Below are 456,256 nucleotides of genomic sequence, written 5' to 3'. Positions count from 1 at the left end.
CTGGCCGGTGAGCTCCTCCGCGTCGAAGCCGCTCACCGCGTTGAACGCGGCGTTGGCGTAGGTAATGCGGCCCTTGGGGTCGGTGGTAGACAGTAGCGTGGTGCGCCCGTCGAAGGCGTACTCACGTTGGGTCACGGGCAAATTGCGGCGCATGCGTGGCGTCCCTCACGACCACTGCCGTCGATCTGTGTCAGCACTGTGGTGATAGAGCCTCACCAGATTGCCACAACACCCGCGCCTTGACCCCGATCGTCCCTCAACTTTCGAGCTTGGAAATGATTTTTGTCACGTGTGCGGCGCACTTCCGAATCCTGCTGGGACGTCATGCCCCAAAGGGAATCGGTGAGGATACGCTTCCTCGCGCGCGCCGGGAGCGCACTACGCCAAAACATAAACAACGCCACGCCGTTCGCCCCGCCGAATGCGACCCCGGCGCACCAAGGTCGCCAAGGCGCGAGAGACGGTTTCTGGCACGCACGCGCTCAGCTGCCCCAGCACCTCTCGCGGCGGCAACACCACGCGCGCTGCGCCCTGAAGGTGGGCGATACGGCGCAGCGTCTCCTCCACGCGCTGCGTGGCCGTGCGCAACCGCCCGATCGTGGCCCAGTCGGCCAACGCCTCCAGTAAACGGGCACTATCGGCCACCGCAACCCCGGGAATTTGGTGCTGAACCCGAACAGCGCGCGCACACAGCCGACACGCCGTAAGCGCCACCGCGTCCACCTCGGCCGCGCTCGACAGCAGCGCACACACCCCCAACGTCAGACCAGGACCGACCAGGGCCACCGCACAGACCTCGCCCGAAGCCAGCCGCCGGCGCAACAACACCAGCCCGATTTTGATCGCCACCAATTCGTGCACCGGTTCACCCTGGTGAATGATCCGCGTGCCGGCGCTGACCACCCGCTCAACCGTAGGGGCGACGTGACCCCTGAGCTCGGCGCGCGCGAGCAAACAATCTCGGGCGCGTACGCACGCCGCACAATCGGCCTGAGACGGTGCAGGCGAACCTAAGGCGACCCGGCTGGCGCGTCGATTTATCTGGCGCACGCGGCGATCCATGGCACGCATTGTCCGGACGGGCAGAACCCGCGTCAGCGCGCGCGCGTCACATCCTTGACTTGGGTCAATAGGCCGGCGGTTGCCCCGGGGGGCGGGTTTTGAAGCGCCGGTGCAGCCAGTGGTACTGCCCCGGCGCCTCGGCGATCCACGCCTCCAGCTCGGCGTTCATGCGCCGCGCGTCCGCCTCATCGTCGCCGCTGGGGTATTGCGCCCACGGTGGCCCCACCCACACACGGTAACCGCGCCGATCCAGCCGCGCCACCACCGCAACGACCGGCGCACCCGCCAGCGCCGCCAGCCGCGGCAGCGACGTCACCGTCGCTGCCGCGACACCAAAAAACGGCACGAACACCGACTGCGCCGCGCCAAAGTCCATATCGGGCAGCAGATAGATTGCGGCACCCGCGCGCAATGCCCGCGCCAGCCCACGCAACCCCTCTCGGCGCGACATGATTTTCGGCTGCCCGAACCGATGCCTCCCCTGCCACACCCAACGATCAAGGCGCTCGTTGACCTGTGGCGCATAGACACCGGCCCACTCGCGCGCGATTGCCTGCGTCAGCCGCGTCCACGCCGCGTCCAGCCCCACGAAATGCGGCGCAAAAACCACCACCGGCCCTGGCGCGGCAAGCACCTGCCAAGCCCCCTCCAGCCGCACGCGTCGCGCCACCACCTCGGGCGGTGCATGCCACAGCCAGACGCGGTCGACGAATGCCTGGCCGAAATGCCGAAACGTCTGCCACAGCCAAGCGCGCCGCTGCGCCGCGCTGGCATGCGGAAAACACAGCGCGAGGTTGCGCACCGCCACCGCCCGGCGCTTCGGTGCCAACCCATACAGCGCCGCCCCCAGCAGCCAGCCAGCAGCGCGCAAGACGGGCAGCGGCAAGCGCGCCAGTCCACGCAACCACAACGGGCCGGGACTTCCGGTCGGCGGCAAAACGGAAAACGTCTTCGGCGCGGCACTCATGGGCCTGTGGATGATACTGAGCCCAGCGCCGTGGCGCGTGCGTGACAACGCCAGCGTGCAAGCGCTTTTGATGCGACGCACAATTTTGCCCATGAGTTCTAAGCATCCCTCTCTGTTCGAACCTGTCACGGTCGGCGCCTGGGCGCTGCCCCACCGGGTCGTGATGGCCCCGCTGACACGCAACCGCGCGCCCGGCCAAGTGCCCACGCCGCTGATGGCCACCTACTACGCGCAGCGCGCCCACCCGCGCGACGGCGCCAGCCTCATCATCGCCGAAGCCACGCCGGTGTGCCCTGAAGGCCACGGCTACGCCGACACGCCCGGCATCCACACGCCCGAACAGGTCCAGGCGTGGCGTGCGGTCACCGACGCGGTGCACGCCGCCGGCGGCCACATCGTGCTGCAGCTGTGGCACGTGGGGCGCATCTCGCACGTATCCCTGCAGCCGGGTGGACAACCGCCGGTGGCACCGTCGGCCATCCGCGCGCAGGCCAAAACCTACGTCATCGAAACCACCGCCGACGGACGGCGTGTCGGGCGCTTCGTCGACGTGTCGGAGCCGCGCGCGCTGCGGCTGGACGAGTTGCCGGGCATCGTCGAGGCGTACCGCCAGGCCGCCCTCAATGCGCGGACAGCGGGTTTCGACGGCGTCGAGGTGCACGCGGCCAACGGCTACCTGCTCGACCAGTTCCTGCGCCGCGGCAGCAACCAGCGCACCGACGCCTACGGTGGCTCCATCGAAAACCGCGCCCGCCTGCTGCGGGAGGTGATGCAGGCCGTCACCGGCGCGATCGGCGGCGAGCGCGTCGGCATCCGCCTCTCGCCGGTCACGCCGGTCAACGACGCGCACGATGACGAGCCGCAGCCCCTGTTCGAATATGTGGTGCGAATGCTGGCACCGCTGGGGTTGGCCTACGTCCACCTCATCGAGGGGCAGACCGGCGGCCCGCGCGACTACCAGCAGGGGGCACAGCCGTTCGACTACGCCGCGCTGCGCCGCGCCTATCGGGACGCGGGCGGCACAGGCGCGTGGATGGTCAACAACGGCTACGACCGCGCGCTGGCCGAGCAGGCCCTGGCCAACGGCGCCGATCTGGTGGCATTTGGCCGCCCCTTCATCAGCAACCCGGACCTGACGCGCCGGCTGCGCGAGGGGCTGCCGCTCAACCCGTTGCAGCGCGAGACGCTCTACGGTGGCGGGGCCGAGGGGTACACGGACTACCCGTTCGCCGCCCCGTGAGGGGGCCTGACGATCGGATGGGGCACGAGGCCCCATCGTATTCCCCCGGGGCGAACCGCCGGCACACCGCGCTCGCCGGGGGGCTCGAGACGACTTCGGACCGCCGCCATCACGGCACGGCCTGGCAACGGGGCGGGCGGCGACGCGACCGCGCCCACCGCTGATGCCCCAAGGTGATGCCCCAAGGCAACGATGCCCCGAGTACGGTTTATAACGGGCTGTCGATCCGGATCCAGGTGGTTTTCAGCTCGGTGTACTTGTCCAGTGCGTGCAGCGACTTGTCGCGCCCGATGCCGCTTTGCTTGTAGCCCCCGAACGGCACGGTGATGTCGTCCTCGTCATACTGGTTGACGTGCACCGTGCCGGCACGCAGCGCGCGCGCCACCGCGTGCGCCTTGTTGAGGTCGCGCGTCCACACCGCCGCCTGCAGGCCGTAGATGCTGTCGTTGGCCTGCCGTACCGCGTCTGCCGCGTCGGTGAACGTGATCACCGACAGCACCGGGCCGAAGATCTCCTCGCGCGCGATCGTCATCCCGTTGTGCACGCCGTCGAAGATGGTCGGTTGCACGTAGCAGCCGCCCGGCACCGGCTCCACCGCCTGCCCGCCGGCGAGCAGCCGCGCGCCCTCGGCCTGCCCCTGCTCGATGTAGCGCATCACGGTGCCGAGCTGGATGCGGTCCACGATCGCGCCCATCACCGTGTCTTTTTCCAGCGGATTGGCAGGCTGGTATTTGGGCACCAGCGCCAGCGCCTTTTCGACGAAGGCGTCGTGGATCGACGCCTCGACGAACAGGCGCGACGGGGCGTTGCAGCTCTCGCCCTGGTTGAAAAAGACGCTGCCCACCGCCGCCTGCACCGCGCGGTCCAGGTCCGGGCAGTCGGCAAAGACGATATTGGGCGACTTGCCGCCCAGCTCGGTCCACGCGCGCTTGAGGTTGCTCTGCCCCGCCATCACGTGAATCTGCTTGCCCACGCGCGTGCTGCCGGTGAACGCGATGCAGTCCACGTCCATGTGCAGCGCCAGCGCGCTGCCCGCCTCGGGCCCGTAGCCCGGCACCACGTTGAACACCCCGGGCGGAATGCCCGCCTCCAGCGCCAGCTCGGCGAGCCGCAGCGCCGACAGCGGCGACTTCTCGCTGGGCTTGAGGACCACCGAATTGCCCACCGCCAGCGCCGGCGCGATCTTCCATGCCGCCATCAGCAGCGGGTAGTTCCACGGCACGATGACGCCGACCACCCCCACCGGCTCGCGCGTCACCAGCGCCAGCGCCGTCGCGGGCGTCGGTGCGATCTCGTCGTACACCTTGTCGATCGCCTCGCCGTACCAGCGGATGCAGTTGGCCGCGCTGTGCACGTCCACGCCCTTCGCGTAGCGGATGGGCTTGCCCATGTCCAGCGTTTCGGTCAGCGCCAGCTCGTCCGCATGCGCCAGCAGCAGCTCCGCCAGCCGGATGAGCACGCGCTTGCGCGCCGCCGGGGCCAACCCCGCCCAGCGCCGGTCCTCGAACGCACGTCGCGCCGCCGCCACCGCGGCATCGATATCGGCCGCGCCGCCGCGCGCGACGGTCGCCAGCACCCGCCCATCCACGGGCGAAACACAGTCGAAGGTCTGGCCATCGGCCGCGTCCACGCGGCGGCCGTCGATCAACGCGCGGCCGTCGAAGCGCGGCACAACGGTCGTCTCAGCGGTCATGGGTTACCTCCTGCATTTGCAGCGTCAGATCGCGTGCATCGTAACGCCCCAGCGCACCATCATCGACAGCCACTTGGTATCCTCCGAAAGGAACCGATCGGGCATCCCTCGCACCCCGCCAACACCATCTGGTTCGGTTCCTGCACTCACGCACCATGAAGACCTTCAACACCGCCGGCCCCTCGATTCCGGGCGACCACTACATGCTCGATCCGCTGGCGCGCATCGATCTGGCCGAGATCGAAGCGCTGATCGACGCCAAGCGCTACTTCGTGCTGCACGCCCCGCGCCAGACCGGCAAGACCACGGCGCTGCTGGCGCTGATGCACCACCTCAACGCCCAGGGGCGCTACCGCTGCGCCTACGCCAATATCGAAGGCGCGCAGGCCGCCCGCGGCGACGAGACGCAGGGCATCCCCGCTGCCTGTGAGGCCATCGTCGGCAGCCTCGAAACCTACCTGAGCGATACACGGATCGCCGCGTGGTACTGGGACAACAAACCACGCATGGCCCCGCAGAACCTGCTCACCGCCCTGCTGCGCCACTGGTCGCAGCTGGACGCCAAACCCGCCGTGCTCTTCCTCGACGAAGTCGACGCGCTGGTGGGCGATACGCTCATCTCCCTCTTGCGCCAGATCCGCGCCGGCTACGCCCAGCGGCCTGAGGCTTTTCCGCAAACCGTCGTGCTGTGCGGCGTGCGCGATGTGCGCGACTACCGCATCCACTCCGGAGGCGAGATCATCACCGGAGGGTCGGCCTTCAACATCAAGGCCGTGTCGCTGCGCTTGAGCAACTTCTCGCGCGCCGAGTGCGAGCAGCTTTGGCAGCAGCACGAGGCCGAGACGGGTCAGCGCTTCGACCCAGCGATCTACCCGGAGCTGTGGGCCGACACCGAGGGGCAGCCGTGGCTGGTCAATGCGCTGGGGCATGAGCTAACCTGGAATATGCGGGAACTCAGGGACCGCAGCCAGCCCATCACGTTGACGCACTACTGGCAGGCACGCGAGAACCTCATCCAGTCGCGCGCCACGCACCTGGATCAGCTCACCGACAAGTTGCGCGAGGCGCGGGTGGCGCGCATCGTCTACGCGCTTCTTCAGGGTGAGCCGGTCCAGGAGCGCTTTCCCACCGATGACGTGCAGTACGTCGAAGACCTGGGGCTGATCGCCTCTCGCCCGCAGATCCGCATTGCCAACCGCATCTACCGCGAGGTGATTCCGCGCGAGCTGACGTGGACCATCCAGACCGTGTTGCCGTATGAGCAGCCGTGGTATGTGCGCCCCGACCGGCGGCTGGACATGCCGAAGCTGCTCGCCGGGTTTCAGCAGTTTTTTCGTGAGCACTCGGAGGCGTGGATCGAGGGATTCGACTACAAGGAAGCCGGCCCGCAGTTGCTGATGCAAGCCTTTCTGCAAAGAATCGTCAACGGCGGCGGGCGCATCCAGCGCGAGTACGGCCTGGGCCGGCGCCGCACGGACCTGCTGATCGAGTGGCCGCTGGATGAGCAGCAGGGCTTTTTCGGCCCGGTGCAGCGGGTGGTGATCGAACTGAAGCTCTACCGCAAGGGCAGCCTGGACGCCCTCATCGCCGAGGGGCTCACCCAGACCGCCGACTACGCCGACAAAGCCGGTGCGGACGAGGCGCACTTGGTCATCTTCGACCGTCGCCCGGGCATCGCGTGGGAAGACAAAATCTGGCAGCGCAGCGAAACAGTGGCCCGCGCCGTCGATGGTGGCAGCGGTGACGGCGCGCGCACGATCCGTAGCAACGCGGGGCCGCGTACGATCGGGGTGTGGGGGTGTTGAGGCGCGTATCGCGTTACCGCGGCCGCAGCACCTCCCCTCACCCCTGCCGCAGCGCAGCGGCGATTTCGCGCTCGCGCCGCCGGGTGCTACGCGCCACCCACACGGCGTAGCTGACGATGACCGTGGTCACGACGACGATCAGGATCGTGGCCGCGGCGTAGATCGTCGGGTTGATCCCGCGGCGCGCGTAACCGAAAATCACCTGCGGCAGGGTGTTGACGCCGGGACCGGAGAGGAATTCCGAGATCACGACGTCGTCGAACGACAGCGTGAACGACAGTAGAAACGCGGCCAGCACCGCCTGCGCAATGTTGGGCAGCGTCACGAGGAAGAACACCTGGTGCGGGCGCGCGCCGAGGTCCATCGCCGCCTCCTCGATGCGGCGGTCCATCTCCAACAGGCGCGACTGCACGACGACCATCGCGTAGGCCATGCCCATCAGCGTGTGGCCGAGGATGATGGTGAGCATGCCGCGCTCGGGCCAGCCAAAGACGTTTTGCGCCCCCACCATCAGCAGCAGCAGCGACAGGCCGATGATGACCTCGGGCATCACGAGCGGCGCGTTGACCATGCCGGAAAAGACCGTGCGCCCCCAGAAGCGCCGGTAGCGCACCAGCACGAAGGCGGCAAAGGTGCCGAGCACGGCCGACAGCAGGCCGGTGGTCAGCGCCACTTTCAGCGAGACGAAAAAGCCGTTGACGATCTTGGTGTCGGCCAGCAGCGCCTCGTACCAGCGCAGCGAAAAGCCGGTGAACACCGCGTCCTGGCGCGTGCTGTTGAACGAAAAGACGATCATGAACAGCAGCGGCGCGTACAAGAACGCGTACACGAGCAGCATCCAGGCCTTGCCGAGGTGACGGGCCAGCAGTGACTTCATCGGTGTGCCCTCCCGGTCAGCGCGCCGCGCGCTCGCCGCTGTAGCGGTAGTAGATCGCCAGCGGCACGACGATCAGGCCGATCATGACGACCGCCAGCGCCGCCGCGCGCGGCCAGTTGTTGGCGGTGAACATCTCGTCCCAGACGACGCGGCCGATCATGAGGTTCTCCGGGCCGCCCAACAGCGACGGGATGACGAACTCGCCCACCGACGGGATGAAGACGAGCATGAAGCCGGCGATGATGCCCGCCTTGGACAGCGGCACCGTCACCAGCCAGAACGCGCGCCACGGCGTGGCGCCGAGGTCGTACGCGGCCTCCAGCAGCCGCCAGTCGAGCTTGACCAGGTTGGCGTACAGCGGCAGCACCATGAACGGCAGGTACACGTAGGTCATGCCCACCAACATCGAGACGTTGGTGTAGAGCAGGTGCAGCGGCTCGTCGATCACCCCGACCGCCATCAACAGGCGGTTCAGTATCCCCGCATCGGCGAGAATCCCCTTCCACGCGTACACGCGCAGCAGGAAGGACGTCCAGAACGGCAGCATCACCAGCAGCAGCAACGCGGGGCGCACGGCCGGGGCGCTGCGCGCGATGAAGTACGCAAACGGATACCCGATCAGCAGGCACAGCGTCGCCGTGATCGCCGCGTACAGCAGCGAGCGCACGTAGGCCTCGACGTACAGCGTCTGGAACAGCGGCCCGTCCCACTCGGCCTTGAAGATGGTCCAGTAGTTTTCGTACTTGAGCCGCAGCACACCCGAGGCCGCATCCCACAGCGGCTGGAACGGGTCGATGCCGTCGCCCATGTCGACGAAGCTGATGTAGAGCAGGATCAGGAACGGCAGGAAGAAAAACACCGTCAGCCACGCAAACGGCACGGCGATGACGAAGCGCCGGCCGGGCATGGTCAGCAGCGACGGGGCGGACGAGCGGGACATGGCGGGTCTCCCGGGGTGGCGGCGTCAGTCGCGCAGCACGACACCGGCGGTGTCGCTCCACCAGAACCAGACCTCGTCGTCCCACGTGATGTCCGACAGGTCGTGGCGCGAGGTGTTGGCCTCGGTGATCTTGACCTTGTGGCCCTGGGGCGTGACGACGATGTAGCTGTTGTACGAGCCGAAGTAGGCGATCTCCTTGACCCGCCCCTGGAACAGGTTGCACGGCACGCCCTCGGGGCGCGTCTTGGCGATGTCGATCTTCTCCGGCCGCACCGCGACGCTGATGGGCATGCCCACGGCACCGGTGGTGCCGTAGCCGACGTGGATGCGGCCGATCGGCGCGTCGATCGCGCAGTGGTCCGGCTCGTCGATCGCCAGCGTGCCGTCGAAGAGGTTGACGCTGCCGATGAAGTCGGCGACGAAGCGGTTGGCCGGGTATTCGTACATCTCCTGCGGGGTACCGACCTGCAGCACGCGGCCCTTGCTCATGACCGCGATACGGCTGGCCATCGTCATCGCCTCTTCCTGGTCGTGCGTCACCATCACGCAGGTCACGCCCACTTTTTCGATGATGTTGACGAGTTCGAACTGCGTCTGCTCGCGCAGCTTCTTGTCCAGCGCGCCCAGCGGCTCGTCGAGCAGCAGGAGCTTGGGCCGCTTGGCCAGGCTGCGCGCCAGCGCCACGCGCTGCTGCTGGCCGCCCGAGAGCTGATGCGGCTTGCGCTTCGCGTACGGGGTGAGCTGCACCAGCGCCAGCATCTCATCCACCCGTTTGGCGATTTCCGCTTTGGGCAGCCCCTCGCGCTTGAGGCCGAACGCGACGTTTTCCCACACGTCCAGGTGCGGGAAGAGCGCGTAGCTCTGGAACATCATGTTGACCGGCCGCTCGTACGGCGGCAGACCGGCGACGTCCTGCCCACCGAGCAGGATGCGCCCGGAGGTCGGCGTCTCGAAGCCGGCCAGCATGCGCAGCAGGGTGGACTTGCCGCAGCCCGAGCTGCCCAGCAGCGCAAAGATTTCGCCTTTGCGCACCGACAGCGACACCTCGTCCACCGCCAGCGCCTCGTCGAAGCGCTTGACGAGCTTTTCGGTCACCAAATAGTGCTCCGCATCGACGGGCACACGGGGAGCTTCAGCCATGACGGTTCACACTCCAGCGGGTCGGACAGCGGCCGACGGTTGGAAAAAAGTCAAACAAAACGGGCTGTTCATACGGGGGGTACGAACAGCCCGGGTTCACGCGCGGTGTGACGGGACACCGCCCGGCGTCACTTGCCGCGCTTGAACGCGTTGTAGGCCGATGCCATCGCCTCGCGCGCCTCGTTGGTGTAGCTGCTGGGCTGGATCAGCTTGGGCATGTAGTCGGCCGGCGGGAAGATCGAGGGATTGTTGACCACTTCCGGCTTCATCTGGTCGCGTCCCTGGGTATTGCCGGTGTTGTACCCCATCTCGTTGGCCATCGCGGCGGCGTTCTCGGCCTTCAGGTAGAAGTTGATGAACGCGTGCGCGTTGTTCGGATGCTTGGCGTCCTTCAGGATCGCCATCGTGTCGAAGAACGCCAGCGCCCCGGTGGAGGGCAACAGCGCGACGATCTCGTCCTTGGAGCCGGTCTCGGCGGCGCGCGCGGCGGCGATGTTGATGTCACCGGCCCAGCCGATCACGGCGCAGGCCTTGCCGCTGGCGACGTCGTCGATCATCGTCGAGCTGAAGATGCGGATGTCCTTGCGCACCTTCATCAGCATGTCGACCGCCGCCTTGTAGTCGGCCGGGTCGTTGGAGTACGCGTCCTTGCCGATGTAGTGCAGCGCCACCGGGATGATTTCGGAGGGCGAGTCGAGGTAGGCGATGCCGCAGGACTTGAGCTTTGCGGTGTATTTGGGGTCGAACACCAAGTCCCAGGCGTTTTCGGGCATCGGCATGCCGCCCAGCGCCTTTTCGACCTTGGTCTTGTTGATGCCGACGGTGGTGAAGCTCCACGCCCACGGCACCAGGTACTGGTTGCCCGGGTCGACGCGCTCGAGCACCTTCATGACGCCAGCGTCGAGGTTACCGTAGTTGGGGATCTTGGACTTGTCGAGCGGCTGGAAGAGCCCGGCCTCGATCTGCGGCTTGGCGAACACGCTGCCCGGCACGACGATGTCGTAGCCGGTGTTGCCGGCAACCAGCTTGGCGTGCAGCGCTTCGTTGGTCTCGAAGGTGTCGTAATTGACCTTGATGCCGGTTTCCTTCTCGAAGGCCTCCAGCATGCCCTCGGGGATGTAGTCGGGCCAGTTGTAGATGTTGAGGACCTTCTCGTCATCCAGCACCGGGCCGGCCGGCTGGGCCGGGGCCTGGGCGACGGCGGGGGCGGGTGCCGGGGCCGGCTGGGCGACGGGTTCTTCCTTCTTGCCGCAGGCGGCAACGAACGCCGCGCTGAGCGCCAGGGCCAACAGACGCATCTTCATGTCCACACTCCTAACGGAAAGTTGATGCCACACAAACCATTGCCAAGCAATGATCAGGCCGGTGCGGACGAGGCCCACCACGACGCCCCCACATGCTCTAGCGCCGGATTCTAGGACACGGCCGGCGCCCATCGGCCTTGGCGTTGCAAATCCGCCAACGTCGCGTCCAGCGCGCGCCAGATCAGGTCGATCATCGTGTCGATGTCGGCGCGCGTCATGATCAGCGGCGGCGCGATGATCATGCGGTCCCCGACCGCGCGCATCACGACGCCGGTGTCGAAACAGTGCGCGCGACAGGTCATGCCCACCGCCCATTCTTCGGGGAAGCGCCCCAAAGTGGCCTTGTCGCGCACCAAAATGAGGCCCGCGACCATGCCGCAGGTCTCGGCCACGCCCACCAGCGGGTGGTCGGCCAGCGCGGCAAAGCGCTGCGCCAGATAGGGGGCGGTGTCCTCGCGCACGCGCTGCGGCAGCGCTTCGCGCTCCATCAGTTCGAGATTCGCCAGCGCCACCGCGCACGCCACCGGGTGGCCGCTGTAGGTGTAACCGTGCGTGAACTCGCCCCCGGCGCACAGCACCTGCGCGACGCGCTCATTGACCAGCACCCCGCCGAGCGGCACATAGCCGCTGGTCACCGCCTTCGCAAACGTCACCAGGTCCGGCTTGATGCCGAACTTTTCGTAGGCGAACCAGTGCCCCAGCCGGCCGAAGGCGCAGATGACCTCGTCCGAGATCAGCAGAATGCCGTAGCGGTCCACGATGCGCTGGATTTCGGGCCAGTAGGTAGCGGGTGGGATGATGACCCCGCCAGCACCCTGCACCGGCTCGGCGATGAAGGCGGCCACCTTCTCCGGGCCGATTTCCAGGATCTTTTCCTCCAGCCAGCGCGCGGCGCGGACCCCGAACGCCTCGGGCGTCTCGCCGGACTCGCGCAGGTCCCAGTAGTACGGCTGCTGGATGTGCTCGATGCCCGGGATCGGCAGGTCGCCCTGCTCGTGCATCGCGCGCATGCCGCCGAGCGACGCGGCGGCGACCGTCGAGCCGTGGTAGGCGTTCCAGCGGCTGATGATGACCTTGCGCTGCGGCTGCCCCATCAGGTCCCAGTAGCGGCGCACCAGGCGCACGTTGGTGTCGTTGGCCTCCGAACCGCTGCTGGTGAAGAACACGTGCGTGAAGCGCCGCCCGTCCACCGGCGGGGCGAGCTCGCTCAGGCGCGCGGCCAGCCGCACCGGCGGCTCGGTCGTGGTCTGGAAGAACGTGTTGTAAAACGGCAGCGTCAGCATCTGCCGGTGTGCGGCGTCGGCGAGTTCGCGCCGGCCATAGCCGGCGTTGACGCACCACAGCCCGCTCATGCCGTCCAGGATGCGGTGGCCGTCGGCGTCCCAGATCCAGATGCCCTCCGCGTGCGTGATGACGCGCGCCCCCTTGGCCGCGAGCGCCTGGTGGTCGGTGAAGGGGTGCAGGAAGTGCGCGCTGTCCAGCGCCTGCAGCGCGCGGGCGGAAGACGGCGGCGCCAGGCGGTCGGTGGGAGCGTTCATCGGCGGGTCTCCAGGTCGGTGGGAAGCGGCAAAAGGGCGCAAGCGCGTCAGACGTGCAGCAGCAGGTGCTCGCGCTCCCAAGGCGAGATCACTTTCATGAACTCCTCGAACTCGAGTTCCTTGATCTCGGTGTAGATCGTGATGAACTCCTCGCCCAGCACGTGGTGCAGGTCGGGCTCGCGGCGCAGCCAGTCCAGCGCCTCACCGAGGCTGCGCGGCAGCGCATAGGGCGACAGGTACGCGTCGCCGCGCATCTCGGGCTTGGGCTTGATCTTGTTGACGATGCCGAGGTACCCACAGGCCAGCGTCATCGCCATCGCGATATAGGGGTTCGCGTCCGCGCCGATGACGCGGTTTTCCAGCCGGCGCGCCTGCGGCGGCGCGATCGGCGAGCGGATGCCCACGGTGCGGTTGTCGTGCCCCCACTCGATGTTGATCGGCGCGGCGGTGTGGCGCGCCAGGCGCCGGTAGCTGTTGACGTACGGGGCCACCAGCGCCATCGCGGCCGGGATGTAGCGCTGCAGCCCGCCGATGTAGTGGTAGAACATGTCGGAGGGGCTGCCATCCTCGTTACTGAAGACGTTGCGGCCGGTGGCCTTGTCGACGAGGCTTTGGTGGATGTGCATCGCGCTGCCCGGCTCACCGGCGATGGGCTTGGCCATGAAGGTGGCGTACATGTCGTGGCGCAGCGCCACTTCGCGCACGGTGCGCTTGAACAGAAACACCTCGTCGGCCAGCTCCAGCGGGTGCGCATGGAAAAAGTTGATCTCCATCTGCCCCGCGCCCACCTCGTGGATCAGCGTGTCCACGTTGAGCTCCATCTTGTCGCAGCAGTCGTAGATCTCCTCGAACAGCGGGTCGAACTCGTTGACGGCGTCGATCGAGTACGCCTGGCGCGAAGTCTCGGCGCGGCCGCTGCGCCCGATCGGCGGGTGCAGCAGCGTGTTGGGGTCGGTGTTGCGCGCGGTGAGGTAGAACTCCAGCTCCGGCGCCACCACCGGCTGCAGCCCGAGGCCGTCGTAAAGCTCGCAAACGTGGCGCAGTACGCTGCGCGGCGCGTACGGGATGAGCTTGCCGCTGTGGTCGAAGCAGTCGTGGATCACCTGCGCCGTGGGGTCACTGACCCAGGGCACGATGCGTGCCGTGGCCGGGTCGGGACGCAGTTGCATGTCCCGCTCCGTGGGGTCGATGACGTCGTAGTATGGGCCGCTGCTGGGTTGCTCCCCTGTCACGCTCATCGCCACCACCGAGGCGGGCAATCGCATGCCGCGGTCTTCGGTGAACTTTTCGCGCGGCAGGATCTTGCCGCGTGCCACGCCGGTCAGGTCGGGCACCAGGCACTCGACCTCGGTGACGCGGCGCTCGTTGAGCCATTGTTCGAGATCGTTGAACGATTTGAGGTGTTTGGAACTGCTCATCGGGTGTCTCCTTGTCCCTGTCGGGGAACCACCGCCGGGCGGTGGCCCGACCACGGTGGCGCGCGTCCGGTCATTGTGGCCGCGAACGGGCTCGCCGGCCCCGCCGGACAGGGCCGTGCCCACTCAGGGACATTCTGGCGCCGCGGCGAAGGCACGGGCGTCGGCCGCGCGCCGCGCGCGGCGCTGACGGATCGCTTCGCCAAAGGCACGGAAAATCGCCGTCGAGAGGGGGTCATCCCAGCAGCGCCACTCTGGGTGCCACTGCACCGCGAGCGCGAACGCGCGCGCGTCCTCGAACTCCACCGCCTCGATGAGGCCGTCCGGGGCGTGCGCGACCGGGCGCAACCCCTGCCCCAGCCGCTTGATGCCCTGGCCGTGCAGCGAGTTCACGCGCACGACCGGCGCACCCTCAGCGAGCCGGTGCAGCAGGCTGCCCGGCTGCAGCGTGACCGCGTGGCGCGGGGCGTACTGTTCGTCGATCGGGGCGTCCTTCGGCTCGCGGTGGTCCAGGTGCCCCGGCAGGGCGTGCACCGCCTGGTGCAGACTGCCGCCCAGCGCGACGTTGATCTCCTGAAACCCGCGGCAGATGCCCAGCAGCGGCACGCCGCTGTCCAGCGCCGCGCGCACCACGGCGAGCGTTACTTCGTCGCGCGCTTCGTCCAGCGGCAGCGTCGGATCGGCGACCGCCTCGCCAAAATGGCGCGGGTGCACGTTGGAGGGCGACCCGGTCAGCACCACGCCGTCGACCATCGCCAGCAGGGCCGGCACATCCTCGGCGGCGGCGAGCGGAAACATCACCGGCTGCGCCTGCGCGCCGACCTTCACCGCGCGGGCGTACTTGTCGCCGAGCAGCAGAAACGGCATCGCGCGGCCGTGATCGCCGAGCAGCCGGTGGTCCGCCGGCATCCAGACGAGCGGGGTCGAAAGAAGCGCTGCCATGGTCCAGACCATTCTGGCCGCAGTGGCCCCGCGCCACGGTGCCACTTGCGCCACGGCTCGGGATCCACCGCGAACGCCACGACTCGCCATCCGATGCGCCGCGAGTAGCACCCTCGATGCGCAAGATGGCACCGCCGACGCCGCAAAGCAAGCCCGATCAAGCCCGCCCCGGCGTGCACAATGCAGGGCAGGACCACCGCGCGCGATGACCGCCTCGACCTGACCGATGACCCAAGCCGCCGCCCTGCTGGCCGAGTATGTGCTCACCGAACTGTCCCGCCCGGACGGGCCGGCCGGGCCGGGCAGTGGGCTGCCGCTGAACCGCCGCCTGTACGAGGCGCTGCGCCGCGCGCTGCTGGACGGGCGGCTCGGGCCCGGCGACCGGCTGCCCTCCAGCCGCGAGCTGGCGCAGGACCTGCGGCTGTCGCGCAACACGGTGGTGGCGGCGCTGGAGCAGCTCGGCGCCGAGGGCTACCTCGTCAGCCGCGTGGGCAGCGGCACCTACGTGCACGATCAGCTGCCCCGCGTGCGCGCGGGCACGCGACCGCCGCCGCGCGCGGACGCCGCGCACCTGCCTGGCCTGTCGGCGCGCGGGCAGGGGCTCGTGCAGCACCACAGCGCGCGTGACCTCGAGATCCAGCCCTTCACCCCCGGTGCGGCGGATTTCAGCGCGTTTCCGGTGGCGCTGTGGCAGCGGCTGCAGAACCGCCACTGGCGCGCCGCGCGGCCGGAGATGCTGGACTACACGACCTCCGGCGGCTACGGGCCGCTGCGCCGCGCGGTGGCCGACCACCTGCGCGTGTCGCGCCACGTGCGGCTGGAGCCGGAGCAAGTGCTCATCACCACCGGCACGCAGCAGTCACTCGAGTTGTGCGCGCGGCTGCTGGCCGACGTCGGCGACACGGTCTGGATGGAAGACCCGGGCTACTGGGGGGCGATCAAGGCCTTCACCGCGTGCGGGTTGCGGCTGCACCCGGTGCCAGTGGACGACGAGGGGTGGGCCCCGCCGCCCGCGTCGGCGCCGGCGCCGCGGCTGATCTACGTCACCCCGTCCCACCAGTACCCCACGGGCGCGGTGATGTCGCTGGCGCGGCGCCACGCGCTGCTGGCCCGCGCCGCCGAGGCCAACGCCTGGGTGCTGGAGGACGACTACGACAGCGAATTCCGCTTCGACAGCGCGCCGATCGCGTCGCTGGCCGGCCTGGACGACGACGGGCGCGTGTGCTACCTGGGGACGTTTTCCAAGGTGCTCTACCCGGGCGTCAAACTCGGCTACCTGGTCGTGCCGCGCGCGTGGATCGAAGCCTTCCGGCAGGCGCACTATGACCTGCACCGCCCCGGTCAGCTGCCGCTGCAGGCGGCGCTGGCGGAATTCATCGAGATGGGGCATTTCGCGACCGCGCTGCGCCGCACGCGCCAGACCTATGCCGAGCGGCGCGCACGGCTGCTGCAGGCGCTGGCCCCCGTGCTGTCGTTGCCCGGCGTGCAGATCACCGGTGCCGCACAGGGCCTGCACCTGTGCCTGCGGCTGCCGCCGGCGCTCGACGACCGCGCGATCGCCGCGACGCTGGCGGCCGAGGGCATCTCGGTGCGCCCGCTGTCGGCCTATGCACTGGCGCGCCAGGACCTGCGCGGCCTGCTGATCGGCTACGGCTACGCGCAGCCCGCGCTGATCGCACCGTGCGCACAGCGCATCGTCGCCGTCGTGCAGCAGGCGCTGGGTTGACCGGATCAAACGGGACGGTGGGCGTCAGAAGCCCAGCGCGTCGCGCCAGCGGTACCACGCCATCCCGAGCGCCAGCAGCGGCGTGCGCAGCCACGGCCCGCCCGGGAACGCCCGGTGCCGCAGCCGCGCCAACAAGTCGAAGCGCTCGGACTGCGCCGTGATCGCCTCCGCGACGAGCCGGCCCGCGAGCCCGGTCAGCGCCACCCCGTGCCCGCTGAAGCCCTGCAGGTAGTACACGCGCTCGCCCACGCGCCCGAAGTCCGGCGCGCGGTTCATCGTGATGTCGACGAAGCCGCCCCACAAGTGCGTGCTGCGCACCCCCGCCAGTTGCGGAAACACGCGCACGAGGCGCCGCTGCATCGTCTCGCGCAGCCGCGGCGGGGTCATCGTCGTGTAGCTGACGCGCCCGCCGAACAACAGCCGGTCGTCGGCGCTGAGCCGGAAATAGTCCAGCACCACGTTGTTGTCGCACACCGCCGCGTTGTCGCGGATCAGCGACGCCGCCAGCGCGCGCGGCAGCGGCTCGGTGGCGAGGATGTACGTGCCCACGGGCATGATGCGCGGGTGAATCGCGCGCAGCACGCCCGGGCCGTGTTCGGCGAGCGTGCAGTTGCCGGCGACGACGGCGAAGTCGGCCTCGACCGCGCCCGCGTCCGTTTCGGCGCGCACGCCCGCCCCGTGCGGGCGCAGCCGGCGCACCGGGCTGTGCTCATGCAGCGTCACACCCGCCGCCTGCGCGGCGCGCGCCAGCCCCAGCGCGTATTTGAGCGGGTGCAGGTGGCCGGACACCGCCTCGTAGGCCGCCGTGACGTAGCGCGGGCTGTCGATGCGCTCGCGCACCGCTGGCCCTTCCGTCCATTCGACCGCGAACCCATAGTCGCGCTGCAGCGCGTCGAGCTCGGCGTGCAGCGCGCGGGCCTTGCGCGGGCTGTCGGCCACGTACAGGTAGCCGTGCACGCGGTCGCAGTCGATGCCGTGGCGCGCGATGCGCTCGTCGAGCAGCCGCACGGCCTCGAGCGACATCGCCCACGCCTGGCGCGCCCCTTCGGCGCCGAGCTGCGCCTCGAGCGGGCCCATGCCGCACGCATAACCGACGATCGCCTGGCCGCCGTTGCGCCCACTGGCCCCCGCACCGACGCGTTCGGCCTCCAGCAGCACGACACGCCGACCCCGTTCGGCCAGCTCCAGCGCGGCGCTCAGCCCCGCGTACCCGCCGCCGATGACGACCACGTCCGCCCGCACGGTGCCCTGCAGCAGCGGCTGCGCCGGTGGGCGCGTGACGCTGGCCTCGTAGTAGCTGTCGGTGTTGAGCTGGGTGTCGGAGCGCAGCAAGGAGGGGCGCAGCATGCGGTGGTGGCGGTATCGGGATATGGCGGTCGGTGAACCCTACGATAACCGCTGGCCGGGCCTCGCGACAGAACCAATCGCGCGGGAGCGCCGCGGACCAGGCACCAACCGAGCGCGCCGGACCAACAGCGTGGCGGAGAGCGACCAGCGGTCGGTGACCCCACCATCGAGGACGCGCACCAGCTCGCCGCAGGCCCGGCGCTGGGCCACCAGGTCCGGCGACGCGGACGGGATCCCGCCGCCGGACATCTGAACCCGCTGGCAATGCGCCGCGCGATTAATACTGCATCCACCGCCCCATCAACGGCGAACCGCGCAACGTCGAGGTAAAAAACAACCTCGGCGTCAAAACCAAGGACGAACGCCTGTACGCGGTGGGCGTGCGCCACGACTTCTGACCGCCGGTCCCCCGGTTCTCCAAGCGGTTGTCCGGGGTTGCCCGTGGATGACCTTTTGCGCGCCGGCCCTTACGGATCGGCGTTTTTTCATCGGGCTGTCAAAACACCGCGCCACACTCCGGTCATCCTACCCCAACCGTCTGCGGAGTCCCCCGATGCGATCCCCTTCCCGCTGGCTTGTCACGCTGACCGCCGCGCTGCTGCTGGGCTGGTGCGGTGTCGCCGCCGCCCAGGCGCTGCGTTTCGTTGCGCTGGGCGACATGCCCTACGGCCCGCCCGACAAGAGCTATCCCCCATACCGCGCGCTGATCGAGCGCGTCAACGCCCTGCAGCCTGCCTTCACCGTCCACGTAGGCGACATCAAAGCCGGCTCCACCCTGTGCAGCGATGAGGAGTTCGCCGCACAGCTCGAACACTTCGGCCGATACGCGGGCGCGGTGATTTATACGCCGGGCGATAACGAATGGACCGATTGCCACCGCGCCAACAACGGCGCGTACGACCCCCTGGAGCGCCTGGCCGCCCTGCGGCAGCGGTTCTACACACCCGGCCGTTCGCTGGGTAGCAAGCCGCTGCCGGTGGAGAATCAGTCCGCGCTGATGCCGGCGTTCGCGACCTACGTGGAAAACCAGCGCTGGTGGGCCGGCGACGTGCTGTTCGTAACCGTGCACGTCGTCGGCAGCAACAACAACTTCGAGACGCGCGACCCGCGTGCGGTGGCGGAATATTTCGAGCGCGACCGCGCCAACGCGGCCTGGCTGCGCGCCGCGTTCGAGCTCGCGCAGGCCCGCAACGCCGCCGCGATGGTGATCGCGATGCAGGCCGATCCCTTCGACAACCAGACGCCACCTGAAACCTTTGGCACCGCGTCCGGGTTTCGCACCGTCATCGGCGAAACCCTCGTGCCGCTGGCGGCCCGCTGGGGCAAACCGGTCTTGCTGATCCACGGTGACAGCCACCGGCTCGTCCTGGACCAGCCATTCGTGCTGCAGAAAAAGCCGGTGCTCAACCTGACGCGCCTGCAGGTGCCGGGCGCGGCGGACGTGCGCGCAGTCGAAGTCGGTGTGGACCCGGCCTCAAGCGAGCCGTGGACCATCCGCGTCGTTGGCCTGCGCCCTTGAGGTGCGCTCAACGGAGCGCGCGCTGCCGCCACGCCACCAGCGCGCCCAGCCACAGCGCCAGCGCCGAGAACAGCAGCCCCCGCTCCAGGCCACCGGGGCCGTCGCCGATCCAGCCCACCACCGTCGGCCCGACGATCTGGCCAACGGCAAACACGATGGTGAACGCGCTGATGCCCGCTGCCCAGCGCGACGCGGGGAGGTTGTGGCGCACCAGCGCCGTGGTGGACGCGACGACCGACAGAAACACCGCACCGAACAGCACGCCCGACGCCAGCACCAGCGGCCACGCGGGCGTCAAGGCGGGCAGCACCGTCGCCAGCCCGAGCAGCGCGTTGAGCCGCGCCAGCGGTCGGCCGTCGCGGTAGCGGTCCAGCCACCCCGCCCACAGGCGCGACGACGCCATCACCGCCACCCCCAGCAGCGCGTAGAACGCCGTGATGTCCGCCGCCGCCGTGCCGCGGTCGCGCAACAGCGCGATGACGAAGGTCATGTAGCCGATGTAGCCAACCCCGAACAGCGCGTACCCGAGCAGCGCCGGCGCAAAGGCCCGCAGCAGGTCGGCCGTGCCCGGCGCGGACGATTCCATTGCCGGGGCGCTACTGGGCGCTACCGACGGCGCACGCCCCGTGACAGTCCCACCGAGGCCCTGCGCCGCCAGCGCGCGCCACGTCGACACCAGCCCCGCCGCCGCCAGCAGGCACACCAGCGCCAAGCCCCACCACGCCCATGCCCACCCGTGGGGCCGGGCGGCTGCCCAATCCAGCAGGGCCGGCACGGCCAGCGCCGACACGACGATGCCGCTGCCCACGCCGCCGTAGTACAGCCCCAGCAGCCACCCCGTGTGGCGTGGCCAGCCGTTGCTCAGCCGCGCCGCGAGCAGGCCGCCCGCGACGAACATCCACGCGCTGACGATGCCCGCGAGCCAGCGCTGCACCAGCAGCGGTGCGTCGGCCGTGAAACAGCCGCTGCCCGCCATGAACAGTGCGGCCAGCAGCGCACCGCCAATCAGCACCGCCACCGGCCCGAAGCGCCGCATCAGCCCCGGCACGGTCAGCGCCCCGACCAGGTAGCCGACCGCGTTGGCGGTGTTCATCGCCCCGGCGAGCAGGTAGCTCCAGCCGAGGTCGGCGCGCATCGGGGGCAGCAGCAGCCCGTAGGCAAAGCGGGTGATGCCCAGCGACACCGCCGCCCCCAGCGACAGCCCGAGCGCGAGCCAAACCCCCCGGTGCAGCGGCGGCGCGGCGGAAGCGGACCCCGAATCGTCGTGCGACATGGCCCCGCATTGTGACGCCAGGCTTTTTATGCTGTCCGATCATGCGTGACATCCCACCCTCCCCCTGGCCCGACCCGACCGCACTCGCTGCCCTGCAGGCGCGCGAACGCGAACGGTTTCTCGCCGCCCACCCGACCTCGCGCGCACTGGCCGAGCGCTGTGCGGCGCACTACCTGTACGGCGTCCCGTTGCACTGGATGCGCGACTGGCCCAACCCGGTCACGCTGTTCGTGCGCGCCGCCCACGGGGCGGCGCTGACCTGCGTCGACGGCCACGCCTACGTCGATTTCTGCCTGGGTGACACGGGCGCGATGTTCGGTCATTCGCCCGCCCCGGTGGCGCAGGCGGTGGCGGCGCAGGCCGCGCAGGGATTGACCTGCATGCTGCCGGCCGAGGCGGCCGCCCGCGTCGGCGAGCGGCTGGCGCAGCGCTTCGGTCTGCCGTACTGGCAGCTCGCGATGACCGCCAGCGACGCCAACCGCTTCGTGCTGCGCTGGGCGCGCGCCATCACCGACCGGCCGCAGGTGCTGGTGTTCGACGGCTGCTACCACGGGGCCGTCGACGACACCCTCGTCGACCGCGACCCCGCCACCGGTGCCACCGTGCGCCGGCGCTCGGTGCTCGGCGGGGTGCACGACCATCACGCATTCACGCGCGTCATCCCGTTCAATGACCTCGACGCGCTGGACGCCGCATTGGCCGACGGACAGGTGGCAGCGCTGCTGGCGGAGCCGGCGCTGACCAATTTCGGGCTGGTACCGCCGGCACCGGGCTTTTGGGAAGCCGCGCAGGCGCTGTGCCGCCGCCACGGTACGCTGCTCGTGCTGGACGAGACGCACACGCTCTCCAGCGGCGTCGGCGGTTACGCGCGGACGCACGCGTTGTCACCCGATATGTGGATCGCGGGCAAGGCCGTCGCCGGCGGTGTGCCCTGCGCGGTGTACGGCTTCACCGCCGAGGTGGCCGCGCGCATGCGCAACGCCAAGGACGCTGCGCCGGAGGGGCACAGCGGCATCGGCACGACGCTGACCGCCAACGCGCTGGCGCTGGCCGCGCTGGAGGCGGCACTCGAACACCTGCACACCCCGGCGAGTTATGCCGCGATGGCCCGCGCCGCCGACGCGCTGGAGGCGGGTCTGAACGCGCGGCTGCACCACCGCCAGCTGCCGTGGACCGTCACGCGCCTGGGCGCGCGCATGGAACTGCAGTTCATGCCCCGCACCCCACGCAACGCCGACGACGTGCGCCAGCACGCCCAGGCCGCGCTCGAAGCCAGCCTGCACCTGTTCCTGCTCAACCGCGGCGTGCTGCTGACGCCCTTCCACGGCATGATGCTGTGCTCACCCGCGACGGGCGACGACCACGTGGCCCGGCTGCTGGCTGCGTTCGACGAATGGCTCGACGCGCTCGGTCGTTGACCCGCTCAGCGTGGGGCGTTTGACGGCGGATGGACGCGCGCTTGGCACCTGTAGCCCTGCCAAGCGCGATAGGACCGATGGCCTCTCGCTGCGGCACGGTTTTGTGTTGCGTCCCCATCCTTTGTCAACTTTACAGGCCGCTGTGGGGGACACAAATCCCCCTCGCGCCCGAACGACACGATAAGGTCACTGGAAAATCAAAGGCCAAAGGCCGACCAGACCGGCCACCCGCGGCCCCGCCCGGGTCAGCCCTCACGCACCGAGGCCGATCGGCGCCGGCGCCACTTCGAGGATGCGCTGGAACAAGCGCTCGTAAGCCGGGTCCGGCGGGTAGCGGCCGGTGAGCGGATCGCGGTTGGCTTCGAACGCCGCGTCGAGCGCGCGCCAGTCGTCGGCGTCCAGCACCCGCTGCGCGGCAGGCAGGATCTCCTGTTCCTCCAGCCGCATGTGCTCCAGATAGAACCCCACATAGCGCTCGCATGCCTCGACGAATGCGTCGCGGCGCTCGTCGCCCAGCCACTCCCACGCGAGCAGCAGGTGCTGCAACTCGCGCACCTGCGACTCGCCCTTCATGTGATCCTGCTCCAGCCGGGTGATGACGGGCAGCAGCGCCGGCTCGCGCTTGGCCACGCGCGGAAACAGCAGATCGGACTCCTTCGGGTGGTGCAGCCGCTCCGGAAACTCGTCGATGTAGAACAGCATCGCACGCAGCGTGTCGAAGAAGCGCGCGCGCTCGTCGCCCGGGCCGCGGCGGATCAGCCACAGCAGCGACTGCAGCATCGCGGCCAGGGCCGCATGTTCTTCGCGGATGGTGCGCAGGGCGCTCGACGGGTGCATGCGATGCCTCCTCCGGGGAAAGCGCGAACCGTTCCCCCCGATAACGGAATCCGCACCCAGCATGCCGTGGATCGCGCCCGACGGTCTTGACGTGCGTCAAGAAGTACTCGCCGCGGCGGCGAGCGCCGGCGGCCGCCAACGGCTCAGCCACAGCGCGTTGGTGACCACGCTGACGGAACTGGCCGCCATCGCGGCGCCGGCAAACACCGGGTCGAGCACGCCGAGCGCCGCCAGCGGAATGCCAGCGACGTTGTAGACGAAGGCCCAAAAGAGGTTTTGCCTGATCTTGCGGACCGTGCGCGCCGAGATGTCGAGCGCCGCCGGCACCAGCGCCGGATCGCCGCGCAGCAGCGTGATGCCCGCGGCGTGCATCGCCACGTCGGTGCCGCTGCCCATCGCGATACCGACGTCCGCGGCGGCCAGTGCGGGCGCGTCGTTGATGCCATCGCCCACCATCGCCACCAGCCCCCCGCGCTCGCGCAGGGCGCGCACCGCCGCCGCCTTGTCGCCCGGTAGCACCTCGGCCTGCACCTCGCCCGCTTCGGGCCGCAGGCCCAGGCGCCGCGCCATCGCCTCCGCCGCGGCGCGCTGGTCGCCGGAAATCATCACCACCGCCAACCCGCGCGCGCGCAGGGCGTCGATCGCCGCCGCCGCCCCCGGCTTCGGCTCATCGGCAAAGGCCAGCAACGCCAACGGCCGCCACGCCTCGCCGAGCGCCGCCGCCAGCACCGCGAGCGTCGCCCCCGCCGCCTGCTGCGCTGCGATCGCCGCGTCCCACCCGTCGGGCGACGCCGGGCCCTGCCACACGCAGCCCAGCTCGGCCATCCACGCCGGACTGCCCAACGCGATCGGCACCCCCTCCACCACGCCGCGCATGCCGCGCCCCGGTACCGCCTGCACGTCGGTGGCCGTGGGCAACGCCGCCGATCCCGCGGCCGCGAGCACGGCTTTCGCGAGCGGGTGGCTGCTGCCCGCCTGCAACGCCGCCGCGGTGCGCAGCGCCGCCGCCTCGTCCACCCCTGGTGCCGGCACCAGCGCGACCAGTCGCGGTTGCCCCACCGTGAGCGTGCCCGTCTTGTCGAACGCCACCGTGCGCACGCGCTGCGCGAGCTCCAGCGCCTCGGCGTCCTTGACCAGGATGCCGTGGCGCGCCGCCGCGCCGGTTCCCGCCATGATCGCCGCCGGCGTCGCCAGCCCCAACGCACACGGACACGCGATCACGAGCACCGCCACCGCGTGCAGCACGGCAGTCTCGAACGTCGCGCCACCCACCCCCCACCACAGCACGGCGGTCACCAGCGCGATGACCACCACCACCGGCACGAACACCGCCGCGACGCGGTCCACCAGCCGCTGCACCGGTGCCTTGGCCGCCTGCGCGTCCTGCACCAGTGAAATGATGCGCTGCAGGACCGACTGCGCCGCCGCGGCCGTGACGCGCACCTCGATCGCGCCGTCACCGTTGAGGCTGCCGCCGGTGACGGTGTCGCCCTCACCCTTGGCCACTGGCAGCGGCTCGCCGGTGAGCATCGACTCGTCCACCTGCGTGCGGCCGCGCTCGATGACGCCATCGGCCGGGATGCGCTCGCCCGCTCGCACGAGCACCCGGTCCCCCGGCAGCAGCTCCGCCACCGGCACGTCCACCATCGTCTCGCGCCGCACGCCGTCGGGCAGCAGATGCGCCTCGTCCGGCCGCAGCGACTGCAGCGCGCGGATCGCCGCCGTCGTGCGGCGCTTGGCCCGCGCCTCCAGCCACTTGCCCAGCCGCACCAGTGTGATCACGACCGCCGAAGCCTCGAAATAGAGGTGCGGCATCTCGCCCGGCGCCGCGCGCCACCACAGCCACACGCTCATGCCCCACGCCGCCGTCGTCCCCAGCGCGACCAGCAGCTCCATGTTGCCGCTGCCGCTGCGCAACGCGTGCCAGCCGGCACGGTAAAAGCGCGCCCCCAGCACGAACTGCACCGGTGTGGCGAGCAGAAACTGCCACAGCGGCGGCAGCATCCAATGCTCGCCCACGGCCAGGCCCAGCATCGGCCACACCAGTGGCAGCGACAGCACCACACCCGCGATCACCCACCCGCGCTCGCGCGCCAGCGCCCGTTCGGCCGCGTCGTCCTCGTTGCGGCCGTCGTCGATCGGCCGCGGCTCGTAGCCGGCGTCGCGCACCGCGCGCTGCAGCCGCGCCGGCAGCTCCGCCGCCACCGTGGGGTCCGCCTGCCAGCGCACGCGCGCCGACTCGGTGGCCAGGTTGACACTGGCCTCCACCACGCCGGGCACGCGCCGCAGCGCCCGTTCCACCCGCGCCACACACGAGGCACAGGTCATGCCCCCGATCCCCAGATCACAGCTGCCGCCGGACACGTCGGCGTCCGCGGCCATCGGTTCGTTACTCGCCATGTCCGCAGTATGCCGCTTCGTTCGCCTTCACGCCGCCCCGTGCGCCTGCACGGCCGCGGTCGTATCATGGGTGCCTGCCCTTTGTTCCACCCTCATCGAATCGGGAGCGACCATGCAACACGTCTTCACCGTCGACGGCATGTCCTGCGGCCATTGCGTCAAGGCCATCACGCAAGCGATTCGCGCGCTCGACCCGCAGGCGCAGGTCCGCGTGGACCTGGACGAGCGCCGCGTCGAAGTCGAGTCCGACCGGTCGCGCGTCGCCCTCGCCGATGCGATCCGCGACGAAGGCTACACCGTGCGGGACTGATCCCCGGCCGCCGGACCGCGTCCGCCCGCGCGATCGCCCGCCTTTACCCACCTTTACCCGTCTTTTCCCGCCTCCAACCGCCGCCCGTCACCCGGGCGGCTTTTCTTTTTTGGGACAACCCTGTGGACAAATCCCGAACAACCCCCCACTTGTCCACACGCGTGGGGCAACCACACGCTTTTGTTCACGCTCGCGCCGCGCCTCGCCGCCTCCTCCCCCACAGGGTTGTGCGTCGGCCAAGTCGATGGTTTTTCCGATGAAAACCGGGCTTTCCACGCGTCGGCGCGGTCTTCTAGCTACGACGACTACCGAAGAAACTGTTTTTTGGAAAAGAACAACCCAAAGCACGCGTGAACAACCATCGCAAGCAGGGTGCGCCCCCACAAAACCTCCGACGATCCGCTGCTAAGATGCGCACCCGTACCGATCCATGTCCAAAACCGCCACGACACCCGCCGCCCTCGACATCCGCCACGGCCACATGCCGGTGGCGGTCGTTCGGCTGCGCGGACCGAACGTGGCGGGCGTGCTACAGGAGATCGAGCAACGCTACGGTGACACACCCGGGTTTTTCGAGAACGAGCCGGCGTTGCTGGACTTGAGTGACTGGCTGGGCGGCGATGCCACGGCGCTGGAGCGGCAGGCGGTGCTGCAGCGGTTGCGCCAGATCGGCCTGGCGCCGCTTGCCTTTCAGGGCGGCAGCCCCGCGTGGCAGCACGACCTGCGTCAGCAAGGCTGCGTGGTGGCGGAAGCGCTGACGCCCACCCAGACCCGCGTTGCGCGCGAAACCCCTGCACCATCCTCCTCGACCACCCCCAGCGCAGAACCGCCCGTGTTATCGTCGGCCTTGGTTGTCGACCGGCCACTGCGTTCGGGTCAGCAGGTGTACGCGCGCGGCCGCGATCTGGTCGTGCTGGCGATGGTCAACCCGGGCGCTGAGGTGATCGCGGACGGCCACGTCCACGTGTACGCCCCGCTGCGTGGCAAGGCGATCGCTGGCGCGCGCGGCCTGACGGATGCGCGCGTGTTCGCGCTGTCGCTGGAGGCGGAGCTGATCTCGATCGCCGGCGTCTACCGTACCGCCGAGCACCCCTGGCCGAACAACGTGCGTGGCCGGCCGACGCAGGTGCGCCTCGCCAGCGGTCCGGACGGTGACAAGCTGCTGTTCGAACCCCTCGTCTGACCCTTCGATCCCCATTTCTCGACCGAAAGCGACCCATGGCCAAAATCGTCGTCGTCACCTCAGGCAAAGGCGGCGTGGGCAAAACCACGACCAGCGCCTCGTTCGCCACCGGGTTGGCCCTCAAGGGGCACAAGACGGTGGTGATCGATTTCGATGTGGGCCTGCGCAACCTCGACCTCATCATGGGCTGCGAGCGCCGCGTCGTGTACGACTTCGTCAACGTCATCCACGGCGAGGCCAACCTGAATCAGGCGCTGATTCGGGACAAACAGGTCGACCAGCTCTACGTGCTCGCGGCCAGCCAGACGCGCGACAAGGAAGCGCTCAAGCAGGAGGGCGTCGAGCGCGTGCTCAACGACCTGCTGGGCATGGGGTTCGAGTACATCGTCTGCGATTCGCCGGCCGGCATCGAAACCGGTGCGCTGATGGCGATGCACTACGCCGACGAGGCGCTGGTCGTGACCAACCCGGAAGTGTCGTCGGTGCGCGATTCGGACCGCATCCTGGGCATGCTCAGCTCCAAGACCCGGCGCGCAATCGAGGGCCGCGAGCCCGTCAAGGAACACCTGCTGATCACGCGCTACAACCCCAACCGCGTGCAGGACGGCCAGATGCTTTCGCTGCAGGACATCCAGGATATCCTGCGCATCCCGCTGATCGGTGTGATTCCGGAGAGCGAAGCGGTGCTGCAGGCGTCCAACCAGGGCGTGCCGGCCATTCACCTGCAGGGGACCGACGTCGCCGAGGCGTACAAGGACGTCATCGAACGCTTCCTCGGGCGCGACGTGCCGCTGCGCTTCACCGAGGCGGAAAAGCCCAGCTTCTTCAAGCGCCTGTTCGGGAGGTGAGCGCCGTGTCCCTGCTGTCTTTCCTGCTCGGGGAAAAGAAAAAATCCGCGGCCGTCGCAAAGGAGCGGTTGCAGATCATCCTGGCCCACGAGCGTGCGGGGCGCAACGCCTCCGAGCCCGACTACCTGCCGGCGCTGCAGCGCGACCTGGTTGCGGTGATCAGCAAGTACATCGCCATCAACCCGGACGACATCAAGGTCCACCTGGAGCGGCAGGACAACCTCGAAGTGCTCGAAGTCAAGATCGAGCTGCCCGAGACGCGCTGACGCGGCGATGGGCACGGTGTGGACCGAATGGGTGGGGGCGGTCGCCGCGATCCTGACCACCGCGAGCTTCGTTCCCCAGGCCTGGTTGACGTGGCGTACGCGCGACGTCAGCGGCATTTCGCTGGGGATGTACAGCGTCTTCACCACTGGCGTGGCGCTGTGGCTGGCCTATGGCGTGCTGCTCGGGTCGTGGCCGATCATCGTCGCCAACGCGATCACGCTGGCGTTGGCGCTGTCGATACTGGTGATGCGCATCCGCTACGGCCGATGAGAGGGGGCACCTCTCAAGCCGCCGCGCGCTGCAGCCGGTCGCGCACGCCGTCCCACGCGGGGTCGGTCGGGGGGCGTTCGACCCAGATATGCTGCGTTGCGCCGTCGTCGAGGGCGCGCAGCACCGCGAACAGTTCGTGCGCGCATACGGCGGCATCGTCGGGCATGCGCCGCGCGCGCACGTGCGGGCTGACGACGCGCAGCGGGCTGCGGTGGTACACGGCGATATGGCGCGCCTGGGGGCCGGCGAGATCCAGCGCGGTCTGCAGCTCGGTGGCGTCCATCAACCGCACCCGGGCCCGCGGGGCGTAGTGCGACGCGAGCGTGCCGGACGCACGGGGCGCGGCGGCATCCCGGTCGGCCACCGGCACGCCCAGTACCCGCTCCAATTCGGCCCGGCCGATCATGCCCGGGCGCAGCAGCACCGGCCGCGCGCGCGAGGCGTCGATGATCGTGGACTCGATCCCGACCGGGCAAGCACCGCCGTCCAGGATCAGCAGCGCGTCGTCGGCCAGATGCCCCAGTTCGGCGAGCACGTGCGCGGCCGCGGTGGGGCTGACGCGGCCGAAGCGGTTGGCGCTGGGCGCGGCCAGTCCCCGGATACCGGCGGCGCGGGCGGCGTGCAGCAGCGCCTGCGCCACCGGGTGCGCCGGGCAGCGCAGCCCGATCGTCGGCTGGCCCCCGGCGGCGGCTTCGGCCACGCCGGCGCGGCGCGGCAGGATCAGCGTCAGCGGACCGGGCCAGAAGGCGTCCATCAGCCGCTGTGCGAAAGGCGGGATCGACGCGGCATAGTGCGCGATGGGGTCGGCGCGCTCCGCCGCCGTTGCACCGGCCACGTGGACGATCAGCGGGTGGTCGGCGGGCCGTCCCTTGGCCGCGTAGATGCGCTCCACCGCCGCGGGCTGGTCGGCATCCGCCGCCAGGCCGTACACGGTTTCGGTCGGCATCACCACGAGCGTGCCGGCGCGCAGCCGCGCGACCGCGTCGGCGATGGCGTCCGCGGCCCCGTTGCCCTGCGCGTCGCGGATCAGCGCCATGGCGCGATGCCCAGCCGTTGTGCGGCCACCCTCGCGGTAGCGATGGCCGCCTGCGCATCCGCGGCCGTGACCGTCAGGTGTCCCATCTTGCGCCCGGGCCGCGCCGTGTGCTTGCCGTACAGGTGCAGGCGCACGCCCGGCAGCGCGAGCACGCCGGCCCAGTCGGGCGTCACCGGCTGGCCGTCGCGCCACCACAGGTCGCCCAGCAGGTTGAGCATCACCGCCGCGCTGTGCTGGCGCGGCGCGGCCAAGGGCAGTCCCGCGAGCGCGCGCACCTGCAGTTCGAACTGCGACACGTCGCAGGCGTCGATCGTGTAGTGGCCGCTGTTGTGTGGGCGCGGCGCCATCTCGTTGACCACCAGGGCCCCGTCTGCGCTGCCGTCGTCGACGATGAAGAACTCCACGCACAACACGCCGACATAGTGCAGTTGCGCGGCGATCGCGCGCGTGGCGGCGACGGCCCGCTGCGCCAGGGTATCGGGGACGTTGCCCGACCAGACCTCGGTGACCGCGAGGATGCCGTCGCGGTGCAGGTTGCGCTGTACCGGAAAATGCACGACGGCCCCGTCGGCGCCGCGCGCGACGATGACCGAGAGCTCGTCGCGCAGCGCCAGCCGCTGCTCCAGCACGCACGGCACCCGCCCCAGCCGCTCCCACGCGGCGGCCAGCGCGGCGCGATCGTCGACGCGCACCTGACCCTTGCCGTCGTAGCCCAGCCGGGCGGTTTTCAGGATGCCCGGCAGCAGTCTGTCCGGCACACGCGCGAGGTCCGCCTCCGCCTCGATGACGGCATACGGCGCCGGCCCCACGCCCGTGTCGCGCGCACAGGCGGCGAAGTGTGCTTTTTCCGCGATGCGGTCCTGCGCGATGGCCACGGCGGTGGGCGCGGGCGCGACCGGGCGCTGCGCCGCCAGCGTCGCCAGCGCCCCGGCGGGGACGTTTTCGAATTCGGTCGTGATGGCTTCGCAGCGCTGCATCAGCTGCGCCAGGCCCTGCTCGTCGTCGTACGCGGTGGCGATGTGGACGTCGCTCGCGCGCCCCGCCGGGCTGGTCGGGTCCGGGTCGAGCACCGCGGTCTGAAAGCCCAGCGCCTGCGCCGCGTGGACGAACATGCGGCCCAGCTGCCCGCCGCCCATCACGCCCAGCGTCGCCAGCCGCCGCCCTTCGACCGGGCCCGGCAGGATCGGCGCGGCGCTCATGCGCCGGTCTCCAGCGGCAGCGTCATCGCGCGCGCCATCGCCGTCTGCTCGGCGCGGAAGGCGTGCAGCCGGGCGCGCAGCGCCGCGTCTTCGTGCGCGAGCATCGCCACCGCGAACAGCGCCGCGTTGGCCGCTCCCGCCGCGCCGATCGCAAACGTCGCCACCGGCACGCCTTTGGGCATCTGCACGATCGAGTGCAGCGAATCGACGCCCTGCAGGTGGCGGCTCGGCACCGGCACGCCCAGCACCGGCACGATGGTCTTGGCCGCGAGCATCCCCGGCAGATGGGCCGCCCCGCCGGCCCCGGCGATGATGGCTTTCAGCCCCCGCCCCTCGGCCGCTTCGGCGTACGCGAACATGTCATCCGGCATGCGATGGGCCGAGACGACGCGCGCCTCGAACGCGACGCCGAACTGTTGGAAAATGGCAGCCGCATGCTGCATGGTGTCCCAGTCGCTGCTGGACCCCATGACGACACCGACCTGGACGTTGCTGCTGGACATGGCGACCCCGGGAAAATCCGCCACATTGTAGAGAAACGGACGCTGCCGACATGATCGACGTCACGCTTGCCAATTTCCAGGCCGAGGTGCTCGAGGCCTCGCTGACCACCCCGGTGCTGGTGGACTTCTGGGCGCCTTGGTGCGGGCCGTGCAAGGTGCTGGGCCCCCTGCTCGAAAAGGTCGAGCAGGCCTACGGCGGCCGCTTCATCCTCGCCAAGGTCAACACCGAGGAGGAGCAGCAGCTCGCGGGCTATTTCCAGATCCGCAGCATCCCGACCTGCATCCTGTTCGTCGGCGGCCAGCCGGTGGACGGCTTCATGGGCGCGCTGCCGGAGGGCCAGATTCGCGCGTTCCTGGACCGCCACCTGCCGTCGGAGGCGGACCTGCTGGCCGCCGCGGAGCGGGCCGAGGCCGAAGCGGCCGCCGCGCACGGTGACGCCGACGCGGCGCTGCAGCGCCTGCGCGACGCGCTGGCCAAGGCACCGGACAACGACGACGTGCGTTTTGATCTCGTGCGGCTGCTGATCGAATCGGGGCAGCTGGCCGAGGCCGCCGCGGCGCTGGCGCCGGCGCTGGGCAAAATCCCGGTGCCGCTGCGCTTCGAGGCGCTGGCGCAGTGGCTCAACGCGCTGGAGTTCGTCGCCAACGACCCGCGCGGACAGTGGCCGCTGGAAAAATTCGACGAGCTGATCGCCGCCAACCGGCGCGATTTCGAGGCGCGCCTTGCGAAGGCGCGCGTGCTGATCGCGCGCGGCGAGTGGACCGCGGCGATGGACGAGCTGCTGGAAATCATCATGCGCGACAAGAAGTGGGGCGACGAGGTGCCGCGCAAGACGGTGGTGGCGCTGCTGGAGCTGATGACGCCGCCCAAGCGCGACGCGGCGGCGGCACCGAAGTCCGCCGCGGGGCTGGAAATCGCCGGGCACAGCGCCACCGCCGAAGACCCACAGGCCGAGCTCGTCTCGCGCTACCGCCGCAAGCTCAGTATGGCGCTGAACTGAGGACCGCCCGTGGGAACGCCGACGATCACCGTGCGCTTCGTCACCCCCGGCCCGAACGGGCCGGTGCAGGACCGCGAAGTCGAGGTGCCTGCCGACGGCCGCAGCCTGATGAAGGCCGCGGTCGATGCGGGCATCGACGGCATCGCCGCCGACTGCGGGGGTACGTTGACCTGCGCCACCTGCCACGTGTTCGTGACCGATCCGTGGGTGGACCGACTCGACCCGCCCAGCGGCGACGAGGACACGATGCTCGACTACACGGCGGTGGAACGGCGCCCGTGCAGCCGGCTCAGCTGCCAGATCCGGCTCACGCCCGCGCTCGACGGCCTGACGGTGGAGCTGCCCGAGCGGCAGTATTGACGCCATCGACGGTGCCGGGCATCGCCGCAGCGGCGGTCGGCGGCGGACGTGAGTCGAAAGCGGCTTTACACCGCTTTACACGACCGCCACATGACCCTGACGCGCCGTGCGCACCATGTCAGCGTGGGATGGCCGTGGGGGCCGTCCCGTGGATCCGCATGAGGAGTCGACACATGGGTACGATGGCAACGATGGCGCGCTGGAGCACCGCGGCGGCACTGGTGGCGGCGTTGGCCGCGCCCGCGGCCTGGGCCTACGGCGGCAAGGGCATGCACGGCCCGATGGGCATGGACGGCGGCCCGATGATGGGCGCGCCGATGATGGAGGACGGCGCGCGGCGCGAACGCATGCTCGAGCGCATGGCCGAGCGCTTGCAGCTCAAGCCCGAGCAACGCGAGCAGGTGCGCGCGCTGGCCGAGCGTTCCGCGCAGGCGATGCGGCCGCTGCACGAGGAAATGCGCCAGCTGCGCGAGGAGCAGCGCAAGCTGTGGCAGGCACCGCAGCTCGACGAGGCGGCGATCGCCGCGCTGCGTGAGCGAACGCTGCGCCTGCACGAGCGCATCGTGACGCAGCGCGAGCAGGCGATGCTGGAGATGGCGCGCATCCTCACCCCCGAGCAGCGCCAGCGCATGGCGCAGGGTTTCGGTGAGCACCGCCGTCACGGGCACCATGGCCCCGCGCGTTGACCCCCGCACCCGATGTCCGCCGCCCCGCCGAGCGTCCCGGTGCTGATCGTCGATGACGATCTGCGCCTGGGCGCGATGCTGACGGAGTATCTGCAGCAGCACGAGCCGCAGTGGCGGGTGCAGACGGTGGCGTCGCTGGCCGCCGCGCGCCAGCGCCTGGGGCCCGGTGCGCCACTGCCCGAGCTGCTGGTGCTGGACCTGATGCTGCCGGACGGGGACGGGCTGGACCTGTGCCGCGAGTTGCGCGCCCGCGCCGAGACGCGGGCGTTGCCGATCCTGATGCTGACCGCGCGCGGTGAGCCGACCGACCGCATCATCGGGCTGGAACTGGGCGCGGACGACTACCTGGCCAAGCCGTTCGAGGCGCGCGAGCTGCTCGCGCGCCTGCGCGCGCTGTTGCGCCGCAGCGCGATGGCGGCTGCCCCGGGCGAGGTGCTGCGCTTCGGGCGGCTCGCCATCGACCTCGGTGCCCACGAGGCGCGGCTCGACGGCCGCCCGTGCGACCTCACGCCGTACCAGTTCCAGCTGCTCGTGCTGCTCGCGCGTCATGCCGGGCGCGTGCTGACGCGCGACCAGATCATGGACGCGCTCAAGGGCCATGCGCTGGAGGCGTTCGACCGCTCGATCGACGTGCACGTCTCGCGCATCCGTGCAGCGATCGAGGACGACCCCAAGCAGCCGCGCCGCATCCTGACCGTGCGCGGCGTGGGGTACCTGATGGCACGCCGGCCCGATGACGAGGCCGCCCAATGAAGGCGCTGTACTGGCGCATCTACCTGACGGTGCTGGCGGCGCTGCTGGCCTTTGCGTTGGGGGCGGGGTGGCTGGCCGAGCAGCAGCGCGAGGCGGAGCGCGACGCCCCGCCCGAGCCCCCCCCTTGGGCGGTGTGCGAGGCGGACGACGCCTACGGCGCCGGCTGGGACGACTGGGGCCGCGTGATCTTCCCCCCACCGGCTGCGCCGCTGCCGTGGTGGGTGGGCACCGGGGGACTGATCGCGCTGCTGGCGGTGCTGTACATCGGTATCGCCGCGGGCGCCTATCCGGTGGTGCGGCGGCTGACGCGGCGGCTGGAGGCGCTGCGTGCCGGCGTCGAGGCGTTTGGCGACGGACGGCTCGCGCAGCGCGTGCCGGTGGAGGGGCGCGACGAGGTCGCGGCGCTGGCGGCGAGCTTCAACCAGGCGGCCGAGCGTATCGAAACCCTGGTGCGCGCCCACCGCACGCTGCTGGCCAATGCGTCGCACGAGTTGCGCTCGCCGCTGGCGCGGCTGCGGCTGGCGCTGTCGCTGCTGGCCACCGACGCCACGCCCGACGCGCGCGCCGCGCGCCAGCACGAAATCGAGCGCAACCTGTGCGAACTCGACGCGCTGATCGACGAGGTGCTGCTCGCCAGCCGCCTGGACGCTGCCCCGGCACTGGCGCGCGAGCCGGTCGATCTGCTCGGGCTGGCGGCCGAGGAGGCCGTGGCCGTCGGTGCCGACGTGAGCGGTGAGGCGGTCACGCTGCCGGGCGACGAGCGGCTGCTGCGCCGTGCCATCCGCAACCTGCTGGAAAACGCCCGGCGCTACGCCCCGGGTGAACCGCCGACCGTCGTCGTGCAACGCGTCGGCGCGGCGGCGGTGCTGCGCGTGTGCGATCGCGGACCGGGCATTCCCGCGCCGGAGCGCGAGCGCGTCTTCGAGCCGTTTTACCGCCTGAGCGGTCACGCCGAGCACGCGGGCGGCGTCGGGCTGGGGCTGAGCCTCGTGCGGCAGATCGCGCGCGCGCACGGCGGCGACGCCCATTGCGAGCCGCGCGACGGCGGCGGCAGTTGCTTCGTGCTGCGGTTGCCGCTGGTCTAAGCGGTGGGTGGCGCACGCCTCAGGCCCGTTGTCGCGCCGGCATGATGTCGTCTTGGGTTCCCTCTCCACTCAAACGGAAAGGGCGCGGAGCGACAGCACCAAGTTTTTGCGTACCGGATCAATCGGTGTTGTCGCCCAGCAGGCGCGTCAAGGCCTCGCGGTATTTGGCGGCGGTGCGCTCGATCACCTCGGGCGGCAGCGGCGGCGCGGGTGGCGTCTTGTTCCACGGCCGCCCGTCGATGCGCACCGACTCCAGCCAGTCGCGCAGGTACTGTTTGTCGAAGCTCGGCGGGTTGGCCCCTTCCGCGTACGACTCCGCCGGCCAGTAGCGCGACGAATCGGGCGTCAGCACCTCGTCCATCAGCGTCAGCGTCCCGTCCGCGTCCAGCCCGAACTCGAACTTGGTGTCGGCGATGATGATGCCGCGTGTGGCCGCGTAGGCGCTGGCCGCCTCGTACAAACGGATGGAGATGTCGCGGATGCGCTCGGCGAGTTCCCGCCCGATGCGCGCGGCCATCTCGTCGAAGGTGATGTTTTCGTCGTGCTCGCCGACGGCGGCCTTGGCCGCCGGGGTGAAGATCGGCGCGGGCAGCTTCGACGCGTTGCGCAGGCCCGGCGGCAGCGGCACGCCGCACACGGATTGCGACTGCTGGTACTCCTTCCAGCCGCTGCCGGCCAGGTAGCCGCGCACCACCGCCTCCACCGGGATCGGACGCAGGCGCTTGACCAGCATCGAGCGGCCGCGCACCTGTTCGCGCTCGTGCGGTGCGACGACGCTCTCCGGGTCTTCGCCGGTCAGGTGGATCGGGCAGATATTGGCACCATGGGGACCGAGCCGGTCGAACCAGAAGAGGCTCAGCCGCGTCAGCAGCTCCCCCTTGCCCGGGATCGGCTCGCCCATGATGACGTCGAACGCGCTGATGCGGTCCGTCGCGACCATCAGGATGCGGTCGTCGCCGACCGCGTAGTTGTCGCGCACCTTGCCGCGCGCCAGCAGCGGCAGCGAGGTCAGGTGGGAGGTGTGCAGCGCCGCGGCCATCTCAGTGCACCACCTGCGCCAGCTCGCCGCGGGCGTAGCGCTCGGCCATCACCGACAGCGGCAGGCCCTTGATCTTCGCGCCCATGCCCTCGCAGCCGAACTGCAGGTAGCGCTCTTTGCAGATCTGCTTGGCCGCTTCGCGCGCGGGCTTGAGCCACTCGCGCGCGTCGAACTTGTCCGGGTTTTCGTGCAGGAACTGGCGCACCGCCGCCGTCATCGCGAGCCGGATGTCGGTGTCGATGTTGATCTTGCGCACGCCGTGCTTGATCGCCTCCTGGATTTCTTCCACCGGCACGCCGTAGGTTTCCTTCATGCGGCCGCCGTACTGGTTGATGCGCGCGAGCAGCTCCTGCGGCACGCTGGAGGAGCCGTGCATCACCAGGTGCGTGTTGGGGATGCGGGCGTGGATTTCCTTGACGCGGCCGATCGCGAGGATGTCGCCCGTGGGCTTGCGGCTGAACTTGTACGCACCGTGGCTGGTGCCGATGGCGATCGCCAGCGCGTCGAGCTGCGTGGCCTTGACGAAGTCCGCCGCCTGCTCGGGGTCGGTCAGCAGGGCCGAGTGGTCGAGCTTGCCCTCGGCGCCGATGCCGTCCTCTTCGCCGGCCATGCCGGTCTCCAGCGAGCCCAGGCATCCGAGTTCGCCCTCGACCGTAACGCCCAGCCGATGCGCCATCTCCACCACACGGCGCGTGACGTCCACGTTGTACTCGTAGGTGGAGGGGGTCTTGCCGTCCTCGCGCAGCGAGCCATCCATCATCACCGAGGTAAAGCCCAGGCGAATCGCGCTTTCACACACCGCGGGGGTCTGGCCGTGGTCCTGGTGCATCGCCACCGGGATGTGCGGGTAGGCCTCGACCGCGGCCTGGATCAGGTACTTGATGAAGCTCTCACCGGCGTACTTGCGCGCCCCGGCCGACGCCTGCAGGATGACCGGCGCGCCGACTTCGTCGGCGGCTGCCATGACGGCTTGCACCTGCTCCAGGTTGTTGACGTTGAACGCCGGAATGCCGTAGCCGTGCTCGGCCGCGTGGTCGAGCAGCTCGCGCATCGAAACGAGTGCCATCGTGATCTCCCGTGGGTGGTTCGAACCGCCGGCGATTGTAGCGAGGGGGTGTCACGCGGGGCATCACCCCGTGTTGCGCAGGCCGGCAGCGATGCCGTTGATCGACAGGTGGATGCCGCGCTTGACCTTTTCCTCCTGGTTGCCCGCGCGGAAGCGCCGGATCAGCTCGACCTGCAGGTGGTGCAGCGGGTCGATGTAGGGGAAGCGGTGCGCGATCGAGCGTGCCAGTGCCGCGTTGTTGGCCAGCCGCTGCGCGTGGCCGGTGATCGTCTCCAGCGCCGCGTGCGTGCGGTGCCACTCCGCCTCGATGGCGCCGAAGACGCGCCGGCGCAGCTTGGCGTCGGGCACCAGCTCGGCGTAGAGCGCGCCCAGCGCCAGGTCGCTCTTGGCCAGCACCATGTCGATATTGCTCAGCAGCGTCGCAAAGAACGGCCAGCGCGCGTGCATCTCGCGCAGCAGCGCGTGCGCCGCGTCGCGCCCCATCTGTTCCTCCAGCGCCGCCACGCCGCTGCCAAAGCCGTACCAGCCGGGCAGCGTCAGGCGGCACTGGCCCCAGCTGAAGCTCCACGGGATCGCACGCAGGTCCTCGATGCGCTGCGTGGCCTTGCGCGACGCGGGGCGCGAGCCGATGTTGAGCTCCGCGATCTCGCGAATCGGCGTGGCGTGGAAAAAATAGTCGGCAAAGCCCGGCGTTTCGTACACCAGCGCGCGGTAGGCAGCAAAGCTCGCGCGCGACAGCGCTTCGGCCGCCTGCAGGTAGCGCCGCGGCACCGCGCGGCGCGGCGGCAACAGCGTCGCCTCCAGCGTCGCGGCCACCAGCGTCTCCAGGTTGCGGCGGCCGATCTCGGGATTCGCATATTTGGAGCCGATGACCTCGCCCTGTTCGGTCAGGCGGATCTGCCCGCGCACCGTGCCCGGCGGCTGCGCGAGGATCGCCTCGTAGCTCGGGCCGCCGCCGCGCCCCACCGTGCCGCCGCGCCCGTGAAAGAGGCGCCAGCGCAGCGGCCGCCCATGCTGCGCCGCCAGCCGGTCGAACAGCGCCGCCAACGCCACCTCCGCCTGGTACAGCGACCAGTTGCTGGTGAAGATACCGCCGTCCTTGTTGCTGTCCGAGTAGCCGAGCATGATGTCCTGCTCGCCATACTCGAGCGGGCCGCCGGCGTGCACCAGCGCCGTCACGCCGGGCAGCGCATAGTATTCGGCCAGGATGCCCGCGGCGCGGTGCAGGTCGTCGATGGTCTCGAACAGCGGCACGACGATCAGTTCGGCGCGCGCGTCCTCGCCCCAGTGGCCGTGCAGCAGGCCGGCCTCCTTCTGCAGCACCAGCACCTCCAGCAGGTCACTGACCGACTCGGTGTGGCTGATGATCGCGTGGCGGATCGCCGCCGCGCCGTAGCGCTGCCGCGCCTCCCGCGCTGCGCGAAACACTGCCAGCTCGCGCAGCGTTACCGTGTCGTACGGGGCTTCCGGCACCTGCAGCGGCCGCGGGTCGGCCAGCACCTGCAGCAGCACGCGCTGGCGCGCGCCCTCGTCCAGCGCCGCGTAGTCGGGCGCGATGCGCGCGTGGCGCAGCAAATCCGCCACCGCCAATTCGTGCTGGTCGGAGCTTTGTCGCAGGTCCAGCGTCGCGAGGTGAAAGCCAAACACCTCCACCGCGCGCATCAGCGGCTTGAGTCGCGGTTCGGTCAACGCCGCACATCCCTGCTCCACGAGCGCGTCGTGCAGCACGCGCAAATCGGCCAAGAACGCCTCCGCGCCGGGGTAAGGGTTTTGCGGCGCGACGGCGTGGCGCGCGGCCTCACCGCCGGTGAGTTCGCGCAGCGTCGCCGCCAGTCGCGCGTACATGCCGATGAGCGCGCGCCGGTACGGCTCGTCACGCCGGTGCGCGTTGGTGTCGGGCGACGCGTCCGAGAGTGCCTGCAGCGCCGGGGGCGCCGGCAGCAGCATCGCCGATAGCGACAGCTCCGCCCCAAGCGCGTGCACCTCGCGCAGGTAATGGCGCAGGATCAGGTCCGCCTGCCGCTGTAGCGCCAGCGCCAGCGTGCCGGCGTCGACGTTGGGGTTGCCGTCGCGGTCGCCGCCGGTCCACTGGCCCAGCCGCAAAAACGGCGCCACCGGCGCGCCGCCCAGCGCGCCCTCGATGTCGGCGTACAGCCGCGGCACCTCGGGGACGAACGTGCGCTCGAAGTACGCCAGCGCGTTGTTGATCTCGTCCGAAACCGTCAGGCGCGTGAAGCGCAGCAGCCGCGTGTGCCACAGCTGCGTGATGCGCGCGCGCAGCAGCGCCTCGTTGGCGGCGAGTTCGCGCGCGCTGACGCGGTCGCCGCGGCGGCTGCCCGCGGCCGCCGCGCGCGCACGGATCGCGTCGCGCTGCGCGAGCAGCCGGGCGATGTCGTTTTCCGCGTCGCGGATGCTGGCGCGCTGCACCTCGGTGGGGTGCGCGGTCAGCACCGGCGACACCAGCGCCTGCTGCAGCACCTCGGCAATCGTGTCGGTGCCCACCCCCGCGCGGCGCAGCCGCTGCCAGGTGTGCGCGAGGCTGCCGGGCTGCACGTGGCCCGCGCGCTCGTGCACCTCGCGGCGGCGGATATGGTGGCGGTCCTCCGCCAGGTTGGCCAGGTGGCTGAAATACGTAAACGCGCGGATGACGCTGACCGCCTGCGCGTCGCTCAGCGCATGCAGCAGGCGCTTGAGCTCGCGGTCGGCGCGCGCATCCGCGTGACGGCGAAACGCCACCGACAGCTGGCGAATGCGCTCGATCAGCGTGAACGTCTCCTCGCCCTCGTGCTCGCGGATCACATCGCCCAGCAGCCGCCCGAGCAGGCGGATGTCCTCGATCAACGGCTGATCCTTTTTGGCGGCACCGCCGTGGGCAACGACTTCAGGGGCGGGGGAGGAGACGGGCTTGGGCATCGCGGCGGCACAAAAAAAAGATCGAGGGGGTAGCTCGTACACGCAAACACCCAATGATACGGACGGCGTGGAGCGCAAAGCGCCACACGCCCGCATCAGGCCCGGTACGGCCACGGGCTGCGCTGGCGAGCGCCTGAATGGGCGCGCCGACCGCAACGGCGCTGCGAAGGGGAGTCCGCGCCTGGAACCCCACCCGCGTGACCAAGGCTTTGGCGAAAGCCAATGCAGTGTGCGCGCACCCCTACGCCACTGCAATTCATCGATCCCCTTTTGAAAGTCGGGGAGGCTTCAGCTCGTCGCGCTCTTCGGGGGCGACACGGCGGCGTCTCAATCCCCTTTTGAAAGTCGGGGAGGCTTCAGACCTGTCGAGACCTGCCGAGCCCGCAATCGGGCCGTCTCAATCCCCTTTTGAAAGTCGGGGAGGCTTCAGTTTACCCTTGCAGCCCGTTGATTGTCAAGGGGTTTTTGACCGGTTTGCGGACGGGTAGGGTCAAGAATGTCAACATAGCGACAGTCTGTGGATAACGTTACACCCAAGGTTCCCATAACCTTCGAAAAAACATTTAGCGGACGAAAGAATGTCGATTTCACTCTAATAAAAAACGGTATCAAATTGAGTTTTCGATCTTTTACACCGGGGCATCGTAGTCGACTGGAGGCAGCGCTGTGTTGCCCGTCAGGGCGTCCGCAGTGTCTTTGCCGCGCGGGCACACGGCCGGGGTAAAAAACCCCACCGGTGTCACCGGTGGGGATAGGGGGCCGACCGAGCGGGGGGCGGTCGATCGGCCCGAGGGGGGAGAGGTTGACAGCGTTACGCCTTGGCCAGGTTCGGGTAGCGCACGTGCTCGACCAGCTCCTGGATTTCGCGCTTCGGCGCCGGGGTCAGCAGGCTCACGATGATGATCACCGCAAAGCCCACGGGCACGCCGAAGATGCCGGCCGAAATCGGCTGGATGCCCCACCACATGTTGTCGGCCACCGGGCTGGTGACGCCAAAGACGCTGCGCAGCCACGGCTGCGTGGTGGCCATGTAGTAGAAGGTCACGCCGAAGCCCGCGATCATCCCCAGGATCGCGCCCCACTTGGTGGCGCGCTTCCAGAAGATACCGAGCGTGAGCGCCGGGAAGAAGCCCGCCGCCGCCAGCGAGAACGCCGCCGACACCAGGAACAGGATGTCCGCGGGCTTCTGCGACGCGACGTAAGCCGCGAGCAACGCGACGACGAGCAGCAGCACCTTGGAGATCATCACCCGGCGCGCGGTCGGGGCGTTGGGGTCCATCATCTTGTAGTACAGGTCGTGCGACAGCGCGTTGGCGATCGTCAGCAGCAGCCCGTCCGCGGTGGACAGCGCCGCGGCCAAGCCGCCCGCGGCCACCATGCCCGAAATGACGTAGGGCAGCCCAGCGATTTCCGGCGTGGCCAGCACGATGATGTCGCCACCGATGCGCATCTCGCCGAGCTGGAAGATGCCGTCCTTGTTGACGTCGGTCACCGACAGCAGCCCGGGGTCGACCTTGCTCCAGTTCGCGATCCACGCCGGCAGTTTGTCGAACGGCGTGCCCACCAGCACCGAGAACACCTCGTACTTGACCAGCACGGCCAGCGCCGGCGCCGTGAAGTACAGCAGGAAGATGAAGAACAGCGACCAGCCCACCGACTGGCGCGCCTCCTTCACCGACGGCGTGGTGTAGTAGCGCATCAGGATGTGCGGCAGCGCCGCGGTGCCCACCATCAGGCAGAACACCAGCGCCAGGAAGTTGCGGCGCGATTCTTCGAACGTCTTGCGTGCCTTTTCATCGCCGTTGGGGTCGCCCGCGAACTGCTGGGCGTGGCGCGGCATGCCGGCCAGCGGCTTGGCCCGTGCCTCCGCGGCGGCCTTGGCCTTGGTCCAGGCTTCTTTGGCGGCGGCTTCGTCCTTGGGCAGCGAGGCGAGCGCCTTTTCCGCCGCGGCGATCTGGTCCGCCGGGGCGTTGGCCGCGCGCAGCTCGGCGACCTTCTGCTCCGCGGCAGCGCGCTCAGCCGCGAGCGCCGCCGGCACATCCTTCAGTTTTTCGGCCAGCGCATCCGCCTGGGCCTTGAACGCGGCGATGACCTCCTTTTCCTTCGGGTCGTCGATCAGGCGCTGCTCGGCTTCCGTGACCTTCTGGAGCTGGTAGCCGTAGACGAGCTGCGGCACCGGTACGCCGGTCTGCCGCACCGACAGCCACACCACCGGGATCATGTAGGCGATGATCAGGACGATGTACTGCGCGACCTGCGTCCACGTCACCGCGCGCATGCCGCCGAGGAACGAGCACACCAGGATGCCGGCGAGGCCGAGGAAGATCCCGATCGAGAAGTCCACCCCGGTCAGGCGTGTCGTGATCAGGCCCACGCCGTAGATCTGCGCCACCACGTACACGAAGGAAACGAAGATCGCGATGATGATGCCGACGAAGCGTGCAATGTTGCCTTCGTAGCGCGCGCCGAGGAAGTCGGGAATCGTGAACTGCCCGAACTTGCGCAGGTACGGCGCGAGGAACAGCGCCACCAGACAGTAGCCGCCGGTCCAGCCCATGATGAAGGCCAGGCCCCCGTAGCCGGTCAGGTACAGCGTGCCCGCCATCCCGATGAACGATGCCGCCGACATCCAGTCCGCGCCGGTGGCCATGCCGTTGTAGATCGCGGGCACGCGCCGGCCGGCGACGTAGTACTCCGCCGCATCGTTGGTGCGGCTCATGATGCCGATACCGGCGTAGAGCAGCACCGTCGCGAACAGGAAGATGTAGCCGATCCAGGCCTTGGGCAGGCCGAGCTGCTCCAGGATCGCCAGCACGACGACGAAGACGAGAAAGCCCCCCGTGTACCAGCCGTAGACCTTGTTGAGCTGCTTCTTGAAAGCGGCGTTGCTGCCGGCGGAAAAGACGCCGCCCGCGGGTTCGGAAGCCAGTCCAGCCATGGTGTTACTCCTCCTCTTCCGCGACACCGTGTTCGATGTCGAGTTTGTTCATGTAGTGGGCGTAGAACGCGATGATCGCGACGTACACCACCAAAGCCCCCTGGGCACCGACCCAGAAGCTGAAGGGCCAGCCGAAGAAGGTGAAGTTGAGGTCGCGGGCGAAAAACCCCACGACGAAGGTCACCACGAACCAGATGGCCAGCAGGATGGCCGTGATCCGTAGGTTTTTCTGCCAGTATCGCTGCTGCGATTCGGTTAGTTGCATGGTCGCTGTCTCCTCTCGTCGGTCAACGGTGGCACGCGGGCGCACCGGTCCGCGCACCGGCTCGACCCCCGGGTCGGCAGCGCCGACCCCCCTCACAACCGGAGCGGGTCCGGCTCCTCAACCGCTGACGCGCAAGCCCGTTTCGCGCTCCAGCCGGGCGGCGACGCTCGGCTCGAACCCGCGCAGGTGGCGGATGATGCGCATCGCCTCCTCGGGCTGCGCGCGGTCGACATGAATCCGCGCCATCTGGTACCAGGCGTACGGACTCATGGGTTGCAATTCGGTGTTGCGGCGCAAAGCATCCAGCGCTTCGTCCAGCCGCCCCTGCCGGACGAGGACGAGCCCGAGGCCGTACCATGCCTGGTCGAGCCGCTCATCCAGCGCCAGCGCGCGACGGAAGCTCGTTTCTGCGGCTTCGTTCTGCCCGGACTGCTCCAGCAGGAACGCGCGGTTGTACCAATGCGCGGCTACGTCCGGCGCGACCGCCACCAGCGCGTCGAGCACGGCCAGCGCCTCGGCGGGCCGGCCCAGTTCGGCGAGCAGGTGGGCGCGGTAGGCCATCAGCGTCGGTTGCTGCGGGTAGGTTTGCAGGGCCTCGGTGACGATGTCCAGCGCGCGCGCGGGGCGCCCCCACCAGATGCACCAGCGCGCCCGCCACAGCGCCCACGAAACCGCACGCTCGACCCGATTCATCGGCACGCCTCCACGCCGATGGCGATGCAGTGCTCGATCTTGGCCAGTGTCACGACCAGGTACAGCACCGCCATCACGCAAAACGCCACCACCGGCACGTGCTGGTCCGCGACCTGCCGCGGGGCAATCCAGCGCGCCGCGCGCACCCACGGCTTGTTGAGGATCTGGAACAACTGGTAGACGAAATTGCGCTGCCGCTGCGCACCGGCGAGCACATATAGCGCTCCCTGCCCGAGCAGCGCGAGCAGGCCGATATAGAGCACCAGTTGAGCCGCGTTGAGCCAGAAGAGCATGGGATTGCCGCACAATGCAGTGGCGCGCATGGTCGCGCAAAGATGCTTACGAAACACTGACAAAAGCGGCGGCCTAGGGAAAATCCCAAGAGGGACAACCCGCTGTCGGCCCCGCGTCGGGCGCCGGATCACCGGGCGGAGGGGTGTCGTGGAGACCAAACCAGCGGGCATCGAAGGGGTGGGCGACAGGGCGGACGCGGGTGCGCTGTGGGAACTGCGGCTGGGCGACCTGCCGCGGCGCGAACCGATCGGGCTGCCCGTTGGCGCCAGCGTGCGCGAGGCGCTGCAGACGATGCACGACCGCGGCATCGGTTCCGTTCTGCTGTGGGATGACGGCGGCGGCATCGCGGGCATCCTCACGCGGCACGATGTGCTGGATCGCATCGCGCTGGCCGGCGTCGATCTGGGGGCGCCGGTGGCGTCGGTGATGTCGCACCCGGTGGCGACGCTGCAGGTCACGGACACGCTGTTCGATGCGGCGCTGCTGATGTCGCGCCGGCGTATCCGGCATGTGCCGGTGCTCGACGGTGAGCGGCTGGTGACGCTGGTGTCGGAGCGCGACCTGTTCGGCTGGCAGCGCCAGTCGATCAAGCACTTGGGCGCGGCGATCGCGCGCGGCCAGACGCTGGCGGACTTCCAGCGCGCCGCCGCCGACATCCGCGCCTACGCGCGGCACCTGATGGCGCAGGGGCTGCAGGCGCGCCAGCTCACGACGCTGATTTCGCACCTGAACGACCAGCTCACGCAGGCGCTGGTGATGCGCGAGCTTGCCGCCGCGGGACTGTCCGCGGACGCGATGTGTTGGGTGGCGCTGGGCTCCGAAGGGCGCGGCGAGCAGACGCTCGCCACCGACCAGGACAACGCGCTGGTGTTTGCCAGCGACGACCCGCAGGCCGACCGGCCGCGCTGGCTGGCGTTCGCGCGCCGCGTGAACGAGGCACTGGACGCGTGCGGCTACCCCCTGTGCCGGGGAGGGGTGATGGCGGGCAACCCCCCGTGCTGCCTGACGGCGCCGGAGTGGGAGGCGCGCTTTGCGCGCTGGATCGACGCCGGCGGTCCGCGCGAGCTGCTGCAGGCGTCGGTGTTTTTCGACCTGCGCGCGGTGGCGGGGCGCGCGGACTGGCTCGAGGCGCTGCGTGCCTTCGTCCTCGCGCGCACCAGCACCACCCCGCGCTTCATCCGCCAGATGGTGCAGGGCCACCTGGAGCACCCGGTGGCGCTGCTGTGGCACGGCGGCATCCGCGGCCGGCGCGAGGGGCGGCACCGCTGGTTCGACCTGAAGATGCAGGGCACCGCGCTGCTGGTCGAGGGGGCGCGCATCCTGGCGCTCGCGCACGCGGTGCCGGCGACGAACACGCGCGAGCGCCTGCTCGCCGCCGGGCGCGCGAGCGGCGCACCCGCGGCCGAGGTCGACGGCTGGGTGACCGCGTTCGACTATCTGCAGATGCTGCGCCTGCGCCACCAGGGGGCACCGGCGGCCGACGGCGCCGCACCGAACCGCATCGACCTCAACACCCTCAACGCGGTGGACGAGCGCGTGCTGCGCGCGTCGCTGCACGCGATCCAGACGCTGCAGGAGCGGCTCAAGCTCGACTACCTGCGCTGAGCCGCCCGCCCAGCCGTCCTGTCAGGCGACCTGGCCGACCTTGAGCATGTTGGTGCCGCCGGGCGTGCCCATCGGTTCGCCCGCGGTGATGACGTAGCGGTCGCCGCTTTGCAGCCGGCCGCGCGCCTTGAGCTGCTGCTCGGCTTGCAGCAGCGCGGTGTCGCGGTCGGCGCTGCCCCCGGTCACGCGCAGCGCGTGCACGTTGCGGTACAGCGCCAGCCGCCGCGCCGTTCCCAGGCGCGAGGTCAGCGCGAAGATCGGGATGTCCACCGTGTGCCGACTCATCCACAGCGGGGTGGAGCCGGATTCGGTCAGCGCCACGATGGCGCGCGCGTGCAGGTGCGCCGCGATGAAGAGTGCCCCCAGCGCGATTGACTGGTCGATGCGCTCGAAGGTCTTGCCGACGAAGTTGTGGTCGATGCTGTCCTGGTAGGCCTGCTCGGCGGCCAGGCAGATGCGCGCCATTTCCTGCACCGTCTGCAGCGGGTATTTGCCGGCGGCGGTTTCGGCGCTGAGCATCACGGCGTCGGTGCCATCGAGCACCGCGTTGGCCACATCGCTGACCTCGGCGCGCGTGGGCACCGGCGCGTGGATCATGCTCTCCATCATCTGCGTCGCGGTGATCACCAGCCGGTCGTGCGCGCGCGCCAGCGCGATCATGCGTTTTTGCAACGCGGGCACGGCCGCGTTGCCCACTTCCACCGCCAGGTCCCCGCGCGCGACCATGATGCCCTCGCTGACTTGCAGGATCGACTCCAGCTCGGGGATGGCTTCGGCACGCTCGATCTTGGCGATCAGCCCGGGACGGTGGTCATCGACCGCGGCCTCCTCACACAGCCGGCGTGCCAGCCGCATGTCGTCGGCGTTCTTCGGAAAACTCACCGCCACGTAGTCCGCCCGCAGCGCCATCGCGGTGGCGATGTCGGCCATGTCCTTGGGGGTGAGCGCCGGCGCGGTCAGGCCGCCGCCGCGCTTGTTGATGCCCTTGTGGTTGGACAACTCGCCACCGACCACGACCCGCGTGTGCACGGCGGCTCCCTCCACGCGCACCACCTCCAGCTCGATCAAGCCGTCGTTGAGCAGCAGCACGTCGCCCGGCACGACATCGCGCGGCAGCTCCTTGTAGTCCAGCCCGACGGCGTGCTCGTCACCGGGTTCGCTGCGCGCCGCATCCAGCGTGAACGCCGCGCCCTCCACCAGCGTCACCTTGCCGTGCGCGAACTTGCCGACGCGGATCTTGGGCCCCTGTAGGTCGGCCATGATCGCCACTTCTTTGCCCACGCGCTGCGCCGCGATGCGCACCCGCTCGGCGCGCTGGCGGTGGTCGTCGGCGCTGCCGTGCGAAAAATTCAGCCGCACGACGTCGACGCCGGCGCGGATCATGGCCTCGATCGTGTCCAGGCCGTCGGAGGCGGGACCGAGGGTGGCGACGATCTTGGTGGCACGCAGGGGCATGTGGTCTCCTCTCGTGGTATGGGGTTTTGGGGGGTATCTTACGCCGCCGTGTGTCGCATCCGTGACCGCTGCCAGCTTTGCTAGAGTGCGGCCATGACGGCCCGCCCTGATTCCTCACCCGGTACGACACGGCCGCTGGCCGGCGTGCACGTCGTCACGCTGGCCCTGAACCTGCCGGGCCCGGCCGCGGTGATGCGCCTGCGCGCGCTCGGCGCGCGCTGCACGAAGGTCGATCCGCCGAGCGGCGATCCGATGCGCGGCTACTGCCCCGCGGCGTATGGGCAGCTGCACCGTGGGGTGCGCACCGTCGCGATTGACCTCAAAACCCCTGCCGGGCAGCGGCGGCTGCAACGGCTGCTCGCCCACGCCGACGTGCTGTTGACCTCGTTTCGCCCATCGGCGCTGGCCAAACTGGGGCTGGACGCTGCCACGGTGCAGGCGCGCTGGCCGCGGCTGTCGCTGGTGCGCATCGTCGGGGCCGCCGGTGCGCGCGCCGAGGAGGCGGGACACGACCTGACCTACCAGGCCGAAGCAGGTCTGGTGGACGGGGTGGCGCTGCCGCCCAGCCTGCTGGCCGACATGGCCGGCGCGCTGCTGGCGGTCGAGGCGGTGCTGCTGGTGCTTCGCCAGCGCGAGCAGACGGGCCGCGGCGTGGTGCGCGACGTGGCGCTGGCCGATGGCGCCGCGTGGCTGGCGCTGCCGCGCACCTGGGGCCTGACGGCCCCCGGCGCGCTGCTGGGCGGGGCGCACGCGGGGTATCGCGTCTACGCGTGTGCGGACGGGCGCGTGGCGGTCGCGGCGCTGGAGCCGCACTTTGCGCGCCGCCTGGGGGAGGTCACGGGCCTCGGCGCCCTCACGCCCGAGGCGTGCCTTCAGCCCGCCACAGCCGCGGCGCTGGCCGCGTGGTTCGCCACCCGCAGCCGCGCCACGCTCGACGCGCTCGCGCGGACCCACGATCTGCCGTGGGTGACGCTGGCCCCGGGGTCTGAGCCGCGGGCGGATCGCGGGTGACGGCGGCCCGCGGGAATGCGGCACCGCGGCACAATCAAACACATGACGACACACAAACGATGGCTGGCGGCCGCGGCGGTCGCGCTCGTGGCGCTGGCGGCCGCTGGGTGGTGGTTCGCGCGGGCGACGCCGGTGCACACCGTGGTGCTGACCGAGCGCCCCGTGCAGCGGTCGTTGGTGGTGACCGGGCGCGTCGCCCCGGCGCGCGAGTCCACGCTGGCGAGCACCGTCACGGGGCGCGTGGTCGCCACTCCCGTGGCCGAGGGGGAGACGGTGCGGGCTGGTGCGGTGCTGGTGGCGCTGGAGCCCGACGAGTCGCAGGCGGCGCTGGCGCAGGCCGAGGCGCAGCTGGCCGACGCGCGCGGCCAGCTCGCCGATGCGCATCGGCAGTGGCAACGCCAGCGCGCGCTGCAGGCGCAGGGCTTTCTGAGCCCGGCGGCGCTGGAGGCGGCGGAGCGTACGTACGACGCCGCTCGGCGCCGCGTCGAGCAGACGGAGGCGGCGGTGCAGCAGGCACGCGCCCGTCGGCAGCAAGTCGCCGTGCGGGCGCCCGCCGAAGGCGTCGTGCTGACGCGGCTGGTCGAGGTGGGCGACGCGGTGACGGCGGGCAAGGCGGTGGCGCGCTTTGCCTGGGCGGGGCCGGCGCGCGTGCTGCTCGATCTGGACGAGCGAGACGTGGCCCGCGTCGCGGTGGGCCAAACGGCCGCGGTGCGCGCCGATGCGTGGCCCGACGCGCCGCTCGCGGCGCGGGTGCAGCGCATCGACACCCAGGTCGACGGCGTGCGCGGCACGGTGGAGGTGGAGCTGGCGCTGGCCGACGCCGCCGCGGGCGGGGTAAGGCTGTTGCCCGGCATGACCGTGTCGGCCGAGGTCGTCACGGACGCGCCGCAACCGCGGCTGCTGCTGCCGCTCTCAGCGCTGCGTGACGGCCGTGTGGCGACGGTGGTGGCGGGGCGGGTGCGCTGGGTGGCGGTGGAGACCGACCCCGCGGTCGACGGCTGGCTGCCGGTGCGGCGCGGGCTCGCTGCCGGCGTGGAGGTGATCGACCCGGCCCCGGCGCTGGACGACGGCGCGCGCGTCGAGGTCCGCCGATGAGGTTCGTCTGGGTCGTCGCCTGGCGGCTGCTGCGCGAGGGGCGCTTCCAGTCGTGGCTGATCGTCGGCGGCGTGGCCATCGGGGTGGCGGTGATCGTCTACATCACCGCGATCGTCAACGGGCTGCAGGCCAACATCATCGAGCGCACGCTCTCCGCGCAGGCGCACGTCGTGCTGCGCCCGTCCGAGCGGGTCAACACCCGCGTGCTGCAGGACCAGGACGGCGTTGTGACCCTGGCGGATGTGCGCAAGCGCACGCAGCGCGAGGAGACGATCACCGACGTGGCCCCGGTGTTGCAGACGGTGCGCGCGTGGCCTGGTGTGGCCGCAGCAGCGGCGGTGGTCAGCGGCCCGGGTGTCGCGCAGCAGGGCGGCGTGCGCAAGGCCGTCGTGCTGCTCGGGGTGGCGCTGGACGACTACCAGGCCGTGATCCGCCTGGACGACAAGCGGCGCGCCGGCGCGCTGTCGCTGCAGACGGGCGAGGCGCTGATCGGCACCGAACTCGCCGCGGATCTGGGCCTGACGCCCGGCAGCCGGCTGCGGCTGCAGTCGGCCACCGGCGAGACCCTGTCGGTGCGCGTGGCGGGCCTGATGGACTACGGCATCCAGGACCTCAACCGCCGGCGCGTGCTGCTGCCGCTGCGCGATGCGCAAAGCCTGCTCGGGCTGGGGCTGGGCGTGACCGAAATCGCCGTGCGCGTGCGCGACCTCTTCGCGGCGCAGAGGCTGGCCGCCGATCTGCAGCGCGCCACGGCCCTGCAGGCCGACAGCTGGCAGGCGGCCAACGGGCAACTCGTCACCGCCTTGCGCAGCCAGAGCGCCTCGAGCCTGATGATCCGGGTCTTCGTCACGATCGCGGTGGCGCTGGGCATCGCCAGCGTGCTGGTGGTGTCGGTGGTGCAGCGCCAGCGCGAGATCGGCATCCTGCGCGCGATGGGCACGCCCCGGCACCGCATCCTCGGCGTGTTCCTGCTGCAGGGGGCATCGTCGGGCTGGTGGGGTCGCTGCTGGGCGCCGGGCTGGGCGCGGCGCTGGCGGTCGGCTTCACCCGTATCGCCCGCAACGCCGACGGCAGCCCGCTCTTCCCGATGGTGCTGGAGGTGAACCTGTTCGTGTCCACCGCGGTGCTCGCGACGGCGGTGGGGGTGCTGGCGGCGTGGCTGCCGGCGATGCGCGCGGCACGGCTGGACCCCGTGGAGGCGATCCGTGGCTGAGGTGCTGCGCCTACAAGGCGTGCGCAAGCGCTACGGCGGCGGCGCTTCGCCGGTGGTGGAGGTGCTGCACGGCATCGACCTGGCGCTGGCCGCGGGCGAGTTCGTTGCCCTGGTCGGCCCGTCCGGTTCCGGCAAATCCACGCTGCTCAACATCATGGGTCTGCTGGAGACGCCCACCGACGGGGAGGTCTGGCTCGCCGGCGAGCCGGTGCACGCCGCGTCGGACGCGGCCCGCACCGCGCTGCGCAACCGCTACCTCGGGTTCGTGTTCCAGTTTCACCATCTGTTGCCCGCCTTCAGCGCCGAGGAGAACGTGCTGATGCCGGTGCTCGCGGGACGCGGGCGCATCACCGCCGACGACCGCCAGCGCGCCCGCGCGCTGCTGGCGCGCACGGGGTTGGCCGACCACGCTCACAAGCGGCCGGTGCAGCTCTCGGGCGGGCAGCAGCAGCGCGTGGCCATCGTGCGCGCGCTGATGAACCGGCCGCGCCTGGTGCTGGCCGACGAGCCGACCGGCAACCTCGACACCCAAACGGCGCAGGAGGTGTTCGGCCTGCTGCGCGAGCTCAACCGCGAGGAGGGCACGGCCTTCCTGATCGTCACGCACGATCCGGGGCTCGCGGCGCGTTGCGACCGGCGCATCGACCTGCGCGACGGCCGACTGCTGCCCGCGGGGAGCGCCTGACGACGCCCAAGACACCGGTCGAAATAATGTCTATCAATCAGTTTCTAAATATCGATCGCAAAAAGCGTTGATCGACCCTACCATGGCACTGTCCCGTCAGTTCATAAGGAGCGTTCCATGGCCCGTCTTCGTCGCATCGCACACGCCCACCGCTGGGCGCTGATGAAAACCGGCACCTACTACGTGATGCACGTCACGGTGGCCGCGGCGGTGGCGTACGCCGTCACCGGCAACCTGTGGGCGGCGCTGACGCTGTCGCTGCTGGAGCCCACCGTGCAGGCGGTCGCGTACTTCTTCCACGAGCGCGCGTGGGCGCGGGTGTTGAGCCGCCGCAGCGCCACGCATCCCACCAGCGCAGGGATCGATGTCCTTGGCCATCCCGCATCGGCACCCGCGGTGGCACCGCTCTGAGCCCCGCCGCCGCGCGTGCTATGCGTAGCTGAGCTCGCGCGTTTTGCCCCAAAAGACCCGATACGCGAACACCGTGTAGCCGATGATGGCGGGCACTGTCACCACCGTGCCCAGGAGGATGACCTTGAGCGAAGCCGGTGCGCTGGCCGCTTCCCAGATGGTGAGCCGATCCATCACCACGTAGGGATAGAGGCTGTACGCGAGGCCGAAGAAGCCCAGCACGAAGACCGCGACAACCAGCGCAAACGGCACCCAACACAGGCGGCCCAAGATGCGCGGTGAGTTCAGCAAAACCCGCAGCGTGATGAGTCCGGCAGCGGTCACCAAGGGAATGGGCAGCAACGCGATGAACACAGGCATGGTGAACCAGCGTGCGCGCACCGTCTCGCTCACGATGGGGGTGGCCAGCGAGATCAACATCATCCCCATCACCACCGGCAGCCACGCCAGGCGCGCCCAGCCAGCGGCGCGGGCTTGCAGGGGGCCTTCGGTTTTCATGACCAGCCACGTTGCCCCCAGCAGGACGTAAGCGGCGGCCAATGCCAGCGCGATGGCTGCCGCAAAGACCGTGTAGGCCCAGCCCTCGGCAAATCCGGTGATGTAGCGGCCCAGCATCCATCCCTGGGCCAGCGAGGCCATCAACGAACCCACAAAGAACGCGCGGTTCCACAACGGTTTGTGTTCGTCGTGGGCTTTGACGCGAAAGTCAAACGCGACGCCGCGCAAAATCAACCCGATGAGCATGACCGCCACCGGCAGATACAGCGCGGTGAGCACGATGCCGTGCGCCTTGGGGAAGGCGATCAACAGGATGCCGACCCCCAGCACCAGCCACGTTTCGTTGGCGTCCCAGAACGGGCCGATGGAGGAGACCATCACGTCTTGTTGCTGCGGCGTGGCGCGATGCAGCAGCATGCCCACGCCGAGGTCGAAGCCGTCGAGCACCACGTAGGCCAGCATGGCCAGGCCCATGACGGCCATGAATATGAGGGGCAAGGTATCGTCGAAGCTCATCCGCGAACCTCCACGGTCGGTTGAGGCTGTGTGCTGGCGTAACGCACAGGGGCGTCGATGGGTTTGCCGGCCATGTGCGCGATGACACCCACGTAGGCCACGATTAAGGCCAAGTAGACCGTGATGTAGGCGGCCAACGTCAGCGCAATCATCGGTGCCGGGGTGGACGAAGCGACCTCGGCGGTGCGCAGCAGTCCTTGCACGATGTAGGGCTGGCGGCCGATTTCGGTGACGTACCAGCCCGCGACGGTGGCCACCCAGCCCGAGAAGCTCATCGCGCTCAGGCTCCACAGAAGTGGGCGCGGCAAGCGACGAGGGTCCCAGCCACGGCGACGCAGCATCCACCAGCCGCACCAACTGCTCAGCAGCATCAGGATGCCCACCCCAACCATGATGCGAAAACCAAAGAAGACAGGTGCCACGGGCGGGTGCGCACCGATGAACTCGTTGAGTCCGCGAATCTCGCCATCGAGCTCGTGAGTCAGGATCAGGCTGGCCCCTTTGGGGATGCCCAGCTCGTACCGATTGCTGCGGGAGGCCTCATCCGGCCAGGCAAACAACAGCAGCGGCGCGCCCCGCTCGGTTTCCCACACCGCTTCGATGGCGGCGATCTTTTGGGGTTGGTGTTGCAGGGTGTTGAGACCGTGCAGGTCGCCCACGAGGATTTGCAGCGGGATGAGCACCGCCCCCAACGTCAAGCCCGTGCGCATGGCTTTGGGTGTGGCGGCGTTGGCTTTGCCGCGCAGCACCTGCCAGGCGCTGAGCCCGGCGAGCAAAAACGCCACCGTCAGGCCCGACGCGAGCAACATGTGCGCCAAGCGGTAGGGAAAGGAGGGGTTAAAGACAACCTGTGCCCAACTCGTGACGTGGAAAACGCCGTCGATGATTTCGTAGCCCGCCGGGGTCTGCATCCAGGAGTTCAGACTCAGGATCCAGAACGCGCTCATTGTCGTGCCCAGCGCCACCAAAAAGGTCGCCAGCAGCGTTACCCGCTCGCTGACTTTGCCGTGTCCAAAGAGCATGATGCCGAGGAAGGTGGCCTCCAGGAAAAACGCGGTGAGCACTTCGTAACCCAGCAGCGGCCCCGCGACGTTGCCCACGCGCTCCATGAAGCCCGGCCAGTTGGTGCCGAACTGAAAGCTCATGGTGATGCCAGAGACGACACCCAGCGCAAAGCTCAGCGCAAAGACCTTGGTCCAGAAGCGGTAGGCACCCAGCCAAGCCGCATCTTGCGTGCGCAGCCACCGCCAGCGGAAAAAGAGCAGCACCCAGCACAGGGCGATGGTGATCGTGGGAAACAGAATATGGAAGGTGACATTGGCGGCAAACTGCAGCCGAGCCAGCAGCAAAGCGTCCATGGCGTTCCTCGCGGTCTACAACAGCAACGCGCTAGCGAGGCAAAGCGGCGGGTGCGCGCAGCTTGCCGGCGTATTCAAGCAATTTGCCTACGCGAGCGCCCATTCTCATCAACTGGGCCAGGGTTTGCGCATCGAGCCGCTGCACGTCATCAAACCACGTCGTCACCAGCTCGATCAGGTCGTGCATGCCCTTCATGCGCTCTTGCGCGATGCGGTCTTCCTCGTTCGTGGGTGTCTCGAGCAGCGCATTGCGTAGCATCGACAGTGTGGGCTCGATCTCGCGGCGGCGACGCTCTTCGGCCAGCGTGCGCAAAATCTCCCACGGGTCGGTGGGAGCCTCGAAATAGTCACGGCGATCGCCGCTGAAGTGCCGCAAGCGCACCAAACGCCACGCTTGCAGCTCTTTGAGGCCCATGCTGACGTTGGAGCGCGAGAACGCCAGCCGCTCGGCGATCTCCTCGGCGTTGAGCGGCCGTGGCGACACGAACAGCAGCGCATAAATCTGCCCGACGGTGCGGTTGATGCCCCAACGGCTGCCCATCTCACCGAAATGCGCCACGAAGCTGCGCACCAAGGGGGTCATGTTGTCCATGTCGGTGGCGGGGAAGTAAGGACTGACAGTGCGGACAGTATGAACGGAAATTTCAGAAAATTCTGAAAACGAAAAAATGCCCTCGTTTACGTCAGGGAATAGACCGCGATCAACAGGGAGCAGCTGCGTTTGAACGGACACCGCAGCGGTGTGCTGTCCACATCGGCGTGGGTTGAAGCCCGCTGCAGCCAGCGGCAGTGCGGGAGCCCGGGTGCGGTTCACATTGGCGCGGGTCGAAGGTTGCGTCCCGCGCCCGTTCGTTTGGGGCCAGGTGCGTTGCCAGCGCGCTTTGCGCTGGGGGCTGAGTTGTTGTGGTGCGCACGCCGTGACCCCTGTGCCGGGGTACGGTTGACAGGGACGAATTCAATACGCCGTGGCCGCGCGGGCCGCCTGGTCGTAGCGGCCGGAGAGCTGCCGCAGCGTGCGGGCGACCTCCGCCAAGCGCCGGTTTTCATCGGCCGTGCCGGAAAAGCCGGGCATCAGGCACGCTTCCCGCACCGCCCGGTAACGCAGGCATAAGGCGTGGCCCTCGTCGGTCGTGGCGTAAAAGACCTCCTTGCCACGCTTGGCGCCGCACACCAGTCCCATGCCCTGCAGCTTGCGCACCGAGTAGGACACGACGTGCGCGTCTTCGATATTGAGCACGAAGGCGATATCGGACAGCCGCTTGGGCGTGCGGCGGTGATTGATGTGGTGCAGGACCAGCACGTCGGTGGGCGTCATGTCCTTGACACCCGCGGCGCCCATGCAGCGGATGAGCCAGCGGTTGAAGGCGTGGGCCGCGATGATCAGCCCGAACTCGAACTCCGACAGCTCCGGCGACTTTTCGGACACCAGGTGCGCCGACGAGACGATGGGACGGTCGGGCGAGGGGGTCTCGGTGGCCGGCGGTGGAGCGGAATGCGGGGGTGTCATGGCAAATGGCGGGCCGGGTGGAATGGGCACTGGGCGGATTGTGCAACACGCCGCGCCGCGCACCCCACCGTCTCATGGTAAACCATAACAAAAAAACGATCACAAAACGTTGACGTTTTACATGCGTGGTGTTACCGTTTCCCTGCCGTCCGGCGTTGGGCGGTTCGAAGCCGTACCCCTTCTCTTCTCAGACAGCAGGAGTTACCGATGCGCGCCACGCTTGCCTCCTTTGCCGCTGCCGCCACGCTGGCGGTCGCCCACGTCACCGCGGCCGCCCAGGCCGTCAAGTGGGACATGCCCACCGCCTATCCGGCGGGCAACTTCCACACCGCCAACATCCTGATGTTCGTCAAGGACATCGAGCGCGCCACCGGCGGCAAGCTCACGATCACCGTGCACGACAACGGGTCGCTGTTCAAAGCCAACGAAATCAAGCGCGCCGTGCAGGGCGGGCAGGCCCAGATCGGCGAAGTGCTGATCTCCAACTTCTCCAACGAAAACCCGTTGTTCGGCATCGACTCCATCCCGTTCCTGGCGACCAGCTACGCGGACGCCCGCAAACTGTGGCAGGCCTCGCGTCCGGCCGTCGAGGCCGCGTTGGACAAGCAGGGGCTCAAGGTGCTCTACGCCGTGCCTTGGCCGCCGCAGGGGATCTTCAGCGCCAAGCCGATCGAATCGGCCGCGGACCTCAAGGGGGCCAAGTGGCGCGCCTACAACCCCAACACCAGCCGGATCGCCCAGCTCGTGGGGGCGCAGCCGGTCACGATTCAGGCCGCCGAGCTGTCGCAGGCGCTGGCCACCGGCGCCGTCAACGCGTTCATGACCTCCGGCGCCACCGGCTACGACAGCAAGGTGTGGGAACAGGTCAAGTACTACTACGACGTGGCGGCGTGGCTGCCCAAGAACGTCGTCTTCGTCTCGAAGCGAGCGTTCGAGGCGCTGGACAAGCCGACGCAGGACGCGGTGCTCAAGGCCGCGGCCGACGCCGAGGCGCGCGGCTGGAAGGAAAGCGAAGAGAAGACCGCCTGGTACCTGGAGCAGCTGCGCAAGAACGGCATGACGGTGTCGCGCGGTTCGCCGCAATTGCAAGCGGATCTGCGCAAGATCGGCGAGACGATGGTGCAGGAATGGTCTCGGCAGGCGGGGCCGGAAGGCGCCGCCGTGCTGGACGCGTACCGCCGCTGACGGCCCAGACCAGAGGGGCGGGCCGTGAAAGCTTTCGATCGCCTGTTCGAAGTGGCCGCCTGGGTGGCAGGGGTGTTTCTGATCGGCACGTTGGCGATGGTGCTGGTGAGCATCGTTGGACGGCTTCTGCCAGTGTTGGCCCTGCCGGGCGCCGATGCCTACGCGGGCTACAGCATGGCCGCGGCGGCCTTTCTGGCGCTGCCGGCCACCCTGCGGCGGGGTGAACACATCCGCGTGACGCTGCTGCTGCAGCGGCTGCCCGCGCCCGCCCGCCGCGGGGTCGAGGTCGCGGTGCACGCGCTGGGGCTGCTGCTGGCCGGGGGCCTCGCCTGGTTCTCGGTGCGGCTCGTCTGGCAGAGCCACGCGTTCCACGACATCTCGACGGGCCTGGACGCCACCCCGTTGTGGATTCCGCAGCTCGGTATGGCGGTCGGGACGGTGCTGTTCGCGCTCGCGATGGCCGTCCAGTTGGCGGAACACGCGCGTGGACGCGCGCCGCACCCCGACGCCGGTGACGAGCCGGCGCGTATCGAATGACGCGGAGCGTTTCATCATGGACTTGATCGTCACGCTGGTGCTCATCGGCGCGTTGCTCGTCACGCTGGCCGCGGGGGTGTGGATCGGTTTGGCGTTGGTCGGCGTGGCGTGGATCGGCATGGAGCTGTTCACGCCCCGCGCCGTCGGTGACGCGATGGCGATCACGATCTGGGGAGCTTCGTCCTCGTGGACGCTCACCGCCCTGCCGCTGTTCGTCTGGATGGGCGAAATCCTGTTTCGCACGCGCTTGTCGGAGGACATGTTCCGCGGCCTGGCGCCATGGTTGCAGCGCCTGCCGGGCCGACTGCTGCACACCAACATCCTGGGCAGCACGCTGTTTGCGGCCGTGTCGGGTTCGTCGGCGGCGACCTGCGCGACGGTCGGCAAGATGACGTTGCCCGAGCTGCAGCGGCGCGGCTACCCCGATGCGATGAGCCTGGGCACACTCGCGGGTGCCAGCACGCTGGGGCTGCTCATCCCGCCGTCGATCATCATGATCGTCTACGGCGTGACGGCAAATGTCTCGATCGCGCGGCTCTTTGTCGCCGGCATTCTGCCGGGGCTGCTGCTTGCGGCCTTGTTCATGGGGTACGTGATGGTGTGGTCGCTGCTGCACCCCCGCGCCATTCCGCAGGAGGGCGAAACGCTGTCGCTGGGGGAACGGCTGCGCGCCAGCCGCCATTTGCTGCCGGTGCTGTTGCTCATCGCGGGGGTGCTCGGCACGATCTACACCGGCATCGCCACCGCGACCGAGGCGGCGGCCGTCGGCGTGGTGGGGGCGCTGTTGATCGCCGCCGCCCAAGGGGCGCTCAGCTGGCAGACCTTCCGCGACAGCCTGCTGGGGGCCACGCGCATGTACTGCATGATCGCGCTGATCCTGGCGGGTGCCGCGTTTCTGACGCTGGCGATGGGCTATCTCGGCCTGCCGCGCCACGTCGCGACCTGGATCGGTTCGCTGGGCCTGGCGCAGTGGGAGCTGGTGCTCGCGCTGGCCCTTTTCTTCATCGTCCTCGGCTGCTTTCTCGACGGCATCTCGATCGTGGTGCTGACGATGGGGGTGCTGCTGCCGACGGTCGAGGCTGCCGGGATCGATCTGATCTGGTTCGGCATTTTCCTCGTTGTCGTGGTCGAGATGGCGCAGATCACACCGCCGGTGGGTTTCAATCTGTTCGTGCTGCAGGGCATGACCGGCCGACAGGTGACGGAGCTGGCGCGTTACGCGGCGCCGATGTTCGGTCTGATGGTTCTGGCGGTGGTGTTGCTGTATGCGTTTCCGGAGCTGGTGACGTGGCTGCCGCAGCGCATGGCGGGGTGAGCGCCGCCATGCCGTGTCCCGCGCCGCGGCTGTTGGCGCTGGGGGATGGCGCGTGGACGGTGGAGTTCGGCGACGCGATCGACCCGGCGTTGCACGGTCGCGTCATGGGCCTCGCGCAGGCGGTGCGCGCCGCGTGGGCCACCGGGGCCGCCCCGTGGCGCGCGGTGGTCGACGTGGTGCCGACTTTTCGCTCGCTGACCGTCCACTACGAGCCGCTGGCGTGCGACGGAATGGCGCTGGGCGACGCATTGCTGGAGCTGGCGCAGCAGACGACGGCGCGGCCGAGTGCGGGGCGTTGTTGGCGCTTGCCCGCTTGCTTTGCACCCGCGATGGCGCCGGATCTGGACGCGCTGGCCGCGCGCGTGGGGTTGACGGCGGAGGCGGTCGTGCAGCAGCTGCTGGCCGCGGCGTTCCGGGTGTACCAGATCGGCTTTTTGCCCGGGTTTCCGTACATGGGCGGGGTGCCGGCGGCGTTGCAGGTGCCGCGCCTGCCGTCGCCGCGCAAGGCGGTGCCCGCCGGCTCCATCGCGCTGGCGGGCGGGATGTGCGCGGTCTACCCCTGGGTCAGCCCGGGCGGCTGGCACCTCGTCGGGCGCACGCCGGTACCGTTGTTCGACGTGCGCCGCGATCCGCCGGCGCTGCTTGCGAGCGGCGACACGGTGCGCTGGTTCGCGATCGACGAGGCGACGTTTGCCGACTTGCAGGCGCGTGCGCAGGCGGGCTCTTTGGACGTGATGGCCTGCGGGAGCCCACCGGGGGGCGACGGGTGAACGCGGTGCTGCAGGTGCTCGACCCGGGTCTGGGCAATACCGTGCAGGACCTCGGGCGGACGGGCCACCGGCACTGGGGCGTGCCGGTGGCCGGGGCGCTCGACCCGCTGTGGGCGCGGGCTGCGAACGCGCTGCTGGGCAACGCGCCGGCGGCGGCGGTGCTGGAGCTGCGCCTGCTCGGGCCGCGCCTGCAGGCTGACGGTGGCACCGTCCAGGTGGCCGTCGTCGGCGAGGTGATGGCGTCGGTGGAGCGCGTCGGCGGTACCGTGCAGCCGCTGCCCGGCTGGTGCACCGTGACGCTGCGCCCCGGGGACACGCTGCGCCTGGGGGCCGTGCGCGGGCTCGCGTACCTCGGCGTGGCCGGGGGCATCGACGTGCCGCCGGTGCTGGGCAGCCGCGCGACGCACGAGCGCACCGCGATGGGCGGGCTCGGCGGCCGCGCCCTGTGTGCCGGCGACCGCCTGCCGTGCGGCGCGCCGGGGCCGGAGACGCCCACCACCGAGCGCCGCGGGGAGCCTCTGTCCGACCCGGACGCTCCGGTGCGCGTGCTGCTCGGGCCGCAGGACGATCACTTCCCGCCCGAGGCAATCAGAACCTTGTGCGGGGCGGCGTGGCGCGTGACCGCCGAGCGCGACCGCATGGGCATGCGGTTGGCCGGGCCGCCGCTCGTGCACCGTACGCCGGCGCACGCCGACATCGTGTCGGACGCCGTGGCGCCGGGTGCGATCCAGGTACCGGCCAGCGGCCAGCCGATCGTGTTGCTGGCCGATGCGCAGACCGTCGGTGGCTACCCGAAAATCGCGACCGTCATTCGCGCCGACTGGGGGCGGCTGGCGCGCTGGCCTGTCGATGTACCGTTGCGGTTCGCGCCGGTGACGCTGGCCCAGGCGCACGACGCGCTGCGCGCGCAGGCCGAGGCGTTGCAACACTGGAGCCGTGCGCTGCGGCCGTGGCATCCGCCCGGGTATGTCGATTTGCGACGGCTGTACGAACACAACCTGATCAGCGGCGTCGTCAGCATGTGTGACGGCAGCGTAACGGCCGACGCCGCCGAGGAGCCCACATGACCGCGGAGCATGTCATCGATCTGAACGCCGACCTGGGCGAAAGCTACGGTGCCTGGACCATGGGCGACGACGAGGCCCTGCTGGCCATCGTCACGCGCGCCAACGTCGCGTGCGGCTTTCATGCGGGCGATCCGCTGGTGATGCGCCGCACTGTGCGCCTGGCGGCGGCGCGCGGTGTCGCCGTCGGGGCGCACCCGGCGTTTCCGGATTTGCAGGGCTTTGGCCGCCGGCGCATGGAGCTCGCGCCCGACGAGCTGGAGGCGATGCTGCTCTACCAGATCGGGGCGCTGGCCGGCGTGTGCCGCGCGGAGGGTGTGCCGCTGGCGCATGTCAAGCCGCACGGGGCGCTCAACAACATGGCCTGCGCGGACGTGTCGCTGGCGCGCACGGTCATGCGGGCGGTGCGGGCCTACGACCCCGCGCTGCCGGTGCTCGCGCCGGCCTGTTCGGCGCTGGAGCAGGCGGCGCTGGAAGCCGGGCAGCCCGTGCTGCGCGAGGTCTTCGCCGACCGCGCCTACCAGGCGGACGGGCAGCTGGTGCCCCGCCGTGAACCCGGGGCGGTGCTGCACGACCCGGACGCGGCGGTCGCGCACGTGCTGCGCATGCTGGCCGCGGGCGGCCTGGTCACGCGCGACGGCGCCGTCCTGCCGACGCCGATCGACAGTATTTGCGTGCACGGCGATGGCCCGCAGGCGATCGCGACCGCGCGGCGCCTGCGCGACGCGCTCGTGGCCGCGGGCTGGCGCCTCGCCGCGGGCGCCCCGAGCGCGTGAGCGCGCGGCGTTCCGCCGCCGATGCGCGATGTGCACCGGATGGTGGCATGATGGTGCCGTTGTCCACCATGACGTCAGGGGCACACCATGACAGCCGACCGTTCCCTTCCCAACGCCACCCGCCGCCGCTGGCTGGCGCTGGCGGTGGCCCTTCCTGCGGCCACCGCGCTGCCCGGCTGCGGCTACAACGAGTTCCAGCGACTCGATGAGGAGGTGCGCGCCGCCTGGGCCGAGGTGCTCAACCAGTACCAGCGCCGCGCGGACCTCGTGCCCAACCTCGTCGCCACGGTCCAGGGCGAAGCCGCCTTCGAGCGCGAGACGCTCACCCGCGTCATCGAAGCGCGCGCGCGCGCCACGGCGATCCAGGTCACGCCCGAGATGCTGCAGGACCCGCAGGCGATGCAGCGCTTTCAGGCCGCGCAGGGCGAGCTCGGCAGCGCGTTGTCGCGCCTGCTCGCGGTGGCGGAGCAGTACCCCAACCTCAAGGCCAACCAGGCGTTTGCGGACCTGCGCGTGCAGCTCGAAGGCACGGAAAACCGTATTGCGGTGGCGCGCAACCGCTATATCCAGGCGGTGCAGCGCTACAACACGCTGGCGCGCAGCTTCCCGACCAACCTGACGGCGATGGTGTTCGGCTACGCGCCCAAACCCGGCTTCGCGCCGGCGGACGAGGCGGCGTTGTCCACACCGCCCAAGGTCGAATTCCCCGCCCCCAGTCGTTGATGCCATGGGCGATGGTCCGCACGTAGGCGGGATGTCGGCCGTCGCGGTGGCGGGGGCGTGGTGCCCGTGTCGGGCCGGACGGGGATATGCGCCCGCATCGGCCTTGACGGCATCGTGGCGCATGGGCTGGGCCGCGTGGTGGGCGTGGCTGTTCGCGCTGTGGCTGGGGCTGGCGGGGGCGGCCGCGGCCCAGACGCTGCAACCGGTGCCGCCGCTCACCGCGCGTGTGATGGACCTGACCGGCACGCTCACCGCCGAGCAACGCGCGGCGCTCGAGGCGCGGCTCGCAGCGTTCGAGCGCGAACGCGGCAGCCAGGTGGTCGTGCTGATGGTGCCCACGACCGCGCCCGAGGACATCACGGACTACACCCAGCGCGTGGGCGACGCGTGGAAGATCGGCCGGCGCGACGTCGGCGACGGCGTGCTGCTCGTCGTCGCCAAGGAGGACCGCCGCGTGCGCATCGCGACCACCAAGGCCGTCGAGGGGGCGATCCCGGATCTGCTGGCCAGCCGCATCATCGAGCGCGCGATCGTGCCGCGCTTTCGGGCCGGCGACTTTGCCGGGGGCCTCGAGGCGGGGGTCGAGCAGATCCTGGCCGCGCTGGCGGGCGAGGCGCTGCCGTTGCCGGAGGCGCCGACCGGCGGGGGGAGTGACGACGCGGGCGCCGAGGACCTGATCGGCCTGCTATTCGGGCTGGGTGTGGTGGCCACGGTGCTGCGCGGCATCCTCGGGCGGGTGCTGGGCGCGTTCGTGACGGCGGTGCTGGCGGGGGTGTTGGGCACGGGGCTGAACCTGTCGCTGGGGTGGCTGGGGCTGCTGGTGCTCGCGGCGTTTCTGTTCGCGCTGCTCGGGGTGCGGGTCGGCGGCGGGGGATCGTGGCGCGGCGGCCGCACGGGCGGCGGCTGGGACGGTGGCTTCGGCGGGGGTGGGTGGAGCGCCGGGGGTGGCGGGTTCACCTCCGGGGGTGGGGGCAATTTTGGGGGCGGGGGCGCCTCCGGGCGGTGGTGAGCATGGGGACGATGGCCCGGTGGGGACGCCTGGTGCGCCACCTGTGGTGGGACGAGCGCGCCAGCCGCCGTTGGCTGGACGACGCCGCGGCCGAGCGGCTGCGCCACCGGGTGGCCGCCAGCGAGGCCCGACACCGGGGCGAGATCCGCGTCTGCGTGGAAGCGGCGCTGCCGCTTGGCTGGCTGTGGCCGCCGCCGGACGAGGCGGCGCTGGCCGCGCGCGTGCGCGAGCGTGCGCTGGCCTGGTTCGGCCGGCTGTGCGTCTGGGACACCGAGGACAACGCCGGCGTGCTGATCTACCTGCTGCTGGCCGAGCGGGCGATCGAGATCGTCGCCGACCGCGCGCTGGCGCGGCGCGTCCCGCCCGCGCATTGGCAGGCGGTCGTCGAGCGCTTGCGCGCGGGCTTGCAGACCGCCTCGCCTGAGGCGGCGCTCGCCGGCGCGATCGACGCCGTGGACGCCTGGCTGTGTCAGCACTTCCCCGCCGACGGGCAGCGGCCCAACCCGAACGAGCTCCCGGACGCGGTCGTGCGCGCATGACCGCACCTCCGGCGGGGGTTTTTGCGCGATACTCTGGTCACAAAGTACGCGCCTGCGCGCCCGTCCTGCCATGACCATCCCGCCCCCCGATGCGCCCGAGCGCGATGTTTTCGTTTGGGACGCCACGCTGATCACCGGCCTGGCGGAGGTGGACGCGCAGCACCACCGCCTGGTCGACCTCTTCAACGCGCTCAACCGCGCGCTGTTCCACAGCGCCACGCTGTCGGCCTCGGCGCAGCAGGCCGCGTTCGACGAGCTGCTCGCCTACGCGCACCGGCATTTCGAGGACGAGGAACAGCTGATGCGGGACGCCGGCGTGGACCCGCGCCACCGCGGTCTGCACGAGCGGCTGCACCGCGAGTTCGTCGAGCAGGTGCGCTCGATGTGGGACACACGCGGCCCGCTGCGCCAGCCGGCGGAGACCCTGATGGGGTTTTTGACCGCGTGGCTCGGCCTGCACATCCTGGGCGTGGACCAGTCGATGGCGCGGCAGATCCGCGCGATCCGCGCCGGCGCGGCGCCCGCCGACGCCTACGCCCGCGAAGAGCAGCACCCGGACCGCGGGATGGCCAACCTGCTGCGCATGATGGGGCAGCTCTACCACGTCCTGGCCGAGCGTAACCGCGACCTGCAGCAGGCCAACGCGACGCTGGAGCAGCGCGTGCGCGAGCGCACGGCCGAGTTGGAAGCCGCCAACCGGCGGCTGGAAGCGTTCTCGCGCATCGACGGGTTGTTGGGCATCGCCAACCGCGGCTACTTCGAGCAGCGCCTGCGCGAGGAGGTGGCGCGCCACGCGCGGCAGGGGCGGCCGCTGGCGGTGGTGATTTTCGATGTCGACCATTTCAAGCGCTACAACGACCACGACGGCCACCAGGCGGGCGACGCGTGCCTGCAGGCGGTGGCGCGGGCGTTGCGCAGCGAGATCTACCGCGAGCCGGACCTGCTGGCGCGCTGCGGCGGCGAGGAGATGGTCGCGCTGCTGGTCGACACCGACGCGGTTGGGGCGCGCCGCGTCGCGGAGCGGGCGGTGGCCGCGGTGCGTGCGCTCGCGCTGCCCCACGCCGATTCGCCGACGGCGCCGGTGGTGACGGTCAGCGCGGGCGTGGCGGCGCTGGTGCCGCTGGCCCCCGAAGACGGCCCCCACCTGGTGCAGCTGGCCGACGCGGCCCTCTACGCGGCCAAGCGGGCCGGGCGCAACCGCGTCGTCGTGGGCCACCTTGACGAAGCGGCGCCGGTCCAAGCGATTTCAAATACCTGAGGTCGAGGTCGTGGGGGCGGGGTGACCCTCCGCGAGGGCTTGGGTACCTGCAGGCAGTCCCGACGCGGGGGCGGCGGGGGGCTGCGGCCACAAGCCGTACCGCCCCAGTAGGTGGGCCAGCTCCAGCGCGGAGCCCACATTCATTTTCTGCAAGATATTGGCCCGGTGAAATTCGACCGTGCGCTCGGCAATGCCGAGCCGATCGGCGATATTTTTGTTGTAGCGGCCCTGCAGCACCTCGGCCAGCACGTCGCGCTCGCGAGGGCTGAGCTGATGCAAGGCTGAGCGCAGCTGCAGTGCGCGCAGCGCCTCGGGGCTGCTGGCGATCTGTAGCGCCCGCTGCACCTTGTCCACCAATGAGTTGTCCTGAAAAGGTTTTTCCAGAAAGTCCCAGGCGCCCTGTTTGACCGCTTGCACCGCCGTCGGAATATCGCCGTGTCCAGTGAGAAACAGGACCGGCCACGGACACTGCCACTGGCGCAGTTGTTCGAACACATCCAGGCCGCTCAGCGGAACCATACGGATGTCCAACAACACCACCGCGACCGGCCACGCAGTGCGCCGTGTCTGCGCCCAGTCGAGAAAGGCGTTGCCGTTGCTCCAAGCGCGCGACGGCAACGCGCGCGAGGCGAGCAGCCAGCACAGCGCGTCGCGCAGATCGGCGTCGTCGTCGACGATGTGGACTTCGGTTTCGGTCATGGCCTGTTCTCCGAGGGGGCAGCCTGCGGTAGCCACAGCGTAAACCGCGCGCCGCCGAGCAGCGGATCACGCCCCACGTCAATGCGGCCGCGGTGGGCTTCGACCACGGAGCGAGCGATGGCCAGCCCCATGCCCATTCCCCCCTCTTTGCGGGAAACGAAAGCCGTGAAGAGCGTGTCGGCGATGTCGGGTGCCACGCCGGGGCCGTTGTCGCCAATGGCAATACCGATGCGTTGGGCCTCGCGGTGCAGCGTCACGCGCACGCGCGCCTGTCGCTCTGATGTCGAGCCGACCGACGCCCAATGCACCGCATTGTCCAGGACGTTGCGCACCGCATGTTCCAGCCAGCCCGGGTCGGCCAGCACGACCGCTTCGTCTGCGGGCCAGTCGACGTCGATGCGCATGCGTGAGTCGGTGCGCGCTCGCTGCGCCTCGATCAAACGCCGCAAGAAGGGCTGTAGCGCCAACGGCCTGGCGTCCAATTCCCGGCGGCGGGCAAAGGCGTTGACCCGCTGCACGATCCGCCCGACTTTGTCCGCGAGTCCTGCGATGCGCTCGACCACCGCCCTGATCTCGTCGAGTCCGGGTGGTTGCGTGCGCAGTCGATTGAGCAGACCGTGGACAAACCCATTGAGCGCGCCCAGCGGTTGATTCAGCTCGTGGGCCAGGGTGCTGGCCATCTCGCCCACCGCCACCAGTTGACCCAGCGCCTCCAACCGCTCTCGGTGCAGGGCTTCGAGCCGCTGCGCCTGCTTGCGCTCAGTGATGTCGAGTACCGCACTCATCCACCCGATTTGCCGACCCTTGGTATCGAGCAAGGCCGACTCGTGCACCAAAACGTCCACCCGGTGGCCGTCGCGGTGGCGAAACACCAGCTCCACCCCGGCAGCCGGGGTGCCGGCCCGGCGCAGTTCCCCGTGCAGGGCGCTGAGTTCGTCGTGCAACTCGTCCGGCCAGTAGGGCAGTGGGGCCGCGCGACCGAGCAGCTCCTGTGGGCCATAGCCAACGAGCTCACAAAACGCCCGGTTGACATAGCGGATGCGCCCCTCCATGTCCCACACCCGTAGGCCAGTACGCACGGCACTTTCCATCGCGCGCCGAAAGGCCACCTCAGCCTGCAGGGCTTGTTGCGCTTGCTGGCGTGCACGCATGCCCCGCAGCATGGCCCACGCCGCGGCCCCCAGCGCCAGCAGCAATACCAGCGCCAGCAGCAGCAATCCCCGTGGCACGGCCGGTGTCGGGACGTCCAGCGGCTTCACCGACAACACGAGCGGTGCGCCAGGCAGGTCGAGTACGGTGCGGATCCCATCTCCTTCACCGTCATCCGTCATGTGTGGTGCGCCGGTCTGTGTGACGGAGACCTGGTAACGGGCGGCATACCAGGGCGGGACGACCGCGGCCAGCACCGCCGGCCAGTCGATTCGGGCCGCCACGAGAACAGCACTGGTGTCGGTGGCCGACGCCGGAACCGCCAGCCACCCGTGTGACGAGGGTTGACCGATGCCGTCGCGCATGGGCCCAACGTAGCTGGGCCGGCCAAAGGCTTGCGTCGCGGCACGTAGGGTATCCAAGGCTGCCGCGTTGTCCGGGTGCGTCAGACGGTCGGCATCCATCGCCGCGACAGCCGGGCCGACGGCTTGCGGGGCCCACCAACCCCATGCCGTCACGGCCTGTGTGTCGCGCAACAGCGCCCCGGCAAAAGCGGAGGGATCGGTGGTCTCGCTGGGGGGCTGTGTTGCCAAGTGTGTCAGATCACGCTCGAGGCGTTGCAGGTGAAACGCCAGCGCCCGTTGCAGCCATGCCGCATCGGCGCGATATTGGCGCAGGGCTTCCTCATGCTCGAAGCGGCGCACCACCGCCACCAGCGTGATCGCCACCACCAGCAGTGCCAGACTGAGCACGACGAGCGCGGCGATCCAGCCGGAGGGCAGCCCCGCATCACGCGCCGGTGCGGGCGACCACTCCCAGCCCACGGCGTCCGACGACAGCGTGGCATCGGTTGGTGACGCATTCATGTGCGTATAGCATACGCTGCATGGTCGCACCGCACGGCTCTCGAGGTCTGACGCGCCGCCGCTGGACGGTGGCGGTGGGCGTGGCGGGGGTAGTGGGGCCTGCCGTACTGCGGGCGCAGCCGCGCCTGCGCTTGCGGCTGGCGCACGTGGTGGCGCCCGATACGCCCAAGGGCTTGATGGCCACCCGGCTGCAGGCGTTGCTGGCGCAACGCAGCGAGGGGGCTGTCGTTTTGGATGTGTATCCGAACGGCTCGCTCTACAGCGACGCCGACGAGCTGGAGGCACTGCAGTGGGGGGCCGTGGAGTTGTTGATCCCGTCGCTGTCCAAGTTTGGGCGTTTGGGCACGGCCGTGTTCGAGCTGTTCGATTTACCGTTTTTGTTCGCCGACCGCGCCGCGGTGCGGCGTGTGGTGGAGGGTGAGTGGGCGCGCGAGCTGTTCGAGCCGCTGCAACGCCATGGATTGTTGGGTCTGGGCTTTTTGGACAACGGCTTCAAGCACATGAGCGCCCGCACCCATCCCTTGCGCGAGCCGCGTGACTATCGCGGGCTGCGCATGCGGGTGCAACCGTCGCTGACGATCGCGGCCCAGATGCGTGCACTGGGTGCATACCCCGTGATGATGGACTTTGCGGCCACGCGTCATGCCTTGGCCCGCGGCGTGGTGGACGGCACGGAGAATCCGCTGACCAACTTTTGGTCGGGTCGCATGCACGAGGTGCAGCGTCACCTCACACTGAGCGCGCACGGCTACCTGGGCTACGCGGTCGTGGCCAATGCGACATTTTGGGCGCACCTGCCACAGCCGGAGCGTCGCCTCATCGAGGTCGCGCTCGCCGATGCCATCGCCTTTGGCAACGCGATGGCCTTGCAGCAAGAGCAGCGGGCCTTGCAGGCCTTGCGCGACGATGGCCGGATCCAGCTCCACTATCCCAGTCCGGAGGAGCGGGAGGCGCTGCGGCAAGCGATGGCCCCGGCCGATGATGCGCTGGCCGCCCGCATCGGGCCCCGTTGGGTACGGGCAATGCGGGAGCGGGCGCAAGCCTAGGGTTTTCCCGAATGTGGAACGCCACAGTTGTGGCGTTGCTCCCTCTGGCGATAAGGTTCGCGCGCCGCGGGCAGCGCGACTGGGCTGCGCCGCGCAAGTCATGTGGGTCACAAAGGAGCAACTGCGATGAAAGTGTGGAAACTGTTGCTTGGCGCGGCGGCGCTGGGTTTTGCGGTGGCGTCGTCGGCTGGGCCGATCGTTGTCAAATTCAGCCACGTGGTGGCGGACGTGACCCCCAAGGGTCAGGCGGCGCTCAAGTTCAAGGAACTGGCCGAAAAGAAACTGCCGGGCAAGGTGGAGGTGCAGGTCTTCCCCAACAGCCAGCTCTTCGGTGACGGCAAGGAGATGGAGGCGCTGCTGCTGGGCGACGTGCACATCATCGCACCCTCGCTCGCCAAATTCGAGAAGTACACGCCCAAGCTGCAGGTGTTCGACCTGCCTTTCCTGTTCAAGGACATGGCCGCGGTGGACCGCTTCCAGGCCAGTCCGAAGGGCCAGGAGCTGCTGCGCTCGATGGAGAAGAAAGGGATCCTGGGGTTGGGGTACCTGCACAATGGCATGAAGCAGCTATCAGCCAACAAGCCGTTGTACCTGCCCAGCGACGCCAAGGGGCTCAAGTTCCGCATCCAGGCCTCGGACGTGCTGGAGGCGCAATTCAAGGCGGTCGGGGGGGTGCCGCAGAAAATCGCTTTCTCAGAGGTCTATCAGGCGCTGCAAACCGGTGTGGTGGACGGCACCGAAAACCCCTGGTCCAACATCTACAGCAAGAAGTTCCACGAGGTACAAGAGTACATCATGGAATCCGACCACGGCGTGCTCGACTACATGGTGATCACCAACGCCAAGTGGTGGAATGGTTTGCCGGCCGATATCCGCCAAGGGCTGGAAGCCGCCATGAAAGAGGCCATCGCCTACGGCAACGAGGTGGCGGCCAAGGAAACGGACGACTTCCGTGCCAAGGTCATCGCCGACAAGAAGACGCAGGTCATTCAGCTCACGCCGCAGCAGCGCGCCGCGTGGCGCGAGGCGATGCTGCCAGTGTGGAAAAAGTTCGAGTCTGAGATCGGCAAGGACGTCATCGACGCGGCGCTGGCGTCCAACCGCTGATCAGCCGGATCTCCCTGTGCATGGGCGAAGGCCTCCGCGTCGCCGCGCGTGCGGCGGCGACGCGGGGGGTTCTTGCACCCCGTTCCGAGGACATGCAGAGATGAAGTGGTTCGATCGACTGGAGGAGTGGGTCATTGGCGTCTTGCTGGCCGCCATGACGGCGCTGACGTTCGTGCAGGTGGTGCTGCGCTATGTGTTCAACACTGGGCTGACTTGGGCGCAGGAGCTCACCAGCGTCTTCTTTGCCTTCATGATTTTTGCCGGGCTGGGTTATGGGGTGCGCGTGGGCGCGCACATCGGGGTCGATGCCGTGGTGCGGCTGCTCGGTCGCGGCCCGCGCCGCGCCGTCTCGATCGTGGCGGTGCTGCTGTGCTTGGGGTATTGCGCGCTGGTGCTGGTCGGCTCCAGCGAATACGTGCTCAAGATGCGCGACATCGGCGTGGAGCTAGAGGACCTGCCCATTGAGCGCTGGCAGGTGTTGATCGTGTTGCCGCTGGGGTTTGCCTGGTTGGCCTGGCGGTTTGTGCAGGTGTTGTGGGGGTTGTGGAGCGGGCGGCTCGATAGTCTGCACTTGGCCGATGAGTCGGCCGAAGCGCTGAAACTGCGTGCCCAGGAGGAGAATCGCGCATGAGCACGGCCGTCTTGTTTGCGACACTGTTCGCCCTGATGCTGATGGGCATCCCGATCGCCGTCAGCCTGGGGTTGGCCAGTTTGGTGACGATCGCGTTGTTCTCGCAGGACTCGCTGGCGTCGCTCTCCATCAAGCTGTTCGAAACCAGCGAGCATTACACGCTGCTGGCCATCCCGTTTTTCGTGCTCGCCGGTAACCTCATGAGCACCGGCGGGGTGGCGCGGCGCATGGTCAACTTTGCCATCGCGGCCGTTGGCCACTTGCGCGGCGGGCTGGCGATTGCGTCGATTCTGGCATGCATGCTCTTTGCGGCGGTATCGGGCTCCAGTCCCGCGACGGTCGTCGCGATTGGTTCCATCGTGATTGCCGGCATGGTGCGTGCGGGGTACCCGCAAGCGTTTGCGGCGGGGGTGATTTGCAATGCGGGCACGCTGGGGATCCTCATCCCGCCCTCCATCGTGATGGTGGTGTACGCCGCAGTGACCGAGGTGTCCGTGGGGCGTCTCTTCATGGCGGGGGTAGTGCCAGGCATTCTGCTGGGCCTGATGCTGATGGTGGCCGTATGGTGGCGGGCGGGACGTCTGCAAATCACGCACCCACCGCGCGCGTCCGTTACCGAGGTGCTGCGTACCCTGCGCGAGTCGGCCTGGGGCTTGATGCTGCTCGTCATCATCATGGGGGGCATCTACGGGGGTATCTTTACCCCCACCGAGGCGGCCGCGGTTTCTGCCGTTTACGCGCTGCTGGTCGCGATGTTCATCTACCGCGATTTGCGGTGGCGCGACTTGCCGCGCGTTTTCGTGGAGTCGGCCAAAACCTCGGTGATGCTGATGTTCATCGTGGCCAATGCGTTGCTGTTTGCGCACGTGCTGACGACCGAACGCATTCCGCAGACGATTGCCGAGCACATCCTGGCCTCGGGCATGTCGCCGTGGATGTTCTTGTTGGTGGTCAACGTCCTGTTGCTGGTGGCTGGCAATTTCATGGAGCCCACCGGGATCGTGTTGATCCTGGCCCCGATTCTGTTCCCGATCGCGACCCAGATGGGCATCGACCCGATTCACCTGGGCATCATCATGGTGGTCAACATGGAAATCGGGATGGTGACGCCGCCCGTGGGACTGAACCTGTTTGTCACCAGCGGCATCACGGGCATGAGCATCGTGCAGGTGGTGCGGGCGGCGTTGCCGTGGTTGTCGGTGCTGCTGCTGTTCCTGGTGCTGGTGACGTACGTGCCCGCCATCAGCTTGGCGCTGCCCAATGCCATCTTTGGGCCCTGAGCAATAGGCGCCATACCCGGGACGTCGGACCACCGCGGGTGGACACGGCGCGATCGGGATGGGGTGCCCGGGCCGTCGTGCATCGTACGCCCCCCCGTTCTTGCCCGTTGCGGTTTTCCACCCGTGACGAGTGCGGGGCAATGGTCTCGTCTGCGCCGGGGACTGGGCTCGCGCGTGGAGGCGTGTCGCGGCGGTCGACCCCTACAATGGGGCGGCCGTCCCTGGAGTAGACGCGCTGGAGTAGAAGTCTCCGCGACAATTTGGCGGATCTGCCCGCAGCGCTGGGCGTCCGCTCGCTGGAGTAAATGAACATGACGGAATCTGCATCGGACAAGCGCGCGCAGTTGCAGCGCGCCGCGCTCGACTATCACGCATACCCCACCCCCGGCAAGCTGGCGATCGCGGCGACCAAGCCGCTGTCCAACCAGCGTGACCTGGCGCTGGCCTATTCGCCGGGTGTGGCCGCCCCGTGCGAGGCGATCGTCGCCGACCCGGCCGACGCGTTCCGCTACACCGGCCGCGGCAACCTGGTGGCGGTCATCACCAACGGCACGGCGGTGCTCGGCTTGGGCGACATCGGGCCGTTGGCGGCCAAGCCGGTGATGGAAGGCAAGGCGGTGCTGTTCAAAAAGTTCGCCGGCATCGACGTCTTCGACATCGAGATCAACGAGAAGGACCCGGACCGGCTCGTCGACATCATCGCCGCGCTGGAGCCCACCTTCGGTGGCATCAACCTGGAGGACATCAAGGCCCCGGATTGCTTCTACGTCGAGCGCCGGCTGCGCGAGCGCATGAAGATCCCGGTCTTCCACGACGACCAGCACGGCACCGCGATCGTCGTCGGCGCGGCCATCCTCAACGGGCTGAAGGTGGTGGGCAAGGACCTGAAGCAGGTCAAGCTCGTTACGTCTGGGGCGGGTGCAGCGGCGCTGGCTTGCCTGAACCTGCTGGTCAAGCTCGGGCTGCCGCGCGAGCACATCTGGGTGACGGACCTGGCCGGCGTCGTCTACGAGGGGCGCGCCGAGCTGATGGACCCGGACAAGGCGCAGTTCGCGCAGAAGACCGACGCGCGCACGCTGGCCGAGGTGATCGAGGGCGCGGACGTGTTCCTGGGGCTGTCGGCGGGCGGCGTGCTCAAGCCGGAGATGGTGGCGCGCATGGCCGCGCGGCCGCTCATCCTCGCGCTGGCCAACCCGACGCCCGAGATCCTGCCGGAGCAGGTGCGCGCGGTGCGCGACGACGCGGTCATGGCCACCGGGCGCAGCGACTACCCCAACCAGGTCAACAACGTCCTGTGCTTTCCGTACATCTTCCGCGGCGCGCTGGACGTGGGCGCGACCACCATCACCGACGAGATGGAGATCGCCGCCGTGCACGCGATCGCCGAGCTGGCGCAGGCCGAGCAGAGCGAGGTGGTGGCGCAGGCGTACGCCGGTGAAACGCTGGCGTTTGGGCCGGAATACCTGATCCCCAAACCGTTCGATCCGCGGCTGATGATCAAGATCGCCCCGGCGGTGGCCGAAGCGGCGATGCGCAGCGGCGTCGCGCAGCGCCCGATCGCCGACCTGGACGCCTACCGCGAGCGGCTGCAGAGCTTCGTCTTCGCCTCCGGCACGCTGATGAAGCCGGTGTACGCGATTGCCAAGCGCGCGCAGCACAAAAAGGTTGCCTACGCCGAGGGCGAGGAGGAACGCGTGCTGCGCGCCGCGCAGGTGGTGGTCGACGAGGGGCTGGCGCGGCCGACGCTGATCGGCCGCCCCGCGGTGATCGCGCAGCGCATCGAAAAGTTTGGCCTGCGCCTGCGCGAGGGCGTGGACTACGACGTCGTCAATGTCGAGTACGACCACCGCTACCGCACCTTCTGGCAGGAGTACCACCGCCTGATGGAGCGCCGCGGCGTCACCGAGCAGATGGCCAAGATCGAGATGCGTCGGCGCTTGACGCTCATCGGCGCGATGCTGCTTCGTCACGGCGACGTGCACGGGCTCATCTGCGGCACCTGGGGCGTGCCGACCATGCACTTGAACTATATCGACCAAGTGATCGGTAAACGCCCTGGCGCGCACGTGTACGCGGCAATGAACGCGATCCTGCTGCCCGGGCGGCAGGTGTTTCTGGTCGACACCCACATCAACCACGACCCGAGCGCCGAGCAGCTGGCCGAAATCACGCAGATGGCCGCGCGCAAAATCATGCGCTTTGGCATCACGCCCAAGGCGGCGCTGCTGTCGCACTCCAACTTCGGCTCGTCCGACCACCCGAGCGCCGTCAAGATGCGTCAGGCGCTGGCCCTGCTGCGCGAACAGGCGCCGTGGCTGGAGGTGGACGGCGAGATGCACGGCGACGTCGCGCTCGACGCCGCCATGCGCGCGGCGATCATGCCGCGCAGCACGCTCACCGGCGAGGCCAACCTGCTCGTCTGTCCCAACATCGACGCGGCCAATATCGCCTACAACCTGCTCAAGACCGCCGCGGGCGGCAACATCGCGATCGGCCCGATGCTGCTGGGCGTGGCCAAGCCGGTGCACATCCTGACGGCGAGCTCCACCGTGCGGCGCATCGTCAACATGACGGCGCTGACGGTGGCCGAGGCCAACGTCGGCCCGCGGGCTGTGGGGGCGTCGGCGGGTTCGCTTGGAGCGGACGATGCCGGTGGCACCCGAAGTGCGACCAGCGTGATGCCGGGCGAGCCCTGATGCCGTGGCATCGGCCTGTGGTGCCGCACCACAAACCCGAGGGTCTGTCAAGATCTTGCAATCGCGCGGTGCTTCGGGCACACTTGCGCGCTTGATTTCAGGGTTTACCCCAAGCGTGGATCGGTGGTGTGACGGGTGGCGCCGGCGCGGGTCGGCGGGCGGTGTCGGTCGCTGGCTGGCGGCCGCGGTGGCGTGGCTGCTGGCGGGGGTGCTGTGGGGCACACCGGCGGCGGCCCTGGCCCGCAGCGACGCGCCCGCGGCCGACGCCGTAGCGATGGCAACGGTCGCGCTGGCCGAGCTGCCGCCCGAGGCGCGCACCGTCTGGCGCCGCATCCACCAGGGGGGGCCCTTTCCGTATGACAAGGACGGTACGGTGTTCTTTAACCGCGAGCGATTGCTGCCGCCGAACAAGCGCGGGTACTACCGTGAATACACGGTGCCCACGCCCGGGCTGACGCACCGGGGCGCGCGGCGCATCGTCTGCGGGGGGTGGCAGCCGACCACGCCCGACGCCTGCTACTACACGGCCGACCACTACGCGAGTTTTCGCCGCATCGTGCCGTGACGGCAGCGCCGGACCTTTAGACCTTTTCTTGCTTCTTTTCGCCTCACGACCATGGAACAGCCGCTGCGCAACGTGCGACCCAATATCGTCCAGTCGATCCGCGCCTTCACGGTCAAGGACCTGCAGGCCGCGGCGGAAGCGCTGGGCCACCATTTTCTGTACGCCAACCTGGCCACGGCGCTGAACAAGCAGGACATCCTGGAGCTGATCTCCAAGCAGTATCAGCTCCCGCCGCACAACGGCAAGAACCTGGACGCGCTCTACGATCTGCTGACGGACGCGGTGCACAAGTCGGGCCCGCAAACCGGCTTCGTCGTCGTGCTGGAGCACATCCCGACCAGCCCCAAGTTCGACAAGGAGGCGCGCGAGCAGCTGCTCGACGTCTTCCGTGACGTGGCGGATTTCTGGGCCGAGCGCAAGGTGCCGTTCCGCTGCTTCTACTCGTTCTCGGTGGCGCGCGCGCCCAAGCCCGCCGACCTCGAATCGTGCGACGAGCCGCTGCTGACCGACAAGCTGGTCGACGTCAGCCCGCAGGCGCTGCGCATGAGCAGCCCGTTCAACGCCGGCTACTGGCTCAGCGCCGCCTGATCGCCCGTCGGCGCGGGCTGCAGCGCCCGCGCCAGCGCCACGTACTCGGCCACGGGCACTTCCTCGGCGCGGCGCTGCAGGTCGAACGCGCCGCCGTAGCCGCGCGCGTCCAGCCAACGCCCCAGCGTGTGGCGCAGCAGCTTGCGCCGCTGCGAAAACGCCACCTGCACCAGTTCTTCCAATAGCGCCGCGTCCACCGCGGCCGGCTGCGCCCACGGCTCCATGCGCACGACGGCGCTGTCGACCTTCGGGGGCGGATCGAACGCCTCGGGCGGGACGCCGAGCACCGCCTCCATCGCGTAGCGCCACTGCAGCATGACGCTGAGCCGCCCGTAGGCGGCGGTGGCTGGCGCGGCGACCATGCGGTCGACCACCTCCTTTTGCAGCATGAAGTGCTGGTCGCGCACCCGGTCCGCCCAGCGCAGCAGGTGAAAGAGGATCGGCGTGGAGATGTTGTACGGGAGGTTGCCGACGACGCGCAGCCGGGCGCGGCGGCTCCCCGGCGCGGCTTGCCCGACCGCGTCGCCCGTCCCGACCGCGCCCGCGGCAGCCGCACAGCGGTCGGCCAGCGCGCCGAAGTCCACCGTCAGCACGTCCGCCTCGACCACGTCGAGCTGCGGGTGGCGGCGCAGGCGCGCCGCGAGGTCGCGGTCGAGCTCGACGACCGTCAGCCGCTGCAATCGCTCGACCAGCGGCTGCGTCAGCGCCCCGAGACCCGGGCCGATTTCCACCACGCAGTCGCCGGCCTCGGGGTCGATCGCGCGCACGATGGCGTCGATCACCGCCGGATCGGTCAGGAAATGCTGGCCGAAGCGCTTGCGGGCGCGGTGCCCGTGCGCGTCGCCCAAGGGGGGGTGAGCGCGGGTCACTGCGGCGGCTCGCGGTATTCGATGTAGGCCCGGCCGCGCTGTTCGCGCAGCGCGTCGGCGATGGCTTCCTCGGCCTTGCGCTGGCGCAGCAGCGCGCGCACCGCGTCGCGCATCTCGGCCGGGCTGCGTTCGACCTCGCGCCGCTCCAGCACCTGGATCAGGTGCACGCCGAAGCGCGAGGCCACCGGCGCCGACACCTCGCCGGGGGCGAGCGCGTCCATCGCCTGTTCGAACTCGGGCACGAACAGGCCCGGCACGGCCCAGCCGAGCGCCCCACCGTCACGCGCCGACGTGTCTTCGCTGACCTCGCGCGCGGCGTCCTCGAAGCGCACCTGCCCGCTGACGATGCGCTCGCGCAACGCGCGCAGCCGGTCGGCGGCCACACGCTGGCTTGCTTCATCGGTGGCGCGCAGCAGGATGTGGCGCACGCGGGTTTGCGTCACCGTCGGGTCCGGCAGTTCCGCGTCGCGCTTGGTCAGGACCTTGAGCACGTGGAACCCGGCCCCGCTGCGCAGCGGCCCGGCCACGTCGCCCGCGCGCAGCGGGCGCACCGCCTCCCAGAACAGCGTCGGGTAGCGGTCCGCCGGGCGCAGGCCCAGGCGCCCGCCGTTGGCCGCCTCCGGGGCTTTCGAGTGGCGTTGCGCCAGCGCCGCGAAGTCCTCACCCGCGCGGGCGCGCCGGGCCACCTCGTCCGCGAGTTCCCGGGCGCGCGCGACCTCCTCCGCCCCCGCGTTTTCCGGCACCGGGATCAGAACCTGCGCCAGCTCCAGCGCGATGCGCGCCGGGGCGGCGCTGCCCTGGCGCTCGCGCAGGAAAGCGTCGATGTCCGCCTCGGTCACGCGGGCACGGTTGGCCTCGCGCTCGCGCAGCCGCTGCAGCGTCAGTTCGTTGCGCAGCTGGGTGCGGAAGGTGGTGGTCGTGAGCCCCGCCTGCGGCAGGCGCTGGCGCAGCTGCTCGACCGACAGCCCGTTGCGCCGGGCCACCTCGGCCTCGGCGGCGTCCACCGCGGCGTCGTCCACCCGGATCCCGCTGTCCTGGGCCCACTGCAGCAGCACGCGCTCGTCGATCAGCTGCTCCAGCGCCTCGCGCGCCAGCGCCGCGCGCTCGGCCGGGGTCGGTGCCGCGCCGCGCTCGACGCGGGCCAGCCGCGCGCGCACGTCGGACGCGGTGATCGGCTCGCCGTTGACCAGCGCGACGATGTGGTCGGCGCTGACTGCCGCGGCCGCGGTGCGGGGCTGCGCGAAGCCGGGGGCGCCGGGGATGGCCAGGAGGGCCGCGCACAGCAGGGGCAGCGCGGCACGGGCAAGGGGCAGCGCGGCACGGGCAAGGGGCGTCGGGCTATTCATAGCGTTGGAAGCGGCTGGGGGGGTTGACGTCTTCGCGCAGGTACTGGTAGCGCGGTATCTGCGTGCGCAGGGTCTGCAGCGGGTTGCTGCCCAGGCGCGAGAAGCCGGAAAACTCGAGCTGGAACAGGATGCGCTGGTTGGCGCTGGTGCGGCTCTGCTGCAGCCGCTCCACGACGACGCGGCCGATCCAGCAACCCGCGTCGTATTCGAAGCCGGCGACCAGGTCGACGATGCGCCGGTCGGTCAGGCTGTAGTTGAGGCGCCCGACCCCGTACCACTGCTGGGGCCCGAGCGCGCGGCCCGGCACGGGGGTGAGGTCGCGCTCGCCCCACAGCGCCGCCAGCGGCCATTGCCAGCCGATGTCGAGCTGGCGGCTGGGGGCCGCGGTGGTTTCGTTGTTGCGGTAGGCGACACTGAGCACCCGGTACGGCCCCGGCAGGTAGCGCGCCGACAGCAGCGTGCGCACCGAGGTGCGGCGCGCCACGTTGTACTGCCACGTGCCCCCGAACGACCACTGCGGCGTCCAGTTGACGGTGGCACCGATCAGGATGTCGCTGCGGCCCTCGGCGGCGGCACCTTCGTTGGGCAGCGTCACGCGCTGGTCGCGCAGCCGCAGCCGCTGCGCCAGCCCGACGGTGGCCAGCTCCGCGCCGCTGTCGGGGGCGTAGAGCCGGCTCGTCACGCCGTAGGTGATCGCCTGCAGATCGGCGATGCGGTCGTGGCCGCCGTACGGGTTGGACGAGAAGATCGTTGCCAGGTTGAAGTCGTAGGCGGCGCTGTCGTACACCGGCAGCAGCCGCTGGTCGCGGTACGGCGTGGTGCTCAGCACCACGCGCGGCTCCAGCGTCTGCACGACGGCACGGTCGAAGAGCCGGGTGTCGCGCTCGAAAATCAGCCCCGCGTCCACCGACGCCGTCGGCAGCGCAACCGATACCTGCTGCCGCCCGTCGCCGAGTGGCTGCTCGAAGCGGTACTGCCGCGCGTGCCATTGCAGCCGCGGCTCGATGTACCAACCAGGGGCTTCCCAGCGGCGGCTCAGCCGCAGCACGCCCAGCGCCCGCGTCCCATCGAGATCGGTACGCTGGTCCCCTGCCGAGACGCCGTCCCAGACGGTGGGCGTGCGCCGCGTCGCAAACCGCGTCACGTCCAGCTCAGCCTGCAGCCGCCAGCCGTCCAGCCCCGCCAGCGTCAGCGCTCCGGGCTGGTAGCGCAGTGCCAGCGACGGCAGCCGGTCGTACGGCGCGACGATCTGCTCGGCATTGGCGGGTACCAGCGTCGAGGCCGCCCCGAGCGTCTGCCAGCGCTGCGCCAACAAGCTGTACGACCACGGGCCACTGCCGCCGCTGAGCGCCACCTCGTTGGCCAGCAGCCGCTGCGCGAGGTTGGTGATCACGCTGGTGCGCGGGAAGTCGCGCCAGTAGTCGTCGTCGCTGACGCGGTTGAGGTTGAGCCGCAGCCCGGCCCCCGGCAGCCAGTCGAGCTCGGGCAGCGCGTGCTGGTGCTGAAGCGCGTAGGCCCAGCGGTCGCGGTCGCGCAGCCGGTCGTTGCCCATCCACGCCCCGCGCAGCTGTCCGGCGTAAGTGCGCGCCAGGTAGCGGTATTCGCCCCCCAGGTCCAGCCCGCGCTTGGTCATCAGCGTCGGGTACAGCGTCGCGTCGCGGTTCGGGGCGAGGTTGAAGTAGTACGGGACGGTGGTCTCGAAGCCGCTTTGGCTGTCCAAGTTCAGGGTTGGCGGCAGCACGCCGCTTTTGCGCGCATCCGACAGGGGGAAGCTGATCCACGGTGCGGCCAATATCGGCACGCCCTGGAACTCCAGCCGCCCGCCGAGTGCCACCCCGGTGTCGGTGGTCTGGTCGAATTGCACCTGGTCCGCCGTCACGGCCCACGCCGGCGCCCAGCGGCCCCCGGGCGGGCGCTCACAGGTGCTGTATTTCACGTCGTGCGCGACGGCCCGGTGCTCGTCGAGGAAGTCCACCCGGCTCGCCTCACCCTGCCCGCCGGTGCGCAAAAACTGAAAGCGTACGTTGTCGAATCGACCCTCGAAGGTGTCGAGTTTGAGCTGCAGCCGATCGCCCTCGTACACGTCGCCCTGGCGGTTGACCCGCACGCCGCCGCTGGCGACCGCGGTGTCGTCGGCGGTCGTGTGCTCCAGCCGCTCGGCGCGCAGCGTCACGTCGTGCCGGCGCAGCACCGCGCCGCCTTCGACCACGGTGCGCTCGTCAGTGCGGCCGTGGATGCGCGCCCCCTCCACCACGGTCGGCGTTTTCCCCTGCACGGTGGGCGGCAGGCGCTCCTGCAGCGTCAGCGACGGCTCCAGCACCAGCGGCTGCGCCCCGGCGGCCCCGGCCACCCCGGCGGCCAACCCCAGCCACCCCATCCACCGGCCACCGCGCAGCGAAGCGCGCGGCACGGGCACGCGGCGGGGGAGCGGGGGGCGGGCCGGGAGACGCATGGGCGCGATGGGCGGGGCGAAGGCGGTTGTCCGTAGAATCCCGCCGATTATCCATGAGCACTCCCGCCACGACCGACATGACGATCGCCTGGGCCGATCCCGCGCGCGCGGCCGCGTTCGCGCACTGGTTGCACCGTGTCGCGCCCGCGCACGGCCTGCGGCCCGAGACGCTGCGCTTGGCCAGCGCGGACGCGAGCTTTCGCCGCTATTTCCGCATCGACCGTGCGGGTGCGCACGGCGGCGGCACGTGCATCGTCATGGACGCCCCGCCGGCGCACGAGGACTGCCGGCCGTTCGTGCGCGTCGCGGCGCTGATGCGCGCGGCGGGCGTGCGCGTGCCCGAGGTGCTGGCGTGGGACGAGGCGCAGGGCTTTTTGCTGCTGACCGACCTAGGCGAGCGCACATTGCTACAGGCGCTCGACCCCACGCGGCCGGACGCCGCGCTGCCCTACTTCAAGGACGCGATCGCGGCACTCGTCGATTGGCAGCGCGCCAGCCGCCCGGGCGAGCTCCCGCCGTACGACGAGGCGTTGTTGCGGCGCGAGCTCGCGCTCTTTCCGGACTGGTACCTCGGTCGCCACAAGGGGCTGACGCTGACGGAGGCGCAGCGGCAGACGCTGCAGGCGGCGTTCGACCTGATCGTGCGCCGGGTGCTGGCGCAGCCCACCGTGTGGGTGCACCGCGACTACATGCCGCGCAACCTGATGCTGCCGCACGGCGGCTTCGACCCGGCGCGGCCTGATGGGCGGCTCGGCGTGCTCGACTTCCAGGACGCGGTGCACGGGCCGCTGACCTACGACATCGCCAGCCTGATGCGCGACGCGTTCCTGAGCTGGGACGAGGAAGTGGTGCTGGACGTGACGATCCGCTATTGGGAGGCCGCGCGCCGCGCCGGGTTGATGGACGCCGAGGGCTGGGCGCAGGACTTTGGGGCGTTTTACCGCGCGGTCGAGTGGATGGGGCTGCAGCGGCACCTCAAGGTCGCCGGGATCTTCGCGCGCCTGACGCTGCGCGATGGCAAGCCCGCGTATCTGGCCGACGCGCCGCGCTTCATCGGCTACATCCGCCACACCGCCGCGCGCTACCGCGAGCTGGCGCCGCTGCTGCAACTCATCGACGCGGTCGAGGGCATCGAGGCGCCGGTGGCCTACGCCTTCGGGCGCCCCGCCTGACGCGCCGTGGCCGCGCCGCGCATCCACCACCCCGAGGCCCTGCAGCCCGGCCAGACCGTGGCGCTGCCGCCGGCGGCGAGCCGCCACGTGCAGGTGTTGCGCCTGCAGCCGGGCGATGCGCTCACGCTCTTTGGCGACCCGCTGCATGGTGGCGAATGGCGCGCCACGGTGACCGCGATGGGCCGCCAGACCGTGACCGTGCAGGTGGGTGAACACGTCGCCATCGAGCGCGAGCCGGCACGTGCCGTGCACCTGGCCGTGGGCATGCCGGCCAACGAGCGCATGGACTGGCTCGTCGAAAAGGCGACCGAGCTCGGCGTGGCCAGCATCCAACCGCTGGTGACCGCGCGCAGCGTGTTGCGCCTGAGTGGCGAGCGCGCGGACAAAAAGGTGGCGCACTGGCAGGCGGTGGCCGTGGCCGCGTGCGAGCAGTGCGGGGGCAACCGCGTGCCGCCGGTGCACCCGGTGCGCGCGTTCGCCGACTGGCTGGCCCAGGCCGCGGCGGACGTGGCGCTGCCCGGCGCGTTCCTGTCGCTGGCTGCCGGCGCGCGGCCGTTGCACGACTGGCCCCTTGACGCGGCCGCCTGCCGGGTCGTGCTGGGGCCGGAAGGGGGCTTCACCGACGCCGAGGAAGCGGCGCTGCGCGCTGCCGGCTGGCAGCCGGTGTCGCTGGGCGCGCGCGTGCTGCGCACCGAAACCGCCGCTTTGACGGCGTTGGCGGTGTTGACGGTGGGGGCGCATGGCCACGGTTGACGGCGGCGGGCCGCCGACGACGCCGGCGCAGGTGCTCGCGGCCTACGAGCGCGTGCGCGACCAGCTCCCGCGCGCGGTGGGCGAGCGGCCGCTGCGCCCGCTGCCCGACCTCGCGCCGCTGACCGACGCCTACGACCTCTTCCTGTTCGACGCCTTTGGCGTGCTGAATCTGGGCGAGCGCGCGATCCCGGACGCGTCCGCGCGGTTGCAGGCGCTGCGCGCGGCCGGCAAAACCGTGCTGATGGTGAGCAACGCCGCGAGCGTGCCGCTGCCGCGGCTGGTCGCCAAATACCAGCGGCTGGGCATGGGCTTTACCGCGGAGACGTTGGTCAGCAGCCGCGAGGCGCTGCTCGCGCACTGGCACGCGCACGCGGGGGCGCGCATGGGGGTGATGGCACCGGACGACGGGCCGCTGGACGATCTGCCGACGCCGCACCACCGGCTGCTCGACGACCCCGCGGCGTACGACGCGGCCGAGGGGTTCGTGTTGCTGGGCAGCGACCACTGGACGCCCCACCGACAGGCGCTGCTGTGCGACAGCCTGCGCCGGCACCCGCGCCCGGTGTGGGTGGGCAACCCGGACCTCGTCGCGCCGCGCGAGGACGCGTTCAGCCTGGAGCCGGGCTGGTGGGCGGCCGATCTGCAGCGCGCCACGGGCGTGGTGCCGAAGGCGTTTGGCAAGCCGCACGCAGCCATCTTCCAGTTGGCGCTGGCCAAGGCCGGCTACCGCGGTGATCCGCGGCGCGTGCTGATGGTGGGCGACACGCTGCACACCGACGTGCTGGGCGCGCAGGCGATGGGGTTCGACGCCGCCTGGGTCGTCGGGCAGGGGGCCAGCGCGGGGCTGGACGTCATGGCCGCGGTGCGGCGCACAGGCATCTGGCCCGACTATGTGCTGCCGCACATTTGACGGCGTCGATCACAAGCGCGGGCACCGCCGAGGGTCGTCGTACGATGGCTGGCGGGACACGCGGCACGAGCGCACCACGAGCGGACCGCAGTACCCCGCGATACCGCCACGTACCCACACGCGGGGGGCGGGTGCCGCTACCCGGTTTCTTACTATCTTCCGCCCAGGACCGAAGGGTCGGTGTAAATGGCCTCCAGCGGCAGCCGCCGCCCGGCGGCGTGGTCCTCGATGCAGCGCAGCACCAGCGGGCTGCGGTGTCGGTCGCGGCTCGCGCGCACCTCGTCCAGCGTCAGCCACAGCGTGCGCACGATGCCGTCATCGAGCGCGCGGCCCGGCACCGCCTCGCCCAGCGGGCCCGTGAACGCCAGCCGCAAGTAGGTCACGTCCTCGCCGGTCGCCGCGCGCTGGAAGCGCGACAGGTACACCCCCAGCAACGCGGTCGGCGTGAAGTCGTGCGCCGTTTCCTCCAGCACCTCGCGCGCGCAGGCCTCGATCGGGCCCTCGCCCGGGTCCAGGTGGCCGGCCGGGTTGTTCAGCCGCAGCCCCTCCGGCGTGTGCTCCTCCACCAGCAGGTAGCGGCCGTCGCGCTCGATGATCGCCGCCACCGTCACACTCGGTTTCCAACGCGTGTCCATCGCGCCATTATCCGGCGCGGGCGCGCGCGGCGGGGTTCACGGGGCGGCGCGCAAGCATCGTTCATCGCTTATATTTGCGGGCAACTGGGCGCCGTTTGCGGTCCTCCGCGCACCGCCGCTACGGGTTATCCCCGATCCGCAACTGTCGGCCCGGCGATGGTGGCGCGGCGCAAAACCGGTTACGCTGTCGATCAGCAGGGGCACCGCGCCGGTGCCGCCGCGGTCGCGGCGGTCCGGTGGCCCCGCACGACAACGAGAGTGAGGAGAACCCTATGCGCATCGGCGTGCCCGCCGAGACGGCGGCACTGGAGACCCGGGTCGCCGCGACCCCGGAGACGGTCAAGAAACTCGTGGCCCAGGGCCACGCGGTGCTGGTGCAGGGCGGTGCGGGTGTGGCGTCCAGCGCAACCGACGACGCCTACCGCGCCGCCGGGGCCGAGATCGTGGACGCGGCCACGGCGTTCGGCGCCGAGCTCGTGCTCAAGGTCCGTGCCCCCAGCGCGGACGAGCTGGCGCTGATGCGGCCCGGCGCAACGCTGGTCGGGATGCTCAACCCCTTCGACGCCGACGGGCTGCAGCGCATGGCCGCGGTCGGCCTGACCGCGTTCGCGCTGGAGGCGGCGCCGCGCACCACGCGCGCCCAGAGCATGGACGTGCTCTCCAGCCAGGCCAACATCGCCGGCTACAAGGCCGTGATGCTCGCGGCCAACCACTACCAGCGGCTGTTTCCGATGCTGATGACGGCGGCCGGCACCATCAAGGCCGCGCGTGTCGTGGTGCTGGGTGTGGGGGTGGCGGGCCTGCAGGCCATCGCGACCGCCAAGCGGCTGGGCGCGGTGATCGAGGCGTCCGACGTGCGCCCCGCCGTCAAGGAGCAGGTCGAGTCGCTGGGCGCCAAGTTCATCGACGTGCCGTACGAGACCGACGAGGAGCGCGAGTGCGCGCAGGGTGTGGGCGGCTACGCGCGCCCGATGCCGCAGAGCTGGTTGGATCGGCAAAAAGCCGAGGTCGCCAAGCGCGTTGCCCAGGCGGACGTGGTCATCTCCACCGCGCTCATCCCGGGCCGGCCCGCGCCCACCCTCGTGACCGAGGAGATGGTGCAGTCGATGAAGCCCGGCTCGGTCATCGTCGACATCGCCGCTGGCCGCGGCCCGGTGGGCCCGCACGGTCAGCCCGGGGGCAACTGCCCGCTGACCGTTCCGGACCAGGTCGTCACGGTGCACGGCGTCACGATCGTCGGGCACACCAACCTGCCGGCCATGGTGGCTGCCGACGCCTCCGCGCTGTACGCGCGCAACGTGCTCGAATTCTTGCGGCTCATCTTGACCAAGGAAGGGGCGCTGCACATCAACCTCGAGGACGAAATCGTGGCGGCGTGCCGGGTCACGCACAACGGGGAGGTGACGCGCACATGAACTCTGCGCCGATGCAGCGCGTGATGCTGCGCGCCAAACTCCACCGCGCCACCGTGACCGAGGCCGACTTGCACTACGAAGGCAGTTGCGGCATCGACGAAGATTTGCTCGACGCGGCCGACATGCGCGAGTTCGAATACATCGAGCTCTACAACGTCAACAACGGTGAGCGCTTCTCCACCTACATCATCAAAGCCCCGCGCGGCAGCGGCACCGTCTCGCTCAATGGCGCGGCCGCGCGCAAAGCGCAAGTCGGTGACCTGCTCATCATCTGCACCTATGCCCCGATGAGCGAGGAGCATGCCCGGCTCCACCGGCCGCGGGTGGTGTTGCTGGGCCCGGGCAATCGCATCCAAGCCATTCGGTAAGTCAGACCTTTCCAGAGGAGACCTCGGCATGGACATGCTCAGTCCGGTTATCGTCAACCTGATCATCTTCGTGCTCGCCATCTACGTGGGCTACCACGTGGTGTGGAACGTCACGCCCGCGCTGCACACGCCGCTGATGGCGGTGACCAACGCGATTTCGGCCATCGTCATCGTCGGCGCGATGCTGGCGGCGGCGCTGACCGAAACCGGCTTGGCCAAGGCGATGGGCGTGCTGGCCGTGGCGCTGGCCGCGGTCAACGTGTTCGGCGGCTTTCTCGTCACGCGCCGCATGTTGGAGATGTTCAAGAAGAAAGAGCGCAAGGCTGGCGCCGCCGGTGAAGGAGCCGCCCGATGAGCATGAACGTTGTCGTCCTGCTGTACCTGGTGGCCAGCGTCTGCTTCATCCAGGCGCTCAAGGGCCTGAGCCACCCGACCACCTCCATCCGCGGCAACGTCTTCGGCATGGTGGGGATGGCGATCGCCATCGTCACCACCGTGGGCCTGATCACGACGCTGGCCGACCGCATGGCGCTCGACGAGGTCAGCGGCCTGGCCTGGGTGGCGCTCGGGCTCGTGGTCGGCGGCGTCATCGGCGCGGTCATGGCCAAGCGCGTGGAAATGACCAAGATGCCGGAGCTTGTCGCTTTCATGCACAGCATGATCGGCCTGGCGGCGGTGTGCATCGCCATCGCCGTGGTGGCGGAGCCGTGGGCCTTCGACCTCGCGCCGAAAGGGGGTGAGGTGCCCTTTGGCAACCGCATCGAGCTCTTCCTCGGCTCGGCGGTGGGCGCCATCACCTTCAGCGGCTCGGTCATCGCCTTCGGCAAGCTCTCGGGCAAATACAAATTCCGGCTGTTCCAGGGCGCGCCGGTGGTCTTCGCGGGGCAGCACTGGCTCAACCTGGCGCTGGGCCTTGCGGTCATCGTGCTCGGGCTGGTGTTCGCATTCACCGGCAACTGGACGGCGTTTGCGGTGCTGACGGCGCTGAGCTTCGTGCTCGGCGTGCTGATCATCATCCCCATCGGCGGCGCCGACATGCCGGTGGTGGTGTCGATGCTCAACAGCTACTCCGGCTGGGCGGCCGCGGGCATCGGGTTTTCGCTGAACAACCCCATGCTCATCATCGCCGGGTCGCTGGTGGGCAGCTCGGGCGCGATCCTGAGCTACATCATGTGCAAGGCGATGAACCGCTCGTTCATCAACGTCATCCTGGGCGGCTTCGGCGGTGACGCGGCAAGCGGCGCCCAGGGTGCGCAGCAGCAACGCACCGTCAAGAGCGGCAGCGCCGACGACGCGGCCTTCATCCTCTCCAACGCCGAAAGCGTCATCATCGTGCCCGGCTATGGCCTCGCGGTCGCGCGCGCGCAGCACGCGGTCAAGGAACTGGCGCAAAAGCTCACCGAAAAAGGCATTGGCGTCAAATTTGCCATTCACCCGGTGGCGGGCCGCATGCCCGGTCACATGAACGTGCTGCTGGCCGAGGCCGAGATTCCGTATGACCAGGTGTTCGAGATGGAGGACATCAACGCAGAATTCGGCCAGACCGACGTCGCGGTGATCCTGGGTGCCAACGACGTCGTCAACCCCGCCGCGCTGCAAAAGGGCAGCCCCATCTACGGCATGCCGATCCTGGAGGCCTACAAAGCCCGCACCGTCATCGTCAACAAGCGCTCGATGGCCGCCGGTTATGCCGGGCTGGACAACGAACTGTTCTACATGGACAAGACGATGATGGTCTTCGGCGACGCCAAGAAAGTCGTGGAGGACATCGTCAAGGCAATCGAGTAGGCGGGCAGATACATTAAAATGCCAGCGGCAGTCAAGGAGATATTAAAATGCCGCTGGTTCAGGTGCAGACCGCGCAGGATGCCGCCGAAATCAAAAGCGTGCCGCTGGATGCCGCACAAGACGGCTTGTCTGCGCAAAAGGAAGAGCGCTACCGCGATTTGATCGCGTTCAATCTGGATGCGTTTTTCCCCCAACGCGGTTTCAAGCTGTTGGCGACCGAGTTCAACGGGTGGGAGGACAGCAAGCGGCGCATCGATATCCTGGCGTGCGATGAGGCAGGCGGTTTGGTCGTCATCGAGCTCAAGCGTGCACAAGCGGATGCCCACGCGGAATTGCAGGCATTGCGTTACGCGGCCTTGCTCTCGGTGCTGCCCAGTCATGTCATTGAAGAGCAGTCGCTCCAATTCCAAATTAAAAAAGGTGGAAAGCCATCGGGATGGAGCGCTGTGCAGTGGCGCGCCGAGCTCGCCGCACACTTGGGCTATGCGGACAGTGAAACGGCCGAAAGCCCCGTGTTTTTTGACAGCGAGCGCATCACCATCGTTTTGGTGTCCGACGTCGTCAGCAGCGAGTTGTTGACCACGGTCAACTGGCTGTCTCGCTATATCACACCTGCACAGCCCCAGGGTCACGGGGTTACGATCGAATGCCACCAATTAGCCCGGTACAGCATTGCAGGGCAGGAGGTGCTGCACCTCGACAAGATTTTTCCGCTGCCGCTGGAGGAAGATTTTCTGGTGCGGGCCAGACAAAAACAAGTCGAGTCGGACGAGATCAAACCAAAACGCCCCAAAACGCAGACGTTGCTTCTACAGGCGGGGAAACTCCAGCCGGGCGCACGGCTGCTGCTCGATGCGCACGGATATTTACAAGGAGTGCCGGCGGAGGATCGCGTCATTGTCTACGATGGTGCCTCGGGTTATCGCTGGCTCAAGACCGGTGAATATTTCCCGTCGCTGAATCAGCTGTACAAAAAGGTGATGGGGTTAAACAAGGATCAGACTGTGCAAGCACCCCTGTACGTGCGATTCGAGGATGACCCAAAACTGTCATTGGCCGAAATCGCCGATGCTTTGTGGGCGCAACAGAAAGCTGCCTCTACGGGTTCGTCGCACTGATCGACGCGTTTTTGTTTCGTGTTCCCTTATTGCTTTTCAGTCATAGGTCATGCCTCCCATTGCGCACCCCCAGCCGGGGCCCAAAGGCCAAACGGTATGGATACAGCACCCGCACACGGCCCGTTTGCAGGGGTGGGACGACCCCGACGCCACAGTGACCGTGACGCCCGGGGTGGCACTTCCCGTGGCTACCCTCAATGGGGTGCCGCTGCAAAGCTGGCACGCGCCGCGCGAGCCCCACGCGTGGCAGGCCATCGATGGGCAACAGCAGCTCGGCGAACCTGAGCTGGCTATCGCAACGTCCGGCCGCAAGCTCGCTTCCGGCTTGGTGATGCGTGAGCCCGACGGGCGTGTGTGGCTGGTATCTCCCACCAACGCCTTCGGTGGCTATCAGACGACGTTTCCGAAAGGACGCGTCGAACCTGGGCTGTCGCCACAGGCCAACGCCATCCGCGAGGCGTGGGAGGAGTCGGGTCTGAAGGCGCGCATCATCGCCTGGTTGGGTGACGTCGATCGCACCACGACGCGCACGCGCTACTACCTGGCGCAGCGGGAGGCGGGATCGCCTGCCGACATGGGGTGGGAAAGCCAGGCCGTGCACCTGGCCCCGCTGGCGCAGGCACACGCGCTGTTGACGTCGCCCTACGATCAAAAGGTGCTCGAGTTGCTGCATCAGCATCTGCGTGCCCCGTCATGACCGCAAGGATCGACCGATGTGGATCTGTCTCAACGACGCCTTTCTGTCCATCGTCGCCAAGGACTGCCCGCCTGACCACCTGCTGGTGCGGGCGCGCCGCGCGGGCGATATCGAGCGCGTCTTTCCCGGCGTGGCGGTGCGCGAATCCCGCCACACCGACTACCGTTGGCGGGCCGCCGTGCCGCGTCAGCGGGTGGCCGAGGCGATCGCCCAGCGGTTGTTATCGATCGATTACGACAACTTCAAGGACAGCGTGACCGATCGCGCGCTGCATGGCGCGTATGCGCGTGTCTGGAGCGCCATGTATGCGCTGCAGTTGAAGTGACGTGGGCGCTGGGCGGCGTATCTGTCGCCCACCCGCCAGATGGAGCGAACGGTCGTTCGGAAAAACCCTGATTGCGGCACCGGACCGCGGGGCTTTGGGGAATAATGCCGACAGCGCGTCAGCCTCCCGTCAGGCCGGCGCGACCCGACACCGAGGATAGGAGACCCCATGAGCACTGTGACCGCCGCTGACAAACCCTGGCTGAAGCACTATCCCGCGGGCGTTCCCGCCGAGATCGACCCCGGTCAGTACCGGTCGCTGGTCGCGCTGATGGAGGAGAGTTTCCGCAAGTATGCCGAGCGGCCTGCGTACAGCTTTCTAGGCAAGGAGTGGACCTATCGGCAGGTGGACGAGGCCTCGCGCGCGCTGGCGGCGTATTTGCAAAGCCTCGGGCTGCAGCGCGGCGACCGCGTCGCGGTGATGATGCCCAACGTGCCGCAGTACCCGATCGCGGTGGCGGCCATCCTGCGCGCCGGCTACGTGCTGGTCAACGTCAACCCGCTCTACACCGCGCGCGAGCTGGAGCACCAGCTCAAGGACAGTGGCGCGAAGGCGATTTTCATCATCGAGAACTTTGCGCACACACTGCAGCAGTGCATCGCCGCCACGCCGGTGCAGCACGTGGTGCTGTGCGCGATGGGCGATCTGCTCGGCGCCAAAGGGCTGATCGTCAATCTCGTCGTGCGCCACGTCAAGAAGTTGGTGCCGCCGTTCGAGCTGCCGGGCGCGGTGCGCTTCAACACGGCGCTGGCGCGCGGGCGCCAGGCACCGTTCACGCAACCCGACGTCGGCCCCAACGACGTGGCCGTGCTGCAGTACACGGGCGGCACGACGGGTGTGAGCAAGGGCGCCGTGCTGTTGCACTGCAACCTGATCGCCAACGTGCTTCAGTCCGAAGCGTGGGAAGCGCCGGCGCGCAAGACCATTCCCCCCAGCGAGCAGCCCACCGCGATCTGTGCGCTGCCGCTCTACCACATCTTCGCGTTCACGGTGAACATGATGCTGGGCATGCGCACCGGGGGCAAGACGGTGCTGATCCCCAACCCGCGCGACATCCCGGCGGTGCTCAAGGAGCTGCGCAACCACACGTTCCACAGCTTCCCGGCCGTGAACACGCTGTTCAATGCGTTGCTCAACCATCCGGACTTCGACACCGTCAACTGGCGCAACCTGCGCGTGTCGCTGGGCGGCGGCATGGCGGTGCAGGCGGCGGTGGCCAAGCGTTGGCTGGAGCGAACGGGCTGCCCCATTTGCGAGGGCTATGGCCTGTCGGAAACGAGTCCATCGGCCTGCTGCAACCCGGTGACGGCCAAGGAGTTTTCCGGCACCATCGGGATGCCGATCCCGAGCACCGAGCTGCGCTGTATCGACGACGACGGCAACGAGGTCCCGATGGGCACGCCGGGCGAGATCGCGATTCGCGGGCCGCAGGTGATGGCCGGCTACTGGCAGCGTCCTGACGAGACCGCCAAGGTGCTGTCGGCCGACGGGTGGTTCCGCACCGGCGACATCGGGGTGATGGACGAGCGCGGCTACTTCAAGATCGTGGACCGCAAGAAGGACATGATCCTGGTGTCGGGCTTCAATGTCTATCCCAACGAGATCGAAGACGTCGTGGCGCAGTGCGAAGGCGTGCTCGAGTGCGCGGCGGTGGGCATCCCCGACGAGCATTCGGGCGAGGCGGTCAAGCTCGTCGTCGTCAAGAAAGACCCAGCGCTGACCGAGGCGCACATCCGCGAGTTCTGCGAGGCGCGCCTGACCGGCTACAAGCGGCCGAAGGTGATCGAGTTCCGCACCGAGCTGCCCAAGACGCCCGTGGGCAAGATTTTGCGGCGAGAATTGCGGGACAAGAAGTAACCTTGTCCCGGAGTCTCTGCCATGGCTCGTGTCGCTGTCATCAGTGCCCTTCATGATGAGTTGTCGGAAATCCTGCAGCTCATGCCGGATGAGCGCAAAGTGGCCGTCGCGGGGCGCGACTTCTGGCAGGGTCACTTGCAGGGACACGACGTGGTGGCCGTGCTCAGCGGCATTGGCAAGGTGGCAGCCGCCACCACGGCCACCGTGCTGCACGAGCGCTTCGCGCCGCAGCACATCCTGTTCACCGGCGTCGCCGGCGGCCTGGCCCTCGGGGCCGAGGTCGGCGACGTCGTGGTGGGCGCGCGCTACCTGCAGCACGACCTGAGCGCCGCGCCGCTGTTTCCGCGCTGGGAGGTGCCCGGCACCGGCAAGATGCACTTCGACGCCGACCTCGTGCTGGCGCAGGTGCTGGAGGAAGCGGCGCGCGACGCCGTCACCTGGCTGCCCAAGCTGGTGAGCGAGGAGACGCTGCGCACCTTCGGCCTGCACCGCCCCACGGTGCACCGCGGGCTCATCATCAGCGGTGACCGCTTCATCACCAGCGCGGCGGAGTCGCAGACGCTGCGCGAAGAGCACCCGGAGGCACTGGCCGTGGACATGGAAAGTGCCGCCGTGGCGCAGGTGTGCTGGGACTACGGCACGCCGTTTGCCGCGGTGCGCACCATATCCGACCGCGCCGACGACGAGGCGCACGTGGACTTCCAGGCCTTTATGCGCGACGTGGCGCGTCACTACAGCGCGCGCATCGTGCGCAAGGCGCTGAGTCTGCTGTAGCCCATCCGCGCCAGCCGGCGCGGACGCTGCGTCGAGTCCGCTCGCCGCACCGCTGGTGACACGGGCGGCGCGCGAGCGATTCAACACGACCACAACACCGACTCGGGAGACCCCATGCCCTATTTGCTCTCGCTCGACCAGGGCACGTCCAGCTCGCGCAGCATCGTCTTCGACGAGGACGGGCGCGTCGTCGCGCTGGCACAGCGCGAGTTCACGCAGCGCTATCCGCAGTCGGGTTGGGTGGAGCACGACGCGCGCGAGATATGGGAGACGCAGTTGGCGACGGCGCGCGAGGCGCTGCACGCCGCGGGGTTGTCGGCGCGCGACATCGCCGCCATCGGCATCACCAACCAGCGCGAGACCACCGTGTTGTGGGACCGGCGCAGTGGCGAGCCGCTCGCGCCCGCGATCGTCTGGCAGGACCGGCGCACCGAGCCGCTGTGCACGGCGCTGCGCGCGCAAGGGCTGGAGGAGACGGTGCGCGCGCGCACCGGGCTGCGGCTGGACCCGTATTTTTCCGCGACCAAGCTGCGCTGGCTGCTCGATCATGTCCCCAACGCGCGGGCGCGCGCCGAACGCGGCGAGCTGGCGTTTGGCACCATCGACACGTGGCTACTGTGGCAGCTGACGGGCGGGGCGGTGCACGCGACCGACGTCAGCAATGCGTCGCGCACGCTGCTCTTCGACATCCACCGCCAGGCCTGGGACGAGGCGCTGCTCGCGGCGCTGGACATTCCGCCCGCGGTGTTGCCACGCGTGCTGCCGTCGTGCGCGCCGTTTGGCGTGACGGCGGCCGCGCTGCTCGGCGCGCCGATCCCGATCGGCGGTGTCGCGGGGGACCAGCAAAGCGCGCTGTTCGGGCAGGCGTGCTTCGAGCCGGGCATGGCCAAGAACACCTACGGCACGGGCTGCTTTCTGCTCATGCACACGGGCGCGCAGCCGCAGGCGAGCGCCAACGGCCTCATCACCACCGCTGCCGCGCAGCCGGACGGGCGGCCGCAATATGCGCTGGAGGGCAGCGTCTTTGTCGGCGGCGCTGTCGTGCAGTGGTTGCGTGACGGCTTGCGCGCGATCTCGCGCAGTGCGGAGGTGGAGGCGCTGGCCGCCAGCGTCCCGGATGCGGGCGGCGTGGTCGTGGTGCCGGCCTTCACCGGGCTGGGTGCGCCGTACTGGGCGCCGCACGCGCGCGGCACCATCGTGGGCCTGGCGCGCGGCACGACGGTGGCGCACATCGCGCGCGCGGCGCTGGAGAGCATCGCGTTCCAGAGCGCGGCGCTGCTGCAGGCGATGAACCGCGACGCGCAGGCGGGCGGCGGGGTGCCGGTGGCCGAGCTGCGCGTGGACGGCGGCGCCAGCGTCAACGACCTGCTGATGCAAATGCAGGCCGACCTGCTGGGCATCCCCGTCGTGCGCCCGGTGGTGACGGAGACCACGGCGCTGGGGGCAGCGTACCTGGCGGGGTTGCAGGTCGGCGTGTACCGCGGGCTCGACGAGCTGCGCCAGCGCTGGCGCGCGGCGCGCACGTTTTACCCGACGCTGCCGCGCGACCAGGCCGAGGCACGCCTGGCGCAGTGGGAGCACGCGGTGCGCCAGACGCTCGCGCCGTGACGGGCCCGCTTGGGGCTGCCCGGGTGCGCGCCGACCCGCCCGCGCCCCGTTGCCCGCCGACGCGACACGCTCCTTTCCGGCAGGCCGTTATTTGAGCCAGCCGCGCTTGCGGAAGTACAGCATCGGCCCCACGGCGCTGGCCACCATCAGCAGCAGCGCGGCGGGGTAGCCCCATTTCTGCGACAGCTCCGGCATGTATTCGAAGTTCATGCCGTAGATGCTCGCGATCAGCGTCGGCGGCAGCAGCGCCACCGACGCCACCGAGAAGATCTTGATGATCTTGTTCTGGTTGATGTTGATGAAGCCGATCGTGGCGTCCATCAGGAAGTTGATCTTCTCGAACAGAAACGCCGTGTGGCTGTCGAGCGAGTCGAGATCGCGCAGGATCTGGCGCGCGTCCTCGAACTGCTCGGCACTGAGCATGCGCGAGCGCATCAGGAAGCTCACCGCGCGGCGCGTGTCCATCATGTTGCGCCGGATGCGGCCCGACATGTCCTCGTGTCGCGCGATCGCCGCCAGCACCTCGCCCGCGATGTCGTCGGTCACGTGGCCCGACAGCACCTTGGCGCTGATGCGCTCGAGGTCCTCGTAAATCTCTTCGATGGTGTCGGCACAGTATTCGGCGTCGGCGTCGTAGAGGCTGAGCAGCACGTCCTTGGCATCGTCGATCAGCCCCGGCATGCGGCGCGCGCGCAGGCGCAGCAGGCGAAAGACCGGCACGTCCTCGTCGTGGATCGAGAACAGCACCCCGTGGCTGCGCAGCTCGGCGTTGCGGTCGTTGAGGATGAAGGCCACGCGCACGTGCCGCGGGTCGTCCTCGTCGGCGATCAGGAAGTCCGAGCGCACGTGCAGCTCGCCATTGTCCTCCTCGAAGAAGCGCGCCGACTCCTCGATGTCGTCGTCCATCGCGTCTTCCGGGATCGACAGGCCGAAGTGCTGGCGCACCCAGCGCCGCTCCTCGGGCGTGGGGTCCTCCATGTCGACCCAGATGGGCTTGAAGCGGGCGAGGTCTTCCAGGGAGTCGATTTCTTCCTGGAACAGGCGGCCGTTGACGAGCGTGAAGACGTTGAGCATGGGGCGCTTCCGGCTGACGGGGGTGGGGCGACGGTGATCGGGGGTGCTTTCGACCGCCGGCCGCCGGACCCGACGCCGGTACCCCAATGGCGGGGAAGGGGCAGCGCCTCAGACGCGGCGATCCGGCACCGAAAGCACGCGACTAGGGCTGCTGTCCACGGTGGGATCTCCAAGAATGGAAACGTCGTTGATTATCGCACCGAGTGGGCATCCGCGCGCGTCCCGGCATCGGCGCCGTCGTCGTCGAAGAATGCGCGCAGCTCCGCCGCGCGCTGCATCGCGTCCGCTTCGCCGAGCCGGATCAGCGCGTGCACGAAGCCCGGCTCGAACAGCAGGTAGCTGGCCAGGGCCGCGGCGCTGCTCGTGCCGCGCCGGCGCGTTTCCAACGCACCCAGTCCCGCCAGCGTATCGCGCGTCGCAGCCGGCAGTTCGGACACGTGTTTGAGGGCCAGCTCGTCCAGCGACGCGCTGGGCTGCAGCGCCAGCACCTGCACGGGGCGGTACGGCAGCAGCGCGGCCACGGCCGGCGGCAGCTGCGCCAGCGTGCGGCTGACGCGTTGCGCCTGCTCCACGTCGGCCTGCAAGGTGTCGTGGAAGACGCTGGCGAGCGCGTGCCCGGCAATGGTGCCGGCGCTGGGTTCCTCCGGCCCGCCACTGCGCGCGGTCAGCCCGGCGCGTTGCGGCTGGCCCACGCCGATCACGAGGATCTGCCGCGCGCCCAGGTGGATCGCGCCCGACAGCGGCGAGAGCTGGCGCATCGAGCCGTCGCCAAAATATTCCTTGTGCCCGTCCACCCACAGCGGCACCGCCGGAAAGAGAAACGGGATCGCCGCCGACGCCATCAGGTGTTCGATGCTGAGGGGTTGCACCTCGGCGCGGCGGCCCGGGCGTCGCCACGGCGCGAGTCGCGCGTCGTGCGTCTGGAAAAACGTCCAGTGCTCGCCGCTCGTATAGCTGGACGCCGTCACGCCCACCGCGTCGAGCACGCCGGCCTGCAACGCGGCATCGATGCGCCCCAAGTCCAAATGGCGGTGCAGCGTGTCCACGAGCGGCATCGCGTCGAGCAGGGCGCGGTGACGCCGCACCTGCCACATCAGCGTCAGCCCCGCGGTCAGCAGGTTGGGCGGCCCGAGCCGCCACGCCGCGAGGCGATACACCTGGTCCGAGCGCAGGTGCGACCAAAACGCCGCCAGCCGGTCGAAGGCCGCCGTGCCGTCGCGCGCGTGGCTGGCCAGGTACGCCGCGTTGAGTGCACCGGCCGAGGTGCCCAGCACGATCTGGAACGGAAACGCGCGCTCGCCCAGCAGACGGGCCAGCGCGCGCAGCACGCCCACCTGGTACGCCGTGCGTGCGCCGCCGCCCATCAGCACCAGCGCGCGACGTCGTGGTTCATTGCCCAGTGGGGGTTCGAAGCTCGATGCGATCAGCGTTTCCAGCGCCATGCGAGTGCCTGCGGAATGGGGGCCATCGATCCCCGCGATCGGGGGTCATCAGCGCAACAACACGGATATGCGCTCGCGCACGGCCGGTGCCATCGCATCGAGCGGTGTAACCAACGCCTGGCGCAACGCGTCATGTGCCGCCGATAGGGGCTGCAAGCGGTCCACCAGCGCGATGGCGTGCGCGGCGATGCGTTGCGCGCGGGTGGCGTTTTTCATCAGGTTGCCGATGGCCATCTCCGCGTTGACGTGTGCTTCGCGCGGGTGCCAGCAGTCATAGTCGGTGACCATGGCCAGCGTGGCGTAGGCGATTTGTGCCTCGCGCGCCAGCTTGGCTTCGGGCATGTTGGTCATGCCGATGACGCTGGCCCCCAGGCTGCGGTACCCATGCGATTCCGCCAGACTGGAAAACTGCGGCCCTTCGATGCAGACATAGACCCCTCCGCGGTGCAGTCGTGCGGTGCCCTCGGCCGGCACGGCGGCCACGGCTTGGGCCAGCACGTCCGCCAGTACCGGGCAGACGGGCTGCGCCATCGAAACGTGCGCCACGGCCGTGGCGGGCCAGAAACGCCACGGGCACGCCGTGCACCGTGCCGGTGACGATGGCATCCGACGGTGCGCCGTAAGGGGTGTCGAGGTGGTGTTCCTGGGGTTTTCAGCCCCTCCATCTGGTAGAGGCCGCTGCCACCGATGATGCCGATGCGGGGTGCTTGCATGGAATGGGCTCCAAACGTTGGCTGGGACGTGCGCCTGAGTCGCCCAACGCGGGGTCGTTCTTACGGACATTGTGCCGCAGCCCCTGTAAGAAATACCCTATCCGACGCGACGGAGTGGGACGAGCAGAAGACGGTGGTGTGGTTTTTTCGTCGATCGAGGGGCTGAACATGCAATCGGGGCACGACAGGGGTACAGTGGTCGCCCATGTCGTGGCACTGGACGCGAATCAACGCCGCGTGCACCTCTCGGACGGGCAGACATTGGCGTACGAGCGTCTTTCGCTCGACGTGGGCAGCGAAACGGACGTTCGCTGGCTGCAGGCCACCGGGCCGCGCTTGCTGCCGATCAAGCCGCTGGATCGCTTCATCGCCGCCTGGCCGCGCTTGCTGGCACAGGCCGGTGCGCAACCGGGGTTCCGGCTGTGCGTCGTCGGGGGCGGTGCAGCGGGGTTCGAGCTGGCGCTGGCGGCCCGGCACGCCCTGCGCCGCCACGCGCCCGAGGCCGAGGTCATGCTGGTGGCCGGACCCGCGGGCGTATTGCCGGGCCACGCCGCCGGGGTGCGGCGGCGGGCCGTGCGGCAACTGCAGCGCGCGGATATCGCGATACTGACACAACGCGCCGTGGGCGACGAACGCGGGGTGATGCTGGAAGACGGCCAGGTGGTGCACGCCGACGTGGTGCTTGCGGCCACCGGGGCGCGACCCCCCGCGTGGTTGGCGGATGCGGGGCTGCGCTGCGACGAAGCCGGCTTCGTCGCGGTGGACGCCCATCACCGCAGCGTGTCGCATCCCGACGTCTATGCGGCCGGTGACGTGTGTTGCCGGGTGGACGTGCCGATGGCGCGCTCGGGCGTACATGCGGTGCACGCCGGCCCCGTTCTGGCGCACAATCTGCTGGCCCCGCCGCGCAGCGCAGCCCTGGCGGTCTACCGGCCGCGCCGGTATTCGCTGTACCTACTGGCCTGTGGGCGTCGCTACGCCATCGCCTCGTGGGGGCCGTTCAGCGCGGAAGGTGCCTGGGTCTGGCGCTGGAAGGATGCGATCGATCGTCGTTTCATCGCCCGCTTTTCGGGCGGCACCTTGGAGACCGACACAGAGGAGGCGGCCCGATGAGCTGGGTGACGAAGTGGTGGGGCGGGGAAAGCCGGGCAGATCCCGCCGGCCGCGAAGGCGCATCGCGCCGCACGGCGGCCGAATCGCTGCTGGCCAGTCTGCTGACGATGGCCTGGGTGGTGGAGGCGCGCGACCCCTACACCGGTGGCCACTTGTGGCGGGTGTCGCGCTACGCGTGGCTCGTCGCCCAAGCGATGGGGCTGCCGCCCGCCGACGTGGCGCGCATCAGCCTCGGCGGCTTTTTGCACGACCTGGGCAAGGTGGCCGTGCCCGACGCGATCCTGCGCAAGGCCGGCACCCTGAGCGCCGACGAATACGCGGTAATCCAGACGCACCCGACGATGGGGGTGCGCATGTTGGCCGGACACCCGCTCGCCACCGTGGTGCGCAACGCCGTGGGGCTGCACCACGAGCGCCCGGACGGGCGGGGCTATCCGCGCGGTCTGAGTAACCGTCTTTTCTGTCAAGCGCCGAGAGGCGAGTTGTGAAGCGAGCTGTCCCAAGGTTTGTTGGATCTGACCATGGCATTGAGCATGGTCAGCAGCTTGCGCATGCACGCCACCAGTGCCACCTTGGGCAACTTCCCCGCAGCGATGAGGCGCTCGTAGAAAGCCTTGATGACGGGGTTGGCGCGGCAAGCGGTGAGTGTGGCCATGTAGAGCACGCGGCGCACGTCGAAGCGCCCGCCCTGGATGCGTCGTCGCCCCTTGCTCGCGCCCGAGTCGTTGGCCATGGGGGCGATGCCCACGAGCGCGGCGATTTCGCGCCGATTGAGCCGCCCGAGCTCGGGCAGCTCGGCAATGAGCGTGGCGCTGGCCACCGGGCCGATGCCGCGGGCCGACTGCAGCAGCGCATCGAGCTCGCCAAAGTGCTCGCGCACGTGGCCCACCATCTGGCCATCGATCTCGTCGAGCTGGGCCTTGATGACCGCGATGACCGCCTCGATGCTCGGGTGCAGCCCGCGGGGCGTGATCTGCAGGCGCTGGCGTTCGGCCAGCAGCATGGCCAGCAGCTGCCGACGGCGTGTGACCAGCGCGGCGAGCCACTGCTGCTGCGCATCGGGCAGCGGGCGCAGCAAGCGCGTGAGGTCCTCGCGGCGCAGCAGCACCGCCGCGTACTCGGCCAGCACGCGCGCATCGATGGCGTCGGTCTTGGCCAGGCGGCCCATCGATTTGGCGAAGTCACGCGCCTGGCGCGGGTTGACCACCGCCACCGGCAAGCCGGCCGCCTGCAGCGCGCAGGCCAGCTCCGTTTCATACCCGCCAGTGGCCTCCATCACCACCAGCGCCACCCCCAGCGGCTTCAGGGCCGCCGTCAAGGCCGAGTGGCCCTCGGCCTGGTTGTCAAACCGCTGGGCCTTGAACTGGGCGCCCAGCACACAGACATCGACATGCGCTTTGGCCACGTCGATGCCCACCACCACAGAGGAAGCAGACATGGTCTTCGGATCCCTTGCTTGTGCATGCGCGCTCGGACAGGCCAGCGCGCGTAACCGTTCGGGCTTGAGGAAGACCAGCACGGCGGCCGTGCGCTCTGTACTCAGACACGGGCTCGATCACCCCAGCGGATACCAAACTGCACGGGCCGGTCTGGCCGCCTCGTCGGCAGTCAAACTCTACCGCACTGGTCTGGTATGAAACATACAAGCGGCGATGACATCCCGCTCGATGCCCGCATCGTCGGCGTGTGCGACGCCTTCGATGCCATGACCAGCCACCGCCCTTACCGCGCCGACATGCCGCGCGACGAGGCGTTGGCGCAGGTGCGGATGATGCGGGAGCGCCAGTTCGATGCGTCCGCGGCCGACGCCTTGCTCAGCCTGGACGCCGCGACGCTCGATCACGTGATCGGGCACAGCGATGAGGGCATACCGCTGCAGAACTGCCCGATGTGCGGTCCCACGCTGGTGCTGCGCCGCCACCACCAGGCGGGCGAGCACCTGTATTGCCGCAACTGCACGGGCGAATTCGAACTGCAGCCGGACCCCGCTGGTCTACGGGCCGTGCCCACGGGCCGCCAGGGCGCACCCGCACAACTCGTGCCGGAGGTGGATGAGGCGTTGATCGCGCAAACCGTGCACACTATCGTCGCGGCGCTGCCGGTGTCCGAGCTGGTGTCGCGGTGATCGGGCAAATGCGGCAAGATGCGGGCAGCTCAATGATTCCTGAAAAGCCGTCGGTGCCTTTCGAAGGTGCATTTCTGGACGAACTGCGGCGGCAGATGCTGCACTTTGCGACCTTGCAGTTGTCCGACGCCCACGCCGCCGAAGACGCGGTGCAGGAAGCCCTGATCGGGGCGATGCAAAACGCGGGTTCCTTTGCCGGGCGCGCCGCGTTCAAGACCTGGGTGTTTGCGATTCTCAAAAACAAGATCGCCGACGAGCTGCGGCGGCGCCAGCGCAGCGTCAACGTGGGCAGCCTGGCTTTCGCGGACGAAGACGATGAGGATCTGCACGAGCTGTTCGACCGGCGTGGTTATTGGGAGGCCGACGAGCGCCCTCAGCACTGGGCCGATCCGGAAGGGGCGTTGCACGACGCACAGTTCTGGCGGGTGTTCGACGCGTGCCTTGCGCACCTGCCGCCCAAGCAGGCGCGCGTGTTCATGATGCGCGAATTTCTGGAGCTGGAAACGCCGGAGATCTGTGCCAGCGTGGGCCTGACCGTCAGCAACCTCCACGTCATGCTGCACCGCGCCCGGCTGCGCCTGCGCGAATGCCTGGAAAACCACTGGTTTGCGGGAGACCCCCGATGAAGCCCATGCTCAACTGCGTGGAGGCCACGCGCCTGATGTCCGAAGCGCTCGAGCGCGAGCTGGCGCTGGGGGAAACCCTGCCGCTGCGTTTTCACGTGATGATGTGTGCGGGTTGCCGCAATTTTCGCGACCAGATGGGCGCGCTGCGCCGCATCGCGCGCGCCTATGCGCAAGGGCAGGATGAGCGCGCCGCCGCCGCGACGGGTGGGGAGACGCCGTCGGCCCCACGTTGAACAGCCGTCTGCGCGGTCCGGTGTGATGAAGCGCGGGGTTCCATCGGGTGCTGCGCTTGGCGATGGCGTCGAGCGCCGTCAGCAGCTTGCACGTGCAGGGGTGTTGTTTGGCAGGGGCGCGTTCGTCCACCGCACGGCGGTGTGATCGAAGCACTGCGCTAGCGTGGGCTGGCTCAACCGTGACGGCAGCGGCGCGCGATCAGGTGATCGATCGAGACCGTCCCCGGCCCGTGCACCATCAGGTACAGCAACACCGCCGCCCAGGTGCCGTGCGTCGGGTAGGCACCGGGGTAGACGAGAAACTGGATCACCGCGGTCATCCCGAGCAGCGCCAGGGCGGAAAACCGCGTGGCCAGCCCGATCAACAGCAGCAACGGGAACAGGTGTTCGGCAAAGGCCGCCAGGTAGGCCGCCAGCTCCGGCGGCAGCAGGGGCAGCCGGTACTCGCTGCGAAACAGCTCCACCGCACTGTCGGACAGACGGGGCCAACCGAGCTGCCACTGCCCATCGATGAGGTCGATGGCCAGCCCTTCGATCTTGGTCTGGCCCGATTTCCAAAACACGGCCGCGATCGAAAACCGCGCCAGCAGCGCGATGGCGCTGTGCGGAATGCGTTCGAACCCGGCGATGACGCGGCGCGGCCACTGGGTCCAGGCGGGGCAGGGGTTCATGATCGCGTCTCCTCGGTTGAATCGGTATTGGTGGGGGTGAGGCTCAGCGCGCTCAGGGCGTGGACCTGCAGCAGCCGGCCCAGCCATGGGCCCAGATCGAGCGGCGCGGCGCGCGCCGTCAGGCGCTCCAACACCGCCCCGAGGGGCCAACCCGCGGCGATGTCGTCGAGCACGGCCAGGGCGGCCTCATCCACGGGGATCACTTGCACCACGAGGTCGGTGCGCACGACCACGGCGCATTCCGCGCGCGTGGGGTCGATCGTCTCCAGTGCGCCGTGTCCGTGGTGCGCGGCCCAGATCGACACGGCGGCGTGGCGCAACCGCAACGCGTGCAGCGAGGGATGTAAATGGAGGCGCAGCGCGGGCAACCGCTCGGGGTCGGCGAGCGCCGCTTGCAAGGCGGCTGCGGTCAGCACCGGCGCATCCGGGGCGTGCAGCGCCTGCAGGTTGGCCCACTCCACGCGGGCCACGTCCGCCAGGTACGGCACCGGGGCCGCCGGCGGGAAGCCCTCGATGAACGCGGCGAAATCGCCCCCGTAGTGCGCCAGCACCGGCGTGGTGGGTGGGTGTGCGCACACGTATTCGCGCGCCATTGCGCGAAAGAAGGCCTCGCCGACCAGCTGCGCCACCACCGGGTAGGTGTCGGCCAACGCGTCGATGAGCGAGACCACGACGTTGTTGCGGTACACCGCAAAGCGCGGCGTCACGTCCGAGCCGTTCCACGCGACCAGGCCGGGCGGCGGTGGCACCGAAGGGTCGAGCAGCGCGTGCGTCCAGGCGAGCATCACACCACCTCCGCGCGCATCGGTGCCTGCGCGGCCGCCTCGGCCAGCCACGCATCGGCGGCATGCGCCTCGGCCAGCAGCACCGCGAAGGCGGGCAGGTGCTGGTCGCGCTCGATCAGCGTGGCCACCGGGCCGGTGTGGCGCAGGGCGTACCGGTACAAGGCCCACACGGCATCGTCCACGGGGGCACCGTGGGTGTCGATCAGCAGCCGCGCGCCCGCCGCGTCCACGTCCTCGGCAAAGCCGGCGAGGTGGATTTCGCCCACCGCGTGCAGCGGCAGCCGCGCCAGATACGCGTGCGCGTCACGGCCGTGGTTGGTGCAGCTCACGTACGCGTTGTTGACGTCGAGTAGCAGCCCGCAGTCGGTGCGGCGCACCACTTCGGTGATGAAGTCCGCCTCGTCCCAGGTGGACGCGGCGAACTCGACATAGGTCGAGGGGTTTTCCAGCAGCAGGCGACGGCCCAGTGTGTGCTGCACTTGGTCGATGTGCGCGCACACGCGCTGCAAGGTGGCGTTGGTATAGGGAAGCGGCAGCAGGTCGTTGAAAAAATGCCCGCCGTGGCTGGACCAGGCCAGATGTTCGGAAAACGCCTGCGGCTGGTAACGATCCAGCAAACGCTGGAGCGCCGCCAGATGCGCACGATCCAGCGGCCCCTCGCCGCCGATGGACAACCCCACCCCGTGGAGGGACAGGGCGTAGCGCTCGCGGATGCGGCCGAGGAAATGGTGCATCGGGCCGCCCGCGACGAAATAGTTCTCCGCGTGCACCTCGAAGAAGCCCACGTCCGGGCCTTGCTCGAGGATGGTGGGGAAGTACGCCGGCTTGAGCCCGAGCCCGCCGCGCGCGGGCAGGCGGTCGTTTGGCGTGGCGGCGGGGGCAGGCGGCATCGGCGCACTCCACGGGGGGGACGTTGTGGGGGATGGCGCGTCGGCCCGGCGACGGGTGTCGCGGGCCTCGGCGCCATCGGCTTACGCTTTTTCCTTGAATTCCTTGAGCTGGCCGAAGCCCGTGGGCGACGTGGGTGACGGGGTCTTTTCGCACGTGCCCGCGGGAACGAACTTCCAGGCGTTGCCCTGATAGTCCTTCTTCGACGTTCCGGCGCAGGTGGTGCCTGGCCCGGCGGCGCAGTCGTTCTTGCCCTTGAGGGCGACGCCATAGCATTTTTCTTTGCCACCCATCCCCATGTCCTGCCCCGAGGATTGGGCCGAGGCGGTCGTGGCGGCGGTGGCCAGGGCAGCCCCCAGCGCGAGCGTGAGGGCGGCAGCGGACAGATGCTGATTCATGATGTGACTCCTGTGCGGATACTGGCCCCAGCTGGAGGAGGTGTCAGCGTCGCTGGGGCCGTCGAGGCGACGTGACGATCGTTGGTCGCGCGAGCGTCGGGGTTCTTACACACACCCGACGCGTGTCGCGACATCAAGCCTGCCAGGCGTATGGCTGGAAAGCCGGGTCCACCGGGGTGTGCAGCACGTGGTTACTGAAGTTGCTCAGCGTCTTGACCGCAATGGCGAGGATGATCTCGAGCACCTGTTGGTCGCCGTAGCCGGCCGCGCGAAACGCCTGCACCTGCTCGGGCGTGGGGGCTCCGCGGCTTTCCACCATCGCGTGGGTAAAGGCGGACAAGGCGGCGAGCTTGGCGTCGGGAATGGCCGTGCCATCACGTAGCGCCTGCAGCACGGGGGCGGGCACCTTGGAGACCTTGTCGGCGATCATGCTGTGCGCCGCCATGCAGTAGGTGCAGCGGTGAAAGCGGCTGATGGTCAGAAACACGACCTCCTGCTCGGCGGGGGTGAAGCCGCTCGCCTGTCGGAAGTGCTCGTAGCCGGTGGTGTAGGTGTGCAACAGCCCGGGCGCATTGGCCATGTGGGTGTACATGTGGGGCACGAAGCCCAGCCGCGCTTGCGCGGCGGCCAGCACGTCGTGGGCCACGCCGATGGTCGAGGCCAGGGTTTGGGGTTCCAGCGCCAGTCGGGCAATGGGGGCGTTCATCGGCAATCTCCAGGAAGGGGTAACGACGTCGCAGCGGCAGGCGCGCTTTGCCAGCGCTGTGTGTGGCTTGGTCGTGCGAAACGCCGTGGGCTTACACCCACGCCCCGATCCATTGAAAAAATGGCGAGCGAGCCGCCGATATGGGGGGTGTCGGGTGTGGGGACGTCAGGGTCGGCCCTCGGGGTGCTTGTCACACCGCCGTCAAACGGGCATAGTAGGGGCGAGCGGGTGACGGACCGTCACCGCGCCGTCCGGCCGTCGGCGGCCGGGCACCATCCCGGAGCGAAAGGAGGCTCTTCATGAACCTGACCATCAGTGGACACCACCTCGAGGTGACCCCCGCCCTGCGCAACTACGTGACCAGCAAGCTGGAACGCATCTCGCGCCACTTCGATCAGGTGGTGGACATCCGCGTGCTGCTCACCGTGGACAAGATCAAGGACAAGGATCACCGCCAGAAGGCCGAGTGCAACATCCACGTCAAGGGCAAGGACATCTACGCCGAGAGCACCCACGCCGATCTGTACGCCGCGGTGGACGAGCTGGCCGACAAGCTCGACCGCCAGGTGCTGCGCTACAAGGACAAGGTCCAGGAGCACCACCACCTGCCGATGAAGAAAGAGGTTGTCTGAGCAGCGTTGCTGCAGTGCAACAAACCGCTTGCTCCGCAAGCGGTTTGTTGTTTCCGGGCGATGACATCGCCGCAGGCTTGGCGGCATAATGCACCCCTCGTTCCAAGGCACAGCGATGAACCGACTCTCTGCGATCCTGCCGCCCGAGCACGTGTTGGTGGCCGTCGACGCCACGAGCAAGAAACGCGCGTTCGAGGAAGCGGGGCTGCTGTTCGAATCCCTGCACGGGCTCAACCGGGCGCTCGTCACCGACAGCCTGTTTGCGCGCGAGCGCCTGGGCTCCACCGGCCTGGGGCACGGCGTGGCGATTCCGCACGGGCGCATCAAGGGCCTCAAGCAGCCGATGGCGGCGGTGTTCCAGCTCGCGCAGCCGATCGGGTTCGACGCGCCGGACGAGCAGCCGGTCAACCTGCTGATCTTCCTGCTGGTGCCGGAGGCGGCGACGCAGAAGCACTTGGAAATCCTGTCCGAAATCGCCGAACTGCTCAGCGACGCCGCGCTGCGCGAGAAGCTGCGCAGCGCCGACAACGCCGCCACGCTGCACGGCCTGATCGCGAGCTGGCAGTCGGCGCACGCCGCCGCCTGACGCGCCGGCGGTCGCCGCCCCTGCCCCGCGGGATCGCACGCCGATGAAGCCCCGCGCCGTCAGTGCCGACGCCCTGTTCGAGCACCACCGCGAAACCCTGAAGTGGCAGTGGGTCGCGGGGCAGACGGCGTCCGAGCGGCGCTTCGACGACAAGGCGGTGTCCGAGGCGCGCTCCGGCGCCGATCTGGTCGGCTACCTGAACCACATACACCCCTACCGGGCCCAGGTGCTGGGCGCGCGCGAGGTGGCGTACCTGCAAAACGCCACCGAGGAGGATTGCCGCCGGCGCGTGGCGCGCATCGTTACGCTGGAGCCGCCGCTGCTGGTCGTGGCCGACGATCAGCTCCCGCCGGCGGAGCTGGTGGCGATGTGCGAACGCGCGCACATCCCGCTCTTTGCCACGGCGGCGTCCGCGGCCTTCGTCATCGACGTCCTGCGCGCGTACCTGTCGCGCCACTTTGCCGAGCGCACCACGCTGCACGGGGTGTTCATGGACATCCTCGGGCTGGGGGTGTTGATCACCGGCGAGTCGGGGTTGGGCAAGAGCGAGCTGGGGTTGGAGCTCATCACGCGCGGGCACGGCCTGGTGGCGGACGACGCGGTCGACCTGTACCGCGTGAGCCAAACCGCGATCGAGGGGCGCTGCCCGGAGCTGCTGCAAAACCTGCTGGAGGTGCGTGGCATCGGCCTGCTCGACATCAAGGCGATCTTTGGCGAGACGGCGGTGCGGCGCAAGATGCGGCTGCGCCTGATCGTGCACCTGGTGCGGCAGGCGACGCTGGACCGCGAATACGAGCGGCTGCCCAGCGAGCCGCTGTTTCAGGACGTGCTGGGCGTGGCGATCCGCAAGGCGGTCATCCCGGTGGTGGCGGGGCGCAACATCGCGGTGCTGGTGGAAGCGGCGGTGCGCAACACCATCCTGCAACTGCGCGGCATCGACACCTATCAGGAGTTCGTGCAGCGCCAGCGCGCCGCGATGCTGCGTGACGACTGAGCTTGCGCCCCGAGCCCTTTGCGGGGTCTTTTCCGCTCAGGGGCGGCGCGGCTTGGTGCGGTGCGGGCAGTCCTCGCGTATGCAGTGCGCATACAGTGACAAGGCATGCTCTTGCAGTTGGAAGCCGCGCTCTTGGGCGATTGCCTGCTGGCGGCGTTCGATTTCGGCGTCGTAAAACTCTTCCACCCGACCGCAGTCCAGGCACACCAGGTGGTCGTGGTGCTGGCCCTCGTTGAGCTCGTAGACCGCCTTGCCAGACTCGAAATTGCTGCGCACCAGGATGCCGGCCTGCTCGAACTGCGTCAGCACCCGGTAGACGGTCGCCAGCCCGATGTCGGACTGCTCTTCCAGCAGCACCTTGAAGACATCCTCGGCCGTCATGTGGCGCTGACGGCCAGACTGGAAGATCTCCAGGATCTTGAGTCGCGGCAACGTGGCCTTGAGCCCCGTGCTCTTGAGTTCTTCGATGCCGGTCATGAGGGCTGCGCTATGGGGTTGGGGCCACGCCGTGGGGCGTGCGCCACTACAATGGGCCGATGATATAACCTCGCGCCAGATTCTGTGTCTTTGCGCGTTTATTTTTCGCCCGCCATGAACGTTGCCGCCCGCCTGCTCACCTCCCTCGTTGCCCGCCGGTACGCGTGGACGGTGCCCCTCGCCGGGGCGCTGCTGGCGGGCTGTGCCTCGCTCGACGGCGCGACGGCGCGGCTGGCCAGCCTCGGCGGCGTGATCACGCCGTACCGCATGGACATCCTGCAGGGCAACGTCGTGGTGCGCGAGCAGGTGCAGGCGCTGCAGCCCGGCATGACGCGCGAGCAGGTGCAGGCGATCCTCGGCACGCCGCTGGTGGCCAGCGTCTTCCACGCCAACCGCTGGGACTACGTCTTCACGCTGCAGCGCCAGGGCCAGCCGCCGCAGCGCCGCGTGGTGACGGTGTTCTTCGACGGTGACCGGCTGGCGCGCGTGCAGGCCGACGAGCTGCCGACCGAGGAGGAGTTCGTCGCCTCGCTTGCTGCGCGCCGTCCCGCCGGCCAGGCACCGGCGCTGGAGGCGAGCGAGGAACAGCTGCGCGCATTCGAGGCCAAGGGCACGTCCGCCCCGGCCACGCCCCCGTCCCCCGAGGCGGCCCCGGACGCGGCGGCGGCGTCCACGGCGCGGTCCTATCCGCCGCTCGAACCCCGCTGACCGGCCGTCGGCCGTGGCCCCCCTCCTGTTTCGACCGTCGTCATGACCGCCCAACCCCCCTATCGTGTCGCCATCGCCGGCGCCAGCGGCCGCATGGGCCGCATGCTCATCGAAGCCGTGCAAGCCGCCGACGACTGTGTTCTGTCGGCCGCGCTCGACCGGCCCGACAGCCCCGCGCTCGGCCAGGACGCGGCCGCGTTCCTTGGCCAGCCGGCCGGCGTGGCGATCGGCGCGGACCTGGACGCGGCGCTGGCTGTCAGCGACTTTCTGATCGACTTCACCCGCCCCGAGGGGACGATGGCCCACCTGGCCGCATGCCGGCGCCACGGCACCGCGCTGGTCATCGGCACCACCGGGTTCGACGACGCGCAAAAGGCCGAAATCGCGGCCGCCGCGCGCGACATTCCGATCGTGATGGCACCCAACATGAGCGTGGGCGTCAACGTCACGCTCAAACTCCTGGAGATGGCTGCGCGGGCGCTGGCCGTCGGCTACGACATCGAGATCGTCGAGGCGCACCACCGCCACAAGGTCGACGCCCCGAGTGGCACGGCGCTCAAGATGGGCGAGGTCATCGCCGCCGCGCAGGGGCGGGACCTGAAGGACTGTGCGGTGTACGAGCGCGTCGGCCACACGGGCGAGCGCCCGGCCGGCGCGATCGGCTTTGCCACCGTGCGCGGCGGCGACGTGGTGGGCGACCACACGGTGATGTTCCTCGGCAGCGGCGAGCGCATCGAGATCACCCACAAGTCCAGCAGCCGCGCGACCTACGCGCAGGGCAGCCTGCGGGCGGTGCGCTTCCTCGCCACCCAGTCCCGGGGGCTGTTCGACATGTTCGATGTGCTGGGCCTAAAAACGAACGAACGTTCGTTCAGTGAAAACCCCTAGAATCGCCAGCCGCGCGGTGCGCTAGAGTGCAGCGCCCGGCCGCCCGTTAGCGCATGGTGGCCGGCAAGCGACAGCGAGGCAGCGTATGCGGGATTGGCGGTTGGCGACCAAACTGTGGGTCGGAGTGGGGACGTTGGTGTTGGCGATCGTGGCCGTCGTGGTCACGGTGTCCACGCAGTCGGCGCGCACGAGCCGGGCGTCAGAGGCGACGATCCGCGAGCGCACGGAGCAGCTGTTTGCCGCGTCGCTCTGGGCGGGGATGGTGGAGACGGACCTCAGCCGGGTACAGGCGCTGTTCATTGCCCGCCACCCGCTGCTGGAGGCGCTGTACCTGGCGCCGATGACCGAGGCGCGTCGGCGCATGGCCGAGCTGGAGTCGCGCATCGTCGGACACGCCACCGACGGGCGCGAGCGTGAACTGCTCGATACGATCATGACGGTGCGCCGCGAGGTCGAGCAGGCGCTCCAAGAGGCGCAGCGGCTGCGCGACGCCGGTGACGAAGCCGCGGCGATGCAGGTGCTCGAGACGCGCTACAACGCGCGCATCCCCGCCTATCTGGCGGCGTTGCGGCAACTGGCCGACCACCAGCGCGCCGAGCTCGAGGCCGCGCAGGTCTACTTCGAAGCGCGGCGGCGCCACAACATGATTTTCGGCTCGACGGCGATGGGGCTGCTGGTGCTGGGCATCGTGGTCGGCGCGGCGTTCCTGATCCGCCACATCCGCCAGCCGCTGCAACGCACGGTGGCGTTTGCCAACACGCTCGCAGGGGGTGACCTGACGCACGCGCTCGACACCCGCCGCGGTGACGAGTTCGGGGAGATGACGCGGGCGCTCGAATCGATGCGCACGCAGCTGGCGGCGCTGGTCGCCGAGGTGCGCCACGCCAGCGCCCAGCTGCAGACCGCGACGGAAGAGATCGCGCACGGCAACCAGGACCTCTCCAACCGCACCGAGCAGACCGCGAGCCGTCTGCAGGAAACCGCGGCGAGCATGGAGGAGCTGACCGGGCGCATTCGCGAGGCGGCCGACGCCGCCCAGCGCGCCAGCGAGCAGGCGCAGACGCTGGGCCGGCACGCGCAGGACACCGGCACTGCCGTGGCGCACGTGGTGGCGACGATGGACGCGATCCGCGCCAGCAGCGATCGCATCGCCGCCATCACCGCCGTCATCGACGGTCTGGCGTTTCAGACCAATATCCTCGCGCTCAACGCGGCGGTGGAGGCAGCCCGCGCCGGCGAGGCGGGGCGGGGCTTTGCGGTCGTGGCGGGCGAGGTGCGGTCGCTGGCGCAGCGCAGCGCCGAGGCGGCGCGTGAGATCCGCGCGCTCATCGAGCACAGCGTTGCCGACGTGCAGCAGGGCGCGGCCCAGGTAGGCCACGCGCGCACGCTGATCGACGCGATGATCGCCGAGGTGCAGCGCCTGGGCGAGCGGATCGCCGACAGCGCCCGCGCGAGCCAGGAGCAGGCGCAGGGCGTCGGTGAGATCAACGAGGCGCTCGGGCAACTGGACCACATGACGCAGCAAAACGCCGCGCTGGTGGAGCAGACGGCCGCCGCCGCGATGGCGATGCAGGAGCAGGCGCGCCACCTGGCCGAGCACGTGCAGCGCTTCCGCCTGTCGCCGGCTGGATGACGGCGCACGGTCGCGTTGGCCTAGAATGCCTGCGCCGGCCCTGTGCAGCGGGCCCCAGGGGCGGGCGGTGAGCGCGGTTGCCATGACCGCGCGTCGGGCGACGGGGCCCGGAGGCTTCAGGGGAGCGCAGCGCATGAGTATCCAGACCCGCACCATCGAATACACCCACGACGGCGTCACCTTCGAAGGCCTGCTGGCGTGGGACGACGCTCACGCCGGCCCGCGGCCCGGCGTGGCGGTGGCCCACGCCTGGGCCGGGCGCAGCGCGTTCGAGGACGGTAAGGCGCGCGCGCTGGCCGAGCGCGGCTATGTCGGCTTTGCGATGGACGTCTACGGCAAGGGCCGCCGCGGCCGCACGCGCGAGGAAAACGCCGCGCTGATGACGCCGCTCGTGCAAGACCGGGCGTTGCTGCAGGCGCGGCTGGGCGCGGCGCTGCAGGCGCTGGCCGCGCAGCCCGAGGTGGACGCGCAGCGGCTGGCGGCGATCGGCTTTTGCTTCGGGGGCCTGAGCGTGCTGGACATGGCGCGCTGCGGGTTGCCGCTCAAGGGGGTGGTGAGCTTTCATGGGCTGTTCACCCCGCCGGGCAACACGGCCGGGCGGCGCATCGACGCCAGGGTGCTGGCGCTGCACGGCTGGGACGACCCGATGGCCAAACCGGAGGCGGTGCTCGCCTTTGCACAGGAAATGAGCGCCGCGGGCGCCGACTGGCAGCTGCACGCGTACGGCGGCACGATGCACGCCTTCACGAACCCGGAGGCCAACGACCCGGACTTCGGCACCGTCTACAGCGCGCGGGCTGATGCGCGTTCGTGGCGGGCGATGCACGACTTCCTGACCGAAGTGCTGGCCTGACGGGCGGCGGTGCGTCCCCCCGGGCGGGGTGGGCGCGCCGGCGGCCGCGCGGGGCGGCTGCGTACAATCGCCGCCATGCAAGACACTTACCGGCCCCGCGACGTCGAAGCCGCCGCCCAGGCCCACTGGGCCGCGCGCGACGCCTACCGCGTCACCGAAGACGCGTCCCGCCCGAAGTTCTACGCCTGCTCCATGCTGCCGTATCCGAGCGGCAAGCTGCACATGGGGCACGTGCGCAACTACACCATCAACGACATGATGGCGCGCCAGTTGCGCATGAAGGGCTACAACGTGCTGATGCCGATGGGCTGGGACGCCTTCGGCCTGCCGGCCGAAAACGCCGCGATCAAAAACGGCGTGCCGCCCGCGCGCTGGACGTACGACAACATCGCCTACATGAAAAAGCAGATGCAGGCGATGGGGCTGGCCATCGACTGGTCGCGCGAAGTCGCCACCTGCTCGCCCGCGTACTACAAGTGGAACCAGTGGCTGTTCCTGAAAATGCTGGAAAAGGGCATCGCCTACCGGCAGACGCAGGTGGTCAACTGGGACCCGGTGGACCAGACGGTGCTGGCCAACGAGCAGGTCATCGACGGGCGCGGCTGGCGTACCGGCGCGCTGGTGGAAAAGCGCGAGATCCCGGGCTACTACCTGGCCATCACGAAGTACGCGGAGGAGCTGCTCTCCGCGGTGGCCAACCCGGACGATCCCAACTACCTGCACGGCTGGCCGGAGCGCGTGCGCCTGATGCAGGAAAACTGGATCGGCAAGAGCGAGGGCGTGCGCTTTGCCTTTCCGCACGACATCCGCGGCAGCGACGGACAGCTGATCCAGGACGGGCGGCTGTACGTCTTCACGACGCGCGCCGACACCATCATGGGCGTGACTTTCTGCGCCGTCGCGCCGGAGCACCCGCTGGCGCAGCACGCCGCGCGCGACAACCCGGCGCTGGCCGCCTTCATCGAGCGCTGCAAGCTCGGCGGCACGACGGAGGCCGAACTGGCCCTCAAGGAAAAGGAAGGCATGCCCACGGGCCTGACCGTGCGCCACCCGCTCACCGGCGCGGCGGTGCCGGTGTGGGTGGGCAACTACGTGCTGATGGGGTATGGCGACGGCGCCGTGATGGGGGTGCCCGCGCACGACGAGCGCGACTTCGCGTTCGCCAAAAAGTATGGCCTGCCCATCCAGCCGGTGATCGCGGTGGAAGGCGAGACGTTCAGCACCGACGCCTGGGCCGAGTGGTACGCCGACAAGCAGCGCGGGCGCTGCGTGAACTCGGGCGTGCTCGATGGGCTGCCGTACCAGGCCGCGGTGGACAAGGTGGCCGAGCTGCTGGCTGCGCAGGGCCTGGGCGAAAAAAAGATCACCTACCGCCTGCGCGACTGGGGCATCAGCCGCCAGCGCTACTGGGGCACGCCGATCCCGATCATCCACTGCGACGACTGCGGCCCGGTGCCGGTGCCGTACGAGGATTTGCCGGTCGTCCTGCCGGAGGACCTGGTGCCGGACGGCAGCGGCAACCCGCTGGCCAAGTGCGAGTCGTTCCTGAAGGTCGACTGCCCGCGCTGCGGCAAGCCCGCGCGGCGCGAGACCGACACGATGGACACCTTCGTCGACTCGTCGTGGTACTTCATGCGCTACTGCGACCCGCACCTGCCGGACGCGATGGTCGGCGAGGGCACGCGCCACTGGATGCCGATGGACCAGTACATCGGCGGCATCGAGCACGCGATCCTGCACCTGCTGTACGCGCGCTTTTGGACCAAGGTGATGCGCGACCTCGGGCTGGTGCAGGTGGACGAGCCGTTCCAGCGCCTGCTCACGCAGGGCATGGTGCTCAACCACATCTACAGCCGCCGCACCGCCAAGGGGGCCAAGGAGTATTTCTGGCCGCACGACGTGGAGCACGTGCTGGACGAGTCGGGCAAGATCGTCGGCGCGCGCCTCAAGCGCGACGTGCCCAGCGCCGATGGCGTGCTGCCCGCAGGCACGCCCATCGACTACGAGGGCGTGGGCACGATGTCCAAGTCCAAGAACAACGGCGTCGACCCGCAGGACCTGATCGAAAAATACGGGGCCGACACCGCGCGGCTGTACACGATGTTCACCGCCCCGCCCGAGGCGACGCTGGAGTGGAACGACGCCGCCGTGGAGGGCAGCCACCGCTTCCTGCGCCGGGTCTGGGCGTTCGGGTATCGATTGGCACAGGCCGACTGGGCCGCGGCGGCGCAGTCCGCGCAGGGGGCGTCGTCGCTGGCGGACGTGGCGTACGGCAAGCGCGCGCGGGCGCTGCGCTGCGAGATCCACACGCTGCTCAAGCAGGTGGACTACGACTACCAGCGCCTGCAGTACAACACCGTGGTGTCGGGCTGCATGAAGATGCTCAACGCGCTGGAGGCGTTCGACCCGACCGACGAGCCCGGTGGGGGCGTCGCGCTGATCGAGGGTTTTGGCATCCTGCTGCGCTGTCTGTACCCGGCGACCCCGCACATCACGCACGCGCTGTGGCAGTCGCTCGGCTACGCGGGGGCGCTGGGCGACCTGCTCGATGCGCCGTGGCCGCAGGTGGACGAGGCGGCGCTGCAGCGCGACGAGATCGAACTCGTGCTGCAGATCAACGGCAAGCTGCGCGGCGCGCTCACCGTGCCGGCCGACGCCGACCGCGCCGCCATCGAGGCGGCGGCGCTGGCCTCACCCGAGTTCGCCAGGTTCAGCGAGGGCCGTCCCGCGCGCAAGGTCGTCGTGGTGCCGGGGCGCCTCGTCAACGTGGTGGTCTGAGTAACCGTCTTTTCTGTCAAGCGCCGAGAGGCGAGTTGTGAAGCGAGCTGTCCCAAGGTTTGTTGGATCTGACCATGGCATTGAGCATGGTCAGCAGCTTGCGCATGCACGCCACCAGTGCCACCTTGGGCAACTTCCCCGCAGCGATGAGGCGCTCGTAGAAAGCCTTGATGACGGGGTTGGCGCGGCAAGCGGTGAGTGTGGCCATGTAGAGCACGCGGCGCACGTCGAAGCGCCCGCCCTGGATGCGTCGTCGCCCCTTGCTCGCGCCCGAGTCGTTGGCCATGGGGGCGATGCCCACGAGCGCGGCGATTTCGCGCCGATTGAGCCGCCCGAGCTCGGGCAGCTCGGCAATGAGCGTGGCGCTGGCCACCGGGCCGATGCCGCGGGCCGACTGCAGCAGCGCATCGAGCTCGCCAAAGTGCTCGCGCACGTGGCCCACCATCTGGCCATCGATCTCGTCGAGCTGGGCCTTGATGACCGCGATGACCGCCTCGATGCTCGGGTGCAGCCCGCGGGGCGTGATCTGCAGGCGCTGGCGTTCGGCCAGCAGCATGGCCAGCAGCTGCCGACGGCGTGTGACCAGCGCGGCGAGCCACTGCTGCTGCGCATCGGGCAGCGGGCGCAGCAAGCGCGTGAGGTCCTCGCGGCGCAGCAGCACCGCCGCGTACTCGGCCAGCACGCGCGCATCGATGGCGTCGGTCTTGGCCAGGCGGCCCATCGATTTGGCGAAGTCACGCGCCTGGCGCGGGTTGACCACCGCCACCGGCAAGCCGGCCGCCTGCAGCGCGCAGGCCAGCTCCGTTTCATACCCGCCAGTGGCCTCCATCACCACCAGCGCCACCCCCAGCGGCTTCAGGGCCGCCGTCAAGGCCGAGTGGCCCTCGGCCTGGTTGTCAAACCGCTGGGCCTTGAACTGGGCGCCCAGCACACAGACATCGACATGCGCTTTGGCCACGTCGATGCCCACCACCACAGAGGAAGCAGACATGGTCTTCGGATCCCTTGCTTGTGCATGCGCGCTCGGACAGGCCAGCGCGCGTAACCGTTCGGGCTTGAGGAAGACCAGCACGGCGGCCGTGCGCTCTGTACTCAGACACGGGCTCGATCACCCCAGCGGATACCAAACTGCACGGGCCGGTCTGGCCGCCTCGTCGGCAGTCAAACTCTACCGCACTGGTCTGGTATGAAACATACAAGCGTGGCGACGCGCCGAACCTGGCTGCGGGGGCTGCTGGTCGGCGGGCTGGCCGCCGCGGCGCTGCCCGGTTGCGGCTTTCGGCTGCGCGGGGCGGACCTGCGCTTTGCGTTTGCGACGCTGCGGCTGCAGGCACCGGCAGACAGCGACGTGCTGCAGGGCCTGCGTGCCCAGTTGCGGGCCGCCGGGGTGACGGTGCTGGAAGCCGGCGGGCCTCCCCCGGCCGCCGCCCCGTCCTCCGCGCCGGCGGCGGATGTCATCCTGCAGGTGCTGCAGGACCAGCGCGAGCGCGTCGTCGTCGGCACCACCGCCGCCGGTCAGGTGCGCGAACTCGCGCTGCGCCGGCGCCTGCGCTTTGCCCTGCGCACGCCATCGGGGCGCGAGCTGATCCCCGCCACCGAGCTGTTCCAGGAGCGCGAGCTGAGCTTCTCCGAGACGGTGGTGCTGGGCAAAGAGGCGGAAGAGGCGCTGCTGTTCGACGATATGCGCGCGGCCTTGCTGCGGCAGTGGCTGATGCTGCTGAGCCGTGCGCCGGCACCACAAAAACCCTGAAGCTATTAAGGGTAATACCCAGGTCGTCCCAAATCTGCCAAAGTTCAACCTTAGGTATTGCTACCAAGGGAAAAAGTGAAAATTTTGCAATCTTTGCGCGGCCGTTTGATGGTGCTGTCGACGGCGCTGGCCGTCCTGAGCGTGGTGGCGGTCTCGGCCGTCAATATCGTGTTGGCCCAGCAAGCGTTGCGCGCCACGGTGGAGCAGGATGCCGAGTCACTGGCGACCGCCCGCGCTGCCGCGGTGGCGCAATGGCTGCAGGGTGCGCGTCGTGCGGTCGAGGCGATGCTGCCGGTGGTGGCGACCCCCGATCCGCTGCCGGTGTTGCAGATGATGGTCAAGGCCGCGGGGTTTGATACCACCTACATCGGCTGGTCCGACAAGCGCTACGTCTTTTCGTCACCGCAAAATTTGCCGCCGGACTGGGATCCCACCGGGCGGCCGTGGTATCGCGCGGCGGAGGCGGCCACAGGTGCCGTGTTGACCGAGCCTTATGTGGACGCGGGCACCGGACGGCTGGTGACCACGGTGGCCGCCGCGGCGCGTGACGGGGGCAGCGTCCGCGGGGTGGTGGCGGGCGATATCTTTTTGGATGTGGTGCAGGCCAACATCGACGCGATCCGGCCCACGCCCTCCAGTCTGGCCTTCATCGTGACGCAGGATGGGCGCTTTGTGGCGCATCCGGATCAGGCCCTGATCCTCAAGCCCGCCACGCAGTGGTCGGCCGGGCTGACGGCCGACGTGTTGCAGCGCGTCTCACAAGAGGCGTTTCCCATCACGCTCAACGGGGTGCGGTGGTTGCTGGTGGGGCAGCCGATCGAGCAAACGCCGTGGCAGCTGATGATCGCGGTGCACGAGGATGAGGCCTTGGCGGCCCTGGACGGGCTGCAGCTCAACTCTCTGGTGGGGGCGGTGGCGGTGGGCTTGCTCAGCGCGCTGTTGGTGGGCGTGTTGGTGCACCATTCGTTGGCGTCGCTGCGTCGGCTCGACCATGCGTTGCATGAGGTGGCCTCGGGCGACAGTGACTTGACGCGACGCCTGCCCACCGACGGCGTGTCGGAGGTGGCGCGCATCAGCGAGCACTTCAACACCTTTGTGGCCAAGTTGCAGGCGGTGTTGATCGAGATTCGGCAAGCGAGCGAGCAGGTCCACACCGCCGCAGAGGAAATTTCGGCCGGCAACATGGATCTGTCGGCGCGCACCGAATCGGCGGCTTCGAGCTTGGAGCAGACCGCGGCGACCATGGAGCAGATGAACGCCACCGTGGCGCAGACGGCGCAGCAAGCGCAGCAGGCAAGCCGACGGGCGGACGAGGTCGCGGCCGCCGCCACGCGCGGGGGCGAGGTCATGGGCATGGTCACCACCAAGATGTCGAACATCTCGGCGACCTCGCAGCGGGTGGGCGATATCGTCAACGTCATCGACGGCATCGCCTTTCAAACCAATATTCTGGCGCTCAACGCCGCGGTGGAAGCGGCGCGCGCGGGCGAGGCGGGGCGCGGGTTTGCCGTGGTGGCGGGTGAAGTGCGGTCGCTCGCGCAGCGCAGCGCCCAGGCCGCGCGTGAAATCAAGGCGCTGATTGAATCTTCGGTCAACGAGGTGCGTGAGGGCTCGACTTTGGTCGAGCAAGCCGAGCAGGAAGTGGAGCGCGTGGTCCAAGCCATTCAAGGCTTGACGACGATGATGCGCGACATCGCGGCGGCGGTGCAGGAGCAGCGCGACGGTATCGAGCAAATCGGCGCAGCGGTCTCGAACTTGGACCAGAGCACGCAGCAAAACGCGGCGCTGGTCGAAGAGGGGGCGGCTGCAGCGACGGCGCTGAAGCAGCAGGCTGCCGAGCTGGCCGGTGCCGTGGCGCGGTTCCGCGTCGACGATGGTGGCTCCGCGGCGGTGCCGCGTCTGCCAGCCGCTTGACGCGCCGCGGCGCGGTCGTGTGTCCGCACGCCACGGCACAGGGCCGGCGCGTGGCCCGCATCGGTGCCCGTGGCGCGGCGCAGCGTCGATCAGCGCCGGCGCACCTGGTGTTCGCGCATCAGCGTGCTCTTGCCAAAAAGGCTCTCGACGAGGTCCACGGCCAGCAGCGCAGTGCGGTTGCGCACGTCCAGCGCGGGGTTGAGCTCGACGATGTCCAGGCTTCCCAGCCGTCCCGTGTCGGCGATCATTTCCATGCACAGCTGCGCCTCGCGGTAGGTGGGGCCGCCGGGCACGGTGGTGCCGACGCCGGGGGCGATTTCCGGGTCCAGAAAGTCCACGTCGAAGCTCACGTGCAGGTGGGTGTCGGCGTCCAGCCCGGCCAGCGCCTGCTCCATCGTATGGCGCATCCCCATCTCGTCGATGTAGCGCATGTCGTACACCTCCAGCCCCTGTTCGTGCACGAAGCGCTTCTCGCCCGGGTCGACGCTGCGGATGCCGATCTGGCGCACCTGATCCGGCCGTAGGGCGGGCCCTTCGCCTCCCAGGTAAACCAACTCGTCCGGCCCGAAGCCGCACAGGCACGCCACGGGCATGCCGTGCAAATTACCGCTGGGCGTCAAGGTTGAGGTGTTGAAGTCGGCGTGCGCGTCCAGCCACAGCACGCGCAGCTTTTTGCCCACGGCGCGGCAGTGGCGCGCGACCGCGCTGATCGACCCCATCGCCAGGCAATGGTCGCCGCCGAGCAGGATCGGCAGGTGGCCCTGCGCCAGCTCGGCGTGGATCGCGTCGTGCACCGCGCGATTCCACGCCACCACCTCGTCCAGGTGGCGGTAGCCGCCTTGCGGGGGCTGCCACGGGTTGGGCGGACCGCTGAGATTGCCGCGGTCGATGACGGACAGACCGTGGGATTCGAGCGCCGGCTGCAGGCCGGCGACGCGCAGGGCCTCGGGGCCCATGGAGGCCCCGCGGGCACCGGCACCGACGTCGGTGGGGGCCCCGATGAGCGCGATGGGCGTCGTGAGGGTGACAGCATTCATGCGGATACCGAACGATTGAAATCAGCCAAGCCACTACTGCGTCGGCGCGGCGTTGGGGTGCGTCACCTGCCGTTCTGATTCAGCACAGAACGTTGCAGGCAAGACCCCACTTCCTCGTGCCGGATCGAGCCGAGTCCATAGTGTGACACGGCTCTAGAATGGTTGCCATGCTCATCGGTGCCGCCCAGTTGCCCGCCCAGCTCCAGCGCGCGCTGGCGCCACTGTACGTCGTCCACGGCGACGAGGCGCTGTTGGTGCAGGAAGCGGCCGATGCGATCCGCGCGGCCGCGCGCGCCGCGGGGCACACCGAGCGCACGGTCTTCACGGTGACCGGCGCGCACACCGATTGGAGCGCGATTCTCGCCGCCGGCGGGGCGCTGAGCCTGTTTGCGGACAAGCGGCTGGTGGAGGTGCGCATTCCGTCTGGCAAACCGGGCAAGGAGGGTGCAGAGGCGCTGCAGCGGCTGGCGGCGTCGGCCGCGGCATCGACCGACACCGTGACCTTGGTGCTGCTGCCGCGGCTGGATGGGGCGACGCTCAAAAGCGCGTGGTTTGCGGCCCTGCAGACGCACGGCGTGGCGGTGCGGGTGGACCCGGTGGAGCGGGCGCAGCTGCCGGGCTGGATCGCCCAGCGCCTGCGGGCGCAGGGGCAACACGTCGCCGCGGGCGAGGAGGGGCAGCGCACGCTGGCGTTCCTGACCGACCGGGTCGAGGGCAATCTGCTCGCCGCGCACCAGGAGATCGCCAAGCTCGGCCTGCTGTATCCGCCGGGGGAGCTGTCGTTCGAGCAGGTGCGCACCGCGGTGCTCGACGTGGCGCGGTACGACCCGTTCCGGTTGCCCGAGGCGGTGCTCGACGGCGAGCCCGCGCGCGTGCAGCGGATGCTGGATGGCCTGCGCGCCGAGGGCGTGGCACCGGTGCCGGTGCACTGGGCGCTGGCGGAAGAGGCGCGCACGCTGCACCGTGTGCGGCTGGCCCTGGACGGGGGGCAGCCGTTGCCACTGGCCCTGCGCGAGCAGCGTGTCTGGGGCCCGCGCGAAAAGCGCTACGAGCGCCTGTTGCCGCGGCTGCGCACGGCCCAGACCGGCCGCTGGCTGGCCGAGGCGCAGACGGTGGACGGCATCGTCAAAGGGCTGTCGATGCCCGAGTGGCCCGCCGATCCGTGGCAGGCGCTGCACCGGCTGGCGCAGTCGATGACGGCGGGGTGTACCGCGGCACTGCGGTGAGTTCTGCTACGATCAAAGGCTATGCGTCGTCTCGCCGTCCTGACCGTGGGTGGGTTGTTCGCCCTGACCCTGCATGCCGCGCCCGTCGATTTCGACGGCGATCCCGCGCTCGCGCCAGAGACCGGGATCGCGGCGACGACGGTCAGCCTCCCGGTCGCGTCCAGCGGCGCCGCTTGGCTGCAACAGCTTCAGACGGTCGGCATGGAAACCGGGGAGACGGCGACCCGGCTGCTGCACACCGCGCTCGGCCTGATCGGCGTGCCCTACCGCCGCGGGGGCAACAGCGCGGAGACGGGTTTCGACTGCAGCGGCTTCGTGCGCTACGTCTACGCGAACACGCTGGGCCTGGTGCTGCCCCGCCGCGCCGCCGAGCAGGCGCAGGCGACGACCCCGATCGCGAAGGACGAGTTGCGCCCTGGTGATCTGGTGTTTTTCAACACGATGCGGCGGGCGTTCAGCCACGTCGGCGTGTATCTGGGCGACGGCAAGTTCATCCACTCGCCGAGCAAGGGCGACCACGTCAAGATCAGCGACATGAACGACCGCTACTGGGCGCGCCGCTTCAATGGCGCGCGCCGGGTGGACGCTGCCGCGGCGCCACAGCCCGCGGTGCGCTGAGGTCGTTCACGAGGCGCCGAGCAGCCGCTCGATATCGCGGCGCAGCGTGGCGCTGTCGGGGGCGGTCAGGCTGTTGTAGGCGAGGACCGTGCGCCCGTCGCGGCTGATCAGGTATTTGTAGAAATTCCACTTCGGCGTGGTGCCGGTGCGCTCGACCAGCTGCTTGAACAGCGGGTTGGCCTGCGGGCCGCGCACGTGCGATTTGACGAACATCGGGAACTGCACGCCGAAGGTGTTTTCGCAGAACTCGGCGATCTGCTGGTTGCTGCCGGGCTCCTGCTGGCCGAAGTCGTTGGACGGAAAGCCGAGCACGACGAAACCCCGCTCGCGGTAGCGCCGATAGAGCTCTTCCAGCCCTTTGTACTGCTGCGTGAAGCCACAGTAGCTGGCGGTGTTGACGACCAGCACCACCTGCCCGGCGTACTGGCACAGGTCCTGGGGTTTTTCGTCCTGCAGCCGACCGAAGCGGTGCTGCAGGATGGCGGGGCAGGCGGCGGTGTTCGGCGCCGGAGTGGACGGTGCGGGGGCGGTGTGGGCGTTCATCGGTAACGGGGTCGTGACGGCGGCCAGGGCCGCCAGGGCAAGCAGGGTTCGACGGCGCATCATCGGCGGACACTCGCAACGGGCTACGGTAGACACGATGGTAGGGCGCGGCCGGCGTCGGGGTGGCGCGGCGGCCGCACACCCGCGCCGCCGGTGGGGTCGGGGCCGCGCGCGCTCAGCCGAGCACGTGCCGCCACAGCGCCATGACCGCCTCGCGCTCGGACGCGACTTCCGCCGGGTCGAGCTGGGTGCTTGCCTCGTCCAGCCGCGCGCGGTGTTGGCGCTGGCGCAGCACGCGGTAGGCGTCGGCCGCGCCCCGCCCCACCCCCGGGGGCAGCAGCCCGGCGTCTTCCGCGCGTTGCAGCAGCGCGATGTTGCCCGCGTTGTCGCGCAGCGGCGGGTGCGCCGCGCTGTGCGCGAGCACCAGGTACTGCACCGCAAACTCGACGTCGATCATGCCGCCGGGGCTGTGCTTGAGGTCGAAGCGACCGGGGCGCACCGGGTGCGCGTCGTAGAGGCGCTGGCGCATCGCGCGGATCTCGGCGGCGAGCGCCTGCGCGTCGCGCGGCGCGGTGATGACCGCCTCGCGCACGGCGTCGAAGCGGGCGCGCAGGTCGTCGGCGCCGACGACGAAGCGCGCGCGCGTCATCGCCTGGTGCTCCCAGGTCCACGCGGTGTTGCTGCCGCGGTTTTGCTGGTAGTTGGCGTAGGCCTCGAAGCTCGTGACCAGCAGGCCGGAGTTGCCGTTGGGCCGCAGCGCCGTGTCGATCTCGAACAGGTCGCCCTCGCCGGTCTTGACGGTCAGCCAGTTGATGAGTTTGCGCACGAAGGCGGTGTAGACCTCCGGCGCGCGCTCGTCCTCGTCGTCGTACACGAACACGATGTCGAGGTCGCTGCCGTAGCCGAGCTCCTTGCCGCCGAGCTTGCCGTAGCCGATGATCGCGTGGCGCGGTGTGTCGCGGTGCCGCTGTTTCAGGCGCTGCCAGCACCAGCGGCCGGTCACGTCGAGCACGGCGTCGGCCAGGGCACTCAGGTCGTCGGCCACCTGCTCCACCGTCAGCAGGCCTTCGATGTCGCGCGCCAGCGTGCGAAAGACCTCCGCATGGTGCGCGCGGCGCAGCAGGTCCAGCAGCGCCTCGTCGTCGTCCTCGCCGGTTTTGTGCAGCGACCAGCGGCGCGCCTCCAGCTCGGCCTGGAAGGCGACCGCGTCGAAGCGGCTCTCGAACAGCTCGCGGCTGGCCAGCTCGTCGATGACGCCCGGGTGGCGCAGCAGGTAGCGCGCCGGCCAGCGGGCTGCGCCCAGCACGCGCAGCAGCCGCTCGTGCACCGCGGGGCGCTCCTGCAGCAGGGCCAAGTAGCTCTCGCGCCGCAGCAGCGGCTCGAGCCAGTCGGCCAGGCGCACCGCGGCGGTTTCGCTGACGCGCCCGGCGTCGATCCACGCGCCGGTGCGCTCGACGAGTCGGGTCAGGCGCACGCGCGCATCCTCGCGCAGCGCGAGCACGCGCGGATGGTCGCACCAGGGTGCCACGCGCGCCGCAAAGCTCGCCGGCAGCTGGGGCAGCACGGCCTGCAGGTCTTCGATCGCGCTGCGGCCGTGGCCGTTGCAGCCCTTGCCCTGACAGCTCCCGTTGGCGTCGCCGAGCAGGGTGTCGAATTCCTCGGCGACCACCTCGCGGTGGGCGTCGAGCGCACTCAGAAACGCCGCGGCGCTGTCGTAGCCCATCGTCGCGGCGATCCAGGCGAGGTCGTCGTCGCGCGTCGGCAGCACGTGCGTCTGCTGGTCGTCCAGGTACTGGATGCGGTGCTCGACCCGGCGCAAAAAGACATAGGCGTCGGCGAGCTGGCGCGCCTTGTCCGCTGGCATCAGCCCGGCCTGCGCCACGCGCTGCAGCGCCTGCAGCGTCGCGCGGGTGCGCAGCTCCGGGAACTGCCCGCCGCGCACCACCTGCAGCAGCTGCACGATGAACTCGATTTCGCGGATGCCGCCGCGGGAGAGCTTGACGTCGTGCGCGCGTTCCGGGTGGCCGGCGGCGCGGCGCGCGGCGTGCTCGCGGATCTGCCGGTGCAGCCGACGCAGCGCCTCGAAGACGCCGTAGTCCAGATAGCGCCGGAACACGAACGGCAGTACGACGGGGCGCAGCCACTGCCCCGTGCCGTCGCGCCGCGCGCTGTCGGCCGGGGCGACGACGCGGCTCTTGAGCCACGCGAAGCGCTCCCACTCCCGCCCCTGCAGCAAGAAATAGTCCTCCAGCGCCCCGAGCGACACCGCCGGTGGACCGGAGTTGCCGTGCGGCCGCAGCGCCAGGTCGATGCGAAACGCCTGCCCGTGCTCGGTGACGTCGGCGACCAGCGCGTGGATGCGCTTGACCAGCTTGCCAAAGTACTCGTGGTTGCTGATGCGCTGGCGGCCCTGAGGGTCGCCGCACGTCTCGCCGTCACCTTCGTAGACGTAGATCAGGTCGATGTCGCTGGAGACGTTGAGTTCGCGCGCGCCGAACTTGCCCATGCCGACGATCCACCAGCCGCAGCGGCGCGGCCCCTCGGCGAGGGCGGGGGGCAGCGGCCCGGGCGGGCCGTCCTCCGGGGGCTGGGGCATCCCGTGGATTGCGTCGAGTTCGGCGCACGCGACCCGGGCGGCTTCGTCGAGCACGCGCTCGGCGAGCGCCGTGACGCCGCGCGTGACGACCTCCAGCGGCGCCCCCGCCTCGCAATCCAGCACCGCGAGGCGCTCCAGCGTCAGGTGGCGCAACACGCGCAGCGCCGCGTCCAGCGCATAGCCGCGCGCGCGCAGCGCCTGCAGAGCGTCGGCCAGCGTCTGGTGGGTCGGGGGGCCGGGGGGCAGCAGCGCCAGCTCGTCACCGTAGCGGCGGCGCACGCGCTGGACGAACCGGCTGTGGTCGGCGCGGGCCGAACCAACGGGGACACTCGACATCATAATTTCGTGTGACTCCAACGCCCGCCTCCTCCACCGCCCCGCGACGGCTGCGCCTGCTGGCGTGGGGATCGGGTCTGCTTCTTGCGCTGGCGGTGCTGGCCTGGGCCGTGCTGCTCGCCGCCTGGGGCGTTCTCCATGGGTGGATTGTGCCGCGTGCCGACGCGTGGCGCCCGGCGCTGGAGGCGGTGGCCACACGCGCGCTGGGGGTGCGCGTGAGTATCGGGGCGATCGAGGCCACGACCACCGGCGCGGTGCCGGCGTTCACGCTGCGCGATGTGCGGCTGCACGACGCGGCCGGCCACGAGGCGCTGCACCTGCCGCGCGTGCTGGCGTCGTTGTCGGTGGCGTCGCTGGCGCGGCTCGGTGTGGAGCAGCTCGTCGTCGAAGGGCCGACGCTGGAGGTGCGCCGCCTGGCCGACGGGCGGCTGCAGGTCGCCGGGATCGCCGTGCAGGACACGCAGGGCGACAGCGCGGCGGCGGACTGGCTGTTCGATCAGCGCGAGTTTGCGCTGCGGGGGGGCACGCTGCGCTGGGTGGACGAGCAGCGCCCCGGCGCACCGCCGCTGGAACTGACCGACGTCGATCTGGTGCTGCGCAACCCGGGGCTGCGGCACGAGTTCCGGCTCGACGCCACACCGCCGGCCGACTGGGGCGAGCGCCTGAGCCTGCGCGGGCGTTTCACCCAGCCGTTCTGGGCCACGCACGAGGGCCGCTGGCGCGACTGGTCGGGCGAGGTCTTTCTGCTCGCCCCCTGGCTGGACGCGGCGCGGCTGGGGCAGTACGTCGACCTGGACGCGGACTGGGGCGTGCGGGAGCTGCGTGCCGCGGGGGCCCTGCGCCTGTGGGCGCAGATCCGGCGCGGCCAGTGGTTGGGCGCGACGGCCGACGTGCACTGGCAGGATGCGCGCATCGTCTGGGTACCTTCGGTGGGACCGACGGTGGAGCCGCTGGCGGTCACGCACGTGGCGGGGCGCCTCGCGGTGCAACGCGACGGCGACACCACCACCTGGGAGACCCAGGGCCTGACGATCACCACGGCCGATGGGGGCGCGTGGCCGCGGGGGGACGTGCGCTTTGCCTACACGCTGGCACCGGACGGCGGGCTGCGCCGGTGGACGCTGACGTCGGACCGGCTCGATCTCGGCGTGTTGCAGCGGCTGGCGCGCGTACTGCCCGTGGGCGAGGCGGTCAACCGCTGGGCGGAGTCGGCGCAGCCCACGGGCGTGGCGGAGGGGCTGACCCTGCGCTGGTCCGCCGCGGCGCAGCCCGGCGGGCGCGATGCGTGGGCTGCGCGCGGCCGCGTGCGCGGGCTCGGCATCCGCCCGGGGGACGCGCCGGCAGCGCCGACCGACGGGACGGCGTACGGTCGCCCGGGGCTGGAGGGGGTGGACGCGGAGTTCGACTTCGACGAGCGCGGCGGCCAGGCCACGCTGGCGCTGCACCGCGGGGCGCTGGTCTTTCCTGGCGTGTTCGAGGAGCCGCGCCTGCCGTTCGACGAGTTGTCGGCAGAGCTGCGCTGGACCGTGCAGGGCGATGCGATCACGGTCGACGTGCCGCGGCTGGCGTTTGCCAATGCGGACGCCGCCGGCAATGGCCGGCTGCGCTGGCGCACCGCCGACCCGGCGCGCAGCAGCGCGCGCGACCGCTTCCCCGGCGTGCTGTCGCTGGACGTGCGGCTGACGCGGGCCGATGGGGCGCGCGTCGTGCGCTACCTGCCGCTGACCGTGGGGGACGACACCCGGGCGTACCTGAAGGCGGCGATTCGCGCCGGCCGCGCCCGGGAGGCCACCTTCCGCGTCGAGGGCGACCTGTGGGACTTCCCCTTTGCCGAAGCGCGCCAGGGCCAGTTCGAGGTGCGGGCGCAGCTGCAGGGGGTGGCGTTCGACTATGCGCCGCGGGCGTTGCTCGGCGCCGACGCCGTGCCCTGGCCCGCGCTCGACGACGTAAGCGGCGAGCTGCGCATCGACGGCGCGCGCCTCGAGATCCGGGGCGCCACCGGGCGCGCCGCCGATCAGCCGACGCTGCGTGTGCAGCAGGCGAACGCCGTCATCCCGGACTATATGGCCGACGCCCCGCAGTTGCGGGTCGACGGCCTGGTCCGGGGGCCGGGAGAGGAGGCGTTGCGTTTCGTTGCCGCGTCGCCGCTGCGGGAGATGACGGCGGGGGCGCTGGACGCTGCGCGCCTGAGCGGCGCGGTGGACGTCGCGCTGCAGCTGCGCCTGCCGTTGGATGACGCGGCGCGCACGCAGGTGCAGGGCCAGGTGCGCTTCAGCGGCAACGACGTGTCGCTGGGACCGGACGTCCCGACGCTGGAGGGGGTGCGCGGCACGCTCGACTTCCATGAACAGGGGTTTCGTCTCGGCGCGATGAGCGCGCGCGTGCTCGGCGGCGAGTTGCGCTTCGGGGGCGGGATGACCCAGCGCGACGGAGTCCCGACGCTGCGCTTCCAGGGGCAGGGCAGCGTGAGCGCCGCGGGCCTGGCCGCGAGCCGCGACTGGGCATGGGCGCGTTGGCTCGGGCGCCACGCCCGGGGCGCGGCGGCGTACACGCTGTCGGTTGGCGCCGGGCCCGACGGGGTCGAGTGGCGCTTCGACAGCGACCTGCGCGGCCTGGCGCTCGCGCTGCCGGCGCCGCTGGCCAAGCCGGAGGCGGCGGCCTGGCGGCTGCGCGTCGGGGCGGAGCCGCTGCCGCGCCCGTCCGCGGACGGCGCGCGCACGCGTGACCGGCTGTGGCTGGCGCTGGAGCCCGACGGGTCGGCCCCCGCCGTGCGCGCCGAGTACGAGCGCGAACACGAGGGCGCGAGCACGCGCGTGCGGCGTGGCCGACTCGCGCTCGGGGCGCCGCTGCCGGACTGGCCGGAGGCGGGGGTGCTCGCGCTGCTGCAGGTGCCGGCGCTGGACGCCGACGCCTGGCTGGCGGCGCTCGACGCCGGCGGTGGTGTCGGGGGCGACGCGACCAGGGCGATCCGGCCGGACCTGTACGGGCCCACCGATATCGGTGTCGTGGTCGATCGGCTTGTGCTGGGGGCGCGCCCGTTCGACGCCGTTGTCGCCGGTGGCACGCGCCGCGGAGATGACTGGCGGCTGACGCTGACCGCGCAGCAGCTCGAGGGGTACGTGGAGTACCGCGCCGGGGCGCAGGAGCGGGTGATGGCGCGGCTGGCGCGCTTGCGTTTGCCGCCCAGTGCGGCCGAGGATGTCGAACGCCTGGCCGCGCAGCCGCGCTCCGTGCCGGCGCTGGACGTCGTGGTGGAGGACTTCGAGCTGGCGGGGCGGCGCCTGGGGCGGCTGGACATCCAGGCCAGCAACCGCGAGGCGCTGCAGGGGGCGACGACGGTGCGCGAGTGGCGGCTGCAATCGCTGCGCCTGACGGTGCCGGAGGCGCGCCTGACCGCCAGCGGCAACTGGGCGCCGGCGTCACCCGCGCTCACCGCGCCGGGCCAGGCCGCGAGCGCCCGCCGCACGGCGCTGCAGGTGCGGCTCGACATCGACGACGCCGGGGCGCTGCTCGAGCGCTTTGGCTTCGCCGGGGTGCTGCGCGGCGGGCGCGGCCGGCTGGAGGGATCGATCGGCTGGTTCGGCTCGCCGCTGGCGCTGCACACGCCGACCCTGTCGGGCGAGCTGGCGCTGGACGTGCAGCGCGGGCAGTTTCTCAAGGCCGATCCTGGTATCGCCAAGCTGCTGGGGGTGCTGAGCCTGCAGTCGCTGCCGCGGCGGCTGGTGCTCGACTTCCGCGATGTGTTCAGCGAGGGGTTTGCGTTCGACTTCGTGCGCGGCAACGCGCGGCTGGCGCAGGGGGTGGCCAGCACCAACAACCTGCAGATGAAGGGCGTGAGCGCCGCGGTCCTGATCGAAGGCAGCGCCGATCTCGTGCGCGAGACGCAGGACCTCACCGCGGTGGTGGTACCCGAACTCAACGCCGGCACCGCATCGCTGGTGGCGACGATGATCAACCCGGTCACGGGGCTGGGCAGCTTTCTCGCCCAGTGGCTGCTGCGCGAGCCGCTGCAGGCCGCCGCGACGCAGACGTTTCGCATCACCGGCTCGTGGGCCGATCCGCAGGTGGAGCGCGTTGCGCGTACGAGTACGATACCGACTGCGGAAAAACCCGCGACAGCGGACAACCCCGCGAACGCGCAAAACCCCGCCACCCCCTCGGAGCGCACCCCATGAAAGTCGCCGCCATTCAGATGGTCTCCGGCATCAGCATCGAGCGCAACCTGGCGCAGGCGCATGAGCTGCTCGACCAGGCGCGCCATGCGGGGGCCGAGCTGGCCGTGCTGCCCGAGTATTTCTGCTTCATGGGCGAGCGCGACGCCGACAAGCTCCTCATCGCGGAGACGCCGGGGCTGGGCACGGTGCAGGATTTTCTGGCCGACACCGCGCGCGAGCTCAAGCTGTGGATCGTCGGTGGCACGGTACCGCTGGCGACCGACGACCCGCAGCACGCGGCCAACGCCTCGCTGGTGTACGACCCCGCGGGGCGCTGCGTCGCGCGCTACGACAAGATCCACCTCTTTCGCTTCCACGACGGCCGCCAGGGGTACGACGAGGCGGCCGTGCTCAAGGCCGGCGACCAACCGGTGGCGTTCACGCTGACCGACCGCAGCGGGGTGGCGTGGCGCGTGGGCTTGAGCGTGTGTTACGACCTGCGTTTTCCGGAGCTGTACCGGCAGCTCGCCGCCGACGTGCTGCTGGTGCCGGCCGCGTTCACCCACGTCACCGGGCAGGCGCACTGGGAGGTGCTGCTGCGCGCGCGCGCGATCGAGAACCAGGCCTACGTCATCGCCAGCGCGCAAGGCGGCGTACACGAAAATGGCCGCCACACCTGGGGCCAGAGCATGGTGGTCGACCCGTGGGGGGTCGTGCTGGCGCAGCAGGCCACCGGGCCGGGCGTCGTGATCGCGGAGATCGACCGCGCGCGCCTGCTCGACGTGCGCCAGCGCCTGCCCGCGCTGCAGCACCGGCGCCTGTGAGCGCCGCTCAGCCCGGCGGGCGGTCGTCCGCCGGCGCGGCGCCGGGGGCGGGCGGGGTGTGCGCGGCGGGGGCGGGGGCGCGGCGTCCGGCGGTTCGCCGCGGCGGCGGCCGGCGAACATGGTCCACCAGACGATGAAGACGAACAACAGCAGCGCGCCGAGCGCTTCGAGCAGCAGCAGGGTCATCGGATGAGCAGCGCAATCGAACGGGGGCTTGACAAAGTCGGGCGGGGCCGCGGGCGACCGTGGGCGTTTGTCGGCGTGTGCGCCGGTTGGTTCGCGCTCCTCGCCGGGCTCGGCGGCTGCGCCAGCGTGCCCCCGCCACAGGATAGCGCGGGCGGGCCCGCGCCGACCGTCGGGGTGGAGTCGGTTTCGGCGGCGTCGGTTCCTCCCGCGCCATCGCCGCTGGCCCCGCCCCCTGCCCCGGCCCCGCTCGCAGGCACGTTGCTGGCGCTGGTCGATGGAGCGGGCGAGCCGGCCGTGACGCCCGACGCGCCGGTGTGGCTCTCGGCCGACGCCGCCGCGCTGCCGCCCCCGCTGCGGCGCGGGACGGCGCTATGGCAGCCGGTGCGCTGGCGCGACCTGCCGGGCTGGGGCCGCGACGCGCTGCACGAGGCGTGGAACGCGTGGCTGCGCAGCTGCGAGCGCCCCGTGGCCCCCTGGACCGCGTTGTGCGCGGAGGTGCGCCAGCTCACGCTCGCCGACGAGGCCGCGCGCCATGCGTGGGTGATGCGGCGGCTGCAGCCGTACCGCGTGCTCGCCGCCGATGGCGACAACCGCCCCGGGTTGCTGACCGGCTACTACGAACCCGAATTCGATGCCAGCCGCGTGCGCACGTCGACACATCGCGTGCCGCTGTACGCGCCGCCGGGTGCGCTGGCGGCGGCCGGCAACCGCCCGCTGTGGACGCGGCAGCAGATCGACACCGACCCGGCCGTGCAGGCGCAGCTGCCGGTGCTGGCGTGGCTGGCCGACCCGCTCGACGCGCTGCTGCTGCAGATCCAGGGGTCGGGACGGCTGCGCGTGCAGGAGCCCGACGGGCGCGTGTCCTACGTGCGGCTGGCATTTGCCGCCACCAACGGGCATCCGTACCAGAGCGTGGGGCGCTGGCTGTTGCAGCGCGGCGAGATCCGCGACGGCACCTGGGAGGCGATCCGTGCCTGGGCCGCGGCCAACCCGCAGCGCGTGGACGAGCTGCTGTGGGCCAACCCACGCGTGGTCTTTTTCCGCGAGGAGCCGCTGTCGGCGCTCGACGCGCAGTTCGGCCCGCGCGGGGCGCAGGGTGTGGCGCTGACGCCGTTGCGCTCGGTCGCGGTGGACCGCGACGCGATCCCCTACGGCACCCCGCTGTGGCTGGTGTCCAGCGGCCCGGTGGCGCGGCTGCAGCGGCTCGTGCTGGCGCAGGACACGGGCAGCGCCATCGTCGGCGCGGTGCGGGCCGATTTCTTCACCGGCTGGGGCGACGGCGCCTATACACTGGCCGCGGGGCTCAAGCAGCCGCTGCAGCTGTGGGCGCTGTGGCCGCGCTCCCAACCGTGACCCATCCAGCGGCCCTCCACGAACTCTTCACGTAAGACTCCCATGGCGTTGCGTATCGGCATCCTCACCGGCGGCGGCGACTGCCCCGGACTCAATGCGGTCATCCGCGCGGTGGCCAAGTCGCTGATGCGCCAGTGCGGTGCCACCGTCATCGGCATCGCCGATGGCTTTGCGGGCCTGATGGAAGCCGCGCCGCGCGTGCGCGAGCTGACGTGGGAGTCGGTCAGCGGCATCTTGATGCGCGGCGGCACGATCCTCGGGACCAGCAACCGCGCCAACCCGCTGCGCAGCGAGGCCGACACCGCGCGCGTCCTCGAGCACGCGCGCGCGCTCGGTCTGCAGGCGCTGGTGGTGATCGGCGGTGACGGCAGCATGGCGATCGCGCACGGACTCAGCCAGCGCGGGCTGCCCATCGTCGGCGTGCCCAAGACCATCGACAACGATATCCTGGGCTGCGAGCGCAGCTTCGGCTTCGACACGGCGGTGGCCACCGTGACCGAAGCCATCGAGCGGCTGCAGACGACCGCGGAGAGCCACGGGCGCGTGATGATCGTCGAAACGATGGGGCGCTACGCGGGGTGGATCGCGCTGGAGGCGGGGTTGGCCGGCGCGGCCGATGTCATTTTGTTGCCCGAGATCGACTACGACGTCGAGGCGGTCGCAGCGGTGTGCCGCGCGCGCGCGCAGCGCCAGCGCTACACGCTCATCTGCATCGGCGAAGGGGCCAAGCCGATCGGCGGTGAGCTGACCGTGCAGCGGCGCATCGCCGACAGCCCCGATCCGATCCGGCTCGGCGGTGTCGCACACGCGCTGCGCGAAGCGCTGGAAGTGCGGCTCGACGTCGAGGTGCGCGCTACCGTCCTCGGTCACGTGCAGCGCGGCGGCGCGCCCACGCCGTTCGACCGCGTGCTGGCCACGCAATTCGGCAACGAGGCCGCGCAGCTCGTCATGCAGGGCGCGTTCGACCGCATGGTCACGCTGCAGGAAGGGCGGCTGACCAGCGTGTCGCTGGCGGCCGTCGCGCACGGCAGCCGCTGCGTGCCGCAGGACCACCCGCTGTTGCGCGCCGCGCGCCAGATCGGCGTGTCGCTGGGCGAGCCGGCGTAACGGCCCGTTCGCGGCGCATCGGCGGCACATCCCGTGTGTCGTCGGGACGACATGCTCGGCGGGCGTGGTGCGGCGTATCTCCCGCGAGGGTTGGGGTTACGGGTAAACCCGTGCCGAAACGGCCCGGCGACTCGGGCATAGTAACGGGATGTTCATATTCGGAGGTTTTCGCATGGCACACACCCGTTTTCGCCTGAAGCCGATGCTGTTGGCCGCCGGGGCCGCGCTGGCGCTGGGCCTGTCCGCCGCGCACGCCAAGCCGTTCAAGTGGTCCAGCGCGGGCGATATCACGACGTGGGATATCCACACGCAGAACAATGGCCTGCAAAACGGCATCCACGCCGCGGTGTACGAGTCGCTCGTGTACTACAACAGCAAGACCTTCAAGGTCGAACCGGTGCTGGCCGAGTCGTGGCGCGAGGTCAGCCCGACGCAGCTGCGCCTGAACCTGCGCAAGGGGGTCAAGTTCCACGACGGCAGCCCGTTCACGGCGGACGACGTGGTGTTCTCGATCCAGCGCGCGATGGCCAAGACGTCCAACTTCACCATCTACACGCAGGGCATCGACAAGGTGGTCAAGGTCGACGCGCACACCGTCGACATCTTCACCAAGGGGCCCAACCCCGTGCTGCTCAACCAGCTCACGGAGCTGCGCATGATGAGCAAGGCGTGGGCGGAAAAGAACAAATCCATCGAGCCCAAGGATATGAAGGGTACGGAAGAGACCTTTGCGCACCGCAACGCCAACGGCACCGGCCCCTACGTGCTCAAAGAGTGGGTGCCCGAGCAGCGTATCGTGCTGGAGCGCAACCCCAACTACTGGGGCAAGCTCGACACCAACGTCACGCAGATCGTCTACAACCCGATCAAGTCGGACGCCACACGCATGGCCGCGCTGCTGTCGGGTGAGGTGGACTTCGTGCTCGATCCGACGCCGCAGGACCTGCCGCGCCTGCGCAACAACCCGAATCTCAAGGTCATCGACGGCGTCGAAAACCGCACCATCTTCTTCGGTATGGACCAGCACCGCGACGAGCTGCCGGGCAGCAACGTCAAGGGCAAGAACCCGCTGAAGGACGTGCGCGTGCGCAAGGCGCTGTACCAGGCGATCGACATCGAGACCATCCGGCGCGTGACCATGCGCGGCTTGAGCCAGCCCACCGGTGCCCTCGTGGCACCGCAGGTGGCGGGCTGGAGCGAGTCGGTGCACAAGCGCTATCCATACGACGTCGAGGCGGCCAAGAAGCTGCTGGCCGACGCCGGCTACAAGGACGGTTTCGAGGTCGACTTCGCTTGTCCCAACAACCGCTACATCAACGACGAGCAGATCTGCCAGGCGGTGGCGGCGATGTGGGCCAAGATCGGCGTGAAGGCCAAGCTGCGCACGATGCCGCTGGTGACGTACTTTCCGATGATCCAGCGCTACGAGGCCAGCATTTACATGCTGGGCTGGGGGGTGCCCACATTCGATGCGATGTACACGCTGCAGTCGCTGCTGCACACACCGGGGCCGGGCGGTGACGGCAACTACAACGTGGGCCGCTACAGCAACCCGAAGATGGACGCGATCATCGACCGCGCCAAGACGGAAACCGACCCGTACATCCGGCCGCGCCTGCTGACCGAGGCGCTGCAGCTGCAAAACGACGACGTGGCGCACATCCCGCTGCACAACCAGATCATTCCGTGGGCGATGAAGAAGTCGATCGACGTCGTGCACCGCGCCGACAACCGCATCGACTGGCGCGTGCTCAAGGTCAACTGAGGTTGCGCTGATCCGCGCTCGGCCGCTGTCGTCTGCCCTTCGTGGCAGCGGTGCGCGGCAGGGCGCCCACCGTTTTGGACGGGCGGCACGGCAGTGCCGCCCGTTGGAGTGCTGGCATGTTGGCTTTCATTCTGCGCCGGCTGGCGCAAGCGGCGCTGGTCATGCTGACCGTGGCCTTCGTCGCGTTCATGCTGTTTCAGTACGTCGGTGACCCGGTGTTGCAGATCCTGGGGCAGGACGCCACCCCGGAGCAGGTGGCCGAGGCGCGCGCCGAGCTGGGGCTGGACCAGCCGTTTTACGTGCAGTTCGGCCGCTTCGTGTGGCACGCGCTGCAGGGCAATTTCGGGATGAGCATCCACCAGGGCGTGCCGGTGGCGCAGCTCATCGCCGAGCGCTTTCCCGCGACGCTGGAGCTGGCGCTGGTCGCGGCCACGCTCGCGCTGCTCGTCGGCATCCCGATGGGCGTGTACGCGGCGCTGCGCCGCGGCACTTTCCTCGCCCAGGTGTTCATGACGATCTCGCTGCTCGGGGTGTCGCTGCCGACGTTTCTGATCGGCATCTTGCTGATCCTCGTGTTCGCGGTGCACCTCGGGTGGTTTCCGAGCTTCGGCCGCGGTGAGGTGGTCGATCTGGGGGGGTGGACCACCGGGCTGCTGACGGCCAAGGGCTGGCACCACCTGGTGCTGCCGGCGGTGACGCTGGCGATCTTCCAGCTCACCCTCATCATGCGGCTGGTGCGCGCCGAGATGCTGGAGGTGCTGCGCACCGACTACATCAAGTTCGCGCGCGCTCGGGGCTTGAGCGACCGCGCGGTGCACTTCGGCCACGCGCTGAAGAACACGCTGGTGCCGGTGATGACGATCACGGGCCTGCAGCTTGGCGGCCTGATCGCCTTTGCGATCATCACCGAGACGGTGTTTCAGTGGCCCGGCATGGGGCTGCTGTTCATCCAGGCGGTGACGTTCGCCGACATCCCGGTGATGGCGGCCTACCTGTGCCTGATCGCGCTCATTTTCGTCGTCATCAACCTGATCGTCGATCTGCTGTATTTCGCCGTCGATCCGCGCCTGCGCCTCGACAAGGCCGGCGGCCACTGACGGCGATGCCTCCTCACAAAGGAAGGATATGTTGACCCAATCCTGGTGGATGCGCTGGTGGGACAGCGACATCGGTTACAGCTTTCGGTCGTCACCGACGGCCATCGTCGCGGCGCTGATCGCGCTCGTGTGCGGCCTGGCGGCGTTGTTCGCGCCCTGGGTGGCGCCGCATAATCCGTTCGATCTGGCGAGCCTCGACCTCGGCAGTGCGCGCTTGCCGCCGGCGTGGTATCCCGAGGGGCGATGGGAGTACCCGTTGGGCACCGACGACCAGGGGCGCGACATCCTGTCGGCGCTGATCTACGGCGCGCGTATCTCGCTGTTCGTCGGCCTGGCCTCGGTGGTGCTGTCGGTGCTGCTGGGCGTGACGCTGGGCCTGCTGGCGGGCTTTCTGGGCGGCTGGGTGGACGGCGTGCTGATGCGCCTGTGCGACGTGATGCTGTCGTTTCCGGCCATTCTGATCGCGCTGCTGATCGCCGGGGTCGGGCGGGCGCTGTTTCCCAACGCGCACGAGACGCTCGCCTTTGGCGTGTTGATCCTGTCGATCACGCTGACCGGCTGGGTGCAGTACGCGCGCACGGTGCGCGGCTCGACGCTGGTCGAGCGGCAGAAGGAGTACGTGCAGGCGGCGCGCGTCATCGGCGTGTCGCCGCTGCGCATCATGCGCCGCCACGTGCTGCCCAACGTGCTGGGGCCTGTGCTGGTGCTGGCCACGATCCAGGTGGCCACCGCCATCATCACCGAGGCGACGCTGAGCTTTCTCGGGGTCGGCGCGCCGCCGACGTCGCCGTCGCTGGGCACGCTGATCCGCATCGGCAACGACTACCTGTTCTCCGGCGAGTGGTGGATCACCATCTTCCCCGGCGTGATGCTGGTGCTCATTGCCCTTAGCGTCAACCTGCTGGGCGACTGGCTGCGCGATGCGCTCAACCCGCGCCTGCGCTGACCCCGGGGAGGCCACCGACATGGACAAACTGCTCGAAGTCAAAGACCTGGTCGTGGAATTTCCCACCCGCCGCGGCGTGCTGCGCGCGCTCGACGGCGTCTCGTTCGACATCGCGCCGGGCGAGATCCTGGGCGTCGTCGGCGAATCCGGCGCGGGCAAATCGCTCACCGGCGCGGCCATCATCGGCCTGCTGGAGCCGCCGGGGCGCATCGCCGGCGGCGAGATCCGCCTGCAGGGCGAGCGCATCGACCACCTCCCGCCCGCGCAGATGCGGCGCATCCGCGGGCGGCGCATCGGCGCGATCTTTCAGGACCCGCTGACCTCGCTCAACCCGCTCTACACCATCGGCCAGCAGCTGACCGAGACGATTCTGACGCACCTGGACGTCTCGCCTGCCGAGGCGCGCGCGCGCGCCATCCGGCTGCTGCAGGAAACCGGCATCCCCGCGGCGGAGCAGCGCATCGACCACTACCCGCACCAGTTCTCCGGCGGCATGCGCCAGCGGGTGGTCATCGCGCTGGCGCTCGCCGCCGAGCCGCAGCTGGTGGTGGCCGACGAGCCCACCACGGCGCTGGACGTCTCGATCCAGGCGCAAATCATCACGCTGCTCAAGCGCATCTGCCGCGAGCGCGGCGCGGCCGTAATGCTGGTCACGCACGACATGGGCGTCATCGCCGAGACCTGCGACCGGGTGGCCGTCATGTACGCGGGCCGCGTGGCCGAGATCGGGCCGGTGCACGACGTCATCCACCACCCCGCGCACCCGTACACGGCGGGGCTGATGCGCTGCATCCCGGACATGGAGATGGAGCGCGAGCGGCTGCACCAGATCGACGGTGCCATGCCGCGCCTGACCGAAATCCCGCGCGGCTGTGCGTTCCACCCGCGCTGCGAGAAGGCCATGCTGCGCTGCCACGACCAGCGCCCCCACCTGATGCCGGCCGGCGCCACCCGCGCCGCGTGCTGGCTGCACGAGTCGGCCACGCCCGACGCGACCCCGGCTGCCGCGGAGATGACCCGATGAGTACCGCTGTGATGGAAAACGCCGCCCCTCGCGCGGCGCAAGCCGGTGCGACCGCCCCGCTGGTGGTCGTGGAAGACCTGGCGCGCACCTTCGACGTGTCGGTGCCGTGGCTCAACCGCGTGCTGGAGCGCAAGCCGCGCCAGCTGCTGCATGCCGTCGACGGCGTCAGCTTCGAGATCGCGCGCGGTCAGACGCTGGCGCTGGTGGGCGAGTCCGGCTGCGGCAAGAGCACCGTCGCGCGCCTGCTGGTGGGCCTGTACACCCCCACGCGCGGACGTTTTCTGTTCGACGGGCAGGACGCGCACGCGGCGTACGCCAGCGCGCCAGGCCGCCAGCTGCGCCGGCGCATCCAAATGATCTTCCAAGACCCGTACGCCAGCTTGAACCCGCGCTGGCGCGTGGAGGACATCGTCGCCGAGCCACTGCGCGAGCATGGGCTGATGACCGACGCGGCGGCGCTGCGCGAGCGCGTGGGGGAGCTGCTGCGCTCGGTGGGCCTGAGCCCGCACGACATGGTCAAGTACCCGCACCAGTTCTCCGGCGGGCAGCGCCAGCGCATCTCGATCGCGCGCGCGCTGGCCACGCGGCCGGATTTTCTGGTGTGCGACGAGCCGACCTCGGCGCTGGATGTGTCGGTGCAGGCGCAGGTGCTCAACATCATGAAAGACCTGCAGCGCCAGCAGGGACTGACCTACCTCTTCATCAGCCACAACCTGGCGGTGGTGCGCCACGTCAGTGACCACGTCGGCGTGATGTACTTGGGGCGGCTGGTGGAGCTGGCCGACAAGCACACGCTCTTTGCGCAGCCACGCCATCCGTACACGCGCATGCTGCTGGACGCGATCCCGAAGCTGCACGACACCGGCCGCGCGCGCACGCCCGTGCAGGGCGAGGTGCCCAACCCGCTCAACCCGCCCAGCGGTTGCGCCTTCCACCCGCGCTGCCCGCACGCCAATGCGCGCTGCAGCGCCGAGCGGCCGGTGCTGCGCGCCATCGGCGGTGTGCGCGTCGCCTGCCACGCGGTGGAAGAGGGACGCCTGTGAAGGGATCGGTGCTTGGCACGGTGGGGGGCTATTGCGCCGGCGCGGTTTTGTCCTGAATCCCCCCGCTTGTGTTGCGAGCGCATAACGCTGCGGGAGCGTCAAAAACCTCTTCGTACCGGATCCGTCAAGAGCCCCTCTCTACCGTAATGGACGCCCGGGACTTTCGATCGTAACGCACCGGCGCGCGGGGCTTTGCCGCCGGTGGCGTGGCCCGCTAGCCGCGCGCCCCGAGCCCATCGGCCGTTTCCAGCGCCAGGCACAGGTCGGCCCAGGCCTTGGCCTTTTCGGCGGGGCTGCGCAGCAGATAGGCCGGGTGGTAGGTGACGATCACCGGCAGCGTCTGCTCCCCCAGCCGGGCGTGGTGCACGCGCCCGCGCAGCCGCCCCAGCGGCGTGCGCAGCAGCGCCTCTGGGCTGTCGCAGCCGCCTTCGGCCAGCAGCGTGTGCGCCGCGAAGCGTCCCATCGCCAGCACGAGGCGCGGGCGCAGCAGCGCGATCTGGCGCAGCAGGTACGGCGTACAGCGGGCGATTTCCTCCGGCTCCGGGTTGCGGTTGCGCGGCGGGCGGCACTTGATGACGTTGGCGATATAGACGCCCTCACCACGGCGCAGGCCCATTGCCGCGAGCATCCGGTCGAGCAGCTGGCCCGCGCGCCCGACGAACGGCTCACCCTGCCGGTCTTCCTCCTCGCCCGGCGCCTCTCCGACGATCAGCCAGTCCGGCTGCCGGTCGCCAACGCCCGGCACCGCCCGCTGACGGCATTGCGCCAGCGCGCAGCGCTGGCAGGCGTGGATGGCGGCCTCCAGCGCGTCCCACCCCAGGGTGGCGATGGCGTCCGGTGTGGGGTCGGTAAGCGCCGCCGCATTGGCCGGTGGCGCCGATGGCCTGCTGGGAGCGGACGCTGGCCCGTGCACATCCGCGGATCGGGCCGGCTGCGCTGGAAGTGCCACCCCCCGCGCGGTGGTGGCAGCGGGCTCGCTCGCTCCCCGCGCGCTGCTGCCATCCGCCGCGAGGGGCGGATGGATAGCGGCGGGGCGTGTGGGCACGTCGGATGGCGATACGGCGGCCGGGGAGGCGCTTGCGGGGACCGCGGTGGTGGCGGGGCTCGCCGCAGCGGCCGCCGATCCCGCTTGAGGCTGGCGGTGCGTCGTCCCGCGGGCGGCTGGCGTGGATGCGTCCGCGGACGTCGGTGGGCGCGGCAGCAGCGCGCGCGGCGCCCACCAGGGGGATACGCCCATCTCCGCCAGCATCGCGGTGCGGCGCTCGTCCAGATGCGGCAGGGCCCGCGGCAGCGTCATCGGCCGTTCGCCTCCGTGGCCACGAGGGGCAGGTCGCGGCGCATCACGATCGCGTCCTCGCGCCGCTGGTCCGTGTCGGGGTAATAGCCGCGGCGCACGCCCACGGTTTGCCACCCTTCGGATGCGTAGAGCGTGCGGGCGGCCGTGTTGCTGGCACGTACCTCGAGCCACAGGCAGGCCGCACCTTGTTGGGCGGCCCAGTCGCGCAAGGCCCGCAGCATCCAGCGACCCCAACCCGCACGGCGGTGCGCCGGGGCCACGGTGATGTCGAGCAGGTGCGCCTCGTCCACTCCCGGCATCGCCACCAGGTAGCCCAGCAGCCAGTGGCCCTCAGCCGTGCGCGGGGCGTGCACCCAGTGCCGTGGGTCGCTCGCCGGGTCCGGCCGCAGCGTGAGCATCCGACACCAATACCCGGCCACCAGCGAATCCTCGAAATGCCGTGCCTTCCACGGGTGCGCGTGGGCGGTCTTGGCCACCTCGGCTACGAGGGGAATGTCGGCCGGCGTCATCGCCCGCCACACGAGGCGCGCCGCATCGGCGGGGGCGCGGGGCGGTGGAGCCGTGGGAGCGTCGAGGGCGTCCAGCATCGCGGGGTTTCCTTCACGCCGCGGCCCGCTGCGCCCGCAGCGCCGCCTGTTCCTCCACCGTCAGCGCCACCTTGTCGCGCACGTACAGCGGTTGCGCGGCCGCGGCCGGCACGCATCGCCTGGCCGCCACGCCCGCCGCCGCCAGCCGCAGCAGCGCGTCCGCACGCGGCCACGCCGCTCGCGCGCCGGTTTGCCACGCGAGCGGCAGCCGGGTGCCGTACACCGGGACGACGTTGCCCGCGAGCAACCATCGTGGGCTGCCGGGATCGGGTGTTGGCAGCGCCTCGGGGGGGTACAGGCGTGGCGGGCTCAGCTCGCGCCAACCACCGACGGGGTCCCAAGCGTAAGTCGCGGCGTAGACTTCATCCATGCGCGCGTCCAACGCAGCCACGACGTGTCGCGAGGAGATACCGGTCGCGGGCGTGGTGCGGGCGGCTTCTGTGGTTGCGCCAGGGCGGCAATCGCTGACGGGTCCCCAGCGGGTTGCCGCTGCGGGCGGGTCCGCCGAGGCCGTCAAGGTCGATCCGGCCACGGTTTCGTGCGCCCCCGGCGGGAAGTGGTGCGGTTCCCCCTCTTGATCGGGGTCATCTGCGCGTGCTCCCTCCGCCACGGCCAGCAGCGTATCGAGCGGCAACACCGGGATGCCACCAGGGCGCGCCGCAACCGCCAGCCCCTGCACCACCGCACACGCCGTGCGGAGACCTGTGAACGACCCCGGCCCGCGTCCGAAGGCGATGCCGTCCAGCGTCGCCAGCGGCCACCCCACCCGCGCCAGCAGCTCGCGGATGGCGGGCAGCAGCGCGCGCGACGCCTCCGGGCCGCCCGCCCCCTCATACTGTGCCAGCGGCGGCCCGCCCGCTGGCCCCACGGCGACGCTCAGCCGGTCGGTGCTGGTGTCCAGCGCCAGCCACCGGGCCAGGCCCGGTGTCGGGGTGGGGGCAGCGGTTGTGTTCATGGTCGGGGATTATCGGGGGAGACGGCCGAAGCCGACACTTCGTTTCCATACGGACGGGGGATATCAGGAGGGCTGATGAAGTATGGCTTGACCGTATCGCATTTGCGATACACAATCGCGCCAACCACCGATCCGCAGAACTGAAGATGGCCCATTCCACGATGCTCCATGTCCGGGTGGACGACGACTTGAAGCGCCAAGCCAGCGAGGCGCTTGCGGCGATGGGGTTGTCTGTGTCCGACGCGGTGCGCATCCTGCTCAAGCGCGTGGTGCACGACCAAGCATTTCCGCTGGAGCTGAAGGTGCCCAACGCGCAGACCCGTGCCGCGATCGAGGAGGCCCGCGCCATGATGAAGGCCCGCGCGCTCCGGTTTGACGCCGCAGACACGCTCATCCATGACCTCGAAGAAAAAAGTGGTGGTGTCGCCCAAAAGGAACACCCCTGCGGATAGCAAGCGGACCATACCGCCGCGGGCGTGCGACTACACCAAGGCTTTCCTCAAAGACTGGGAGCGCCTCGCGCGCTCTGGTCGCTATGACCTGAGACGCCTCAAGGAGGTCATGCTGCTGCTTGTTGCGCGCGACGCGCCGCTCGGCCCCGAGTGGCTCGATCACCCGCTCAAGGGCGAATGGTCCGACCACCGGGAATGCCACGTTGGCGGCGACTTCCTGCTCATTTACCGCCTGGAAGGTGACGCGGTGATCTTCGTGCGTGCAGGAACGCACGCGGATTTGTTCGAGGAGTGACTCGGGTGAGGGATTGGCTGCCCGCTGGCTTCTCTATCCATCCGTCCTGCGGTTGAGTCACTGGCGCCATCCGGTTCGCCAGCACCTGGCCCACAGGCAAGCGACTGCCGCGTCGATGTGCTGTCACGGTCTGTCGGTCGATGCGCAGCGTCGCGTAGACTGCGCAGCTGACGATGGACCACGCCACCTTGATCGACCTGCGCGACCGGCACCCGGCTTGGCGGCTGTTGGCGTCGCCGCACGCGCCGCTCATCGCGAGCTTTCTGCACCGCGTCTTCGTGGCGCCCAACGTGCGGGTGATGAGCGAGGCCGATCTGGCCGAGGCGCTGGAGGATGCGCTGTTCGCGCTGCGCGAGCAGCTGGGGCCGGAGGCGTATCCCAAGGGCGCGCTGGAGTACCTCAACGACTGGGCCGCGCCAGACAAAGGCTGGCTGCGCAAGTTCTACAAGCCCGGCACGGACGAGGCGCAGTTCGACCTGACGCCTGCCACCGAGAAGGCCATCGCCTGGCTCGTTTCCCTCACCGAGCGACCGTTCGTCGGCACGGAGTCGCGGCTGCTCACGCTCTTTGCGCTGCTGGAACAGATCGTCGCGGGTACCGAGGACGATCCGATCCAGCGCGTCGCGGAATTGCGCAAGAAGCGGGACGCGCTGGATGCCGAGATTGCCCGTGTGCTGGCGGGCGAGGTTCCGCTTTTGGACGACACGGCGGTCAAGGACCGCTTTTTACAGTTCCAGCAACTGGCGCGCGAGCTGCTGGCGGATTTTCGCGAGGTGGAGCACAACTTCCGCCAGCTCGACCGCAAGGTGCGCGAGAAGATCGCGCTGTGGGAGGGCAGCAAGGGCGCGCTGCTCGATGAGATCATGGGCGAGCGCGACGCCATCGACGACTCCGACCAGGGGCGGAGTTTTCGCGCCTTTTGGGATTTTCTGATGTCCAGCCGTCGGCAGGAGGAGCTGTCGGCATGGCTGGACAAGGTGTTGGCGCTGCCTGCGGTTGTCCCGCTCGCGCCCGATGCGCGCCTGCGGCGCGTGCACTTCGACTGGCTGGAGGCGGGCGAGCACACCCAGCGCACCGTGGCGCAGCTCTCACAGCAGCTGCGCCGCTTTCTCGATGACCGGGCCTTTCTGGAGCACCGCCGCATCCTGGAGCTGCTGCGCGGCATCGAGAGCAAGGCGATCGGCCTGCGCGAAGCACCGCCCAAGGGTGTGGTGATGCATCTGGACGCGATGGCGGCGGAGATCGAACTGCCGCTGGAGCGCCCGCTGTTCACCCCCAGCGTCAAGCCGCGCCTGGCCGATCTGAACGTGCTGGCGGGCGAGGACGACGTGGACACCGCGCGCCTCTTTGGGCAGGTGGTGGTGGACAAGGCGCGCCTGCGCGCCAACGTGCAGCGGGCGCTGCGCCGCCAGCCGCAGATCACGCTGCGCGAGCTGCTGGAAGGGGAACCCTTGCACCAGGGCTTGGCGGAGCTGGTGGCGTATCTGGAGCTGGCCCACGCAGGAGCGGGTGAGGGCACACTCGCCGATTTTCGCGCACTGGTCGATGAGGAGGTGATCGAACCGATCCGCTGGCAGGCGTGCAGCCCCGCCGGCGAGACGGTGGTGCGTGAGGCCCGCGTGCCGCGGGTGATTTTTACTCGCTAGCGTGAGATGAACAGGGGGGAGAGCAACGTGAACGAGGCGCTGTATGAAAGCGAACACGGTGGCCTGCAACGGTTCGACGGCAATCCCGTCGAAAGCCCGGCCAGCCCGCCGACCGCCGTGCCCGAGCTGTCGCGCCTGATGGTGCTGCTGCTCAAAGGCGTGCTCTATCGCGAGGATGACGAGCGGCTGTGGGCGAGCCTGCTCGATCTGCAGGCGCGGGTGCGCGAGCAAGCCGCCGTGCTGCTGCTCGAACTGATGCTGGATGAGGCCGAGGGCTACGCCTTCCTCAAGAGCCGCCCAGACCTGGACGAGGGCGATGGTGCGTCGCGCCTGCCCCGGCTCATCGCCCGTCGCCCGCTGTCCTACCCGGTGAGCCTGATGCTCGCGCTGCTCAGAAAGCGCCTGGCCGAGTTCGACGCCAGCGGCGGTGGCACGCGGCTGGTGCTCTCGCGCGACGACATTGCCGAGCTGATGCGCGTGTTCCTGCCCGATGGTCCGAACGAGGCACGGTTGATCGACCAGGTGGACGCGACCATTGCCAAGGTGGTCGAACTGGGTTTCTTGCGCCGGCTCAAGCCCGCGGCGGGCGGTGCCCACGATCGGGGGCTCTACGAGGTGCGACGCATACTGAAGGCCTTCGTCGATGCCCAGTGGCTGGCGGATTTCGACGCGCGGCTGGAGGCCTACCGCACGGCACGGATGGAGGACGCGGGCAAGGAGGAGGGCGATGCCTGAAGCCGTCACCCTGGGGTTGGATTTCGTGGCCGACGACAGCCGCGTCGGTTTTCGACTCGAGCGGCTGGAGGTGCTCAACTGGGGCACCTTCGACAAGCGCGTGTGGCGGCTCGATCTGGGTGGCCGCAATGGCCTGCTGACCGGTGACATCGGCTCGGGCAAGTCCACGCTGGTCGATGCGATCACGACGCTACTCGTGCCGGCGCACCGCGTGGCCTACAACAAGGCCGCTGGGGCGGATGCCCGCGAGCGGTCCTTGCGCTCCTACGTGTTGGGCCACTACAAAAGCGAGCGCAACGAGGTCACCGGCACGGCCAAGCCGGTGGCGCTGCGCGATGCGTCGAGCTACTCGGTGATCCTGGGCGTTTTTCGCAACGAGGGCTACGACCAGTCCGTGACGCTGGCCCAGGTGTTCTGGTTCAAGGACCCGCAGGGCCAGCCCGCGCGCCTGTTCGTGGCGGCGGAACGGGCACTGACCATCGCCGACGATTTCAGCGGCTTTGGCAGCGATATCAACGCGCTACGCAAGCGGCTGCGCGGCGCGGGCTGCGAGCTGTTCGACAGCTTCCCGCCGTATGGGGCCTGGTTTCGCCGGCGCTTCGGTATCGAGCACGAGCAGGCGCTGGAGCTCTTCCACCAGACCGTGTCGATGAAGTCGGTGGGCAACCTCACGGACTTTGTGCGCACGCACATGCTGGAGCCCTTCGATGTGGCAAGCCGCATCGAGGCGCTGATCCGCCACTTCGACGACCTGGACCGGGCACATCAGGCGGTGCTCAAGGCCAAGCGCCAGGTCGAAATGCTCTCCCCCCTGGTCGAGGACGGCCAGCGTCACGCCCAGCTTGCCGCCGAGATTCAGGGCTGGCGCGAGGCGCGCGACCAGCTCCGGCCGTATTTCGCCCGGCTCAAGGGTGAGCTGCTGGAGCGGCGGCTGTCCTCGCTGGCGGAAGAGGCCTCCCGGCTCGATGCGCAGATCGCGCGGCTCGATGCGGAGCGGGAGGCCGCCCGCGTCGAGGTCGGCCGGCTGGAGCGGGCCTTGCGCGACAACGGTGGGAATCGTCTGGAAGAGCTGGCGGCGGAGATCCGCCGGCTGGAGCAGGACAAGGCCCAGCGCCAGCAGCGTGCCGACCGTTACCGTGCGCTGCTCGCCCGCCTCGACGAATCCATGCCCCTTGACGAGGCGGGCTTCCTCGCCCAGCAGCAGGGCATCCATCAGCGGGCCGAAGACTTGCGCAGCCGTATCGCCGAGCTGGACAACCGCGAGCGCGAGGAGGACTTCGTCTTTCGCAAGGGCCGCGAAGAACACCGCGCCTTGTCGGAGGAAATCGAAAGCCTCGCCCGGCGAAAGAGCAATATCGACGCCGCCCAGATCCGCATCCGCGAGGCGCTGTGTGCGGCCCTTGCCATCCCCGAGGACGAACTGCCCTTTGCAGGTGAACTCATCCAGGTGCGCGAGGACGAGCGCGATTGGGAAGGGGCGGCGGAGCGGCTGCTGCGCAACTTTGGCCTGTCGCTGCTGGTGCCGGAGGCGCACTACCCCGCGGTGGCCGAGTGGGTGGAGCGTCAGCACCTGGGCGCGCGGCTGGTCTATTTTCACGTGCGTGCACGCAAGGCTGCCCAGGGCGCGGCCCTGCATCCGCAGTCGCTCGTGCGCAAGCTCGTCATCAAGCCGGATTCACCGCATTACGAGTGGCTGGAGCAGGAGCTCAAGGTCCGCTTTGACTTCGCCTGTTGCGACACGGTCGAGCAGTTTCGCCGCGAGGCGCGCGCCATCACCCGCGCGGGGCAGATCAAGGACCCGAGCGGGCGTCACGAGAAGGACGACCGGCACCGGATCGATGACCGCAGCCGCTACGTGCTCGGCTGGAGCAATGCCGACAAGCTGCGCACCCTACGCGATCAACGCGAACGGCTGGAAGCCAAGCTGGCGACCCTGGCGCAGCGCATCGTCTCGATTCAGCAGGCACGCAACGAACTGCAAAGCCAGCTGGAGGCGCTCAGCAAGCTGGAGGAGTTCACCCAGTTTGCCGACCTCGACTGGATGAGCCCGGCTCGCCAGATTGCCGCACTCACCGAGGAACGTGCACGGCTCGAGGCCGCCTCCAACGTGCTGCAGGAGCTGGGCCGGCAGCTCGCGGCGGCGCAGGCGCGTTTGGCGGAGGTAGAAAGCCAGCGCGACGCGGTACGCGACAAACGCGCCACGGTGGCCACCAAGCAGGAGGTGGCACAGGCGCAGCGCGAGCAGTCGCAAGCGGCGTGGGCGGCTGCCCCCCTGACCGACGCCCACATCGAGCGGCTGGACGCCTGGCGCGCGCAGGCGCTGGGCGCGCATCAGCTCACGGTGGAGTCGTGCGACAACCGCGAGCAGGAGGTGCGCCAGTGGCTGCAGCAACGCATCAATGCTGCGGACAAGCGGCTGACCCATTTGTCCGAAAAGATCATCAACGCCATGCGCGGCTTCAAGGAGGCGTTCAAGGCCGAGACCGTCGACATGGACGTGGCGCTGGCCGCACTGCCGGAGTACGAACGCATGCTCGACGGGCTCCAGCGCGATGACCTGCCCCGCTTCGAGGCGCGTTTCAAGGAGCTGCTCAACGTCAACACCATCAACGAGATCGCCAACTTCAACGCCCAGCTCGCCCGCGAGCGGGAGGAGATCAAGGCGCGCGTTGCGCGCATCAACCAGTCGCTGCTCGCCATCGACTACAACCCCGGGCGCTACATCACGCTGGTCGCAGCCCCCAGTCCGGACGCAGAAATCCGCGACTTTCAGCAGGCCCTGCGCGCCTGCACCGAAGGCACCCTCACGGGTTCGGCCGACGAGCAGTATTCAGAAGCGAAGTTTCTGCAGGTCAAGGCCATCATCGACCGCTTCCGTGGCCGCGAGGGGCTGGCAGAGGCCGATCGGCGCTGGATGACCAAGGTCACCGACGTGCGCAACTGGTTCCTCTTCTCCGCCAGCGAGCGCTGGCGTGCCGATGATGCAGAGCATGAGCACTATTCCGACTCCGGCGGCAAGTCGGGTGGACAGAAGGAAAAGCTCGCCTACACCGTGCTGGCCGCGAGCCTCGCCTATCAGTTTGGCCTGGAATGGGGGGCGGTGCGTTCGCGTTCCTTCCGCTTTGTGGTGATCGACGAGGCGTTCGGGCGCGGGTCGGATGAGTCGGCGCAGTATGGCCTGCGCCTGTTTCAGCAGCTCAATCTGCAGCTCCTGATCGTTACGCCACTGCAGAAGATCCACATCATCGAGCCGTATGTCGCCAGCGTGGGCTTCGTGCACAACGAGGGCGGGCGCGACTCACGATTGCGCTGCCTGACGATCGAGGAGTACCGGGCGCAGAAAGCCGCAGAAACGGCGACGGCGGCGAGCCCCCGTGCAGCGGGTGCGCAGGCAGCCGTTGCGGTCGCGTAGGGCGGGACGGCACTATGAACTGGACCACACCAGCCGACCTGCGTGCCCAAGTGCAGCGGCTGTGGGATCGCGGCGAACTGCTGCGTGCAACCGTCACCGAGACGATGGCGTGGCCGTTGCGCCTGACGCTCAAAACCCCCACGGCAGCCGAACTGACCGAGCGCTTCGAGGCGGTACGGGCTTGGGTTCAGACACTCGCTGCCACACCCCAGGTGCGGCTCGAATGGCGTGCGTGGCACCATCGCGTCTTGGGAGCGCAGCGATTGCCGGTCAGCGCCTGGGTCGACACGCGGGAAGCGGCGATCGCGTGGATCGGGAAGACGCGCGCCGCCCAGTGTTTTCAGGTCCTTTGGCAGCAGACGGCTGTCGTTCAACCGGCGCTGCTGCCGTGGCTGCTGCGGCGGCCGCTGCAGGCATTGGAGTTGGCCGATCGTTGGGAACGGCTGCTCGCCGTCGTGGCCTGGCTGCAAGCGCATCCGCGTCCGGGCGTCTATCTGCGCCAAGTGGATGCCCCTGGTGTGGACAGCAAGTTCATCGAGGCCCATCGGGGCGTCCTGACCGAATGGCTCGACCTCGCGTTGCCCCCTGCGGCGATCGACACGAGCGCGACCGGCGTGGCCCAGTTCACACGTCGCTACGGTTTTCGTGACAAGCCGCTTCGGATCCGGTTTCGGCTGCTCGATCCCGCGCTTCCTTTCCTGCCAGGGTGCCCGGCCAGTGCCGATGCGTTGCCCGACATCACCTTGGATGCCACCCATTTCGCCGCTTTGCGGCTGCCGGTGCAGCAGGTGTTCATCACCGAGAACGAAACGAACTTCCTCGCTTTCCCCGCGCTCCCGTGCGCGATGGTGCTTTTTGGCGCGGGCTACGGGTGGGAAGCGCTGGCGCAAGCCGACTGGCTGCATGGTGTCGCGCTCGTCTACTGGGGCGATATCGATACCCACGGCTTTGCCATCCTCGACCAGCTGCGAACGCTTTTTCCCCATGTCACGTCCCTCTTGATGGACCGAGAGACACTGCTCGCGCACCGACAGCACTGGGGTGAAGAGTCAGACCCCATCGCACGCGATTTGCCGCGCCTGACACCGGAGGAGGCGGCCGTCTATGACGATCTGCGATTCCATCGCTTGCAGCCGCGTCTGCGTTTGGAGCAGGAGCGCATCGGGTACGCGTGGGTCGAGCGGCACTTGCACAGGTGGAGGTGAGAACGGTCATGGCACGGCGATGCTTTGCCATCGTGGCAGCGATCTGTGTGGCTGCGGGGCTGCCTCCGCCATCGGTTGCCTCGGCTGCGCCAGCGGTGGGGCTGCCGGCTGCCGTCGCGCAGCCGCTTACCCGCGCCCGCATCCCCGCTGACGCGCTGTCGGTGGTGGTGGCGGACGTGACCGCCGCCGGGCGCGTACACCTGGCGCACCGCGCGGACGTTCCGATGAACCCCGCGTCGGTGATGAAGCTGGTGACGACCGTCGCGGCGCTCGATGTGTTGGGCCCCGCGTACACGTGGCGCACAGCGGTGTACGCGGACGGCCCGGTGCGCGACGGGGTGCTGGCCGGATCGTTGTACCTGCGCGGCGATGGTGACCCGAAGCTCGTGACCGAGCGGCTGTGGCTGCTGCTGCGGCGCGTGCAGGCGCTGGGCATTCGGCACGTGGCGGGCGACATCGTGCTGGACCGCAGCGCGTTCGACCTGCCGCCGCACGATCCCGGCGCGTTCGATGGCGAGCCGCTGCGCCCCTACAACGCCGCGCCGGACGCGCTGCTGGTCAACTTCCGGGCGCAGGTGTTCACGTTCGTTCCCGATCCGGTGGCGGGGGTCGCGCGCATCGGCATGGAGCCGCCGCTGGCGGAGGTGACGGTGCCGCAGACGGTGCCGCTGGCCGATGGCCCGTGCGACGACTGGCGTGCGGCGCTGCAGGCGGACTGGTCGGACGCGCGCGCGCCGCGTTTTCGCGGGCGTTATCCGGCGTCGTGCGGGGAGCGCGTGTGGCCGGCTGCGCACCCGGATCCGGCACGGCACGCCGCCCGCGCGGTGGCGGGCGTGTGGGCGGCGCTAGGTGGCACGCTCGCGGGACAGGTCCGCGACGGCACCGTGCCACCGGGGTTGGCGCCGCGGTTCGTGTTCGAGTCCCCCCCGTTGATTGAGGTGGTGCGCGACGTCAACAAGTTCAGCAACAACGTGATGGCGCAGCAACTGTTGCTGACGCTGGCGCGGGCCGCCGGCGGTAGCGCCCCGCCCGGTGCGCAGGGGCCGGCGCCGCAGCCAGGGGGCCGTCCCCCCGCCGCGACGTTCGATGCCGCGCGTGCCGTGGTGCAGGCGTGGTGGCGCGAACGGCTGGGGCCGGACGTCCCCGCGCCGGTCATCGACAACGGCGCGGGGCTCAGCCGCGAGGCGCGCGTGACGGCCGCGGCGCTGGCGCGGCTGCTGCAGTGGGTGTGGGCGAGCCCGTGGATGCCGGAGCTGATGGCGTCGCTGCCCGCAGCGGGCATCGACGGGACGCTGCGGCGCAGCCCGATGGGCGCGGGCGTGGCGCACCTGAAGACCGGCAGCCTCGCGGACGTGCAGGCGCTGGCGGGGTACGTGCACGGCCCCCGTGGGCAGCGGCGCGTGCTGGTGGCGATCGTCAACCACCCCAACGCCCGCGCCGCGCGCCCTGCGCTGGACGCGCTGGTGCAGTGGGCGGCGCAGCTGCCGTGAGGCGGCCACGGGCGGTTAACGCTGGGGGAAGACCGTGAAGCCGCATCGTGAGCGGTTCTCGTCCGTGGCCAAGAGCCTGGGCTTGGTTCGCCGAGGCCCGCATGCTGCTGCGCAGACTCATCACTTGAATTGCTAAACCCCCTCTACAGCGCGAACCGTGGCCAGCGGCAAGAACAGGGTGAGTGGTGAGTCGATCAAGGCGATGAAGCCGTGATGCCGGTAGAAGGCGGCGGCCTCGTCTTTGGCGTCCACCATGAGGGCGAAGGCGGCAATCTCGGAGCGCGCGGCGCGGCTTAGCGCATCGGCCAGCAACGCGCCACCGAGGCCTTGGCCTTTGAATGCCCGATCGACCGCCAGACGCCCCATACGAACAGCGGGCACTGTCGGATAGCGCGGCAGCTTTTTGCCGATGCCGGGCGGCAGATCGGCCAGCAGCAGGCTCGCCGAAGCCAGCGTGTAGTAGCCCGCGATGCGCTGCCCATCCGCCAAGGCGACGAAGCAGGCAGCGATGCGACGCCGCACATCTTGCGAGGCTTGCTCGCGCAAGTAGCGATTGAGGGCGGGGTTGTCGCAATCAAAGGCCAAGCGATCATGCGTGGCATCCAGCGGCACCACGCGAAACCGGGCTTGGCTCATTCAGTGATCAGCAGCTTGCGGCGGCGCGCGAATGCACGCTCGAGGGCCGGGGCCGCAGGGGGCGGTGATAGCAACGCCTGCGCGAAGTGTTCTTGGTCGGACAGGGTCAGCCGAATCACTTCCGATTCCTCGATGGCGCGTCGTGCGGCGTCCTGCACGGTGGAGACGACAAAGTCGGTCACGGTGCGCCCCTGAAGGGCCGCGGCACGCTTGATCAGCGCATGCAGCTCGGCGCTGATTCGGGCTTCGAGACGAGCGGTAGCGACAGACATGGTTTGTCCTCCTGCGTACTATTGTACGGCAAGTGGCCGTACAAAAGCATACCCCATTTCTATGTGCCAAGAAGCCTCCTTTTCTCTACGATGTCGGATGTGACGGCGTGATTCCTTGGCACCCAGCAAACCCCCATGACACAGACATCTTCTGCCCAACGAATGCAGAGACACCGGGCGAAGCTCAGGTCGCAAGGGATGCGCGTGGTGCAGTTGTGGGTGCCGGACACCCGGCGGGCCGACTTCACCGCGGAGTGTCGACAGCAATCGGCTTTGCCACGTGTCCCTATCGGGGCCTGAAGAAAAACGCGGCCAAGCGAACGATGTGCGCAGCGCTGGCCAACCTGTACATGGCGCGGTGCAAGCTGTTGATGATCTCGACAGGATGAGTGCGCCCGCGCCGGCCGCAAACGACGGCCGCGGGGCGAACAACGCCCCGAAAGGAGCGAAAACCGGCCCCGAATCCGGACAAAACGAGCGCCACGTTACGTCGTGTGCAAAGCCAGAGGCCGTATGGAGCCGGCCGGGTCTCGGAAGCAGAGTTGTGCTGGGCTCTCTATAAACCCGGCGGTTACCTCGCTGTTGGCAACCCTGTGGGGGGGCTTGGCGGGCCGATGACTGGCGCGATGTGGTCGCTGATGTAGCGCAGTAGGCAGCCCCAGCGGTCGAGGTCCTTGAACTGCTCCGCAGTGGCGCTGACGTGGCGCACGGCCTTGCCGATATTGGCGAGCAGCCGCTTGAGCACGTCGGCGCGGCCGTGCAGCGGCGTCAGGTACAGCGTCGTCTGGTCTCGGACACTTTTCTGGTGTCCGTACTGCGGCTGGAGGCTTGCGTCGATGCCCGGCACCTTGGGGCGATCGAGCGTCTCGCGCACCGAATGCATCAGGCCCGGGCGCGGCCACGCCGCGCTGGCCGCTTCGTCAAGGTGCCCGAGCGCCCGGCGCAGTGCGTCTTCGCTGACGAACGCGATTCGCCCTGGATTTCCGCCCGCATGGGCAGAGTCCTCAAATCGAGGTCATGGATTCAGGCAAATCCCCAAAGCCGCTCTTCATCGCCTGGCGCAGGTAGTCCGTGAACAGCGACACCGCGCGTGGCACATGCACCGTGTAGGGCCGGATAGCATAGATGCGGTCGGCAAACGACCCCACAGGGGTCCAGCTCGGCAGCACTTGCACCAGCTTGCCCGCGTGCAGTGCCGCCTGCGCGCTGAAGTCCGGCAGCAACGCGATACCCAGCCCCGCCAGCGCTGCATCGCGCAAAACCTCGCTGTTGTTGGCGGCCAGCGATCCGCGCACCAATACCGTCACCCGTTCGCCCAAGCGCGCATCGCGCGGCTCCAGCGTCCAGGCTGGGCGCTCTTGCGGGCGAGGGTAGTGCAAACAGTTGTGTTCGCTGAGGTCCGCTGGATGTTGCGGCGTGCCCGCTCGCCGCAGGTAGGCCGTGCTGGCCACCAGTACCGAACGCGTAGTGCACAACTGCACCGCCACATGGGTGGCCGGCGGGTGGGCGGTGTGTCGGATCGCAAGATCAAAACCCTCGGTGGCCAACGAACTCAATCGATCCGACAGGTTCAGCTCGATGTGCACCTGCGGGTACTGGCGCAGAAACGCAGGCAGCCGCGGCACGATTTGCTGCCGCGCCAAGGCCACCGGCGCGGTCACACGCAATAGCCCCTGCGGTACGCCGGCGAGGTCGCGCACCTGGGCAAAGCTCTGACTGATTTGCTCGAAGGCTGCGCGCGTCTGATCCACCAGCCGCTGGCCCGCTTCGGTCAGGCGCACGCTGCGGGTGCTGCGTTGCACCAGTGTCACGCCCGCGATGCGTTCCAGTTCGGCAATGCGCTGGCTCACAGCGGCCTTGCTCACGCCCAGGCGTGCCGCCGCTGCGGTGTAGCTGCCCTGTTCGGCGAGCACAGTTAGCCAGTGACAATGACTCCAGAGTTCGGTCATTTTCTTGACGGTCATGGTCTCATTGTTCACGAAAGTGAACAATCAATTCAAGTTTCAAGTCTTGTATCGGCGCGGTTCGGTTCATAGACTGCGGGCATCGAGGCATCTACGTCGACCGGAGGCGCATTCATGAACGCACGTCACCCCACCATCACCGACATCCCGCACTACGTGGCGGGTACCCGCTTTGCCGGCACTTCCTCCCGCGCGCAGGATGTGACCAACCCCGCCACCGGTACGGTCACCGCACGGGTGGCACTGGCCGACGCTGCCGATGTCGACGCGGCGGTGGCGGCGGCGCAGGCGGCGTTTCCCGCCTGGGCGGAGGTGCCGCCGCTGCGCCGTGCGCGTGTCATGTTCAAATTCCTGGAGCTGCTCAATCGGCACAAAGACGAACTCGCGCGCCTCATCACCGCCGAGCACGGCAAGGTCTTCACCGACGCGCAGGGCGAGGTCACGCGCGGCATCGAGATCGTCGAGTTCGCGTGCGGCATCCCGCAGCTGCTCAAGGGCGACTACACCGACCAGGTATCCACCGGCATCGACAACTGGACGCTGCGGCAGCCGCTGGGGGTGGTGGCGGGCATCACGCCGTTCAACTTCCCCGTCATGGTGCCGATGTGGATGTTCCCCATCGCGATCGCGTGCGGCAACACCTTCGTGCTCAAGCCCAGCCCGATCGACCCCACACCGTCGCTGCGCATCGCCGATCTCCTCAAGGAGGCCGGCCTGCCCGATGGTGTCTTCAACGTCGTGCAGGGTGACAAGGTGGCGGTGGACGCGCTGCTGGAACACCCGGACGTGCGCGCCATCAGCTTCGTCGGCTCGACGCCGGTGGCGCAGCACCTGTACGAGACCGGGGCGCGCCACGGCAAGCGCGTGCAGGCGCTGGGCGGCGCGAAGAACCACATGGTGGTGATGCCGGACGCCGACCTCGACCAGGCGGTCGATGCGCTGATCGGCGCGGCGTTCGGCTCGGCGGGCGAGCGCTGCATGGCGATCTCGGTGGGCGTGCTCGTGGGCGACGTGGCCGATCGGATCATGCCGCGGTTGGTCGAGCGCACGCGCGCCCTCAAGGTCATGGATGGCATGAACCCAGAGGCTGAAATGGGGCCGATCGTCACCGAGGCGGCGCGCCAGCGCATTGTTGGCTACATCGAAGCCGGTCTGCGCGAGGGCGCGCAGCTGCTGGTGGACGGCCGCACCTTCGACGCCCGCCGCGCCGGGCCCGGGTGCGAGGGCGGCTTCTGGCTCGGCGGCACGCTCTTCGACCACGTCACGCCCGAGATGTCGATCTACCGCGAGGAGATTTTCGGGCCCGTGCTGTCGTGCGTGCGCGTGCCGGATTTTGCGGCGGCGCTGCAGCTCGTCAACGCACACGCCTATGGCAATGGCACGGCGTGCTTCACGCGCGACGGGCACATTGCGCGCGAGTTCGCGCGCCGCGTGCGCGCCGGGATGGTGGGCATCAACGTGCCGATCCCGGTGCCGATGGCGTGGCACGGCTTTGGCGGCTGGAAAAAGAGCCTCTTTGGCGACATGCATGCCTACGGCGAGGAGGGCGTACGCTTCTACACTGCGCAAAAGAGCGTGATGCAGCGCTGGCCCGAGAGCACGCCCAAAGGTGCCGAGTTTGTGATGCCGACCGCGCACTGAAGTGACGCAACCGGTTGTCGGTCACTGCGGACTCTCGTACCTTCACCGCTACCGAAAGGATGCTCCGCCGTGCACACCGCCACGCCTCTCGTGTTCGACTTCATTGTCGTTGGTGCTGGTACCGCCGGCTGTCTGTTGGCCAACCGGCTCTCGGCCGACCCGCAGCGGCGCGTGTTGCTCGTCGAGGCTGGCGGGCGCGACGACTACCTGTGGATCCACATCCCGGTGGGGTATTTGTACTGCATCGGCAACCCGCGCACCGATTGGCTCTACCAAACCGAACCCGAGGCTGGGCTCAACGGGCGGCGGCTGCGCTACCCGCGCGGCAAGGTGCTGGGCGGCTGCTCCAGTATCAACGGCATGATCTACATGCGTGGGCAGGCGCGCGACTACGATCACTGGGCCCGTCTGACTGGAGAGGACGCGTGGTCGTGGGCGAACTGCCTGCCCGACTTTAAGGCGCACGAGGATCACTACCGGCTCGACGCCGGGGATGACCCGGCGTTTGCCGCCTTGCACGGCCACCGGCGCACCGGCAGCACCGGCGAGTGGCGGGTGGAGCGTCAGCGGCTGCGCTGGGACATCCTGGATGCCTTTGCGCAGGCGGCGCAGCAGGCCGGTATCCCCGCCACCGACGACTTCAACCGCGGCGACAACGAGGGCGTGGGCTATTTCGAGGTCAACCAGCGCCGCGGCTGGCGCTGGAACGCGGTCAAGGCCTTCCTGCCTCCGGACGTGCGGCACCGTCCGAACCTGACCGTGTGGACCGGCGCGCAGGTCAAGCGCCTGCTGCTTGCGCGTGACGCGGCCGGCGCGCTGCGCTGCGAAGGGGTGGAGCTGTGGAGCGGGCGCGGCATGGTCACCGCCCACGCGGTGCGCGAGGTGGTGCTCAGCGCCGGTGCCATCGGCAGCCCGCAGATCCTGCAGCGCTCCGGCATCGGTCCCGCGTCGTGGCTGCAGCCGCTCGGTATCGAGGTGATGGCGGACTTGCCGGGAGTTGGTGCCAATTTGCAGGACCATCTGCAAATCCGCGCGGTCTTCCAGATTCGCGGGGCCGAGACGCTCAACACGCTGGCCCGCACGTGGTGGGGCAAGGCGCGCATCGGCCTGCAGTATTTGCTCACGCGCAGCGGCCCGATGAGCATGGCCCCGAGCCAGCTGGGGGCCTTCACGCGCAGCACGCCGGATCGCCCGTGGCCGAATATCGAGTACCACGTGCAGCCGCTGAGCCTGGACGCGTTTGGCGAGCCGCTGCACCCCTTCCCGGCCTTCACCGCCAGCGTGTGCAACCTCAACCCAACGAGCCGCGGTACGGTGCGCATCCGCAGCCCGCGCTTCGAGGACGCACCGGCCATCGCGCCCAACTACCTCTCGACGCCCGAGGACCGGCAGGTCGCCGCCGACAGCCTGCGCCTGACGCGGCGCATCGTCGCGCAGCCGGCGCTGGCCCGCTTCGAGCCGCAGGAATACCGCCCGGGCGTGCAGTACCAGAGCGACGAGGAGCTGGCGCGGCTTGCCGGGGACATCGCGACCACGATCTTCCACCCGGTGGGCACGACCGCAATGGGGCCGGACGGCGACCCGATGGCCGTGACCGACCCCCACCTGCGCGTGCGCGACGGGCGCGGCGGCCGCATCGTGGGCCTGCGCGTGGTGGACGCCGGCATCATGCCCACCATCACCAGCGGCAACACCAACAGCCCGACGCTGATGATCGCGGAAAAAGCCGCGCGCTGGATCCGCGCCGGGGTCTGAGCCGCTCGCACCGCCCCGGTGTGTTCACGTACTCCCGCAGGGGCCGCTCGTGGGACTGTCTTATCAGGGACGATGCGGCCCAGAGAGCCACCTCGCCACCAAGGTTGCCTGCGGCGACACTCACCGACACCGCCGGCGTGTTCCACACCGCCGTGTGGTGGCATACGGGTTTTTCCGGAGCGGCGGCGCGAGCGAAGATGCCTAGAATGGCCGCAGTGGGTTGGTTCTCTTGCCAAAACGAGAGCATCCAACCGAGGGCAGAGAGACGAGGAGACAAGGCAATCACTGACGACACCGGTGGCATCGTCCCCGGTGTTTTTCTTTTGCTCAGGCGCGCGTGTCGAGCAGCCGCCCCAGCGACCCCAGTGCCTCATCCGCGCGCTGCAGCACGCGCAGGTTGGCCACATACGCGTTCGCCGCCACCCGCTGCTCCACGAGATCGGCCGCCAGATCCGCACCGGCCTGCGGGCGCTTGTCGATCGACACGCGCACGCCCCCGTCGGCGAGCGCTTCGGCGCGCACCTCGCCGCGCCGAAACCCCTCGGTCTGCGCGTTGGCGATATTGTGCGCGGCGTTGTCCAGCCGCACCTGCGCTGCGCGCAGACCCGACGCCGCGACGTTCATGACGTTGTTCATGCGTGCAGTCTACGACGAGCCGCCACCCATCGGCGCACCGCGCCGACGGACGGTCGGGTGCGCGCGGGCCGCGCGTCAGCCCGCGCGCCGGTTGAGCAGCGCGTACAGCCCGATGGCGCCGAAGGTGGCGGTACCGATGCCACCCAGCGCGAAGTCGCCGAACTTCAGCGTGAAGTCGCCCGTGCCCAGCACCAGCGTGATCGCCGCGACCAGCAGGTTTTTGTTGTCGGAAAAGTCGACCTGGTTGTCCACCCAGATCTTGGCGCCGGCCACCGCGATCAGGCCGAACACCACGATCGACACCCCGCCCATCACCGCCAGCGGAATCGCCTGGATGAGCGCGCCGAACTTCGGCGAAAAGCCCAGCAAGATCGCCATCAGCCCCGCGACGACGAAGATCGCGGTGGAATAGATCTTGGTCGCCGCCATCACGCCGATATTTTCGGCGTAGGTCGTCACGCCCGTGCCGCCGACGCTGCCGGCGACCATCGTCGCCACCCCGTCGCCCATGAACGCGCGGCCCATGTAGACGTCCAGGTTTTTGCCCGTCATCGCCGTGACCGCCTTGATGTGGCCGAGGTTTTCCGCAACCAGGATCACCGCCACCGGGGCGATCAGCAGCATCGCCTGCGCGCTGAAGACGGGCGCGCTGAACTGCGGCAGCCCGAACCACGGCGCATTGGCGATACCGGAGAGGTCGATCGGCTTGCCCAGCCCCAGCCCGTTGGTCAGCACGCCGTACACGACGCTGGCGACGATCAGGCCCATGAGGATCAGCAGCCGCTGCACCATGCCGCGCGTGAACACCGCCACCAGCCCTACGCAGACGAAGGTCAGCGCCTGCATCCACGCGTCGAACGCGGTGGGCGCCATGTTCTTGACCGGGATGTGCGCGAGGTTGAGGCCGATGACCGCCACCACCGAGCCCGTGACGACCGGTGGCATCAGGCGCTCGATCCAGCCGGTGCCGATCGCCTGCACGATTGCGCCGATGACGAAATACAGCGCGCCGCAGGCGATGATGCCGCCCAACGCCACACCGATGTTGGCGTTGGGCCCCTGCCCGGCGTAGCCCGTCGCCGCGATCACCACCCCGATGAAGGCAAAGCTCGACCCCAGATAGCTGGGCACCTTGCCACCCGTCATCAGGAAAAAGATCAGCGTTCCGACGCCGCTCATCAGCACCGCGACGTTGGGGTCGAAGCCCATCAGGATCGGCGCCAGCACCGTCGCACCAAACATCGCGATCAGGTGCTGCACGCCCAGCATCGCCGTCTGCGGCCAGGGCAGCCGCTCGTCCGGGCCGATGACGCCGCCGGCCTGCAGCGCGGCGTCGGATTTTTCCGTCCAACTGAACATGGTGGTTCTCACTCCAAGAGGCGTTGCGCACAAATGGGTGAGATTGTGCCGCGCGTTGACTGCACGCACGCGGTGCGCTGTCGTGTCGGGCGGGCAGGCCCCTGCCCTTTGTCCTTTATGGCCGGGGGATGCGAAGGCCCGTCAGCTTCCAGTCGGCAAAACCGCGGCGCTCAAAGACAAACCCAACGGCCTCGCTGGTGTCGGAGCCCGCATCGCCGCGATACGCGATGATGCGGTCGGTGCTGGGGCGCTCGAACGTCCACTCAGCCCCAGACGTCGATTCCTGGGATGGTTCAGGCCTTTCTTGGGGTGACCGCAGGCCGAACTCGCCGCGCTGCATCGCTTGCATGACGGCCTCGGGGCTGACGAGCGCATCGATCATGGGATTGACCAGCGCCAAACCCAATGCTGCTCCCAGTGCCTCGAAGCCACCGCTGTTGGTCATTTTTTCCGTCAACGCGGCGGCAAATTGTTCTTTGACGCTGGCGCGCAGCCGCGCGTAGTCGACCCGGGCATTGAACGCCTCGGCATCCCTTTGCTGCGCGGCCCTTTGCAAGGCGTGCATCGCCACGTACGGGGAGTAGTACCAATAAGCAGCCACGGCTGCGATGACCACGGCAACCAAAACCAGCGCGCGTTTGGCCTGCATCGCTTTCCCCCCTCCTGCGTGACGAAATCCGAGTGGACACAAAAAGCGGCAAAACTGCCACCGCACACATTGTAGAGGCAGTTTGTTCGCCAACGCAGGGGCTGTGTCGGGGCGCGTGCGCCCTCGTGACGGCCGCCGTGGCGTAAAGCCTTGGCGGCGAGCGTCATCACTTCGCGGCACAATCCCCGCATCATGAGCGATTCCACCGTCGAAGCCGAGCTGGATCGGGCGCGCCAACGCGGCCCGGTGCGCGACATCGTCATTCCGCCGTGCCCGGAGCTGCTGCGCCAGCTGCAGGAGGCGACCGCGCACGGCGAACCCGACCCCGCCGAGCTGGAGCGCATCGCCGCCAGCGACGTGGCGATGGCCGCCGCGCTGATCCGCCAGGCCAACAGCCCGCTGTACGGCCTGCAGCAGCCGGTGGTGACGGTGGGCCAGGCGCTCACGGTGCTGGGCGTGCGCCCGGCCGTGCAGCTGCTGATGGGGTTCCTGACGCGGCAGGCGCTGCACGTGCCCGCCCCGGTGCTGGCGCACTTCTGGGAGAGCTCGACCCGGCGCGCGATCGCCTGCGAGCACATCGGGCACCAGCTCTACGACATGGACCCGGGGCTGGCGTACAGCTTCGGCCTGTTTTGCCATGTCGGCATGCCGGTGCTGCTGCGCGGCGTGCGCGGCTACGCTGCCACGATCGCCGAGGCGTTGGCGCGCAAGGACCGCACCTTCACCCAGACCGAAAACGCCAACCACCGCACGGACCACGCGGTGGTGGGGGCGATCGTCGCGCGCACCTGGCGGCTGCCCGGTGCGGTCGCGGTGGCGATCCGGCTGCACCACGATTTCACGTGCCTGGCGGACACGCGCTACTCGGACACCGTACGCCACCTGGTGGCGATGGGGCTGATCGCCGACCACCTGGTGCAGCAGCACGAGGGGGTGCCGCCATCACCCGACTGGGCGCAGCACGGCGAGGCTTGTCGGCAGCACCTGCAGGTCGGCGCGGCCGAGATCGATCACTGGCTCGACGCGCTGTACCCGGCGTTCGACGCGGTGCAGGCGCCCTGACGCGCCCGCCCTGGGCCGCGCGGCGGGCGGTTGCGCACGACGCCCTGCGCCGCCACCCTCGCCACCTCCGCCGCGACCGGGGTCGCCGGGACGGTCAGCGCCGGTTGACGAGCACGATCCCCAGCGCCACACCGGCCAGCGCCAGCACCAGCCGCAGCGTCAGCGGTTCGCCCAGCAGCACGACGCCAAAAACCAGCGCAAAGAGCGGCGTGAGGAAGGTGAACGTCGCCACCCGCGTGACCGGGTAGTGGCGCAGCATCCACATCCACGCCAGGTAGCTGGCGAACGCCCCGACCGCCGTCTGCAAAAACACCGATCCCCACGCCGCGGCCGGGTAGTCCAGCGACCACGGTTCGCGCAGCGCCAGCGACAGCAGTGGCGTGACCAGCGCGGTGACGCCGAGCTGGTAGAAGAGCGACTTTTCGGCGCTGACGGTGGCCACGCGCGTGGTGCGGATCGCCACCGTCGTCAGGCCCCAGAACAGCCCGGCGGCCAGCCCCAGCGCGTCGCCGCGCCACTGGCCCGGCGCGGTGGGTTGGGTGAACGCCTCGCTGAACGCGAGCGCCACCGCGCCGAACGCCACCCACAGCCCCAGCCACTGGCGCCGGTGCAGCCGCTCCGACGGCACGAAGCGCGGCACCAACAGCGCCACCCAGAACGGACTGGTGTAGAGGAACACCGTCAGCCGCGACGCCGGCGTGTACTGCAGCCCAATGTAGATGCAGACGAACTCCGCCGCGAACAACAACCCCGCGAGCAGGCCACCGCCCAGCGAGCCGTCACGCCCGAACAGCGCCACGCCGCGCCAGCGGCACCACAGCCACAGCAGCGCGGTGGCGCCCCACATGCGCAGCGACGCCTGCCACAACGGCGGGATGTCGCGCCCCGCCCATTTGATGAGGATTTGCTGAAAGCCCCAGAATGCGCAGCACACGACCAGCAGCGTCACCGCCAGCGTGTCGAGCTGCGCTTTGCGCGTCACGGGTGCGGGAGTCGCAGCGCTCATGTCGGCAGCCCCGTGTAAAAACGCCCCCCGTGGTAGAGCAACGGCGCGCGCGCCTCGTCGTGACGACAGCGCAGCACCTCACCGACCAGGATCACGTGGTCCCCCTCCGGGTAGCGGCTGCGGCTGCGGCACTCGAAAACCGCTGCACACCCCGGCAGCAGCGGCACCCCTTCCGCGCTGGGCTGCCACGGCTGCTGCGCCCAGCGGTCTACGTCGCGCCGCGCGAAGCGTTCGGCCAGCGCCTGCTGGTCCGCGGCGAGCACGTGGATCGCGTAATGCGCCGCGGTCTGGAACACCGGCAGCGCGCGCGACTGCAGCGCCAGGCTCCACAGCACCAGCGGCGGCTGCAGTGAGACGGAGTTGAAGGAGTTGACGGTCAGGCCCACCGGCGCGCCGTCGGCCGCCCGGGCCGTGACGATGGTCACCCCGGTGGCGAAGCGCCCGAGCGCGGCCCGCAGCCGCTCGGGCACGGGGTCGGACATGGGCCCCGATGGTACCCGCTGCGCGCGACGCGCGGGGCTGGCCGCCCCCATGCCCCCGCCGCCCACGCGCCCGCGGCCATGCCCACTGCCGCGGGAGACGTCGGCCGTCACGCCGCCGCGGACGCCGCGCGCGCCGACCGCGCGCGCTGGCGCGCGTCGGCCCCGAAGCCGACGAAGTCCATCGCGATCGCCGGGCGCTCGCCGCTGATCAGCTCCGCCAGCGCCCGGCCCGACCCCGCGCCGTGTGTCCAGCCCAGCGTGCCGTGCCCCGCGTTGATCCACAGGCGCGCGAGCGGCAGCCGGCCGATCAGCGGGATGTTGGTCGGCGTCGCCGGGCGCAGGCCGCACCAGAACTGCGGATCGCCGCCCTGCTCGGGCGTGCGCGTGTCGGCGACGCCAGGGAACAGCTCCTCGATGCGCTGCAGCAGCATCTCGCAGCGTGCCCGCGCCACCGGCGTGTCGAGCCGCAGGTCGAAGCCGCCCAGCTCGATCGTGCCGGCCACGCGCAGCCGGTCGCCCAGGCGCGAGATCGCGATCTTGCGCCCGTCATCCAGCAGGCTGACCTGCGGCGCGCGCGCCGGGTCGCGCAGCGCCAGCGTCGCGCTGTAGCCCTTGCCCGGGTAGATCGGCACGCGGATGCCGACGCTGGCCAGCAGCGGCGTGGTGTACGACCCGCAGGCGACGACGTACGCGTCGGCCTGCAGCGCCTGCGTGCGGCCGTCGGCGCGCGCACGCACGTGCACGCGCTCGACCGCGCCACCCACGACCTCCAGCCGTTCGATATCGTGGCCGAACAGCAGTTGCGCGCCGCGCTCGGCGCAGCGGCGCGCCAGCGCCTGCGTGAAGACACGCGCGTCGCCGTGCTCGTCGGTGGGGGTGTAGGTGCCGCCCGCGATGCGGTCGGCCACCGCCTGCAGCGCGGGTTCGATGCGCAGCAGCTCCTCGCGCGAGACGACGCGGCGCTGCACACCATGGCGGCGCATCAGCTCGGCGGCTGCCCCGGCTTCCTCGAACGCCTTCGCGTCCGTGTAGACGTGCGCGATGCCGCGCTCGCTGCGCTGGTATTCGATGCCGGTGTCGGCCACCATCTGCTTGAGCGTGGCGTGGCTGAACGCGCCCAGCGAGACGAGTTGCGCGACGTTGCGCTCGAACGCCCGGTCTGTGCATTGGCCCAGGAACTGCAGCAGCCAGCGCCACTGCGCGGGGTCGAGCTGCGGGCGCCACAGCAGCGGCGCCTGCTTGTCGAACATCCACTTGAGCGCCTTCAGCGGCGCCTGCCGGTTGGCCCACGGCTCACAGTAGCTCACGGAAATCTGCGCCGCGTTGGCAAAGCTGGTCTCCAGCGCCGCGTCGGGCTGGCGGTCGACCAGCACGACCTCGTGCCCGCGCTGCAGCAGATGCCACGCCGTCGAGGTGCCGATGATGCCCGCGCCCAATACCACCACTCGCATGCTTGTCTCCTGTGGCAGCGTGGCGGCGCCCCATGCGCCGGCGTTGCGGCTGCCCGATGGTCGCGAGTGTGCGCGAAGCCCGCAAAAAGATGAAGCAAGATTCACCAAACGGCGATAACATCACAGGAGCTTATGAAGGTGCCCCTATGACCACGGTTTTTGACCCCGACGCTTTGGAATGCCTTGCGGCCATCGTGGAGGAGGGGGGGTTTGAGCGCGCGGCGCAACGCCTCTCCATCACACAATCCGCAGTGTCGCAGCGGCTGCGTGCGCTGGAGGCGCAGGTGGGCACGGTGCTGCTGGTGCGCAGCCGGCCCATCAGACCCACCCCGGCGGGGCAGCTGCTCATCAAACATGCCAAGATGCTGCGGCTGCTGCGGACGGATTTGCAGCGGGATTTGCGCGAGCTCGATCCTTCGCTGGCCCAGCACCACCGCGAGGAGGGGCGGCTATCCGTGGCCATCAACGCCGACAGCATCGCCACGTGGGCGCTGCCGGCCCTGACGCCACTGGTGCAGGAGGGATTTCCGCTGGAAATCATCCACGATGACCAGGACTTTACGCACGAGTGGCTGCGCGAGGGGCAGGTTGTGGGGTGTGTGACCTCGGTGGCGCAGAGCTTGCGCGGTTGCCGCGTCGAGCCGCTGGGTGTCATGGAGTATGTGGCGGTGGCACACCCCGCGTACGCGAGCGAGGCGTTGGGTGGGCGGCTGACCGCGCACAATTTTCATCGGGTGCCCTTTATCGCCTTCAATCGCAAAGACGATTTGCAGCGGGACTTTGTGGCGCAGGTGTTTGGTCTGCGCTTGGCGGGGTTGCGGCAGTTTTTCGTGCCGTCCTCGGAAGGGCAGGTGCGCGCGGCGCGGGCCGGCTGGGGGGTGACGGTGGTGCCGCGCTTGCTGGTGCAGACCGATCTGGACAGCGGCGAGCTGCTCGACGTGGCACCCCAGGCGAACTACAGTGTGCCGTTGTTTTGGCACTGCTGGAACTTGACCTCCGAGGCGTTGTCGCGCCTGAGCGCTGTGCTGCGCGAGGCGGCGCGCGTCGCGCTCAAGCCCTTGACGTGAGCGTCAGTGCTGCTGCGGCCGGGGCGGGCAGGGTCGCGGTGCTGCCGCCTTGCGCGGTGGCGGGCAGCTGGAACTGCGCCACGATGTCCAGCATGGCTTGTGCCTGCTGGCGCAGGCTCTCCGCGGCGGCGGTCGCCTGCTCCACCAGCGCGGCGTTTTGCTGCGTGACCTGGTCGAGCTGGGAGACTGCGGCGTTGATCTGACCGATGTTGTCGCTCTGCTCGGCCGCGGCATGGGTGACGTCGGCGATGAGGCCGGCGACCCGCGCGATGGACTGCTCCATCGCCTCAACGGCCTGCCCTGCGGACTCGACCAGGGACGCCCCTTGCTGCACGCAGGCAACACTGTCCTCGATGAGGCCTTTGATTTGTTTGGCAGCCTCGGCGCTGCGCTGGGCCAGTGCGCGCACTTCACCAGCCACCACCGCGAAGCCGCGGCCGGCCTCTCCCGCGCGGGCTGCTTCGACGGCGGCGTTGAGTGCCAGGATGTTGGTCTGGAAGGCGATGCCGTCGATCACTTGAATGATGTCGGCGATGCGGCGACTGCTGGCTTCGATGCCGCGCATGCTGTCGACCACTTGCCGCACGGTGTCGGCCCCGCGCTGGGCCGCCGCCGTGGCTTGGCGGGCCAGCTGGTCGGCCGATTGTGCCGACTGCGCGCTGTGGCGCACGCTGTCGGTGAGGTGTTCCATGCTGGCCGCGGTTTGTTGCAGGCTCGAGGCGGCACTTTCGGTGCGGTTGGACAGGTCGCGGTTGCCCTGGGCGATCTCGGCCGAGGCCGTGGCCACTTGTTGTGCGGCGTCGCGGATGTGGGCCATCGCGTCCGCCAGGCGCTGCTCCATTTGCCAGACGGCTTCGACGACGCTACCGTTGGGCACGCGGTGTTGCTGCCAGTCCGCGCCTGTCAAATCGCCAGCGGCGACGCGACGCACGTGCTGCACCACGGCGGCGGGGTCGTCGCCGAGTGGTCCGAGGACGCGTCGGCGCAACTCCCACGCCATGACGGCCAGCACCACGACCATCGCCAGCAAGCCCAGCGCGGCACCGCGCCACACCTCATGCCAAGCCGCGGCGGTGAGTTCGGCACGGGGAACCTGACCAACGACCGCCCAGCGCACGCCGGTGTCGGCCAGCGTGATCGGCTCCACCACGTATACCGTGGCACCCACGCGCAGGATGGCGGGCTGAGCTTGCCGGGCGGCCTCTACCACCTCGGCCGCAAACCCCACGTCAGCCAACGATTTGCCGTTGCGGCTCGGGTTGGGGTCGGCCACGACCACACCCGTGGGCGAGGCCAGTGTCAGGTAGCCCGTTTCAAACAGCTTGTGCTCGGCGATGCGCTGCGACAGACCGTCCAGCGGGATGTCCACCGTCGTCAGCCCCACAAACCGCCCCTCGTGCACGATGGGCTGGCTGAAGGTGGTCATCAAGACATCCTTGCCCTCGATTGGGTAAAAGTACGGCTCGACCACGGTCGGGCGGCGCGTTTGCCGCGGCAGCAAGTACCAGTCGCCCGCGCCGGGCTTTTCGTAGTCCACCAGCTTGTCCGCCGCGATGCGATCGCCACTGCGGTACCAATAGGGAATCAGCCGACCGGTTTCGTCGTGGGTGGGGTCGGCGTTGACGAATTCGGCATCGCGCCCGTCAAAGGCATTGGGTTCCCAAGCGGTGGAGCCGCCGATGATCAGGGGATTGCTCTCGACGCCACCGCGCACAATGTGGTTGGCCGTGACCCGATCGGCCCGGCCGTCGCGCTGCAGTGCGTACAGCGCCGCGGCCATGCCACGCGCCGTGGTAGCGGCGCTGTCCATGATGCGCTCGACTTCTTTGGCGTAGCGAGCGGTCTGCAGCCGCACCAGCTCCTCGCGATCCGTCACCAGCGTGGACAGTTGCGACCACAGGCGCAGCCCCAGCAGCAGTACCAGCACCACCGCCAAAACCGTGCCCAATCGCAAAATAATGCGCGCTTGAAAGCTGAGTTTTCTGGAGGTTGCCATGGTATTGCGGCGCTTGCGTAGTGGATCATCCAGCGATGAGGCCGTGCGGGCAAGCCGTGGCTGACGCGGGGCTGACACCACACTCCCGATGCCGTCCCATCTTAGCGTCGAGTGGGCAATGCGTCGCAGCGTGTTGTGCAATTGCCACTGGGGACAAACCCGAACTGGCGCGCGCACGGTGACGATGCGCAGTCACGATACCCCTTGGCCTCACGCCATCGACACCGTCTCGCGATGCAGTGACCTTTAGTGCTGTTGGTCGGCTCACAGTTCCTCTTGCCACACGGCGTCGAGGTTGGGGATTTTCCAAACGGCCGGGTCTTCCCGTTGCTCGATTTGGACGGCGCAGCCCGCGGCGCTGAGGTCGATGCGCTGCGGTACCAGCGGCTCCTGGCTGCGCAGCGAATACACCGTTTTGACCACAGGTTTGAGCAACTGACTGGGGTTTTGCGCGACCACCACCGCCAGGCGCTGGTTGGACAGCCTCACCAGCGAACCCACCGGGTAGATCCCCAGGCTGCGCACGAAGGCCTGGAACACGCGGTTGTCGAAGTGGCCGTGCCAAGAGGCCATGCGCTTGAGCGACTCGGCTGGATCCCAGCCCGCCTTGTAAGGCCGGTTGGAGGTGATGGCGTCATAGACGTCGCACACCGCCCCCATGCGCGCCATCAGGCTGATCTGCTCGCCGGTCAGTCTGTCGGGGTAGCCCTTGCCGTCCATGCGCTCGTGGTGGTGCAGGCAAACATCCAGCGCGTGTCTGTCCGAGACGCCTGCGGCGCGCAAGCGCTCCCAGCCCTTGCGCGGATGCTCGCGCACGATGGCGAACTCTTCCTCGGTGAGCTTGCCGGGTTTGTTGAGCACCTCCAGCGGGATGTCGGCCTTGCCGATGTCGTGCAGCAGCCCGGCAAAGCCTGCCGCGCGCGTTTGGTCGTCGGGCATTCCCAGTTGGCGCGCCAGCGCCACCATCAGCGCGCAGACGGCCACCGAGTGCAAATAGGTGTAGTCGTCGGCGGTTTTGAGCCTGGCCAAGTTGATGAGCGCGCCGCCGTTGCGCGTGACCGAGTCGGCGATTTCGTCCACGACGGCGCGCGCGACGTGCGCATCAATGGCGCGTCCCATCCGTGCGTCCTGGAACATGTCGACGACGGCGGCGCGTGCACTCTCGAGCACCCGAGCGGCCCTTTTGAGCTCTTCGGCCTGGGTTTTAGGGGGGACGTCGCGCTGCGCGGTCGGGGTGACCTCGACGGTCGGCACGTCCGACTCGGTGTCCGCCCGGGCGACGACCGGTGCCTGCGGCTCGACATCGGAACCTTGCGCGACGTCGATCCAGACCTCGCGCACGGCGCTGGCGCGGATGCGCGCCAAGTCCTGCGGATCGTCGAGCAGGAACCGGCTGCGCCAAAACGGATGATCCAGCCAGGAACCGGCGAAGCCGTGGATGAACATCCCGAGGCGGACGTCCTCGACGCGGATGCGCTTGAGCATGTCGTGCTTCCCCTGTCGATCATTATCGCGCAGGGGGAGACGCGGGGGTGGCCGCGTCCGGGAGGTCGACCACGCACAGCGGCCGAAACCCGGCGTGCTCGCCCTTGTCCGCGTATCCCAGCGGGTTGGCCACGACCCGGCAGCGGCCGACGCGGTAGTCGTGCGGGCAGTGCAGGTGGCCGTGCAGCCACAGGTCGGCCTGGGGCAGCAAGTCGTCCAGTGCATTGCAAAAGCCCGCGGTGCCGGGCTGCACGCCGTAGCGCGGATCCGCGCTGCGCAGCGAGGGCGCGAAATGCGTGACGACGACTGTCGGCCCGTCGAACGGCTGCGCCAGCGCCGCGCGCAGCCAGGCCTGGCAGCGCAGCGCCTCCTCGCGCATCGCAGCCGCGTCGAACAGCCGCCCGTGCCGCCGCGTGGCCATCTGCGTCAGGTAAAAGTTCGCCGCCCGAAAGGCGCGTTCGCGCTGGTGCAACCGGTGCGCGGCGGGGTCCCGAATCGGGCGCACGCGCCCGCGTCGCTGCATGGGAACGGCGGCCAGCGCGTCGTAGTCGCTCCACAGCGTGGTACCGATGAAGCGCACGCCCGCGATCACCACGACCTCGCGCTCGAGCCATACGATACCCAGCCGCTCGCACGCCGCGCGCAAGCCCGTGTGCGCTTCGTCCCAGTCCAGTGCGTCATACTCATGGTTGCCGGGCACGAACAACACGGGCGTGGGCCAGCCCGCATAGTGCGGCAAGGGCGAAAAGCGCCGCAACCCCCAGTCCGGTGCCGTCATCACCGCGCCGTTGCGGCTGTGCTGGTACGAGCCGATATCCCCGGCGAGCACCAACACGTCTGCGTCGGGCGCGGGCGTTGGGGCGAAGTCCGGATTGGCCTCCAGGTGCAGGTCCGACAGCAGCTGGATTCGCATCAGAGAGCCTCCGCGGCCATGGCACCTTGCGCGACCGCGCGCCCGACGGCATCGCGCAGCCAGCGCTGGGCACTGACCGCCTCCGTCTGCCGGTGCCACAGCATGTCCACATGCACGCGCGGTACATCGATGGGCAGGGGCTGCACCGCCAGCTCGGCCGCATGGCCGGTGCTGCTCAGAAAATGGTGCGGCAGCACCGTCAGCAAGTCAGAGGCCGCCACCACTTGGCCTGCGGTAAAAAACTGATTGACCGTCAGCACGATGCGCCGCCGCCGCGAGATGGCCGCCAGCGCCTCATCGACAAACCCGAAGGGCCGCCCCGAAAAACTCACCAGCAAGTGGCGCGCCGCACAGTAGTCGTCCAACGTGAGCCGCTGCCGTGCCAGCGGATGGTCGCGTCGCATCGCCACGACGTAGTGGCCCTCGTAGAGGCGGCGCGACAAAAAGCGCGGCACCTGCTCGTGCAGGTGCGTGGCCCCCAATTCGGCCAGCACACCGGGAAAGTACCCGATGGCCAGGTGCACCTCGCCCGCTTCCAGCAGCGCGCGCGGATCGCGCGTGGTCAATGGCAACACGCGCAGCGTCACACCCGGTGCCTCGCGGTCCAAAATCGCCACCAGCCGCGGCATGATTTTCGATGCCGTCGCATCGGCCATCGCCAATACGAAGACGTCTTGTGCCTGTGCGGGGTCGAACGGGCCGGGGGTGAGCGACTCGCGCAGCTGCTGCAGCGCTTGCCGTACCGTCGGCCACAACTGCAACGCCAGCGGTGTGGGCTCCACGCCGTGGCGCGAACGTCGCACCAAATCGTCACCCAGCGCCTCGCGCAGCCGCCGCAGCGCGTTGCTGACAGCCGGCTGCGACAGCGCGAGGTTGTGTGCCGCGCGCGTGAGATTGCGCTCGGCCATCACCTCGTCAAAGACGCGCAGCAGGTTCAGATCGAAGGTGCGAAAGTTCGTCTTTGTTATCACGATCGTGAATGTTAAACATCACAAAACAAAAGTTGCATCACATTAGTGAAAACCCTAGGATACGCGCCTGGAATGTTGCTGCAGTGCAGCATTGATGGAGGACGAGCAATGGGGACGCTTTCGATGAACCGTGCAAGCGCCGCGCCGACTGCCAGCGGTGTGGCGGCAAGCTCTGTCGACGCCGCGCGCCGTGCGGTGGCTCCGCGTGCGCTGGCCACGTTGTTGTTGGCCGCGGGTGTGGCGGCGTTGGCCGTGGTGACCGACCGTTTGGTGGATACCTGGGCCGACGGACACCTGTTTGCGGCCTGGGTGCTGATGTGGGCGGTGGTCTTTTTGGGCAGTGTGGTGCTGGCGTCGCCCGCCCGGCACGCTGCGCACCGATTGATAATGGCGCTCAACGCTTGGGCGCGCCGTCGCGCTCAGGCGCGCGCCGAAGCCCGTATGGAAGCGCTGGCGCGTGCCGATGCCCGCATCCGCGCGGAAATCGAAGCGGCCCGTCGGCATGCCGAGGCGCAAGCTCAGGCGTGGGCGCGGGCGCTGGAGCCACTGGGCCCCGATTGGCTGGGCACGGAAGATGGCCGCCTGCGCGAGCAGGTGGCGGACGTCGCCGACACGGCGGTGAATTTCCCGCGCGACCAGCGCTACACCTTGTACTACATCTGATCGGCGCGGCGCGCTCCCTCAAGCCACGCTGTCGGCGGATGGCCGACCCGGCGGACTCATCGCCCGTCACCGGGCGGTGTTGAATGAGGTTGTGGGGTGGCGAGGGCGGGCCCGCAGCGCACTGCCGGCTTAGCCTGCGTCCCTGCCAGGGCCCCGGTGGTTACACCGCCATGTTCGCTGCCTAAGCCCAAAAGCGGTCGTCATGCCCCACAAGCGGTCGTCATGCGCCGCCAAGCAGGTGATGGGCCAAACGGGCTTGGGTTTCGGCCAGCTCGCGTGGCAGACGGGGCGAGAGCCGGTCGAAAAGGGCTTGGTGCTGTGCGAGCTCGTCGGTCCACTCCGTGGGATTGAGTGCGGTCACGGCCGCGAATGGCTCGCGGCCAAACGCCAGCCCGTCCCAGTGAATCTCGTCGTAGGTGGGGCTGATGCCGAGGGCGTGCTCCTCGCCCGCGACACGGCCTTCGATGCGGTCGATGATCCAGCGTAGCACGCGCATGTTCTCGCCGTAACCCGGCCAGATGAAGCGCCCCTTGCTATCTTTGCGGAACCAGTTGACGCAATAGATGCGCGGCAGCGCATGGCTCTGGGCTTGTAGGCGGTGCCCGATATCGAGCCAGTGCTGGAAGTAGTCGCCCATGTGGTAGCCACAAAACGGCAGCATCGCAAACGGATCGCGTCGCACCACACCTTGTGTGCCAAACGCCGCGGCGGTGGTCTCCGACCCCATCGTCGCGGCCATGTAGATGCCCTCGATCCAATTGCGTGCCTCGGTCACGAGCGGCACGGTATGGGAGCGGCGCCCGCCAAAAATGAAGGCGTCGATCGGCACGCCCTGCGGCGCGTCCCATTGCGCATCCAGTGCCGGGTTTTGGGTGGCGGCGACAGTGAAGCGGGCGTTGGGGTGGGCGGCTTTGCGGCCGGCGGCACCGTCGGCCGGCGTCCAGTCCTTGCCTTGCCAATCCAGGCAGTGGGTGGGAGCTGGGCCCATGCCCTCCCACCAGACGTCGCCGTCGTCGGTCAGCGCGACGTTGGTGAAGATCACGTTGCGCGCGAGGCTCGCCATGCAGTTGGGGTTGGTCTGCTCATTGGTGCCGGGGGCCACGCCAAAATAGCCCGCCTCCGGGTTGATCGCGTACAGTCGCCCATCCGCGCCGGGCTTGATCCACGCGATGTCGTCGCCGATCGTGGTGACGGTCCAGCCGTCGAACCCCTTGGGCGGGATGAGCATAGCGAAATTGGTCTTGCCGCAGGCGCTCGGGAAGGCGGCGGCGACGTGGTACTTCTTGCCCTCGGGGCTGGTGACGCCAAGGATCAGCATGTGCTCGGCGAGCCACCCCTCGTCGCGCCCCATCACGGAGGCAATGCGCAGCGCCAGACACTTCTTGCCCAGCAGCGCGTTGCCGCCGTAGCCCGAGCCGTAGGACCAAATCTCGCGCGTCTCCGGGTAGTGGACGATGTACTTGGTCGTCGGGTTGCACGGCCACGGCACGTCAGCCTGGCCCGGTGCCAGCGGCGCGCCCACGGTGTGCACACACGGCACGAAGGCCCCATCAGTGCCCAGCACGTCATACACCGCGCGCCCCATGCGCGTCATCAGCCGCATGTTGACGACCACATAGGGACTGTCGGTCAGCTCCACCCCGATTTGCGCCAGTGGCGAGTCCAGCGGCCCCATGCTGAACGGGATCACGTACATCGTGCGCCCGCGCATGCAGCCATCGAACAGGCCCGGCTGGCCGTCGCGGCCGTACTGCAGGATGGCGCGCATCTCGTCCGGGGCCATCCAGTTGTTGGTCGGGCCGGCATCCTCAGGCCGCGCGCAGCAGATAAAGGTGCGGTCTTCGACGCGCGCGACATCGGACGGATCGGTCCACGCGAGATAGGAGTTGGGGCGTTTGACGGGGTTGAGCCGCTTGAGCGTGCCGGCGGCGACCATCTGCTCGCACAGCCGGTCGTATTCGGGCTGCGAGCCGTCGCACCATTCGATGCGATCCGGCTTGCACAGCGCGGCCATGTCGGCTACCCAAGCCAGCAGCCGGGCGTGTTGCACGTAGGAGGGGGCGTTGAGCTGGAGACCCGGCATCACCGGAGCGTTCATGGCGGAAACCCTTGCAATCAAGCGCCGACCCAGCCGGCGCGCGCCCAGACGCGGTGCCCGTGCGGGGGCGGTCTACACGATGGTGGCGTTGGTGGGGTCTCGCGCGCGCAGGGCTGGCGGGTGTCGCGGCAGCACCGGTCGGGATCCTCGGCCGGGTGAGCCGCAGGACGCGTGAGGGGCTGGCGAGACCGTGGGACCATTGTATGAAGCGCCGATGACGATGGGCTGACACTCGTCGCCAAAATCATGCAAAACGCGCATGGGGCGATGCGCCCCTGAAAAATGTACCCGGCACTACCGCGTCGCCACACCCGGAAACGACGACACCCCACCGGCCGTGGGGCCGGCGGGGTGTCGAAACGGGGTGGGGGAGTGGCCAGCCCTGCGTCCGAAGGGCTGTAGCAGCCCCCGGCGGGGCGGCGTCAGGCCATCATAACCGCGATGAACGCGAGCAGGAACATCAAAATGGCACCTGCGACCGGAATCAGCCACGGGATCACGTGCACGATCGCCTCGGCGGGATCGGTGTTTTGCTGGGTTTCGGTCGGGGCTGCGTGGGCCATGGCGGTCTCCGTCGGCTGATCGTCAGAAAGGGTAAAAGACTCGTGTCAATTGATTTTAGTCAAACTGCCGCCACCGCGGAACCGGCGCAGGCCATGCTGCTCGCCGCTGGGCGCGGCGAGCGCATGCGGCCGCTGACCGACACGTGTCCTAAGCCGCTGCTGCCGGTGCGCGGCAGGCCGCTGCTGGCATGGCACCTGGAGGCGCTCGCACGCGCGGGGGTGCGGCACGTGCTCATCAACACCGCGTGGCTGGGCGGGCAGGTTCCTGCCACGCTGGGCGACGCGTATCGCGCTTCGGACGGTGCGACGGTCGCGCTGACCTACTCCATGGAAGGCGAGGACTTCGGCCGCGCGCTGGAGACGGCGGGCGGCATCGCGCGTGCGCTGCCGCGGCTCGCCCCCGTTTTCTGGTTGGCCGCGGGGGACGTGTTCATGCCGGACTTCGCGTTCGACCCCGCGGCGCGGGCGCGTTTCGTGGCGAGTGGGGCGCTGGCGCACCTGTGGCTCGTGCCCAACCCGCCACACCACCCGCGCGGTGACTTTGGGCTCGACAGCGATGGCCGGGCGCTCGACTTGGCCCCAGACGACCCGCGTCCGCGCTGGACATATGCCACCGTTGCCCTGCTGCGGCGTGAGTTGTTCCTGCCGCCGTGGTGCGACATTCCACCCGGTAACCCCGAGGGCATCGGGGCACCGCTGGCCCCAGTGCTGCGGCGTGCCATGTCGGCGGGCTGCGTGACCGCCGAAATCTGGTCAGGGGGGTGGACGGACGTCGGTACCCCCGAGCGCTGGGCGCAACTCAACCGCGGCGACATGCATGGCGCACGCCCAAAGGTGCCGTGACACGCAGGAGCGGATTCCGCCGCAGAGGGAGCCCGTGTGTCGTCGGCAAACGCCGAGGCGGCATCCCATGCCCATGGCACCCGGACGGAAAACCGGGGCACCGCTGTGAGATGTGTCGGTCGTGGCACCCGTATCATGCGCGCATGACAACGCCCACTGCAAACCTCCCCATTTATGCCGAACGGCGCGCGCGGCTCGCCGCCCAGCTCGGCGATGGCGGCATCGCCATCGTGCCCACCGCGCCGCAGCGGCTGCGCAACCGCGACAGCGAATACCCGTTCCGCTTCGACAGCTACTTTTACTACCTGACGGGATTTACCGAACCGAACGCCTGGCTGGTGCTGACCGCCGAGGGGCGCGCGATCCTGTTTTGCCAGCCCAAGGATGCCGAGCGCGAAATCTGGGACGGTTACCGGCTGGGCCCCGAGGCGGCACCCGCCGCGCTCGGCATCGACGAAGCCTACGCCGTGGACGAGCTGGACGCGCGGCTGCCGACGCTGCTGGAAAACCGCCACACCGTTTGGTATCCGTTTGCCACGCACGCCGGGTTGGAGAGCCGCATCGACGGCTGGCTGCAAAAGGTGCGCGCGCGCGTGCGCTATGGCGTGCTGTGTCCGGAGGCGCAGCGCGACCTGTGCCGTCCGCTCGACGAGATGCGGCTCGTCAAAGACGCACACGAGCTGGACGTGATGCGCCGCGCTGCGCGCATCAGCGCCCGCGCGCACGTCCGCGCGATGCAGCGCTGCGCCGCGATGATCCGCGCCGGCGAGGACGTGCGCGAATACCACCTGGAGGCGGAGTTGCTGCACGAATTCCGCCGCAGCGGTTCGCAGTCTCCGGCTTACGGCAGCATCGTCGCGGCTGGTGCCAATGCCTGTGTGCTGCACTACCGCGCCGACGCCGCGCCGGTGCGCGACGGCGACCTCGTGCTGATCGATGCCGGCTGCGAGCTCGACGGCTACGCCAGCGACATCACGCGCACCTTCCCCGCTAACGGGCGCTTTAGCGGCCCGCAGCGCGACCTCTACGAACTGGTGCGCGCGGCGCAGCAAGCTGCAGTGGATGCCACGCGAGCCGGCGCGCGGTTTGCCGACGCGCACGACGCTACTGTGCGGGTGCTCGCGCAAGGGCTGTTGGATCTGGGGCTGCTGGATCGCCACCGCGTCGGTGGCGTCGACGACGTTATCGAACAGCGGCACTACTTCCGCTTCTACATGCATCGCACCGGCCACTGGCTGGGGTTGGACGTGCACGACGTGGGCAGCTACGTCGAGCCCAGCGAGGTCGGCCAATTTGACGAGCGACGCGATCCGCTCAGCGGCGAAGTGATCCGCAACCGCCCCAGCCGCATCTTGCGGCCGGGCATGGTGCTGACGATCGAGCCCGGCCTCTACATACGGCCCGCTGAGGATGTGCCCGAGCGCTTTTGGAACCTGGGCATCCGCATCGAGGACGATGCCATTGTGACCAACAGCGGGTGCGAGCTCATCACCCGCGATGTCCCGGTCGAGCCGGATGCGATCGAGGCGCTGATGCGAGGCTGAAACTGTCGCCGTCCCGACACGGACTGCGGGCTCTCCCCGATGGGCGGGGTGCGCTCGGGGGCACTAGCATCAATGCGTTTTGGCGCTTTCCATCCAAACACAGGAGATGTATCCATGCCCATCGCAGCCCGTTTGTCTGCTGTTGCGCTCGCTGCCCTGCTGAGCGCATGCGGAGGTGGTGAGTCCAGCGTCACCGCAGTGAAGGTGGCCGGCGATAGCCTCGCGGACGGTGGAACCTTTGGGTTCAAGTTCACCGTGCAAGGCCCGTCGCTCAATGCCACCCGTATCTGGGTTGATCACGTGGCGGACGCGGTTGGCGTGGGTCCCTTGTGTCCCCGCAACCAGGCCACCAGCCCTGACGGCCGCACCGTCGCACAGAACCCGAACGCGACCAGCTGCACCAACCACGCCGTGGGTGGGGCCCGCATCAATGTTTCGGGCACGGCCGGAGACGCCACACCATTTTCGGTTTTGCAGCAGCTGCGGAACCTCGGGCAGCAGTCGTACACCGCGACCGACGTGTTGCTGGTGGACGGAGGCGGCAACGATGCGGCCGACTTGCTCACGGCGTTTCTGGCGGCACGCACCGATGGCGGCGCGTCATACGTGGCTTTGTTGCAAGAACTGTTGTCGGCTGCCGACGTGCAGGCAGCCGCCGCGGCTGGATCGCAGGGGTTGGCGCAGGCGGGTGGTCAGTACATGATGGCGCTGGCGGACGCTTTGGTCAACACGCTCACCACCGAAGCCTTCAACAAAGGCGCGCGGCGTGTTGTGGTGTTGACCGTGCCGGACATCACCCGCACGCCCCGTTTTCAGGCGTTGCTGGCTGCTATTCGGCAGTCGCAGGGCGAGGCGGCCGCCACGCAAGTGGCCACAGTGGCCAATGCATGGGTGCAGGCGTTCAACCTGCGCTTGAGCCAACGTTTGGCGGGGGACGCGCGCGTGGCGCTGGTAGACTTCTATGCCGCCCTTAACGCGTGGTTGGCCAATCCGGCGCAATTTGGGTTGACCAATACGAGCACGCCGGTGTGCCCCGCAACGGGCACCGACAGCCAAGGGTTCCCGACGTACGCGATCCACCTTTGTACCGAGGCGGTGGCTGCGGCCAACGTCGGGCCGAACTGGAACACGTACGTCTTCTCGGATAACTTCCACGGCACGCCGCGCACCAACCAGCTCATGGGACAGGCGGTGGTGGAGGCGATGCGCGCGCGTGGCTGGCTGTGATTGGCCGGCGGCCTCGGGGGGCATGCCGGGGTGCGCGGTGGCGGCTGCATCAGACCGCTGTCTCAGCTCCCCCCGCGCTCTTGCCCGGCGAGCCGACCCAGCGGGTGCGGTGCGCCAGGGCCTCGTTTGTGGGGCCGCCGCCTTGCGTTAGGTCAGGGTCGGGGTCGAGACGCGGTAGCCCTTGACCTTGGGGCGCATGTTTCCTTTGTCTCCGGGCGGGACGTACTGCAGGTCCAGCTCGCGTTTGTCCAGTGTCGTCAGCGCCCCGGCGATGCTGGTGGTTTTTTGACCGCCGGTCACGTCGATCACCATGTCGCTGAGTGCAAAGCCTTTGTGCTTGCAGAGCCGAATTGCGCCCTCCAGTTGATCCATGATGGCCCGGAAGTCCTCGAAGTTTGCCGGGGGCATCGTTTCGATTGTGATGGCGCGACTCTCTCCGGTTTGATTGCGAATCAGGTGGGTGAAAATCTCGATCGCCAGGTCTACCTGTTCACAACTGGGGGGCAGCGAGCCGCTGGGGTTGGATGACGGCAGCAGCACGACACATTCCAGTTTGTCCAAGTGCGGCAGAATGCCCCGTGCCAACTGTTGCCACGAGCCGAGAATGCGCTCATGGTTGGCGAACTCCGCCAATGTCTGGATGGGGGGTATTGGGGGAGCCGGATCGGCCCCGCCGCCAGGACTGCGGGGCGCTTGAGCAGTCGAATTGGCACCGCTGCCAGAACCGAGGGTAAAAACAAAGGCGGTGCTGCCGTCTGGTAGTTGGGTCGCGCGAATAACTTCTTTGATCGATGACAAAAATGTAATCAGCACCCGCCGCGGGCGCACAGTGTCGTGTTGCTCCACCCGTGCGGGGATGACGCGATCACGCAGTGACCACAACAGCGCCGCACCCATCAACAAGGCCAGCAGGCCTAAGCCCAACACAGGCAGCCAAATCTGTGCCGAGATGCCGGCCAGCCCTTTTTGGGACCATTCAATGATGAAGGAAGAAAGCAAACTGCCGGGCAGTGCCAGAAAAACAACCGAGACGATGAGTGGAATCAGTGATTTCCAAAAATTTCCATCCAAAAAAGGCGAAAACGTCCGTATCGAGGGCTTGAGCCAGGACGATAACTTTTTAAGACCGTTGCACAACCCCGCCGAGCGGGGGCTTCCTCTCCTTTTCGTCGCCTGGATGCCTCTTTTTTGAGCAGCTTGCGCGGTGTTTTCCCTGTTTGCCCCACCCCAGGCGGGGCTCTGTTGGGCCTTTCGCCCGCTTCTGCCCTCACGCGGGCGCACTGGCCCCCTGTGTCTGCAGCCGCATGAGCTTGCGGTGAGCTTTGAGCAGGTTGAAGCCGATCGCTGCCCAGCACATCTGCGCCTGCACCTTCGCCCGCCCGAAGTAGCGCGCACGATCCAGATGGAAGCGCCGCTTCATCGTGCCGAAGCACTGCTCGACCTTGTAGCGCACAGTGCCGATCAGGCGGTTCAAGGCTTTGAGCACCGCATCGAGCGGGTGCCCCCGCGTGGCCTTGTGCTGGATGAAGTCAGTGATACCACGCTCACGCAGATACTGCCGGTTGGCAGCACTCGCGTAGCCTTTATCGGCAAGCACCCCATCGGGCGTGGCGCCAGTGGCGGCGATGTGGGCTTCGATGATTTGGGGCAGCTTGTTCACTTCGGCCTCGTTGGCCGGGTGGACTTCGACGTGTTGCACATAGCCGTCTTCGGTGTCCGTGGTGGCGTAGCCACGGTAGCCGTGATAGGACTGCTTGCCTTTCTTGAGCCAGCGCGCATCCGCATCGGCGCTGGTCGTGATTTGTGGTTCCTCTTCGCTGACCTCGATGGTCACGCGCGGACGGGCAGCACTTTCGATGATGGTGGCATCCACGATCGCGCCCGTGCTGCCCTGGACCTTGACGCCGATGGCTTCGAGCTGGCGGTTGATGCTGCAAAGCAGCCGCTGATCGAGCTTGGCTTGCACCAAGCGGTTGCGAAAGCGACAGATGGTGCTGGCATCGGGCATCTCCCCGGCCGAGGGGTCGAAGCCACAGAAGACCATGAAGTCGATGCGTACCTTGAGCGCCCGCTCCAGTTCCGCATCCGACAGCCCATGCCACTGACCCAAGAGCATGAGCTTGAACATCGACAGCGGCGCATACGGCTCGGGGCCGCCACCGCGGGTGAGCTCGCGCCGGTACAGGCCCTTGAGCTGCGCGCCGATCGCCTTCCAATCGATGAGCTGGTGCAGCTTGTAGGTCGGCGTGTCTTCGATCAGGGGGCGTGCGCCCAGCAGGAAGAAGCTCTCGGTGGTCATGCTCTGGCGGCAGCGGCTGTCCGATACCGGTATTGGACATCACCCTGCACGCGCAGCCATCGGGGGATGTACCAGTTATGCAACGGTCTCGCTGCGTCTGCCTTGGCCGTGGATGCGCAACTGCGGCTCGCACCAGCGGCACAGTGGGTACAGGCGCAGACTGTCGGTGGCACTATCCAGCAGCGGTTCAAGGTCGCGTACGATGGTGCGGGCCTGTTGCGGGGTGAGGTAGGCCTCGAAGACGCTGTACTGCACCCGGTTGCCCCAGCGCAAGAGGTATTTCTCTACGCGCGTGCGGGTGGCGTCGTCGGCGATGTCGTAAGCGATCATCCACAGGCGCATGGCGTCGGTTTGCTCAACGCAGCAAGAAGGGGGTGTACACGGGCGGCCTGCCCGCCAGCACGCCCCGGTAGTGCCGCACTTGCCATAACATGGCACGGTGGTAGTCCATGCGGGCGGCCGCGCTGGGGTGCACGATGTGGCTGCGCAGCTTGGCGTGCAGGGCTTGTACCAGGGTTTGCCGCGCGTGTTTGTCGAGCAAAACCGTGCCCGTTCCGCACTCGGTGTCGAAGTTGCCGGGGGTGAGCGTGTCGCTCAGCAGCAGATGGACGACGGTGGTGTCGACCACGGGGGCGCGAAATTCTTCGATGAGGTCGGATGCCAGCGCGGCGTGTCCGGCTCGCGGCGCGTGGAATGCGCCGAGGTAGGGGTCAATGCGCTGGCGCACCAGCAGCGTGACCATGGTGCGGTGCAGAACCGCGTATCCGTATGACAGCAAGGCGTTGACGGGGTCTGTTGGGGGGCGCTTGCGCCGGCCCTCGAATGTCCACTGGGGTGGCACGAGGTGGTGCAGTGCGCCAAAGTAGGCGCGCGCCGCTTGCCCCTCGCAGCCGCGGACTTGGTCGAGGGTTTGGGTGGTGGCCAGTCGGCTGCGCATGGCGTCGAGTTGCTCGATGGCTTGGTCGATGGGGGTTAGGCGGCGCCGGCGGTTGTAGCGCCTGAGAAGGCACAGCTGATTGTGGATTTTTCCGTGGATGACAGCACGGGCCATCATCAGCGACCAGTCGTTGTCGGCCAGTCGTTGTACTTGTTGGGCGTGGCAGTGCGCGTCGGCCAGCGGGTGTGGGGCACCGAGATGGGCGTGGTTGATGCCGGTGGAGTCGCTGACGGTGACGTGAATGCCGTCGCGGCTGCATTGCCGCAGCAACGCGGTGCTGACCAGGGCGTTGCCGGTGATGTGGATTTCGTCCAGCTTTTGCAGCGGCCAACTCAGCAGCTCACTGCCTTGGCGAGCGACGATGATGCGGTCGTTTTCTTTCAGGATGAGCACACCGTGCTCGCCAATGACGAGGCTGCGCAGCAGCGGCGGGAGTCGGTCGTCGTGCTGGAGTTGGATCCGTGGCTCCGGGTCATCTTCTGCGGTGGCGTCGGTGTCGTTGTTCGCATGGAAGGATGAATCATATGGTTGCATGCCGTCGTAAGCCCCGACGGGGCGCTGGCTGCCCGTGGGGACGGGTGGCGTTGTGGCGTGGATCGTTTCGCCAACCATCGGCTCTGGTGGCTCGTTGGCATGTCGGTCTGTGTCTGGGGCTTCAGCAGGGGTATCGTGCAGCGCTGCTCGCTGACGGGTGGTGGCGTCGGGAATGACCCAAGGCTGCGCGCCAGGCTGGGCAGCGAGCATGAGGTTGCGGATGAAGTCCACCCCCAGAAAGCGAAAGCCCTCATCGAAGTGCACTAAGCGGGTTTTCTCCCGGTTGATGCGCAGCTTGAGGGCCTCGACGGTGGCTTCGGTGAGTTCGAGGGCTTGCTGGGCTTGCGCGGGGTCTCGGCAGAGGATGACAAAGTCGTCCGCAAAGCGCACAAGCCGCATGTCCCGCGCCAGTACGGCTTCGTCCAGGTCGTCCAGATAGAGGTTGGCCAGTACGGGTGAGATCGGCGAGCCTTGGGGGACGCCTTTGGTCAGCAGGTATGGGGGGCTGCCGTCTGCGGGCTGGATGGTGGCGGCAAGCCACAGTTCAATGAGCGGCACGAGGCTGTGGTCCTGGAGGGTGCGGCGCAGTTTGTCCAGCAGCAAGCCGTGGGGGATGTTGTCGAAGTAGCCCTCGATGTCGGCGTCGACCACCCACTGGTAGCCCTGGTCGCGCCAGTAGGCGACGCGGGCGACGGCCATCTGGACGCTGCGGCCGCTGCGGTATGCGTAGCTGGCGTGCTCCATGGCACGGTCGAGCAGCGGTGTGAGCACGAGGGCCGCCGCGGTTTGCAGGACCCGGTCGCGCACGGTTGGCACGGCCAGGTAGCGCAGTTTGCCATTCGCTTTGGGAATGGCCCATTGCAGCAGTGGCTGTGGGCGGTATTCGCCACGGCGTACGTGGTCGCGCAGCGTTTGGAGTCGCCCCAGGACGTTGGTGCCGAATTGTTCAATGGTTTGCCCGTCGACGCCGGCGGCACCTTGGTTGGCCCGAACTTTGCGCCAGGCGTCAAAGAGGGTGGCTTCGTCGATGGCTGCGTGCAGGAGGTCTGCTGTCACACAACGCTCCTGTACGTTCCTGGTTGCCGCTCAATGCCGCCCGCGCCACCCGCGTGGGTTGGCGGCGCGCAGGCAGGCGCGGCGGTAGGCGCGCAGCGTCTCGGCGGCGCGGTCGAGCACGGAGCCGGGGGCGTACGCGGGTGTGCCGTCCGGGTGCAGCGGGGCGGTTGCGGCGCGGGGGTCGTCCAGCCCGAAGGGCACACCGGTGAGCAGCGTCATGCCCTGCGCGACGTGGTCGATGGCCCAGATGTGGAAGCGCCCGGCCGCCACGGCCTCGCACACGTCGTCGGCGAGCATCAGGTGCCGACGGTTGCGCGCGGGGATGAGGACGCCCTGCGTGCCGTCCAGCCCGGCGGCGGCGCAGACGCGGTAGAAGCCCTCGATTTTTTCGTTGACGCCGCCGATGGGCAGCACCTCGCCGAAGGGGTTGATGGCACCGGTGACGGCCACGCCCTGGCGCAGCGGCAGGCCGGCGAGCGCCGACAGCAGCGCGTAGAACTCCGCGCACGACGCGGAGTCACCCTCGATGCCCGCGTATTCCTGCTCAAAGACGATGGCGGCGCTGAGCGCCAGCGGTGCCAGCGGCGCAAACAGCGCCGAAAGGTAGCTGTGCAGCACGAGCACGGCCTTGTCGTGGATGGGGCCGGAAAACCCCACCTCGCGCTCGATGTTGAGCAGGCCCTCGTGGCCGGGCACGGTGCGGGCGGCCACGCGCATCGGCAGGCCGAAGCGGTAGTCGCCCAGATCGATGACCGACAGGCCGTTGAGCTGGCCGATACGCGCGCCGTGCAGCGGCACGACGCGGTCGCCGTCGGCGATGGCTTCGCGCAGGCGCTCGTCGGGGTAGTCGTGGCGGCGGTTGCGTGCCGCAATGGCCGCGCTGACGTCCTCGGCTTCGACGCGGCGCGCGCCGCGTTGGCGGGCCAGTGCGGCGGCTTCGATGATCAGCGCCTCGGTGCGGGCAAAGGCGGCGCTTTGGCGCGTGCGGTCTTCGGCCTGGCGGTGGCTGTCTTCGATGAGGCGCGCGACCGCCGCAGCTCCGAACGGCGGCAGCCCCAGGCGCGCCGTGGTGTGCGCAACGAAGATGCCCGTGGCGCGGCGCGTGGCGTCGCTAGCGCGGAAACTGTCGGCAAAGTCGACCTGGATGCGAAAGTGCCGCGCGAACTCCGGGTCGCCTTCCTGCAGGGCGTAGAACTGCGCGTGCGTGCCGATGAGCACGAGCTTGACGTCGACGTCCACCGCCTCCGGCTCCAACGACGTGGTGGCCAGCGCCGAGAACATCGTGCCCGGTTCCTCGATCTGCAGCCGTCCGCTGCGCAGGAAGCGCCGCAGCTTCTCCCACACCAGTTCGTCGGCCAGCAGGTCGCGCAGGTGCAGCATCAGAAAGCCGCCGTGCGCGCGCAGCAGGCTGCCGGCGCGGATGCGCGAAAAATCCGTCACCAGCACGTCGTTGTCGGTCTGGTATTCGATGCTGCCAAAGAGCGGCCGGTACAGCGGGTTGTTCTCGATGATGACCGGGGCGCCCTGGGTGTCGGCGTTGTCGACGACGAGGTTGACGCGGTAGCGCGCGAGGCGCCGCTCGAGCGCGTCACGGCGCTCCTCGTCGTCCTCGTCGCGGGGCTCGAACAGGTCCAGCGCGTCGAGCACGTCCTGCTCCACCGCGTCGAGCCACTGGCCGAGCTTGCGCGTGTCCTTGAACTGCTTGCGCAGGCTCTGGCGGATCGCGTCGAGTTCGCGGTCCAGCAGCGGTTGCACCGCCTGCCGGCGCAGCGCCGCGACGCCCTCGCGCAGTTCGCGCTCCAGCGGCGCGGTCAGCTCCAGAAAGCGCAGGATTTCGGCGCGCAGTTCGCGCTCACCGTCGTCGTAGGCGCGACGCTGCTCGGGGGGGAGCGCCGCCATGTCCTCCGCGGTCAGCGGCTCGCCCCGCTCGTCGATCAGCGTGAAAATGAGCTGCCCGCCCTCGCGCCGCAGCGCGAAGTGGCGCTCGCGCGCAAAGGCCGCGAGCTGCGCGAAGGCTTCGGTCTCGCGGTCGCTGTAGCGCTTTTCCAGGGCGGAGAGCGCCGCCTTGATGCCGGGTTCGCTGAGTCGCTTGGGGATTTCCGCTTGCAGGGTGCGGCAGAATTCGACCATGCGCTGGCGCAGCGCGCGCCCCTGCCCGGCGGGCAGGCGCAGCGCGCGCGGCCGTTCCGGCGCGGCGAAGTGGTGCAGGTAGCACAGGTCCGGCGGCACCGGCCGCGTGGCCGCGACGGCGCGCATTTCCTGCTCCAGCAGCGTCGAGCGCCCCGTGCCCACGTCGCCCAGCACGAACAGGTGCGTGTGCGGCTGATCCAGCGCCAGGCCGAAGCGCGCCGCCGTCTGCGCGCGCTCCTGCCCGATCCACGGCAGCGGCTCGTGCTGCAGCTCGGTCGTGTCCGCAAAGCCCAGCGACGCGGGGTCGATGCGCAGGCGCAGCGCGTCCACCGGCAGCGGCTGAACCGCGGTGGCAGCCGGCGCCGGCGGAGGCGCCCGGTCGGATGGCGGGGGAAACGGCGCGGCATCGTGCATGGCCCCAGTCTAGCGCCGTTCGTCGGCGGCGCCTGCAAAGCCGCGGACATCCGCCGATATGCCCGCCATGCACATCCAGTCCAGTCAGGTCGCCTTGTGCAGCGCGGGTCTGCACCAGATCGACCTTGCGGTGTGACGCACGGGTGCTGACAGACGCGCGGCGCGTGCGCTCGCGTACACTCGCCGCATGCTACCGAACGACGCCGCCAACGACCCGCTGCTCTCACCTCCGCAGACCCCCGGCGGGCCGCTGGGCGACGAGGACTACCAACAGCTCGAAACCCTGCTCGCCGATCTGGCCGAGCGGGGTGAGGGCATCCCGACCGGCTGGGAGTACTGTGACGGCTTTCTGACAGCGCTCGTCTGCTGCCGCCGCATCATCCCGCCGAGCGAATACTTCCCGGTCCTGTTCGGTGGCGATGGCGCGCCGGGTTTTGGCAACGCGCAGTTCCGGGACGAGGCGCAGCTGCAGACCTTCCTGTCGCTGTGGTTCCGCCGCTGGAACCAGATCGCCGCGGCACTCGCCGCGCCGGTCGAGTCGCTGGACGACGAGCAAGCGCTCGAGCCCTACGTGGTCGATCTGCGCGCCCTGGTCGCGATGGCCCCCGAGGCCGACCGCCAGCGCTTCGAGGCGGAATACGGCGATGAGTCGTTGCCGGCCTTTGCGCAGTACTGGGCGCTGGGCTTCATGGACGCGGTGCAGGTCTGGGCGGACGACTGGGTCCCCCCGCGTGACCGGACGCTGGCGCGCGAGTGGGACGACGCGCTGGCCACCATCGCCGCGCTGCTGGAAGACGACGATGCGCCGCCCGAGTTCAATCCGATCGGCGATGACGCGCCACCGTCGATGAGCAAGCGGCGGTTCGAGCGCTTCCTCGACGCGATCGGGGCCGCCTACACGCTGTTTGACATCGTGCAGGAAATCGGCCCCGTCATCCCCACGGTGCGCAGGGGCCCGCAGCCCGGCCGCAACGACCCCTGCCCCTGCGGGAGCGGCAAAAAATACAAGAAGTGCTGCGGGGCGGGGTGAGGCCCCGTAGGTTTCAACCGGCCGTCGGCAAACGCGCGAGCAACCCCGCGAGTGCATGGTCCGCCGCGGCGGCACGCACCGCGGCCCGGTCGCCGTCGAAGCGGCGGCATTCGGCGTCGACCTGTCCGGCGACACACCAGCCGAACCACACGGTGCCCACCGGCTTGGCGGCGCTGCCGCCGCTGGGCCCGGCGATGCCGGTGATGGCCAGCGTGGCGGGCACCCCGGCGGCCCGTGCGGCTCCCAGCGCCATCGCGCGCGCCACCGGCTCGCTGACCGCGCCGTGGGCGTCGATCAGCCCGGCATCGACGCCCAGCTCCGCCGCCTTGGCCGCGTTGGCGTAGGTGACCCAGCCCCGCTCGAACCAGTCGCTGGAGCCCGCGAGCGCCGTGCAGCACGCCGCCACCAGCCCGCCGGTGCAGCTCTCGGCCGTGGCGATGTGCCAGCCCAGCGCGCGCAGCCGCTCGGCCAGCGCCGTGACCCGCGGCCACACCGTCGGCGGTAGCCACAGCGGCGTTGCCGTCGGATGGTGCGCATTCGCTCCCCAGTCAGTGGTCTGCACTTTTCGGCCTCTCTGGACGGCAGGCGTTGAAAAAAATTGACCCAAGAGGAAGTCTTGGCAATCCCGGGTACTCGCCCTTCGAGCATTCCCCAAACTGCTTGCACGCGGACGTGCGGGAATCGTGCTTTCGCTGTCTTTCGGGCCTCGAAACGTTTGATGGCCTGTTACCGCACCGGGCTCAGGGCCCGAACGCGAAGCGCCACAGCGCGATCACCAGCAGCGTGCAAAACGCCGCCACCAGGTCGTCGAACATCACGCCCCAGCCGCCGCGCCAGCCGCTGCCCTTGAACACCCGGTCCGCCCACGCCACCGGCCCCGGCTTGGCCGCGTCGAAGAAACGAAACAGCGCAAAGCACACCGCCTGCCCCAGCAGCCCGTCCGGGGCCGCGATCCACAGCACCAACCAGAACGCCACCACCTCGTCGATGACGACGAACGACGGATCGGCGATGCCGGTGCGCCGGGCGGTGGCGGTGCTGGCCCACCAGCCCACGAGCAGCGTCGCCCCGATGATCAGCGCCCACCCCCGGTCACCGGGTGTGGCCCATGCGTCGATCACCACGAACGCGGCCCAGGCCCAGAGCGTGCCGACCGTGCCGGGGGCGATACGGGACAGCCCCGCGCCGAACCCAAGCGCGATGAGGTGCGACAGCCGCGCAAACAGGAAGCGCGCCGTCGGCACGCCGCCCGGCAGCGGCCAAGCGGGTTCGACGGTGTCCGTACGATCGGTCCGCGGTGTCATCGAAACCATCCTTCAAAACCCTCGTACGGCTCGAAGCGCCCTGCCACCAGCCGCAGCCGCGTCGGCCCGGGCAGCGCGCGCTCGCGCACCGGGTGGAGGGGGTCGCCCGGGTAACACATCGCGCGGTGTTCGCCGTCGCGGAATTGCTCCGGCTGGATGCAGGGCGGACGGCGTCGCTGTGCCTCGGCCCAGGCAGCGGTGACCGTTGCGTGCCGCGCCAGTTGTGCCAGCCCCATCAGCTGCGGCGGGATCAGCTCGATCTCGCGCGCCCAGTAGCGCGCCAGCGCCTCGCGCGGCGTCAGCCACACGCTGTCGCTGGCTTCGTGCGCATCGTGGCGGGCCTGCGCCCCGGCGGGCAGCCGCGCCAGAAAAAACCGCGTGTCGAACCGCGGCGACCCCACCGGGGGGTTGCGCGGCGTGATCCAGCGTGACCACGGGCACAACGCGCCCGTGGCGAGGCGCACACCGGCGTCGCGCAGCACGGTCCGCCACGCCCCCGGGGTGACATCCGGCGCGGCGGTCGGCAGCGCCGCTGGCGGATCGACCAGCGCGACGCCCGCTTCCTCCCACAGCTCGCGCGCCGCCGCGACGAAGAACGCCTGCGCCTGCGCCGGGGTCAGCGCCGGCTCGGCCAGCCGCGCGACGAGCGATTCGGCGGTCGCGTCCAGCACCGGCGCCCAGTCGGGTGCCGCATCGTCGGCCTCCACCTTGCCCCCGGGAAAGACGTAGTGCCCGCCCAGCACGCGCACGTCGCGGTGGCGGCGCAGCAGCAGCACCTCGAGCCCCCCCGCACCGTCGCGGATCAGCACCACCGACGCCGCGTCGCGCGGCGGGGCGTTGTCGTCCGCCACGCGGGGTTCGGCTCCGTCAGCATGTGGGGGGCGGTCGCTCATGCCGACATGGTAGCGAAGTGGTCGAACCCCCCCAAGCGCGTGCCCGGTGGCACCGGGTAGGGTCGCCCCTGCGCGTCGCACAGCCGCACACGAGGGCGGCCATCGGCCAGTGGGTGCGTGGCCACCGGCCCGGGCATGATGCGCCCGATGCGCGTCACCGGCGTTTGGGCTGCCGCGGCGGCCGCCTGGACCTCCGAGCGGCGGGCCGCGGGGGAGGTGAAGACCAGTTCGTAGTCGTCGCCGCCGGCCAGCACGCATGAGAGCGCTTCGGCCAGCGGCAGCGCGCGCACGGCCGGGTGCACGGCCTGCCCCACCAACAAGGCGTCGATGTCGATCTCCGCGGCCACGCCGGAGGCGGCGAGGACATGCCCCAGATCGGCCACGAGCCCGTCGCTGACGTCGATCGCTGCGTGCGCGATGCCGCGCAGCGCCAGCCCCAGCGCGATGCGCGGCGTGGGGCGCTCGAGCCGCGCCCGCACGTGCGCCTGCCAGTCCGCGCGTGCCAGCGGTGGCCGCTCGCCCAGCAGCACCGCCAGCCCCAGCCGCGCGTCGCCGACGGTGCCGCTGACCCACACGTCATCGCCCACGCGCGCGGCGCTGCGGCGAAAGGCCTGCGCGGGTGGCACCTCGCCATAGACCGTCACGCTCAACGTCAGCGGCCCGGCGGTCGTGTCACCGCCGACGAGCGCGCAACCGTGCGCGTCGGCTAGCGCCAGCATCCCGCGCGCCAGCGCCGCCAGCCACGCCTCGTCCACACGCGGCAGCGCCAGCGCCAGCGTGAACGCCAGCGGCCGCGCGCCCATCGCTGCCAGGTCGCTCAGGTTCACCGCCAGTGCCTTGTGGCCCAGTGCCTCGGGATCCACGTCCGGCAGAAAATGCCGCCCCGCCACCAGCATGTCGGTCGAGGTGGCCAGCGCCATGCCGGGCGCGGGGGCCAGCAGCGCACAGTCGTCGCCGTTGCCCAATACAACCCCGCTGGAGGACGGCACGGTGTGCCACCAGTGGCGGGCGATCAAGTCGAACTCGCCGGACATGCGCCTCCTGCTGGGAGTGAGGGGTCAAGCGCTGCGCGGCGGCCAGAAAAAGCTGCCCGGCGCGCGCCGCCAGCGATGCCGCAGCGCCTGCGCGATGCGCTCGCGGTTGACGTGGTTGACCCCCTGCGCCCGCAGCGCCAGCCGCAACGCCAGATAGAAGCTGACAGCGACGTTGATCGGGCCCACCAGCGCGGTGGCGGCCACCGCCAGCCACCAGTCTGGCCGCGCCCACACGTCGGCGCCGAGGGACAGCGCCGCCGCCGCCATCTGGCCGGTCACGAGCGTGACGTGGCGCACGTCGAAGGGGATGCCGAAGAACTGCAGCGCCACCGGCGCCAGCCCCAGCAGCAGCCCCAGCGAGATGTTGGCTGCAAGACCCGAGATGTTCGTGCGCCACCACTCGGCCCAGGCCTGCGCCCGCTTGGCGCCCAACAGCGCCACACTGCGCGGGTGGTGGGCCAGGGCCTCGTGCAGGCGGTGCAGGACGAAGGCGTTTTCCACCCAGCCGGCGATCTGACTGCTGGCAAACAGCAAGACCCCCGTGCCCGCCGCGAGCAACAGCGTGGGCCCGAGCAACTGGTGCTTGGCCAGAACATATTCCGCCTGTGCGGTCTCGATGAGGGGCGCGCCCGTCCACGCGACGTGCAGCGCGTGCAGCGCCCACACCGCCGGGATCACCGCCACGACGTTGCCGATCACCGCCGCCGACTGCGAGCGCACGAGGTGCGCCACCTCGTCGACGAAGCGCAGCACCGCCTCGCGGCTGTGCAGGTCTTTCAGGCGCGCGGCCATCGCCGGTGCGGTCATCGCGGGCTGCTTGGTCGCCACCGTCAGGTGCAGCAGCATGATGACCACGAACCAGAAGGCGTAATTCAGCCCCGCGGCCAGCCCGGCCCAGAAAGCCGCCAGACCCAGCCCGCCGAGCAAAAATTTGCACCACGTCGTCAGCCCCAGCACCGCGCCGCCGCCCGCCGCGCGCCACAGCATCGCGCGGTACTCGGCCGCGGTGCGGGTGATGTAGTGCTCGCCCGTCTCGGCGCTGCGCTGCGAGACGCGCTCGGCCAGCAGCTGCGACAGCTGCAGCCACAGCGCGCGCACCGAGCGCGCCTCGTGCCCCTGCCGCACCAGGCGCGCGAGCATGTGCAGCGTCGCGCGCGCCGGGTCGGGGCTGCGCAGCAGGCGCAGCAACAGCTTGGCGCGCAGCACGCGCAGCCGCAGCTGGCGCAGCGCGAACACCACCGACATGGCCACCCCCGCCTCCTGCAGGTGTCCGTAAGCGGTGTAGGCGGCGTGCCGCGCCTCGTCCAGCGCCGCCCGCAGCGCCTGCTCCGCGCGGTGGGCGGCTTCGGCGTCCCCCGCTGCCAGCGCATCGCGCAGCGCCGCCACCCGTGATGGCAGATCCAGAAACACCCGCAGCCGCCGCGCTCCCTCCCCCATGCGCTGGCGCAGGTCGGGCTGTGTGCCGGTCTCTGCCACGCGCAGCGCGCACAGGTGCAGCGCGTCCAGCACCCAGGCGGTCCATTGTTCACGCGCCCGCGGGGCCTCGGTGTCGGTTGCCATCAGCGTGAACAGGCGTTGCAGCGCGTGGCGCGGCAGCGCGCGCAGCCAGCGCTCGTCGCGCGGGTCGTCGAATATCCACAGCAGCAGTGTGTGGGCGTCGCGTGTCGTCGGTGCCACCGGCAGCCAATGCTGGCGCAGGCGCAGCATCGCCTCCGCGCTCCACGATGGCTGCTGCGCGATGCCCTCGTCGGCGAGCCACGGGGCCAGCTCCAGGTCCTGCAGCGTGTGCCACCACAGACGCCGCACCGCGCGGGCCTGGGCCGGATCCTGCGCCAGCTGCGCCACCCACGCCTCGAAGCGGCGGCGGCTTTCCGGCACCGCGCCGCCCGCGCGCAACCACGCCGCCCACGCGCGCCACCACACGTGGCGCGCCGCGCGCTGCGTCGGATCGGGCAGTGTCCGCACGGCCGGCGGCACCGCGGCGGCGGCCGCGGCAGAAGGGGCATCCGGGTTTACATGCATGCGCCGATTTGTACCATGCGCGGTGGCGGTTCTCTTGCGACAATCACGGCTGCGCTGAACCGGCTACCCTTCCCCCCACTGTATTGCGTTCCACCCCACGACCATGCCCCAGCATCGCATCGCCCCCTCGATCCTGTCGGCCGACTTCGCCCGCCTGGGCGAGGAAGTGCGCACCGTCATCGCCGCCGGCGCGGACTGGATCCACTTCGACGTGATGGACAACCACTACGTCCCCAACCTGACGATCGGCCCCGCGGTGGCGCAGGCGCTCAAGCCCCACTGCGTCACGCCCGACGGGCGGCCCGTGCCGCTGGACGTGCACCTGATGGTGCAGCCGGTCGATGCGCTGGCGCAGATGTTCGCCGACGCCGGGGCGGACATCATCAGCTTCCACCCGGACGCGAGCACGCACGTGCACCGCAGCATCCAGGCGATCCGCGCGCGCGGCTGCCAGGTGGGGCTGGTGTTCAATCCCGCCACGCCGCTGGACGTGCTCGACTGGGTCATCGACGACATCGACCTGATCCTGATCATGAGCGTCAACCCGGGCTTCGGCGGTCAGTCTTTCATCGACAGCGCACTGCGCAAGGTGGAGCAGGCGCGGCGGCGCATCGACGCCTGTGGCAAGGACATCCGGCTGGAGGTCGACGGCGGCATCAAGGCCGACAACATCCGCCGCGTGGCCGACGCGGGCGCCGACACGTTCGTGGCCGGCAGCGCCATCTTCGGGCAGCCGGACTACCGCGCGGTGATCGCGCGCATGCGCGCCGCGCTCGCCTGACGCGGCCCCTCCGATCCCCGCTCCCGGACCGACCGCCGTCACGCCGGCGACGGCGCCGCCGCCCACGCCCCGCTCGTTGGGGTTTTCGCCCTCTTTTGGGAGCGGGCTTTTTGGCCGATACTCCCGCATCATGCGCATACGCTTCGTCTCTCCCGCGGTGGCGCTGCTGCAGCGGCTGCCGATGACGCTCAAGCTCCTGGGCCTGTCCACCATGGTCGTGGTGCCGCTGCTGCTGGTGGCATGGCTGCTGGCCGCGGACGCCTGGCGGGACGCGGACGGCGCGAGACGTGAACTGCAGGGCGCGGAAACAGCCCAGCGGCTGCAACAGCTCGCGCGCGACTGGCAGACCTGGCGCGACAGCGCGCAGCCGATCGAAGGCGTGGCGGACCTCGCCACCCGCCAGCAGGGCGCGGCGCGCGCGATCGAGTCCGCGCTGCAGGCGCTCGACGCGCCGATGCGCGCCGACACGTGGGGGCTGGCCGGGGCGTGGGTGCCCGCGCGTGACGTGGGGCAGGAGCTGCTGAAGAACACGGCCCTGTCGCCGTCGGCGCGGCACGCGCAGGCCACGCAGGTTATCGAGCGGGTACAGCGCCTCGCCTTGGCGGTCGCGGAAACGTCTGGCCTGAGCCTGGATGCCGATCCGCTCGTCGTGCACCGGGTGGCGCTGGCGGTGGAGCTGCTGCCCGCCGTGCGCGAGACGACGAGTTTCTTGCGCGGGCGTGCCGCGGTGCTGCTCGCCGACCCCAACGCGATGACCGACTCGGTGATCATCTCGGACATCGTGCGCCTGGCCAATGAGGCGGCGCGGGTGCAGGGGCTGCTGCCCACGATGCAGGAGCGGCTCGACGCGCTGCAGCGGCGCGGGGTCGCGGTACCCAAGGGGTGGGGGACCTTCCGCAGCGAAACCGACGAATGGCTGCGTGCGGTGGACGCGCACCTGCGCACCGCGGCGATGACGATCGACGGCCCGGCGTTCTACGCGCTGTCGGACAAGGCCGTCGCGGCCCAGGCGGCGCTGGAGGACGAACTGCTCGCGGATGCGGTGGCGCGACTGCAGGCACGCGTCCAGGCGCGGCAGACCACGCTGATGGCGGTGGCGGCTGGTTGTGTCGTCGTGCTGCTGCTGCTGGCGTACGCGATGGTGGCGTTCTATCAGGCAACCGTTGGGGGGTTGCGCCACCTCAACGGGGCCATCGACCGCGCTGCCGAGGGCGACCTGACCAGCGATGCGGTGCTGCCCGGCAGCGACGAGATGGCCGACATGAGTCAGCGTCTGCGCAACATGCTCGCGCACCTGTCGGAGCTGGTGGCCGACGTGCGCAGCGCCGCGGCCGTGCTCGGGCACGTCGGGCTGCAGCTCGTGCAGGACAGCCAGCAGCTCGCCGACCGCACGCAAACCCAGGCCGCGAGCCTCGAGCAGGCCACGGCCAACGTGCGCCAGGTGTCGGAGACGGTGGCCACCAACGCCGAGTCCGCGCAGGAGGTGCGGCGCCTGACCACCGAGCTCAACGCGGAGACCGAGCGCGCGAGTGCCTTGATGGAGCACACCGTCAGCGGCCTGGGGTCGCTGCAGGCGACCTCGCAGCGCATGACCGAGATCATCGGCACCATCGACGGTATTGCGTTTCAGACCAACATCCTGGCGTTGAACGCCGCGGTCGAGGCCGCGCGCGCCGGTGAGGCCGGGCGCGGCTTTGCGGTGGTGGCCAGCGAAGTGCGGCGCCTGGCGCAGCGCAGCCAGGAGGCGGCCAACGAGGTGCGCCAGCTCATCGCGGAATCCGCCGAGCGGGTGCAGGGCACGGTCACCGAGATCCAGCGCGTCAACACCGCGATGGATGCGCTCGTGCGCGGCATCCGCGACATCGCCGCGCGCATCGGCCAGATGGCCGACGCCAGCCACCAGCAGAGCACCGCGTTGGCCGAGGTCGTCGCCGCGGTCGGCGACCTCGACAGGGTCACCTACGAAAACTCCGCGATGGTGGAGCGCACCACGCACCGTGCCAACCGGCTGATGGAGCGCACGCGCGACCTGGACGAAGCCGTGCACCACATGAAGCTGCGCCAGGGGACCGCGGACGAGGCCTACGAACTCGTGCAAAAGGCGCTGGCGCACGTGCAGGCGGTCGGGTACGAGCGCGCGGCGCAGGACTTCCAGAACCGCAACGGCCCGTACGTCGACCGCGACCTCTACATCTTCGTGCTCGACCGAGAGGGGACCTACCGCGTCATGGGGCTGGACCCGGCCAAGGTGGGCACGCGCGTGCACGACGCGCCCGGCATCGACGCGGAAGCGTTCATGGCCGACGTGCTGCACCGGGTCGAGCAGGGTGGTGGCTGGGTCGAGTACAACATCATCAACCCGGTCACCCAGCAGGTGCGCGCCAAGTCGTCGTACGTGGCGCCGCTGCCCAACGGGCTCATCATTGGCTGCGGCGCGTATCGCAGCGCCTTGCGCTCCGCCGACGACGTGAGTCGCCTCGGCAGCGACTGACCCCGGCGGGGTATGCGGGCGAGCGCCGCCGGGGTCGACGCCAGCTGCGGCACAATCGCGGGTTTGTTACTGCCCAGACCCCGCGCCTTCCGTGGACGTTGACGACTCCCGCACCGGGGCCGCGCGCATGCAGCCCGCCGAGCGCCGCGCCAGCCTGACGCTGGCCGGCGTGTTTGCACTGCGCATGCTGGGGCTGTTTCTGGTGTTGCCGGTCTTTGCACTGGAAGCGGCGCGTCTGCCCGGCGGTGACGACCCCGCCCGCGTCGGGCTGGCGATGGGCATCTACGGCCTCGCGCAGGCGTTGCTGCAAATCCCGCTGGGGGCCGCATCCGACCGCTTCGGCCGCAAGCGCGTGATCATCGCCGGGCTGGCGCTGTTCGCGCTGGGCAGCGTCTGGGCAGCGCTGGCGACCAGCATCGACGCCCTGATCCTCGCCCGCGCGCTGCAGGGGGCGGGGGCGATCTCGGCCGCGGTCACCGCGCTGCTGGCGGACCTGACGCGCGATGCCGTGCGCACCAAGGCGATGGCGCTGGTGGGCGTGAGTATCGCGGTGTCGTTCGCGCTGTCGCTGGTGGCGGCCCCGCCGCTGGCGTCAGCCATCGGCCTGTCGGGCCTGTTCGCGCTGACGGCGGCGCTGTCGCTCGCCGGCATCGCCGCGGTGGCCTGGGTGGTTCCCGCCGAACCGGCTCGGCCCGCGGACGATGTGGCCGTCTCGTGGCGGCGCGTGCTGCGCCACCCGGACCTGTGGCGGCTCGACGTCGGCGTCTTCGCGCTGCACACGGTGCAGATGGCGATGTGGGTCGCGGTGCCGGGCCTGCTGGTCGCCGCGGGCCTGCCGAAAGCCGCGCACTGGCAGGTCTATCTGCCGGCGCTGGTGGCGTCGTTCCTCATCATGGGGGGCGTGTTGTTCCGGCTGGAGCGGCGGGGGTACCTCGCCGCCGTGCTGCGCGTCGCGATCGGCCTGCTGGCCGTGGCCCAGCTGGGGTTCGCCTGGGCCGGGGCGGACGCGGGGATCGCGGTGCTGGCCGTGTGGCTGGTGGTGTTCTTCCTCGGCTTCAACACGCTGGAGGCGAGCCAGCCCAGCCTCGTGTCGCGCCTGGCCCCGGCGGGCGCGCGCGGCGCGGCGCTGGGGGTGTACAACACGCTGCAGTCGCTCGGGCTGTTCGCTGGCGGCGCGCTGGGCGGCTGGCTCGTGCGGCAGGCCGGCGCGACCGGTGTCTTCACGGCGGGGGCGGTGCTGTGTCTGGCGTGGTTGGCGCTGTCGTGGCGGCTGCGCGTGCCGGCGGCGACGCCGAAGGCGGTGGATCCACGGGCGGCGTCTCCGACTGCGTAGGTGCCGCCGAGGGCAGTGCCGCGCGCAGCATGTGCTGCGCCAGCACCGTGTAGAGCGGGCGGCTGATCAGGCGCGAAACCAGGCTCGCCACCATCGCCGACGCCATCAGCGTCAACACCAGCGCGCGGCCGTCGATCATCTCCATCACGATGATGAACGACGTCAGCGGCGCCTGCGTCACCGCCGCCAGAAATCCGGCCATGCCCATCGCGATCAGCAACGGGGCGAGCGAGCCACCCGCGCCGGCGCCGGTCCACTGGGCGATGTCATGGCCAATGCCGGCCCCGATCGAGAGCGACGGCGCAAAAATCCCGCCCGGCACCCCGCACCACGTGGTCACCCAGGTGGCCACCAGCTTGAGCAGCGCGTAGAGCTGCGAGGGATCCGCCTCGCCGGCCAGCATGCGGCGCACCTCCTCGCCGCCGGCGCCAAACGTCGCCCCACCGCTGGCCAGCCCGATCACGGCCACGACCAGCCCGCCCGCCGCGGCAAAGGCGATGGGATGGCGCTGTCGCCAGCGGCTGATGCGGTCGGGTGAGCCAGTCAGCGACGCAATCAGCAACCGGGCAAACAGGCCGCCCACCACGCCGCACGAGACCGCCACCAACAGCCCCGGCAGCAGGGCCGAGGCATCCAGCGTGGGCACGCGGATCGCGCCAAAGTAGGTGTAGTTGCCAAAGGCGGACACGCCCATCAGGCCCGCGAGCACGATGGCGGCGATGATCAGGCCGCTGTTGTGCGACTCCAGCTTGCGCGACAGCTCCTCGATCGCGAACACCACCCCCGCCAGCGGCGCGTTGAACGCGGCCGCAATGCCCGCCGCGCCGCCGGCGACCAGCAGGGCGCGCTCGTTCAACCCGCGGCCGCGCCGCAGCCAGTGCCGTGCGTTGTGCAACACGCCGGCGGCCACCTGCACCGACGGCCCCTCCCGCCCCAGGGACAGCCCGGCCAGCAACCCCAGCGAGCCCAACAGCGCCTTGCCCAGCGACAGTCGCAGCGAGACGAACCGGCCCCGCATGTCCGCGGGCAGCGTCGGCGACAGCGCCGCCATCACCTGCGGGATCCCCGAGCCGGCCGCCCCGGGCACCCAGCGCCGCGTCATCCAGACAATGGCCGCGGTCAGCGCCGGCGTCCACAGCAGCACGAGCCACGGCTGCTCGGCGTATCCGTGCTGAAACCACTCGAACGCCCATTCCGACAGCAGCGTAAAGCCCACCACCGCCAAGCCGGCCAACACCGCATAGCCCAGCACCACGCCCCGGTCCACCCAGGCCCGCAGGTCCGACAACTCGCTCTGCAGGTTGGCGAGAACATCCGGGTCGCGTTCGTGCTCGTGCGTGTTCATGGTGGGCCGAGAGGGCATTGTGGCATGGTGGGGCGACCGGCGTTTGCGGCACAATCCACCCGACGTTCGAACACCCCGCTCAGGAGGAACACCCCCATGGCCTCGGTCAACAAAGTCATACTGGTCGGCAACTGCGGCCGGGATCCCGAAATCCGCTATCTGCCCTCAGGGCAACCGGTTGCCACCGTCAGCATCGCGACCTCCAGCCGGCGCAAGGACCGCAACACCGGTGAGATGATGGAGGACACGCAGTGGCACCGGGTCACGTTCTACGACCGGCTGGCCGAAATTGCGGGTGAGTACCTGAAGAAGGGGCGGCCCGTGTACGTGGAAGGGCGCCTCAAGTACGGCAAATACACCGGCCAGGACGGCATCGAGCGCAACACCGTCGACATCATCGCCACCGAGCTGCAACTGCTCGGCGGCCGCGAGGGGATGGGCGCCCCCGCGGATGACGGCGGCTACGCGCCCCGCGCCGCAGCGCCTGCCGCCCCGCGCAGCGCCCCCGCGCCAGCCAGTCGGCCCCCGGCGCCCGCGGCCCCCGCGCCGGCCGCCAGCGGTTTCGAGGACATGGACGACGATATCCCGTTCTAGTCGCTGTCCGTTCGAGACGCTGTCCCGACAGCCGTAGCGATACGTTCCGTGAGTCCGATCCCAGTTGGCCCCGTGCTTGCTGGGATTTTTGCTTTTGTTGGGCACGTCATCCGCAGCGCACGTGATTGGCGGAGTGCGCCCCGGAACAAAACACATCCGACGCGTCACAGGGAAGAGGTCAGACCCGATGGCAACAACCGATGCCCGAAAAAACGGCAACGCCGCCAGCCTCGGCTTCGAGGCGGAACTCTTCAAAGCCGCCGACAAGCTGCGCGGCAACATGGAGCCCAGCGACTACAAGCATGTCGTGCTGGGCCTGATCTTCCTGAAGTACATCTCCGACGCCTTCGAGGCCAAGCACAAGGCGCTGCTGGCCGAAGACCCACTCGCCGCCGAGGACAAGGACGAATACCTCGCCGACAACGTCTTCTGGGTGCCCAAGGAGGCGCGCTGGTCGCACCTGCAGGCCAACGCCAAGCAGCCCGCCATCGGCTGGCTGATCGACGAGGCGATGCGCGCCATCGAGAAGGACAACGAGTCCCTGAAGGGCGTGCTGCCCAAAGACTATGCCCGCCCCGCGCTCAACAAGGTGATGCTGGGGGAACTCATCGACCTCATCTCCGGCATCGCGCTGGGCGAGGAGGGTAGCCGCTCCCAAGACATCCTCGGGCGGGTGTACGAATATTTCCTCGGCCAGTTCGCCGGGGCCGAAGGCAAGCGCGGCGGCGAGTTCTACACGCCGCGCTCGGTCGTGCGCGTGCTGGTCGAAATGCTGGAGCCCTACCGGGGCCGCGTGTACGACCCCTGCTGCGGCTCGGGCGGCATGTTCGTGCAGTCGGAAAAGTTCGTCGAAGAGCACGGCGGGCGCATCGGCGACATCGCCATCTACGGGCAGGAGAGCAACTACACCACCTGGCGGCTGTGCAAGATGAACCTGGCCGTGCGCGGGATCGATGCCGACATCCGCTGGAACAACGAGGGCAGCTTCCACAAGGACGAACTGCGCGACCTCAAGGCCGACTACATCCTCGCCAACCCGCCCTTCAACATCTCCGACTGGGGCGGCGAGCGCCTGCGCGACGACGTGCGTTGGCAATTCGGCGTGCCGCCCGTGGGCAACGCCAACTACGCCTGGCTGCAGCACATCTACTACCACCTCGCCCCCAATGGCACGGCGGGCGTGGTGCTGGCCAACGGCTCGATGAGCTCCAATCAGTCCGGCGAGGGCGACATCCGCCGCGCCATGATCGAGGCCGACGTGGTCGATTGCATGGTGGCGCTGCCGGGGCAGCTCTTTTACTCCACCCAGATCCCCGCCTGCCTGTGGTTCCTGGCCCGCAACAAAAACCCGGGCAAAGGGCTGCGCGACCGGCGCGGGCAGGTGCTCTTCATCGACGCCCGCAAGATGGGCGTGCTGGTGGACCGCACCCGACGCGAACTCACCGACGAGGAGATCAAGAAGATCGCCGACACCTACCACGCCTGGCGCGGGGAGCAAGGCGCGGGCGACTACGCCGACGTGCCGGGCTTTTGCAAATCCGCCACGCTGGAGGAGATCCGCAAGCACGGCCATGTGCTCACCCCGGGGCGATACGTCGGCGCGGCGCAGCAGGAGGACGACGGGGAGCCCTTCGAGGAGAAGATGGCGCGGCTGGCCGCCCAGTGGCGCGAGCAGCGGGCGCAGGCGGCCAAGCTGGACGCGGCGATCGAGGCCAACTTGAAGGAGTTGGGGTTTTGAGAAACGTTGCGTTGATGAAGGCTCTCTGCCACCGCCATATGCAAGGCTGCATTGCATATGGCGGCAGTCTTGCGGTCTTGGCGAGGGAGGCGAGATGACACCCGCAGAATTGCGGCAACTGATCGCCACAGGCGAAACGCTCGCCGTCGAGTTCAAGGGCGAGGAACGCGCACCGCTCAACGACCGCGATCTGGTGGAAGCGGTGGTGTGTCTGGCCAACCGATCGGACAGTGAGGCGGGTTGGTTGCTCGTAGGCGTCGAGGATGACGGCCGCATCACGGGTGCCCGTCCCCGTCACGGCGACCAAACCGATCCCTATCGGCTCGCGGCCATGATTGCTTCACGCACCCGCCCTTCGGTCTCGGTGCGGGTGTTTCCGGTGTCGATCGGCGACCGGACGGTGGTAGATATGGAGCCCTCCAAATCCGTCCATAAAACTCCAAAACCCGCTTGAGCCATGCGCACGCTATTAACGTAAAATTCGCAAAATGTAAATAGTGCGGCTTGCTATTTACAGGAACGAAAACAGGGGGCGATCTCGTGCACCGGGGACCTTCGGGCGTTTACCTCACCACCACCACGCTGGGCGAGTCGGTACGGGCGTTCGTACCCAACGCCTTGCCGCCCGAGCCGCCGCTGGACATGAACCCGGCGCGCCAGCGTCTCCTCGAACGCGCCTGGCTCGCCTGTGGGCGGCTGGATGCGATCACCGCCTTGCTGCCCGACCCCGATCTTTTTCTCTACGCCTACGTTCGGCGCGAAGCGGTGCTCTCCAGCCAGATCGAAGGCACCCAGTCGTCGCTCTCCGACCTCCTGCTGTTTGAGCTCGACACCGCGCCCGGCGTACCCTTCGACGACGTGCGCGAGGTCTCCAACTACGTCGCCGCGCTGGAGCACGGACTGGCCCGCCTGCGCGAAGGCTTCCCGCTGTGCAACCGGCTGTTGCGCGAAATCCACGCCACGCTACTCCACAGCGGCCGGGGCGCGGAAAAGCAGCCTGGCGAGTTCCGCCGCAGCCAGAACTGGATCGGCGGCACGCGCCCCGGCAATGCCCAGTATGTGCCGCCTCCGCCCGATCGGGTGGAACCCTGCATGGCGGCGCTCGAACGCTTCTTGCACGCGCCGGACGCGCCCGGCGCGCTCGTCAAAGCGGCGCTCGCCCACGTGCAGTTCGAAACCATCCACCCCTTCCTCGACGGCAATGGGCGCGTCGGGCGGCTGCTGATCGCCCTCATCCTGCACCACGACGGCGTGCTGCGCCAGCCGCTCCTGTACCTGTCGCTCTACTTCAAACAGCACCGCGCTGAGTACTACCGGCTGCTCGATACCGTGCGGCACACCGGCGACTGGGAAGCGTGGCTCGATTTCTTCCTCGAAGGCGTGGCGCAGACGGCCAGCGGCGCAGTGGAGACCGCCCACCGGCTGCTGGCGCTGTTTCAGGCCGACGCCGCGCGCATCCAGCCCCTGGGCCGCAGCGCCGCCAACGTCCTGCGTGTATTCGACGCGCTGCGCCACCGCCCCGTGGCCAACATCGACACGCTCGCCGCTCACACCGGCTTGAGCTTTCCCACCGTCGCCCGCGCGATCGACGCATTGCAGCGCCTGGCCATCGTGCGAGAAATCACCGGCAAGCGGCGCGACCGCGTCTTTGTCTATACCGCGTATCTCGACCTGCTCAACGAACCCGCGCAGCCATGAAGCCGCCAATGCAAGCCATCGGTCGAGGTGCTCGGGGTCGCGCGGTAAAAGCCCAAGCCATACCGCCGTTTCATCGTGAAAGGAGGGCTGAAATGCCTGGTACACAATTGGATCTTTCCGCCCTGCGTAACGCCATTGCCTCCCTCGAAGACGGGCTGGAGGTGGTTGGCGACAGTGGCTGGTTTAACGCACAGTCCGGCAAAGTGCAAAACACCCTGATCGCGGGAGTCATCCAGAATTTCGAGTTTGTGTACGAAATCTGCATCAAGATGATCCGGCGTCAGATAGAGATGGAATCGGCCAGCCCGGATGAAGTGGATGCCACCAACTTTCGTGATCTCTTGAGGCTGGCCGCGGAAAAGAGCTTGATCGCCGACGTGGAGGCGTGGTTCAAATACCGCCACATGCGCAACATCACGGCGCATACATACGACCACGAAAAGGCTCAGCAGGTATACCAGGGGACGCTGATCTTCATCCGTGACGCCCGCGCTTTGCTGAGCACGCTGGAAGCACGCAATGCCTGATATACCGAACATCGACATACGCCCAGATCACTGGGAGATCGTAAAAAGCATTTTGCAAAAGCACGTGCCTCAGTACGAGGTGTGGGCGTTCGGCTCACGCGCCAAATGGACGGCCAAGGAATACTCCGACCTCGATCTGGCGATCATCACCGACGAGCCGCTTTCGCTGGATGTCAGCGCCCGCCTGAGCGACGCCTTTTCCGAATCCGACCTGCCGTGGCGGGTGGATGTGGTGGATTGGGCGGCGACCAGTGAATCGTTCAAAAAAGATGTCGAGCGGGATAAGGTGGTGGTGCAGGAGGGGAAGAAGGGATGGGGTGTGGTGGGTGAGTGGTCTAGAACGACTGTAGGCGAGGTTGCTTCCCGCGTCACGAAAGGGACTACGCCGACCACCCTCGGTGGCCGATTTGTCGAATCTGGGGTTGTGTTCGTGAAGGTCGAAGCGATTACTGATGACGGACGCTTTCAGCCGGAAAAATTCGCCTTCATCGATCAAGAAACACATCGGCTCTTGGAGAGATCAAGGCTGCAAGGAGACGATGTGCTTTTCACCATTGCTGGCACCATTGGTCGCGTTGCCAAGGTGGACGCACACATTCTGCCTGCAAATACCAATCAGGCGGTCGCGATCATACGTCCCAATCGTTCCCTTGTTGAGCCGAACTTTCTCTTCTACGCCCTGCGTGATCGCGATCGCGTCCGAGATGCGCAGACGCGTATCGTGCAGTCCGTGCAGGCCAACTTCAGTCTTTCCGAGCTGGCATCTATCGATCTACCCCTCCCTCCCATTCGTGAACAACGCGCCATCGCCCACATCCTCGGCACGCTGGACGACAAGATCGAGCTCAACCGCAAGCAGAACGAAACGCTGGAGGCGATGGCCAGCGCCCTGTTCAAGGCGTGGTTTGTGGACTTCGAGCCGGTGCGCGCCAAGATGGAAGGTCGCTGGCAGCGCGGCCAGTCGCTGCCTGGCCTGCCCGCCCACCTCTACGACCTTTTTCCCGACCGTTTTGTCGAGTCGGAGTTAGGGGAGATTCCGGAGGGGTGGGAAATGCGCTCCCTGGACTCGATTGCGAACTATCTAAATGGACTCGCACTACAGAAATTTCCTCCGGAAAACGACGACGAGTTTCTGCCGGTCATCAAAATTGCGCAGCTGCGCGCTGGGAACACAAAAGGAGCCGACCGAGCAAGCGCGCGAATCAAGCCCGAATATGTCGTAGTCGATGGCGACATCCTGTTTTCGTGGTCAGGCTCGCTTGAGGTCGAGGTTTGGAACGGTGGTCGGGGTGCTTTGAATCAGCACTTGTTCAAGGTAACGTCTAACAAGGTTCCGAAGTGGTTCTATTTTTTTGCTACTCGTCATCATTTGCCGCGCTTCCGTGCCATTGCCGCCGACAAGGCAACGACAATGGGCCACATTCAGCGCAAGCATCTGAACGAAGCCCGGATCGCTGTCGCCCCTCCGGAAAGCCTGAAGGTGTTTGATGGCGTGCTTGCTCCGTTATTCGATCAAATAGTCAGCAATGCACAGGAATCACGCACCCTCGCCCAACTCCGCGACACGCTGCTGCCCAAGCTGATCTCCGGCGAGCTGCGGGTGAAGGATGCCGAGGCATTCCTGAAGGAGCGGGGCTTATGAAGCCGAACCAAAACATCGTCATTTACGACAGCGGCGAAGCACGGGTGGAGGTGCGGCTCGACCGCGAGACGGTGTGGCTGACGCAGGAGCAGATGGGCGCGCTCTTTGGTCGCGAGCGCTCGGTGATCACCAAGCACATCCGCAACGTCTTTGCCGAGGGGGAGCTCGAGCGCGAGGCAGTATGTGCAAAATTTGCACATACTGCCGCCGATGGAAAGACCTACCAGGTGGAGTTCTACAACCTGGACGTGATCATCTCGGTCGGCTACCGGGTGAAGTCCGTTCAGGGCACGCGCTTTCGCCAGTGGGCCACGCGGGTGCTGCGCGAGCATCTGACGCAGGGCTACACGCTCGACCGCCAGCGCTTCGAGCAGAACGCCGCGGAGTTACAAGCGGCGCTGCAACTCGTACAGAAAGCCGCCGCGGGTGCGGCCTTTACCGCCGAGCAGGGGCGCGGGCTGGTGGACGTGATCGCCCGCTACACCCAGACCTTTCTTTGGCTGCAACGCTACGACGAGGGCTTGCTCACCGCACCCGCCGGCAGCCCGGGCGGTGTGTTGCCCACGGTGGAGGAGGCCCGCGCCGCCATCGCCCGGCTGAAGGCCGACTTGATGGCGCGCGGCGAGGCATCCGAGCTGTTCGGGCGCGAGCGCGGCGACGCGTTTGCCGCCATCCTGGGCAATCTGGAGCAGTCGGTGTTCGGCGAGCCGGCCTATCCCACCCTCGAGGCCAAGGCGGCGCATCTGCTGTACTTCGTCATCAAGAACCACCCGTTCGCCGATGGCAACAAGCGCAGCGGGGCGTTTTTGTTCGTGGATTTTCTGGCGCGCAACGGCCGCCTGCTGCGCGATGGCCAGCCCGTCATCAACGACGTGGGGCTGGCGGCGCTGGCGCTGCTCGTGGCAGAGTCCGACGCCAAGAACAAGGACGTGATGATCCGCTTGATCGAAAACATGCTGGCGCTGCCTGCTCATGCGGAGAAATGAGGCGATGGCCGTTTCTCGACAAGCCAAAATTGCAAACATATCTGTCACATCCCGGATGATCATATGGCCGTTTTTGGAACAGATGCGGGTGTGACGTGTACCACTGTTTCATGGCCTGCATGGGCGTGAGACCCTTGAGTGCGGCCTGGGGCAGCTGGTGGTTGTAAAGCCAAGCATAGCGCAGCAGGGTCTTCTCGAGATCCTCGCCGCTGATGAAGTGGTGGCTGCGCAGCACCTCCTCGATGCGGCCGTTGAAGCGCTCTACCATCCCGTTGGTCTGGGGGCGTCGCACGCGCGTGGTGCGGTGCTCGATGCCGAGTGCCTCGCACAGGCTCTCGAAGGCGTGGGTGGCACTGGGCTGCCCCAGCAGCCGTGCGGTGAACTCCTTGCCATTGTCTGTGAGGATCTTGTTGATCTTGATCGGGCACGCCGTGAGCAGCGACTTGAGGAAGGCGCGCGCGTTTCTCGCGCTCTTGGAGGCGTACAGGGCAATGAAGACCCAGCGCGTGGCACGGTCGATGGCCACAAAGAGGTAGCGCCGCCGCGTCTCATCGGCCATTTGCGGCAGGTACTTCACGTCGATATGAATGAAGCCCGGCTCGTAAGCGGCAAAGGGCTGATGTGCGGGTTTGGGCACCTGGGGCTTGAGGGATCGCAGCGACCCCACGCCGTGGCGTCGCAAGCAGCGATCCAGTCCCGAGCGCGACACGTCAGGACAGACGAACTCGCGCATGACCGACAGCAGATCATCCAGCGGCAGCAGCAGCGTCTTGCGCAGCTCCACTGCAATGGCCTCCTGCGCCGGGGTCATGGTGGTACGCAGCCGGTGCGGGGTGTGGGAGCGATCCAGAAAATCCTCGCGGCGCTTCCACTTGTACACCGTCATGAGCGAAACGCCGTAACGCTCAGCCAACACCGCAGCCGGCTCATCCGACAGCGCGATCTCGCGCCGTATGGCTGGCGTTGTACGCGCCAGGGCATGCAGCTTGATGTTCATGAGGGCATCTCCCGATGATGGTCGTCAACGCCTTGACCCGCTGCCCAGCAGCTCGCGCAGAACGCTTACCGCCAGCAGGTACGCATGGCGTGATGGCACTATCCAATCATCCGGGATGCGACAGCTATCTCACAAGCCAAGAACCTGCATTACGGCCTGGACTTCTGCCCTGCGTTCTGGGACTGGCTGATGGACAGCAATGCCGCCGGGCGCGTATTCAGCATCGACAAGGTGGCCGACGAAATCGCCGCGGGCGCTGATGAACTGAACGATTGGATGCGCCAGCGTGGGCGCGGCCTCTTTCTCAGAACCGACCCGCAGGTTGCCGCGCAGTTCGGCAAGGTGAGCGCCTGGGTCACGCAGCAAAAGTACGAGTCGGCGGCCATCAATACCTTTTTCCAGATAGCAGATTTTTATCTCATCGCCCATGCCCTGGCCAAGGGGCATGCCGTGGTCACGCACGAAACGCCGGCCAACTCGACCAAACGCATCAAAATTCCGAATGTCTGCATCGGCCTTAATGTGCGGTTCATGACCCCATACGAAATGCTCCGCCGGGAGCGTGCAAAGTTCGTCCTCGGGAGGGCATGATGGCCTTCCTGTCCGAAGCCGAGGTCGAATCGGCGCTGCTGGATCAGCTCGCCAGCCTGGGCTATGCCGTCGAGCGTGACGAGGCGATCGGCCCCGACGGGCCGCGGCCCGAGCGCGAGCGTTACGCCGATGTGGTGCTGCTTGCGCGGCTGATGCAAGCCGTCGCGCGGCTCAATCCCACCCTGCCCGAGGCGGCGCGACAGGAGGCCATCCGCAAGCTGACGCAGTCGGAACTGCCCGCATTGCTCGAAGAAAACCGCCGCCTGCACCGGCTGCTCACCGAAGGGGTGGACGTCGAGTACCACGCCGAGGACGGCACGCTGACCGCGGGCAAGGTCGCGCTGATCGACTTCGACCATCCGCAGCAGAACGACTGGCTGGCGGTGAGCCAGTTCGTGGTGATCCACGGCCCGCACACGCGGCGGCCGGATGTGGTGGTGTTCGTCAACGGGCTGCCACTGGCGGTAATCGAGCTCAAAGCCCCGGGCAGCGCGGGGGCGCACCTCGTGGGTGCGTTCAATCAGTTGCAGACCTACAAGCAGCAGATCCCGCCGCTGTTCCACACCAACGCGCTGCTGGTCACCTCGGACGGCATGGCGGCGCGGGTGGGGTCGCTCTCGGCCGACTTCGAGCGCTTTATGCCCTGGCGCACGACCGACGGCACGGCGGTGATGCCGAAAGGCACGCCGGAGATTTCGACACTGATCGAAGGCGTGTTCGAGCGGCAGCGTCTGCTCGAGTTGCTGCGCGACTTCACGGTGTTCGGTCAAACCGGGGCGGGGCTCGTCAAGATCATCGCGGGCTATCACCAGTTTCATGCGGTGAAGAAGGCGGTGGCGCAAACGGTGCGCGCCTTGCCGCCGCTGAATGTCGCGCAGGAAGACCCGGCGCGTTACGGCCTGCCCTCGGTCAAGGACCAGCGCCCCGGCGACCGGCGGGTGGGCGTGATCTGGCACACGCAGGGTTCGGGCAAGAGCCTGCTCATGGCCTTCTACGCCGGGTTGCTGGTGAAACACCCGGCGCTGGAGAACCCGACGCTGGTGATCATCACCGACCGCAACGACCTGGACGACCAGCTCTTTGCCACCTTTGCGATGTGCTGCGACCTGATCCGGCAAACGCCGGTGCAGGCCGAGGGGCGCGAGCATTTGAAGGAACTGCTAGGCCGCGCCTCGGGCGGCGTGATCTTCACGACGCTGCAGAAGTTCGGCGAAATCGACGGGCCGCTCACCCAGCGGCGCAACGTGGTGGTGATCGCCGATGAGGCGCACCGCAGCCAATACGGCTTCAAGGCCAAGGTGGACGCCAAGACGGGGGAAGTTTCCTACGGCTTTGCCAAATACCTGCGCGATGCGCTGCCCAACGCCTCGTTCATTGGCTTCACGGGCACGCCCATCGAGGCGGACGATGTCAACACCCCGGCGGTGTTTGGCAACTACATCGACATCTACGATATCAGCCGGGCGGTGGAGGACGGCGCGACGGTGCCGATCTATTACGAATCGCGCCTGGCTCGCCTGGAACTCGACGAGGCAGAAAAGCCGAAGATCGACGCCGAGATCGAGGAGATTCTGGAGGACGAGGAGGAGTCGGCGCGCGAGCGCGCCAAGCAGAAGTGGGCCACCGTCGAAGCGCTGGTGGGCGCGGACAAGCGCCTGAAGCGGGTTGCGGCCGATATCGTCCAGCACTTCGAGGATCGCGTGGCGGCGCTCGATGGCAAGGCGATGGTGGTGTGCATGAGTCGCCGCATCTGCGTGAAGCTCTACGACGAGATCGTCCAACTGCGCCCGGCCTGGCACAGTGACGACGACAACGCAGGCGTGCTCAAGATCGTGATGACCGGCTCGGCGAGCGACCCGCCCGAATGGCAGCGGCACATCGGCAACAAGGCGCGGCGCGATCTGCTGGCCAAGCGTGCCCGTGATCCGAACGACCCCTTGAAGCTGGTGATCGTGCGCGACATGTGGCTGACCGGCTTCGATGCGCCCTGCATGCACACGATGTACGTGGACAAGCCCATGCGCGGCCACGGGTTGATGCAGGCGATTGCGCGCGTCAACCGCGTGTTTCGCGACAAGCCGGCCGGGCTGATCGTGGACTACATCGGCATCGCGCAAAACCTGAAAAACGCGCTGGCGCAGTATTCGCCGCGTGACCGCGCGCAGACCGGCGTGGACGAGGCCGAGGCCGTCGCACTGATGCTGGAAAAGGTCGAAATCGTGCGCGCGATGTTCCACGGCTTCGACTACGCCAGCGCCTTGCACGGCACGCCGCAGGAGCGCCTGCAGATGATGGCCGGGGCCATCGAGTGGATCCTCGAGCGGCAGCAGCAGTGGGCCGCGCAAGAGACGACGCAAGAAGGCAAGCGCAAGGCCCACCGCCGCTACCAGGACGCCGTGCTGGCCCTCTCCAAGGCGTTCGCGCTGGCCTCTGCGTCCGACGAGGCGCGCGCCATCCGCGAGGAAGTGGGTTTCTTTCAGGCCATCCGCGCCGCGCTGGTGAAAAGCGGCACGGGCTCTGGAGTAACCCAGCAAGAGCGCGAATTGGCCATCCAGCAGATCGTCAGCCGTGCGGTGGTCTCCACCGAGATCGTGGACATCCTCCAGGCCGCCGGCCTCAAGAGCCCGGACATCTCCATCCTCTCGGACGAGTTCCTGGCCGAAGTGCAGCAGATGGAGAAGAAAAACCTCGCGCTGGAAGCCCTGCGCAAGCTGCTCAACGACGGCATCCGCTCGCGCGCGAGGTCCAATGTCGTGCAAACCAAAGCCTTCTCGCAGCGGCTGGAGGACGCGGTGGCGCGCTACCACGCCAATGCCATCACCACGGCGGAGGTGTTGCAGGAGCTGATCGCGCTCGCCAAGGACATCCGCGCCGCCCGCCAGCGTGGCGAGGAGTCGGGCCTGTCCGAGGAGGAAATCGCCTTCTACGATGCTCTGGCCGAAAACGAGAGCGCCGTGCAGGTGATGGGGGACGAGAAGCTGCGCGTCATCGCCCACGAGCTGCTCGTCAGCTTGCGCGACAACGTCACGGTCGATTGGGCGCACCGGCAATCCGCCCGCGCCCGCATGCGCGTGCTGGTCAAGCGCATCCTGCGCAAGTATGGCTACCCGCCCGATCTGCAGGACGCGGCGGTGCAGCAGGTGTTGCAGCAGGCCGAGGCGGTGCTGTCGATGTGGTCGGCGTCGCCGCGACCGTTCGATGCGGCCATCGCGGGGTAAGCACGCGAAAGCTCAAAACCGCGTGCGGTGGCTACTCCCGTCTGCCTCGCCCGAAAGGACACCCGGTATGACGACGATCACGACTCCCTACGAAGCCATCGGCGGTGCCGAGGGTGTGCGCCGGCTGGTCGACCGCTTCTACCAAGTCATGGACGAGTGGCCGCAGGCGTGGGCCGCTCGCCGCCTGCACCCCGAGCGGCTGGACGGCTCGCGCGAGAGCCTGTTCGAGTTTCTGTCGGGCTGGCTGGGCGGCCCCGACCTGTACGTGCAGAAAAAAGGTCACCCCCGCCTGCGCATGCGCCACCTGCCGTACGCCATTGGCCCGGCCGAGCGCGATGCCTGGATGCTGTGCATGCGTACCGCGCTGGACGACTGTGTGGCGGACGCGGACTTGCGAGAGGCGCTTCTGCAGGCGTTCGGCGCGCTCGCGGACCACATGATCAACACCCCGGATGGCGGGCGCGACCCGGCGGCCGGCGCGGCCCGTCAATTGTGATCCATTGCGCCCCGCGCGGCACCGCAGGGCTGGCCGCGTTCAAGCGTCGGGCGGCGGCGCCCGCAGCGCCTGCACCGCTTGGTGGTGCGTCAGGTAAATGTGGCCGCTCAGGCGCTGCAGGAAGTCGCTGCGGCGCAGCCGGTCCATCACCGGACCCTTGACCTCGCTGAGGTGCAGCCGCACGCCGCGCTGGCGCAGCCGGTCGTTGAGGGCGGTGAGCACCTGCAGCGCGCTGGCGTCGATATCGTTGACCGCCGTGCACTGCAGGATGACGTCGCGGATGGCGGGCTGCGCGGCGAGCTCCGCGTCGATGCGCTGCTCGAGGTGGTGCACGTTGGCGAAGAAGAGGCTCTCGTCCACCCGCAGCCCGAGGAGGTGCGGGTGCGTGATCACGTCGTGGCGCCGGACGTTGCGGTAATGCTCGGTGCCGGCGACGTTGCCCACCACGGCGATGTGCGGGTGGCTGCTGCGCCACAGGTGCAGCGCCAGCGACGCCAGCACCCCCACCATCAACCCGGAGACCAGGTCGACCAGCAGCGTCGCCACAAAGGTGAGCGCCTGCGCCGCGAAGTCGGCGCGCGAGTAGTGCCAGTTGCGCCGAAAGCTCGCCCAGTCCAGCAGCGACCCGAGCGACACCAGCACCACCGCTGCCAGCACCGCCATCGGCAGCGCGCGCAGCCACGGCGTCAGCAGCAGCGCCGCCAGCGCCAGCAGCACGGCGGTGTAGAGCCCCGCGGCCGGCGTGCGGCCGCCGCTTTCCGCGACCACGGTCGTGCGCGCAAAGCTCGCGCCGATCGCGAACGCGCCCGTCAGGCCGGCCGCGACGTTGGCCGCCCCCATCGCGCGCATTTCGGCGTTGGCGTCCAGCCGCTCGCCACGCCGCGCCGCCATCGACTGCGCGATCGAGATCTGCTCGACGAAGGTCATCGCCGCGATCAGCAGCGCGGGCAGCAGCAGCGCCTGTACCGTCGTCCACGGCACGGTCAGCAGCGGCGCGACCGACAGTCCCGGTAGCCCCCGCGGGATGTCGCCCACGACCGCCACGCCGCGCGCCGGCGCATCGAACGCGTGCGCCGCGCCGATCGCCGCCGCCATGACCAGCAGCGGCGCGGCCTTGACCAGCACATCCGCCACGGCGGCCGGGATGGCCAGCCGCGTCAGCGCCATGCGCCCCCAGCGCCGCGCCACCACCATCGCCACGATCGAAGCGGCGCCCACCGCGAGCGTCAGCCCGTGCGCGTCGCCCGCGCGCGCGATGAGGCTGCGCGCGAACGCCAGCGCGTCGCCGCTGGCCAGCGGCACCCCGAGCAGGTGTCCGACCTGGCTCATTGCGATCAGCAGCCCGCCCGCGGTGATGAAGCCGGCCAGCACCGGCTGGCTCAGGAAATGCGCCATGAACCCCATGCGCAGCGCCCCCATCACCAGCAGCGCGACGCCGACCAGCACCGCCAGCACGGCACTGGTCGCGATGAACGCGTCGCCGCCCGGGGTAACCACCGCGCCGACCGCCGCCGCCGACATGACGGATCGCAACGCCGTCGGCCCGGGCCCGAGCACGTTGCTGCTGCACATCAGCGCGTACACCGCCATCGGCACGATGCTGGCGTACAGGCCCGTCACCGGCGGCATGCCGGCGAGCACCGCGTACGCCAGCGCCTGCGGGATCAGCAGCAGCGTCACCACCGCCGCCGCCGTCAGGTCGCCGCCCAGTTGGCCGCGGCCATAGCCGCGCGCCCAGCGCAGCACCGGGAACCAGTCGGACCAGACGGACTCGGCCATCGGTGGGCAAGCGGTGGCAACCCCGCGCCGTCAGGCCGGCTTGCGGGCGCCCACAGCCGGCCGCCGGCGCGCCTTGGCCTGCGGAGGCGCGGCCAGCGGCGGCAGCGGCCGCTCGGTGGCCGAGGCGCTGACGATCACCCCGCCGCCCAAGCACACCTCGCCGTCGTAGAGCACCGCGCTTTGGCCGGGCGTGACGGCCCACTGCGGCTCGTCGAAGGTCAGCCCAAACCCCTCGGGGGTGGGCGCGAAAGCGCACGCCGCGTCGGCCTGGCGGTAGCGCGTCTTGGCCGCGTAGCGGCCGGGCGCGGGCGGCTCACCCGCGATCCAGCTCGCGTCCTGCGCGTGCAGCCGCGGCGACAGCAGCCACGGGTGGTCGTGCCCCTGCACGGCCCACAGGGTGTTGGTGGCCGGATCCTTGCGCGCGACGAACCACGGCGCGTGCTCGCCCGCCGGGCGGCCGGCGTCGCCGCCCTTGACGCCGCCGATGCCCAGGCCCTGGCGCTGGCCCAGTGTGTAGAAACTCAGACCCACGTGCCGGCCGATCGTGCGTCCGTGCTCGTCCACGATCGGGCCCGGCGTGCCGCTGAGGTAACGCTGCAGAAACTCGCGGAACGGCCGCTCGCCGATGAAGCAGATGCCGGTGGAGTCCTTTTTCCTGGCGTTGGGCAGCCCGATCTCGGCTGCGATGCGGCGCACCTCGGTTTTGTGCAGCTCGCCCACGGGGAACAGCGTCTTGCTCAGCTGCGCCTGGTTGAGCCGGTGCAGGAAGTAGCTCTGGTCCTTGGCCGGATCGACCCCCTTGAGCAGCTCATAGCGCGCGGTGGCGGGGTTGAAGCGCACGCGCGCGTAGTGGCCGGTGGCGATCTTCTCGGCACCCAGCCGCATCGCGTGATCCAGAAACGCCTTGAACTTGATCTCGGCGTTGCACAGGATGTCGGGGTTGGGGGTGCGGCCCGCCTCGTACTCGCGCAGGAACTCGGCGAACACGCGGTCTTTGTACTCGGCCGCGAAATTGACGTGCTCGATGTCGATGCCGATGACGTCGGCGACGCTGGCCGCGTCCAGCCAGTCCTGTCGGCTGGAGCAGTATTCGCTGTCGTCGTCATCCTCCCAGTTTTTCATGAAGATGCCCACGACCTCGTAGCCCTGCTGCTTGAGCAGCCAGGCGCTGACGGCGGAATCGACCCCGCCCGAAAGTCCCACGACGACACGCTGTTTGGTCATGGGCTGATTATCCCTCCGTGGCCTGCCGAAAAACCACATGGGGAACACGGTCTTCAGTCGGAAACGGTAATGATTCGCATTACACTGCAGACATGGGTAACGCCTCATCATGTCGATCGGGTGGGTACCCTCTCGAGGAGACCGCGATGTCCCAGTTTGTCGACGTCCCACCGCTGGAGCCTTTGTTGGCCGGTACGCTGGCGTTGCTGCATTGGCAGGCCACGCGCGATACGCAGCGGCCGCCGTGTCCGTTTTCGGCGCGCAAGTTGGCCGCCAATCTGCGACGCATGGCTGACCACCCGGCCCTGTCGGAGCCCCTGGCGATCGTGCTGCACCGGCTGGCCAACGAATGGTCCGAGCGTGCTGCGCGCACAGCCGATGGGTGGGACGAAGTCGGCGACGGGCTGTCGCGCTCGCCCGTGCATTGAGCATTTGGGCCAACAAACGCGTGGGAATACCGATGGAAGACTACCCTGTTATTTGCCGCCAATGGGCGCGCGCTCAGCGCCACGCCGAGCGCGCCCAACAGGAGTGGGCGCAGGCGGTTGCGCGTTTGAGCAGCGAGGTGGTGCGCCTGCGCGGACAAGTGTTGGTGCTTCGCACCGCGTTGCTGTGGGGGCTGCGCGCCCCGGGTTTGGTGGCCGGAAAAGGACAATCAACCGCCATGCCGGCATGTGTGACGGCGCGAGAGGCGGTGTGTTTGACGGGATGCCACGGACATGGTCACCCGTGGCTGGGCCACGATGGGCACTGCCGCCTCGATGGTGTAGAGTGCCCCAGCGCGCCGGCTCGTGCGGGCGATCCACACGGGCAGTGCGAGCCTGCGATGGATGAAACGGGCCTAGCGGCTGCTACAGCAGACCTCAGGAGGGATCATCCATGATGCTCTGGAGATAATTGGCCTCGCCGACGCGCTGGATCAGCTCGAGCTGCGTTTCCAGAAAATCGATGTGCTCTTCGGTGTCGTCCAGAATTTCGCACAAAAGCTCGCGCGAGACAAAGTCTCCCGCTTTTTCGCACGTGACGATGCCGTCTTTGATGGTTTGCTGTGCCGTGCGCTCCAGCGCCAGATCTGCCTGCAAGATTTCGGGCACGCTTTCGCCGATCGAGAGTTTACCCAGGTCTTGCAGGTTGGGCAGCCCGTCCAGCATGAAGATGCGGGCCATGAGGCGGTCAGCATGCTTCATCTCACCAATGGACTCGGCGTATTCCTTTTTGGCGAGTTTGCCGAATCCCCAGTGATCCAGCATGCGGTAGTTGTCGCATCCCGGATGATTGGATAGTGCCATCACGCCATGCGTACCTGCTGGCGGTAAGCGTTCTGCGCGAGCTGCTGGGCAGCGGGTCAAGGCGTTGACGACCATCATCGGGAGATGCCCTCATGAACATCAAGCTGCATGCCCTGGCGCGTACAACGCCAGCCATACGGCGCGAGATCGCGCTGTCGGATGAGCCGGCTGCGGTGTTGGCTGAGCGTTACGGCGTTTCGCTCATGACGGTGTACAAGTGGAAGCGCCGCGAGGATTTTCTGGATCGCTCCCACACCCCGCACCGGCTGCGTACCACCATGACCCCGGCGCAGGAGGCCATTGCAGTGGAGCTGCGCAAGACGCTGCTGCTGCCGCTGGATGATCTGCTGTCGGTCATGCGCGAGTTCGTCTGTCCTGACGTGTCGCGCTCGGGACTGGATCGCTGCTTGCGACGCCACGGCGTGGGGTCGCTGCGATCCCTCAAGCCCCAGGTGCCCAAACCCGCACATCAGCCCTTTGCCGCTTACGAGCCGGGCTTCATTCATATCGACGTGAAGTACCTGCCGCAAATGGCCGATGAGACGCGGCGGCGCTACCTCTTTGTGGCCATCGACCGTGCCACGCGCTGGGTCTTCATTGCCCTGTACGCCTCCAAGAGCGCGAGAAACGCGCGCGCCTTCCTCAAGTCGCTGCTCACGGCGTGCCCGATCAAGATCAACAAGATCCTCACAGACAATGGCAAGGAGTTCACCGCACGGCTGCTGGGGCAGCCCAGTGCCACCCACGCCTTCGAGAGCCTGTGCGAGGCACTCGGCATCGAGCACCGCACCACGCGCGTGCGACGCCCCCAGACCAACGGGATGGTAGAGCGCTTCAACGGCCGCATCGAGGAGGTGCTGCGCAGCCACCACTTCATCAGCGGCGAGGATCTCGAGAAGACCCTGCTGCGCTATGCTTGGCTTTACAACCACCAGCTGCCCCAGGCCGCACTCAAGGGTCTCACGCCCATGCAGGCCATGAAACAGTGGTACACGTCACACCCGCATCTGTTCCAAAAACGGCCATATGATCATCCGGGATGTGACAGGTAGTGAACGAAGTATTGGTTGATGGCCGTCAGTTCATTTTTGAGCTGCGCCTGTAGCGCGTTGAGTACTTCCGGTGCGCCTTTCATGGGTGTGCTCCGTCTTGACCTTGGGGGTCGCAAATCGTAGCACGACGTAAACCCAGCCTGCCAAATATTGGCAAGAAAGGCGCCCGGCCAACGCTGTCGGCATCAATCAACTCGGTCAGCAGGGCATCGCGAACGGCGGGTGATGCGCTTGCATCGGGGGGCAGGTCATGGGACCGCCTCCACGAGACGAGGACCACAGTGCGCGCGCGCACGATTCGCAGCGGCCACACCGCGTGGCCACCCCGTGCATGGCTTGCAGCTCCTCGAAGCTCGCGCCTTGCTGGGCAGCGTCGCGAATGATGCGATCGCTCACGCGGTGACAGATGCAAACGATCATGGTGAACACTTTGAGCAAGTAATGAGAATCATAGTCACTTGCCCCTGTGCTGTCAATCTTCTGGGGTACGTGGGTGAGCAGCGGCGGGTATCTTCTGTGTGGGTCTGTGTGTACGGCGGGGACTGCGTTGTGAGCGGCTGGGTGCGGTGCGGGCCGGTGCGTACAGGCGGGGCAGATGGTTTGTTTTGATTTGAATCAAATAAAAACGATTATCGTTTGTGTTACAGTCGGTGGGCGCGCGCCGTCGACGCGGTGCGTCCTGTCGCAGAGATGTTTTCGTTTATGGAGAAGAGGATGTCGAACTGGAAGGTTGCTGTTGTGGCGTGGGGTCTGGCCGGGGCGGCGGTGGTGGCGCACGCGCTGGAGTACCCCATCGGCAAGCCGCAGACGCGGGCGGGTTTGGAGGTGGGTGCCGTCTATTTGCAGCCGGTCGAGATGGAACCCGAAGGGATGATGCGCAAGGCGTCCGAGAGCGATATTCACCTGGAGGCCGACATTCGCGCCGTGGCCGACAACCCGAACGGGTTTCCGGAAGGGGCTTGGGTGCCGTATTTGTTGGTGCGCTACGAGATTGCCAAGGTCGGCAGCGGCGAGGTCATCAAAGGCGACATGATGCCGATGGTCGCGTCGGATGGGCCGCACTATGGCGACAACGTCAAGCTGCGCGGTCCGGGCAAGTACCGGCTGAAATACACGGTTTATCCGCCCAACGCGAAGGAAAACCACGCGGGGCACATGTTCGGCCGCCACGTCGACAAGGCCACGGGGGTGCGCCCGTGGTTTCAGCCGTTTACGCTGGAGTGGGAGTTCACCTACGCCGGTGTCGGCAAAAAGGGTGGCTATTGATTGGCTCGGTTGCGCGCGCTAAAGCGTCTTGGCGCGCGGCCGCTGGGTTGCACGGGCGGGGGTGATGATGAGGGTGGCGGCCCGCGTGGTGGTTGCTTTGCTTGGGGGTGTGGTGTGGGCAGCGTTGCCAGTGGCGACGTCGTTCATTGTCTTGCCCAGTCTCTGGCCGGGGCGGTACGCGTTTGTCGATGAGTTCCACATGGACACCGGTCGGATGTGGGTGGTGGCGCGTTGAGGCGGGGGATGGCCGATGTGGAACGGGATGGTCGTCGTGTGGCGCGAGCGTTTGGAGGCGCTGTTGGTCATCGGGGTGATGTGGTCGTGGACGACCGCAAGGCACGACCAGCGGCGGTTGCGGGCGGGTTTGGGGCTGGGGGGTGCGTGTCTGGTGGTGGTGGCCAGTGGTATGCGGCGCGTGCCGCTGGTTGCCCTCTTTCGCCTCAGCGAGTGGTTGTTGCTCGTGACCGCAACATCATTGCTCGTGGCGGGCTTGGATCGCTTGGTGGCGATGGCGTGGTGGCCAACGTGGGTGGATCCGCTCTGGGATGTCAGTGGGGGGATCGACGACAGCCTGGGATAGGGGCGATTTCTGCCGGAGTTTGCGGGTTACCGCGCGCGCCCCGCGCCAACGGTGGTTTTGGCCGTCGCATTGTTTTGGGCGTTTGCGCTTTGGCAGCTGTTGCGCACCGATCGGACGGCGCGCTAGGCACGAGGGGTTGGCGGCGCGTGTTGCCATGGGCTCCTCGGGGGACGCGGGGGCGTTGCAGCAGGAGGTGAGCATGTCGGAGTTGACGCAGCAGCGCGCCGGAGCATCCGTGCCGGAGCAGCCGATCGCCGTGCACCGCCGTGTGCCCACGACACGGGCCTCGGAGGCGGTAGAGGCGTTTTTGGTACGCCACCGCGACCGCTATGTCTGGTTGCACGTGGCGATGATGGCGTTGTTCGTGGCGGTCATCGTGGTGCCGGTGTTTTTGCCCGATCCGCCCGAGACAGCCACGCCGTGGACGCACTTTACCGTACTGGCCAACGTGCTGTTGTGGGGGGTGTGGTTCCCGCTGGTCTTCTTGTCGACGGTCTTGACCGGGCGCACATGGTGCGGCGTGCTATGTCCGATGGGGGCCGCCACCGAGTGGACGAACAAAGTGGGATTGGGGTGGCCGATCCCGCGCTGGATGCGCTGGGAGGGGACGCCAGCCGTCAGTTTTATCGTGGTGACGGCGTGGGGGCAGACGCTGAGCGTGCGCGATTTTGCCGACAGCGCCGCCATCCTGTTTGGTGCCACGATGGCGGCGGCATTGGTCGTCGGGTTCCTCTGGGGGCGCAAGAAGCGCGCGTGGTGCCGTCACCTGTGTCCAATTGGCCGGGTGTTGGGTTTGTACGCGCGGCTGGGCCCAGTCGACATCGTGCCCCAAGCGAGGGTGCCGGGGCGCGATATCTACTCGCTCAAAGGCGCGTGTCCCACGATGATCTATTTGCCCCAAAAGGCGGAGACGCGTCACTGCATCCAGTGCATGCGCTGTGTCAACCCCGGTGCCAAGGGAAGCTTGCGGTTGGTCTTTCGTCGCTTTGGACGGGAGATCGAGCGCATTCGCGAGCACCGGGCCCATTTTGCCGAGGGGTGGATGCTGTTTCTGGACACCGGGGTCGCGTTGGGCGGGTTTTTGTGGTTGATTTCCCCCGTTTATCAGCGTATGCGCCAAGCGGCGGCGGAGTGGGCGTTGGCGCGCGACTGGGCCTGGTGGTTCGAGTCGGGGCCGCGCTGGCTCATGAGTGTGCACCCCGAGCAGGCGGAGGTATTTTGGTGGCTGGATTTTTTCATGATCGTCGGCTTCATGCTCGGCTGGATGCTGTTGGTGGCAGTCGCGTTGGGTAGCCTGACCGCGCTGGCCGCGTGGATCTCCGGACGCCTGGGGGGTGACGGCAACATGCGTCAGCGCTTTACCGAGCTGAGCTATCAGTACGCCCCCGTGGCGATGGGGTCGCTCATCATCGGCCTGGGCAGCGCGCTGTTCGAACCCCTTCGGTTCACGCCGTTGGGTTCTGCCGGGGTGCACGGTGCCAAGGCCGTGCTCTTTCTTTGCTGCGTCGCGTGGAGCGTGTATTTGGGCGAGCGTTTGCTCGCGCGGCAAGGGGTGCCCGCAGGCAGGCGGTGGTTGGCGCTGTTGCCGGGCATGGCCGGCAGCACGCTGGTGGGGGCGGCGTGGTGGCCCGCAATGCTGTCAGGCTAGTGCGCGCCAGGGACCACGACTACGCGAGTCGAGGGCACGCGCGTGGCGCAACGCTGAGCGGCGCCACGGGATTAGGGCGGCTTATGCGGCGCGTTTTTCTTTGTTATTGACTCGGGCAAACCCTAGGTTGGCGCGTGGTGTTGCGGCCATCGCCCCTACGATGCGCGACCGATTGCAACGCTTGTTGCGGGCGCAGCGGCTTGCGCACAGGAGGATGGGATGATCGAGACCAATACACCACTGCCAGTGGTGCTGACGTTTGGTTTGTATCTGGTGGCCATGTTGGTCGTGGGCTGGCTGGGCTGGCGTGCCACAAGCAGTTTGGCCGACTACATTTTGGGCGGGCGGCGCTTGGGTGCGTTCGTCACGGCGCTCGCAGCCGGTGCTTCCGACATGAGTGGATGGTTGCTCATGGGTTTGCCCGGTGCGGTATTCGCTTCGGGATTGTCGGAGGCGTGGATAGCCATCGGCCTGGTGTTGGGGGCTTGGGCCAACTGGCGTTGGGTGGCGGCGCGCCTGCGTCTGTTTTCGGAGCGCGCGGGCAACGCGCTGACGCTGCCGGACTACCTGGCCAACCGGTTTGGCAGCCACGCCCAGGCCCTGCGCACGGTATCGGCACTGGTGATTCTGGTCTTTTTTACGCTGTACGCGGCCTCCGGTGTGGTAGCGGGCGCGCGTTTGTTCGAGAGCATGTTCGGTATGCCGTACGCCACGGCATTGTGGGTAGGGGCGTTGTGCACCATGGCGTACGTCTTCATCGGCGGGTTTTTGGCCGTGAGCTGGACCGACACCATCCAGGCGTCGTTGATGTTTACGGCGCTGGTGATGGCTCCGCTGATGGTGATGTCGGCCCTGGGGGGCCCGCACGCCAGTGTCGAGGCGGTGCGTGCACACAGCCCGGCGCATTTCGACTGGATCGGCTCGCTCGATGCGGTGGCGATCGTGTCGCTGATGGCGTGGGGCCTGGGGTATTTCGGTCAGCCCCACATCCTGGTGCGGTTCATGGCTGCGCATTCGCATCGGGAAATGACGCGGGCGCGCCGCATCGGCATGACGTGGATGGTGTTGTGTCTGGCGGGGGCGGTGGCCGTCGGCTTTTTCGGCACCGCATACTACGCGGCCCATCCCCAGCAGGGGGGCGCGGTCGCGGCCAACCCCGAGCGGGTGTTCATCGAATTGGCGCAGCAATTGTTTTCGCCGTGGGTGGCGGGGATGTTGCTCGCGGCGGTGTTGGCCGCCATCATGAGCACGCTCTCCGCCCAGTTGTTGGTGTGTTCCAGCGCGCTGACGCAGGATATTTACAAGGCGTTTTGGCGTCGACACGCCAGCGAGCGCGAGCTCGTGTGGTTCGGGCGCGCGACGGTGCTGGCGGTCACCGTGGTGGCGATTGCGCTGGCAGCCGACCCCAACAGCCGCATCCTGGGGATGGTGGGCTACGCGTGGGCCGGGTTCGGGGCTGCTTTCGGCCCGGTGGTGGTGTTGTCGCTGATCTGGCGGCGCATGACGGCGCGGGGAGCGCTGGCCGGTATGGTCGTGGGAGCCGTCACCGTCGTCGTGTGGAAGCAGGGCGGTTGGTGGCAGCTGTACGAGATGGTGCCCGGATTTGTGCTGGCCACGCTGGCGATCGTGGTGGCGAGCCGACTGGACCGTACCCCCGACCCCGAGGTCACCCGCCTGTTCGACGAGGTGCAGCAGGCGGTGCGTGCCGGTTGAGCGCTCGCCGGCGGAGCGTTGCCCCGCGATTGCCCCGTGCCGGCACCGGTACGGGGCAAATCCCGACGGGCCGCGCGTGACCCCGAGCCAAGCGCTACCGAAGGAGCACGGGCGGTACCGCGTCCGGCGTTTAGGTGCGGATGTGGCCCTCGCCGAGGACGACGTACTTCAGCGACGTCAGTCCCGCCACGCCCACCGGGCCGCGGGCGTGGAATTTGTCGGTGCTGATGCCGATCTCGGCACCCAGGCCGTACTCGAACCCGTCGGCAAAGCGGGTACTCGTGTTGACCATGACGCTGCTGGAATCGACCTCGCGCAAAAAGCGCTGCGCGTGGCGATGGTCGGTGGTCAGAATCGCGTCGGTGTGGTGGCTGCCGTAGCGGTTGATCCAGTCGATTGCCTCGTCCAGCCCCGCGACGACCTTGACGCTGATGATCGGCGCGAGGTATTCGGTGGACCAGTCTTCCTCCGTCGCGTCCACCACCGTCGCGCCGGGGACGGTGGCGAGGATGGCCTTGGATTCGGGGCAGCAGCGCATCTCCACCCCTTTGGCGGCGAAGATGGCGCCGATACGCGGCAGAAACGCCGCCGCCACGCCGCGCGCGACGAGCAGGCTTTCGGTCGCGTTGCAGGGGCTGTATTTTTGTGTCTTGGCGTTGTCGGTGACCTTGACCGCGAGGTCCAGATCGCACGGGTCATCGACGTAGGTGTGACAGTTGCCGTCCAGGTGCTTGATGACGGGCACTTTGGCCTCGCGGCTGATGCGCTCGATCAGCCCCTTGCCGCCGCGCGGGATGATCACGTCCACGTATTGCGGCATCGCGATCAGGTGCCCGACCGCCTCGCGGTCGGTGGTGGGCACGAGCTGTACCGCCTCGGGCGGCAGGCCGGCGTCGGCGAGCGCCGCCTGCACCAGCGCGGCCAACGCCCGGTTGGAGTCGATGGCCTCCGAGCCGCCGCGCAGGATGCAGGCGTTGCCGCTCTTGATGGCGAGCGACGCCGCCTCGATCGTGACGTTGGGGCGGCTCTCGTAAATCATCCCGAAGACGCCGATGGGCACGCGCATCTGACCGACGCGGATGCCGCTGGGCTGCTGCTGCAGCCCGATGATCTCGCCGATGATGTCGGGCATCGCGGCGAGCTGCTCGCACCCCTGCGCGCAGGTCTCGATGATCTTGGGCGTGAGCTTCAGGCGATCCACCATCGGCTCGCTCAAGCCCGCGGCGCGGGCGCGCTCGATGTCGCGCGCGTTGGCGGACTGCAGCGGTTCGACATGGGCGCGCAACCGCGCGGCCAGCGCGCGCAGCGCGGCGTTTTTTTGCGCGGCGCTGGCTCGGGCCATGGCCGCTGCGGCGCTGCGGGCCTGCCGGCCCAGGTTGTGCATCAAGTCGTCGAGGCTCGTCGTGCTCATGGCCGGAATTGTCGCATCGCCCTCGGCCGCGTGCATCAACAGGAGCCGCCTTGCGAAAAAACAACGCCCGGGCTTTGCGGCGGTGGTTGCGAGCGCTACGATGGCACCCGACCCGTTCAGAAGGATGCAGGATGTCGAGTGACCTTTGGCCTCCACCCCAACCCGTCTCGCTGACCGTGCGTGATCGTGACGTCCGGCTGCCGGTGCGGCGGCTGTTTTTTGTTGGGCGCAACTATCACGCCCATGCGCGCGAGATGGGGGTCACCATCGACAAAGCCACGACGCAGCCGTTTTACTTCACCAAGTCTGCGCTGCACTTGGTGCCCAGTGGCACAACGCAGCCGTATCCCCCACAAACGCGCGACTACCACCACGAGGTCGAGTTGGTGGTGGTCATCGGCACCGAGGGGTTTGCCATCTCGTCTTCCGAAGCGGCGGCGTTGATCTACGGGTATGCTGTCGGTCTGGATATGACGCGGCGCGACGTGCAGGCGCGGCTGCGCGAAAGGGGCCACCCCTGGTGTTTGGGCAAGGATGTAGAGGGGGCGGCGGTGTGCGGCGCGGTAACGCCGATGCCGGGCGTGGTCGTGTCTCGCGGGGAAATCGGGCTGGCCGTCAACGGTCAGGTACGCCAGCGTGCCGATGTGGTGGACATGATCTGGAGCGTGCCTGAGCTGATCGCCGATCTTTCACGCTACTACCATTTGCAGCCCGGAGACGTGATTTTTACCGGCACGCCCGAGGGGGTGGGCCCGGTGTCCCCGGGCGATCGCATTCACGGCTGGGTGGAGGGCGTCGGCGACGTCTCGTTGGCGATCGGGACAGCTGCGGATGGAGGCAGAGGCTGAGGCCCGCAGAGTGATCGTGCGGGTATTGAGCATGGGGCGACAGGCTGCGTACAATGGCCGAAATTTATCCGGTGCGCCGCGCGCGGTCAGTCGCTGCACGACGCTTGTGTTGGAGTGGGCTCCAGCGGGCGTTGAATCATGGGCGATGTGCTGGCATCCGGCGAACCAAGGTGGGCTGGCGAGCAGACGTAGCAACAAAATGTCCATCGTGCAGGGGGGGATGTCTCGATGAATGGAATGGGTGGGCCGTCCGAGGCGGTGGGTGCCGCGACCTCTGGGCAGCCGCGTGCGCGTGTGCTGATCATCGACGACAGTCGTACGATACGGCTCAGCGCCGCCAGCATTTTGCGGCCCCTCGGGGTGGAGGTGATCCTGGCCGAGGATGGGTTTGCCGCGCTTTCGCATTTGGTTCGTTCGCCCCCCGACTTGGTGTTCGTCGACATCCTCATGCCACGACTCGACGGCTATCAGACATGCGCGCTGATTCGCCGTCACCCGCCGCTGGCCAAAGTTCCGGTCGTGATGTTGTCCAGCAAAGACGGATTGTTCGATCGGGCCCGCGCGCGCGTCGTGGGTTGTGACGACTATCTGGTCAAACCGTTTACGCGCGACGGCCTTCTGGCAGCCGTGCGACGGTATATTCCGGCATTGAGCGAAGAGGTGCCGGCAATCGGTCAGTGAGGGGTTCCCAGCGGTATGGGAGCGTATATGCGGTAGACTGCCGCACCCGGAATGCGTGTGGCTTTTTGGCGAGGAATGGTCAATGCCCGTACAGCGAATTTTGGTGATTGATGATTCGGCAACCGAGCGTCACTACTTGGCGCAAATGCTCAGCAAACATGGATTCGACGTTCTGACGGCCGACTCGGCCGAGCAGGGTTTGATGCTGGCGCGCACCCAGGCCCCCGACCTTGTATTGATGGACGTCGTGATGCCCGGACTCAATGGATTTCAGGCGACGCGCCAGCTCGCGCGCGATCCCGAAACGCAAAAAATCCCCGTCATCATGTGCACGTCCAAAAGCCAGGAAACCGATCGCATCTGGGGCTTGCGGCAGGGGGCCGTCGAGTACGTCGTCAAGCCCGTGCAAGAGGCTGAGCTGCTGTCCAAAATCCGTGCGCTGGGGTGACCCCGATGTCCCCGGCTAATGGTCTGCGCGAGTACCAACTCCAGCTCGGCGAACGACTGCGACAGGCAAGCGAGCAGCATCTCACCCGGATGCGGCTGGGGTTCGAGGCGGCTGGCCGTCATTGGCTCGTTTCTTTGGAAGCCATCCATGGCGTGGTGCCGCTGCCAAGGCTGACGCCGGTGCCTGCGGTCAAACCGTGGTTGCAGGGGGTGGCGGCGGTACGGGGCGTCGTCTACGCCTGTGTCGATTGGGCAGCGTTCCTGGGTAAGGGCGGCACGACCCGGGCGGAGGGGCGACAGATGCTGCTGAGTCACCCCCGTGACCGGGCGCACATTGCGCTCATCATCGATCAAGTGCCTTTGATGCGCTCACTCGACGACATGGAGGCGCTGCCCCACGCAAGCACCGCGGAGCCCGATTGGGTGGAGGGTGTTTGGCGCGATGCCGAGCACCGCGAGTGGCGACTCTTGGACGCGCCTCGGCTGTGGCGCGACCCGGGGCTGTTGCAGCCGTCTGCCTGACGATAGATCAACCATTTACGTCAAATCAACCGTATCCCATCCGAAGTGACGTCATGACCAATGCCGCAGCTCGAGCCAGCGCTGTCAACAGCGGCGCCGCGACCATGGATTTGTTTGAGCGAGCGCAACGCGCGCTCGACCGTTGGATGCTGGGGCTCAACCTGGACTGGATACCGGGTTTTGGTCGGCTGTCCCATCGGCGACGGCGCGTCGTGCTGACAGTGGCCGTTTTGGTTTTCATCGTGATCGGTGTGGCGGCCCTCGTGGCATACCAGGTCTACAGCACGCGTGTGGCCAAATACACTGATATTGCCATTCGCTTGCAGCTGTTGTCGCAGCGTTCGGCCAAAAATGCCCAGCGCGCCGCGTTGGGGGACGCAAAAGCGTTCGAGCAAATGCTCGAGGCCCGCAAGGGCTTTACCGATGGCCTGAATACCCTCATCGGTGGCGGAGGAGGGCTGCCGCCTTCGCCCGCCGCATTTCAGGACGATCTGCGCGCCCTGCAGCAGCGCTGGGAGGCTTCCAACAAGACCATTCAAGGGCTGGTCGAGCAGCGCGCCGTGCTAGAGACCTTGGGGCGCGCTTACGAGGCCAATGCGGCGCGGCTCAAGGACTTGGCCCGCTTGGCCGATGAACTGATGGCCTTTGCCCCGGCCGGCTCTGCCACGGCAGACGTGGTGGATGGGTTGGTGCTGCAGCTGTCGCAACTGGCCATCGGTGCCGAGGCGGCTTTGGCGGGCGATACGTTGAGCACCGACGTGGCGGTTCAGTTGTCGCAAAAACTGGAGGAGTTTCGCGCCGCGCTCAACGTCATCAAAAGCGGTGATGCCGCGCGCGGGATCGCGCCGCTGACGGAAGCGGCCGCGCAAGAAAAAATCAAGAGCATGGAGAGCCTGCTGCAGGCGCTCGAGCAAGAGGTCGGCGGTCAGATCAGCAGCATGACCGCGGTGCTGGCCGCCAAGCAAAGTGCGCAAAAGCTCTACGATGAATCCGAGGCGCTGTTGGATGCCTTGCAGCAGCTGTATTCGCGCTATGCGGCAATGGGTACGGGTGGGGCCCTTCCCTTGTCGGTGTCCGCTTTCATCCTGGCGGTGTTGGGAACGTTCATGATCACCATCATGAACGTGCAGGCGGCGCGCTACAAAGCCCAAAAGGCGGCCGAAGAAAACGCCCGCAACCAAGAGGCAATTTTGCGGTTGCTCAACGAAATGGCGGACTTGGCCGAGGGGAATCTGACCGTGCGCGCGACCGTGAGCGAGGACATCACGGGTGCCATCGCGGACTCTGTCAACTACGCCATTGAGGAGTTGCGCACGCTGGTGCAGCGGATCAATGACGCCGCACAGCAGCTCGCGGAGTCCACCGCCGCGGCGCGGGAGGACGCACAGGCACTGCTCGACGCGTCGCAGCGGCAGGCCCAGCAGATCGGCGATACGTCCGAGGCGGTGGTGAGTATGTCGCAGTCGATTGGCGAGGTGTCCCGCAATGCGGCCGAGTCCGCCGAAGTGGCGCAAACCGCCTTGCAGGCGTCGCAGCGCGGCCGCGACGCAGTGCGTCAGACCATCGATGGCATGAACGCGATTCGGGATCAGATTCAAGAGACGTCCAAGCGCATCAAGCGGCTGGGTGAGTCGTCGCAAGAGATCGGTGAAATCGTCGATCTCATCGGTGGCATTACCGAGCAGACCAACGTGCTGGCGCTCAACGCGGCGATTCAAGCGGCGGCAGCGGGTGAGTCGGGCAAAGGCTTTGCGGTGGTGGCCGAGGAAGTGCAGCGGCTGGCAGAGCGGTCGGCGCAGGCGACGCGGCGCATCGGCGCGATCGTGGCTGCCATTCAGGCCGATACCCAGGAGGCCATCCGTGCGATGGAGCGCTCGACCCAAGGGGTGGTGCAAGGTGCGGCGCGCTCTGATTCAGCGGGTGAAGCGCTGTCCGAGATCGAAACCATCTCGGTGCGACTGGCCAACCTGATCGAATCCATCTCGCGAGCGATGGCGCAGCAGGCCAGCACGGCCGAACAGGTGAGCGCCAATATGCGCGCCATTTTGCGTGTGACCGAGGAAACCGCGGAGCGTACGCGCCACAGTGCGCAAACGGTCGCCAGCCTCAACGAGCTGTCGGAGCGGCTGCGTGTGTCGGTGGCTGGCTTCCAACTCTGATCGGGGGCGGCCATGGCGGATGCCACACCCACGACCCCGCTAGACATCGGTGCGCTGGCCTGGGTGCGCCCGGCCTTGGAGGAGACGTGGAACCTTGCTGACGCGCATCTGGCTCAGTGGTTACAAGGCGCAGGTTCGGGCAGCACCTCAGATGCGCCCGCGACGGCCGACTTCGACGCCGCTGCTGCCGCTTGGATGCTGGTGGGTGACGAGCCCGCGTCGCGCCTGAGCCGCGTGGTCGGCGCGGCCGTCGAGCGGTTGCGCTCCCAGCCCGAGTGGCGTACCCCCACGGGGGGACGGGCGGTGCTGCAGGCCGTGCGGCTGCTGCGGCAGCGAACCGAGGCCACGGGTTCGGTGGCGGATCAGACCCTGCGCGATGCGGCAGAGTGGATTCAGCAATGGCTCGACGGCGCGCCCACTGAGACGTCGGCCGGTGTTGGGGGGGATACATCGGGTGCGGCCGTGGCGGAGGCTGCCGCAGTCCCAGTGGTTCGCAACCTTCCATGGTTGCGTCAGCGCTACCAGCAAGGGTTGCTGCTGTGGTTGCGCAATACCGACGCGCGTGAGGGCTTGGGTGAGATGGCGGCCGCGGTTGGTGCGTTGGCACGCCGCTGCCCGCCGGAGACGGTCGACGGGTTGCTGTGGCGTTCGGTGTCCGCGCTGCTGGACGCGCTGGCGCAGGGGCGCTTGCCAGTGGATGCCTGGGTCAAGCGGCTATGCGGCCTGGTGGATCGGCAGCTGGGGCGACTGCAACGGGGACAGTCACCCGTGGCCGCAGCCTTGCTGCCTGACGTGTTGTCGCGCCTGCAGACGCTGCCAGACGTTTACGCGATGTTGCCGCCGTTGGCCCAGCGGTTCGTGCCCCGATTGGGGGAGGTCGCGTGTGCGACCGAGCCGGAGGAGCCTGCCCAGTGGCGCGCCGCCGTGCGGCAAGCCCAAGAGGCGTGGACGGCCGTGTGCCAGGGTGCTGCGGACGGTGTCGCGCGCTGGACGGCCGCGCTGCGAGCGCTGGGGGCGATGGCGCATTCCGAGCAGATCACGCTGGTGCGGGCGTTGGATGGGGCCACCTGTGCCTTTCCGTCGCCGCCCGAGATGCCCGTCGTGGCTCCCGTCTTGCAGGAGGAGGTGGCGCAAGCGCTGGTGCTGATCGAGCCGTGGGCTCCTCCGGTCGACGACGAGCAAGCCCTGTCGTCGTGGCGGGCGACGCGTCAGCGCGTCGTCAATCGCCTCATGGCCGTGGCCTATCCCACGGATCCCGAGCTCATGCCCGAGGAGGAAGCGAACGCACCGGGCTGGAGTGGCGCGGCCGGGGCTGACTTGCGCGGGGCGGTGATCGATGCGGTGTTGGCGGCGGCGCGGCCCATCGAACAAGCCTTCTCCAGTGCCGCGGCGGGAGACGCGGCAAGCTGCAAGACCGTGGAAGACAGCGCACGGCAAATGGCGGGTGCTTTTGCGATGCTGGGTGCCAAGCCGGCCGCCGACCGCTTGTATCAGGTCGAGCGGGTCGTGGCTCAGTGGGCGGCGCGGCAGCCATCGCCGGCGGATGTGCAAGTGGTGTCAGACGCGCTGGCTGCGGCAGTGTGGTATGCCGAGCAGCTGCGCACAGGGGTGGACGATCCCTCGGTGTTTGACGGCATTGTCATCCCGGCGCCACCGCCGGGTGACGATACGGCTGTCGGGGCGCCCGCAGCGGTTCCTCTGGCCGAGGAGGTCGATCTCGACGGGCACCGACTGCCCACCGATCTCTACCGGATTTTTCTGGAAGAGGCGCGCGTGCGGTTGCGCGAGTTGGCTGCGGCGGTCGAGGCGGTGTGCGCTCACGCCACGGACACCGCAGTCTGGGAGCCGCTTGTGCGCGTGGCGCACACGCTGGCCGGCATGGCGCGCACAACGGCCCTGACGCCAATAGCCGAGTTGGCCTATGCGCTCGAGTTGTGGGCGCTGCGGTGTTATCAGGTACCGGGGGCGCTGCCAGCGCAAGCACCGGATGTGTTGCGTCGCATCGTTGGCAGCTTACAGGACGCCGTTGCTGTCGTCGAGAGCCGGCGTTACCCCGCGCCGATGTCAGACGTCATCTCGGCGTTGGCGGACCTGCCGGTTTCGCCACCGGCTGCTCCGGCGCTCATGGAGGGCGCGCCGGACGACGGGGACGTGCGTGAAGCGCGCCCGTCGGAGCTGTCCACGGAAACGCTCGATGCTCCCGTTCGCCACGACGATGGCGCCCCGCCGACACCGGCGGCGACCTCCGTGGCAACACCCGTGACCCCTGATTCGCCGGGCGCGGTGCCATCGATTTCGATTGCGGCGGCCCGCATGGCGGTGCCCGCCGCAGCGCCGCCCAGCACGGAGCAAGTGTCCGTCGTTGCGCCCGCGTTGCCCACGGACGAGATTGACGCCGAGCTGCTGCCCGTTTTCCTGGAGGAGGCGCAAGACTGGATGCCGCGCATCCAGTCCACTGTTCAGCAGTGGCGTGACCACCCAGGGGTTGCCGAGCATTCCGCGGCACTGCAGCGCGCGCTGCATACCCTCAAGGGGGCTGCCCGCATGGTCGGGGCCATGGCGATCGGCCAGCGCATCCACGAGCTGGAAGCCGACGTGCAGGCGCTGGGGACACAGATGCCCACGCCCGATTGGCTCGACGCAGTGCAGCAGCGCGTCGACCAGGTGCACGATGCGATCGAGGCGTTGACAAGCGGGCCAGCGCCGTCGTCGTTGTCGGAGCCGGTGCCGCCGACGGCTCAGATGCCTGTGGTGCCGGCAGCTGCGCCGCCAACCGATGGCGAGGGCCAGGCCAATGGCCTCGCTCCCGCTGCGGGCCCATCCGCTGCAGCGCCCTCCGCCACGGTGATTACGCCCGAGCCCGCCGCCGACGCGGCGCCCGCTGCCGCCGCCCAGTCCATGGCGGCGGCCGAGGCGGTGCCGGACGATGCGGGGCGGCATGCCGTGATTCGGCTGTCGACGGAGCGCTTGGATGAGCTGCTCAACGACGCTGGCGAGGTGGCGATTGCTCGCTCGCGGCTGGAGGCGCTGTTCCGGCGCAACCGTGAGGTGGTGCAGGAGTTGGCCGACCACGTCGATCGTTTGCGCACCCAGCTGCGCGAGCTCGAAATTCAAGCCGAGTCGCAGATGCACGCGCGGCTGGCGCGCGCCGATCGGCAGGAATTTGACCCGCTTGAATTCGACCGCTTCACGCGGCTGCAGGAGCTCACCCGGCTGTTGGCGGAAAGCGTCAATGACGTGGAGACCACACGCGACATGCTACTGGCCGGGTTCGACGAGGTGGACGACGCCCTGTTGCAGCAGGCGCGGGTCAATCGCTCGCTGCAGGATGGGCTGATGCGCGCGCGGATGGTGCCGCTCAGAACCATCGAAGACCGGCTGCATCGCGTGCTGCGCCGTGCGGCCAAGGAGACCGATCGGCGGGCGCACCTCGAGGTCGACGGTCGTGATTTGGAGGTGGACCGCGCGGTGCTCGACCGCCTCGTGGGCCCGCTGGAGCATTTGATTCGCAACGCCGTGGCGCACGGCATCGAGCCTCCCGCGCAGCGTCAAGCCGCCGGTAAGTCGGCGTATGGCGAGGTGAGGCTGCGGGCGCGGCGCGAAGCCAGCGAAGTCGTCATCGAGCTGACGGACGATGGGCGTGGGATCGATTTGGCTGCGGTGCACGCGCGCGCAGAATCGCTGGGATGGGTGGAGCCGGGCCAACCGGTCGACCCCGCCCAGTGTTATGAATGGTTGTTCCGCACGGGTTTTTCGACCGCGGCGGTCGTGACCGAACTGGCCGGGCGTGGCGTTGGCCTCGATGTCGTGCGCAGCGACTTGGCGGACATGGGGGGGCGGGTATCCGTTTCCAGTGAACCCGGGCGCGGAACCCGTTTCGAGCTGCGCTTGCCCCAGACGCTGGGGGTGGCGGCGGTCGTGCTCGTGCGTGCAGGTGGACAGACGTGGGCTTTACCCGCTGGGCAGGTGCACGTGTTGCGTGAGGTGTCGCAACCCGAGTTCGAGCGGCTGCGTCAAGCCGGTGGGGTCACCGTGGGGGAACGCATGCTGCCTCTGGCGTCGCTGGAGCAATACCTCCCGCCGCGGGACGAGGACGACCTCGCGCCCCATGATCCCACCCAACGGCTGACGCTGCTGCTCGTGCAGGCGGGGGATCAACAGTGGGTGATGGCGGTAGAAGCGATCGACGGGCAGCTCGATGCCGTACTCAAGCCCATCGGTCCGCTGTTGGCGCGCGTGCCCGGGGTGGCGGGTGCCACCGTCTTGGGTGATGGCCGCGTGGCGCTCATTTTGGACGCGGCGCGACTGTTGGCGCGCTCGCCGCGCAAGGAAGCGTCGGGCATGGCCGCGCAGCGTCCTACCGCCGAAGCCCAGCGGCCCCCGCTCGTGTTCGTGGTGGACGACTCGCTGACGGTGCGCAAGGTCACCAGCCGTTTTTTGGTGCGGCACGGTTATCGGGTCGAGACCGCCAAGGATGGCCAAGAGGCGCTCGAGCGCTTGCAGCGCGACCCCTTGCCTGCGGTGATGTTGCTCGATATCGAAATGCCCAACATGGATGGCTTCGAGGTCACCCAGCGGGTGCGGGCCGAGGCGCGCACCGCGTCGCTGCCGATCATCATGATCACGTCGCGTACGGCGGACAAGCACCGCGAGCACGCGCGCACGCTCGGCGTCGACGTCTATTTGGGCAAGCCGTATCAGGAGGAGACGTTGTTGGGTCACATCGAGCGGCTCGCCGGGCCCCCACACGTGGTGGGCGCTAGCGCATGAAAAACACCGCGCTCATCACGAGCCCGGTGCCGATGACGACCGCGCGCACGACCGCGGCGGGCAGACGGCGCGCCCAGCGCGCCCCGAGGTAGCCGCCGGCGGTCGCCGCGGCCATCATCAGCAGCGCCGGGCCCCACGCGATCGCGCCCGCCAGCGCAAACGTCGCCACCGACAGCAGCGACAGCACCAGCGAATTGAGGTTTTTCAGCGCATTCGCGGTGTGGATGCGGGGCTCGCCCGCGACCGCGTACAGCGCCATCAGCAGGATGCCCAGGCCCCCGTTGAAATAGCCGCCGTACACCGCGACCGCGAGCAAACCCGCGTGGCGTGCCATATGGCGAGTGCTGCCCGCCTCGCCACCGACAGGGGCATTGCGTGCCGCCGCGAGGCGCCGCACCAGCCACGGGCCGACCGCGAACACCGCGGTGGCGAACAGCAGCAGCCACGGCACGAGGGCGCGGAAGGTCGGCGCGGGGGTGACCAGCAGCAGCAAGGCACCCAGCACCCCGCCGGTCGCGGCCAGCGCCGCCTCGGTCCCCAGCCGCCGTCGCGGCAGCGCCGCCAGCTCCGCGCGGAAGCCCAGCGTGCTGCCCAGGTAGCCCGGACTGACCGCGACCGCACTCGTCGCGTTGGCCGCGATCGGCGGCAAGCCCGTGAACACCAGCGCCGGAAAGGTCAGAAAGCTGCCGCCGCCCGCGATCGCGTTCAACGCCCCCGCGGCCAGCGCCGCCACCGCCAGCAACAGGGCGTGCTCAACGGGCATCGGCGCGCGGCGTGGGGGTGCACATGACGGCGATGCTACCCGATCGCGGGGCGGGCCCGGTCACGGCGACGCCGGTACCAGCGGGGCCACCGGTTCCGGCGCCAGCAGCGTGCCCTCGCGCAGGCCCTTGACGGTGGCCAGCACGAGCGCGGCGATCACCACCGACGTCAGCGCCAGCAGCGCCAGCGCCGCGACCTGCAGCACCGGCAACGCCAGTCCCTGCGCCAGGCGCAGGCTCAGCGACGAGAACGCCGCGAGCGGAAACGACACCGCCCAGAACGGCAGCGCGAACGGCTGCGCGAAGAAGCGCCGGGCCTGCGTGCCCACCCACAACAGGATGAACAGCCCCATGCCCCACACCATCGTGGTCAGCAGCGGCGGCAGCTCATAGCGCAGCGTGCACAGCCCGATCACGGCCGCGGGTGCGAGCGAGATGAACCACGTCGGGTGCAGCCGCGGCGGAATCGGCCCGTGCGCGAGCCGCCGCGCCACCAGCAGCGTGAACACCACCGGCCAGAAAAAGACGCCGACGCCCATGTGCACCGCGGACCACACCGGGTGACCAAAGCCGACCCCGGCCAGCGGCGCGACGACGTTGCCCACCACCGGGATGTAGAGCACGGGCGTCACGGCGTTCCACAGCGACTGCGCATCCGGCGCGTGCGCCACCGTGGGGGCGAGCCACCGCCCCAGCGCCCACACCGTCACGCCAAGCTGCGCGATCGAGCCGATCCACCACAGCGCATGCGCCAGCGGCAGCGCCAGCCCCATCGCCTGCAGCCAGGTGGCCAGCAGCAGCGCCGACACCGGCAGCGCGGCGACGAACGCGTGCCGCACCGGGTGGCGCAGGTCCTCGGCCACCGCGTCCGGGTGGCGTTGCCAGCGCACGGCGCTGCCCAGCAGCAGCGCGACGAAGACGCCGGCCGCGACGGCCCCGACGGTCAGCGCGACGGCCGTGGCCCACTCGCCCAGCGCGCCGCTGGCGGAGTGCCAGGCGAGTGAGAGGCCGGCCAAGCCCATGACGATCGAGAACCAGCCGGGGTGCAGAAATTTCAGTGGCGTCGGGGCGGTGGCGGACATGCTGGTCTCCGGGAGCGATTCAGCGGGGGCGCTTCAGCAGGCCTTGCAGGGGATGGCGCTCTCCGGCACCCCCAGCTTCTTCAGGATGATCGCCAGCGGGCAGAAGTTGGTAAAGCCGAACTGGAACAGGTTCAGCCCGACGAAGGCCGTGAACGCCAGGAACCACTCGCTGACGAACAACGGGCTCGACGGCGCACCCAGCGCCACCGACAGGAACACGAACAGGCCCGCGATCACGCGGATATAACGTTCGACGGTCATGATGCTCTCCTCACGATAAACGTGTCACGCGACACGGGGACAAAAACGGTTCAGGCCGCGCTGGCGTAACGCCGCCGGTACACCACGTAGTACAGCACCGGGATCACCACCAGCGTCAGCAAGGTGGAGACCGCGATGCCGAAGATCAAGGACACGGCCAGGCCGTTGAAGATGGGGTCGTCCAGGATGAAGAACGCCCCCAGCATCGCGGCGATGGCGGTGAGCGCGATCGGCTGCGCGCGCACCGCGGCGGACTGCACCACCGCCTGCGCAAACGGCATGCCTTTGGCGGTCTCCAGCTCGATGAAGTCCACCAGCAGGATGGAGTTGCGCACGATGATGCCGGCCAGCGCGATCATGCCGATCATGCTGGTGGCGGTGAACTGCGCGCCCAGAAGCGCGTGTCCGGGCATGATGCCGATGAGCGTCAGCGGAATCGGCGCCATGATGATGAGCGGCGTTAGGTAGCTCTTGAACTGTGCCACCACCAGCAGGTAGATCAGCACCAGCCCGACCGCGTACGCCGCGCCCATGTCGCGGAACGTCTCGTAGGTGATCTGCCACTCGCCGTCCCACTTGATCGCGTACTCGCGCCACGGGTCGGCGGGCTGACGGATCCAGTATTCGCCCAGCGCTCCGCTGTCGGGCAGCGCCGCCTGATCCAGGCGCGAGCGGATGCCAAACAGCCCGTACAGCGGCGAGTCCGTGCGCCCGGCCATGTCGCCGAGCACGTACACCACGGGCAGCAGGTCCTTGCTGAAGCGCGGCGGGTCGATGACGCCGTGCTCCACGCGCACCAGCTCCGACAGCGGCACCATGCGCCCGTTGGCGGCGCGCAGCGGTAGCGCCAGCAGCGCGTCCAGCCCCACCTGCGCCTCGCGCGGCAGTTGCAGCCGCACCGGCACGGCGAACTTGGCGTGCCCGTCGTGCAGGTAGGCGGCGTCCGCGCCGGACAGCGCGGTCGTCACCGTCTGTGCGATCACCTGCGCCGGGATGCCGAGGCTCTCGGCCCGCGCGCGGTCGATGCGCAGGAAGGTGCACGGCGCCTCCTCCTTCAGCGTCGTGTCGATGCCGACGATGTCGGGCGTGTCGGCAAAGGCCTGCGCCACCCGGCGAGCGAGCGCGGCGCGGCCGGCCTCGTCCGGTCCGTAGACCTCGGCCACGATCGGGGCGAGCACCGGCGGGCCCGGCGGCACCTCGACCACCTTGATGCGGCCGCCGTGCGCCTGCGCGATCGCCTCCAGCCCCGGGCGCAGCCGCTGCGCGATCGCGTGGCTCTTCTCATGCCGGTGCTTGGCGTCCACCAGGTTGACCTGCAGGTCGCCCTGCTCGGCGTCGGCGCGCAGGTAGTACTGCCGCACCAGGCCGTTGAAGGTGATCGGGCTGGCCGTGCCGGCGTAACCCTGAACGTGCGTGACCTCGGGCTGCTGCGCCAGGAAGGCCGTCATGTCCTGCAGCGCGGCGGCGGTGTCCTCCAGCGCCGTGCCCGCGGGCATTTCCAGCACCACCTGGAACTCGCTCTTGTTGTCGAACGGCAGCATCTTCAGGATCACCGCCTGCACCACCGCCAGCCCGATCGAGAGCACCAGCCCCGCCACCACGCCGCCGAGCAGCAGCCAGCGGTGCCGCGCGCTGTGCAGGAAGGGGGTGAGCGCGCGCGTGAAGAACGTCTGCAGCGCGATCGTCAGGCGCGACGGCGCGTGCGTCGTGTGCGCGCCGTGGCCGTCTGTCTTGGTCAGGTGCAGCGCCAGCCACGGCGTGACGGTGAAGGCGATCGCGAGCGAAATCGCCATCCCCATGCTGGCGTTGATCGGGATCGGGCTCATGTACGGCCCCATCAGCCCGGTGACGAAGGCCATCGGCAGCAGCGCCGCGATCACGGTCAGCGTCGCCAGAATCGTCGGGCCGCCGACCTCGTCCACCGCGCGCGGGATGATGACCGACAGCGGCTCATTCGGTGTCAGTTGCCGGTGGCGGTGGATGTTTTCCACCACCACGATGGCGTCGTCCACCAGAATCCCGATGGAGAAAATGAGCGCGAAGAGCGATACCCGGTTGAGCGTGAAGCCCCACGCCCACGAGGCAAACAGCGTCGCGGTCAACGTCAGGATGACCGCCGCGCCGACGATCACCGCCTCACGCCGGCCCAGCGCCAGGCCCACGAGCACGATGACGCTGGCGGTGGCAAACAGCAGCTTCTGGATCAGCTTGTTGGCCTTGTCGGCGGCGGTGGCCCCGTAGTCGCGGCTGATGGTGAGCTGCACGTCGTCCGGGATCAGCGCGTTGCGCAGCTGCTGCAGGCGCTCGCGCGCGTCGCGCGCGACGTCCACCGCGTTGGCACCGGGCTTCTTGGTCACGATCACGGTCACTGCCGGGTAGGCTTGGCCGACCTGCGCGCCGGCAGGCAGCGCATCGCCCGGGCCCGGCGTGTGCCAGACATAGCGGCGCGGTAGCGCCGCCCCTTCCTCGACGCGCGCGACCTCGTGCAGGTAGATCGGCTTGCCCTGGTGCACACCGACCACGATCTCGCTGACGTCCTGCGCGCTGCGCAGGAACTCGCCCGTCTCCACCGTGAGCAGCCCTGGCTGGCCGTCTTCGCCGGCGCGCGGGTTGGCCACGGTCCCGGAGGGCATGGCCTGGTTGGCGGTCTGCACCGCCTGATACAGCGCCTGTACCGGCACCCCGCGCGCGCGCAGCCGCGCCGGGTCGATCCAGACGTGCACCGCGCGCCCCGGCCCGCCGATCGTCTGCACCTCGCGCGTGTTGGGCACGCGCTTGAGCTCGGTTTCGATCGCGTGCGCGACGCGCTCCAGCTCCAGCGCACTGCGGCCATCGGTGGCCCACAGCGTCGCCGCCAGCACCGGCACGTCGTCGATGCCCTTCGGTTTGACGATGGGCGGCAGCACGCCCAAGCCCGCGGGCAGCCAGTCCTGGTTGGCGTTGAGCACCTCGTAGAGGCGCACCAGCGCCTCGGTGCGCGGCACGCCGACCTGGAACTGCACCGTCAGCACCGCGACCCCGGGGCGCGAGACGCTGTAGGTGTGCTCGATGCCGTGGATCTGCGACAGTACGTGCTCGGCCGGCTGCGCCACCATCTTCTCCACGTCCGCGGCCGAGGCGCCGGGGAAGGGGATGATGATGTTGGCCATCGTGACGTTGATCTGGGGCTCCTCCTCGCGCGGTGTGACCAGCACGGCGAACAGCCCCAGCAGCAGCGCCACCAGCGCCAGCAGCGGCGTGATGGCGTTGGCCTGGAACAGGCGCGCCACCGCGCCCGAAAAGCCCAGGCGTTCCATGGGGGTGGGGGTATGGATCATGGCGGGCGCCCCGTCCTCAACGCTGCGCCGGCTGCGCCCCGGCCAGCCCCGCGCGCACCGGGTCGAGCGCGACGCGGTCCCCCGGCTGCACGCCCGACAGCACCTCGACGCCTGCCTCGCCGTGGTCCGTGCCGACGCGCACGGCGCGCAGCACGAAGCCGGTGGGCGACCCCGCGGGCGCCGCCACATATACGGCGGTCAGTTCCCCGCGGCGCAGCAGCGCGCGCGCCGGGATCACCAGCCGCTCCTGCGTGCCCGCGGCAAAGCGCACCTTCACCGACTGTCCCGGCACGTGGGCCGCGGTGTCGGCGCTCGCCAGGTCCAGCCGCCACTCGATGGTCTGCGCCACGGGGTCGGCGGACGGCACCCGGGTCTGGGCCGCGGGCTGCACCCAACGGCCATCGGGCAATTGCACCTCCACCCGCTGGGCGCTACTGGCCAGCGGCGCGCGCGAGGCCGGCACCTGCACGGTGGCGCGCAGCGGCTGCGGCGCGTAGAGCGTCAGGATCGGGCGGCCCGGCACGGCCAGGTCGCCCACCTCCGCGTGGGTGGCCAGCACATAGCCGTCGTACGGCGCGGTCAGGCGCGTGAAGCCCTGCGCCAGCGCGGACTGCGACTGCGCGGCGCGCGCCTGCGCGACGGCGGCGCGGGCGGCATCCGCCTGCGCCTGCGCGGTGTCCAGCGCCGCCTGCGACACGAAGCCCTGCGCGCGCAGCTCGCGCGTGCGCTTCAGGTGCGCCTCGGCGTTGCGGGCTTCTGCTTCGGCCTGGGTGACGGCGGCCTGCGCGCGCTGCACCCCGGCGGTGGTCTCGCGGTCATCGATGAGCGCGAGCACCTGCCCAGCGCGCACGCGGTCGCCGGCTTTGACCGTGAGCTGGGCGATGCGGCCGCTGGCCTGCGCGGACAGGGTGCTTTGCCGCACCGCCTCCAGCGTGCCGTCCAGGATCAGGCCCTGGCCCACCGGCTGGCGCGCGACCGTGTGGACCTCGACCCGCGGGGCATCGGCCGCGCGCGCCGGGTTCGGGGCCACCGCGACCCAGGTTAGGCAGACCAGCGCAGCGCCCAGCACCGCACGGCGCCGGGCGGACGAGAGGGGGGCAAACCGGGTTGGCATCGATGTCCTCCTTTTGGGGAGCGAAGTATAGCTTTATACCCCAGGGAGTACAAGTGGCGAAAGCGCGCTCGTCTCATATCGCTGCTTTGCCGTGGGAAAGCGTCTTTTGAGAGGTGGGGTGAGGAGACGCCGCAAAAAGCGGCCGCTGTCCAGCGGTAAGCGTATCCACGGTTTATGTGGAGGGGGTGTCGCGCCGGTTCAAAAAATCTACTGAAGTTCGCTTTTTTATTTGCTGGAAATGCCATTTCCCGTTCATAGTTATCATTTATGTTTGGTTTGGGGCTGCGGCGCTATTGGTGGGGCGGCTCACGGTTGCCGCAAAGATGTCTTTTCCCTGTACCTGATCGGTGCTATGGTGCTGATGTCCTGATTTGGGTTATGCTCTTCAGCCAAGCTGCGGGGAGAAGAGCGTTTGCGTGGCGGTCAGCCATGACAAGGCAAGCCGTGGCTCGGCGTGGGAGTGGTTCCGTTTGTTGTGTGAGCTTTCCCTGGAAGAGGCGAATCGGTCGCCGTATCTGTGTGTTTGTCTGAGGAGGGGAAAATGTCCAAAACCGTGGATGGTGTCGGGTTTTCTTCGCATATCCAAAAAACATTTTTGGCCAACACCTCATTGCTGTCGGCCGTCGATGCGATCACTCGCTGGCAGCCTTTTTCGCTACTGGCCTTGACCTCCCTTGGGGTGGGGGTTTTGACAGTATTGTTCGGGGGGGTAACGGCTGCGTTGAGCAATCAGTCCGGCATCCTGGCCTCGTTTGTCGGTCTGGTGGGTCTCATTCTGGTGCTGATGGCGCTTCTGGTTGGGAGCAACGCGGTGGGCATCATGTTGTCAGACGACGTTTGGGGAAGGCCGCAGCGGAATATCAAGTCGGCCATACTGGCATCGTTGTTCACCGTTCATCGGTTGATTGGTGTTATTTTCCTGGTGGGCGTTATATTTCTTCTTTATCTCGCTGCATTGTCGCTAATATTGTTTCTTTGCAAAATACCGGGGGTCGGCGCGTTGCTATATGCCATCGTTTTTCCGGTGGGTGCAGTATTGACAGGATTTTTTTTGTTCGCTCTGCTATACGTGGCTATTCCGTTGGCGGCCCCGGTTATTTGGAATGGCGAAACCGTGTTGCGGGCTCTGACGACGCTGCGGGAGATGGCGCGCCACCGCTTGTTATTCGTCATCATCATGATGCTGTTGCTGGGCGTCTTGGTGACGGTGGTCACGGCGATCATCGGCGCAGCGCTGTTTGGCGGCGCGGGCTTGGTGTTGTCCATGTCGGCGGCGGTGGTGGGCAGTTCCATTGACGGTGTTGGCGGTTTGTCTCGCATCGTGTGGGGAGCGCTCCTGGGCGAGACCGGCCTCGGCGGCTACCTCTGGGCGCTGGGTTTTGGCGGTCTCGTGTTGTTCTTTTTGGGCGTCGCGCCCGGATCGCTGGTGGCGATGAAGGGGTTAGCCATCATTCACCGCGCCGCAGTTGACGGTCTCGAGCTGGAGCGCGGCGAAGAGGCGTTGAAGCAGAAGCTCGAAGAGGTCAAGCGCAAGGCGCAGCAAGCGCGAGATCGCATGCAAACGCAGGCGGCCGCGGTGTCTTTGTCGGGGCCTTCGGCCTCTTCGCCCGCGGGCAATGGGGCAGCCGCAAACCCGACGTGTCCGAGCTGCACGCAGCCCGTGTCGCCGGCGGATATTTTTTGCGGCAACTGCGGGCATCGTCTCCAGTGACGGTCTTCCGGAGAAATGACCATGGCGTTTTGTACCCAATGCGGGCACAAAAACCTGGAGGGGAGTCGCTTCTGTGAAAGCTGTGGTCGTCCGATGAGAGGCGCGGCGGCCGCAGCCCAACCACATGAGAGCACCTCGGTGTCAGCATCGATGCACATGCCCTCGCGACGGTTGCTTTGGGGCATCGGGGGAATGCTGGTGGTGCTATTGGCAGCGGGGGCGATGTACCTCTGGTTGGCCCCCGAAGCACCGTCGAAAGCCGTGTTTGCGCGTGCCGTTCAGGCCTGGATCACCGAGCGGTCGGACGAATACCGTCATCATTATTGTTTGCGGAATTACGACTACGCCGCTGACCAGGTTACGCTCGGGCAATTTGAGCGTGGTGGTCGGCAGTGGTTCGATATGCTCGTTCAAGCCGGTTTGTATAGTGGTCCAAAAATCGACTCCAGCCCCGGTTTATTCGTTCCGATTACTTTTTTTCGCTACACGAAGACGGAATTGGGAAGGCGTGCGACACGCACGGGGGAGTTGTGTGTGGCCGACGGCATCGAGGTTGACGAAGTGGTGGAGTTTGCGCCGCCGCGGCGTCTCGGTGGGGTTTGGGTATCGCGCGCCGACGTCCGGATTGTGTACCGCAATCCAGCGCCCTGGGCCGTCAATGAGGAGAATGTGCAAATCTCCCCCGTAATTCGGGAGGGCGTTAGAAAAAAATTCTTCTTGGCGCGCAAAGAGGGGCGCTGGCGTGTCGTCACCGAGCGAGAAGTACAGGCGCTGTCGGTCTTGGAAAAGGCAACCGGTAGTATCGAGAATGATGGTGAGCTGGCAAGCGTTGTTTCGGAGTTTGCTGCATGGCTCGAACGACTGTTTGCGGAGTCATCGCCCGTAGGCAGGCCCTGAGACCTCGTTTTCGGTCGAGGCCCGGAGTGAGAAAGAGTCAAACCGTCCGTTTTGCGATGGTTGGCTCGATTCAATTCTTGGAGGAGTTGCAAATGCCATTTTGTGTCAGCTGCGGTGCGCAGCTCCGGGAAAGCGCAAAATTTTGCAACCACTGCGGCACGCCGGTGGCACCGGCCAGCAGGCCAACGGCCGCATCGGACGCGTCAGCGCTTGGCAACCCGGTTGCGGCGCAGACGAGCGAAAAGCCCACCGTACCCAATAACGCCCAAGCAGAGGCGGCCGCGCCCTTGGATGTCGGCGCAACCGAATCCGTCAGCGCGTCCGAATCCGTCGGCGCAACCGAACCCGTCAACGTGGCCGGACCGGTTCGTACTACCGCTGACGACGCGGTAGTTTCTTCCGCGCTCCCGGTGAGTTCCCCGCCTGTGGCTGCAGCCCCAACCGAAGATCTTCGACACAGTGGCAGCAGCACGGTCCCACCATTGCAGCCTGCAGAGGGGCTGCCGTCACGTGCCGCCAAAGCCCCTGCGCAGGGGAAGGCGGCACAGCCGCATGCTCCCGCGTCTGCGCCGCAGCCGGTACCCCAGCGCAGGAGAGCAGGGGCTGCGGTCGCGGTTGTTGCGGGCGTGGCGGTGCTGAGTGGTGCGGGCGCACTGTGGTACATCTACCAACGCGCGGAGGTGGCGGTGTCGGCACCGCAAACGCCACCAACACCAACTGCACAAGCGCCTTCTGGGCAACAGGCACAAGAGGAAATCATCGCGGAGGTCAAGCGGGAGGGTGGAGCGCAAACCAAGGTCGAGGCCACCCAGCCACCGATAACCCACGGCGCTGCGCCGGTTACCGCCACGCTGCCTCCTTCGGTGACCACCCCGAAAGGGAACGAAAACGCTTCCGACACCGCCCCTGCGGCAACGTCGGGTGCCGCCGCGCCAACGCCGAAAGTTACGGCAGTCGCTCCCCTCAGGGCGCGCGAAGCAACCGTCACACCCGCGCCGGGTGCGGGTTCGGTACCCAACCCCCCGACCCGCTCAGGGATTGCTCCTGTGCACACGCCTGCTGCACCACTGCATACCCCCAACACGTCAACGAGCGTTGGTGCAACGAGCGGAGATCTCGCTGCGCGTTCTTCCCCCGAAGGGACTGTCCCTTCACAGGCCGTACAGCCGACGAAGACTATCGACGAACAATTCAGAGAGTTGGCGAGGGCCAGGTGCGGGAGCATCAACTCGGTGGTGCAGAAAATTGCCAAAGCGCCATGCACCGAGCCGATACGGTTTGAACTGTGTAAAGACAAATGGTCTGAAAATCCGCCGCCGGGCATGTCGATCTGCAAGGCGTCGACAACCAACACCTCGCATTGATACAGGGGCGGCAGTCCGGCCGCCCGCGCAGTATTTGTCGGCGTAGCCGCTGGTTTTGAGTTGCGCGAGGGCCTCGCCCGTCGGGGCGCTGCCCTCGGCCCGCTTGAACTCGATGACGACGATGGCGGCGTCGAGCTTGAGTGTCAAGTCGATGCGCCCCTGGTTCGTGACGTTCTCGGGCGTCAAGTCGACGCCGAGGCTCGCGATGTGCGAGTAAAAGACACTGGCCCAGTAGCTCTCGTACTGGGTGATGGGGTTGTTGCGGTACCAGTCGGCGGGGATGGAGGCGTAAAGGCTCTCGAAGTGGTTTTCGGCCCATCGAAGTCCAGCGCCACGAACAAGTCTGGCCAGTCAAGCAACCGGCTCGTGCGCGAGCTGAGTTCGAGGTTTTCAGGTGCAAAAGAGCCGCCCCAGAAGCAGCTGCAAGACGTCAAACGGGTTGTCGACGCGCTCGCCGAGCCGCCCGTAGCCGTTGTACCTGCGCCGGATTTCCTCGCGGTCGAGCCCCTCCAACTCCAGGGCAAGCACGGTGTCGAGGTCGGCCTCCGTGTGGCGCCGTATCGCGCTGTAGCGCGCATCGCGCGTGATGTCGTTGAGGTTGTTCACGCCCGAGAAGATGGAGACCTTGCTGAACTTCGAGACACCGGTCAGGAACACGAAGCGTAGGTGCGCGTCCTGGTTCATTTATCGCGAATAGTTCTGTTCTGCGAAGTCAACGGTGCGGCGCTTCCTCATCGGCGGTGATGGGCACGCGCGGCGCGACGGCGCACATCAGTTCATAAGCGATTGTCCCCGCGGCCTGCGCCACCTCATCGATCGGCAACACGGTGCCGTAGGCGCTGCGGCCCCACAGCACGACTTCGGCACCGAGCTGGCAGGGCACGCCGTTGGCCTCCACCGGCGTCAGGTCCACCGCCAGCATGTCCATGCTGACGCGGCCGACCAGCCGGGTGCGCACGCCGCGCACCAGCACCGGCGCGCCGTGGTCCTGCCCCAGGCTGGCGTGCCGCGGGTAGCCGTCTGCATAGCCACAGGCGACGATACCCACGCGCATGCGCTGTGGCGCCACGAAGGTGGACCCGTAGCCGATCGACTCGCCCGCCGGCACGTCCTGGATGGCGATCAGGCGGCTGGCCAGCGTCATCGTCGGCTGCAGATCCCAGTGGCCGATGTCGTGTGCCGGCGCGTCGGGCGCACTGCCGTAGAGGGCGATGCCCGCGCGCACCCAGTCCGCCGCCAGTGCCGGCGCGTGTTCGTCGCCGAGCCGCACGCGCAGCGCGTGACGCAGCGTGGCGGCGCTGTTGCACAGCGTGCGCTCGCCCGGCAGGTCGGCGGTCGCGGCCACGAACGCCTCCACCTGGTGCGCGATGCCTTCGCGCCCGAAGCGCTGGCCGTCGGCGTCGCTGAAGTGGGTCATCAGGCCCACCTCGTCCACCTGCGGCAGGGCCTGCAGCCGCGCCCACGCGGCGCGAAACGCCGCCGGCCGAAACCCGAGCCGGTTCATGCCGGAGTTCATTTTCAGGAACACCTTGTGCGGCGTGTGCGTCTTGTGGCGGCTGAGCCACTCGATCTGCTCCTCGCAGTGCACGACGTGCCAGAGGTTCAGGCGCGAGCAGACCTCGAGGTCGCGCGGCTCGAAGCAGCCTTCGAGCAGCAGGATCGGGCCGCGCCAGTCCAGCGCGCGCAGTCGCTCGGCCTCGGCGAGGTCGAGCAGCGCAAAGCCGTCCGCACCGCGCAGCGCGCCAAAGACGCGTTCGATGCCGTGGCCGTAGGCGTTGGCCTTGACGACGGCCCACACGCGCGCGGCCCCGGCGGCGGCACGGCAGCGTTGCAGGTTGTGGCGCAGGGCCGCGAAGTGGACGGTGGCCTGAATGGGACGGGGCATGGTGAGGTGTCCGTGCTATAAACGCGCGCACTTTCGCACAAAACGCGCCGTTCGCGAGCACCACCGGATCCGTTTTCACCGCTATGAAGCGCGGCTTCTACACCATCATGACGGCGCAGTTCTGCAGTTCGCTGGCGGACAACGCGCTGTTCGTGGTGGCGGTCGAGCTGCTGCGCACGCGCGGCGCGCCCGAGTGGCAGGCGGCGGCGCTGGTGCCGATGTTCGCGCTCTTTTACGTCGTGCTGGCGCCATTCGTCGGCGCCTTCGCGGACGCCCGGCCCAAGGGGCAGGTGATGTTCATCAGCAACGCGATCAAGGTCGTTGGCTGCCTGCTGATGCTCACGCCCGTGCACCCGCTCATCGCCTACAGCGTCGTCGGCCTCGGGGCGGCGGCGTATTCACCGGCCAAGTACGGCATCCTCACCGAGCTGCTGCCCCCCTCACAACTGGTCAAGGCCAACGGCTGGATCGAGGGGCTGACCATCGCCTCCATCATCCTGGGGGTCGTACTGGGCGGGCAGCTCGTCGGGCCGGTGGTATCGGGCTGGTTGCGCGCGGTCGATGTGCCGGGGGTGGAGCTGTTGCACCTGCGCACGTCGGCCGAAGCGGCCATCTTCGGCCTGGTGTTCGTCTATGCGCTGGCGGCGGCGTTCAACCTGCGCATTCCGCGCACCACGGCACCGCTGCGCCACCTGCCGGCCAATCCGCTGGCGCTGCTGCCGGATTTCTGGCGCTGCAACGCGCGGCTGTGGCGCGATCACCTGGGCCAGATTTCGCTGGCCACCACCACGCTGTTCTGGGGCGTCAGCGGCAACCTGCGCTACATCGTGCTGGCGTGGGCGGCGGCGGCGCTGGGTTACACCACCACGCAGGCGTCGACGCTGGTCGGCGTGGTCGCCATCGGCACCGCCGTCGGGGCCGTGGCCGCGTCGGTGCGCATGCGGCTGGACCAGGCCACGCGCGTGATGCCGCTGGGCATCGCGATGGGCTTTTTGGTGGTGCTGATGAACCTCATCGACAACGTCTGGGTGGCCGCGCCGTTCCTGCTGCTGCTGGGGGCGCTGGGGGGCTTTCTGGTGGTGCCGATGAACGCGCTGCTGCAGCACCGCGGGCACAACCTGATGGGCGCCGGGCGTTCGATTGCGGTGCAGAATTTCAACGAACAGGCGTGCATCCTGGGCCTGGGCGCGCTCTACAGCACGGCCACCGGGATGGGCTTGTCGGCGTTCGGCGCGATCGCGGCGTTCGGCGCGCTGGTGGCGGCGGTGATGTGGGCCATCCAGCGCTGGCACGCCGCCAACCTGCGCCGCTACCCGCACGAGCTGGAGCGCCTGTTCGAGATCGCGCGGCGCGACGATCTGCACGGATGAGTGGCGCCATCGACGACCGCTCGGTCGTGCCGCACGAGACGACGACGGCGACAGAGGAGAAGACGATGCAGACGACATGGGCTGACAAGGGACCGAACCGGCAGCGCCGGATGGCGTTGCGCCTCCTCGCAGGGGCGGCGATCGCGGGGCCGGTGTGGGCGCAGGGCGGTTGGCCGTCGCGCCCGCTGCGGCTGGTGGTGGGGTTCCCGCCCGGGTCGTCGCCGGACTTGACGGCACGGGCCTTGGCCGATCCGCTGGCGCAGGCGCTGGGCCAGCCGGTCGTGGTGGAGAACCGCCCGGGGGCGGGCGGGAATATCGCCGCCGACGTGGTGGCGCGCGCCCGCGACGAGCACACGCTCGGGCTGATGATCAACGGCAACCTCACGATCGCCAAGCTGCTCAACCCGGCGACCCCGTACGACCCGTTCACCGATCTGGCGCCGGTGTCGCTGATCGGCACGGCGCCGCTGGTGCTCACCGCGGCGGCGGCGTTGCCCGCGGAGGCGGCCGCGGTGCTGGCGGCCGGCCGCGCCGCCGGGGACCGCTGGAACTACGGCAGCCCGGGCGTCGGCACCATCGCCCACATCGGGATGGAGATGCTCAAGGCGGCGACGGGCTGGCGCGCGGTGCACGTGCCGTATCCGGGCAACCCGCAGGTGATCAACGCGATGCTGCAGGGCGACGTGCAGGTGGCGCTGTTGCCGCCGGGCTTGGCGATGCCGCAGGTGCAGTCCGGTCGCCTGCGTGCCGTGGGCTTGACCTCGGCCGGGCGCAGCACGCTCGCCCCGGGGGTGCCCAGCTTGGCGGAAGTCGGGTTACGCGGGTTCGAGCTGGAAATCTGGAACGCTGTGGCCGCCCCGGCCACCCTGCCGGCAGAGCGCATCCGCCGCGTGGCCGAGGCGCTGGCCGACATCGTGCGTCGCCCGGACGTGCGGCAGAAACTCTTCTCGCAGGGCTGGCAGGTCGCCGGTACCTCGCCCGAGGCCTTGGCGCGCCGCATGCGCGACGACACCGCGCGCCTGAAGGCGGTCATCGAGCGCAACGGGATCCGCGCGCAGTAACGGGTAGCGCAGGCGGAGTGACGCAGGCACGGGAGAGGCGCCGATCCGGTCGCGCGCCCGACACCGCCGCGGCTGGACCGGCGGCGGGTGGGAGCCGTCAGAGGATCTTGACGAGCGTGGCAACGATGCCGACGGCCACGACCAGCATCGCACCGAGCTTGATCGTGAGGCGTTGCTCGAGGAGCTGCATTTCCTTGCGCAAATCGGCGATGCCGGCCTTGGTGGCCAGATCTTCGCGGTTGATTTGCAATGCTTCGGACACCGCCTCGGCCTGCTCCTCGGCCAGGCGCGGATCCATCCCGGCGTCCTTCAGGCGCCGGCCGAACTTGAGGGTATCGAACGTCAACGTCGCTATCACAGACCCAATGTAGCACGGAACCGTTCGTGCCGCGTCGCCCGCTACGGCAGGGCGATCAGCGCCGCGTCTACCACCTCCACCCAGTGGCGCACGGGCGTGGCGGTGCCGCTTTGCAGGTGCGTGATGCAGCCGATGTTGGCCGAGACGATCACGTCGGGCTGCACTGCCTGCAGGTGGGTGAGCTTGCGGTCGCGCAGTTGCGTGGCGAGCCCGGGCTGCAGCACGCTGTAGGTGCCCGCCGAGCCGCAGCACAGGTGCGACTCCTGCGCCGCCAGCGTCACCGAGAACCCCAGCTCCCCCAGGTGCCGCTCGACCAGTCCGCGCAGCCGCTGGCCGTGCTGCAGCGTGCACGGCGGGTGAAAAACGAGCCGCCGTGGCACGCCCGCGGGCAGGCCGTCGCGCAGCCGCTCGCGCCACGCCGGCACGAGCTCGGGCAGCAGCTCGCTGAGGTCTTTCGCCAATTCGCTGACGCGCCGGGCCTTCTCGGCGTAGGCCGGGTCGTGGCGCAGCGCGTGGCCGTAGTCCTTCACCATCGCCCCGCAGCCGGAGGCGTTCATCACGATCGCCTCGACCCCGGCGCTGCCGTCCGCGGGCGCGATCCACGGCCACCACGCGTCGATATTCGCCCGCATCTCGGCCAGCGCCCCGACGATGTCGTCCAGGTGGTGGCGGATCGCGCCGCAGCAGCCCGCCTCCGGCGCGACGATGGTCTGGATGCCCGCGGCGTCGAGCACGCGCGCGGTGGCGGCATTGACGGTGGGCAGCATGGCCGGCTGCACGCAACCGGCCAGCAGCAGCACGCGCCGCGCCCGCGGTGTCTGCGGCCACGCGCCCGCGTCGCGCCGCTCGGGCACCTTGGCCCGCAGCGCCGCGGGCAGCAGCGGCCGCACCGCCTGCCCCAGCCGCATCGCCGGGGCGAACAGCGGCGACGTCAGCCCCTCGCGCAGCAGCCAGCGCACCGCCCGCTCGGGCGCCGGGCGTGGCACGTGCTGTGCCACCACCTTGCGGCCGATGTCGAGCAGGTGCCCGTAGTCCACGCCGCTGGGGCAGGTCGTTTCGCAGTTGCGGCAGGTCAGGCACCGGTCCAGGTGGCGCTGCGTGGCGCGCGTCGGCTGCGCCCCTTCCAGCACCTGCTTGATCAGGTAGATGCGGCCGCGCGGGCCGTCCAGCTCATCGCCCAGCAACTGGTAGGTTGGGCAGGTGGCGGTGCAAAAGCCGCAGTGCACGCAGCGGCGCAGGATGGCGTCGGCTTCCTGCCCGTCGGGTGTGCCGGCGAATTCGGCAGCGAGTTGGGTTTGCATGGCTCAGTATCCCCACGGACCGGGGCCGAAGACCCCCTGCGGGTCGAATGCGACGCGCACGCGCTGCTGCAGCGCCCGCATCGTCGGCTCCGGCGACGTGTGGCGGTCGCCGGCGTCCGGGGCGTCGGTGGGCGCACGAAACAGCGTCGCGTGTCCGCCCGCCTCGCGCGCCAAGGTGCGTAACGTCTCGGCCGCCGACAGCGGTGCCCACACCCAGCGCTGGCCGCCGAACCATTCGATGAGGGTCGGGCCGGGCAACGACGACACGGGCGCGGTGGGCTTGACGGCGAGCCGCCACAACCCGTGCGCGGGCGATGGCGGTTGGGTGAAAAAAGGTGCCGTCTGTTCGCGCAGCGCCTGCCAAAACGCGCGCGCCGCCGCGTCCTCGACCCGCTCGCCGCCCGCTTCGGCCAGCAACCGTTCGCAGGCGGCCGCGACCGCCGCGGCGGCCCCGCGCAGGCGCAACCACAGCGTGCCGCCGTCGTCGGCGATCCAGGCGCTGGCGTTGAGCGGCAGCGGCTGGCCGCGCCAGCGCGCCAGGTGTTGCAGCGCCGCCGCCTGATCGAGCGGCAGGCGCAGCGTCGCTTCGCCTGCCGCCAGCGGCAGCACCTTCAGCGACACCTCGGTGATCACGCCCAGCGTGCCGAAACTTCCGGCAAGCGCCCGGCTGACGTCGTAGCCCGCGACGTTTTTCATCACCTGCCCGCCGAATATCAGGTGTTCCCCTCGGCCGTTGAGCAGCCGCGCGCCCAACACATAGTCGCGCACGCCGCCCACGGCCAGGCGGGCCGGGCCGGCGAGCCCCGCCGCCACCATGCCGCCCACCGTCGCCCCGGGGCCGAAGTGCGGCGGCTCGAACGGCAGGCACTGCCCGTGCTGCGCCAGCGCCTCCTCCAGCTCGGCCAGCGGCGTGCCGCAGCGCGCGGTCACGACCAGCTCGGTCGGTTCGTGGCTGACGATGCCCGTGTGTTCGCGCGTGTCGAGGACCTCGGCCCCCGCCGCGGGCGGGGGCAGCAGGAACGCCTTGGTGCCGCCGCCGCGGATGCGCAGCGTCCGCCCATCGGCGGCGGTGGCGCGGATGTGCTCGGCCCAACGCTGTATGACCGCGTCACCCGGCGCCGCCGGTTCAGAGAGGGTAGGGGTATCCGCCATGGGCCGCTATGGTAGGGCACCGGGTTGCGCGTGATGTGAACTTTTTGAACGAACGCTTTGACGGCCGGGGGCGTGCGGCGACGGGATCTCCTCGGAGAGCGGCTGAGGCCGCGCGTGCGGCAGTGGGCGGTCATCGCAGAACATGATCAGGACGGCATCGCAACCGCCAACGGCGACGGTGTCGCTGGTGGCGGGTGACCAGGCACCGCCTAACCCCGGCCATTGCCCGCGCCGCGGGCGGCTGGCTTACACTGCGCGGCCATGTTGTGGGTCAAAACCTTTCACATCGTCTTCATCGCGAGCTGGTTCGCGGGGCTGTTTTACCTGCCGCGCATCTTTGTCAACCTGGCGATGGTGGCCCCGGATAGCGTCGCGGAGCGCGAGCGCCTGCTGCTGATGGCGCGCAAGCTGCTGCGCTTCATGACGTTGCTGGCCATACCCGCGTTGGCGCTGGGTTTGTGGCTGTGGCTGGGCTACGGCATCGGGCGTGGTCCCGGCAACGGCTGGATGCACGCCAAGCTGGCCGTCGTGGTGCTGCTGATCGGCTACCACCACGCGTGTGCGCGGCTGCTGCGCCGCTTCGAGACCGGCACCAACCATCGCAGCCACGTGTGGTACCGCTGGTTCAACGAGGTGCCGGTGCTGCTGATGGTGATCGCGGTGGCGCTGGTCGTCGTCAAACCCTTCTGATCGGGGGGTGGCGTTGGCGCGGGTGGCGTCGCCGGGGCCAGCCGGTCGGCACGGGTCGCTGGCGTGGCCGCTGCTGCTGGGCTACACCGCGCTGGTCGTGTATGCCAGCCTGTTCCCGTTCGAGGGCTGGCGCGATCAGGGCGTGGCACCGTGGGCGTTTCTGAGCGCGCCGTGGCCGCGCTACTGGACGCGTTTCGACGTCATCGCCAACCTGCTGGGGTACGTGCCGCTCGGGCTGCTGGTGACGGTGGCGGTGGCGCGCTCGGGTTGGCCGCGCGCCGCCGCGGTGGCGGGCACGGTGGCGCCGGCCCTGCTGGCGCTGGGGCTGGAGGCGGCGCAGACCTACCTGCCACAGCGTGTGCCCTCGCAGCTCGACGCCCTGCTCAACGCCAGTGGGGCGCTGTTGGGCGCGGTGATGGCACATATCCTCCTGCGGCAAGGCGTCCTCGGCTCGTGGGGCGCGTTCCGTGCGCGCTGGCAGCAGCCCGGGGGCCATTGGGCCTGGCTCGTGCTGCTCGTGTGGCCGCTGGCGGTGCTGTATCCCACACCCGTACCCTTTGGCACCGGGCAGTTCTGGCCGCGGTTGGAGGCGGCGTTGTTGCGCATGTTCGAAGGGTCGGCTCTACAGGGGTGGCTGCCGCCGGCCCAAGTGTCTGCCCCTCCGCGGCCGTTGGGCGAAGCGCTGCTGGTGGCGCTGAGCCTGGCGTTGCCCGTGCTGCTGGGGTATGCGAGTGTGCGCACGCTCGGCCAACGGGTCGCCTTCGCGCTGTTGTTCGGTCTGGTCGCCTGGGGCAGCGGGGGGCTGTCGGCGGCCCTGTCGTTTGGCCCTGACAAGGCTTGGGCGTGGTTGACCCCCCAGGCGCAGCTGGGCCTGGTGGCGGCAGCGGGCGTGGCGCTGCTGGCACTGCCGCTGCCCTCGCGGGTGGCGGCGTTGCTCGCCGTGCTGTGCGGTGGGTGGGTATTGGGGCAGCTCAACCGCGTGCCCGACCCTGCCTATCTGGGTGAGTGGTTGCAGTCGTGGGAGCAAGGGCGCTTTAGCCGTTTCCACGGATTGGGGCAGTGGCTGGGTTGGCTGTGGCCGTGGGCGGCGCTGGCCGCCGCGGCGCGGCTGGCGCTGCGCCCGTCGGGGGGCGCCTACAATCGGCGTCCATGACCGCCGCCGACACCGCCCCCGAGCATCCGCCGTCGTACTACCGGCACCACATCTTCTTCTGCGTGAACGAGCGCGCCAACGGCGAGGCTTGCTGCGCCCAGCACGCGGCGCAGCAAGCATTCGAGCACTGCAAGGCGCGCGTGCGCGCGCTGGGCCTGGCGGGGCCGGGGCAGGTGCGGGTCAACAAGGCCGGCTGCCTGGACCGCTGCGCGGGCGGCCCCGTCGCGGTCGTCTACCCCGAGGGCGTCTGGTACACCTACGTCGACACGGCAGACATCGACGAGATCGTCGCGTCGCACCTGCGCGACGGCGTGGTGGTGGAGCGGCTGCGCCTGCCGCCCGACGTCGGCCGCTGACCGGGGGCTGTCGCGCCGATGAACGCGCAGACCGAAACCCGCACCATCCCGGGGCCGGCCGGCGTGCTGGAACTCGCCATCGACCGGCCCGCCGTGCCGCGCGCCGACGGCGGGGTGGCCGTCATCGCGCACCCGCACCCGCTTTACGGCGGTACCCTGCACAATAAGGTGGTGCAGACGCTCGCCCGGGCCTTTGTGCAGCAGGGCTGGGTGTCGGTGCGCTTTCACTTTCGGGGCGTCGGCGCCAGCACCGGCGTGCATGACCACGGCGTGGGCGAAGTGGACGACCTGCTGGCCGTGGTGGCGGCCTGCGCCCCCGTTGACGCGCCATTGGCGCTGGCGGGGTTTTCGTTTGGGGGTTACGTGGCGGCCGCGGGGGCGGCGCGGCTGTGGCCCGCGCGGCCGGTGCAGGCGCTCGTGCTCGTCGCGCCGGCGGCCAGCCGTTTTGCGATGCCTGCGCTGGCGGCGGAACTCCTGCCGCGCACGCTGGTCGTGCATGGAGAGGTGGACGACACGGTACCGCTGTCGGCGGCGCTGGACTGGGCGCGGCCGCTGGCGTTGCCCGTCACCGTCATTCCCGGCGGCGAGCATTTTTTTCATGGTCGCCTGCCGCTGCTCAAGGATTTGGTGGCGCGCCACCTGCGCGCGCTGTAGAGCCACGAGCGGGCACGGGGCATGACCCCAGCCCGGTTTTGTGCGGGGTATTCATCCCCCCATCGACGCGGGGGCTATTGCTGACAAGGGAGGTATTGTGTTGTTACATCGTTTGGGGTCTTGGTTGTTTCGATTCGGGTTGGCGCTGGCAATGGCCAGCGGCGTGGCGCAGGCGCAGTCGCCCACCCCGCCGGAGGTCGCCGCGCGCGCCTGGCTGCTGCTGGACGCCACCAGCGGCCAGGTGCTCGCCGCCAAGGACCCGGATGAGCCGGTCGAGCCCGCGTCGCTGACCAAGCTGATGACCGCGTATGTGGTGTTCGACGCCCTCAAAGCGGGCCAACTGACGCTGGAGCAGAAGTTCACCGTCAGCGAGCGGGCGTGGCGCATGCCCGGCTCGCGCATGTTCATCGAGCCGGGGCAGCAGATTCCGGTGGAAGACCTGCTCAAGGGCATGATCGTGCAGTCCGGCAACGACGCGACCGTCGCGCTGGCCGAAGGGGTGGCCGGCAGCGTCGAGCGCTTCGTCGAGCGCATGAACCGCCAGGCGCAGGCGCTGGGTCTGACGCGCACGCGCTACCAGAACCCCGAGGGGCTGACCGCGCCTGGGCACACCACCACCGCGCGCGATCTGGCGACGCTGGCGCTGCGGCTGATGCAGGATTTTCCCGAGTACATCGGCTACTACGCGATCCAGCGCTACCGCTACCCCGGCACGCCCGCGGCCAACGACACCAACCGCAACCTGCTGCTGTTTCGTGACCCCACCGTCGACGGCCTGAAAACCGGCCACACCGCCGCGGCGGGCTACTGCCTCGTGGCCACCGCGCGCCGGCTTGTGCCCGGGCTCGGCGACGGCCCTGCCGGACAGCGGCGGCTCATCAGTGTCGTGCTCGGCGCCGCCAGCGAAAACGCGCGCGCCGCCGAAAGCCAGAAATTGCTCAACTGGGGCTACACCGCGTTCGAGGCCGTGCGCCTGGCCGCGCCGGGGCAGCCGGTCGTGACCGCCCCGGTGTGGAAAGGCCGCGCCGACGAAGTCAAGCTCGGCCGCCCGCAGGGCGTCGTCGTCACTGTCCCCGCCGGACAGGGCAAGGGCCTGCGCACCGAGCTGGTGCGCCCGGACCCGCTGGTCGCGCCGCTCGTCAAAGGGCAACCCTTGGGCACGCTGCGCGTGCGCACCGCCAGCGGCGAGCCGGTGGCGGAAGTCCCGCTGCAGGTGATGGAGACCGTCGAAGAAGCCGGGTTGCTCGGGCGCCTGTGGGGCGCGCTGCGGTTGTGGATACGCTGAGGGCTGGGGCGTGTCATCAGCGCATGCGGTTGACCCCCGAAGAACGCGAGGTGTTACGCGAGACGGCGCGGCGCCGGTTTGGCGCCGCGGCGCAGGTGCGGCTGTTCGGCTCGCGGCTGGACGACAGCCGCCGCGGCGGGGACATCGACCTGCTGATCGAAACCCCCTTGACCGACCCGGCGGCCATCGTGGATGCCCACCTCGGTTTTCTGGCCGACGTGTATTCTCGGCTGGGCGAGCGCAAGGTGGACGTGCTGATTGACTACCCCGGCCGCCAGACCGATGCGCCCATCTACGCCATCGCCCGCGCGCAGGGGGTGTTGCTGTGAAGATGGCCTAGCCCGAACTCGAGCGGCTGCGTCAGGTGCGCAACCGCCTCATCCACGAGTACTCGCGTATCGGTCGTTCACGCGGCTGTGGCGGCGGCGTGCAGCCCTTTTGACCTCGATCAAGCCACGGCGGCTGCGGTTCGGGTGCAATGGCGGCGGGGCGTATGCCCTGCATGACCTCGTCTATCTGAAACCGGAGAAAAGCATGAATTACACAGGTTGGTGGCGCGCGGCCACGCTGGCCGCGCTGGTGGGGGCATCGATGGGCGCGCACGCGCAAGCCGTGGATGCCGGGACGTTGCTGGTGCGTGCCCGCGCGGTTCACCTCGACCCGGCCAACGACAACAGCAACCCCGCCACGCCCGTGTCGATCAACAGCAAGTGGCTGCCGGAAGTGGACTTCACCTACTTCTTCAGCCCCAACTGGGCGGCCGAGCTGATTTTGACCGTGCCGCAGAAACAGCGCGTCTCGCTGGCCGGAGCGCAGATCGGCACACTCAAACACCTGCCGCCGACACTGACGCTGCAATATCACTTCCCGATGTCGGGATTCCGGCCCTACGTCGGCGCAGGCATCAACTACACGCGCTTCAGCAGCGTCAACCTCCCGGCGGGGCTCAGCATCGACCGCAACAGCTGGGGTGGCGCGCTGCAAGTGGGCGTCGACATCCCCGTCGGCAAAAATATGGTGCTCAACTTTGACGTGAAAAAAGTCTACATCCGCACCGACATCCAGGCGGGCGGGGCGCACCTCGACCGCTTCAAGGTCGACCCCGTCCTGGTCGGGGTCGGACTGGGATGGACCTTCTGAATGGGACGAGGGCCGACCGGTTGACCGATCGGCCCCTTGCTTGACGGCACCACAGAAACGCTGGGGTTTTCGCATTCTCCCTCTCGACGGGTCGAAGAGGGGAAGGTAAAACCAAGCCGTGCCGCCGCCACGAGCCCGGAGCGCCGGGGGCTGTCGTCCCCGGCGCAGGGCCTGTGGTGTCGCCCGTTGTGCCCCCGCTGCGCGATCAGAAGCGGTGACGGATGCCCAGGGCGATGCCGGTGCTGTCGGTGCCGGCCGAGCGCGTCACGCCGCCCAAATAGCCGTTGCCGCCCGGGGCTGCCTGCCCGTTCTTCCGGTTGTCGAAGCGCACCACCACCGCGTTGAGGTCCGTGCGCTTGGACAGCGCGTAGGTGTACGCCACCCCGTACGAGCGCGCATCCGCGTCGTACGACGTTTTTTCGTTGCGGTTGGTGTAGGCCACCGTGACCGTGTGCGGGCCGGAGGTGATGCGGTAGCCGATGTTGAACAGGTCGAAGCGCTGCTTGAGCGCGTTCATGTAGGCGGCTTGAACGGCGGCCGCGGCCGGTGCCGGCACGCCCCCGGCCGTCAGCGTCGCCGCCAGTGTGGACAGGTTACTCGGGTGGTCGTCCTTGTGGCGCGAGTAAACCGCGCTGAGTTTGCCCGGGCCCACGTTGACCCAGCCGCCCACCGTCGTGGTGGTCAGGGACTTCTGGCCCACCTCGTTGTTGCGGGTGTTGTAGCCCATGCCGACGGCGTAGCCATCGCCCTTGTACATGCCCATCAGGCCCACGAAGCGGCTGTTGCTGCTGGAGTTGCCCGTTTCGCCGAAGCCGTACATCAGCGAGGCGGTGATGCCGCCCGTCTGGACGCGGTATTGCAATGCGTTATTGACGCGGATGTCGAACCCGGCGGGGATGGCGGCGAGCTGACCCGCCGCCAGCGCGGACTGTGTCTGCATCGCGTCGAACTCGGCGGAGACCTCGTAGTCCGGCGTGTACATGCGGCCCGCGAGCACCGCGCCCACCGGTGTGATCAGGCCCACATACGCCTGGCGGTCGAACTGGTTGTTGTTCAAGTTGACACCCAGCGTGCCGTTGGCGATGTTGGCGTTGACTTGATTGACGACGGGAGCCAGCGCGGCTGGCAAATTCAGTGCCGCCGGGGTGGCGATGCGGTCGGGCACCTGGGTGCCGGAAATGGGGCGATTGGAGAGGCTGCCCGTGTCGACCTCGAAGCGGCTCTCCAGCGTGAAGATCGCCTTGTAGCCGCCGCCCAGGTCTTCGGTGCCCTTGAGGCCCCAGCGTGAGCCTTCCATGATACCGCTGGCCAGTTGCGTGACAGAGCCCTGGCGCAGGCCCGTCACGTGCGTGATACCGGCGTCCACCAGCCCGTAGAGCTGGACGTTTTGTTGGGCGTGGGCGCTGACCGCCGCCAAGGCGGCCACGGCTGCCACGGGCGTCAGTTGCAGCATGCGGTGTCGCATACGGGGTGTCATGTTGTCGAACTCCTTGCAAATGGTGGGGCTGTGGTATCGGGTCAGGGGCTTTGCGATCCCCACCCTATCGTAGTCCCCGGTCAGGGCTTTGTGCGAACGGTCGTTCGTTTTTTTGGCGTAAAAACCACAGGGGTTTTCCCGGAGGCGGTGCGTGCGAGCGGCGTTCCGTGTGATTTTGACTTGCGTGTGCCGCTGGTACGGCCTTGGTGCGGCGTGCCACAAGGGGGAGGGGACCACGTTGTATGGGGGCAACACTTCTGTAAAGAAAATGTAAAGAGAAAGGGGCGCAGGGGGGGTTATCGCTACAATCAAATCGTGTTGCGGTGCGGTATCAATCCAGCGGCTGCCCCATATAGCCTGCGGGGCTGCTTCGTGTGGCGTCGTTGGTGCGCCTAAACACTCCGATAACCAACACTCCAAGGTGAAGCACATGAAAAAATCGTTCGTTGCGCTGGCGGTGATGGCCGCGGCGGGTGCTGCGATGGCGCAGTCGTCTGTTCAGGTCTACGGTATCGTCGATGCATGGGTTGGCTCCGAGCGTTTGCGCGTCGACAATGGCAACGGCCTGGAGGGCGAGCGTCAGACCAAGGTCGACTCCGGCGGCATCAGCGGTAGCCGCTTCGGCTTCAAAGGCAGCGAAGACCTGGGCAGCGGCCTGAAGGCCAACTTCCTGTTGGAGCAAGGGTTCGCCGTGGACGACGGCTCGACCGAGGCAGGGCAAGCCTTCACCCGCCAAGCTTACGTTGGTTTCTCTGGCGGGTTTGGTGAAGTCAAGCTGGGTAAGGTCTGGACGGCCTACGACGACATCAGCGGCGCGACCAACAGTGCGTTCGACTCCAAATTCTCGGCGACGTCCAACGTCTTCGTGAGCAACGGCTACACCGCCAATCCGAAGAACGGTGTGTACTACGCCACGCCGGTGGTGAGCGGCTTCAGCGGTGCGTTCAGCTACGCGCTGGGCGAGGACAAATCCGCCGCCAAGAGCGCCTCGAAGATCTATGCGGCGCATGTTAAGTACGAGAACGGTCCTGTCTTTGCGGGTTTGGCGTACCAGCGTGAAGACAGTGGCATTGCAGGCGATCCTGCGGTCAAATTCATTCGCCTCAACGGCTCGTATGATCTCGGTGCCGCCAAGCTGCTGGCCAGCTATGGTCGCGTTGCTTCGGGTGACACCAAGGCCAACGAATATCACATCGGCGTTGACGTGCCGCTGGGTGGCAACCTGACGCTCTCCGGTGGTTACGCGTACTCCAAGGTGAAGGATGCCGGCGTCACCGAGGGCAAGGGTAGTGGCTGGGGCGTTGCCCTGGGCTACAACCTGTCCAAGCGCACGATGGCCTACGCTGGCGTCAACAACACCAAGTGGAAGGACGGCGTTGGTGCCGTCGTTGGTAAGTATGACCTGTACGCAGTGGGCGTGAAGCACACGTTCTGATCGCCCGGTGCCGCCGCACCCGCTCGTGGTGCGGCGTCTCAGACCTCTGGCCGGCCAGCGCAACCCTGGCCGGTTTTTTGTTGCATGCGCGCAACGTTTTGGGGTGGCCAGCATGGGATTCGTTGGCGACGTGGGCGGGGTGTGTTGTAATCGCGCTAGCCCTTGCACGACAAGGGTGCGGTGTTCTCCAGCGGTGCACCCAAGGGGCACCAACATCACCATCTGCACAGGAGTGTGTTCATGAAAAAATCCCTCGTCGCACTGGCCGCGCTGGCCGCTGCCGGTATCGCTTCTGCTCAATCGTCGGTCACGCTCTACGGCGTGGCGGATGTTTGGTTGGGTTCCACCAAGACGGAAACCTTGCAAGGCGGTGTGCTCACCGGTGTTCGCCAAACCGTTCAAGGCTCGGGCGGCTACAACGGTAGCCGTTTTGGTCTGCGTGGTACCGAGGATCTGGGTGGCGGTCTGAAGGCCAACTTCGTGCTGGAGCAGGGCTTCAACATCGACACCGGTGCGCAAGCTTCCGCTGGTTTGCAATTCAACCGTCAAGCCTTCTTGGGCCTGGCGGGCGGCTTTGGTGAAGTGCGGTTCGGTCGCCAATACACGGCGTACGACACGCTGCGTGCCGCGACCAACAACAGCTTCGACTCCTCGTTTGCCACCACGGGTACCGTTTGGGGCAAAGGCGTGGCGGACTACGGCAATCGCCGCGACAACCAAATCACGTACATCTCGCCGGACTTCTCGGGCTTCAGCGGTGCGATCACCTATGCCCTGGGTGAAAACAAGACCGCGACGAGCAGCGCGACCGACACCACCGCGTTCCACGTCAAGTACGCGGCGGGTCCGTTGCTGGTGGGCGCGGCGTACCAGCAAGAAGAAGTGAGCAACACGGTCGACCGCACCTACACGCTGCTGGCCGGCTCGTACGACTTTGGCGTGGCCAAGCTGACCGCGGGCTACAACCGCGCCAAGCTCGACATGGGCGGCAAGGACAACGAGTACCAGCTCGGCGTCGACTTCCCCGTGGCGAGCAACGCCCGTATTGCGGTGGGTTATGTTCACGCCAAATACAAGCTGGCCAATGGTGCCAGCAACGGGAAGGGCAACGGCTACACGATCACGGGTTACTATGATCTGTCCAAGCGCACCCGCCTGTACGCCGGCCTGAACAACTACTCGGTCAAGAACGCCGCTGGCGTCAAGACCGAGAAGGGTAACCTGTACGCCGTTGGCGTGCGCCACAGCTTCTGATCGGTCATGTCCGCCACCCGCTAGCTGGGTGGCGTTGTTCATGCAACAACCCCGCCCGCCGTGGCGGGGTTTTTTCTGGGGCAGTCGGTCCGCGGCAGCGCGGCGGTGCGGGCACGTTGCGCGGCAGCAATGTGTTGGCCCCGGGCGTGGGCTGGTACCAACTGTCGGTTCGTTGCGCGGCGATGGATAATTGCGACGATGTATCCATAAGCCCAATGTATGGGTGTGGGTTGCCCAGCCGACCGCCATGATCCGCTCATGACCCGCCGTAAGCTCCCGATTGGCATCCAGACCTTTCGCGAAATCCGCGAAGAGGGCTGCTACTACGTCGACAAGACGCCGTATGCCATCAAGCTCATCGAGCAGGGCAAGCACTACTTCCTCTCCCGGCCCCGCCGCTTTGGCAAGAGCCTGTTTCTGGACACGCTGGCCGAACTCTTTTCCGGTAACCGGGCCTTGTTCGAGGGGCTGTATGCCGAAGCCCACTGGGACTGGTCGGTGCGCTATCCGGTCATCCGCATCAGTTTTGCGGAGGGACGTTTGGAAAGCCGCGAACAGCTCGACCAGCGCATCTGGGACGTGCTGCGCCAGAACCAGGAGGCGCTGGGTGTGACCTGCCCGCCAGGGCTGGATATTCCGGGCTGCTTTGGTGAGCTGATTCGCCGTGCCGAGCGCCAGTACGGCCAGCGCGCGGTCGTCCTCATCGACGAGTACGACAAGCCGATTCTGGACAACCTCGGCGACAAGGCGGTGGCCGCCGCGATGCGCGAGGGCTTGCGCAACTTGTACTCCGTCCTCAAGGGGCAGGACGCGCACCTGCGCTTCGTGTTCCTGACGGGTGTCTCGAAGTTCAGCAAGGTCTCCATCTTCTCGGGCCTGAACAACCTGGAAGACATCACGCTCGATGCGCGCTACAGCGCGATTTGCGGCTACACCGACGCCGACATCGACACCGTGTTTGCGCCGGAGTTGGAGGGGCTCGACCGCGAGGAGATTCGGCGCTGGTACAACGGCTACGGATGGCTCGGCGAGCGGGTGTACAACCCGTTTGACGTCTTGCTGCTGTTTTCCAAGCGGAGTTATCGCGCCTGGTGGTTCGAGACGGGCACGCCCACGTTTCTCGTGGAGCTGCTCACCAAACGGCACACCTTCACCCCGAAGCTCGACGCGCTGGTGGCGGACGACCAGTTGCTCGGAGCGTTCGATGTCGAGCACATCGCCACTGAGGCCATCCTGTGGCAGACCGGGTATCTGACCATTGTGGCCGAAGAGCGGCTCGGGCGGCTGTCGCGCTACCGGCTGGGTTACCCGAACCTCGAGGTGGAGTCCGCCCTCAACAACGCGCTGCTGACGTGCCTGCTGCCCGAAGCCCAGCAAGCGGTCGAGCTGTCCCTGCCCCTGTACCGGCTGCTCGTGGCGCTGGACTTTGACGGCCTCAAAGCCCACTTCGAGAGCCTCTACGCCTCCATCCCCGCCGACTGGTACCGCAACAACCCCATCACACAGTACGAGGGCTACTGGGCCAGTGTCTTTTACTCGCACATCGCGAGCCTCGGCTTGGACCTCACACCCGAGGACGTCACCAACCAGGGGCGCATTGACCTGACGTTGAAGCTCGACGGTGCCATCGTCGTCATCGAGTTCAAGCGCATCGCGGGCGAAGAACCAACCGGCGAAGCCATCGCCCAACTGAAGGCCCGCGGCTACGCGGACAAGTACCGCGCGGACGGACGCCCCGTGTATCTGCTGGGCGTGGAGTTCAGCGCCGAGCGGCGCAACGTCGTGGGCTGGGATTGGGTTGCGGTGGGGTGAGCTGTTGCGGCGTGGGGGGTGGAGCGCGCCGTTTCGGCGTAGCCATGCCTTGGGGGCTCCACGGGCGAGGCGTTTTGTCGTGTCTGGTGCCTTAAAGGGCCGGTGCCGCCCGCTGAGAGGTGCCGGATGGCGGCTCGTAGGACGCGCGGGGCGGCGCGAGATCGCGCCGTTTCGTTGCGGACGTGGGGCTGGATGTAGGCTCAAGCCATTGGTGTCATTTTCGCCCGGTGATACCGCCCGTCACCGCGCGTGATGACGTCATCCTCCGGCAGCACGGCGTCCGGCGGGAGCGGTTCCAGCCGCGCGACGCGTTCGTACAGTGGCGTGAAGTCGATCTCGGCGAGCCGCAGCAGGTCTTCCAGCCGGTCGAGCACGAAGTAGGTCTGCTGGAAGTCGTCGATGCGGTAGCGCGTGCGCATGACGCGCTCCAGCGCGAACGCGATGCGGTTCGGCGAGGGGGAGTCGAGGCAGAAGACGCTTTCCGCCGCGGAGGAGACGATGCCCGCGCCGAAGATGCGCAGGCCCCCGTCCTCGCGCACGAGGCCGAATTCCACCGTGTACCAGTACACGCGCGCCAGCATTTCCAGCGCGCCCAGGCGCTGCGCGCGCAGGCCGCCGACACCGTAGGCCTGGATGAAGTCGGCCATCACGGGGTTGAGCAGCATCGGCACATGCCCGAAGACGTCGTGAAAGACGTCCGGCTCCTGCAGGTAGTCGAGCTGGTCCGCGCGGCGGATGAATTGCCCGGCGGGAAAGCGCCGGTTGGCCAGGTGCTCGAAAAAGACGTCGTCCGGCACCAGGCCCGGGACGGCCACGACCTGCCAGCCGGTGTGGCGCATCAGCACGTCGGAGAGCGCCTCGAAGTTCGGGATGCGGTCCGGCTCGATCGGCAGGCGCTGCATGCCGTCGACGAACGCGGCGCAGGCGCGGCCGGGCAGCAGCGCCATCTGGCGGCGGTACAGCGTTGCCCAGGTGGCGTGCTCTTCGGGGGTGTAGCGCTCCCAGTGCTGGGGGATGGTCCAGTCGGGGCTGGCGGGACGGCCGGCCTCGCCCGCCGCCCAGCCGTGCAAGGCGGTGGTGTCCATGGGGTGTCTCCTCTGGGGGGGCGGCGCTCAGGTGGGCTCGGCCCCGGCGGCGGACGCGGCGGCGTCGATCCAGCGCGCCAGCGCCACGTCGCGCTCGGTCAGCCCCCCGGCGTCGTGGGTGGTCAGCGTGATGTCCACCCGGTGGTAGACGTTGCTCCACTCCGGGTGGTGGTTGCGGCGCTCGGCCTCGAGGGCCACGCGCGTCATGAAGCCGAAGGCCGCGTTGAAGTCCGCAAAGCGCAGCGCGCGCCGGATGGCGTGGCGCTGCGGGTCGAACGTCCACGCCGACAGCTGCGCCAGCGCGGCGGTGAGTTCGGGGCCTTCGAGCTTGTGCATGGGTTTCCCTCGCGTGGTGTCGTGTCAGGCGGTGGCGGGCTCGACCTTGAGCGTGCCGCGGCGGATCTGGTCGCGCTCCAGGCTCTCGAACAGGGCCTTGAAGTTGCCTTCGCCGAAGCCCTCGTCGTTCTTGCGCTGGATGAATTCGAAGAACACCGGCCCGAGCACCGGCTGGCTGAAGATCTGCAGCAGCAGGCGTTTTTCACCGTCGCGGGTGTTGCCGTCGAGCAGGATGCCGCGCGCCTGCAGCTCGCCGACCGGCTCGCCGTGGCCGGGCAGGCGCTCTTCCAGCATCTCGTAGTAAATGTCGTTGGGCGCGGTCATCAGCGGCACGCCCGCCATCTGCAGCGCGTCCACACTGCGCAGGATATCGTCCGTCAGCAGCGCGATGTGCTGGATGCCCTCGCCGTTGAACTGCATCAGGAACTCTTCGATCTGCCCGTTGCCGCCGGAGCCACCCTCTTCGTTGAGCGGGATGCGGATCTTGCCGTCCGGGGCGGTCATCGCGCGGCTCTTCAGCCCGGTGTATTCGCCCTGGATGTCGAAGTAGCGTATTTCGCGGAAGTTGAACAGCCGCTCGTACCACTGCGCCCAATACGCCATGCGGCCGCGGTAGACGTTGTGCGTCAGGTGGTCGATGACCTTGAAGCCGTGGCCGACGGGGTGGCGGCTGGCGGGGTCTTCGAATTCGGGCAGGAATTCGAAATCGATGTCGTAGATGCTGCGGCCGTCCTCGAAGCGGTCGATCAGGTACAGCGGTGCGCCGCCGATACCCTTGATGGCGGGCAGGCGCAGCTCCATCGGGCCGGTGGGGATGTCGATGGGTTGCGCGCCCAGCTCCAGCGCGCGGTAGTAGGCCTTGTGCGCGTCCTTGACGCGAAAGGCCAGACCGCAGGCGCTCGGGCCGTGCTCCTGCGCGAAGTAGTCCGCGAGGCTGCGCGGCTCGCGGTTGAGGATGAAGTTGATGTCACCCTGACGCCACAGCTCGACGTCCTTGGAGCGGTGGTGCGCCACGAGGGTAAAGCCCAGCGCGGTAAAGAGCGGCTCCAGCACGTTGGGGCGGGGCGAGGCGAACTCGACGAACTCGAAGCCGCACAAGCCCATGGGGTTGTCGAACAGGTCAGCCATGATCAGCACTCCGGTGGGATATTGGATGCCGAGAGCTTATGTCCGTGTCACCGCAATGGGTTTGCGTCCGAGACCGGGAGAAACCCGCGCCCGTGCAACAATCTTGCGCTGTCCCGCTGGGGTTGTGCTCGAAGGCGCACAGCCGCCCGAATTCGGGCTCGTCAGACCCCTCATGGCTGCCACCGAAGCCAAAAGGCGCTTGCCGCGGGTTGAGCGGTCGCGGACGACCCGCCCGATGCGACGGCGGGCGATCAGTCGGTCGTGGATGTTCGCGTGCCGGAAGGGTTGGTGCGAATCGGGGCGTCGCGCGTCGGCGGTGCTCACGGTGCGAGCCCGGTGTCGCCATGGTTGATTTCGTCGACCAGTTTGCGCACGTGTTTGTGCAACGCTGGAAGGTCGCGGTGAATCGTCCTCCAGACGATTTCGAAGTCCACTTTGAAGTAGCCGTGGGCAACGGCGTTGCGCATCTGGTAGGCAGAGGACAGCGGAAGCTCCGGGTGGGAAGTTGCGAACTCGGGGTAGTGCTTCTCGATGTTGTTGCTGGCCTCCCCGATGATCTCGATGTTGCGGATCACGGCGTCCTGTACCAACTCGTTGTTCAGGAAGGCCATTTCGTCCATGCCATCGGTGTAGCGGTCGATGCGTTCGATGGCCTCTGCGATGTGCGCAAGGTAGTCGGCAAGGCGCTGCGGGTCTCGGGTCATACCGGACGGGCCTGCGCGAGCACCGCAGCCCGGAATTTGTCGGGCAGGGCGTTGGGCGTCAGAACGTCCACCGGCACACCGAGCAGTTTGCGGAGTTCGTGGCGGATCGCGCCGATGTCAAACAGGGTCATTTCTGGCGTCGGGTCAATGAGGATGTCCAGATCGCTGCTGTCGGTGTCCTGACCGCGCAGGACAGAGCCGAACACGCGCGCATTGTGGGCGCGGTGAGACTCGACCACGTGTCGAATCGCGGCACGGTTCGCTGCCAAGGCTTCAGAGGGTTTCACGTCATTGATCCCCGCACAAGCAATCCCCGCGCCAGCACCAATACCTTGTTGATCATAAACTGACGCAGCCCACGGAGCAACGGCGATGTTTGCTTATCGCGATATATGGCTGCTGTACCGAGACGGACGTCGGGCTGGGGCGGTATGTGAAGGAGTGAAGTGATGGGGAACGACGCCACGCTGGACGCGATGGACCTGCGCATCCTGGCTTGCCTGCAGGAGGATGGCCGCATCAGCAACCAGGCGCTGGCGGATGCGGTGCAGCTCTCGCCCGCGCAGTGCAGTCGGCGCCACCGTCGGTTGGAGGAGCTGGGGCTGATCCGCCGCTACGAGGCGCGGCTGGACGCGCCGCGCCTGGGGCTGGGGGTGACGGCCTTCGTGCACGTGACGATGGAGCGCGGCCACATCCGCGAGGTGGAGCGCTTTCGCGAGCGGGTGCGCGACATGGCACAGGTGCAAGAGTGCTACGCGGTGACGGGCGACTTCGACTACGTGCTCAAGGTCGTGGCGCAGGACCTCAAGCGCCTGTCGGATTTCCTGCTCGGCACGCTGGCGCAGTTGCCGGGCGTCAACGGCGTGCGCTCTAGCGTCTGCCTGGACGAAATCAAATGCACGAGCGCGCTGCCGCTGCGGTCGTGACAAAGGGGGCTGTTCCAGCCGGTTGCGTGTTGCGGCATCGACCCTCGCCGTGGCCGATTGCGCTGTCCGCACCGCTCATCGCGGGAATGTTTGTGCGGGGTGGGGTTGCGCTTCACCCCCGCCCGACGAACGGCATCTTGGTGGCCATGACGGTGGCAAAGAGCACGTTCGCCTCCAGCGGCAGCCGCGCCATGGTCATGAAAGTCTGCACCACGGCGTCCATGTCCATGCGCGCCTCGGGCCGGACGCTGCCGTCGGCCTGCAGGACGCCGGCGGCCATCGCCGTCGTCATGTCGCTGGCGACGTTACCGATGTCGATCTGGCCCACGGCGATGTCGAACGCACGGCCGTCCAGTGCCGCCGCTTTGGTCAGCCCCGTGATGGCGTGCTTGGTCGCGGTGTAGGCGATCGAGCCGGGGCGCGGGGTGTGGGCGGAGATGGAGCCGTTGTTGATGATGCGTCCGCCGCGCGGGTGTTGCTCGCGCATCAGCCCGAAGGCCGCGCGCAGGCAGTAAAACGCCCCGTTGAGGTTGGTGTGCACCGCGCGGTGCCAGTCGTCCAGCGCCAGCGCGTCGGGCGTGGCGGGTGGGGTGAAGATGCCGGCGTTGTTGAACAGCAGATCGAGCCGTCCGTGCGTCGCGCGCACCCTGTCGAACACCGCCCGCACCGCGGCGGGGTCGGTGACGTCGGCCGGTGCCACGTGCGCGCGCGCGGCTGCGCCGGGCTGGGCGGCGTCGGCCTCGGCGGCGGTGGCCTGCAGCGCGTCGGCACGCCGGCCGACGAGCCACACGGTCCAGCCGTCGTGCAGCAGGGCGATCGCGCAGGCGCGGCCGATGCCGCTGCCGGCGCCGGTGACCAGCGCGATGCGGGCGGGGGACGATGGGTGCGGTGCCATGGGCCGGATTGTCGCGCATAGTGCGCGTGTGGGGGGCGTCGGTGTGCTCGTCCATGTCCACCCTACAATGCCCGCCATGCTGCGCTACCAGACCATCCCCGTCACGCCGTTTGCCCAAAACTGCTCGCTGGTGTGGTGCGACACGACGCGCGAGGCGGCGGTCATCGACCCCGGCGGCGATCTGGACGATGTGCTGGCGCAGGCCGAGCGGCTGGGGCTGGACCTGCGGCAGATCTGGCTGACGCACGCGCACATCGACCACGCCGGCGGCGCGGGCGAGCTGGCCGAGCGCCTCGGGTTGCCCATCATCGGCCCGCACCCCGGGGACCAGTTCTGGATCGACGCCCTGCCGCAGCAAAGCCGCATGTTCGGCTTTCCGCCGGCGTGGGGCTTTGCGCCCACGCGCTGGTTGCACGATGGTGACACGGTGACGGTGGGCGCGTGCGCGCTGCAGGTGCGCCACTGCCCGGGGCACACGCCGGGGCACGTGGTGTTTTATTCGCCCGAGGCCAAGCGCGCCTTTGTTGGCGACGTGCTCTTCGCCGGCAGCATCGGCCGCACGGATTTCCCGGGCGGCGACCACCAGCAGCTGATCGACAGCATCACGCAGCGCCTGTGGCCGATGGGCGACGACACGGTGTTCATCCCGGGCCACGGGCCGGAGAGCACGTTCGGCCGCGAGCGCCGCACCAACCCGTTCGTGGGGGGCACTTAGCCCGGCGCTTTCGCGCACATGCGGTGCGCACCGGGTGCGGCCCTCGGTCGGGTGCAAGCTTTGGCGCGCGGCACGCGCCGGCTGGCTTTGCCCCGCGAGGCTGAGGAAAGCGGCTCAGCCCGCCCGGCGGGCCTGCTCGTACAGCGCCTCGACTTTGGGGATGTTGGCTTCCAGCTCGCGGATGCGGTTGGGGCCGCTCGGGTGGGTGGAGAGGAACTCGAGTCCGTTGTCGCCGGCGGCGCGGGCCATTTTCTGCCACAGCGTGACGCTGGCGCGGGGGTCGTAGGCACCGCGCGCGGCGAGTTCCAGCCCGACGAGGTCGGCCTCGGTTTCGTCCTCGCGGCTGAACTTCAGGCTGAGCAGCTGGGTGCCGAGGTCGGCCGCGAGCCGCCCCAGGTCACCCAGCCCGAGCAGCTGTGTCCCCAGCGACAGACCGAAACCCGTGACGTACGTCTTGGCGATGCGCTCGCGCGCGTGCTCGCGCAGCGCGTGCGCCATCTCGTGGCCCATGACCATCGCGGCCTCGTCCTCGCCGAGCTGGAGCTGGTCGAGGATGCCGGTGAAAAACGCGATCTTGCCGCCGGGCATGCAAAACGCGTTGATCTGCTTGCTGGCAATCAGGTTGACTTCCCAGCGCCACCGGCGCGCGCGCTCGTTCCACGGCAGTGCGTGGGGGATGAGGCGGCGCGCGATCGCGCGCAGCCGCCGCACCTGGGGGTGGTCGTCTGGCGCCAGCGCCCCCTTGGCACGCGCTTGCGCGAGCATTTGGGCGTACTGCTGCGCGGCCGCGCCCTCGAGCTGCGTGGCCAGCACCAGTGTGCGCGCCCAGGACGGCGGACCGACCTCCACCTGGGCCTGGGCCGGCACCAGCGCAGCCGCGCCCGCGGCTGCGGCGGCCGCCCGCAGAAACCCCCGTCGCGCCAACGGGCCCCTTCGCGCATCACACAGCCAGCACATGCGCACATCATAGGCACAATCGGCGCTGGCCCTGCGTGACCCGATGTAACGGTTGTCACCGATTTCTGCTGCTGTCTGCCATGTCCTCTGCCCCCGCCTCCGCGCCGCCGACCGATCCCGCCCCCGCCGCCCCCACCGGCTGGCGGCTGCTGTGGGACTGGCGCGTGGCGGTGATGGCGGCCTTGGGGTTTTCGGCGGGGCTGCCGTTGCTGTTGATTTTTTCGTCGCTGTCGTTGTGGCTGGGGGAGGCGGGCGTCGAGCGGCGCGCGGTGACGTTTTTCAGTTGGGCGGCGCTGGCATACTCGTTCAAGTTCATCTGGGCGCCGCTGGTGGACCGGCTGCCGCTGCCGGGGCTGACGGCGCGGCTGGGCCGGCGGCGCGCGTGGCTGCTGCTGGCGCAGCTCGGGGTCGTCGGGGCGATCCTCGGCATGGCCGCGACCGACCCTGCCCAGGGGTCGGCGGCGCTCGCGCGCATGGCGGCGTTCGCGGTGCTGCTGGGGTTCATGTCGGCGACGCAGGACATTGTCATCGACGCCTACCGCATCGAGATCGCGCCACCGGCGTGGCAGGGCGTGCTGTCGTCGGCGTATATCGCGGGGTATCGCGTCGGCATGGTGGTGGCCGGCGCGGGGGTGCTGTTTCTGGCGTCGGCGTGGGGGTCGAGCAAGGGCGCCTACGACTATGCGGCGTGGGGCGCCGCCTACGCGACGGCGGCGCTGGCGATGGCGGTTGGCCTGGTGGCGACGCTGGTCGCGCCGGAGCCGCGGGTGCCGCAGGCTGCGGTGCCCCGCCCGTCATCCGCCCACGGCCGGCTGCTGGCGGTCTTTTTGTGCGCGGTGGCGGCGTTCGTCGCGGTGTTTTGGGGCGTGGGGCAGGGATGGGAGCCGTCGGAGGCGGGGCAGGCCACCCGCGGGCCGTTGCTGACGCTGGCGCTGGAGGCGCTGCGGCTGGCGCTCGCGCTGGCGGCGGCGTTCGGCTTGGGCGCGTTGTTGGTGCGCGCGGGGGTGGCGAGCCGCGACGCGGCGCGCGAGACCTGGGTCGAGCCGGTGCTGGCGTTCTTCGTGCGCCATGGCTGGGCGGATGCGGTGCTGCTGCTGGCGGTGGTGGGCCTGTACCGCATCTCGGACATCGTGCTCGGCGTCATTTCCAACGTGTTCTACCAGGACCTGGGGTTTTCCAAGCCGGACATCGCCACCGCGGTGAAGACGTTTGGCGTCGTCGTCAGCATCGCGGGTGGTTTTCTGGGCGGCGTGCTGGCGACGCGGCTGGGCGTGCTGCGCGCGCTGTGGTGGGGGGCGGTGCTGTCGGCGCTGACCAACCTCGGGTTCGTCGCGCTGGCGCTCGTCGGGCCCGAGCGCGCGATGCTGTACGCGGTGGTGGCGGCGGACAACCTGGCCGCGGGCTTTGCCAGCGCGGCGTTCGTGGCGTTTTTGTCGAGTTTGACGCAGGTGCGCTTCACCGCGGTGCAGTACGCAATCTTCAGCTCGCTCATGACGCTGCTGCCGAAGGCGTTGGGAGGCTATTCGGGCGGCATGGTCGATGCGCTGGGGTACCCGGGCTTTTTCGTGCTGACGACGCTGCTGGGCGTGCCGGTTCTGGTGTTGGTGTCATGGGTGGGACGCCGTATGGCGAAGCCAGCGTCAGGCAATGTGCCGACCGCATGAAGGCACCGACGGCACGTGTCGCGCGGGCCGTGGGTGGGCGGCGCGGCGAGTCGCGCTGGGCTTTGGGGAACACCCCGGGGCCAAATGCCATCGCGGCGACCTCTCCTCCCCCAAATGGGGGAGCCGCCATCGCGCATTTTGATCATACAATGCTTTTCAGCGCTGTCACACGCTCATCGCCCCGCTCATACACACACAACTAACGGGGCGTTCGTGGATCGACACGGCCCCGGATTGCACCGGGGCGTGTCGGCCTCCCACGGGGCCGGTGACAGCAGATGACCCGTCACCACGGTGGCGGTTCCGGCACGGTTCCCAACGACGTCCTGATGGACTTTTGGCCGCCCGGGCGTGTCGCCCGGGCGGCCGATTTTTTGCCAATTTTTTCGCGGTCGGTGCTATCACGGGTCGCGGGCGATGGCCACGGCGGTGGGCTCAGGCGGTGGCGTTGCCCTCGGGCGCGGTGGTCGGCGGCCGTGGCACGGGGCGCGGCCGCCCCTGCTCGTCTATCGCGACATAAGTCAGTGTCGCCTCGGTCACCTTCACGCATTGGTAGTGCGGGCGCTGGCGCTCGGCCCACACCTCCACTTGTACCGTGATGGAGGTGTTGCCCACCCGCACCAGTGTGGCGAAAAAGCTCAGCAGATCGCCGACCTTGACCGGCTGCTTGAACAGGAACTGGTTGACCGCGACGGTCGCAAAGCGCCCGCCCATGTGGCGCGCGGGAATCACGGAGCCGGCGAGATCCACCTGTGCCATCACCCAGCCGCCGAAGATGTCCCCGTTGGCGTTGACGTCGGCGGGCATGGGGATGACGCGTAAAACGAGTTCTTTATCCTGGGGCAAGCCTCCTTCGGGGGCAGGGGTGGCTTGGGGCGAGGGTACGATGTTGTCTGTCATAACGGGCTATTGTCGATGATGCGAGAGGCGACGTCGCGCGCTGTGTATGCGGCCGGAGTGGGTGTGGCTCGGGGTCAGGATGTGCCTCGCAGCGACGCGCAGACGCTGCGCCGCCTGCTGCCTTATCTGTGGACGTACCGCTGGCGGGTGGTGCTGGCGATCGCGCTGATGGTCGCGGCGAAGGTCGCCACGGTCGGGGTGCCGCTGCTGCTCAAGGCCCTGATCGATGCGCTCACGCCGTTGCCGGGCCTGTCGGTGGCGGCCAGCGGCGTGGTGCTGGTGCCGGTGGGGCTCGTCCTCGCGTACGGGGGGCTGCGGCTGGCCAGCAGCGTGCTGGCGGAGCTGCGCGAGCTCGTCTTCATGAAGGCGACCGAGGGCGCGGCGCGCACGATCGCGCTGCAGGTGTTCGAACACCTACATGCGCTGAGCTTGCGCTTCCACCTCGAGCGGCAGACCGGGGGCCTCACGCGCGATATCGAGCGCGGCACGCGCGCGGTGCAGTCGCTGATCTCGTACTCGCTCTACAGCGTGGTGCCCACGCTGATCGAGGTGGCGCTGGTGCTGACGCTGCTGGGCACGCGCTTCGAGGCGTGGTACGTCTGGGTGACGGCCGCGGCGTTGGGGCTGTACGTGGTCTTCACCGTCAAGATCACGCAGTGGCGTACGGGCATCCGGCGCCAGATGAACGAACTCGAGTCCGCGAGCCAGACGCGCGCGATCGACGCGCTGCTCAACTACGAGACGGTCAAATATTTCGACAACGAGGCGTGGGAGGCGCGCCGCTACGCCGAGAGCCTGGAGCGGCTGCGGCGCGCCCGGCTGCGCACGCAGGCGTCGCTGTCGCTGCTCAACGCCGGGCAGCAGCTCATCATCGTCGTGGCGCTGGTGGCGATCCTGTGGCGCGCGACGCTGGCGGTGACCGAAGGGCGCATGACGCTGGGCGATCTGGTGATGATCAACGCCTTCATGATCCAGCTGTACATGCCGCTCAACTTTTTGGGCGTGCTGTACCGCGAGATCCGCCAGGGCTTGACGGACCTGGGGCGGATGTTCGATCTGCTGGCGCGCGAGTGCGAGGTGCGCGATGCACCGAATGCGCGCGAGCTGGTGCTCACGCGCGCGCCGGAAGTGCGCTTCGAGGGCGTGCACTTCGGTTACGAGCGCGAGCGGGAGATCCTGCACGGCGTCGATCTGGTCATCCCGGCCGGGCAGACGGTGGCGGTGGTGGGGCCGTCGGGGTCGGGCAAATCGACGCTGGCGCGGCTGCTGTACCGCTTCTACGACGTGGGCCGCCCGGGCGACGCCGCCGCCGCGCGGGCCGCGGCCGGGCGCATCACCGTCGACGGGCACGACGTGCGCGACGTCACGCAGGCGAGCCTGCGGCGCGCGATCGGCATCGTGCCGCAGGACACGGTGCTGTTCAACGACACGATCGAGTACAACATCCGCTACGGCCGCCCCAGCGCCAGCGACGAGGAGGTGCGCGAGGCCGCGCGCGCCGCGCACATCCTGGACTTCATCGAGCGGTTGCCGCAGGGGTGGCAGACGGTGGTCGGCGAGCGCGGCCTCAAGCTCTCCGGCGGCGAAAAGCAGCGTGTGGCCATCGCGCGCACGCTGCTGAAAAACCCGCCGATCCTGATCCTGGACGAGGCGACGTCGGCGCTCGATTCGGCCAATGAGCGCGCGATCCAGGCCGAGCTGCGGCGGCTCGCGCGCGACCGCACGACGCTGGTGATCGCGCACCGCCTCTCGACCATCGCGGACGCGCACGAGATCGTCGTGCTGGAGCACGGCCGCGTCGTCGAGCGCGGCCGCCACGCCGAGCTGCTGGCGCGCGGCGGGCGCTACGCGCAGATGTGGGCGTTGCAGCAAAGCGGCGCCGACACGCCGTGAGCGCCGCGGCCCCACCGAACGGAGGACACGATGGAAACCAAGTGGCTGGAGGACTTCGTCAGCCTGGCCGAGACGCGCAGCTTCAGCCGCTCGGCCCAGTTGCGCCACGTGACGCAGCCGGCGTTTTCGCGCCGCATCCAGTCACTGGAGGCGTGGGCCGGCGTGGACCTGGTCGATCGCTCGTCGTACCCGACGCGCCTCACGGAAGCCGGCCAGACGCTGTACGCGCAGGCGATCGAGATCCTGCAGACGCTGCAGACCACGCGCGCGCTGCTGCGTCAGCACACCGCGGTGGCCAAGGACGTGATCGAGTTCGCGGTGCCGCACACGCTGGCGTTCACGTTCTTTCCGACGTGGCTGTCGCGGCTGCGCGCGGCGCTGGGCCCGATCAAGACGCGGCTGGTCGCGCTCAACGTGCACGACGCGGTGATGCGCCTGACCGAGGGGGGGTGTGACCTGTTGCTCGCGTACCACCACGCGTCGCAGCCGATCGAGCTGGACGCCGGTCGCTACGAGATGCTGCCGCTCGGGCGCGAGGTGCTCGCGCCGTTCAGCCGCCCCGGCCCCGATGGCCAGCCCCTTGTGCGGCTGCCGGGCACGCCGCGCGCGCCGGTGCCGTACCTGGCCTACGCGCCGGGGGCGTACCTCGGGCGCGTCGTGGACTGGGTGCTGCGGCAGGCCCCGCAGCCCGTGCACTTGGAGCGCGTGTACGAGACGGACATGGCCGAGAGCCTGAAGGCGATGGCGATCGAGGGGCATGGTGTGGCGTTCCTGCCGGCGAGCGCGGTGCAGCCGGCGCTGGCCGATGGGCGCCTCGTGCCCGCGGCCCCGGCGTCCGGCACGTGGCAGGGTGAACTCGATATCCGGCTCTATCGCGCCCGCGGCGGACGGCACAAGCCTGCCGCGCAACGGCTGTGGGAGGACGTGCAGCGCCTCGGCACCGGACTGGCATGACCCCGCGCGCCGGCGGGGTGGGTTTGCCCGGGGCCGGATCGTGCCGGAAGGCGAGTAAGATTCGCTTTACTGTTTACCCACAAGGAAAGGATGACAGCATGAAGAAGTCTCTGCTGGCCCTGGCCATCACGGCGCTGGCGGCCACCGCCGCCCACGCCCAAGCCAACGACACCCTGGCCAAGATCAAGTCCACCGGCACGGTGACGATGGGCGTGCGCGAATCGTCCGGCGTGCTCTCGTACACGCTGGGCGATGGCAAGTACACCGGCTACCACGTCGAGATCTGCCAGCGCGTCTTGGGCGACATCCAGAAGCAGCTCGGCCTGGCCAAGCTGGACATCAAGTACCAGCCTGTCACCTCGCAAAACCGCATTCCGCTGGTGCAAAACGGCACCGTCGACATCGAGTGCGGTTCCACCACCAACAACCAGGCGCGCCAGCGTGACGTCGCGTTTGCCGTGACCACCTTCGTCGAGGAGGTGCGCATCGCGGTCAAAGCCAACTCCGGCATCAACTCGATCAAGGACCTCAACGGCAAGAACGTCGCCACCACCACCGGCACGACCTCGGTGCAGACGTTGCGCAAGCACGAGCGTGCCGCCGGTGTGGACTTTAAGGAGGTCTACGGCAAGGACCACGCCGACAGCTTCCTGCTGCTGGAGTCGGGCCGCGCGGACGCGTTCGTGATGGACGGCTCGCTGCTGGCTGGCCTGATCGCGCGCTCGAAGAACCCGGCCGATTTCAAGATCGTCGGTGAAGTGCTCAGCGTCGAGCCGATCGCGATCATGTTCCGCAAGGACGACCCGGCCTTCAAGAAGGCGGTGGACGACTCGATCATCGCGATGATGAAGTCCGGTGAAATCAACAAGATCTACGACAAGTGGTTCATGCAGCCGACGCCGCCCAACGGCGTGAAGATGAACATGCCGATGAGCGACACGCTCAAGGCGGCGATCGCCAACCCGAATGATCGGCCGATGGAGGCCTACGCGGCCAAGTAAGCGCGGCCTCGTGAGTCCTCGAACCCCGAGCGCGCCTCGCGCGCCGGGGTCTTTTGTTTTCGGACGGGAGCTCATCGCATGCAATGGGATTGGCAGGTGTTCTGCGAGGACACCATCACCCGCGAGGTGCAGCCGCGCTGCTTCGGCCCGGGCGGCGACATCACTTACCTTGAGTGGATGCTGTCGGCGTGGGGCTGGACGGTGTCGGTGTCGGTGCTGGCGCTGTTGCTGGCGCTCGTCGTGGGCAGCGTCATTGGCACACTGCGCACGCTGCCCCACAGCCCCTGGGTCGTGCGATTCGGCAACGCCTGGGTGGAGCTGTTTCGCAACATTCCGCTGCTGGTGCAGATTTTTCTGTGGTACCACGTGATTCCGGCGCTGATCCCCGCGCTCAAGGGCGTGCCGGGGTTCGTGCTGGTGGTGATCGCGCTCGGGCTGTTCACGTCGGCGCGCATCGCCGAGCAGGTCAAGTCCGGCATCCAGTCGCTGCCGCGCGGGCAGCGCTACGCGGCGCTGGCGCTGGGGCTCACCACCGCTCAGGCGTACCGCCACGTGCTGCTGCCGATGGCGTTTCGCATCATCATCCCGCCGCTGACGAGCGAGACGATGAATATCTTCAAAAACTCCTCGGTGGCGTTTGCGGTGTCGGTGGCGGAGCTGACGATGTTTGCGATGCAGGCGCAGGAGGAAACCTCGCGCGGCATCGAGATCTACCTCGCGGTCACGGGGCTGTACATCGTCTCGGCCTTCGCCATCAACCGGCTGATGGCCTGGATCGAGCGGCGCGTGCGCGTGCCGGGTTTCATCGCCAGCGGCGCGGCAGGGGGGCACTGAGATGCTGACGCTCGACTGGTCTTTCTACAACTGGGACGTCATCAGCAACTTCGTCCTCAAAGGCCTGCAGTTCAGCCTGATGCTGACGGTGGTGGCGACGCTGGGCGGCGTGGCGTTCGGCACGGTGCTGGCGTTGATGCGCCTCTCAGGCCGCGCGTGGCTGGTGTGGCCGGCGACGGTCTACGTCAACGGCATGCGCAGCATTCCGCTGGTGATGGTGATCCTGTGGTTCTTCCTGCTGGTGCCGTTCGTGATCGGCCGGCCCATCGGCGCGGAGGCGTCGGCGGTGATCACCTTCATCGCGTTCGAGGCGGCGTACTTCAGCGAGATCGTGCGCGCGGGCATCCAGTCGATCCCGCGCGGCCAGGTCTACGCCGGCCAGGCGCTCGGGCTGACGTACGGGCAAAACATGCGCTACGTCATCCTGCCGCAGGCGTTTCGCAACATGCTGCCGGTGTTCCTGACGCAGACCATCATCCTGTTTCAGGACACCTCGCTCGTGTACGCGATCGGCGCGTATGACCTGCTCAAGGGCTTCGAGATCGCCGGCAAGAACTACGGCCGCCCGATCGAGGCGTATCTCGCCGCCGCGGTCGTGTACTTCGTCATTTGCTACAGCCTCTCGGCGTTGGTCAAGCGGTTGCACGCGCGCATCGCCATCATCCGCTGACCCCGCCCCCATCGGAAGGATGTCGTCATGGAACGACCGATGATCGAACTGAAAAACGTCTCCAAGTGGTACGGCCCCGTGCAGGTGCTCAACGACTGCTCCACCACCATCCGCAAGGGCGAGGTGGTCGTGGTGTGCGGGCCGTCCGGTTCGGGCAAGTCCACGCTCATCAAGACCATCAACGCGCTGGAGCCGATCCAGCAGGGGGAAATCTGGGTCAACGGCGAGCCGGTGCACGACCCGAAGACCAACCTGCCCAAACTGCGCAGCCACGTCGGGATGGTGTTTCAGCACTTCGAGCTGTTTCCGCACCTGACGGTGACGGAGAACCTGACGCTGGCGCAGGTGAAGGTGCTGGGCCGCAACCCCGAGGACGCCAAAAAGCACGGCCTGAAGTACCTGGAGCGCGTGGGCCTGATGGCGCACAAGGACAAGTACCCGGGGCAGCTCTCCGGCGGTCAGCAGCAGCGTGTGGCGATCGCCCGGGCGCTGTCGATGGACCCGATCGTGATGCTGTTCGACGAGCCCACCAGCGCGCTCGACCCGGAGATGGTGGGCGAGGTGCTCGACGTCATGATCGGCCTGGCGCAGGAGGGCATGACGATGATGTGCGTGACGCACGAAATGGGCTTTGCGCGCAAGGTGAGCGACCGCGTCATCTTCATGGACGTCGGTGGCAAGATCCTGGAGGACTGTCCGAAGGAGGAGTTCTTCGGCAACCCGGACGCGCGCCAGCCGCGCACCAAAGACTTCCTCAACAAGATCCTGTCGCACTGAGCCAGTCGTGCCCGCCGTGCGGGGGCGGCCTCGATGGTGGGTGCCACCGCGTCGAGTGCGAGTCGTGCCCGCCGTGCGGCGGGGCCAGTGGGGCGTGCGTGGTGTTGTTGTAGCGCGTGGCCCGCGACGGGTCCGTGGCAGGGGTGCGACAATCGCAGGCAATGGATACCGCCGCCGAACTCACGCTCACCCGCCCCGACGATTGGCACGTGCACCTGCGCGATGGCGCAGCGCTGGCCACGACGGTGCCGCACACGGCCGCGCAGTTCGCGCGCGCCATCGTCATGCCGAACCTCAAGCCGCCCGTGACCACCGCCGCGCAGGCGGTGGCGTACCGGCAGCGCATCCTCGCCGCACTGCCGGCGGGCATGGCGTTCGAGCCGCTGATGACGCTCTATTTGACGGACAACCTGCCGCCGGAGGAAATCCGCCGCGCGCGCGAGGCGGGGGTGGTGGCGGTCAAGCTCTACCCGGCGGGCGCCACGACCAACAGCGACGCCGGCGTGACCGACATCCGCAAGACGTATCGGACGCTCGAGGCGATGCAGCGCGAGGGCGTGCTGCTGCTCGTGCACGGCGAGGTGACCGACGGCGAGATCGACATCTTCGACCGCGAGGCGGTCTTCATCGAGCGGGTGCTCGAGCCGCTGCGGCGCGACTTTTCCGAGCTGCGCATCGTGCTCGAGCACATCACGACCAAGGAGGCAGCGCAGTACGTCGCCGCGGCGCCGCGGCATCTCGCGGCGACCATCACGGCGCACCACCTGCTCTACAACCGCAACGCGATCTTCACCGGTGGCATCCGGCCGCACTATTACTGCCTGCCCGTGCTCAAGCGCGAGGAGCACCGCCGCGCGCTGGTGGCCGCCGCGACCAGCGGTGACCCGCGTTTTTTCCTGGGCACGGACACGGCCCCGCACCCCGCGCGCCTGAAGGAGCACGCCACGGGATGCGCCGGGTGCTACACGGCGCCGGCCGCGCTGGAGCTGTATGCGGAGGCGTTCGAGGCGGCGGGCGCGCTGGACCGGCTGGAGGCGTTCGCCAGCTTCCACGGACCGGATTTCTACGGCCTGCCGCGCAACACCACGCGCGTGACGCTGCGGCGCGAGGCGTGGACGCTGCCCGAGTCGTACACGTTCGGCGAGGCGGTGGTCAAGCCGCTACGCGGCGGCGAGACGCTGCGCTGGCGGCTGGTGGCTTGAGCGATCTCCCCAGTCGTGCGCTGTGCGCCACCGCCCGCGACCGGCTCAGGCGCATCCCGAGCCGGTGTTGGGGTGCTGTCACTTGTCACTGTGTGCGCTGGGCGAGCGCGTCGCCGCGGGGCGTGGTGGCCGAGCGACGGTGCCTGCGTGCGCGCAGCAGCGGTGGCACCACCAGCACGGCCGCGGCCAACATCCACAACCCCATCGTCACCGGGCTGGACCACAGGATGTGCAGCTCGCCGTTGGTGATCGACAGCGCACGGCGCAGGTTTTGCTCCATCAAGCCACCGAGCACCACGCCCAGCACCATCGGGGCCATCGGCAGGCCCATTTTGCGCAGGCCGTAGCCGACCACGCCGATGCCCACCATCAGCAGCAGATCGAAGGTGCTGGAGCTGAGCGCGTACACGCCGATGAAGCTCACCGCCAGGATGCCCGGCACCAGCAGCCAGCCGGGGATGGCCAGCATCGCGGCGAAGACGCGCACCATGGGCACGTTCATGATGAAGAGCATCACGTTGGCGATGAAGAGTGAGGCGATGAGACCCCACACCAGTGCAGGCTGGGCGTCGAAGAGCACCGGGCCGGGGGTGATGTTGTAGAGCGTGAGGGCCCCCATCATCACCGCCGTGGTGCCCGAGCCGGGCACGCCCAGCGTGAGCATGGGGATGAAGGAGCCGGTGGCGGCGCTGTTGTTGGCGGCTTCCGGCGCGGCCAGTCCACGCAAGTCACCCTGACCAAATCGGGCATTGGGGTCTTTGCCTTCGTGCAAGCGCTTTTCGTTGGCATAGGCCACGGCCGAGGCGACGCTGGCTCCGGCTCCGGGCAGCACGCCAATGCCAAAGCCCATCAGCGCCGAGCGCACGGTGGTCCACCACGTCAGCCGCAGCTCGCGCCAGTTGAAGAGCTTGCGTTCGCCCGGGGGCACCTCGACCTTCTGCCCGGTGAGCAGGTTCTCCAGCATTTGCAGCATTTCGGCGATGGCAAACAAACCGATGACCACGACGACGAAATCGATGCCATCGGCCAGCTCGGGCAGATCAAAGGTGTAGCGGTAGACGCCCGAGTTCGCGTCCACCCCCACGCAGGCGATCGCCAGGCCGATGGTCGCTGCTAGTACGCCTTTGACCGGTTGGTCGCCCAGCAGGCTGCTCAGGGCACAAAAGGCAAACACCATCAACACAAAGTACTCGGCCGGACCGAAGGCCAGCGCCCATTTGGCCACCAGCGGTGCAAAAGCGGCCACGCCCAGAATCGCCACGGTTGAGCCGATAAAGGAAGCCCAAGCCGACAGCGACAGGGCCACGCTGGCCATGCCTTGGCGGGCCAAGGGGTAGCCGTCGAGCGTGGTCATGACCGCGGCGGCTTCGCCCGGCACATTGAGCAAAATGGAAGTGATGCGCCCACCGTACTCTGCACCGACGTAGACCGCTGCCAGCAGTATCAGCGATGTTTCGGGCGGCAGGTTCATCGCAAAAGCGATGGGTACCAGCATGGCCACGCCGTTGATGGGGCCCAGGCCCGGCAGCACCCCGACCACCGTCCCCAAGAAAGCCCCGACGGCGGCTACCAGCAAGTTGGTCGGGGAGAGGGCCACACCAAAACCCAGCCCCAGGTGTTGCAAAACATCCATTCTTTAGCTCCCGAAATTCAGCACGCCCATGGGCAGGACCACCTCAAACACCTTGTCGAACAGCAGGTAAAGGCCCAGTCCCAGGCCCGCGCCGCCGATGGCGCAGTGGTGCCAACGGCCCCCGAATAGGCGGCCGACGAGCGTGGCCATGAGCGCGGTGGACACGATGAAGCCCAGGCTCACAAAGGCCAGCGCATAGCCCGTGACCAGCGCGGCCATGGCGGCGATGCGTGTGTTGGCCCCCGGGGGGTTGGGCTCGGCGTGTTCGCGGCCGCGCACGAGCAGCCACGCGCCGCAGCCGGCGATGACGGTCGCCAGCAGCAGCGGAAAGGCGCGCGGACCGACGGGCTCGTAGGAGAAGGGGGCCTGCAAGTCCCAGCCCTTCCAGGCCAGCAGCGCGGCCAGCAGCAGGGCAAACAGCCCCAGCACACGGTCGTTCAGAAACATGGGGCGCTTCCTGTCGGTACAGATGTGCAGATGTACAGAAAGATACACGAACCCCGCCGCCTGCGGCGTGCAGCGGCGGGGTCGAGCGGGGGGTTACTTGGACAGGCCGAATTCTTTGACCAGTTCGGCGTAAGCGCGAGTGCGCTCCTTGACGTAGCGGTCGAGCTCAGCCCCCACCATGTCGAAGGGGAAGAGACCGCGCTGTTGCTGCAAGGTAGCGAAGCCAGGCGCACTCATCGCCTTTTTGAAGGCGGCCGCCCACCATTGGTAGTCGGCGTCCGAGACTTTGGGCCCCATGTAGAAGCCGCGGATGATGGGCCAATCGATAGCGAATCCCTGCTCGATCGCGGTGGGCACGTTGGAGAGCCGGCCCGGCAGGCGCTTCTGGCTGTAGACGGCCAGCACGCGCACGGGGGCACCACCCTCGAGCGCTTGCGCGGCTTCGGAGGCGTCGCCCATTTGTACGTGGATGTGGCCGCCACGCAGCGCGGTCAACGCATCCCCTCCGCCTTCGAACGCCACGTAGCGGATGCGCTTGTAGTCCACGCCGGCGGCTTTGGCTGTGAGAGCCGCTTTCATCCAGTCTTGGCTGCCGACCGAGCCGCCACCGCCAAATACGATTTGGCCGGGGTCGCCCTTGAGCGCGGCCATGAGTGCCTTGAGGTCTTGGTAGGGGCCGTCAGCGCGCACCATGATGACCCCGTAGTCGGCTCCGATGGCGGCGAGCCAGCGCACGTCGTCGACCGTGTATTTGCCAAATTTGCCCTGAGCCAAGTTCAGCAGCGAGCCGCCGGAGAAGGCCACGATGGTGCCGGCTTCCCCCGGGCGCTGGGTGATGATGTTGTTGTAGGCCACGGCACCCACGCCGCCAGGCATGTAGGAGATGCGCATCGGCGTTTTGAGGGCGCCGCTGTCGGCCAAGGCGGTTTGAGCCAGACGGCAGGTGAGGTCAAAGCCGCCGCCGGGCTGGGCGGGCGCGACGCATTCGGGGCGCGCTGGCTCGGCCTGCACGGTTGCGGTGGCCCACCCCGTCAGTGCTACGACAGTTGAAAGTAGCCAGTTTTTCCAGTTCATCGTCGATGTCTCCAATGTCGAGGGTTGCCCGTCTGTTTGTCGGGAGCGCCTACGGTAGCGAACACCGCCTTTCAGTTAGCTTTCGGAATGCGCGGGACCTCCTAGGGAAAACACCAAGGCCGCCACCAAGCCGGTGCGCCCGTCCGTTCGATTGCGCAGCTCCAGCCGTGCGCCGTGGGCCTGCGCGATGGTGTGCACGATGGCCAGCCCCAACCCGGCTCCCGGCAGCGCTTTGCCTGCTGTTCCACGCCGAAAGCGTGTGCCCGCCAGTGTGATGTCGTGTGGCGTCATGCCCGGGCCTTGATCTTCGATTTCGATCCACACGCAGCCGCTGTGGCTGCGCACCGCCACCGTGATCGATCCCCCCTCAGGGGTGTAGCGAATGGCGTTGTCGAGCAAGTTGGCGACGGCCTCTCGCAGCATCCATTCGCAGCCGTGGATGAGCGGGCCGTTATCCGGGGCTTCGACCCCAAGGTCCAGACGCTTGGATCGGGCTTGCGGGAGCTGCAGTCGCACCACCTCGCACGCCAGTGCACTCAGGTCCACGGTTTCGCGGACCCACGACTGCAAGGTCAGCGACGCGTCACGGGCGCGCGCCAGCGCCAGCATCTGATTGACCATGCGCACGGCGCGATCCAACCCCTCGTGCATGGCCTGCAAGGCGCGGTGCACCTCGGCCATGTCGTGCTCGCGCAGCGCGTAGTCCACTTGCGTGCGCAGCACGCTCAGCGGCGTGCGCAGCTGATGCGAGGCATCGTCGAGAAACTGCCGCTGCGCGCGCGCCATGTCGGCGTAGCGCGCCATGTGCCGATTGACGGCCGCCACCAGAGGCCGTACCTCGGTGGGCACACCCGTGTCGTCGATGGGGCGCAGGTCGTCTGCCGCCCGGGCCTCGAGTTCGCGTTGCAGCCGTGTCAAGGGCCGCAGCGCCACCACCACGCCAACGATCAATAGCACCACGCTCATGGCGATGCCGATGAGGTCGCGCTCGATGCTGCGACGCAGCAGCTGGCGCAGGAATATCTCTCGCGTGCCCACGCTTTCGGCCACCTGCAAGACGATGCGGGTCGTCGGGTTGTTGGGCAGTGGCGGTGTGGCCGGGCGGGCCAGCGCCGCCACGCGCACCGGTGTGTCCTCGTGCATGGCGTAGTAAAAGCGTGGCTCGCCCGTGCGCAGGGGCTCGGCGGGCAGCGGCAGAAAGGGGCTGCCGATCTCGGCCAAGCCGTCTTCGGTAGCGACGCGAAAATACACGCGCGCGTTGGTGGTCAGCTCGAAAAATTCGAGCAGCACGAAGGGTTGCTCGACGGCGAGTCCACCGCTGGCGGTGGAGACGTTGAGATCGATGGCGCGCAGCGCCCCGGCCAGGGCGCGATCGTAGGCGGCGTCGACCTCTTGGCGCAGCAGCTGATTGGAGCGCCACAGCGTCAGCCCCATGATCAGCACCAGGCCCGGCACGAGCCACCCCAGCAAGACCGCTTTGAGGCTCAGGCGTTGCCACGATTTCACGGTTGCTCGGGCTCCAGACAGTAGCCCAGTCCGCGCAGCGTCACGATCTGTGCGCCCTTGCCGGCGAGTTTTTTGCGCAGGCGGTGTACGTAAACCTCCACGGCCTCGCAGTTGACGTCGGCGTCGTCGGCAAAGACGCGCTCGAGGATTTGTTGTTTGCTCAGCGGCTCGCCGCTCTTTTGGATAAGCGCACGCAACACGGCGTGTTCACGCGGCGACAGCGCCAGCGTCTCGCCGTGCACGCTGAAGCGTTGCGTGGCCACATCGTAGGTCAGCGGTCCGCATGCCAGCCGGGGGTGTTGTAAGCCGCGGGAGCGGCGCACCAGCGCCTGCAGGCGCGCCTGGAGCTCCTCGATCATGAAAGGTTTGGGCAAAAAATCGTCTGCTCCGTCCAGCAGCGAGCCTACGCGTTCGGCCAGCGAGTCGCGCGCGGTGAGCACCAACACCGGTGTGCGGTCGTCGCGCTCCCGCATGCGCGCAATCACGCTGCGTCCATCCATGCCGGGCAGACCCAAATCCAGCACGACCGCATCGAAGCTTTCGGTGGCCAAGCGGCGGTCGGCGAGCTGTCCATCATGGGCCCACTCGACGACGAAGCCCGCGTGCCGCGACAAGGTTTTGCCCAACCAACGGGCCAATTCGGGTTCGTCCTCGACGAGCAAGACGCGCATGGGGGTGATGGCTGTGGTGGGGGCGTGAGGCGCAGCCCGTGCGGCCGGCTGTCACCGCGACGGCGGCGCAGCGGGGCCGAGCGGTCAATGCGCCAAAACGAATTCTTTGACCAGTTGAGCGTAGGCGCGGGTGCGCTCTTTCACAAAACGCTCAAGCTCGGGCCCCACCAGATCGAGCGGAAACAATCCCCGCTGTTGCTGCAAGGCGGCAAAGCCGGGAGCGCTCATGGCCTTTTTAAAGGCGGCCACCCACCATTGGTAGTCGGTTTCCGACACCTTGGGCCCCATGTAGAAGCCCCGAATGACAGGCCAGTCGATGTCAAAGCCTTGCTCCAACGCCGTGGGGGTATTGGCCAGGCGGCCCGGCAGCCGCTGCTGACTGTAGACCGCCAGTATCCGCACGGGGGTGTTTTTCTCCAGGAACTGGATGGCTTCAGAGGCGTCGCCCATCACAACCTGGATATGGCCATTTTGCAGTGCCGTCATCGCGGCACCGCCCCCCTCAAAGCCCAGGTAACGCATGCGGGCCGTGGGAATGCCTGCGGCGCGTGCGGTCAGGGCTGCCTTGAACCAATCCTGGCTGCCCACCGAGCCCCCACCACCGATCACGATCTTGTTGGGGTCCTCTTTGAGGGCGGTGATGAGCGCCTTGAGCTTCGCGTAGGGGGCGTCGGCCCGCACCATGACGGTCCCGTAGTCTGTGCCCACCGAGGCCAGCCAGCGCACATCGCGCACGCTGTGGTTGCCAAATTTGCCCAAAGCCAGATTCAGCAACGAGCCACCCGAGAAGGCCACGATGACGTTGCCGTCGGCTGGCCGCTGGTTGACGATGTGGTGATAGGCCACGGCCCCGACGCCGCCCGGCATGTGAACCATGCGCAAGGGGGTGGGGAGCAGTCCGCCGTCGGTTAAGGCGCTTTGGGCCAGACGGCACGTCAGGTCAAAGCCGCCGCCTGGTTGCGCGGGGACGATGCACTGGGCCTCGGCGGGCTGACTGCGAGCCGCGCCCGCCCCCAGCATGGTCAACAGTGGGGTGCACAGCAAGAGCCTGCGTTGGCGGTCGATCATGGGGCCTCTCCCGTTGGGTCAAGTGCGCAGCGCGTGCTCGCGCGCCGCTAGGATATAAGGAAGTGGCGGGCCTGCGGCGCGCCTGAGGGTGTCATTGTGGTGATTTTGTGACATGCGACGCCGACATGCCCGGTTCGGCGGTGCTGCGCTTGGTGCCTGGAACTCTCGACCCCGGGAAGGATCAGCCAGCGCTGATACTATCGCCGGGCTTGAACGGCGGCGGTGTGACCCTCACCTGCAAGGGTGCCTCCAAGGGCTGCCGCCCGCAGGGCCCTCGTTTTGATCCAACGCGCTGACGGAGACCCGATGAAACGTATTCTGTTGCTGGTTCTGACCAACCTCGCCGTGATGGCGGTGTTGTTGATCACCACCCGCATCCTCGGGGTGGACCGCTTCCTCACCGCCAACGGGTTGGACATGACGGCGCTGGCCGTCTTCTCGCTGGTGATCGGTTTTGGCGGCGCGTTCATCTCGCTGCTGATGAGCAAGCCGATGGCCAAGTGGAGTACGGGCATGGTCATCATCGACCAGCCGCGCAGCGCCGACGAGGCTTGGCTGCTGGCCACCGTGCGCAAGCTGGCCGATCAGGCCGGCATCGGCATGCCCGAGGTCGGCATCTACGAGGGCGAACCCAACGCGTTTGCCACCGGCGCGTTCAAGAACGACGCGCTGGTGGGCGTCTCCACGGGGCTGCTCGCCAACATGACGCGCGAGGAGGTGGAGGCGGTGCTGGCGCACGAGGTGGCGCACATCGCCAACGGCGACATGGTGACGATGACGCTGATCCAAGGGGTGATGAACACCTTCGTCGTGTTCCTGAGCCGCGTCATCGGCTACGTGGTGGACAGCTTCCTGCGCCGCGGTGACAGCGAATCGTCCGGCCCCGGGATCGGGTATCTGGTCACCAGCATCGTGATGGAGATCGTGCTCGGGTTCCTGGCCGCGATCATCGTCGCGTGGTTCAGCCGCCAGCGCGAGTTCCGTGCGGACGCCGGGGCGGCGATGCTGATGGGTCGCAAGCAGCCGATGATCAACGCGCTGGCGCGGCTGGGCGGCCTGCACCCCGGGGCGCTGCCGCAGGGCATGCAGGCGATGGGCATCACCGGCGGGATCGGCAAGCTCTTTGCCACGCACCCGCCGATCGAGGAGCGCATCGCGGCCTTGCAGGCGCTGTGATGCGCGGGGGACGGTGGCAGTGGCGTCGTTGTGGTGTGCCGCTGCCGTCGGTCCACCCTTACGCCGGCGCGCCTCGCGCCCGGTGGTTGACGAAATAGGCCGGTTCAGCCGTACGCAACGCCTGCATGCGGGACGCGGTCCGGTGGCGGCGGGGTGACGCCGAGTACGTGGCAGCCCAGCGCTTCGGCCACGCGCACGCCGTCCACGCCGGCGGAGAGGATGCCGCCCGCGTACCCGGCCCCTTCGCCCGCCGGGTACAGGCCCTCGACGTTGAGGCTCTGGTAGTCGGGCCCGCGCGGGATGCGCAGCGGTGACGAGGTGCGGGTCTCGACCCCGGTCATGACCGCATCGGCCCGGTCGTAGCCGCGGATCTGGCGGCCGAAGGCGGGCAGCGCCTCGCGCATCGCGGCCACCGCGTCGTCGGGCAGCACCGTGGCCAGGTCACCCAGCGTGACACCGGGCTTGTACGAGGGGAGCACGTCCCCAAAGGTGGCGGACGGCCGCCCGGCCAGAAAGTCGCCGACGAGCTGTCCCGGCGCGTTGTAGCCGCCGCCACCGGCGCGGTAGGCGGCGCTTTCCAGCGTGCGCTGCAGCACCACGCCCGCGAGCGGGTGGACGGCGCCGTCGGGCAGCGCGGCCGCCTCGGCGGCGTAGCGGCTGCCCGCCGCGTCGCCAAAGGCGGCGCGCCACGCCGCCGCGTCGTGCTGCGGGAAGTCCTGCGGGCCGATGCCCACGACCAGCCCGGCGTTGGCGTTGCGCTCGGCGCGCGAGTACTGGCTCATGCCGTTGGTGACGACACGCTCGGCTTCGCTGGTGGCGGCGACGACCGTGCCGCCCGGGCACATGCAAAAGCTGTAGACGGCACGGCCGTTGGCGGCGTGGTGCACGAGCTTGTAGGCCGCCGCGCCCAGCAGCGGGTGGCCTGCGTGGCGGCCCCAGCGCGCGCGGTCGATCATGCCCTGCGGATGCTCGATACGCACGCCGATGGAAAAGGGCTTGGGCTCCAGCCGCACGCCGCGCTGGTGCAGCCGCTCGAACGTATCGCGCGCGCTGTGGCCCAGCGCCAGGATCACCCGCTGCGCGGGCAGTTCGTATTCGGTGCCGTGCGCGCCGCGGTCGTGCACGCGCAGGCCCTGCAGCCGCCAGCGTCCCTCGCCGGCTGGCGCGAGCACGAAGTCGACCACCTGCTGCTCGAAGCGGATCTCGCCTCCCAGCGCGGTGATGCGCGCGCGCAGCGCCTCGACCACCTTGACCAGCTTGAAGGTGCCGATGTGCGGGTGCGCTTCGTACAAAATTTCCGGCGGGGCGCCGGCGTCGACGAAGGCCTGCATGACGCGCCGGCCCAGGTGGCGCGGGTCCTTGATCTGGCTGTAGAGCTTGCCGTCGGAAAACAACCCCGCGCCGCCTTCGCCGAACTGGACGTTGGAGTCCGGGTTGAGCTCGCGCCGGCGCCACAGGCCCCAGGTGTCTTTCGTGCGCTGGCGTACCGGGCGACCGCGCTCCAGCACGATCGGGCGCAGCCCCATTTCGGCCAGCGTCAGCGCCGCGAGGATCCCGCACGGCCCGAAGCCGACGACCACGGGCCGCTCGTCCGCGGCGGGCGTCCAGTCGGCGGCGGCGCGTGCCGGCGGTTGCCAGCTCATGTCCGGCGTGCGCTGCACATGCGCGTGCCCCGCGAGGCGCTGCAACACGGCGTCTTCCTGCGCGGGGTCGGCCAAGGCCACGTCGACGATATAGACCGCCCGCAGCGCGGTGCCGCGCGCGTCGAAGCTGCGCTTGTGCACGTGCAGGTTGGCGATGGCCGACTCGGGCAGCGCCAGCGCTTGGGCGGCCAGCGTGCGCAGCGCCTCGATGGGGTGCGGCTGCGGGGTGCGGTCGGCGTCGGTTTCGGCCGGCGCGTCGGCGGCGCGGCGCGCCTCGACGGGCAGCGCCTGCAGCGGCAGTTTCAGTTCGGCAATGCGGATCATGGCAACCTCACGTGGCCCGTGTTCATCGGGCGAGGCCGGCATGATAGCGAGGAGTTGGGCGCTGTCGCGTCGGGAGGCGGCGTGTGTCCGAGGCCGGAGCGCGGCGTGCGGCATGAAGCTTGCTTGCGCCCCAACGCGTGTGTCGTGAAGGAGGGGCCGATGGCATCGATTGATCTGACCGCTGCGGCAGCACATTTGCACGTGGCCCTGCGCCGCAAAGTGGGGCGTATCACCGACATTGAGTGGATGGCCACCGACTATGCCTACGCACAGGCGATGGTGGCGCTGGCGCGGCAAAAAGCACAGGAGTTGTCCGACGACACCTTGGCGCAGCACGCGCAGCGCTTGCTGGAGGCGTGGCAGGCACGGCGTCTCCCACAGACGCGGGGCGAGCTCGCCGCTGAGGAGGGGGTGGCGGTTGCGCCACCGCAGCGCTACGTCTGGGGTGTGCGCATGTAAGCGCACACCGATGTGGTGCGGTTGTCACGGTGCACGGTGGGTGGGTGTTGCACCGCTTGCGGGCGCGGGGCACAGCCACGGTGCTCCGGTCGCCGTTGGGTGTCCCGACCGGGGTTGCCGTGAGTGGGCCGCGCATGCACTTGGGTTGCCACCCCGGCCGGGACAATGGCATGTGCAGCGGCGTTGACGCATAATTGGGATGTGAAGTCCGCCAGACCGCCGCTGGCGCAAGGCCCGCAAGGGCGCGCTGGAGGAACGTCCGGACTGCGCAGGGCAGCGTAGGAGGTAACGCCTCTCCACCGCAAGGTGCGGATCAGAGCCACAGAGACGAGCCGGTTCAGACCGGGGTGAAACGCGGCAATCTCTACGCGCAGCAACACCAAGTAGGCCAGCCCGGGGGCAACCCCAGCCCGTGGCCCGCGGGCCGTGCTGGCGGGTAGGTGGCACCGAGCCGACCGGGTGACCGGCGGCCCAGAGGAATGGCGGTCACGCCGGGGGCGACCCCGGCGCACAGAATCCGGCGTACCGGCGGGCTTCACCCTTTCGTTCGCGGACGGCGCGTCGGCGCATCAGCCGCCCCCGGCAACGAGCCAGCGCACGAACCGCTCGGCCTCTTCGGCCGTGAGCCGCTCGTGCGCGGGCACACCGCCGAAGAGGTGGTGCTCCCGCAGGCGGTCGGCGAGCTGCTGGATCCGCTGCTCATCGCCGGCCGCGCTGGCGTAGCGCGCCGCCAGTGCCGCGATCGTCGGCGCTTTGCCGCGCGGCGGGTTGCCGTGGCAATTCAGGCAGCCTTTTTCCAGCGCGGCGTTCATGTCCGCCCGCACCGGCGGGGCGGCGACGCCGAGCGCGGCACCCAGGCACACCGCCAGCCCGATGCGGGCCAGGGTCATCGTCGGGGGGGATGTCGTCATGGCGCGTGACCTCGCAGACGCAGCACGTGCGCCAGCAGCGAGCGCTTCGCCACCGGCCACAGGTGCGGCGGCACGTCATCGTAGGCGTGCCGGACCCACAGATCGAGATCGCCCGTGGGATGCGTGGCGAGCACGCGCGCGATCTTGGCCTCGCGTTGCAGCCGGTGCGCGTGCAGGCGCTCGATGGCCCGCGGGGCGTCCCCGAGCACGTAGCCGTGCGCGGGCAGGATGAACTCGATGCGGTCGCTGTCGCAGGCGGCGCGCAGGCGTTGCAGCGACGCCAGATACGCGTCCATGTCGCCGTCCGGCGGGTCGATCACGGTGGTGCTGCCGTTAAGGATGTGGTCGCCGGAAAAGAGTAGGCCGTCCTCCTCCAGCACCAGGCACAGGTGGTTGGCGGCGTGGCCGGGCGTGTGCAGCACGCGCAGCGTGTGCCGGACCGTGCCGTCGCCGGTGGTGAGGGTGAGCCGCTCGCCGTCGGCGAGCGCGCGGTCCGGGCGGAAGTGGCTGGTCGGCCGCGCAGTAGGGCCGCTGGGCAGCCCGAGCACCGGCGGCACGGCGCGGCCCGCCGCGGCGCACAGCGCCTGCAAGGGCTTGGCACCCGGCGCATGGTCCGGGTGGGAGTGGGTGCAGACGATCGCGCGGATGTCGCCCGCCGTCGCGTCGAACAGCCGCTGCAGGTGGGCCGGCTCGTCCGGGCCCGGGTCGATGACGACGTGGCCCGTGTCGGGTTCGCCGACCAGATAGCTGTTGGTGCCGGGGCCGGTCATTGGCCCGGGGTTGGGGGCGGTCAGGCGCTGGACGTGGCGCGCGAGCGCCACCGGCGCGTCATGGCGCCAGTCGAGCATGTGGGCCAGTTGCCCGTCGGGGCAGGTCAGCGCCAGCTCGCCGTAGGGGGCCTCGTGCTCCATGAAGCGGGCTTCCTGGCCGTGGAGCCAGCCGGCGCGCGGGCAGCTCGTCCACGGCGGCCCGCGGTGACGCGCGCATTCGGCCAGCAGCGCGGCGCTGTCCGCATAGCGCCGCAGGTGCTCCAGCGTGCGTACCGTGGGGAAGACCATCGGCAGCGCACCGGCCGCGTGCCGCTGCAGCGCCTCGGTCGGCGTGATCCAGACCGGCTCGAACTGTTCGCGGTCGTCGGCTATCGGCGTTTGGCCCGGCGGCATCGGGGCGACGAAAAACGCCACGTCGAAGCGTATCGGCAAGTCCCGGTCGGTGATCCAGCGGGCCAGCCACCCCAGGGTGTCCGCCGCCAGCGTCAGGCCGCGCGCCACGCATTGCGGCAGCAGCGGGGCGTGCCGATCCAGCGCGGCGACGGTATCCGGCGCGACCCAGCGTCCCGTCGCATCCCGGGCCAGCAACACGCCCAGCTCCTCGAAGCACTCGCGCACCGCGGCCAGCAGCGCGGGTCGGTCACCCGCGGCCTGTTCAGGGCGCCACGCGATGGCCGGATGCGGCGCATCGGTGTGGTCGTCGGCGTCGATGGCGCCACCCGGGAACACGTAGGCCCCGGGCGCGAAGCGCGCATGGGCCGAGCGGCGCGTCATCAACACCTCCAGGCCCTGCGCCCCGTCGCGCACCAGCACGACGGTGGCGGCGGGCCGCGGAACCGGGGGTTCGTGGGGCGGGTGCAGGCGCAGATGGGGGCGCACCATGGCGTGTATCCGGTGTAACCGTTGGTGACGGACGCGCCCGCCGGGGTGGCCGGCCGCGCGGTTGTGGCGCACAATGGTAGCCGTTCGCGCCCATGGGCGCCCAACGGGAAAGGAGTGCCATCATGGTGGCTTGGTTTGACCAGGGGTTCAGGGGCCGCCGCGCGGCGGCGGGGATCGCGCTCGCGGCGGCGTTGGCCGCAACGGGCTGCGCCAACATGTCCGAGGAGCAGAAGTCCGGGACCGCCCGCGGCGCGATGATCGGCGCCGCCGCCGGGGCCGTGCTTGGCGCGGTGACCGATGGCAGCAAGGGGGCGGTGCGCGGCGCGGCCATCGGCGCTGGGGCCGGCGCACTGGGCGGCTATGTCTGGTCCAGCCGGATGGAGCAGCAAAAGCGCGAGATGGAGGCGGCCACCGCCGGTACCGGCGTGGCGGTGACGCAAACCGCGGACAACCGGCTCAAGCTCGAGATCCCGAGCGACATTTCGTTCGACGTCGGGCGTGCCGACATCAAGCCCAATTTCCGCGCGGTGCTCGATACCTTCGCGCAGGGGCTGCAGCGCAACCCGGCGGCGCGCGTGACCATCATCGGCCACACGGACAGCACCGGCAGCGACGCGATCAACAATCCCCTGTCGATCAACCGTGCTGCAGCCGTGCGCGACTACCTGGTGGCGCGCGGGGTGGCGATTGGCCGCATCGCGATCGACGGGCGCGGCTCGCGCGAGCCCATCGCGAGCAACGACACCGCCGAAGGGCGCGCCCGCAACCGGCGGGTGGAGATCTTCGTCGCGGAGCAGGCGAGCTGATGCGGGTGGCGTTCACCAAGATGCAGGGGGCGGGCAACGACTTCGTCGTGCTCGACGAGACGCGTGGCCCGCTCAACCTCTCGCCGGCGCAGTACCGCTGGCTGGCGGACCGGCATTTCGGTGTCGGTGCCGACCAGATCCTGAGCGTGCGGCCCGCACCGCATCCCGGGGTCGATTTCGAATACGTGATCCACAACGCCGACGGGGGCGAGGTCGAAAACTGCGGCAACGGGGCGCGCTGCTTCGTGCGCTACGTGCACGACGCCGGGCTGACGCCGCAGCGCACGGTGCGCGTGGCCACGCGTGCCGGGGTGCTGACGCTGGCGCTGCAGGACGACGGCCGGGTGACCGTGGACATGGGGTCCCCGGTATTCGAGCCTGCGCGGGTGCCGTTCGACCCCGAGGGGCTCGCGCCGCGCGCCGAGGGCGGCTGGCAGCGCTGGCCGCTGGCACTGCCGCTGGCCGGCGAGCCGGTGGCGTGGGTGGCGGTGCTGTCGATGGGCAACCCCCACGCGGTGGCGCGCGTGGACGACGTGGACGCCGCGCCGGTGGCGCAGTGGGGCCCGGCGATCGAAGGCCATGCGCGTTTTCCGCGCCGCGTCAACGCGGGCTTCGTGCAGGTGGTCGACCGCGCGCACGCGCGGCTGCGCGTGTACGAGCGCGGGGCCGGTGAGACGCTGGCGTGTGGCACCGGCGCGTGCGCGGCGGTGGTGGCGGGGATCCGGCTGGGCTGGTTCGACGAGCGTGTCGACGTGGACCTGCCCGGCGGGCGGCTGACCATCGAGTGGCCGTTGCAGACGCAGGGGCTGACCGCTACGGTGCGCATGACCGGGCCGGCCGAGCCGGTGTTCACCGGCGTGGTGGACGTGCCCGACCTGCGCTGAGGCTGCGCCACAATGCGGGGTGCGGCGCCGGCGCGTCCATCCGCGGCGCGCACCGCCGCACCAGCAGGAGACCGATCCGTGAATGCCTACCCGCCGCTGCCCCCGATCACCGAAGACGACATCGCCCAATTCCTGCTCCACACGCCGGACTTCTTCGAGCGCCACGCGGAGTTGCTGGCGGCGGTGCAGCTGACCAGCCCGCACACGGGGCGGGCGATCAGCCTGCAGGAGCGGCAGGTGGAGGTGTTGCGCGAGCGGCTGCGCCAGCTGGAGCTGCGCGCGGCGGAGATGATCCGCCACGGCCAGGACAACACGTCGCTGCTGGAGCGGCTGCACCGCTGGACCTGTGCGCTGCTCGCGGTGGACGATCCCGCGCGCGTGCCCGATGCGGTCACCGGGGGGCTGGCGCAGGCGTTCGATGTGCCGCAGGTCGCCCTCAAGCTTTGGGGGTGTGACGCGCGCTGGGCCGACGCGCCGTACGCGCAAGGGGCGAGCGACGACGCGCGGGCGTTCGCCACGTCGCTGCAGCAGCCGTACTGCGGGCCGAACCCGGGGCTGGAAGCGGCGCAGTGGCTGCCGGACCCGGCCGCGGCGGCCTCGATCGCGCTGCTGCCGTTGCGGCGCGCCGCGGATGCCCCGGCCTTCGGGCTGCTCGTGCTGGCGTCGCCGGATGCCCGGCGCTTTCAGGCCGACGCCGCGACCGATTTTCTCGCGCGCATCGGCGAACTCGCCGCGGCCGCGCTGGCGCGGCTGCTGCCCGAGCCGCATTAGGATGCCATCCATTCCCACGAGGCAGGCCGGTTTCGCGCGTCACGGGTCGGGCGATGCGCGGTGGAGCCACTGAGATGGACGCCCCCAGTGAGGATGCCGCGTTGATCGCGGCTTACCTCGCGCACGTGCGGGTGGAAAAGCGCCTGGCCGCGCGCACGCAGGCGCTCTACGCGGCGCACCTGGCGACGCTGCAGCGGCGGGCGCAGGCCGCGGGGCTGGCGCTGACGGCCGTGCGCGAGGACACGGTGCGGCGCTGGCTCGCGCAGCTGCACGCCGCGGGGCAGTCGCCGCGCACGCTCGCGCTGGTGTTGTCGGCGTGGCGCGGCTTTTACGACTGGCTGGGCCGGCAGGGGCGCATCGACCACCATCCCGTGCGCGGGGTGCGCGCGCCCAAGGCCGGGCGACCGCTGCCGAAGGCGTTGCCGGTGGAAGCCGCGCTGCGGCTGGTGCAGGCGGTGCCGGAGGACGGGGCGTCGTGTGGTGCGTTACCGGGGAATGCCGCGACGGGCGGGGAGGCGGCCGAGGCGGAGACGTCCGCTCAAGCCCGTGCCGAATACGTGCGCGACCGCGCGATGGTGGAGCTGCTGTACGGCAGCGGACTGCGGCTGGGCGAGCTGCTGGGGTTGGACGTGGCCCCGGGGCCGCAGGCCCGCGGCTGGGTCGACGCGGACGCTGGCGAGGCGCACGTGACGGGCAAGGGCGGCAAGCGCCGCACCGTGCCCGTGACGCCCGCGGCGCTGGCCGCGCTGGCCGAGTGGTGCCGGGCGCGCGCGCTGCTCGCGCGGCCGGCGGGCGAACCCGCGCTGTTCGTCGGCGCGCGCGGGGAGCGCCTGAGCCCCCAGGTGGCGCGCCGACGGCTCGCCGCGTGGGCCGCCCGCGCGGGGCTGGACGTGCACGTGCACCCGCACATGCTGCGCCACAGCTTTGCCAGCCATGTGCTGCAGTCCAGCGGCGACCTGCGCGGCGTGCAGGAGCTGCTCGGCCACGCCAGCATCGCCAGCACCCAGGTCTACACGCGACTGGACTTTCAGCACCTCAGCCGCGTGTACGAGGCGGCGCACCCGCGCGCGCGCCGAAGCGGGGCGGGTGAGCGCTCGGGCGAACGGCCGGGCAAACATGGTGGTGTCGCGGCGGCGGGCGGGTCGGGCAATACCCCGCCGTGTTTGTCGGATACCGATGCGCGCAATAATGGATCGGGGGCAACAACCGCCTCTATGGATGACATGAGGAGATGAAGATGAAGTCCCTTTGGCGCTGGTGGGTGTCGTTTGTTTCCGTCCTGATGTTGGCCGTCTCCGTGCAAGCGGCCGAACCGATCAAGGTCGTCTACCACATGAGCGAGGGCATCCCGCAGGCCTCGCGCGCGATCCAGAATATCCGCAACCACCTTGCCGCGGACCCGACCGCCAAGATCGTCGTCGTCACGCACGGGCTGGGCATCGACTTCCTGCTCGAAGGGGCGACCAACCAGATGGAGCAGCCGTTTGCCGGCGCGGTGGCGGATCTGGCCAACAAGGGCGTGGAGTTCCGCGTCTGCAACAACACCCTGGTGGCGCGCAAGATCGACGCCAGCAAGCTGGTGCCGGAAGCCAAGATCGTGCCTTCCGGCGTGGCCGAAGTCGCCAAGCTGCAGGCCCGCGAGGGCTTCGTCTACCTGCGGCCGTAAGCCCGGCATCGGCGGGGGTGGGACAATCCACCCCATGAAGACGATCCGACTGAAAGCGGGCAAGGAACGCTCGCTGCTGCGCCGCCACCCGTGGGTGTTCGACGGCGCCATCGACCGCGGCCGCGCCGACCCCGGTGAGACGGTGCGGGTGGAGAGCGCCGAAGGGCGTTTCCTCGCCTGGGGGGCGTACGCGCCCAGCTCCAAGATCCGCGTGCGGGTGTGGAGCTTCGACGAGGCCGAGCGCATCGACGCGGGGTTTTTCGAGCGGCGGTTGCGCACCGCCGCCGCCCTGCGCGAGCGGCTGGCCATCGACAGCGACGGCGTGCGCTTGGTGCATGGTGAATCGGATGGGCTGCCCGGGTTGATCGTTGACCGCTACGGCGAGACATTGGTCGCGCAGTTCGGCAGCAGCGGTGTCGAGCGGCACAAGGCGGTGATCGCGGACGCGCTGCTGCGCGTGACGGGCCTGGCGCGCCTGTACGAGCGCTCGGACGCGAGCGTGCGCCAGCGCGAGGGGCTGCCGCCGGTGACCGGCTGGCTGCGCGGCGGCGGTGCCACCGAATGCGTGATCCACGAAAACGGCTGGCGCCTGAGCCTGGACGTGGCCGAGGGGCACAAAACGGGCTACTACCTGGACCAGCGCGACAGCCGGCGCGACTGTGCCGCGTGGACGCGGCGCTTCGGGTTCGCAGACGTCCTCAACTGCTACAGCTACACGGGGGGCTTCACGGTCGCGGCGCTGTCCGGCGGCGCGCGCCACGTGACCTCGATCGACTCCTCGGCGGCGGCGCTGGCGCGGGCGCGGGACAACGTCGCGCTCAACGGGTTCGACCCCGGGCGCTGCACGTTTGTCGATGCCGACGTCAACGCGAGCCTGCGCGCCTTTCTGGCCGAGGGGCGGCGTTTCGACGCCATTGTGCTCGATCCGCCGAAGCTCGCGCCCTCCGCGGCGCACGTCGAGCGGGCCGCCCGTGCGTACAAGGATGTCAACCGGTTGGGATTCAAGTTGCTGAACCCCGGTGGGGTGTTGTTCACCTATTCGTGCTCCGGCGCGGTCGGGGTGGAGCTGTTCCAGAAAATCGTCGCCAGCGCCGCCGACGAGGCGGGTGTGGACGCGACGATCCTGGCACGCCACGGCGGCGCGCCGGATCACCCGACGGGGCTGGCCTTCCCGGAGGGCGAGTACCTCAAGGGGCTGGTGGTCTGGCGGCGGCCCTGAAGCCCCCGGTGACGACCGCGACGCACGCCGGGGGTGTGGCGTCCGTCCGCGCGTGATGGGCGGCGGCGCGCACCGAGCGCACGGGCGGTCGCGCCGCTCGATGGCAGCGGGGCGCACAGGGCTTGACGGCCTCGCTACACTGATGTCATGGCACTGATCCCCGCAACCATCCTCACCGGCTTTCTCGGCTCGGGCAAGACGACCCTGCTCAAGCGCGTCCTCACGGAGGCGCACGGGCAGCGAATCGCCGTCATCGAAAACGAGTTCGGTGAAGAAAACATCGACAACGACATCCTGGTGGCCGACACCGAGGAGCAGATCATCCAGATGAGCAACGGCTGCGTCTGCTGCACGATCCGCGAGGACCTGCGCAGCACGCTGTCGCTGCTGGCAGCCAAGCGGCGCAAGGGGCTGCTCGCGTTCGACCGGGTCATCATCGAGACCACCGGGCTGGCCGACCCGGGGCCGGTGGCGCAAACGTTCTTCATGGACGATGAGGTCGCCGAGACCTACCTGCTCGACGGGATTCTCACGCTGGTCGACGCCAAGCACGCGCAGCAGCAGCTCGACGAGCGGCAGGAGGCGCGCCGCCAGGTCGGGTTTGCGGACCAGATCTTCATCAGCAAGGCCGACCTCGTGTCGGCCGAGGAGCTCGACGCGCTCGTGCACCGCCTCAAACACATGAACCCGCGCGCGCCGATCGAGACGGTGCACTTCGGGCAGGTGCCGCTGGCCAAGGTGCTCGATCTGCGCGGCTTCAACCTCAACGCCAAGCTGGAGATCGACCCGGATTTCCTGAAAGCCGACGGGCACGATCACCATGATCACCACGACCACCGCCACTGTGACCACGACCACGGTCACTGCGCGCACGACCATGACCATCACCACGGGCACGGTCACGCCAAGCACCACCACCACCACGACGACGACGTCAAGAGCTTCGTGTGGCGCAGTGAGCGGCCGTTCGATCCGCACAAGCTGGAGGACTTTCTCGGGGCGGTGGTGCAGGTCTGGGGACCGAAGCTGCTGCGCTACAAGGGCGTGCTGCACATGCAGGGCACCGACCGCAAAGTGATCTTCCAGGGGGTGCACCAGCTCATGGGCAGCGACCTGGGGCCGGTGTGGAAGCCCGGTGAGAAGCGCGAGAGCAAAATGGTCTTCATCGGCATCGATCTGCCCCGCGACATCCTCGTGCAGGGGCTGGAGCAGTCGCTCGCCTGACGCGGCTGTGGCGGCGTGGCAACGCGGCCCCGGCGTCCCCGCCGACAGCGCTTACAATCGGCCCCCATTCCAAACGGGTGGACCGGACGGCGGGGAGGCCGCACCGGCTGCCGTCATGCGGCGACACCCGTACCGCCAGAGGAGATGCGTCGTGAACAGCCGCTCGTCATCCCGTGAGGCTGGCCCGTCCGGAACCGGGCCCGTCGCGGCCCCCGCGACGGGTGACGCCAAGCCGCGCGCGCCGCGCAAGCCGTCCGCTGCGGCTTCCCGCCGGGCCGAGAAGGCCGCGATGCACGCCCAGACCACCGAGGCGGTGGCGCCGACGCACGACCCGCGCGCTGCCAAAGCCAGTTACGCACCCGAACCCGTCATGACCACGATCGCCACGCCCGCTGCCGCGCTGCGCAAGGATCCGGCCCGCGCCGACAACTGGAAAACCGTGCCGCTGGAGCAGTTGACCGACGCCGACATCCTCGCGATGCCGGATTCGGAATACATGAACGACGTGCAGCTCGCCTACTTCCGCCGCAAGCTGCTGGCCCTCAAGCAGGATATCCTGAACAACGCCGGCGAGACCACCGAGCACCTGCGCGAAGACACGGTGATCGTGCCCGACCCGGCCGACCGGGCGACCATCGAAGAGGAGCACGCGCTGGAGCTGCGCACGCGCGACCGCGAGCGTAAGCTGCTCAAGAAGATCGAGCAGGCGCTCGCGCGCATCGACAGCGGCGACTACGGCTACTGCGAAGAGACCGGCGAGCCGATCGGCGTGGGGCGCTTGCTCGCGCGCCCGACCGCGAGTCTGTCGATCGAGGCGCAGCAGCGCCGCGAGCTGAAGCAAAAGCTCTTCGGCGACTGAGACCCCGCCGCCCGCCGGCGGCTGCCCCCGCGCCATGCAGGCTCCTCCTCCCACCCCCGACGACCGCGGCGGCTGGTGGAGCCGGGTGTGGCGCCGCGTGCTGCCGGGCGCGGCGGATGGCGCGGCCGTGCGCGGCTGGCAGGAAGAGCGCCAGGCGCTCAAGGCGGCGATGGCGCGCAAGCGCCGCAACGACCGCGTTCGCCACGAGGAACTCAACGAGCTGCGCGCGCTGATGCGCGCGCAGCAGGCCGCCAAGGCAGCCCAGGGCGTCGCGTCCGGGGAGTCCTCCAGCCATCCGTCAAGCGATGGTGGGCGCAGCGGCTGGGCACGGCCGCGCCGCGACCGGTCGCGCACGATCGAACAGATCGCCCGCATCGAGGCGCAGATGGCGCAGCACTGGTCGTCGCGCGCCACGCCGGCGCCCGCGGTGCGCATCGGCGCACCGCAGCCGGCGCATCCGGCGCCGGTGGTGCCGGGGCACCTGCAGGCGCGTGGCATGCACATCGACCTGGTCGGCGTCGAGCCGTCCCCGCCGCACGACGACGGGGACGTTGCGCTGTCGCATCCCGCGCTGACGCAGGCGGCGGTGTTGTTCGCCAACGGGCGCATCGACGAGGCGCGCCAGGCGCTCGAGGCGCTGCAGGCGCAGGAGGTGCGCTCGCCGCTGGCGCGCGAGGCGGGGGTGCTGCTGCTGGACCTGCTGTGGGCCAGCGGCGACGTCGAGGGGTTCGAAGACTGGGCGGCGGAGTGGGCCGATCGCTTTCGGTTGCCGATTCCACACTGGCCGGCGACGCTGCCGCCCGCGGCGCCCGCCCCCGCGCCGGTCGCCGAGACGCCCGCGCCGCCATCGGCGGTCGCGGTGTGGGTGTGCCCGTCGCTGCTCGACGCCGATGCGGTGGCCGCGCTCGCGGCGGCGCTGGACCGCGACGGCGTGCAAGGCTGGATCGACTGGTCGGCCCTCACGTCGGCCGATACCGAGGCGGCGCAGCGTTTGACCGCGCTGTTCGAGCGCTGGGCCGAGCGGCCGCTCGAGCAGCACTGGTGCGGCAGCGCCGTGCTGCGCCGGCGCCTCAAGGCCAGCACACCGTCGGGGCGGCGCGAGAACCCCGCGCTGTGGTGGCGGCTGCGGCTGGCGACGCTGCGCCTGCTGGGGCGGCGAGACGAGTTCGACCTGGTGGCGCTGGACTACTGCGTGACCTACGGCGAGCTGCCCCCGGCCTGGCGCGATCCGGTGGCACGCGTCCTGCCGGCCGAGCGGCTGCCGGATGAGGTCACGGTGGCGGCACCGACCGCCGCCGATGCAAACCCCGTATCGGCCGGTGCCGAGCCGCTGGCCTGGCCCACCATCGTCGCGGCAGCGACGAGCGCGTCCGAAACCGAGTTTCCGGCCATGCCCACGCAGCAGATGGCGTGGGAGGTGTCGACCCAACTCGACGCGGCCACGGCGCGAGTGTGCCTCGAGGGGGTGTTGCAGGGGGACGCGGCCGCGGCGCTGGCCGCGCTGGATCAGGCGGTCGCGGCGGCGCTGCCGGCATCGGCGGACAGCGGTTCCACGCAAGGGGCCCCGGCGCCCGCGGTGCTGCGGGTCGACCTGCGGCGGCTGCAGCGCATCGACTTTGCCGCCGCCGGGGCGCTGCTGCAGTGGCTGCTGGCGGCGCGCGCGCGCGGCTTGCGCGTCGAGCTCGACGGGGTGCCGCATTTGATCGCGGCGCTGTTTCAGGTGGTCGGCATCACCGACGCGGCCACCGTGCGGCTGCGACAATACTGAGCATGGAACATCCAACTGCAGACCGTGCCGTCTTTCACGGCACGACGATCGTGTGCGTGCGCCGCCCGGACCCCGCCGACGCCGGCCGCTGGCAGGTCGCGATGGGCGGCGACGGACAGGTGACGCTGGGGCACATCGTCGTCAAGGCCAGCGCCCGCAAGGTGCGCCGCCTCTACCGCGACCAGGTGCTGGCGGGCTTTGCCGGGGCCACCGCCGACGCCTTCACGCTGTTCGAACGCTTCGAGGCCAAGCTGGAAAAACACCAGGGCCACCTCGTGCGCGCCGCGGTGGAGCTGACCAAGGACTGGCGCACCGACCGCGTGCTGCGCCGGCTGGAGGCGATGCTGGCCGTGGCTGACCGCAGCACGAGCCTGGTCATCACCGGCAACGGCGACGTGCTGGAGCCCGAGCACGGCATCGTCGCCATCGGCTCCGGCGGCGCCTACGCGCAGGCGGCCGCGAAGGCGCTGCTGGACCACACGGCGTTGTCCGCCGAGGCCGTCGTGCGCGAGGCGTTGCGCATCGCCGGCGACCTGTGCATCTACACCAACCAGCACCACACCGTGGAGGTGCTCGCATGAGCGCGGCCATGACCCCACAAGAGATCGTCTCCGAGCTCGACGCCCACATCATCGGCCAGCGCGCGGCCAAGCACGCGGTGGCGATCGCGCTGCGCAACCGCTGGCGGCGCCAGCAGGTGGACCCGAAGCTGCGGCCCGAGATCACACCGAAAAATATCCTGATGATCGGCCCGACGGGCGTCGGCAAGACCGAAATCGCGCGCCGCCTGGCCAAGCTGGCCAACGCCCCGTTCATCAAGGTCGAAGCGACCAAATTCACCGAGGTCGGCTACGTCGGCAAGGACGTGGACAGCATCGTCCGCGACCTGGCCGATATCGCCGTCAAGCAGACGCGCGAGGCGGCGATGGCGCGTGTGCGCACCCGCGCCGAGGACGCGGCGGAGGACCGCATCCTGGACGCGCTGCTGCCGCCGCCGCGCGACGGCGAGGTGGACCGCGACAGCGCCGCGCGGCAGGCGTTTCGTAAGAAGCTGCGCGAGGGACAGCTCGACGACAAGGAGATCGACATCGAGCTGGCGGCCCCGCAGCCGCATCTGGAGGTGATGACCCCCGCCGGGATGGAGGAGATGGCCGAGCAGCTCAAGGGTCTGTTCGGGCAGCTCAATCTCGGGCGGCGCAAGACGCGGCGGCTGCGCATCGCCGAGGCGCGCCGGCTGCTCGTCGAGGAGGAGGCCGCCAAGCTCGTCAACGAGGAGGAAATCCGCACCGAGGCGATCCACAACCTCGAGCAAAACGGCATCGTCTTCATCGACGAGATCGACAAGGTGGCCACGCGCAGCGAGGTCGGCGGCGCGGACGTGTCGCGCCAGGGCGTGCAGCGCGACCTGCTGCCGCTGGTGGAGGGCACGACCGTCTCGACCAAGTACGGGCCGGTGAAGACGGACCACATCCTCTTCATCGCCAGCGGTGCGTTTCACCTCAGCAAGCCGAGCGACCTGATTCCCGAGCTGCAGGGGCGTTTTCCCATCCGCGTCGAGCTGCAGCCGCTGTCGGTGCAGGATTTCGAGGCGATCCTGACGCAGACGCACGCGAGCCTGGTGCGCCAGTACCAGGCGCTGCTGGCCACCGAGGGGGTGAATCTCGTTTTCACCGACGACGCCATCCGCCGCATCGCCACCATCGCTTACGAGGTCAACGAGCGCACCGAGAACATCGGCGCGCGGCGGCTGGCCACGGTGATGGAGCACTTGCTCGACGACATCAGCTTCGACGCGGCGCGCCTGAGCGGCCAGACCGTCACGGTCGACGCCGCCACGGTGGACGCGCGGCTGGGCGAGCTGGCGCGCAACGAAGATTTGTCGCGTTTCATCCTCTGACGCGGGGTATTTGCCACGGGTGGCCCCCGCGGGGCGGCGGCTCGAGGGGCTGTGGCCGGGGCGCGCGACCTCGGTCATCACCTGACGTGATGCAGCGCCTGTGGGGCGGTGGCCGAGTCGTCTCGCATTTGCGGCGGGAAGGCCACACGTCCCGGGTGTCGGCCGCGGTGGCACCTCTCTTTAGATGCCGCTTTGAGAGCGGTTTTCAAAGGCTTGATTTTCTGGGTTTTTTGTGAGGCCGACTCGTCTTGCGAGTCGGCCTCAAGTCTTTGATTTGCCAAGCAAAGACGCCGCTGACCCTTGTCGTGCCCAGGGTTTTGGTGATACAGTGGGAAGAAGTGCAAAAAAGTGGTGAAAAGTGGTTTTTTGTCTCTGGGCTTGACCCGTGTTCCAAGGTGCCTCGTCCCTCAGTCTCGATGCCAAGGGTCGGCTGTCCGTGCCGACCCGGCACCGTGACGTCCTGAGCGCGACGGCGGCGGGCCAGCTCACCATCACCAAGCACCCTCATGGTTGTCTGATGATTTTTCCGCGTCCCGAGTGGGAGGCGTTTCGCCAGCGCATCGCGCAGCTGCCGATGTCGGCGCAGTGGTGGAAGCGCATCTTTCTCGGCAACGCGCAGGATGTGGAGATGGACGCGCAGGGGCGCGTGCTGATCGCGCCCGAGCTGCGCGCCGCCGCCGGCATCACCAAGGAGGCGATGCTGCTGGGCATGGGCAACCACTTCGAGCTGTGGGACGCGGCGACCTACGCGGCGCAGGAGGCCGAGGCGATGCGTGGGGAGATGCCCGAGGCCTTCAAGGACTTTTCTTTCTGAGGGCACCGGCGGTGCAGATGACACTGACCCATCGCACCGTCCTGTTGAACGAAGCGGTCGAGGCCCTTCAGATCCAACCGGACGGACACTACATCGACGCGACCTTCGGCCGCGGCGGGCACAGCCGCGCGATCCTGGCGCGCCTGTCGCCGGCCGGCCGTCTGACGGTGTTCGACCGGGACCCGGCGGCGATCGAAGGCGCGCGCGCGCTCGCCGCCGCGGACGCGCGCGTGGACGTGCGGCACGCGAGCTTTGCGACGCTCGCCGACGAGCCGGCAGAGAGTGCCGACGGGTTGCTGCTCGACCTGGGGGTCAGCTCGCCGCAGCTCGACGACCCGGCGCGCGGCTTTTCTTTCCGCCATGACGGGCCGCTGGACATGCGCATGGACCCCACGCGCGGCATCAGTGCGGCCGATTGGCTCGCCACGGCCACGGTGGCCGAGATGACGGAGGTGATTCGTGACTACGGCGAAGAGCGGTTTGCTGCATCGGTTGCAAAGGCGATTGATCGTCGCCGACAGGAACGGGGGCCTGTTCGAACCACCCGCGAGCTGGCCGAGGTCGTGGCTGGCGCGGTCAAAACCCGCGAGCCGGGCAAGGACCCTGCAACGCGCACATTTCAGGCTATTCGGATTCACGTCAACGCCGAGCTTGAAGCGCTACAACGGGCGCTGAATGCGGCGCTGCGGGTGTTGCGCCCTGGCGGGCGGCTGGTGGTGATCAGCTTTCACTCGCTGGAGGACCGGCTGGTCAAGCGCTTTCTGGTCGCGCACGCGCGGCCGGCGGTGGACCGGCGCGCGCCGATGGTCGAGCCGCCCCCGCCGCTGCTGGCCGACGTGTCGCGCACGCTCCCGTCGGCGCAGGAGGTGGCGGACAACCCGCGCGCACGCAGCGCGGTGATGCGTTCGGCCACCCGCACGGCCGCACCGCTGGGCGCGGCCGCGATGGCGATCGGAGGGCGGGGCTGATGCGCGGGTGGCTGGTGCTCCTCGCGGCGCTGCTCGCGAGCAGCTTCTACCTCGTGACGCTGCAGTACGAGTCGCGGCGGCTGTACGTGGCCAAGGAGCGGGCGCATGCGCAGGCGATGCAGCTCGCCGCCGAGCACGAGCGGCTGGTGGCGCAGCAGCGCGCGCTCACGGCCCCCGCGCGCGTGCAGCAGATCGCGCAGCGCGAACTGCAGATGCGCCCGGCCCACCCCGGCATCACCGAGTACGTGACGCTGGCGTCGGGCGAAGCGGGCGGGGAGGCGCGGCGATGAAGCGCAAACCGCTGGCCGCGAGCGCGCGCAGCATTCCGTACGGCAGCAGCCCGCTGCTGACCAGTGCCACGCCGGCGTGGCGCAGCCGCTTCATCGTCGCGATGCTGGCGCTGGGGTTCGTCGGGCTGGCGGGCCGTGCGGCGTACGTGCAGGTGATCGGCAACGACTTTTTCCAGCGCCAGGGTGAAGTGCGCTACGCGCGCACGCTGGAGCTGCCGGCCAGCCGTGGCCGCATCCTCGACCGCAACGGGATGATTCTGGCCACCAGCGTCGTCGCGCAAAGTGTCTGGGCGGACCCGGAAGACGTCGACCGCGACCACCCGCGGCTCGCCGAGGCGGCGCGCTTGCTCGGCATGCCGCTGGCCGAGCTGCGCCGGCGGCTGGAGGTGGGCGAGCGCAACTTCGTCTGGATCAAGCGCCAGGTCGACGAGCCCATCGCGCGCCAGGTGCAGGCTCTGGGCATCAAGGGCCTGTACCTGCGCAAGGAGTACAAGCGCCAGTATCCGCAGGGCGAGGCGGTGGCGCACGTGGTGGGCTTCACCAACGTCGAGGACCGCGGGCAGGAGGGGGTGGAGCTGGCGTTCGACCGCACGTTGAGCGGCCGCCCGGGCTCGCGTCGCGTCATCAAGGACCGGCTCGGCCGCATCGTCGAAGACGTGCGCGATGTCGTGCCGCCCGTGGACGGGAAGGACCTGCAGCTCTCGATCGACGCGAAGGTGCAGTTCTTCGCCTACCAGCGCCTCAAGGAGGCGGTGCAGCAGCACAACGCGCGCTCCGGCAGCGCGGTGGTGCTCGACGCGCAGACCGGCGAGGTGTTGGCGCTGGCCAACTACCCAAGTTTCAACCCCAACGACCGGCGAGGGCTCACCGGCGAGCAGCTGCGCAACCGGGCGCTGACCGACAGCTTCGAGCCCGGCTCGACGATGAAGCCTTTCATCGCCGCGCTGGCGCTGGACAAGGGGCTGGTGACGCCCGAGACGCCAATCCCGACTGCGCCGGGGCGGCTGCAGATGGCGGGGTTCACGATCTCGGATGTGCATCCGTACGGTGTGCTGACGGTGGCCGAGGTGATCCAGAAGTCGAGCAACGTCGGCACCGTGAAGATGGCGATGCAGCTGCCGCCGCGCGACATGTGGGAGGCGTACGCGCAGGCGGGCTTCGGCCACAAACCCGAGGTGCCGTTTCCGGGCGCGACCAGCGGCCGGCTGCGCGCTTACAAGACGTGGCGCCCGATCGAGCAGGCGACGATGAGCTACGGCTACGGCCTGTCGGTGTCGCTGCTGCAGCTCGCGCAGGCGTACACGGTGTTCGCGCGCGACGGCGATCGCGTGCCGCTGACGCTGCTGCGCACGGAGCAGCCGGTGCCGGGCGTGCGCGTGTACCGCCCCGAGACCGCGCACGCGGTGCGGCGCATGTTGCAGATGGCCGCCGGGCCGGGCGGTACCGCGCAGCTGGCGCAGACCGTGGGCTACTCCGTCGGCGGCAAGACGGGCACCGCGCGCAAACAGGAAGGCCGCGGCTACGCCGCGCGCAAGTACCGCAGCTTTTTCGTCGGCCTGGCCCCGATCGAGCAGCCGCGCGTGGTCATCGCGGTGATGGTCGACGAGCCCAGCAACGGCGTGATCTACGGCGGCGCGGTGGCCGCGCCGGTGTTTTCGGATGTGGCACAGCAGACGCTGCGCCTGTTGGGGGTGCAGCCCGACATGCGGGTGCAGCCGCAGATCGTCGCGCATGCCATCGAGGAGGAGCCGGTCTGATGTTCGTGGCGTCGTTTACGGATCTGCGCGACGTGGTGGCGTGGCTGCGTGCCCGCGGTGCCACGGGCCTGAGCGCGGACAGCCGTACGCTGCGGCCGGGCGAGGCGTTCATCGCGTGGCCCGGCGCGAACGCCTGGCCCTACGTGCGCGCGGCGCTGGACGCCGGGGCGCCGGCCGCGGTCGTCGAGTGCGATGGGCTGGGCAACTGGCTGATGGCACATCCCGAGCAGGGGTTCGAGGTGGTGCCGTGGCGCAGCGGCAGCACGCGGCATCCGGTGGCGACGATTCCGTACATGCGCCAAAGCGGCGGCATTCTGGCCAGCACGTTCTGGGGCGACCCGAGCGCCGCGCTGGACGTCATCGCGGTGACCGGCACCAACGGCAAGACCTCCACCGCGTGGTGGACGGCGCAGTGGTTGCAGGCCGTGGGGGTCTCCGCCGGCCTGATCGGCACGCTGGGCGTCGGGCGGCCGGGCGCGGCGCTCGTGCCCACCGGGTTGACGACGCCGGATCCGGTGACGCTGCAGCGTGCGCTGCACACCTTCGTCACCGAAGGCGCGCGCGCCGTGGTGCTGGAGGCGTCGTCGATCGGGATCGAAGAGCGGCGGCTCGACGGCACTTACGTCCACACCGCGATCTACACGAACCTCACGCGCGACCACCTGGACTACCACGGCACGATGGCGGCGTACTGGGCCGCCAAGCGCCGCCTGTTCGACTGGGAGGGGTTACGTGTGGCGGTGGTGTGCGTGGACGACGCGCACGGGCGTGAGCTCGCTGCGGCGCTGCAGCCGCGTGTGGCGCGCGGCGCGCTCGATCTGTGGACTTACACCACCTCGGCGGACGCCCCTGCGGCGCGGCTGCGGCTGCACGCGCGGCAGTGGTTGCCGTCGGGCGTGCGCTTCACCGTCGCCGAGGGGGAGGTTCACACGACGCTGACGCTGCCGGTGATCGGCGACCACAACCTGGCCAACCTGCTCGCGGTGATGGCCGTGTTGCGCAGCCGCGGGGTCGAGTGGCCCGCGATCGTCGCCGCGAGCCCAGCGCTGACCGCGGTGCCGGGGCGCTTGCAGTCGGCGTGGGACCCGGCCGACGGCCCTGACGAGGGGCTGCCGCTGGTGCTGGTCGACTACGCGCACACGCCGGACGCGGTGGAAAAGGTGCTGCAGGCGCTGCGGCCGCTGGCGCAGCAGCGGGGGGGACGCCTGTGGTGCGTGCTCGGCTGCGGCGGGGACCGCGACCCGGGCAAGCGTCCGCTGATGGCGGCTGCCGCCGAGCGCGGCGCGGATCGCGTCGTGCTGACCAGCGACAACCCGCGCAGCGAAGACCCGCTGCACATCCTCGCGCAGATGCGCGCCGGGCTGCATGCGCCCGATGCGGCGTGGGTCGAGCCGGACCGCGCGCGCGCGATCGCGCAGGCCGTGGCACAGGCCGACGCGCGCGACGTCGTGCTGCTGGCGGGCAAGGGGCACGAGGATTACCAGGAGATCGCGGGCGAGCGGCGGCCGTTTTCCGACCGCGAACACGGCCGCGCGGCGCTGCGCCGTCGGCGGGAGGGCGGCGCATGAGCACGACGGGGGTGGCGGTGGAACACGCGCCGATGGCGGGCCTGGGCACGCTGTTGCTGGCGCTGCCGGGGGCGCGCGCGGTGGGGCCGGCCGCAGCCGTCGAGGCGCTGGCGCCGACGCGTGTGCACACCGACACGCGCACGCTGCGCTCTGGCGACCTGTTCGTCGCGCTGCGCGGTGAGCGCTTCGACGCGCACGATTTTCTGCCGCAGGCGGCCGCCACGGGCGCCGTCGGCGCAGTGGCCGAGTGCGGGCTGGCCGCGGCGGGGCTGGTGGGCGTCGAGGTGCCGGACAGCCGCGCGGCGCTCGGCGCGCTGGCCGCGGCGTGGCGCGCGCGCTGGACGGGGCCGCTCGTTGCGGTGACCGGCAGCAACGGCAAGACCACCGTGACGCAGATGACCGCCGCGATTTTGCGCGCGGCGGCGGGCGAGGCGGCGCTGGCCACGCAGGGCAACCTGAACAACGACATCGGCGTGCCGCTGACGCTGCTGCGCCTGCGCCCCGCGCACCGGATGGCGGTCGTCGAGCTGGGCATGAACCATCCGGGCGAGATCGCGGCGCTGGCGGCCATCGCCCGGCCGACGGTGGCGCTGGTCAACAACGCGCAGCGCGAGCACCAGGAATTTATGGCCAGCGTCGAGGCGGTGGCGCGCGAAAACGGTGCCGTGATCGAAGCCCTGCCGGCGGACGGCACCGCGGTGTTTCCGGCCGACGACGCGTACACGCCGCTGTGGCGCGCGCTGGCCGCGGGGCGGCGTGTGCTGACGTTCGGCGGGGCGGCGGCCGACGTGCGCGCCGACGCGCGCTGGAGCGATGGCACCTGGGCCCTGCGGGTGACGACGCCGGCGGGCGTGTTCGAGACGCGCGTGGCCATCGCCGGGCGCCACCACGTGCGCAACGCGCTGGCGGCCACCGCCTGCGCGCTGGCGGCCGGGGTGCCGCTGGACGCGATCGCCGCGGGGCTCGCCGCGTTCGAGCCGGTGGCGGGGCGCTGCCGCACGCAGTCGCTGACGCTGGCCGGCGCGCGCTGGACCGTGGTGGACGACACCTACAACGCCAACCCGGACTCGGTGCGGGCGGCGCTCGAGGTGCTCGCCGAGCTGCCCGCGCCGCGCTGGGCGGTGCTGGGCGACATGGGCGAGGTGGGAGAACAGGCGCTGGCTTTCCACGACGAGGTGCTGCGCCACGCGCTGGCGTTGGGTATCGAGCGCGTCTGGCTGGCCGGTGAATGGATGGGCCGCGCGGCCGCCGCGCTGCCGGCCGGCGCCCGGGCGGTGCGCCACTTCGGGTCGGTGGACGCGCTGCTCGCGGCGCTGCCGGGTGCCGTGCCGCCCGGTGGCGGGAGTCTGCTGGTCAAGGGGTCGCGCTTCATGCGCATGGAGCGGGTCATCGGCGCCGTCGAGGCGCTGGCCCGTGGCGGACACGAGGAGGGGCCAACCCATGCTGCCTAGTCTGGCGCAATGGCTGCAGGGCGTATGGCCCGAGCTGGGGTTTTTGCGCGTTTTCCAGTACCTGACGTTTCGCGCCGTGATGGCGGCGATGACCGCGCTGCTGGTCGGCATCGCCGCCGGGCCGTGGTTCATCCGGCGGCTCACCGCGCTCAAGATCGGTCAGCCCGTGCGCGCCTACGGCGTGCAGAGCCACCTGAGCAAAAGCGGCACGCCGACGATGGGCGGCGTGCTGATCCTGTTTGCGATCACGGTGGCGACGCTGCTGTGGTTCGAGTGGATCAACCGCTTCGTGTGGATCGTGCTCGCGGTGACGCTGGCGATGGGCGCGATCGGCTGGGTCGACGACTGGCGCAAAGTCGTGCGCAAGGACCCGGAGGGCATGCGCTCGCGCGAGAAGTACTTCTGGCAGTCGGTGATCGGGCTCGCCGCAGCGTTCTATCTCGTGTTTGCCATCTCCGAGGGCTCCAACGCGCGGGTGTGGGCGCTCTTTACCGACTGGATCCGCTCCGGTTTCACGATCGACCTGCCGCAGCAGGCCGGGCTGATGGTGCCGTTTTTCAAGGAGGTGAGCTACCCGCTGGGCGTCACCGGCTTCGTGTTGCTGACCTACCTGGTCATCGTCGGGTCGAGCAATGCGGTCAACCTCACCGACGGCTTGGATGGTCTCGCGATCATGCCGGTGGTGATGGTGGGCTCGGCGCTGGGCGTCTTCGCCTATGTCACGGGTAACGCGGTGTTTGCGCGCTACCTGCTGCTGCCCTACATCCCGGGCACGGGTGAGGTGCTCGTGTTCTGCGCCGCGATGGCGGGGGCGGGGCTCGCGTTTCTGTGGTTCAACGCGTACCCGGCGCAGGTCTTCATGGGGGACGTCGGCGCGCTCGCGCTGGGCGGGGCGCTGGGCACGATCGCCGTCATCGTGCGGCAGGAGATCGTGCTCGCCATCATGGGCGGCATCTTTGTCGCCGAGGCCGTCTCCGTGATGCTGCAGGTGGGCTGGTTCAAGTACACCAAGCGCCGCTATGGCGAGGGGCGCCGCCTGCTGAAGATGGCCCCGCTGCACCACCACTTCGAAAAGTCCGGCTGGCGCGAGACGCAGGTGGTCGTGCGCTTTTGGATCATCACGATGCTGCTGTGCCTCGTGGGTCTTTCGACGCTGAAGCTGCGATGAGTGCGATGCCCTGGACCCACGACTGTCTGCCCGGTGTGCGCGAGCGCGACGCGCTCGTGCTGGGGCTGGGTGCGAGCGGCCTCGCGATGGCGCGCTGGCTGCACGCGGCGGGCGCGCGCGTGACGGTGGCCGACACCCGTCCCGCGCCGCCACAGGCCGCCGCGCTGGCCGCCGCGGCCCCGGGCAGCACGCTGCTGACCGGCGTGGCGCTGGACGCCGCGTTGTTTGCCCGCGCGCGGTGGGCGCTGGTGGTGCGCAGTCCCGGGCTGGCACCGGCGCAGTTTGCCGCGCTGGCGCAGGCCGCCGCGGCGGTCGGCGTGCCGCTACGCGGCGAGCTGGACCTCTTTGCCGGCGCGCTGCGCGCGCTGGCCGAGGCGTGCGACTATCGCCCCGCGGTGCTGGCCATCACCGGCACCAACGGCAAGACGACCACCACGGCGCTGACCGGCCACCTGCTGCGCGCGCTGGGCTGGGACGTAGCGGTGGCGGGCAACATCGGCCCGGCGCTGCTCGACACACTGGCGGAGCGGCTGCAGAGCGCGACGTTGCCGCGCGCCTGGGTGTTGGAGCTCTCGAGCTTTCAGCTCGACGGCGTGGAGGGATTCGAGCCGACGGCGGCGACGGTGCTCAACGTCACGCAGGACCACCTCGACTGGCACGGGTCGATGGCCGCCTACGCCGCGGCCAAGGCGCGCATCTTTGGCGCGCAGGGGCTGATGGTGCTCAACCGCGACGACCCCATCGTCGCGGCGTGGACACCGCCCGACGTGGCGCAGGGCCGCGGCGCGCGCGCCCGCACGGTTCCGGCGCGGCCGTGGACGAGCTTCGGGGTCGGGGTGCCGACCCGGCCCGGGGATTGGGGGTTGCAGGCCGTCAACGGCATCACCTGGCTGGTACGCGCCCGCCCGGACGACGAGGGCGCGGCTGGCGCCGGTGAGGCGGTGTCACTGCAACACCTGATGCCGGCCGAGGCGTTGCGCATCCAGGGCCGGCACAACGCCACCAACGCGCTGGCGGCGCTGGCGCTGGCCACCGCGGCGGGGGCGCCGCTCGCGCCGCTGCTGCACGCGCTGCGCGACTACCGCGGCGAGCCGCACCGGGTCGAGTCGGTGGCCATCGTGCGCGACGTGGAGTACATCGACGACAGCAAGGGCACGAACGTCGGCGCGACGCTGGCGGCACTCGAGGGCCTGGGGCCGCAGCGCCGGCTGGTGGTGATCCTGGGCGGCGACGGCAAGGGGCAGGACTTTGCGCCGCTTGCCGGGCCGGTGGCGCGGTATGCGCGCGCGGTCGCGCTGATCGGGCGCGACGCCCCGGCCATCGACGCGACGTTGGCCGACACCGGCGTGCCGCGCGCGCGTTTTGACGATCTGCCCGCGGCCGTGCGCTGGTGTGCGGCGCAGGCGCAGCCCGGCGACGCGGTGCTACTGTCGCCGGCGTGCGCAAGCCTCGATATGTTCCGCGACTACGCGCACCGCGCGCAGGTGTTCGTGGACACGGTGCGCGCGCTGCAGCAGGAGGAGGGCACGCCCGCATGAGCACGCGCGCACGCTTCGCTGCTGTGCCCGCCGCGCTGCGGCGGATGTTTGGCCGCTGGTTGCCGGGTCACGAGGCCGCCGCAGCGGGCGCGGGCGGCGCCGAGATGCCGGTGCGCCTGATGCGGCGCGACTGGGCACGCCCCGCCGCCCCGGCCGCGCGCGTCAGCGGCGTCGACCACGCGCTGCTGGCCGTGGTGCTGGCCCTGCTGTGCTGGGGGACGGTGATGGTGTATTCGGCGTCGGTGGCGCTGCCGGACAACCCGCGCTTTGCCAGCTACAGCCCGCTGCATTTCCTGCTGCGGCACGCGCTGGCCATCGGCATCGGCGCGCTCGCCGGCTTCATCGCGTTCCAGGTGCCCACCGACCAGTGGCAGCGCTGGGCCAACCCGCTGTTCCTGCTGGCGCTGGCGCTGCTGGTCGTCGTGCTCATTCCCTTCATCGGCAAGGGCGTCAACGGCGCGCGCCGCTGGATCCCGCTCGGGGTGATGAATTTCCAGCCCTCCGAATTGGCCAAGTTCGCGGTGCTGCTGTACGCCGCCGGTTACATGGTGCGGCGCATGGAGGTCAAGGAGAAATTTTTCCGCGCGGTGTGGCCGATGGCCGTGGCGGTCGGTGTGGTGGGCGTGCTGCTGCTGGCCGAGCCGGACATGGGCGCGTTCATGGTGATCGCGGTGATCGCGATGGGCATTCTGTTTCTCGGCGGCGTCAACGCGCGCATGTTCTTTCTGATCGCGCTGGTGGTCGTCGCGGCGTTTGCCGCGGTGGTGCTGACCAACGAGTGGCGGCGCGAGCGCATCTTCGCCTACCTCGACCCGTGGAGCGAGCAGCACGCGCTGGGCAAGGGGTACCAGCTCACCCACGCGCTGATCGCGCTGGGGCGCGGCGAGTGGTTCGGCGTCGGGCTGGGCGCCAGCGTCGAGAAACTGCACTGGCTGCCGGAGGCGCACACCGACTTCCTGCTCGCGGTGATCGGGGAAGAGTTCGGCTTCGTCGGCGTGTTGACGCTGATCGGGCTCTTTTTGTGGCTGACGCGCCGCATCATGCAGATCGGCCGCCAGGCCGTGGCGCTGGACCGGGTATTCGCCGGGCTGGCCGCGCAGGGCGTCGGGCTGTGGATCGGCTTTCAGTCGTTCATCAACATCGGCGTCAACCTGGGCGCCTTGCCGACCAAGGGGCTGACGCTGCCGTTCATGAGCTACGGTGGCTCGGCGATCCTGATGAATCTGGTGGCCATTGCGTTCGTGCTGCGCGTGGACTGGGAAAACAAGACCCTGATGCACGGAGGCCGCACATGACGCCGCGCTGCGCACTGGTGATGGCCGGCGGCACCGGCGGGCACATCTTCCCGGGGCTCGCGGTGGCGGAGGCGCTGCGTGCCGAAGGCTGGCGCGTGCACTGGCTGGGTGCGCCCGGCGGCATGGAGGCGCGCCTCGTGCCGCCGCGCGGCTTTGCGTTCGAGGCGGTCGATTTCGGCGGCGTGCGCGGCAAAGGCGCGCTGACGCTGGCGCTGCTGCCGCTGCGGCTGCTGCGCGCGTTCTGGCAGGCCTGGCGCGTCGTGCGCCGGGTGCGGCCGGACGTCGTCGTGGGGCTGGGGGGCTACATCACGTTTCCGGGCGGCATGATGGGGGTGCTCGCGGGCCGTCCGCTCGTGCTGCACGAGCAGAACTCGGTGGCGGGGCTGGCCAACCGGGTGCTCGCCCACGTCGCGGACCGGGTGTTCTGCGCGTTTCCGCAGGCGCTGCCAGGCGGCGAGTGGATCGGCAACCCGTTGCGCGAGGCGTTCGTGCGTCAGCCGCCGCCGGCCGAGCGCTTCGCCGGCCGGGTGGGGCCGCTGCGCCTGCTGGTGGTGGGCGGCAGCCTCGGCGCGCAGGCGCTCAACACCCTCGTGCCGCAGGCGCTCGCGCGCCTGCCGGTGGAGCGGCGGCCGATCGTGCGGCACCAGAGCGGCGAGCGGCACCTGCAGGCGCTGCGCGACGCGTACGCCGCCGCGGGGGTTGAGGCGCAGTGCGAGGCCTTCATCGACGACACCGCGAGCGCCTACGCCGAGGCGGACGTGATCATCGCCCGCGCGGGGGCCAGCACCGTGACCGAAATCGCCGCGGTCGGCGCAGCGGCGCTGTTCGTCCCCTTCCCGCACGCGGTGGACGACCACCAGACCACCAACGCGCGCTTCCTCGCCGACGCGGGTGCGGCGTGGCTGCGTCAGCAATCGGACCTCACCCCCGAGTGGCTGGCCGACTGGCTCGCCAGCCTGACGCGCGAGGACCTGCGCCAGCGCGCCGAGCGCGCCCACGCGCAGCGCAAGACCGACGCCGTCGACGCGCTGGTGCGCGCCTGCACGGCGCTGGCCGACCGAGAACCGAACCGAACCCGTCCATGAAACACGCGATCCGTCACATCCACTTCGTTGGCATCGGCGGTGCCGGCATGAGCGGCATCGCCGAGGTGCTGCTGACGCAGGGCTACACCGTCTCCGGCTCCGACCTGGCCGAAAGCGCCGCGACGCAGCGGTTGCGGCAACTAGGCGCGCGCGTGCTGCTCGGCCACGACGCCGCGCACATCGACGGTGCCGACTGCGTCGTCGTCTCCACCGCCGTCAAGCCCGACAACCCGGAGGTGCAGGCGGCCCACGCCCGGCGGCTGCCGGTGGTGCCGCGCGCGGTGATGCTGGCCGAGCTGATGCGCATGAAGAAGGGCATCGCCATCGCCGGCACGCACGGCAAGACGACGACCACCAGCCTGGTGGCCAGCGTGCTCGCGGCCGCGGGGCTGGACCCGACCTTCGTCATTGGCGGACGGCTCAACAGCGCCGGGGCCAACGCGCGTCTGGGGCAGGGCGAGTACATCGTCGTCGAGGCCGACGAGTCCGACGCGTCGTTCCTGAACCTGCTGCCCGTGATGGCGGTGGTGACCAACATCGACGCCGACCACATGGACACCTACGGCCACGACTTCGGCCGGCTGCAGCAGGCGTTCGTGGACTTTTTGCACCGCATGCCGTTCTACGGCACCGCGGTGGTGTGCGTCGACGACCCGCACGTGCGCGCGCTGCTGCCGGCGATCCAGCGGCCGGTGACGCCGTATGGCTTGAGCGACGACGCGCAGGTGCGCGCGCTGGACGTGCGCGCGGTCGGGGCCCAGATGCACTTTCGCGTGCAGCGGCGCAACGGGATCGCGCTGCCGGACCTGGAGGTGGTGCTCAACCTGCCGGGCGAGCACAACGTGCGCAACGCGCTGGCGGCGATCGCCATCGCGGTGGAGTTGGGGGTGCCGGATGCGGCCGTGCTGCAGGCGCTGGCCGAGTTCAAGGGCGTGGGGCGGCGTTTTCAGCGCCATGGCGAGGTGGCGCTGCCCGCGGGCGGCACCGCCACGCTCATCGACGACTACGGCCACCACCCGGTGGAGATGGCCGCGACGATGACCGCGGCGCGCGGGGCCTTCCCCGGGCGGCGGCTGGTGCTGGCGTTCCAGCCGCACCGCTACACGCGCACGCGCGACTGCTTCGAGGACTTCGTGCACGTGCTGGGGCAGGCCGACGCGGTGCTGCTGACCGAGGTCTACGCGGCGGGCGAGGCGCCGATCGTGGCCGCCGACGGCCGCAGCCTGGCGCGCGCCTTGCGCGTCGCCGGTCGTGTGGAGCCGCTGTTCGTCGCCGACGTGGCCGAGCTGCCCCGCGCCATCCTCGACAACGCGCGTGACGGCGACGTCGTGCTGTGCATGGGCGCGGGCTCGATCGGGGCCGTGGCGGCGCAGGTGGTGGCGCTGGCGGCCCAGACCGCGCCGCAGGCCCCAAACGCCCAGGCCGCGGCATCGGTTGCGCCCGCCGGGGAGGCCGTGGCATGACCGCGCTGACCCGACTGGCCCCGGTGACCGTGGACCCGCGTGCGTTGGGCAAGGTGGCGGTGCTGATGGGCGGCCACTCGGCCGAGCGCGAGGTGTCGCTGATGTCGGGCAGCGGGGTGCTGGCCGCGCTGCGCCGCGCCGGGGTCGATGCGCACGCGTTCGACCCGGCCGAACGGCCGCTGTGGGATCTGACGCGCGAGGGGTTCGCGCGCGCGTTCATTGCGCTGCACGGGCGCTTTGGCGAGGACGGCACCGTGCAGGGCGCGCTGGAGCTGATGGGCATCCCGTACACGGGGTCCGGCGTGCTCGCCTCCAGCGTCGCGATGGACAAGGTGATGACCAAGCGGATCTGGCGTGCTGAGGGGCTGCCGACGCCCGACTGGCGCCAGGTCGACAGCGTTGCCGAGACGCAGGCCGCGTTCGACGCGCTGGGCGCGCCGATGATCGTCAAGCCCGCGCGCGAGGGCTCCACCATCGGGCTGACCAAGGTCACGTCGCGCGAGCAGTGCGCCGCGGCGTATCGGCTCGCGGCGCAGCACGACCCGGAGGTGCTGTGCGAGCAGTTCATCGCCGGCGACGAGGTGACCTGCCCGGTGCTCGGCAGCGGCGCGGCAGCACAGGCGCTGCCGGTGATCCGCATCGTCGCCCCCGGCGGCAACTACGACTACCAGAACAAATATTTCAGCGATGAGACGCGCTACCTGGTGCCGTGCGACCTGCCCGCGGGCGAGGAGGGGGCGATCCAGGCGCTGGTGCTGGCGGCGTACCGCACGCTCGGCTGCCGCGGCTGGGCGCGCGCGGACGTGATGATCGATGCCGCGACACGGCGGCCGTACCTGCTCGAGATCAACACCGCGCCAGGGATGACCGGGCACTCGCTGGTGCCGATGTCGGCGCGCGCCGCCGGGCTGGACTACGACGCGCTGTGCCTGCGGCTGCTGGCCGACGCCGCGCTGGACAACCCGCTGCCTGCGGTTCGCCGGGGGGAGGGACGCTGACCATGGCCCGTCGCGCCGCCCCCGCCGCGATGCCGTTGCCCGCCGACGTGCGTTGGATGAACGCCGTCGCGGCGGTGCTGTTGACCGCCGTTGCGTTGGCAGCGGGAGTGGGGGTGGTGGCCTGGATGGCGCGCCAGCCGATGTGGACGCTGCGCGGCATCACGCTCGTGGGGGACGTGGCGCATCAGAACGCGGTGACGGTGCGAGCCCTCGTGGTGCCGCACCTGCGCGGCACGTTCCTGACGCTCGATCTGGCGGCGGCGCGCGAGCGCTTCGAGGCGCTGCCATGGGTGCGGGAGGCGGTCGTCGAGCGCCAATTCCCGAACCGGCTGCGCGTGACGCTGCGCGAACACGAGGCGCTGGCCTGGTGGGGCGAGCCGGGTGCCGGGCAGCTCGTGAGCGTGCGCGGGGAAGTGTTCGAGGCCGACCCCGACGACCCGGCGGCCGACCAATGGAGCACGCTGGCGGGGCCCAGCGCCGAGGCCGAGACGGTGGTGGCGATGTATCGGCGGCTGCAGCCCCTGGTGGCGCGGCTGGGACGCGACATCGAGCGCCTGACCCTCACCGAGCGCGGCGCGTGGCAGCTGCGCCTCGATGGCGGCGCGCCCATCGAACTCGGCCGCGGCGAGGCCGACGCCGTCGAGCGCCTACAGCGCTTCGTCACCACCCAGACCGCGCTGCGCGCCCGCTACGGCGCGCGCGACATCGTCAGTGCCGATCTGCGCTACCCCAACGGCTACGCGCTGCAGCTGCGCGGCGTCACGACCGAGCCCGTGCCCGTGCGCCCGAAAGGGGCGATGCCGGCGGCAATCCCTTCTCCGAACCCCCTTTCCCGCTGAACGCATCATGGCCAAGGAATACAAGGACATCGTGGTCGGACTCGACATCGGCACCGCCAAGATCATGGTGGTGGTGGCCGAGGTGCTGCCCGGCGGCGACCTCAAGCTCGCCGGGCTGGGCGTGGCACCCAGCAACGGCCTCAAGCGCGGCGTGGTCGTCAACATCGACGCCACGGTGGCCAGCATCCAGCAGGCGCTCAAAGAGGCCGAGCTGATGGCCGACTGCCGCATCATGCGTGTCTACACCGGCATCACCGGCAGCCACATCCGCGGCATCAACTCCAGCGGCATGGTGGCGATCAAGGACCGCGAGGTCAGCCCCGCCGACGTCGCGCGCGTCATCGAGACCGCCAAGGCGATCAACATCTCCACCGACCAGCGCCTGCTGCTGGTCGAGCCGCAGGAGTTCATCATCGATGGGCAGGAGGTCAAAGAGCCCATCGGCATGAGCGGCATCCGGCTCGAGGCCAAGGTGCACATCGTCACCGGCGCCGGCAGTGCCGCGGAAAACATCCTCAAGTGCGTGCGCCGCTGCGGGCTGGAGGTCGAGCAGCTGATGCTCAACCCGCTTGCCTCCGCCCAGGCGGTGCTGACCGACGACGAAAAGGAGCTCGGTGTGGCGCTCGTCGACATCGGCGCCGGCACCACCGATGTGGCGATCTTTGCGGGCGGCGCCATCCGCCACACCGCGGTGATCCCGATCGCGGGGGACCTGATCACCAACGACATCGCGATGGCGCTGCGCACGCCGACCAAGGATGCCGAGGACATCAAGGTCGAGAGTGGCTGCGCCAAGCAGCTGCTGGCCGACCCGGAGCAGCAGGTGGAAGTACCGGGCCTGGGCGACCGCGGCCCGCGGCTGCTCAGCCGCCAGGCGCTCGCCGGCGTGATCGAGCCGCGCGTCGAGGAAATCTTCGCGCTGGTGCAGCAGGTGATCCGCGAGTCCGGGCACGAGGAGCTGCTCTCCAGCGGCATCGTGCTCACGGGCGGCAGCGCGGTGATGCCCGGCATGGTCGAGCTGGGCGAGGACATTTTTCTCAAGCCCGTGCGGCGCGGCGTGCCCCAGTACGCCGGCGTCCTGGGCGACATGGTCGCGCAGCCGCGGGCGGCGACCGTCATGGGTTTGCTCGAGGAGGCGCGCCTGGCGCGCCTGCGCGGGCAGAAGGTGGCGCAGAAGGCGGGTTCGGTCGGGGGCCTGCTGACGCGCGTCAAAGAGTGGTTCGTCGGCAATTTCTGAACCGTCACACAGGCAAGGAGCGTTTCATGGGTATCGAAATGATCGAAGTCGAGGAGTTCAACCGGGGCACGCAGATCAAGGTGATCGGCGTCGGCGGCGGCGGCAGCAACGCCGTCGAGCACATGATCCAGAGCCGCGTGCAGGGGGTCGAATTCATCTGCGCCAACACCGACGCGCAGGCACTGGCGCGCTCGTCGGCGCACCGGCTGATCCAGCTCGGGCGCACGGGGCTGGGCGCCGGCAGCAAGCCGGACAAGGGGCGCGAGGCCGCGCTGATGGCCGAAGCCGACATCCGCGAGGCGATCGAAGGCGCGCACATGCTGTTCATCACCGCCGGCATGGGCGGCGGCACCGGCACCGGCGCCGCCCCGGTGATCGCCCGCATGGCCAAGGAGATGGGGATCCTGACCGTCGGCGTCGTGACCAAGCCCTTCGACTGGGAGGGCGGCCGGCGCATGGCCAACGCCGAGGAGGGCCTGGCCGAGCTGGAGCAAAACGTCGACTCCCTCATCGTCGTGCTCAACGACAAACTGCACGAGGAGCTGGGCGAGGACGTGACGCAGGACGAGGCCTTCGCCGCCGCGAACGACGTGCTGAAGAACGCGGTGGGCGGCATCGCCGAGATCATCAACGTCGAGGCGCTGGTCAACGTCGACTTCGAGGACGTGCGCACCGTGATGGGCGAGCCGGGCAAGGCGATGATGGGCACCGCGGTGGCCAGCGGTCCGGACCGTGCGCGCATCGCCGCCGAGCAGGCCGTCGCCTGCCCGTTGCTGGAGGGGGTGGACATGCGTGGCGCCAAGGGCGTGCTGGTGCTCATCAGCGCGGCCAAGGGGTCGCTCAAGCTGTCCGAATCCAAGCTGGCGATGAACACCATCCGCGCGTTTGCCGCGCCCGATGCGCACGTCATCTACGGCACCGCCTACGACGAGTCGCTGGGCGATGCGCTGCGCGTGACGGTGGTTGCCACCGGGCTGTCGCGCAACGGTCAGCGCCAGCCGCTCACCGTCGTGCAGTCGCAGCCGCAGCAGGGGCTGCGCACCGGCACCGACAACATGCCGTTCATCCCGACGCTGAACCAGGCGGTCGCCGGCGCCGGGGCGGCCGGCGGCACGGGTGTGGCCAGCGGCGCCGCGGGCGGCAACCCGGCCGTGCCCAGCGTGTGGCGCACCCGCAGCGCGGCGGCGCGCGTCGAGGCGCTGGCCTCCAGCGGCATGGACGACTTCGAAATCCCCGCCTTCCTGCGCAAGCAGGCGGACTGAGCGCCGCGCGCGGGATACGCTCTTGCCACCCCCGGTGGGCCGTCTGGCCGACGCGGCCCACCGGCTGCCCCCGTCATCGCGGGGGCATGTGTGTCATCGCCGGCGCGGATCCGACCCCGCGCCTACAATGCCAACCATGATTGCGCAACGCACCCTCAAGACCCTCACGCGCGCCGTGGGCGTGGGCCTGCACAGCGGCGAACGGGTCGAGCTGACGCTGCGCCCGGCGCCGCCGGACACCGGCATCGTCTTTCGCCGCATCGACCTGGCCGAGCCGGTCGACATCCCGGTCAGCGCCACGGCCGTGACCGACACGCGGCTGGCCTCCACCCTGTCGCGCGGCGGCGTGCGCGTGCACACGGTCGAGCACCTGATGAGCGCGTGTGCGGGGCTGGGTATTGACAACCTCTACATCGACATCACGGCCGAGGAGGTGCCCATCCTCGACGGCTCGGCCGCGTCGTTCGTGTACCTGCTGCACAGCGCGGGCATCGTCACCCAACCCGCGCCGCGGCGCTTTCTGCGCGTCAAGCGAGCGGTGGAAGTGCGCGAGGGGGAGGGCCGCACGCTCAAGTGGGCGCGGCTCGAGCCCTATCACGGCTTCAAGCTGCGCTTCGAGATCGAGTTCGACCACCCTGCGGTCAGTGCCACCGGGCAGTGTGTGGAGTTCGACCTCGGCAGCGGCCAGTACGCGCGCGAGATCGCGCGCGCGCGCACCTTCGGCTTCACGCGGGATGTGGAAGCGATGCGCTCGCAGGGCCTGGCGCTGGGCGGCGGGCTCGACAATGCCATCGTGCTCGACGACGTCAAGGTGCTCAACGCCGACGGGCTGCGCTACGACGACGAGTTTGCCAAGCACAAGATTCTGGACGCGATGGGCGACCTCTACCTGGTGGGTCATCCGCTGCTGGCGGCGTACAGCGCCTACCGCTCCGGCCACGCGCTCAACAACCGGCTGCTGCGGGCGCTGCTGGCCGAGTCCGACGCGTATGAAATCGTGACCTTCGACGACGAGGCGCGGGCGCCGCGGGGCTTCGCCCAGCTCGCGCTGGTGACCTGAGCGGCGGGGAGACGGCGATGTTCCTGCTGCGCACCGTGATGTTCGCGCTGCTGGGGGCGTCCGCGCTGTGCTTCGCCTTCTACCTGGGCACGGGTCGGCGGCACTACCTGCGCTGGGGCATCGTGATCCTGAAATGGACGGTGATCGCGGCGCTGGGCTTTTTCGGCGTCCTCATTCTCGGGCGTATCGTTTGAGGCCCGGCTGCGGGCTGCGCTGCTGCGCCAGCCCTGGCAGCCAGCGTTGTGGCGCCTGTGGCGTCAGCCGCCGTTTCAGCCACCGTCAATAGCTGCGCCCGTCCTTGTAGGCCGCGTGCGTGCGGGCGCGCAGCGGCGCCACCCGGCCGATCGCCTGCGTCGTGCGCGCCACCTGCGCGTGCGTAATGCACAGGCCCAACGCGTCGGCCGCGTCCTTGCCCGGCAGCCCCGGCAGGTCCAGCAGCCGGCGCACCATCTCCTGCACTTGGTGCTTCTGCGCCTTGCCGTAGCCGACGACGGCTTTTTTGAGCTGCAGCGCGGTGTATTCCGCCACCGGCAGGTCGTGCGCGACGAGGGCGGTCAGACAGCAGCCGCGCGCCTGCCCCAGGATCAGCGTCGCCTGCGGGTTGACGTTGACAAAGACGATCTCCAGCGCCGCCACGGTGGGCTGGTAGCGCCGCACCACCTCGCCGATGCCGTCGAACAGCGTGCGCAGCCGCTGCGGCAGCAGCGCGCCGTCGTCGGGGCTGGTGCGGATGGTGCCGCTGGCCACGTAGCGCAGGTGGGGCCCGTCGACGTCCACCACGCCAAAGCCGGTGGCGGTCAGGCCCGGGTCGATACCGAGGATGCGCATGGCGGCGATCTTAGCGCCCCGGGAAGACGAAACTTCCTTGTACCGGATCCATCGGCGCCCTGTGGCTCAGGGTACCCGCACCGCATCCATGCGCGCGAGGATCGTCTGGCTACGGCTGGTGAGGTAGCCGCTGCTGGCAAACACCTTTTCGTAGCGCTTGGGGGCGGGCAGCAGCACCGCGAGCCGCGCGGCCTCGGCCGCGGTCAGGCGCGCCGCGGACTTGCGGTAGTAACGCTGGGCCGCCGCCTCGGCGCCGAAGATGCCCTCGCCCCATTCGACCGCGTTGAGGTAGAGCTCCAGGATGCGGCGCTTGTCGAGAAACGCTTCCAGCATCCACGCGAGCAGCAGCTCCTGCCCCTTGCGCCACAGCGTGCGCTCGCCGGAGAGCAGCAGGTTTTTGGCTAGCTGCTGGGTGATGGTGGAGCCACCCGCGAGCCGCGCGGGCCGCACGTGCGCGTTGCCGCGCCGTTGCGCCTGGGCCAGCCGCCGCTCGTTGCGTTCGCGCGCAGCCTGGATGGCGTCCCAGTCGACGCCGAAATGGTCGACGAACCCCGCATCCTCCGACGCGATGACGGCGCGCCGCAGCGCAGGGGCGATCTGTTCGTAGGGCACCCAGCGCTGGCGCCACGCGCCCACGCCTTTGCCGTCGCGCGCCAGCCGCCACGCCTCGGAGCGCTGAAACGCGGTGCTCTGTGGGTCCACGACCGCCAGCAGCGCGATGCGGGCGGCAAAAAAGACCTGCAGCGCCATGGCGGCGACGCCGATCCACACCAGCGCGGATCCCAGCGTGCGCCACCACCGGCGTGGGCGGGCAGCGGCGGGGCCGGCGCGGCCATCACGCGCGACGGGCGGGGGGCGTCGGACGGCGGCGGGCATCGCGCGGCTCCCGGCTCAGCGCATGCTGCCCATTTGCGTCTGCAGGCCGCCCTCGCGCGTGAAGCGAAAGCGCGAGACGACGACGATCTGGTCGGCGCGCTGGCGCATCGCGGCGTTGAAGCGCGCGAACTGCAGGCTGCGCACGATGGCCTGCGCACGGCTGTCGAGGTAGGGGATGCCGGAGCTTTGCACGACCTCGGTGTCGAGCACGCGCCCGTCGTGGTTGACGGTGATGACCATGGTCAGCTCGCCGTAGAGCTTGCGCCCGCCCTGCTCGGGGAACTGGGCGGTGCCGCGGTCCTCGATGCGCCGGCGCAGCTCGTCGTAATACAGCGCGTACACCTCCTCGCGCGTCGCGGGGCTGATATAGCGCTTGCGCGGACGGGCGTTTTCCTCCTGGATGCGCTTTTCGATCTCCGCCAGCGCCTTCACCAGCGCCTGTCGGCGCTGCTCGCGCGCCTGGGCCTCGCTGGCCTGTGCCGGTTGCGGCGCGCTGCTCAGGCGCGCGATTTCCTGCCGCAGTTGCGCAAGCAGCCGATTTTGCTGCTCCTTCATCGCTTCGATGCGCTGCTCGTCTTCGTCGAGCGCATCGCCGGCGCGCATCACCATCGCCGGCGGCAGCGGCGAGGTGGCGCGGCCGCGCTCGGCGTCGCCCCCGCCCGCGAGGTTCGCTTGCGCGATCGCCTGAGGCCGCTGCGGGGCCTCGTCGCCCTTGGCATTGACGAGGATGACCTCCAGCGGCGTGTCCTGCAACACCCGCTCGGGCCGTAGCGGCGGCGCGAAGCGCACCGTCAGCACCACCGCGTGCACCGCGAGCGACAGGGCCAGCGCCCACGGCAGCGGGTCGGCGCGCAGGCTGGCACCGAAGGTGTCGAGCAGGCGGGGCATGGCCATCGTCAGCAAGACCGAGCGGGGTTCAGCCAGCGGCGGGGGGGCTCGCGTCCGTGGCGTCGTCGGCTTCGTCCACGGCGACGGCGATCGCCAGCGGCGCGGCCAGCGGCTCCTCGACTTCGCCCTCCAGCGTGTCTTCGGCCTCGGTCACCGGCTCGACGCTGCCCAGCCGTTCGACCACGGTGCCGTTGACCTCCAGCGTCAGCTCGTCGATCGCGCCCAGCCGCACGCGCACGCGCTCGCCGCGCTGCAGCCCATCGGTGCCGAGCGCCGGGAACACGAGCGGCAACGTCTCGGCGCGCACGAGGTTGTCCTTCAGGTACGCGGCTTCCAGTTCGCCGATGCCCTGCTGGCGCAGGTAGCGCAGCGTCCAGTAGCGCTCCATGCTGCTCTGGAACTGCCCATAGGCCGTGTACGCCGCGTCGAACGCGCTGATGACGGCCATCAGCGCGGCGTCCTTGGGCTTGAAGGGGGCGGCCAGTGCGGCCGTGGCGCCATGCCGGGCACAGGCGATGAGCTGCCACTGGTTGACGAGGTCCGTGTAGCGCCGCAGCGGCGAGGTGCTCCACGCGTAGCAGGGCACGCCGATGCCCGCGTGCGGCAGCGGCTTGGTGCCCATGCGCACCTTGACGCCGGGAGCGAGGCTCGCCTGACTGCGGTAGATGCCAGGCACGCCCAGGTCGGCGAGCCAGCGGCCCCAGGTGCTGTTGGCCAGGATCATCGCCTCGGCGACGATCAAATCGAGCGGCGCGCCGCGCGAGCGCGTGCCGATGACGACGGTTTCCTCGCCCGTGGGCTCGTCGCCGCTGACACCCTCGAGCTTGAAGGTGTAGTCGGGGCGCGTGAAGGTTTCGGGCCGGCCACGTACGGCCTCGCGCCGCGCCTTGCACGCCTGCGCCAGCCGCCACAGGAACGCGAGCGTCGGCCGCAGCGCCGCGACTTCCTCCGGCAGCGGGGCGGCCGCCGGCGCCGCCGGGTCTTCCAGCCACGCGGGCGTGATGGCGGCGTCGAGCTGGTCGTGGCGCAGGTTGTGGGTGATCGGCACGCGCTCGACGCGCGTGACGGCCTCGCGCACCTCCAGCGTCGCCTCGTCGATCGTCAGGTACAACGAAAGGGCCGGGCGGGCGCCACCGGCTTGCAGCGTGTAGGTCTGCACCACCGCGTCGGGCAGCATCGTGATCTTGTGCCCGGGCATGTAGACGGTGGAGAGGCGCTCGCGCGCCACGCGATCGAGCGGGCTGTCGGGCGCGATCGCCAGGCCCGGCGCCGCGATGTGGATGCCCAGCGTCACCGTGCCGCTGCCCAAGCCGCGCAGGCTCAGCGCGTCGTCGATCTCGGTGGTGCTGGAGTCGTCGATCGAGAATGCGGCCACCCCGTCGGCCAGCGGCAAGTCCTGCGGCGCGGGCGGTGCCTCCAGGGTGGGGAAGCCCGTGCCACGTGGAAAATGCTCGTGCAAAAAGCGCTGCCAGTGGAACTGGTAGGCGCTGGTGATGGCCCCCGCGCGCTGCAGCAGCGCCAGCGGGGCGAGGTGCGTCTCGCGCGCCGCGTGCACGACGGCCTTGTATTCCGGCGCGTTCTTGTCCGGCTTGAAGAGGATGCGGTAGAGCTGCTCGCGGATCGGCGCGGGGCACTCGCCGGCGGCCAGCGCCGCGGCCCAGGCGTCGATTTGTGCCTGCACGGCCTTTTTGCGCTCGATCGCGGCCAGCGCCTGCCGCAGCACGTCGGCGCTCGCTTTGCGAAAGCGCCCCTTGCCGGCGCGGCGGAAATAGTGTGGCGCCTCGTGCAGGCGCAGCAGCATCGCCGCCTGTTGCGCAACGGAGGCGCCGGCGCCGAAATACTCACGCGCCAGCTCCTCGAAGCCGAAGTCGGCTTCGGGCGCAAACTCCCACGCGAGGTCGAGGTCGATCTCCGCGGCGAGCGCGCCGGCCTGCGCCAGCAGCGCATCGGGCGCGGGCTGGTCGAACGTCAGCAGCACGTGGGCCGCTTTGACCTTAAGCCGCTTGCCCGACGCCAGCTCGATCTGGTGCGAGGCTTCGGCAGAGGACAACACGCGGCCGGCATGCAGCTTGCCGGCGTCTTCGAACAGGGCGAACAACGTCCAGACTCTCGGGCACGTGCGCCGCCACCGGCGGCGCAGGGGTTGGCAAAAAACAATCCCCCAAGTGTAGCGACTCGCGCCCTGTGTGCGGCGCCCGGGCGCGTCAGGCTGCGCGCACCGGTGCCGGGGTGGGCGGTGCGAGCCAGCGCAGCAGCGCGCGCAGCGTGACGCCATACAGCGGCAGCAGCGCCACCAGGCTGAAGGCGAGCTTGGTCAGGTAGTCGACGGTGGCGATTTCCACCCAGTGCTCGGCCATGAACGCGTCGCTGCTGCGGTGGAACGCCACCGAGAAGAACACGAAGGTGTCCAGCAGGCCCCCGACCACGGTGGATGCGGCCGGCGCGACCCACCACTGCGGCAGGCGCCGCAGCCAGGTGAAGACCGTGATGTCGGCGAGCTGCCCGATCACATACGCGACGAAACTCGCCAGCGCGATGCGAAAGACAAAGCCATTGAACTCGCCCAGCGCCGTCCAGCCATTGAAGCGGCCTTCGAAGAACAGCACCGAGACGACGTACGACGCGACCAGCGCCGGCACCATCACGCGCGCGACGACGCGCCGTGCGGCCGGCGCGCCGATCAGGCGCACGGTCAGGTCGGTGATGACGAAGATCAGCGGGAACGTAAACGCCCCCCACGTCGTGTGCACGCCGAACAATTCGAACGGCAGCTGCACGAGATAGTTGCTGGCGATGATGACGGCGATGTGCAGGGCCACCAACGTGGGCAGCCCGAGCCAGCCGGGCCGCTGGCCGGCGCTCGAGAGGGTCGAGGTCATGACGGCGTCCTTTTTTTGATGGATGGGGTGAGGGAACCCATCGGGATGGGGCAGCAATGATAGCGCACGGCCGCGTGCCACACGCGGGTGACATCCGGCGCTGGCGGGGGGTGACGAGGGGGTAAACCGCAGGATACCGCTGGCCCCCGGGGGGGGGCGCGTATCCCACTGCGCGCTATCCCCACGCGCGCACGATGTCGAGCGCCTGCTCGATGCGCTCGACCGGGTGCACTTCCATCGCCGCCAACAGCTCGCGCGTCGCGGCGTCGGGCTTGCGCGGCACGTTGGCCGCGGGTACCAGCGCGACACGAAAGCCGAGCTTGGCCGCCTCGCGCAGCCGCTCCAGCCCGCGCGGGGCCGGGCGCACCTCGCCCGCCAGCCCCACTTCGCCAAAGGCGACGAAACGCTGGGGCAGCGCCCGCCCACGCAGCGACGACTGAATCGCCAGCAGCACGGCCAGATCGGCCGCGGGCTCCGCGATGCGCACACCGCCCACCGCGTTGACGAAGACATCCTGGTCGGCGCACGCCACGCCCGCGTGCCGGTGCAGCACCGCCAGCAGCATCGCCAGCCGGTCGCGCTCCAGCCCGACCGACAGCCGCCGCGGCGACACGCCCCCCGCGTCGACCAGCGCCTGGATTTCCACCAGCAACGGGCGCGTGCCCTCCAGCGTCACCAGCACGCAGCTACCGGGCACGGGTTGCGCGTGCTGGCTCAGGAACAGCGCGCTCGGGTTGCTCACGCCCTTCAAGCCCCGCTCGGTCATCGCGAAGACGCCCATCTCGTTGACGGCGCCGAAGCGGTTCTTGATCGCGCGCACGAGGCGAAAGCTGCTGTGCGTGTCGCCCTCGAAGTACAGCACGGTGTCGACCATGTGCTCCAGCACGCGCGGACCGGCCAGCGCTCCTTCCTTCGTCACGTGCCCCACCAGCACCAGCGTCGTGCCGTCGCGCCCGCCGTCGCCGCCTGCCTTGGCCAGCCGCGTCAGGTGCGCCGCGCACTCGCGCACCTGCGCCACCGACCCCGGCGCGGAGCTGAGCTGCTCGGTGTAGACGGTCTGGATCGAATCGATCACCGCCACCGCGGGGCGCTCGCGCTCCAGCGTCGCGAGGATGCGCTCGAGCTGGATTTCCGCCAGCACCGGCACCTGGCTGTCGGCCAGGCCCAGGCGGCGCGCGCGCAGCGCGACCTGCGCGCCGCTCTCCTCGCCGGTGACGTACAGCGTCGGCAGCCCCGCGCGCTGCAGCGCGTCCAGCGCCTGCAGCAGCAGCGTGGATTTGCCGATGCCCGGGTCGCCGCCGATCAGCACCACCGCGCCGGCGACGATGCCACCGCCCAGCACCCGGTCCAGCTCCGGCAGCCCGGTGGGCGTGCGTTGCACGTCGGCGGCCTCGATCTCGGCCAGCCGCGCCAGCGTCCCGTGGCTGGCCAGCCCCTGGCGCAGGGCGCTCAGGCGGTGCTTGCCGGCGACCGGCTCGGCCACCGTCTCGACCAGCGTGTTCCACGCCCCGCAGTGCGGGCACTTGCCGAGCCAGCGCGGGCTGCTGCCGCCGCACTCGCTGCAGGTGTAGATCGTTTTGTCCTTGGCCATGTCAGCGCGCGAGCCGCAGGTGGTCGATGACCGCGTCCAGGTGATCCGCGAAGTCCGACAGCGCGTGGTCGCTGCCGGGCACGATGTGATGAGGGCTGCCGGGGTAGCGCGCCACCATCTCGCGCCAGTCGAGCACCTCGTCGCCGGTGGCCGCGACCAGCAGCACGCGCGCCGGGTCGGGCAGTGGGCTGACCACCAGTTCGCGCAGCTCCAGTACGTATTCCGGGCGGAAAAAGAACCGTTCCTCCGGGTCGTGCCAAGCGGTTTGCTCGCCGATGTGGGCGGCGAGGTCGCGCGCCGGGTCCACCGCGGGGTTGAGCAGCACCGCGCGGCAGCCGGTCAGCGCTGCCAGCCGCGTGGCATAAAACCCGCCGAGCGACGAGCCCACCACCGCCATCGCCGCGCGCGGCCAGTCGGCCACCGTCTGCTCGATCAGCGCCCACGCCGCGGCGGGCGACGGCGGCAGTTGTGGGCAGCACCAGGTCACGCGCGGGTGGTCGCGCGCCACCCGCGCGGCCATCATCTGCGCTTTGAACGAGCGCGGCGACGAGCGGAACCCATGCAGGTACAGCAGGTGCGTCACGGTCGCGGGGTCGGGGGGCAGGGCGGCGACGGTCGTCATGCCGCGCAGCATAATCCAAGCCCCATGGCTGCTGTGCTGCAAAAACCCCCGCTGCGTGCCCGCCTCGCGCCGCTCGTGCGTGGCTACGACGGGCAGTTTCTGCTCGCGGCTGCGGTGCTGGCGCTGCTCGGCCAGTTCATCATGGTGTCGGTGGCGTACGACATCCCGGGCCGCGTGGCGGACCACGCGCGCAACCTGCTAATCGCCGTCGTGGTCATGGTGGTGGTGGCGCAGGTGCCGCCGCAGCGCCTGCAGTCGCTGGCGGTCCCCACCTATGTCGTCGGGGTCGTCTTGCTGGTCGCGGTGGAGCTCATCGGCGTGACGCGCAAGGGGGCGCAGCGCTGGCTGGATCTGGGCGTGATCACGATCCAGCCCAGCGAGCTGATGAAGATCGCGATGCCGCTGATGCTGGCGTGGTGGTTCCAGCGCCGCGAGGGGCGGCTCGCGCCGGTGGACTTCGTGGTGGCGGGCGCGCTGCTCGCGCTGCCGGTGGGGCTGATCCTGCTGCAGCCGGACCTGGGCACCGCGCTGCTGGTGCTGGCGTCGGGGCTGTTTGTGATCTATTTTGCCGGCTTGCCCTGGCGGCTGATCGTGCCACCGCTGCTGCTGGGCGTGGGGGGCATTGTCGTGCTGGTCGTCATGGAGCCGCAGTGGTGCGCGCCGGGCGTGGACTGGGTCGTGCTGCACGAGTACCAGCGCCAGCGCGTGTGCACACTGCTCGACCCGACGCGCGACCCGCTGGGCAAGGGGTTTCACATCTTGCAGGGGCTGATTGCGATCGGCTCTGGCGGGCTGTGGGGCAAGGGGTTTCAGTCCGGCACGCAGACGCACCTGGACTTCGTGCCCGAGCGCAGCACGGACTTCATCTTTGCCGCGTTTGCCGAGGAGTTCGGTTTCGTCGGCGTGCTGGCGCTGCTCGGGGCGTATGCCTATTTCATCGCGCGCGGGCTGCTACTGGCCTCGGAGGCGTCCACGCTCTTCGGGCGGCTGCTGGCCGGGGCGCTGATCCTGGTGCAGTTCGTCTACGCGTTCGTCAACATCGGCATGGTCAGCGGCATCCTGCCCGTGGTGGGGGTGCCGCTGCCGTTCGTCAGCTACGGCGGTACGGCGATGGTGACGCTGGGCGCGAGCCTGGGGCTGATGCTGTCGGTGGGCCGCTACAAACGGCTGATACCCGGTTGAGGCTGCATCGGGTGCCAGTGAGCGGCGCGCAGGACTCACCGGAACCAATCGCCGCGCCGGCGCGTGTTGCGTCGGCATCTGCTGCGGATGCTTGGCTGTTGCCTTGGGGGGACGCAATGTCGCTGGTTCTCGGTGCCTGCCGCGATGGCACCCCGCGGTAGGCGGTTTTCCCAGCACGATAGCCCGCCCCTGCCTACAATCGCCGCATGATCGCGATCGAACCCACTTTGGAGCGCCTGGCCACGGCGCGCTCGCTGCTGCTCGACCCGTATGGGCTGGACGAAGGCCACCTGCGCCGCGCGCTGTCGGCCATCCTGGCGCCGGGCGTGGACGATGCGGATCTGTATTTCCAGTACACGCGCAGCGAAGGCTGGAGCCTGGAGGAGGGCATCGTCAAGACCGGCAGTTTCAGCATCGACCAGGGCGTCGGTGTGCGCGCGGTCAGCGGCGACAAAACGGCCTTCGCATACTCGGACGACTTGTCGTGGGCCGCGCTGCGCGAGGCGGCCGAGAGCGTGCGCGCCATCGGCCGCCAGGGCGGCAGCCAGACCGCGCACGTTGGCCGGCGGCGCCCGCGCACGGCCGTGGCGCCGTCGCGGCAGCTCTATGCCCCGCACGATCCGATCGGGACGCTCGACAGCGCGGCCAAGGTGGCGCTGCTGGAGCGCGTGGAGCGCATGGCGCGTGCGCGCGACCCGCGCATCGTGCAGGTGATGGCGGGCCTGGCGGCGGAATACGACGTGGTGCTGGTGGCGCGCGCCGACGGGGTGCTGGCCGCGGACGTGCGGCCGCTGGTGCGCCTGTCGCTCACCGTCATCGCGCAGCAGGGCGAGCGGCGCGAGGTCGGCTCCTCCGGCGGCGGTGGCCGCGTCGGGCTGGAATATTTCGACGAGGCGCGGCTGGTCGCGTACGTGGACGAGGCGGTGCAGGCGGCACTGACCAACCTGGAATCCCGCCCGGCCCCGGCCGGCGAGATGACCGTGGTGTTGGGCCCCGGTTGGCCCGGCGTGCTGCTGCACGAGGCGGTGGGCCACGGGCTGGAGGGCGACTTCAACCGCAAGGGTTCGAGCGCGTTTGCCGGCCGCATCGGCGAGCGCGTCGCCGCCAAGGGCGTCACCGTGCTGGATGATGGCACGCTGGAGGGACGCCGCGGCTCGCTCAACGTCGACGACGAAGGCTGCGCCACGCAGCGCAACGTCCTGATCGAAGACGGCATCCTGCGCGGCTATCTGCAGGACCGGCTCAACGCGCGCCTGATGGGGGTGGCCCCCACCGGCAACGGGCGGCGCGAAAGCTACGCCCACCTGCCGATGCCGCGCATGACCAACACCTACATGCTGGCCGGTGACCGCGACCCGCAGGAGATCGTCGCCAGCGTCAAGCGTGGCCTGTACGCGACGCAGTTCGGCGGCGGGCAGGTCGACATCACCAGTGGCAAGTTCGTCTTTTCCGCCAGCAGCGCGTGGTGGGTGGAGAACGGCCGCCCGGTCTACCCGGTCAAGGGCGCGACGATCATCGGCAGCGGGCCGGAGGCGCTCAAGCGCGTCGTGATGATCGGCAACGACCTGGCGCTCGACAGCGGCATCGGTACCTGCGGCAAGGAGGGGCAAAGCGTCCCCGTCGGGGTCGGGCAGCCGACGCTGCGGCTCGATGGCCTGACCGTCGGGGGTACTGCCTGAGCGGCGCGCGGACTGTGGCGCGCGCGCGACGCCGATCGCCGTCACCGGTGCCCGTTGTCAGCCCCGTGTCATCGGCCCTGTGGTAGCATGTTCGCCATGCAGATGCGCGCCTTTTACTTTGGCTACTTTTGGTTCTCACGCGTCACCGACGGCAGAGAGGATTGAAAGCGCCCAAAGACAAGGCCCCCAACACTCCCAACCGTCGGTGACCCCACCGGCGGTTTTTTTTCGCCCTGTTTTCCAACAAAGGAGCCATCCATGAGCCCCAGCCCCAACAAGGCCAGCAGCACCGACGTCTGGTATCCGCACCCGGCCGACCGCACCAGCCAGACCGACGACCAACGCATCGAGGACATCACCGTGCTGCCGCCGCCCGAGCACCTGATCCGCTTCTTCCCGATTCGCGGCACCGCCATCGAAAAGCTCATCATGCACACACGGCGGGCCATTCACCACATCTTGCACGGCAAAGACGATCGCTTGCTGGTCATCATCGGGCCGTGCTCGATCCACGACCCGGCCGCGGCGATGGAGTACGCGCGGCTGCTCAAGGAGCAGCGCGACCGCCACGCCGACACGCTGGAGGTGGTGATGCGGGTGTACTTCGAAAAACCGCGCACGACGGTGGGCTGGAAGGGCCTGATCAACGACCCGTACCTGGACGAGAGCTTCCGCATCGACGAGGGGCTGCGCATCGCGCGCCAGCTGCTCATCGAGATCAATCGGCTGGGCCTGCCCGCGGCGAGCGAGTTTCTCGACGTCATCAGCCCGCAGTACATCGCGGACCTCATCTCGTGGGGCGCAATCGGCGCGCGCACGACCGAAAGCCAGGTGCACCGCGAGCTCGCGTCGGGCCTGAGTGCGCCGATCGGCTTCAAAAACGGGACGGACGGCAATATCCGCATCGCCACCGACGCCATCCTCGCGGCGAGCCGCCCGCACCACTTCCTCTCCGTGCACAAGAACGGCCAGGTGGCGATCGTGCAGACCAAGGGCAACCCGGACTGCCACGTGATTCTGCGCGGCGGCAAGCTGCCTAACTATGACGCCGAGAGTGTGCGCATCGCCTGCCAGCAGCTGGCGGATGCCAAGCTGCCCGCGCGCGTGATGGTCGATTGCAGCCACGGCAACAGCCAGAAGCAGCACGAGCGCCAGATCGACGTCGCGCGCGACGTCGCACAGCAAATCGCCGGCGGCTCGCAGCAGGTGTTCGGCGTGATGGTCGAGAGCCACCTGCGCGCCGGAGCCCAGAAGTTCACCCCGGGCAAGGACGACCCCGCCAAGCTCACGTATGGGCAGAGCATCACGGACGCCTGCATCGACTGGACGCAGTCGGTGCAGGTGCTGGAGCTGCTCAGCGACGCGGTGCGGGCGCGGCGCGCGCACCGCAAGTAAGCCCCGATGCCCCCGCGTATGGCGGTGTTCGCGGGGTGTCGCCTGCCGCACCGCCGTATACCGGTCCCCGTGTGCGCAGGGTGGGTTCGCCAACGCCACCGCCGAATCCACCCCTTCCTCCCGTCCCGGTGTGCGCAGGGTGGCGGCAACGCCACGGATTGCGCCCCGGTGCGCACCTGCCCCGTCCTCGCGTGCGGGGAGGCGATGGCGTTGCGTTCGGCGCCCCCGCCCCCCCGTGCGGTATCGGGTGTAAGATGGATCGCCCCGACCCTTGATTTGGCAGACCACCATGCGCAGCCACGTGATCGTTCACTTTGGCCCGGAACAGGAGTACACGCTGGACCTCGACGAGGTGCAGCCGATGCCGCACGACCTCGCGCGCGGCTGGCTGGATCAGCAGTTCACCGAGCTGGGCTGTGAGCCGCTGCGCCTGAGCGGCAAGGTGCTGACTGCGGACAAGCTGCTCGCGGTCGCTCAGGCGGTGGGCCCCGAGCGCTTTGCCAATTCTGCACATCGCCCGTGGGCGATGGTGTACGCCCGCGCGGCCAGCAGCCTGCTGGGCAAGCCGGTCGTCAAGGTGGACGTGCCGGCGCTGACCGTCGGTTATTGAGCCGCCGGCGCTGTCGCCGGTGCCGCCCCGGCGGTGTCGGCGGCGCGCGCTTCCAGCGCGGCCACCAGCCGCGCGTGCACGCCACCGAACGCCCCGTTGCTCATGCACAGCAGGTGGTCGCCCGGTCGCACCGCCGCCATCACCTGCTGCACCAGCGTGTCGATGTCCGGCGCGACCTGCGCGCGCACGCCCAACGGCGCCAGCGCCGCCGCGGCGTCCCAGTCCAGCCCGCCCGCGTGGCAAAACGCGAGCGCCGTCCCTTCCAGCGCCCACGGCAGCTGGTCTTTCATCGTGCCGCGCTTCATCGTGTTGGAGCGCGGCTCGAAGATGGCGACAATCCGCTCGTGTGCGCGCCCATCGCGCGCGAGCCGCCGGCGCAGCCCGTCGATCGTCGTGCGCATCGCCGTGGGGTGGTGGGCGAAGTCGTCGTACACCGTGACGGCGCCGCCCGGCAGCGCGACGCGGCCGCGCACCTCCAGTCGCCGCCGAACATTTTGAAACGCCGCCAGCGCCTCGGCGGCGGCGGCTGGCGCCACGCCCAGGTGTTCGGCCGCGGCGATGGCCGCCAGCGCGTTGAGCTGGTTGTGCACGCCGGCGAGCGACCAGCGCACCCGCGCCACCGGTTGGCCAGCGCGCCAGACGGTGAAATCCTCCGGCTCGCCCTCGGCCGTGTAGTCGCTGTTGGCGGCACCAAAAGTGCGCAGCTCGCTCCACAGCCCTTGGTGCAGCACGCGCGCGAGGCTCTCCTCCAGCCCGTTGGCGATGACCCGTCCGCTGGCCGGGACAGTGCGCAGCAGGTGGTGAAACTGCCGCTCGATCGCCGCGAGGTCGTCGAAGATGTCGGCGTGGTCGAACTCGAGGTTGTTGAGCACCGCGGTGCGCGGCCGGTAGTGCACGAACTTGCTGCGTTTGTCGAAAAACGCGGTGTCGTACTCGTCGGCCTCGATGACGAACGGCGTGCGCTCGCCGTCCGTGGGCAGACGCCCGAGCCGCGCCGACACGCCAAAGTTCAGCGGAACCCCGCCGACCAGAAAGCCCGGGTGCATCCCCGCGTGCTCCAGGATCCACGCCAGCATCGCCGTCGTCGTCGTCTTGCCGTGGGTGCCGGCGACGGCCAGCACGTGGCGGCCGTGCAGGATGTGCTCGCCCAGCCACTGCGGGCCGCTGGTGTAGCGCGCGCCGCTGTCGAGAATCGCCTCCATCAGCGGAAATTTGGGCGAACCGTCCGGCCCGCGCGCGCGGCTCACCACATTGCCCACGACGAAGACGTCCGGCCCGCGCGCGCGGCTCACCACATTGCCCACGACGAAGACGTCCGGCCGCAGCGCGAGCTGCTCCGCCCCGTAGCCCTCGATCAGCTCGATGCCGAGCGCGCGCAGCTGGTCGCTCATCGGCGGGTAGACGCCGGCGTCGCAGCCGGTCACGCGGTGGCCCGCCTCGCGGGCCAGTGCGGCCAGCCCGCCCATGAAGGTGCCGCAGATGCCCAGAATGTGGATGTGCATCCCGGCATTATCGCGGGCGGGCGACGCCGTTTCGGCCGATCGCCGACAATGCAAGCATGGACGACGACACGCAACGCGAGCTGGCCGCGGTGGCGGCCGCGCTGATGGTAGACGAGGGACTGGAGGTGCGCCGGGCGGTGCAACGGGCGCTCGCGCAGCTGCGCCTGCCGCCGCGCACGCCCACCCCCGGGCCGGCGTTGCTCGACGCCGCGGTGCGCGAGCACCTGGCGATCTTCCACGCCGACACCCAGCCGGCCGAGCTGCGCGCGCTGCGCGAGACGGCGCTCGCATGGATGGAGCGGCTCGCGGATTTTCAGCCGCACGTCGGCGGCGCGGTGTGGCACGGCACGGCCACGCGCCGCTCGGACATCCACCTGCAGCTCTTCACGGACGACCCGAAGGCGGTGGAGATCGCGCTGATCAACGCGGGCGTGTCGTACGACACGCAAAGCGCGCGCGGGCTGCACGGACGCACCGCCGAGGTGTTGACGCTTGCGGTGCGCTGCGACGGCCTGGGCGAGACGGTTGGGCTGCACCTGTGGGTCAACGATACCAACGCGCTGCGCGGTGCCCGCCTGCCGGATGCGCTGGGCCGGGTGCCGCGCGGCAGCGCGGCCGAGTTGCGGGCGCTGCTGGCGCGTGCGGATACCGATGCCGAAAAGGACGCGACATGATGCAACGACGCGCGTGGACGGTCGGCGTCGCGGCGGCGGCCGCCGCTGCGGGGGCCGGGGTGGCGTGGTGGCGCCTTACCCCACGCGAGGCGGCGGCCGATGCCGAGACCACGCTGTGGGCGATGACCTGGGAGCGGCCCGAGGGCGGGACGCTGGCGGCGGCGGATTTCCGCGGCCGGCCGCTGCTCGTCAACTTCTGGGCCACGTGGTGCCCGCCCTGCGTGGAGGAGCTGCCGCTGCTGGACCGTTTCTATCGCGAGCGGCAGGGCAGCGGCTGGGTGGTGCTGGCGCTCGCCATCGACCAGCCCAGCGCGGTGCGGCAGTTCCTGCAGCGCCAGCCACTGTCGTTTCCGGTGGGGCTGGCTGGCTTTGGTGGCACCGAACTCGCGCGCGCGATGGGCAACGCCACCGGCGCGCTGCCGTTCAGCGTGGTACTGGACCGCGCGGGGCGCATCGCCCAGCGCAAGCTGGGGCAGGTGCACGCGCAGGACCTGCGCGCCTGGGCCGACGCGATCTGATCCGCCGGCAGCCGACGGCTCCGGGGGGCGCGGACCTAGCCGGCGGTGCCGGCGCCGGGAACCCCGTCGAGGTGCGCGCGCAACGCCGCCGCCGGCATCGGCCGGGCGAACCAGAACCCCTGGCAGTGGTCGCAGCCGAGCGAGCGCAGCCGGTGCAGCTGCTCGGCGCGTTCCACCCCCTCGGCGACCACCTCCATCGCCAGCGCGTGACCCATCTGCACGATCGCGGCGACGATTGCGGCGTCGGCCTCGTCTTCGGGCATCGCGGCAATGAAGGTGCGGTCGATCTTGAGCCGGTGCAGCGGGAAGCGCTTCAGGTACGCCAGGCTCGAAAACCCCGTGCCGAAGTCGTCCAGCGACAGCGTCACGCCCAGCGCCGCGAGTGAGCGCAGCTTGGCCAGCGCCTCCTCGGCGTCGCGGATCAGGATCGACTCGGTCAGCTCCAGCTCCAGCAGCCGCGGTGGCAGCCCGTGCCGCTGCAGCGCCTGTGCCACATCCTGCACGAAGTGCGGTTGCTGGAACTGCAGCGCCGAGACGTTGACCGCCACTTGCAGCGGTCGGCCCTCGGCGGCCCAACGGGCGGCCTGCGCCACCGCGGTGTCCAGCACCCACGCCCCCAGCGCGGCGATCAGCCCCGTCTCCTCGGCGATCGGGATGAAGGCGCCGGGCATCACCAGTCCGGTGCCGGGCCGGTGCCAGCGGATCAGCGCCTCACAGCCGTCTATCTGGCCGGTGCGCACCGTGACCCGCGGCTGGTAGTGCAGCTCGAATTCGCCGCGGTGCAGCCCTTCGCGCAGCGCGTGGTCGGTCTGCACGCGCGCAAGCAGCTCCGTGCTCATCTGCGGCTGATAGAAGCGGTAATGCCCCTTGCCGCGTTCCTTGACCTGGTACATCGCCGTGTCGGCGCAGCGAATCAGCGCGTCGAGCGACGTGCCATCCTGCGGGTACATCGCGATGCCGATGCTGCAAGACAGCGTGAACTGCATCTCGTCGATCGTCACCGGCTGGGTCACGGCAGCGATCATGCGTTGGGCAGCCTTTTCCGCGGCGCCCTGGTCGGCGGCGTGCAGGTGGATGACGAACTCGTCGCCGCCCAGGCGCGCGAGCGTGTCGGTCTGGCGCAGGCAGCGCTGCAGCCGCGCCGCCACTTCGACGAGCACCTGGTCGCCGAACAGGTGGCCCAGCGAATCGTTGATACTCTTGAAGCGGTCCAGGTCCAGAAAGAGCAGCGCAAAGCCGTCGCCGCTGCGCTGGGCGAGCCGGATCGCGTGCCCGACGCGCTCGTCCAGCATCAGCCGGTTCGGCAGCCCGGTCAACGGGTCGGTGTAGGCGAGCTGCTCGATGCGGCGCTGCGCCTCGAGCTTTTCCGACAGATCCTTGGCGAACAGCACCGTGTTGAGGACGCGGCCGCCGTCGTCGCGCAGCAACACCCACGAGGTCCACAGCGGCACCCCGGGGCCGCTGTCACGCCGCAGCCAGAGCTCGCTCTCCCAGTAGCCCTGCTGCGCAAGGGCGGCATCGCGTTGCGCGGCCCAGTCGGGGTTGCGGGCCGATTGCAGCAACGCGTCGACCGGGTCGCCCTGGGCATCTCCGGGCCCCAGACCGGCGAGCCGCTGCGCGGCCGGGTTGCAGGCCACGATGCGCCGCGCCGCGTCGGTGACGATGATCGCGTCCAGGCTGGACTCGAACACCTGGGCCGCCAGCCGCAGCTTGGCCTCGGTGGCGGCGCGTTCGGTGATGTCGCGAAACACGTACACCCGCCCGATCGGGCGTCCGCGCGCGAGCTGCGGCCGCGAGGCGCGCTCCAGCAGCCGGCCGTTGCGCAGCGGGATCAGGTCGTGCGCCTCCCGCAACGGCGAGCGCTGCAGCTCGTTGAGCCGCGCCTGGAAACCCGCCGCATCCGGCACGCACGCCGCCAGGTGCCCCCAGACCGCGGCGTCGTCGGGCTGCGTCAGCAGCGCCTCCGGCAGCGCCCACAGCGTGGCAAAGGTGCGGTTGAAAGCGCGGATGTGCCCGTCGAGGTCGCACACCAGGATGCCGTCCGAGGTGGACTCGAGCGCCGCGCGCAATTCGGCCAGCAGCGTTTCCAGGTGCTGCCGCGTGCGCTCGGCGGCGTGGAGGTCCTGCATCGCCACCAGCACCTGGGGCGCGCCCCCGTTGGGGTGGATGGGGCTGAAGCGCCGCTGCACCCGCAGCAGCGTGCCGTCGGCGCGCCGCAGCGAGGTTTGCGACTCCAGCGTCTGCACGATGCCGGCCTGCCATTCGTCCCAGTAGGTGGCGTCCTGGGGTTCCGGCAGCCACTCCCGGATGCGGGAGCCGACCATCGCCTCGCGCTGGCTGCCCGCCAGCCGCACCGCGGCGGCGTTGACGGAGACGATGCACTCGCTGGCCGGGTCCACCACCAGCACGGCTTCCAGCAGCCCCTCGGTGAGCGGCGCGCAGTGCAGAATGCTCATGGCCCATCCCCCCTCGTCGCGTCGTCGGCGCGCAACGCCCGCTCGAAGAAATAGTAGTAGCGCGGGCGTGGTTCCAGGTAGTCCAGCGCGGCGCGCGGCAACTGGTCCGCGCGCAGGCTGCGCTGAATCGACAGGTCCGGGGTGGTCTGCAGGTCGAGCAGTAGCGCTTCGCTGCGCGGCACGCGCGGATCGTGCACGAGTACGCGCGGTTTGAGCGGCCGCGCGGCGTTGACCGTGTGCACCTGCGCATAGCGCCCGTCGCTGAGCTGCACGATCGACCCCGGGGGGTACACCCCCAGCATGCGGATGAAGGCGCTGAGCGTCGGCGGATCGAACCGGGCCTTCTGCATGGCAAACAGGTGCGCCAGCGCCTCGTGGGGCGTCAGCGCGCGCACCGGGTTCGGCGGGTTGCACAGCCCGTCGTAGCGGTTGACCAGCGCCAGGATGTGCGATGCCGTCCCCATCTCGCTGCCCGCACAGCCGCGCGGAAAGCCGCTGCCGTCGGCGGCTTCGTGGTGCTGCGCGATTGCCAGCAGCGCCGTCGCGTCCAGCCCCATCGCGCGGCCCAGCGCCACGCCGTGCGCGACGTGCTCCTCGTACGCCTTGAGCTGCGCGGGCGTGAACGCCTCGTCCTTGAACCGTACGATGTCCGGCAGGCGGGTCTTGCCGACGTCGTGCAGAAAGGCCGCCACGCCGAGCGACTGCAGCGCCGCCGCGTCCAGCCCCATCGCGCGCCCGAGCAGCAGCGACAGCACCGTCACGTTCATCGCGTGCTGCGCTCCGCGCTCGCCCTGCACGTCGCCCAGCAGCCGAATCGCGGACTCACCCTGGGTGTCCATCGCGGTGAGGATGGCGTCGATGCCGTTGCGTGCCTGCTCGCCCGCCGCCAGCGGGTCGTGCTCGAGGGTGTCCAGCACCGCGCGGTAGCGCCGCGTGCCCTCCGCGTACTGGCGCTCGCACAGGGCGAGCGTGCGGCGCTGATCGGCCAGCGCCCGGGCGCGCGCTCGCGCGGCCTCGGTGGCGGGGTCGGGTGCCGCGTCCGCGGGGGCTGCGACGGAGGAGCTGCTCGCGGCCGTCGTCTCGGTCGTCTGGACCTCGTCGAACTCGCTGCGCGCGGGGTCGATGCGCACACGGCTCAGTCCCAACCCCCGGATGGTGTCGATCTGTCGCGGCGAGGTGATGCGGAAATGGTTGCGCGGAAACGGATGCGCCATCCAGCCCAGGTCGAGCAGGACAAAGTGTCCAACCCGCAGATCCGACACAGGGATCAGTGGCAAGGTCGGTTCAGGCACGTTCCGAATCTCCGAAAAATACGTCTTCAGGAGGCTGATTATCGCGACGAAGACCCGAAACAAGGGGGACAATCGCACCATCCGTCCGCGGCCGGCACTTCTGCTGGCGCGGGCGATCACGCCCCACCCGCCCACGCGTTTGCATGTACGTACCGCTGCCCATCGATGAAGTCACGCTGGGGGAGCCCCTTCCCGTGGATGTCTGGGACCCCCACGGCCGGCTGTTGCTGCGTCGGGGCAACGCCATCCGGGACGCCCACCACCGTGAGTGGCTCGTGATGCACAACCCGCAGGTCCGCGCGGAGGACTTTCGGCACTGGACGTTTCGCTACACCGCGGCGATCGACCGGGCGCTGCGCAGCGACCAGCCACTGGAAAAGATCGCCGGCGTCACGCGGCCGATGGGCTTCGACGACACCGTCGACATCGAGCCCGACGCCCGGCCGCTGGAGGAGATCTGGGCCGATCTGCACGCCAGCCTCACGCTGCTGCTGCACCAGGGCGAACAGGCGCAGGACTTCACCGACCGTTTCCTGCGCATCGAGCAGCGCATGCGCACGCTGCTGCGCTCGCGCGTGGACGACAGCCTGTTCGTGCTCGCGCAGATGCTGTTCGACCGCGCGATGGGCTACAGCGCCAGCCATGCACTGATGTGTGCGGTGATCGTGCGGCTGGTGGCGCAGACGCTGGGCTGGGACGAGGCGCGCCAGCGCAGCCTGCAGCGCGCCGCGCTGACGATGAACCTGGGCATGGCGCGGCTGCATGACGACCTGGCGCGGCAGGACACGCCGTTGACCCCGGAGCAGCGCCGCGCCGTGCTCGAGCACCCGCTGCGCGGCGAAGCGACGCTGCGCCGCCTGGGCGTGCGGGATGCCCTGTGGCTGGAATTGGTACGCGACCACCATGAGCAGGTGGGCGGCACGGGCTACCCTCACGGCCGCGTCGACGTCCCGCCGGCGGTACAGCTGCTGCACATGACGGATGTGTACGTGGCGCGCATCAGTCCGCGCCGGACGCGCGCAGGACTGCCGGCACCGCGCGCGGCCCGGGATGTCTACCTGGATGCGAGCGGGATGCCGACGCCCCTCGGGGCGTCGTTCGTCAAGACGCTGGGGCTGTATCTGCCCGGCACCTATGTGGAACTCGCCAGCGGTGAAACGGCTGTCGTCGCGCGCCGCGGCGTGCGGGCCAACACCCCGCTCGTCTTCGCGATCGTGGGCCGCGAAGGACTGCCGCGCGGCGAGCCGCCACTGCGCGACACCGCGGACCGTACGTACGAGGTGCGTCGCGCCGTCCCGGCCGACGACGTCAAGGTGAGGCTGCAGCCGACGCGGTTGCTGGCGCGGCTTTAGTCCACACGGGCCCACGCCCGGCCGAAGTTTTTACCGCCGATCCCTTGCGGTCAACGACTGGTGAACGGCCGTATCGGGTGGCATAGGGTGTCACCCGTCATGTCAGAGGGCTTCAGCGCCGGATAAGTACTTGGGTGTCGAACTGCTATTGGCCGACGCATAGCTGGCGACCGATCGCGGTGCGCCGGGTTTGCGATGGCGGCTCGCCAAAGAGCGCTTTGTATTCCTGCCCAAAATGCCCCATGTGCCAAAACCCCCATTGGGCCGCCACATCCGCGATGCTGAGGTGGGCAAGATCAGGGTCTTGCAGCGCGCGCCGTACCGCGTTGAGGCGCACCTCGCGCAAGTATGCAGCGGGACTAATGCCCAGCACGGTGTCGAAGCAATTGTGCAGTGTGCGCCGGGTCACGTGCAGGGCTGCACAGAGCTGTGACAAGTGCAAAAAATCCTGCGGGCGATCCAAGATGAGCTGCCGGGCTCGCCGGACCAATGTACGGCGACGCCGATGACTGGGTTCGTCCGCCGCCGAATGACGCGAGGCCTGTGGTACGAGCAGGTCGCACACCATGCCCACGATGGCATGGTGCATCGCGTGATAGCTGGCGCGGTGTTGCAGGACGTGGGGGTTTTTCTCCAGATTGCGTAACACCTCGCGTACCAAACCGGCCAGCCTCTGGCGCTGCACGGCACCGAGGGAGTGCAAACGCGCCGCAGCCAACGCATCGGCTGTCCACGCCGAATCGCTGGGCACCCCTTCACGCCAGGACAGGTGTTGCTGTAGGTCCTGCAGATCCAGCACCACGCCGTAGAGTCCCATGGCAGCCGGTACCAGGAGGTCGAAGGGCTGTTCGTCGCTGGCCCACATTGCGGCACAGTCGGTGACGCTGCGCCCCATGAAGCGCAGTCCGTCGTAAGACGGCGTCGAAGGTAAGCCGATCCAAATACCACCGTGCCAAGGCTTGCAGTACTGCACGGTAGCGCACGAGGCCCACTCTTCAAAAACCTGCAAGCCCGGGGCGGTCAGCTCCCGTACTTCGCCCTGGAAAGGGCCTCGGGAGACTTGCTCGTACTCCTGATCCCAGGATTGGAGTTGCCGAGCGTGTACGTGCACGTCCTCGGTGCGTTTGAGCCGAAATCGGGCAAAGGAACTGCCGCCGCCGCACGCGGCGTACTCCATGATGGTGCACCTACATTGTCGTTGTCAGCGGAGTATCAAGAATCGTGCCAGTTTGGCCCCTAGGGAATACCCGTAGACCCTATCCCTTTTGAGCAAAAATTTGCGGGCCGCCCTGTTTTTGCTCAGTCGGGATAGCGTTGCCGTGGTGCGGTTGCTCAGAATGTCCACACGATGTACCAGTCACCAGCGACTGGGCGGTTGGCAGCGGACGAAAGATGGAGGGCGTGATGTCATCGGCACCGACACAAGTGGCGCGCGAGCTCAAGCCGGTCCTCGGAGTGTTTTCACTTTGGGGTATCGCAGTGGGGCTCGTGATCTCTGGCGAATATTTCGGTTGGAGTTACGGCTGGGCCACGGCGGGTACGCTGGGCTTCTTGGTGGCGACAGCATTTGTTGCGTTGATGTATACGACTTTTATTTTTAGCTTTACCGAGCTATCGACCGCGATACCGCATGCCGGAGGGCCATTTGCATATGCGCGGCGTGCATTTGGGCCAACCGGAGGTTTCGTCGCTGGCTTTGCCACGCTGGTGGAATTTATTTTTGCTCCGCCCGCGATCTCCTTGGCGATCGGAGCCTACCTCAATGTCCAGTTCCCTCAGCTCGATCCACGCTGGGTGGCTGTTGCTGCTTATATTGTATTTATTGCGTTGAATTCTATTGGCGTGGGGATAGCCGCTACTTTTGAATTGTTTGTCACCCTGTTGGCGGTTGTGGAGTTGTTGGTTTTTGCCGGTGTGGTGGCTCCGGGCTGGTCGCTGGCTAATTTTGTTTCCCATGGTTGGGCCGGGGCGGACGGCTTTACCTGGGAAGCTGCCGGTGGCATCTTTGCGGCGATACCGTTTGCCATTTGGTTTTTCTTGGCGATCGAAGGGGCGGCGATGGCGGCCGAAGAGGCGCGCGAGCCACGGCGGACGATACCGATCGCCTATATCGCTGGAATTTTGACGCTCGTTGCGCTGGCGTTTCTGGTCATGATCATGGCCGGTGGAGTAGGTGATTGGCGGGATCTGTCCAATATCAATGACCCATTGCCGCAGGCAATGAAGCGCGTCGTGGGTGAGGGCAGCGTATGGATGCACATGCTTGTATGGATCGGTCTCTTTGGATTGGTTGCGTCATTCCATGGCATCATTCTCGGTTATTCTCGCCAAATGTACGCTTTGGCGCGCGCCGGATATCTGCCACCATATTTTGCCAAGGTGCATCCGCGCTTTCGTACGCCCGTGCGCGCGCTGATTGGTGGTGGTATCGTCGGCGTGTTGGCCGTCTTCAGCGATCAGTGGGTGACGTTTGGTGGTCAGCCATTGACAGCCAACATCGTCACGATGGCAGTATTGGGTGCGTTGGTTATGTATATCGTTTCGATGGCCGCTCTGTTTCGGCTGCGGCAACGTGAACCCCATCTGCCACGGCCGTTCAAGGCGCCGTTTTACCCCGTTTTCCCTGCGATCGCGCTTATCGGTGGTATCGCCTGTCTGGCTGCCGTCATTTACTATAACCCGGCGCTCAGTGCGCTGTTTGTTGGTCTGATGGGGCTGGGTTTCGTGTATTTTCGGATGACGCATCGGCAGCGTGCAGCGGCGGCCTTCGATGAGATGCTGATGGGGCAAGGGGAACGAGACGAGTCATCGGCAATGCCCGCAGGGTCCATTGTGGGCGCGTTTACGGACGGTGTCTCGCGTACTTGACGGAAGTAGCCATGCGTTATTGCGTTGATGTGGCGGGTGTTCGCTATCGATTCGAAAGTCTGCGCGAGCTGTTGGCAAAAGCCTCGCCACTTCGGTCCGGAGACTGTCTGGCTGGGTTGGCGGCCGATAGCGAACAAGAGCGTATGGCGGCACGCTGGGTTTTGGCGGAGGTGCCGCTGCGGCAGTTTCTTGAGGAACCGGTGGTCCCTTATGAAGTCGATGAGATCACCCGTTTGATCATCGACACCCATGACGCCGCCGCGTTTGCGCCGGTAGCGTCGATGACCGTCGGTGCATTTCGCGACTGGTTACTCAGCGACGCGGCCAGTGGTGACACGTTGCGCACATTGGCTCCCGGGTTGACGCCAGAGATGGTGGCGGCGGTCAGCAAGCTCATGCGTAACCTGGACCTGATGCTGGTCGCCAAGCGCTGCGAGGTGGTCACGCGTTTTCGCAATACGTTGGGTCTGCGTGGGCGACTGGCCGTGCGCTTGCAGCCTAACCACCCCACGGACGACCCGTCGGGCATTGCCGCCAGTATCGTCGATGGCTTGCTGCTGGGCGCGGGCGACGCCGTCATCGGCGTCAACCCGGCGTCAGACAGTGTGCCGGACTTGGTGCGCTTGCAGCACTTGTTGGCTGACATTGTCGAGCGCGGTGAAATTCCCACCCAGACCTGTGTGCTCACGCATGTGACCAACACCATGCAGGCGATGGAAGTGGGGGCCCCAGTCGACCTGGTGTTTCAGTCGATCGCTGGCACGGAAGCCGCCAACAGATCTTTTGGGATCGATTTGGCGTTGCTCGATGAGGCGCACGCCATGGCGCAGGCACAGCAGCGCGGCACGGTTGGCGACAACGTCATGTATTTTGAAACAGGCCAAGGCAGTGCACTGTCTGCGCAAGCCCACCATGGCGTAGATCAGCAAACCTGCGAGGCGCGCGCCTACGCCGTCGCTCGCCGTTACCGACCTTTGCTCGTTAACACCGTGGTTGGCTTTATTGGGCCCGAGTATTTGTACGACGGCAAACAAATTATTCGCGCAGGGTTGGAGGATCACTTTTGCGGCAAATTACTGGGTTTGCCAATGGGGTGTGATATTTGCTATACGAACCATGCCGAGGCGGATCAAAACGACATGGACAACCTGTTGGGGTTGCTGGCCAGTGCTGGGGTCAATTTTGTGATTGGAGTGCCAGGTGCTGACGATGTCATGCTCAACTACCAGAGCACCTCGTTTCACGACGCGCTGTCGGTTCGGCAGCTCTTGGGGCTGAGGTGCGCGCCGGAGTTTGAAGCGTGGCTGCACAAGATGGGCATTGTGGATGACGACGGCCAACCCTGTACTGTCAACGCCGTAGCACAGCTGGCGCAAACCTTGGGGGCCCTGCCGCAGCCTGTATGAAGCCTGTTGAATTTATGGCGGAATCAGAAGGAGTCGTGGTGCCAACCGGGCCCACCTCTGCGCTGGCCCCATCGGTTTGGGAGAGGTTGCGCGAGCACACGCCCGCGCGAATCGGCCTGGGGCGTTGCGGTGTGGGACTGCCCACGGCGGAGCTGTTGCGATTTGGGCTGGCACACGCTCAAGCCCGTGACGCTGTCCATGTGCCGCTGGATATCACCACCTTGGTGCATGCGTTGCGCGACGATGGGTGGCCTGAGCCGCTGGTACTGCATAGCCGCGCCGGTACCCGGCGCGATTATTTGCTGCGCCCAGATTGGGGGCGTCGGCTGGACGAACCCAGCGTGCGGCTCTTGCAGAAGGTGAGTGGCAAGGGACCTTGCCCGGATTTGGTTTTGGTCGTGGCTGATGGTTTGTCTGCGTTGGGTATTCAACGCCACGCCGTCGCGCTGCTGCGTGCCATTCGCGACGTGCAGGAGCCGGATTGGGTGCTGGCACCACCCGTAGTGGTCGAGCAAGGGCGCGTGGCCGTTGGCGACGAAATCGGCGAGCTACTGGAGGCGCAGATGGTTGCCGTCATCATCGGCGAGCGGCCCGGATTGAGCTCGCCCGATAGCCTTGGTATTTATCTTACGTACCAGCCCCGTGTGGGGTGCCGCGACGCGCAGCGCAACTGCATTTCGAATGTTCGACCCGAAGGGCAAGATTTGGTAATCGCAGCCAAGCGCTTGATGTGGCTCGCACGCGAAGCTCGGCGTCAGGGTTGCACGGGCGTTGCGCTAAAGGACATGAGCGGGCTGCCACTGACGCGCGCCGACATACTCGATGCGCCCGCGAGCTCGGAGGCGCTCACAAGTCAACGCCGGTGATGGCCGGCACCGGATGTTTGGTCGGATTACCGCAAGCTCCAGCTTGCAGTGTCAGTCCAAACCTGAATTGAACCTACATATGACAAATGTGGTCGGGGTGAGAGGATTCGAACCTCCGGCCTCTACGTCCCGAACGTAGCGCTCTACCAGGCTAAGCTACACCCCGAATGCCAACCGCAACAGAGCCGCCCATGTCACGCGCGGCGCGTCAGCAGTTGAGCCGCTAATTGTAGCAGAGCTTCGCGGTACTTCTCGCGCACCGCATCGCCGGGCGGCAGTGCCTGCGCCGCCGCGATGGCGCGTTGCGCCTCGGCGGCCGCGTGGGCGCGCGCCTCGGCCAGCCCGCCGCTGCGGCGCACGATGGCCAGGATCTCGTCGAGCCGCTGCGTGCCACCGGTCTCGATCGCGGTGCGGATCAGCGCCGCTTCCGGTTCGGTGCAGCGGCGCAGCGTGCAGATGACGGGCAGCGTCACCTTGCCTTCGCGCAGGTCGTCGCCAAGGTTCTTGCCCAGCTCGGCGGTGTCGCCCTCGTAGTCGAGCACGTCGTCGACGATCTGGAACGCGGCACCCAGCGCCTGCCCGTAGGTGGCGCAGGCCTCCTCCGTGGCGGGGTCGGCACCGGCCAGTATCGCCGCCAGCCGGGCGCTCGCCTCGAACAGTTTGGCCGTTTTGGCGCGGATGACGCGCAGGTACGCCGCTTCGTCCAGGTGCGCGTCGTGCATGTTCATCAGCTGCAGCACCTCGCCTTCGGCGATCACGTTGGTCGCGTCGGCCAGCACGCGCATGATGCGCATCTCGCCGCAGTCCACCATCATCTGGAAGGCGCGCGAGTACAGGAAATCCCCCACCAGCACGCTGGCGGCGTTGCCGAACACCTGGTTGGCGGTGTCGCGGCCGCGCCGCAGGGTGGACTCGTCCACCACATCGTCGTGCAGCAGCGTGGCGGTGTGGATGAACTCGACGACGGCGGCCAGCGTGTGGCGGCGCGCATCGGTGCAGCCCAGCGCCCCGCACACCAGCAGCAGCAGCGCGGGCCGCACGCGCTTGCCGCCCGCGCCGATGATGTAGTGCGCCACCTGTCCGACCAGTGGCACCTCGCTGCCGAGCCGTTGCTGGATGACCGCGTCGACGGCGCGCATCTCGTCGGCGATCAGGGTCAGCGCTGGGGAGGGGGCGGCGGTTGTATTCAAGATGAGCGGCGAAGATGAGCGGCGCGACAGGAGCCCGATGCGGGCCAAAACCCATGGGGACAGTCGGACGGGGGCGGCGGTCAAGCGCGGCCGCCGTCTCCACCCTGTCCACGGGCTGATGGCGCCAATTATAGGAACGCCCCATGCGCGGCCCCGGCGGCCTATAATGCGCGCGTCTGCCGAGGAGCGTTGCAGCGTGCCGCACCGATGCCGTGCGGCGGCGAGGCTCGTCAGACGGCCGCCCGATGTCCGGGCGGTTTCGTGACAACGACGCTCACCCACCGACGTGGCGTGAGCAGTGTCCAGCGCCAGCGGTGGTGAACCGACCTGTCAGGAGTCACTGCCCATGAACGCACCGCTGAAACATCCCCTGCCCACCGATTGCGTGATCGCCGACATCGGCCTGGCCGAATGGGGGCGCAAGGAAATCCGCATCGCCGAAACCGAAATGCCCGGGTTGATGGCGATCCGCGAGGAATACGCCGCCAGCCAGCCCCTCAAGGGCGCGCGCATCGCCGGCAGCCTGCACATGACCATCCAGACCGCCGTGCTGATCGAGACGCTGCAGGCGTTGGGGGCGCGGGTGCGCTGGGCGTCGTGCAATATTTTTTCGACGCAGGACCACGCGGCCGCCGCGATCGCCGCGGCCGGCACGCCGGTATTCGCGTTCAAGGGCGAGACGCTGGAGCAGTATTGGGACTACACGCACCGGATTTTCGAGTTCGGCCCGGCGGGCGCGCCCGACGAAGGCCCCAACATGATCCTGGACGACGGCGGCGATGCGACGCTGCTGATGCACCTGGGCGTCAAGGCCGAGCGCGATCCCTCGGTGCTCGACCACCCGCACAGCGAGGAGGAGCGCGTGCTCTTCGCCGCGATCCGCGCCCGGCTGGCGCAGGACCCGACGTGGTACAGCCGCAAGAGCGCGCAGATCATCGGCGTGACCGAGGAAACCACCACCGGCGTCAACCGGCTCAAGCAGATGGCCGCGCGCGGTGAGCTGATGTTTCGCGCGATCAACGTCAACGACAGCGTCACGAAGAGCAAGTTCGACAATCTCTACGGCTGCCGCGAGTCGCTGGTCGATGGCATCAAGCGCGCCACCGACGTGATGATCGCCGGCAAGATCGCGGTGGTGTGCGGCTACGGCGACGTCGGCAAGGGCAGCGCGCAGGCGCTGCGGGCGCTGTCGGCCCAGGTGTGGGTGACCGAGATCGACCCGATTTGCGCGCTGCAGGCGGCGATGGAAGGCTACAAGGTCGTGACGATGGACTACGCCGCCGACAAGGCCGACATCTTCGTCACCGCCACCGGCAACAAGCACGTCATCACCTACGAACACATGGCCCGCATGAAGGACCAGGCCATCGTGTGCAACATTGGCCACTTCGACAACGAGATCGACGTGGCGTCGCTGGAGGCGCGCTGCCGCTGGGAGGAAATCAAGCCCCAGGTCGATCACGTGATCTTCGAGGACGGCAAGCGCATCATCCTGCTGGCCAAGGGTCGGCTGGTCAACCTGGGCTGCGCCACGGGTCATCCGAGCTACGTGATGAGCAGCTCGTTTGCCAACCAGACCATCGCGCAGATCGAGCTCTACAGCCACCGCGACTACTACGAAAAAGGCAAGGTCTACGTGCTGCCCAAGCATCTGGACGAGAAGGTGGCGCGGCTGCAGCTGAAAAAACTCGGCGCGATGCTGACCGAGCTCACGGACGAACAGGCCGCCTACATCGGCGTGCCGAAGGAGGGGCCGTACAAGCCCGACACCTACCGCTACTGAGGGCGCGGCGCGGTGCGCGCGGACCAGTGGCTGGTGCAACGGGGGCTCGCGCCCACGCGCTCGGCGGCGCAGCGGCTCATCGAGCGCGGCGCGGTGCGCTGGCGCGCCGGCCCCGACGCGCCGTGGCAGCCGGTGCGCAAGGCCGGTGACGCCGTGCCGCCCACGGCCGACGTCGTGCTGGCCGACGATGCCGAGCTGCGTTACGTCTCGCGCGGCGGGCTCAAGCTTGCCGGGGCGCTGGCACACACCGGGCTGGACGTGCGCGGCTGGCGCTGCCTCGACGTGGGCCAGAGCACGGGCGGATTCACCGACTGCCTGCTGCAGGCGGGGGCGGCGCGTGTCGTTGGCGTCGACGTCGGGCATGGGCAGTTGCACGAGCGGCTGCGCGCCGATCCGCGCGTGGTGGCCATCGAGCGCTGCAACGCGCGCACGCTGGACGCGGCCGCGCTGCTCCAGGCCGGGGGGGCCGACGCGGCACCGCCCTTCGACCTCATCGTCGGCGACCTGTCGTTCATCTCACAGACGCTGGTGTGGCCGGCGCTCGTGCCGCTGCTCGCACCGCACGGCCAGATGCTGATGCTGGTCAAGCCCCAGTTCGAGCTGCAACCGGCCGACATCGGCAAGGGCGGGCTGGTCAAGGACGCCGCCGCTTACGGCCGGGTGCGCGCGCGCATCGAACAGGCCGCGACGGCGCTGGGGTTGCGGCTGCGCAACTACTTCGACAGCCCGATCGCCGGCGGCGACGGTAACCGGGAGTTTTTTGCATGGCTTTGTCGTTGAGTTTCGAGTTTTTTCCGCCGAAGACACCGGAGGGCGCCGCCAAGCTGCGTGCCGCGCGCCAGCGGCTCTACGCCGCACGCCCGGATTTCTGTTCCGTCACCTATGGCGCGGGCGGCTCCACGCAGGAGGGGACCTTCGCCACCGTCGCCGAGATCCTGGCCGAAGGGGTGAGCGCGGCGGCGCATTTCTCGTGCATCGGTGCCACGCGCGAGCGCGTGCGCGCGCAACTGGCGCAGCTGCAGGCCATGGGCGTGAAGCGCCTGGTCGCGCTGCGTGGCGACCTGCCCAGCGGCTACGGGTTGGGCGGCGCGTTCACCTATGCGCGCGATCTGGTGGCCTTCATCCGCGCCGAGTTCGGCGATGCGTTTCACATCGAGGTAGCGGCCTACCCCGAGATGCACCCGCAGGCCCGCTCGCCGCAGGCCGACCTGCAGGCCTTCGCCGAGAAGGTGCGCGCGGGGGCTGACTCGGCCATCACGCAGTATTTTTTCAACACGGACGCGTACTTCCGCTTCGTCGACGACGCCTATGCGCTCGGCGTGGACGTGCCGATCGTGCCCGGCATCATGCCCATCACCAACGCGAGCCAGCTGCTGCGCTTTTCCGACGCCTGCGGGGCGGAGGTGCCGCGCTGGATCCGGCTGCGGCTGCAGAGCTACGGCGACGACGTGGCGTCGATCCGCGCCTTCGGGCTGGACGTGGTGACCGATCTGTGCGACCAGTTGCGCACCGCCGGGGTGCCGGGCCTGCACTTTTACACGATGAACCAGGCCGACACGACGCTCGCGATCCTGCAGCGACTGGACCTGCTGCCGGACGTTGCTTGAGCGCGCGCCGCTAGCGGCGCGCCGACGTCAGCGGTCCGTACCATGCGCTGGCGTGGGCACCGGTGTTTCTGGCGTCGGTCGTTGGGCCCACCATCAGCCGTCGTTGACGACGCGGTGCCGTTGGCGAGCCGACGTCGGGACTTCAACGCGGGGAAGCATCTGCCGTTATGACAGCAGATCTTGCAAGCTCGTGGCACTGAGCATGCCAGCGAGCCAGCGCTCGAGCTCGGCGTCAGTGGCTGCCGCCAGCCGCGCGTGCGCCCAGTCGGGCAGCTCGCCAAAGCGCAGCCGCGCCTGCAGCGCCACCGCCTTGGCCAGGCCCTGGTGCTGGCCTTGTTCGATACCCTCTTCCACCGCCTGGTCGTACCACCGGTCGAGTTTTTCGTGTAGCTTCATCGTGGGCTCCAACAGGTCGGGCAGGGCTTGCAGCTCATCGAGTATCCTACCCCGGCGGCGGCTGCGGCGCAACCAGTGCTTGAGCCACACGGTCAAGTGGCGGCGCAGTGGCGCGGACGCCTCGTCGGCCAGCCACTGCTGCAGCGCCTGAAGCAGCCGGCTGAGCTCTTCGCGGCTTTGCCCCTGCTCGAGCTCGAAGATGGCTTGCGCGAGGTTGGCGGTGGCGGGCACTTCGTGGCGCACGAGACGCGCCTGCTCCAGCAGCACGTACTTCAGGTGCGGCACATAAGGCAGCAGCGTGGGCAGCGAGTCGTCAAAGAGCTCAGCGGCTTCGGTGGGGGCTGTCCAGCGCGCCTCGCCGCTGTGGAGCACGACGGGCAGCAACAGCGGGAGGCTTCCGTCGTCGTTGCGCTGGTTCTCGCGGACAAGGTGCTGGGCCAGCAGCGCCACATAGCCCAGCATGCGCAGCGCCATGTGGGGCTCCACCGCCTGCTGGAACTCCAGCAGCAGGTACACCCACACCCAACGCTGGCCGACACGCAGCCGCCACACCATATCGTCGTGGCGCTGGCGCTCGCGCTCGTCCACATAGCTGGCGTTGACGCGCTCGAGTGTGGAGAAGTCGGCCTGCTCCCACGGCCCTGGAACGTAGGCGCGCAGCAGGTCGGCGACGAGGCGCGGTTCGCCAAAGAGCCACTTGTAGCTGCCGTCTGGGGTGCTCATCCGCGGCATCTTACGGCAGCATCCTTGGCGCGGGCCGGTCGTCATCGCCCGTGGGTATATCGATCTGATGAATCGGTATTCGACAACTGGTCCCGCGATGCGCTATGGTGCGTGCCGTGGCCCCTGCCGCGGTGCGGTGGGCCGTTTCGTTGACCGATCTTTTTCTGACCCGTTCGACAGGAGACCCCGATGCGCTTCGAGACCCAGGCCGTGCACGCCGGCTACCGCCCCGACCCCACCACCAAGGCCGTGGTGCCGCCGATCTACCAGACCGTGGCGTATGCGTTCGACAGCGCACAGCACGGCGCCGACCTGTTCGACCTCAAGGTGCCGGGCAATATCTACACCCGCATCATGAACCCGACGCAGGCGGTGCTGGAGGAGCGCCTCGCCGCGCTCGAAGGGGGTGTCGGCGCGCTGGCGCTCGCTTCCGGCCAGGCGGCCATCACCTACGCCATCCAGACCATCGCCGAGGCGGGCGACAACATCGTCTCCGCCAGCGCGCTCTACGGCGGCACGTACAACCTGTTCGCCCACACGCTGCCGCAGTACGGCATCGCGGTGCGCTTTGCCGACAGCGACCGGCCCGAGACGTTCGAGCCGCTGATCGATGCGCGCACCAAAGCGATCTACTGCGAATCGATGGGCAACCCGCGCGGCAACGTCACCGACATCGCCGCGCTGGCCGCGATCGCGCACCGCCACGGCGTGCCGCTGATCGTCGACAACACCGTGCCCAGCCCTTACCTGTGCCGCCCGTTCGAGCACGGGGCCGATATCGTCGTGCACTCGCTGACCAAATACCTGGGCGGCCACGGCAACAGCGTCGGCGGCGCCATCGTCGATTCGGGCCGCTTCCCGTGGGCCGAGCACAAGGCGCGCTTCCGTCGCCTCAACGAACCCGACGTGAGTTACCACGGCGTGGTCTATACCGAGGCGCTGGGGCCTGCGGCCTACATCGGGCGGGCGCGCGTCGTGCCGCTGCGCAACATGGGCGCGGCGATCTCGCCGTTCAACGCCTTCCTGATCCTGCAGGGCATCGAGACGCTGCCGCTGCGCATGGACCGCATCTGCGACAACACGCTGGCGGTGGCGCAGTTCCTGCGCGCGCACCCCAAGGTGCGCTGGGTGCGCTACGCCGGGCTGCCCGACGACCCGTACCACGCGCTGGCACAGCGCTACCTGGGCGGCCGCGCCTCGGGGTTGCTGACGTTTGGCATCGAAGGCGGCCGCGCCGCGGGCGAGCGCTTCCTGGATGCGCTGCAACTCTTCACGCGGCTGGTCAACATCGGCGACGTGCGTTCGCTGGCCACGCATCCGGCCTCGACCACGCACCGGCAACTCTCGCCCGAGGAGCTGGCCCAGGCCGGCGTGACGGAAGACACCGTGCGCCTGTGCGTGGGCATCGAGCACATCGAGGACCTGAAGGCCGATCTGGCGCAGGCGCTGGCGGCGGCGTGAGGCTGGGGGGCCCACTTCAGGGTAATTCCGGGGGCACCAATGGGGTTGAGCCCCGTCGCCACCTGCTACGCTTGCGCCCACAGGAGTGACGGATGCGGGCGGCCCACTTTCCTGAGAGGGCTGCCGGTGTGCTTTTTTGATTCAAAAAATGATTTTCGGCCCCCAACCCCAAGGACTCCCCTATTCAGGCCCCGCGTCAAACGGCATCTCTTGCGCAGCCGGATCGTTGCGCCAGGCGCAGGGCATTTTTGCGCCCGCCGTGGCGCTGATGCGCCGGCTGCGCTTCCCGGCCAAGTCGCTGGTCATTTCCGCGTGCTTCGTGGCGCCTTTGGTGTTGCTGGCGGTTTTGTGGTGGCGCGCCGAGTCGCAGTCGATCGAGCTGGCCCAGCGCGAGTCCGCCGGGGCCGCTTACCTGCAGCATGTGCTGCCGGTGATCCGGCTGGCACAGCAGCAGCGCGTGCTCGCGGATTTGATCGTGCTGGGTGTCCCGAACGCCGCCGAGCAGCGCCGCGCCAGCGGCGAGGCGCTGCGCCAGGCCCTGCAGGCCCTGCGCGAACGCGACGCGGCGGTGGGGGCGCTGCTGCAAACCGAAGCGCACATCGCGCGCCTGGTGGCGGGGGTCGAGGAGCAGTTGCAGGATGGCGCGGGGGCCCCATCGGTGTCGGCCGTCACGGCCGCGTTGCGCCTGTGGGAGCACGTCGCCGAGACCTCGGGCCTGTTGCTCGACCCGGAGCCCGTGACCTATTACCTGATGGCGGCGGCGGTGGCCGACATGCCGGAAGCGCTGATCGCCGTGTCGCAGGCGCGGCGTTTGGGTGCCTTTCAGCTTCGCTCCCCCAACGAAGAGACGGCGCGCCGCTTCGCGGAACAGCTGTCGCGCCTCGAAATCTCGATCGAACGCGCGGCCCGCAGCAATGCCCTGCACCTGCGTGCGCACGGCGATCCAGTGGAGGATCCGCCGGCATTGGTGGCGGCGCGTCAGATGGTCAAGCACGGGCGCGAGGAAATTCTGGCCGACCTGGCCAGCGACGACCCGGCGGAATACTTTCAGCGGCACGACCAGACGGTCGAAGGCCTGTTTGCGTTTGTCGATGAGGCCCTGACGGAGCTCGAGGCCCTGACCCGCGAGCGTGCGCAGGCCTTGGTCACAAGCGTGATCGCCGCTGCGGGCGTCGTGTGCGTGTCGCTGCTGGCGGCGCTGTACTTGTTCGTCGGGTTCTACCGCGTCAACCGCGGGGGGCTGGCGGTGGTGGCGTGCCACCTGGATCGCATGGCGCAGGGCGACTTGCGCGACGTGCCACCACCGCCGTGGGGACGCGACGAGCCGGCCGATCTGATCGTCAACCTCCGTCAAGCGTACGACGCGCTGCGCGGTCTCATTCAGGACGTCACCCGCGCCAGCGAAGCCATTTTGCACGTCGCCGACCAGGCCAGCGCCGGCGCGGCCCAGCTGCGGGATCGGGCCCAGTCGACGGCTGCGAGTCTGGAGGAACAGGCCGCCGCGATGGAAGAGATCACCGCGACCCTCCAGCACGGACTGGAGCGGGTGCAGCATTGCCGGGACAGCGCAGCGCGCAACGCGGCGCTGGCCGAAGAGGGCGGGCGCGTCACCGGGCAGGTCGTGCAGACCATGCACACCATCCGCGGCTCGGCCGACCGCATCGGCGCCATCACCGGCACGATCGACAGCATCGCCTTCCAGACCAACATTCTGGCGCTCAATGCGGCGGTGGAGGCGGCGCGGGCTGGTGAGGCCGGTCGCGGTTTTGCGGTCGTCGCGGCCGAGGTGCGCAACCTGGCCCAGCGCAGTGCACAAGCGGCGCGGGAGATCAAGGCGCTCATCGACGAGAGCCTGCAGCAGATCGGTGCCGGGGTGCAGGTGGTCGAATCGGCCGGGCAGACCATGCGCGATATCGTGGCCTCTTCGGCCACGGTGCAGCAGCAGTTGCAGGAAATCGACGTCGGCGCACGCGAGCAGGCCGCCGGGATCGAGCAGGCCGGACGGGCCGTGCAGGAAATCGAGCGCGACACCCAACAGAATCAACTGCTGGTGGAGCAGACCGTGCAGCAAAGCGATACGCTGCGCGAGCAGGCCCAGCGGTTGCAAGACAAGGTGTCGGCTTTCCGGCTCCCCGCGACGGCCTGAAACGGGCTTGATGTCTCCATTTGTAGCGGACGCAGCGCCCGGCGCCGTGCGTTGGCGAGGTCGCTGACGCGGCGCCCACTCAGGGCTCGCCAGTGACGACGGACCAGTCCGCCCCGCGGCCCTGGCGCAGGCGGTCCAGCACCCACGGCAGCGCCTCGCGCAGTTGCGCGGCCAGCGTGTACGGCGGGTTGATCACGAAAACGCCGCTGGCGCGTAGCCCCCCGACGGCGTGGCCCTGCGCCGCCTGCGCCTTGTGCTGCGCATCGGCGGCGGCGCCGACGGCGAGTTCCGCCTGCAGCCAGGGGCGCCCCGCGCGCTGCGCGAGCGCGCGCAGCCGGCGCGGCAGCACGTGCGCCTCGCTGCGGCCGATCACCGGGTACCACACGAGGTAGCAGCCGGACGCGAAGCGCCGCAGCGCGTCGGCCACGACCGCGGCCACCTGCGGATAGTCGGTTTTCAGTTCGTAGCTCGGGTCGATCAGCACCAGCGCGCGGCGCGATAGCGGGGGCAGCAGTGCCTTCAGGCCCTCGAAGCCGTTGTCGCGCCGCAGCGTGATCGCCGCTCGGGGGGTGCGCTCGCGCCACGCGCGCACGGCGCGGTCCAGCAGGCGGCCATCGGTGGGGTGCAGCTCGAACAGCGTCAGCCGGTCCTGCGCTCGCAGCAGCGCCTGCAGCAGGGCGGGCGATCCGGGGTATTGGCGCAGGGCGCCATCCGGGTTCAGGTCCTGCACACGGCCCAGGTAGTCGGCCACCGCGGCGGGGACGGGCAGCCCCGCCGCCGGGGCCGCCGCAGCCGCGTTCCAGAGCGCCCCGATGCCGTGGGTGGCCTCGCCGGAGGTGCGGGCCTGTTCCTGATCCAGCCGGTACAGCCCCGCGCCCGCGTGCGTGTCCACCAGCAGCAGCCCGCCCTCCTTGTGCTGCAGGTGCCGCAGCGCGGCCAGCAGTGTCAGGTGCTTGAGCACGTCGGCGTGGTTGCCGGCGTGGAAGGCGTGGCGGTAGCTGAACATGGCCCGATGGTAGCCGACGGGCCGGCCACCGTCAGGCCGTGGTGGCGAGCCACGCGCGCGAATTCGTCCGCCGTCAATGGGTGGCCGTCGTGGTAGCCCTGCGCCTCGTCAGCCACGGTGGCCATGATGGGATAGGCCGGGATTGTCCCGGCGCGGCGAACGGGGCGCCTTGACCGGGGTCAAGGACCACGATCGCGCCGAATGTTGATAGAATGCGCGGTTCGCAGCGAAAAGCAGGGCCCCGCGGCGATATCGACACCCCACCTCAGAGGCCGCCAGCAGAAGCGGCACCGACCGTGGAAAAGGGTCCGCCCAAACCACAGGAAAGCAACCATGACCAAAACCTTCAGCGCCAAGCCCGCTGAGGTGGTGCATGAGTGGTTTGTGATTGACGCCACCGACAAGGTGCTCGGACGTGTCGCCAGCGAAGTGGCACGCCGACTGCGCGGCAAGCACAAGGCCATCTACACCCCTCACGTTGACACGGGCGATTTCATCATCGTCGTCAACGCCGACAAGATCAAGGTCACGGGCAACAAGGCCCTGGACAAGATCTACTACCGCCACACCGGTTACCCGGGCGGGATCCGTTCGATCAATTTCCGCGACATGCAGGCCAAGCACCCCGGCCGCGCGCTGGAAAAGGCCGTCAAGGGCATGCTGCCCAAGGGGCCGCTGGGCTACGCCATGATCAAGAAGCTCAAGGTCTACGCCGGCCCCGAGCATCCGCACGGCGCCCAGCAGCCCAAGGTTCTGGACATCTAAGGAGCGGCCATGATTGGTGAATGGAACAACGGCACGGGCCGTCGCAAGTCCAGCGTCGCGCGCGTGTTCCTCAAGAAGGGCTCCGGCAAGATCACGATCAACGGTCGCGACATCCAGGATTATTTCGGTCGCGAAACGTCGATCATGATCGCCAAGCAGCCGCTGGTGCTGACCAACCACCTCGAGACGTTCGACATCATGGTCAACGTCCACGGCGGTGGTGAGTCGGGTCAGGCCGGCGCGGTGCGCCACGGCATCACCCGTGCGCTGATCGACTACGACGCGAGCCTCAAGCCCGCGCTGAGCGCGGCTGGCTTCGTCACCCGCGACGCCCGCGAGGTGGAGCGCAAGAAGGTCGGTCTGCGCAAGGCCCGTCGCGCCAAGCAGTTCAGCAAGCGCTGATCCTGGCGCTGGCGGCCTGTCCGGCCCGACCGGGCAGCCGCCACGACACCCCAACGACCGGATGGGCGACGAGCCCCCGTCCGCTGTCCGCCCCCAAGCGATGGCACGCCCCGCTTGGGGGTTTTTGCTGGGCGGTGGGTTCGTGCCCGCGGGCGTGGGTCCACTCGCACGAAGCGCGGCTCGACGGCTGCCCGTGTGGTTCCGTGTCCTCTGGTGCGGGTTTGCCCGGCCGCTGCCCGATGGCGGCAATCGCACTGCCGGCAGCAGGGGCATTGGCCGGCCTCCGTTTGGGCCGTGCGCGCGCCGTTTGTTATCCTCCGACTCATCACGTTTCAAGGAAGCTTGCCATGTCCGCTGTCGCCGAAACCGTCTCTGCCCCCGAGAACGCCGAAATGCCGGCGCCGCTGATCTTCACCGACGCGGCGGCCGCGAAGGTGGCCGAACTGATCGCCGAGGAGGGCAACCCGGACCTGAAGCTGCGCGTCTTCGTGCAGGGTGGCGGTTGCTCGGGCTTTCAGTACGGCTTCACGTTCGACGAGGTCGTCAACGAGGACGACACGCAGATGACCAAGAACGGGGTCACGCTGCTGATCGACGCGATGAGCTACCAGTACCTGGTCGGCGCCGAGATCGACTACAAGGAAGACCTGCAGGGGGCGCAGTTCGTCATCCGCAACCCCAACGCGACGACCACCTGCGGCTGCGGTTCGAGCTTCAGCGTCGGTTGAGCCGCGCCCGGTGCGGTGGGGCGCGGGGTATGCCCGTCCCACCGCATGAGGAAATCTCGCCGTTCCGGTGCGGGTGGCAAACTGCCGCGCCTTTTATCCGACCGGGTAAATGGCCCCCAGCAGGCGCGGGCCGCGGGCACCGGTGACGTCCGGGACGTTGCCGAACCGTCCGCACAGGGCCTCGCGGGCCAGCCACGCAAAGGCCGCCGCCTCCACCCACTGCGGGGGCCAGCCGGCGCTGGCGGTCGTCTCTACCGTTATGGACGGCAGGCGGGCGCGCAGCGCGTCCAGCAACGCGCCGTTGTGCGCGCCGCCGCCGCACACCAGCACCCGCCGCGGCGCTTCCCCGCCCCAGTCCGCCCCCAAGACGGCGCGGGCGATGGTCTCGGCCGTCAGCGCCACCAGCGTGGCCTGGACATCCGCGGGCCGGGCGGGTCCGTGGCGTGCCAGCGCCGCGTCCAGCCAGCCCAGGTGAAAGTGGTCCCGCCCGGTGCTGCGCGCCCCGGTGCGATGGAAATACGGGTCGGCGAGCAGCTCGGCCAGCAGCGCCGGCAGCACCCGGCCGGTTCGGCTCCAGGCGCCGTCGGCGTCGTAGCGCGCCCCGGTGTGCCGTTCGCACCAGCCGTCCAGCAGCACGTTGCCCGGGCCGGTGTCCAGCCCGCGCACGCCGCCGTCGGCGCGCATGGCGGTGAGGTTCGCGATGCCGCCGATGTTCACGACCGCCAGCGCCTCACCCGCGCGGCCGAAGGCGGCGCGGTGGAACGCCGGCACCAGCGGGGCCCCCTGGCCCCCGGCGGCGATGTCGCGGCTGCGGAAGTCCGCGACGACCGTGATGCTAGTAGCTTCGGCCAGCCGCGCCGGCGCGAGGAGCTGCAGGGTGTACGGGGCCTCGTCCGGGCGCAGCCGCGGGTGACCGGGGGGCATGTGTCGCACCGTCTGCCCGTGCGCGCCGATCGCGGCGACCTCCGCCGGCGTGAGGGTGGCGGCGGTCAGCAGCCGCTGCACCACGGTGGCATAGAGGTCGGCCAGCGCGGCGCCGGCCTGTGCTGCGCGGTGCAGCTCGTCGTTCCCGGGCTGTTGCAGCGCCAGCAGCGCGTCGCGCAGCGGCGCTGGCATGACGACGCTCGCATCGGCGAGCACGCGGCCCGCGGCCCCCGCGCCGTCGTCGAACTGCACCAGCACGCCATCGACGCCGTCAAGCGACGTACCCGACATCAACCCGATGCAGCGCACGGTCGGGTCAGGCTTTACTCGGCGCTGGCCTGCACGATGGTGGCCGCCGCGGCGAGCTGCTCGCGCATCGTGCTGGCCACCTGCTCGAACGCGGAGCGCCAGCGCGCCTCGATCGGTTCGCCACCACCGTTGTCGCGCGCGATCGTCAGTGGGTCGCGGTGCACGCCACCGACGATATATTCGAAGTGCAGGTGGGGGCCGGTGGCGGTGCCGGTGGCACCAACAGCGCCCAGCGTCTGGCCCTGCTCGACGCGCTGGCCCTTGCGCACGTCGATGCGGCTCAGGTGCGCGTACAGCGTTTTGCGCTGATTGTTGTGCTGCAAGATGACGACGTTGCCGTAGCCCCGCTGCCAGCCGGCGAACTCGACGGTGGCGTCGGCGACGCTGCGCACCGGCGTACCGGTCGGGGCCGAGTAATCAACGCCGAGGTGGGCACGCCGGTCGCCGTAGACCGGGTGGAAGCGCATCCCGTAGCCGCTCGTGACGCGCGAGAACGCCAGCGGCGACGCCAGGAACGCGCGCTGCAGGCTCTCCCCCTGCAGCGTGTAGTAGCCGCCCTTGCCGCCGGGCGGCTGGAACCACACGAGCTGGTGGCGACGCCCCGCGTTGACGAACTCCGCCCCGAGCAGCCGGCCGTGGCGCAGCACCTCGCCGTCGCCTTCCAGGGCTTCGTACACGACGTGAAAGGTGTCGCCCGCGCGCAGGTCACGCCGGAAGTCGATCTCGCCGGAAAAGAGGTCGGCGAGCTGTGACGCGATGCTGTCCGGCAGCCGCACCGCGTCGGTGGCGGCGAAGAGCGAGGTGCGGATCGTGCCGCTGGCCAGCCGCACGGACGCGGTGAACGCGGGCGATTCCAGCCGCGCACGCAGCGCCCCGCCCGCGCGCTCCACCGACAGGCGCTGGAACGTGGGCGCGTCGTCACGCGGCAGCCAGCGGGCCGTCAAGCGCAACAGCCGACCGTCGTCGTCCACCTCGGCGCTGACGAGCTTGCCCGGGCGGCCGCGCCACAGCTCCGCCGCGGTGCGGTCGCGTCGGAGAAATTCGGTTGCCTCGCGATCGTCGACGCCAAGCCGCTGCAGCAGCGTGCCCAGCGTGTCGTCGCGCCGGGTGACCTCCGTGCGGTACAGCACGAAGGGTGCCGCTACCGGCACCTCGGCCAAGTCAGCCGCCTCCCGGGTCAGGAGGTCGAGCGGTTCGACGATTTCGCGCCGCGGCATCGCGTCGACCGCGGCGTCCAGCGGACCGGTGCCGAAGGCCGTCACACCCGTGCCCAGCAGCAGCGCCCCGAGCGCCGCCATGACCCGCCGGGGGTGGCGGCGCAGCCGTTGCGCCCATTTCTGCCATTCTTCAACCATCGTGCCGTCTTCCGTGGGTGGGCGGGCATCGCCAGCCGGCAAATACCACCCGGGCCGTCGACCTGCGGGGCAGGTCGGCGCAGCGCATGGAACAGGAGAGCCGCCGACTACAATCGGCCATCGGGTGCCCACTCAGGCAGGGCACCACCGGCCGTGCGGCGGGCAATGGGGCGCAGTATACCCGGCACCGCGGCACCGTCACCTGGGCAAACCCTCATGAATATTTCCACAGTATCCGCTGCCCACCCCGAGGGGGTGGACGAGGCCCTGCAGGGCGCCTCCGACGCCGTGCGCGAAGCGCTGGCCGTGACGCTGCGCGGCTGCGACGAGCTGCTGCCGGTGGCGGACTGGGTGCGCAAGCTGCGCCGCAGCGAGGCCACGGGCCAGCCGCTGCGCATCAAGCTGGGGCTGGATCCCACGGCGCCCGACATTCACCTGGGCCACACCGTGGTGCTCAACAAGATGCGCCAGCTGCAGGACCTGGGGCACACGGTGATCTTTCTGATCGGCGACTTCACGTCGCTGATCGGCGACCCGTCCGGGCGCAACGCGACGCGCCCGCCGCTGACGCCGGAGCAGATCCAGGCCAACGCCGAAACGTACTACCGCCAGGCCAGCCTGGTGCTGGACCCCGCGCGCACCGAGATCCGCTACAACAGCGAGTGGAGCGACGCGCTGGGCGCGCGCGGGATGATCCAGCTCGCGGCCAAGTACACGGTCGCGCGCATGATGGAGCGCGATGACTTCACGAAGCGCTTCAAGGCTGGCACGCCGATTTCGATCCACGAGTTTCTCTACCCGTTGATGCAGGGCTACGACTCGGTGGCGCTGAAGAGTGACCTCGAGCTGGGCGGTACCGACCAGAAGTTCAACCTGCTGATGGGGCGCCATTTGCAGCAGGAATACGGGCAGGAGCCGCAGTGCATCCTGACCATGCCGCTGCTGGAGGGGCTCGACGGCGTCGAGAAGATGTCCAAGTCCAAGGGCAACTACATCGGCATCACCGAAGACGCCAACACGATGTTCGCCAAGGTGCTCTCCATCAGCGACGAGCTGATGTGGCGCTGGTACCCGCTGCTGTCGTTCCGCTCGATGGCCGAGATCGAGCGGCTCCAGCAGGAAGTCGCGCAGGGCCGCAACCCGAAGGAGGTGAAGGTGCTGCTCGCGCGCGAGATCACCGCGCGCTTCCATGGCGCGGCGGCGGCCGAGGCGGCGCAGCAGGATTTCGAACTGCGCTCGCGCGGCGGTGTGCCGGACCAGATCCCCGAGGTGACGCTCAGCGGCGCGCCGATGGGCATCGGCGTGCTGCTGAAGTCCGCGGGGCTCGCGCCCTCGACCAGCGAGGCCAACCGACTCATCGATGGCGGCGGCGTGCGCATCGACGGTGGTGTGGTGAGCGACAAGGGCCTGAAGCTGTCCGCCGGCACCTACGTCGTGCAGGTCGGCAAGCGCAAGTTCGCGCGGGTGACGCTCGTGTGAGCGGGGGCGACGGCGTGCCAGCCCGCGGACGGGCACCCCGACGATGACGGCCCTCTGGCAGCGACTCACCCCGCAGCGGCTGCTGGCCGTCTCGGTCGGCGTCGCGCTGGCGACGATTGCGCTCAAGACGCTGGCGTGGTGGCTGACCGGTTCGGTCGGGCTGCTGTCCGACGCGATGGAGTCCATCGTCAACCTGGCGGCGGCGCTGTTCGGGCTGTGGATGGTGACGGTCGCGGCGCGGCCCGCCGACGACGACCACCCCTATGGCCACCACAAGGCGGAGTATTTCTCGTCCGGGTTCGAGGGTATTTTGATCATCGTGGCGGCGGCGGGGATCGTCTGGGCGGCGCTGCAGCGGCTGTGGGACCCGCAGCCGCTGCAGCGGCTGGACTGGGGGCTGGCGCTGTCGGTGGCGAGCTCGGCCCTCAACGGGGGCCTCGCGTGGGTCATGCTGCGCGCAGCGCGCGTGCACCGCTCGCTGGCACTGGAGGCGGATGCGCGCCACCTGTTCACCGACGTGTGGACCTCGGCCGGCGTCGTGGTCGGGCTGGCGCTGGCGTGGGCGAGCGGCTGGCTGTGGCTGGACCCGGTGGTCGCGATCGGGGTTGCGCTCAACATCGCGCGCGAAGGGGGGCACCTGCTGTGGCGATCCAGTCAAGGGTTGATGGATGAGGCCGTGGAGCCGGAGGTGCGCGCCGCGATCGACGCGGTGCTGGCGGGCTTTGCGCACCAGCGCGATGGGGTGGACATCGTGCGCTTCGACCACGTGCACACGCGCAAGGCCGGGCAGCGCCGCTACGTGGACCTGCACATGCACATGCCGGCGGGCTGGACGCTGGGGCGCGCGGCGGCGCTGCGCGCCAGCGTCGAGCAGGCGCTGATGAGCGCGGTGCCGGGGCTGCGCGCGACGATCCAGCTACTGCCCAACGACGTCGAAGCGCACTTCGACGACCCGCACGACCTCAAGTGACGCGGTCCGCGTAGGGGTTCGGAAAACCCAGCCGGGCGAGGATCGCGATCTCGCGCGCTTCCATCGCCTCGGCGTCGGCTTCGCTGGTTTCGTGGTCCCACCCCTGGGCGTGCAGCGCGCCGTGCACCAGCAGGTGGGCGTAGTGCGCCCGCAGGGGCTTGCCCTGTTCGGCGGCTTCGCGCGCCACCACCGGCGCGCACAGCACCAGATCGGCCACGACCACCGGTTCGTGCGCGTAGTCGAAGGTCAGCACGTTGGTGGCGTAGTCCTTGTGCCGGTAGTCGCGGTTGAGCGTGCGGCCCTCGTCGGCGTCGACGATGCGCACGGTGAGCTCGCCCGGGCGCTCCAGCGCGTGGCGCAGCCAGCGCGCGACCGCGTGGCGTGGCAACGCGGCACGGTGTTCGGCCACGCCGTCGAAGCGGGCGAATTGCAGCGACAGGGTCAGGGGCGGCAGGGTCATCGGTTCACGCCGTGGCGGGTGGGCGGGCTTCGTAGGCGTCGACGATGCGCGCGACCAGCGGGTGGCGCACGACGTCGGCGCTGGTCAGGCGCGCGAACGCGATGCCCTGCACGCGGCGCAAGACGCGCTCGGCGTCGATCAGGCCCGACAGTTGCGAGCGCGGCAGGTCGATCTGGCTGACGTCGCCGGTGACCACGGCCTTGGAGCCGAAGCCGATGCGCGTCAGGAACATCTTCATCTGCTCGGGCGTGGTGTTTTGGGCCTCGTCGAGGATGACGAACGCGTGGTTGAGCGTGCGCCCGCGCATGAAGGCCAGCGGCGCGATCTCGATTTGCTGCCGCTCCAGCGCCTTTTGCACCGCCTCGAACCCCATCAGGTCGTACAGCGCGTCAAAGAGCGGGCGCAGGTACGGGTCGACTTTTTGCGCGAGATCGCCCGGCAGAAAGCCGAGGCGCTCCCCCGCCTCCACCGCCGGTCGCGTCAGCACCAGGCGCTGCACGGCGCTGCGCTGCAACGCGTCCACCGCGCACGCCACGGCCAGGTAGGTCTTGCCGGTGCCCGCCGGCCCGATGCCAAACGTGATGTCGTGACTCGCAATGGCGGCCAGGTAGTGGGCCTGGTTCGCGGTGCGGCCGCGGATTTCGCCGCGGCGGGTCTGCAGCACCGGTCCGGCGTTGCCGGGGGCGGCGGCCGGACCGTCGCCGGCGAGCATCAGTTGCACCGTCTCGGCGGCGATCGGCTCGCGTGCCAGCTCGTACAGCGCCTGCAGCACCTCCATCGCTTGGCTGGCCGCGGCCTTGGGGCCCTCGACGCGGAAATGCTCCGCGCGGCGCGCAATGCGCACCTGCAGCGCCGCCTCCACGGTGCGCAGGTGCTGGTCCAGCGGACCGCACAGGTGGGACAGCCGCACGTTGTCGGCGGGGGTGAAGGCGTGGCGCAGGATCAAGCCGATAATTCCCGGAATTCGAGGACGAGGCCCCAATGATAGGCAAACTCACCGGCACGCTGCTGGACAAGCACCCGCCGCAGATCCTGATCGACTGCCACGGCGTCGGCTACGAGGTCGAGGTGCCGATGAGCACCTTCTACGGGCTGCCGGCCAGCGGCGAGCGCGTGTCGCTGCTGACGCACTTCGTCGTGCGCGAGGACGCGCAGATCCTGTTTGGCTTTGCCACCGTGGCGGAGCGCGCGGCGTTTCGCGAGCTGATCAAGATCAGCGGGGTGGGGCCGCGCACGGCGCTGGCGCTGCTGTCGGGCCTGAGCGTGGCGGAGCTGGCGCAGGCGGTGGCCACGCAGGAGACGGGCCGTCTGGTCAAAATCCCGGGGATCGGCAAAAAGACCGCGGAGCGGCTGCTGCTGGAGCTCAAGGGCAAGCTCGCCCCGGCGCTGGCACCGGTGCCCGCGGCCCCGGCGAGCGACGCGCACGCCGACATCCAGCAAGCGCTGCTGGCGCTGGGCTACAGCGAGCGCGAAGCCGCCGCGGCGCTCAAGGCGCTGCCCGCCGACGTGGGGGTCAGCGATGGCATCAAGCTGGCGCTGAAGGCGCTCGCGAAGTGAGGAGCCGCCCGTGAGCATCGAGACCGACGATTTTGCCCCGGCGCCGCGGCAGCGGCTGGTGTCCGCGGTGCCCGAGTCCGCGCGCGAGGAGGCGCTGGAGCGCGCGCTGCGCCCGAAGGGCCTGACCGAATACGTCGGGCAAGCCAAGGTGCGCGAGCAGCTGGAGATCTTCATCGGCGCGGCCAAGAAGCGCGGCGAGGCGCTGGACCACGTGCTGCTGTTCGGCCCGCCGGGGCTAGGCAAGACGACGCTGTCGCACATCATCGCGCACGAGCTGGGCGTCAACCTGCGCCAGACCAGCGGCCCCGTGCTGGAAAAGCCCAAGGACCTCGCGGCGTTGCTGACCAACCTGGAGCCCAACGACGTCCTCTTCATCGACGAGATCCACCGCCTCTCGCCGGTGGTGGAGGAGATCCTCTACCCGGCACTGGAGGACTACCAGATCGACATCATGATCGGCGAGGGGCCGGCGGCGCGCTCGATCAAGCTGGATTTGCAGCCGTTCACGCTGGTGGGCGCGACCACGCGCGCAGGGATGCTGACCAACCCGCTGCGCGACCGCTTCGGCATCGTGGCGCGGCTGGAGTTCTACACGGCGGAGGAACTGGCGCGCATCGTGACGCGCTCGGCCGGGCTGCTCGGTGCGCCGATCGAGCCCGAAGGCGCTTTCGAGATCGCGCGGCGCTCGCGCGGCACGCCGCGGATTGCCAACCGGCTGCTGCGCCGCGTGCGCGACTACGCCGAGGTCAAGGGCAGCGGCACCATCACGCAGGAGATGGCCAACCGGGCGTTGGCGATGCTGGACGTCGATCCGCTGGGCTTCGACCTGATGGACCGCAAGCTGCTGGAAGCGGTGATCCACAAGTTCGACGGTGGCCCGGTGGGGCTGGACAACATCGCGGCGAGCATCGGCGAGGAGCCGGGCACGATCGAAGACGTGATCGAGCCGTACCTGATCCAACAGGGCTACTTGCAGCGCACCCCACGCGGGCGCTGCGCGACGCTGGCCGCGTACCGGCACCTCGGGCTGCAGCCGCCGGCGCGCGACGGCGGGCTGTTCGGCGACGCGGCCTGAGTGGCTTGGGCGCGACTCCTGCGCGGCACCCGGGCGGCCGCGCGTCGTCAGGCCGCCGCGGTTTCGTCGCGCGGGCCGGCCTCGTCGGCCTCCTCCAGATGCCGCGTGTCGCCCCACGACAGCAGCGCAAAGCCGCTGTCCGCGGTCCACAGCACGCGGTGGATCGCGGCGTTGCCCATCGCCCAGGCGCGCGGGGCCTGCAGGTCCACGCCGGTGGCCGCGCGATAGAGGATGTCGAGCACGCCGCCGTGGGCGACGACGACGATCTGCGCGCCGGGGTGACGCGCGGCCAGTTCGGCGAACGTGCCCTCGACCCGCGCGCGCAGCTCCAGCAGCGACTCGCCCCCCGGTGGCGCGAAGTCCGGCACGCGCGCCTTCCACGCGCGCACCACGTCCGGGTGCTCGCGCTCCAGCTCGGCCCAGGTGCGGCCTTGGAACGCGCCGAAGTGCCGCTCGCGCAAGCCCGTGTGCGTCTGCAGTGGCAGGCCGCGCGCGCGGGCGATGGCGGCGGCCGTCTCGCGGGCGCGCGCCAGATCGCTCGCGTACACCGCCTCGATCGGCTCGCCCGCGAGCGCGGCGGCGGTGCGTTCGGCCTGCCAGCGCCCGGTGTCGTTGAGCGGGATGTCGAGCTGTCCCTGGATGCGGGCGTCGCGGTTCCAGGCGGTCTCGCCATGCCGGATGGCGAGGATGCGGGTCACGTGCATGGGCGGCCTTGCTGCGGCGGGTCGGAAATGCCTAGAATGGTAGCGGCTCCGGCTGCTACCGGCCGGTCTGCACCCCATCCTGAAAGCGCCCCCATGAGCAGCACCGCATTCCAGAAAGAGGTCGACGAGCGCACCAACCTGACCGGCTCCAACAAGTTCGAAATGTTGCTGTTTCGCCTCGGCCGCGCGCCGGGCAGCGGACAGTCGGAGCTGTTCGGCATCAACGTGTTCAAGGTGCGCGAAATCGTCGCGATGCCCGCACTGACCGCGATGGCGGGCGCGCCACAGCACGTGCTCGGGATGGTCAACCTGCGCGGGCAGGTGATCCCGGTGATCGACCTGCCGGCCGTCATCGGCTGCACGCCGGAGACGGGGCTCAACCTCATGCTGGTCACCGAGTTCGCGCGCACCACCCAGGCGTTCGCCGCCGAGTCGGTCGAGGACATCGTGCGGCTGGACTGGGGCAAGATCCTGCCGGCCGACCACACGGCGTCGGTCGCGCGCGGGCTGGTCACCAGCATCGCGCGGCTCGACGATGGGCAGGGCGGCGTCAAGCTGGTGCAGATCCTGGACGTTGAGTCGATCCTGCAGCGCGTCATGCCCAGTGAGTCGATCGAGGTCAAGAAGGAGGACGTCGGCACCGGCCCGATGCTCAAGCCCGGTGCCGTGGTGTTGGCCGCCGACGATTCGTTCGTCGCCCGCACGATGATCGAGCAGGAGCTCAAGACGCTGGGGCTGCCGTTCATCATGACCAAGAACGGCCAGGAGGCGTGGGCGACGCTGCAGGACCTGGCCGCCGACTGCAAGGCCAAGGGCGTGCCGGTCACCGACCGCGTGGCGGTGGTGCTGAGCGACCTCGAGATGCCGGAGATGGACGGCTTTACGCTGACGCGCCAGATCAAGGGCGATCCGACGCTGCGCACGATCCCCGTGGTCATCCACTCGTCGCTGACCGGGGACACGAACGAGCAGCACGTGCAGCGCGCCGGCGCCGACGGCTACGTCGCCAAGTTCGCGGCCAAGGAGCTGGCCGACACGCTGCGGCAGGTGCTGAGCCGCTCGCCGGCGACGGTCTGACGCACAGGCCGCAGCCCACTGTGGCGCAGACGGCGGACGGGTCAGGGGGCGCCGTTGCGAAGGGGCCGTGGCGCGGGCCACGGGCCAACGCGCCACGCGGCGTGCTCGTTACTCGGCGCGCGGCTGCTCGATCACGACCCGCCGGGGCCCCGCCGGTGGCGTCGGAAAGCCGTCCAGCGCCGCGCGCAGCAGCGCCGTCCACTGCGCGGGCCCGTCCGCCCACGGGCCGTCCTGGGTCGCGCGCGTCTCGTATACCACCTCGCCGCGGCGGCGGTCGCGCACGGTGAGGGCGACCTCACGCACGTAGTACGGGGGGCGCAGGTTCCAGTGCAGGCCGATGCCGCTGACCACGCCGCGGCCGACGACGATCTGCCCGTACGGCATCCAGCTCGGCCGCGGCTCCGGTGTGTCCCACGGCGCGTACGGATAGCGCACCGAGCGCGCGACGATCTGCACGCCCCACGGCACGGCGGCCTGCGCGCCGTCGGCGGCCGCCTCGGCCCGGCGCAGACCGTGTTCAGCGAGCACGGGCTCGGCCAGCTTTTCCAGTGTCTCCTGTTCGCGCGCGGCGTCGCCGCTGCGCTGCGAGGGCAGGCGCTCGAACACGTAGCGGTCACCGGGGGCGGGACGCGCCGATTCCGCCCACGCGGCCTGGCTGCGCACCTCGTGCTCGAGCCGCAGCGGCGCGGCACAGCCCGCCACGAGGGCGGCGACGACACCGATCGTCGCGATGGTCATCCAGCCCCGGATCCGGTTCATCGCTGTCGCTCCACCGCACCACCCGTGACGCCGGCCACCGGTGTCAGATGAGACCCTCACCGGAGGCCTCCGGCGTCAGCGCAAACACCGGCCGCGGCCGGTTCGCGGCGGGCCGTGCTGTCTCGTCGTCGTCATCGTCCGGCGTGAACGCCGGTGCCGGCAGCGCTTCCTCGTCGAACGCGAGGTCGCCGTCGGCGGCAGGCCGGCCCGTTGCGCGCACATTCGCAAAGTCGTACAGCGCACGGTCCATCAGGTGGCTGGGGACGACGTTTTGCAGCGCCTTGAGCATGTTCGCGACGCGGCCGGGGAAGCGCTTGTCCCACTCGCGCAGCAGATCCCCGACCTGCTTGCGCTGCAGGTGCTGCTGGCTGCCGCACAGGTTGCACGGGATGATCGGGAACTGCCGCACCTCGGCCCAGCGGATCAGGTCTTTTTCCGGCACGTAGGCCAGGGGCCGGATCACCACGTGCTCGCCGTTGTCGCTGACGAGCTTCGGGGGCATGCCCTTGAGCTTGGCGCCAAAAAACATGTTCAGCAGCAGCGTCTGCAGGATGTCATCGCGGTGGTGGCCCAGCGCGATCTTGGTCGCGCCCAGCTCGCGCGCGACGCGGTAGAGGATCCCCCGCCGCAGCCGGCTGCACAGGCTGCACATCGTCTTGCCCTCGGGGATCACCTTCTTGACGATCGAGTAGGTGTCCTGCGTCTCGATGTGGAACGGGATACCGAGCTGGCGCAGGTAGTTGGGCAGCACGTCCGCCGGAAAGCCCGGCTGGCGTTGGTCCAGGTTGACGGCGATCAGCTCGAAGCGCGCAGGTGCGCGCCGCTGCAGCCGCATCAGGATGTCGAGCAGCGAATAGCTGTCCTTGCCGCCGGAGAGGCAGACCATCACCCGGTCGCCGTCCTCGATCATGCGGTAGTCGTCGATCGCTTGGCCGACCAGGCGGCACAGGCGCTTTTCCAGCTTGCGGTTTTCGAACGCGACATCCATGGGGCGCGATTGTCGCGCATCCCTCGTCGGCGTGTCGTGGCGGTGCCGAGAGGCCGACGGACGGACGGGCCAGGCGCGCGCCGGCCGACGACCGCTGCAGCGCGGTGTTGTCTCGCGTTCGCAGCGCTCGTCAACGGCACGGAACGCCGCGGGCCACGCAAAACGTCTTCGTGCCGGACCGAGGGGGGCTAGGGGGCTTCGCGCCTCACCACTGCCCGCATTCCATGCGGATCGCGACCTCGCAGTCGTCGAAGATTTCGAGCTTGGCGATGCGCACGCGCACGCCGATCACACCCGGCAGCTGCATCAGGCGCGTGGCGAGCTTGCCGATTAGCGTCTCCAGCAGGTTGACGTGCTCCGCGGTGCACTCGTCGATGATGATCTGGCGCACCTTGCGGTAGTCCAGCACGTGCCGGATATCGTCGTCGTGCGGCTGCAGCGGCTGCAAGCCCTGGTTCAGCTCCGCGTCCACCTGGATGGGCTGCGGCCCCTGCCGCTCGTGGTCCAGGATGCCGAGGTTGGCGTGAAAGCGCAGCCCGGTGAGCGTGAGCACCTGGCGGCCGATCTTGTGCTGGTGGGGCGGCGGGACGGGGGGCATCACGTCAGGCAGGAAAAATCGCGCTCGAAGCGCCACAGATGCTGGCCGCCGTCGACGAGCAGGTGGGTGCCGGTGAGCGAGCGGTTGTCCAGCGCGAAGCGCACCGCGTCGGCGACGTCTTCCGGGGTCGATGAGCGTCCCAGCGGCGCCTGCCGGTGCAGGCGCTCGAACGCCTCGCCCTGCAGCGTCGCGCTGGTCAGGGTCAGGCCCGGCGCCACCCCCACCACCCGCACCCACGGCGCCAGCGCCAGCGCCAGCATCTCGGTCGCGGTGCGCAGCGCGGCCTTGGACAGTGTGTAGCTGAAGAAGTCCGGGTTCAGGTTCCACAGCTTCTGGTCCAGCAGGTTGACGACACACGCGCGGGCGCGCAGTGCCTCGCGCGTCGCGTCGTCGGGGGCGGCGGCGACGCGTGCCGTCCAATGCGCGTACAGCCCCTGTGCGAGCAGCACCGGCGCGGCGGTATTGGGCGCCCAGTGCTGCTGCAGGCTGTCGTGCCCGGCGGTGAGCCCGTCGTCGAACTCGAAGCGCGAGGCGGAGTTTACCACCGCCTGCAGCCCGCCAAAGTGCGCGACCACCGCCGGCACCAGCGCGCGGCACGCGGCCTCGTCGGCGAGGTCGGCCGCAAACGCCTCGGCTTCTACGCCACGGGCACGCGCCGCGGCCACGGTTTCGCGTGCCTCGTTCGCCGACGCGCGGTAGTGCACCGCCACGTGCCAGCCTGCCTCGGCCAGCGTCAGGGCGATCGCGCGGCCGAGCCGCCGCCCCGCCCCGGTGACGAGGGCGACGCGCGGCAGTGGCGGGGTGCAGGGTTCGGCCATGGGTGATGGGGTGACAGTGGACGGTGCGCCGGGGCATGCCGCGGCGGTGCGGGCACAATCATGCCATGCCCGATACCGCTGCACCCGCTGCTCCTGCCGAATCCGCCGTCCGTGCCGCGCTGCACGCGGCCGGCGGCTGGCTGCCCTTCGAGCGCGTGATGGCGCTGGCGCTGTACGCGCCGGGGGCGGGCTACTACGCGCGGGGTGAGGCGATCTTCGGCCTCGCGCCCGGCGATGGCAGCGACTTCGTCACGGCGCCGGTGCTCAGCCCCCGCTTCGGGGCGACGCTGGCGCGGCAGGTGGCGCAGGCGCTGGCCACGACCGGTACCGGAGCCGTGTGGGAGTTCGGCGCCGGCAACGGCGCGCTCGCGGCGCAGGTGTTGGCCGCGCTGGACGCCGCCCGGCCGGCGGATGCGGCGCCGGTGGCGTACCACATCGTCGAGCTGTCGGGCGCGCTGCGGGCGCGGCAGGCCGAGCGGCTCGCCGCCTGGGGCGAGCGCGTGACGTGGCACGAGCGGTTGCCCGACGCGATCGAGGGCGTGGTGATCGGCAACGAGGTGCTGGATGCGATGCCCGTGGTGCTGCTGCACCGCGTCGGCGGGCGCTGGCACGAGCGCGGCGTGGCGTGGGACGAGGACGCGCAGCGCCTCGTCTGGGCCGACCGCCCCACCGACCGGCGGCCGCCGGTCGCCATCGAGGGCGAGCACGACTACCTGACTGAAATCCACCCGCAGGCCGAGGCCTTCGTGCGCACGGTGGGCGAGCGGCTGCGGCGCGGCGCGGCGTTCTTCATCGACTACGGCTTTCCGGAGCACGAGTATTACCACCCGCAGCGCGCGATGGGCACGCTGATGTGTCACCGCGCGCACCGCGCGGACGCCGATGTGCTGGCCGATCTGGGCGCGAAGGACATCACCGCGCACGTCAACTTCACCGGCATCGCGCTGGCGGCGCAGGAAGCCGGGCTGGAGGTGCTCGGCTACACCAGCCAGGGGCGCTTTCTGCTCAACGCGGGGTTGCTCGACGGGCTGGACGACGCGCCACTGCCCGAGCGCACGATGGCGCTCAAGCTCGTGCACGAGCACGAGATGGGCGAGCTGTTCAAGGTCATCGGGCTGGCCCCGCCCGGCAGCAGCCGCGGCTGGGTGCCCGTGGGCTTTGCCCACGGCGACCGCACGCACACGCTGTAAAGGATGCTGTGAAGGGGCGGCGCCCATGATCCGCTGGCTGCTGGTCGTCCTGCTGGCGCTGGTGCTGTTCAACGGCGTGATGCCGTGGCTGCGGCGCTGGGGCTTTGGGCGGCTGCCCGGGGATTTTCAGTTCCGGCTGTTCGGGCGGGAGTGGTTCATCCCGCTGGCCAGCACGGTGTTGCTGAGCCTGCTGGCGGCGGCGATCGCCCGTTGGATTTGACGAGCCGCCACCCCCCGGATGGGGAGCCGTGCCCACATCGGTCACCCCGCCCGCACCGGCCTGCATCGTCGTTTCTCCGCGCTTGACAGAAAAGACGGTTACTCAGACCCTCCTCACCGCATCCGCCACGGAGTTGCCCCGATGACCACCGAATCCCTGCACGTCGTGTGCCCCCATTGCCACACCACCAACCGCGTGCGCGCCGACCAGCTCGGCCAGACGCCGGACTGCGGGCGCTGCCATCAGCCGTTGTTCGACGGTCATCCGGTCGAACTCGACGCTGCGGCGTTCGAGCGGCACATCGGCCGCAGCCAGATCCCGGTGCTGGTGGACTTCTGGGCGCCGTGGTGTGGTCCGTGCCGCATGATGGCGCCGCACTTCGAGGCCGCGGCGCGTCAGCTCGAACCCCACGTGCGGCTGGCCAAGGTCAACACCGAGGCCGAGCCGGAACTGGCCGCGCGCTTTGGCATCCGCAGCATTCCGACGCTGGCGCTGTTCGTCGGCGGCCGCGAAGTCGCGCGGCAGGCCGGCGCGATGGGGCAGGCGGACCTGGTGCGCTGGACGCAGGCCGCGCTGGCGCAGGCGCGCTGACGGCGCTCGACCCCCGCGACCCGGTCAACCCGGGCGCCCTGACGGGTCATCTGGGCGGGATGGATCGCACGTCCCGTCCCTACTGTTCCCGCACGTTTTTGTCTTCTTTCCTCCCACGCAAAGGGAGCGGTGCGGGAAGGCAATACCTTTTCGTACCGGATCCATCATCCTCACGACCGTCAGCCGATGGCCTGTGCGACCGCCAGCTCGCGCGCGTGCGCGATGGCCGCGGCGATGCGCGGGCCCAGGTTGCGCGCGGTCGGGTGCTGCGCCTGCACGCGTTGCGCAATTGCTTGCGTGTCCACCGCCTGTGCCGCGCGCAGTGCTGCAAGCAAGCGGGCGGCTTGCGGGTAGGGGTCGTCTTCGTGGTGCAAGCGCCCGCGCGCGTCGCATTCGCACGCCAGCAGCACCTGCTCGAAGCGCTGCGGCCGGCGCAGCGCGTCGCAGCGCTGCAGCAGCCACAGCGTCGCCGCGGCACCGAGCGACGCGCAACGGTGGATATGCCCGTGCTCGCGCGCGACGACGTCGGCCAGTTCGTGGCACTCGCGCGGCACGCGCCAGCGCTCGCTCACGGCGCGCAGCAGCTTCGCGCTGCGCTCCTCGTGTCCCAGGTGGCGCGGCAGGATGTCTGGCGGCGTCGTGCCCTTGCCGAGGTCGTGGCACAGACACGCGTAGCGCACCGGCAGCGGCGCGCCCAGCCGCGCGCTCATGTCCAGCACCATCTCCAGGTGCACGCCGGTGTCCACCTCCGGGTGGTAGTCGGCGCGCTGTGGCACCCCCCACAGGCGATCGACCTCCGGCAGCAGCACGCGCAGCGCCCCGCAGTCGCGCAGCACCTGCAGCATGCGAGAGGGGCGCTGCTCCATCAGCCCGCGCGAGAGCTCCTGCCACACGCGCTCGGGCACGAGGTGATCGACCTCGCCGTCGGCCACCATCTGCCGCATCAGCGCCATCGTCTCGGGCGCGACGGTGAAGTCGGGCCAGCGCGCGGCAAAGCGCGCCATGCGCAGGATGCGCACCGGGTCTTCGGCGAATGCCGGGGTGACGTGGCGCAGCACCTTGGCCCGCAGGTCGCGCTGTCCTCCGTACGGGTCCACCAGGCGCGGGTCGGCCGGGTCGAAGCGCCCGTCGGCGCCCAGCGCCGCGACGGGCAGCGCCATCGCGTTGATCGTCAGGTCGCGCCGCGCCAGGTCCTGTTCCAGCGTCACGCCCGGGTCCGCGTGGAAGGCGAAGCCGTGGTAGCCGCGGGCCGTCTTGCGCTCCGTGCGCGCCAGCGCGTACTCCTCGCGCGTCACGGGGTGCAGGAAGACCGGAAAATCCCGCCCGACCGGCAGATACCCGGCCGCCACCATCGCCTCTGGCGTGGCGCCGACGACGACCCAGTCCCGGTCGGCGTGTGCGGTGCCGTCCGGCCGCCGGTGCGGCAGGTGAAAGTGGCCAAGCAGGCCGTCGCGCACGGCGCCGCCGACGAGGTAGATCTCCATCGCACAGGGGTGTCCGCCGGATCACACCGGACGGACGCAGGGCTCAGGCGTACTTTTCGAGGATGCGCGTCGAGCGCTCCACCTCGCGCAGCGTGTCGTCGTCGGAGACCGCCACCGACTCCATCACCGAGCACGCCATCATGCGGAAAAACGCCTTGTCCATCGCCTTGCGGGCGGCGGACATCTGCTGCGCGATGTCTTCGCAGGGGCGGCCGGCTTCGACCATCTCGATCAGCGCGCGCACCTGACCCTCGATGCGCTTGAGCCGGTTGACCACGTCGCGCTGGTGTTCGCTGCGATAGCGCGCCGACGGCACGCTGCCCTGCAGGGGCGGGACGGGGCGCGAGGATTCGCCGGGGGGGGTGTCGGGCATGGTGTCGCCTCGGGAAAGATCACAGATTGGGGCAAGTGTGCCAAAAAAACGGCCGTGCGCGATGCAGGACCGCTGCAAGCCGTGCCGATATTGACGTTTTGAGCATCTTGCCTCATCCCTGATGATCATACCCCACAGGGTAATTCTGGGTGCCGGGTGGGGCGGTTGGTCGATACGATCGGCTGGTCTCGATCTCTCGGCGCACTTGCCGCTGGGCCTGACCGCGTAAGCCGACGGCGGCATGAACGCATTCTGCGCGATGGTCAATATTCTGGCCCCGGGCGTGATCGGGGAGCGCATCACGCTTGGTGCCAACTGTGGGCCGGACAAGCGGTCGGCATGGATATTCGCGCTGTGGCACGGGGCGGCGCAAGACCCCCGTCGGCCCGAGTGTCGATTTCGCCACCATGGCGATGAATCCGACCGGGCCCCGCATCGGCATGCACCCAATCGGGCTTGGGGTGCCGTACAGCCACAAGGCGCGCTCTGGGGAGCCTGACGGGCCGCCGTCCCGCGCGGGGTGGCGGCCCTTTTTTTGTTGGGTGTCGTTTCAGCGGCGCAGGTGCGCGGTGCGCCGCAGGCCGATCAGCGGGTCGGCCGGGCCGTCCAGGTCGAGGTAGCGCGCCGCGACCGGCTCGACGGCGCTTGGCGTGATGCCGAGCTCGCGCAGTGTCGGCAGCGTGCCGGTGGCGACGTTGTCCACCTCCATCGAGCGCAGGTTGTCGGTGGTCAGCAGCGGCTCGCCCGGCAGCCACTCCATCAGCAGCGCCTGGAAATAGGCCACGGCCCGCGGCAGGGGGATGACCGGGCGCGGGTGGCCGCTGAGTCGGCCGGCCAGCCGCACCAGGTCCGCCAGCGTCCACACCTCGGGGCCGACGGCCTCGTAGGTCTGGCCGATGCTGTCGTCGCGCTGCAGGGCGTGGACGATGGCCTGGGCGACGTCGCCCACCCAGACGGGCTGGAAGCGCGCGTGCGCGCCCGCCAGCGGCACGAACGGCAGGCTGCGCTGCAGCCGCGCAAAGAGGTTGAGGAAGCGGTCCTCCGCCCCGAAGATGACGCTCGGGCGCAGTACCGTCAGCGCCAGGCCGGCCTCGGCCACGTGGCGCAGCGCCACCTCGCCCTCGCCCTTGCTGCGCAGGTAGTTCGACGGTCCCGCGGGGCTGGCTCCGAGGGCGCTGACGTGCACCAGCCGGCGCACGCCCGCGGCGAGCATCGCCTCGGCCAGGCGCTGCGGCAGCGCGACGTGCACCTCCTCGAAACGGCGTCGGTTGCCATGCAGCACCGCGATCAGGTTGACCACCGCGTCGTGGCCCGGCAGCAGCCGCTCGAGCACGCGGTCGTCGTGCACGTTGGCCGCGACGACGTCGACCATTGGCAGCATCTGCACCGCCTTGGCGTGTTCCAGGTGCCGTGTCGGCACGGTGACGCGCACCCCCTGACGGGTGAGCCGTTCGCAGAGATGGCGGCCGACGAAGCCAGTGCCGCCCAGTACCAGCACGTGTTTCATGGTGACCTCGCTTGCGCTGACGCCGTGGCGTCGCGTCACGTCACGGCAGTTCGGTGTCGGGCGCGCGCGCGGTGGCCAGCCGCGGGCCGATGCGCCCGAGCCGGGTGCTCAGGCGTTGCGGTTCGCCGCTGAGGATGGCGGCGTAGACCGTGGTGTTGGCCAGCACCTGCTTGACGTAGTCCCGTGTCTCGTCGAACGGGATGTTCTCGATCCACACCGCCGCCTCGAGCGTCGGGCCCTGCCGCCACTGTCGGGCGCGCCCCGGCCCCGCATTGTAGGCCGCCGCCGCCAGCGCCATCGACCCCTCGAAGTCGTCGAGCACGAGCTTCAAGTACGCGGTGCCGATGCGCACGTTGGTGTCCGGGTCGGTGATCTGGTCGGGCTCGAAGCTGGTCAAGCCAATCTTGCGCGCGGTCCAGCGCGCGGTCGCCGGCATCACCTGCATCAGGCCCGACGCCCCGACGTGCGAGCGCGCGTCCATCACGAAGCGGCTCTCCTGGCGGATGAGGCCGTAGACATACGCCGGGTCCAGTCCGATGGCCTGCGCGTGCTTCGTCACCAGCTCGCGCAGCGGCGTGGGGTAGCGTTGGCCGATGTGGACCGCGTCGCGCGTGCGCGTGCTGGTGTTGATGCAGCGGTCCCACACGCCGCGCTCGCACGCCCACTCGGCGGCGGCGAGCAGCTCGCGCTCACCCAGCCCGCCCGGGCGGTGCAGTGCGATTTCGTAATGCCACTCGCGCACGCCCTCGGTGCGCAGGCCGATGTCGATCGCCCGCAGCGCGCGCTGCAGCCCGGCGTTGGCGCGGACGGCCGCGCGTTCCGCGGCGGTGGGCGGTGGTGGCGCCGGTGGCAGCGCGAGGGGCCGACCCAGCGCCTCGGCGGCGAGCTGCTCATAGAACCCGCCGCTGCCCGCGATGCGTTCATACAGCGACCGCGCGGCCGCCGCATCGTCGGCCCGACCGCTGGCCGCCAGCGCGCGCGCAAGCCAGTAGGTCCACACCGGCTCGCGCCGGCGCGGCTCGTCCAGCGCCTCGATGGCGCGTCGCACGGTCGTCCAGTCACCGGCGCGTAGCGCGGCGCGTGCCTGCCACACGCGCCATTCATCAGGCAGCGGGGCGTCGGCCGCCCGCGCAAAGTACGCGAGCGCCTCATCCGACAGCCGCTGCGCGGCGCGTTTGCCGATCGCGCCCCACACCCACGCGCGCTCCTCGTCGGTCAGTTGTGCACGCCAGCGCAGGTGGGCGGCTTCCGCGGCGGCCTCGGCGGGGTTCACCGTCGCCAGGCGGATGAGCGCTAGCGTCACGATCTCCTTCGTGCGGTGACGCACGGCGGTCAGCTTGTCGTCCAGGTAGCGCTGCGGCGCGGCGTAGGCGCGCTCGACCAGCGGCACCCATTCGGGGTCGAGCAGGCCGACCGCCTGGGTGGCGACCGCCAGCCGCCCCGCTTCCACGCCCAGGCGTGCCCGCTGCCACGCGACGTCGCGCGGCAGCGCCCCGGCCTCGATGAGCCGCTGCGCGGCCGCGGCGCACCCGGGCATCGCCTGGCGCTGCGTCAGCCACGCCTGCCGCACCTCGGGGGCGATGTCGGCCGCCGACGCACGGCCCGTGGCCCAGCGGGCCAGCGCGGTGTAGCAGCGCACCTCCGCATCGTCGTTCATGCGAAACGCCGCCGCTTCCCGCAGCAGCGCTTCCCATGCCTGCCGCTGCCCGAGTACGAGCAGCCAGTCGTTGCGCAGCCGGTCTTCCCAATACGTATCACGCCAGCGAGCGAGAAACGCCTGCACCTCCTCGGCGCTGGCGCGCTCCAGCCGTGCGCGCAGCGTCCAGTACGCGGCGAGCGGCTCGAGCGGGTCGCCGGCGACCCGCGGCAGCAGCGCCGCGAGGCGGCTGGCGTCCCCCTTCTGGAACGCCGCGCGCATCTCGAGCAGCGCGGCGCGGGCGGCGTCCGGCGCTGCCGCCTGCGTGGAGGCGGATGGGGCCGCAGAAGCGGGGGGCGATACGGTGGCCCGCGCGGGCTGAACCACCAGCCCAGCCGTCCCCAGCGCGAGCGCGGCAAGCACCGTGCGCCCTGCGGGTAAGATGGCGGCGACCGCCCGGTGCCAGCGGGTGGTGGCGGGGGCGACGCGTCGTCCCCGGGAGCGTTTCCGAACCGGATCCATGAGGGCGATTATGGAGAACATCGACCCCGCGCGCCAGCGCCCACCGCTCGACCCGGCGGCCGCGAAGCGCCAGTGGCGCGAGCGGCTGGTGGCCGAACGGCTGCGCCTGCCGGACCGCCTCGCGCGCAACGAGGCGCTGCAGCGCGTCATGCGGGTGTGGATGGTCGGCCGCGTGGACACCGTCGTCGGGGCGTACTGGCCGATCAAGGGCGAATTCGACCCCCTGCCGGCGCTGCACCGCTGGCAGGAGGCGGCCGATGTCGAGGACGCCACACAAGCCCGCCAGCGCCGCCGCATCGCCCTGCCGGTGATCGACAAGGTGGCCAAGACGCTGCGCTTTCACGTCTGGTACCCGGGCTGTCCGACGGAAGCGGACGCCTACGGCATCCCCAAGCCCAAGGACACCGAGGTCGTGCAGCCGACGCTGTTGTTCGTGCCCTGCGTGGGCTACGGGCCCGGGGGCACGCGGCTCGGCTACGGCGGGGGGTTTTATGACCGCACGCTCGCCGCGCTGCAGCCGCGACCGTTCACGGTCGGACTGGCGTATGCCAACGCGTTCGTGCCCTGGCTGCAGCCGGAGCCGCACGACGTGCCGCTGGACGCGATCCTGACCGACCAGGGGGTGGTCTGGCCGGTGGAGGCAGAGTAGCGCGGCCGGAGGCGCGTCGAGGGGGCAAGGCCAGCGTCACGGAAGGGGGCGGGTGCCCACCACCGGCTACGGGTGCGGCGTGCCCGTGTGCAGGTCGCGGCGCGCGTGCAGCCGCTCGTGCCGCAGCAAGTACAGCCCGGCGCCGATGACCACCGCCGCGCCCAGCAGCGTCGGGGCGTCGGGCCAGACACCCCACAGCGCCACGTCCAGCGCCACGCCCCAGACGAGCGCGGTGTATTCGAAGGGCGCGACGGCGCTCGCCTGCCCGTGGCGGAAAGCCTCGGTGATGGCGATCTGCGCGACGAAGCCCGTCGCCGCCAGCGCCAGCAGCCACGGGGCGTGTTCCGCGCGCACGGGCTGCCAGTGCGGCCACGCGAGCGCCGTGCCCCCGGCGGCCAGCGCCACCATCGACCACCACACCAGGCTGTCCGGTGCGTCGGTGCGGCAGGCCAGCCGTCCCAGCACGGCCGACGCCGCGTAGCACGCGGCGGACAGCAGCACCGCCAGCCCCGCCCACCCCAGGAACGCGCCCGGGGCCGGACGCAGCGCGATCACGACCCCCACCAAACCCGCCACGATGGCCGCGAGGTGGGCGCGGCGCACGCGCTCGCCGAGGATCGGGATCGCCAGCAGCGTGATCAGCAGCGGCGCGACGAAAAACAGCGTGTACGCGTTGGCCAGCGGCAGCGACTGCAGCCCCCACGTGAAGCTGGTCAGCATCACCACGGCCAGCACGCCGCGTGCGGCGTGCAGCGGCCAGCGCACGCGCCACACGCGCGCCCAGCTGCGCCGCCACGCGAGGTAGCCCAGCACCAGCGGCAGCGCGGTCCAGCCGCGCAGCGCCGCCACCTGCGTGGCCGGGTAGTGCGCGCTCAGCGTTTTCAGCACGCTGTCCATCAGCGCGAAGAACCCCACCGCCACCACCATGGCGACAATACTGCGCACATTGCCGCTCCCCATTGCTGCGGCGGACCATCGAACCTGCATGGCCGCAGTATCCCACGGCGCCGAGGGTGGTCAGACGTTGCGCCGGTATTGGCCGCCTACCTCGAACAGCGCCTGCGTGATCTGACCGAGTGAGCAGCACCGCACCGCGTCCATCAGCACTTCGAAGACGTTGCGGTTGTCGATGACGGCGTCCTTGAGGCGCTGCAGCATCGCCGGCGCCTCGTGCGCGTGGCGGGCGTGGAAGTCGCGCAGGCGCGCGAGCTGCGACTGCTTTTCCTCCTCGGTGGAGCGGGCGAGCTCCAGCGACTCGGGGATCGGGTCACCGTGTGGGTTGCGGAACGTGTTGACGCCGATGATGGGCAGCTCGCCGGTGTGCTTGAGCATCTCGTAGTGCATGCTCTCGTCCTGGATCTTGCCGCGCTGGTAGCCGGTCTCCATCGCGCCCAGCACGCCGCCGCGTTCGGCGATGCGCTCGAATTCGGCCAGCACCGCCTCTTCCACGAGTTCGGTCAGCTCCTCGATGATGAAGGCGCCCTGGTTGGGGTTTTCGTTCTTCGCCAGCCCCCACTCGCGGTTGATGATGAGCTGGATCGCCATCGCACGGCGCACCGATTCCTCGGTGGGCGTCGTGATCGCCTCGTCGTAGGCGTTGGTGTGCAGGCTGTTGCAGTTGTCGTAAATCGCAATCAGCGCCTGCAGCGTGGTGCGGATGTCGTTGAAGGCGATTTCCTGCGCGTGCAGGCTGCGGCCGCTGGTCTGGATGTGGTATTTGAGCTTCTGGCTGCGCTCGTTGGCGCCGTACTTGTCGCGCATCGCCACCGCCCAGATGCGGCGCGCCACGCGGCCCAGCACCGTGTACTCGGGGTCCATGCCGTTGCTGAAGAAGAACGACAGGTTGGGCGCAAAGTCGTCGATGTGCATCCCGCGCGCCAGGTACGACTCCACGTAGGTGAAGCCGTTGGCCAGCGTAAACGCGAGCTGGCTGATGGGGTTGGCGCCCGCTTCGGCGATGTGGTAACCCGAGATCGACACCGAGTAGAAATTGCGCACGTTGTGGTGGACGAAATACTCCTGGATGTCGCCCATCACCTTCAGGCTGAACTCGGTGGAGAACAGGCAGGTGTTCTGGCCCTGGTCTTCTTTCAGGATGTCGGCCTGCACCGTGCCGCGGACGTTTTCCAGCACCCACGCCTTGATCTTGGCGATTTCGGTGTCGGTGGGCTCGCGGCCGTTGTCGGCGCGGAACTTGTCGATCTGCTGGTCGATGGCGGTGTTGAAAAACATCGCCAGGATCGTCGGCGCGGGGCCGTTGATCGTCATCGACACGCTGGTGGCCGGGTCGCACAGATCGAAGCCCGAATACAGCACCTTCATGTCGTCCAGCGTCGCGATGCTGACGCCCGAGTTGCCGATCTTGCCGTAGATGTCGGGCCGCGGGTCGGGGTCGTGTCCGTAGAGCGTGACCGAATCGAACGCGGTGGACAGCCGCTTGGCGGGCATGCCCTCCGACAGCAGCTTGAAGCGCCGGTTGGTGCGGAAGGCGTCGCCCTCGCCCGCGAACATGCGCGTGGGGTCTTCGTTTTCGCGCTTGAAGGCGAACACGCCCGCGGTGTAGGGGAAGCTGCCCGGCACGTTTTCCAGCATCAGCCACTGCAGCAGCTCGCCGTGGTCCTCGTACTTGGGCAGCACCACCTTGCGGATCTTGTTGCCCGAGAGCGTCGTGTGCGTCAGCCGCGTGCGGACTTCCTTGTCGCGGATCTTGACGACGTACTCGTCACCCGCATAAGCCTTTTGCATGTCGGGCCATTGCGCGAGCAGCTTGCGCGCGTCGGCGTCGAGCCGCTCCTCGCGCTGCTGGGCGAGGTCGAGCGCCGCCTCGGCCGCCTTGGGCCGGTGCGGCTTGTCGACGCTGAGCATCGTGGCCGCGGCGCGAAGCTGCTGGATCTCGCGCGCCAGCCGCGCCTGCTGACGCACGCGGCGCTTGTAGGCGCGCACGGTGTCGGCGATCTCGGCCAGGTAACGGCTGCGCTGCGGCGGCACGATCGCGTGCAACTGGCTGCTGTGGCGCGTCGTGACGCGTGGCAGGCGGCCGCCGTCGGCCCCGAGCGGCAGCGGCAGCCCCAGCGCCGCCAGCCGCGGCAGCATCGCCTGGTACAGGGCCGTGACCCCGTCGTCGTTGAAGCGCGCCGCCATCGTGCCAAAGACCGGCATCTGCTCCGGCGCCACGCCCCACGCCTCACGGTTGCGCTGCACCTGCTTGCGCACGTCGCGCAGCGCGTCCAGCGCCCCCTTGCGGTCGAATTTGTTGATCGCGATGAACTCGGCGAAGTCGAGCATGTCGATCTTCTCGAGCTGGCTGGCCGCGCCGAACTCCGGCGTCATCACGTACAGCGGCACGTCCACGTGCGGCACGATCGCCGCGTCGCCCTGCCCGATGCCGGACGTTTCGACGACCACGAGGTCGAAGCCCGCCACCTTGCATGCGGCGATCACGTCGGGCAGCGCCGCCGAGATTTCGCTGCCGAAGTCGCGCGTCGCGAGGCTGCGCATGTACACGCGCGGCCCCTGCTGCCACGGGCCGATCGCGTTCATGCGGATGCGGTCGCCCAGCAGCGCGCCACCGCTCTTGCGGCGGCTCGGGTCGATGCTGATGACGGCGATGCGCAGCTGGTCGTCCTGGTCCAGCCGCAGGCGGCGGATCAGTTCGTCCGTCAGGCTCGACTTGCCCGCGCCGCCCGTGCCGGTGATGCCGAGCACCGGCACGCGTGTGGCGGCCGCGGCCTCGCGCACCTGCGCCAGCAGCGCCGGGTCGGCACGGCCGTTTTCCACCGCGGTGATCCACTGCGCGAGCGCGCGCCACGCCGCGTCCGTGTGGCCGCGCAGCGCTTCGAGCGTGGTCGGCGCGAATTCGGACAAATCCCGGTCGCAGCGCATCAGCATCTCGCCGATCATCCCCTGCAGCCCCATGCGCTGGCCGTCTTCGGGGCTGTAGATGCGGGCGACGCCATAGTCCATCAGCTCGCGGATTTCGCTGGGCACGATCACCCCGCCGCCGCCGCCGAAGACGAGCACGTGCGCGCCGCCGCGCGCGCGCAGCTGGTCGACCATGTATTTGAAATACTCGACGTGCCCGCCCTGGTAGGAGCTGACCGCCACCCCCTGCACGTCCTCCTGCAGCGCGGCGGTGACCACCTCGTCGACGCTGCGGTTGTGGCCCAGGTGGATCACCTCCGCCCCCATGCTCTGCAGGATGCGGCGCATGATGTTGATCGCCGCGTCGTGTCCGTCGAACAGGCTGGCGGCGGTGACGAAGCGCACTTTGTTGGTGGGGCGGTATTGGGCGAGGGCTTGGTAATCGGCGTTGAGCTGGGTCACGGGGGTCTCCTCTGCGCTGGCGTGGGGGGCAGTGGCGTGTGGTGCCGCCGTTTGGGCCGTAATGTGGCCCCTTCAGATTGACGTTTACGTAAACGTCAAAATATTAGCGGACTTTGACGCCATTGCCAATCGGCTTTGGCGAGGGCGGCGCACGCGTTACGATGTGCGCTGCCATGAACCCGATCCAGCTCTTCGACCCCGATTCGTGCACGTACACCTACGTGCTTTTCGACGTGGACACGCGCGACGCCGTCATCATCGACCCGGTGGATGAGCAGCTCGAGCGCGACCTGCAGGTGCTGCGCGAGTACGGGTTGCGCCTGCAGTGGGTGATCGAGACCCACGCCCACGCGGACCACATCACGAGCGCGCTGCGGCTCGCCGAGCACACCGGCGCGCACACGGCCGCGCCGGCCGCCTGCGGCATCACGACCGTGCACCGCGCGCTGCGCGATGGCGATGAGATCCCGTTTGGTGCGCAGCGCCTGCGCGCGCTCGCCACGCCCGGCCACACCGCCGGCAGCATGAGCTACCTGTGGGAACACGCGGGACAGCGACACGTCTTCACTGGCGATGCGCTGCTCATCGAAGGGTGCGGTCGCACCGACTTTCAGTCCGGCGACGCCGGCACCCTGTACGACAGCATCACGCGTGTGTTGTTCGCGCTGCCGGACGACACCATCGTCTGGCCCGGGCACGACTACCACGGCCGCACGCACTCGACCATCGGGCACGAGAAGGCGCACAACCCGCGCCTTGCGGGCCGCTCGCGCGACGAGTTCATCGCGCTGATGAACGGGCTGAACCTGCCGCGGCCGCGTCGCATGGACGAGGCGGTACCGGCCAACCTGCGCGGCGGCGTGCGACACGACGCGGCCGGCGCCGAGCTGGAGGTGCCGCGACCTGCGCAGGGCTACGCCGGGGACGTCGCGCCGACGCTGGCGTGGCAGTGGGTGCAGGCGGGGCGGGCGCGGCTCGTGGACGTGCGCACCGACGCGGAGCGCGAGTGGGTCGGCTACGTGCCGGGGGCCGTGCCGCTGGCCTGGAAGCAGTGGCCCGGCATGCAGCCCAACCCGGCCTTTGACGACGGCGTGCGGGCGCTGCTCGCGCAGGACGACCGGCCGCTGCTGATGCTGTGCCGCAGCGGGGCGCGCTCGATCGCGGCGGCACGACGCGCGACCGAACTGGGCGCGACCGCCTACAACATTCTCGAGGGTTTCGAGGGCGACCTCGACGAGCATGGGCACCGGGGGCAGCGCGGGGGCTGGCGCCACCGTGGGCTGCCTTGGCGCCAGAACTGACGCGCCCACTGTCCGGTGCCGGCCAAGCGGGGCGCAGCGCGGGTTTATGATGTTTTCATGACGACCGTGCCGCCCCCCGCGCCCGATGCGGTCCACCGCACCGCCGACACCTTGCTCGCGCTGGACGTGGGCAACACGCGCCTGAAGTGGGCGCTGTACGAAGCGCCGCATCCGGGCGCGCGGCTGTTGGCGCACGGCGTGCAGTTTCTCGAGAATATCGAGACACTGGCCGAAGGCGACTGGCGCGCGTTGCGCGCCCCGCGCTGGGTGCTGGGCAGCATCGTCGCCGGCGCGGGCGTGCGCTACCGCGTCGAGGAGCAGCTCGAACTCTGGGACGCCCCCGTGCAGTGGGTGGTGCCCAGCCAAGCGGAAGCGGGCCTCGTCAACGGTTACGACCACCCGGCGCGGCTCGGGCCGGACCGCTGGGTGGCGATGATCGGCGCGCGCCAGCGGTTGCTGGCCCGCGGTGAGCAGCGGCCGTGCGTGGTGGTAATGGTCGGCACCGCGGTGACGGTGGAGGCCATCGACGCGGGCGGGCGGTTCCTCGGCGGCATCATCCTGCCGGGGCACGGCATCATGCTGCGCGCGCTGGAGTCCGGCACAGCGGGCTTGCACGTTCCCACCGGGGAGGTGCGGGCGTTTCCCACCAACACCAGCGACGCGCTCACGAGCGGTGGGACGTTCGCGATCGCCGGTGCCGTGCAGCGCATGTGGGACAACCTGCGCGCCCACAGCGGGCAGGAGCCGGTGTGCCTGATGACCGGCGGCGCCGGGTGGAAGATGGCGCCGCACATGACGGTGCCGTTCGAGCTGGTCGAGGGGTTGATCTTCGACGGGCTGCTCACGATTGCGCGGGAGCGGTTTGGGGCCGCGCCAGCCAGCGCTTCGCCAGCGTCACCCAGAACGTCGCCCCCAGCGGAATCAGCGCATCGTTGAAGTCGTAGCGCGGGTTGTGCAGCGTGCACGGCCCCGCGTCGTGGCCGGGTCCGTAGTCCGCGCGGTGTGCCCCGTCACCATTGCCGATGAACACATACGCGCCGGGCCGGGCCTGCAGCATGTAGGCGAAGTCCTCGGCCCCCATCGTCGGCTCCTGCGCCACCACGCGCTCGGGCCCGACGATGTCGCGCATGACCTCGGCGGCGAAGGCCGCCTCCGGCGCGTGGTTGACGGTGGGCGGATAGTTGCGCCGGAAGTGAAAGTCCACCTGCACGCCGAACGCGGCGCCGATGCCCTCGGTGAGCGCGCGCATGCGCGCCTCGATCAGGTCGAGCGTCTCCACCGTGAACGTGCGCACCGTGCCCTGGATCTCGCAGTGGTCGGGCACGACGTTGGTGGTCTCGCCCGCGTGGATCATCGTCACTGAGATCACGCCCGGCTCCACCGGCCGCAGGTTGCGCGTCAGGATCGTCTGGAACGCCTGCACCAGCTGGCACGCCACCGGCACCGGGTCCACCGTGGTGTGCGGCAGCGCCGCATGACCCCCCTTGCCGCGCAGCGTGATGCGGAACTCGTTGCTGGAGGCCATCACCGGCCCGGGGCTGACGGCGAACGTTCCCACCGGCAGCCCGGGCCAGTTGTGCATGCCGAACACCGCTTCCACGGGGAAGCGCTCGAACAGCCCGTCGGCGATCATCTCGCGCGCGCCACCGCCGCCTTCCTCGGCCGGCTGGAAGATCAGCACCACCGTGCCGTCGAAGTCGCGCTGCTGCGCCAGGTGTTGCGCCGCGGCCAGCAGCATCGCGGTGTGGCCGTCGTGCCCGCACGCGTGCATGCGCCCCGGGTGGCGGCTCGCGTGGTCGAAGGTGTTGAGCTCCGTCATCGGCAGCGCGTCCATGTCCGCGCGCAGGCCCACGGCGCGGCCACACGCCCCGCCGTCGCGCCCGTGGAGGACGCCGACCACCCCGGTTTTGCCCAACCCCCAGTGGACGGGGATGCCCCACTCGCCAAGCAGCGCCGCCACCCGCTCGGCGGTGCGCACCTCCTCGAAGCACAACTCCGGGTGCGCGTGCAGATCCCGGCGGATGGCGGCAAACGCCGCCGCCTGCGCGACGATGGGCTCGATCAGCTTCATGCGGTCATGCTAACGTGAAACGATGCGCCCGTGTGCCTGTGCGGGTGTTCGGCAGCCTATTGCTCCGGCACGGTTTTGTCTTGAATCCCCCGCTTCCCTTACGAGCACGGAACGCTGCGGGAGTGTCAAAACTTCTTCGTACCGGATCAATAGTGGTCCGGGGGATGCGTGAGCTGGAGCCGGCGCGCTGCAAGGGGATGGCGACGGTGGCGTACCATGCGCGCATGTCATGCCGTCACGCCCGGCGACGACGGCGTGTCGCTGCGTGACGTACCATGCGCGCATGTCAGCCGATCCCCCTTTTGTCGCCGCCGGTGCCGCAAGCGCAGACACCGCGCGCACCGTCATCGGTGCCTGCCCCCACGACTGTCCGGATACCTGCTCGTTCGTCACGACCGTGCACGACGGCCGCGCGGTGCGGCTGCAGGGCAACCCCGACCACGCGCAAACCGGTGGCGTGCTGTGCACCAAGGTCAGCCGTTATCTGGAGCGGGTTTATCACCCGGATCGCCTGCGGCAGCCGCTGCGCTGCGTGGGGCCCAAAGGGGCGGGGTGCTTCGAGCCGGTGACGTGGGACGAGGCGCTAGACGACATCGCGGCGCGGCTGCGCGCGATCGCCGCGCGTGACCCGCAGGCCATTCTGCCGTACAGCTACGCGGGCACGATGGGGCTGGTGCAGGGCGAGGCGATGGCCGCGCGCTTCTTCCACCGGCTCGGGGCGTCGCTGCTGGACCGAACCATCTGTGCATCGGCCGGGGCGGCGGGGCTCGCTTACACGCTCGGCGGCAAGGTCGGCATGCGGGTGGAGCACTTCGCCGAGAGCAAACTGATCCTGATCTGGGGCAGCAACAGCATCGGCAGCAACCTGCACTTCTGGCGCTACGCCCAACAGGCCAAGCGCGCGGGCGCGCGCCTGGTGTGCATCGACCCGCGCCGCACCGAAACCGCCGAAAAATGCCACGCGCACCTCGCCCTGCTGCCCGGCACCGACGCGGCACTGGCCTATGCGCTGATGCACGAATGCATCGTGCACGGCTGGGTCGATGACGACTACGTGCAGCGCCACACGCTGGGGCGGGAGGCGCTGCGCGAACGTGCCCTGCAGTGGCCGCCGGCGCGCGCGGCGGCGGTGTGCGGGCTGCCCGTGGAGCAGATCACGGCGCTGGCGCGCGACATCGGCGCGTGTGTCGAGCGGCGCGACCCGGTGGCCATCCGTCTCAACTACGGCATGCAGCGCGTGCGCGGCGGGGCCAACGCGGTGCGCGCCGTGGCCTGTCTGCCCACCGTGATCGGGGCGTGGCGGCACCGCGCCGGCGGCCTGCTGCTGTCGAGCTCCGGCTGGTACCCGGTGCAGCGCGACGTGCTGTACCGGCCGGACCTCTTGCAGCGCAGCCCCTGCCCGCAGCCGCGCGTCATCAACATGAGCACGATCGGGGACGCGCTGCTGCGTCCCGCCTCGCCGGACTTCGGCCCGGCGATCGAGGCGCTCATCGTCTACAACAGCAACCCCGTGGCGGTGGCACCAGAGTCGCGTCGGGTGGTGCAGGGCTTCGCGCGCGAGGACCTGTTCACCGTCGTGCTCGAGCAGTTCCAGACCGACACGGCCGACTACGCCGACTACGTCCTGCCCGCTACCACGCAGCTCGAACACTGGGACATCCACCTGAGTTACGGGCACACCGACGTGCTGCTCAACCGCCCGGCAATCGCGCCGCTGGCACAGGCGCGGCCCAACACCTGGGTGTTTCGGGAGCTGGCGCGGCGCATGGGCTTTGACGAACCGTGCTTTGCCGACGACGACCTGACGCTGTGCCGCCAGGCATTTGGCGATGCGGTGGACTTCGAAACCCTGCTGCGCGAGGGCCACGCGCCGCTGGCGGTGCCCGACGCGCCGTTTGCCAATGGGGGGTTCCCCACGCCGTCGGGCAAGTTTGAATTTGCCAGCCCGCGGCTGGCTGCGCAGGGGCTGGATCCGCTGCCGGCGGTGTTGCCGAATCACGAACCGCCCGGCGCTGACCCGCGCCACCCGCTGGCGATGATTTCGCCGCCGGCGCGCAACTTTCTGAACTCGACCTTCGTCAACGTCACGTCGCTGCGCGACGCCGAGGGCGAGCCGGTGCTGGAGATGCACCCGGACGACGCCGCCCCGCGCGGTATCGCCGATGGCGACTGGGTGGAGGTCTTCAACGACCGCGGCCGCCACCGCACCCGCGCGCGCCTGAATGGCCGCGCGCGCCCCGGCGTGGTGGTCGGCTTGGGGATTTGGTGGCGCAAGTTCGGCGCGGACGGCACCAACGTCAACGAACTGACCAGCCAAGCGCTGACCGACCTCGGCGGCGGTCCGACGTTCTACGACTGCGCGGTCGAGGTGCTGCGCGTGGCGGCTGTTACCCCCGCGCGCGGCTGACCGTCGCCCCCCCCCCCCGGGCGCGCTGACCAGCCCAGCACGCGCATACTGCGCGGCGGCCGACCTCCCGAGTGCGCTGACCAGCCAAGGCGGTAGCGCTGAATCCTCCGTGTCGGCCAGCGCCGCGTGCGCACCGTCGCTCGTGACAGGCGAGCCCCCCTGCGGCGATCGTTTACTCCAGCGTTTCCACCAGCGCCGCATAGCGGCGCATGGCCTCCTCGCGTGCCACGCCTTTGAGCTTGGTCCATGCGTCCCACTTGGCCCGCGCGACCACGTCGGTCAGGCTGGGTTTGGGCGTGGTGTTGTCGCCCTCCGTGGCCTGCTTGTAAAGGGCGTAGAGCTGCAGCAGCGTGTTGTTGTCGGGGCGCTGGGTGAGCGTGGGGATGCGCTGCAGCGCGGCTTCGAAAGCGGCTTGGATGTCGGTACTCATATTGCAATCATAGTACGAACGTTCGTTCGATGATGGATGCGTGTCGGCATGACAGTGATCTGTCGTTGTGCCCGTTGCTTTGCCGGTATCGCGCATCTTGGGTGTGTCCATCGGCTGCGCAGCACCGATGGCCCGCGCCGACGGCTCGTCGGCCGTTGGTCTATCGTCCGCGATACCCGGCCGAGGGTGGCGGGGTCTCCGTCAGAGACGATGGGGTACTGCCGCGGGCCGTGTGGCGCGCGAGCTCCTGGCCATAGCTGCTCCCGTCCACGCGCAAGCCTTCGACAGACAGCCGTTCGGCGGTCTTGGGGCCGATCCCCCGCACGCGCGCCTGCAGGTCCGCCCAGCTCGTGAACGGCCGGGCCTGGCGGGCTTCGATCACCCGCTGCGCGAGCACCGGCCCGATCCCCGGCAGGGCTGCGAGGTCGGCCGCACTGGCGCGGTTGACCTCGACCACGGGGCCGGCCGCCAGCGCTGACCACCCAATGATCCAACCAGCGACCAGCGCCGCCCCATACCGCCACAGGTGCCCTTTTGCCATTACATCCTCCCTGACCGGTTATCCACATGCATCGTAGAGAGAGGGCTCCTGGGGCGCAACTGGATATCCGTACAAAAGCAGCGCCGCGCAGCGGGGATGAGAGCCGGCGACGGGGCCAGCAGGCTTCGAACAAGATATTCCCGACAGGCTCTTGCCCACGGCCAGCGCTTCACCCAACCGGCCGCGCCATATGCGGCCTGAGTCCCCTCCATAGGCGGGCTCGCACCCACAAAAATTCGGACAGCCCCCATGGCGCGACCCACGCGTCTGACGCGTAAACTTCCTGCCATTTCTGCTTTCGTGCTTCATTCCATGACCCTCCTCGTCACCGGCGGTGTCGGCTTCATCGGCAGCAACTTCGTCCTCGACTGGTTTCGGTGCAGCGACGAACCCATCGTCAACCTCGACAAACTCACCTACGCCGGCAACCGCGAGAACCTCGCCGCGCTCGAAGGCGATGCGCGCCACACCTTCGTGCAGGGCGACATCGGCGACCGCGCGCTGCTGGAGCGGCTGCTGGCCGAGCATCGCCCGCGGGCGGTGGTCAACTTTGCTGCTGAAAGCCATGTCGACCGCTCCATCCATGGGCCGGAGGATTTCATCCAGACCAACGTGGTGGGCACCTTCCGGCTGCTGGAGGCGGTGCGGGCCTATTGGTCCACGCTGCCCGAAGCCGAACGGCCAGCGTTTCGCTTTCTGCATGTGAGCACCGACGAGGTCTACGGCAGCCTCTCCCCGACCGACCCGCCCTTTGCCGAGACCAACCGCTACGAACCCAACAGCCCCTACAGCGCCAGCAAAGCCGCGAGCGACCACCTCGTGCGTGCGTGGCACCACACCTACGGCCTGCCGGTGCTCACCACCAACTGCTCCAACAACTACGGGCCGTACCACTTTCCGGAGAAGCTCATCCCGCTCATCATCGTCAACGCGCTCGCGGGCAAACCGCTGCCCGTCTACGGCGACGGCCAGCAGGTGCGCGACTGGCTCTACGTTGGCGACCACTGCAGCGCCATCCGCCGTGTGTTGGAGGCCGGCACGCCGGGCCAGACCTACAACATCGGCGGCCGCAGCGAAAAAACCAACCTCGAGGTCGTGCGCACCGTTTGCGCCCTGCTCGACGAACTCGCCCCGGCACCGCAGCGCGGCGTGCGCGACGCGCGCAGCGGTGCGCCCGTCGAACGCTACGAGCAGCTCATCACCTTCGTCGCCGACCGCCCAGGGCACGACCGGCGCTACGCGATGGATATCCGCAAAATCGAGCGCGAACTGGGCTGGCGGCCGGCCGAGACCTTCGAGAGCGGCATCCGCAAGACCGTGCAGTGGTACCTCGACCACCCGCAGTGGGTGGCGCGCGTGCAAAGCGGCGCGTACCGCCAGTGGGTCGCTCAGCAGTATGCCATATGACTGTTGGCTCGGAGCCACAATGTGGTTCTAGCGTGCTTTAAAGAAAACGACATTCGGCTAACATGTTGGCCGCCAACAGCTAGGAGGTTACCCGTGAGCCAGACTCTTCGTATTTTTCCCGCGAGTGGGCGTCTACTGCGTACACTTGGGCTGATTGCAGTGATCAGTCTGGGTGCACTAAGTAACAACGCACGGTCAGAGGAAAATAAACTGCCCTCACTATCTGCTTTCTCCTCTGCAGCATCGCGGGCGATGCCCGAGTTAAAACAGGAAAACAAGCGGATAGAAATCGTCGCCGATCCTTACGTTTTTAGCCTCTCTGAGCCCAATCCATCGGAACAGTTGCTCAGAAAAGATCAAGGGCCTGTATTGCAAATTGGATACGGCCGTGTCGATGAGCGGGTGGGTGCGGCATCTAATCTGGCGCAAAAGTTGTCTTGGAAGCGAGACTCTGTTGGAAATTGGCAGTCGTCGCTCAGGTTGATATCTCCCAAGGCGGGGGCGTTGCGGGCGCGACTCAGTTTTTCGCGTATAGATCCGCGGAGTCGGCTTTATTTTATTCAGGAAGACGGGCAGGTACTGCTGGAAAAAGATGGTTTCAATATTATTGAATCGTCTGCGCGAGATTCAGACTTGGGGGTAGTGAAAAACGGCCGTTATTCGGTAGTGTCGCCTACAGCCCAAGGGGAGAGTCTGACGGTCGTCTTTGTTTTGCCTGGCGCGCTCGATAAGGATAAATTTGAGGTCTCCGTTGATTGGGTATCGCATTTTGCCGAGTCGGTAGAAAAGACGCTCGACAGCCAGATTGGCGAGTCTCTCGTTTGCCAGCGAAACATTGCGTGTGCGGCGGATCCGGATCAAAGAGCAGGCCGGAGCGTTGCGCGCCTTGTTTTTAGTGACCCGGCATCCGGTGCGAGCTACCTCTGCACAGGCACCCTGCTCAACAACAGAAGGCAAGATTTTACACCGTATTTGTTGACTGCTAGTCATTGCATCGCCAGCCAGTCATTTGCATCGACATTGGAGGCATGGTGGAATTATCAGGCTCCCGCTTGCTCGTCTGCAACGATGTCGAGTGAGGCATTTGTCACGCGGGGTGGGGGTCTTTTGTTGTCGGCTCAGTCGGCTCAGGATACAACATTGATTCAATTGAACCAGGTGCCTGCTGGCAATGTTGTTTTTGCGGCATGGGATGCAAATGTTCAGTCGCTAATGCAATCGGTCGCTGGCATTCATCACCCACGGGGAGATTTGAAAAAAATCAGTTTCGGTACAAATGGTGGGTATTTGAGTTGCGCAGATAGCTCTGGCGGATCGTTTTCGTGTAGCGAGTCCACGGCTGCCGTCGGGGATTACCATGGAGTCCTATGGGATGTCGGGACGACGGAGCCTGGCAGTAGCGGCTCCTCTCTTTTCCGTTCTGTCGGTGGGGATCGTTACGTGATTGGTGTTCTTCGGGGTGGGACATCTGCTTGTTCTGGCTCTGTTTCTGTATATGGAAGATTTGATAAGGCTTTTCAGAATGGTCTGAAAAAATGGCTGGATCCCGTTGTGAGTCTTCCTCCTCGAAATCCTGTTTATCGGTTTTACAACGATCTCACCCGGTCCCATTTCTTTACTATCAGTAAGACGGAGCGCGATTTTGTGGTTGCAAACTACCCATCGTTTCGGTACGAAGGGATAGCATTTTATGCGTACCCATCCAAGCAGACTGGTGTGCGCACAGTTTATCGTTTTTATAACACCTCCACGGGTGCCCACTTTTACACTATCAGTGAAGCGGAGCGTGATCATGTAAGAAAAACATATCCCCAGTTCCTCTATGAGGGGGAGGCGTGGTTCGTAGGTGATTCTGTTACCGGTGTTCCGCTGTATCGATTCTACAATCAAGCCGCTGGCGCGCATTTCTACACCACTAATCAACAAGAGCGGGATTTCATTATTGCGAACTATCCGTCATATTTGTATGAAGGGGTGGCTTATTATGTTTGGGCGACGGAGAAATAGTTGAGTTGTGGTGTGAAGGTGGATTCATCGTTCGCCGATGAGGTGACCAGCCGGATTTTGCTGTTCGGAAAGGGCGGGCAAGTTGGTTGGGAGCTGCAGCGAAGCCTAGCCATCGTTGGCGACGTGATAGCGCTCGAGCGAGCCGGTGGACGCCTGCCTGGGTGCGCCGAAGCGTTATGCGGTGACCTCAGCGACCTGGATGGGCTGCGGCGCACGGTCGCAGTCGTGCGCCCCACGGCGATCGTCAACGCCGCGGCTTACACCGCGGTCGACCGGGCGGAAACCGACACCGCGCGGGCGCACCGCGTCAACGCCGAGGCACCCGCCGTGCTTGCGCAGGTGGCCGCGGAGATGGGGGCTTGGCTCGTGCACTACAGCACGGACTACGTGTTCGATGGCAGCGGAGAGCGGCCCTGGCGCGAGGACGACCTCACCGGCCCGCTCAACGCCTACGGCCGCACCAAGCTGGCCGGCGAGGACGCCATTCGCGCCAGCGGTTGCCAGCACCTGATTCTGCGCACGCAATGGGTTTACGGTGCGCGCGGGGGCAACTTTGCGCGCACGATATTGCGCCTGGCGCGCGAGCGCGAGCGCCTGACCGTCGTCGATGACCAGTATGGTGCCCCGACCGGGGCGGACCTCATCGCCGACGTCACCGCTCACGCACTGCGGCACGTGCTCGCCACCGGGGTGGGTGGGGGAACCTACCACCTCGCCGCCGCGGGCGTCACCACGTGGCACGGCTATGCCACCGTGCTGATCGACGCCGCGCGCCGACGCTGGCCCGACGCCGGCTGGCGCGTGCAAGCGATCGATCCGGTGCCGAGCAGCGCCTTTCCCACCCCCGCGCGCCGGCCGCACAACGCGCGCCTCGACACCAGCCGCCTGCAACAGACCTTCGGGCTGCGTTTGCCAGCTTGGGAAGAGGGGGTGCGGCGGTGCGCCGAATGGCTGGTGGGCTTTTGATCGCGGCCGTCGCAGGCTGCATTCTGGTTTACGCCGTCGTCCCACGACTCGCTGGCAAAAATACCACGTCGTGAGGCAACCGCGTGCGTTTTTCTTGACGCGCTGCCTGATGCATGTTATCGTTTTTGAGGAAAATAAAAATAGGAGGTTCCGTGAATCGTCTTCTCATGACTGGGGCGATAGTCGCCTCGACATTGGCCGGATTGGCGGGGTGCTCGCACGCCCCGATTCCGGTTGCTGAAAACTTTCCTTACACGTCACAACTCAAGGTTCGATCCGCCGGCCACTGGGACGCTGTGGCGCAGCACGTCGTCGCCAACACACTGGTGCGGCTGGGGTCGGCGGGTGACGCGGGCCAACCGATCCAGGTGAAATTGCCGGCGCAGCCCTCGACGTTCGACCGTGCTTTCCGCGAGCTGCTGATCACGCGCATGGTCAACCAGGGTAAGACCGTTGTCGAGCGTGAAGATGCTCCGTTAAAAGTTAGCTACGAGGCGCAGGTCATCCGGCACAACAGCGACCGGCCGCACCTCATCCCGGGCCTCTTTACGGCCGTGACGGCTGGTGTCTATGTCGCGCATTACTTGGGTGTGCACGCTCATCGGGACGCGGCGATGGTCGGTGGATTGGGGTACGCAGCCATCGCGGATCTGGCGCGCAGCCAATACAGTGGGGGGCCCACCCACACCGAGGTCATCCTCACCACGACCATTATGCAAGGCGACCGGTACGTCGCCCGCAACACCGACGTGTACTACGTCGAGGACAGTGACGCCACGCTGTTTCAGGTGGTTCGTGGTCCGGCCACGCGCGATTACAAGGTAGTGTCGCAATGAAACGCCTCGTTGTATCGCTGATCGCTGCTGCCGCTGCGTTTACGTTGGCCGGCTGCGTGACCACCGCCAAGCCGAATGGACCGACCTACGAGGAAGCTGCGTCCCACCCCTTCCTGCAGGCGAACCGTGATGCTGTGGGCAAGCTGCTCGCTGGCCTGCCGCCGGGGATGGTTTCGCCTCTGCTCGTGGCAACCATCGTTGACGTCAACGATCTGCGCGTCTCGTCGCCGCTGGGCCGTACCTTGTCCGAGCAGTACAGCTCCGCAGCTGCGGCTGCCGGTATCGACGTGCGCGAGATGAAGCTGCGCGGTGACGTCTTCGTGCGCGAGCAAACCGGCGAGCTGTTGCTCTCGCGAGAAATTAAGGACATCGCCCGCGTCCATCAAGCCACGGCCGTTCTGGTGGGAACCTACTCGGTGGCCGGGCAGTACGTCTACGTCAACATCAAGCTCGTGCGGTCCGAGACGGGCCAGATCCTGCGCGGGTATGATTACGCGCTGCCAATGGACCGCGACGTGCAGCGTTTGGTGCGCAAGTCCGCCGAAGCGCTTTGACGTCGCGGCCTGAGCGCGGCGGATTGCATCCAGATTCCAGTGAGCCGCTTGGTGCGAGCCAAGCGGCGTTTTCCCATGCGCAAAGGTATCGTTTTGGCGGGTGGCTCCGGCACCCGGCTGCACCCGGCCACGCTCGCGGTCAGCAAACAGCTGCTGCCGGTGTACGACAAGCCGATGGTGTACTACCCGCTGAGCACCTTGATGCTCGCCGGGATTCGTGAGGTGCTCATCATCAGCACCCCGCAGGACACGCCGCGCTTCGAACAGCTGCTGGGCGACGGCAGCCAGTGGGGCATGCGGCTGCAGTACGCCGTCCAACCCCGGCCGGAAGGGCTGGCACAAGCGTTCATCATCGGCGCGGACTTCGTCGCCGGCCACCCGAGCGCCCTCGTGCTGGGGGACAACATCTTTTACGGCCACGACCTGCAGCCCCTGCTGCGCGCGGCCGACGCGCAGACCGAAGGTGCCACCATCTTTGCCTACCACGTGCACGACCCGCAGCGCTACGGCGTCGTCGCCTTCGACGCCGAGGGGCGGGCGACCAGCATCGAAGAAAAACCCGCGCAGCCTAAATCCAACTACGCCGTGACCGGCCTGTATTTCTACGACGAGCAGGTCGTCGACATCGCCCGCCGTGTGCGCCCCAGCGCCCGCGGCGAGCTCGAAATCACCGATGTCAACCGCGCGTACCTCGAGCGCGGACAGCTGTCGGTGCAGATCATGCAGCGCGGCTACGCGTGGCTCGACACCGGTACGCACGACAGCCTGCTGGATGCCGGCCACTTCATCGCCACCATCGAGCGCCGCCAGGGCCTCAAGATCGCTTGTCCCGAGGAGGTGGCGTGGCGCAACGGCTGGATCGACGATGCGCAGCTGCAGCGTCTGGCCGAGCCGCTCGCCAAGAGCGGCTACGGCCAATACCTGCTGGGTCTGCTGGGGTGAGGTGCACGATGCCGTATACCGTGATCCCCACCGACATCCCCGACGTGCTGATCCTCGAGCCCAAGGTCTTTGGGGACGCGCGCGGGTTTTTCTTCGAGAGCTATAACCAGCGCGATTTCGAGGCGGCCACCGGTCTGCACGGCCTCACGTTCGTGCAGGACAACCACAGCCGCAGTCGCCGCGGTGTGCTGCGCGGGCTGCACTACCAACTGCCGCCGAAAGCGCAGGGCAAACTCGTGCGCGTTGTGCGCGGTGCGGTGTTCGACGTGGCGGTCGATATCCGGCGCGATTCGCCCACGTTCGGCCGCTGGGTGGGTGTGGAGCTCAGCGAATCGAACCACCGGCAACTGTGGATTCCGCCGGGGTTCGCGCACGGCTTTCTCGTGCTCAGCGACGAGGCGGACTTCCTCTACAAAACCACTGACTACTACAGTCCCGCGCACGAGCGCTGTATCCGGTGGGACGATCCGACGCTGGCGATAGAGTGGCCACTTGCTGAGGATGCGCCCCTCATTTCAGCGAAAGACGCGGCAGGCGTCGATTTCTCGCAGGCGTGTCTATTGTGAACGGCGTTGCTGTCTCGATCGTATCCCATGGGCACGGCTCGCAACTGTTGCCATTATTGCAGCGGATCGCGCGGGAAGGCTCTCGGGTGCGGCGGGTTTGGTTGACGTTTGATATTCCCGATCCTCAATGGCAATCTGCGCTGTGTTCCCAGATCTGGCCCTTCGACTTGAGGTTGCGAAACAATAGCCAGTCCAGGTCGTTTGCTGAAAATCATAATCAGGCGTTCAGGGCGGAGCAACATCTTGGCGAAAGTATCCCGGACTATTGGTGGGTGCTCAATCCGGATGTGACGTGGAATGATTTGATTTTGGAAAAGCTTATTCCGTATATGACGCCGTCGGACGTGGGTCTGGTTTGTCCGAGGCAGTTGGATTTGATCGGTAATGAACAAGACTTTGCTCGCGAACTGCCGACCCCGACTCGAATTTTTTACCGAATTCTGTGTCGCCTGATGGGTCGAGGGGGGCGTCCGCACAAGACGCCGGATTGGGTGAATGGTGCATGTATGCTGGTGCGCGGCAGTGCCTATGACGCTATTGGGGGGTTTGATGAAAAATACCGATTGTATGTTGAGGATGTTGATTTTTGTTTGCGATTGCAACTTGCTGGTTACAGTATAGGGGTGGCATCAGATGTTATCGTTCAGCATGTCGGACAGCGTCGCAGTCGTTACAGTCTGCGTCATGCTGTTTGGCATATAAGCGGGCTTTGCCGTTTGTGGCGTTCTGAGGTATATCGCCAGTACCAATCCCGTCGTCGCCACAAATGGTCAATCTGAGTGAATGTGATGAATATCGCCACGACGACTGCTCTTCCTGTCTCCCGCCGGCCGCTGTTGGGCGAAATTTTGGTTGCAGCTGGCAAGCTACAGCCGCGCGATTTGGATCGTGCGCTGCTGGCCCAGCGCGAGACACCTCAAACGCAGTTGGGTCAATTGCTCGTGCGCTTGGGGCTCGTCACGGAGTCGGATGTCCTGCAGGCGTTGGCTGAGCAGTTGAGTATCCCCGTCGTGACATTGGACGAGCTTCCGCCGTTTCCTGTGGAAGTGCCGGGTTTGATGCCGGAGTTTCAGCGCGCCCAGTTGGTTTATCCCATGGCGCTGCAAGACGAGGTTTTGACGGTTGCGGTGGCGCACCCAGAAGACGACTTTTTGCGCAAAGCGCTGCAGATGGTAACCGGTGCGCGCCTCGATCTGCGGCTAGCGTCTGAGGCGGATCTCGAAAAAGCCCTGCAAGGATCGCTGGTAAGTGCGGAGTCGGAAGATGCGCCTGATGGCATCGATGACACCGACGCCGCAGAATTTGTAGAGCACCTCAAGGACCTCGCCAGCGAAGCGCCTGTCATTCGCCGGGTGAACCAGATGATTGCGCGCGTCGTCGACCTGCGTGCCTCCGATATTCACCTTGAGCCTTTCGACGATGGGCTGCATGTGCGGTATCGGGTCGATGGTCAGATTCAGTTGCATGAGCGCTTGTCACCGAACCTGTCCGCCGCGGTGACTTCGCGTGTCAAGCTCATGGCGCATCTGGATATCGCGGAACGGCGTTTGCCGCAGGACGGACGTATTCGAACCCGTGTCAAGGGTCGAGAGCTTGATTTGCGTGTGTCAACCGTGCCGACCGCCCATGGCGAGAGCGTTGTCATGCGGGTACTGGACCGTTCATCGGTTCGGCTGGAATTGGATGAAATGGGCTTTGCCGCGGATACGCTGGCTGCTTGGCGTCGCCTGCTCGATCATCCCTACGGGATCGTGCTGGTGACGGGGCCGACTGGGTCGGGTAAGACCACCACCCTTTACGCGTCCCTGGCCAAGCTCGATGCCAATGCCCAGAAAATCATCACGGTCGAGGACCCGGTGGAGTATCAACTCCCGGGGATCAACCAGATCCAGATTCATTCGGCCATCGGACTCACCTTTGCCCGCGCCCTGAGGGCGATCTTGCGGCAGGATCCCGATATCATCATGATCGGCGAAATGCGCGATACGGAAACCGCGCAGATCGCGGTCCAGTCGGCCCTCACAGGGCATTTGGTGTTCTCCACTTTGCACACCAATACAGCGGCCGGAGCAATCGTGCGGTTGCAAGACATGGGTGTGGAGCGTTATCTGATCACATCCAGCGTCATCGGTGTGCTGTCTCAGCGCTTGGTGCGACAACTTTGTGTCCATTGCAAAGCGCCATATGAGCCCCCGCCCGCCCTGCTGGAAAGCCTTGGTTTCGGGCGCTTGGACGTCGCCAATCCGACGTTTTGTCGGGCGGTCGGATGCGAGCGCTGTCGTGGAACGGGCTACTGGGGGCGCACGGGAGTACACGAACTGTTGGTGCTCAACGATGAGCTCCGTCGCCGCATTCTGGATGGGAGTGACACCAGCGCGCTTCACGCGCATGCGGTTCAAGCGGGCATGCGCAGTCTTTTTGAAGACGCGCTGCTGAAAGCGGCGCAGGGGCTCACCAGCTTGGAGGAAGTCCTGCGCGTGGCGCAGGAGCACACCGATGCGTGAATACCGGTATCAGGGGGTGGATGCGCGAGGCCAGCCGGTCGTGGGGGTACTGGCAGCCAGCGATGCCGCGGACGCGCTGCGGCGTTTGCTAAGCCAAAGTGTCGCCGTTCACCGCCTGGATGAAGCAGACGGGGCTTCGCCCCCTGCGCCTCAGGCAGTGGCCCACGCAGGGACCTCTGCGTCCGCGGGCACCGCGCGGTTTTCGTTGCGTCGCCGGGCGGGTCAAAAGTTCAAGCGTCGCGACATCCAGCTCTACACAGGCGAACTGCTCACCATGCTGCGGGCAGGGCTATCACTCGATCGCGCCCTGCGCTTGCTGGAGCAACTCGCGCTGCCGACCGAGCTGCTGCACATCAATCAACAGCTGTTGGACGATATCAAGGCGGGTCAGTCCTTCAGTCGGGCCTTGGCCAAACATCCGCAGGCATTCGACGATTTCTACATCAACATGGTTCGCACCGGCGAAATCAGCGGCCAGATGGCTGATGCGTTGGCCCGCGTGCTAGACCATCTCGAGCGTGTTCGCCAGCTCCGCGACAAGGCACTGGCCGCCGCCACGTATCCGGCCATACTGGCTGTCGTGGCGGTGTTGTCGCTGCTCATCATGCTCGTGTATGTGGTGCCACAATTTCGGCAGGTATTCGGTGATATGGGGGATCGCCTGCCCGTGGCGACGCGAGCGGTGATGGCGCTCAGCCAAGCCGTTACCGATCACGCCCCGGAACTCGCGGTGGGGATACTGGTGGGATGCGTCGCCATGGTGGCGTGGTGGCGCTCCCCATCAGGGCGACTGCGTTGGTTGCGCTGGCAATACCGGTGGCCGGTGTTGGGTGTTCTACGGCTCCAGTACGAACAAGCCCTCTTCGCCCGCACCCTTGGGACACTGCTGAGCAGTGGGGTCAGCCTCGTGACCGCCTTGACGATCGCCGAGGGCGCCTTCCGTAACCCAGAGCATCGTCAGCGATTGCACCGTGTGATGGCTGACGTCAAGCAAGGGCGACGCTTGGCCGACGCGCTGGCGGAGCTTGCGATCTTCGACACGCTCTCTGTCAATCTTGTCCGGGTGGGTGAAGAGACCGGGCGCCTTGCCGGCATGTGGCAGGAGGTCGGCCATATCCTGGAGCGCGACGTGCAGGCCAGGCTGCAGCGGTTGCTCACCCTGCTGGAGCCCGTGCTCATTTTGGTCTTGGGTGCAATCATCGCGGGTATCATCATCTCGATCCTGCTGGGCATCCTGTCCGTCAACGACCTCGCCCTATAATCTGCCGATGAAACCCAAGGGCTTATCTTTCGAACATCGGGGCTCGGTATCTCCCCGGCGGGGGGCTGGCTTCACCCTCGTTGAGTTGCTGGTCGTTCTCGTCATCCTGACGCTGCTGGCCGGTCTCGTGGGGCCACGCTTCCTGAATCAGCTTGGCGGTGCCAAAAGCAAGACCGCTGCGGTCCAGATTGCGGACCTCGAAAAAGGTCTCGACCTTTTCAAGCTGGACGTAGGCCGCTACCCGACCACCGAAGAGGGCTTGCAGGCCCTGGTGACAGCGCCCGCGGGGGTCAAGGTGTGGAACGGCCCGTACATCAAAGGCAACGTGCCGGTCGATCCGTGGGGACGGCCGTACCGCTACACCATGCAGAACGGCCGCATCGAGATCGTCTCGCTCGGCGCTGACGGTGCCCCAGGCGGAGAAGGGGAGGATGCTGATATCCGCAACAGCCCATAGCGCCGGCTGGACCGTTCGCCGTGGCCCTCGAAACCGGCGTTCCAGCGCCGGTTTCACGTTGGTGGAGCTGCTCGTCGTTCTGTTGATCATGGGCATGGTGGCAGGCGGAGCCGGCGTTGCGATCGACCGCTGGCAGCGTCACGCCGCCTACCGTGAAACCGCCAACCGGATCGAGCGGGGGCTTCGCCTCGCCCAGGATCAGGCCGCGCGAACCGGTCGGCCGGTGGCGTACGTATTCGACCTGCAGGCGCGTCGGCATGGCGTTTGGATGCCCACCGCAGCCGAACCGCGCTGGGACGGCACCTGGCCGGCGGATCTACAGTTACGCGTGACCGTTGCCGAAGGGGCCGTGCCTGCCCCGTGGTTAGGGATCGTCTACATGCCAGACGGCGGTGGTACCGGGGGCACTGTCGACCTGCTGCGCGCCCCGGAGGTGGGGGCGCGCCTTCGGATCGACTGGATGACGGGCAGCCTGCAGCGCCAGGAGCTCACGCCGTGAAGCCGTCCCGACGACGTTCCGTAAAGAGTCGGTTGCAACGGGGTTTCACCGTTCTTGAGGTGCTCGTGGCCCTCACCATCATGGGCTTTTCCATCGCCTTGCTCTATCGGAGTCTGGGTGACAGCGTCCAGAAAGGGGCGGATCTGATCGAGCGGCAAAGCGCCCTCATCGCGCTGCAGGGCCTGCTCGACGCATTTCCGGATCGTCTCCCGGGTGGCGACTGGTCTCAGCCAGAGCAGGCCGGATCCCTGGGCTGGCAAATCGAACCCGCTGTGCAGGATGTGCCCCCCGCGACGATAGAGCCGTTGCAGGAAACGCCGGTCGTCTCATCGGGTGGGGATATCGAGCAGCCGCTACCCGTGCGAATGACCGTTCGCTGGGGCTCGGGCCGCACGCTCAGTGTCCTCACCTGGCGCCTGCCCCCCCCGGTGCCGCGGGATACGCGGCCATGACCGCACGTCTCGGTGGGCGGGGCTTCACGTTGGTGGAGGTGCTGGTCGCCCTCGTGTTGCTGACCTTGCTCACGGTGGGGGTGGCGGGCGGGGTGCGTGCCGTGGGTGACACCCAGGCCCGGGTCCAGCGACTAGCCGATCGCGTTGAACACATGGCGGCTGTCCATCGTTGGCTCATGGCCGCTGCAGCGCATCCTGTCCGCGCGGTTGAAGACGTGTCGGGTGCGGGCATGCGGCGATTGCGCTTTCAGCTCGCCCAAGACAGCCTCACTTGGGTGGGTCTGATGCCCCCGCGCCCTGCCATGGGGGGCGAAACCGAATTCCGCCTTGCGCCGGAGGCGCACCCTGAAGATCCCCAGCGATTGCAACTCGTGCTGCGCTACCGTCCGCGTGGCGACACATCCACGGACGAGGCGACAGACTGGACACAAGCCGCGCGTGAGGTCTTGGTGGCCGATCTCGCTTACATTCGCATCGAGGTGCAGGGGAGGCGCCCAACCAACTGGCCGCCCGCGCAGCCGTGGCAAGACGACTGGCGGACCGATTGGCCCTCTGAAGCCGTCGAGTTCCCGCGTGCGATCCGCCTGTTGATTGAAGACGACCGAGGCCCATGGCCGCCCCTGCTGGTACCGATCATGCCCACCCTGCCGAGTGTCGAGCCGCTCGAGAGAGCCGTCATCGGTGGAGGCAGTGTCCGGAGGTAGCCGTGGGGCGTCACGCCTGTCTATCCGGTATCCCCGCAACGTCCGACCGTGCCGCTTACGCTGGCGGGATGGCCATCGTCGCCGTCCTCTGGATCATGGCGGCCCTCATCAGCGCCGCCGTTGCCCTGACCGCCTGGGTGCGTGATCGGGCGGCTCAGCGTTTCCAGGAAACCGCCACGGTGCACGCCACGGCGGTCGCGCAAGCCGCCTTGCTGCAATTGCTCGCGCACCCCAGCGCACAGGCCGACGGCCCCATACGTCGCTGGCGCGTCACCATCGGGAAAGACGAGGTGCTGATCCAGCGCACCTCTGCCCACGGTGCCGTCGATCTCAACCACGCGCCCGCCGACCTGATACAGGCTGTGTTGCGCCATGCAGGGGGGCTCGATGCTGGCGAGGCGCAGCGCTGGGCGCAGGCGATTGTCGACATCCGCCAGCGCGCAGCCGCCCAATCCCGGCCGGCGTTTCAGTCGGTGCAGGATCTCTTGCAGCGCCCGGGACTGCCGCTGCACCTCTGGCTCCAAGTAGAATATGCGCTGACCGTTGACAGCGGGGACGCGGCCGTCGATCCCTACGCGGCGTCGCCCGCCGTCCTGCTCTGCCTCGCCCAGGGCGATGCGGCGCGGGCCGCGCAATGGGCGCTGGCGCAGTCCAACGCCGCTCCCATGGACACCACCGCGATACCGGCCCAGTGGTTGCGGCAAGGCTCCTCAAACCGCTGGGTGTGGACCGCGCGCGTCGCCATGGGAGAGGGCCAGGAGCTGCAGCTCTCCTGGCTCGTGGAGCGCGCCGGTGCCCCGTGGCCGTGGCGGTTGCTCAAGCAAACCACGCGTGTGGCGCAGCCTCAGCCCGATGCGCCCACCCCAACCTGACACCATGCCCACACTGTCCGAAGCCTCCCCTCTGCTGCGCGCAATGCGGGCGCTGTGGCGCATGCTGGTTTCCCGCGTGGCCCATGGCCTGCGGCCCGCGGCCCTCGTCAGTATCCAAACCGAAGCGGCGCAGGATGCGTCAACCGTGCTCGTGGACCTGGACGGGCGTGTCCTCGATCCGCCGCCCCACCGCTGGCGGCGGTGGGGGGTGCGGCACTGGCCTGCTCGCTCGGTTCCCGAGGAGCTGGTGTTGCGCAAGTCCTGGCATCAGCCACCGATGGAGCCGGCCGCCCAGCGCGCGGCCATCGAGCTGCGGGGGCAGCTCCAGAGCCCCTTTCCCCCGCGGGACACCTTGTTTTTCTGGCGTGCCTTTTCCCAACCCGATGGGCACACCCTCGTGCACGCAGCGTGGCTGTCGCGGGAGCGAGTGGCCGCTGCCCTGCCGGACGAGCCGGGCAAAACCCCACTCTCCGTCTGGCTGGCACTGCCGCCCGGCGGGCCACAATGGGTGCCGGTGCCCGATGCGGCCTGGCAGCGCGTGCGGCGCTGGTGCCGCTGGCGCAGCGCCCTCAACGGCGTGCTCTGGGTGGGGGCGCTGGCGCTTATGCTCGCCGCGGCCCTCAGCCCCAGCTGGCACCTGCGCGCCCGTGTCCTCGACGCCACGGCGCAGTGGGCGGCCCTACAGCCGATGGCCGCGCCCGCGCTGGCCAGTCGGGAACAACTCACCCATGCGGTCGAGCACATCCGGGCCTTCGACGAGTTGGCCGCTCAGCGGCGCGATCCCGTTCTGGTGCTCGACTGGCTCACGGCCCAGCTCCCCGACGACACCCACGTCAGCGAATTCGAGCTGGACGGCTCCACCCTGCGCATACAAGGCCTCACCCCCAACGCCGCGGCGCTCATGCGCCGCCTGGGCGAGCAGCCCGGAGTGGCCAGTGTCAGCGCCACCCGCGCGGCCACCAAAGTCCTGGGACTGGGCAAAGAATCCTACGCGATCGAAATCCGATTCGGCGTCGATCCCTTGGCACCCGGCGCAACAGCCGCCAGTACCCCCCAGCCGACCAGCGCGACGCCATGAACCACGCCCAACGTGATACCCATGAGGCCCCCGCGCCGGCACCGCGTGCCGCGCGGTGGTGGTTCGCTCTGCGCCAAGCGTTGCCGTCACTGGCGCTGCTGCTCCTCGTGTTGGCGCCATTGGCCATCGGCGGTGCGTACGTCTACCAAAAACACCGCTATGCCCTCGGCGTCCTGGACGACCTGCAGCCCCGCTATGCCCGTCTGCTCGGCCTGCAACAAAGCGCGGACACGTTGGCACAGCGCGCGCAGCTCGCCCAGGTCGCGCTGCAACAGCGCCTCTACCCGGCGGACGCCGACCCGGGTGCCACCGCCAACGAAGCCCTCCAGCGTGCCCGCGCGCTGTTGGAGGAGGCTGGCCTCAGCATCGAAGTCAGCCAAACCGCTCCCGTGCAAGACGAAGGCCCGGCCCTGCAGCGCATCGGCCTGACCTTCACCGCCGAGGGCGACATGGCCGCCATCGTCGCCGGCATGCAAAAACTCCAGGCCGCCCAGCCCGTCATCGGCGTCCTCAAGACCACCATCCGTCCTGCTGGCCTGACACCGCCCAGCAGCAACCCCAAACTCAAAGTCCAGCTCCAGCTGGCGGTTTGGAAACCCCGATCATGATCCGCTGGCTGCCCCTGACCTCCGCGCGTATCGCTGGCGTCCTCCTGTTCGCGGCCGCGCTGGCCACTGCGCTCCAGTGGCTGCGACCCACGGGGTACGAGAGCGCGCCGCCCGACGCGTGGCTGACCTGGGCGCAAAGCGCCGACCCCTGGGCCATCCTGCGCGATCCCCGCTCGGCCATACGGCCGTATCAACCGCGTTGGTTACCCCCGTCGCCCATCCTCCCGGCCATCCCCGACGCCCCGGCGCCGTGGACCACGACCACCGTGGGTACCGCGGCGATGTTGGAGCGGCCCCTCTTCGTGCCCAATCGCCGCCCGCCGCCACCGCCGCCCCCGCCCGAGGCCGCCGCGCCCCCCGATCCCCTGCAGGGGGCCGTGCTCGTGGGGACGATGGCGGGCGAGCGCCCCATCGCCATCGTCCGCCTGGGCGACGGCACGCGCCGCCTCGCGGTCGGTGCCGACGTCGGCGGCTGGACGCTCAACGCGGTCGAACCCACGCAGGCCACCTTCGCCCGTGGGGACGAAACCCGCACCCTGGCGCTGACCGCCGCGCCGCTTGGGGCGCCCAATCCGCAAGCGCAGGCGGCCGCGCCCACCGGCGCTGCGGCGGCCCCTGCTGGCGCGACGCAGAACCTGCCGCCCAACCTGCAGGAAGTGCTCGAGCGGACCCGGCGCGAAATGGAAGCCCGTGCCCGCGCTCGTGCCGCGGCGGGCCTGCCGCCGTTGCGCTAACCCCCCAGACCCATGCAGCCCCACGTGTACCCACGACACCCTCCCGCCATGACGCTGCCGATTCACCCCTCCCGCCGCCCGTCCGCCCCTGCTGAGTGGCGGCGTACGGCCGCCGCCGCGGCGGCCATGCTCACGCTGTTCGCTGCCGCCGGTTGTGCGACGGTGCCCGGCCCCGCCGCCGACGCACAGCCGCCCGGCGAGTCGGCACCATCCCAAACGCCCGTGGCGGCCCTCGCCGTGCCTGCCGATGCCGGTGATACCGCCGCGTCGGTGTCCTCCGCGCCGACCGCGCCACGTGACGACGCGCCGGCCGTGGCAGCACGGCCCGGCGAACGCCTGCTGCGCGGCAACGACCGCGTCGTCGCCCCCAACCGTGCTGCGGCCGTGTCCGGGGCCAACACCGCGCTGCGCTTCGAGGCCGCCCCTCTGCCCGACGTCGTCCACGCCATCCTGCGCGAGCTGCTGCAGGTCAACTACGTCGTCCACCCCCCGCTCAACGGCACCGTGACCCTCTCCACGGGCCAGCCCGTCAGCGCCGAGCGCGCCCTCGTGCTGCTGGAGGCGGCGCTGCAGGCCAACGGTTACCAGATGGTGCGCGACCCCGCCGGCACCTACCACGTCGGCAAGGCCGAGCAGCTGCGCGCCGTCGTCCCCGGCGTCGCCGTGCGCGACCCCGGCACCGCCGCGCCGCTGCCCGCCGGGCAGGGCGTCCTCGTCGTGCCGCTGCGCTACATCGGCGCAGCCGAGATGGCCGCCATCCTGCGCCCCTTCATGCCCGACGGCGCGCTCGCCCGTGTCGACGGCCTGCGCAACCTTCTCGTCTTTCAGGGCACGCGCAGCCAGATCGACGGCTGGCTCGACCTCGTGCAAACCTTCGACGTCGACCTGCTGCGTGGCATGTCGGTCGGCGTCTTCCCGCTGCAGCACGTCAGCGCCCGCGACGTCGAAGCCGCGCTGCGCCTGCTCGCCGCGCCCGGCGGCGGCGCGGCGGCGCGCGCGTCCGCGCCCGTGGCGACAGGGCAGGGCGGGGCGGCAGCCCCCAACACCGCCACGCCCGCTGCCGAAACCGCGCTCTCCAACGCCCCCTTCCCGCTGCTGGGGGCCGTGCGCGTGCTGCCGCTCGAGCGTGCCAACGCCGTCGTCGTCGTCAGCCCCCGCGCCGAATACCTCGACCTTGCGCGCGAATGGATCGCCAAGCTCGACGTGCCAGGTCTCGGCGGCAGCGACAACCAGCTCTTCGTCTACCGCGTGCAAAACGGCAACGCCCGCCACCTGGCTGACGTGCTGGCTGGTCTCTTTGGTGCCGGCCCCGCCACCCCGCAGCCCAGCAGCGGCGTCGCCCCCGGTGCCACGCCCACCACCGCCACCAGCGCCACCAGCGGGGGCAACTTCGCCAGCCTGCCCGCCGCGGCGGGCCAAAGCGCCCAACCCGCCGCCAGCCCCGCCGTCACCCTGAGCGGCGGCCTGCGCGTCATGGCCGACCAGTACAACAACGCCATCCTCGTCTGGGGCAGCGCCGGCCAGTACCGCCAGATCGAACAAGCCCTCAAGCGCCTCGACGCCGCCCCCACCCAGGTCCTCATCGAAGCCTCCATCATCGAAGTCCAGCTCGTCGACGACCTGCAATACGGCATCCAGTGGTACTTCACCGACCGCCACGGCAGCAACAGCGGCAGCGGCGTCCTGAGCGCCCTGGCCAACCTGGGCAACGCCTCCGGCGCCTTCACCTACACCCTGCGCGGGGCTGATGGCAACATCCGGGCCGTGCTCAACGCGCTGGCCGAAAAATCCCTCATCAAAGTCATCTCCAGCCCCAGCCTGATGGTGCTGGACAACCACACCGCCAGCATCGTCGTCGGCAACCAGCAGCCCGTGCGCACGTCCGAGACCGTCACCACCGGCGGCAACGTCACCACCAGCATCACCTACAAAGACACCGGCGTCAGCCTCACCGTCACCCCCTCCGTCAACGCGGGCGACATCGTCAGCCTGCAACTGCAGCAGGCCGTCACCGACGTCGGCGCCATCGACACCGCCACCGGCCAGCGCGCCTTCCTGCAGCGCCAGATCGGCAGCCGCGTCGCCGTGCGCTCCGGCGAAACGCTGGTGCTGGGCGGCCTCATCCGCGACAACAGCACCGCCGGCAACGCCGGCCTCCCCATCGCCAAAGACATCCCGCTGTTCGGCTGGCTCTTCGGCGCGCAAAACCGCAGCGCCAACCGCACCGAGCTGCTCGTCCTCATCACCCCGCGCGTGCTGCGCAGCGCCGACGACAGCGCCGCCATTGCGCAGGAGCTGCGCCAGCGCATGCAAACCCTGCTGGGTTCGGGCCTGCACAGCACGCTCCCGCCACCGGGCGTGACCACGCCGCCGGCGGCCCAATCGCAACCTGCCATCCGACCATGAAGCCACGAACCATGCCCACCCCGCACCCCCTCGTACCCATTGTCGCCACCGCCCGGGCCGACAGCGCAGTCGCGCCCCCTGCGCGGGCCAAGCGCCGCCTCGCCACCGCGGCCACGGTCGCCGCAGTGCTCGCCGCCACCGTGGCCGGCTGCGCTACCGTCCCGGCCGACCCCGTCGCCGCGGCCGAAGCCGTCGTGCGCACCCGCGCGCAACAGCGCGCCGACGCCATCGTCCGCGGCGACGCCGCGGCCGCCTACGCCCTGGCCGCCCCCAGCTACCGGCGCCTGGTCACACCGGAGGTCTACGCCACCCGCCGTGCCGCCGCGCCCGTGCAGTGGAAAAGCGCACGCGTGCACGACGTGCAGTGCCCCCTGCAGGACGGGCTGCACCCGCCCGTGCGCTGCGCCGTGCGGCTGGAAGTCACCAGCGAGCCGCGCCTGCCCCTGCCCGCCAGCCTACGCGCCCCCATCACCGGCTTCGTGCAGGAAACCTGGGTGCTCAGCGATGGCCAGTGGTGGGTGTTGGAAGAACTCTGATGGCGGTCCACGGATGGCATCCTAGGGTAGACCCCTATGTCGCATCGCTGCAACACTGTCAACGAATGGCGATTCGTCCCGTGGTGTGCCCCCCGGCTTGTGCTACAGTAAGTGGCGCGAGTTGTTCTTCACATTCGCGAGTCAACCACAACTCTGGAGGTTCCATGAAAAAGTCTTCCATCGCACTCGGCGTCGCCGCGTTGATGGCTGGTGCGGCTCAAGCTGGTATCGTTCAAGGTAGCGCGAGCACCATCGCGGTCAACCCCAACGGCATCGGCCACAAGCTGGTCATCCCCTACTTCACCACGCAGGGCAACAACGCCACCCTCATCAATATCGTCAACACCGACCGCACCAACGGCAAGGCCGTGAAGGTGCGCTTCCGCGGTGCCGCCAACTCCGACGACCTGTACGACTTCCAGGTGCTGCTGTCGCCGGGCGATGTGTGGACCGCTGCGCTGACGCAGGGTGCCGATGGTCGCACGCAGTTGACCACCTCGGATAACTCCTGCACGCGTCCGGCCTCGGTCAACGGGTCCTTCCTCACCGGTCGTCTGGACCCCAACAGCACCCGTTCGCTGGAAGAGCAAACCCGCGAAGGCTATGTCGAAATCATCAACATGGCCGATATTAATTCCACCTCAGCCCTTTTTACGGCCATCAAGCACGGCAGCAACGGCAAGCCCGGCAACTGCAACGCCGCTGCGGTGACGGCGCTGGACGACGATAACCTGGGTCAGGCGTCTGCGACGGCTTCATACACGGCGTTGGGCCTGAGTTTCCCGAGCACCGGTCTGACGGCCGACTGGATCATCATCAACCAGGCCACCACGGCGGCGTGGTCCGGTTCCGCCACGGCGTTCGAGGCGCGTGGTGGTACTCCTGCTGCTGCCACCACCGCCAACATCGTTTATTTCCCGCAGTCGGGCTCTGGCGTCTCGACGACCACCGCGGGCCTGTACAGCTCTGACCCGCTGTTCATCAACGGTGACGTCCAGGCGGCGTATTACGACTTCCCGGATCTGTCGACGCCTTACATCAATAGCGTCACCGCGGCCGGTGTGTATCGCAACACACTCGCTAGCACTATTGCCCGCTCGTCGGTCATCAACGAGTTCGTGACCAGCGATGCCATTGCCGCCCAGACCGACTTGGTGTTTAGCCAGCCGCTGCGTCGCTACTACGCGGCCGTGACCTACGGCGCCACCGCTGGGGTCGTGCGCGTCAACAGCGTCGGTGCTGTCGTGTCGACGGGTGAGGTGTACACGAGCAACAACACCGCGCTCATCAACCGCGTGCTGTGCGTGCGTCGCCCGACGGATAGCCAGTTGTTGGCGTTTGCCGCGTTCGACCGTGAAGAGCAGACGCTGACGCCGAGCGGTGCCGTGATCTCCCCGGGCACCCCGACGCAGTTCAACATCTGCGGCGAAGTGGCGGTGACCTCGATCAACGCGGGCGACAACACCCAGCCGTCGGCGCTGAGCGCGACGCTGGCCCGCAACAACATCGAGCTGCCGTTCGCCGACGGTTGGATCCGCTTCAACACGACGCTGGATCCGGTGGACCAAGTCGGCACTGCTCCGAATGTTGTGACGGGCCTGCCGATCATCGGCAACGCGCACCTGCGTGCCGCCAACGGCGCGGTCAACTACGGCTTCACGTGGCCGCACAAGTACAATAACTGATCGATGTGACGTGACGGTGGCGGCGCGCCGCCACCGGTTGATTCGCGAATGGATGGGGGCCTCGTGCCCCCATTTTTGCTTTTGGTCGCGCATCGCGCGGCGGGGAGTCCCGCCATTTCGTTTTTGTTATCCTTACGCCTTTGTTCGCATGCGCTCCTGTTTCCTGTCGCGCTCACCAGCGAGCGCCCGCTTGCGAGCACGCTGGATGCCGTGGGTGATACCCGCGTACGGCGCCGGCCGCGCCCCAGCGCGTCACTCACCTGCAAGGCCCCCATCGCATAAGGGATGGACCGCTCGTCTTTCGCGTTGATCATGATGACCCGCTTGGTTTTTGCTACCTCCTTTCTCCCCGCTTCGGCGTCGTTCCGCCCGGGCCGGTTGGCGCGCGGGCTGTGCGCGCTGGCGCTGTGTGCCACCCCGGCGATGGCGCAAACCTTGCTGCAGCACCCGCAGGCCCGCTTGGAGGTCGACGATTTGCTCGCGGACTGGGCGCGCCTGCCCGCCGCGCAACAGTCGCTGGTGCGCACCAACCCCGGCGCCATCCGCCAGCAGGCCGACGCGCTGCTGGTGCGCCGCGTGCTGGCCGAGCGCGCGCTGTCCGAGGGGCTGGCCAACGATCCGCTGGTGCAGCGCCAGCTGCAGATCGCCCGCGAACGTGTGCTGTCGGACGCACTGCTGGCGCGCGTGGACGCCCGCGCGGTGGCCGACCCCAAGGCGGTGGAGGACATGGCGCGCCTGCGCTATCAGGCGCAGCCGGAGCGCTTCGCCGTGCCGGAGCAGGTGCGCGTGCGCCACATCCTGCTCACCGGCGACGACGCCGAGGCCCGGGCGCAGGCGCTGCTGGCGCAGCTGCGCAGCGGGGCGCTGAGCTTCGAGGCCGCCGCGCGCGAACACTCCAAGGACCCCGGCAGCGCCGCCCGCGGCGGGGATTTGGGCTTTTTCGGCCGCGGCCGCATGGTGGCCCCGTTCGAGGAGGCCGCCTTCGCGCTGCAGCAGCCCGGCGATCTCGCCGGCCCGGTGCGCACCGATTTTGGCGTGCACGTGCTACAACTGGTGGAGCGCCGCCCCGCGGGCAGGTTGCCGTTCGACGAGGTGCGCGACACGCTGGTGCAGGAGGTGGAGCGCGCCTTGCGCAACCAGGCCCGCACCGAGCTGCGCGACGGCATCCTCAAGGAGGTGACGGCCGACGACGCGGCCATCGCCAACCTGGTGGAACCCGCGCCCGCGCAGTGACGGCCCCGCACCCGTCCGGTTCCCCGTGGCAGCCGCTGCGCCGCGCGTGGGCGCAGCGGCATGTATTGCGCGCGTTGCTGTGGCGGCAGTGGCGCGACCGCTACGCTGGCAGCGCCCTGGGGCTGGCGTGGGCGGTATTGCAGCCGCTGGCGCAATTGGCGGTGTATGCGCTGGTGTTCCAGTGGGTGTTTCAGGTGCGGCTGCCGCAGGCCGCACCGGGCCAGCCGTATGTGGTGTGGCTGGCGCTGACGCTGTGGCCGTGGTTGGCCCTGCAGGATGCGCTGGTGCGAGGGGCGGGGGCCGTCGTGCAACAGGCAGCGTTGGTGCAAAAGGTGGCCTTCAGCAGCGCATGGCTGGTGGTGGCCGCGGTGGGCGCGGCGTTTGCCCTGCACGCCGTGGGCCACGCGGTGGTGCTGGCGGTCTTGTGGGCGCTGGGGGCGCGGTTTTCCGGCTGGGGCTTGCTGTGGCAGTGGCCGCTGGTGTGGCTGGCGCTGCTGCTGGTGGCGCTGGGTGCGGCGTTCTGGCTGGCCGCCGCGCAGGTGTACGTGCGCGATATCGAGCCGCTGCTGCCACAGGTGCTGCCGCTGCTGATGTACGCGAGCCCGGTGCTCTACCCGCTGGCGTTGGTGCCCGCCGCGCTGCAGCCCGTCGTGGCGGCCAACCCGCTGACGGGGCTGCTGGAGCCGCTGCGCGCTGCGGCGTTGGGCTTGGGGCCCGGTTGGTCCGCGTCCCAGGCGGCGCTGGCGCTGGCGCTGTGCGCGGGGTGGGCGGCGCTGGGGTGGTGGGGGTTTGACCGCCTGTCGGCGGATTTCGAGGACGCGCTGTGAGCGCCTTGGCCACCGGGACGGATGCCGCCCCCGTGTCGCCGGGCGGTGCGCTGGCGCGTGGGCCGCAGATGGCGCCGGGTGACGTGCTGGTCGAGCTGCGCGGCGTCGGCAAGGACTATCCGCTGGCACAGGGCTGGCGGCGCTGGGCGCTGTTGTGGTCGGCGTGGCGGCGGCAGCCCCCGGCGGGTGCGGTATTCACGGCGCTCGATGGGGTGGACCTGACGCTGCGCCGCGGGCAGTCGTTGGGCGTCATCGGTGTCAACGGCGCGGGCAAATCGACGCTGCTCAAGCTGGTGGCGGGCGTGGCGCGTCCCACGCGCGGGCAGGTGCTGCGCCACGCGCGCGTAGCGGCCCTGTTGGAGCTGGGCGCGGGTTTCCACCCCGAGTATTCCGGGCGTGACAACGCGCTGCTGGCGTGCGCGTTGCAGGGGCTGTCCGCCGCGCAGGCGCGCGCCGCCTTGCCCGAGATTCTGGCTTTTGCCGACATCGGCGCGCACATCGACCTGCCGCTCAAGACGTACTCCAGCGGGATGGTGGTGCGGCTGGGCTTTGCGGTGATGACGGTGCTGCGCCCACAGGTGCTCATCACCGACGAGGTGCTGGCCGTGGGGGACGAGGCGTTCCAGAAAAAATGCATGGCGTGGATGGAGCGCTACCTCGCCGACGGTGGCACGCTGTTGCTCGTATCCCACGGGATGTACCATGTGCAAAAACTCTGCGCCCACGCGCTGTGGTTGCACCAGGGCCGTGTGCAGGCATACGGCGACGCGTTGGCGGTGACGCGCGACTACCTGGCCTGGCACGAGCAGCGCATGGCCCGCAGCGCCGCGGTAACGGCTCCGCCAGCGGAGGCGGCGGCGCTGCAACAGGCCGGGGCGGCGGCCCCGTATCGGGTGCTGCACGCCTGGGTCAACGGTGCGCCTGCATCGGATGGGGTGGTGGTGGCCACCGGTCAGCCGCTCACCGTCAGCGGCGTGGTGCTGGCCCCCGATGGCGGCGATCCCCATGTGGCCGTCGGTTGGGCGCGTGCCGATGGCAGCGCGATTTACGGCACGGTCACGGACATGGCGGGGGTGCGCGTGCAGCGGCTGGATGCCCAGCATCACGGCTTTGCCCTGCGGTTCGAGTCGCTGCCGCTGTTGCCCGGGCGCTACGAGCTGCGGCTGCACGCGATGGATCCCCCGGCGCTGCGGCTGTTCGATCATGTGCACATTCCCGTGCAAGTCGTGGGCGACACGCGGGAGCTGGGCGTGGTGCGGCTGCCGCACCGGTGGCTGGCAGTGCCCCCGGACGGGGCACCCGACCCCGCGGTCGGCTGGCCCGGCTGGCCGCTTTGCGACAATAGCGCTTTTGACCGTTGACATCACAGGGATACGACGTACCCATGAAACCGGCCACGCCCACTCGCGTCTCCGTGCCCACCGCCGACGGGTATTTCCAGCAGGGGTTTGCCGCGCACCGCGTGGGTGATGTGACGGCGGCCCAGCGGATGTACGAACTCGCGCTGACGCTGGACCGGCAGCACGGCCCGGCGTTGCACATGCTGGGCATCACGCTGGCGCAGCAGGGCCGTTACGCCGACGCGCTGGAGCCGTTGCGCCGCGCCGCGCGGCGGCTGCCCAACGATTTTTCGGTGCACAACAACCTGGGCAACGCGCTGGTGAAGGTGGAGCAGTACGCGGACGCGTTGCGCGCGTTCGACCGCGCACTGGCGCTGTCCCCTGGGCACGTGCAGGTGCTCAACAACCGCGGCAATGCGCTCTACGGGCTGGGGCGCTACGCCGACGCCATCGCCAGCTACCGTGCCGCCATCGATGCCGCGCCCGATTATGCGGACGCGATGGCCAACCTGGCCAAGGCGTTGCTACAGGCGGGGCAGCCCCATGAGGCGCTGCGGTGGGCAGAGCAAGCGGTGGCGCTGGCCCCGCAGCGGCCCACGGGGCACGTGGCCAAGGGCTGGGCGCTGCTGGCGCTGGACAAGCCGAGCGAAGGCGCGCTGGCCGTGGGCCAGTGGCAGGTGCAGGACGACAACCATGCCGAGGCGCAATACTGCCGCGGGCGTTGCGCCGCCGCGCTGCACCGTTACGACCTGGCGTACCCGGCGCTGCAGCGCGCGTACGCGCTGGACCCCAAGTTGCCGGAGCTGCTGGAGTCATTGGCGGACGTTGCCGGGCGCGTCGGCGAGCACGAGGCGGCTGCCCGCTACGCCGCCACGCTGCGCGAGCGCGCGGCGCAGGGCGACGCCATACAGGCGATGGCGGCGCTGGCCGCGCAGAGCGAGGTGCTGGACTGGACCGATTACGCCGCGCTGCGCGATCAGGTGCGGCAGGCCGCCGCCGAGGGCAAGCCCTATCGCGCCTCACCGTTCAAGGCCCTGCAGGTGTGGGACGATCCCGCCGTGCAGCGCCGCATGGCCCGCGATTACGCGTTGGCAGTGGGCTGCGCGGCGGATGGGGGCCGCGGCCACGCGTGGCCCGCACCGGTGGCTGACCGCATCCGGGTGGCGTACCTGTCGGCGGATTTCCGTGAGCATCCGACCACCCGCTTGGCGGCCGCCACGTGGGAGGCTCACTGCCGGCAGGGCTTCGAGTGGATTGGGGTGTATTTCGGCCCGGCACGTGACGCCGAAAAGGACGCGCTGCACGCGCGCGCCCGCGCGGCGTTCGACCGCTTCGAGGTCATCACGGACATGGACGACGACGCGGCGTTGGCACACCTGCGCGCGCTGGACATCGATATCGCGGTGGACCTGATGGGCTACACGCGTTTTGCGCGCGCCGGGCTGCTGGCCCGCCGCGTGGCACCGGTGCAGGCGGCGTATCTGGGCTACCCGGGCACGACGGGGATGGACGCCATCGACTACCTGCTGGCGGACCGCTGGGTGGCACCGCGCGAAGCGTGGCCCCATTTTTCGGAGCGGGTGGTGTGGTTGCCCACGACGTATCAGGCCAACAACCGCGAGCGCGTGGCGGCCGAACCGCTCCCGGCGCGCGCGCAGTGGGGGTTGCCGGAGTCGGCGTTGGTGCTGGCCTGTTTCAACAACCCGGCCAAAATCCAGCCGGAAACTTTTGCCTGCTGGATGCAGATCCTTCGGCAGGTGCCCGACGCCGTGCTGTGGCTGCTGGCCACGCACGCGGGGGTCGAGCAGAACTTGCGCGCCTATGCGGCCGAAGCCGGCGTCGAGCCCTCGCGTCTGGTGTTCGCGCCCAAAACCGGGCACGCCGAGCACATGGCGCGCCACGTGCTGGCGGACCTGTTCCTGGACACGTGGCCGTACAACGCCCACACCACGGCGGCCGATGCGCTGTGGATGGGCGTGCCGGTGCTCACGATGGCGGGCCACGCGTTTGCGGCCCGGGTGGCGGCGAGCCTGCTCGACGCGGTGGGTTTGCCCGAGTTGATCACCGACACGCCAGAGGCGTATGTGCAAGCGGCGGTGGCGCTGGCACAGGATGCCCCGCGCCGCCAGCGCTTGCGCGAGCAACTGCTCGCTGCCCGTCACACCGCCCCGCTGTTCGATGCGGCCTTGCGCGCGCGCGAGCTGGAGGCGGCGTTTCGCATGATGCACGAGCGGCGCATGCAAGGGTTGTCGCCCGCGCCGCTGGAGGTGCCGCCGCAGGCGACACGGGCATGACGGGGCAGGTGTGAGCACGTCGTCGTCCCCCGTCTGGGTGGTCGTCCCCGTCTACCGGGGGCTGGAGGCCGTTCAGCGCTGTTTGCAAAGCGTCACCGCCGCGCAGAATCGCGTGCCGTGGCGGCTGCTGGTCATCGACGACGCCTCGCCCGAGCCCGCCCTGCGGGATTGGTTGCAGGCGTGGCGCACACAACAGTCCGGCCGCGTGCTGGTGCAGCGCAACGCGCGCAACCTGGGCTTCGTCCGAACGGCCAACAAGGGCCTCGCCCTGGCCATGGCGGAAGGGGCGGATGTGGTCTTGCTCAACAGCGACACGCAGGTGGCGCACGGCTGGCTCGATCGGCTGCACGCCGCGGCACACCGCGCCGACGACATCGGCACAACCACGCCGTGGTCCAACAATGCCACGATCTTCAGCTATCCCGCTTACCCAGAAGGGGGCGAGCTGCCAGCGGGGTTTGACGTTCACCGCATGGATGCGTTGTGTGCCCAGACGCTGCGCGCTCAGGCGGTCGACGTGCCCACGGCACACGGGTTTTGCATGTATATCCGGAGCCCATGCCTGATCCAGACCGGGTTGTTCGACGCCGACGCTTTCGGGCGGGGGTACGGCGAGGAAAATGACTTTTGTCTGCGTGCCTCTGCGCTCGGTTGGCGGCACGTGCACGCGCTGGATGTATACGTGCAGCACGAAGGCAGCGTCAGTTTTGGTGCGGAGCGGGCCGCGCTGGTGGCGCACGCCGCAGGGGTCATCCGCGCGCGTTATCCCGATTACGACGAGCGGATTCAGGCTTACCTGCGGACCGATCCGACGGCCGCGGCGCGGCAGGCGCTGGACGCGGCTCTGGCGTCATGGCGCGGGGGTGCCAATACCCCAACGGAGGATCGGGTCGATGCGCCGCGCGCCGCGCGTTGGCAACGGTGGCTGCGGTGCGTGCGTTGGGGCCGAAGCGGCTCGCAGCCATGAGTGTGCGCTCGTGGTGGGCGTATCGGGCGCTGCCGGCGCTGGCTGCCCGCCTCGGGCCCCGTGCTGAATCTTGGCTGCCACCGCCATCCGGCGACGTGCAAGCGGGTGCGCTGGCGGCAAAGGCCGCGGCGGCCGCCGTGAAGGACGAGCGCGACAGCGCGGCACCCGAAGCCGACCCGGCACCGTTTGCGATGCGACAGGCGCGTTACCTCTTGGCCGACCGGGTGGATGTGTACGCCATGACCGCCGTGGGCGCGGCGGGGCTGACGCGCTGGGCGCGAATCGAGGGCGATCTCCCGAAGCGCGGCGCGTACCTGGCGCTGACGTTGCATTACGGGGCGGGCATGTGGGCACATGCGGCGTTCGGTGAGGCGCACCGCGCCAGCCGGTGGCTCTACGCACCCGTCGCGCCGCCTGCCGACCGGTGGATGGCGTGGCTGATCCAGCGACGATTGGAGGCGTTGCAGCGTGTGATGGGCCACGCACCATTGCCAACGGGCGGTAGCGCTTCGCAAATCGTGCGGTGGTGGCAGTCCGGAGGAGGGGTGATGGCGCTGTACGATGTGCCCGTCCACGGACACCGCCGCTGTGTTCGCCTGAATACACGCCGACTGGGCCCCGTGTTTATTCCCTTGGGGTTGTTTCAAATGGCGGCGCAAAATCGCGTGCCGGTCTATTTTTACCGGTGCTGGATCAGCGCCCCGGATGGTTTGCGACGTGTACGAATCGCGCCACCGTTGTGCACGGACGACATTGGCGTTTTGCTCCGCCATGCTGCCGCATGGTGGGATGAGGCGCTGGACCATGACGCTGCGGCATGGCATTTCTGGCCAGGGCTGAGCCATTTCCAGCGCGCGCCAACGGGGGCCGTGATTCACGAACCCGACGAAATCTGAAATCGCTGCGACCACTGACGGGCGGCCCGCATCGCGGGCCGCTCGACGAGTCGGTAGCTCAGCTCGGCGCACAGCGCGGTGGTGCCGAGGACGATGAGCAGGGACGTCACGATTTGCGATTTGATTTCGGGCCAGCCCATCAATGCCGCGTACATGACGGGGAGGTGCCACAAGTACAGTCCGTAGCTGCGTTCTCCCATCCACTGCATCCAACGGCTGTCTAGCACGGTTCGATGCGTGGAGGCGGCGAACCCGGCGACCACCAGCGCCAGACACCCGGACAGCGCGGTGTTCCAAAACACGAGCAGGACCCCGCCGCGCCAGTAGGTGCCGATGTTGGTCATCAAGATGATATTGCAGGCGACGACTCCGGTGAGGCCGAGAGCGATCCAGTGTCGCGGCGACCGGACGTATGACGATCGCATCCATTCAGAGGCGCACATTCCAAATACAAAGCTACTGAGTACGCCAGCCGTGGTATCGAGTTTATATACAGAACCACTGTAGTCATCAAGAGAAAGCGTCAAGATGACGCCTTGGCGCCAAGCGGCCGTCAGCAAAATGGCAAGAAGCAAAACAACGCGCCACCCGACCCTGCGCATGAGCACAAGTAGGAACGGTAGGATCAAATAAAAGATCAGCTCGACGGGAAGGGTCCACCAAACACCGTTCACCGGTGCATGCATGCCAGGAGGCAGGTGTAGCCACAGAAGGATCTGTGGCCACAGGGGCTGCTCGAGCGGGTTGAGCGGCCAGCCCGGTAGCAAGGCGCCCGCCGCGCAGAGAACGCCGAGCTGCGCCCACACGGCGGGGTAGATCCGCGCGCTCCGTCGCAACAGGTAAGGTACAAGCACGTGCTCAGAAAGTGGGCGCGGGCTGTACGCGAGTGCCGTCGTCAATAGGTAGCCGGACAGCACAAAAAAAAGAAAAACGCCCTCGAATCCCAAGCTGTATAAGAGGGTTGGGTTCAACCATGCAACTTCGGGAACGCTCCATTGCGCTAACCGCGCATTGGCATCAGAAAAAAGTAAACTCCAGTGAAAAAGAAGAACGGCGAGGGCCGCGATTCCCCGCAAACCATGCAGCGGGGTGATAAACGAAAAAGAGGCGGTTGACGTGGCGGAAGGCATAGAAAACTGACGGCTGAGGGGGCGGGGTGTCGCGCGCTGCCGGGTTGAGTTAGGGCGGCGAACGTGGGGGCTGACGCCCTGCGCCCGTTGGACCGCGATACGCCGCATCCCGGATAATCCGTGCTGTGACCGCGACTGTCCGTACGCCCTCTGAACCGACCGCTGCCGCCGCGCGTCAGGCTTCCCCGTGGGTGTTGCATATCGTACCCCCGAACGGCGGCGGTGTAGACCGATGGATTCGAGACGCACTCTCCGCGCGTCCCGATGACAGCGTGTTGCATGTCAGCGACCGACAGTGGGTGCTGGAACTGCCAGGACATCGGTTTTTTCCGTTGAACCCAACGGACGAGCAGCAAGTGGCGGCGGCGATCGGCAGGCCAAGCTGCATTCACCTTCATTCTCTACAGGGTCCAGTCATGCATGCGGCGCTAGGCCTTCGCGGTTGGTTCGGCGCCGACGTGGGTATCACGGTGCACGATGTGGGCTTCGCGACACCCGATGCGCTGCAGGCACAGCGCATCACGTTACTGCGAGAGGCGAAATGGCTGGTCGTCCCCACCCGCTTTATGCGGGACACACTCGAAGCCTGGTGGGGCCGCTGCGCGGACGGACAGCGGTTGCCACCTCTCCATGTGATCCCCAACGGATGGAGGCCGCTTCAACCCTCCTCGTTGTCCCCGCGTGTGTCGGCGCACGACCGCTACGAAGTGGCCATGGTGGGCGCGATCGGAGCACACAAGGGCCTCGCGTTTGCCAACGCGGTCGCCAAGGCGTTGCCCGATGGCGTGCGCATCGTGTTGATCGGATACGCAGAAGGGACCTTGACGCCCGGATGGCTGGTGCCTGACCGCCTGTGGGTGCACGGCGTATTTCAGCCCGAGGCGTTGGAGGAGCTCTTGTCCACGTACGGCGCACGGGTCGTGTGGTTTGCCCCCGGTGTACCGGAAAGTTTTTGCTATGCATTATCCGACGTTTGGCAAGCGGGATGGCCTGCGATCGTGCCTGACATCGGCGCATTAGGGGAGCGTATGCGAGCCCAGGGTTTTGGCTGTACATACGACCCGAGCCTTTCCGTGGAGGGGGTTGCAACGCTCCTGACGGATTGGCTGAAGGATCCACCGTACCAACCCCGTCAAGACCGTCCGGTGGAGCGAGAGCCGAGTCTGGCTGAGACGATGGAGCAATTCGGGGTTTTATACACCGAAAGGTCGCAGGCGATGCAAGAATCGATATTTCCGGATGAAAATCAACTGCAGCGACTGGCTCAACAACATCTGGATAGCGCATTTTTTCGAAAAGAAATTCTGCGACTGCAAGAGGAGCTTATGCTGAGCAGGGAGCGAGTGAAAGCGCAAGAGGATAGAAATAGCGCATTGCTCCAAGAGCTCCAGCGGCTCGCGACATTGTATGATGCACGAGGGAATTGGATTTTAAAGCTGGAGGCTGATATCGAATCATTGCAGCGGAGTTTGGCTAATTGCCCTACGGTGGAAAGTCCGAAGGGGTTGGGCCATCGCGTGCGAGAAATGCTAAATCGTGTTTTAAGGAAAAATGGTGTATCGACCGATGATTGAAGTGATAACGGTTGTCTACCGTGCAAACATAGATGACCTGCGACAGTCGCTGACAATATTCGCGGGGGCGCGTAAGGCGGGTGTACCGCTAAGCTGGTGCATATGGCACAACGATGACGAAAAGCGATCTACATCCTACACAGAGTTGTATGAGGAGGCGAAGCGTCTCGAAGTCCCGCTTCGCGTGGAAGGCGGGATTGGTAATCTCGGCTTTGGTCGCGGAATCAACGCGGCATTGACGGCGACGGAAGCCAAATACGTCCTCCTGCTCAATCAAGATGCGAGCCCGGAGCCGGGTTCCATTGAGGCGCTGTGGAGTGAGGTTGCATCTGATAGCGTCGACGTCGCAGCGTGGGAAATGCGACAAATCCCCTATGAGCATCCCAAAAGATACAATCCCGTTACACTCGAGGCTGAGTGGGTGAGTGGTGCAGCAGTTTTGCTACGCGTCGATGCCATGCGAGCGGTTGGAGGCTTTGAGCCACGGATATTCATGTATGGGGAAGATGTCGATCTTTCGTGGCGACTTCGCTGTAAGGGCTGGCGGTTGCGTTATTTGCCTCGCTGTACTGTCATTCATAAAACATATTCAGCGCCGGATGAAGTAAAGCCCTTGCAAGTGATCGAGGGTATTTTTGCAAATCTATGTTTGCGCGCGCGATTTTCCGGTCGACGCCGTGTTTTGGAGGGGCTGATGATGGCGCTTGGAGAGCTCTTCGTGCCCGCATCATTCCCCGGGCGGCGTCGAGGAATTGTTCGCGCGATACTCAAGTTTTTCCGAAATTATTCATATTTTCGAAATACGCACCATTCGTCACCGACTTTTGAGCCGATTTTCAATGGTTGGGGTTTCGAGGAACGCCGTGAAGGGGCGTTTTTCGAGCTGCGCTCCGCGCAAGAGTGGGCGACAAAGCCGCAGCCGCTGGTGTCGGTGCTGGTCCGCACGCACAAGCGCCCGGCTTTGTTGCGTCAAGCGCTGGCTTCCGTAGCCAATCAGACCTGGCGTAATCTGGAAGTCGTCGTCGTGGAAGACGGCTCAAGCGAGGGGGAGACCGTTTGCAACGCATTTCGGGACAAATTGACGATCCGCTATGTTCGCCTTTCACCGGCTGTGGGGCGGGCGGCGGCGGGTAATCGTGCGTTGGCGGAGGCGCGTGGAGAATGGCTCTGTTTCCTAGACGACGACGATCTCCTGTTTTCTGATCATATCGAGGTTTTGGTACAGACGGTGCAGGAAAGCGGATTGCTTGGGGCCTATGCTCTGGCGTGGCGAGTCTTTTGTCGGACAGAGGATAACGAGCGAGGCGTGATTCGGGAGATATGGCACGATACGTTTCCTGATGAGCCCTTTTCACGTTATGTTTTGTGGCGTCACAATTTCATGCCGATCCAGTCAGTGCTCTTTCATCGCTCGTTGTATGAGCGTTATGGTGGCTTTGCCGTCGATATGGATCAGCTCGAGGACTGGAACTTATGGACGCGCTACACACTGGAAAATGATTTCGTGCAAGTTCGAAAAGTCACCTCACTGTATCGCGTGCCGGCCGATCCCGATCATTCGGCGCGTCGTCAGGCACTGTTGGATGCGGCCTACGAGGACGCGCTTAAACGGCAGCGTTCGATGAAGTTTTTGGCGGACCCGGAGATGATTCGAACAATGGCTTATGCGTACGCAAAGAGTAACGCTCTGATTCATCTTGGTGAGGATCAGGTGCGGCGAGTTTTCAACTCTGTTCCATATTTGCGCCGTGTTGCATCTTTGCGACATGTTTTGCAAAGGCGTTTTGGGCGAAAGTGAGTTACGGAAAAATCGTGGCAAGAGGTGGCTTTTCATTCTCGCGTTTGCAAGCGGGGTCGCCCGGATAAGTTTATCCGATCCGCGGTTTTCCGAAGAGAAGATTTCTGGCCCAACCTTTAAATCCCAAGTGTTTGTGCCTATTTTCCTTCTTGTCATTGATTGACGGGGCGGACGATGGGTCTGTCCCTTTTATGGCTTCGATGGCGGCATGATAGTCGGGCGACCACGGCCAATCACAAGTGATTGTAAGCGTTCCGCCAAGTGCTCCCCAGGAACGAACAATTTCTGGGGGTATCGGCAAAGTAAATTGGGGGTCGGAGCCGGTCAGAATCATGCGTGAAAATGGAGCGCTACCGCTTTCGAGTGAGCCAATGTGGATGTCATAATGCTCGGTTTTTTGAAGTTGAAGGTGTGCGGTTTTGCTGGGTTTCCACTCCCACAGAAGGTTTTGAGCTCGATCGGTGAGCGTTATCCGCCGTAAATTCCAGTAGCCTGGACGGTCCGCGGGGTCGAGGCGTAGCCGTTCGCACCGTGTGTTGGCATCTATGGTGAACTTTATTTCTTGGCAGGATCGCCCCATGGTACCGAGTGCGCACATGCGGTGACGCTCGGAGAATCCTGTGCCGTCGTCGATGTACAAACTGATGACATAACTGGCCATACTGGCATCATCGTTGTCAATGCTTTCACGTAAGGTAGGAAGATCGGGACGATCCGCGGGCGCGGCACGTATTATCCATTGATAGGCATGGGTATGTGGCTGGGCTAATAAATATTTCCCAACGGCTGGGGGTAAATTATCAAAAGGCCGGGAAAATTCGGTTTCATGCCAGGGTTGTTTGATTGGCTCTGCGGATATGGCGTGCCACCCGCATTCCGTTAGTGTTTTAATAAAAGACTGGCGCGTAAAAAATCGAACGTGCGTCCTGTCCAGCAAGCCTTCAGGGCGATATTGCCATTGCCCGTGAATTAAGTCGGCGATGAGGCCGGCATAAGATGCATTCGGGATTGAAACGAGTAACTCACCACAGTCAGTCAGAAGGGCGCGACACTGAACTAATAGCGCTTCCGGATTACGCAAGTGTTCAAGGACGTCTCCGCAGACAACCCATCGATAGCGGCGTTTGCCTACGAGTGCGAGGAGGTCCACAGATTCGAGGTCGGCTATCCAGCAATGTTGATAGAATCCTGCGGCCTGAGACGCTTCCTCCTCGTTGTGGGTGACGCCGTCTAGGGTCACGGATCGGTGAAGGCGGGTGCGAAGGTAGCGTCCGAGGGATCCTGGCCCCATACCGAGGTCCAAGATGTCACCCGGGGCCTGGAGGATGTGTGTGGCAAGGCGTACGAGCGACGCGGAGGATCGGGTGTCGAGTCGCCGTTCGTATAGGTGTACTTTTTCCGTCATCGTGACAGTGATTGGAAGTTCATGAGTGAGCGGGGCTTCGGTTGCAGTCGTCCGCGCCAGTGCGGCATGAGACGCCGTGCGCTCGTGATGTCGGCATTGACGGTTATTGCGGGCCGAGCGACCGGTCGGACGTGGAAGTTTACAGACGATCGCGGAGTAGTGCACATCGGAAACCGTAATCCGCCGAACGACGCCGGTACCGTGACATGGTTGGGGCCAGACAACGATATACCCCCTCCTGAAGTCGTTCCGCCCCCCACGGCGCTGCCCCGTTACCGGGATGTGCGGGACGCGTTGAACGCAGCGGCGAAGATGAATCGGTTAGACCCGGCAATGGTGACGGCTGTGGCAGCGGTGGAGTCGGCTTTTGATGCGAAAGCCATATCGAAAAAGGGTGCGGTCGGACTGATGCAAGTCATGCCCGCAACGGCTTTACGTTATGGCCTTACATCTGCTAACCAAAGCGACGTTGTTGAACAGTTGCTTGACCCCTGGTTGAATGCAAATATGGGGGCGTTGATACTGGCGGATTTGATGCGTAAAATGAATCGTAAAGTGGAGCTGGTATTGGCAGCCTACAACGCTGGAGAAGGAGCGGTAAAGCGCTTTGGTTCAGCAATACCGCCCTTTTTGGAGACGGAGCGTTATGTTATGAAGGTCTTGAAGTTATATGCCGCATGGTATGGTATGTAGCTTTCTTTGATAGCCGCCATTTTGTGTTGACACGCCGCAACCGCCAGTGATTATACAGCTCGTTCTCGCATTCGTCGCATCATATCTGGGGTGCTTCTTTATTTTTAAAAGTTCGCTTGGTCGGATAGGGCGATATCCACATGATCGGCCTCAAAGATTTCATTACGGAGAGGTCTCAAGGCTCGGTGGACTAGCCGTGGGCGTGTCGTTCATATCGGTCGGTCTTTTCGCAGTCAATCTGGGGCTTTATAACTCCCAAAAAATAAACGACCCGTTGAGATGGTGGGTTTGTACGGCGATTGCGGTGGCGCCAGCGTGGATCGCCGGGATCGTAGAAGATGTCACACATCGTGTGCCACCGGGTTTGCGGTTGCTGGCGACAGCGACATCCGCCGTTCTATTGGCGATATTTCTGGAATTGCGCGTAGTCCGAACGGATTTTCCGATTCTTGATTCCCTTTTAGGTCGTTATTCATTTCTGGGAACGAGCCTCGCGGCTCTTGCTATCCTCGCGATGACGCATGCCTTCAATATTATCGACGGATACAACGGCCTCGCCAGCACGGTAACGATGATGATTTTGATCGTGTTGGCTTATGTGGCGATGAAGGTAGGGGACTGGCATTATATGGCGGTTTTTGTTATTTTATTGGGGGCTACAATAGCCTTCTGGTTTTGGAATTATCCCCGGGGACTTTTGTTCATTGGCGATGGTGGTGCCTATTTGTGGGGAATTGTTATAGCTGTAGGGTCGATAGCGCTTGTGCAGCGCAATGAGGCGGTCTCGCCATGGTTTCCAGTGTTGTTGTTAGCATATCCGATATTGGAGGTTGTGTTTTCAACGTACCGTAAGATTGCAAGGGGGCAATCGCCAAGCATTGCAGATGCGTTGCACTTGCATCAGTTGATATACAGGAGGATTGTTAGGGCGACCATCGCTAGCAACAGTGCGCGTCAAATGCTGTTGCGAAATAGTCGAACCTCTCCGTATTTGTGGGGGGTGGCTATTATCGCTGTAATGCCGGCGATGCTGTTTTGGCAAAATACAGAAATTCTAATTCCTTTCTTTGTTGGTTTTGCATTTTTATACGTGATCCTGTATGTTTCCATTGTTCGGTTTAAAGTTCCAAAATGGCTAAAGCGCTGAGGAGTGAATGATGAGGGTGAATCGCATTTGGAATTTTTTATTCGTGCTCGTCCTCGCGGCGGGGGTCGCCTCCGTCTATGTATGGGGAATAAAGTATGGATACGTGTTTGATGACTTAAGGCTGGTCGATGGAACCATCCAATTGGATAAGCCGTACGCGCTTTCTCTCTCGTATCGTTCACTTTGGGTTCTAAGTTACCCTTGGATCCACCAGACGTTAGGCGAGAGCATCGTTTGGCAGCGGGTTTTCAATTTGGTGTTGCATGCAGGAAATGGTGTGCTGGTGTTTTTGCTGGCAAAAAGATTTTTGATGCATGCAATTAGCGAAGAGTGCTATAGCAGCGGGGTGTCGAGCGCGGCGTGGTTTGATGCTAATGCGCACAAGGCGTCGTTCACGTTGTATGCCGCGGTAATTCTATGGGTTCTCAATCCTGTTGCAGTATACGCGGTGGCATACCTGATTCAGCGGTCGACGCTGATGGCAACGATGTTTATCTTACTGTTCATGCTCAGCTATATTGAGGCGTTGCGTGGACTCCGTTGGTTATATGTGGTCGCCGCAGTAAGTTACGTGTTTGTACTGCTGTCTAAAGAGCATGGGGCCTCGGCCATTTTATTGACGTTGCCGTTGTATGTTTATTTTCGGAGACCGGAAAAGCGTACGCTCCTACGTGTCGGAGGCGTGTTGTTTTTGCTTTTTATGGCGGTCGTAGGGTTTGTTTTAACGAGAAAGGGTTGGAAACTTGGAGCGGCCACCGAGGATATGGTGCAGCCGTTTCTGGAAAGCCTGAGGCAACTCGGAAGTTTTTCAGATTTGGAAATTTATGTCTTTAGTGTCATCAATCAGATGTCATTATTTTTTCGCTATGCCTTCCTCTGGATTATTCCGTGGGTGGGTTGGATGAGTATAGATATTCGTGTCCCGTTCCCTACACAGTGGTTTAGTATTCAACTTTTGGGGGCGCTCGGTTACTTGGGGTTGGTGATCTATGCGATGTGGGTGATGGCTACCCGCCGTGGATTTGTGTCCCTCTTGGGTATTGTGGTTCTAATTCCGGCGGTCCTGTTTGTAACGGAATTTGCGTATGTCCGATTGCAGGAGCCGTTCGTGCTTTATCGTAGTTACATGTGGTTCTTCACGTTGCCGGTGCTCGCGTGGCTGGCTGTGTATTATCTGTCGGAGTTTCGATCGGTCGTTTTGGGGGTGCTGGTTATCTTAATATTTGGTTTTACGCTACTCTCCTATGAAAGGGTGGGAAGCTTTAGAAATGAGTACACCGTTTGGAAGGATGCGGTCGAAAAGCTCGACTTAAATGCGGGTAGTAACGTGTTTGGGCGCTGGCGTGCTCCATTAAATTTCTCTTTGGCGTTGATTAATATGGGCAGTAATGAGGAGGGTTTGCGGTATGCTGCATTATCAGATCGGCTTGGGGCGCCGAATGGTCTTGCTAAATTTAATCAGGCGGCTGCACTAAGTAATTTGGGTCAGTTGGAGGCGGCATTGGATTTCTACAATAAGGCGGAGCTTGACGGATTTACGTTGAAGGGGAGTCTCTACAAGGATAAAGGGCTTGTTCTAGCGAAGCTTGGCCGTTATGATGACGCGCTTGAGAATTTTGATTTGGCCCTAACTTTGTTGACGAGAGAGAGTGAGCGATCGCAAACATTATTGGCGGCAGGGCGCGCTGCCAACTCGGCTGGTGAGTATCGCCGAGCCATTTCATATTACCAGCAACTTTCGGAGCTACAGCCCGACGCTACAGCAGTTCCCATTGGGGTTGCATTTGCAAATTACAAATTGGGCAATGTCGATGCGGCACTCGATGCGTTGAATCGCTCTCTGGCTAAGAAGCCGACGGCGGAGGTTTTGCATGCAAGGGCATTTATTTTTAAAGAGCTTGGCAATAAAGGTCGCGCGTTGAATGATATCAATGTTGCGATAGTGCTGGCGCCGCAGAACCCAATTTATCAGCAGTTTCGAGACCAAATTCTCAAAGATTGAATGCGCGCTGCAGGGGCGGCGGCGTCCTAATACCTGTTTTATAGGGGAAAAACAAAGGGTTAAGCCGCCGCCATTTTGAGGTATGACGGAGGCATTGCTCCTTTGGCGGTCTTCGTGGGCCCAGTTGGCCGGAGTGTCGATGGAGACACCCCGCGCTGCGCGTCATTCGCGATGGCAAGCCGAAGTGCATCAACGGTTGCGGCGCGCCCAACCAAAACGGTGCCAAGCGATCGAGGCCGTCATGGGTCGCTTGAAGGTTAATCAGCGCACGGATCGCTGCCCCGTGCGGGACGGCAGAGGCGATCGGCCTTATGCGATGCCGTGCGCCACCGAGTAAAACGTCCGCTGGCTGTGGCGTATGATTGCCAAGGAGGGTATGCGAGCCTTGTCCTCGCCTCTCGCGCGCCTGATGTCGATGGCCGCGTTGGGGCGAAGATTGATCGCATTGGTCCCGTCTAACCCGCAGCTGTTCGTCGGATGAATAGATCAGGGGCAACTGCCCAGTTGCCCCGACGTCACCGGCTTGTGGATGAGTTGTTAGTCCCCGGGCGGGACGTGCTGCGGTCGCGTGAGAGGTTTTACTGTTTTAGCCCCGCCAGATCCCGTAGCACCTGCACCTTGTCGGTGCGCTCCCAGGTGAATTCCGGCTCGTCCCGGCCGAAGTGGCCGTAGGCGGCGGTTTTGCTGTAGATCGGGCGCAGCAGGTCCAGCATCTGGATGATGCCCTTGGGCCGCAGGTCGAAGACCTCGTTGACGATGGCGGCGATTTTCTCGTCCGAGATGACGCCGGTGCCCTCGGTATAAACGGTGACGTTGATCGGGCGCGCCACGCCGATCGCGTAGCTGACCTGGATCTGGCACTGCCGCGCCAGGCCCGCCGCGACGATGTTCTTCGCGACGTAGCGTGCCGCGTAGGCCGCGGAGCGGTCGACTTTGGTGGGGTCTTTGCCGGAGAACGCACCACCGCCGTGCGGGCAGGCGCCACCGTAGGTGTCGACGATGATCTTACGCCCGGTCAGGCCGCAGTCGCCCTGCGGGCCGCCGATGACGAAGCGCCCGGTCGGGTTGATCAGGTAGCGGGTGTCTTTGAGCCACTCCTTGGGCAGGACGGGCTTGATGATCTCTTCGATGCAGGCTTCGATGAACGCCGGCTTCATGTGCTTGCCGTCGCTCATCTCGGGCGAGTGTTGGCTGGAGAGCACGACGGTGTCGATGCTGTGCGGCCGCCCGTCCACGTAGCGCATCGTGATCTGGCTCTTGGCGTCCGGGCGCAGGAAGGGCAGGCGACCGTCCTTGCGCAGCTGGGCCTGGCGCTCGACGATGCGGTGCGCGTAGTAGATCGGCGCCGGCATCAGCTCCGGCGTCTCGTCACAGGCGTAGCCGAACATCAAACCCTGGTCGCCCGCGCCAGTGTTGAGGTAGTCGTCGCTGGCGTGATCGACGCCCTGCGCGATATCGTTGCTCTGCTTGTCGTAGGCGACCAGCACCGCACAGCCCTTGTAGTCGATGCCGTACTCGGTGTTGTCGTAGCCGATGCGCTTGATGGTGTCGCGCGCGACTTGGATGTAGTCGACGTGCGCGTTGGTCGTGATTTCGCCGGCGAGCACCACCAGCCCAGTGTTGCACAGCGTCTCGGCGGCGACGCGCGAGCGCGGGTCCTGCTCGAGGATGGCATCCAGGATCGCGTCCGAGATCTGGTCGGCCACCTTGTCCGGGTGGCCTTCGGAGACGGACTCACTGGTGAAGAGAAAGTCGTTCGCCATGGTGTTTACACTCCGTGTCATGTTGGGTGCCGGCGTTTCGCCGGGCCCGTGTCAAGGGTGTGATGGCGAACGCTTTAGCGGCATTTGTGAATCGCCCGCAAGTAGTTCGGTAACTCGGCGATGGGTGCGATTGTACCCGCCGGGCTCGCAGGCGCACCCGCTGCGTTGCATGTCCATGTTGATGACCCGCCTGTTCCTCTTGCTCGCCCGCTGGCCCCTGTGGGCATTGCACGCCCTGGGCTGGCTCGGTGGGTGGGTGGTGTGGCTGGCCTCGCCCACCTACCGACGGCGCTGGTGGGCGCACACCCGGCTCGCCGGGCTGCGCGGCCGCGCGCGCTGGGCGTCGGTCGGCGCCGCGGGGCAGCAGGTGGCCGAGCTGCCACGCCTGTGGTTCGGCCCGCCGGTGCCCGTGGGTTGGGAGGGGGCGGCGCACATCGACGCGGCGCTGGCGCAGGGCCGCGGGGTGCTGTTTCTGACGCCGCACCTGGGGTGCTTCGAGGTCACGCCACGCGCCTACGCCGAGCGGTTCGGGACACATGCCCCCATTACCGTTTTGTACCGCCCGTCGCGTCAGGCCGCGTTGGATGCGCTGCTGCAGCGGGCCCGCCGGCGTCCCGGCATGGCGGCCGCGCCGACGACGCTGGCCGGTGTGCGGCAGTTGATGCACGCGCTGCGCCGCGGCGAGGCGGTGGGCCTGTTGCCGGATCAGGTGCCGCCCGAAGGGCTCGGCGTGTGGGCGCCGTTTTTCGGCCGCCCCGCGTACACGATGACGCTGGCCGCGCGGCTGGCGCAGCAGCCCGGCGTGCAGGTGCTGCTCGCGTGGGGCGAACGGCTGCCGTGGGGGCGGGGCTACGTGGTGCACGTGCAGCCGTGGGCGCAGGTGATGGACGCGCCGCTGGCGGCCGATCCCGCGCAGGCGGCCGCCCAGATCAACGGCGCGATGGAGCGCCTCATTGCCCGGGCGCCGTCGCAGTACCTGTGGGGCTATGCGCGTTACAAGTCACCCCGCGCGCTGCGCTGACGCCAAGAAGCCGTCGATCAGTCCGATGACCCGCGCGGGGCGCTCGTGCAGCAGCCAGTGCGACGCGTCGGGCAGGCGCTCGATGCGCAGATCCGGAACCCACGCGTCCAGCCCATCGAGCAGCCCCGGCAGCAGCGCCTGATCCCGCATGCCCCAGATCACCAGCGTGGGCACGCGCACGTGCAGCAGGGCATTCGGCAGCGTCACGCCGGCGGCGGCCGGGTCGTCCGCGGTCGGCGGGCGCAGCGGCGAAGCGACGTAGTAATTCAGTCCCCCCTGCAGGCCGTGCGCCCACGCCGCCTCGTATTGGGTTTGCAAGGCTGGGGTCAGCCACGCCGACGTGTCGGACATGCCGCGAAAAAAGGCCCACAGCTTGGCGTAGCCATCGGCGCGCAGGCGCTCGGCCGCCTCGGGGCGGCAGAGGAAGTTCATGTAGGCACTGGCGGCCTGCTGCGCGGGCGACTCGCGCAGATCCCGCCAGAAGGTACCGGGGTGCGGGGAATTCAGAATGACCAGCCGTTCGAGCCGCTCGGGCTGTGTGGCGGCGAGGTTCCACGCCACCGCGCCGCCCCAGTCGTGCGCGATCAGCCCCGCCACCCGCCCGGGCGTGGGGCCGGCGGCGGTCACCGCGTCGATGAGCGCGGCGATGTCCTGCACGAGGTGGCGCGCCCGGTATGCGTCGGCGTTGGGGGGGCGCGCTGGAGCGCTCGTAGCCGCGCAGGTTGGGCGCGATGCAGCGCCAGCCGCCGTGTTCGGGGGCCGCGAAGTGCGCCAGTGCCTCGTCCCAGACGAACGCGGCTTCCGGGAAGCCGTGCAGGAACAGCAGCACCGGCCGGCCGGGCTGGCCGGCCGCGCGCACGCTCAGCGTGATGCCGTGCGGCAGGGCGAGGTCAAAGGTGTCGATCATGGCAGCGGGCTCCGGGGTGACATGAGGGGCCCGCCGCACCGGGGTCAGGCCGCGGGGGCGGGGTGCGCCCAGTCCCACAGGCGCTGGGCGACCGCGTCCACGCCTTGGCGCTTGAGGGCCGAGAACAGCATCGCATCGCCGCCGGCGGTCTGCAGTCGCGCAATGGACAGCGCCTTGCCTTGCTCCTGGCGTGAGAGCTTGTCCGCCTTGGTCAGCAGCACCAGAAAATCCAGCCCCTGTTCCACGCGGGGGCGGATGATCTCGAGCAGCGCCTCGTCCAACTCGGTCAGGCCCAGCCGTGCATCGCACAGCAGGACGACGGCGCGCAGGTTCGGACGGCTGACGAGGTAGTTCGCCATGACCTGCTGCCAGCGGCGTTTGGCCGCCTGCGGGACGGCGGCGTAGCCATAGCCCGGCAGGTCCGCCAGCACTGCGTCGGTCTGCCCCCCCTTGCCCAGCGCGAAGAGCACGATGCTCTGCGTGCGGCCCGGCATCTTGGAGGCGAACGCGAGCTGCCGCTGCTGCGCCAGTGTGTTGATGCAGGTGGACTTGCCGGCGTTGGAGCGGCCGACGAAAGCGATTTCGGGGACGTCGAGCGCTGGCAGGTGCGGCAGTTGCGGTGCTTCGGTCAGGAAGCGGGCGGTGTGCAGCCACGCGCGGGCACGCGCGGCGGCGTCGATCGGGGCAGAGGTGGGGGATGGTTCGGTCATGGGCGCAGGTGCCGGCATTGTAGAATCCATCACGTCTCGTCGTGCGTCCGCCCCGTCGGCAGGACACGCGTGTTTTTGCGCCTCTCCCGCGTCCCTACCATGAAGCCCATCGTCACGCTCATCGGCGCCGTGTTGGCGGCCACCCTGTCCTGGTCTGCACATGCCCAATCGGCCCAGCCCGACCCCAAGCGCGGTGCCGCCCTGTTCGGCCAGGTCTGCGTGGCCTGTCACGCGGCCGATGGCAACTCGACCACCGCGGCGAATCCGAAGCTCGCGCAGCAGCACCCGGAGTACCTGATCAAGCAGCTCAAGGAGTTCAAATCCGGCAAGCGCGCGAACGCGATCATGGCGGGCTTCGCCGCCCAGCTGTCGGATCAGGACATGGTCGACATCGCCCACTGGCTGGCCAGCCAGAAGGCGACGACCGGCTTCTCGACGAACGCCGAGCTGGTGCGGCTGGGCGAGCGCATCTACCGCGGCGGCATCGTCGACCGCCGCATCCCCGCGTGCGCGGGCTGCCACGGCCCCAGCGGCAGCGGCATTCCGGCCGAGTATCCGCGCCTGAGCGGTCAGCACGCCGAATACACCGCCGCGCAGCTCAAGGCGTTCCGCTCCAACGAGCGCGCGAACAACAAGCCGATGCACGAGATCGCGCGCTACCTGACGGATACCGAAATCGCGGCGTTGGCGGACTACATCGCCGGCCTGCGCTGATCGGTCGGCGCGACCCCACGGGGCGGCGGGTCACCGATGTCGCGGCTCCGTCAAATATCAGTATCCGGTAATATAGGGCGCGAGAGCCGTCCGCTGGACGTGGAACCAACCCCGTGTCCCCGTATCTGAGCCGAGGCAGGCCCGTTGACGGCCTGCCTTTTTTGTCCCGACCCTCCGCATGAGCGCCTCCACCGCCGGTATCGAAATTCCGACACAGTCCCGCCGACTGGCCGCGGTGGTCGAGCTGCTGTCGTCGATGCGCTTTGCGATCGCGCTGCTGACGGTGATCTGCATCGCGTCGGTGGTGGGCACGGTGCTCAAGCAGCACGAGCCGATCAACAACTACGTCAACCAGTTCGGGCCGTTCTGGTCCGAGGTGTTTGGCCGGCTGAGCCTGTATGCGGTCTACAGCGCGTGGTGGTTCCTGCTGATCCTGGCGTTTCTGGTCGTGAGCACGACGCTGTGCATCGTGCGCAACACGCCCAAGATCATGGCCGACCTGCGCCAGTTCAAGGAGCACGTGCACGAGCGCAGTCTGCAGGCCTTTCACCACAAGGCGCAGGCCGAGCTGCCCGAGGCCCCGCGGGCGGCGGCCGAGCGCATCGGTCAGGCGCTGGTGGCGCAGGGCTGGAAGGTGCGGCTGCAGTCGCGCGAGACGCCGACCGGCACGGGCTGGATGGTGGCGGCCAAGGCGGGCGCGGCCAACAAGATCGGCTACCTCGCGGCGCACGCGGCGATCGTCGTCATCTGCATCGGCGGACTGCTCGACGGTGACCTGATGGTGCGGCTGCAGATGGCCTTCGGCGGCAAGGAGCCGTTTCGCGGCGGTGGCGCGATCGCCGAGGTGCCGGACAAGCACCGGTTGAGCGACGCCAACCCGACCTTCCGCGGCAACCTGCTGGTCACCGAGGGCACGCGCGCCGGTGTGGCGGTGCTCGCGCAGCCCGAAGGCGTCATCCTGCAGGAGCTGCCGTTCGACGTCGAATTGAAAAAGTTCATCGTCGAGTATTACGACACCGGCATGCCGCGGCTCTTTGCCAGCGACATCGTGATCCACGACCGCTACACCGGCGAGGCGCGGCCGGCGCGGGTCGAGGTGAACCACCCGGTGGAGCACCGCGGCATCCAGATCTACCAATCCAGCTTCGACGACGGCGGCTCGCTCGTCAAGCTGCGGGCGCTGCCGATGGGGGCGAGCGTGCGGCCGTTCGAGGTGCAGGGCCGCATCGGTGAGGCGACCACGCTGACCAACGGCAGCGAGCGGCTGCGGCTCGAGTTCACGGGGCTGCGCGTCATCAATGTCGAGAACATGGGCAGCGCCAACGCCGCCGCCACCGACGTGCGCGCGGTCGATCTGCGGCAGGCGATCGAGGCGCGCCTCGGCGCGGGTCACAAGACCGTGAGTGAGCGCACGCTGCGCAACGTCGGCCCCAGCGTCACCTACAAGCTGCGCGACGAGGCCGGCCAGGCGCGCGAGTACCACAACTACATGCTGCCGATCGAGCTGGACGGGCAGCGCGTGTACCTGTTGGGCGTGCGCGAAAGCCCCGCGGAGCCGTTCCGCTACCTGCGCGTGCCGGTGGACGACAACGACGCGATGGACGGCTTCCTGCGGCTACGCGCGGCGCTGGCCGATCCGTCGATGCGCGCGGAGGCGGTGCGCCGCTACGTCGCGCAGGCGGCGCAGGGCCAGCCGGCGCCGGTGGCGCAGGCGCTGGCCGGATCGGCGCAGCGCGCGCTGGCGCTCTTCGCGGGCGAGGACCCGGAGATCGAGCGCCTGCCGCACGGCGGCGCGCCCCGGCTGGGCGGGTTGCAGGCGCTGTCGGCCTTCATGGAGGCCAACGTCCCGGAAGCCGAGCGCGAACGCGCCGGCGAGGTGTTGCTGCGCATCCTCAACGGCACGCTGTTCGAGCTGTACCAGCTCAGCCGCGAGCGTGCCGGGCTGCCCGCGGCCGCGCGCGACGACAAGACCGCGAACTTCATGACGCAGGCGGTGCTGAGCCTCTCCGACGCGTTCTTTTACCCCGCGCCGCTGGTGCTGCAGCTGCAGGATTTCGAGCAGGTGCAGGCGAGCGTCTTCCAGGTGGCGCGTGCCCCTGGCAAGACCATTGTCTATCTCGGGTGCGTGTTGCTGATCGTGGGCGTTTTTGCGATGCTGTACGTGCGTGAGCGGCGCCTGTGGGTGTGGCTGGCACCGCAGGACGGCGGCGCCCGCGCCACGATGGCGCTGTCGAGCAACCGCAAGCTGCTCGACGACGACCGGGCTTTCGAACGCCTGCGGGCTTTGTTGACTTCGCCTTGAGACGGAGCGCGTGACATGACGACGATGACGGAGACGATCGATCTGCACCGGCAAAGGGGCACCGAGGCCACCGCCGGGTGGCGCGGCTGGTTGGCGCGGCGCACGCGCTGGGACTGGCTGTACGCAGCGCTGGTCGTGGTGGCGACGGTGGTCGCGTTCGCGGTGTACGGCGAGCGCATGGACGGTTACGAGCGCGCCATCCTGACGGGGACGGCGCCCAGCCTCATCGCGCTGGCGTGGTTCTGGCGCCCGGTGCAGCCGCTCACCGTCGTCGTCGGGGCGCTGTCGTTGCTCGCGATCGGCCTGTACCAGGTGGACGGGCGCGCGGACCTCGCGCGTGCCGATCAGGTCTTCCTGCTGAAATATTTCCTGTCCAGCCAGTCGGCCATCCTGTGGATGAGCGTGCTGTTTTTCATGAGCACGGTGTTCTACTGGATCGGGCTGCTGGCACCGCGCGGCGACACGGCCGAGCGCCTGGGTTCGCGGCTCGCGTGGGTGGCGGTGACGCTGGCGCTGGTGGGCACGATGGTGCGCTGGTACGAGAGCCACCAGATCGGCCCCGGCATCGGTCACATCCCGGTCAGCAACCTGTACGAGGTGTTCGTGCTGTTCGCATGGCTGACTGCGGCGTACTACCTGTACTACGAGGACCGCTACCAGACCCGCCGTATGGGGGCGTTCGCGATGCTGATCGTCAGCGCCGCGGTCGGGTTCCTGCTGTGGTACACCGTCGTGCGCGAGGCGCACCAGATCCAGCCGCTGGTGCCCGCGCTACAGAGCTGGTGGATGAAACTGCACGTGCCCGCGAACTTCATCGGCTACGGCACCTTTGCGATCGCGGCGATGCTGGCGTTCGCCTACCTGATCAAGCAAAGCGCCGCCGAGACGCGCTGGTGGAAGCTCGCGCCGCTGTGGCTGCTGGGCATCGTGCTGTGTTTCGAGCCGCTCGTGTTCCGCCAGGGCGCGGCCGAGAAGGGCGGTGTCTACTGGTCGATCTACTTCGGGGTGTCGGCGCTGATCGTCGGCGGCATCCTCGCCGCGCGCCGGCGTATCGCCGAGCGGCTGCCGAGCCTGCAGGTGCTCGATGACGTGATGTACAAGGCGATCGCCGTCGGCTTTGCGTTCTTCACCATCGCGACGGTGCTGGGTGCGCTGTGGGCCGCCGAGGCGTGGGGCGGCTACTGGAGCTGGGACCCGAAGGAGACCTGGGCGCTGATCGTCTGGCTCAACTACGCGGCGTGGCTGCACATGCGGCTCATGAAAGGGCTGCGCGGGACGGTGGCGGCGTGGTGGGCGCTGGTCGGCTTGGGGATCACGACCTTTGCGTTCCTCGGCGTCAACATGTTCCTGAGCGGCCTGCACAGCTACGGGTCGCTCTGACGCGGGTTTCCGCCATGACGCCGCGGCCCAGCGAGATCACCCCGCGCGCGGTGTACGAGAACCGCCGCGCGTGGTTGCGGCGGGCAGCGGGGCTGTCGGTGGGGGCGGCTTTGGCTCCCGCCGCGCAGCCGGTAACGGCGGGCACAGCGTCCGCGGTCGTCGATCCCGCGCCCCGTCCCGGTCGGCGGCCTCCGCTGCTCGCCACCCCCAGCACCGTGCCCGGGGCGCGCACCGTCGAGGCGCTGACGCCCCACGAGCTGGTCACGCAGTACAACAATTTCTACGAATTCGGCGTCGACAAGGAAGACCCCGCGCGTCTGGCGCACCGCATGCGGCTGCGGCCGTGGACGGTGCAGGTCGACGGGCTCGTCGCCCGGCCGCGTACCTTCGACATCGACGAATTGCTCCGGCTCGCGCCGATGGAGGAGCGCATCTACCGGCTGCGCTGCGTCGAGGGCTGGTCGATGGTGGTGCCCTGGATCGGCTATCCGCTCGCGGCGTTGATCGAGCGCGTGCAGCCGCTGGGCAGCGCCAAGTACGTCGAATTCCACACCCTGGCCGACCGCGAGAGTATGCCGGGCCTGCGCTCGAACGTGCTGCTGTGGCCGTATGTCGAGGGGCTGCGGCTGGACGAGGCGCGCCACCCGTTGACGCTGTTGACCTTCGGGCTCTACGGCGAGCTGCTTCCCGCGCAAAACGGCGCGCCGCTGCGCGTGGTCGTGCCGTGGAAATACGGCTTCAAGAGTAGCAAGTCCATCGTGCGCATCCGCTTCGTCGAGCGCCAGCCCGCGACGGCCTGGACCGTGGCGGCACCGCACGAATACGGCTTTTACGCCAACGTCAATCCGGACGTGCCACACCCGCGCTGGAGCCAGGCCACCGAGCGGCGGCTGGGGCAGGGCGGGCTGTTTGCGCCGCGCATCAAGACGCTGCCGTTCAACGGTTACGCGGAGCAGGTGGGTCACCTCTACGCGGGCATGGACCTGCGGCGCCATTACTGAAACCGAACCGTGCCGGCCGCTGTGAGCGTCAACCGCGCGTTACGTGCGGCCAAGCCGTGGGCGCTGGCGCTGTGTGCCGTGCCGGCGCTGTGGCTGTGGGCGATGGCCCTGGCCGACCGGCTGGGAGCCCATCCGGCCGAGGCGCTGATCCGCGGCCTCGGGGACTGGGCGCTGCGGTTCCTGTGGCTGACGCTGGCGGTGACGCCGCTGCGGTGCTGGACGGGTTGGGGGGCGCTGGCGGGTTGGCGCCGCGGGCTGGGGCTGTGGGCGTTCGCGTACGCCACCGTGCACCTGACGGCGTACGCGTGGCTGGATCAGGGCTGGGACGTGCGTGCGGTGTTGCATGACGTGGCCCAGCGCCCGTTCATCCTCGTTGGGATGCTCGCGATTCTGGGGTTATTGCCGCTGGCGGCCACTTCGTTCGATGCGGCGATCCGGTGGCTCGGCGCACTGCGCTGGCGGCGGCTGCACCGGCTGGTGTACGCGGTCGCGGTGCTCGCCGTCCTGCACTTTTTCTGGATGCGCAGCGGCAAGCGGCTCTACGGCGAGGTGGCCGTTTACGCGGGGATCCTGGCGGTGCTGCTGGGCTGGCGGGTGTGGGACGCCATCAGTCGAGCGCGAGCGCGCGCTCCTGACGCCACAGGTCGCTGACCGATTCGCGGGCGCGGATGAGCTGGGCGCGATCACCACTGACCAGCACTTCCGCCGCCTTGCCGCGGCTGTTGTAGTGGCTCGCCATGCTCATGCAGTAGGCGCCCGCGGAGCCCACCGCGAGCCAGTCGCCGGCCTGCACGGCCAGCGCCCGTTCGCGGCCCAGCCAGTCGCCACTTTCGCACACCGGGCCGACGACGTCCCACACGACCTCGGGGACATCGTGGCGCGGGCGCACCGGCGCGATCGCGTGGTAGGCCTCGTACATCGCCGGGCGCGGCAGGTCGTTCATCGCCGCGTCGACGATCAGGAAATTTTTCGCGGCACCCGGCTTGGTGTAGAGCACTTGGGTGACGCAGATACCGGCGTTGCCCACGAGCGAGCGGCCCGGTTCGAGCAGCAGCCGCCGGTGGCCGTGTCCGCGGGCATCCAGGCGGGCGAGCAGCACCTGCCACAAGGTGTCGGCCGCGGGGGGCTGCTCCCCGCGGTACTCGATGCCCAGCCCGCCGCCCAGGTCCAGGTGGTGCAGCGGGATGCCCGCAGCCTCGATCGCTTCGACCAGGTCGAGCACGCGCTCCAGCGCGTCCAGGTACGGGCCGGTGCTGGTAATCTGCGAGCCGATGTGGCAGTCGATCCCGACGACCTGCAGGGCGGGCAGGCCCGCCGCGTGCCGGTAGGCGTCCAGCGCCTCGTCGTGCGCGATGCCGAATTTGTTGTCCTTCAGGCCCGTAGAGATGTAGGGGTGGGTCTGCGCGTCCACGTCCGGATTGACGCGCAGGCTCACCGGCGCGCGCACACCCAGTTCCCGCGCGACCGCATCGAGGACCTCGAGTTCGGCGCGGCTCTCGACGTTGAAGCAGCCGATGCCGGCCTGCAGGGCGGCACGCATTTCGGCGCGCGTTTTGCCCACGCCCGAAAAAACGATTTTGTCGGGTGCCGCACCCGCGCGCAGCGCCCGCGCGAGTTCCCCGCCCGAGACGATGTCGAACCCGCAGCCCGCGCGCGCAAACACCTCCAGGATGGCCAGCGTCGAGTTGGCCTTCATCGCGTAGCAGATCAGCGCGTCGCGCCGGGCCAGCCCGCGTTGGTAGGCGGCCACCGCGGCGCGCATCGCCGCCGCGGAGTAAACGAACAACGGCGTGCCGTGCGCGCGCGCCAGGTCGGCCACGCGCACGCCCTCCACCCACAGCTCGCCGTCGCGGTAGGCAAAAAACGGTGCGCCCGGCAGGTACGGGGCGGCGGTGTCAGCGTGGGGCATGGGGGGTGGCCTGGGCGCGTGCGGTGGAGGAGGGTGACGGATACGGGGCCGCCGCGTCGGATGCCGCGTCGGCTGCTGCGGTGGGGGCGCCTGTCGGCGGCGCGGCGGTGGCAGGCTCGGGCGGCAGCGTGAGCGGGCCTTTCTGACCACACCCCGACAGGGACAAAGCCAGCCCCGCGGCGCACAGCCACCACCGGGCTCCTACAATGCGGCGGTCTCTCAGCATCCGCGCGATTGTAGTGATGACCGACCTCGAATACCTGGACCGTGCCGAAGCCGTGCTCAAGGCGGTGGAGCTCAACTGCGACCGCCTCAACGAAACGACGGACGCCGACATCGACAACCAGCGCGTCGGCGGGATGGTGACGCTGACCTTTCGCAACGGCAGCCAGATCGTGATCAACCTGCAAAAGCCGCTGCACGAGATCTGGATGGCGTCGCGCTCCGGCGGCTACCACTACCGCTTCGACGGCGAGCGCTGGATGGACACCAAGGGCGCCGGGGAGTTTTTCGCGCATCTGTCGCGCGAGGCGTCGGCCCAGGCGGGCGTGCCGCTGACCTTCACGCCTTGAGGGGGCGCCCTGAGGGGCACCGGCCGCTCACTGCCGGAACAGGTCGAGGATCCCGCGTTTTTCGCCGGGGTCGGTGCCACCGTCCGGCGGCGCGCCCTCCGGCGGCTGCCCGACCGCGTCGTCGAAGCCGAGACGCCGCACGTAGCTGCCGTCGGCGTACTCCTGGTACAGCCAGTCGCCGCCGGCAAAAGCGACGCCGGCTGGTACCGCAATTTCTTGCACGGGGGTGTTGCGCAGTGCCTGCCCCATGAAGTCGATCCAGATCGGCAGCGCCAACCCACCGCCGGTGGCGCGCCGCCCGAGGTTGCGCGGTTGGTCATAACCCAACCAGACCGCGGCAGACAGCGTCGGGTGGTAGCCCACAAACCACGCGTCCTGCGAGTCGTTGGTGGTGCCGGTTTTGCCGTACAGGTCCGGCCGTTTGAGCACGGCCTGTGCCCGCGCCGCGGTGCCGGAGCGGGTGATTTCGTTGAGCAGCTGGCTCATCACGAAGGCGTTGCGCTCGGGCAGCGTGCGGTTGGCTTCGTCCGGTGCCCGCGGCGGCACCTCCAGCAGCACCCGCCCCTTGGCGTCGGCGATGCGGGTGATCAACACCGGCGGCAGATAGTGCCCGCCGTTGGCAAACACCGCATAGCCCGCGGCCATCTCCAGCGGCGTAACGGCACCCGCCCCCAGCGCCATCGTCAGGTACGGCGGGTGCTTGGCCGGATCGAGCCCGAAGCGCGTGATCCACGCCTGCGCCGACTGCGTGCCGACCGCGCGCAGCACGTGGATCGACACCATGTTCTTCGACTTGGCCAGCGCGGTGCGGATGGTCATCGGCCCCTCGTATTGGCCGTCGTAGTTTTTCGGCTCCCACGGCTTGCCGCCTGTGACGCTGGCCGGGAAGAAGAGCGGCGCGTCGTTGACCACCGTCGCGGGCATGATGCCCTTTTCCAGCGCGGCGGAGTAGATGAACGGCTTGAAGCTCGAACCCGGCTGGCGTTGGGACTGCGTGACGCGGTTGAACTTGTTGCGCTCGAAATCGAACCCCCCCACCAGCGCGCGGATGCCGCCATCGCGCGGGTCGACAGCGACGAAGGCGGCCTCCACCTCCGGCAGCTGCGTCAGGTACCACCCCTGCGCGTCCTTGGCGACGCGCACCACCGCGCCCGGGCGCAGCTTCAGGTTTGGCGGCGCGGTTGCGCTCAGGCCCGACCGCACCGACTCCAGCCCGGCGCCGGTGATCTCGATCGGTGTGTCGTCGCCCCGCACCACCACCACTTTGCGCGCATCGGTCGACAGCACCACCGCGGTCAGCAGCGGCTCCTCGTCCGGCACCGCGGCCAGCACGTCGTCGATTGCGGCTTGGCGCGCGGCGGGTTCCTGCGGCAGCTCGATGAAGCGCTCGGGCCCGCGGTAGTGCTGGCGCCGCTCGAACGCCAGCACCCCCTGGCGCACCGCGCGCCACGCGGCGCGCTGCAGGCCCGCGTCGATCGTCGTGTGCACCTGCAGCCCGGCGGTGTAGGCGTCTTCGCCGTAGCGCTCGACGATGGCCTGGCGCACCATTTCCGCGATGTATTCGGCGTGCAGGGCCTGTTCCGCCTCCTGCGGGCGGCGCAGCCGCAGCGGCTCCTCGCGCGCGGCCTTGGCCTCGGCTTCGGTGATGAAGCCGTTTTCCAGCATGCGGTCGATGATGTAGAGCTGGCGCGCGCGCGCGCGCTTGGGGTTGCTGATGGGGTTGTAGGCCGACGGCGCCTTGGGCAGGCCGGCGAGCATCGCCGCCTCCGCGATCGTGAGCTCCTGCAGCGACTTGCCGAAGTAGGTGCGCGCCGCCGCCGCGAAGCCGTACGAGCGGTGCCCGAGGAAGATCTGGTTCATGTAGATCTCGAGGATCTGCTCCTTGGTCAGCAGGTGCTCGAGCTTGAACGTCAGCAGGATTTCGTAGATCTTGCGCAGGTAGCTCTTTTCGCTGGAGAGGTAGACGTTGCGCGCCACCTGCATCGTGATCGTGGATGCCCCCTGGCTCTTGGCCTCGCCGAGGTTGGCCAGCGCCGCGCGCAGCAGGCCGCGGTAGTCCACCCCGCTGTGCTCAAAGAAGCGCGCGTCCTCGATGGCGAGCACCGCGTTGATCATCACGGGCGGGATGTCCTCAAAAGGCACGACGATGCGGCGCTGCTCACCAAACTCCCCCAACAAAGTGCCGTCCCGGGCGTAGATGCGCAGCGGCAGTTTGGGCCGGTAGTCGGCCAGCTCGCTCACATCCGGCAGGTTGGGGTAGGCCATCGCCAGACCGATGGCCAGCAGCATCGCGGCGGACAACGACAACGCACCCAAGACACCGACGATTGAGAACACCCATCGCCGCAACCCGGACCGGGGACGGGGTGACGGTGGAGAGGGTGTGTCGGTGGGCATCAACGATCAGCGGCGGTCGGGGCGACAGCGCTCGGGGTCAACAACCTTGTGAATTATAGGTTGGGGGGCTAGGGGCGCGCGCCACACGTGCACAAGAGGGCTCCATACGAATCGGCCAAAGCTGTCGGTTTCAGGCAACGGATCGCGTGGCACACAACGCCTTTCGCACACCAAATCGGCTCGCAACGGATGATGAAGTGATAGTATTCAGCGGTACGTTGCATGGGCAACGCAACGGGATCGGCGTGTACGCATGCGCGTCCGATTTGGGTGAATTCATTGTCTCTATAAAGGTCGGCAGTTGAAGTCGTTTTGGTGGGCGTTGCGACGTGGGCACGAGCCCCTGCTGGGTATCGACGTCGGGGCATCGGCGATCAAGCTCGTCGAGCTTGGGGGCGAGCTCGATCGACCGACCGTGTTGCGCTGCACAGCGCAGCCGCTCGAGAAGGGGTGGGTGGCCGAAGGCAGTGTCGAGAAATTTGACGAGGTTGCCGACGCGTTACGCCGCCTGTTGCGACTGAGCGGCACCAAAACGCGTCGGGCGGCGCTGGCGTTGCCCAGTGCATCGGTCATTGCGCGCAAGGTCACGGTTCCCGATGGACTCGGCGAAGACGCGTTCGAGGTGCACATCGAATCGGAGGCGGCGCAGCACCTGCCGTTTCCGATCGCCGAAGTGGCGTTGGACTATTGCATTCTGGGGCCATCGCCAGCGGTTGCGGGTGCAATCGAAGTGCTCGTGGTCGCGGCGCGCAAAGACAAAGTCGCCGAACGACAGGGGCTGGCCGAAGCCGTGGGCTTGGAGCCCGTCATCGTCGACGTGGAATCCTACGCTGCACGTCTGGCGGCAGCGCGCATCATACGGACGCTGCCCGAGCAGGGGAAGGGGCGTTTGATCGCCCTTTTCGAAATCGGAACCCTTTCGACATCGCTGCAGGTGCTGCGCGATGACGATGTCATTTACGAGCGCGACCAGCCGATCGGTGGTTTTACGTTGACACAAAGCATCGCGCGTCGCTATGCGCTGTCGACCGAGGACGCGGAGCGCAAAAAGAAAATGGGCACGGAGTTGCCCGCGGATTATCCGCAAAGCGTGCTCCAGCCATTTCTCGAGGCGCTGGCTCAAGAAATGGGCCGCGCGTTGCAGTTCTTTTTTACGAGTACCCCACACAACCGTGTCGATCACGTTCTGCTGTCGGGGGGGACGGCCAGCCTGCCGGGGGTGGCGGATATCGTGGCGAAGGCCACCGGGTTTGACACGCGGGTCCTCGATCCCTTCGAGGGCATGTTGAGCGAGGCGAAGATGGCCGTCGGGCTGGTGCCCACGGCTTTCCTCGTCGCGACAGGACTGGCGTTGCGGAGGTTTTACCCGTGATCACGATCAACCTGTTGCCGCACCGGGAGTGGGAGCGCAAACGCCGTCGCGAGGCGTTTTATCGTGAGCTTGCGATGTCAGCGGTGTTGGGTTTGGCGGTGGCGGCGTTGATCTACACCGCCATGGAGATGCAACTGTCCAATCAGGCCGATCGCAATCGGTTGCTGCAGGAGGAGATTGCCAAGCTCGATGCCCAAATCAAAGAAGTGGCGACGCTGCGTGCCGAGGTCGAGGCACTGAAAGCCCGTCAGCAAGCCGTGCAGGAGCTTCAGAGTGCCCGCAACGGTCCGGTTCGGCTGTTCAACGAACTGGCGCAACGGCTTCCCGAAGGTATCGCGTTGCGTTCCGTCAAGCAGGAGGGCTCGCTTTTGACCATCACCGGCATCGCCCAATCTCAAGAGCGCGTATCGGAACTTTTGCGTCGGCTCAACAACGATGAATCTTCGCTGCGTCAGCCCCAGTTGATCGAGATTGCCGCCGGTAACATCTCGCTGGCGGGCGGAGTCGGGCAACGGCCCGTGTTTCAGTTTTCCATTCGCGCCACACAGGTGAACGCGGAGCCCGGCACGACCGCTGGCGCGGGTGCAACCGATGCTGGATCGGCGGCTCAGAAGCACCCCGCTGACGCGACCTGATGGTGAGAGAATCTGCCGCCATGGAACGAAAACGCCTGTCGATCGATTGGCAGCGATGGCGATCACAATTCGCCCAACTGGATCGCAACGACCCTTCTCGTTGGCCCATTCTGCCAAGGGGATTGTTGCTGTTGGGAGTTGTTGCGCTCATCGTGAGTGTGTTGTGGTTCGCCTGGCTGTCGGGTCAGCGGGAGGCGCTCGACGCCGAGCGCCGTCGCGAAGAGGAGCTGCGGGCGCAGTTTAGTCAAAAGCTTGCCATTGCGGCGCATCGCGATGTCTTGAAGCTTCAGCTCGAAGAAGTGCGCCAGTACGTCACGCTACTGGAAAAGCAGTTGCCCAGCCGAGCGGAAATGGACGCCTTGTTGTCCGATATCAACCAGGCGGGTATCGGCCGGGGATTGCAATTCGAGCTGTTTCGGCCGGGGCAAGAGACGGTCCGCGAATACTACGCGGAGTTGCCCATCACGATCCGGGTCACCGGTCGATATCACGACGTTGGCCAGTTTGTGGCCGACGTGGCGCATCTGTCGCGTATCGTGACGCTGCACGATCTGACGGTCAGTCCACATGCGAAATTGGCCGATCAACTGACGGTGGAGGCGATCGCCCGAACGTACCGCTACCTCGACCCGGACGAGCTCAAGGCCCGCAATGCGGCAGAGAAGAAGAAAGGGGGCGGCAAGTGACGGGGCAATGGAGGCGTGCAGTCGTCGTGTGGTGCGCTGTCGGCGGTCTGTCGCTGTTTTCGGGGTGCATGGGGGCTGACGACGCCGACGTGCGCCAATGGATGGAGGCGCAGCGCCAAATCGCGCCGCGGAAACCGGAGCCTGTGCCGGCACCGGTGGCATTTCGACCTGAACCCTACGGGGCAGCGGAGCTGTTGTCGCCGTTTTCGGACGAACGGTTGGCGCGCGTGTTGCGCCTTCAGGCGGACAGTGCGACCGCGCGTTTGCTCGATGCGGAGCGGAACCGGCCGCGTGAGCCGCTGGAGCAATTTCCGCTCGATGCGATGGAGATGGTGGGCATACTGCAAAAAGGGGCGCGGCGCGTCGCGCTCATTCGCGTCAACGGTGAACTGCACCAGGTGGTCGTGGGTGCCCGTTTGGGGCAAAACCTCGGGCGCGTGACGCGGATCACCGAGTCCGAGGTGGTGCTCAAGGAAATCGTACAAGACGCTGCAGGCGAGTGGGTCGAACGCACCGCGTCGCTGCAGCTTCAGGAAGCCAAGCCATGATCAAGGAATATCCTGCGGTTAACAGGGGGGTGCGAAGGATGCGGTGGTTGCTCGGGTTTACGTTCGCGTACGTCGGTCTGTTGGCCAGCGGTATGGCGCTGGCGCAGCCTGCGATACGGGCGATCACAGCCTCGGTGGCGGGCGACGCGGAGGTTGTCCGCATCGAAACGACGGAGCCCTTGTCGGTGGCGCCGGCGAGTTTTGCAATCCAGACGCCGCCACGGGTGTCGCTGGATCTGCCCGCGGTCCGTAACGCGAGCGGGCAAAGCGTCATCGAGGTCAATCAGGGCGTCCTGCGTGCCTTACGGGTGCTGGAGGCGGCGGATCGGACCCGTATCGTCCTGAATCTCAACCGGTCCGTTCCCTACGAGACGCGTGTACAGGGCACGACGCTGTTGCTGACGCTGCGGCCTGCCGACACCCCCGCCAGCGTAGCGGCGGCGCGATCCGACAACAGCCCGCCGACGTTCGACGCGGGTGGCGGTGCGGGCGCCGCGGCGGCGGCGCTGCGCGACATCGACTTCCGCCGCGGGGACGAGGGCACCGGGCGCGTCATCGTCGAACTCGCCAACCCGCAAACGAGCGTCGATATCCGTCCCCAGGGCCGTAGCTTGATCGTGGAGTTCCTGCGCACCTCGCTGCCGGAGGGGTTGCGTCGCCGCCTGGACGTCGCGGACTTTGGCACGCCCGTGCGCACCATCACCGCCACCCAGGCCGGTGAGCGCGTGCGCCTCGTCGTCGAGCCGACTGGCGAGTGGGAACACTCGGCCTACCAGAGCGACAACCGCTTCGTCCTCGAGGTACGGCCCGTCAAGGCCGACCCCAACAAGCTGGTGCAGGGGCCCAAGTACACCGGCGAAAAACTGTCGTTGAACTTTCAGAACATCGACGTGCGCTCGCTGCTGCAGGTCATCGCCGACTTCACGAACTTCAACATCATCACCAGCGATGCGGTGCAGGGCAACCTGACACTGCGCTTGAAAGACGTGCCGTGGGACCAGGCCCTCGACATCATCCTCGAGGCCAAGGGGCTGGGGATGACGAAGACGGGCAACGTGATCCGCGTGGCACCGAAAAAGGACCTAGACGCCGAAGCCCTGGCGCAGCGGGAGGTGAACAAAAAGCTCGAAGAGCTTGAGCCGTTGCGCACCGAAGTGTTTCGCCTGAATTTCGCCAAGGCGGAGGAAGTTGCAAAAACGTTGAAAGATGGCGTTGCTGCAGGCGCAGGGGATAACCAGACGACCAATCGGCTTCTGTCCTCGCGTGGTTCGGTAATTGCCGACAGCCGAACGAACCAGTTGTTTGTGACGGATGTTTCCGGACGGTTGGACGCGGTTCGGGATTACATCCGGCGCGTGGACACGAGCAAACGGCAAGTGATGATCCAGGCGCGCATTGTTGAAGCCCGGGAGGGATTCGGTAAAACACTGGGTGTCCGTCTGGGTGGGGCGGACTTGCGTGGTGTGCGAGGGGGGGATGCCGGATATTCCGTAGGCGGCAACAACCGGATCGCGATCGGCGGGTCATATGACGCGGTTACAGCCACCACGCGCGAAAGCGCCGGGGCGTTGACCAACGCGAATACGACTTTTGTCAATCTTCCGGCAAAGTCAGACAGGGTCGCAGATGTGCCAAAATTTGCGTTGGCGTTGTTCAACCCGGCAGCAAACCGATTTCTCAATCTAGAGATCTCGGCGCTCGAGTCTGATAATCAGGGGCGAGTCGTTTCCAGTCCCCGTATCGTTACGGGGGATTTGAACAAGGCGACGATCAAGCAGGGCGATCAACTCAGGTTCATTCGTCGCCGCACGAACGCGCAAGGCCAAATCGAAGACGTTGTAGAAACCATCGACGCGAATCTGTTGCTGGATGTGACGCCGCAGATCACGCCATCTGGACAGGTGCTGCTGAAGATCAAGGCTACGAAGAATCGATTGATCGGTATTACCGATGCGGGGCCCCAGCTGGCTGTCAAAGAAATCGACACGGAGGTCATGGTGGAAAATGGCGGTACCGTCATGATCGGTGGGATTTTTGAGCAGGAGGAGACGCAGTCGGTCGACAAAGTACCTGTTCTGGGTGACGTTCCGGTTCTGGGCAACCTGTTTAAAACGCGGAGCAACAGTGCGGCAAAAACGGAGACCCTCATCTTTATAACCCCGGTGATCGTGGATGATGGGGGCTCGTCTCGCTGAGTGAGTGTATGCATTCTCTGGAGTCAAAAATGAAGAAATGGGTCGAATGGTGTTTGGCGGTCATCGTGATGGGCTTGTTGGCGGCCTGTGGAGGCGGCGGAGGCTCGCCAGGAAAAAACCCGAATGCGGGTGATTTGTCGGTCGGCGGACTGACCGCGCTGACCGTCTTGCCCGGCGAGTCGCGGTTCATCCCGGTCACGGGGGGGGTTCCGCCTTACCGTGCGGTCAGTTCTGAAGCCGCCCTGGTCGCCGCGGCGATGGACGGCAGCACGCTCGTCGTCGGCGGCGTCACGGCAGGGGCATCGGCCAATGTCGTCGTGCGGGACAACCAGGGGGCCAGCGTGACGATAGCGGTGACCGTTGGTACCAGTGTTCCGCTCTACACCACGGCACCGGCGAACCTGTCGATCGGCGTGGGCCCGTCGCAAGCGCGCGTGTTTCGTGTAGCCGGAGGTGTCAAGCCTTACACGATTACCGGGGACAACGTGCTCGTCGCGACCGTGACGCAACTGGATGCGGAACAGTGGCGCATCGAGGGGCAAGCGATCGGCACGACCAACGTCCGCATTCGTGATGCGGCGGGGAAAGAGTTGACCGTCGCGGTATCGGTCGGTTCTCCGGAGCTGCGCATCTCGTCGGATAGTTTGACGCTGCCGGCTGGTATTCCGGCCTCGGTCGTGTTGTCGGGCGGTCAAAAACCCTATTCGATCGCCGGAGGGATCCCCGCCGCCATTCAGGTGCGGCCGCTGGCGGGTACGGACGACACTTTCGAGATCACGGGGCTGCTGGCGACCGGGGATGTCGATGTGGTGTTTGCGGACGCGACCGGCAAAACGGTAAAAACCAAAGTCACGGTCAACACCGCCACGACGCAAATTCGGGTGTCGCCGTCCACGGTTACTGTGGGTGAAAATTCTGGGGGTTCGATTTCGTTCAGTGTCGTCACGGGCGCGCGAGGGAACCTCACGGTTCTTAGCAGCAATCCGACCTTGGTGGCAGTTTCCGGCATCACGCCGCCCACGTTCAACGCGGACGGTACCATTCGGACGAATGGTTCGTTTGTCGGAGCGGTAACGGGGTGCGTTGCAGAGGATCAAAATGTGGTTATCACGGTGATCGACAGCAACGGATCGGTTGGCACGGCGACCGTAACGGTGCGCGATAATGGCAACAAAAGCGCTACGGATAATTGCCCCCAATAATAACCGTAACGGGAGAGGGGTAAATTCCCCCTCCTACCACGGATGATCCCGGGCGTTTTTTTAATCGGCCTCCCCGGCGCCGGCAAGACCACTGTCGGGCGGCAGCTGGCGCGGCGGCTGCAGCTCCCGTTCGTCGATTCCGACCAGGTCATCGAGGAGCGCATCGGCTGCAGCATCCGCGCGTTTTTCGAGCGCGAGGGGGAGGCCGCGTTTCGTGATATCGAGGAGGCGGTGATCGACGAGCTGACGCTGGGGGCGGCGTGCGTGCTTTCGACTGGGGGCGGCGCGGTGCTGCGGCCCGCGAACCGGCGGCGGCTGCGGCAACGGGGGCGGGTGTTCTACCTGCGCTCCACGCCCGATGAGCTGAGCCGCCGCCTGCGGCACGACCGCACGCGCCCGCTGCTGCAGGTGACCGACCCGCTCTCCCGCCTGCGGGAGCTGTACGCGGCGCGCGATCCGCTGTACCGGGAGACGGCGCACTATGTGATCGAAACCGGGCGGCCGTCGGTGGCGACGCTGGTCAACATGATCCTGATGCAGCTCGAGCTCTCAGGTGCTGAGGCATTTCCCGGCACCGGCGATGGCGCAGCCTCGGCTGCCGAGGAGAGCGCACATCGCGGAGGCTGAAGCAGCCCGCCCGGTCCGTGCGCAGTTCGTGTGTGGTCCGCGTGGTTTCGTGGTCATTCGCTCGGCTCGTGACCCCAGCCGTTCGCTGCAGGCGCTGGTACCCGCCAATGGCCCCGCGTGCCGCCTACTGCCTTGGCGCGTGACGGCAGGCGCCGGCTACACTCTGAGTCATGGACACTGCCGCTACCGGTATCGAAACCCCACACCGCGCGAACGCGGCGCACGCGACCGTCCCGACCGCCGATCCCACCGGCATACCGGCCGTCCGCGGCGCGGCGCCACCGGGTGTGTTGCACACGGTCACGATCGACCTGGGGGAGCGCAGCTACCCGATCCTGATCGGGCCGGGTCTGTTGGACGCTCCAGCGACGTGGGCCGGGCTGCCCCGGGCGTCGACGGCGGTCATCGTGACCAACGAGACCGTGGGGCCGCTCTATGCCCCGCGGCTGCGCGCGGCGCTCGCGCCCCACTACGGCCGGGTGCTGGAGGTGGTGCTCCCGGACGGCGAGGCGCACAAGGACTGGCCGACGCTGAACCGCATTTTCGATGCACTGCTGGCCGAGGCCTGCGACCGCAAGACGGTGCTGTTCGCATTGGGCGGCGGGGTGATCGGCGACATGACCGGGTTTGCCGCCGCGTGTTACATGCGCGGCGTGCCGTTCGTGCAGGTGCCGACGACGCTGCTGGCGCAGGTGGATTCCTCGGTCGGTGGCAAGACGGCGATCAACCACCCGCTGGGCAAGAACATGATCGGCGCGTTCTACCAGCCGGTGCGGGTGGTGTGCGACCTCGACACGCTCTCGACACTGCCTGCGCGCGAGTTCAGCGCCGGGCTGGCGGAGGTGATCAAGTACGGGCCGATCGCGGATCCCGCGTTTCTCGGCTGGATCGAGGCGCACATCGCGGCGCTGGTCGCCCGGGAGCCGGCAGCGGTCGCGCTGGCCGTGCGGCGCAGCTGCGAGATCAAGGCCGCGGTCGTGGGGCAGGACGAGCGCGAGTCCGGGTTGCGCGCGATCCTGAACTTCGGCCACACCTTCGGGCACGCGATCGAAGCGGGGCTGGGCTACGGCGCCTGGCTGCACGGCGAGGCGGTGGGCTGCGGCATGGTGATGGCGGCGACGCTGTCGCACCGGCTGGGGCGGGTGTCCGCCGGTTATGTGGAGCGCCTTACGCGCCTGATCGCGGCGGCGGGGCTGCCGACGCGCGCGCCGGTGCTGGCGTCCGACAACGCCGCGCGTTACCTCGAATTGATGCGCGTGGACAAGAAGGCCGAGGGCGGCGCGATCCGCTTCGTCGTGGTCGACGAGGCGGGGCACGCCACGCTGCAGGCGGTGCCGGACGCGCTGGTCGCCGAGGTCATCGACGCCTGCACGGCGTGACGGGGGGCGGGATGCTGGCGCCGTACGCGTGCGATCCCGACCGCAGCCGGGGGCGCCGGCACCCGGAGCCGCCCGCCCCGACGCGCAATGCGTTTCAGCGCGACCGCGACCGGGTGATCCACTGCACGGCGTTCCGGCGCCTCGTGTACAAGACCCAGGTCTTCCTGAACCATGAGGGGGACTTGTTCCGCACCCGCCTGACGCACTCGCTCGAGGTCGCGCAGCTCGGGCGCAGCATCGCGCGGCCGCTCGGCCTGCACGAGGACCTGGTGGAGGCGATCGCGCTCGCGCACGACCTCGGGCACACGCCGTTCGGGCACGCGGGGCAGGACGCGCTCAACGCCTGTCTGCACGAGGACACCGGCCCGGCGGCGCAGGAGCCCCGCGGCGAGGCGGAGCCGCACGGCGGTTTCGAGCACAACCTGCAGAGCCTGCGGGTCGTCGACGAGCTGGAGGAGCGCTACCCCGCGTTCGACGGGCTCAACCTGTGCTTCGAGACGCGCGAGGGGATTCTGAAACACTGCTCCCGCGCCAACGCCCAGTGGCTCGAGGCGCGCGAGCCCGGTGGTGTTGGCCATCGGTTTCTGACGGGCCGCTCGCCGTCGCTGGAGGCGCAGCTCGCCAACGTGGCCGACGAGATCGCCTACAACGCGCACGATATCGACGACGGCGTGCGCAGCGGTCTGCTGACGCTGGAACAGCTCGAGGCGGTGCCGCTGTTCGAGACCTTTCGCCGCGAGGCGCTCGCCGAACACCCGGCGCTGCGCGGGCGGCGCCTGTTGTACGAAGCCATCCGCCGCATGCTCAGCGCGCAGGTGTACGACGTGATCGACGCGACGCGCCGGGCGCTGCGTGACGCCGGCGTGCAGACGCTGGAGGACGTGTGCGCGTCCCCGCCGTTGCTGGGCTTCTCCGGCGGGATGCGGGCCGCATCGGCGGAGCTCAAGCGTTTTCTGATGACGCACCTGTACCGCCACCCGCAGGTGATGGAGACGACCGGCCGCGCCCGGCGCGTGGTCGCGGACCTGTACCGGGCGTACTGCGGTGACCCCGCGTTGCTGCCCCCAGGGGCGCGGCGGGCGGGTCTGTCGCTGCGCCGGCAGGTGGCGGACTATATCGCCGGGATGACCGACCGCTACGCGATCCGCGAGCACGAGCGGCTGACCGGCGAGCGCCTGTTTGCCTGACGCATGGCCGCGGCTGCACCTCTGTCCTTCCGCCCGGCGGCGCTGCCGGCGCAGCCGCGGCTGATCGTCGCGGTCGGCATCGCGGCGGCGCTGCACGTGGGCAAGCTCCCCCCGGTCATCCCGCTCCTGACGCGCGAGCTCGGGCTGACGCTGGTGCAGGCGGGTTTTCTGCTGTCGATGATCCAGGTCGCCGGGATGGCGGCGGGCGCGCTGTTCGGCCAGCTCGCCGACCGGCTCGGGCCGCGGCGCGTGATGATGGCGGGGTTGCTGCTGCTGGCCAGCGGCAGTGCGCTCGGGGCGTTGGCGGATGCTGCGCCGGTGCTCCTCGCGACCCGGGCGGTGGAAGGGATCGGCTTTCTGATGACGGTGCTGCCGGCGCCGGGCCTGCTGCGCCGCGCGGTGCCGCTGCGCCCGCTGCTCGACCGGGCACTGGGCTGGTGGGGGGCGTACATGCCGATCGGCGCCGCAACCGGGCTGCTGCTCGCGCCGCTCGGCTACGCTACCATCGGCTGGCGGCCGACATGGGCGCTGCTGGCCGCGCTCGCGGTCGGTGGCGCGCTGGCGGTACGAGCCCGGGTCGCGCCGGATGAACATAGGCCGGACGTTGGCCATGCGGCGCTCGCCGCGGCGTGGCGCGGGTTGCGCACGACGCTGTCGGCGCCGGGGCCGTGGCTGGTGGCCGCGGCGTTTCTGATGTACTCCGGGCAGTGGCTGGCGGTGGTCGGCTTCCTGCCCACAATTTACACCGAGGCGGGCTGGCCGGCCGCCCGGGTGGGGTGGGCCAGCGCGCTCGCTGCCGGCATCAACCTCACGGGCAACATCGCCGCCGGCCGCCTGCTCGCGCGCGGGGTGGCGCCGCGCACGCTGCTGTGGGGCGGGTATGGGGCGATGGCGGTCGGCGCCATCGGGACGTTCACCGGCGGCGGCGCGCTGGCGTATGGGGCGGTGCTCGTCTTTTCGGCGCTCGGCGGGCTGGTGCCCGGGACGCTGTTTGCGCTGGCGGTGCGGTTGGCGCCGGGGCCGCAAACCGTCTCGACGACCGTGGGCTGGGTCCAGCAGCTTTCCTCCCTTGGTCAGTTCGTGGGCCCGCCGCTGGTCGCATGGCTCGCGTCCCGCCTCGGGGGCTGGCACGGGACGTGGGTGGTCAACGTGGCGTGCTGCGGGGTGGGGGCGGCGCTGGCGGTTGCGCTGCAGCGCCGCATGGGGCTGCACGACCGTCCGCCGCCGCAACGGATGGAGGGCCGGTGAATGGCGCGACAGCCGCGGCTGGCGGTGACGGGGTTGCCCCACCTGGTGTTGTGGCAGGGGCACAACCGGCAGCCAGTGTTCTTCGATGACGACGACCGGCAGGCCTTCCTGGCCCTGTTGACGGACGCTGCGGCGCGGGAGGGCGCTGCGCTGCACGGCTACGCGCTGCTGCGCGATGCAGTGTGGCTGTTGCTGACGCCGCAGCGTGACGGTGCGCTGCCGCGCCTGATGCAGGCGGTGGGGCGGGCGTACGTGCGGCGCTTCAACCAGCGCCACGGGCGCAGCGGCACGCTGTGGGAGGGGCGCTACCGCGGCACGGTGGTGGCGCCGTCGGAGCTGCTCGCGGCGCTGGTGTGGCTGGACGGGGAGCCGGTGCGCGCCGGGCTCGCGCCGGCGCCCGAGGGGTGGCCGTGGTCCAGCCACCGCCACTATGTGGGCCTTGCGCCGCAGCGTGGGCTGCAGGCACCGGCGGTGTGGTGGGCGCTGGGGGACACACCGTTCGCGCGCGAGGCGGCCTATCGCCGCCGGGTGCACGATGGCCTGCCGCCCGCCCACGCGCAGCGGCTGCGCGACGCGGCGGTCAAGGGCTGGCCGGTCGGCGATGCGGCGTTTCTGGCGCAGTTGCAGGCCCAGACCGGCCGCCGCACGCAACCGGCGCGGCCCGGCCGGCCCCGCAAATCCCCGTCATCCGACGATTCATCTGTCCCCAAATAATTGGGTGACTGGTGACTGCGAGTAATAAATTGTGTTCTGACCCCAAATAAAGTGCTTGCCGAAACGGCGGCAATGCACTAAGCTGCCGCATCTTCCTGTCAACCCGGCCAAGGAGTCAGGCGTGACCGCTATCCCCAATACCGTTGCCGCGAAACGCGGCCTGTACGACCCCGCGCAGGAGCACGACGCGTGCGGCGTCGGCTTCGTCGCCCACATCAAGGGTGTCAAGAGCCACGAGATCGTCACCCAGGCGCTCAAGATTCTGGAAAACCTCGACCACCGCGGTGCGGTGGGGGCCGACCCGCTGATGGGCGACGGCGCCGGGATCCTGCTGCAGATCCCCGATCAGCTCTACCGTGAGGAAATGGCCAAGCAGGGCGTGACGCTGCCGCCGCCCGGCGAATATGGCGTCGGCATGATCTTCCTGCCCAAGGAGCACGCGTCGCGGCTGGCGTGTGAGCAGGAACTGGAGCGCGCGATCAAGGCCGAGGGGCAGGTGCTGCTGGGCTGGCGCGACGTGCCGGTCAACAAGGCGATGCCGATGTCGCCCGCGGTGCGCAAGACCGAGCCGATCATCCGCCAGGTCTTCATCGGCCGCGGCAGCGACGTGATCGTGCAGGACGCGCTGGAGCGCAAGCTCTACGTGATCCGCAAGACCGCCAGCGCCGCCATCCAGCGCCTGCAGCTGACGCACAGCAAGGAGTACTACGTGCCCAGCATGAGCAGCCGCACCGTGGTGTACAAGGGGCTGCTGCTGGCCAACCAGGTCGGGGAGTACTACCTCGACCTGCAGGATCCGCGCTGCGTCTCGGCGCTGGGGCTGGTGCACCAGCGCTTCTCGACCAACACCTTCCCCGAGTGGCCGCTGGCACACCCGTACCGCTATATCGCGCACAACGGGGAGATCAACACCGTCAAGGGCAACTACAACTGGATGCGCGCACGCGAGGGGGTGATGAGCTCGCCGGTGCTGGGCGAGGACCTCAAGAAGCTCTACCCGATCAGCTTCGCCGGCCAGTCCGACACCGCGACGTTCGACAACTGCCTGGAGCTGCTGACGATGGCGGGCTATCCGCTGGCGCAGGCGGTGATGATGATGATCCCCGAGCCGTGGGAGCAGCACACGCTGATGGACGAGCGCCGGCGCGCGTTCTACGAGTACCACGCCGCGATGCTGGAGCCGTGGGACGGCCCGGCGGCGATCGTCTTCACCGACGGGCGGCAGATCGGCGCGACGCTGGACCGCAACGGGCTGCGTCCGGCGCGCTACTGCGTTACCGATGACGACATGGTCATCATGGCGTCGGAGTCCGGCGTGCTGCCGGTGCCCGAGAGCAAGATCGTGCGCAAGTGGCGCCTGCAGCCGGGCAAGATGTTCCTGATCGACCTGGAGCAGGGGCGCCTGATCGACGACGAGGAGGTCAAGGCGACGCTGGCCAACGCCCGGCCGTACAAGCAGTGGATCGAGTACCTGCGCATCCGGCTCGACGACGTCGAGCGCCCGGTGGCCGGTGACGATGAGGCGAGCGTGCGCACGGTGGCCGACGAATCGGCGCACGCGGCGCTGGAGCACGTCGATGCGCGGCTGTTGGACCTGCAGCAGGCCTTTGGCTACACGCAGGAGGACATCAAGTTCCTGATGGCGCCGATGGCGCAAAATGGCGAGGAGGGCGTCGGCTCGATGGGCAACGACAGCCCGCTGCCGGTGCTGTCGGATCGGCCCAAGCCGCTGTACAACTACTTCAAGCAGCTCTTCGCGCAGGTGACCAACCCGCCGATCGACCCGATCCGCGAGGCGATCGTGATGTCGCTGGTGTCGTTCATCGGCCCGCGCCCGAACCTGCTCGACATCAACCAGGTCAACCCGCCGATGCGGCTGGAGGTGAGCCAGCCCGTGCTCAACCACGCCGACATGGCCAAGCTGCGCGACATCGAGCGCCGCACCGGGGGCAAGTTCAAGAGCAGCACGCTCGACATCACCTACCCCGTCGCCTGGGGCAAGGAAGGGGTCGAGGCCAAGCTCGCCTCGCTGTGCGCCGAGGCGGTGGACGCGATCAAGAGCGGCAGCAACATCCTCATCATCAGCGATCGCGGCGTCAACCGCGAGCGCGTGGCCGTGCCGGCGCTGCTGGCGCTGTCGGCGGTGCACCAGCACCTGGTGCGCGAGGGGCTGCGCACAGCGACCGGCCTGGTCGTCGAGACCGGCAGCGCGCGCGAGGTGCACCACTTCGCCGTGCTCGCGGGCTACGGGGCCGAGGCCGTGCACCCGTACCTGGCGCTCGACACGCTCAAAGCCATCCACAAGGACCTGCCGGGCGAGCTGTCGGCCGACAAGGCGATCGCCAATTACATCAAGGCGGTGGGCAAGGGCCTGTCCAAGATCATGTCCAAGATGGGCGTGTCCACCTACATGAGCTACTGCGGCGCGCAGCTGTTCGAGGCGGTGGGCATCAACAGCGCGACGATCGAGAAGTACTTCACGGGCACCGCCAGCCGCGTCGAGGGCATCGGCGTGTTCGAAATTGCCGAGGAGGCGATCCGCCTGCACCAGCGCGCGTTCGGCAACGACCCGCTGCTGGCCGACATGCTCGACGTCGGGGGCGAGTACGCCTGGCGCGCGCGCGGTGAGGAACACATGTGGACGCCGGACGCGATTGCCAAGCTGCAGCACGCCACGCGCGCCGGCAACTACGCCACCTACAAGGAGTACGCGCAGATCATCAACGACCAGAGCCGTCGCCACATGACGCTGCGCGGCCTGTTCGAGTTCAAGGTCGACCCGAGCAAGGCCATCCCGATCGAGGAGGTCGAGCCGGCCAGCGAGATCGTCAAGCGCTTCGCCACCGGCGCGATGTCGCTCGGGTCGATCTCGACCGAAGCGCACACGACGCTGGCGATCGCGATGAACCGCATCGGGGGCAAGAGCAACACCGGTGAAGGCGGCGAGGACCCGGCGCGCTACCGCAACGAGCTCAAGGGCATCCCGATCCGCAAGGGCGAGACGGTGGGCTCGATCATCGGTCACGACAAGGTCGAGGTCGACTATGAGCTGCAGGACGGCGACAGCCTGCGCTCGCGCATCAAGCAGGTGGCCTCCGGGCGCTTTGGCGTGACGGCGGAATACCTGGTGAGCGCCGACCAGATCCAGATCAAGATGGCGCAAGGGGCCAAGCCCGGTGAGGGCGGCCAGCTGCCCGGCAGCAAGGTGTCGCCCTACATCGGCTATCTGCGCTACTCGGTGCCGGGCGTGGGCCTGATCAGCCCGCCGCCGCACCACGACATCTATTCGATCGAGGACCTGGCGCAGCTGATCCACGACCTGAAGAACGTCAACCCGCGCGCCGATATTTCGGTCAAGCTCGTCTCGGAAGTCGGCGTCGGCACGATCGCCGCCGGCGTGGCCAAGGCCAAGGCCGACCACGTGGTGATCGCCGGGCACGACGGCGGCACCGGCGCGTCGCCGTGGTCGTCGATCAAGCACGCCGGCAGCCCGTGGGAGATCGGCTTGGCCGAAACCCAGCAGACGCTGGTGCTCAACCGGCTGCGCGGACGCATCCGCGTGCAGGTGGACGGCCAGATCAAGACCGGCCGCGACGTCGTCATCGGCGCGCTGCTGGGCGCGGACGAGTTCGGCTTTGCCACGGCGCCGCTGGTCGTCGAGGGCTGCATCATGATGCGCAAGTGCCACCTCAACACCTGTCCGGTGGGCGTGGCGACGCAGGACCCGGTGCTGCGCCGGAAATTTGCCGGCAAGCCCGAGCACGTCGTCAACTACTTCTTCTTCGTCGCGGAGGAGGTGCGCGCGATCATGGCGCAGCTGGGCATCCGCAAGTTCGACGACCTGATCGGCCGCACCGACCTGCTCGACATGAAGAAGGGCATCGAGCACTGGAAGGCCAAGGGACTGGACTACAGCCGGTTGCTGCACCAGCCGGCCATGCCCGCCGATGTGGCACGCCGCCACGTCGAGGTGCAGGACCACGGGCTGGACAAGGCGCTGGACGTCAAGCTGATCGAAAAGGCGCGCCCGGCGATCGAGCGGGGCGAGAAGGTGCACTTCATCGAGAGTGTGCGCAACGTCAACCGCACCGTCGGGGCCATGCTGTCCGGCGAGGTCACGCGCCACCACCCCGAGGGGCTGCCGGACGACACCATCCGTATCCAGATGGAGGGCACCGGCGGCCAGTCGTTCGGCGCGTTCCTGTGCAAGGGCATCACGCTGTACCTGATCGGGGATGCCAACGACTACACCGGCAAGGGTCTGTCGGGCGGGCGCATCGTCGTGCGGCCCAGCATCGACTTCCGTGGCGACGCCGGCGACAACATCATCGTCGGCAACACG

Annotated in this window: 407 protein-coding genes, 1 tRNA gene, 1 other RNA gene, 6 pseudogenes and 1 riboswitch (2 of these 416 cut by a window edge); of the genes and pseudogenes, 257 read left to right on the top strand and 158 right to left on the bottom strand. The window is 68.7% G+C overall.

Translation table 11 applies throughout. The features are described 5' to 3' along the window. The 3 genes from LCC91_RS12240 to LCC91_RS12230 all read right to left on the bottom strand — a co-directional run. Window positions 1-153, bottom strand: partial view of a methyl-accepting chemotaxis protein gene (locus LCC91_RS12240; protein ID WP_043702651.1) — the beginning only. It extends 1,416 nt beyond the left edge of the window; 153 of the gene's 1,569 nt are visible here — the first part of the coding sequence; it begins with the start codon at window positions 151-153; its stop codon lies off the left edge, out of view. A gap of 225 nt (window positions 154-378) precedes the next feature. Then, window positions 379-1,062 (bottom strand): Crp/Fnr family transcriptional regulator, encoded by a 684-nt coding sequence (locus tag LCC91_RS12235; protein WP_185974938.1) that lies wholly within the window; start codon window positions 1,060-1,062, stop codon window positions 379-381. A 64-nt stretch (window positions 1,063-1,126) separates the two neighbouring features. After that, the gene (locus LCC91_RS12230) at window positions 1,127-2,029 is read right to left on the bottom strand and encodes a lysophospholipid acyltransferase family protein (RefSeq protein WP_082007667.1); all 903 of its coding nucleotides are present in this window, start codon (window positions 2,027-2,029) and stop codon (window positions 1,127-1,129) included. A gap of 91 nt (window positions 2,030-2,120) precedes the next feature. Between LCC91_RS12230 and LCC91_RS12225 the strand changes: the two genes are divergently transcribed. Further along, the gene (locus LCC91_RS12225) at window positions 2,121-3,269 is read left to right on the top strand and encodes an alkene reductase (RefSeq protein ID WP_058616535.1); all 1,149 of its coding nucleotides are present in this window, start codon (window positions 2,121-2,123) and stop codon (window positions 3,267-3,269) included. A 208-nt stretch (window positions 3,270-3,477) separates the two neighbouring features. Here LCC91_RS12225 and LCC91_RS12220 read toward each other — a convergent pair whose 3' ends face one another. Then, window positions 3,478-4,962, bottom strand: a complete 1,485-nt coding sequence (locus LCC91_RS12220; RefSeq protein ID WP_043702657.1) for an aldehyde dehydrogenase — start codon at window positions 4,960-4,962, stop codon at window positions 3,478-3,480. Window positions 4,963-5,117: 155 nt separating this feature from the next. Between LCC91_RS12220 and LCC91_RS12215 the strand changes: the two genes are divergently transcribed. Further along, window positions 5,118-6,767 carry an ATP-binding protein gene (locus LCC91_RS12215; RefSeq protein WP_224440946.1) on the top strand — a complete coding sequence of 550 codons (1,650 nt, stop codon included), beginning with the start codon at window positions 5,118-5,120 and terminating at the stop codon, window positions 6,765-6,767. A 37-nt stretch (window positions 6,768-6,804) separates the two neighbouring features. Here LCC91_RS12215 and LCC91_RS12210 read toward each other — a convergent pair whose 3' ends face one another. The 7 genes from LCC91_RS12210 to LCC91_RS12180 form a co-directional block, all read right to left on the bottom strand. Further along, window positions 6,805-7,644, bottom strand: a complete 840-nt coding sequence (locus LCC91_RS12210; RefSeq protein WP_043699343.1) for an ABC transporter permease — start codon at window positions 7,642-7,644, stop codon at window positions 6,805-6,807. A 16-nt stretch (window positions 7,645-7,660) separates the two neighbouring features. Further along, the gene (locus LCC91_RS12205; protein ID WP_043699340.1) at window positions 7,661-8,584 is read right to left on the bottom strand and encodes an ABC transporter permease; all 924 of its coding nucleotides are present in this window, start codon (window positions 8,582-8,584) and stop codon (window positions 7,661-7,663) included. A 24-nt stretch (window positions 8,585-8,608) separates the two neighbouring features. Then, window positions 8,609-9,724: an ABC transporter ATP-binding protein gene (locus LCC91_RS12200; protein WP_043699338.1), complete on the bottom strand. Its 1,116-nt coding sequence runs from the start codon at window positions 9,722-9,724 to the stop codon at window positions 8,609-8,611. A 128-nt stretch (window positions 9,725-9,852) separates the two neighbouring features. After that, a complete protein-coding gene (locus LCC91_RS12195; protein ID WP_043699337.1) occupies window positions 9,853-11,028 on the bottom strand; it encodes an extracellular solute-binding protein in 1,176 nt (391 codons plus the stop codon). Between the two features lie 110 nt (window positions 11,029-11,138). Beyond that, window positions 11,139-12,566 carry an aspartate aminotransferase family protein gene (locus LCC91_RS12190; RefSeq protein WP_043699335.1) on the bottom strand — a complete coding sequence of 476 codons (1,428 nt, stop codon included), beginning with the start codon at window positions 12,564-12,566 and terminating at the stop codon, window positions 11,139-11,141. A gap of 47 nt (window positions 12,567-12,613) precedes the next feature. After that, complete coding sequence (locus LCC91_RS12185) at window positions 12,614-13,984, bottom strand: glutamine synthetase family protein (RefSeq protein ID WP_043699334.1); 1,371 nt, start codon at window positions 13,982-13,984, stop codon at window positions 12,614-12,616. A 123-nt stretch (window positions 13,985-14,107) separates the two neighbouring features. After that, window positions 14,108-14,923, bottom strand: a complete 816-nt coding sequence (locus tag LCC91_RS12180; protein WP_043699329.1) for a gamma-glutamyl-gamma-aminobutyrate hydrolase family protein — start codon at window positions 14,921-14,923, stop codon at window positions 14,108-14,110. Window positions 14,924-15,167: 244 nt separating this feature from the next. Between LCC91_RS12180 and pdxR the strand changes: the two genes are divergently transcribed. Beyond that, a complete protein-coding gene (gene pdxR, locus LCC91_RS12175; protein WP_082007484.1) occupies window positions 15,168-16,649 on the top strand; it encodes a MocR-like pyridoxine biosynthesis transcription factor PdxR in 1,482 nt (493 codons plus the stop codon). A gap of 24 nt (window positions 16,650-16,673) precedes the next feature. Here the strand turns inward: pdxR and LCC91_RS12170 are convergent, their stop codons facing one another. Further along, window positions 16,674-17,996 carry an NAD(P)/FAD-dependent oxidoreductase gene (locus LCC91_RS12170; RefSeq protein ID WP_043699324.1) on the bottom strand — a complete coding sequence of 441 codons (1,323 nt, stop codon included), beginning with the start codon at window positions 17,994-17,996 and terminating at the stop codon, window positions 16,674-16,676. 553 nt (window positions 17,997-18,549) lie between these two features. On the opposite strand from LCC91_RS12170, the gene LCC91_RS12165 reads away from it, so the two are divergent. Continuing rightward, window positions 18,550-19,515, top strand: coding sequence for a metallophosphoesterase (locus tag LCC91_RS12165; protein ID WP_052231429.1), 966 nt, complete (start codon window positions 18,550-18,552; stop codon window positions 19,513-19,515). A 7-nt stretch (window positions 19,516-19,522) separates the two neighbouring features. On the opposite strand, the gene LCC91_RS12160 is transcribed toward LCC91_RS12165, so the two are convergent. Then, entirely contained in the window at window positions 19,523-20,788 is a 1,266-nt protein-coding gene (locus tag LCC91_RS12160; RefSeq protein ID WP_052231428.1) for a YbfB/YjiJ family MFS transporter, read from the bottom strand. A gap of 41 nt (window positions 20,789-20,829) precedes the next feature. On the opposite strand from LCC91_RS12160, the gene LCC91_RS12155 reads away from it, so the two are divergent. After that, complete coding sequence (locus tag LCC91_RS12155) at window positions 20,830-22,206, top strand: transaminase (protein ID WP_043699320.1); 1,377 nt, start codon at window positions 20,830-20,832, stop codon at window positions 22,204-22,206. A 252-nt stretch (window positions 22,207-22,458) separates the two neighbouring features. Here the strand turns inward: LCC91_RS12155 and LCC91_RS12150 are convergent, their stop codons facing one another. After that, the gene (locus tag LCC91_RS12150) at window positions 22,459-23,043 is read right to left on the bottom strand and encodes a hemerythrin domain-containing protein (RefSeq protein ID WP_043699316.1); all 585 of its coding nucleotides are present in this window, start codon (window positions 23,041-23,043) and stop codon (window positions 22,459-22,461) included. Between the two features lie 96 nt (window positions 23,044-23,139). Further along, complete coding sequence (locus LCC91_RS12145) at window positions 23,140-25,443, bottom strand: heavy metal translocating P-type ATPase (RefSeq protein ID WP_221934157.1); 2,304 nt, start codon at window positions 25,441-25,443, stop codon at window positions 23,140-23,142. 112 nt (window positions 25,444-25,555) lie between these two features. Here LCC91_RS12145 and LCC91_RS12140 point away from each other — a divergent pair, with 112 nt between their 5' ends. From LCC91_RS12140 to LCC91_RS12120, 5 genes are all read left to right on the top strand, one after another. Next, the gene (locus LCC91_RS12140; protein ID WP_043699310.1) at window positions 25,556-25,753 is read left to right on the top strand and encodes a heavy-metal-associated domain-containing protein; all 198 of its coding nucleotides are present in this window, start codon (window positions 25,556-25,558) and stop codon (window positions 25,751-25,753) included. A 430-nt stretch (window positions 25,754-26,183) separates the two neighbouring features. Beyond that, complete coding sequence (gene minC / locus LCC91_RS12135) at window positions 26,184-26,936, top strand: septum site-determining protein MinC (protein WP_043699304.1); 753 nt, start codon at window positions 26,184-26,186, stop codon at window positions 26,934-26,936. Between the two features lie 35 nt (window positions 26,937-26,971). Continuing rightward, window positions 26,972-27,784, top strand: coding sequence for a septum site-determining protein MinD (gene minD, locus LCC91_RS12130; protein WP_043699299.1), 813 nt, complete (start codon window positions 26,972-26,974; stop codon window positions 27,782-27,784). 5 nt (window positions 27,785-27,789) lie between these two features. Then, window positions 27,790-28,050 (top strand): cell division topological specificity factor MinE, encoded by a 261-nt coding sequence (minE, locus tag LCC91_RS12125; protein WP_043699365.1) that lies wholly within the window; start codon window positions 27,790-27,792, stop codon window positions 28,048-28,050. A gap of 7 nt (window positions 28,051-28,057) precedes the next feature. Beyond that, on the top strand, window positions 28,058-28,321 hold the full coding sequence (locus LCC91_RS12120; RefSeq protein ID WP_043699298.1) for a SemiSWEET transporter: 264 nt from the start codon (window positions 28,058-28,060) through the stop codon (window positions 28,319-28,321). Window positions 28,322-28,334: 13 nt separating this feature from the next. Here LCC91_RS12120 and LCC91_RS12115 read toward each other — a convergent pair whose 3' ends face one another. Genes LCC91_RS12115 through purE form a run of 3 tightly spaced genes read right to left on the bottom strand, consistent with a single transcriptional unit; the run spans window position 28,335 to window position 31,059 of the window. Next, window positions 28,335-29,357, bottom strand: coding sequence for an L-threonylcarbamoyladenylate synthase (locus LCC91_RS12115; protein ID WP_143897978.1), 1,023 nt, complete (start codon window positions 29,355-29,357; stop codon window positions 28,335-28,337). Next, window positions 29,348-30,556: a 5-(carboxyamino)imidazole ribonucleotide synthase gene (locus LCC91_RS12110; protein ID WP_143897980.1), complete on the bottom strand. Its 1,209-nt coding sequence runs from the start codon at window positions 30,554-30,556 to the stop codon at window positions 29,348-29,350. Before LCC91_RS12110 ends, LCC91_RS12115 begins: the two co-directional genes overlap by 10 nt. Beyond that, the gene (gene purE / locus LCC91_RS12105) at window positions 30,553-31,059 is read right to left on the bottom strand and encodes a 5-(carboxyamino)imidazole ribonucleotide mutase (RefSeq protein WP_143897982.1); all 507 of its coding nucleotides are present in this window, start codon (window positions 31,057-31,059) and stop codon (window positions 30,553-30,555) included. Before purE ends, LCC91_RS12110 begins: the two co-directional genes overlap by 4 nt. A 50-nt stretch (window positions 31,060-31,109) precedes the next feature. On the opposite strand from purE, the gene trxA reads away from it, so the two are divergent. From trxA to LCC91_RS12080, 5 genes are all read left to right on the top strand, one after another. Continuing rightward, entirely contained in the window at window positions 31,110-32,060 is a 951-nt protein-coding gene (gene trxA, locus LCC91_RS12100) for a thioredoxin (protein WP_143897984.1), read from the top strand. Window positions 32,061-32,069: 9 nt separating this feature from the next. Beyond that, window positions 32,070-32,420 carry a 2Fe-2S iron-sulfur cluster-binding protein gene (locus LCC91_RS12095; protein ID WP_390612135.1) on the top strand — a complete coding sequence of 117 codons (351 nt, stop codon included), beginning with the start codon at window positions 32,070-32,072 and terminating at the stop codon, window positions 32,418-32,420. A 173-nt stretch (window positions 32,421-32,593) separates the two neighbouring features. Continuing rightward, window positions 32,594-33,106, top strand: a complete 513-nt coding sequence (locus tag LCC91_RS12090) for a Spy/CpxP family protein refolding chaperone (protein ID WP_185974898.1) — start codon at window positions 32,594-32,596, stop codon at window positions 33,104-33,106. A 12-nt stretch (window positions 33,107-33,118) separates the two neighbouring features. Beyond that, entirely contained in the window at window positions 33,119-33,859 is a 741-nt protein-coding gene (locus LCC91_RS12085; RefSeq protein ID WP_043699282.1) for a winged helix-turn-helix domain-containing protein, read from the top strand. Further along, entirely contained in the window at window positions 33,856-34,944 is a 1,089-nt protein-coding gene (locus LCC91_RS12080) for a HAMP domain-containing sensor histidine kinase (RefSeq protein ID WP_143897989.1), read from the top strand. The genes LCC91_RS12085 and LCC91_RS12080 overlap by 4 nt, the downstream gene beginning before the upstream one ends. Window positions 34,945-35,062: 118 nt before the next feature. Here the strand turns inward: LCC91_RS12080 and LCC91_RS12075 are convergent, their stop codons facing one another. The 7 genes from LCC91_RS12075 to LCC91_RS12045 form a co-directional block, all read right to left on the bottom strand. Next, a complete protein-coding gene (locus LCC91_RS12075) occupies window positions 35,063-35,983 on the bottom strand; it encodes a phosphoribosylaminoimidazolesuccinocarboxamide synthase (RefSeq protein WP_043699277.1) in 921 nt (306 codons plus the stop codon). 1 nt (window position 35,984) lies between these two features. Continuing rightward, on the bottom strand, window positions 35,985-37,049 hold the full coding sequence (gene fba / locus LCC91_RS12070) for a class II fructose-bisphosphate aldolase (RefSeq protein WP_043699275.1): 1,065 nt from the start codon (window positions 37,047-37,049) through the stop codon (window positions 35,985-35,987). A 63-nt stretch (window positions 37,050-37,112) separates the two neighbouring features. Then, window positions 37,113-39,962: a phosphoenolpyruvate carboxylase gene (ppc, locus tag LCC91_RS12065; RefSeq protein WP_058616502.1), complete on the bottom strand. Its 2,850-nt coding sequence runs from the start codon at window positions 39,960-39,962 to the stop codon at window positions 37,113-37,115. A gap of 811 nt (window positions 39,963-40,773) precedes the next feature. Next, window positions 40,774-42,900, bottom strand: a complete 2,127-nt coding sequence (locus LCC91_RS12060; protein WP_043699271.1) for a sodium:solute symporter family protein — start codon at window positions 42,898-42,900, stop codon at window positions 40,774-40,776. Between the two features lie 4 nt (window positions 42,901-42,904). Further along, window positions 42,905-43,165, bottom strand: coding sequence for a DUF4212 domain-containing protein (locus tag LCC91_RS12055; protein ID WP_043699269.1), 261 nt, complete (start codon window positions 43,163-43,165; stop codon window positions 42,905-42,907). 117 nt (window positions 43,166-43,282) lie between these two features. After that, window positions 43,283-43,858, bottom strand: coding sequence for a tetratricopeptide repeat protein (locus LCC91_RS12050; protein WP_043699267.1), 576 nt, complete (start codon window positions 43,856-43,858; stop codon window positions 43,283-43,285). Continuing rightward, window positions 43,855-44,181 carry a hypothetical protein gene (locus tag LCC91_RS12045; RefSeq protein ID WP_224440945.1) on the bottom strand — a complete coding sequence of 109 codons (327 nt, stop codon included), beginning with the start codon at window positions 44,179-44,181 and terminating at the stop codon, window positions 43,855-43,857. The genes LCC91_RS12050 and LCC91_RS12045 overlap by 4 nt, the downstream gene beginning before the upstream one ends. Window positions 44,182-44,299: 118 nt before the next feature. Here LCC91_RS12045 and LCC91_RS12040 point away from each other — a divergent pair, with 118 nt between their 5' ends. After that, window positions 44,300-45,757 carry a DUF294 nucleotidyltransferase-like domain-containing protein gene (locus tag LCC91_RS12040; protein WP_052231426.1) on the top strand — a complete coding sequence of 486 codons (1,458 nt, stop codon included), beginning with the start codon at window positions 44,300-44,302 and terminating at the stop codon, window positions 45,755-45,757. Between the two features lie 21 nt (window positions 45,758-45,778). On the opposite strand, the gene pyk is transcribed toward LCC91_RS12040, so the two are convergent. After that, complete coding sequence (gene pyk / locus LCC91_RS12035) at window positions 45,779-47,212, bottom strand: pyruvate kinase (RefSeq protein ID WP_043699262.1); 1,434 nt, start codon at window positions 47,210-47,212, stop codon at window positions 45,779-45,781. Window positions 47,213-47,305: 93 nt separating this feature from the next. Between pyk and LCC91_RS12030 the strand changes: the two genes are divergently transcribed. From LCC91_RS12030 to LCC91_RS12010, 5 genes are all read left to right on the top strand, one after another. Beyond that, a complete protein-coding gene (locus LCC91_RS12030) occupies window positions 47,306-48,223 on the top strand; it encodes a CoA transferase (RefSeq protein WP_052231425.1) in 918 nt (305 codons plus the stop codon). A gap of 42 nt (window positions 48,224-48,265) precedes the next feature. Further along, window positions 48,266-49,318 (top strand): efflux RND transporter periplasmic adaptor subunit, encoded by a 1,053-nt coding sequence (locus LCC91_RS12025; RefSeq protein ID WP_043699259.1) that lies wholly within the window; start codon window positions 48,266-48,268, stop codon window positions 49,316-49,318. After that, on the top strand, window positions 49,315-50,421 hold the full coding sequence (locus LCC91_RS12020; protein WP_143897993.1) for an ABC transporter permease: 1,107 nt from the start codon (window positions 49,315-49,317) through the stop codon (window positions 50,419-50,421). The genes LCC91_RS12025 and LCC91_RS12020 overlap by 4 nt, the downstream gene beginning before the upstream one ends. A 102-nt stretch (window positions 50,422-50,523) precedes the next feature. Then, complete coding sequence (locus LCC91_RS12015) at window positions 50,524-51,216, top strand: ABC transporter ATP-binding protein (RefSeq protein WP_043699253.1); 693 nt, start codon at window positions 50,524-50,526, stop codon at window positions 51,214-51,216. A gap of 117 nt (window positions 51,217-51,333) precedes the next feature. Continuing rightward, window positions 51,334-51,627 carry a DUF2061 domain-containing protein gene (locus LCC91_RS12010; protein ID WP_043699250.1) on the top strand — a complete coding sequence of 98 codons (294 nt, stop codon included), beginning with the start codon at window positions 51,334-51,336 and terminating at the stop codon, window positions 51,625-51,627. 18 nt (window positions 51,628-51,645) lie between these two features. On the opposite strand, the gene LCC91_RS12005 is transcribed toward LCC91_RS12010, so the two are convergent. From LCC91_RS12005 to LCC91_RS11990, 4 genes are all read right to left on the bottom strand, one after another. Beyond that, complete coding sequence (locus tag LCC91_RS12005) at window positions 51,646-52,641, bottom strand: cytochrome d ubiquinol oxidase subunit II (RefSeq protein ID WP_043699246.1); 996 nt, start codon at window positions 52,639-52,641, stop codon at window positions 51,646-51,648. After that, on the bottom strand, window positions 52,638-53,999 hold the full coding sequence (locus LCC91_RS12000) for a cytochrome ubiquinol oxidase subunit I (RefSeq protein WP_043699242.1): 1,362 nt from the start codon (window positions 53,997-53,999) through the stop codon (window positions 52,638-52,640). The genes LCC91_RS12005 and LCC91_RS12000 overlap by 4 nt, the downstream gene beginning before the upstream one ends. Window positions 54,000-54,030: 31 nt before the next feature. Next, window positions 54,031-54,591, bottom strand: coding sequence for a GbsR/MarR family transcriptional regulator (locus LCC91_RS11995; RefSeq protein WP_197052545.1), 561 nt, complete (start codon window positions 54,589-54,591; stop codon window positions 54,031-54,033). A 363-nt stretch (window positions 54,592-54,954) separates the two neighbouring features. Continuing rightward, on the bottom strand, window positions 54,955-55,506 hold the full coding sequence (locus LCC91_RS11990; RefSeq protein ID WP_052231424.1) for a winged helix DNA-binding protein: 552 nt from the start codon (window positions 55,504-55,506) through the stop codon (window positions 54,955-54,957). Window positions 55,507-55,713: 207 nt separating this feature from the next. Here LCC91_RS11990 and LCC91_RS11985 point away from each other — a divergent pair, with 207 nt between their 5' ends. The 10 genes from LCC91_RS11985 (at window position 55,714) to LCC91_RS11940 (ending at window position 64,682) form a co-directional block, all read left to right on the top strand. Next, on the top strand, window positions 55,714-56,691 hold the full coding sequence (locus LCC91_RS11985; RefSeq protein WP_058616497.1) for a TRAP transporter substrate-binding protein: 978 nt from the start codon (window positions 55,714-55,716) through the stop codon (window positions 56,689-56,691). A gap of 24 nt (window positions 56,692-56,715) precedes the next feature. Then, window positions 56,716-57,228 (top strand): TRAP transporter small permease, encoded by a 513-nt coding sequence (locus LCC91_RS11980; RefSeq protein ID WP_043700848.1) that lies wholly within the window; start codon window positions 56,716-56,718, stop codon window positions 57,226-57,228. Between the two features lie 16 nt (window positions 57,229-57,244). Further along, the gene (locus LCC91_RS11975; protein WP_390612136.1) at window positions 57,245-58,543 is read left to right on the top strand and encodes a TRAP transporter large permease; all 1,299 of its coding nucleotides are present in this window, start codon (window positions 57,245-57,247) and stop codon (window positions 58,541-58,543) included. Beyond that, window positions 58,516-59,313, top strand: a complete 798-nt coding sequence (locus LCC91_RS11970) for a 5-oxoprolinase subunit B family protein (RefSeq protein ID WP_143897995.1) — start codon at window positions 58,516-58,518, stop codon at window positions 59,311-59,313. Before LCC91_RS11975 ends, LCC91_RS11970 begins: the two co-directional genes overlap by 28 nt. Beyond that, window positions 59,310-60,380 (top strand): 5-oxoprolinase subunit C family protein, encoded by a 1,071-nt coding sequence (locus LCC91_RS11965; RefSeq protein WP_043700846.1) that lies wholly within the window; start codon window positions 59,310-59,312, stop codon window positions 60,378-60,380. The genes LCC91_RS11970 and LCC91_RS11965 overlap by 4 nt, the downstream gene beginning before the upstream one ends. Then, complete coding sequence (locus tag LCC91_RS11960) at window positions 60,377-61,153, top strand: LamB/YcsF family protein (protein WP_043700844.1); 777 nt, start codon at window positions 60,377-60,379, stop codon at window positions 61,151-61,153. The genes LCC91_RS11965 and LCC91_RS11960 overlap by 4 nt, the downstream gene beginning before the upstream one ends. An 87-nt stretch (window positions 61,154-61,240) precedes the next feature. Next, window positions 61,241-61,876: a LemA family protein gene (locus tag LCC91_RS11955; RefSeq protein ID WP_052231561.1), complete on the top strand. Its 636-nt coding sequence runs from the start codon at window positions 61,241-61,243 to the stop codon at window positions 61,874-61,876. 103 nt (window positions 61,877-61,979) lie between these two features. Next, the gene (locus tag LCC91_RS11950) at window positions 61,980-62,885 is read left to right on the top strand and encodes a TPM domain-containing protein (RefSeq protein WP_399205892.1); all 906 of its coding nucleotides are present in this window, start codon (window positions 61,980-61,982) and stop codon (window positions 62,883-62,885) included. 11 nt (window positions 62,886-62,896) lie between these two features. Then, entirely contained in the window at window positions 62,897-63,424 is a 528-nt protein-coding gene (locus LCC91_RS11945; protein WP_224440944.1) for a TPM domain-containing protein, read from the top strand. A 70-nt stretch (window positions 63,425-63,494) separates the two neighbouring features. Next, on the top strand, window positions 63,495-64,682 hold the full coding sequence (locus tag LCC91_RS11940) for a GGDEF domain-containing protein (protein ID WP_052231373.1): 1,188 nt from the start codon (window positions 63,495-63,497) through the stop codon (window positions 64,680-64,682). Here the strand turns inward: LCC91_RS11940 and LCC91_RS11935 are convergent. Continuing rightward, on the bottom strand, window positions 64,671-65,381 hold the full coding sequence (locus LCC91_RS11935; protein ID WP_082007442.1) for a response regulator transcription factor: 711 nt from the start codon (window positions 65,379-65,381) through the stop codon (window positions 64,671-64,673). The two genes, LCC91_RS11940 and LCC91_RS11935, sit on opposite strands and share 12 nt — an antisense overlap. After that, window positions 65,378-67,396 (bottom strand): two-component system sensor histidine kinase NtrB, encoded by a 2,019-nt coding sequence (locus tag LCC91_RS11930; RefSeq protein ID WP_043698741.1) that lies wholly within the window; start codon window positions 67,394-67,396, stop codon window positions 65,378-65,380. Before LCC91_RS11930 ends, LCC91_RS11935 begins: the two co-directional genes overlap by 4 nt. Before the next feature lie 20 nt (window positions 67,397-67,416). Between LCC91_RS11930 and LCC91_RS11925 the strand changes: the two genes are divergently transcribed. The 7 genes and pseudogenes from LCC91_RS11925 to LCC91_RS11895 form a co-directional block, all read left to right on the top strand. Further along, entirely contained in the window at window positions 67,417-68,442 is a 1,026-nt protein-coding gene (locus LCC91_RS11925; RefSeq protein ID WP_052231374.1) for a DctP family TRAP transporter solute-binding subunit, read from the top strand. A 126-nt stretch (window positions 68,443-68,568) separates the two neighbouring features. Next, the gene (locus LCC91_RS11920) at window positions 68,569-69,549 is read left to right on the top strand and encodes a TRAP transporter substrate-binding protein (protein WP_043698742.1); all 981 of its coding nucleotides are present in this window, start codon (window positions 68,569-68,571) and stop codon (window positions 69,547-69,549) included. A gap of 100 nt (window positions 69,550-69,649) precedes the next feature. Then, window positions 69,650-70,180 carry a TRAP transporter small permease gene (locus tag LCC91_RS11915; RefSeq protein WP_043698745.1) on the top strand — a complete coding sequence of 177 codons (531 nt, stop codon included), beginning with the start codon at window positions 69,650-69,652 and terminating at the stop codon, window positions 70,178-70,180. Continuing rightward, window positions 70,177-71,460 carry a TRAP transporter large permease gene (locus LCC91_RS11910; protein WP_043698746.1) on the top strand — a complete coding sequence of 428 codons (1,284 nt, stop codon included), beginning with the start codon at window positions 70,177-70,179 and terminating at the stop codon, window positions 71,458-71,460. The genes LCC91_RS11915 and LCC91_RS11910 overlap by 4 nt, the downstream gene beginning before the upstream one ends. 311 nt (window positions 71,461-71,771) lie before the next feature. Beyond that, window positions 71,772-74,156, top strand: a complete 2,385-nt coding sequence (locus LCC91_RS11905; RefSeq protein WP_185974930.1) for an NADP-dependent malic enzyme — start codon at window positions 71,772-71,774, stop codon at window positions 74,154-74,156. Window positions 74,157-74,331: 175 nt separating this feature from the next. After that, window positions 74,332-74,721: a ribonuclease domain-containing protein gene (locus LCC91_RS11900; RefSeq protein ID WP_043698779.1), complete on the top strand. Its 390-nt coding sequence runs from the start codon at window positions 74,332-74,334 to the stop codon at window positions 74,719-74,721. A 51-nt stretch (window positions 74,722-74,772) separates the two neighbouring features. Continuing rightward, a pseudogene (locus LCC91_RS11895) lies at window positions 74,773-75,168 on the top strand (barstar family protein); the annotation flags it as partial. A gap of 119 nt (window positions 75,169-75,287) precedes the next feature. Here the strand turns inward: LCC91_RS11895 and rsmA are convergent. From rsmA to LCC91_RS11880, 3 genes are read right to left on the bottom strand one after another with little or no spacing between them, the layout of a single operon-like run. Beyond that, entirely contained in the window at window positions 75,288-76,178 is an 891-nt protein-coding gene (gene rsmA / locus LCC91_RS11890; RefSeq protein ID WP_224440943.1) for a 16S rRNA (adenine(1518)-N(6)/adenine(1519)-N(6))-dimethyltransferase RsmA, read from the bottom strand. Then, window positions 76,175-77,524, bottom strand: coding sequence for a peptidylprolyl isomerase (locus LCC91_RS11885; protein ID WP_043698752.1), 1,350 nt, complete (start codon window positions 77,522-77,524; stop codon window positions 76,175-76,177). Before LCC91_RS11885 ends, rsmA begins: the two co-directional genes overlap by 4 nt. Next, window positions 77,517-79,934, bottom strand: coding sequence for an LPS-assembly protein LptD (locus LCC91_RS11880; protein WP_156137208.1), 2,418 nt, complete (start codon window positions 79,932-79,934; stop codon window positions 77,517-77,519). Before LCC91_RS11880 ends, LCC91_RS11885 begins: the two co-directional genes overlap by 8 nt. 95 nt (window positions 79,935-80,029) lie before the next feature. Here LCC91_RS11880 and LCC91_RS11875 point away from each other — a divergent pair, with 95 nt between their 5' ends. The 3 genes from LCC91_RS11875 to LCC91_RS11865 are packed head-to-tail and all read left to right on the top strand — an operon-like array spanning window position 80,030 to window position 82,811. Then, on the top strand, window positions 80,030-81,148 hold the full coding sequence (locus LCC91_RS11875; RefSeq protein WP_043698756.1) for an aminoglycoside phosphotransferase family protein: 1,119 nt from the start codon (window positions 80,030-80,032) through the stop codon (window positions 81,146-81,148). Between the two features lie 6 nt (window positions 81,149-81,154). Next, a complete protein-coding gene (locus LCC91_RS11870; RefSeq protein WP_052231376.1) occupies window positions 81,155-81,901 on the top strand; it encodes a 16S rRNA (uracil(1498)-N(3))-methyltransferase in 747 nt (248 codons plus the stop codon). Continuing rightward, the gene (locus LCC91_RS11865) at window positions 81,888-82,811 is read left to right on the top strand and encodes an HAD-IIA family hydrolase (protein WP_052231377.1); all 924 of its coding nucleotides are present in this window, start codon (window positions 81,888-81,890) and stop codon (window positions 82,809-82,811) included. Before LCC91_RS11870 ends, LCC91_RS11865 begins: the two co-directional genes overlap by 14 nt. A 152-nt stretch (window positions 82,812-82,963) precedes the next feature. Here LCC91_RS11865 and LCC91_RS11860 read toward each other — a convergent pair whose 3' ends face one another. Continuing rightward, window positions 82,964-83,446 (bottom strand): NUDIX hydrolase, encoded by a 483-nt coding sequence (locus LCC91_RS11860; protein WP_043698758.1) that lies wholly within the window; start codon window positions 83,444-83,446, stop codon window positions 82,964-82,966. A 272-nt stretch (window positions 83,447-83,718) separates the two neighbouring features. Here LCC91_RS11860 and LCC91_RS11855 point away from each other — a divergent pair, with 272 nt between their 5' ends. The 10 genes from LCC91_RS11855 (at window position 83,719) to glpK (ending at window position 93,396) form a co-directional block, all read left to right on the top strand. Further along, complete coding sequence (locus LCC91_RS11855; RefSeq protein WP_043698760.1) at window positions 83,719-84,861, top strand: Re/Si-specific NAD(P)(+) transhydrogenase subunit alpha; 1,143 nt, start codon at window positions 83,719-83,721, stop codon at window positions 84,859-84,861. A gap of 11 nt (window positions 84,862-84,872) precedes the next feature. After that, complete coding sequence (gene panD, locus LCC91_RS11850) at window positions 84,873-85,229, top strand: aspartate 1-decarboxylase (RefSeq protein ID WP_043698785.1); 357 nt, start codon at window positions 84,873-84,875, stop codon at window positions 85,227-85,229. Between the two features lie 28 nt (window positions 85,230-85,257). Then, window positions 85,258-85,584 carry an NAD(P) transhydrogenase subunit alpha gene (locus tag LCC91_RS11845; protein WP_043698762.1) on the top strand — a complete coding sequence of 109 codons (327 nt, stop codon included), beginning with the start codon at window positions 85,258-85,260 and terminating at the stop codon, window positions 85,582-85,584. Continuing rightward, window positions 85,581-87,017, top strand: a complete 1,437-nt coding sequence (locus LCC91_RS11840) for an NAD(P)(+) transhydrogenase (Re/Si-specific) subunit beta (protein WP_058616668.1) — start codon at window positions 85,581-85,583, stop codon at window positions 87,015-87,017. The genes LCC91_RS11845 and LCC91_RS11840 overlap by 4 nt, the downstream gene beginning before the upstream one ends. Before the next feature lie 47 nt (window positions 87,018-87,064). Continuing rightward, complete coding sequence (locus LCC91_RS11835; protein WP_058616667.1) at window positions 87,065-88,135, top strand: endonuclease NucS domain-containing protein; 1,071 nt, start codon at window positions 87,065-87,067, stop codon at window positions 88,133-88,135. A gap of 184 nt (window positions 88,136-88,319) precedes the next feature. Beyond that, complete coding sequence (locus LCC91_RS11830) at window positions 88,320-88,832, top strand: NUDIX hydrolase (RefSeq protein ID WP_224440942.1); 513 nt, start codon at window positions 88,320-88,322, stop codon at window positions 88,830-88,832. Between the two features lie 16 nt (window positions 88,833-88,848). After that, window positions 88,849-89,157 carry a hypothetical protein gene (locus tag LCC91_RS11825; protein ID WP_043699441.1) on the top strand — a complete coding sequence of 103 codons (309 nt, stop codon included), beginning with the start codon at window positions 88,849-88,851 and terminating at the stop codon, window positions 89,155-89,157. 168 nt (window positions 89,158-89,325) lie between these two features. Next, on the top strand, window positions 89,326-91,014 hold the full coding sequence (locus LCC91_RS11820) for a long-chain-fatty-acid--CoA ligase (protein ID WP_043699443.1): 1,689 nt from the start codon (window positions 89,326-89,328) through the stop codon (window positions 91,012-91,014). Between the two features lie 21 nt (window positions 91,015-91,035). Then, a complete protein-coding gene (locus LCC91_RS11815; protein ID WP_043699445.1) occupies window positions 91,036-91,788 on the top strand; it encodes a 5'-methylthioadenosine/adenosylhomocysteine nucleosidase in 753 nt (250 codons plus the stop codon). Between the two features lie 114 nt (window positions 91,789-91,902). Then, window positions 91,903-93,396 carry a glycerol kinase GlpK gene (gene glpK, locus LCC91_RS11810; RefSeq protein ID WP_043699447.1) on the top strand — a complete coding sequence of 498 codons (1,494 nt, stop codon included), beginning with the start codon at window positions 91,903-91,905 and terminating at the stop codon, window positions 93,394-93,396. An 87-nt stretch (window positions 93,397-93,483) separates the two neighbouring features. Here glpK and corA read toward each other — a convergent pair whose 3' ends face one another. The 3 genes from corA to LCC91_RS11795 all read right to left on the bottom strand — a co-directional run bounded on the left by corA (window position 93,484) and on the right by LCC91_RS11795 (window position 96,458). Then, a complete protein-coding gene (gene corA, locus LCC91_RS11805; protein ID WP_043699449.1) occupies window positions 93,484-94,470 on the bottom strand; it encodes a magnesium/cobalt transporter CorA in 987 nt (328 codons plus the stop codon). Between the two features lie 191 nt (window positions 94,471-94,661). Further along, window positions 94,662-95,912: a patatin-like phospholipase family protein gene (locus LCC91_RS11800; protein WP_052231433.1), complete on the bottom strand. Its 1,251-nt coding sequence runs from the start codon at window positions 95,910-95,912 to the stop codon at window positions 94,662-94,664. A gap of 48 nt (window positions 95,913-95,960) precedes the next feature. Further along, on the bottom strand, window positions 95,961-96,458 hold the full coding sequence (locus LCC91_RS11795; protein ID WP_231572166.1) for a phosphorylase family protein: 498 nt from the start codon (window positions 96,456-96,458) through the stop codon (window positions 95,961-95,963). A gap of 335 nt (window positions 96,459-96,793) precedes the next feature. Here LCC91_RS11795 and LCC91_RS11790 point away from each other — a divergent pair, with 335 nt between their 5' ends. Next, entirely contained in the window at window positions 96,794-97,738 is a 945-nt protein-coding gene (locus tag LCC91_RS11790) for an FAD-dependent oxidoreductase (protein WP_224440941.1), read from the top strand. Beyond that, a complete protein-coding gene (locus LCC91_RS11785; protein WP_082007490.1) occupies window positions 97,735-98,226 on the top strand; it encodes an HD-GYP domain-containing protein in 492 nt (163 codons plus the stop codon). Before LCC91_RS11790 ends, LCC91_RS11785 begins: the two co-directional genes overlap by 4 nt. Here the strand turns inward: LCC91_RS11785 and LCC91_RS11780 are convergent. Further along, complete coding sequence (locus tag LCC91_RS11780; RefSeq protein WP_224440939.1) at window positions 98,202-99,176, bottom strand: IS110 family transposase; 975 nt, start codon at window positions 99,174-99,176, stop codon at window positions 98,202-98,204. The genes LCC91_RS11785 and LCC91_RS11780 overlap by 25 nt on opposite strands. 195 nt (window positions 99,177-99,371) lie before the next feature. On the opposite strand from LCC91_RS11780, the gene LCC91_RS11775 reads away from it, so the two are divergent. From LCC91_RS11775 to LCC91_RS11765, 3 genes are read left to right on the top strand one after another with little or no spacing between them, the layout of a single operon-like run. Next, window positions 99,372-99,863 carry an HD-GYP domain-containing protein gene (locus LCC91_RS11775; protein WP_052231662.1) on the top strand — a complete coding sequence of 164 codons (492 nt, stop codon included), beginning with the start codon at window positions 99,372-99,374 and terminating at the stop codon, window positions 99,861-99,863. Window positions 99,864-99,895: 32 nt separating this feature from the next. After that, the gene (locus LCC91_RS11770; protein WP_043702272.1) at window positions 99,896-100,489 is read left to right on the top strand and encodes an RNA polymerase factor sigma-70; all 594 of its coding nucleotides are present in this window, start codon (window positions 99,896-99,898) and stop codon (window positions 100,487-100,489) included. Then, window positions 100,486-100,722 (top strand): zf-HC2 domain-containing protein, encoded by a 237-nt coding sequence (locus LCC91_RS11765; protein WP_224440940.1) that lies wholly within the window; start codon window positions 100,486-100,488, stop codon window positions 100,720-100,722. Before LCC91_RS11770 ends, LCC91_RS11765 begins: the two co-directional genes overlap by 4 nt. A gap of 173 nt (window positions 100,723-100,895) precedes the next feature. On the opposite strand, the gene LCC91_RS11760 is transcribed toward LCC91_RS11765, so the two are convergent. The 5 genes from LCC91_RS11760 to LCC91_RS11740 form a co-directional block, all read right to left on the bottom strand. Beyond that, window positions 100,896-101,393 (bottom strand): DoxX family protein, encoded by a 498-nt coding sequence (locus LCC91_RS11760; RefSeq protein ID WP_052231664.1) that lies wholly within the window; start codon window positions 101,391-101,393, stop codon window positions 100,896-100,898. Next, complete coding sequence (locus LCC91_RS11755) at window positions 101,390-102,178, bottom strand: HvfC/BufC N-terminal domain-containing protein (protein WP_043702274.1); 789 nt, start codon at window positions 102,176-102,178, stop codon at window positions 101,390-101,392. Before LCC91_RS11755 ends, LCC91_RS11760 begins: the two co-directional genes overlap by 4 nt. Continuing rightward, a complete protein-coding gene (gene bufB, locus LCC91_RS11750) occupies window positions 102,178-103,068 on the bottom strand; it encodes an MNIO family bufferin maturase (RefSeq protein WP_043702276.1) in 891 nt (296 codons plus the stop codon). Before bufB ends, LCC91_RS11755 begins: the two co-directional genes overlap by 1 nt. 81 nt (window positions 103,069-103,149) lie before the next feature. Next, window positions 103,150-103,464 carry a BufA1 family periplasmic bufferin-type metallophore gene (locus tag LCC91_RS11745; protein WP_043702278.1) on the bottom strand — a complete coding sequence of 105 codons (315 nt, stop codon included), beginning with the start codon at window positions 103,462-103,464 and terminating at the stop codon, window positions 103,150-103,152. Window positions 103,465-103,597: 133 nt separating this feature from the next. Further along, on the bottom strand, window positions 103,598-104,170 hold the full coding sequence (locus LCC91_RS11740) for a carboxymuconolactone decarboxylase family protein (protein WP_043702280.1): 573 nt from the start codon (window positions 104,168-104,170) through the stop codon (window positions 103,598-103,600). Between the two features lie 299 nt (window positions 104,171-104,469). Between LCC91_RS11740 and hpf the strand changes: the two genes are divergently transcribed. From hpf to hprK, 3 genes are all read left to right on the top strand, one after another. Further along, window positions 104,470-104,802, top strand: a complete 333-nt coding sequence (gene hpf, locus LCC91_RS11735) for a ribosome hibernation-promoting factor, HPF/YfiA family (RefSeq protein ID WP_043702286.1) — start codon at window positions 104,470-104,472, stop codon at window positions 104,800-104,802. 115 nt (window positions 104,803-104,917) lie between these two features. Beyond that, window positions 104,918-105,388: a PTS sugar transporter subunit IIA gene (locus LCC91_RS11730; protein WP_043702288.1), complete on the top strand. Its 471-nt coding sequence runs from the start codon at window positions 104,918-104,920 to the stop codon at window positions 105,386-105,388. A 43-nt stretch (window positions 105,389-105,431) separates the two neighbouring features. Beyond that, window positions 105,432-106,382 carry an HPr(Ser) kinase/phosphatase gene (hprK, locus tag LCC91_RS11725; RefSeq protein ID WP_143898508.1) on the top strand — a complete coding sequence of 317 codons (951 nt, stop codon included), beginning with the start codon at window positions 105,432-105,434 and terminating at the stop codon, window positions 106,380-106,382. Window positions 106,383-106,418: 36 nt separating this feature from the next. Here hprK and fur read toward each other — a convergent pair whose 3' ends face one another. Next, a complete protein-coding gene (gene fur, locus LCC91_RS11720) occupies window positions 106,419-106,859 on the bottom strand; it encodes a ferric iron uptake transcriptional regulator (RefSeq protein WP_043702294.1) in 441 nt (146 codons plus the stop codon). A 114-nt stretch (window positions 106,860-106,973) separates the two neighbouring features. On the opposite strand from fur, the gene LCC91_RS11715 reads away from it, so the two are divergent. From LCC91_RS11715 to leuS, 5 genes are all read left to right on the top strand, one after another. Further along, window positions 106,974-107,567 (top strand): outer membrane protein assembly factor BamE, encoded by a 594-nt coding sequence (locus LCC91_RS11715; protein WP_043702411.1) that lies wholly within the window; start codon window positions 106,974-106,976, stop codon window positions 107,565-107,567. 42 nt (window positions 107,568-107,609) lie between these two features. Further along, window positions 107,610-108,455, top strand: coding sequence for a 4-hydroxy-tetrahydrodipicolinate reductase (gene dapB, locus LCC91_RS11710; RefSeq protein ID WP_043702297.1), 846 nt, complete (start codon window positions 107,610-107,612; stop codon window positions 108,453-108,455). A gap of 100 nt (window positions 108,456-108,555) precedes the next feature. Beyond that, entirely contained in the window at window positions 108,556-110,088 is a 1,533-nt protein-coding gene (locus LCC91_RS11705; RefSeq protein WP_185974931.1) for a methyl-accepting chemotaxis protein, read from the top strand. Between the two features lie 133 nt (window positions 110,089-110,221). Further along, window positions 110,222-110,941: a dienelactone hydrolase family protein gene (locus LCC91_RS11700; RefSeq protein WP_043702300.1), complete on the top strand. Its 720-nt coding sequence runs from the start codon at window positions 110,222-110,224 to the stop codon at window positions 110,939-110,941. A 75-nt stretch (window positions 110,942-111,016) separates the two neighbouring features. Continuing rightward, entirely contained in the window at window positions 111,017-113,719 is a 2,703-nt protein-coding gene (gene leuS, locus LCC91_RS11695; protein ID WP_043702304.1) for a leucine--tRNA ligase, read from the top strand. A gap of 16 nt (window positions 113,720-113,735) precedes the next feature. On the opposite strand, the gene LCC91_RS11690 is transcribed toward leuS, so the two are convergent. Further along, window positions 113,736-114,710 carry an IS110 family transposase gene (locus tag LCC91_RS11690; RefSeq protein ID WP_224440939.1) on the bottom strand — a complete coding sequence of 325 codons (975 nt, stop codon included), beginning with the start codon at window positions 114,708-114,710 and terminating at the stop codon, window positions 113,736-113,738. Window positions 114,711-114,905: 195 nt separating this feature from the next. Between LCC91_RS11690 and LCC91_RS11685 the strand changes: the two genes are divergently transcribed. Both LCC91_RS11685 and LCC91_RS11680 read left to right on the top strand, forming a co-directional pair. Next, the gene (locus tag LCC91_RS11685) at window positions 114,906-115,469 is read left to right on the top strand and encodes an LPS-assembly lipoprotein LptE (protein ID WP_143898519.1); all 564 of its coding nucleotides are present in this window, start codon (window positions 114,906-114,908) and stop codon (window positions 115,467-115,469) included. A gap of 108 nt (window positions 115,470-115,577) precedes the next feature. Continuing rightward, on the top strand, window positions 115,578-117,383 hold the full coding sequence (locus LCC91_RS11680; RefSeq protein ID WP_052231667.1) for a methyl-accepting chemotaxis protein: 1,806 nt from the start codon (window positions 115,578-115,580) through the stop codon (window positions 117,381-117,383). Window positions 117,384-117,472: 89 nt separating this feature from the next. Here the strand turns inward: LCC91_RS11680 and rocF are convergent, their stop codons facing one another. After that, window positions 117,473-118,420 carry an arginase gene (gene rocF, locus LCC91_RS11675; protein WP_043702307.1) on the bottom strand — a complete coding sequence of 316 codons (948 nt, stop codon included), beginning with the start codon at window positions 118,418-118,420 and terminating at the stop codon, window positions 117,473-117,475. Window positions 118,421-118,587: 167 nt separating this feature from the next. On the opposite strand from rocF, the gene holA reads away from it, so the two are divergent. Together holA and LCC91_RS11665 are read left to right on the top strand one after the other, a co-directional pair. Beyond that, window positions 118,588-119,646, top strand: coding sequence for a DNA polymerase III subunit delta (gene holA / locus LCC91_RS11670; RefSeq protein WP_043702310.1), 1,059 nt, complete (start codon window positions 118,588-118,590; stop codon window positions 119,644-119,646). 21 nt (window positions 119,647-119,667) lie between these two features. After that, window positions 119,668-120,264, top strand: coding sequence for a C40 family peptidase (locus LCC91_RS11665; protein WP_058616557.1), 597 nt, complete (start codon window positions 119,668-119,670; stop codon window positions 120,262-120,264). 6 nt (window positions 120,265-120,270) lie between these two features. Here the strand turns inward: LCC91_RS11665 and LCC91_RS11660 are convergent, their stop codons facing one another. Together LCC91_RS11660 and glnE are read right to left on the bottom strand one after the other, a co-directional pair. After that, window positions 120,271-120,870, bottom strand: a complete 600-nt coding sequence (locus tag LCC91_RS11660; protein WP_082007647.1) for a glutathione peroxidase — start codon at window positions 120,868-120,870, stop codon at window positions 120,271-120,273. 112 nt (window positions 120,871-120,982) lie between these two features. Next, on the bottom strand, window positions 120,983-123,739 hold the full coding sequence (gene glnE, locus LCC91_RS11655; protein WP_052231678.1) for a bifunctional [glutamate--ammonia ligase]-adenylyl-L-tyrosine phosphorylase/[glutamate--ammonia-ligase] adenylyltransferase: 2,757 nt from the start codon (window positions 123,737-123,739) through the stop codon (window positions 120,983-120,985). An 11-nt stretch (window positions 123,740-123,750) separates the two neighbouring features. On the opposite strand from glnE, the gene LCC91_RS11650 reads away from it, so the two are divergent. The 9 genes from LCC91_RS11650 to LCC91_RS11610 all read left to right on the top strand — a co-directional run bounded on the left by LCC91_RS11650 (window position 123,751) and on the right by LCC91_RS11610 (window position 137,238). Then, a complete protein-coding gene (locus tag LCC91_RS11650) occupies window positions 123,751-127,914 on the top strand; it encodes a YhdP family protein (protein WP_143898514.1) in 4,164 nt (1,387 codons plus the stop codon). Continuing rightward, window positions 127,911-128,717, top strand: a complete 807-nt coding sequence (locus LCC91_RS11645) for a carbon-nitrogen hydrolase family protein (protein ID WP_043702318.1) — start codon at window positions 127,911-127,913, stop codon at window positions 128,715-128,717. The genes LCC91_RS11650 and LCC91_RS11645 overlap by 4 nt, the downstream gene beginning before the upstream one ends. 360 nt (window positions 128,718-129,077) lie before the next feature. Next, a complete protein-coding gene (gene mltA / locus LCC91_RS11640) occupies window positions 129,078-130,256 on the top strand; it encodes a murein transglycosylase A (protein ID WP_318010114.1) in 1,179 nt (392 codons plus the stop codon). Window positions 130,257-130,304: 48 nt separating this feature from the next. Continuing rightward, window positions 130,305-131,363: a 6-phosphofructokinase gene (locus LCC91_RS11635; RefSeq protein WP_143898105.1), complete on the top strand. Its 1,059-nt coding sequence runs from the start codon at window positions 130,305-130,307 to the stop codon at window positions 131,361-131,363. A 202-nt stretch (window positions 131,364-131,565) separates the two neighbouring features. Beyond that, the gene (locus tag LCC91_RS11630) at window positions 131,566-133,128 is read left to right on the top strand and encodes an ABC transporter substrate-binding protein (RefSeq protein ID WP_143898106.1); all 1,563 of its coding nucleotides are present in this window, start codon (window positions 131,566-131,568) and stop codon (window positions 133,126-133,128) included. Window positions 133,129-133,244: 116 nt separating this feature from the next. Beyond that, window positions 133,245-134,225, top strand: a complete 981-nt coding sequence (locus tag LCC91_RS11625) for an ABC transporter permease (RefSeq protein WP_043702325.1) — start codon at window positions 133,245-133,247, stop codon at window positions 134,223-134,225. 28 nt (window positions 134,226-134,253) lie between these two features. Further along, entirely contained in the window at window positions 134,254-135,171 is a 918-nt protein-coding gene (locus LCC91_RS11620) for an ABC transporter permease (RefSeq protein ID WP_043702328.1), read from the top strand. 19 nt (window positions 135,172-135,190) lie between these two features. Beyond that, window positions 135,191-136,195 (top strand): ABC transporter ATP-binding protein, encoded by a 1,005-nt coding sequence (locus LCC91_RS11615; RefSeq protein WP_143898078.1) that lies wholly within the window; start codon window positions 135,191-135,193, stop codon window positions 136,193-136,195. Then, window positions 136,192-137,238 (top strand): ABC transporter ATP-binding protein, encoded by a 1,047-nt coding sequence (locus LCC91_RS11610; RefSeq protein ID WP_224440938.1) that lies wholly within the window; start codon window positions 136,192-136,194, stop codon window positions 137,236-137,238. The genes LCC91_RS11615 and LCC91_RS11610 overlap by 4 nt, the downstream gene beginning before the upstream one ends. Window positions 137,239-137,452: 214 nt before the next feature. Here the strand turns inward: LCC91_RS11610 and LCC91_RS11605 are convergent, their stop codons facing one another. The 3 genes from LCC91_RS11605 to tsaB are packed head-to-tail and all read right to left on the bottom strand — an operon-like array spanning window position 137,453 to window position 140,077. Then, entirely contained in the window at window positions 137,453-138,535 is a 1,083-nt protein-coding gene (locus LCC91_RS11605; protein ID WP_082007650.1) for a uracil-DNA glycosylase, read from the bottom strand. Next, entirely contained in the window at window positions 138,532-139,122 is a 591-nt protein-coding gene (rimI, locus tag LCC91_RS11600; protein ID WP_082007651.1) for a ribosomal protein S18-alanine N-acetyltransferase, read from the bottom strand. Before rimI ends, LCC91_RS11605 begins: the two co-directional genes overlap by 4 nt. Window positions 139,123-139,135: 13 nt before the next feature. Continuing rightward, entirely contained in the window at window positions 139,136-140,077 is a 942-nt protein-coding gene (gene tsaB / locus LCC91_RS11595) for a tRNA (adenosine(37)-N6)-threonylcarbamoyltransferase complex dimerization subunit type 1 TsaB (protein WP_052231670.1), read from the bottom strand. Window positions 140,078-140,223: 146 nt separating this feature from the next. On the opposite strand from tsaB, the gene LCC91_RS11590 reads away from it, so the two are divergent. From LCC91_RS11590 to dacB, 7 genes are all read left to right on the top strand, one after another. Beyond that, window positions 140,224-140,529, top strand: coding sequence for a type II toxin-antitoxin system RelB/DinJ family antitoxin (locus LCC91_RS11590; RefSeq protein ID WP_043702334.1), 306 nt, complete (start codon window positions 140,224-140,226; stop codon window positions 140,527-140,529). Then, entirely contained in the window at window positions 140,474-140,824 is a 351-nt protein-coding gene (locus tag LCC91_RS11585; RefSeq protein WP_052231671.1) for a type II toxin-antitoxin system YafQ family toxin, read from the top strand. The genes LCC91_RS11590 and LCC91_RS11585 overlap by 56 nt, the downstream gene beginning before the upstream one ends. A 173-nt stretch (window positions 140,825-140,997) precedes the next feature. Continuing rightward, window positions 140,998-142,470: a DUF3375 domain-containing protein gene (locus tag LCC91_RS11580; protein ID WP_043702336.1), complete on the top strand. Its 1,473-nt coding sequence runs from the start codon at window positions 140,998-141,000 to the stop codon at window positions 142,468-142,470. Window positions 142,471-142,476: 6 nt separating this feature from the next. Continuing rightward, on the top strand, window positions 142,477-143,205 hold the full coding sequence (locus LCC91_RS11575) for a DUF4194 domain-containing protein (RefSeq protein WP_082007652.1): 729 nt from the start codon (window positions 142,477-142,479) through the stop codon (window positions 143,203-143,205). After that, entirely contained in the window at window positions 143,198-146,617 is a 3,420-nt protein-coding gene (locus LCC91_RS11570; protein WP_043702339.1) for an ATP-binding protein, read from the top strand. Before LCC91_RS11575 ends, LCC91_RS11570 begins: the two co-directional genes overlap by 8 nt. A gap of 14 nt (window positions 146,618-146,631) precedes the next feature. Continuing rightward, window positions 146,632-147,822 carry a DUF3322 domain-containing protein gene (locus tag LCC91_RS11565; protein ID WP_043702342.1) on the top strand — a complete coding sequence of 397 codons (1,191 nt, stop codon included), beginning with the start codon at window positions 146,632-146,634 and terminating at the stop codon, window positions 147,820-147,822. Window positions 147,823-147,830: 8 nt separating this feature from the next. Continuing rightward, on the top strand, window positions 147,831-149,312 hold the full coding sequence (gene dacB / locus LCC91_RS11560; protein ID WP_043702345.1) for a D-alanyl-D-alanine carboxypeptidase/D-alanyl-D-alanine endopeptidase: 1,482 nt from the start codon (window positions 147,831-147,833) through the stop codon (window positions 149,310-149,312). Window positions 149,313-149,444: 132 nt separating this feature from the next. Here dacB and LCC91_RS11555 read toward each other — a convergent pair whose 3' ends face one another. Together LCC91_RS11555 and LCC91_RS11550 are read right to left on the bottom strand one after the other, a co-directional pair. Beyond that, the gene (locus LCC91_RS11555) at window positions 149,445-149,948 is read right to left on the bottom strand and encodes a GNAT family N-acetyltransferase (protein WP_043702348.1); all 504 of its coding nucleotides are present in this window, start codon (window positions 149,946-149,948) and stop codon (window positions 149,445-149,447) included. Further along, window positions 149,945-150,220 (bottom strand): type II toxin-antitoxin system TacA family antitoxin, encoded by a 276-nt coding sequence (locus LCC91_RS11550; protein WP_043702352.1) that lies wholly within the window; start codon window positions 150,218-150,220, stop codon window positions 149,945-149,947. Before LCC91_RS11550 ends, LCC91_RS11555 begins: the two co-directional genes overlap by 4 nt. Window positions 150,221-150,355: 135 nt before the next feature. Between LCC91_RS11550 and LCC91_RS11545 the strand changes: the two genes are divergently transcribed. Further along, window positions 150,356-150,520, top strand: a complete 165-nt coding sequence (locus tag LCC91_RS11545) for an antitoxin MazE family protein (RefSeq protein WP_082007653.1) — start codon at window positions 150,356-150,358, stop codon at window positions 150,518-150,520. A 271-nt stretch (window positions 150,521-150,791) separates the two neighbouring features. Here the strand turns inward: LCC91_RS11545 and LCC91_RS11540 are convergent, their stop codons facing one another. Together LCC91_RS11540 and LCC91_RS11535 are read right to left on the bottom strand one after the other, a co-directional pair. Further along, window positions 150,792-151,103, bottom strand: a complete 312-nt coding sequence (locus LCC91_RS11540; protein WP_043702356.1) for a hypothetical protein — start codon at window positions 151,101-151,103, stop codon at window positions 150,792-150,794. A gap of 121 nt (window positions 151,104-151,224) precedes the next feature. Further along, window positions 151,225-152,184: a LysR family transcriptional regulator gene (locus LCC91_RS11535; RefSeq protein WP_043702360.1), complete on the bottom strand. Its 960-nt coding sequence runs from the start codon at window positions 152,182-152,184 to the stop codon at window positions 151,225-151,227. Between the two features lie 114 nt (window positions 152,185-152,298). Here LCC91_RS11535 and LCC91_RS11530 point away from each other — a divergent pair, with 114 nt between their 5' ends. Together LCC91_RS11530 and LCC91_RS11525 are read left to right on the top strand one after the other, a co-directional pair. Continuing rightward, window positions 152,299-153,825 carry a CoA-acylating methylmalonate-semialdehyde dehydrogenase gene (locus tag LCC91_RS11530; RefSeq protein ID WP_143898079.1) on the top strand — a complete coding sequence of 509 codons (1,527 nt, stop codon included), beginning with the start codon at window positions 152,299-152,301 and terminating at the stop codon, window positions 153,823-153,825. A 69-nt stretch (window positions 153,826-153,894) separates the two neighbouring features. Then, complete coding sequence (locus LCC91_RS11525) at window positions 153,895-155,580, top strand: GMC family oxidoreductase (protein WP_260679995.1); 1,686 nt, start codon at window positions 153,895-153,897, stop codon at window positions 155,578-155,580. Window positions 155,581-155,907: 327 nt separating this feature from the next. Here LCC91_RS11525 and LCC91_RS11520 read toward each other — a convergent pair whose 3' ends face one another. The 3 genes from LCC91_RS11520 to LCC91_RS11510 all read right to left on the bottom strand — a co-directional run bounded on the left by LCC91_RS11520 (window position 155,908) and on the right by LCC91_RS11510 (window position 158,224). Further along, window positions 155,908-156,216: a flagellar basal body protein gene (locus LCC91_RS11520; protein ID WP_143898080.1), complete on the bottom strand. Its 309-nt coding sequence runs from the start codon at window positions 156,214-156,216 to the stop codon at window positions 155,908-155,910. A 75-nt stretch (window positions 156,217-156,291) separates the two neighbouring features. Then, complete coding sequence (locus LCC91_RS11515) at window positions 156,292-157,575, bottom strand: solute carrier family 23 protein (RefSeq protein WP_043702374.1); 1,284 nt, start codon at window positions 157,573-157,575, stop codon at window positions 156,292-156,294. A 115-nt stretch (window positions 157,576-157,690) separates the two neighbouring features. Then, entirely contained in the window at window positions 157,691-158,224 is a 534-nt protein-coding gene (locus tag LCC91_RS11510) for a DUF2939 domain-containing protein (RefSeq protein ID WP_052231672.1), read from the bottom strand. 192 nt (window positions 158,225-158,416) lie between these two features. On the opposite strand from LCC91_RS11510, the gene LCC91_RS11505 reads away from it, so the two are divergent. After that, window positions 158,417-159,286, top strand: coding sequence for an HDOD domain-containing protein (locus LCC91_RS11505; protein WP_052231673.1), 870 nt, complete (start codon window positions 158,417-158,419; stop codon window positions 159,284-159,286). Window positions 159,287-159,380: 94 nt separating this feature from the next. Here LCC91_RS11505 and LCC91_RS11500 read toward each other — a convergent pair whose 3' ends face one another. The 3 genes from LCC91_RS11500 to LCC91_RS11490 all read right to left on the bottom strand — a co-directional run bounded on the left by LCC91_RS11500 (window position 159,381) and on the right by LCC91_RS11490 (window position 162,225). Next, window positions 159,381-160,292, bottom strand: a complete 912-nt coding sequence (locus LCC91_RS11500; protein WP_143898086.1) for a DMT family transporter — start codon at window positions 160,290-160,292, stop codon at window positions 159,381-159,383. After that, entirely contained in the window at window positions 160,289-160,774 is a 486-nt protein-coding gene (locus LCC91_RS11495; protein ID WP_143898088.1) for a flavin reductase family protein, read from the bottom strand. Before LCC91_RS11495 ends, LCC91_RS11500 begins: the two co-directional genes overlap by 4 nt. A 107-nt stretch (window positions 160,775-160,881) precedes the next feature. Next, a complete protein-coding gene (locus LCC91_RS11490) occupies window positions 160,882-162,225 on the bottom strand; it encodes a D-amino acid dehydrogenase (RefSeq protein WP_043702383.1) in 1,344 nt (447 codons plus the stop codon). 146 nt (window positions 162,226-162,371) lie between these two features. Here LCC91_RS11490 and LCC91_RS11485 point away from each other — a divergent pair, with 146 nt between their 5' ends. Beyond that, window positions 162,372-163,292: a LysR family transcriptional regulator ArgP gene (locus LCC91_RS11485; protein WP_143898090.1), complete on the top strand. Its 921-nt coding sequence runs from the start codon at window positions 162,372-162,374 to the stop codon at window positions 163,290-163,292. On the opposite strand, the gene LCC91_RS11480 is transcribed toward LCC91_RS11485, so the two are convergent. The 4 genes from LCC91_RS11480 to LCC91_RS11465 all read right to left on the bottom strand — a co-directional run bounded on the left by LCC91_RS11480 (window position 163,276) and on the right by LCC91_RS11465 (window position 168,654). Beyond that, window positions 163,276-165,222: a methyl-accepting chemotaxis protein gene (locus LCC91_RS11480; RefSeq protein ID WP_224440937.1), complete on the bottom strand. Its 1,947-nt coding sequence runs from the start codon at window positions 165,220-165,222 to the stop codon at window positions 163,276-163,278. The genes LCC91_RS11485 and LCC91_RS11480 overlap by 17 nt on opposite strands. A gap of 330 nt (window positions 165,223-165,552) precedes the next feature. Continuing rightward, window positions 165,553-166,773, bottom strand: coding sequence for an HD-GYP domain-containing protein (locus LCC91_RS11475; protein WP_143898094.1), 1,221 nt, complete (start codon window positions 166,771-166,773; stop codon window positions 165,553-165,555). A gap of 22 nt (window positions 166,774-166,795) precedes the next feature. Further along, complete coding sequence (locus LCC91_RS11470) at window positions 166,796-167,686, bottom strand: metallophosphoesterase (protein WP_143898096.1); 891 nt, start codon at window positions 167,684-167,686, stop codon at window positions 166,796-166,798. Further along, entirely contained in the window at window positions 167,686-168,654 is a 969-nt protein-coding gene (locus LCC91_RS11465; RefSeq protein ID WP_143898117.1) for a LysR family transcriptional regulator, read from the bottom strand. The genes LCC91_RS11470 and LCC91_RS11465 overlap by 1 nt, the downstream gene beginning before the upstream one ends. Window positions 168,655-168,780: 126 nt before the next feature. On the opposite strand from LCC91_RS11465, the gene LCC91_RS11460 reads away from it, so the two are divergent. After that, the gene (locus tag LCC91_RS11460; protein WP_143898098.1) at window positions 168,781-169,320 is read left to right on the top strand and encodes a hypothetical protein; all 540 of its coding nucleotides are present in this window, start codon (window positions 168,781-168,783) and stop codon (window positions 169,318-169,320) included. A gap of 220 nt (window positions 169,321-169,540) precedes the next feature. Here the strand turns inward: LCC91_RS11460 and LCC91_RS11455 are convergent, their stop codons facing one another. Continuing rightward, entirely contained in the window at window positions 169,541-171,418 is a 1,878-nt protein-coding gene (locus tag LCC91_RS11455) for a phosphoenolpyruvate carboxykinase (GTP) (RefSeq protein ID WP_143898100.1), read from the bottom strand. 422 nt (window positions 171,419-171,840) lie between these two features. Beyond that, on the bottom strand, window positions 171,841-171,981 hold the full coding sequence (locus LCC91_RS11450; RefSeq protein WP_185974902.1) for a hypothetical protein: 141 nt from the start codon (window positions 171,979-171,981) through the stop codon (window positions 171,841-171,843). A 93-nt stretch (window positions 171,982-172,074) separates the two neighbouring features. On the opposite strand from LCC91_RS11450, the gene LCC91_RS11445 reads away from it, so the two are divergent. The 3 genes from LCC91_RS11445 to LCC91_RS11435 all read left to right on the top strand — a co-directional run bounded on the left by LCC91_RS11445 (window position 172,075) and on the right by LCC91_RS11435 (window position 175,595). After that, the gene (locus LCC91_RS11445; RefSeq protein ID WP_143898101.1) at window positions 172,075-172,824 is read left to right on the top strand and encodes a nucleotidyltransferase family protein; all 750 of its coding nucleotides are present in this window, start codon (window positions 172,075-172,077) and stop codon (window positions 172,822-172,824) included. 143 nt (window positions 172,825-172,967) lie between these two features. Beyond that, window positions 172,968-174,368 (top strand): aminopeptidase P N-terminal domain-containing protein, encoded by a 1,401-nt coding sequence (locus LCC91_RS11440; RefSeq protein ID WP_143898103.1) that lies wholly within the window; start codon window positions 172,968-172,970, stop codon window positions 174,366-174,368. Between the two features lie 72 nt (window positions 174,369-174,440). Beyond that, window positions 174,441-175,595, top strand: a complete 1,155-nt coding sequence (locus tag LCC91_RS11435) for an SGNH/GDSL hydrolase family protein (protein WP_224440936.1) — start codon at window positions 174,441-174,443, stop codon at window positions 175,593-175,595. Window positions 175,596-175,742: 147 nt separating this feature from the next. Here LCC91_RS11435 and LCC91_RS11430 read toward each other — a convergent pair whose 3' ends face one another. The 5 genes from LCC91_RS11430 to LCC91_RS11410 all read right to left on the bottom strand — a co-directional run bounded on the left by LCC91_RS11430 (window position 175,743) and on the right by LCC91_RS11410 (window position 182,965). Beyond that, window positions 175,743-176,666 carry a hypothetical protein gene (locus tag LCC91_RS11430; RefSeq protein WP_224440935.1) on the bottom strand — a complete coding sequence of 308 codons (924 nt, stop codon included), beginning with the start codon at window positions 176,664-176,666 and terminating at the stop codon, window positions 175,743-175,745. Between the two features lie 196 nt (window positions 176,667-176,862). Further along, window positions 176,863-177,894: an IS5 family transposase gene (locus tag LCC91_RS11425; protein ID WP_143898648.1), complete on the bottom strand. Its 1,032-nt coding sequence runs from the start codon at window positions 177,892-177,894 to the stop codon at window positions 176,863-176,865. A gap of 75 nt (window positions 177,895-177,969) precedes the next feature. Beyond that, window positions 177,970-178,236 carry a CRISPR-associated endonuclease Cas2 gene (gene cas2 / locus LCC91_RS11420; protein WP_143898383.1) on the bottom strand — a complete coding sequence of 89 codons (267 nt, stop codon included), beginning with the start codon at window positions 178,234-178,236 and terminating at the stop codon, window positions 177,970-177,972. Between the two features lie 13 nt (window positions 178,237-178,249). Then, complete coding sequence (gene cas1 / locus LCC91_RS11415; protein ID WP_143898380.1) at window positions 178,250-180,421, bottom strand: CRISPR-associated endonuclease Cas1; 2,172 nt, start codon at window positions 180,419-180,421, stop codon at window positions 178,250-178,252. A 30-nt stretch (window positions 180,422-180,451) separates the two neighbouring features. Further along, window positions 180,452-182,965, bottom strand: coding sequence for a Lon protease family protein (locus LCC91_RS11410; RefSeq protein WP_143898378.1), 2,514 nt, complete (start codon window positions 182,963-182,965; stop codon window positions 180,452-180,454). Window positions 182,966-183,152: 187 nt separating this feature from the next. On the opposite strand from LCC91_RS11410, the gene LCC91_RS11405 reads away from it, so the two are divergent. Next, window positions 183,153-183,995, top strand: coding sequence for a YecA/YgfB family protein (locus LCC91_RS11405; RefSeq protein WP_082007456.1), 843 nt, complete (start codon window positions 183,153-183,155; stop codon window positions 183,993-183,995). Window positions 183,996-184,008: 13 nt separating this feature from the next. Here the strand turns inward: LCC91_RS11405 and LCC91_RS11400 are convergent, their stop codons facing one another. From LCC91_RS11400 to LCC91_RS11380, 5 genes are all read right to left on the bottom strand, one after another. Then, complete coding sequence (locus LCC91_RS11400; protein WP_082007462.1) at window positions 184,009-184,506, bottom strand: CinA family protein; 498 nt, start codon at window positions 184,504-184,506, stop codon at window positions 184,009-184,011. A 229-nt stretch (window positions 184,507-184,735) separates the two neighbouring features. Continuing rightward, window positions 184,736-185,299: a phosphatidylglycerophosphatase A family protein gene (locus LCC91_RS11395; protein WP_043698939.1), complete on the bottom strand. Its 564-nt coding sequence runs from the start codon at window positions 185,297-185,299 to the stop codon at window positions 184,736-184,738. Further along, a complete protein-coding gene (locus tag LCC91_RS11390) occupies window positions 185,296-186,192 on the bottom strand; it encodes an NUDIX hydrolase (RefSeq protein ID WP_058616662.1) in 897 nt (298 codons plus the stop codon). Before LCC91_RS11390 ends, LCC91_RS11395 begins: the two co-directional genes overlap by 4 nt. Then, on the bottom strand, window positions 186,189-187,226 hold the full coding sequence (thiL, locus tag LCC91_RS11385) for a thiamine-phosphate kinase (protein WP_058616661.1): 1,038 nt from the start codon (window positions 187,224-187,226) through the stop codon (window positions 186,189-186,191). The genes LCC91_RS11390 and thiL overlap by 4 nt, the downstream gene beginning before the upstream one ends. 24 nt (window positions 187,227-187,250) lie before the next feature. Further along, window positions 187,251-189,248, bottom strand: coding sequence for a recombinase (locus tag LCC91_RS11380; protein WP_143898375.1), 1,998 nt, complete (start codon window positions 189,246-189,248; stop codon window positions 187,251-187,253). A gap of 103 nt (window positions 189,249-189,351) precedes the next feature. On the opposite strand from LCC91_RS11380, the gene rpe reads away from it, so the two are divergent. The 3 genes from rpe (at window position 189,352) to LCC91_RS11365 (ending at window position 193,853) form a co-directional block, all read left to right on the top strand. Further along, the gene (gene rpe, locus LCC91_RS11375; RefSeq protein ID WP_143898373.1) at window positions 189,352-190,029 is read left to right on the top strand and encodes a ribulose-phosphate 3-epimerase; all 678 of its coding nucleotides are present in this window, start codon (window positions 189,352-189,354) and stop codon (window positions 190,027-190,029) included. A gap of 130 nt (window positions 190,030-190,159) precedes the next feature. Continuing rightward, window positions 190,160-192,520, top strand: coding sequence for a methyl-accepting chemotaxis protein (locus LCC91_RS11370; protein ID WP_143898371.1), 2,361 nt, complete (start codon window positions 190,160-190,162; stop codon window positions 192,518-192,520). 127 nt (window positions 192,521-192,647) lie between these two features. Beyond that, window positions 192,648-193,853, top strand: coding sequence for an MFS transporter (locus LCC91_RS11365; RefSeq protein ID WP_043699006.1), 1,206 nt, complete (start codon window positions 192,648-192,650; stop codon window positions 193,851-193,853). On the opposite strand, the gene LCC91_RS11360 is transcribed toward LCC91_RS11365, so the two are convergent. After that, window positions 193,741-195,198, bottom strand: a complete 1,458-nt coding sequence (locus tag LCC91_RS11360) for a chloride channel protein (protein WP_058616657.1) — start codon at window positions 195,196-195,198, stop codon at window positions 193,741-193,743. The two genes, LCC91_RS11365 and LCC91_RS11360, sit on opposite strands and share 113 nt — an antisense overlap. Before the next feature lie 96 nt (window positions 195,199-195,294). On the opposite strand from LCC91_RS11360, the gene LCC91_RS11355 reads away from it, so the two are divergent. The 7 genes from LCC91_RS11355 (at window position 195,295) to rhuM (ending at window position 202,383) form a co-directional block, all read left to right on the top strand. Further along, on the top strand, window positions 195,295-195,792 hold the full coding sequence (locus tag LCC91_RS11355; RefSeq protein WP_043698948.1) for a single-stranded DNA-binding protein: 498 nt from the start codon (window positions 195,295-195,297) through the stop codon (window positions 195,790-195,792). A 187-nt stretch (window positions 195,793-195,979) separates the two neighbouring features. After that, on the top strand, window positions 195,980-197,530 hold the full coding sequence (locus LCC91_RS11350) for a class I SAM-dependent DNA methyltransferase (RefSeq protein WP_143898369.1): 1,551 nt from the start codon (window positions 195,980-195,982) through the stop codon (window positions 197,528-197,530). Window positions 197,531-197,624: 94 nt separating this feature from the next. After that, window positions 197,625-197,984, top strand: a complete 360-nt coding sequence (locus LCC91_RS11345; RefSeq protein ID WP_082668481.1) for an AlbA family DNA-binding domain-containing protein — start codon at window positions 197,625-197,627, stop codon at window positions 197,982-197,984. Between the two features lie 86 nt (window positions 197,985-198,070). Continuing rightward, entirely contained in the window at window positions 198,071-199,228 is a 1,158-nt protein-coding gene (locus LCC91_RS11340; protein WP_058616653.1) for a Fic family protein, read from the top strand. A 92-nt stretch (window positions 199,229-199,320) separates the two neighbouring features. Beyond that, window positions 199,321-199,755 (top strand): nucleotidyltransferase substrate binding protein, encoded by a 435-nt coding sequence (locus LCC91_RS11335; RefSeq protein ID WP_058616652.1) that lies wholly within the window; start codon window positions 199,321-199,323, stop codon window positions 199,753-199,755. Then, window positions 199,748-201,397 carry a restriction endonuclease subunit S gene (locus tag LCC91_RS11330; protein WP_058616651.1) on the top strand — a complete coding sequence of 550 codons (1,650 nt, stop codon included), beginning with the start codon at window positions 199,748-199,750 and terminating at the stop codon, window positions 201,395-201,397. The genes LCC91_RS11335 and LCC91_RS11330 overlap by 8 nt, the downstream gene beginning before the upstream one ends. Then, the gene (gene rhuM / locus LCC91_RS11325; protein ID WP_058616650.1) at window positions 201,394-202,383 is read left to right on the top strand and encodes a RhuM family protein; all 990 of its coding nucleotides are present in this window, start codon (window positions 201,394-201,396) and stop codon (window positions 202,381-202,383) included. The genes LCC91_RS11330 and rhuM overlap by 4 nt, the downstream gene beginning before the upstream one ends. Window positions 202,384-202,426: 43 nt before the next feature. On the opposite strand, the pseudogene LCC91_RS11320 reads toward rhuM, so the two are convergent. Beyond that, window positions 202,427-203,380: pseudogene (locus tag LCC91_RS11320) on the bottom strand (IS481 family transposase); the annotation flags it as partial. Between the two features lie 105 nt (window positions 203,381-203,485). Here LCC91_RS11320 and LCC91_RS11315 point away from each other — a divergent pair. From LCC91_RS11315 to LCC91_RS11305, 3 genes are all read left to right on the top strand, one after another. Continuing rightward, entirely contained in the window at window positions 203,486-203,971 is a 486-nt protein-coding gene (locus tag LCC91_RS11315; protein WP_143898564.1) for a DUF4411 family protein, read from the top strand. After that, window positions 203,971-207,189: a type I restriction endonuclease subunit R gene (locus LCC91_RS11310; RefSeq protein WP_143898573.1), complete on the top strand. Its 3,219-nt coding sequence runs from the start codon at window positions 203,971-203,973 to the stop codon at window positions 207,187-207,189. Before LCC91_RS11315 ends, LCC91_RS11310 begins: the two co-directional genes overlap by 1 nt. Before the next feature lie 67 nt (window positions 207,190-207,256). After that, window positions 207,257-207,685 (top strand): group II truncated hemoglobin, encoded by a 429-nt coding sequence (locus tag LCC91_RS11305; RefSeq protein WP_143898567.1) that lies wholly within the window; start codon window positions 207,257-207,259, stop codon window positions 207,683-207,685. A 39-nt stretch (window positions 207,686-207,724) separates the two neighbouring features. On the opposite strand, the gene LCC91_RS11300 is transcribed toward LCC91_RS11305, so the two are convergent. After that, a complete protein-coding gene (locus LCC91_RS11300) occupies window positions 207,725-209,464 on the bottom strand; it encodes a SulP family inorganic anion transporter (RefSeq protein ID WP_143898569.1) in 1,740 nt (579 codons plus the stop codon). 30 nt (window positions 209,465-209,494) lie between these two features. Beyond that, window positions 209,495-210,688, bottom strand: a complete 1,194-nt coding sequence (gene mnmA, locus LCC91_RS11295; protein WP_143898571.1) for a tRNA 2-thiouridine(34) synthase MnmA — start codon at window positions 210,686-210,688, stop codon at window positions 209,495-209,497. A gap of 146 nt (window positions 210,689-210,834) precedes the next feature. Here mnmA and LCC91_RS11290 point away from each other — a divergent pair, with 146 nt between their 5' ends. Then, entirely contained in the window at window positions 210,835-211,116 is a 282-nt protein-coding gene (locus tag LCC91_RS11290) for a hypothetical protein (protein ID WP_058616383.1), read from the top strand. Between the two features lie 435 nt (window positions 211,117-211,551). Here LCC91_RS11290 and bfr read toward each other — a convergent pair whose 3' ends face one another. Further along, window positions 211,552-211,977 carry a bacterioferritin gene (bfr, locus tag LCC91_RS11285; protein ID WP_143898576.1) on the bottom strand — a complete coding sequence of 142 codons (426 nt, stop codon included), beginning with the start codon at window positions 211,975-211,977 and terminating at the stop codon, window positions 211,552-211,554. Between the two features lie 92 nt (window positions 211,978-212,069). Between bfr and LCC91_RS11280 the strand changes: the two genes are divergently transcribed. Further along, complete coding sequence (locus tag LCC91_RS11280) at window positions 212,070-213,029, top strand: IS481 family transposase (RefSeq protein ID WP_224440934.1); 960 nt, start codon at window positions 212,070-212,072, stop codon at window positions 213,027-213,029. Here the strand turns inward: LCC91_RS11280 and LCC91_RS11275 are convergent. Together LCC91_RS11275 and LCC91_RS13945 are read right to left on the bottom strand one after the other, a co-directional pair. After that, window positions 213,011-213,112 (bottom strand): annotated as a pseudogene (locus tag LCC91_RS11275) (bacterioferritin); the annotation flags it as partial. The gene LCC91_RS11280 and the pseudogene LCC91_RS11275 overlap by 19 nt on opposite strands. Before the next feature lie 115 nt (window positions 213,113-213,227). Continuing rightward, on the bottom strand, window positions 213,228-213,449 hold the full coding sequence (locus tag LCC91_RS13945) for a (2Fe-2S)-binding protein (protein ID WP_082668420.1): 222 nt from the start codon (window positions 213,447-213,449) through the stop codon (window positions 213,228-213,230). A gap of 294 nt (window positions 213,450-213,743) precedes the next feature. On the opposite strand from LCC91_RS13945, the gene LCC91_RS11265 reads away from it, so the two are divergent. From LCC91_RS11265 to putP, 4 genes are all read left to right on the top strand, one after another. After that, window positions 213,744-214,295: an iron transporter gene (locus LCC91_RS11265; protein WP_224440933.1), complete on the top strand. Its 552-nt coding sequence runs from the start codon at window positions 213,744-213,746 to the stop codon at window positions 214,293-214,295. A gap of 250 nt (window positions 214,296-214,545) precedes the next feature. After that, complete coding sequence (locus tag LCC91_RS11260) at window positions 214,546-214,875, top strand: FTR1 family protein (protein ID WP_224440932.1); 330 nt, start codon at window positions 214,546-214,548, stop codon at window positions 214,873-214,875. Between the two features lie 199 nt (window positions 214,876-215,074). Further along, window positions 215,075-216,523: a 4Fe-4S binding protein gene (locus LCC91_RS11255; RefSeq protein WP_058616387.1), complete on the top strand. Its 1,449-nt coding sequence runs from the start codon at window positions 215,075-215,077 to the stop codon at window positions 216,521-216,523. Between the two features lie 219 nt (window positions 216,524-216,742). Further along, window positions 216,743-218,236, top strand: a complete 1,494-nt coding sequence (putP, locus tag LCC91_RS11250) for a sodium/proline symporter PutP (protein ID WP_143898051.1) — start codon at window positions 216,743-216,745, stop codon at window positions 218,234-218,236. A 130-nt stretch (window positions 218,237-218,366) separates the two neighbouring features. Here putP and LCC91_RS11245 read toward each other — a convergent pair whose 3' ends face one another. Further along, the gene (locus LCC91_RS11245; RefSeq protein ID WP_143898049.1) at window positions 218,367-219,647 is read right to left on the bottom strand and encodes a glutamate-5-semialdehyde dehydrogenase; all 1,281 of its coding nucleotides are present in this window, start codon (window positions 219,645-219,647) and stop codon (window positions 218,367-218,369) included. Between the two features lie 131 nt (window positions 219,648-219,778). Here LCC91_RS11245 and LCC91_RS11240 point away from each other — a divergent pair, with 131 nt between their 5' ends. From LCC91_RS11240 to LCC91_RS11215, 6 genes are all read left to right on the top strand, one after another. Next, window positions 219,779-220,495 carry a fumarylacetoacetate hydrolase family protein gene (locus tag LCC91_RS11240; RefSeq protein ID WP_143898062.1) on the top strand — a complete coding sequence of 239 codons (717 nt, stop codon included), beginning with the start codon at window positions 219,779-219,781 and terminating at the stop codon, window positions 220,493-220,495. A 237-nt stretch (window positions 220,496-220,732) separates the two neighbouring features. Beyond that, window positions 220,733-221,176 (top strand): response regulator, encoded by a 444-nt coding sequence (locus tag LCC91_RS11235; RefSeq protein WP_058616377.1) that lies wholly within the window; start codon window positions 220,733-220,735, stop codon window positions 221,174-221,176. Between the two features lie 82 nt (window positions 221,177-221,258). Continuing rightward, window positions 221,259-221,624, top strand: coding sequence for a response regulator transcription factor (locus LCC91_RS11230; protein WP_058616376.1), 366 nt, complete (start codon window positions 221,259-221,261; stop codon window positions 221,622-221,624). A gap of 5 nt (window positions 221,625-221,629) precedes the next feature. Next, the gene (locus tag LCC91_RS11225) at window positions 221,630-222,145 is read left to right on the top strand and encodes a chemotaxis protein CheW (RefSeq protein ID WP_143898047.1); all 516 of its coding nucleotides are present in this window, start codon (window positions 221,630-221,632) and stop codon (window positions 222,143-222,145) included. After that, window positions 222,109-224,304 (top strand): methyl-accepting chemotaxis protein, encoded by a 2,196-nt coding sequence (locus tag LCC91_RS11220; RefSeq protein ID WP_143898045.1) that lies wholly within the window; start codon window positions 222,109-222,111, stop codon window positions 224,302-224,304. Before LCC91_RS11225 ends, LCC91_RS11220 begins: the two co-directional genes overlap by 37 nt. Before the next feature lie 12 nt (window positions 224,305-224,316). Next, complete coding sequence (locus tag LCC91_RS11215; protein WP_082668416.1) at window positions 224,317-229,074, top strand: hybrid sensor histidine kinase/response regulator; 4,758 nt, start codon at window positions 224,317-224,319, stop codon at window positions 229,072-229,074. Here the strand turns inward: LCC91_RS11215 and LCC91_RS11210 are convergent. Genes LCC91_RS11210 through LCC91_RS11190 form a run of 5 tightly spaced genes read right to left on the bottom strand, consistent with a single transcriptional unit; the run spans window position 229,064 to window position 235,609 of the window. Then, a complete protein-coding gene (locus tag LCC91_RS11210; protein ID WP_143898043.1) occupies window positions 229,064-229,837 on the bottom strand; it encodes a sulfite exporter TauE/SafE family protein in 774 nt (257 codons plus the stop codon). The two genes, LCC91_RS11215 and LCC91_RS11210, sit on opposite strands and share 11 nt — an antisense overlap. A gap of 60 nt (window positions 229,838-229,897) precedes the next feature. Continuing rightward, window positions 229,898-230,917: an SLAC1 anion channel family protein gene (locus LCC91_RS11205; RefSeq protein ID WP_143898041.1), complete on the bottom strand. Its 1,020-nt coding sequence runs from the start codon at window positions 230,915-230,917 to the stop codon at window positions 229,898-229,900. A 33-nt stretch (window positions 230,918-230,950) separates the two neighbouring features. Continuing rightward, the gene (locus LCC91_RS11200; protein ID WP_058616370.1) at window positions 230,951-231,178 is read right to left on the bottom strand and encodes a YgaP family membrane protein; all 228 of its coding nucleotides are present in this window, start codon (window positions 231,176-231,178) and stop codon (window positions 230,951-230,953) included. Window positions 231,179-231,228: 50 nt separating this feature from the next. Beyond that, window positions 231,229-234,474 (bottom strand): efflux RND transporter permease subunit, encoded by a 3,246-nt coding sequence (locus LCC91_RS11195; protein ID WP_224440931.1) that lies wholly within the window; start codon window positions 234,472-234,474, stop codon window positions 231,229-231,231. Between the two features lie 37 nt (window positions 234,475-234,511). Next, on the bottom strand, window positions 234,512-235,609 hold the full coding sequence (locus tag LCC91_RS11190; RefSeq protein ID WP_143898024.1) for an efflux RND transporter periplasmic adaptor subunit: 1,098 nt from the start codon (window positions 235,607-235,609) through the stop codon (window positions 234,512-234,514). 541 nt (window positions 235,610-236,150) lie between these two features. On the opposite strand from LCC91_RS11190, the gene LCC91_RS11185 reads away from it, so the two are divergent. The 3 genes and pseudogenes from LCC91_RS11185 to LCC91_RS13940 all read left to right on the top strand — a co-directional run. After that, window positions 236,151-237,320, top strand: coding sequence for a zinc ribbon domain-containing protein (locus tag LCC91_RS11185; RefSeq protein ID WP_143898022.1), 1,170 nt, complete (start codon window positions 236,151-236,153; stop codon window positions 237,318-237,320). A 21-nt stretch (window positions 237,321-237,341) separates the two neighbouring features. Further along, window positions 237,342-238,217, top strand: a complete 876-nt coding sequence (locus LCC91_RS11180; protein ID WP_161936823.1) for a zinc-ribbon domain-containing protein — start codon at window positions 237,342-237,344, stop codon at window positions 238,215-238,217. Next, a pseudogene (locus LCC91_RS13940) lies at window positions 238,169-238,354 on the top strand (hypothetical protein); the annotation flags it as partial. The gene LCC91_RS11180 and the pseudogene LCC91_RS13940, both read left to right, overlap by 49 nt. On the opposite strand, the gene LCC91_RS13860 reads toward LCC91_RS13940, so the two are convergent. From LCC91_RS13860 to alr, 4 genes are all read right to left on the bottom strand, one after another. Next, window positions 238,288-238,569, bottom strand: coding sequence for a hypothetical protein (locus tag LCC91_RS13860; RefSeq protein ID WP_185974900.1), 282 nt, complete (start codon window positions 238,567-238,569; stop codon window positions 238,288-238,290). The pseudogene LCC91_RS13940 and the gene LCC91_RS13860 overlap by 67 nt on opposite strands. Window positions 238,570-239,368: 799 nt before the next feature. Further along, window positions 239,369-239,833: a PD-(D/E)XK nuclease domain-containing protein gene (locus LCC91_RS11170; RefSeq protein ID WP_224441080.1), complete on the bottom strand. Its 465-nt coding sequence runs from the start codon at window positions 239,831-239,833 to the stop codon at window positions 239,369-239,371. 138 nt (window positions 239,834-239,971) lie between these two features. Further along, the gene (locus LCC91_RS11165) at window positions 239,972-240,265 is read right to left on the bottom strand and encodes a P-loop NTPase family protein (RefSeq protein ID WP_143898020.1); all 294 of its coding nucleotides are present in this window, start codon (window positions 240,263-240,265) and stop codon (window positions 239,972-239,974) included. Window positions 240,266-240,293: 28 nt separating this feature from the next. After that, window positions 240,294-241,466, bottom strand: a complete 1,173-nt coding sequence (gene alr, locus LCC91_RS11160) for an alanine racemase (RefSeq protein ID WP_143898018.1) — start codon at window positions 241,464-241,466, stop codon at window positions 240,294-240,296. Window positions 241,467-241,549: 83 nt separating this feature from the next. Here alr and lplT point away from each other — a divergent pair, with 83 nt between their 5' ends. Beyond that, complete coding sequence (lplT, locus tag LCC91_RS11155; protein WP_058615821.1) at window positions 241,550-242,836, top strand: lysophospholipid transporter LplT; 1,287 nt, start codon at window positions 241,550-241,552, stop codon at window positions 242,834-242,836. Between the two features lie 65 nt (window positions 242,837-242,901). Next, on the top strand, window positions 242,902-243,897 hold the full coding sequence (locus tag LCC91_RS11150) for a Bug family tripartite tricarboxylate transporter substrate binding protein (protein ID WP_143898060.1): 996 nt from the start codon (window positions 242,902-242,904) through the stop codon (window positions 243,895-243,897). 97 nt (window positions 243,898-243,994) lie between these two features. On the opposite strand, the gene LCC91_RS11145 is transcribed toward LCC91_RS11150, so the two are convergent. The 3 genes from LCC91_RS11145 to glcE are packed head-to-tail and all read right to left on the bottom strand — an operon-like array spanning window position 243,995 to window position 246,708. Beyond that, window positions 243,995-244,243, bottom strand: a complete 249-nt coding sequence (locus tag LCC91_RS11145) for a CCDC90 family protein (protein ID WP_224440930.1) — start codon at window positions 244,241-244,243, stop codon at window positions 243,995-243,997. A 53-nt stretch (window positions 244,244-244,296) separates the two neighbouring features. After that, entirely contained in the window at window positions 244,297-245,556 is a 1,260-nt protein-coding gene (gene glcF / locus LCC91_RS11140) for a glycolate oxidase subunit GlcF (protein WP_143898016.1), read from the bottom strand. Window positions 245,557-245,559: 3 nt separating this feature from the next. Then, entirely contained in the window at window positions 245,560-246,708 is a 1,149-nt protein-coding gene (gene glcE, locus LCC91_RS11135) for a glycolate oxidase subunit GlcE (protein ID WP_058615818.1), read from the bottom strand. 261 nt (window positions 246,709-246,969) lie between these two features. On the opposite strand from glcE, the gene LCC91_RS11130 reads away from it, so the two are divergent. The 7 genes from LCC91_RS11130 (at window position 246,970) to LCC91_RS11100 (ending at window position 251,986) form a co-directional block, all read left to right on the top strand. Beyond that, on the top strand, window positions 246,970-247,398 hold the full coding sequence (locus LCC91_RS11130; RefSeq protein WP_058615817.1) for a CopD family protein: 429 nt from the start codon (window positions 246,970-246,972) through the stop codon (window positions 247,396-247,398). A 7-nt stretch (window positions 247,399-247,405) separates the two neighbouring features. Further along, complete coding sequence (locus tag LCC91_RS11125; protein ID WP_224440929.1) at window positions 247,406-248,551, top strand: VanZ family protein; 1,146 nt, start codon at window positions 247,406-247,408, stop codon at window positions 248,549-248,551. Continuing rightward, on the top strand, window positions 248,548-248,907 hold the full coding sequence (locus LCC91_RS11120; protein WP_058615816.1) for a (2Fe-2S) ferredoxin domain-containing protein: 360 nt from the start codon (window positions 248,548-248,550) through the stop codon (window positions 248,905-248,907). Before LCC91_RS11125 ends, LCC91_RS11120 begins: the two co-directional genes overlap by 4 nt. Before the next feature lie 18 nt (window positions 248,908-248,925). Further along, entirely contained in the window at window positions 248,926-249,561 is a 636-nt protein-coding gene (locus tag LCC91_RS11115; RefSeq protein WP_058615815.1) for an alpha/beta hydrolase, read from the top strand. Window positions 249,562-249,712: 151 nt separating this feature from the next. After that, entirely contained in the window at window positions 249,713-250,846 is a 1,134-nt protein-coding gene (locus tag LCC91_RS11110; protein WP_058615814.1) for a D-alanyl-D-alanine carboxypeptidase family protein, read from the top strand. Between the two features lie 23 nt (window positions 250,847-250,869). Next, the gene (locus tag LCC91_RS11105; RefSeq protein ID WP_043697888.1) at window positions 250,870-251,175 is read left to right on the top strand and encodes a nucleotidyltransferase domain-containing protein; all 306 of its coding nucleotides are present in this window, start codon (window positions 250,870-250,872) and stop codon (window positions 251,173-251,175) included. A 205-nt stretch (window positions 251,176-251,380) separates the two neighbouring features. After that, window positions 251,381-251,986 (top strand): OmpW/AlkL family protein, encoded by a 606-nt coding sequence (locus tag LCC91_RS11100; protein WP_082668298.1) that lies wholly within the window; start codon window positions 251,381-251,383, stop codon window positions 251,984-251,986. 205 nt (window positions 251,987-252,191) lie between these two features. Here the strand turns inward: LCC91_RS11100 and LCC91_RS11095 are convergent, their stop codons facing one another. After that, entirely contained in the window at window positions 252,192-253,463 is a 1,272-nt protein-coding gene (locus LCC91_RS11095) for a porin (RefSeq protein WP_224440928.1), read from the bottom strand. 430 nt (window positions 253,464-253,893) lie between these two features. Here LCC91_RS11095 and LCC91_RS11090 point away from each other — a divergent pair, with 430 nt between their 5' ends. The 3 genes from LCC91_RS11090 to LCC91_RS11080 all read left to right on the top strand — a co-directional run bounded on the left by LCC91_RS11090 (window position 253,894) and on the right by LCC91_RS11080 (window position 257,964). Next, complete coding sequence (locus tag LCC91_RS11090; protein WP_043697891.1) at window positions 253,894-254,898, top strand: porin; 1,005 nt, start codon at window positions 253,894-253,896, stop codon at window positions 254,896-254,898. A gap of 240 nt (window positions 254,899-255,138) precedes the next feature. Further along, window positions 255,139-256,152 (top strand): porin, encoded by a 1,014-nt coding sequence (locus LCC91_RS11085; protein ID WP_143898014.1) that lies wholly within the window; start codon window positions 255,139-255,141, stop codon window positions 256,150-256,152. A 258-nt stretch (window positions 256,153-256,410) separates the two neighbouring features. Beyond that, window positions 256,411-257,964, top strand: a complete 1,554-nt coding sequence (locus tag LCC91_RS11080; RefSeq protein WP_058615812.1) for an ATP-binding protein — start codon at window positions 256,411-256,413, stop codon at window positions 257,962-257,964. Window positions 257,965-258,164: 200 nt separating this feature from the next. Here LCC91_RS11080 and phhA read toward each other — a convergent pair whose 3' ends face one another. From phhA to LCC91_RS11055, 5 genes are all read right to left on the bottom strand, one after another. Next, a complete protein-coding gene (gene phhA / locus LCC91_RS11075; protein ID WP_058615811.1) occupies window positions 258,165-259,049 on the bottom strand; it encodes a phenylalanine 4-monooxygenase in 885 nt (294 codons plus the stop codon). A gap of 27 nt (window positions 259,050-259,076) precedes the next feature. Continuing rightward, on the bottom strand, window positions 259,077-259,385 hold the full coding sequence (locus LCC91_RS11070; RefSeq protein ID WP_058615810.1) for a 4a-hydroxytetrahydrobiopterin dehydratase: 309 nt from the start codon (window positions 259,383-259,385) through the stop codon (window positions 259,077-259,079). Between the two features lie 24 nt (window positions 259,386-259,409). Beyond that, window positions 259,410-260,513, bottom strand: a complete 1,104-nt coding sequence (hppD, locus tag LCC91_RS11065) for a 4-hydroxyphenylpyruvate dioxygenase (RefSeq protein WP_058615832.1) — start codon at window positions 260,511-260,513, stop codon at window positions 259,410-259,412. A gap of 320 nt (window positions 260,514-260,833) precedes the next feature. After that, window positions 260,834-261,217, bottom strand: coding sequence for a HepT-like ribonuclease domain-containing protein (locus tag LCC91_RS11060; protein ID WP_143898013.1), 384 nt, complete (start codon window positions 261,215-261,217; stop codon window positions 260,834-260,836). After that, a complete protein-coding gene (locus LCC91_RS11055) occupies window positions 261,214-261,504 on the bottom strand; it encodes a nucleotidyltransferase family protein (protein WP_058615808.1) in 291 nt (96 codons plus the stop codon). The genes LCC91_RS11060 and LCC91_RS11055 overlap by 4 nt, the downstream gene beginning before the upstream one ends. Before the next feature lie 162 nt (window positions 261,505-261,666). On the opposite strand from LCC91_RS11055, the gene LCC91_RS11050 reads away from it, so the two are divergent. Further along, on the top strand, window positions 261,667-262,143 hold the full coding sequence (locus LCC91_RS11050) for an Lrp/AsnC family transcriptional regulator (protein ID WP_058615807.1): 477 nt from the start codon (window positions 261,667-261,669) through the stop codon (window positions 262,141-262,143). A gap of 112 nt (window positions 262,144-262,255) precedes the next feature. Here the strand turns inward: LCC91_RS11050 and LCC91_RS11045 are convergent, their stop codons facing one another. Continuing rightward, window positions 262,256-263,038 (bottom strand): SDR family oxidoreductase, encoded by a 783-nt coding sequence (locus LCC91_RS11045; protein WP_058615806.1) that lies wholly within the window; start codon window positions 263,036-263,038, stop codon window positions 262,256-262,258. Between the two features lie 76 nt (window positions 263,039-263,114). Between LCC91_RS11045 and LCC91_RS11040 the strand changes: the two genes are divergently transcribed. After that, entirely contained in the window at window positions 263,115-263,753 is a 639-nt protein-coding gene (locus tag LCC91_RS11040) for an MBL fold metallo-hydrolase (RefSeq protein WP_143898011.1), read from the top strand. A 114-nt stretch (window positions 263,754-263,867) separates the two neighbouring features. Here the strand turns inward: LCC91_RS11040 and LCC91_RS11035 are convergent, their stop codons facing one another. Further along, window positions 263,868-264,710, bottom strand: a complete 843-nt coding sequence (locus LCC91_RS11035) for a M48 family metallopeptidase (RefSeq protein WP_058615804.1) — start codon at window positions 264,708-264,710, stop codon at window positions 263,868-263,870. Between the two features lie 80 nt (window positions 264,711-264,790). On the opposite strand from LCC91_RS11035, the gene LCC91_RS11030 reads away from it, so the two are divergent. Continuing rightward, window positions 264,791-266,374, top strand: coding sequence for an AmpG family muropeptide MFS transporter (locus LCC91_RS11030; protein ID WP_201022720.1), 1,584 nt, complete (start codon window positions 264,791-264,793; stop codon window positions 266,372-266,374). 435 nt (window positions 266,375-266,809) lie between these two features. Here LCC91_RS11030 and LCC91_RS11025 read toward each other — a convergent pair whose 3' ends face one another. After that, entirely contained in the window at window positions 266,810-267,274 is a 465-nt protein-coding gene (locus LCC91_RS11025; RefSeq protein ID WP_058615803.1) for an acyl-CoA thioesterase, read from the bottom strand. A 15-nt stretch (window positions 267,275-267,289) separates the two neighbouring features. Here LCC91_RS11025 and LCC91_RS11020 point away from each other — a divergent pair, with 15 nt between their 5' ends. The 7 genes from LCC91_RS11020 to pyrC all read left to right on the top strand — a co-directional run bounded on the left by LCC91_RS11020 (window position 267,290) and on the right by pyrC (window position 274,605). After that, entirely contained in the window at window positions 267,290-269,167 is a 1,878-nt protein-coding gene (locus tag LCC91_RS11020) for an ABCB family ABC transporter ATP-binding protein/permease (protein ID WP_390612115.1), read from the top strand. Between the two features lie 30 nt (window positions 269,168-269,197). Next, window positions 269,198-270,121, top strand: a complete 924-nt coding sequence (locus LCC91_RS11015; protein ID WP_058615802.1) for a LysR substrate-binding domain-containing protein — start codon at window positions 269,198-269,200, stop codon at window positions 270,119-270,121. Between the two features lie 98 nt (window positions 270,122-270,219). Beyond that, complete coding sequence (locus tag LCC91_RS11010; protein WP_143897298.1) at window positions 270,220-271,122, top strand: amino acid ABC transporter substrate-binding protein; 903 nt, start codon at window positions 270,220-270,222, stop codon at window positions 271,120-271,122. Window positions 271,123-271,200: 78 nt separating this feature from the next. Then, on the top strand, window positions 271,201-271,956 hold the full coding sequence (locus LCC91_RS11005) for an amino acid ABC transporter permease (RefSeq protein WP_143897299.1): 756 nt from the start codon (window positions 271,201-271,203) through the stop codon (window positions 271,954-271,956). Window position 271,957: 1 nt separating this feature from the next. Then, the gene (locus tag LCC91_RS11000) at window positions 271,958-272,626 is read left to right on the top strand and encodes an amino acid ABC transporter permease (protein ID WP_043697932.1); all 669 of its coding nucleotides are present in this window, start codon (window positions 271,958-271,960) and stop codon (window positions 272,624-272,626) included. A 39-nt stretch (window positions 272,627-272,665) separates the two neighbouring features. Next, on the top strand, window positions 272,666-273,403 hold the full coding sequence (locus tag LCC91_RS10995; RefSeq protein WP_043698078.1) for an amino acid ABC transporter ATP-binding protein: 738 nt from the start codon (window positions 272,666-272,668) through the stop codon (window positions 273,401-273,403). A 161-nt stretch (window positions 273,404-273,564) separates the two neighbouring features. Continuing rightward, window positions 273,565-274,605: a dihydroorotase gene (gene pyrC, locus LCC91_RS10990; RefSeq protein WP_143897300.1), complete on the top strand. Its 1,041-nt coding sequence runs from the start codon at window positions 273,565-273,567 to the stop codon at window positions 274,603-274,605. A gap of 85 nt (window positions 274,606-274,690) precedes the next feature. Here pyrC and LCC91_RS10985 read toward each other — a convergent pair whose 3' ends face one another. The 6 genes from LCC91_RS10985 to LCC91_RS10960 form a co-directional block, all read right to left on the bottom strand. Continuing rightward, window positions 274,691-276,238, bottom strand: coding sequence for a tripartite tricarboxylate transporter permease (locus LCC91_RS10985; protein WP_058615796.1), 1,548 nt, complete (start codon window positions 276,236-276,238; stop codon window positions 274,691-274,693). Between the two features lie 3 nt (window positions 276,239-276,241). Beyond that, window positions 276,242-276,679 carry a tripartite tricarboxylate transporter TctB family protein gene (locus LCC91_RS10980; RefSeq protein ID WP_390612118.1) on the bottom strand — a complete coding sequence of 146 codons (438 nt, stop codon included), beginning with the start codon at window positions 276,677-276,679 and terminating at the stop codon, window positions 276,242-276,244. A 99-nt stretch (window positions 276,680-276,778) separates the two neighbouring features. Beyond that, on the bottom strand, window positions 276,779-277,759 hold the full coding sequence (locus LCC91_RS10975) for a Bug family tripartite tricarboxylate transporter substrate binding protein (RefSeq protein WP_143897302.1): 981 nt from the start codon (window positions 277,757-277,759) through the stop codon (window positions 276,779-276,781). A gap of 75 nt (window positions 277,760-277,834) precedes the next feature. Then, the gene (locus LCC91_RS10970) at window positions 277,835-279,193 is read right to left on the bottom strand and encodes a sensor histidine kinase (RefSeq protein WP_058615828.1); all 1,359 of its coding nucleotides are present in this window, start codon (window positions 279,191-279,193) and stop codon (window positions 277,835-277,837) included. Window positions 279,194-279,261: 68 nt separating this feature from the next. Further along, window positions 279,262-279,936, bottom strand: a complete 675-nt coding sequence (locus tag LCC91_RS10965; RefSeq protein WP_143897303.1) for a response regulator — start codon at window positions 279,934-279,936, stop codon at window positions 279,262-279,264. 84 nt (window positions 279,937-280,020) lie between these two features. Then, window positions 280,021-281,004, bottom strand: a complete 984-nt coding sequence (locus tag LCC91_RS10960; protein ID WP_143897304.1) for a Bug family tripartite tricarboxylate transporter substrate binding protein — start codon at window positions 281,002-281,004, stop codon at window positions 280,021-280,023. 306 nt (window positions 281,005-281,310) lie between these two features. Between LCC91_RS10960 and htpX the strand changes: the two genes are divergently transcribed. Beyond that, window positions 281,311-282,180, top strand: coding sequence for a protease HtpX (gene htpX / locus LCC91_RS10955; RefSeq protein ID WP_143897305.1), 870 nt, complete (start codon window positions 281,311-281,313; stop codon window positions 282,178-282,180). 104 nt (window positions 282,181-282,284) lie between these two features. Here the strand turns inward: htpX and LCC91_RS10950 are convergent, their stop codons facing one another. Beyond that, window positions 282,285-284,147: an NAD(P)/FAD-dependent oxidoreductase gene (locus LCC91_RS10950; RefSeq protein WP_052231302.1), complete on the bottom strand. Its 1,863-nt coding sequence runs from the start codon at window positions 284,145-284,147 to the stop codon at window positions 282,285-282,287. A gap of 159 nt (window positions 284,148-284,306) precedes the next feature. On the opposite strand from LCC91_RS10950, the gene LCC91_RS10945 reads away from it, so the two are divergent. Next, window positions 284,307-284,606, top strand: coding sequence for a hypothetical protein (locus LCC91_RS10945; RefSeq protein WP_043697955.1), 300 nt, complete (start codon window positions 284,307-284,309; stop codon window positions 284,604-284,606). 203 nt (window positions 284,607-284,809) lie between these two features. Continuing rightward, window positions 284,810-285,147: RNase P RNA component class A (rnpB, locus tag LCC91_RS10940), an RNA gene on the top strand. Between the two features lie 28 nt (window positions 285,148-285,175). Here rnpB and LCC91_RS10935 read toward each other — a convergent pair. Then, a complete protein-coding gene (locus LCC91_RS10935; RefSeq protein WP_143897306.1) occupies window positions 285,176-285,517 on the bottom strand; it encodes a c-type cytochrome in 342 nt (113 codons plus the stop codon). Then, window positions 285,514-287,169, bottom strand: coding sequence for an MBL fold metallo-hydrolase (locus tag LCC91_RS10930; protein WP_043697959.1), 1,656 nt, complete (start codon window positions 287,167-287,169; stop codon window positions 285,514-285,516). The genes LCC91_RS10935 and LCC91_RS10930 overlap by 4 nt, the downstream gene beginning before the upstream one ends. 122 nt (window positions 287,170-287,291) lie before the next feature. On the opposite strand from LCC91_RS10930, the gene LCC91_RS10925 reads away from it, so the two are divergent. The 28 genes from LCC91_RS10925 to LCC91_RS10790 all read left to right on the top strand — a co-directional run bounded on the left by LCC91_RS10925 (window position 287,292) and on the right by LCC91_RS10790 (window position 317,250). After that, window positions 287,292-287,975, top strand: coding sequence for an OmpA family protein (locus LCC91_RS10925; RefSeq protein WP_052231303.1), 684 nt, complete (start codon window positions 287,292-287,294; stop codon window positions 287,973-287,975). After that, window positions 287,975-288,859, top strand: coding sequence for a diaminopimelate epimerase (dapF, locus tag LCC91_RS10920; RefSeq protein ID WP_043697962.1), 885 nt, complete (start codon window positions 287,975-287,977; stop codon window positions 288,857-288,859). Before LCC91_RS10925 ends, dapF begins: the two co-directional genes overlap by 1 nt. A gap of 78 nt (window positions 288,860-288,937) precedes the next feature. After that, window positions 288,938-289,630 carry a DUF484 family protein gene (locus LCC91_RS10915; RefSeq protein ID WP_043697965.1) on the top strand — a complete coding sequence of 231 codons (693 nt, stop codon included), beginning with the start codon at window positions 288,938-288,940 and terminating at the stop codon, window positions 289,628-289,630. A 74-nt stretch (window positions 289,631-289,704) separates the two neighbouring features. Next, the gene (locus LCC91_RS10910) at window positions 289,705-290,865 is read left to right on the top strand and encodes a tyrosine-type recombinase/integrase (RefSeq protein WP_082668294.1); all 1,161 of its coding nucleotides are present in this window, start codon (window positions 289,705-289,707) and stop codon (window positions 290,863-290,865) included. A gap of 2 nt (window positions 290,866-290,867) precedes the next feature. Then, window positions 290,868-291,296: a DsrE family protein gene (locus LCC91_RS10905; protein ID WP_390612116.1), complete on the top strand. Its 429-nt coding sequence runs from the start codon at window positions 290,868-290,870 to the stop codon at window positions 291,294-291,296. A 34-nt stretch (window positions 291,297-291,330) separates the two neighbouring features. Then, the gene (locus LCC91_RS10900; protein WP_043697968.1) at window positions 291,331-292,515 is read left to right on the top strand and encodes a class I SAM-dependent rRNA methyltransferase; all 1,185 of its coding nucleotides are present in this window, start codon (window positions 291,331-291,333) and stop codon (window positions 292,513-292,515) included. A 147-nt stretch (window positions 292,516-292,662) separates the two neighbouring features. Next, a complete protein-coding gene (locus LCC91_RS10895) occupies window positions 292,663-293,739 on the top strand; it encodes a CobW family GTP-binding protein (RefSeq protein ID WP_043697971.1) in 1,077 nt (358 codons plus the stop codon). 115 nt (window positions 293,740-293,854) lie between these two features. Next, window positions 293,855-294,598 (top strand): RNA polymerase-binding protein DksA, encoded by a 744-nt coding sequence (gene dksA, locus LCC91_RS13935; RefSeq protein WP_082007397.1) that lies wholly within the window; start codon window positions 293,855-293,857, stop codon window positions 294,596-294,598. A 34-nt stretch (window positions 294,599-294,632) separates the two neighbouring features. Next, window positions 294,633-296,366, top strand: coding sequence for an STAS domain-containing protein (locus LCC91_RS10885; RefSeq protein ID WP_143897307.1), 1,734 nt, complete (start codon window positions 294,633-294,635; stop codon window positions 296,364-296,366). 2 nt (window positions 296,367-296,368) lie between these two features. Beyond that, complete coding sequence (hslV, locus tag LCC91_RS10880; RefSeq protein WP_043697977.1) at window positions 296,369-296,947, top strand: ATP-dependent protease subunit HslV; 579 nt, start codon at window positions 296,369-296,371, stop codon at window positions 296,945-296,947. After that, window positions 296,944-298,263, top strand: coding sequence for an ATP-dependent protease ATPase subunit HslU (hslU, locus tag LCC91_RS10875; RefSeq protein WP_224440925.1), 1,320 nt, complete (start codon window positions 296,944-296,946; stop codon window positions 298,261-298,263). Before hslV ends, hslU begins: the two co-directional genes overlap by 4 nt. Window positions 298,264-298,648: 385 nt before the next feature. Next, complete coding sequence (gene mraZ, locus LCC91_RS10870) at window positions 298,649-299,077, top strand: division/cell wall cluster transcriptional repressor MraZ (RefSeq protein WP_043697980.1); 429 nt, start codon at window positions 298,649-298,651, stop codon at window positions 299,075-299,077. Window positions 299,078-299,094: 17 nt separating this feature from the next. Then, a complete protein-coding gene (rsmH, locus tag LCC91_RS10865; protein WP_052231304.1) occupies window positions 299,095-300,045 on the top strand; it encodes a 16S rRNA (cytosine(1402)-N(4))-methyltransferase RsmH in 951 nt (316 codons plus the stop codon). After that, entirely contained in the window at window positions 300,045-300,335 is a 291-nt protein-coding gene (gene ftsL / locus LCC91_RS10860) for a cell division protein FtsL (RefSeq protein ID WP_224440924.1), read from the top strand. The genes rsmH and ftsL overlap by 1 nt, the downstream gene beginning before the upstream one ends. After that, entirely contained in the window at window positions 300,332-302,092 is a 1,761-nt protein-coding gene (locus tag LCC91_RS10855) for a peptidoglycan D,D-transpeptidase FtsI family protein (RefSeq protein ID WP_058615781.1), read from the top strand. Before ftsL ends, LCC91_RS10855 begins: the two co-directional genes overlap by 4 nt. Next, window positions 302,092-303,660 (top strand): UDP-N-acetylmuramoyl-L-alanyl-D-glutamate--2,6-diaminopimelate ligase, encoded by a 1,569-nt coding sequence (locus LCC91_RS10850; protein WP_043697988.1) that lies wholly within the window; start codon window positions 302,092-302,094, stop codon window positions 303,658-303,660. The genes LCC91_RS10855 and LCC91_RS10850 overlap by 1 nt, the downstream gene beginning before the upstream one ends. A gap of 32 nt (window positions 303,661-303,692) precedes the next feature. Next, window positions 303,693-305,111, top strand: coding sequence for a UDP-N-acetylmuramoyl-tripeptide--D-alanyl-D-alanine ligase (locus LCC91_RS10845; protein WP_043698109.1), 1,419 nt, complete (start codon window positions 303,693-303,695; stop codon window positions 305,109-305,111). Then, window positions 305,101-306,279, top strand: a complete 1,179-nt coding sequence (mraY, locus tag LCC91_RS10840) for a phospho-N-acetylmuramoyl-pentapeptide-transferase (RefSeq protein WP_143897309.1) — start codon at window positions 305,101-305,103, stop codon at window positions 306,277-306,279. The genes LCC91_RS10845 and mraY overlap by 11 nt, the downstream gene beginning before the upstream one ends. Further along, a complete protein-coding gene (gene murD, locus LCC91_RS10835; protein WP_082007398.1) occupies window positions 306,276-307,817 on the top strand; it encodes a UDP-N-acetylmuramoyl-L-alanine--D-glutamate ligase in 1,542 nt (513 codons plus the stop codon). Before mraY ends, murD begins: the two co-directional genes overlap by 4 nt. Then, on the top strand, window positions 307,814-309,112 hold the full coding sequence (ftsW, locus tag LCC91_RS10830; protein ID WP_043697996.1) for a putative lipid II flippase FtsW: 1,299 nt from the start codon (window positions 307,814-307,816) through the stop codon (window positions 309,110-309,112). The genes murD and ftsW overlap by 4 nt, the downstream gene beginning before the upstream one ends. Further along, complete coding sequence (murG, locus tag LCC91_RS10825) at window positions 309,109-310,197, top strand: undecaprenyldiphospho-muramoylpentapeptide beta-N-acetylglucosaminyltransferase (RefSeq protein WP_043697999.1); 1,089 nt, start codon at window positions 309,109-309,111, stop codon at window positions 310,195-310,197. Before ftsW ends, murG begins: the two co-directional genes overlap by 4 nt. After that, a complete protein-coding gene (murC, locus tag LCC91_RS10820; protein WP_052231305.1) occupies window positions 310,194-311,660 on the top strand; it encodes a UDP-N-acetylmuramate--L-alanine ligase in 1,467 nt (488 codons plus the stop codon). Before murG ends, murC begins: the two co-directional genes overlap by 4 nt. Beyond that, on the top strand, window positions 311,657-312,658 hold the full coding sequence (locus tag LCC91_RS10815) for a D-alanine--D-alanine ligase (protein ID WP_043698002.1): 1,002 nt from the start codon (window positions 311,657-311,659) through the stop codon (window positions 312,656-312,658). The genes murC and LCC91_RS10815 overlap by 4 nt, the downstream gene beginning before the upstream one ends. Window positions 312,659-312,660: 2 nt before the next feature. Continuing rightward, window positions 312,661-313,497: a cell division protein FtsQ/DivIB gene (locus LCC91_RS10810; protein ID WP_082007399.1), complete on the top strand. Its 837-nt coding sequence runs from the start codon at window positions 312,661-312,663 to the stop codon at window positions 313,495-313,497. A 7-nt stretch (window positions 313,498-313,504) separates the two neighbouring features. Then, complete coding sequence (gene ftsA / locus LCC91_RS10805; RefSeq protein WP_043698008.1) at window positions 313,505-314,734, top strand: cell division protein FtsA; 1,230 nt, start codon at window positions 313,505-313,507, stop codon at window positions 314,732-314,734. 26 nt (window positions 314,735-314,760) lie between these two features. Next, window positions 314,761-315,996 (top strand): cell division protein FtsZ, encoded by a 1,236-nt coding sequence (gene ftsZ, locus LCC91_RS10800; RefSeq protein WP_043698012.1) that lies wholly within the window; start codon window positions 314,761-314,763, stop codon window positions 315,994-315,996. A 136-nt stretch (window positions 315,997-316,132) separates the two neighbouring features. Further along, window positions 316,133-317,056: a UDP-3-O-acyl-N-acetylglucosamine deacetylase gene (gene lpxC / locus LCC91_RS10795; RefSeq protein WP_043698014.1), complete on the top strand. Its 924-nt coding sequence runs from the start codon at window positions 316,133-316,135 to the stop codon at window positions 317,054-317,056. Window positions 317,057-317,073: 17 nt separating this feature from the next. Further along, complete coding sequence (locus LCC91_RS10790) at window positions 317,074-317,250, top strand: hypothetical protein (RefSeq protein ID WP_185974840.1); 177 nt, start codon at window positions 317,074-317,076, stop codon at window positions 317,248-317,250. An 85-nt stretch (window positions 317,251-317,335) separates the two neighbouring features. Here LCC91_RS10790 and ruvC read toward each other — a convergent pair whose 3' ends face one another. The 7 genes from ruvC to LCC91_RS10755 form a co-directional block, all read right to left on the bottom strand. After that, on the bottom strand, window positions 317,336-317,884 hold the full coding sequence (ruvC, locus tag LCC91_RS10785; protein ID WP_043698017.1) for a crossover junction endodeoxyribonuclease RuvC: 549 nt from the start codon (window positions 317,882-317,884) through the stop codon (window positions 317,336-317,338). Between the two features lie 66 nt (window positions 317,885-317,950). Continuing rightward, entirely contained in the window at window positions 317,951-318,760 is an 810-nt protein-coding gene (mtgA, locus tag LCC91_RS10780) for a monofunctional biosynthetic peptidoglycan transglycosylase (protein ID WP_082007400.1), read from the bottom strand. A 15-nt stretch (window positions 318,761-318,775) separates the two neighbouring features. Beyond that, the gene (locus LCC91_RS10775) at window positions 318,776-319,654 is read right to left on the bottom strand and encodes an energy transducer TonB (RefSeq protein WP_082007401.1); all 879 of its coding nucleotides are present in this window, start codon (window positions 319,652-319,654) and stop codon (window positions 318,776-318,778) included. 22 nt (window positions 319,655-319,676) lie between these two features. Then, the gene (locus LCC91_RS10770) at window positions 319,677-321,746 is read right to left on the bottom strand and encodes a ribonuclease catalytic domain-containing protein (protein ID WP_043698021.1); all 2,070 of its coding nucleotides are present in this window, start codon (window positions 321,744-321,746) and stop codon (window positions 319,677-319,679) included. A gap of 106 nt (window positions 321,747-321,852) precedes the next feature. After that, the gene (locus tag LCC91_RS10765) at window positions 321,853-322,527 is read right to left on the bottom strand and encodes a 7-cyano-7-deazaguanine/7-aminomethyl-7-deazaguanine transporter (protein ID WP_043698024.1); all 675 of its coding nucleotides are present in this window, start codon (window positions 322,525-322,527) and stop codon (window positions 321,853-321,855) included. 175 nt (window positions 322,528-322,702) lie between these two features. Then, window positions 322,703-324,118: a DNA repair protein RadA gene (radA, locus tag LCC91_RS10760; RefSeq protein ID WP_043698027.1), complete on the bottom strand. Its 1,416-nt coding sequence runs from the start codon at window positions 324,116-324,118 to the stop codon at window positions 322,703-322,705. A 1-nt stretch (window position 324,119) separates the two neighbouring features. Continuing rightward, the gene (locus LCC91_RS10755) at window positions 324,120-324,740 is read right to left on the bottom strand and encodes a YqiA/YcfP family alpha/beta fold hydrolase (RefSeq protein ID WP_043698121.1); all 621 of its coding nucleotides are present in this window, start codon (window positions 324,738-324,740) and stop codon (window positions 324,120-324,122) included. Window positions 324,741-324,764: 24 nt separating this feature from the next. Between LCC91_RS10755 and rodA the strand changes: the two genes are divergently transcribed. The 4 genes from rodA to LCC91_RS10735 all read left to right on the top strand — a co-directional run bounded on the left by rodA (window position 324,765) and on the right by LCC91_RS10735 (window position 329,606). Continuing rightward, window positions 324,765-325,922: a rod shape-determining protein RodA gene (rodA, locus tag LCC91_RS10750; protein ID WP_043698030.1), complete on the top strand. Its 1,158-nt coding sequence runs from the start codon at window positions 324,765-324,767 to the stop codon at window positions 325,920-325,922. Between the two features lie 206 nt (window positions 325,923-326,128). Continuing rightward, a complete protein-coding gene (gene tldD / locus LCC91_RS10745; protein ID WP_043698033.1) occupies window positions 326,129-327,601 on the top strand; it encodes a metalloprotease TldD in 1,473 nt (490 codons plus the stop codon). 258 nt (window positions 327,602-327,859) lie between these two features. After that, window positions 327,860-328,996, top strand: coding sequence for a 3-deoxy-7-phosphoheptulonate synthase (locus tag LCC91_RS10740; protein ID WP_143897310.1), 1,137 nt, complete (start codon window positions 327,860-327,862; stop codon window positions 328,994-328,996). Between the two features lie 289 nt (window positions 328,997-329,285). Beyond that, window positions 329,286-329,606, top strand: coding sequence for a hypothetical protein (locus LCC91_RS10735; RefSeq protein WP_143897352.1), 321 nt, complete (start codon window positions 329,286-329,288; stop codon window positions 329,604-329,606). Here LCC91_RS10735 and mpl read toward each other — a convergent pair. After that, window positions 329,600-331,108, bottom strand: coding sequence for a UDP-N-acetylmuramate:L-alanyl-gamma-D-glutamyl-meso-diaminopimelate ligase (mpl, locus tag LCC91_RS10730; protein ID WP_143897311.1), 1,509 nt, complete (start codon window positions 331,106-331,108; stop codon window positions 329,600-329,602). The genes LCC91_RS10735 and mpl overlap by 7 nt on opposite strands. Before the next feature lie 56 nt (window positions 331,109-331,164). Between mpl and LCC91_RS10725 the strand changes: the two genes are divergently transcribed. Together LCC91_RS10725 and LCC91_RS10720 are read left to right on the top strand one after the other, a co-directional pair. Further along, window positions 331,165-331,782 (top strand): hypothetical protein, encoded by a 618-nt coding sequence (locus LCC91_RS10725; RefSeq protein ID WP_043698040.1) that lies wholly within the window; start codon window positions 331,165-331,167, stop codon window positions 331,780-331,782. Further along, window positions 331,779-332,300 (top strand): TlpA disulfide reductase family protein, encoded by a 522-nt coding sequence (locus tag LCC91_RS10720; RefSeq protein ID WP_043698043.1) that lies wholly within the window; start codon window positions 331,779-331,781, stop codon window positions 332,298-332,300. Before LCC91_RS10725 ends, LCC91_RS10720 begins: the two co-directional genes overlap by 4 nt. Before the next feature lie 35 nt (window positions 332,301-332,335). On the opposite strand, the gene LCC91_RS10715 is transcribed toward LCC91_RS10720, so the two are convergent. Together LCC91_RS10715 and LCC91_RS10710 are read right to left on the bottom strand one after the other, a co-directional pair. Next, window positions 332,336-334,756, bottom strand: coding sequence for a sensor domain-containing protein (locus tag LCC91_RS10715; RefSeq protein ID WP_143897312.1), 2,421 nt, complete (start codon window positions 334,754-334,756; stop codon window positions 332,336-332,338). Then, the gene (locus LCC91_RS10710; protein WP_224440922.1) at window positions 334,753-336,033 is read right to left on the bottom strand and encodes an HD-GYP domain-containing protein; all 1,281 of its coding nucleotides are present in this window, start codon (window positions 336,031-336,033) and stop codon (window positions 334,753-334,755) included. The genes LCC91_RS10715 and LCC91_RS10710 overlap by 4 nt, the downstream gene beginning before the upstream one ends. Window positions 336,034-336,191: 158 nt before the next feature. Between LCC91_RS10710 and LCC91_RS10705 the strand changes: the two genes are divergently transcribed. After that, window positions 336,192-337,400 carry an HD-GYP domain-containing protein gene (locus LCC91_RS10705; RefSeq protein ID WP_143897314.1) on the top strand — a complete coding sequence of 403 codons (1,209 nt, stop codon included), beginning with the start codon at window positions 336,192-336,194 and terminating at the stop codon, window positions 337,398-337,400. A gap of 145 nt (window positions 337,401-337,545) precedes the next feature. Here the strand turns inward: LCC91_RS10705 and LCC91_RS10700 are convergent, their stop codons facing one another. Continuing rightward, window positions 337,546-338,577, bottom strand: coding sequence for a helix-turn-helix domain-containing protein (locus tag LCC91_RS10700; protein WP_143897315.1), 1,032 nt, complete (start codon window positions 338,575-338,577; stop codon window positions 337,546-337,548). Between the two features lie 227 nt (window positions 338,578-338,804). On the opposite strand from LCC91_RS10700, the gene eat reads away from it, so the two are divergent. Genes eat through eutC form a run of 3 tightly spaced genes read left to right on the top strand, consistent with a single transcriptional unit; the run spans window position 338,805 to window position 342,540 of the window. After that, window positions 338,805-340,268 carry an ethanolamine permease gene (gene eat / locus LCC91_RS10695; protein ID WP_082007441.1) on the top strand — a complete coding sequence of 488 codons (1,464 nt, stop codon included), beginning with the start codon at window positions 338,805-338,807 and terminating at the stop codon, window positions 340,266-340,268. Window positions 340,269-340,279: 11 nt separating this feature from the next. Next, the gene (locus LCC91_RS10690) at window positions 340,280-341,674 is read left to right on the top strand and encodes an ethanolamine ammonia-lyase subunit EutB (RefSeq protein ID WP_043698663.1); all 1,395 of its coding nucleotides are present in this window, start codon (window positions 340,280-340,282) and stop codon (window positions 341,672-341,674) included. Continuing rightward, entirely contained in the window at window positions 341,671-342,540 is an 870-nt protein-coding gene (gene eutC / locus LCC91_RS10685; protein ID WP_224440921.1) for an ethanolamine ammonia-lyase subunit EutC, read from the top strand. Before LCC91_RS10690 ends, eutC begins: the two co-directional genes overlap by 4 nt. A gap of 89 nt (window positions 342,541-342,629) precedes the next feature. On the opposite strand, the gene LCC91_RS10680 is transcribed toward eutC, so the two are convergent. Together LCC91_RS10680 and LCC91_RS10675 are read right to left on the bottom strand one after the other, a co-directional pair. After that, window positions 342,630-342,706: transfer RNA gene (locus tag LCC91_RS10680), tRNA-Pro, on the bottom strand. 28 nt (window positions 342,707-342,734) lie between these two features. Continuing rightward, window positions 342,735-343,733 carry a polyprenyl synthetase family protein gene (locus tag LCC91_RS10675; protein ID WP_390612119.1) on the bottom strand — a complete coding sequence of 333 codons (999 nt, stop codon included), beginning with the start codon at window positions 343,731-343,733 and terminating at the stop codon, window positions 342,735-342,737. Between the two features lie 172 nt (window positions 343,734-343,905). Continuing rightward, a riboswitch (S-adenosyl-L-homocysteine riboswitch) is annotated at window positions 343,906-344,013 on the top strand. Window positions 344,014-344,076: 63 nt separating this feature from the next. On the opposite strand from LCC91_RS10675, the gene ahcY reads away from it, so the two are divergent. The 3 genes from ahcY to metF are packed head-to-tail and all read left to right on the top strand — an operon-like array spanning window position 344,077 to window position 347,120. Next, complete coding sequence (gene ahcY, locus LCC91_RS10670) at window positions 344,077-345,513, top strand: adenosylhomocysteinase (protein ID WP_043698667.1); 1,437 nt, start codon at window positions 344,077-344,079, stop codon at window positions 345,511-345,513. A 12-nt stretch (window positions 345,514-345,525) separates the two neighbouring features. Next, on the top strand, window positions 345,526-346,293 hold the full coding sequence (locus LCC91_RS10665; protein WP_043698669.1) for a TlyA family RNA methyltransferase: 768 nt from the start codon (window positions 345,526-345,528) through the stop codon (window positions 346,291-346,293). Further along, window positions 346,278-347,120: a methylenetetrahydrofolate reductase [NAD(P)H] gene (gene metF / locus LCC91_RS10660; RefSeq protein ID WP_043698671.1), complete on the top strand. Its 843-nt coding sequence runs from the start codon at window positions 346,278-346,280 to the stop codon at window positions 347,118-347,120. Before LCC91_RS10665 ends, metF begins: the two co-directional genes overlap by 16 nt. Window positions 347,121-347,285: 165 nt before the next feature. Here the strand turns inward: metF and LCC91_RS10655 are convergent, their stop codons facing one another. Further along, window positions 347,286-348,239: an Rpn family recombination-promoting nuclease/putative transposase gene (locus LCC91_RS10655; RefSeq protein WP_043698673.1), complete on the bottom strand. Its 954-nt coding sequence runs from the start codon at window positions 348,237-348,239 to the stop codon at window positions 347,286-347,288. 189 nt (window positions 348,240-348,428) lie between these two features. Between LCC91_RS10655 and LCC91_RS10650 the strand changes: the two genes are divergently transcribed. Beyond that, window positions 348,429-349,700 carry an O-acetylhomoserine aminocarboxypropyltransferase/cysteine synthase family protein gene (locus tag LCC91_RS10650; RefSeq protein ID WP_043698675.1) on the top strand — a complete coding sequence of 424 codons (1,272 nt, stop codon included), beginning with the start codon at window positions 348,429-348,431 and terminating at the stop codon, window positions 349,698-349,700. A gap of 226 nt (window positions 349,701-349,926) precedes the next feature. After that, the gene (locus LCC91_RS10645) at window positions 349,927-351,846 is read left to right on the top strand and encodes a methyl-accepting chemotaxis protein (RefSeq protein WP_185974841.1); all 1,920 of its coding nucleotides are present in this window, start codon (window positions 349,927-349,929) and stop codon (window positions 351,844-351,846) included. A 79-nt stretch (window positions 351,847-351,925) separates the two neighbouring features. Here LCC91_RS10645 and LCC91_RS10640 read toward each other — a convergent pair whose 3' ends face one another. Next, window positions 351,926-352,852, bottom strand: coding sequence for a 23S rRNA (adenine(2030)-N(6))-methyltransferase RlmJ (locus LCC91_RS10640; protein WP_043698677.1), 927 nt, complete (start codon window positions 352,850-352,852; stop codon window positions 351,926-351,928). Window positions 352,853-353,185: 333 nt separating this feature from the next. On the opposite strand from LCC91_RS10640, the gene rplM reads away from it, so the two are divergent. The 3 genes from rplM (at window position 353,186) to erpA (ending at window position 354,747) form a co-directional block, all read left to right on the top strand. Next, entirely contained in the window at window positions 353,186-353,617 is a 432-nt protein-coding gene (rplM, locus tag LCC91_RS10635) for a 50S ribosomal protein L13 (protein ID WP_043698679.1), read from the top strand. Window positions 353,618-353,626: 9 nt separating this feature from the next. After that, window positions 353,627-354,019 (top strand): 30S ribosomal protein S9, encoded by a 393-nt coding sequence (gene rpsI / locus LCC91_RS10630; RefSeq protein WP_043698681.1) that lies wholly within the window; start codon window positions 353,627-353,629, stop codon window positions 354,017-354,019. Window positions 354,020-354,366: 347 nt separating this feature from the next. Then, the gene (gene erpA, locus LCC91_RS10625) at window positions 354,367-354,747 is read left to right on the top strand and encodes an iron-sulfur cluster insertion protein ErpA (protein WP_043698683.1); all 381 of its coding nucleotides are present in this window, start codon (window positions 354,367-354,369) and stop codon (window positions 354,745-354,747) included. 93 nt (window positions 354,748-354,840) lie between these two features. Here erpA and LCC91_RS10620 read toward each other — a convergent pair whose 3' ends face one another. Continuing rightward, window positions 354,841-355,980, bottom strand: coding sequence for an anhydro-N-acetylmuramic acid kinase (locus tag LCC91_RS10620; protein WP_043698685.1), 1,140 nt, complete (start codon window positions 355,978-355,980; stop codon window positions 354,841-354,843). Window positions 355,981-355,994: 14 nt separating this feature from the next. Next, window positions 355,995-357,335: a M23 family metallopeptidase gene (locus LCC91_RS10615; protein ID WP_143897316.1), complete on the bottom strand. Its 1,341-nt coding sequence runs from the start codon at window positions 357,333-357,335 to the stop codon at window positions 355,995-355,997. A gap of 216 nt (window positions 357,336-357,551) precedes the next feature. On the opposite strand from LCC91_RS10615, the gene tyrS reads away from it, so the two are divergent. Together tyrS and LCC91_RS10605 are read left to right on the top strand one after the other, a co-directional pair. Continuing rightward, complete coding sequence (gene tyrS / locus LCC91_RS10610) at window positions 357,552-358,814, top strand: tyrosine--tRNA ligase (RefSeq protein ID WP_143897317.1); 1,263 nt, start codon at window positions 357,552-357,554, stop codon at window positions 358,812-358,814. A 43-nt stretch (window positions 358,815-358,857) separates the two neighbouring features. Beyond that, window positions 358,858-359,784, top strand: coding sequence for a cation diffusion facilitator family transporter (locus tag LCC91_RS10605; protein ID WP_043698692.1), 927 nt, complete (start codon window positions 358,858-358,860; stop codon window positions 359,782-359,784). Here LCC91_RS10605 and ybeY read toward each other — a convergent pair. Both ybeY and LCC91_RS10595 read right to left on the bottom strand, forming a co-directional pair. After that, complete coding sequence (gene ybeY, locus LCC91_RS10600) at window positions 359,777-360,244, bottom strand: rRNA maturation RNase YbeY (RefSeq protein ID WP_043698694.1); 468 nt, start codon at window positions 360,242-360,244, stop codon at window positions 359,777-359,779. The two genes, LCC91_RS10605 and ybeY, sit on opposite strands and share 8 nt — an antisense overlap. Window positions 360,245-360,248: 4 nt before the next feature. Further along, a complete protein-coding gene (locus LCC91_RS10595) occupies window positions 360,249-361,190 on the bottom strand; it encodes a PhoH family protein (protein WP_043698696.1) in 942 nt (313 codons plus the stop codon). Window positions 361,191-361,225: 35 nt separating this feature from the next. On the opposite strand from LCC91_RS10595, the gene ruvA reads away from it, so the two are divergent. Beyond that, window positions 361,226-361,801 (top strand): Holliday junction branch migration protein RuvA, encoded by a 576-nt coding sequence (gene ruvA, locus LCC91_RS10590; RefSeq protein ID WP_043698698.1) that lies wholly within the window; start codon window positions 361,226-361,228, stop codon window positions 361,799-361,801. 10 nt (window positions 361,802-361,811) lie between these two features. Beyond that, entirely contained in the window at window positions 361,812-362,876 is a 1,065-nt protein-coding gene (gene ruvB, locus LCC91_RS10585; RefSeq protein ID WP_058615449.1) for a Holliday junction branch migration DNA helicase RuvB, read from the top strand. 47 nt (window positions 362,877-362,923) lie between these two features. Here ruvB and LCC91_RS10580 read toward each other — a convergent pair whose 3' ends face one another. Next, a complete protein-coding gene (locus LCC91_RS10580; RefSeq protein WP_043698702.1) occupies window positions 362,924-363,580 on the bottom strand; it encodes a histidine phosphatase family protein in 657 nt (218 codons plus the stop codon). Between the two features lie 93 nt (window positions 363,581-363,673). Here LCC91_RS10580 and LCC91_RS10575 point away from each other — a divergent pair, with 93 nt between their 5' ends. Continuing rightward, window positions 363,674-364,657, top strand: coding sequence for a chemotaxis protein CheV (locus tag LCC91_RS10575; RefSeq protein WP_043698704.1), 984 nt, complete (start codon window positions 363,674-363,676; stop codon window positions 364,655-364,657). Between the two features lie 108 nt (window positions 364,658-364,765). Here LCC91_RS10575 and LCC91_RS10570 read toward each other — a convergent pair whose 3' ends face one another. From LCC91_RS10570 to LCC91_RS10555, 4 genes are all read right to left on the bottom strand, one after another. Next, on the bottom strand, window positions 364,766-365,416 hold the full coding sequence (locus LCC91_RS10570) for a hypothetical protein (protein WP_143897318.1): 651 nt from the start codon (window positions 365,414-365,416) through the stop codon (window positions 364,766-364,768). A 43-nt stretch (window positions 365,417-365,459) separates the two neighbouring features. Beyond that, entirely contained in the window at window positions 365,460-366,404 is a 945-nt protein-coding gene (ttcA, locus tag LCC91_RS10565) for a tRNA 2-thiocytidine(32) synthetase TtcA (RefSeq protein ID WP_082007439.1), read from the bottom strand. A gap of 205 nt (window positions 366,405-366,609) precedes the next feature. Continuing rightward, complete coding sequence (locus tag LCC91_RS10560) at window positions 366,610-367,002, bottom strand: dihydroneopterin aldolase (RefSeq protein WP_052231366.1); 393 nt, start codon at window positions 367,000-367,002, stop codon at window positions 366,610-366,612. Further along, entirely contained in the window at window positions 367,002-367,820 is an 819-nt protein-coding gene (locus LCC91_RS10555; RefSeq protein ID WP_043698708.1) for an SDR family oxidoreductase, read from the bottom strand. The genes LCC91_RS10560 and LCC91_RS10555 overlap by 1 nt, the downstream gene beginning before the upstream one ends. A gap of 65 nt (window positions 367,821-367,885) precedes the next feature. On the opposite strand from LCC91_RS10555, the gene LCC91_RS10550 reads away from it, so the two are divergent. The 3 genes from LCC91_RS10550 to trxC all read left to right on the top strand — a co-directional run bounded on the left by LCC91_RS10550 (window position 367,886) and on the right by trxC (window position 369,821). Continuing rightward, window positions 367,886-369,010 carry a class I SAM-dependent methyltransferase gene (locus LCC91_RS10550; protein WP_058615452.1) on the top strand — a complete coding sequence of 375 codons (1,125 nt, stop codon included), beginning with the start codon at window positions 367,886-367,888 and terminating at the stop codon, window positions 369,008-369,010. 25 nt (window positions 369,011-369,035) lie between these two features. After that, entirely contained in the window at window positions 369,036-369,230 is a 195-nt protein-coding gene (locus LCC91_RS10545; RefSeq protein WP_058615453.1) for a DUF2905 domain-containing protein, read from the top strand. A gap of 141 nt (window positions 369,231-369,371) precedes the next feature. After that, window positions 369,372-369,821 (top strand): thioredoxin TrxC, encoded by a 450-nt coding sequence (trxC, locus tag LCC91_RS10540; protein WP_058615454.1) that lies wholly within the window; start codon window positions 369,372-369,374, stop codon window positions 369,819-369,821. A 179-nt stretch (window positions 369,822-370,000) separates the two neighbouring features. Here the strand turns inward: trxC and LCC91_RS10535 are convergent, their stop codons facing one another. The 4 genes from LCC91_RS10535 to LCC91_RS10520 all read right to left on the bottom strand — a co-directional run bounded on the left by LCC91_RS10535 (window position 370,001) and on the right by LCC91_RS10520 (window position 375,208). Further along, the gene (locus LCC91_RS10535; RefSeq protein WP_058615455.1) at window positions 370,001-371,305 is read right to left on the bottom strand and encodes a multifunctional CCA addition/repair protein; all 1,305 of its coding nucleotides are present in this window, start codon (window positions 371,303-371,305) and stop codon (window positions 370,001-370,003) included. A 43-nt stretch (window positions 371,306-371,348) separates the two neighbouring features. Then, window positions 371,349-371,678, bottom strand: coding sequence for a metal-sensitive transcriptional regulator (locus LCC91_RS10530; RefSeq protein WP_082668245.1), 330 nt, complete (start codon window positions 371,676-371,678; stop codon window positions 371,349-371,351). Between the two features lie 550 nt (window positions 371,679-372,228). Then, entirely contained in the window at window positions 372,229-373,185 is a 957-nt protein-coding gene (locus LCC91_RS10525) for a complex I NDUFA9 subunit family protein (RefSeq protein ID WP_043698733.1), read from the bottom strand. A 40-nt stretch (window positions 373,186-373,225) separates the two neighbouring features. Further along, a complete protein-coding gene (locus tag LCC91_RS10520) occupies window positions 373,226-375,208 on the bottom strand; it encodes a lytic transglycosylase domain-containing protein (protein ID WP_399206488.1) in 1,983 nt (660 codons plus the stop codon). Between the two features lie 145 nt (window positions 375,209-375,353). On the opposite strand from LCC91_RS10520, the gene LCC91_RS10515 reads away from it, so the two are divergent. Then, window positions 375,354-375,992 (top strand): 5-formyltetrahydrofolate cyclo-ligase, encoded by a 639-nt coding sequence (locus tag LCC91_RS10515; RefSeq protein ID WP_052231343.1) that lies wholly within the window; start codon window positions 375,354-375,356, stop codon window positions 375,990-375,992. 66 nt (window positions 375,993-376,058) lie between these two features. On the opposite strand, the gene LCC91_RS10510 is transcribed toward LCC91_RS10515, so the two are convergent. Together LCC91_RS10510 and icmF are read right to left on the bottom strand one after the other, a co-directional pair. Further along, window positions 376,059-376,937 (bottom strand): DMT family transporter, encoded by an 879-nt coding sequence (locus LCC91_RS10510; RefSeq protein WP_224440919.1) that lies wholly within the window; start codon window positions 376,935-376,937, stop codon window positions 376,059-376,061. Between the two features lie 72 nt (window positions 376,938-377,009). Continuing rightward, entirely contained in the window at window positions 377,010-380,315 is a 3,306-nt protein-coding gene (icmF, locus tag LCC91_RS10505; protein WP_043698364.1) for a fused isobutyryl-CoA mutase/GTPase IcmF, read from the bottom strand. 173 nt (window positions 380,316-380,488) lie between these two features. Here icmF and LCC91_RS10500 point away from each other — a divergent pair. The 3 genes and pseudogenes from LCC91_RS10500 to LCC91_RS10490 all read left to right on the top strand — a co-directional run. Next, a pseudogene (locus tag LCC91_RS10500) lies at window positions 380,489-381,181 on the top strand (MBL fold metallo-hydrolase); the annotation flags it as partial. Continuing rightward, window positions 381,176-381,616 carry a rhodanese-like domain-containing protein gene (locus LCC91_RS10495; protein ID WP_399206486.1) on the top strand — a complete coding sequence of 147 codons (441 nt, stop codon included), beginning with the start codon at window positions 381,176-381,178 and terminating at the stop codon, window positions 381,614-381,616. The pseudogene LCC91_RS10500 and the gene LCC91_RS10495, both read left to right, overlap by 6 nt. 57 nt (window positions 381,617-381,673) lie before the next feature. Beyond that, entirely contained in the window at window positions 381,674-382,552 is an 879-nt protein-coding gene (locus tag LCC91_RS10490; RefSeq protein ID WP_052231341.1) for a type III pantothenate kinase, read from the top strand. Here the strand turns inward: LCC91_RS10490 and LCC91_RS10485 are convergent. Beyond that, window positions 382,458-383,687 carry a M20 aminoacylase family protein gene (locus LCC91_RS10485; RefSeq protein WP_043698359.1) on the bottom strand — a complete coding sequence of 410 codons (1,230 nt, stop codon included), beginning with the start codon at window positions 383,685-383,687 and terminating at the stop codon, window positions 382,458-382,460. The genes LCC91_RS10490 and LCC91_RS10485 overlap by 95 nt on opposite strands. A gap of 283 nt (window positions 383,688-383,970) precedes the next feature. On the opposite strand from LCC91_RS10485, the gene LCC91_RS10480 reads away from it, so the two are divergent. Next, window positions 383,971-386,094, top strand: a complete 2,124-nt coding sequence (locus tag LCC91_RS10480; RefSeq protein ID WP_052231340.1) for a molybdopterin-containing oxidoreductase family protein — start codon at window positions 383,971-383,973, stop codon at window positions 386,092-386,094. 172 nt (window positions 386,095-386,266) lie between these two features. On the opposite strand, the gene LCC91_RS10475 is transcribed toward LCC91_RS10480, so the two are convergent. Continuing rightward, window positions 386,267-386,524: an acyl-CoA-binding protein gene (locus LCC91_RS10475; protein ID WP_043698356.1), complete on the bottom strand. Its 258-nt coding sequence runs from the start codon at window positions 386,522-386,524 to the stop codon at window positions 386,267-386,269. A 160-nt stretch (window positions 386,525-386,684) separates the two neighbouring features. Continuing rightward, on the bottom strand, window positions 386,685-387,065 hold the full coding sequence (locus LCC91_RS10470) for a ComEA family DNA-binding protein (RefSeq protein ID WP_052231339.1): 381 nt from the start codon (window positions 387,063-387,065) through the stop codon (window positions 386,685-386,687). Window positions 387,066-387,377: 312 nt separating this feature from the next. On the opposite strand from LCC91_RS10470, the gene rfbB reads away from it, so the two are divergent. From rfbB to LCC91_RS10335, 27 genes are all read left to right on the top strand, one after another. Continuing rightward, entirely contained in the window at window positions 387,378-388,472 is a 1,095-nt protein-coding gene (gene rfbB, locus LCC91_RS10465) for a dTDP-glucose 4,6-dehydratase (RefSeq protein ID WP_043698353.1), read from the top strand. A 93-nt stretch (window positions 388,473-388,565) separates the two neighbouring features. Continuing rightward, window positions 388,566-390,479: a serine protease gene (locus tag LCC91_RS10460; protein ID WP_143897320.1), complete on the top strand. Its 1,914-nt coding sequence runs from the start codon at window positions 388,566-388,568 to the stop codon at window positions 390,477-390,479. A 42-nt stretch (window positions 390,480-390,521) separates the two neighbouring features. Then, entirely contained in the window at window positions 390,522-391,445 is a 924-nt protein-coding gene (gene rfbD, locus LCC91_RS10455) for a dTDP-4-dehydrorhamnose reductase (protein ID WP_043698391.1), read from the top strand. A gap of 152 nt (window positions 391,446-391,597) precedes the next feature. Continuing rightward, window positions 391,598-392,281 carry a hypothetical protein gene (locus LCC91_RS10450; protein ID WP_224440918.1) on the top strand — a complete coding sequence of 228 codons (684 nt, stop codon included), beginning with the start codon at window positions 391,598-391,600 and terminating at the stop codon, window positions 392,279-392,281. Next, window positions 392,278-392,835, top strand: coding sequence for a FlgO family outer membrane protein (locus LCC91_RS10445; RefSeq protein WP_043698349.1), 558 nt, complete (start codon window positions 392,278-392,280; stop codon window positions 392,833-392,835). The genes LCC91_RS10450 and LCC91_RS10445 overlap by 4 nt, the downstream gene beginning before the upstream one ends. A gap of 75 nt (window positions 392,836-392,910) precedes the next feature. Next, the gene (gene rfbA / locus LCC91_RS10440) at window positions 392,911-393,777 is read left to right on the top strand and encodes a glucose-1-phosphate thymidylyltransferase RfbA (protein ID WP_043698347.1); all 867 of its coding nucleotides are present in this window, start codon (window positions 392,911-392,913) and stop codon (window positions 393,775-393,777) included. Between the two features lie 8 nt (window positions 393,778-393,785). Further along, window positions 393,786-394,343 (top strand): dTDP-4-dehydrorhamnose 3,5-epimerase, encoded by a 558-nt coding sequence (gene rfbC, locus LCC91_RS10435; protein ID WP_043698345.1) that lies wholly within the window; start codon window positions 393,786-393,788, stop codon window positions 394,341-394,343. Beyond that, the gene (locus LCC91_RS10430) at window positions 394,340-395,122 is read left to right on the top strand and encodes a glycosyltransferase family 2 protein (protein WP_185974842.1); all 783 of its coding nucleotides are present in this window, start codon (window positions 394,340-394,342) and stop codon (window positions 395,120-395,122) included. Before rfbC ends, LCC91_RS10430 begins: the two co-directional genes overlap by 4 nt. 9 nt (window positions 395,123-395,131) lie before the next feature. Continuing rightward, the gene (locus LCC91_RS10425; protein WP_043698343.1) at window positions 395,132-396,847 is read left to right on the top strand and encodes a GspE/PulE family protein; all 1,716 of its coding nucleotides are present in this window, start codon (window positions 395,132-395,134) and stop codon (window positions 396,845-396,847) included. Continuing rightward, window positions 396,840-398,108 carry a type II secretion system F family protein gene (locus tag LCC91_RS10420; RefSeq protein ID WP_143897321.1) on the top strand — a complete coding sequence of 423 codons (1,269 nt, stop codon included), beginning with the start codon at window positions 396,840-396,842 and terminating at the stop codon, window positions 398,106-398,108. Before LCC91_RS10425 ends, LCC91_RS10420 begins: the two co-directional genes overlap by 8 nt. Before the next feature lie 7 nt (window positions 398,109-398,115). Further along, entirely contained in the window at window positions 398,116-398,565 is a 450-nt protein-coding gene (gspG, locus tag LCC91_RS10415; RefSeq protein WP_052231337.1) for a type II secretion system major pseudopilin GspG, read from the top strand. Then, the gene (locus tag LCC91_RS10410) at window positions 398,540-399,064 is read left to right on the top strand and encodes a pilus assembly FimT family protein (protein ID WP_143897322.1); all 525 of its coding nucleotides are present in this window, start codon (window positions 398,540-398,542) and stop codon (window positions 399,062-399,064) included. The genes gspG and LCC91_RS10410 overlap by 26 nt, the downstream gene beginning before the upstream one ends. Beyond that, window positions 399,061-399,516, top strand: a complete 456-nt coding sequence (locus LCC91_RS10405; RefSeq protein WP_197052532.1) for a type II secretion system protein — start codon at window positions 399,061-399,063, stop codon at window positions 399,514-399,516. Before LCC91_RS10410 ends, LCC91_RS10405 begins: the two co-directional genes overlap by 4 nt. Continuing rightward, window positions 399,513-400,220: a prepilin-type N-terminal cleavage/methylation domain-containing protein gene (locus LCC91_RS10400; RefSeq protein WP_143897323.1), complete on the top strand. Its 708-nt coding sequence runs from the start codon at window positions 399,513-399,515 to the stop codon at window positions 400,218-400,220. The genes LCC91_RS10405 and LCC91_RS10400 overlap by 4 nt, the downstream gene beginning before the upstream one ends. A gap of 68 nt (window positions 400,221-400,288) precedes the next feature. Further along, a complete protein-coding gene (locus LCC91_RS10395; RefSeq protein ID WP_043698331.1) occupies window positions 400,289-401,092 on the top strand; it encodes a hypothetical protein in 804 nt (267 codons plus the stop codon). Between the two features lie 4 nt (window positions 401,093-401,096). Further along, window positions 401,097-402,170: a PilN domain-containing protein gene (locus LCC91_RS10390; protein WP_185974845.1), complete on the top strand. Its 1,074-nt coding sequence runs from the start codon at window positions 401,097-401,099 to the stop codon at window positions 402,168-402,170. Next, entirely contained in the window at window positions 402,167-402,778 is a 612-nt protein-coding gene (locus LCC91_RS10385) for a GspMb/PilO family protein (protein ID WP_052231335.1), read from the top strand. The genes LCC91_RS10390 and LCC91_RS10385 overlap by 4 nt, the downstream gene beginning before the upstream one ends. Next, window positions 402,775-403,512 (top strand): hypothetical protein, encoded by a 738-nt coding sequence (locus tag LCC91_RS10380; protein WP_052231334.1) that lies wholly within the window; start codon window positions 402,775-402,777, stop codon window positions 403,510-403,512. The genes LCC91_RS10385 and LCC91_RS10380 overlap by 4 nt, the downstream gene beginning before the upstream one ends. Before the next feature lie 48 nt (window positions 403,513-403,560). Continuing rightward, the gene (gspD, locus tag LCC91_RS10375; RefSeq protein ID WP_185974846.1) at window positions 403,561-405,918 is read left to right on the top strand and encodes a type II secretion system secretin GspD; all 2,358 of its coding nucleotides are present in this window, start codon (window positions 403,561-403,563) and stop codon (window positions 405,916-405,918) included. Continuing rightward, window positions 405,915-406,454, top strand: a complete 540-nt coding sequence (locus LCC91_RS13855) for a hypothetical protein (RefSeq protein ID WP_143897325.1) — start codon at window positions 405,915-405,917, stop codon at window positions 406,452-406,454. Before gspD ends, LCC91_RS13855 begins: the two co-directional genes overlap by 4 nt. A 164-nt stretch (window positions 406,455-406,618) precedes the next feature. Continuing rightward, entirely contained in the window at window positions 406,619-408,139 is a 1,521-nt protein-coding gene (locus tag LCC91_RS10365; RefSeq protein ID WP_224440917.1) for a hypothetical protein, read from the top strand. Window positions 408,140-408,451: 312 nt separating this feature from the next. Then, window positions 408,452-409,372 (top strand): peptidylprolyl isomerase, encoded by a 921-nt coding sequence (locus tag LCC91_RS10360; RefSeq protein ID WP_221934143.1) that lies wholly within the window; start codon window positions 408,452-408,454, stop codon window positions 409,370-409,372. Then, on the top strand, window positions 409,369-410,199 hold the full coding sequence (locus LCC91_RS10355; RefSeq protein WP_052231331.1) for an ABC transporter permease: 831 nt from the start codon (window positions 409,369-409,371) through the stop codon (window positions 410,197-410,199). The genes LCC91_RS10360 and LCC91_RS10355 overlap by 4 nt, the downstream gene beginning before the upstream one ends. Continuing rightward, window positions 410,196-411,560, top strand: a complete 1,365-nt coding sequence (locus LCC91_RS10350; RefSeq protein WP_197052531.1) for an ABC transporter ATP-binding protein — start codon at window positions 410,196-410,198, stop codon at window positions 411,558-411,560. Before LCC91_RS10355 ends, LCC91_RS10350 begins: the two co-directional genes overlap by 4 nt. A 23-nt stretch (window positions 411,561-411,583) precedes the next feature. Beyond that, complete coding sequence (locus LCC91_RS10345; protein WP_143897327.1) at window positions 411,584-413,833, top strand: O-linked N-acetylglucosamine transferase, SPINDLY family protein; 2,250 nt, start codon at window positions 411,584-411,586, stop codon at window positions 413,831-413,833. A gap of 10 nt (window positions 413,834-413,843) precedes the next feature. Continuing rightward, the gene (locus LCC91_RS10340) at window positions 413,844-414,800 is read left to right on the top strand and encodes a glycosyltransferase family 2 protein (RefSeq protein WP_082007412.1); all 957 of its coding nucleotides are present in this window, start codon (window positions 413,844-413,846) and stop codon (window positions 414,798-414,800) included. A 239-nt stretch (window positions 414,801-415,039) separates the two neighbouring features. Continuing rightward, window positions 415,040-415,696, top strand: coding sequence for a hypothetical protein (locus tag LCC91_RS10335; protein ID WP_143897328.1), 657 nt, complete (start codon window positions 415,040-415,042; stop codon window positions 415,694-415,696). On the opposite strand, the gene LCC91_RS10330 is transcribed toward LCC91_RS10335, so the two are convergent. Beyond that, on the bottom strand, window positions 415,675-416,826 hold the full coding sequence (locus LCC91_RS10330) for an acyltransferase family protein (protein WP_185974847.1): 1,152 nt from the start codon (window positions 416,824-416,826) through the stop codon (window positions 415,675-415,677). The genes LCC91_RS10335 and LCC91_RS10330 overlap by 22 nt on opposite strands. A 125-nt stretch (window positions 416,827-416,951) precedes the next feature. Here LCC91_RS10330 and LCC91_RS10325 point away from each other — a divergent pair, with 125 nt between their 5' ends. Together LCC91_RS10325 and LCC91_RS10320 are read left to right on the top strand one after the other, a co-directional pair. Then, on the top strand, window positions 416,952-418,400 hold the full coding sequence (locus tag LCC91_RS10325) for a glycosyltransferase family protein (protein WP_143897329.1): 1,449 nt from the start codon (window positions 416,952-416,954) through the stop codon (window positions 418,398-418,400). Next, window positions 418,393-420,198, top strand: coding sequence for a glycosyltransferase family 2 protein (locus tag LCC91_RS10320; RefSeq protein ID WP_043698314.1), 1,806 nt, complete (start codon window positions 418,393-418,395; stop codon window positions 420,196-420,198). Before LCC91_RS10325 ends, LCC91_RS10320 begins: the two co-directional genes overlap by 8 nt. A gap of 70 nt (window positions 420,199-420,268) precedes the next feature. Here the strand turns inward: LCC91_RS10320 and LCC91_RS10315 are convergent, their stop codons facing one another. Further along, window positions 420,269-421,603: a class I SAM-dependent methyltransferase gene (locus tag LCC91_RS10315; protein ID WP_082007409.1), complete on the bottom strand. Its 1,335-nt coding sequence runs from the start codon at window positions 421,601-421,603 to the stop codon at window positions 420,269-420,271. Between the two features lie 21 nt (window positions 421,604-421,624). On the opposite strand from LCC91_RS10315, the gene LCC91_RS10310 reads away from it, so the two are divergent. The 3 genes from LCC91_RS10310 to LCC91_RS10300 all read left to right on the top strand — a co-directional run bounded on the left by LCC91_RS10310 (window position 421,625) and on the right by LCC91_RS10300 (window position 425,445). Beyond that, entirely contained in the window at window positions 421,625-422,296 is a 672-nt protein-coding gene (locus LCC91_RS10310; protein WP_082007408.1) for a lytic transglycosylase domain-containing protein, read from the top strand. Between the two features lie 196 nt (window positions 422,297-422,492). Next, the gene (locus LCC91_RS10305; RefSeq protein ID WP_224440915.1) at window positions 422,493-423,443 is read left to right on the top strand and encodes an MraY family glycosyltransferase; all 951 of its coding nucleotides are present in this window, start codon (window positions 422,493-422,495) and stop codon (window positions 423,441-423,443) included. A 10-nt stretch (window positions 423,444-423,453) separates the two neighbouring features. After that, a complete protein-coding gene (locus LCC91_RS10300) occupies window positions 423,454-425,445 on the top strand; it encodes a tetratricopeptide repeat protein (protein WP_185974849.1) in 1,992 nt (663 codons plus the stop codon). A 578-nt stretch (window positions 425,446-426,023) separates the two neighbouring features. Here LCC91_RS10300 and metK read toward each other — a convergent pair. After that, window positions 426,024-427,208 carry a methionine adenosyltransferase gene (metK, locus tag LCC91_RS10295; RefSeq protein WP_043703638.1) on the bottom strand — a complete coding sequence of 395 codons (1,185 nt, stop codon included), beginning with the start codon at window positions 427,206-427,208 and terminating at the stop codon, window positions 426,024-426,026. Between the two features lie 181 nt (window positions 427,209-427,389). Between metK and LCC91_RS10290 the strand changes: the two genes are divergently transcribed. Further along, on the top strand, window positions 427,390-428,229 hold the full coding sequence (locus LCC91_RS10290; protein WP_043704091.1) for a lysophospholipid acyltransferase family protein: 840 nt from the start codon (window positions 427,390-427,392) through the stop codon (window positions 428,227-428,229). Here LCC91_RS10290 and LCC91_RS10285 read toward each other — a convergent pair. Together LCC91_RS10285 and yihA are read right to left on the bottom strand one after the other, a co-directional pair. Beyond that, window positions 428,209-429,136, bottom strand: a pseudogene (locus LCC91_RS10285) (alpha/beta fold hydrolase). The gene LCC91_RS10290 and the pseudogene LCC91_RS10285 sit on opposite strands and share 21 nt — an antisense overlap. Before the next feature lie 44 nt (window positions 429,137-429,180). Then, window positions 429,181-429,846, bottom strand: a complete 666-nt coding sequence (gene yihA / locus LCC91_RS10280; protein WP_052231799.1) for a ribosome biogenesis GTP-binding protein YihA/YsxC — start codon at window positions 429,844-429,846, stop codon at window positions 429,181-429,183. Window positions 429,847-429,945: 99 nt separating this feature from the next. Between yihA and LCC91_RS10275 the strand changes: the two genes are divergently transcribed. The 5 genes from LCC91_RS10275 (at window position 429,946) to LCC91_RS10255 (ending at window position 435,894) form a co-directional block, all read left to right on the top strand. Further along, entirely contained in the window at window positions 429,946-430,560 is a 615-nt protein-coding gene (locus LCC91_RS10275) for a c-type cytochrome (RefSeq protein ID WP_043703640.1), read from the top strand. Between the two features lie 178 nt (window positions 430,561-430,738). After that, window positions 430,739-432,862 carry a cytochrome c biogenesis protein ResB gene (locus LCC91_RS10270; protein ID WP_143897331.1) on the top strand — a complete coding sequence of 708 codons (2,124 nt, stop codon included), beginning with the start codon at window positions 430,739-430,741 and terminating at the stop codon, window positions 432,860-432,862. Between the two features lie 15 nt (window positions 432,863-432,877). Continuing rightward, complete coding sequence (gene ccsB / locus LCC91_RS10265) at window positions 432,878-434,242, top strand: c-type cytochrome biogenesis protein CcsB (RefSeq protein ID WP_082007743.1); 1,365 nt, start codon at window positions 432,878-432,880, stop codon at window positions 434,240-434,242. Between the two features lie 14 nt (window positions 434,243-434,256). Further along, the gene (gene msrP / locus LCC91_RS10260; RefSeq protein WP_043703643.1) at window positions 434,257-435,243 is read left to right on the top strand and encodes a protein-methionine-sulfoxide reductase catalytic subunit MsrP; all 987 of its coding nucleotides are present in this window, start codon (window positions 434,257-434,259) and stop codon (window positions 435,241-435,243) included. Between the two features lie 9 nt (window positions 435,244-435,252). After that, window positions 435,253-435,894, top strand: a complete 642-nt coding sequence (locus LCC91_RS10255; RefSeq protein ID WP_224440913.1) for a protein-methionine-sulfoxide reductase heme-binding subunit MsrQ — start codon at window positions 435,253-435,255, stop codon at window positions 435,892-435,894. On the opposite strand, the gene lysA is transcribed toward LCC91_RS10255, so the two are convergent. Then, entirely contained in the window at window positions 435,851-437,152 is a 1,302-nt protein-coding gene (gene lysA / locus LCC91_RS10250; RefSeq protein ID WP_043703649.1) for a diaminopimelate decarboxylase, read from the bottom strand. The two genes, LCC91_RS10255 and lysA, sit on opposite strands and share 44 nt — an antisense overlap. Further along, a complete protein-coding gene (gene lptM / locus LCC91_RS10245; RefSeq protein ID WP_082007744.1) occupies window positions 437,139-437,378 on the bottom strand; it encodes an LPS translocon maturation chaperone LptM in 240 nt (79 codons plus the stop codon). Before lptM ends, lysA begins: the two co-directional genes overlap by 14 nt. A 16-nt stretch (window positions 437,379-437,394) precedes the next feature. Between lptM and cyaY the strand changes: the two genes are divergently transcribed. After that, entirely contained in the window at window positions 437,395-437,724 is a 330-nt protein-coding gene (gene cyaY / locus LCC91_RS10240) for an iron donor protein CyaY (protein ID WP_043703651.1), read from the top strand. Between the two features lie 27 nt (window positions 437,725-437,751). On the opposite strand, the gene LCC91_RS10235 is transcribed toward cyaY, so the two are convergent. After that, window positions 437,752-440,121 carry a penicillin-binding protein 1A gene (locus tag LCC91_RS10235; RefSeq protein ID WP_143897332.1) on the bottom strand — a complete coding sequence of 790 codons (2,370 nt, stop codon included), beginning with the start codon at window positions 440,119-440,121 and terminating at the stop codon, window positions 437,752-437,754. 301 nt (window positions 440,122-440,422) lie between these two features. Between LCC91_RS10235 and LCC91_RS10230 the strand changes: the two genes are divergently transcribed. The 12 genes from LCC91_RS10230 to LCC91_RS10175 all read left to right on the top strand — a co-directional run. After that, on the top strand, window positions 440,423-441,493 hold the full coding sequence (locus tag LCC91_RS10230) for a pilus assembly protein PilM (protein WP_052231801.1): 1,071 nt from the start codon (window positions 440,423-440,425) through the stop codon (window positions 441,491-441,493). After that, window positions 441,490-442,128 (top strand): PilN domain-containing protein, encoded by a 639-nt coding sequence (locus LCC91_RS10225; RefSeq protein WP_143897333.1) that lies wholly within the window; start codon window positions 441,490-441,492, stop codon window positions 442,126-442,128. The genes LCC91_RS10230 and LCC91_RS10225 overlap by 4 nt, the downstream gene beginning before the upstream one ends. Before the next feature lie 20 nt (window positions 442,129-442,148). Then, on the top strand, window positions 442,149-442,814 hold the full coding sequence (pilO, locus tag LCC91_RS10220; RefSeq protein ID WP_143897334.1) for a type IV pilus inner membrane component PilO: 666 nt from the start codon (window positions 442,149-442,151) through the stop codon (window positions 442,812-442,814). Then, window positions 442,811-443,362, top strand: a complete 552-nt coding sequence (locus tag LCC91_RS10215; RefSeq protein WP_052231803.1) for a pilus assembly protein PilP — start codon at window positions 442,811-442,813, stop codon at window positions 443,360-443,362. Before pilO ends, LCC91_RS10215 begins: the two co-directional genes overlap by 4 nt. Next, on the top strand, window positions 443,359-445,557 hold the full coding sequence (gene pilQ, locus LCC91_RS10210; protein ID WP_043703662.1) for a type IV pilus secretin family protein: 2,199 nt from the start codon (window positions 443,359-443,361) through the stop codon (window positions 445,555-445,557). Before LCC91_RS10215 ends, pilQ begins: the two co-directional genes overlap by 4 nt. 29 nt (window positions 445,558-445,586) lie before the next feature. Next, window positions 445,587-446,759, top strand: coding sequence for a hypothetical protein (locus tag LCC91_RS10205; RefSeq protein WP_143897335.1), 1,173 nt, complete (start codon window positions 445,587-445,589; stop codon window positions 446,757-446,759). 42 nt (window positions 446,760-446,801) lie between these two features. Continuing rightward, window positions 446,802-447,386, top strand: coding sequence for a shikimate kinase (locus tag LCC91_RS10200; protein ID WP_052231804.1), 585 nt, complete (start codon window positions 446,802-446,804; stop codon window positions 447,384-447,386). Between the two features lie 170 nt (window positions 447,387-447,556). After that, window positions 447,557-448,765, top strand: coding sequence for a 3-dehydroquinate synthase (aroB, locus tag LCC91_RS10195; RefSeq protein WP_082007747.1), 1,209 nt, complete (start codon window positions 447,557-447,559; stop codon window positions 448,763-448,765). A gap of 11 nt (window positions 448,766-448,776) precedes the next feature. Beyond that, complete coding sequence (locus LCC91_RS10190; RefSeq protein WP_052231805.1) at window positions 448,777-449,952, top strand: deoxyguanosinetriphosphate triphosphohydrolase; 1,176 nt, start codon at window positions 448,777-448,779, stop codon at window positions 449,950-449,952. Window positions 449,953-449,955: 3 nt separating this feature from the next. Then, window positions 449,956-451,200, top strand: coding sequence for an MFS transporter (locus tag LCC91_RS10185; RefSeq protein ID WP_052231806.1), 1,245 nt, complete (start codon window positions 449,956-449,958; stop codon window positions 451,198-451,200). After that, window positions 451,201-451,914: a transposase gene (locus LCC91_RS10180; protein WP_043703667.1), complete on the top strand. Its 714-nt coding sequence runs from the start codon at window positions 451,201-451,203 to the stop codon at window positions 451,912-451,914. 121 nt (window positions 451,915-452,035) lie between these two features. Beyond that, window positions 452,036-456,256, top strand: the 5' portion of a protein-coding gene (locus LCC91_RS10175) for a glutamate synthase-related protein (protein ID WP_043703669.1). The gene runs 555 nt beyond the window's last position; 4,221 of the gene's 4,776 nt are visible here — the first part of the coding sequence; it begins with the start codon at window positions 452,036-452,038; the stop codon falls past the right edge of the window.

Origin of the sequence: Tepidimonas taiwanensis, assembly GCF_020162115.1 — a bacterium.
GTDB classification, from domain to species: domain Bacteria; phylum Pseudomonadota; class Gammaproteobacteria; order Burkholderiales; family Burkholderiaceae_C; genus Tepidimonas; species Tepidimonas taiwanensis.
Note: the sequence above shows the minus strand (reverse complement) of the source record. Positions and strands in the feature narration are given on the sequence as shown.

Coding starts and splice junctions, on each gene's coding strand:
- metK (WP_043703638.1), bottom strand. CDS start 427,208: ATGGCGAACGACTTTCTCTTCACCAGTGAGTCCGTCTCCGAAGGCCAC.
- LCC91_RS11335 (WP_058616652.1), top strand. CDS start 199,321: ATGCCTGGTACACAATTGGATCTTTCCGCCCTGCGTAACGCCATTGCC.
- LCC91_RS10365 (WP_224440917.1), top strand. CDS start 406,619: ATGAAAAAGTCTTCCATCGCACTCGGCGTCGCCGCGTTGATGGCTGGT.
- LCC91_RS10650 (WP_043698675.1), top strand. CDS start 348,429: ATGCGCTTCGAGACCCAGGCCGTGCACGCCGGCTACCGCCCCGACCCC.
- LCC91_RS11015 (WP_058615802.1), top strand. CDS start 269,198: ATGGAAACCAAGTGGCTGGAGGACTTCGTCAGCCTGGCCGAGACGCGC.
- LCC91_RS10985 (WP_058615796.1), bottom strand. CDS start 276,238: ATGGATGTTTTGCAACACCTGGGGCTGGGTTTTGGTGTGGCCCTCTCC.
- glcF (WP_143898016.1), bottom strand. CDS start 245,556: ATGCAAACCCAACTCGCTGCCGAATTCGCCGGCACACCCGACGGGCAG.
- LCC91_RS10720 (WP_043698043.1), top strand. CDS start 331,779: ATGATGCAACGACGCGCGTGGACGGTCGGCGTCGCGGCGGCGGCCGCC.
- LCC91_RS11575 (WP_082007652.1), top strand. CDS start 142,477: ATGAACAGGGGGGAGAGCAACGTGAACGAGGCGCTGTATGAAAGCGAA.
- trxA (WP_143897984.1), top strand. CDS start 31,110: ATGATCGACGTCACGCTTGCCAATTTCCAGGCCGAGGTGCTCGAGGCC.
- LCC91_RS12145 (WP_221934157.1), bottom strand. CDS start 25,443: ATGGCGAGTAACGAACCGATGGCCGCGGACGCCGACGTGTCCGGCGGC.
- LCC91_RS10640 (WP_043698677.1), bottom strand. CDS start 352,852: ATGTTCAGCTACCGCCACGCCTTCCACGCCGGCAACCACGCCGACGTG.
- msrP (WP_043703643.1), top strand. CDS start 434,257: ATGACGCCGCGGCCCAGCGAGATCACCCCGCGCGCGGTGTACGAGAAC.
- LCC91_RS11280 (WP_224440934.1), top strand. CDS start 212,070: ATGAACATCAAGCTGCATGCCCTGGCGCGTACAACGCCAGCCATACGG.
- hslU (WP_224440925.1), top strand. CDS start 296,944: ATGAGCGCGGCCATGACCCCACAAGAGATCGTCTCCGAGCTCGACGCC.
- trxC (WP_058615454.1), top strand. CDS start 369,372: ATGACCACCGAATCCCTGCACGTCGTGTGCCCCCATTGCCACACCACC.
- tsaB (WP_052231670.1), bottom strand. CDS start 140,077: ATGAACACAACCGCTGCCCCCACCCCGACACCGGGCCTGGCCCGGTGG.
- ftsL (WP_224440924.1), top strand. CDS start 300,045: ATGCGCGGGTGGCTGGTGCTCCTCGCGGCGCTGCTCGCGAGCAGCTTC.
- LCC91_RS11985 (WP_058616497.1), top strand. CDS start 55,714: ATGCGCGCCACGCTTGCCTCCTTTGCCGCTGCCGCCACGCTGGCGGTC.
- lysA (WP_043703649.1), bottom strand. CDS start 437,152: ATGCCCCACGCTGACACCGCCGCCCCGTACCTGCCGGGCGCACCGTTT.
- LCC91_RS12005 (WP_043699246.1), bottom strand. CDS start 52,641: ATGAGCTTCGACGATACCTTGCCCCTCATATTCATGGCCGTCATGGGC.
- LCC91_RS11365 (WP_043699006.1), top strand. CDS start 192,648: ATGCAGCCCGCCGAGCGCCGCGCCAGCCTGACGCTGGCCGGCGTGTTT.
- mtgA (WP_082007400.1), bottom strand. CDS start 318,760: ATGCCCGCCGCCGTCCGACGCCCCCCGCCCGTCGCGCGTGATGGCCGC.
- LCC91_RS11390 (WP_058616662.1), bottom strand. CDS start 186,192: ATGAGCGACCGCCCCCCACATGCTGACGGAGCCGAACCCCGCGTGGCG.
- leuS (WP_043702304.1), top strand. CDS start 111,017: ATGCAAGACACTTACCGGCCCCGCGACGTCGAAGCCGCCGCCCAGGCC.
- LCC91_RS10205 (WP_143897335.1), top strand. CDS start 445,587: ATGAAGAAATGGGTCGAATGGTGTTTGGCGGTCATCGTGATGGGCTTG.
- rpsI (WP_043698681.1), top strand. CDS start 353,627: ATGATTGGTGAATGGAACAACGGCACGGGCCGTCGCAAGTCCAGCGTC.
- pilO (WP_143897334.1), top strand. CDS start 442,149: ATGGAACGAAAACGCCTGTCGATCGATTGGCAGCGATGGCGATCACAA.
- LCC91_RS10315 (WP_082007409.1), bottom strand. CDS start 421,603: ATGACGGAAAAAGTACACCTATACGAACGGCGACTCGACACCCGATCC.
- LCC91_RS11530 (WP_143898079.1), top strand. CDS start 152,299: ATGAACGCACGTCACCCCACCATCACCGACATCCCGCACTACGTGGCG.
- LCC91_RS11860 (WP_043698758.1), bottom strand. CDS start 83,446: ATGGACACGCGTTGGAAACCGAGTGTGACGGTGGCGGCGATCATCGAG.
- LCC91_RS11975 (WP_390612136.1), top strand. CDS start 57,245: ATGGACTTGATCGTCACGCTGGTGCTCATCGGCGCGTTGCTCGTCACG.
- LCC91_RS10545 (WP_058615453.1), top strand. CDS start 369,036: ATGATCCGCTGGCTGCTGGTCGTCCTGCTGGCGCTGGTGCTGTTCAAC.
- LCC91_RS12205 (WP_043699340.1), bottom strand. CDS start 8,584: ATGTCCCGCTCGTCCGCCCCGTCGCTGCTGACCATGCCCGGCCGGCGC.
- LCC91_RS10395 (WP_043698331.1), top strand. CDS start 400,289: ATGGCCATCGTCGCCGTCCTCTGGATCATGGCGGCCCTCATCAGCGCC.
- LCC91_RS12150 (WP_043699316.1), bottom strand. CDS start 23,043: ATGCACCCGTCGAGCGCCCTGCGCACCATCCGCGAAGAACATGCGGCC.
- LCC91_RS11475 (WP_143898094.1), bottom strand. CDS start 166,773: ATGCTCAAGCGCATCCGCGTCGAGGACGTCCGCCTCGGGATGTTCATC.
- LCC91_RS10515 (WP_052231343.1), top strand. CDS start 375,354: ATGGAGAACATCGACCCCGCGCGCCAGCGCCCACCGCTCGACCCGGCG.
- LCC91_RS10925 (WP_052231303.1), top strand. CDS start 287,292: ATGGTGGCTTGGTTTGACCAGGGGTTCAGGGGCCGCCGCGCGGCGGCG.
- LCC91_RS11370 (WP_143898371.1), top strand. CDS start 190,160: ATGCGCATACGCTTCGTCTCTCCCGCGGTGGCGCTGCTGCAGCGGCTG.
- LCC91_RS11990 (WP_052231424.1), bottom strand. CDS start 55,506: ATGACACCCCCGCATTCCGCTCCACCGCCGGCCACCGAGACCCCCTCG.
- LCC91_RS11300 (WP_143898569.1), bottom strand. CDS start 209,464: ATGGCCGAGTCCGTCTGGTCCGACTGGTTCCCGGTGCTGCGCTGGGCG.
- LCC91_RS13855 (WP_143897325.1), top strand. CDS start 405,915: ATGAAGCCACGAACCATGCCCACCCCGCACCCCCTCGTACCCATTGTC.
- LCC91_RS12115 (WP_143897978.1), bottom strand. CDS start 29,357: ATGGCGCTGATCCGCGACGCGCAGGGCAACGGGGCCGCGGACGCCATC.
- LCC91_RS11240 (WP_143898062.1), top strand. CDS start 219,779: ATGTCGAGTGACCTTTGGCCTCCACCCCAACCCGTCTCGCTGACCGTG.
- LCC91_RS12045 (WP_224440945.1), bottom strand. CDS start 44,181: ATGCGCGCCACTGCATTGTGCGGCAATCCCATGCTCTTCTGGCTCAAC.
- LCC91_RS10775 (WP_082007401.1), bottom strand. CDS start 319,654: ATGGCCATGCCCCGCCTGCTCGACACCTTCGGTGCCAGCCTGCGCGCC.
- LCC91_RS11505 (WP_052231673.1), top strand. CDS start 158,417: ATGAGCGATTCCACCGTCGAAGCCGAGCTGGATCGGGCGCGCCAACGC.
- bfr (WP_143898576.1), bottom strand. CDS start 211,977: ATGGCACTATCCAATCATCCGGGATGCGACAACTACCGCATGCTGGAT.
- LCC91_RS10560 (WP_052231366.1), bottom strand. CDS start 367,002: ATGCCCCCCGTCCCGCCGCCCCACCAGCACAAGATCGGCCGCCAGGTG.
- LCC91_RS11715 (WP_043702411.1), top strand. CDS start 106,974: ATGAACGTTGCCGCCCGCCTGCTCACCTCCCTCGTTGCCCGCCGGTAC.
- dapB (WP_043702297.1), top strand. CDS start 107,610: ATGACCGCCCAACCCCCCTATCGTGTCGCCATCGCCGGCGCCAGCGGC.
- purE (WP_143897982.1), bottom strand. CDS start 31,059: ATGTCCAGCAGCAACGTCCAGGTCGGTGTCGTCATGGGGTCCAGCAGC.
- LCC91_RS12190 (WP_043699335.1), bottom strand. CDS start 12,566: ATGAACGCTCCCACCGACCGCCTGGCGCCGCCGTCTTCCGCCCGCGCG.
- LCC91_RS10425 (WP_043698343.1), top strand. CDS start 395,132: ATGAATATCGCCACGACGACTGCTCTTCCTGTCTCCCGCCGGCCGCTG.
- LCC91_RS10320 (WP_043698314.1), top strand. CDS start 418,393: ATGATTGAAGTGATAACGGTTGTCTACCGTGCAAACATAGATGACCTG.
- rsmH (WP_052231304.1), top strand. CDS start 299,095: ATGACACTGACCCATCGCACCGTCCTGTTGAACGAAGCGGTCGAGGCC.
- LCC91_RS10525 (WP_043698733.1), bottom strand. CDS start 373,185: ATGAAACACGTGCTGGTACTGGGCGGCACTGGCTTCGTCGGCCGCCAT.
- LCC91_RS11685 (WP_143898519.1), top strand. CDS start 114,906: ATGAAACATACAAGCGTGGCGACGCGCCGAACCTGGCTGCGGGGGCTG.
- LCC91_RS11235 (WP_058616377.1), top strand. CDS start 220,733: ATGGGTGGGCCGTCCGAGGCGGTGGGTGCCGCGACCTCTGGGCAGCCG.
- LCC91_RS11630 (WP_143898106.1), top strand. CDS start 131,566: ATGCTGTTGGCCGCCGGGGCCGCGCTGGCGCTGGGCCTGTCCGCCGCG.
- LCC91_RS11105 (WP_043697888.1), top strand. CDS start 250,870: ATGCGGTTGACCCCCGAAGAACGCGAGGTGTTACGCGAGACGGCGCGG.
- LCC91_RS11610 (WP_224440938.1), top strand. CDS start 136,192: ATGAGTACCGCTGTGATGGAAAACGCCGCCCCTCGCGCGGCGCAAGCC.
- LCC91_RS10575 (WP_043698704.1), top strand. CDS start 363,674: ATGAGCAGCACCGCATTCCAGAAAGAGGTCGACGAGCGCACCAACCTG.
- rfbA (WP_043698347.1), top strand. CDS start 392,911: ATGCGCAAAGGTATCGTTTTGGCGGGTGGCTCCGGCACCCGGCTGCAC.
- LCC91_RS10530 (WP_082668245.1), bottom strand. CDS start 371,678: ATGCCCGACACCCCCCCCGGCGAATCCTCGCGCCCCGTCCCGCCCCTG.
- LCC91_RS11460 (WP_143898098.1), top strand. CDS start 168,781: ATGAACCGTGCAAGCGCCGCGCCGACTGCCAGCGGTGTGGCGGCAAGC.
- LCC91_RS11945 (WP_224440944.1), top strand. CDS start 62,897: ATGGCCCGGTGGGGACGCCTGGTGCGCCACCTGTGGTGGGACGAGCGC.
- LCC91_RS11955 (WP_052231561.1), top strand. CDS start 61,241: ATGACAGCCGACCGTTCCCTTCCCAACGCCACCCGCCGCCGCTGGCTG.
- LCC91_RS10735 (WP_143897352.1), top strand. CDS start 329,286: ATGCGCAGCCACGTGATCGTTCACTTTGGCCCGGAACAGGAGTACACG.
- LCC91_RS11550 (WP_043702352.1), bottom strand. CDS start 150,220: ATGTCTGTCGCTACCGCTCGTCTCGAAGCCCGAATCAGCGCCGAGCTG.
- LCC91_RS12055 (WP_043699269.1), bottom strand. CDS start 43,165: ATGCAACTAACCGAATCGCAGCAGCGATACTGGCAGAAAAACCTACGG.
- LCC91_RS12025 (WP_043699259.1), top strand. CDS start 48,266: ATGACGACACACAAACGATGGCTGGCGGCCGCGGCGGTCGCGCTCGTG.
- LCC91_RS11540 (WP_043702356.1), bottom strand. CDS start 151,103: ATGCATTCGGTGCGCGAGACGCTCGATCGCCCCAAGGTGCCGGGCATC.
- LCC91_RS10725 (WP_043698040.1), top strand. CDS start 331,165: ATGGACGACGACACGCAACGCGAGCTGGCCGCGGTGGCGGCCGCGCTG.
- LCC91_RS11840 (WP_058616668.1), top strand. CDS start 85,581: ATGAGCATGAACGTTGTCGTCCTGCTGTACCTGGTGGCCAGCGTCTGC.
- rodA (WP_043698030.1), top strand. CDS start 324,765: ATGGCTGCTGTGCTGCAAAAACCCCCGCTGCGTGCCCGCCTCGCGCCG.
- LCC91_RS11095 (WP_224440928.1), bottom strand. CDS start 253,463: ATGACACCCCGTATGCGACACCGCATGCTGCAACTGACGCCCGTGGCA.
- LCC91_RS12010 (WP_043699250.1), top strand. CDS start 51,334: ATGGCCCGTCTTCGTCGCATCGCACACGCCCACCGCTGGGCGCTGATG.
- LCC91_RS11740 (WP_043702280.1), bottom strand. CDS start 104,170: ATGAACGCCCCCATTGCCCGACTGGCGCTGGAACCCCAAACCCTGGCC.
- LCC91_RS10290 (WP_043704091.1), top strand. CDS start 427,390: ATGACCCGCCTGTTCCTCTTGCTCGCCCGCTGGCCCCTGTGGGCATTG.
- LCC91_RS11500 (WP_143898086.1), bottom strand. CDS start 160,292: ATGAGCGCTGCGACTCCCGCACCCGTGACGCGCAAAGCGCAGCTCGAC.
- LCC91_RS11115 (WP_058615815.1), top strand. CDS start 248,926: ATGAACGCGCAGACCGAAACCCGCACCATCCCGGGGCCGGCCGGCGTG.
- aroB (WP_082007747.1), top strand. CDS start 447,557: ATGGACACTGCCGCTACCGGTATCGAAACCCCACACCGCGCGAACGCG.
- LCC91_RS12155 (WP_043699320.1), top strand. CDS start 20,830: ATGCGTGACATCCCACCCTCCCCCTGGCCCGACCCGACCGCACTCGCT.
- LCC91_RS11395 (WP_043698939.1), bottom strand. CDS start 185,299: ATGACACCGCGGACCGATCGTACGGACACCGTCGAACCCGCTTGGCCG.
- LCC91_RS11665 (WP_058616557.1), top strand. CDS start 119,668: ATGCGTCGTCTCGCCGTCCTGACCGTGGGTGGGTTGTTCGCCCTGACC.
- LCC91_RS11760 (WP_052231664.1), bottom strand. CDS start 101,393: ATGAACCCCTGCCCCGCCTGGACCCAGTGGCCGCGCCGCGTCATCGCC.
- LCC91_RS11680 (WP_052231667.1), top strand. CDS start 115,578: ATGGTGCTGTCGACGGCGCTGGCCGTCCTGAGCGTGGTGGCGGTCTCG.
- corA (WP_043699449.1), bottom strand. CDS start 94,470: ATGCTCAACGTCTTCACGCTCGTCAACGGCCGCCTGTTCCAGGAAGAA.
- LCC91_RS10945 (WP_043697955.1), top strand. CDS start 284,307: ATGGCATCGATTGATCTGACCGCTGCGGCAGCACATTTGCACGTGGCC.
- holA (WP_043702310.1), top strand. CDS start 118,588: ATGCTCATCGGTGCCGCCCAGTTGCCCGCCCAGCTCCAGCGCGCGCTG.
- bufB (WP_043702276.1), bottom strand. CDS start 103,068: ATGCCGCCTGCCCCCGCCGCCACGCCAAACGACCGCCTGCCCGCGCGC.
- alr (WP_143898018.1), bottom strand. CDS start 241,466: ATGCCCCGTCCCATTCAGGCCACCGTCCACTTCGCGGCCCTGCGCCAC.
- LCC91_RS11745 (WP_043702278.1), bottom strand. CDS start 103,464: ATGAATCAGCATCTGTCCGCTGCCGCCCTCACGCTCGCGCTGGGGGCT.
- LCC91_RS10930 (WP_043697959.1), bottom strand. CDS start 287,169: ATGGTGCGCCCCCATCTGCGCCTGCACCCGCCCCACGAACCCCCGGTT.
- LCC91_RS11535 (WP_043702360.1), bottom strand. CDS start 152,184: ATGACCGTCAAGAAAATGACCGAACTCTGGAGTCATTGTCACTGGCTA.
- LCC91_RS11875 (WP_043698756.1), top strand. CDS start 80,030: ATGAGCACTCCCGCCACGACCGACATGACGATCGCCTGGGCCGATCCC.
- LCC91_RS10480 (WP_052231340.1), top strand. CDS start 383,971: ATGTCAGCCGATCCCCCTTTTGTCGCCGCCGGTGCCGCAAGCGCAGAC.
- LCC91_RS12170 (WP_043699324.1), bottom strand. CDS start 17,996: ATGCTGCGCCCCTCCTTGCTGCGCTCCGACACCCAGCTCAACACCGAC.
- LCC91_RS11865 (WP_052231377.1), top strand. CDS start 81,888: ATGGCCACGGTTGACGGCGGCGGGCCGCCGACGACGCCGGCGCAGGTG.
- LCC91_RS11765 (WP_224440940.1), top strand. CDS start 100,486: ATGAAGCCCATGCTCAACTGCGTGGAGGCCACGCGCCTGATGTCCGAA.
- LCC91_RS11345 (WP_082668481.1), top strand. CDS start 197,625: ATGACACCCGCAGAATTGCGGCAACTGATCGCCACAGGCGAAACGCTC.
- ttcA (WP_082007439.1), bottom strand. CDS start 366,404: ATGGATGTCGCGTTCGAAAACCGCAAGCTGGAAAAGCGCCTGTGCCGC.
- LCC91_RS11380 (WP_143898375.1), bottom strand. CDS start 189,248: ATGCATGTAAACCCGGATGCCCCTTCTGCCGCGGCCGCCGCCGCGGTG.
- LCC91_RS10740 (WP_143897310.1), top strand. CDS start 327,860: ATGAGCCCCAGCCCCAACAAGGCCAGCAGCACCGACGTCTGGTATCCG.
- ahcY (WP_043698667.1), top strand. CDS start 344,077: ATGAACGCACCGCTGAAACATCCCCTGCCCACCGATTGCGTGATCGCC.
- LCC91_RS11410 (WP_143898378.1), bottom strand. CDS start 182,965: ATGCACGATGCCGCGCCGTTTCCCCCGCCATCCGACCGGGCGCCTCCG.
- LCC91_RS10535 (WP_058615455.1), bottom strand. CDS start 371,305: ATGGAGATCTACCTCGTCGGCGGCGCCGTGCGCGACGGCCTGCTTGGC.
- rfbB (WP_043698353.1), top strand. CDS start 387,378: ATGACCCTCCTCGTCACCGGCGGTGTCGGCTTCATCGGCAGCAACTTC.
- LCC91_RS12200 (WP_043699338.1), bottom strand. CDS start 9,724: ATGGCTGAAGCTCCCCGTGTGCCCGTCGATGCGGAGCACTATTTGGTG.
- LCC91_RS12140 (WP_043699310.1), top strand. CDS start 25,556: ATGCAACACGTCTTCACCGTCGACGGCATGTCCTGCGGCCATTGCGTC.
- glcE (WP_058615818.1), bottom strand. CDS start 246,708: ATGGCGGATACCCCTACCCTCTCTGAACCGGCGGCGCCGGGTGACGCG.
- hslV (WP_043697977.1), top strand. CDS start 296,369: ATGGAACATCCAACTGCAGACCGTGCCGTCTTTCACGGCACGACGATC.
- LCC91_RS11545 (WP_082007653.1), top strand. CDS start 150,356: ATGACACAGACATCTTCTGCCCAACGAATGCAGAGACACCGGGCGAAG.
- LCC91_RS11060 (WP_143898013.1), bottom strand. CDS start 261,217: ATGACCCGAGACCCGCAGCGCCTTGCCGACTACCTTGCGCACATCGCA.
- LCC91_RS10485 (WP_043698359.1), bottom strand. CDS start 383,687: ATGAAGCTGATCGAGCCCATCGTCGCGCAGGCGGCGGCGTTTGCCGCC.
- LCC91_RS11210 (WP_143898043.1), bottom strand. CDS start 229,837: ATGCCCGTTGAGCACGCCCTGTTGCTGGCGGTGGCGGCGCTGGCCGCG.
- LCC91_RS12210 (WP_043699343.1), bottom strand. CDS start 7,644: ATGAAGTCACTGCTGGCCCGTCACCTCGGCAAGGCCTGGATGCTGCTC.
- LCC91_RS11570 (WP_043702339.1), top strand. CDS start 143,198: ATGCCTGAAGCCGTCACCCTGGGGTTGGATTTCGTGGCCGACGACAGC.
- LCC91_RS10420 (WP_143897321.1), top strand. CDS start 396,840: ATGCGTGAATACCGGTATCAGGGGGTGGATGCGCGAGGCCAGCCGGTC.
- ccsB (WP_082007743.1), top strand. CDS start 432,878: ATGACGACGATGACGGAGACGATCGATCTGCACCGGCAAAGGGGCACC.
- LCC91_RS11555 (WP_043702348.1), bottom strand. CDS start 149,948: ATGAGCCAAGCCCGGTTTCGCGTGGTGCCGCTGGATGCCACGCATGAT.
- LCC91_RS11590 (WP_043702334.1), top strand. CDS start 140,224: ATGGCCCATTCCACGATGCTCCATGTCCGGGTGGACGACGACTTGAAG.
- LCC91_RS12050 (WP_043699267.1), bottom strand. CDS start 43,858: ATGAATCGGGTCGAGCGTGCGGTTTCGTGGGCGCTGTGGCGGGCGCGC.
- LCC91_RS11800 (WP_052231433.1), bottom strand. CDS start 95,912: ATGGCGCTGGAAACGCTGATCGCATCGAGCTTCGAACCCCCACTGGGC.
- LCC91_RS11310 (WP_143898573.1), top strand. CDS start 203,971: ATGGCCTTCCTGTCCGAAGCCGAGGTCGAATCGGCGCTGCTGGATCAG.
- LCC91_RS11960 (WP_043700844.1), top strand. CDS start 60,377: ATGACCGCGGAGCATGTCATCGATCTGAACGCCGACCTGGGCGAAAGC.
- LCC91_RS11445 (WP_143898101.1), top strand. CDS start 172,075: ATGCTGCTCGCCGCTGGGCGCGGCGAGCGCATGCGGCCGCTGACCGAC.
- LCC91_RS12090 (WP_185974898.1), top strand. CDS start 32,594: ATGGGTACGATGGCAACGATGGCGCGCTGGAGCACCGCGGCGGCACTG.
- LCC91_RS11425 (WP_143898648.1), bottom strand. CDS start 177,894: ATGACCACCGAGAGCTTCTTCCTGCTGGGCGCACGCCCCCTGATCGAA.
- LCC91_RS10380 (WP_052231334.1), top strand. CDS start 402,775: ATGATCCGCTGGCTGCCCCTGACCTCCGCGCGTATCGCTGGCGTCCTC.
- LCC91_RS11260 (WP_224440932.1), top strand. CDS start 214,546: ATGTGGAACGGGATGGTCGTCGTGTGGCGCGAGCGTTTGGAGGCGCTG.
- ftsW (WP_043697996.1), top strand. CDS start 307,814: ATGAGCACGCGCGCACGCTTCGCTGCTGTGCCCGCCGCGCTGCGGCGG.
- LCC91_RS11645 (WP_043702318.1), top strand. CDS start 127,911: ATGAAAGTCGCCGCCATTCAGATGGTCTCCGGCATCAGCATCGAGCGC.
- eat (WP_082007441.1), top strand. CDS start 338,805: ATGTCATCGGCACCGACACAAGTGGCGCGCGAGCTCAAGCCGGTCCTC.
- LCC91_RS11150 (WP_143898060.1), top strand. CDS start 242,902: ATGCAGACGACATGGGCTGACAAGGGACCGAACCGGCAGCGCCGGATG.
- LCC91_RS10615 (WP_143897316.1), bottom strand. CDS start 357,335: ATGGTTGAAGAATGGCAGAAATGGGCGCAACGGCTGCGCCGCCACCCC.
- LCC91_RS11580 (WP_043702336.1), top strand. CDS start 140,998: ATGGACCACGCCACCTTGATCGACCTGCGCGACCGGCACCCGGCTTGG.
- ftsZ (WP_043698012.1), top strand. CDS start 314,761: ATGGGTATCGAAATGATCGAAGTCGAGGAGTTCAACCGGGGCACGCAG.
- LCC91_RS10855 (WP_058615781.1), top strand. CDS start 300,332: ATGAAGCGCAAACCGCTGGCCGCGAGCGCGCGCAGCATTCCGTACGGC.
- LCC91_RS11940 (WP_052231373.1), top strand. CDS start 63,495: ATGACCATCCCGCCCCCCGATGCGCCCGAGCGCGATGTTTTCGTTTGG.
- murG (WP_043697999.1), top strand. CDS start 309,109: ATGACGCCGCGCTGCGCACTGGTGATGGCCGGCGGCACCGGCGGGCAC.
- LCC91_RS11215 (WP_082668416.1), top strand. CDS start 224,317: ATGGCGGATGCCACACCCACGACCCCGCTAGACATCGGTGCGCTGGCC.
- LCC91_RS10970 (WP_058615828.1), bottom strand. CDS start 279,193: ATGGGGCTGACGCTGTGGCGCTCCAATCAGCTGCTGCGCCAAGAGGTC.
- LCC91_RS12230 (WP_082007667.1), bottom strand. CDS start 2,029: ATGAGTGCCGCGCCGAAGACGTTTTCCGTTTTGCCGCCGACCGGAAGT.
- LCC91_RS10270 (WP_143897331.1), top strand. CDS start 430,739: ATGAGCGCCTCCACCGCCGGTATCGAAATTCCGACACAGTCCCGCCGA.
- LCC91_RS10705 (WP_143897314.1), top strand. CDS start 336,192: ATGTACGTACCGCTGCCCATCGATGAAGTCACGCTGGGGGAGCCCCTT.
- LCC91_RS10190 (WP_052231805.1), top strand. CDS start 448,777: ATGCTGGCGCCGTACGCGTGCGATCCCGACCGCAGCCGGGGGCGCCGG.
- LCC91_RS11090 (WP_043697891.1), top strand. CDS start 253,894: ATGAAAAAATCGTTCGTTGCGCTGGCGGTGATGGCCGCGGCGGGTGCT.
- mraY (WP_143897309.1), top strand. CDS start 305,101: ATGCTGCCTAGTCTGGCGCAATGGCTGCAGGGCGTATGGCCCGAGCTG.
- LCC91_RS11020 (WP_390612115.1), top strand. CDS start 267,290: ATGATGCGAGAGGCGACGTCGCGCGCTGTGTATGCGGCCGGAGTGGGT.
- LCC91_RS11565 (WP_043702342.1), top strand. CDS start 146,632: ATGAACTGGACCACACCAGCCGACCTGCGTGCCCAAGTGCAGCGGCTG.
- dksA (WP_082007397.1), top strand. CDS start 293,855: ATGCGGCGACACCCGTACCGCCAGAGGAGATGCGTCGTGAACAGCCGC.
- rfbC (WP_043698345.1), top strand. CDS start 393,786: ATGCCGTATACCGTGATCCCCACCGACATCCCCGACGTGCTGATCCTC.
- LCC91_RS12080 (WP_143897989.1), top strand. CDS start 33,856: ATGAAGGCGCTGTACTGGCGCATCTACCTGACGGTGCTGGCGGCGCTG.
- LCC91_RS11305 (WP_143898567.1), top strand. CDS start 207,257: ATGACGACGATCACGACTCCCTACGAAGCCATCGGCGGTGCCGAGGGT.
- ftsA (WP_043698008.1), top strand. CDS start 313,505: ATGGCCAAGGAATACAAGGACATCGTGGTCGGACTCGACATCGGCACC.
- LCC91_RS11935 (WP_082007442.1), bottom strand. CDS start 65,381: ATGACCGAAACCGAAGTCCACATCGTCGACGACGACGCCGATCTGCGC.
- pyrC (WP_143897300.1), top strand. CDS start 273,565: ATGGATACCGCCGCCGAACTCACGCTCACCCGCCCCGACGATTGGCAC.
- LCC91_RS12060 (WP_043699271.1), bottom strand. CDS start 42,900: ATGGCTGGACTGGCTTCCGAACCCGCGGGCGGCGTCTTTTCCGCCGGC.
- LCC91_RS10790 (WP_185974840.1), top strand. CDS start 317,074: ATGTTCCTGCTGCGCACCGTGATGTTCGCGCTGCTGGGGGCGTCCGCG.
- LCC91_RS11440 (WP_143898103.1), top strand. CDS start 172,968: ATGACAACGCCCACTGCAAACCTCCCCATTTATGCCGAACGGCGCGCG.
- LCC91_RS10550 (WP_058615452.1), top strand. CDS start 367,886: ATGCCCGATACCGCTGCACCCGCTGCTCCTGCCGAATCCGCCGTCCGT.
- LCC91_RS11185 (WP_143898022.1), top strand. CDS start 236,151: ATGTCCAAAACCGTGGATGGTGTCGGGTTTTCTTCGCATATCCAAAAA.
- LCC91_RS10975 (WP_143897302.1), bottom strand. CDS start 277,759: ATGAACTGGAAAAACTGGCTACTTTCAACTGTCGTAGCACTGACGGGG.
- LCC91_RS10200 (WP_052231804.1), top strand. CDS start 446,802: ATGATCCCGGGCGTTTTTTTAATCGGCCTCCCCGGCGCCGGCAAGACC.
- minD (WP_043699299.1), top strand. CDS start 26,972: ATGGCCAAAATCGTCGTCGTCACCTCAGGCAAAGGCGGCGTGGGCAAA.
- LCC91_RS11495 (WP_143898088.1), bottom strand. CDS start 160,774: ATGTCCGACCCCGTGCCCGAGCGGCTGCGGGCCGCGCTCGGGCGCTTC.
- LCC91_RS10555 (WP_043698708.1), bottom strand. CDS start 367,820: ATGGCCGAACCCTGCACCCCGCCACTGCCGCGCGTCGCCCTCGTCACC.
- LCC91_RS11245 (WP_143898049.1), bottom strand. CDS start 219,647: ATGAGCACGACGAGCCTCGACGACTTGATGCACAACCTGGGCCGGCAG.
- LCC91_RS12075 (WP_043699277.1), bottom strand. CDS start 35,983: ATGGCCGCGGCGCTGCACACCTCCCACCTGACCTCGCTGCCGCTGCTG.
- erpA (WP_043698683.1), top strand. CDS start 354,367: ATGTCCGCTGTCGCCGAAACCGTCTCTGCCCCCGAGAACGCCGAAATG.
- LCC91_RS10690 (WP_043698663.1), top strand. CDS start 340,280: ATGCGTTATTGCGTTGATGTGGCGGGTGTTCGCTATCGATTCGAAAGT.
- LCC91_RS11130 (WP_058615817.1), top strand. CDS start 246,970: ATGTTGTGGGTCAAAACCTTTCACATCGTCTTCATCGCGAGCTGGTTC.
- LCC91_RS11455 (WP_143898100.1), bottom strand. CDS start 171,418: ATGAACGCTCCGGTGATGCCGGGTCTCCAGCTCAACGCCCCCTCCTAC.
- LCC91_RS11195 (WP_224440931.1), bottom strand. CDS start 234,474: ATGGAACGCCTGGGCTTTTCGGGCGCGGTGGCGCGCCTGTTCCAGGCC.
- LCC91_RS10310 (WP_082007408.1), top strand. CDS start 421,625: ATGAGTGAGCGGGGCTTCGGTTGCAGTCGTCCGCGCCAGTGCGGCATG.
- LCC91_RS11010 (WP_143897298.1), top strand. CDS start 270,220: ATGAAGAAGTCTCTGCTGGCCCTGGCCATCACGGCGCTGGCGGCCACC.
- cyaY (WP_043703651.1), top strand. CDS start 437,395: ATGACCGACCTCGAATACCTGGACCGTGCCGAAGCCGTGCTCAAGGCG.
- LCC91_RS11915 (WP_043698745.1), top strand. CDS start 69,650: ATGAAGTGGTTCGATCGACTGGAGGAGTGGGTCATTGGCGTCTTGCTG.
- LCC91_RS10655 (WP_043698673.1), bottom strand. CDS start 348,239: ATGAGCACCCCAGACGGCAGCTACAAGTGGCTCTTTGGCGAACCGCGC.
- LCC91_RS10335 (WP_143897328.1), top strand. CDS start 415,040: ATGACCGCCGTGGGCGCGGCGGGGCTGACGCGCTGGGCGCGAATCGAG.
- LCC91_RS11360 (WP_058616657.1), bottom strand. CDS start 195,198: ATGAACACGCACGAGCACGAACGCGACCCGGATGTTCTCGCCAACCTG.
- LCC91_RS11690 (WP_224440939.1), bottom strand. CDS start 114,710: ATGTCTGCTTCCTCTGTGGTGGTGGGCATCGACGTGGCCAAAGCGCAT.
- hpf (WP_043702286.1), top strand. CDS start 104,470: ATGAACCTGACCATCAGTGGACACCACCTCGAGGTGACCCCCGCCCTG.
- LCC91_RS11925 (WP_052231374.1), top strand. CDS start 67,417: ATGGTCGCACCGCACGGCTCTCGAGGTCTGACGCGCCGCCGCTGGACG.
- LCC91_RS10185 (WP_052231806.1), top strand. CDS start 449,956: ATGGCCGCGGCTGCACCTCTGTCCTTCCGCCCGGCGGCGCTGCCGGCG.
- LCC91_RS12165 (WP_052231429.1), top strand. CDS start 18,550: ATGCGATCCCCTTCCCGCTGGCTTGTCACGCTGACCGCCGCGCTGCTG.
- LCC91_RS12120 (WP_043699298.1), top strand. CDS start 28,058: ATGGGCACGGTGTGGACCGAATGGGTGGGGGCGGTCGCCGCGATCCTG.
- LCC91_RS11920 (WP_043698742.1), top strand. CDS start 68,569: ATGAAAGTGTGGAAACTGTTGCTTGGCGCGGCGGCGCTGGGTTTTGCG.
- LCC91_RS11355 (WP_043698948.1), top strand. CDS start 195,295: ATGGCCTCGGTCAACAAAGTCATACTGGTCGGCAACTGCGGCCGGGAT.
- LCC91_RS10965 (WP_143897303.1), bottom strand. CDS start 279,936: ATGCGCGTCTTGCTCGTCGAGGACGAACCCGAATTGGCCCGTTGGTTG.
- hppD (WP_058615832.1), bottom strand. CDS start 260,513: ATGGCTGACCTGTTCGACAACCCCATGGGCTTGTGCGGCTTCGAGTTC.
- glpK (WP_043699447.1), top strand. CDS start 91,903: ATGCCCTATTTGCTCTCGCTCGACCAGGGCACGTCCAGCTCGCGCAGC.
- gspG (WP_052231337.1), top strand. CDS start 398,116: ATGAAACCCAAGGGCTTATCTTTCGAACATCGGGGCTCGGTATCTCCC.
- LCC91_RS11615 (WP_143898078.1), top strand. CDS start 135,191: ATGGACAAACTGCTCGAAGTCAAAGACCTGGTCGTGGAATTTCCCACC.
- LCC91_RS10715 (WP_143897312.1), bottom strand. CDS start 334,756: ATGAGCATTCTGCACTGCGCGCCGCTCACCGAGGGGCTGCTGGAAGCC.
- LCC91_RS11815 (WP_043699445.1), top strand. CDS start 91,036: ATGGCTCGTGTCGCTGTCATCAGTGCCCTTCATGATGAGTTGTCGGAA.
- LCC91_RS11350 (WP_143898369.1), top strand. CDS start 195,980: ATGGCAACAACCGATGCCCGAAAAAACGGCAACGCCGCCAGCCTCGGC.
- LCC91_RS11790 (WP_224440941.1), top strand. CDS start 96,794: ATGCAATCGGGGCACGACAGGGGTACAGTGGTCGCCCATGTCGTGGCA.
- LCC91_RS12220 (WP_043702657.1), bottom strand. CDS start 4,962: ATGACCGCTGAGACGACCGTTGTGCCGCGCTTCGACGGCCGCGCGTTG.
- LCC91_RS12110 (WP_143897980.1), bottom strand. CDS start 30,556: ATGAGCGCCGCGCCGATCCTGCCGGGCCCGGTCGAAGGGCGGCGGCTG.
- LCC91_RS10905 (WP_390612116.1), top strand. CDS start 290,868: ATGAAGTCCCTTTGGCGCTGGTGGGTGTCGTTTGTTTCCGTCCTGATG.
- LCC91_RS10605 (WP_043698692.1), top strand. CDS start 358,858: ATGACGGCCCTCTGGCAGCGACTCACCCCGCAGCGGCTGCTGGCCGTC.
- LCC91_RS11070 (WP_058615810.1), bottom strand. CDS start 259,385: ATGCACAAGCTCGAAGGCCCCGAACTCACCGCCGCGCTGGCGCAGCTG.
- LCC91_RS12020 (WP_143897993.1), top strand. CDS start 49,315: ATGAGGTTCGTCTGGGTCGTCGCCTGGCGGCTGCTGCGCGAGGGGCGC.
- LCC91_RS12185 (WP_043699334.1), bottom strand. CDS start 13,984: ATGAGCAGTTCCAAACACCTCAAATCGTTCAACGATCTCGAACAATGG.
- LCC91_RS13945 (WP_082668420.1), bottom strand. CDS start 213,449: ATGATCGTTTGCATCTGTCACCGCGTGAGCGATCGCATCATTCGCGAC.
- tldD (WP_043698033.1), top strand. CDS start 326,129: ATGATCGCGATCGAACCCACTTTGGAGCGCCTGGCCACGGCGCGCTCG.
- ybeY (WP_043698694.1), bottom strand. CDS start 360,244: ATGACCCTGCCGCCCCTGACCCTGTCGCTGCAATTCGCCCGCTTCGAC.
- LCC91_RS10755 (WP_043698121.1), bottom strand. CDS start 324,740: ATGACGACCGTCGCCGCCCTGCCCCCCGACCCCGCGACCGTGACGCAC.
- yihA (WP_052231799.1), bottom strand. CDS start 429,846: ATGACCGAACCATCCCCCACCTCTGCCCCGATCGACGCCGCCGCGCGT.
- LCC91_RS11770 (WP_043702272.1), top strand. CDS start 99,896: ATGATTCCTGAAAAGCCGTCGGTGCCTTTCGAAGGTGCATTTCTGGAC.
- LCC91_RS11585 (WP_052231671.1), top strand. CDS start 140,474: ATGACCTCGAAGAAAAAAGTGGTGGTGTCGCCCAAAAGGAACACCCCT.
- radA (WP_043698027.1), bottom strand. CDS start 324,118: ATGGCCAAGGACAAAACGATCTACACCTGCAGCGAGTGCGGCGGCAGC.
- LCC91_RS10275 (WP_043703640.1), top strand. CDS start 429,946: ATGAAGCCCATCGTCACGCTCATCGGCGCCGTGTTGGCGGCCACCCTG.
- LCC91_RS10845 (WP_043698109.1), top strand. CDS start 303,693: ATGGCGGGCCTGGGCACGCTGTTGCTGGCGCTGCCGGGGGCGCGCGCG.
- LCC91_RS11510 (WP_052231672.1), bottom strand. CDS start 158,224: ATGCAGGCCAAACGCGCGCTGGTTTTGGTTGCCGTGGTCATCGCAGCC.
- mpl (WP_143897311.1), bottom strand. CDS start 331,108: ATGCACATCCACATTCTGGGCATCTGCGGCACCTTCATGGGCGGGCTG.
- LCC91_RS11085 (WP_143898014.1), top strand. CDS start 255,139: ATGAAAAAATCCCTCGTCGCACTGGCCGCGCTGGCCGCTGCCGGTATC.
- dacB (WP_043702345.1), top strand. CDS start 147,831: ATGGCACGGCGATGCTTTGCCATCGTGGCAGCGATCTGTGTGGCTGCG.
- LCC91_RS11230 (WP_058616376.1), top strand. CDS start 221,259: ATGCCCGTACAGCGAATTTTGGTGATTGATGATTCGGCAACCGAGCGT.
- LCC91_RS11785 (WP_082007490.1), top strand. CDS start 97,735: ATGAGCTGGGTGACGAAGTGGTGGGGCGGGGAAAGCCGGGCAGATCCC.
- dapF (WP_043697962.1), top strand. CDS start 287,975: ATGCGGGTGGCGTTCACCAAGATGCAGGGGGCGGGCAACGACTTCGTC.
- LCC91_RS11030 (WP_201022720.1), top strand. CDS start 264,791: ATGTCCTCTGCCCCCGCCTCCGCGCCGCCGACCGATCCCGCCCCCGCC.
- LCC91_RS11225 (WP_143898047.1), top strand. CDS start 221,630: ATGTCCCCGGCTAATGGTCTGCGCGAGTACCAACTCCAGCTCGGCGAA.
- LCC91_RS11330 (WP_058616651.1), top strand. CDS start 199,748: ATGCCTGATATACCGAACATCGACATACGCCCAGATCACTGGGAGATC.
- minC (WP_043699304.1), top strand. CDS start 26,184: ATGTCCAAAACCGCCACGACACCCGCCGCCCTCGACATCCGCCACGGC.
- tyrS (WP_143897317.1), top strand. CDS start 357,552: ATGAATATTTCCACAGTATCCGCTGCCCACCCCGAGGGGGTGGACGAG.
- phhA (WP_058615811.1), bottom strand. CDS start 259,049: ATGGACACCACCGCCTTGCACGGCTGGGCGGCGGGCGAGGCCGGCCGT.
- ruvC (WP_043698017.1), bottom strand. CDS start 317,884: ATGCGCATCCTCGGTATCGACCCGGGCCTGACCGCCACCGGCTTTGGC.
- LCC91_RS12085 (WP_043699282.1), top strand. CDS start 33,119: ATGTCCGCCGCCCCGCCGAGCGTCCCGGTGCTGATCGTCGATGACGAT.
- LCC91_RS10810 (WP_082007399.1), top strand. CDS start 312,661: ATGGCCCGTCGCGCCGCCCCCGCCGCGATGCCGTTGCCCGCCGACGTG.
- LCC91_RS10470 (WP_052231339.1), bottom strand. CDS start 387,065: ATGGCAAAAGGGCACCTGTGGCGGTATGGGGCGGCGCTGGTCGCTGGT.
- LCC91_RS10580 (WP_043698702.1), bottom strand. CDS start 363,580: ATGCACGTGACCCGCATCCTCGCCATCCGGCATGGCGAGACCGCCTGG.
- mnmA (WP_143898571.1), bottom strand. CDS start 210,688: ATGACCAAACAGCGTGTCGTCGTGGGACTTTCGGGCGGGGTCGATTCC.
- LCC91_RS11040 (WP_143898011.1), top strand. CDS start 263,115: ATGCTGCGCTACCAGACCATCCCCGTCACGCCGTTTGCCCAAAACTGC.
- LCC91_RS11825 (WP_043699441.1), top strand. CDS start 88,849: ATGTGGATCTGTCTCAACGACGCCTTTCTGTCCATCGTCGCCAAGGAC.
- LCC91_RS10385 (WP_052231335.1), top strand. CDS start 402,167: ATGAACCACGCCCAACGTGATACCCATGAGGCCCCCGCGCCGGCACCG.
- LCC91_RS10700 (WP_143897315.1), bottom strand. CDS start 338,577: ATGGAGTACGCCGCGTGCGGCGGCGGCAGTTCCTTTGCCCGATTTCGG.
- LCC91_RS11005 (WP_143897299.1), top strand. CDS start 271,201: ATGCAATGGGATTGGCAGGTGTTCTGCGAGGACACCATCACCCGCGAG.
- LCC91_RS11000 (WP_043697932.1), top strand. CDS start 271,958: ATGCTGACGCTCGACTGGTCTTTCTACAACTGGGACGTCATCAGCAAC.
- LCC91_RS10345 (WP_143897327.1), top strand. CDS start 411,584: ATGAAACCGGCCACGCCCACTCGCGTCTCCGTGCCCACCGCCGACGGG.
- ppc (WP_058616502.1), bottom strand. CDS start 39,962: ATGCCCAAGCCCGTCTCCTCCCCCGCCCCTGAAGTCGTTGCCCACGGC.
- LCC91_RS11845 (WP_043698762.1), top strand. CDS start 85,258: ATGGACATGCTCAGTCCGGTTATCGTCAACCTGATCATCTTCGTGCTC.
- rplM (WP_043698679.1), top strand. CDS start 353,186: ATGACCAAAACCTTCAGCGCCAAGCCCGCTGAGGTGGTGCATGAGTGG.
- LCC91_RS10960 (WP_143897304.1), bottom strand. CDS start 281,004: ATGATCGACCGCCAACGCAGGCTCTTGCTGTGCACCCCACTGTTGACC.
- LCC91_RS10475 (WP_043698356.1), bottom strand. CDS start 386,524: ATGAGTACCGACATCCAAGCCGCTTTCGAAGCCGCGCTGCAGCGCATC.
- LCC91_RS11730 (WP_043702288.1), top strand. CDS start 104,918: ATGAACCGACTCTCTGCGATCCTGCCGCCCGAGCACGTGTTGGTGGCC.
- LCC91_RS10900 (WP_043697968.1), top strand. CDS start 291,331: ATGAAGACGATCCGACTGAAAGCGGGCAAGGAACGCTCGCTGCTGCGC.
- LCC91_RS10330 (WP_185974847.1), bottom strand. CDS start 416,826: ATGCCTTCCGCCACGTCAACCGCCTCTTTTTCGTTTATCACCCCGCTG.
- LCC91_RS10300 (WP_185974849.1), top strand. CDS start 423,454: ATGAGGGTGAATCGCATTTGGAATTTTTTATTCGTGCTCGTCCTCGCG.
- LCC91_RS11190 (WP_143898024.1), bottom strand. CDS start 235,609: ATGCCAACCCGGTTTGCCCCCCTCTCGTCCGCCCGGCGCCGTGCGGTG.
- LCC91_RS11855 (WP_043698760.1), top strand. CDS start 83,719: ATGCGCATCGGCGTGCCCGCCGAGACGGCGGCACTGGAGACCCGGGTC.
- LCC91_RS10410 (WP_143897322.1), top strand. CDS start 398,540: ATGCTGATATCCGCAACAGCCCATAGCGCCGGCTGGACCGTTCGCCGT.
- LCC91_RS11255 (WP_058616387.1), top strand. CDS start 215,075: ATGTCGGAGTTGACGCAGCAGCGCGCCGGAGCATCCGTGCCGGAGCAG.
- fur (WP_043702294.1), bottom strand. CDS start 106,859: ATGACCGGCATCGAAGAACTCAAGAGCACGGGGCTCAAGGCCACGTTG.
- LCC91_RS11080 (WP_058615812.1), top strand. CDS start 256,411: ATGACCCGCCGTAAGCTCCCGATTGGCATCCAGACCTTTCGCGAAATC.
- LCC91_RS10570 (WP_143897318.1), bottom strand. CDS start 365,416: ATGAACCGGATCCGGGGCTGGATGACCATCGCGACGATCGGTGTCGTC.
- LCC91_RS10180 (WP_043703667.1), top strand. CDS start 451,201: ATGGCGCGACAGCCGCGGCTGGCGGTGACGGGGTTGCCCCACCTGGTG.
- cas2 (WP_143898383.1), bottom strand. CDS start 178,236: ATGCGCCTGTGGATGATCGCTTACGACATCGCCGACGACGCCACCCGC.
- LCC91_RS11025 (WP_058615803.1), bottom strand. CDS start 267,274: ATGACAGACAACATCGTACCCTCGCCCCAAGCCACCCCTGCCCCCGAA.
- LCC91_RS11820 (WP_043699443.1), top strand. CDS start 89,326: ATGAGCACTGTGACCGCCGCTGACAAACCCTGGCTGAAGCACTATCCC.
- gspD (WP_185974846.1), top strand. CDS start 403,561: ATGACGCTGCCGATTCACCCCTCCCGCCGCCCGTCCGCCCCTGCTGAG.
- LCC91_RS10235 (WP_143897332.1), bottom strand. CDS start 440,121: ATGCCCACCGACACACCCTCTCCACCGTCACCCCGTCCCCGGTCCGGG.
- LCC91_RS12180 (WP_043699329.1), bottom strand. CDS start 14,923: ATGGCAGCGCTTCTTTCGACCCCGCTCGTCTGGATGCCGGCGGACCAC.
- LCC91_RS11835 (WP_058616667.1), top strand. CDS start 87,065: ATGCCGCTGGTTCAGGTGCAGACCGCGCAGGATGCCGCCGAAATCAAA.
- LCC91_RS11485 (WP_143898090.1), top strand. CDS start 162,372: ATGACCACGGTTTTTGACCCCGACGCTTTGGAATGCCTTGCGGCCATC.
- LCC91_RS10445 (WP_043698349.1), top strand. CDS start 392,278: ATGAAACGCCTCGTTGTATCGCTGATCGCTGCTGCCGCTGCGTTTACG.
- LCC91_RS11930 (WP_043698741.1), bottom strand. CDS start 67,396: ATGAATGCGTCACCAACCGATGCCACGCTGTCGTCGGACGCCGTGGGC.
- LCC91_RS10390 (WP_185974845.1), top strand. CDS start 401,097: ATGCCCACACTGTCCGAAGCCTCCCCTCTGCTGCGCGCAATGCGGGCG.
- LCC91_RS12160 (WP_052231428.1), bottom strand. CDS start 20,788: ATGTCGCACGACGATTCGGGGTCCGCTTCCGCCGCGCCGCCGCTGCAC.
- pilQ (WP_043703662.1), top strand. CDS start 443,359: ATGATCAAGGAATATCCTGCGGTTAACAGGGGGGTGCGAAGGATGCGG.
- LCC91_RS10910 (WP_082668294.1), top strand. CDS start 289,705: ATGGACGCCCCCAGTGAGGATGCCGCGTTGATCGCGGCTTACCTCGCG.
- LCC91_RS10850 (WP_043697988.1), top strand. CDS start 302,092: ATGTTCGTGGCGTCGTTTACGGATCTGCGCGACGTGGTGGCGTGGCTG.
- LCC91_RS11050 (WP_058615807.1), top strand. CDS start 261,667: ATGGGGAACGACGCCACGCTGGACGCGATGGACCTGCGCATCCTGGCT.
- thiL (WP_058616661.1), bottom strand. CDS start 187,226: ATGTCCGGCGAGTTCGACTTGATCGCCCGCCACTGGTGGCACACCGTG.
- LCC91_RS12235 (WP_185974938.1), bottom strand. CDS start 1,062: ATGGATCGCCGCGTGCGCCAGATAAATCGACGCGCCAGCCGGGTCGCC.
- LCC91_RS11780 (WP_224440939.1), bottom strand. CDS start 99,176: ATGTCTGCTTCCTCTGTGGTGGTGGGCATCGACGTGGCCAAAGCGCAT.
- LCC91_RS11450 (WP_185974902.1), bottom strand. CDS start 171,981: ATGGCCCACGCAGCCCCGACCGAAACCCAGCAAAACACCGATCCCGCC.
- LCC91_RS10885 (WP_143897307.1), top strand. CDS start 294,633: ATGCAGGCTCCTCCTCCCACCCCCGACGACCGCGGCGGCTGGTGGAGC.
- LCC91_RS11905 (WP_185974930.1), top strand. CDS start 71,772: ATGACGGAATCTGCATCGGACAAGCGCGCGCAGTTGCAGCGCGCCGCG.
- LCC91_RS11885 (WP_043698752.1), bottom strand. CDS start 77,524: ATGAATAGCCCGACGCCCCTTGCCCGTGCCGCGCTGCCCCTTGCCCGT.
- LCC91_RS10895 (WP_043697971.1), top strand. CDS start 292,663: ATGGCACTGATCCCCGCAACCATCCTCACCGGCTTTCTCGGCTCGGGC.
- lptM (WP_082007744.1), bottom strand. CDS start 437,378: ATGCTGAGAGACCGCCGCATTGTAGGAGCCCGGTGGTGGCTGTGCGCC.
- LCC91_RS10935 (WP_143897306.1), bottom strand. CDS start 285,517: ATGACGACATCCCCCCCGACGATGACCCTGGCCCGCATCGGGCTGGCG.
- LCC91_RS11775 (WP_052231662.1), top strand. CDS start 99,372: ATGAAACATACAAGCGGCGATGACATCCCGCTCGATGCCCGCATCGTC.
- LCC91_RS11200 (WP_058616370.1), bottom strand. CDS start 231,178: ATGACCGTCGAACGTTATATCCGCGTGATCGCGGGCCTGTTCGTGTTC.
- LCC91_RS11205 (WP_143898041.1), bottom strand. CDS start 230,917: ATGTCCGCCACCGCCCCGACGCCACTGAAATTTCTGCACCCCGGCTGG.
- LCC91_RS10400 (WP_143897323.1), top strand. CDS start 399,513: ATGACCGCACGTCTCGGTGGGCGGGGCTTCACGTTGGTGGAGGTGCTG.
- hprK (WP_143898508.1), top strand. CDS start 105,432: ATGAAGCCCCGCGCCGTCAGTGCCGACGCCCTGTTCGAGCACCACCGC.
- LCC91_RS10995 (WP_043698078.1), top strand. CDS start 272,666: ATGATCGAACTGAAAAACGTCTCCAAGTGGTACGGCCCCGTGCAGGTG.
- LCC91_RS11035 (WP_058615804.1), bottom strand. CDS start 264,710: ATGTGCTGGCTGTGTGATGCGCGAAGGGGCCCGTTGGCGCGACGGGGG.
- glnE (WP_052231678.1), bottom strand. CDS start 123,739: ATGTCGAGTGTCCCCGTTGGTTCGGCCCGCGCCGACCACAGCCGGTTC.
- LCC91_RS11120 (WP_058615816.1), top strand. CDS start 248,548: ATGACCGCCGCCGACACCGCCCCCGAGCATCCGCCGTCGTACTACCGG.
- LCC91_RS11660 (WP_082007647.1), bottom strand. CDS start 120,870: ATGATGCGCCGTCGAACCCTGCTTGCCCTGGCGGCCCTGGCCGCCGTC.
- htpX (WP_143897305.1), top strand. CDS start 281,311: ATGAAACGTATTCTGTTGCTGGTTCTGACCAACCTCGCCGTGATGGCG.
- LCC91_RS10765 (WP_043698024.1), bottom strand. CDS start 322,527: ATGACCTCGACCCTCTCGAGCGCCGGCCAGCGGCCCGGCTGGCTCGGG.
- LCC91_RS11435 (WP_224440936.1), top strand. CDS start 174,441: ATGCGTTTTGGCGCTTTCCATCCAAACACAGGAGATGTATCCATGCCC.
- LCC91_RS10950 (WP_052231302.1), bottom strand. CDS start 284,147: ATGATCCGCATTGCCGAACTGAAACTGCCGCTGCAGGCGCTGCCCGTC.
- LCC91_RS11700 (WP_043702300.1), top strand. CDS start 110,222: ATGAGTATCCAGACCCGCACCATCGAATACACCCACGACGGCGTCACC.
- LCC91_RS12030 (WP_052231425.1), top strand. CDS start 47,306: ATGACGGCCCGCCCTGATTCCTCACCCGGTACGACACGGCCGCTGGCC.
- rocF (WP_043702307.1), bottom strand. CDS start 118,420: ATGAATGCTGTCACCCTCACGACGCCCATCGCGCTCATCGGGGCCCCC.
- eutC (WP_224440921.1), top strand. CDS start 341,671: ATGAAGCCTGTTGAATTTATGGCGGAATCAGAAGGAGTCGTGGTGCCA.
- rpe (WP_143898373.1), top strand. CDS start 189,352: ATGCCCCAGCATCGCATCGCCCCCTCGATCCTGTCGGCCGACTTCGCC.
- LCC91_RS11165 (WP_143898020.1), bottom strand. CDS start 240,265: ATGAACCAGGACGCGCACCTACGCTTCGTGTTCCTGACCGGTGTCTCG.
- murC (WP_052231305.1), top strand. CDS start 310,194: ATGAAACACGCGATCCGTCACATCCACTTCGTTGGCATCGGCGGTGCC.
- LCC91_RS11520 (WP_143898080.1), bottom strand. CDS start 156,216: ATGAACAACGTCATGAACGTCGCGGCGTCGGGTCTGCGCGCAGCGCAG.
- LCC91_RS11995 (WP_197052545.1), bottom strand. CDS start 54,591: ATGGACAACATGACCCCCTTGGTGCGCAGCTTCGTGGCGCATTTCGGT.
- LCC91_RS10815 (WP_043698002.1), top strand. CDS start 311,657: ATGACCGCGCTGACCCGACTGGCCCCGGTGACCGTGGACCCGCGTGCG.
- murD (WP_082007398.1), top strand. CDS start 306,276: ATGAGTGCGATGCCCTGGACCCACGACTGTCTGCCCGGTGTGCGCGAG.
- LCC91_RS12195 (WP_043699337.1), bottom strand. CDS start 11,028: ATGAAGATGCGTCTGTTGGCCCTGGCGCTCAGCGCGGCGTTCGTTGCC.
- LCC91_RS11290 (WP_058616383.1), top strand. CDS start 210,835: ATGTCCCAGTTTGTCGACGTCCCACCGCTGGAGCCTTTGTTGGCCGGT.
- LCC91_RS12215 (WP_224440946.1), top strand. CDS start 5,118: ATGAAGACCTTCAACACCGCCGGCCCCTCGATTCCGGGCGACCACTAC.
- LCC91_RS10490 (WP_052231341.1), top strand. CDS start 381,674: ATGACGACCGTGCCGCCCCCCGCGCCCGATGCGGTCCACCGCACCGCC.
- LCC91_RS11605 (WP_082007650.1), bottom strand. CDS start 138,535: ATGACGCTGCCGCGGGCCCTGCCGCATCTGGACGAGCGCCGCACCGCG.
- LCC91_RS11620 (WP_043702328.1), top strand. CDS start 134,254: ATGTTGACCCAATCCTGGTGGATGCGCTGGTGGGACAGCGACATCGGT.
- putP (WP_143898051.1), top strand. CDS start 216,743: ATGATCGAGACCAATACACCACTGCCAGTGGTGCTGACGTTTGGTTTG.
- LCC91_RS11100 (WP_082668298.1), top strand. CDS start 251,381: ATGAATTACACAGGTTGGTGGCGCGCGGCCACGCTGGCCGCGCTGGTG.
- lplT (WP_058615821.1), top strand. CDS start 241,550: ATGAAGCGCGGCTTCTACACCATCATGACGGCGCAGTTCTGCAGTTCG.
- LCC91_RS12225 (WP_058616535.1), top strand. CDS start 2,121: ATGAGTTCTAAGCATCCCTCTCTGTTCGAACCTGTCACGGTCGGCGCC.
- LCC91_RS11265 (WP_224440933.1), top strand. CDS start 213,744: ATGTCGAACTGGAAGGTTGCTGTTGTGGCGTGGGGTCTGGCCGGGGCG.
- LCC91_RS11045 (WP_058615806.1), bottom strand. CDS start 263,038: ATGGCACCGCACCCATCGTCCCCCGCCCGCATCGCGCTGGTCACCGGC.
- LCC91_RS11490 (WP_043702383.1), bottom strand. CDS start 162,225: ATGCGAGTGGTGGTATTGGGCGCGGGCATCATCGGCACCTCGACGGCG.
- LCC91_RS10360 (WP_221934143.1), top strand. CDS start 408,452: ATGATGACCCGCTTGGTTTTTGCTACCTCCTTTCTCCCCGCTTCGGCG.
- LCC91_RS11180 (WP_161936823.1), top strand. CDS start 237,342: ATGGCGTTTTGTACCCAATGCGGGCACAAAAACCTGGAGGGGAGTCGC.
- metF (WP_043698671.1), top strand. CDS start 346,278: ATGGCTTTGTCGTTGAGTTTCGAGTTTTTTCCGCCGAAGACACCGGAG.
- rhuM (WP_058616650.1), top strand. CDS start 201,394: ATGAAGCCGAACCAAAACATCGTCATTTACGACAGCGGCGAAGCACGG.
- LCC91_RS11110 (WP_058615814.1), top strand. CDS start 249,713: ATGGCCAGCGGCGTGGCGCAGGCGCAGTCGCCCACCCCGCCGGAGGTC.
- fba (WP_043699275.1), bottom strand. CDS start 37,049: ATGGCACTCGTTTCGATGCGCGAGCTGCTCGACCACGCGGCCGAGCAC.
- LCC91_RS12000 (WP_043699242.1), bottom strand. CDS start 53,999: ATGGACGCTTTGCTGCTGGCTCGGCTGCAGTTTGCCGCCAATGTCACC.
- LCC91_RS11755 (WP_043702274.1), bottom strand. CDS start 102,178: ATGCTCGCCTGGACGCACGCGCTGCTCGACCCTTCGGTGCCACCGCCG.
- LCC91_RS11625 (WP_043702325.1), top strand. CDS start 133,245: ATGTTGGCTTTCATTCTGCGCCGGCTGGCGCAAGCGGCGCTGGTCATG.
- LCC91_RS11910 (WP_043698746.1), top strand. CDS start 70,177: ATGAGCACGGCCGTCTTGTTTGCGACACTGTTCGCCCTGATGCTGATG.
- LCC91_RS11515 (WP_043702374.1), bottom strand. CDS start 157,575: ATGTTCAGTTGGACGGAAAAATCCGACGCCGCGCTGCAGGCCGGCGGC.
- lpxC (WP_043698014.1), top strand. CDS start 316,133: ATGATTGCGCAACGCACCCTCAAGACCCTCACGCGCGCCGTGGGCGTG.
- LCC91_RS11405 (WP_082007456.1), top strand. CDS start 183,153: ATGCTACCGAACGACGCCGCCAACGACCCGCTGCTCTCACCTCCGCAG.
- pyk (WP_043699262.1), bottom strand. CDS start 47,212: ATGCCCCTGCGTGCCACCAAGATCGTCGCCACCCTCGGTCCCGCCTCC.
- ruvA (WP_043698698.1), top strand. CDS start 361,226: ATGATAGGCAAACTCACCGGCACGCTGCTGGACAAGCACCCGCCGCAG.
- panD (WP_043698785.1), top strand. CDS start 84,873: ATGCAGCGCGTGATGCTGCGCGCCAAACTCCACCGCGCCACCGTGACC.
- LCC91_RS11470 (WP_143898096.1), bottom strand. CDS start 167,686: ATGCGAATCCAGCTGCTGTCGGACCTGCACCTGGAGGCCAATCCGGAC.
- rimI (WP_082007651.1), bottom strand. CDS start 139,122: ATGCTGGACGCCCTCGACGCTCCCACGGCTCCACCGCCCCGCGCCCCC.